371 protein-coding genes, 7 pseudogenes and 1 riboswitch (1 of these 379 running past the window's edge) are annotated in these 391,407 nt (G+C 53.4%); of the genes and pseudogenes, 154 read left to right on the forward strand and 224 right to left on the reverse strand.

The annotated features are described in order from the left end of the window. The 10 genes from AC6CHM_RS15890 to AC6CHM_RS15935 all read right to left on the reverse strand — a co-directional run. Nucleotides 1–641, reverse strand: partial view of a L,D-transpeptidase gene (locus AC6CHM_RS15890; protein WP_337353440.1) — the 5' portion only. 28 nt of this gene lie to the left of the window's left edge; only the first 641 of its 669 coding nucleotides appear in the window; its start codon is at nt 639–641; its stop codon lies off the left edge, out of view. Nucleotides 642–700: 59 nt separating this feature from the next. After that, nucleotides 701–1,741: an EscU/YscU/HrcU family type III secretion system export apparatus switch protein gene (locus tag AC6CHM_RS15895; protein WP_307277472.1), complete on the reverse strand. Its 1,041-nt coding sequence runs from the start codon at nt 1,739–1,741 to the stop codon at nt 701–703. 15 nt (nt 1,742–1,756) lie between these two features. Further along, entirely contained in the window at nt 1,757–2,569 is an 813-nt protein-coding gene (locus AC6CHM_RS15900) for a tetratricopeptide repeat protein (protein WP_498173712.1), read from the reverse strand. Nucleotides 2,570–2,609: 40 nt separating this feature from the next. Further along, nucleotides 2,610–3,053, reverse strand: coding sequence for a hypothetical protein (locus AC6CHM_RS15905; protein WP_440809739.1), 444 nt, complete (start codon nt 3,051–3,053; stop codon nt 2,610–2,612). Then, a complete protein-coding gene (locus AC6CHM_RS15910) occupies nt 3,043–4,329 on the reverse strand; it encodes a type II and III secretion system protein family protein (RefSeq protein ID WP_498173713.1) in 1,287 nt (428 codons plus the stop codon). Before AC6CHM_RS15910 ends, AC6CHM_RS15905 begins: the two co-directional genes overlap by 11 nt. A 115-nt stretch (nt 4,330–4,444) precedes the next feature. After that, the gene (gene sctV / locus AC6CHM_RS15915; protein WP_498173714.1) at nt 4,445–6,580 is read right to left on the reverse strand and encodes a type III secretion system export apparatus subunit SctV; all 2,136 of its coding nucleotides are present in this window, start codon (nt 6,578–6,580) and stop codon (nt 4,445–4,447) included. Next, nucleotides 6,577–6,912 carry a type III secretion protein gene (locus tag AC6CHM_RS15920; RefSeq protein ID WP_336441485.1) on the reverse strand — a complete coding sequence of 112 codons (336 nt, stop codon included), beginning with the start codon at nt 6,910–6,912 and terminating at the stop codon, nt 6,577–6,579. The genes sctV and AC6CHM_RS15920 overlap by 4 nt, the downstream gene beginning before the upstream one ends. After that, nucleotides 6,909–7,301 (reverse strand): hypothetical protein, encoded by a 393-nt coding sequence (locus AC6CHM_RS15925; protein WP_307277453.1) that lies wholly within the window; start codon nt 7,299–7,301, stop codon nt 6,909–6,911. Before AC6CHM_RS15925 ends, AC6CHM_RS15920 begins: the two co-directional genes overlap by 4 nt. 123 nt (nt 7,302–7,424) lie before the next feature. Then, a complete protein-coding gene (locus AC6CHM_RS15930) occupies nt 7,425–8,336 on the reverse strand; it encodes a SctD/MshK family protein (RefSeq protein WP_354346329.1) in 912 nt (303 codons plus the stop codon). A 136-nt stretch (nt 8,337–8,472) separates the two neighbouring features. After that, entirely contained in the window at nt 8,473–8,634 is a 162-nt protein-coding gene (locus AC6CHM_RS15935) for a hypothetical protein (protein ID WP_307277448.1), read from the reverse strand. A 377-nt stretch (nt 8,635–9,011) separates the two neighbouring features. Here AC6CHM_RS15935 and AC6CHM_RS15940 point away from each other — a divergent pair, with 377 nt between their 5' ends. From AC6CHM_RS15940 to sctT, 12 genes are read left to right on the forward strand one after another with little or no spacing between them, the layout of a single operon-like run. Then, nucleotides 9,012–9,704, forward strand: coding sequence for a type III secretion protein (locus AC6CHM_RS15940; protein ID WP_115055049.1), 693 nt, complete (start codon nt 9,012–9,014; stop codon nt 9,702–9,704). After that, nucleotides 9,704–9,892 carry a hypothetical protein gene (locus tag AC6CHM_RS15945; protein ID WP_115055048.1) on the forward strand — a complete coding sequence of 63 codons (189 nt, stop codon included), beginning with the start codon at nt 9,704–9,706 and terminating at the stop codon, nt 9,890–9,892. The genes AC6CHM_RS15940 and AC6CHM_RS15945 overlap by 1 nt, the downstream gene beginning before the upstream one ends. Before the next feature lie 40 nt (nt 9,893–9,932). Continuing rightward, nucleotides 9,933–10,346 carry a hypothetical protein gene (locus AC6CHM_RS15950; protein ID WP_498173715.1) on the forward strand — a complete coding sequence of 138 codons (414 nt, stop codon included), beginning with the start codon at nt 9,933–9,935 and terminating at the stop codon, nt 10,344–10,346. Continuing rightward, nucleotides 10,330–11,136, forward strand: coding sequence for a type III secretion system inner membrane ring lipoprotein SctJ (sctJ, locus tag AC6CHM_RS15955; protein WP_337353434.1), 807 nt, complete (start codon nt 10,330–10,332; stop codon nt 11,134–11,136). The genes AC6CHM_RS15950 and sctJ overlap by 17 nt, the downstream gene beginning before the upstream one ends. Further along, entirely contained in the window at nt 11,133–11,810 is a 678-nt protein-coding gene (locus tag AC6CHM_RS15960) for a type III secretion protein (RefSeq protein ID WP_498173716.1), read from the forward strand. Before sctJ ends, AC6CHM_RS15960 begins: the two co-directional genes overlap by 4 nt. After that, nucleotides 11,810–12,412: a FliH/SctL family protein gene (locus AC6CHM_RS15965; protein WP_115055044.1), complete on the forward strand. Its 603-nt coding sequence runs from the start codon at nt 11,810–11,812 to the stop codon at nt 12,410–12,412. Before AC6CHM_RS15960 ends, AC6CHM_RS15965 begins: the two co-directional genes overlap by 1 nt. Continuing rightward, the gene (locus AC6CHM_RS15970) at nt 12,409–13,755 is read left to right on the forward strand and encodes a FliI/YscN family ATPase (protein ID WP_115055043.1); all 1,347 of its coding nucleotides are present in this window, start codon (nt 12,409–12,411) and stop codon (nt 13,753–13,755) included. Before AC6CHM_RS15965 ends, AC6CHM_RS15970 begins: the two co-directional genes overlap by 4 nt. Beyond that, nucleotides 13,752–14,243, forward strand: a complete 492-nt coding sequence (gene sctO / locus AC6CHM_RS15975; RefSeq protein WP_115055042.1) for a type III secretion system stalk subunit SctO — start codon at nt 13,752–13,754, stop codon at nt 14,241–14,243. The genes AC6CHM_RS15970 and sctO overlap by 4 nt, the downstream gene beginning before the upstream one ends. A gap of 2 nt (nt 14,244–14,245) precedes the next feature. Continuing rightward, the gene (gene sctQ, locus AC6CHM_RS15980; protein WP_498173717.1) at nt 14,246–15,304 is read left to right on the forward strand and encodes a type III secretion system cytoplasmic ring protein SctQ; all 1,059 of its coding nucleotides are present in this window, start codon (nt 14,246–14,248) and stop codon (nt 15,302–15,304) included. Beyond that, on the forward strand, nt 15,297–15,956 hold the full coding sequence (sctR, locus tag AC6CHM_RS15985; RefSeq protein WP_115055040.1) for a type III secretion system export apparatus subunit SctR: 660 nt from the start codon (nt 15,297–15,299) through the stop codon (nt 15,954–15,956). The genes sctQ and sctR overlap by 8 nt, the downstream gene beginning before the upstream one ends. Before the next feature lie 2 nt (nt 15,957–15,958). Then, nucleotides 15,959–16,228, forward strand: a complete 270-nt coding sequence (locus AC6CHM_RS15990) for an EscS/YscS/HrcS family type III secretion system export apparatus protein (protein ID WP_115055039.1) — start codon at nt 15,959–15,961, stop codon at nt 16,226–16,228. A 6-nt stretch (nt 16,229–16,234) separates the two neighbouring features. Continuing rightward, nucleotides 16,235–17,065: a type III secretion system export apparatus subunit SctT gene (sctT, locus tag AC6CHM_RS15995; RefSeq protein ID WP_115055038.1), complete on the forward strand. Its 831-nt coding sequence runs from the start codon at nt 16,235–16,237 to the stop codon at nt 17,063–17,065. Nucleotides 17,066–17,076: 11 nt separating this feature from the next. Here the strand turns inward: sctT and AC6CHM_RS16000 are convergent, their stop codons facing one another. Beyond that, nucleotides 17,077–20,196 carry a LysM peptidoglycan-binding domain-containing protein gene (locus AC6CHM_RS16000; protein ID WP_498173718.1) on the reverse strand — a complete coding sequence of 1,040 codons (3,120 nt, stop codon included), beginning with the start codon at nt 20,194–20,196 and terminating at the stop codon, nt 17,077–17,079. Nucleotides 20,197–20,430: 234 nt separating this feature from the next. Here AC6CHM_RS16000 and AC6CHM_RS16005 point away from each other — a divergent pair, with 234 nt between their 5' ends. Continuing rightward, complete coding sequence (locus AC6CHM_RS16005) at nt 20,431–20,814, forward strand: hypothetical protein (RefSeq protein ID WP_498173719.1); 384 nt, start codon at nt 20,431–20,433, stop codon at nt 20,812–20,814. 10 nt (nt 20,815–20,824) lie between these two features. Here AC6CHM_RS16005 and AC6CHM_RS16010 read toward each other — a convergent pair. From AC6CHM_RS16010 to AC6CHM_RS16045, 8 genes and pseudogenes are all read right to left on the reverse strand, one after another. Then, a pseudogene (locus AC6CHM_RS16010) lies at nt 20,825–21,547 on the reverse strand (amino acid ABC transporter ATP-binding protein); the annotation flags it as partial. 53 nt (nt 21,548–21,600) lie between these two features. After that, on the reverse strand, nt 21,601–22,572 hold the full coding sequence (locus tag AC6CHM_RS16015) for an ABC transporter permease subunit (RefSeq protein ID WP_115055035.1): 972 nt from the start codon (nt 22,570–22,572) through the stop codon (nt 21,601–21,603). A 30-nt stretch (nt 22,573–22,602) separates the two neighbouring features. Next, complete coding sequence (locus AC6CHM_RS16020) at nt 22,603–23,883, reverse strand: NAD(P)/FAD-dependent oxidoreductase (RefSeq protein WP_498173720.1); 1,281 nt, start codon at nt 23,881–23,883, stop codon at nt 22,603–22,605. 68 nt (nt 23,884–23,951) lie between these two features. Next, a complete protein-coding gene (locus tag AC6CHM_RS16025) occupies nt 23,952–24,758 on the reverse strand; it encodes a transporter substrate-binding domain-containing protein (RefSeq protein WP_115055033.1) in 807 nt (268 codons plus the stop codon). 189 nt (nt 24,759–24,947) lie between these two features. Then, the gene (locus AC6CHM_RS16030) at nt 24,948–25,820 is read right to left on the reverse strand and encodes a PCC domain-containing protein (RefSeq protein WP_498173721.1); all 873 of its coding nucleotides are present in this window, start codon (nt 25,818–25,820) and stop codon (nt 24,948–24,950) included. Beyond that, entirely contained in the window at nt 25,813–26,616 is an 804-nt protein-coding gene (locus AC6CHM_RS16035) for an SDR family NAD(P)-dependent oxidoreductase (protein WP_498173722.1), read from the reverse strand. The genes AC6CHM_RS16030 and AC6CHM_RS16035 overlap by 8 nt, the downstream gene beginning before the upstream one ends. Then, on the reverse strand, nt 26,616–28,517 hold the full coding sequence (locus tag AC6CHM_RS16040; RefSeq protein ID WP_498173723.1) for a TRAP transporter large permease: 1,902 nt from the start codon (nt 28,515–28,517) through the stop codon (nt 26,616–26,618). Before AC6CHM_RS16040 ends, AC6CHM_RS16035 begins: the two co-directional genes overlap by 1 nt. Before the next feature lie 17 nt (nt 28,518–28,534). Next, nucleotides 28,535–29,551: a TRAP transporter substrate-binding protein gene (locus AC6CHM_RS16045; RefSeq protein ID WP_354346350.1), complete on the reverse strand. Its 1,017-nt coding sequence runs from the start codon at nt 29,549–29,551 to the stop codon at nt 28,535–28,537. Nucleotides 29,552–29,767: 216 nt separating this feature from the next. Here AC6CHM_RS16045 and AC6CHM_RS16050 point away from each other — a divergent pair, with 216 nt between their 5' ends. From AC6CHM_RS16050 to AC6CHM_RS16060, 3 genes are read left to right on the forward strand one after another with little or no spacing between them, the layout of a single operon-like run. Next, the gene (locus AC6CHM_RS16050; RefSeq protein ID WP_115055028.1) at nt 29,768–30,631 is read left to right on the forward strand and encodes an IclR family transcriptional regulator; all 864 of its coding nucleotides are present in this window, start codon (nt 29,768–29,770) and stop codon (nt 30,629–30,631) included. Continuing rightward, the gene (locus AC6CHM_RS16055; protein ID WP_498173724.1) at nt 30,631–32,238 is read left to right on the forward strand and encodes an acyl-CoA synthetase; all 1,608 of its coding nucleotides are present in this window, start codon (nt 30,631–30,633) and stop codon (nt 32,236–32,238) included. The genes AC6CHM_RS16050 and AC6CHM_RS16055 overlap by 1 nt, the downstream gene beginning before the upstream one ends. 26 nt (nt 32,239–32,264) lie before the next feature. Then, on the forward strand, nt 32,265–33,473 hold the full coding sequence (locus AC6CHM_RS16060; RefSeq protein ID WP_498173725.1) for a TIGR03862 family flavoprotein: 1,209 nt from the start codon (nt 32,265–32,267) through the stop codon (nt 33,471–33,473). Here AC6CHM_RS16060 and AC6CHM_RS16065 read toward each other — a convergent pair. From AC6CHM_RS16065 to AC6CHM_RS16080, 4 genes are all read right to left on the reverse strand, one after another. Further along, complete coding sequence (locus tag AC6CHM_RS16065) at nt 33,462–35,042, reverse strand: ABC-F family ATP-binding cassette domain-containing protein (protein WP_498173726.1); 1,581 nt, start codon at nt 35,040–35,042, stop codon at nt 33,462–33,464. The genes AC6CHM_RS16060 and AC6CHM_RS16065 overlap by 12 nt on opposite strands. A gap of 137 nt (nt 35,043–35,179) precedes the next feature. Next, nucleotides 35,180–36,898, reverse strand: a complete 1,719-nt coding sequence (locus tag AC6CHM_RS16070) for a cation:proton antiporter domain-containing protein (protein ID WP_498173727.1) — start codon at nt 36,896–36,898, stop codon at nt 35,180–35,182. 177 nt (nt 36,899–37,075) lie between these two features. Then, nucleotides 37,076–38,011 (reverse strand): dimethylarginine dimethylaminohydrolase family protein, encoded by a 936-nt coding sequence (locus AC6CHM_RS16075; RefSeq protein ID WP_498173728.1) that lies wholly within the window; start codon nt 38,009–38,011, stop codon nt 37,076–37,078. 13 nt (nt 38,012–38,024) lie between these two features. Next, nucleotides 38,025–39,611: a zinc-binding metallopeptidase family protein gene (locus AC6CHM_RS16080; protein ID WP_498173729.1), complete on the reverse strand. Its 1,587-nt coding sequence runs from the start codon at nt 39,609–39,611 to the stop codon at nt 38,025–38,027. Nucleotides 39,612–39,717: 106 nt separating this feature from the next. Between AC6CHM_RS16080 and AC6CHM_RS16085 the strand changes: the two genes are divergently transcribed. The 6 genes from AC6CHM_RS16085 to AC6CHM_RS16110 all read left to right on the forward strand — a co-directional run bounded on the left by AC6CHM_RS16085 (nt 39,718) and on the right by AC6CHM_RS16110 (nt 46,079). Further along, the gene (locus tag AC6CHM_RS16085; protein WP_498173730.1) at nt 39,718–40,608 is read left to right on the forward strand and encodes a LysR substrate-binding domain-containing protein; all 891 of its coding nucleotides are present in this window, start codon (nt 39,718–39,720) and stop codon (nt 40,606–40,608) included. Nucleotides 40,609–40,736: 128 nt separating this feature from the next. Next, nucleotides 40,737–41,843, forward strand: coding sequence for an ABC transporter ATP-binding protein (locus AC6CHM_RS16090; protein WP_115055022.1), 1,107 nt, complete (start codon nt 40,737–40,739; stop codon nt 41,841–41,843). 44 nt (nt 41,844–41,887) lie between these two features. After that, nucleotides 41,888–43,003, forward strand: coding sequence for an ABC transporter substrate-binding protein (locus AC6CHM_RS16095; RefSeq protein WP_498173731.1), 1,116 nt, complete (start codon nt 41,888–41,890; stop codon nt 43,001–43,003). Nucleotides 43,004–43,067: 64 nt separating this feature from the next. Further along, nucleotides 43,068–43,895: an ABC transporter permease gene (locus tag AC6CHM_RS16100; protein ID WP_115055020.1), complete on the forward strand. Its 828-nt coding sequence runs from the start codon at nt 43,068–43,070 to the stop codon at nt 43,893–43,895. A 4-nt stretch (nt 43,896–43,899) separates the two neighbouring features. Continuing rightward, nucleotides 43,900–44,712 carry an ABC transporter permease gene (locus AC6CHM_RS16105; protein WP_498173732.1) on the forward strand — a complete coding sequence of 271 codons (813 nt, stop codon included), beginning with the start codon at nt 43,900–43,902 and terminating at the stop codon, nt 44,710–44,712. Continuing rightward, nucleotides 44,709–46,079 carry an FAD-binding oxidoreductase gene (locus tag AC6CHM_RS16110; protein WP_498173733.1) on the forward strand — a complete coding sequence of 457 codons (1,371 nt, stop codon included), beginning with the start codon at nt 44,709–44,711 and terminating at the stop codon, nt 46,077–46,079. The genes AC6CHM_RS16105 and AC6CHM_RS16110 overlap by 4 nt, the downstream gene beginning before the upstream one ends. A gap of 121 nt (nt 46,080–46,200) precedes the next feature. Here AC6CHM_RS16110 and AC6CHM_RS16115 read toward each other — a convergent pair whose 3' ends face one another. Further along, a complete protein-coding gene (locus tag AC6CHM_RS16115; RefSeq protein WP_498173734.1) occupies nt 46,201–47,424 on the reverse strand; it encodes an SGNH/GDSL hydrolase family protein in 1,224 nt (407 codons plus the stop codon). A 174-nt stretch (nt 47,425–47,598) separates the two neighbouring features. Between AC6CHM_RS16115 and hisC the strand changes: the two genes are divergently transcribed. Further along, nucleotides 47,599–48,660, forward strand: coding sequence for a histidinol-phosphate transaminase (hisC, locus tag AC6CHM_RS16120; protein WP_498173735.1), 1,062 nt, complete (start codon nt 47,599–47,601; stop codon nt 48,658–48,660). 126 nt (nt 48,661–48,786) lie between these two features. Here the strand turns inward: hisC and nrdF are convergent, their stop codons facing one another. The 5 genes from nrdF to AC6CHM_RS16145 all read right to left on the reverse strand — a co-directional run bounded on the left by nrdF (nt 48,787) and on the right by AC6CHM_RS16145 (nt 54,474). Continuing rightward, nucleotides 48,787–49,776 carry a class 1b ribonucleoside-diphosphate reductase subunit beta gene (nrdF, locus tag AC6CHM_RS16125; protein ID WP_498173736.1) on the reverse strand — a complete coding sequence of 330 codons (990 nt, stop codon included), beginning with the start codon at nt 49,774–49,776 and terminating at the stop codon, nt 48,787–48,789. Nucleotides 49,777–49,791: 15 nt separating this feature from the next. Continuing rightward, on the reverse strand, nt 49,792–51,945 hold the full coding sequence (gene nrdE / locus AC6CHM_RS16130) for a class 1b ribonucleoside-diphosphate reductase subunit alpha (protein WP_498173737.1): 2,154 nt from the start codon (nt 51,943–51,945) through the stop codon (nt 49,792–49,794). After that, nucleotides 51,915–52,331 carry a class Ib ribonucleoside-diphosphate reductase assembly flavoprotein NrdI gene (gene nrdI, locus AC6CHM_RS16135; RefSeq protein ID WP_498173738.1) on the reverse strand — a complete coding sequence of 139 codons (417 nt, stop codon included), beginning with the start codon at nt 52,329–52,331 and terminating at the stop codon, nt 51,915–51,917. Before nrdI ends, nrdE begins: the two co-directional genes overlap by 31 nt. Before the next feature lie 14 nt (nt 52,332–52,345). Continuing rightward, the gene (gene nrdH, locus AC6CHM_RS16140; protein WP_307277369.1) at nt 52,346–52,567 is read right to left on the reverse strand and encodes a glutaredoxin-like protein NrdH; all 222 of its coding nucleotides are present in this window, start codon (nt 52,565–52,567) and stop codon (nt 52,346–52,348) included. 244 nt (nt 52,568–52,811) lie between these two features. Next, a riboswitch (cobalamin riboswitch) is annotated at nt 52,812–53,033 on the reverse strand. 109 nt (nt 53,034–53,142) lie between these two features. Continuing rightward, nucleotides 53,143–54,474, reverse strand: coding sequence for an MFS transporter (locus AC6CHM_RS16145; protein WP_337353417.1), 1,332 nt, complete (start codon nt 54,472–54,474; stop codon nt 53,143–53,145). A gap of 186 nt (nt 54,475–54,660) precedes the next feature. Here AC6CHM_RS16145 and cyoA point away from each other — a divergent pair, with 186 nt between their 5' ends. The 9 genes from cyoA to AC6CHM_RS16190 all read left to right on the forward strand — a co-directional run bounded on the left by cyoA (nt 54,661) and on the right by AC6CHM_RS16190 (nt 63,249). After that, nucleotides 54,661–55,812 carry a ubiquinol oxidase subunit II gene (gene cyoA / locus AC6CHM_RS16150; protein WP_336441464.1) on the forward strand — a complete coding sequence of 384 codons (1,152 nt, stop codon included), beginning with the start codon at nt 54,661–54,663 and terminating at the stop codon, nt 55,810–55,812. 16 nt (nt 55,813–55,828) lie between these two features. Next, on the forward strand, nt 55,829–57,838 hold the full coding sequence (cyoB, locus tag AC6CHM_RS16155) for a cytochrome o ubiquinol oxidase subunit I (protein WP_354346372.1): 2,010 nt from the start codon (nt 55,829–55,831) through the stop codon (nt 57,836–57,838). After that, complete coding sequence (gene cyoC, locus AC6CHM_RS16160) at nt 57,835–58,464, forward strand: cytochrome o ubiquinol oxidase subunit III (RefSeq protein WP_307277356.1); 630 nt, start codon at nt 57,835–57,837, stop codon at nt 58,462–58,464. The genes cyoB and cyoC overlap by 4 nt, the downstream gene beginning before the upstream one ends. Then, nucleotides 58,461–58,838 carry a cytochrome o ubiquinol oxidase subunit IV gene (cyoD, locus tag AC6CHM_RS16165; protein ID WP_498173739.1) on the forward strand — a complete coding sequence of 126 codons (378 nt, stop codon included), beginning with the start codon at nt 58,461–58,463 and terminating at the stop codon, nt 58,836–58,838. The genes cyoC and cyoD overlap by 4 nt, the downstream gene beginning before the upstream one ends. Beyond that, the gene (locus tag AC6CHM_RS16170; RefSeq protein WP_354346376.1) at nt 58,835–59,653 is read left to right on the forward strand and encodes an SURF1 family protein; all 819 of its coding nucleotides are present in this window, start codon (nt 58,835–58,837) and stop codon (nt 59,651–59,653) included. The genes cyoD and AC6CHM_RS16170 overlap by 4 nt, the downstream gene beginning before the upstream one ends. 4 nt (nt 59,654–59,657) lie before the next feature. After that, complete coding sequence (locus tag AC6CHM_RS16175; protein ID WP_498173740.1) at nt 59,658–61,010, forward strand: ATP-binding protein; 1,353 nt, start codon at nt 59,658–59,660, stop codon at nt 61,008–61,010. After that, complete coding sequence (locus AC6CHM_RS16180; protein ID WP_307277347.1) at nt 61,000–61,533, forward strand: response regulator transcription factor; 534 nt, start codon at nt 61,000–61,002, stop codon at nt 61,531–61,533. The genes AC6CHM_RS16175 and AC6CHM_RS16180 overlap by 11 nt, the downstream gene beginning before the upstream one ends. 115 nt (nt 61,534–61,648) lie before the next feature. Then, nucleotides 61,649–62,014 carry a YciI family protein gene (locus AC6CHM_RS16185; protein WP_307277344.1) on the forward strand — a complete coding sequence of 122 codons (366 nt, stop codon included), beginning with the start codon at nt 61,649–61,651 and terminating at the stop codon, nt 62,012–62,014. Beyond that, nucleotides 62,011–63,249 (forward strand): RNA polymerase sigma factor, encoded by a 1,239-nt coding sequence (locus AC6CHM_RS16190; RefSeq protein ID WP_498173741.1) that lies wholly within the window; start codon nt 62,011–62,013, stop codon nt 63,247–63,249. The genes AC6CHM_RS16185 and AC6CHM_RS16190 overlap by 4 nt, the downstream gene beginning before the upstream one ends. A 4-nt stretch (nt 63,250–63,253) precedes the next feature. Here AC6CHM_RS16190 and AC6CHM_RS16195 read toward each other — a convergent pair whose 3' ends face one another. The 3 genes from AC6CHM_RS16195 to AC6CHM_RS16205 form a co-directional block, all read right to left on the reverse strand. After that, nucleotides 63,254–63,817 (reverse strand): methylated-DNA--[protein]-cysteine S-methyltransferase, encoded by a 564-nt coding sequence (locus tag AC6CHM_RS16195; protein ID WP_498173742.1) that lies wholly within the window; start codon nt 63,815–63,817, stop codon nt 63,254–63,256. Nucleotides 63,818–63,909: 92 nt separating this feature from the next. Beyond that, nucleotides 63,910–64,326 (reverse strand): hypothetical protein, encoded by a 417-nt coding sequence (locus tag AC6CHM_RS16200; RefSeq protein WP_307277335.1) that lies wholly within the window; start codon nt 64,324–64,326, stop codon nt 63,910–63,912. A gap of 181 nt (nt 64,327–64,507) precedes the next feature. Then, complete coding sequence (locus AC6CHM_RS16205) at nt 64,508–65,215, reverse strand: glutathione S-transferase family protein (RefSeq protein ID WP_498173743.1); 708 nt, start codon at nt 65,213–65,215, stop codon at nt 64,508–64,510. A 124-nt stretch (nt 65,216–65,339) separates the two neighbouring features. On the opposite strand from AC6CHM_RS16205, the gene AC6CHM_RS16210 reads away from it, so the two are divergent. Both AC6CHM_RS16210 and AC6CHM_RS16215 read left to right on the forward strand, forming a co-directional pair. Further along, nucleotides 65,340–66,242 carry a LysR substrate-binding domain-containing protein gene (locus AC6CHM_RS16210; protein WP_498173744.1) on the forward strand — a complete coding sequence of 301 codons (903 nt, stop codon included), beginning with the start codon at nt 65,340–65,342 and terminating at the stop codon, nt 66,240–66,242. A 139-nt stretch (nt 66,243–66,381) separates the two neighbouring features. After that, nucleotides 66,382–66,717 carry a PilZ domain-containing protein gene (locus tag AC6CHM_RS16215; RefSeq protein WP_498173745.1) on the forward strand — a complete coding sequence of 112 codons (336 nt, stop codon included), beginning with the start codon at nt 66,382–66,384 and terminating at the stop codon, nt 66,715–66,717. Between the two features lie 7 nt (nt 66,718–66,724). On the opposite strand, the gene AC6CHM_RS16220 is transcribed toward AC6CHM_RS16215, so the two are convergent. The 34 genes from AC6CHM_RS16220 to AC6CHM_RS16385 form a co-directional block, all read right to left on the reverse strand. Next, nucleotides 66,725–67,195 (reverse strand): hypothetical protein, encoded by a 471-nt coding sequence (locus tag AC6CHM_RS16220; protein WP_498173746.1) that lies wholly within the window; start codon nt 67,193–67,195, stop codon nt 66,725–66,727. Beyond that, a complete protein-coding gene (locus tag AC6CHM_RS16225; RefSeq protein WP_337353409.1) occupies nt 67,192–67,599 on the reverse strand; it encodes a flagellar protein FlgN in 408 nt (135 codons plus the stop codon). The genes AC6CHM_RS16220 and AC6CHM_RS16225 overlap by 4 nt, the downstream gene beginning before the upstream one ends. A 56-nt stretch (nt 67,600–67,655) precedes the next feature. Beyond that, nucleotides 67,656–68,129, reverse strand: coding sequence for a rod-binding protein (locus AC6CHM_RS16230; RefSeq protein WP_498173747.1), 474 nt, complete (start codon nt 68,127–68,129; stop codon nt 67,656–67,658). An 85-nt stretch (nt 68,130–68,214) separates the two neighbouring features. Then, the gene (locus AC6CHM_RS16235; RefSeq protein WP_498173748.1) at nt 68,215–68,613 is read right to left on the reverse strand and encodes a hypothetical protein; all 399 of its coding nucleotides are present in this window, start codon (nt 68,611–68,613) and stop codon (nt 68,215–68,217) included. Then, a complete protein-coding gene (gene fliR, locus AC6CHM_RS16240) occupies nt 68,613–69,362 on the reverse strand; it encodes a flagellar biosynthetic protein FliR (RefSeq protein ID WP_354346390.1) in 750 nt (249 codons plus the stop codon). The genes AC6CHM_RS16235 and fliR overlap by 1 nt, the downstream gene beginning before the upstream one ends. Nucleotides 69,363–69,373: 11 nt before the next feature. After that, on the reverse strand, nt 69,374–71,464 hold the full coding sequence (gene flhA / locus AC6CHM_RS16245) for a flagellar biosynthesis protein FlhA (RefSeq protein ID WP_115054997.1): 2,091 nt from the start codon (nt 71,462–71,464) through the stop codon (nt 69,374–69,376). A 71-nt stretch (nt 71,465–71,535) separates the two neighbouring features. Then, nucleotides 71,536–71,802 (reverse strand): flagellar biosynthetic protein FliQ, encoded by a 267-nt coding sequence (locus AC6CHM_RS16250; protein ID WP_115054996.1) that lies wholly within the window; start codon nt 71,800–71,802, stop codon nt 71,536–71,538. 2 nt (nt 71,803–71,804) lie between these two features. Beyond that, nucleotides 71,805–72,200, reverse strand: coding sequence for a flagellar hook assembly protein FlgD (gene flgD, locus AC6CHM_RS16255; protein WP_115054995.1), 396 nt, complete (start codon nt 72,198–72,200; stop codon nt 71,805–71,807). After that, nucleotides 72,197–72,634: a flagellar biosynthesis repressor FlbT gene (flbT, locus tag AC6CHM_RS16260; protein WP_498173749.1), complete on the reverse strand. Its 438-nt coding sequence runs from the start codon at nt 72,632–72,634 to the stop codon at nt 72,197–72,199. Before flbT ends, flgD begins: the two co-directional genes overlap by 4 nt. Nucleotides 72,635–72,639: 5 nt before the next feature. Continuing rightward, on the reverse strand, nt 72,640–72,984 hold the full coding sequence (gene flaF / locus AC6CHM_RS16265; protein ID WP_115054993.1) for a flagellar biosynthesis regulator FlaF: 345 nt from the start codon (nt 72,982–72,984) through the stop codon (nt 72,640–72,642). A 47-nt stretch (nt 72,985–73,031) separates the two neighbouring features. Then, nucleotides 73,032–74,081: a flagellar hook-associated family protein gene (locus AC6CHM_RS16270; protein WP_115054992.1), complete on the reverse strand. Its 1,050-nt coding sequence runs from the start codon at nt 74,079–74,081 to the stop codon at nt 73,032–73,034. A gap of 2 nt (nt 74,082–74,083) precedes the next feature. Continuing rightward, nucleotides 74,084–75,538 carry a flagellar hook-associated protein FlgK gene (flgK, locus tag AC6CHM_RS16275; protein WP_337353406.1) on the reverse strand — a complete coding sequence of 485 codons (1,455 nt, stop codon included), beginning with the start codon at nt 75,536–75,538 and terminating at the stop codon, nt 74,084–74,086. A 31-nt stretch (nt 75,539–75,569) separates the two neighbouring features. After that, nucleotides 75,570–76,832 (reverse strand): flagellar hook protein FlgE, encoded by a 1,263-nt coding sequence (locus AC6CHM_RS16280; protein ID WP_115054990.1) that lies wholly within the window; start codon nt 76,830–76,832, stop codon nt 75,570–75,572. A 130-nt stretch (nt 76,833–76,962) separates the two neighbouring features. Next, the gene (ftcR, locus tag AC6CHM_RS16285; protein ID WP_115054989.1) at nt 76,963–77,634 is read right to left on the reverse strand and encodes a flagellar transcriptional regulator FtcR; all 672 of its coding nucleotides are present in this window, start codon (nt 77,632–77,634) and stop codon (nt 76,963–76,965) included. 459 nt (nt 77,635–78,093) lie between these two features. Then, entirely contained in the window at nt 78,094–79,374 is a 1,281-nt protein-coding gene (gene fliK, locus AC6CHM_RS16290; RefSeq protein ID WP_498173750.1) for a flagellar hook-length control protein FliK, read from the reverse strand. After that, entirely contained in the window at nt 79,371–80,576 is a 1,206-nt protein-coding gene (locus AC6CHM_RS16295; protein ID WP_337353404.1) for a MotC family chemotaxis protein, read from the reverse strand. The genes fliK and AC6CHM_RS16295 overlap by 4 nt, the downstream gene beginning before the upstream one ends. Next, nucleotides 80,573–81,808 carry a MotB family protein gene (locus AC6CHM_RS16300; protein ID WP_115054987.1) on the reverse strand — a complete coding sequence of 412 codons (1,236 nt, stop codon included), beginning with the start codon at nt 81,806–81,808 and terminating at the stop codon, nt 80,573–80,575. The genes AC6CHM_RS16295 and AC6CHM_RS16300 overlap by 4 nt, the downstream gene beginning before the upstream one ends. Next, nucleotides 81,805–82,470: a hypothetical protein gene (locus AC6CHM_RS16305; protein ID WP_498173751.1), complete on the reverse strand. Its 666-nt coding sequence runs from the start codon at nt 82,468–82,470 to the stop codon at nt 81,805–81,807. Before AC6CHM_RS16305 ends, AC6CHM_RS16300 begins: the two co-directional genes overlap by 4 nt. Further along, nucleotides 82,467–84,113 (reverse strand): flagellar basal-body MS-ring/collar protein FliF, encoded by a 1,647-nt coding sequence (gene fliF, locus AC6CHM_RS16310; RefSeq protein ID WP_336441445.1) that lies wholly within the window; start codon nt 84,111–84,113, stop codon nt 82,467–82,469. Before fliF ends, AC6CHM_RS16305 begins: the two co-directional genes overlap by 4 nt. Nucleotides 84,114–84,255: 142 nt before the next feature. Then, a complete protein-coding gene (locus AC6CHM_RS16315) occupies nt 84,256–85,038 on the reverse strand; it encodes a flagellin N-terminal helical domain-containing protein (protein ID WP_115055116.1) in 783 nt (260 codons plus the stop codon). Nucleotides 85,039–85,221: 183 nt separating this feature from the next. After that, entirely contained in the window at nt 85,222–85,971 is a 750-nt protein-coding gene (gene fliP / locus AC6CHM_RS16320; RefSeq protein WP_115054984.1) for a flagellar type III secretion system pore protein FliP, read from the reverse strand. Next, complete coding sequence (locus AC6CHM_RS16325) at nt 85,968–86,453, reverse strand: flagellar basal body-associated FliL family protein (RefSeq protein WP_336441444.1); 486 nt, start codon at nt 86,451–86,453, stop codon at nt 85,968–85,970. Before AC6CHM_RS16325 ends, fliP begins: the two co-directional genes overlap by 4 nt. Before the next feature lie 9 nt (nt 86,454–86,462). Continuing rightward, nucleotides 86,463–87,176 (reverse strand): flagellar basal body L-ring protein FlgH, encoded by a 714-nt coding sequence (gene flgH / locus AC6CHM_RS16330; protein WP_115054982.1) that lies wholly within the window; start codon nt 87,174–87,176, stop codon nt 86,463–86,465. Beyond that, complete coding sequence (locus AC6CHM_RS16335) at nt 87,173–87,694, reverse strand: MotE family protein (RefSeq protein ID WP_440809612.1); 522 nt, start codon at nt 87,692–87,694, stop codon at nt 87,173–87,175. The genes flgH and AC6CHM_RS16335 overlap by 4 nt, the downstream gene beginning before the upstream one ends. Then, nucleotides 87,691–88,917: a flagellar basal body P-ring protein FlgI gene (locus tag AC6CHM_RS16340; protein ID WP_115054981.1), complete on the reverse strand. Its 1,227-nt coding sequence runs from the start codon at nt 88,915–88,917 to the stop codon at nt 87,691–87,693. Before AC6CHM_RS16340 ends, AC6CHM_RS16335 begins: the two co-directional genes overlap by 4 nt. Beyond that, nucleotides 88,914–89,381: a flagellar basal body P-ring formation chaperone FlgA gene (flgA, locus tag AC6CHM_RS16345; RefSeq protein ID WP_498173895.1), complete on the reverse strand. Its 468-nt coding sequence runs from the start codon at nt 89,379–89,381 to the stop codon at nt 88,914–88,916. Before flgA ends, AC6CHM_RS16340 begins: the two co-directional genes overlap by 4 nt. A 17-nt stretch (nt 89,382–89,398) precedes the next feature. Then, the gene (gene flgG / locus AC6CHM_RS16350; protein WP_115054979.1) at nt 89,399–90,187 is read right to left on the reverse strand and encodes a flagellar basal-body rod protein FlgG; all 789 of its coding nucleotides are present in this window, start codon (nt 90,185–90,187) and stop codon (nt 89,399–89,401) included. Between the two features lie 17 nt (nt 90,188–90,204). Beyond that, nucleotides 90,205–90,531: a flagellar hook-basal body complex protein FliE gene (gene fliE / locus AC6CHM_RS16355; protein ID WP_498173752.1), complete on the reverse strand. Its 327-nt coding sequence runs from the start codon at nt 90,529–90,531 to the stop codon at nt 90,205–90,207. Next, nucleotides 90,531–90,950, reverse strand: a complete 420-nt coding sequence (flgC, locus tag AC6CHM_RS16360; RefSeq protein ID WP_115054977.1) for a flagellar basal body rod protein FlgC — start codon at nt 90,948–90,950, stop codon at nt 90,531–90,533. Before flgC ends, fliE begins: the two co-directional genes overlap by 1 nt. Nucleotides 90,951–90,954: 4 nt before the next feature. After that, a complete protein-coding gene (flgB, locus tag AC6CHM_RS16365; RefSeq protein ID WP_115054976.1) occupies nt 90,955–91,335 on the reverse strand; it encodes a flagellar basal body rod protein FlgB in 381 nt (126 codons plus the stop codon). A 94-nt stretch (nt 91,336–91,429) separates the two neighbouring features. After that, complete coding sequence (locus tag AC6CHM_RS16370; RefSeq protein WP_307277253.1) at nt 91,430–92,005, reverse strand: hypothetical protein; 576 nt, start codon at nt 92,003–92,005, stop codon at nt 91,430–91,432. After that, entirely contained in the window at nt 92,002–93,378 is a 1,377-nt protein-coding gene (gene fliI / locus AC6CHM_RS16375; protein ID WP_498173753.1) for a flagellar protein export ATPase FliI, read from the reverse strand. The genes AC6CHM_RS16370 and fliI overlap by 4 nt, the downstream gene beginning before the upstream one ends. Before the next feature lie 13 nt (nt 93,379–93,391). Continuing rightward, a complete protein-coding gene (flgF, locus tag AC6CHM_RS16380) occupies nt 93,392–94,117 on the reverse strand; it encodes a flagellar basal-body rod protein FlgF (protein WP_336441536.1) in 726 nt (241 codons plus the stop codon). After that, nucleotides 94,114–94,896 carry a DUF1217 domain-containing protein gene (locus AC6CHM_RS16385; protein WP_498173754.1) on the reverse strand — a complete coding sequence of 261 codons (783 nt, stop codon included), beginning with the start codon at nt 94,894–94,896 and terminating at the stop codon, nt 94,114–94,116. Before AC6CHM_RS16385 ends, flgF begins: the two co-directional genes overlap by 4 nt. Nucleotides 94,897–95,267: 371 nt before the next feature. On the opposite strand from AC6CHM_RS16385, the gene motA reads away from it, so the two are divergent. Genes motA through AC6CHM_RS16420 form a run of 7 tightly spaced genes read left to right on the forward strand, consistent with a single transcriptional unit; the run spans nt 95,268 to nt 100,551 of the window. Beyond that, entirely contained in the window at nt 95,268–96,140 is an 873-nt protein-coding gene (gene motA, locus AC6CHM_RS16390; protein WP_115055114.1) for a flagellar motor stator protein MotA, read from the forward strand. Between the two features lie 9 nt (nt 96,141–96,149). Further along, complete coding sequence (locus AC6CHM_RS16395; RefSeq protein WP_498173755.1) at nt 96,150–97,085, forward strand: FliM/FliN family flagellar motor switch protein; 936 nt, start codon at nt 96,150–96,152, stop codon at nt 97,083–97,085. Then, complete coding sequence (locus AC6CHM_RS16400; RefSeq protein WP_115054971.1) at nt 97,066–97,578, forward strand: BAB2_0123 family type IV secretion system effector; 513 nt, start codon at nt 97,066–97,068, stop codon at nt 97,576–97,578. The genes AC6CHM_RS16395 and AC6CHM_RS16400 overlap by 20 nt, the downstream gene beginning before the upstream one ends. Nucleotides 97,579–97,608: 30 nt before the next feature. Further along, a complete protein-coding gene (gene fliN / locus AC6CHM_RS16405; protein ID WP_336441437.1) occupies nt 97,609–97,962 on the forward strand; it encodes a flagellar motor switch protein FliN in 354 nt (117 codons plus the stop codon). 10 nt (nt 97,963–97,972) lie between these two features. Then, on the forward strand, nt 97,973–99,001 hold the full coding sequence (locus AC6CHM_RS16410) for a flagellar motor switch protein FliG (protein WP_115054969.1): 1,029 nt from the start codon (nt 97,973–97,975) through the stop codon (nt 98,999–99,001). A gap of 17 nt (nt 99,002–99,018) precedes the next feature. Next, nucleotides 99,019–100,083, forward strand: coding sequence for a flagellar biosynthesis protein FlhB (gene flhB / locus AC6CHM_RS16415; RefSeq protein ID WP_336441435.1), 1,065 nt, complete (start codon nt 99,019–99,021; stop codon nt 100,081–100,083). Nucleotides 100,084–100,110: 27 nt separating this feature from the next. Further along, on the forward strand, nt 100,111–100,551 hold the full coding sequence (locus AC6CHM_RS16420) for a BspJ family T4SS effector nucleomodulin (protein ID WP_115054967.1): 441 nt from the start codon (nt 100,111–100,113) through the stop codon (nt 100,549–100,551). On the opposite strand, the gene AC6CHM_RS16425 is transcribed toward AC6CHM_RS16420, so the two are convergent. Further along, nucleotides 100,548–101,339: a helix-turn-helix transcriptional regulator gene (locus AC6CHM_RS16425; RefSeq protein WP_498173756.1), complete on the reverse strand. Its 792-nt coding sequence runs from the start codon at nt 101,337–101,339 to the stop codon at nt 100,548–100,550. The two genes, AC6CHM_RS16420 and AC6CHM_RS16425, sit on opposite strands and share 4 nt — an antisense overlap. 253 nt (nt 101,340–101,592) lie before the next feature. Between AC6CHM_RS16425 and AC6CHM_RS16430 the strand changes: the two genes are divergently transcribed. Continuing rightward, complete coding sequence (locus tag AC6CHM_RS16430; protein ID WP_498173757.1) at nt 101,593–102,747, forward strand: DUF3095 domain-containing protein; 1,155 nt, start codon at nt 101,593–101,595, stop codon at nt 102,745–102,747. 35 nt (nt 102,748–102,782) lie between these two features. Here the strand turns inward: AC6CHM_RS16430 and AC6CHM_RS16435 are convergent, their stop codons facing one another. Continuing rightward, nucleotides 102,783–104,120 (reverse strand): nucleotide sugar dehydrogenase, encoded by a 1,338-nt coding sequence (locus AC6CHM_RS16435; protein ID WP_498173758.1) that lies wholly within the window; start codon nt 104,118–104,120, stop codon nt 102,783–102,785. 366 nt (nt 104,121–104,486) lie between these two features. Here AC6CHM_RS16435 and AC6CHM_RS16440 point away from each other — a divergent pair, with 366 nt between their 5' ends. From AC6CHM_RS16440 to AC6CHM_RS16490, 11 genes are all read left to right on the forward strand, one after another. Beyond that, on the forward strand, nt 104,487–105,833 hold the full coding sequence (locus tag AC6CHM_RS16440) for an adenylate/guanylate cyclase domain-containing protein (RefSeq protein ID WP_115054963.1): 1,347 nt from the start codon (nt 104,487–104,489) through the stop codon (nt 105,831–105,833). Then, entirely contained in the window at nt 105,830–106,789 is a 960-nt protein-coding gene (locus AC6CHM_RS16445) for a polysaccharide lyase family 20 protein (RefSeq protein WP_435530243.1), read from the forward strand. The genes AC6CHM_RS16440 and AC6CHM_RS16445 overlap by 4 nt, the downstream gene beginning before the upstream one ends. Nucleotides 106,790–106,913: 124 nt before the next feature. After that, complete coding sequence (locus tag AC6CHM_RS16450) at nt 106,914–108,800, forward strand: ABC transporter ATP-binding protein (RefSeq protein ID WP_115054961.1); 1,887 nt, start codon at nt 106,914–106,916, stop codon at nt 108,798–108,800. Further along, nucleotides 108,797–110,722, forward strand: a complete 1,926-nt coding sequence (locus AC6CHM_RS16455) for an ABC transporter substrate-binding protein (RefSeq protein WP_498173759.1) — start codon at nt 108,797–108,799, stop codon at nt 110,720–110,722. Before AC6CHM_RS16450 ends, AC6CHM_RS16455 begins: the two co-directional genes overlap by 4 nt. 2 nt (nt 110,723–110,724) lie before the next feature. After that, a complete protein-coding gene (locus AC6CHM_RS16460; RefSeq protein ID WP_115054959.1) occupies nt 110,725–111,723 on the forward strand; it encodes an ABC transporter permease in 999 nt (332 codons plus the stop codon). Next, the gene (locus AC6CHM_RS16465) at nt 111,720–112,895 is read left to right on the forward strand and encodes an ABC transporter permease subunit (RefSeq protein WP_115054958.1); all 1,176 of its coding nucleotides are present in this window, start codon (nt 111,720–111,722) and stop codon (nt 112,893–112,895) included. The genes AC6CHM_RS16460 and AC6CHM_RS16465 overlap by 4 nt, the downstream gene beginning before the upstream one ends. Nucleotides 112,896–112,972: 77 nt before the next feature. Continuing rightward, nucleotides 112,973–114,187: a glycosyltransferase family protein gene (locus AC6CHM_RS16470; protein WP_115054957.1), complete on the forward strand. Its 1,215-nt coding sequence runs from the start codon at nt 112,973–112,975 to the stop codon at nt 114,185–114,187. An 11-nt stretch (nt 114,188–114,198) separates the two neighbouring features. Continuing rightward, nucleotides 114,199–115,443: a glycosyltransferase family 4 protein gene (locus tag AC6CHM_RS16475; protein ID WP_337353393.1), complete on the forward strand. Its 1,245-nt coding sequence runs from the start codon at nt 114,199–114,201 to the stop codon at nt 115,441–115,443. Further along, entirely contained in the window at nt 115,440–116,570 is a 1,131-nt protein-coding gene (locus AC6CHM_RS16480) for a glycosyltransferase family protein (RefSeq protein WP_498173760.1), read from the forward strand. The genes AC6CHM_RS16475 and AC6CHM_RS16480 overlap by 4 nt, the downstream gene beginning before the upstream one ends. 157 nt (nt 116,571–116,727) lie before the next feature. Next, the gene (locus AC6CHM_RS16485; protein ID WP_336441429.1) at nt 116,728–119,442 is read left to right on the forward strand and encodes an ABC transporter transmembrane domain-containing protein; all 2,715 of its coding nucleotides are present in this window, start codon (nt 116,728–116,730) and stop codon (nt 119,440–119,442) included. A 33-nt stretch (nt 119,443–119,475) separates the two neighbouring features. Then, on the forward strand, nt 119,476–119,943 hold the full coding sequence (locus AC6CHM_RS16490) for a cyclic nucleotide-binding domain-containing protein (protein WP_115055113.1): 468 nt from the start codon (nt 119,476–119,478) through the stop codon (nt 119,941–119,943). Nucleotides 119,944–119,952: 9 nt separating this feature from the next. On the opposite strand, the gene AC6CHM_RS16495 is transcribed toward AC6CHM_RS16490, so the two are convergent. Then, complete coding sequence (locus tag AC6CHM_RS16495; RefSeq protein ID WP_498173761.1) at nt 119,953–121,689, reverse strand: metallophosphoesterase family protein; 1,737 nt, start codon at nt 121,687–121,689, stop codon at nt 119,953–119,955. Nucleotides 121,690–121,894: 205 nt separating this feature from the next. On the opposite strand from AC6CHM_RS16495, the gene AC6CHM_RS16500 reads away from it, so the two are divergent. After that, a complete protein-coding gene (locus tag AC6CHM_RS16500; RefSeq protein WP_115054952.1) occupies nt 121,895–122,725 on the forward strand; it encodes an MBL fold metallo-hydrolase in 831 nt (276 codons plus the stop codon). Nucleotides 122,726–122,752: 27 nt separating this feature from the next. Here the strand turns inward: AC6CHM_RS16500 and AC6CHM_RS16505 are convergent, their stop codons facing one another. Together AC6CHM_RS16505 and AC6CHM_RS16510 are read right to left on the reverse strand one after the other, a co-directional pair. Then, nucleotides 122,753–123,502: a polysaccharide deacetylase family protein gene (locus tag AC6CHM_RS16505; protein ID WP_498173762.1), complete on the reverse strand. Its 750-nt coding sequence runs from the start codon at nt 123,500–123,502 to the stop codon at nt 122,753–122,755. Then, nucleotides 123,499–124,593 (reverse strand): glycosyltransferase family 4 protein, encoded by a 1,095-nt coding sequence (locus tag AC6CHM_RS16510; RefSeq protein ID WP_498173763.1) that lies wholly within the window; start codon nt 124,591–124,593, stop codon nt 123,499–123,501. Before AC6CHM_RS16510 ends, AC6CHM_RS16505 begins: the two co-directional genes overlap by 4 nt. Before the next feature lie 226 nt (nt 124,594–124,819). Between AC6CHM_RS16510 and AC6CHM_RS16515 the strand changes: the two genes are divergently transcribed. After that, nucleotides 124,820–126,526: an adenylate/guanylate cyclase domain-containing protein gene (locus tag AC6CHM_RS16515; protein ID WP_354346433.1), complete on the forward strand. Its 1,707-nt coding sequence runs from the start codon at nt 124,820–124,822 to the stop codon at nt 126,524–126,526. Continuing rightward, nucleotides 126,523–127,389, forward strand: a complete 867-nt coding sequence (locus AC6CHM_RS16520) for an FkbM family methyltransferase (RefSeq protein WP_498173764.1) — start codon at nt 126,523–126,525, stop codon at nt 127,387–127,389. The genes AC6CHM_RS16515 and AC6CHM_RS16520 overlap by 4 nt, the downstream gene beginning before the upstream one ends. On the opposite strand, the gene AC6CHM_RS16525 is transcribed toward AC6CHM_RS16520, so the two are convergent. From AC6CHM_RS16525 to urtA, 18 genes are all read right to left on the reverse strand, one after another. Beyond that, a complete protein-coding gene (locus AC6CHM_RS16525) occupies nt 127,369–127,851 on the reverse strand; it encodes a class I SAM-dependent methyltransferase (protein WP_115054948.1) in 483 nt (160 codons plus the stop codon). The two genes, AC6CHM_RS16520 and AC6CHM_RS16525, sit on opposite strands and share 21 nt — an antisense overlap. Nucleotides 127,852–127,946: 95 nt before the next feature. Then, entirely contained in the window at nt 127,947–129,215 is a 1,269-nt protein-coding gene (gene repC, locus AC6CHM_RS16530) for a plasmid replication protein RepC (RefSeq protein ID WP_498173765.1), read from the reverse strand. 159 nt (nt 129,216–129,374) lie between these two features. Further along, nucleotides 129,375–130,379, reverse strand: a complete 1,005-nt coding sequence (gene repB / locus AC6CHM_RS16535) for a plasmid partitioning protein RepB (RefSeq protein ID WP_337353386.1) — start codon at nt 130,377–130,379, stop codon at nt 129,375–129,377. Further along, on the reverse strand, nt 130,376–131,599 hold the full coding sequence (repA, locus tag AC6CHM_RS16540) for a plasmid partitioning protein RepA (RefSeq protein ID WP_115054945.1): 1,224 nt from the start codon (nt 131,597–131,599) through the stop codon (nt 130,376–130,378). Before repA ends, repB begins: the two co-directional genes overlap by 4 nt. 136 nt (nt 131,600–131,735) lie before the next feature. Beyond that, nucleotides 131,736–132,356: an urease accessory protein UreG gene (ureG, locus tag AC6CHM_RS16545; protein WP_115054944.1), complete on the reverse strand. Its 621-nt coding sequence runs from the start codon at nt 132,354–132,356 to the stop codon at nt 131,736–131,738. After that, nucleotides 132,353–133,015 (reverse strand): urease accessory UreF family protein, encoded by a 663-nt coding sequence (locus AC6CHM_RS16550; protein WP_115054943.1) that lies wholly within the window; start codon nt 133,013–133,015, stop codon nt 132,353–132,355. Before AC6CHM_RS16550 ends, ureG begins: the two co-directional genes overlap by 4 nt. Then, on the reverse strand, nt 133,008–133,487 hold the full coding sequence (ureE, locus tag AC6CHM_RS16555) for an urease accessory protein UreE (RefSeq protein WP_337353385.1): 480 nt from the start codon (nt 133,485–133,487) through the stop codon (nt 133,008–133,010). Before ureE ends, AC6CHM_RS16550 begins: the two co-directional genes overlap by 8 nt. Then, nucleotides 133,484–133,996, reverse strand: coding sequence for a DinB family protein (locus AC6CHM_RS16560; RefSeq protein WP_354346442.1), 513 nt, complete (start codon nt 133,994–133,996; stop codon nt 133,484–133,486). Before AC6CHM_RS16560 ends, ureE begins: the two co-directional genes overlap by 4 nt. 8 nt (nt 133,997–134,004) lie before the next feature. Further along, nucleotides 134,005–135,717, reverse strand: a complete 1,713-nt coding sequence (ureC, locus tag AC6CHM_RS16565) for an urease subunit alpha (RefSeq protein WP_115054940.1) — start codon at nt 135,715–135,717, stop codon at nt 134,005–134,007. 1 nt (nt 135,718) lies between these two features. Next, nucleotides 135,719–136,024, reverse strand: a complete 306-nt coding sequence (locus AC6CHM_RS16570) for an urease subunit beta (protein ID WP_115054939.1) — start codon at nt 136,022–136,024, stop codon at nt 135,719–135,721. A 2-nt stretch (nt 136,025–136,026) separates the two neighbouring features. Then, nucleotides 136,027–136,605, reverse strand: coding sequence for a HupE/UreJ family protein (locus AC6CHM_RS16575; protein ID WP_336441419.1), 579 nt, complete (start codon nt 136,603–136,605; stop codon nt 136,027–136,029). Nucleotides 136,606–136,626: 21 nt separating this feature from the next. Then, nucleotides 136,627–136,929 carry an urease subunit gamma gene (locus AC6CHM_RS16580; RefSeq protein ID WP_008121015.1) on the reverse strand — a complete coding sequence of 101 codons (303 nt, stop codon included), beginning with the start codon at nt 136,927–136,929 and terminating at the stop codon, nt 136,627–136,629. A 14-nt stretch (nt 136,930–136,943) separates the two neighbouring features. Next, nucleotides 136,944–137,771 carry an urease accessory protein UreD gene (locus tag AC6CHM_RS16585; protein WP_498173896.1) on the reverse strand — a complete coding sequence of 276 codons (828 nt, stop codon included), beginning with the start codon at nt 137,769–137,771 and terminating at the stop codon, nt 136,944–136,946. A gap of 24 nt (nt 137,772–137,795) precedes the next feature. Further along, on the reverse strand, nt 137,796–138,491 hold the full coding sequence (urtE, locus tag AC6CHM_RS16590; protein WP_115054936.1) for an urea ABC transporter ATP-binding subunit UrtE: 696 nt from the start codon (nt 138,489–138,491) through the stop codon (nt 137,796–137,798). 3 nt (nt 138,492–138,494) lie between these two features. After that, nucleotides 138,495–139,250: an urea ABC transporter ATP-binding protein UrtD gene (gene urtD, locus AC6CHM_RS16595; protein WP_336441532.1), complete on the reverse strand. Its 756-nt coding sequence runs from the start codon at nt 139,248–139,250 to the stop codon at nt 138,495–138,497. Next, nucleotides 139,251–140,438 carry an urea ABC transporter permease subunit UrtC gene (gene urtC / locus AC6CHM_RS16600; protein WP_498173766.1) on the reverse strand — a complete coding sequence of 396 codons (1,188 nt, stop codon included), beginning with the start codon at nt 140,436–140,438 and terminating at the stop codon, nt 139,251–139,253. It lies immediately after the preceding gene. Beyond that, nucleotides 140,435–142,051 (reverse strand): urea ABC transporter permease subunit UrtB, encoded by a 1,617-nt coding sequence (gene urtB / locus AC6CHM_RS16605; RefSeq protein ID WP_498173767.1) that lies wholly within the window; start codon nt 142,049–142,051, stop codon nt 140,435–140,437. The genes urtC and urtB overlap by 4 nt, the downstream gene beginning before the upstream one ends. A gap of 86 nt (nt 142,052–142,137) precedes the next feature. Then, nucleotides 142,138–143,430 (reverse strand): urea ABC transporter substrate-binding protein, encoded by a 1,293-nt coding sequence (gene urtA / locus AC6CHM_RS16610; RefSeq protein ID WP_498173897.1) that lies wholly within the window; start codon nt 143,428–143,430, stop codon nt 142,138–142,140. 255 nt (nt 143,431–143,685) lie between these two features. Here urtA and AC6CHM_RS16615 point away from each other — a divergent pair, with 255 nt between their 5' ends. The 5 genes from AC6CHM_RS16615 (at nt 143,686) to AC6CHM_RS16635 (ending at nt 149,277) form a co-directional block, all read left to right on the forward strand. Beyond that, nucleotides 143,686–147,069, forward strand: coding sequence for a hybrid sensor histidine kinase/response regulator (locus AC6CHM_RS16615; protein WP_498173768.1), 3,384 nt, complete (start codon nt 143,686–143,688; stop codon nt 147,067–147,069). Next, nucleotides 147,062–147,979, forward strand: a complete 918-nt coding sequence (locus AC6CHM_RS16620; RefSeq protein ID WP_115054930.1) for a response regulator — start codon at nt 147,062–147,064, stop codon at nt 147,977–147,979. Before AC6CHM_RS16615 ends, AC6CHM_RS16620 begins: the two co-directional genes overlap by 8 nt. Before the next feature lie 120 nt (nt 147,980–148,099). Then, a complete protein-coding gene (locus AC6CHM_RS16625; RefSeq protein WP_498173769.1) occupies nt 148,100–148,390 on the forward strand; it encodes a DUF1236 domain-containing protein in 291 nt (96 codons plus the stop codon). 14 nt (nt 148,391–148,404) lie between these two features. Further along, nucleotides 148,405–148,677, forward strand: coding sequence for a GFA family protein (locus tag AC6CHM_RS16630; RefSeq protein WP_498173770.1), 273 nt, complete (start codon nt 148,405–148,407; stop codon nt 148,675–148,677). 291 nt (nt 148,678–148,968) lie between these two features. Next, on the forward strand, nt 148,969–149,277 hold the full coding sequence (locus AC6CHM_RS16635) for a hypothetical protein (protein ID WP_498173771.1): 309 nt from the start codon (nt 148,969–148,971) through the stop codon (nt 149,275–149,277). Nucleotides 149,278–149,282: 5 nt separating this feature from the next. On the opposite strand, the gene AC6CHM_RS16640 is transcribed toward AC6CHM_RS16635, so the two are convergent. Together AC6CHM_RS16640 and AC6CHM_RS16645 are read right to left on the reverse strand one after the other, a co-directional pair. Continuing rightward, on the reverse strand, nt 149,283–150,347 hold the full coding sequence (locus tag AC6CHM_RS16640; protein ID WP_498173772.1) for an ROK family protein: 1,065 nt from the start codon (nt 150,345–150,347) through the stop codon (nt 149,283–149,285). A gap of 159 nt (nt 150,348–150,506) precedes the next feature. Next, nucleotides 150,507–151,163 carry a protein-L-isoaspartate(D-aspartate) O-methyltransferase gene (locus AC6CHM_RS16645; protein ID WP_498173773.1) on the reverse strand — a complete coding sequence of 219 codons (657 nt, stop codon included), beginning with the start codon at nt 151,161–151,163 and terminating at the stop codon, nt 150,507–150,509. A gap of 829 nt (nt 151,164–151,992) precedes the next feature. On the opposite strand from AC6CHM_RS16645, the gene AC6CHM_RS16650 reads away from it, so the two are divergent. The 4 genes from AC6CHM_RS16650 (at nt 151,993) to AC6CHM_RS16665 (ending at nt 158,222) form a co-directional block, all read left to right on the forward strand. Then, the gene (locus AC6CHM_RS16650; protein ID WP_498173774.1) at nt 151,993–152,835 is read left to right on the forward strand and encodes a MipA/OmpV family protein; all 843 of its coding nucleotides are present in this window, start codon (nt 151,993–151,995) and stop codon (nt 152,833–152,835) included. 167 nt (nt 152,836–153,002) lie between these two features. Further along, nucleotides 153,003–153,743 carry a response regulator gene (locus AC6CHM_RS16655; protein WP_115054922.1) on the forward strand — a complete coding sequence of 247 codons (741 nt, stop codon included), beginning with the start codon at nt 153,003–153,005 and terminating at the stop codon, nt 153,741–153,743. Next, on the forward strand, nt 153,740–155,140 hold the full coding sequence (locus AC6CHM_RS16660; protein ID WP_498173775.1) for an ATP-binding protein: 1,401 nt from the start codon (nt 153,740–153,742) through the stop codon (nt 155,138–155,140). Before AC6CHM_RS16655 ends, AC6CHM_RS16660 begins: the two co-directional genes overlap by 4 nt. Nucleotides 155,141–155,579: 439 nt before the next feature. Beyond that, on the forward strand, nt 155,580–158,222 hold the full coding sequence (locus AC6CHM_RS16665; RefSeq protein ID WP_498173776.1) for a glycosyltransferase family 39 protein: 2,643 nt from the start codon (nt 155,580–155,582) through the stop codon (nt 158,220–158,222). Nucleotides 158,223–158,268: 46 nt separating this feature from the next. On the opposite strand, the gene msuE is transcribed toward AC6CHM_RS16665, so the two are convergent. Then, nucleotides 158,269–158,835: an FMN reductase gene (gene msuE / locus AC6CHM_RS16670; RefSeq protein ID WP_115054919.1), complete on the reverse strand. Its 567-nt coding sequence runs from the start codon at nt 158,833–158,835 to the stop codon at nt 158,269–158,271. A 380-nt stretch (nt 158,836–159,215) separates the two neighbouring features. Here msuE and AC6CHM_RS16675 point away from each other — a divergent pair, with 380 nt between their 5' ends. The 3 genes from AC6CHM_RS16675 to AC6CHM_RS16685 are packed head-to-tail and all read left to right on the forward strand — an operon-like array spanning nt 159,216 to nt 160,829. Next, nucleotides 159,216–159,644 (forward strand): MerR family transcriptional regulator, encoded by a 429-nt coding sequence (locus AC6CHM_RS16675; RefSeq protein WP_337353368.1) that lies wholly within the window; start codon nt 159,216–159,218, stop codon nt 159,642–159,644. After that, nucleotides 159,580–159,999, forward strand: a complete 420-nt coding sequence (locus AC6CHM_RS16680; protein WP_337353367.1) for a carboxymuconolactone decarboxylase family protein — start codon at nt 159,580–159,582, stop codon at nt 159,997–159,999. The genes AC6CHM_RS16675 and AC6CHM_RS16680 overlap by 65 nt, the downstream gene beginning before the upstream one ends. Next, nucleotides 159,996–160,829: an NHL repeat-containing protein gene (locus AC6CHM_RS16685; RefSeq protein ID WP_440809530.1), complete on the forward strand. Its 834-nt coding sequence runs from the start codon at nt 159,996–159,998 to the stop codon at nt 160,827–160,829. The genes AC6CHM_RS16680 and AC6CHM_RS16685 overlap by 4 nt, the downstream gene beginning before the upstream one ends. A 174-nt stretch (nt 160,830–161,003) precedes the next feature. Here AC6CHM_RS16685 and AC6CHM_RS16690 read toward each other — a convergent pair whose 3' ends face one another. From AC6CHM_RS16690 to AC6CHM_RS16710, 5 genes are all read right to left on the reverse strand, one after another. Next, on the reverse strand, nt 161,004–161,918 hold the full coding sequence (locus AC6CHM_RS16690; protein ID WP_440809527.1) for an SMP-30/gluconolactonase/LRE family protein: 915 nt from the start codon (nt 161,916–161,918) through the stop codon (nt 161,004–161,006). A gap of 16 nt (nt 161,919–161,934) precedes the next feature. Next, nucleotides 161,935–162,885 carry an ABC transporter permease gene (locus AC6CHM_RS16695; RefSeq protein WP_440809524.1) on the reverse strand — a complete coding sequence of 317 codons (951 nt, stop codon included), beginning with the start codon at nt 162,883–162,885 and terminating at the stop codon, nt 161,935–161,937. Continuing rightward, nucleotides 162,882–163,829: an ABC transporter permease gene (locus AC6CHM_RS16700; RefSeq protein WP_115054914.1), complete on the reverse strand. Its 948-nt coding sequence runs from the start codon at nt 163,827–163,829 to the stop codon at nt 162,882–162,884. The genes AC6CHM_RS16695 and AC6CHM_RS16700 overlap by 4 nt, the downstream gene beginning before the upstream one ends. Continuing rightward, nucleotides 163,826–165,289, reverse strand: a complete 1,464-nt coding sequence (locus AC6CHM_RS16705) for a sugar ABC transporter ATP-binding protein (protein WP_498173777.1) — start codon at nt 165,287–165,289, stop codon at nt 163,826–163,828. Before AC6CHM_RS16705 ends, AC6CHM_RS16700 begins: the two co-directional genes overlap by 4 nt. A 75-nt stretch (nt 165,290–165,364) precedes the next feature. Beyond that, nucleotides 165,365–166,381, reverse strand: coding sequence for a substrate-binding domain-containing protein (locus AC6CHM_RS16710; protein ID WP_115054912.1), 1,017 nt, complete (start codon nt 166,379–166,381; stop codon nt 165,365–165,367). Between the two features lie 283 nt (nt 166,382–166,664). Here AC6CHM_RS16710 and AC6CHM_RS16715 point away from each other — a divergent pair, with 283 nt between their 5' ends. Then, nucleotides 166,665–167,894 carry a GAF domain-containing sensor histidine kinase gene (locus tag AC6CHM_RS16715; RefSeq protein WP_498173778.1) on the forward strand — a complete coding sequence of 410 codons (1,230 nt, stop codon included), beginning with the start codon at nt 166,665–166,667 and terminating at the stop codon, nt 167,892–167,894. Between the two features lie 10 nt (nt 167,895–167,904). Further along, on the forward strand, nt 167,905–168,624 hold the full coding sequence (locus AC6CHM_RS16720) for a response regulator transcription factor (RefSeq protein ID WP_336441402.1): 720 nt from the start codon (nt 167,905–167,907) through the stop codon (nt 168,622–168,624). Between the two features lie 27 nt (nt 168,625–168,651). On the opposite strand, the gene AC6CHM_RS16725 is transcribed toward AC6CHM_RS16720, so the two are convergent. From AC6CHM_RS16725 to AC6CHM_RS16795, 15 genes are all read right to left on the reverse strand, one after another. Beyond that, nucleotides 168,652–169,119, reverse strand: coding sequence for a DUF4189 domain-containing protein (locus AC6CHM_RS16725; RefSeq protein ID WP_498173779.1), 468 nt, complete (start codon nt 169,117–169,119; stop codon nt 168,652–168,654). Next, nucleotides 169,116–169,802 (reverse strand): hypothetical protein, encoded by a 687-nt coding sequence (locus AC6CHM_RS16730; protein WP_440809509.1) that lies wholly within the window; start codon nt 169,800–169,802, stop codon nt 169,116–169,118. The genes AC6CHM_RS16725 and AC6CHM_RS16730 overlap by 4 nt, the downstream gene beginning before the upstream one ends. Before the next feature lie 13 nt (nt 169,803–169,815). Then, nucleotides 169,816–170,388, reverse strand: coding sequence for an invasion associated locus B family protein (locus AC6CHM_RS16735; protein ID WP_337353505.1), 573 nt, complete (start codon nt 170,386–170,388; stop codon nt 169,816–169,818). Between the two features lie 7 nt (nt 170,389–170,395). Beyond that, nucleotides 170,396–174,847 carry a YadA-like family protein gene (locus AC6CHM_RS16740; RefSeq protein ID WP_498173780.1) on the reverse strand — a complete coding sequence of 1,484 codons (4,452 nt, stop codon included), beginning with the start codon at nt 174,845–174,847 and terminating at the stop codon, nt 170,396–170,398. 101 nt (nt 174,848–174,948) lie between these two features. Further along, nucleotides 174,949–175,362, reverse strand: a complete 414-nt coding sequence (locus AC6CHM_RS16745; RefSeq protein WP_337353357.1) for a hypothetical protein — start codon at nt 175,360–175,362, stop codon at nt 174,949–174,951. 232 nt (nt 175,363–175,594) lie between these two features. Next, nucleotides 175,595–176,512, reverse strand: coding sequence for a helix-turn-helix domain-containing protein (locus AC6CHM_RS16750; protein ID WP_498173781.1), 918 nt, complete (start codon nt 176,510–176,512; stop codon nt 175,595–175,597). A 481-nt stretch (nt 176,513–176,993) separates the two neighbouring features. Then, a complete protein-coding gene (locus AC6CHM_RS16755; RefSeq protein WP_498173782.1) occupies nt 176,994–177,431 on the reverse strand; it encodes a hypothetical protein in 438 nt (145 codons plus the stop codon). A gap of 568 nt (nt 177,432–177,999) precedes the next feature. Beyond that, nucleotides 178,000–179,997, reverse strand: a complete 1,998-nt coding sequence (gene fhuB, locus AC6CHM_RS16760) for a Fe(3+)-hydroxamate ABC transporter permease FhuB (protein WP_498173783.1) — start codon at nt 179,995–179,997, stop codon at nt 178,000–178,002. A 5-nt stretch (nt 179,998–180,002) separates the two neighbouring features. Further along, nucleotides 180,003–180,821 (reverse strand): ABC transporter substrate-binding protein, encoded by an 819-nt coding sequence (locus AC6CHM_RS16765; RefSeq protein ID WP_336441395.1) that lies wholly within the window; start codon nt 180,819–180,821, stop codon nt 180,003–180,005. An 80-nt stretch (nt 180,822–180,901) separates the two neighbouring features. Continuing rightward, a complete protein-coding gene (locus AC6CHM_RS16770) occupies nt 180,902–183,139 on the reverse strand; it encodes a TonB-dependent siderophore receptor (protein WP_498173784.1) in 2,238 nt (745 codons plus the stop codon). A 654-nt stretch (nt 183,140–183,793) separates the two neighbouring features. Next, nucleotides 183,794–184,858: an ABC transporter ATP-binding protein gene (locus AC6CHM_RS16775; protein ID WP_498173785.1), complete on the reverse strand. Its 1,065-nt coding sequence runs from the start codon at nt 184,856–184,858 to the stop codon at nt 183,794–183,796. After that, nucleotides 184,858–185,904: an NAD(P)-dependent alcohol dehydrogenase gene (locus AC6CHM_RS16780; RefSeq protein ID WP_498173786.1), complete on the reverse strand. Its 1,047-nt coding sequence runs from the start codon at nt 185,902–185,904 to the stop codon at nt 184,858–184,860. Before AC6CHM_RS16780 ends, AC6CHM_RS16775 begins: the two co-directional genes overlap by 1 nt. Nucleotides 185,905–185,909: 5 nt before the next feature. Continuing rightward, on the reverse strand, nt 185,910–186,728 hold the full coding sequence (locus AC6CHM_RS16785; RefSeq protein WP_498173787.1) for a carbohydrate ABC transporter permease: 819 nt from the start codon (nt 186,726–186,728) through the stop codon (nt 185,910–185,912). Further along, nucleotides 186,725–187,588, reverse strand: a complete 864-nt coding sequence (locus AC6CHM_RS16790) for a carbohydrate ABC transporter permease (RefSeq protein WP_498173788.1) — start codon at nt 187,586–187,588, stop codon at nt 186,725–186,727. The genes AC6CHM_RS16785 and AC6CHM_RS16790 overlap by 4 nt, the downstream gene beginning before the upstream one ends. Before the next feature lie 70 nt (nt 187,589–187,658). Then, nucleotides 187,659–188,909, reverse strand: a complete 1,251-nt coding sequence (locus AC6CHM_RS16795; protein WP_307277029.1) for an ABC transporter substrate-binding protein — start codon at nt 188,907–188,909, stop codon at nt 187,659–187,661. Nucleotides 188,910–189,048: 139 nt separating this feature from the next. Between AC6CHM_RS16795 and AC6CHM_RS16800 the strand changes: the two genes are divergently transcribed. Beyond that, nucleotides 189,049–189,996 carry an AraC family transcriptional regulator gene (locus AC6CHM_RS16800; protein ID WP_498173789.1) on the forward strand — a complete coding sequence of 316 codons (948 nt, stop codon included), beginning with the start codon at nt 189,049–189,051 and terminating at the stop codon, nt 189,994–189,996. A 48-nt stretch (nt 189,997–190,044) separates the two neighbouring features. Here AC6CHM_RS16800 and AC6CHM_RS16805 read toward each other — a convergent pair whose 3' ends face one another. From AC6CHM_RS16805 to AC6CHM_RS16865, 13 genes are all read right to left on the reverse strand, one after another. Then, on the reverse strand, nt 190,045–190,662 hold the full coding sequence (locus AC6CHM_RS16805; RefSeq protein ID WP_498173790.1) for a nucleotidyltransferase family protein: 618 nt from the start codon (nt 190,660–190,662) through the stop codon (nt 190,045–190,047). After that, nucleotides 190,659–191,612 carry an XdhC family protein gene (locus AC6CHM_RS16810; protein WP_498173791.1) on the reverse strand — a complete coding sequence of 318 codons (954 nt, stop codon included), beginning with the start codon at nt 191,610–191,612 and terminating at the stop codon, nt 190,659–190,661. Before AC6CHM_RS16810 ends, AC6CHM_RS16805 begins: the two co-directional genes overlap by 4 nt. Nucleotides 191,613–191,746: 134 nt before the next feature. After that, nucleotides 191,747–193,018 carry a glycosyltransferase gene (locus AC6CHM_RS16815; protein WP_498173792.1) on the reverse strand — a complete coding sequence of 424 codons (1,272 nt, stop codon included), beginning with the start codon at nt 193,016–193,018 and terminating at the stop codon, nt 191,747–191,749. An 18-nt stretch (nt 193,019–193,036) separates the two neighbouring features. Next, nucleotides 193,037–195,403, reverse strand: a complete 2,367-nt coding sequence (locus tag AC6CHM_RS16820) for a xanthine dehydrogenase family protein molybdopterin-binding subunit (RefSeq protein ID WP_498173793.1) — start codon at nt 195,401–195,403, stop codon at nt 193,037–193,039. Next, a complete protein-coding gene (locus tag AC6CHM_RS16825; protein WP_498173794.1) occupies nt 195,396–195,869 on the reverse strand; it encodes a (2Fe-2S)-binding protein in 474 nt (157 codons plus the stop codon). The genes AC6CHM_RS16820 and AC6CHM_RS16825 overlap by 8 nt, the downstream gene beginning before the upstream one ends. Then, nucleotides 195,870–196,742, reverse strand: coding sequence for an FAD binding domain-containing protein (locus tag AC6CHM_RS16830; protein WP_498173795.1), 873 nt, complete (start codon nt 196,740–196,742; stop codon nt 195,870–195,872). 46 nt (nt 196,743–196,788) lie between these two features. Beyond that, complete coding sequence (locus tag AC6CHM_RS16835; RefSeq protein ID WP_498173796.1) at nt 196,789–197,604, reverse strand: inositol monophosphatase family protein; 816 nt, start codon at nt 197,602–197,604, stop codon at nt 196,789–196,791. Between the two features lie 70 nt (nt 197,605–197,674). After that, nucleotides 197,675–198,721, reverse strand: a complete 1,047-nt coding sequence (locus AC6CHM_RS16840) for an aldose epimerase family protein (protein WP_498173797.1) — start codon at nt 198,719–198,721, stop codon at nt 197,675–197,677. A gap of 70 nt (nt 198,722–198,791) precedes the next feature. Continuing rightward, complete coding sequence (locus tag AC6CHM_RS16845) at nt 198,792–200,747, reverse strand: FAD/NAD(P)-binding protein (RefSeq protein WP_498173798.1); 1,956 nt, start codon at nt 200,745–200,747, stop codon at nt 198,792–198,794. A 112-nt stretch (nt 200,748–200,859) separates the two neighbouring features. Further along, nucleotides 200,860–202,263, reverse strand: a complete 1,404-nt coding sequence (locus AC6CHM_RS16850; protein ID WP_498173799.1) for an L-fucose/L-arabinose isomerase family protein — start codon at nt 202,261–202,263, stop codon at nt 200,860–200,862. Between the two features lie 131 nt (nt 202,264–202,394). Then, nucleotides 202,395–203,090, reverse strand: coding sequence for a hypothetical protein (locus AC6CHM_RS16855; protein ID WP_498173800.1), 696 nt, complete (start codon nt 203,088–203,090; stop codon nt 202,395–202,397). A 679-nt stretch (nt 203,091–203,769) separates the two neighbouring features. Beyond that, nucleotides 203,770–204,795: a substrate-binding domain-containing protein gene (locus AC6CHM_RS16860; RefSeq protein WP_115054898.1), complete on the reverse strand. Its 1,026-nt coding sequence runs from the start codon at nt 204,793–204,795 to the stop codon at nt 203,770–203,772. Between the two features lie 241 nt (nt 204,796–205,036). Further along, nucleotides 205,037–205,792 carry an SDR family oxidoreductase gene (locus tag AC6CHM_RS16865; protein WP_498173801.1) on the reverse strand — a complete coding sequence of 252 codons (756 nt, stop codon included), beginning with the start codon at nt 205,790–205,792 and terminating at the stop codon, nt 205,037–205,039. 298 nt (nt 205,793–206,090) lie between these two features. On the opposite strand from AC6CHM_RS16865, the gene AC6CHM_RS16870 reads away from it, so the two are divergent. The 4 genes from AC6CHM_RS16870 (at nt 206,091) to AC6CHM_RS16885 (ending at nt 210,600) form a co-directional block, all read left to right on the forward strand. Continuing rightward, a complete protein-coding gene (locus tag AC6CHM_RS16870) occupies nt 206,091–207,278 on the forward strand; it encodes an MFS transporter (RefSeq protein WP_498173802.1) in 1,188 nt (395 codons plus the stop codon). 73 nt (nt 207,279–207,351) lie between these two features. Next, complete coding sequence (locus tag AC6CHM_RS16875; RefSeq protein ID WP_498173803.1) at nt 207,352–208,233, forward strand: alpha/beta fold hydrolase; 882 nt, start codon at nt 207,352–207,354, stop codon at nt 208,231–208,233. Between the two features lie 109 nt (nt 208,234–208,342). After that, the gene (locus AC6CHM_RS16880; protein ID WP_498173804.1) at nt 208,343–209,332 is read left to right on the forward strand and encodes a cupin domain-containing protein; all 990 of its coding nucleotides are present in this window, start codon (nt 208,343–208,345) and stop codon (nt 209,330–209,332) included. 59 nt (nt 209,333–209,391) lie between these two features. Continuing rightward, nucleotides 209,392–210,600, forward strand: coding sequence for an MFS transporter (locus AC6CHM_RS16885; RefSeq protein ID WP_115054895.1), 1,209 nt, complete (start codon nt 209,392–209,394; stop codon nt 210,598–210,600). A 147-nt stretch (nt 210,601–210,747) separates the two neighbouring features. Here AC6CHM_RS16885 and AC6CHM_RS16890 read toward each other — a convergent pair whose 3' ends face one another. Further along, the gene (locus AC6CHM_RS16890) at nt 210,748–211,182 is read right to left on the reverse strand and encodes a winged helix-turn-helix transcriptional regulator (RefSeq protein WP_498173805.1); all 435 of its coding nucleotides are present in this window, start codon (nt 211,180–211,182) and stop codon (nt 210,748–210,750) included. Between the two features lie 89 nt (nt 211,183–211,271). Between AC6CHM_RS16890 and AC6CHM_RS16895 the strand changes: the two genes are divergently transcribed. The 4 genes and pseudogenes from AC6CHM_RS16895 (at nt 211,272) to AC6CHM_RS16910 (ending at nt 215,359) form a co-directional block, all read left to right on the forward strand. Then, entirely contained in the window at nt 211,272–212,087 is an 816-nt protein-coding gene (locus tag AC6CHM_RS16895; RefSeq protein ID WP_498173806.1) for an oxidoreductase, read from the forward strand. Between the two features lie 31 nt (nt 212,088–212,118). Beyond that, nucleotides 212,119–213,121, forward strand: a pseudogene (locus AC6CHM_RS16900) (NADP-dependent oxidoreductase). Between the two features lie 289 nt (nt 213,122–213,410). Further along, entirely contained in the window at nt 213,411–214,451 is a 1,041-nt protein-coding gene (locus tag AC6CHM_RS16905) for an ABC transporter substrate-binding protein (protein WP_498173807.1), read from the forward strand. 87 nt (nt 214,452–214,538) lie between these two features. Next, nucleotides 214,539–215,359 (forward strand): annotated as a pseudogene (locus tag AC6CHM_RS16910) (ABC transporter ATP-binding protein). Nucleotides 215,360–215,808: 449 nt separating this feature from the next. Here AC6CHM_RS16910 and AC6CHM_RS16915 read toward each other — a convergent pair. Continuing rightward, nucleotides 215,809–215,952 (reverse strand): annotated as a pseudogene (locus AC6CHM_RS16915) (LLM class flavin-dependent oxidoreductase); the annotation flags it as partial. A gap of 491 nt (nt 215,953–216,443) precedes the next feature. Between AC6CHM_RS16915 and AC6CHM_RS16920 the strand changes: the two are divergent. From AC6CHM_RS16920 to AC6CHM_RS16930, 3 genes are all read left to right on the forward strand, one after another. After that, the gene (locus tag AC6CHM_RS16920; protein ID WP_498173808.1) at nt 216,444–217,841 is read left to right on the forward strand and encodes a TackOD1 domain-containing metal-binding protein; all 1,398 of its coding nucleotides are present in this window, start codon (nt 216,444–216,446) and stop codon (nt 217,839–217,841) included. Continuing rightward, nucleotides 217,838–219,109: a glycosyltransferase family 2 protein gene (locus AC6CHM_RS16925; protein WP_498173809.1), complete on the forward strand. Its 1,272-nt coding sequence runs from the start codon at nt 217,838–217,840 to the stop codon at nt 219,107–219,109. Before AC6CHM_RS16920 ends, AC6CHM_RS16925 begins: the two co-directional genes overlap by 4 nt. Before the next feature lie 102 nt (nt 219,110–219,211). Then, a complete protein-coding gene (locus AC6CHM_RS16930; RefSeq protein ID WP_498173898.1) occupies nt 219,212–220,129 on the forward strand; it encodes an HlyD family secretion protein in 918 nt (305 codons plus the stop codon). Between the two features lie 153 nt (nt 220,130–220,282). Here the strand turns inward: AC6CHM_RS16930 and AC6CHM_RS16935 are convergent, their stop codons facing one another. Beyond that, a complete protein-coding gene (locus AC6CHM_RS16935; protein WP_115054876.1) occupies nt 220,283–220,534 on the reverse strand; it encodes a DUF982 domain-containing protein in 252 nt (83 codons plus the stop codon). Nucleotides 220,535–221,447: 913 nt separating this feature from the next. On the opposite strand from AC6CHM_RS16935, the gene AC6CHM_RS16940 reads away from it, so the two are divergent. Then, complete coding sequence (locus AC6CHM_RS16940) at nt 221,448–221,762, forward strand: hypothetical protein (protein ID WP_115054875.1); 315 nt, start codon at nt 221,448–221,450, stop codon at nt 221,760–221,762. A 95-nt stretch (nt 221,763–221,857) separates the two neighbouring features. Here the strand turns inward: AC6CHM_RS16940 and AC6CHM_RS16945 are convergent, their stop codons facing one another. The 7 genes from AC6CHM_RS16945 to AC6CHM_RS16975 all read right to left on the reverse strand — a co-directional run bounded on the left by AC6CHM_RS16945 (nt 221,858) and on the right by AC6CHM_RS16975 (nt 229,256). Further along, nucleotides 221,858–222,373, reverse strand: coding sequence for a DUF995 domain-containing protein (locus AC6CHM_RS16945; protein WP_498173810.1), 516 nt, complete (start codon nt 222,371–222,373; stop codon nt 221,858–221,860). A gap of 130 nt (nt 222,374–222,503) precedes the next feature. Further along, nucleotides 222,504–223,448 carry a glycoside hydrolase family 26 protein gene (locus AC6CHM_RS16950; RefSeq protein ID WP_498173811.1) on the reverse strand — a complete coding sequence of 315 codons (945 nt, stop codon included), beginning with the start codon at nt 223,446–223,448 and terminating at the stop codon, nt 222,504–222,506. A gap of 15 nt (nt 223,449–223,463) precedes the next feature. Continuing rightward, nucleotides 223,464–224,003, reverse strand: a complete 540-nt coding sequence (locus AC6CHM_RS16955; protein ID WP_115054872.1) for a DUF995 domain-containing protein — start codon at nt 224,001–224,003, stop codon at nt 223,464–223,466. Then, a complete protein-coding gene (locus AC6CHM_RS16960; protein ID WP_337353325.1) occupies nt 223,990–225,399 on the reverse strand; it encodes a UDP-glucose dehydrogenase family protein in 1,410 nt (469 codons plus the stop codon). The genes AC6CHM_RS16955 and AC6CHM_RS16960 overlap by 14 nt, the downstream gene beginning before the upstream one ends. 13 nt (nt 225,400–225,412) lie before the next feature. Then, nucleotides 225,413–227,260, reverse strand: a complete 1,848-nt coding sequence (locus AC6CHM_RS16965; RefSeq protein WP_337353324.1) for a glycosyltransferase family 2 protein — start codon at nt 227,258–227,260, stop codon at nt 225,413–225,415. Beyond that, the gene (gene galE, locus AC6CHM_RS16970; RefSeq protein WP_337353502.1) at nt 227,257–228,243 is read right to left on the reverse strand and encodes a UDP-glucose 4-epimerase GalE; all 987 of its coding nucleotides are present in this window, start codon (nt 228,241–228,243) and stop codon (nt 227,257–227,259) included. Before galE ends, AC6CHM_RS16965 begins: the two co-directional genes overlap by 4 nt. Beyond that, on the reverse strand, nt 228,243–229,256 hold the full coding sequence (locus AC6CHM_RS16975; RefSeq protein WP_115054869.1) for an NAD-dependent epimerase/dehydratase family protein: 1,014 nt from the start codon (nt 229,254–229,256) through the stop codon (nt 228,243–228,245). Before AC6CHM_RS16975 ends, galE begins: the two co-directional genes overlap by 1 nt. 559 nt (nt 229,257–229,815) lie before the next feature. Between AC6CHM_RS16975 and AC6CHM_RS16980 the strand changes: the two genes are divergently transcribed. The 4 genes from AC6CHM_RS16980 (at nt 229,816) to AC6CHM_RS16995 (ending at nt 232,480) form a co-directional block, all read left to right on the forward strand. Next, nucleotides 229,816–230,952, forward strand: coding sequence for a helix-turn-helix domain-containing protein (locus tag AC6CHM_RS16980; protein ID WP_498173812.1), 1,137 nt, complete (start codon nt 229,816–229,818; stop codon nt 230,950–230,952). A 148-nt stretch (nt 230,953–231,100) separates the two neighbouring features. Further along, entirely contained in the window at nt 231,101–231,400 is a 300-nt protein-coding gene (locus tag AC6CHM_RS16985) for a hypothetical protein (RefSeq protein ID WP_337353322.1), read from the forward strand. Nucleotides 231,401–231,416: 16 nt separating this feature from the next. Next, complete coding sequence (locus tag AC6CHM_RS16990) at nt 231,417–231,758, forward strand: hypothetical protein (RefSeq protein ID WP_498173813.1); 342 nt, start codon at nt 231,417–231,419, stop codon at nt 231,756–231,758. Nucleotides 231,759–231,790: 32 nt separating this feature from the next. Beyond that, nucleotides 231,791–232,480 carry a hypothetical protein gene (locus tag AC6CHM_RS16995; protein ID WP_498173814.1) on the forward strand — a complete coding sequence of 230 codons (690 nt, stop codon included), beginning with the start codon at nt 231,791–231,793 and terminating at the stop codon, nt 232,478–232,480. A 57-nt stretch (nt 232,481–232,537) separates the two neighbouring features. On the opposite strand, the gene AC6CHM_RS17000 is transcribed toward AC6CHM_RS16995, so the two are convergent. After that, nucleotides 232,538–233,359: a class I SAM-dependent methyltransferase gene (locus tag AC6CHM_RS17000; protein WP_498173815.1), complete on the reverse strand. Its 822-nt coding sequence runs from the start codon at nt 233,357–233,359 to the stop codon at nt 232,538–232,540. Between the two features lie 109 nt (nt 233,360–233,468). On the opposite strand from AC6CHM_RS17000, the gene AC6CHM_RS17005 reads away from it, so the two are divergent. The 3 genes from AC6CHM_RS17005 to AC6CHM_RS17015 are packed head-to-tail and all read left to right on the forward strand — an operon-like array spanning nt 233,469 to nt 236,424. Further along, nucleotides 233,469–234,602 carry an ABC transporter substrate-binding protein gene (locus AC6CHM_RS17005; protein ID WP_498173816.1) on the forward strand — a complete coding sequence of 378 codons (1,134 nt, stop codon included), beginning with the start codon at nt 233,469–233,471 and terminating at the stop codon, nt 234,600–234,602. A 5-nt stretch (nt 234,603–234,607) separates the two neighbouring features. Then, nucleotides 234,608–235,675, forward strand: a complete 1,068-nt coding sequence (locus AC6CHM_RS17010) for an iron chelate uptake ABC transporter family permease subunit (protein WP_115054864.1) — start codon at nt 234,608–234,610, stop codon at nt 235,673–235,675. Then, complete coding sequence (locus tag AC6CHM_RS17015; RefSeq protein WP_336441356.1) at nt 235,669–236,424, forward strand: ABC transporter ATP-binding protein; 756 nt, start codon at nt 235,669–235,671, stop codon at nt 236,422–236,424. Before AC6CHM_RS17010 ends, AC6CHM_RS17015 begins: the two co-directional genes overlap by 7 nt. Nucleotides 236,425–236,507: 83 nt before the next feature. Here AC6CHM_RS17015 and AC6CHM_RS17020 read toward each other — a convergent pair whose 3' ends face one another. From AC6CHM_RS17020 to AC6CHM_RS17030, 3 genes are all read right to left on the reverse strand, one after another. Continuing rightward, complete coding sequence (locus AC6CHM_RS17020) at nt 236,508–237,398, reverse strand: LysR family transcriptional regulator (RefSeq protein WP_498173899.1); 891 nt, start codon at nt 237,396–237,398, stop codon at nt 236,508–236,510. 124 nt (nt 237,399–237,522) lie between these two features. Beyond that, nucleotides 237,523–239,607: a 2Fe-2S iron-sulfur cluster-binding protein gene (locus tag AC6CHM_RS17025; protein ID WP_498173817.1), complete on the reverse strand. Its 2,085-nt coding sequence runs from the start codon at nt 239,605–239,607 to the stop codon at nt 237,523–237,525. A 17-nt stretch (nt 239,608–239,624) separates the two neighbouring features. Continuing rightward, a complete protein-coding gene (locus AC6CHM_RS17030; protein WP_115054861.1) occupies nt 239,625–240,236 on the reverse strand; it encodes a glutathione S-transferase family protein in 612 nt (203 codons plus the stop codon). On the opposite strand from AC6CHM_RS17030, the gene AC6CHM_RS17035 reads away from it, so the two are divergent. Continuing rightward, nucleotides 240,219–240,434: a hypothetical protein gene (locus tag AC6CHM_RS17035; protein ID WP_498173818.1), complete on the forward strand. Its 216-nt coding sequence runs from the start codon at nt 240,219–240,221 to the stop codon at nt 240,432–240,434. The genes AC6CHM_RS17030 and AC6CHM_RS17035 overlap by 18 nt on opposite strands. A 92-nt stretch (nt 240,435–240,526) precedes the next feature. On the opposite strand, the gene AC6CHM_RS17040 is transcribed toward AC6CHM_RS17035, so the two are convergent. From AC6CHM_RS17040 to AC6CHM_RS17060, 5 genes are all read right to left on the reverse strand, one after another. Next, the gene (locus tag AC6CHM_RS17040; protein WP_115054859.1) at nt 240,527–241,141 is read right to left on the reverse strand and encodes a DJ-1/PfpI family protein; all 615 of its coding nucleotides are present in this window, start codon (nt 241,139–241,141) and stop codon (nt 240,527–240,529) included. Between the two features lie 61 nt (nt 241,142–241,202). Further along, nucleotides 241,203–242,153: a substrate-binding domain-containing protein gene (locus AC6CHM_RS17045; RefSeq protein WP_115054858.1), complete on the reverse strand. Its 951-nt coding sequence runs from the start codon at nt 242,151–242,153 to the stop codon at nt 241,203–241,205. A 55-nt stretch (nt 242,154–242,208) separates the two neighbouring features. After that, nucleotides 242,209–243,201, reverse strand: coding sequence for an ABC transporter permease (locus AC6CHM_RS17050; protein WP_498173819.1), 993 nt, complete (start codon nt 243,199–243,201; stop codon nt 242,209–242,211). Nucleotide 243,202: 1 nt separating this feature from the next. Continuing rightward, nucleotides 243,203–244,684 (reverse strand): sugar ABC transporter ATP-binding protein, encoded by a 1,482-nt coding sequence (locus AC6CHM_RS17055; RefSeq protein ID WP_498173900.1) that lies wholly within the window; start codon nt 244,682–244,684, stop codon nt 243,203–243,205. Between the two features lie 93 nt (nt 244,685–244,777). Then, a complete protein-coding gene (locus AC6CHM_RS17060; RefSeq protein ID WP_162802627.1) occupies nt 244,778–245,461 on the reverse strand; it encodes an FCD domain-containing protein in 684 nt (227 codons plus the stop codon). Nucleotides 245,462–245,590: 129 nt separating this feature from the next. Here AC6CHM_RS17060 and AC6CHM_RS17065 point away from each other — a divergent pair, with 129 nt between their 5' ends. Genes AC6CHM_RS17065 through AC6CHM_RS17075 form a run of 3 tightly spaced genes read left to right on the forward strand, consistent with a single transcriptional unit; the run spans nt 245,591 to nt 249,156 of the window. Then, on the forward strand, nt 245,591–246,814 hold the full coding sequence (locus AC6CHM_RS17065) for an iron-containing alcohol dehydrogenase (RefSeq protein WP_498173820.1): 1,224 nt from the start codon (nt 245,591–245,593) through the stop codon (nt 246,812–246,814). 17 nt (nt 246,815–246,831) lie between these two features. After that, the gene (locus AC6CHM_RS17070; protein ID WP_498173821.1) at nt 246,832–248,319 is read left to right on the forward strand and encodes an NAD-dependent succinate-semialdehyde dehydrogenase; all 1,488 of its coding nucleotides are present in this window, start codon (nt 246,832–246,834) and stop codon (nt 248,317–248,319) included. A 15-nt stretch (nt 248,320–248,334) separates the two neighbouring features. Next, nucleotides 248,335–249,156 carry an alpha/beta hydrolase gene (locus AC6CHM_RS17075; protein WP_498173822.1) on the forward strand — a complete coding sequence of 274 codons (822 nt, stop codon included), beginning with the start codon at nt 248,335–248,337 and terminating at the stop codon, nt 249,154–249,156. A 148-nt stretch (nt 249,157–249,304) separates the two neighbouring features. On the opposite strand, the gene AC6CHM_RS17080 is transcribed toward AC6CHM_RS17075, so the two are convergent. The 3 genes from AC6CHM_RS17080 to AC6CHM_RS17090 are packed head-to-tail and all read right to left on the reverse strand — an operon-like array spanning nt 249,305 to nt 250,338. Continuing rightward, complete coding sequence (locus tag AC6CHM_RS17080) at nt 249,305–249,538, reverse strand: hypothetical protein (protein WP_307276883.1); 234 nt, start codon at nt 249,536–249,538, stop codon at nt 249,305–249,307. Between the two features lie 54 nt (nt 249,539–249,592). Then, on the reverse strand, nt 249,593–250,003 hold the full coding sequence (locus tag AC6CHM_RS17085) for an SRPBCC family protein (RefSeq protein ID WP_498173823.1): 411 nt from the start codon (nt 250,001–250,003) through the stop codon (nt 249,593–249,595). After that, nucleotides 250,003–250,338 carry an ArsR/SmtB family transcription factor gene (locus AC6CHM_RS17090; RefSeq protein ID WP_307278875.1) on the reverse strand — a complete coding sequence of 112 codons (336 nt, stop codon included), beginning with the start codon at nt 250,336–250,338 and terminating at the stop codon, nt 250,003–250,005. Before AC6CHM_RS17090 ends, AC6CHM_RS17085 begins: the two co-directional genes overlap by 1 nt. A gap of 176 nt (nt 250,339–250,514) precedes the next feature. On the opposite strand from AC6CHM_RS17090, the gene AC6CHM_RS17095 reads away from it, so the two are divergent. Together AC6CHM_RS17095 and AC6CHM_RS17100 are read left to right on the forward strand one after the other, a co-directional pair. After that, the gene (locus AC6CHM_RS17095) at nt 250,515–251,312 is read left to right on the forward strand and encodes a MerR family transcriptional regulator (protein ID WP_440809397.1); all 798 of its coding nucleotides are present in this window, start codon (nt 250,515–250,517) and stop codon (nt 251,310–251,312) included. A gap of 15 nt (nt 251,313–251,327) precedes the next feature. Then, nucleotides 251,328–252,242, forward strand: coding sequence for a YobF C-terminal domain-containing protein (locus tag AC6CHM_RS17100; protein ID WP_498173824.1), 915 nt, complete (start codon nt 251,328–251,330; stop codon nt 252,240–252,242). 86 nt (nt 252,243–252,328) lie between these two features. Here AC6CHM_RS17100 and AC6CHM_RS17105 read toward each other — a convergent pair whose 3' ends face one another. The 3 genes from AC6CHM_RS17105 to AC6CHM_RS17115 form a co-directional block, all read right to left on the reverse strand. Then, nucleotides 252,329–253,192, reverse strand: coding sequence for an alpha/beta fold hydrolase (locus AC6CHM_RS17105; protein ID WP_498173825.1), 864 nt, complete (start codon nt 253,190–253,192; stop codon nt 252,329–252,331). Between the two features lie 774 nt (nt 253,193–253,966). After that, nucleotides 253,967–255,022 (reverse strand): sensor histidine kinase, encoded by a 1,056-nt coding sequence (locus AC6CHM_RS17110; protein ID WP_336441346.1) that lies wholly within the window; start codon nt 255,020–255,022, stop codon nt 253,967–253,969. After that, nucleotides 255,022–256,464, reverse strand: a complete 1,443-nt coding sequence (locus tag AC6CHM_RS17115; protein WP_336441345.1) for a DUF7125 family protein — start codon at nt 256,462–256,464, stop codon at nt 255,022–255,024. The genes AC6CHM_RS17110 and AC6CHM_RS17115 overlap by 1 nt, the downstream gene beginning before the upstream one ends. A gap of 558 nt (nt 256,465–257,022) precedes the next feature. On the opposite strand from AC6CHM_RS17115, the gene AC6CHM_RS17120 reads away from it, so the two are divergent. Both AC6CHM_RS17120 and AC6CHM_RS17125 read left to right on the forward strand, forming a co-directional pair. Beyond that, nucleotides 257,023–257,166: a hypothetical protein gene (locus AC6CHM_RS17120; RefSeq protein ID WP_336441344.1), complete on the forward strand. Its 144-nt coding sequence runs from the start codon at nt 257,023–257,025 to the stop codon at nt 257,164–257,166. 65 nt (nt 257,167–257,231) lie between these two features. Beyond that, nucleotides 257,232–259,409: a sensor domain-containing protein gene (locus AC6CHM_RS17125; protein WP_498173901.1), complete on the forward strand. Its 2,178-nt coding sequence runs from the start codon at nt 257,232–257,234 to the stop codon at nt 259,407–259,409. Nucleotides 259,410–259,606: 197 nt separating this feature from the next. On the opposite strand, the gene AC6CHM_RS17130 is transcribed toward AC6CHM_RS17125, so the two are convergent. Next, nucleotides 259,607–259,864: a DUF6894 family protein gene (locus AC6CHM_RS17130; RefSeq protein WP_307276858.1), complete on the reverse strand. Its 258-nt coding sequence runs from the start codon at nt 259,862–259,864 to the stop codon at nt 259,607–259,609. Nucleotides 259,865–259,957: 93 nt separating this feature from the next. On the opposite strand from AC6CHM_RS17130, the gene AC6CHM_RS17135 reads away from it, so the two are divergent. Then, nucleotides 259,958–260,677 carry a Crp/Fnr family transcriptional regulator gene (locus AC6CHM_RS17135; protein WP_336441342.1) on the forward strand — a complete coding sequence of 240 codons (720 nt, stop codon included), beginning with the start codon at nt 259,958–259,960 and terminating at the stop codon, nt 260,675–260,677. A 142-nt stretch (nt 260,678–260,819) separates the two neighbouring features. On the opposite strand, the gene AC6CHM_RS17140 is transcribed toward AC6CHM_RS17135, so the two are convergent. Both AC6CHM_RS17140 and AC6CHM_RS17145 read right to left on the reverse strand, forming a co-directional pair. Beyond that, nucleotides 260,820–261,278: a hypothetical protein gene (locus AC6CHM_RS17140; protein ID WP_336441341.1), complete on the reverse strand. Its 459-nt coding sequence runs from the start codon at nt 261,276–261,278 to the stop codon at nt 260,820–260,822. Nucleotides 261,279–261,342: 64 nt separating this feature from the next. After that, complete coding sequence (locus AC6CHM_RS17145; RefSeq protein ID WP_498173902.1) at nt 261,343–261,837, reverse strand: Lrp/AsnC family transcriptional regulator; 495 nt, start codon at nt 261,835–261,837, stop codon at nt 261,343–261,345. A 147-nt stretch (nt 261,838–261,984) separates the two neighbouring features. Here AC6CHM_RS17145 and AC6CHM_RS17150 point away from each other — a divergent pair, with 147 nt between their 5' ends. Both AC6CHM_RS17150 and AC6CHM_RS17155 read left to right on the forward strand, forming a co-directional pair. Continuing rightward, nucleotides 261,985–263,139, forward strand: coding sequence for an MFS transporter (locus AC6CHM_RS17150; protein ID WP_498173826.1), 1,155 nt, complete (start codon nt 261,985–261,987; stop codon nt 263,137–263,139). Nucleotides 263,140–263,251: 112 nt separating this feature from the next. Further along, the gene (locus tag AC6CHM_RS17155) at nt 263,252–265,321 is read left to right on the forward strand and encodes an ATP-dependent helicase (protein WP_498173827.1); all 2,070 of its coding nucleotides are present in this window, start codon (nt 263,252–263,254) and stop codon (nt 265,319–265,321) included. A gap of 36 nt (nt 265,322–265,357) precedes the next feature. Here the strand turns inward: AC6CHM_RS17155 and AC6CHM_RS17160 are convergent, their stop codons facing one another. From AC6CHM_RS17160 to AC6CHM_RS17185, 6 genes are all read right to left on the reverse strand, one after another. Further along, nucleotides 265,358–266,257: a sugar phosphate isomerase/epimerase family protein gene (locus tag AC6CHM_RS17160; RefSeq protein ID WP_498173828.1), complete on the reverse strand. Its 900-nt coding sequence runs from the start codon at nt 266,255–266,257 to the stop codon at nt 265,358–265,360. Nucleotides 266,258–266,336: 79 nt separating this feature from the next. Beyond that, entirely contained in the window at nt 266,337–267,275 is a 939-nt protein-coding gene (locus AC6CHM_RS17165) for an ABC transporter substrate-binding protein (RefSeq protein WP_337353307.1), read from the reverse strand. A gap of 67 nt (nt 267,276–267,342) precedes the next feature. Further along, nucleotides 267,343–268,323, reverse strand: coding sequence for an ABC transporter permease subunit (locus AC6CHM_RS17170; protein WP_336441337.1), 981 nt, complete (start codon nt 268,321–268,323; stop codon nt 267,343–267,345). A gap of 30 nt (nt 268,324–268,353) precedes the next feature. Next, nucleotides 268,354–269,898 carry a sugar ABC transporter ATP-binding protein gene (locus tag AC6CHM_RS17175; RefSeq protein ID WP_498173829.1) on the reverse strand — a complete coding sequence of 515 codons (1,545 nt, stop codon included), beginning with the start codon at nt 269,896–269,898 and terminating at the stop codon, nt 268,354–268,356. Continuing rightward, a complete protein-coding gene (locus tag AC6CHM_RS17180) occupies nt 269,895–271,304 on the reverse strand; it encodes an FGGY-family carbohydrate kinase (RefSeq protein ID WP_336441335.1) in 1,410 nt (469 codons plus the stop codon). Before AC6CHM_RS17180 ends, AC6CHM_RS17175 begins: the two co-directional genes overlap by 4 nt. Next, nucleotides 271,301–272,080 carry a DeoR/GlpR family DNA-binding transcription regulator gene (locus AC6CHM_RS17185; protein WP_336441334.1) on the reverse strand — a complete coding sequence of 260 codons (780 nt, stop codon included), beginning with the start codon at nt 272,078–272,080 and terminating at the stop codon, nt 271,301–271,303. The genes AC6CHM_RS17180 and AC6CHM_RS17185 overlap by 4 nt, the downstream gene beginning before the upstream one ends. Nucleotides 272,081–272,275: 195 nt before the next feature. Here AC6CHM_RS17185 and AC6CHM_RS17190 point away from each other — a divergent pair, with 195 nt between their 5' ends. Then, the gene (locus AC6CHM_RS17190; protein WP_498173830.1) at nt 272,276–273,367 is read left to right on the forward strand and encodes a class II aldolase/adducin family protein; all 1,092 of its coding nucleotides are present in this window, start codon (nt 272,276–272,278) and stop codon (nt 273,365–273,367) included. Between the two features lie 115 nt (nt 273,368–273,482). On the opposite strand, the gene groL is transcribed toward AC6CHM_RS17190, so the two are convergent. After that, nucleotides 273,483–275,111: a chaperonin GroEL gene (gene groL / locus AC6CHM_RS17195; protein WP_336441332.1), complete on the reverse strand. Its 1,629-nt coding sequence runs from the start codon at nt 275,109–275,111 to the stop codon at nt 273,483–273,485. Between the two features lie 47 nt (nt 275,112–275,158). Continuing rightward, nucleotides 275,159–275,473, reverse strand: a complete 315-nt coding sequence (locus AC6CHM_RS17200) for a co-chaperone GroES (protein ID WP_498173831.1) — start codon at nt 275,471–275,473, stop codon at nt 275,159–275,161. A 279-nt stretch (nt 275,474–275,752) separates the two neighbouring features. Here AC6CHM_RS17200 and AC6CHM_RS17205 point away from each other — a divergent pair, with 279 nt between their 5' ends. After that, on the forward strand, nt 275,753–276,025 hold the full coding sequence (locus AC6CHM_RS17205) for an usg protein (RefSeq protein WP_336441330.1): 273 nt from the start codon (nt 275,753–275,755) through the stop codon (nt 276,023–276,025). 447 nt (nt 276,026–276,472) lie between these two features. On the opposite strand, the gene AC6CHM_RS17210 is transcribed toward AC6CHM_RS17205, so the two are convergent. Next, on the reverse strand, nt 276,473–277,177 hold the full coding sequence (locus AC6CHM_RS17210) for a transcriptional regulator NanR (RefSeq protein WP_336441525.1): 705 nt from the start codon (nt 277,175–277,177) through the stop codon (nt 276,473–276,475). Between the two features lie 178 nt (nt 277,178–277,355). Between AC6CHM_RS17210 and oiaX the strand changes: the two genes are divergently transcribed. The 11 genes from oiaX to apnL all read left to right on the forward strand — a co-directional run bounded on the left by oiaX (nt 277,356) and on the right by apnL (nt 289,413). Continuing rightward, nucleotides 277,356–278,615: a 3-oxo-isoapionate-4-phosphate decarboxylase OiaX gene (oiaX, locus tag AC6CHM_RS17215; protein WP_336441329.1), complete on the forward strand. Its 1,260-nt coding sequence runs from the start codon at nt 277,356–277,358 to the stop codon at nt 278,613–278,615. 7 nt (nt 278,616–278,622) lie between these two features. Continuing rightward, the gene (locus AC6CHM_RS17220) at nt 278,623–279,954 is read left to right on the forward strand and encodes a four-carbon acid sugar kinase family protein (protein WP_440809372.1); all 1,332 of its coding nucleotides are present in this window, start codon (nt 278,623–278,625) and stop codon (nt 279,952–279,954) included. 3 nt (nt 279,955–279,957) lie between these two features. Beyond that, nucleotides 279,958–280,755 (forward strand): triose-phosphate isomerase, encoded by a 798-nt coding sequence (locus tag AC6CHM_RS17225; RefSeq protein ID WP_498173832.1) that lies wholly within the window; start codon nt 279,958–279,960, stop codon nt 280,753–280,755. Between the two features lie 26 nt (nt 280,756–280,781). Beyond that, complete coding sequence (gene derI, locus AC6CHM_RS17230) at nt 280,782–281,219, forward strand: D-erythrulose-4-phosphate isomerase (RefSeq protein ID WP_498173833.1); 438 nt, start codon at nt 280,782–280,784, stop codon at nt 281,217–281,219. A 79-nt stretch (nt 281,220–281,298) separates the two neighbouring features. Further along, nucleotides 281,299–282,126 (forward strand): phosphogluconate dehydrogenase C-terminal domain-containing protein, encoded by an 828-nt coding sequence (locus AC6CHM_RS17235; RefSeq protein WP_307276802.1) that lies wholly within the window; start codon nt 281,299–281,301, stop codon nt 282,124–282,126. 80 nt (nt 282,127–282,206) lie between these two features. After that, nucleotides 282,207–283,145 (forward strand): D-ribose ABC transporter substrate-binding protein, encoded by a 939-nt coding sequence (locus AC6CHM_RS17240; RefSeq protein ID WP_115055601.1) that lies wholly within the window; start codon nt 282,207–282,209, stop codon nt 283,143–283,145. Nucleotides 283,146–283,218: 73 nt separating this feature from the next. Beyond that, nucleotides 283,219–283,863, forward strand: a complete 645-nt coding sequence (locus AC6CHM_RS17245; protein WP_336441800.1) for a DUF2291 family protein — start codon at nt 283,219–283,221, stop codon at nt 283,861–283,863. 1 nt (nt 283,864) lies between these two features. Continuing rightward, entirely contained in the window at nt 283,865–285,424 is a 1,560-nt protein-coding gene (locus tag AC6CHM_RS17250) for a sugar ABC transporter ATP-binding protein (RefSeq protein WP_354346607.1), read from the forward strand. Then, nucleotides 285,424–286,488 carry an ABC transporter permease gene (locus AC6CHM_RS17255; RefSeq protein ID WP_498173834.1) on the forward strand — a complete coding sequence of 355 codons (1,065 nt, stop codon included), beginning with the start codon at nt 285,424–285,426 and terminating at the stop codon, nt 286,486–286,488. The genes AC6CHM_RS17250 and AC6CHM_RS17255 overlap by 1 nt, the downstream gene beginning before the upstream one ends. 4 nt (nt 286,489–286,492) lie before the next feature. Next, entirely contained in the window at nt 286,493–287,527 is a 1,035-nt protein-coding gene (locus AC6CHM_RS17260; RefSeq protein WP_498173835.1) for a Gfo/Idh/MocA family protein, read from the forward strand. Next, nucleotides 287,524–289,413, forward strand: a complete 1,890-nt coding sequence (apnL, locus tag AC6CHM_RS17265; RefSeq protein WP_498173836.1) for a D-apionate lactonase — start codon at nt 287,524–287,526, stop codon at nt 289,411–289,413. Before AC6CHM_RS17260 ends, apnL begins: the two co-directional genes overlap by 4 nt. Before the next feature lie 197 nt (nt 289,414–289,610). Here apnL and AC6CHM_RS17270 read toward each other — a convergent pair whose 3' ends face one another. Beyond that, entirely contained in the window at nt 289,611–291,506 is a 1,896-nt protein-coding gene (locus AC6CHM_RS17270) for a TPR end-of-group domain-containing protein (RefSeq protein ID WP_498173837.1), read from the reverse strand. A 404-nt stretch (nt 291,507–291,910) separates the two neighbouring features. Here AC6CHM_RS17270 and AC6CHM_RS17275 point away from each other — a divergent pair, with 404 nt between their 5' ends. Beyond that, on the forward strand, nt 291,911–292,207 hold the full coding sequence (locus AC6CHM_RS17275; RefSeq protein ID WP_307276781.1) for a hypothetical protein: 297 nt from the start codon (nt 291,911–291,913) through the stop codon (nt 292,205–292,207). 369 nt (nt 292,208–292,576) lie between these two features. On the opposite strand, the gene AC6CHM_RS17280 is transcribed toward AC6CHM_RS17275, so the two are convergent. From AC6CHM_RS17280 to AC6CHM_RS17345, 14 genes are all read right to left on the reverse strand, one after another. Then, nucleotides 292,577–294,046 carry an HAL/PAL/TAL family ammonia-lyase gene (locus AC6CHM_RS17280; protein ID WP_498173838.1) on the reverse strand — a complete coding sequence of 490 codons (1,470 nt, stop codon included), beginning with the start codon at nt 294,044–294,046 and terminating at the stop codon, nt 292,577–292,579. Then, nucleotides 294,043–295,044 carry an ornithine cyclodeaminase family protein gene (locus AC6CHM_RS17285; RefSeq protein ID WP_337353498.1) on the reverse strand — a complete coding sequence of 334 codons (1,002 nt, stop codon included), beginning with the start codon at nt 295,042–295,044 and terminating at the stop codon, nt 294,043–294,045. Before AC6CHM_RS17285 ends, AC6CHM_RS17280 begins: the two co-directional genes overlap by 4 nt. A gap of 14 nt (nt 295,045–295,058) precedes the next feature. Further along, entirely contained in the window at nt 295,059–296,384 is a 1,326-nt protein-coding gene (locus AC6CHM_RS17290; RefSeq protein ID WP_498173839.1) for an LLM class flavin-dependent oxidoreductase, read from the reverse strand. Further along, the gene (locus AC6CHM_RS17295; RefSeq protein ID WP_498173840.1) at nt 296,381–297,454 is read right to left on the reverse strand and encodes an LLM class flavin-dependent oxidoreductase; all 1,074 of its coding nucleotides are present in this window, start codon (nt 297,452–297,454) and stop codon (nt 296,381–296,383) included. The genes AC6CHM_RS17290 and AC6CHM_RS17295 overlap by 4 nt, the downstream gene beginning before the upstream one ends. A gap of 19 nt (nt 297,455–297,473) precedes the next feature. Then, nucleotides 297,474–298,406 carry an ABC transporter ATP-binding protein gene (locus AC6CHM_RS17300; protein ID WP_498173841.1) on the reverse strand — a complete coding sequence of 311 codons (933 nt, stop codon included), beginning with the start codon at nt 298,404–298,406 and terminating at the stop codon, nt 297,474–297,476. Further along, nucleotides 298,403–299,044, reverse strand: coding sequence for an ABC transporter permease (locus AC6CHM_RS17305; RefSeq protein ID WP_336441790.1), 642 nt, complete (start codon nt 299,042–299,044; stop codon nt 298,403–298,405). The genes AC6CHM_RS17300 and AC6CHM_RS17305 overlap by 4 nt, the downstream gene beginning before the upstream one ends. A 4-nt stretch (nt 299,045–299,048) precedes the next feature. Then, the gene (locus AC6CHM_RS17310; RefSeq protein WP_115055778.1) at nt 299,049–299,666 is read right to left on the reverse strand and encodes an ABC transporter permease subunit; all 618 of its coding nucleotides are present in this window, start codon (nt 299,664–299,666) and stop codon (nt 299,049–299,051) included. 106 nt (nt 299,667–299,772) lie between these two features. Then, complete coding sequence (locus tag AC6CHM_RS17315; protein ID WP_337353292.1) at nt 299,773–300,654, reverse strand: glycine betaine ABC transporter substrate-binding protein; 882 nt, start codon at nt 300,652–300,654, stop codon at nt 299,773–299,775. 207 nt (nt 300,655–300,861) lie between these two features. Beyond that, nucleotides 300,862–301,728, reverse strand: coding sequence for a carbohydrate ABC transporter permease (locus AC6CHM_RS17320; protein WP_336441788.1), 867 nt, complete (start codon nt 301,726–301,728; stop codon nt 300,862–300,864). Between the two features lie 3 nt (nt 301,729–301,731). Further along, entirely contained in the window at nt 301,732–302,607 is an 876-nt protein-coding gene (locus AC6CHM_RS17325; protein WP_498173842.1) for a carbohydrate ABC transporter permease, read from the reverse strand. Then, entirely contained in the window at nt 302,604–303,707 is a 1,104-nt protein-coding gene (locus AC6CHM_RS17330; protein WP_440810809.1) for an ABC transporter ATP-binding protein, read from the reverse strand. The genes AC6CHM_RS17325 and AC6CHM_RS17330 overlap by 4 nt, the downstream gene beginning before the upstream one ends. Before the next feature lie 91 nt (nt 303,708–303,798). Continuing rightward, entirely contained in the window at nt 303,799–305,061 is a 1,263-nt protein-coding gene (locus AC6CHM_RS17335) for an ABC transporter substrate-binding protein (RefSeq protein ID WP_498173843.1), read from the reverse strand. Nucleotides 305,062–305,096: 35 nt separating this feature from the next. Next, complete coding sequence (locus AC6CHM_RS17340; protein ID WP_337353288.1) at nt 305,097–306,023, reverse strand: carbohydrate kinase family protein; 927 nt, start codon at nt 306,021–306,023, stop codon at nt 305,097–305,099. Continuing rightward, entirely contained in the window at nt 306,020–307,405 is a 1,386-nt protein-coding gene (locus tag AC6CHM_RS17345) for a family 4 glycosyl hydrolase (RefSeq protein WP_337353287.1), read from the reverse strand. The genes AC6CHM_RS17340 and AC6CHM_RS17345 overlap by 4 nt, the downstream gene beginning before the upstream one ends. A 150-nt stretch (nt 307,406–307,555) precedes the next feature. Here AC6CHM_RS17345 and AC6CHM_RS17350 point away from each other — a divergent pair, with 150 nt between their 5' ends. Further along, the gene (locus AC6CHM_RS17350) at nt 307,556–308,329 is read left to right on the forward strand and encodes a GntR family transcriptional regulator (protein WP_440810804.1); all 774 of its coding nucleotides are present in this window, start codon (nt 307,556–307,558) and stop codon (nt 308,327–308,329) included. A gap of 34 nt (nt 308,330–308,363) precedes the next feature. Further along, nucleotides 308,364–308,900, forward strand: coding sequence for an SIS domain-containing protein (locus tag AC6CHM_RS17355; protein WP_337353285.1), 537 nt, complete (start codon nt 308,364–308,366; stop codon nt 308,898–308,900). A gap of 391 nt (nt 308,901–309,291) precedes the next feature. Here AC6CHM_RS17355 and AC6CHM_RS17360 read toward each other — a convergent pair whose 3' ends face one another. Beyond that, nucleotides 309,292–312,378 carry an efflux RND transporter permease subunit gene (locus AC6CHM_RS17360; protein WP_498173844.1) on the reverse strand — a complete coding sequence of 1,029 codons (3,087 nt, stop codon included), beginning with the start codon at nt 312,376–312,378 and terminating at the stop codon, nt 309,292–309,294. Beyond that, a complete protein-coding gene (locus tag AC6CHM_RS17365) occupies nt 312,375–313,490 on the reverse strand; it encodes an efflux RND transporter periplasmic adaptor subunit (protein WP_498173845.1) in 1,116 nt (371 codons plus the stop codon). Before AC6CHM_RS17365 ends, AC6CHM_RS17360 begins: the two co-directional genes overlap by 4 nt. 98 nt (nt 313,491–313,588) lie before the next feature. On the opposite strand from AC6CHM_RS17365, the gene AC6CHM_RS17370 reads away from it, so the two are divergent. Then, entirely contained in the window at nt 313,589–314,176 is a 588-nt protein-coding gene (locus AC6CHM_RS17370) for a TetR/AcrR family transcriptional regulator (protein WP_336441778.1), read from the forward strand. A 133-nt stretch (nt 314,177–314,309) separates the two neighbouring features. Here AC6CHM_RS17370 and AC6CHM_RS17375 read toward each other — a convergent pair whose 3' ends face one another. Together AC6CHM_RS17375 and AC6CHM_RS17380 are read right to left on the reverse strand one after the other, a co-directional pair. Further along, the gene (locus AC6CHM_RS17375) at nt 314,310–314,513 is read right to left on the reverse strand and encodes a KTSC domain-containing protein (RefSeq protein WP_307276693.1); all 204 of its coding nucleotides are present in this window, start codon (nt 314,511–314,513) and stop codon (nt 314,310–314,312) included. Between the two features lie 346 nt (nt 314,514–314,859). Next, complete coding sequence (locus AC6CHM_RS17380; RefSeq protein WP_498173846.1) at nt 314,860–315,519, reverse strand: hydrolase; 660 nt, start codon at nt 315,517–315,519, stop codon at nt 314,860–314,862. Nucleotides 315,520–315,667: 148 nt separating this feature from the next. Here AC6CHM_RS17380 and AC6CHM_RS17385 point away from each other — a divergent pair, with 148 nt between their 5' ends. Beyond that, nucleotides 315,668–316,573: a LysR family transcriptional regulator gene (locus tag AC6CHM_RS17385; RefSeq protein ID WP_498173847.1), complete on the forward strand. Its 906-nt coding sequence runs from the start codon at nt 315,668–315,670 to the stop codon at nt 316,571–316,573. A 277-nt stretch (nt 316,574–316,850) separates the two neighbouring features. Here the strand turns inward: AC6CHM_RS17385 and AC6CHM_RS17390 are convergent, their stop codons facing one another. The 7 genes from AC6CHM_RS17390 to AC6CHM_RS17420 are packed head-to-tail and all read right to left on the reverse strand — an operon-like array spanning nt 316,851 to nt 323,606. Further along, nucleotides 316,851–317,597, reverse strand: coding sequence for an ABC transporter ATP-binding protein (locus AC6CHM_RS17390; protein WP_498173848.1), 747 nt, complete (start codon nt 317,595–317,597; stop codon nt 316,851–316,853). After that, nucleotides 317,594–318,475 carry an ABC transporter ATP-binding protein gene (locus tag AC6CHM_RS17395; protein ID WP_498173849.1) on the reverse strand — a complete coding sequence of 294 codons (882 nt, stop codon included), beginning with the start codon at nt 318,473–318,475 and terminating at the stop codon, nt 317,594–317,596. The genes AC6CHM_RS17390 and AC6CHM_RS17395 overlap by 4 nt, the downstream gene beginning before the upstream one ends. A gap of 2 nt (nt 318,476–318,477) precedes the next feature. Then, the gene (locus AC6CHM_RS17400; RefSeq protein WP_498173903.1) at nt 318,478–319,314 is read right to left on the reverse strand and encodes an ABC transporter permease; all 837 of its coding nucleotides are present in this window, start codon (nt 319,312–319,314) and stop codon (nt 318,478–318,480) included. A 53-nt stretch (nt 319,315–319,367) separates the two neighbouring features. Beyond that, nucleotides 319,368–320,429: an ABC transporter permease gene (locus AC6CHM_RS17405; protein ID WP_498173850.1), complete on the reverse strand. Its 1,062-nt coding sequence runs from the start codon at nt 320,427–320,429 to the stop codon at nt 319,368–319,370. Between the two features lie 12 nt (nt 320,430–320,441). After that, nucleotides 320,442–322,043 carry an ABC transporter substrate-binding protein gene (locus tag AC6CHM_RS17410; protein WP_498173851.1) on the reverse strand — a complete coding sequence of 534 codons (1,602 nt, stop codon included), beginning with the start codon at nt 322,041–322,043 and terminating at the stop codon, nt 320,442–320,444. Between the two features lie 30 nt (nt 322,044–322,073). Then, the gene (locus AC6CHM_RS17415) at nt 322,074–322,841 is read right to left on the reverse strand and encodes an SDR family NAD(P)-dependent oxidoreductase (protein ID WP_498173852.1); all 768 of its coding nucleotides are present in this window, start codon (nt 322,839–322,841) and stop codon (nt 322,074–322,076) included. 3 nt (nt 322,842–322,844) lie between these two features. After that, complete coding sequence (locus tag AC6CHM_RS17420; RefSeq protein ID WP_498173853.1) at nt 322,845–323,606, reverse strand: GntR family transcriptional regulator; 762 nt, start codon at nt 323,604–323,606, stop codon at nt 322,845–322,847. An 89-nt stretch (nt 323,607–323,695) separates the two neighbouring features. Between AC6CHM_RS17420 and AC6CHM_RS17425 the strand changes: the two genes are divergently transcribed. Both AC6CHM_RS17425 and AC6CHM_RS17430 read left to right on the forward strand, forming a co-directional pair. Further along, the gene (locus AC6CHM_RS17425) at nt 323,696–324,943 is read left to right on the forward strand and encodes a glucarate dehydratase family protein (RefSeq protein ID WP_498173854.1); all 1,248 of its coding nucleotides are present in this window, start codon (nt 323,696–323,698) and stop codon (nt 324,941–324,943) included. Nucleotides 324,944–324,969: 26 nt separating this feature from the next. After that, nucleotides 324,970–325,695, forward strand: coding sequence for a ribonuclease activity regulator RraA (locus AC6CHM_RS17430; RefSeq protein ID WP_498173904.1), 726 nt, complete (start codon nt 324,970–324,972; stop codon nt 325,693–325,695). A gap of 126 nt (nt 325,696–325,821) precedes the next feature. On the opposite strand, the pseudogene AC6CHM_RS17435 reads toward AC6CHM_RS17430, so the two are convergent. The 3 genes and pseudogenes from AC6CHM_RS17435 to AC6CHM_RS17445 all read right to left on the reverse strand — a co-directional run. After that, a pseudogene (locus AC6CHM_RS17435) lies at nt 325,822–326,814 on the reverse strand (ABC transporter ATP-binding protein); the annotation flags it as partial. Nucleotides 326,815–327,019: 205 nt separating this feature from the next. After that, complete coding sequence (locus AC6CHM_RS17440; protein WP_498173855.1) at nt 327,020–327,748, reverse strand: polysaccharide deacetylase family protein; 729 nt, start codon at nt 327,746–327,748, stop codon at nt 327,020–327,022. 223 nt (nt 327,749–327,971) lie between these two features. Then, entirely contained in the window at nt 327,972–328,115 is a 144-nt protein-coding gene (locus tag AC6CHM_RS17445; RefSeq protein WP_498173856.1) for a hypothetical protein, read from the reverse strand. A 501-nt stretch (nt 328,116–328,616) separates the two neighbouring features. Here AC6CHM_RS17445 and AC6CHM_RS17450 point away from each other — a divergent pair. Next, nucleotides 328,617–328,952 carry an NIPSNAP family protein gene (locus AC6CHM_RS17450; RefSeq protein ID WP_498173857.1) on the forward strand — a complete coding sequence of 112 codons (336 nt, stop codon included), beginning with the start codon at nt 328,617–328,619 and terminating at the stop codon, nt 328,950–328,952. Between the two features lie 49 nt (nt 328,953–329,001). Further along, complete coding sequence (locus tag AC6CHM_RS17455; RefSeq protein ID WP_336441774.1) at nt 329,002–329,613, forward strand: LysE family translocator; 612 nt, start codon at nt 329,002–329,004, stop codon at nt 329,611–329,613. Nucleotides 329,614–329,670: 57 nt separating this feature from the next. On the opposite strand, the pseudogene AC6CHM_RS17460 reads toward AC6CHM_RS17455, so the two are convergent. The 3 genes and pseudogenes from AC6CHM_RS17460 to AC6CHM_RS17470 all read right to left on the reverse strand — a co-directional run. Continuing rightward, a pseudogene (locus AC6CHM_RS17460) lies at nt 329,671–330,031 on the reverse strand (Dps family protein); the annotation flags it as partial. 22 nt (nt 330,032–330,053) lie between these two features. Next, a complete protein-coding gene (locus AC6CHM_RS17465; RefSeq protein ID WP_498173858.1) occupies nt 330,054–330,344 on the reverse strand; it encodes a LysR substrate-binding domain-containing protein in 291 nt (96 codons plus the stop codon). Then, a complete protein-coding gene (locus AC6CHM_RS17470; RefSeq protein WP_498173859.1) occupies nt 330,334–330,774 on the reverse strand; it encodes a LysR substrate-binding domain-containing protein in 441 nt (146 codons plus the stop codon). Before AC6CHM_RS17470 ends, AC6CHM_RS17465 begins: the two co-directional genes overlap by 11 nt. A 320-nt stretch (nt 330,775–331,094) precedes the next feature. On the opposite strand from AC6CHM_RS17470, the gene AC6CHM_RS17475 reads away from it, so the two are divergent. Then, nucleotides 331,095–331,616 carry a cupin domain-containing protein gene (locus tag AC6CHM_RS17475; RefSeq protein WP_440810787.1) on the forward strand — a complete coding sequence of 174 codons (522 nt, stop codon included), beginning with the start codon at nt 331,095–331,097 and terminating at the stop codon, nt 331,614–331,616. 375 nt (nt 331,617–331,991) lie between these two features. On the opposite strand, the gene AC6CHM_RS17480 is transcribed toward AC6CHM_RS17475, so the two are convergent. The 3 genes from AC6CHM_RS17480 to AC6CHM_RS17490 are packed head-to-tail and all read right to left on the reverse strand — an operon-like array spanning nt 331,992 to nt 334,685. Next, nucleotides 331,992–332,894 (reverse strand): NAD-dependent epimerase/dehydratase family protein, encoded by a 903-nt coding sequence (locus AC6CHM_RS17480; RefSeq protein ID WP_336441771.1) that lies wholly within the window; start codon nt 332,892–332,894, stop codon nt 331,992–331,994. Between the two features lie 12 nt (nt 332,895–332,906). After that, nucleotides 332,907–333,905, reverse strand: a complete 999-nt coding sequence (locus tag AC6CHM_RS17485; protein ID WP_498173860.1) for an ABC transporter permease — start codon at nt 333,903–333,905, stop codon at nt 332,907–332,909. A 36-nt stretch (nt 333,906–333,941) separates the two neighbouring features. Further along, nucleotides 333,942–334,685, reverse strand: a complete 744-nt coding sequence (locus AC6CHM_RS17490) for an ATP-binding cassette domain-containing protein (protein ID WP_336441769.1) — start codon at nt 334,683–334,685, stop codon at nt 333,942–333,944. A gap of 421 nt (nt 334,686–335,106) precedes the next feature. Between AC6CHM_RS17490 and AC6CHM_RS17495 the strand changes: the two genes are divergently transcribed. Next, the gene (locus AC6CHM_RS17495) at nt 335,107–336,096 is read left to right on the forward strand and encodes a substrate-binding domain-containing protein (protein WP_336441768.1); all 990 of its coding nucleotides are present in this window, start codon (nt 335,107–335,109) and stop codon (nt 336,094–336,096) included. A gap of 902 nt (nt 336,097–336,998) precedes the next feature. On the opposite strand, the gene AC6CHM_RS17500 is transcribed toward AC6CHM_RS17495, so the two are convergent. From AC6CHM_RS17500 to AC6CHM_RS17525, 6 genes are all read right to left on the reverse strand, one after another. Further along, complete coding sequence (locus AC6CHM_RS17500; RefSeq protein WP_440810781.1) at nt 336,999–337,436, reverse strand: GNAT family N-acetyltransferase; 438 nt, start codon at nt 337,434–337,436, stop codon at nt 336,999–337,001. Between the two features lie 333 nt (nt 337,437–337,769). Next, the gene (locus AC6CHM_RS17505) at nt 337,770–338,954 is read right to left on the reverse strand and encodes an MFS transporter (RefSeq protein ID WP_440810779.1); all 1,185 of its coding nucleotides are present in this window, start codon (nt 338,952–338,954) and stop codon (nt 337,770–337,772) included. 114 nt (nt 338,955–339,068) lie between these two features. Further along, on the reverse strand, nt 339,069–339,989 hold the full coding sequence (locus AC6CHM_RS17510; protein ID WP_336441765.1) for a LysR substrate-binding domain-containing protein: 921 nt from the start codon (nt 339,987–339,989) through the stop codon (nt 339,069–339,071). 47 nt (nt 339,990–340,036) lie between these two features. Continuing rightward, on the reverse strand, nt 340,037–340,234 hold the full coding sequence (locus AC6CHM_RS17515) for an EAL domain-containing protein (protein ID WP_336441764.1): 198 nt from the start codon (nt 340,232–340,234) through the stop codon (nt 340,037–340,039). A 440-nt stretch (nt 340,235–340,674) separates the two neighbouring features. Then, nucleotides 340,675–340,875, reverse strand: a complete 201-nt coding sequence (locus tag AC6CHM_RS17520; RefSeq protein WP_336441763.1) for a hypothetical protein — start codon at nt 340,873–340,875, stop codon at nt 340,675–340,677. 30 nt (nt 340,876–340,905) lie between these two features. After that, nucleotides 340,906–341,124: a hypothetical protein gene (locus AC6CHM_RS17525; RefSeq protein ID WP_336441762.1), complete on the reverse strand. Its 219-nt coding sequence runs from the start codon at nt 341,122–341,124 to the stop codon at nt 340,906–340,908. Nucleotides 341,125–341,774: 650 nt separating this feature from the next. Between AC6CHM_RS17525 and AC6CHM_RS17530 the strand changes: the two genes are divergently transcribed. From AC6CHM_RS17530 to AC6CHM_RS17580, 11 genes are all read left to right on the forward strand, one after another. After that, nucleotides 341,775–343,286, forward strand: a complete 1,512-nt coding sequence (locus tag AC6CHM_RS17530) for an ABC transporter substrate-binding protein (protein WP_498173905.1) — start codon at nt 341,775–341,777, stop codon at nt 343,284–343,286. Between the two features lie 74 nt (nt 343,287–343,360). Beyond that, nucleotides 343,361–344,314, forward strand: a complete 954-nt coding sequence (locus tag AC6CHM_RS17535) for an ABC transporter permease (protein WP_498173861.1) — start codon at nt 343,361–343,363, stop codon at nt 344,312–344,314. 3 nt (nt 344,315–344,317) lie between these two features. Beyond that, nucleotides 344,318–345,211, forward strand: a complete 894-nt coding sequence (locus tag AC6CHM_RS17540; protein ID WP_336441760.1) for an ABC transporter permease — start codon at nt 344,318–344,320, stop codon at nt 345,209–345,211. Continuing rightward, the gene (locus AC6CHM_RS17545; RefSeq protein ID WP_336441759.1) at nt 345,208–346,272 is read left to right on the forward strand and encodes an ABC transporter ATP-binding protein; all 1,065 of its coding nucleotides are present in this window, start codon (nt 345,208–345,210) and stop codon (nt 346,270–346,272) included. Before AC6CHM_RS17540 ends, AC6CHM_RS17545 begins: the two co-directional genes overlap by 4 nt. Further along, nucleotides 346,265–347,233, forward strand: coding sequence for an ABC transporter ATP-binding protein (locus AC6CHM_RS17550; RefSeq protein ID WP_336441758.1), 969 nt, complete (start codon nt 346,265–346,267; stop codon nt 347,231–347,233). Before AC6CHM_RS17545 ends, AC6CHM_RS17550 begins: the two co-directional genes overlap by 8 nt. 70 nt (nt 347,234–347,303) lie before the next feature. Next, nucleotides 347,304–347,963: an aspartate/glutamate racemase family protein gene (locus AC6CHM_RS17555; RefSeq protein WP_498173862.1), complete on the forward strand. Its 660-nt coding sequence runs from the start codon at nt 347,304–347,306 to the stop codon at nt 347,961–347,963. A 527-nt stretch (nt 347,964–348,490) separates the two neighbouring features. After that, complete coding sequence (locus tag AC6CHM_RS17560; RefSeq protein WP_498173863.1) at nt 348,491–349,327, forward strand: metallophosphoesterase family protein; 837 nt, start codon at nt 348,491–348,493, stop codon at nt 349,325–349,327. Beyond that, nucleotides 349,324–350,478: an ABC transporter ATP-binding protein gene (locus tag AC6CHM_RS17565; protein ID WP_498173864.1), complete on the forward strand. Its 1,155-nt coding sequence runs from the start codon at nt 349,324–349,326 to the stop codon at nt 350,476–350,478. Before AC6CHM_RS17560 ends, AC6CHM_RS17565 begins: the two co-directional genes overlap by 4 nt. Then, nucleotides 350,471–351,409, forward strand: coding sequence for a carbohydrate ABC transporter permease (locus tag AC6CHM_RS17570; protein ID WP_498173865.1), 939 nt, complete (start codon nt 350,471–350,473; stop codon nt 351,407–351,409). The genes AC6CHM_RS17565 and AC6CHM_RS17570 overlap by 8 nt, the downstream gene beginning before the upstream one ends. Further along, the gene (locus AC6CHM_RS17575; protein WP_498173866.1) at nt 351,406–352,242 is read left to right on the forward strand and encodes a carbohydrate ABC transporter permease; all 837 of its coding nucleotides are present in this window, start codon (nt 351,406–351,408) and stop codon (nt 352,240–352,242) included. The genes AC6CHM_RS17570 and AC6CHM_RS17575 overlap by 4 nt, the downstream gene beginning before the upstream one ends. Before the next feature lie 25 nt (nt 352,243–352,267). Continuing rightward, a complete protein-coding gene (locus AC6CHM_RS17580; protein WP_498173867.1) occupies nt 352,268–353,533 on the forward strand; it encodes an ABC transporter substrate-binding protein in 1,266 nt (421 codons plus the stop codon). Nucleotides 353,534–353,700: 167 nt separating this feature from the next. Here the strand turns inward: AC6CHM_RS17580 and AC6CHM_RS17585 are convergent, their stop codons facing one another. Then, complete coding sequence (locus tag AC6CHM_RS17585; protein ID WP_354347405.1) at nt 353,701–354,399, reverse strand: TetR/AcrR family transcriptional regulator; 699 nt, start codon at nt 354,397–354,399, stop codon at nt 353,701–353,703. 221 nt (nt 354,400–354,620) lie between these two features. Here AC6CHM_RS17585 and AC6CHM_RS17590 point away from each other — a divergent pair, with 221 nt between their 5' ends. From AC6CHM_RS17590 to AC6CHM_RS17625, 8 genes are all read left to right on the forward strand, one after another. Continuing rightward, nucleotides 354,621–355,472: a uracil-DNA glycosylase family protein gene (locus AC6CHM_RS17590; RefSeq protein WP_354347404.1), complete on the forward strand. Its 852-nt coding sequence runs from the start codon at nt 354,621–354,623 to the stop codon at nt 355,470–355,472. 2 nt (nt 355,473–355,474) lie between these two features. Then, nucleotides 355,475–357,106, forward strand: a complete 1,632-nt coding sequence (locus tag AC6CHM_RS17595) for a GMC family oxidoreductase (RefSeq protein WP_498173868.1) — start codon at nt 355,475–355,477, stop codon at nt 357,104–357,106. Further along, entirely contained in the window at nt 357,103–357,423 is a 321-nt protein-coding gene (locus tag AC6CHM_RS17600) for an NIPSNAP family protein (RefSeq protein ID WP_336441749.1), read from the forward strand. The genes AC6CHM_RS17595 and AC6CHM_RS17600 overlap by 4 nt, the downstream gene beginning before the upstream one ends. Before the next feature lie 124 nt (nt 357,424–357,547). Beyond that, nucleotides 357,548–358,618 (forward strand): BMP family ABC transporter substrate-binding protein, encoded by a 1,071-nt coding sequence (locus AC6CHM_RS17605; RefSeq protein ID WP_498173869.1) that lies wholly within the window; start codon nt 357,548–357,550, stop codon nt 358,616–358,618. Nucleotides 358,619–358,640: 22 nt separating this feature from the next. After that, on the forward strand, nt 358,641–360,200 hold the full coding sequence (locus AC6CHM_RS17610) for an ABC transporter ATP-binding protein (RefSeq protein WP_498173870.1): 1,560 nt from the start codon (nt 358,641–358,643) through the stop codon (nt 360,198–360,200). Then, entirely contained in the window at nt 360,197–361,243 is a 1,047-nt protein-coding gene (locus tag AC6CHM_RS17615; protein ID WP_498173871.1) for an ABC transporter permease, read from the forward strand. Before AC6CHM_RS17610 ends, AC6CHM_RS17615 begins: the two co-directional genes overlap by 4 nt. Then, nucleotides 361,228–362,121 carry an ABC transporter permease subunit gene (locus tag AC6CHM_RS17620; RefSeq protein WP_115055690.1) on the forward strand — a complete coding sequence of 298 codons (894 nt, stop codon included), beginning with the start codon at nt 361,228–361,230 and terminating at the stop codon, nt 362,119–362,121. The genes AC6CHM_RS17615 and AC6CHM_RS17620 overlap by 16 nt, the downstream gene beginning before the upstream one ends. A 63-nt stretch (nt 362,122–362,184) precedes the next feature. Next, entirely contained in the window at nt 362,185–363,696 is a 1,512-nt protein-coding gene (locus AC6CHM_RS17625; protein ID WP_498173872.1) for an amidohydrolase family protein, read from the forward strand. 278 nt (nt 363,697–363,974) lie between these two features. Here AC6CHM_RS17625 and AC6CHM_RS17630 read toward each other — a convergent pair whose 3' ends face one another. The 11 genes from AC6CHM_RS17630 to AC6CHM_RS17680 all read right to left on the reverse strand — a co-directional run bounded on the left by AC6CHM_RS17630 (nt 363,975) and on the right by AC6CHM_RS17680 (nt 374,956). After that, on the reverse strand, nt 363,975–364,397 hold the full coding sequence (locus AC6CHM_RS17630) for a VOC family protein (RefSeq protein WP_336441744.1): 423 nt from the start codon (nt 364,395–364,397) through the stop codon (nt 363,975–363,977). A 27-nt stretch (nt 364,398–364,424) separates the two neighbouring features. Further along, complete coding sequence (locus tag AC6CHM_RS17635; protein WP_336441743.1) at nt 364,425–364,568, reverse strand: hypothetical protein; 144 nt, start codon at nt 364,566–364,568, stop codon at nt 364,425–364,427. Between the two features lie 418 nt (nt 364,569–364,986). Continuing rightward, nucleotides 364,987–365,385, reverse strand: a complete 399-nt coding sequence (locus AC6CHM_RS17640; protein WP_336441742.1) for a response regulator — start codon at nt 365,383–365,385, stop codon at nt 364,987–364,989. A 70-nt stretch (nt 365,386–365,455) separates the two neighbouring features. After that, the gene (locus AC6CHM_RS17645) at nt 365,456–366,508 is read right to left on the reverse strand and encodes a sensor histidine kinase (protein ID WP_498173873.1); all 1,053 of its coding nucleotides are present in this window, start codon (nt 366,506–366,508) and stop codon (nt 365,456–365,458) included. Nucleotides 366,509–366,975: 467 nt separating this feature from the next. Further along, nucleotides 366,976–368,574, reverse strand: coding sequence for an MFS transporter (locus tag AC6CHM_RS17650; RefSeq protein ID WP_498173874.1), 1,599 nt, complete (start codon nt 368,572–368,574; stop codon nt 366,976–366,978). Continuing rightward, a complete protein-coding gene (locus tag AC6CHM_RS17655; protein WP_498173875.1) occupies nt 368,571–369,014 on the reverse strand; it encodes a DoxX family protein in 444 nt (147 codons plus the stop codon). The genes AC6CHM_RS17650 and AC6CHM_RS17655 overlap by 4 nt, the downstream gene beginning before the upstream one ends. A gap of 173 nt (nt 369,015–369,187) precedes the next feature. Beyond that, nucleotides 369,188–371,170, reverse strand: coding sequence for an amidohydrolase (locus tag AC6CHM_RS17660; RefSeq protein WP_498173876.1), 1,983 nt, complete (start codon nt 371,168–371,170; stop codon nt 369,188–369,190). Continuing rightward, a complete protein-coding gene (locus AC6CHM_RS17665; RefSeq protein WP_115053966.1) occupies nt 371,170–371,457 on the reverse strand; it encodes a XapX domain-containing protein in 288 nt (95 codons plus the stop codon). The genes AC6CHM_RS17660 and AC6CHM_RS17665 overlap by 1 nt, the downstream gene beginning before the upstream one ends. A gap of 61 nt (nt 371,458–371,518) precedes the next feature. Further along, nucleotides 371,519–372,208, reverse strand: coding sequence for an isochorismatase family protein (locus AC6CHM_RS17670; RefSeq protein WP_115053967.1), 690 nt, complete (start codon nt 372,206–372,208; stop codon nt 371,519–371,521). A 698-nt stretch (nt 372,209–372,906) separates the two neighbouring features. Then, nucleotides 372,907–373,848, reverse strand: coding sequence for a LysR family transcriptional regulator (locus AC6CHM_RS17675; RefSeq protein ID WP_115053968.1), 942 nt, complete (start codon nt 373,846–373,848; stop codon nt 372,907–372,909). 175 nt (nt 373,849–374,023) lie between these two features. Then, nucleotides 374,024–374,956 (reverse strand): VOC family protein, encoded by a 933-nt coding sequence (locus AC6CHM_RS17680; protein ID WP_498173877.1) that lies wholly within the window; start codon nt 374,954–374,956, stop codon nt 374,024–374,026. A 120-nt stretch (nt 374,957–375,076) separates the two neighbouring features. Here AC6CHM_RS17680 and AC6CHM_RS17685 point away from each other — a divergent pair, with 120 nt between their 5' ends. Beyond that, the gene (locus AC6CHM_RS17685; protein WP_336441734.1) at nt 375,077–375,976 is read left to right on the forward strand and encodes a LysR family transcriptional regulator; all 900 of its coding nucleotides are present in this window, start codon (nt 375,077–375,079) and stop codon (nt 375,974–375,976) included. On the opposite strand, the pseudogene AC6CHM_RS17690 reads toward AC6CHM_RS17685, so the two are convergent. After that, nucleotides 375,963–376,318: pseudogene (locus AC6CHM_RS17690) on the reverse strand (gamma-glutamylcyclotransferase); the annotation flags it as partial. The gene AC6CHM_RS17685 and the pseudogene AC6CHM_RS17690 sit on opposite strands and share 14 nt — an antisense overlap. Before the next feature lie 243 nt (nt 376,319–376,561). Here AC6CHM_RS17690 and AC6CHM_RS17695 point away from each other — a divergent pair. Beyond that, nucleotides 376,562–376,747, forward strand: a complete 186-nt coding sequence (locus tag AC6CHM_RS17695; protein WP_498173878.1) for a hypothetical protein — start codon at nt 376,562–376,564, stop codon at nt 376,745–376,747. Next, complete coding sequence (locus AC6CHM_RS17700; RefSeq protein ID WP_498173879.1) at nt 376,744–377,148, forward strand: hypothetical protein; 405 nt, start codon at nt 376,744–376,746, stop codon at nt 377,146–377,148. Before AC6CHM_RS17695 ends, AC6CHM_RS17700 begins: the two co-directional genes overlap by 4 nt. 441 nt (nt 377,149–377,589) lie before the next feature. Here AC6CHM_RS17700 and AC6CHM_RS17705 read toward each other — a convergent pair whose 3' ends face one another. After that, nucleotides 377,590–378,489 (reverse strand): LysR family transcriptional regulator, encoded by a 900-nt coding sequence (locus AC6CHM_RS17705; RefSeq protein ID WP_498173880.1) that lies wholly within the window; start codon nt 378,487–378,489, stop codon nt 377,590–377,592. Nucleotides 378,490–378,743: 254 nt separating this feature from the next. On the opposite strand from AC6CHM_RS17705, the gene AC6CHM_RS17710 reads away from it, so the two are divergent. Beyond that, nucleotides 378,744–379,625 (forward strand): NmrA family NAD(P)-binding protein, encoded by an 882-nt coding sequence (locus AC6CHM_RS17710; RefSeq protein ID WP_498173881.1) that lies wholly within the window; start codon nt 378,744–378,746, stop codon nt 379,623–379,625. A gap of 322 nt (nt 379,626–379,947) precedes the next feature. Here AC6CHM_RS17710 and AC6CHM_RS17715 read toward each other — a convergent pair whose 3' ends face one another. From AC6CHM_RS17715 to AC6CHM_RS17725, 3 genes are all read right to left on the reverse strand, one after another. Next, nucleotides 379,948–380,346 (reverse strand): hypothetical protein, encoded by a 399-nt coding sequence (locus AC6CHM_RS17715; RefSeq protein WP_498173882.1) that lies wholly within the window; start codon nt 380,344–380,346, stop codon nt 379,948–379,950. Between the two features lie 31 nt (nt 380,347–380,377). Beyond that, the gene (locus AC6CHM_RS17720) at nt 380,378–381,985 is read right to left on the reverse strand and encodes a GMC family oxidoreductase (protein WP_498173883.1); all 1,608 of its coding nucleotides are present in this window, start codon (nt 381,983–381,985) and stop codon (nt 380,378–380,380) included. 191 nt (nt 381,986–382,176) lie between these two features. Further along, nucleotides 382,177–382,974 carry an alpha/beta fold hydrolase gene (locus AC6CHM_RS17725; protein WP_498173884.1) on the reverse strand — a complete coding sequence of 266 codons (798 nt, stop codon included), beginning with the start codon at nt 382,972–382,974 and terminating at the stop codon, nt 382,177–382,179. A 144-nt stretch (nt 382,975–383,118) separates the two neighbouring features. Here AC6CHM_RS17725 and AC6CHM_RS17730 point away from each other — a divergent pair, with 144 nt between their 5' ends. After that, a complete protein-coding gene (locus AC6CHM_RS17730) occupies nt 383,119–383,586 on the forward strand; it encodes a MarR family winged helix-turn-helix transcriptional regulator (protein ID WP_498173885.1) in 468 nt (155 codons plus the stop codon). A gap of 28 nt (nt 383,587–383,614) precedes the next feature. On the opposite strand, the gene AC6CHM_RS17735 is transcribed toward AC6CHM_RS17730, so the two are convergent. Together AC6CHM_RS17735 and AC6CHM_RS17740 are read right to left on the reverse strand one after the other, a co-directional pair. After that, nucleotides 383,615–384,394 carry an SDR family oxidoreductase gene (locus AC6CHM_RS17735; protein WP_498173886.1) on the reverse strand — a complete coding sequence of 260 codons (780 nt, stop codon included), beginning with the start codon at nt 384,392–384,394 and terminating at the stop codon, nt 383,615–383,617. Then, a complete protein-coding gene (locus tag AC6CHM_RS17740) occupies nt 384,391–384,720 on the reverse strand; it encodes a nuclear transport factor 2 family protein (protein WP_336441723.1) in 330 nt (109 codons plus the stop codon). The genes AC6CHM_RS17735 and AC6CHM_RS17740 overlap by 4 nt, the downstream gene beginning before the upstream one ends. A 138-nt stretch (nt 384,721–384,858) precedes the next feature. Here AC6CHM_RS17740 and AC6CHM_RS17745 point away from each other — a divergent pair, with 138 nt between their 5' ends. The 5 genes from AC6CHM_RS17745 (at nt 384,859) to AC6CHM_RS17765 (ending at nt 388,741) form a co-directional block, all read left to right on the forward strand. Further along, the gene (locus AC6CHM_RS17745) at nt 384,859–385,755 is read left to right on the forward strand and encodes a LysR family transcriptional regulator (RefSeq protein ID WP_336441722.1); all 897 of its coding nucleotides are present in this window, start codon (nt 384,859–384,861) and stop codon (nt 385,753–385,755) included. A 740-nt stretch (nt 385,756–386,495) separates the two neighbouring features. After that, on the forward strand, nt 386,496–387,026 hold the full coding sequence (locus AC6CHM_RS17750) for a phage tail protein (RefSeq protein WP_498173887.1): 531 nt from the start codon (nt 386,496–386,498) through the stop codon (nt 387,024–387,026). A gap of 37 nt (nt 387,027–387,063) precedes the next feature. Next, entirely contained in the window at nt 387,064–387,594 is a 531-nt protein-coding gene (locus tag AC6CHM_RS17755) for a phage tail protein (RefSeq protein WP_498173888.1), read from the forward strand. Between the two features lie 29 nt (nt 387,595–387,623). Beyond that, nucleotides 387,624–388,157 (forward strand): phage tail protein, encoded by a 534-nt coding sequence (locus tag AC6CHM_RS17760; RefSeq protein ID WP_498173889.1) that lies wholly within the window; start codon nt 387,624–387,626, stop codon nt 388,155–388,157. Between the two features lie 80 nt (nt 388,158–388,237). Then, nucleotides 388,238–388,741: a GNAT family N-acetyltransferase gene (locus tag AC6CHM_RS17765; RefSeq protein ID WP_498173890.1), complete on the forward strand. Its 504-nt coding sequence runs from the start codon at nt 388,238–388,240 to the stop codon at nt 388,739–388,741. On the opposite strand, the gene AC6CHM_RS17770 is transcribed toward AC6CHM_RS17765, so the two are convergent. Then, a complete protein-coding gene (locus AC6CHM_RS17770) occupies nt 388,734–389,027 on the reverse strand; it encodes a DUF6916 family protein (RefSeq protein WP_498173891.1) in 294 nt (97 codons plus the stop codon). The genes AC6CHM_RS17765 and AC6CHM_RS17770 overlap by 8 nt on opposite strands. A 108-nt stretch (nt 389,028–389,135) precedes the next feature. Next, the coding region (locus tag AC6CHM_RS17775; RefSeq protein ID WP_498173892.1) for an autotransporter domain-containing protein at nt 389,136–391,407 on the reverse strand (2,272 nt) is incomplete at its 5' end.

The raw sequence follows: 391,407 nt of genomic DNA on the forward strand, positions 1-391,407 counted from the left end.
TTTACGCGGCGATAGAGATCGACGACGTCTTCGTTCGTCATGCGAAAACATCCTGATGAGGATGATTGCCCCACGCTTTCAGGCTCGTTCGAGCCGTGAATCCTGTAGAGTGTGTCTCCCAGATAAAGCGCGCGTGCACCAAGCGGATTTTCCGGTCCGCCAGCCATGCGTTGTGGCAGGTCAGGCCGCCGGGCAAGCATGTCGGAGGGAGGCCGCCAATCGGGCCACTCCTTCTTGCTCGACACACGCTCGGTCCCACGCCAGCCATAGCCTTCCCGGCCGACACCAACAGGGTAACGCAGTGCACGGCCATTGCCCTGCACGAGATAAAGCGAGCGGTTTTCCGTCTCTATAATGATCGTGCCCGGCTTTTCATGGGTCTCGTAGCTCACGACGCTGCGCGGGGCGACAGGCTGGAGCCTGTCCACTGCCACAGCGCCATGACGCGCATGGCGAGGCGGATAGCTTTCCGGCTCCATCAGGAAATCGAGATAGCCTTGCTGAATCCAGACCTTGTGGTTCTTTTGGTCGAGGATGGGCGGTGATGGCTCGGTCGGGAGCACTTTCTCACCCGCGCCGACGCTGCCAAGACAAGCCAGAATAATCGTCAATGCTCCGAAGCCGGACTTCAGGGTCATCATGAAAAACATACCTCCATTGCGAGCATTGCGTATTTTGGCCAAGACAAATGCTGGAACATTCAAATCAACCCCGCTGCGACAAGAGCATTTGCGACGGGCTGGAAGGCGCGTTCGGGAACCGGATTGCCTATGCTGGCAGTCTTGGCGATCTGACGGGCAAGGTCGCCATCCAACGATACGGGAATCCCGAGATCGCCAGCCTGCCGGCTCATCTGCATGGCACCGGCACCGGACGAGCGGCAAACGACGATGGGAACCGGCGTTTCACCGCGCACGTAGCGGATTCCGACAATTGTATCGGCTGGGTCGCCAATGATCAGAACTGCACTTTTCAGCCCGGTCTTGCCACCGGTCATGGCCTGGCGCTGGCGATTGCGTTCCTGCTTGATCAGCGGGTCACCCTCCATATCCTTGTGCTCGCGCTTGCTCTCCGTCTTCGTCATTCGCATTTCGCGCAGGAACAGCCAGCGTTGCAGGAAAATGTCGCAAAAACCGAGGATCAGGAATGCGCCGACGGCTATCGCAGCCAATGGCTTCAACATGGCAAAGAATGTCGCCTGCATGCACAGCCCGCCACAGGATGGCGACTCGAACAGGGCCTTCAGCCCGGCCTGAAAAACGAAGACAAAAGCGGTTGTCACGGCAATGATCTTGAACAGGGCCTTGCAGAACTCAACGACGCTTTTGAGCGAGAATATACGCTTCAACCCCGTCGCCGGATTAATACGGTCAAAGTCGGGCTCAATGGGCTTGGCGGAAAAGACAAAGCCGCGCGTCACCGCGACGTTGGTAATCAGAATTGCGAAGATGGTGATAAGGAGTATGGGTATGGTGGCCGTGAGCAGGCTCTGGACCGAAATTGTGATCAACCGGTACCAGACTTCGGCAAAAGGACGGTCGTAAATATGCGAAGCTTCCTCAAGCAAAGCACCAACTTTCACACGCAGAACCGGAGCGATGTAGATGAGGAACATGGTGCAGGAGAGAATGATCACGCCGGAAACCATGTCAGGGCTATGCAGCACCTGACCCTTCTTGCGTGCGTCCTCGATCTTCTTGTCTGACGCTGGAAGTGTTTTTTCTTCGCTGGTCTGGCTCACATCTTTCGTCCTTGATTACGCCGAAGCGAGCAGGCCAATGGCCTGTGCCCGCTTCGCCGGATCCTGAATCGAGCGTAATTTTGCAGCTTTCGCCAAAATCTGATTCTTCTGGTTCACCGCCATGTCAGGCACGTCGATTGCACGTGCTCCGGCCGAATCTCCCGACATGCTGAGAATGATCATGTAATTGATGAAATGACGCTTCTCGGCGAGTGGCGATGTCACGACACTGTTCATGCTGGTCGATGCGTCGGGCAGTTTGTTCGACAGGGCCTGCGCCAATGCCAGATTGGTTTTGGTATCAAGATTTCCCGGTTGCAGCGCAAGCGCCTTGGCGAAGGCTCCTTCCGCTCCCGCGCCATCGCCGCTCAGAACCATGGCGGTTCCCAGTTTGTTATAGGCCGATACGGTGTTTACCGCTGGCGCAGCCGACGCCAGAATTCGGGCGGCAGCGCTCGCATCGCCGCGCTGCAACTGCACCGTTCCAAGCCCAAGCATGGCATTGGCGTCTTGCGGATTGATCTGCAATGCAGAACGGTAGGCCTGTTCCGCCCCGTCCGGATCACCGTCTTTCATCCTGGCATTTCCAAGCCTGACATGGACGGTCGAATCATTTTCGGACATTTCGGCAGCGCGTTCATATAGCGCCAAAGCTGTGCCGCTCTCGCCCTTTGCATCAATATCCCTGGCAATCTTCATCAATCTGGATTGCTCGCTGACAGGCTTCCTGGCTGCTGTTTGCTCCGCTGTGCCGGACATGCAGCCCGTTACTGCCAGCCCCAAGGTCAGGACGGGCAAGATACCGCCAACAAGATGTTTCATGATCATATTGATGCTCCCCGATATAATTTGATCATGCCGATAATCCTCATTGGGTTGACCGGTTTGCCTCATCCGCCGGAAGGCGGCGGCGTCTGGTTTCAGGGTCGGTTCCTTCAATGTAATTCTGTGCGGCTCGGGCTACAGGCGCAGCCATAGCTGGCCCCATCTCCCGGCCACGCATCAAGTCCTGCTTCTTGGCCGCCATGTGCTGCAAATTGAGATTGTTTGCGCAGCCCGACGGCAGATACATCGGGTATTCACCCGTATCGGGCGTGATACAGGCATCGGGAACGAGCATGGCGGCCCGTTCACTGTCATACCCTTTTCTGACCACACCCGGCCGCGATGTCCCGCCAGCGTCGATATAGCTGTAGTTTGGCGAATAGGGCTGGATCTTGGTACCCATGCAGCCGGAAAGAACCACCACACCGGTCAGAACTAACAGTTTGAGGCCAAAGCAATTGGGGGACATTGGTCGATTATTCAACATAGAAACCATACCCCTGATTGACGACCTTCCTGGACTTTTTGCGCGGCGACGAGATTGCACCCGACGGGCTGTCCAGCGGCGTTTTTAGATTGCGGGAGGATGTAGGCTCGACGAGATAGGGCGTGATCAAAATGACCAGCTCCGTCTCGTTGCGCTGGAAACGCTTCGACTTGAACAATTCTCCGAGGATCGGCACATCACCGACGACCGGTGTCTTGTTGATCGATTGCGTTTCCTGGCGCTGGAACAGACCGGCAATGGCAAATGTCTGGCCGCTTCCGACTTCCACGGTGGTATCGGCACGCCTGATGCGCAGGGATGGCACAACCAGTCCGCCGATGGACACCACGCTATCCTGCGAAACGCTGCTGACTTCCGGCCTCACCTGCAAGGCAATGCGATCATTTGGCAGAAGTGTCGGTGTGAACTGCAAGGACACGCCGAACTGCTTGTACTCGATGCCGATCTGGTCGTTTCCTACCGGAATCGGAACCGGGATTTCACCACCGGCAAGAAAGCTTGCCGTTTGTCCCGTGACGGCGGTGATATTGGGTTCTGCAAGGATCGTCAGGACGCCATTGTCCTTCAATGCATCCAGAAGGACGCCGACATTGACGTTGCGGCTATTCACACCAATTGCAGTTGCACCATCCCGGCTGGCAACATTACCGCTTCTGACAAGACCAAAGGAGAACGAGCCGCTATTGACGACCGCACTCCAATCGACACCGTAGCGCGCAAGCTCATTGCGTGCCACTTCGGCAAACCGCACGCGGATATTGACCTGATTTGGACCCGAAATTGTTGTATTGTTGAGCGCGGGCTTGTCAGGTTTGGAATAGCTTTGAAGCACATTGTCCGTGTCCAGCGCCTCGCCCACATTGTTCGTCTGGCCTTTGCCGACATATTGCTCACCGAACAGGGTAATATCCACCGTGGAGGTCGGTTGCAGCACCCTGGCCGACTGCTGCGCTTCTTTTGGATTGCCGACAACACGTATCTGGACAGTCCCGCGCGTGCCCTGATCGGGGCTGAGCGCGATCAGATTGGTGTTGCCGATTTTCGTTCCATAAATATAGACTGCTCCAGGCGAGACGACCCGAACATCGGCAATGGTCGTATCGGCCAGAAAGACCGATTCAACCGGCTGGTCGAAACGCAATATCTGTCCCTGTCCCATGCTGAGCTTGAGCACCTGTCCCGCAGTGGCATCCACTTTGACCTGAGCGGAAGCTGGATGCAGACAGGCAAGAAACGAAAAGAGCACAGCGAGCATAAATATGGGCGCCGGCAAACGTGCCGGCCGGATCCTTTTAAAGGAATTCAGTATGAGCATAGGGTAATTGTCCACCACATTCTGATGTTGCTGGTTACGGAAACTGACTGAACGCTTACTCATTTGCCCCTGCCCCGATCTGCCGCATCTGGCCGGAGGCCGGTAGCGAGATATAGCCAAGAGACTGCACACTGAATTCCGGCGAGATTTCCTGGTAGGAAAGAACCGGCAGATTGATATCGTTTCGTATCAGGAGATTTCTGATAGGACGGCGAATATCCATTGTTGTCAGCACTGTTCTGACGATATCCGTATCCCTGCCATTGAACCGGCTTTTCAGCTGCTCGATGATGGGACGGGATATATCTTCGGGAATATTGATCGAAGGGTTGCCCGGCCCCTGATTCACGCTGGCACGGACTGCATCTTCGGTTTCCCGCGTCAGCAGATAGGCAGAAACGATCCGGTTCATTTCCGAATGCCGGTGGCAAATCTGCCTTGCCAATCCGATACGCGCATACTCGGCCAGCACATAGGGGCTTTGGATCTGCGGTCCCCATTCGACGATGGCCTGCAGGATGACACGCAGATTGGTGATCGGGATATCCTCTTCAACCAGCCTGCGAAGAACCTCGGAGATTTTCTGCAAAGATGAAACGCCTACGGCTTCCTTGACCAGATCGCCGTAATCCTCCTCAACCTGCGACAGGAGAAAACGAACCTCCTGCACATCAATGAAGTCGGATGCATAACGGCGCACAGAGCGGGTCAGAACCTCCATCAAAACCGCAACGGGCTCATGGAATGTTATGCCGGCATCTTCCAATGTCTGCCTGTGGTTTTGCATAACCCATACGGAATCGTTCCGTCCGATAAGAACGGGGCGCACCTGATAGGGGATGGACATGAGTTCGAGATGAACTGTTTCATCCGTCACCAGAATCTGATCGATAAAGATTATTCCGTCCGTCACCGGAACACCTTCAAGATCGATGCGGAACTGGTCAGGTTCCAGCGTCGGATCGGTGCGAATGCCGATCTGCGGAACACGCACACCGATATCGGTAAGGACGTTGGCGCGGACCTGTTCAATGTTCTCTTGCAATACCGGAAGCGCCGCAGTCTCCGCCAGATGCGAACCAAGGCAAAGGACCAGGCGCTGCGAACCGGGCAGAAGTCCTGTTTGCCCGTCTGCCAGTGTCAGTGGCGGCTTGGTTATATTGCCGATCTGAACGACATTGCCGGCATTGTCGTCATCGCTATCCTGGCCGCCAGCCCTCTTGTGCACGACATAGGCAAGTCCGCCTGCCAGTGCCGAGAGTGTCCAGAACACGAAGGTCGGGAACCCCGGAACGACGCCAAAGCCGAAAAGAATAACCGCCGCCAGGGCAAGAGCACGATGGTTTGCACCCAGCTGGCCAATGATCTCGCTGCCCAGATCCTCGTCCCGGTCAGAGGTTACTCGGGTCACCACCATGCCTGCGGCGACCGCCATCATCAGCGCCGGTATTTGCGAAATCAAACCATCGCCGACAGTCAGCAGCGAATAGGTATGCGCTGCCTCGCCGAACGGCAGGCCATGTTGCAATGTACCGATGGCAAGGCCGCCGATGAGATTGATCGCAATGATGATCAACCCGGCAACTGCGTCGCCTTTGACGAATTTCATGGCGCCGTCCATGGAGCCATAGAACTGGCTCTCGCGCTCGAGACCCTGACGCCTGCGCTTTGCCTCGGCCTGATCTATATCGCCGCTGCGCGCCTCGCTATCAATGCTCATCTGTTTGCCGGGCATGGCATCAAGAGCAAAGCGCGCACCGACTTCGGCCACGCGCTCGGCGCCTTTTGTAATCACGACAAACTGGGCAATGGTGATGATCAGGAAGACAACAAGACCGATCACGACCTCGCCGCCCACAACGAAATCACCAAAGGCGGCAACGATCTGGCCGGCATCGGCCTGAAGCAGAATCAAACGCGTCGTGGTAATCGAAAGCGAAAGACGAAAAAGCGTGCCAAGCAGGATAATTGACGGCAAAGCCGAAAACTGCACGGGCTTCGAGATATAGAAGGCCACAACAAAGATAAGCAGGCTGAAAGCGATGTTCATACCAATCAACATGTCGACAAGAAATGTCGGCAGCGGAATGATCATCATGATGATGGCAATCAGCATGAAAGCCGCAATGACAATGTCCGAGCGCTTGGAGGCCACCCGCGCAAAGCGATTGAGCGAGGCGAGAATGTTCATGCCGACCGCCTTCGTTCTACATAATCCTGAAACGTCTCGCGGGCCCGGTCATGTTCGCCGCGAAGCCACTGCGCCCTGCTTTTGAGAAGCGAAAGACCAGGGGCAACTGTACCTTCAATATCTTCGATTCGATCAATGGCAGTCAGCGCGCGCGTGGCGGATTCGGTTTCGACAAAGACCGCCGCCAGGGATTTGAGGATTGACGTTTCATGCGGGGCAATCTTTGCGGCCAGCAGCAGAAACACCAATCCGCGTTCGGGCTGCCCCGCCCTGCAATAGAGATAACCGAGCCCATGAAGAAATTCGACACTGTCCCGGCGCTGCTGAGTCACTGGCCCAATGCCTGATTTTGCGCAAGACTGAGCCGTTCCTGCAATTCACGCCTGCTCTCTATCTCTTCCGTCAGCATTGATGCGGTGATGGCAGCGATTTCCTCGTCAATATCCAGCTCCGGCAGCAGATCATTGATGAGATAGTCCAGAATCTCCTGCGATCGCGCCAAATCGAACACGCCGGGATTTGCCAGTTTTGGCTTTCGCAGCCGTCCTATCTGGCCGATGAATGGTTCTTTGGCGCGCCGCGCTGCCTGCTCGGAGCGAGCCAGGGATGCGTCGAATGCTTTGGATTGTGCCTGCTCGACCCTCGTGGCATCGGGACGTGCGGAAACTGACCCGAGCTGCGCCCGAATCCGATCTTCCTGCCGACGAACGTCAAGTGCCATTCGCATCCCCCATCACTGCGTTTTGTCTCCACATACAAAAGACGCAGCAATTATTTATCCGGCGCATAAGTCCTTCCAAAAATCATTTACAATTCCTGGGGTTATGCGCATTAAGGCAGAACTCTAGAACGTCAGGACAAACTCTTCGCCCTGACGGGCCGCGGTCAGGCGTCCGTCACGAATGTCCTTGATGATCCAGCCATCTTCGAGCGCAGCTCCCTTATAGAGCCGCGTTCCATCTGAACTGATGGCGTAGGGCGCATCCCCGAACCACACAGCCTGCAAATTGAATTTGGGTTGCACTTTGGGCGCCATAGCCCCGACCATGCTGGTCAGCACATAGGTTCCGCCGTAGGTGCGATCGAACCAGTTCTGAATATTGGCCCAGGCCTTGTTCTCGTCTGCGGTCAACTCGCCCGACACTGTCAAACGCGTCCCGTCCGCATCAACTTTGAGACCGGAAAGGCCATTTTCTGCAAGTCTGGTCTTGAGCGACGCCGCCACCGGTTCATCAGCAGCAGGAGCATGAACGCTCTCGATGACTTGACCATGTCTGGCCGAAAGATGGGCAACAGCAGCATTGTTCGAACCAAGGAAATCCCCGACCCCTGCCTGGACGGCGGCAATCGTCAAAAGCGTCAGCGCGCCGCCGCCAATGGCGATCCAGCTGGCTCTTGGCATTTTCCGCAATGAATCGCCTTCAGGCACGGGTGAGGACAGTTCGATCGTTGCGCCACCGATCTGAAATTCGAAAGGCAAGGGAGAACGCACGCCATGGCCAGCCGGCACAAGCGTGTCATCATCAATGACGACATCGCCGTCAATGGCCTCGATCAGTACATTCGAACCTTGAAGCTGGAGCGTCATGTGATGAGCACCGACATCGCGGTCGCTAAGCGTCAGGTCACAATCTGCCGCTGATCCCAGACGATAGGCATTGCCTTCCAGCGGGAGCAGTACGCCATCATGAACACCCGCCGTTACCCGGAGTAACAATGCTGGTTTTGGTTCTTGAAATCGAACAATGGAGCCCATGACGTTTGCCTCGTTTGTAAAGTATTTGAAGTATTCGCATGCGTCTTTACATCGGGCTCAAACTGGCAAAAGGCGCCCGACCGGCAATAGAAATTTGCGCAGATGACACATTTGCCACCTGCGCAAATTTTAAAAATCAGTTGTTTGGACGCTGCTTGGCAGCATCAAGTGCGACCTTCTTTTCAGTCGTGATTTCGGTGATTTTTGCGGACTTTTCGATCGCCTTGTCAAAAGCTGCTTCCATCTTTCCGATTGAAGCATCCGAGCCCGTCGCTCCACCAACACCTTGAACAGCCATGCTATTTCTCCTTGAGATTGACACTCATCTATAGAAATCCAAACCGAATTATACTGTCTCGGCGCCAGCCGGGGCATAAGACTAAGCGAACTGGCTAGTAATCGGTGATAGTATGAAAAAATAGAGAAGGCAATTTAACAAAGTTCAGTTCATATTACAAAACGTAACGATAGTTGATCTCGGAATCGTATCAGTACAATTTTTTGCACCGCAAGATCAAAACTAATTCAAAATTTGAACTATTCGCAATACATGGTGTTACTACTGACAAAAAATGTCAGTAGGGTCAAACTACATTTAGTTTATAGTTGCGTTGCATCTGATTCATTGCTGTTATAGAGGTAAATGTGACACTTCGCATTAGAGGGTGCTTTCGCATGACTTTTCCGATGACCGTTGGGCATATGCGAAGGCTCGTTGTGTCGATAGCCACAGCAGGCCTCGTTTTTACGTCCTGCGGTTTGGCATTTGCAGCGGCACCCGAATGGTTCGGCAAGCGATATTCCTATGTACTGATCAATCAGGATATTCGCGACGCGCTGAAAGAATTTGGCCGCAACCTCGGTGTTCCCGTTGCGCTTTCGGACAAGATACGCGGTCAGGTGCGAGGTGAAGTGCGCGCCGATACGGCCGGCGCTTTCCTGACACGCCTGGCCGAAGCAAACGGATTGATCTGGTACTATGACGGATCAATACTTCACATGAATTCCAACGAAGAATTCGCCACCCAGATTATCGACCTTGGCCGGGCAAATGGCGGGATGGTTGTTGATGAGGTTCAGCGTCTTGATCTCATGGATGATCGCTTCTCCATCAAGTCCACCCCGAACGCCCCGGCGCTGCGCGTTTCCGGCCCTCCCGCTTTTATCGCCATGGTTCAGCAGGTCGTTTCAACAGTTCAACCACCACCCCAAGCCACAGCGGACGATCCTCGCGTACGCGTGTTCCGCGGCGGACAGAAAAACGAAGTCGTAGAAGAAGTCGCCCAATCCGAACCGCGAAATACAGGACAAAACAGCGCGCGCCGACAAATATCAGCGGGTGCCGAACAGCAGACAGGAGAGCAGTAATGGCTACCCCACAGATTTCCAATGTTACGCAGCAGCCAGCCAATCAGCCGACACCTTCGGAACAACAGCAGCAATTTGAAGAAGCGCTGAATCAAGCTGTGATGAGTGGCGGCACCTCGCTGATTGGCCAGGAAATGATGAAAATCGCCAATGAAATGTTGAACGAAGCCATGTCCGAGGACGAATGAGCCCTATCGCTGAAAGTCCGGATCAGATGGAGAATTTGTTATGACAGCAGTCTCGGCAGCCGTAGCCACAACAGTGCCCGCAGATGCGACAGCGACCCAATCTGTCGCTTCGCAAAATCTTTTCGAGCATATGTCCCGCAATATCCAGACGCTGCCACAGGGTGCAAGTCCGGCCGACCTCGGGCGCTCACTGGTTGAGGACCTGAAAGGGTTTGTCGAGCGCAGCGGGAAATTTGTCAATCGCACGAATGAAACGGATAAGGGCACCTCGCTGCAATCCTTCACCAGCACGGGAAGCAATGGCGAAAAATCCGCCAAGGTGGAAGGCGATGCCATTGCCCGTGTCGTACAGGAATTGGGCACTGTGTTCGATCATTCGATTGAAACACAGATGGTCGTGCGTGGAACAACGCAAATAACAGGCGCAGCAAATACACTTGTCAAAGGTCAGTAAGCTTCGCATGGAGATTAGCCCGGTACAACGATGCCTGATCGTGGCGATGACTTGCCTCGCCCTGCAGGCATGTAAAGAGGATCTTTATACCAATCTCGAAGAGCGGGAGGCCAATGCCATGGTTGCCGCCCTGCTCCAGAAGGGCATCCCCGCAGGCCGCGTTCTGCAAAAGAATGGCAAGCTTTCTGTGACGGTCGATGAAGACCAGTTCGCGCAGGCAGTTTCAGTTCTCAACGAGGCCGGTCTCCCCAAAACGCAATTTGCGACGATGGGCAGCGTCTTTAAACAGGAAGGACTCGTCGCCTCTCCTGTCCAGGAAAGAGCGCAGATGATCTTTGCGCTGAGCGAGGAACTATCCCGCACTGTGTCGGAGATTGATGGGGTTGTTTCCGCCCGGGTCCATGTGGTTCTGCCGGATAATGATCCGCTGCAACGCAATGCAGTTCCCGCTTCAGCCTCGGTTTTTATCCGGCACGAACCCAATCTGGATATCAATACGCTGATACCGCAGATCAAAACCCTTGTAGCAAATGGTATTGCCGGACTTACCTATGAAAAAGTGTCCGTCATACCTGTGGTCGCAATGACAAGTCCCACTATAGGCACCAATACTGAACTCACATCATTCCTCGGCATATGGATGCTCCCGGCCAGCGCCGCGAAAGCCAAATGGCTTTTCGGTCTCTTGCTCATCGCGGTCCTCGGTCTTGGCGGAGCGCTCGGCTACCTGTTCTGGCAAAAGAAGCGCAGACGGGTCTATCCGCTTGTACCTGTGGGACCCGCCAAGTGAGCGAGGGTCTGGGTTCGGCCAGCGAAGCTGCACGCGCTCCATCCGGACAGCCGGATTGGAACAGTCTTATTTCAACTCCCGCGAAGCTCGTCCACCCGGAGCGTATTGTCGCCTGCTATGACGGTGTGATTTCATCAGACGTAGCGGCGCAACTTCAGGCATCGAGAAGGGTACAGAGGCAGCTGACATCACTGCTGATGGATCGTTTCGCATTGCCGGAATTGCCAGCGCCGATGAGCATTGACCCGGCTGACGTTCATCTGATTTCTATCCCGGCCGATCAGATTGCGGCTTTGATCCCTCTTGCCGGTGCAGTCTTCTGGGCACAATTTCTGGCCAGCGAAATCCGCACCAATGAGGTAATCGAGATAAAGCGGCGCATCGGTGAGGTCGCGTTTCAGGCAGCGCTTGCCAACCGCGATCTGGCAGGCAACCTGCCTTCCCCGGACAGCCTCAATGCTTTGGAAGCCAATCTTGAGGCCGATGGTTATCGATGCCTTGCGAGCTGGCATGCAGCACTGCCGGCGGCGATCGGCGCATGGGCCCGCCTGAAACATGCCAATGACCGTTCTCTCATCCCATTTCCGGACGCAAAACAGCGTGCCCTTGGCGCAGCGATCATGCGAAGGCTTGCGGTAAATCCAGACTCTTCACCCGCACAAGAGGCAGTGTGATGAGCCAGTTGCCGACGATGCCCGGATCAAAGATTATTCGCGAGCAGGATGTTAAGCACTGGATCGACGGCTTTGCTTTTGTCGAAGCGACCAGAGCCGAAGCTATTGCCCAGATGGAAAAGATCCATGGGATTCAAGAGACAAGCCGCAAGGAGGGTTATCAGGCGGGATTCCAGCAAGGGGCGCTTGAGGCTTCGGCCTTGCTGACGACAACAACTGCCCGCGTCAATGATTATGTTGCCGGGCTTGACCGGCAGCTTGTTGACCTCAGCCTTTCCATCATCTCAAGGATTTTCGGCAAGTTCGACGATGCGGAACTGGTTGCAAAACTTGCACAACATGCATTGCAGGGATTTCAACGTGAGCGGGACATCACGATAACTGTCGCTCCGGACATTGCCGAAGACGTAGCCCGGCGGATCGCCTCTGACTATGTCAATCCTTCGCTGAACATCACGGTTCTTCCCGACCCCCGTTTGAGCGGCACCAAATGTGTGCTTTCAAATGCGATAGCAGTTGTTGATGCGGGACTGGAAACGCAACTTGCCGCCATCCGTGAGGCCCTTGTCGCACCCCGGCGACAGGAGGGAGCGGCGGAATGAAACGAGAGTTCAATCCGCCCGATCTCAGCCAACTCATGGGCCGGCTGCAGGACAGCGCAGCCAAGGCTGATACGCGCCCTGTCCGGGGCCGTATTCGCAAGATTACCGGCATTATCGTGCATGCAACGGTTTCGATGGTGCGCATTGGTGAATATTGCCATCTGCGTGACCCCGTGTCGGGAAAAATCGTCCCCGCCGAAGTAGTTGGCTTTCATGACGAGGAGGCCGTTCTCACGCCAATCGGCGATCTCGACGGCATGTCTACACGGGCGGAGGTGATACCCACCGGCCATACATTGCAGATTCCGGTAGGACCGGAATTGCTGGGCTGCGTTCTCAATCCGCTTGGTGAAGTTCTCAGCCGCACGGGCCTGCCCACAGCCCTGCATACCGGCACTTATTATCCCACGCACAATGTTCCTCTCCAGCCATTGCAACGCGACCTAATCCAGTATCCGCTGCAGCTGGGTGTGAAGGCTATTGATGGTCTTCTTACAGTGGCACGCGGGCAGCGCATCGGCATATTCGGTGAAGCTGGCGTCGGTAAATCATCGCTGCTTTCCAGCATTGTACGCGGCACACAGGCAGACGTTATCGTGATCGCGCTGATCGGCGAACGCGGACGCGAGGTGCGGGAATTTATCGATATTCAGCTCGGCGAAGAAGGCCGGAAACGTTCTGTTGTTGTTGTTGCAACCTCTGATCGTCCTGCCATCGAGCGGGTCAAAGCAGCCTATGGCGCGACGGCAATCGCTGAATATTTCAGAGATCAGGGCCAGCATGTGTTGCTGCTGATGGACAGCGTGACCCGCTTTGCCCGTGCGCAGCGCGAGATCGGCCTTGCGGCAGGGGAACCACCGACGCGGCGAGGTTTTCCCCCTTCCCTGTTTGCCGCTTTGCCGCGCTTGCTTGAGCGCGCCGGGCCGGGCCTTGGTGGATCCATTACCGGCCTTTATACGGTGCTCACCGAAGGCGACGGAACGCTCGATCCTGTGGCCGAAGAAACAAAGGCTATTCTTGACGGACATATTGTTCTGAGCAGTGAACTTGCCCAACGCAACCATTTTCCTGCCATTGATGTTTTGCGAAGCCGCAGCCGCCTGATGGATGCGGTTGCCAGTAAAACCCACCGTGCCAACGCAGCACAAGTCCGCGATCTCATGGCGCGCTATGAAGATATAGAACTGCTGTTGCGCGTCGGGGAATATAAGCGCGGAGCAGATCCGCGCTCGGACGCAGCGCTGGACCGCCATGCGCAGATCGAGCAATTTCTCCGGCAAGGCAGCGACGAACATTTCGGACTTGCCGAGACTGAACTGCAATTGCAGGGACTTCTCGCATGAGCCAGGAAAAGAACCTGAAAAAGCTCATGGAGCTGCGCAAATTGCGCACAAGACTTGCCGAAGAGGCCTCCATTCGTCAGCAAAATGCCGAGAGAACTGCATCAATGGCCGTGGACGCGGCAGCAGAGCGCATCATCCAGAATGATGAAAGTCGCCTCAGCCGCGAAACGGCAATGTATGACCAAATGTCCGGCGGTTTGCTCGGCCGTCAGGCACTTGATGATTATCAGGACGCTCTGTCCGCATTGACCTATCAGGCGGCCCATCTCCAGCAGATGGAGGCGCAGGCAAAGGTCAAACTGGTTGAAGAAGCAGATAAAGCCCGCGAAAAAGCCGCCGAACATCTTGCCAGGCTCCGGCAGCATGACAAGCTCGAGCTTCTTCTCGAGAAACAGGGCGTCAAAAAGGACAAACGCGCCGGTTTGATGACGGAACTGGAGGATGAGGACCAGCAGAGGCCCGCATCATCAGTTCACAAGGGACTTTGAGGATGAACATGCTCGCAGAGACGCAAACATTCTCAAAAACCCGGCCCTTGGACGCAAAGGAGCCCCTTGACTGGCTACCTTCAGTCAACCCGGATCATATTGCCATTTTGAATATGTTTCCGAGGAAGCCCATTTCCGTACAGTTGACCAGGAGCGGGCCTGAAATCGGCATGTATCTGGCCGACAATGCTTCGCTCCTTCTCAATCCAGTTACGGTGCCGGTCGCCATAGGGCCATGGGCCTGTAAACTGGTATTGTCGGCAGGCACGCTTGAGCGTCTTGTTCAGGGATTCGGCATCACCAAAATGATCGCCGGTCTTGAGCCACGCCAGCGTACCATCCTGATCGAACATGTTCTTTCGGAACAATTGGACCGGCTTGAGGAGATTATCGGATATCCCATTCGTTTCGGCGATCAGGAGGAGGTCGCGGATTACGACATCATCTTGCCGTGGGTTCTCGATTTCGACGATTACCCGCGTAATGCTGAATTGCACCTGACGCGTGATTCCGCAAAGCTTCTTGGCAGTGCGATCAAGCAAACTCATGCTCCCGAGGCGACGGAACTGCTGTCGCGTATCGAATTGCCGGTGCAGCTTTGCGCCGGAACGCAGGTCCTGACGATGGCAGAATTGCGCGGTCTTAAAGCCGGTGATGTGATCCTGCGCAGGGAATCATCGGAGGCCGATCCCATTGCCATTCTCTCGGGACGGTTCACTGCTTCAATTACACCGGACGGACAGACACACAGACTTACCAGCGGGTGGAGCCTGCCCGCAAAGAATGGGGAGACTTCGACCATGTCGCAATCCTATACCAACCCTTCCGGATCGGCAGGATTCGAACAAGTTGACGACCTCCCGGTAGAGCTGGTCTTTGAAATCGGCCGCTGCGAACTGCCTTTGAGTGAAATTCGCAAGCTCGGTGAAGGCAGTGTCCTGCCCGCTGCCGCCAGCACTTCAAATGCCGTGAACATATTGGCCAATGGCCGTCTGGTGGGCAGCGGCGAACTGGTGAAGATCGGCGCTGGACTGGGAGTAAGGGTCGTCCGGCTTGGGTGAGTATCAGACCAATCTCATACCGATCATCATTGTTGTCTCGGTTATCGGGCTGATCCCGCTTGCCGTGGTGACAATGACGGGGTTTCTCAAGATCTCCATCGTGCTGTTTCTCATTCGCAACGCCTTGGGTATCCAGCAATCGCCACCCAATCTGGTCCTGTACGGCATTGCGCTGATCCTGACCGTATATGTAACGACGCCGCTCGTGGGCGAGATGTATCGCATTCTGGAAGCCCAGCAGGTCGACACGCAATCAATGGATAGTATGAGGGCCGCCGCAGAAGCCCTGCGACCGCCCTTGCAAGCTCATCTTTCCAAGTTCACCAATGAAAACGAGCGTCAGTTCTTCCTGCAGGCAACCGAGAATGTGTGGTCGCCTGAAGCGCGCGCTGACCTCAAGCCGGATAGTCTGCTTGTGCTCATTCCGGCGTTCGTAAGCTCGGAACTCACTCGCGCATTCGAGATCGGCTTCCTGCTTTATCTGCCGTTTCTGGTCATCGATCTGATCGTCTCGAACGTGTTGATGGCGATGGGCATGATGATGGTGTCGCCGACCCTGATCTCGATACCTTTGAAGATCTTTCTCTTTGTGGCAGTCGATGGCTGGTCCCGTCTGATGCATGGTCTCATACTAAGTTATGGAGGCACGTAGCTGTGGGTCAGACCGCTTTTCTTGCACAGATGCAGAATGCGCTTTTGACGGTTCTGCTTGCTTCGGCACCAGCATTGGGGATCGCCATTATCATTGGCATCAGCGTGGGCCTGATACAGGCGCTGACACAGATTCAGGATCAGACATTGCCACAGGCGGTGAAACTTGTTGCCGTCATGCTTACCCTCATTGTGCTTGGGCCGACACTTGCCGTGCAGGTCGCCAATCTGGCAAGTCATGTGCTTGACAGTTTTCCGGCAATGACGCGTTAGCGGAATATGGACGCTATCTCCAGCACATCGTCCTTCCTTGCCCTCGCCTATCCCTTGCTCGTTGCAATGGCCATAAGCGTTGCCCGCGCGCTGGGCATGATCATGGTCACGCCCGCCTTCATCCGGCTGGGACTGACTGGAATGATCCGCTCCAGCGTTGCGGTGGCGATCTGTATTCCGGCTGTCCCCGGGGTACTGAATGGAATTCTTGCCGAAGGGCAGCTCGGCAGCCTGCTTATTACCGGTCTGCTCGTTAAAGAACTGATTGTCGGCATGATCATCGGCATCGCCTTCGGCATCCCGTTCTGGGGCGCAGAGGTTGCAGGCGATCTGGTCGATCTGCAACGTGGCTCGACATCGGCACAGTTGATCGACCCTTTGCAAGTGAGCGAAACCAGCATTGCCGGAACTCTTCTTGTCTTTGCCCTGCTCGCGCTGTTCTTTATGTCAGGCGGGTTTCTGCTGCTCGTCGATGGCTTCTATAAAAGCTATGAATTGTGGCCCGCGGTCAAATTCGCCCCGGTGATCAACGTGAATGCCATTCCCGCCCTGCTCGGGGTTCTGGACCGCATCATGCAAATCGCGGTCATTTTGATTGCACCTATCGTTCTGGCCCTGCTGCTCACCGATTTGATGCTGGCATATCTTTCGCGCATGTCGCCGCAGCTGCATGTTTTCGATCTGTCGCTTGCCATCAAGAACCTGCTTTTTGCCGTGCTGATGGTGCTCTACATTTCCTATCTGGTGCCCTACATGATGTCAGAGTTAAAGGACCTCCGGGGAACCTCGGACATCATGCGTTCGCTCGTGGATGGCGTACCCCAAAAAGCACCCTGAGGCTCATAGCCTCAGGCCACGGATATGCCAAGCTGCCGGAGGGTGGCATCAATCTGCGCTACGGATTGAGGGCTCGCATCACCGTCATTGATCTTGTCGGCAAGACTTGGAAGCGTCACCGCAGCTTTGCCCGAGGCGCTTTGTGTGCGGTGATTGAGCTTTTGCGGATCAGTGTAGTTTGCATCCCCTTCCGCGGTGGCGGGAAAGCGGGAAACGTCCCCATTCAGACCATCAAGCGTATGATGCAGATTATCACGCAGTGTAGCGAGCTTGTCTTGCGGTATGGCATTGAGCCAGTTGACGAAGCTTTGAAGGTCTGCGGGCTGATCAAGCTTGTAGCCCTTCAGCTCTGCATATTTCACAAGCAATGGAACAGGACTGAACCCTTCGCCGCTCTGATCAACCAGTGTCTTCGCGGTTTCTTGCGATAATTGGGCGTGCTGCAAAAACCGCATGGAGGTGTCTGTCATATAGATATTCGACTGGCGGGTATTCGTAAGAAGCATCTGGCCAATGACCGCAGCTCCTACAATGACCAGACCAACCGGTCCTGCCATAGATCCAGTCCCGAAAGCGGCGAGTATACCACCTGCACCAGCAGCGGCCTGCAGCGTACCCATCTGCCAGTCACCGCCCATATAGGAGCGCGTCGCCAGCACCAGATCGAAGCTTGCACCAACCGACCCCAACCACTTTGCGGCGGTCGTGCTGCTGCTGCCGAAATGCTTCACGGCCATTGAATCCGGGTTGATCTGCTGAAAGCCATTGAGCAATTCGATCGTGCGCTGCCCCACACCGGCAGCATCGATGAAGACCTTGAACTTCATCAATGGGTCCTCACCCGTTCGACTCAATGTCGAGGCCAACCCCACGCCCACGGCGGCCAGTCCAATCAAGCGCAACATCTGGCCGGGAACTGTCGTATTCTTGAACGACTTCATGCCATCATTTGTGTCAGTCAACCTGGCGTCGAGGTTTTTCAACTTCTGGACCATTTGGGCTTCAGTATCACCCGCTGCCGGAAGTGCCTCCTCGACTGCGCTCAATGCTTTCTTGAATTCATCGTCGGGTATGCCAAGCAATTTGGCAGCAGGAGAATTGTGCAAAGAGGCTATGCCAGCCTTGGCTCGCTCAATGCTGGCAGGGTCGTTCGGATTGAGATTCCCGAATGACGGCAAGACCGTCCGGCGCACGATCTGCGTCATTGCTTCTTCTGCAAGTTTCCGGCCACGATCCGTCAAGCGTGCCTGATGGGATAACAGGGAAACAACAGCAGGTTTATCCAGTAGCGCCGGATCATTCTTCAGCGCGACCTGCATAGCCATGACTGATTTGTCGTCGGAAAGGATTTCCTTGATTTTTTCATCGGCAGCGCCCTGTTGAGCAGACAGCTCCGGCGGCAGATTTCCCAATTGGCTTATCTGATTGAGAAGTTGATTGCCCTTTGCGGCAACATCATTTTCCAGCGCCAGCTTCTGATCTGTCCAGCCCTGACCCTTCTCCGCTTCATAATCCGTAATAGCTTTCTCAAGCTGTTCCGGCGTCATTGTGGCGCCGTGATTTGCGATCAGCCATTGGAGCTCCTGCATATGGGCGGAGTATTTGTCGACACTGCCATTCACAGAACCTTTGGAGAATTCAACGACACTCGGGAGGATCGTGTTCTCCAGATAGGCACCTGAGGGAGACGTCGCAGCTCGTTCGATCGGAAAATCAAGGCCTGAGCCTGAAATGATCGCCATACGCATCGATGTGGGGTTTCCAACATCCATGTCTATAAAGTGGTCGATGACGATCTGGCCTTTTGGCGTGTCACCGATTCGACCAAGAATCATATTGAGATTTTGCTGCCCCTCCAGGCCAATGAGGTCACCACCAATCTTCTCCTGCTTGCGTGCGTTTGCAGCCTCTATCGTCGGCAAAGCATCAAGCATCAATTGCGCTGCCAGCTGTGGATCCGCATTTTTGGTCAAGGCTTCCAGTTTGCGCATGGATTCCGCACTATCGCCTTGATCGCTGATCGCCTTTTCAGGATCATAATCCTTGAGCCTCTCTGTCGCCCAAGTCGCAGCATTGCTTATGAGCCCTTTGGCATCGGCATTGCCGTCAATTGCAGCCTGCACTTCTGCCGGCGCTTTGCCATAGGCGGCATTTAACGCATTGAACGCTTCATCCGGTTTGCCCGCTGCCTTCGCATCGTCAATAATCCGCCGTGCCTGCGACTCGATTTCGGGTCCATGATGGGTCGAAGGACGCAGTGTTATGCCAAGCTCTTTGGCCGTGTTTTCCAGCGCGACTTGCGACGGTCCCGCATCGGTCCAGTCGTGATCGTAAAGCGCCTGAAGGGATTTGGTGCGCTCGCCTTCCGGAATGTGTTGAAGATAGTCCTTTACATCCGCTGCAATATTTGCGGTTCCGGCCTTATAGTCAGTGTTTGGATTATCGGAATATTGCAGCTTGTTGCCTGTCGCATAGATTTCCTTTGCAAAGGCTTCCTGAGGATCGGCGATCAACTGCCTCTCTGTGGCAGCGGCTTCTATCGCGCTCAGCGCCGGACTTGCATCCTGCCAATCGCTTTTGTTTCCAATGAGCCTTGAAACGGCGGCCTGCCGTTCACCTGCCGGAAGCCCATCGAGATAGGCCCCTACATCCTGCTGTATGCCTTTGGTTTCACCAGGAAAATCGGTCTTGGATGGATCATCTGCATATTGAAGATTATTTCCGCGCTCATAAAGCTCGTTCTTGAAAGCAGCCTCGCCCGCCGGTACGCCCTTGCTGTCCTTGACGGTGTCCGCAGCCAGATCCGGCGCAATATGAGGAATAATGATGATGTCATTCGGATTGACCAAATCGACTTGATTGTCGTGAAGTCCCTTGTTTGCCTCAACTACGTCGCCAAACCGCACATTGTTATCCTTGGCGATTTCCCAAAGACTATCACCCGGCTGAACCACGATCAGCTTTTCTTTATCGGGGTCGAATGAGCTTGGCCCGCCTGCCTGCGCACGTTCGCGCACAGCCTGCCTGATTTGCTCCACGAAGAGTTGCTGTTGTTGCGTAGAGGTCAGCGGTATCTTGTTGCCATTGGCATCAAAGCGGTTCTTACCATCTACATCTATACGAAAAGACATCGCGTTCTCCTGCCTGATCGGGAAATCGGAATGTTGCTGCTACGCGAAAGAACGCGTGGGACTCACCGGCAACGGCAGGAGAAACATGGAAGATGTGCCTCACAGTTTTATGACATAGGGCAAATTAGAATTGACGGCCTGACAAAATATATTTGCCAATCAGACAGGTTCTCGTCATCATTCCAACAGCAGAGGTAAGACGTTCAGCCATAACTATCCAGAAAGGACGGTTTCTTGGTTCAGTCCATCAACAATGCGGGATCGCAGCAGGCGCTCGAAAGCAATTGGAATGATGAAAATGCCATGCGAAAATTCGAACGCGCGGCGGACGGTGCCACACGCCAACGCAAACACGAAATTCTCGACGACAAGCAAAGGCCAAATTCGGTAGAGCTGGGTGCCAGTTCGAAATCAATCGATCAGAAACCTCTTGCCGCTCCACCCCAGACTTCGTTGCGGCCTGACAAATCTTCATCGGTGGACATCCGTTCCAACATACCACCCGCCATACAGAACGCGGAAGCCAAACCGGCCCCATCCGCCAAGTCGCGATACGTCGCAGCGGCCGTCTTAACGGCGCTCATTGCCATCATCGCCTGCGTGATTTATCTCGCGTAAGAATTCGACCTCAATGCAATATCTGGCTCAAGAATAATTTGCTTCGCTCGTTTTGAGGATTGTCGAAGAATTCGAGCGGCTTGCCCTCTTCAACGATCCGTCCGCGATCCATGAATATGACACGGTCTGCGACCTGTTTGGCAAATCCCATCTCATGGGTGACGCAGACCATCGTCATTCCTTCTTTTGCAAGAGAGACCATTGTATCGAGCACTTCCTTGACCATCTCCGGATCGAGCGCCGATGTTGGCTCGTCGAAGAGCATGACTTTGGGCGTCATGCAGAGCGCGCGGGCAATCGCAACTCGCTGCTGTTGTCCACCTGAAAGCTGTGCCGGAAACTTGCCTGCCTGTTCAGGGATACGCACCCGATCCAGAAAATGCATCGCGGTTTCGATGGCCTGTTTCTTTGGAATTTTACGCACCCACATGGGAGCAAGGATGCAGTTTTGCAGGATCGTCAGATGCGGGAAAAGATTGAAATGCTGGAAGACCATGCCGACTTCGCGGCGGACTTCGTCAATCTGGTCCTCATCTTCCGTCAGCTCTATTCCGCCAACAATGATCCTGCCTTGCTCATGCGATTCAAGTCGGTTGATGCAGCGGATAAGCGTCGACTTTCCTGAACCGGAAGGGCCGCAGATTACTACTTTTTCCTGCGGCGCTATGACAAGATTTATATCATCCAGCGCATGGAAACTGCCGAACCATTTGTGGACGCCATTCAGTTCAATTTCACCGGCGGAAACTATGGGTAGTGTCATGGCATTTCCTTCAAAAGAGGACATCAGCGTTTCAGTGACCTGCCGAAGCGCTCTTCGATACGGGCTTGGATAATCTCCAGGCCAATGGACAGGAGCCAGTAGATCATCGACGCTGTGATCAGCATCTCAATGTGACGGAACTCCTTCTGACCCATTGTGCGAGCAAGATACATGATCTCCCAAACACCGACGACCGATACAAGCGAGGAGTCTTTCAACATTGCGATAAACTGGTTGCCTGTTGGTGGAATGATCACGCGCATGGCTTGCGGTAGAATGACCAGAAACATCGTGTGATTGGGTCGCAGTCCGAGTGCTGTTGCGCCTTCGCTTTGTCCGCGCGGTATGCTCTCGATACCGGCGCGGAAAATCTCTGTCATATAGGCACCATAACACAGCGACAACGCCAGAATGCCCGCCGGAATAGCGCCGATGACATAGCCGACCTGGGGCAGACCCAGATAGATAATGTAAATCTGCATCAACAGCGGCAAACCGCGAAACAGAGAGGTGTAGAAACTGGCAAGGCCATAGACGACGCCGTTTTTCGAAAGTTTGGCGATCGCTCCGATAAGTGCAATCACGGTGGCGATGAATATTGAAATGACCGAGATATAGAGCGTCGTCACGACACCTTGCGTGATGAGAAAGCCGATCTTTTTGGCAATGAAAGAGAAACTCAGATTAAAGGAGTAGAAAAATAAAAGCAGCAAACAAAACAACTCTGCCCAAACGGCACCGATTTGATAGGTGCGCGGCAAAAGTCCAAGGAGCTTCCAGTTAACGGCTATCAGCAACGCGAAAATGATTGCGGCAACGGCACGCGTGGTTTGGGGTGACGCTTCCATGCCCGGAAGAAGCGAGGGGAATATGCTGCCAACCCAAGCTCCACCGACGCCCATCCAGTAAAGCAGCACGGCAACCACCAGAATGGCGAGGGCAGCGCCGACACGTTTCACGGCTTTCGGGTGTGACAGGATGAGCGTGGCAATCATATCAATTCCCCCAATTCAAAAACAGTAATTTTACGCGTGACGTTCCCGCCACCAATCCTGTGCCTGCAGTTTCCAATAGGTCAGCTGCGCAACGGAAAGCCCTGCCAGCCCACCGGCCCAAACAAGGCCAAATGGCTGGAAAAGCCTGTAACGCTCCGATTGTCCAAGCACTGCTTCCGCAATCACCTTGCCGCCCATGGCAGTGGTATTCAGCCCATGGCCGCCAAAGGCGGTGCAGTACCAGACGCCCTGTTGCAACTGACCGATCTGGGGCATCAAATGACGTGCATATGACATCAGGCCCGACCAGGATATTTCGGTTTTCAGTTCGGCAAGTTGCGGATAGGTGCCGACCATTTCCCTACGGAGCTCCGCAGCAACGGCGGCAGAGGATGCCGCTCTGGTCGTGATGCGCCCACCCCAGAGCAGGCGTTTGCCGCCTTCGACAACGCGGTAATAGTCCCCTGCTCTGCGATTATCGCCAACTGCATCTGTCGTCTGGATAGCTGTCCGGATCAGGTCCGGTGCCTCTTCGGACAGCATGACATAGGTGGCAATGGGAAGATAACTGCGCTTGAGCTTGCCGATCAGCCCGGATGTATAGCCGCCGGTCGTGATGACGACATTTCGCGCTTTAACCTTACCCATATCAGTGCTGACAACCTTCTCCGGCTTGGAAAATTCAGTTGAGCTTGCAGTACTGGATTCAAAGATTCTGCCTCCCAGGCGCTCGATTTCCCGTGCCAGGGCGCGCAGGTAATTGAGGGGATGCATGTGGAAGGCCTGTGGGTCCCGCACTGCCTGAAAATATCGCTCCGAGCGGAGTTTCGCCTGCACCTGTTCCCGACTCATATATTCAACTGGATAGTCGAAGGTCCGGTGGAGATATTCGGCTCGCTGCTTCATCGCCTGTTCGTCGCTATAGCGCAGGACACTCATGATCCCATTAACGGGCGCGGCGGATGCAATATTCAATTCGTTGATGGTGTCGCGAACAAACCGCACACCTTCAATGGAAAGCGCATGCAATTTCTTTGCATTTTCGGCTCCTGCCGCCCGTGCGATCGCTTCTCCATCATTGGCAAAACCGGGACTGACGAAGCCGCCGTTCCGGCCCGATGCACCCCACCCGATACGTTGTGCTTCAAGAACGACAACGGCCTGCCCCGCGCGGGCGAGTTGCAGCGCGGTCGTCAGACCAGCCAGCCCCCCGCCGATAATGCAGGTGTCGCACTCGACAGTTCCGGACAAGGCGGAAAAGGATTTATCATCGGCGATGGTGCGTCGATAAAAAGTATCGATATAGTTCATTGGATTCTCATTGCTCGAAGAAGCAGAGGAGCAACGCCGCCTTTCGGCGGCGCGCAGCTTACGCAGCCTTAGTTGGCGCTATAATCCTTGCCGTACCATTTGGTCGTCAGGGTCGCGAGCGTACCGTCAGCACGCATGGCAGTGATGATTTCGCCAACCTTTGCTGTCCATTCCGGATCACCTTTTTCTGCAATAACCACGAGTGGTTCGCGGAAAGCATAGCCACCTTCAAGAATCCGGACGGGATAGCCGTTCTTCACTGCGTTCTGCGCTGTCTGTTCCGGCGCAATGACAGCATCAAGACGTACGCCGTCACCGAGGCGCAAATCATCAAATGGCAGCATGGAATCGGCAAAAGTGCGAATTTCGCCCGGTTCGATCTTGTATTCGACAGGTGGCAATCCTGGCGCGTCGATCTCCAGCTGGCGGCGGATAAAATCTTCGGAGGTCGTCGCGGTCTCAACGCCGATTACCTTGCCGTTCAGATCATCGACGGACTTCGCCTTGCTGTCCTTGTGCACCACATAGACATAGGGGCTGTAATAATAGACCGATGCGAAATCGATAACCTGCGCACGCGCTTTGGTTGGCGTCACTGAACCCACGCCGACATCATAGCGTCCCTGCCAGCGTCCGCCGGTCAAAGTTGCCCAATCCGGCGTCTGAAACGAGACTTCCACACCAAGACGCTTGCCGATTTCTTTGGCCATATCGATATCGAAACCGACCATTTCATTGTTATCGTCAAGATAGCTCTGTGGCGGCCAGCTGCTGTTGGTAGCGACGACCATAGCCTTCTTTTCCATAACGCGGTCAAGCGTTGTGCCAGCCTGAGCGGCGGTGGATGTTGCCAGAACCAAGGCTCCAAAGATCATGCTTTTAAGAACGTTGTTCACACTATTCCTCCTTAGGTGATCGAGCTGTCCTGTCCCCGTATTTATTATTATGTAAGACAGCGGGAGGGAGAATGTGCGCCCCTTATCCAGCGTAAGCAATAGGTGTTGCCCAGCCAGTTGCCGGTGCAGCATCGAAACTTATTGCAATTTCGTTATAGGGTCATGCCCTCACCACATCGGGCGGGCAATTTCTTCCAAGCATAGCTCAAATGTGATGCAGACAGGGTTATCACCACGCTCCAGAAAGCCGCGCGTAATGGTTCCATGGGTATCAACCATTGCAATTTCCAGCCGGGTCGCAGCGACGTCCTCGCTCACAATTCCCTCAAGAACAAACACTTCCGTGGCAATGTCATCGACAATGCTCCCACCCAGATAGCGGGCACCGATCAGACTTCCAACGCTGCCACGAACCAATGCATGTTCGATGCCATGCTTGCGGCATATGGCTTCCAAGGATTCAATAATGTCCTCATTAGGAGCAATACGGGCAAACACTATGCGTGGCCCCTGTTGGCCCGTTTTCAGTTCATCCAACGGTACGGGATGAAACAGCGTAAAGCCGGTTTCTTCGTCAGGCTCGGACACCATTGCGATACTATCAACAGCCCAAGCCGTGGCACGGATCGGCTGACTGACAATTGTCTCGTGCGGAAGGATGTGGCCCGCATTGCGACTGCCATCCGCCTCGTTCCAGATCGCGTGACAATGAATGAATGGTGCGCCATCGCGTTCGCCAAAGGTGACATTGCCGCGCTCGAGTTGCGTTTCACCCATCGGCGAATATTGACCGCTATACCATGCCGCATGAACACCATCGGTCGATAGAGCCGGCATCAGATAGTGAAGCGGGGCAAATGAGCCATCCTCAATGACCAGCGCCGCTGCCCGGATATTTTCTGCAAGCAATGGACGCGCAATCGCGTCGTTGATGCTGAGGCCAGGGGCAAGAGTGAACTCTAACTTATGGCCCTTGCCCTCGAAGCTTTCGAACCGCTGCGCTGCAACCGGACCCGGTTGTATCAGACTGCGATCAGACACCCGCAACCGCCGAACAGCTTTGCCCGCCATCAACGGGGAGGCAGACGCCGGTGATAAACCGTGCTTCGTCGGATGCGAGAAAGACCGCCGCATTGGCCACGTCAAAAGCCGTTCCCATATGGCCCATGGGCACAAGCCGGTTTCTCTCATTGACCATATCTTCAACGGAAGCGTAATTGCCTGAAATCTGTTTATAGATCAGGGGCGTATCTATCAGTCCCGGCATTATGCAGTTGGCCCGAATTCCATGTTTTGCATATTGCATGGCGAGTGCCACTGTAGCCTGATTGACTGCGCCCTTGGCCGTATAATAGGCGAAATAGGGATATCCAGTCCAACGTATCCCGGCCAATGACGAGATGTTGATGATCGCGCCGGATTTCCTCGCCATCATATGGGGCAGGACAGCCTTTGCCGTACGGAAAACCGAGCCGACATTAATATCGAGTGATGCCCGGAAAGCCTCTTCGCCGAGCTCTTCCGGACCGCCTGCCGTCACCACGCCGACATTGTTATGAAGGATATCAATCCTGCCATATTGCCGAATGGCTGTATCGACGACTGCGTTTATAGAACTGGTATCTGTGACATCAACCGCAATTGCGATGCCCGCCAGTCCTTCGCCCGAAATGATTTCGGCCGTTTCCTTCGCAGAATCAAAGCTCAAATCGGCACATAAAACCGTGGCGCCCTCGCGGGCATAGGCCACAGCCGTGGCTTTGCCATTGCTCCAACCCTCTCCTGATGAACCCGCGCCAAAAACAATTGCGATCTTGTCTTTCAATCTGTCTGCCATCAAAGAAATCCAGTCGAAATCCAAGGTATGGCTGCAACCAGAATAGTCCCGATCACAAGCGCGGCAAGGTAACCCCAGATCGGTCTCATGCCCTCATCCGGATTGACGCGGCCAATGGCGCAAGCGGCATAATAGCCAACACCAAATGGCGGCGCGAAAAGGCCAATGCCCATGGCGAGAATAACCACCATTGCATAATGGACCTCGTGCACGCCAACCTGTTGCGCAATGGGAAACAGCAGCGGGCCGAAAAGGACGATTGCAGGAATACCTTCAAGCACACTGCCAAGGATAATGAAGGCGACAATCGAAACCGCCAGAAATGTTATGGGACCGCCGGGCAATGCGCTCATGACTGCAGCGAGGTCACGCGAGAAACCTGACTGCGTCAAGGCCCAGGCCATGGCCGTTGCCGCGCCGATGATAAGAAGGATCGCGCCTGACAATGACGCCGTATCGACGAGCATCGGCTTCAGGCGCTTCCAGTCGAACTGCCGGTAAATCAGCAGGCCCGCCAGAACAGCATAGACAATGCCGATGGTGGATACTTCTGTCGCCGTCGCCACGCCCTCCACGACAGCCGCGCGGATGATGAATGGCAAAGCCAGAGCCGGCAACGCAATCAGGAACGCGCGGCCAATCTGGCTGCCGGTTGCCTTGGTTACGTGGGAAAGGTCCTCATTGCGGTAGCGGTGCCGGACGACAAAGCACAGCATGATGGCAAGCACCACCCCGGGCAGCAATCCCCCGGTAAACAATGCGGCAATTGAAACGCCAGTCACTGAGCCAATTGTGATCAGCACAAGACTTGGCGGTACGGTTTCGGTTTGAGCTCCCGTTGCAGAAAGAAGCGCAACAAGCTCACCCGGTTTTGCGCCGCGCGCTTTCATTTCCGGGAACAGAACGGGCGCAACAGCAGCCATATCAGCCGCCTTCGCACCGGAAATGCCGGAGACGAGATACATGGCACCGATGAGCACATAGGATAATCCACCCCGGACATGCCCAAGCAGGCTGGCGAGAAACTGTACCATGGCTCGCGCCATTCCGGTCATTTCAATAAGTACACCCAGAAAAACGAAGAGCGGAACCGCGAGCAAAATGAGATGCGACATGCCTTCGTCCATGCGCCCTACGACAACCAGCATCGGGACACTTGTCGTCAAAGACAGATAGCCAAATGTCGCCAAACCAAAGGAGAAGGCAATCGGCACGCCGCTTAATACAAGCGCAGCGACAATCCCGACGAAGAATATCAGCAGATTGAGATTACCAAGCGACTTCAAGGATGGACCAAGCAGCCACAAGACCAAAGCAATAGCACCGATGAGAACCACGGCGGTAAAGACATTGCGCAGATTGGAAACCTGAAAAAGCTTGATCAGTGATGAAACAATCATAAGGGCTGCACCAACCGGCAGTGCCGCCGCCCGCCATGCATTGGCAATCTCCAGCGCAGGCGTGGTTATATAGGTTTCTTCATGGGCATAATCATAGGCCGGGTAAATGATCAGCAGGAGGAACGCCAGCGCACCGACCACCGCAACCACGTCGAAAAATGCGCGCCTTGCCGGGTTCATCATGCCAACCAGCGCAGTCATGCGCATATGCTCGCCGCGCCGGAAAGCTACCACTGCACCGAGCATGGCAAGCCAAAGAAACAGGATCGACGCCAGCTCGTCTGACCAGATCAAAGGGCGATGCAAAACATAACGCGCGACGATGCCTGCGAAGAGAATGACCACTTCGGCAACCACCAGGACAGCCACCGGATATTCGACCAGATGGCCGAGAAGCCGGTCACATTTTGAGAGAAAAGATTGGTCGCCGCGTTGTGCAGGAGATAGAATACTCTCCTCGCCTGCAGCGACCGCGCCTTCGGTTATTTTGATTCCGGCCATCGTCTGCGGCTCTTCAATCAGGCCAGCTGTCCGACGACTTTTTCCAGAAGTCCCCAAGCCTCATCGCCATATTTGCCCTTCCACTCGGAATAGAATCCGGCGCTACGCAATGCCTCACGGAATGGAGCAGGATCGGGCGTATTGAATTCGAGGTTTTTGGACCTGAGATCCGCCTGCAAAGTCTCAGTCAATTTGGCAACATCGTCGCGCTCGGCCAGACCGGCAGCATTGATGTTTTTGGAAACAATTTCCTTGATATCGTCCGGAAGCGCTTCCCAGGCGCGGCGGTTCGACAGAAACCAGAACCCATCCCACATATGGCTGGTCAAGGAGCAGTATTTCTGGACTTCATAAAGCTTCGCAGTTGAAATAATGGCGAGCGGATTTTCCTGCCCGTCCACCACCTTTGTCTGCAGCGATGAGTAGACTTCATTGAAGTTAATGCTGGCTGGCGATGACTGGAAAGCCGTGAACATGGATGTCCATAAGGGGCTGACCGGTACGCGAATCTTGAAATTCTTGAGATCGTCGGGCGTTACAATTGGCTTTGTGCTTGATGTGATATGGCGGAAACCATTGTCCCAGATTTTGTCCATGGCAAAGAGATTGGACTTCTCGATCTGCGTACGCACATAGGCGCCAAGTTCACCGTCCATGGCCTTCCAGACCGTTGCACTATCAGGAAAGGCAAAACCGATACCGTTGATTGACGCGGCGGGCACGAGGGTCGAAAGAATAAGTCCAGACAGGGTGAAGAACTCGACCGCACCGGAACGCAATTGGCTCAATGTATCCGTGTCAGAACCGAGCTGGCTTGAGGGAAAGATCGACAGTTCAAACCGGCCGCCTGTCTCTTCCCTGATCTTGTCAGCGGCTTCTTTGGCTCGAATGTTCATTGGATGAGAAACAGGCAGGTTATTGGCATATTTATAAGAGAACTCAGCAGCCATGGCCGGGCGTCTCATAATAAATGGACTGGCAACCAGTGTTGAGCCAGCAGCCAGCAAGATCTGGCGACGTGAAAAATTGTTCATTGAAGTTCCTCCCGGGTATCTCTTGCAGTTCTGCGAACCTGCCGGATAGGGCAACCTCCATTGCCATATCGACACTGCGATCCATATTATAGAATGCGCTCTCTCCTCGTTCCTGGAAAATCATAAACAAACAAAGCGGTCTTGCAATCCTTTTTATGGCATTGTCTTATAAGATTGAATCTTGATCCACATTATGGACCTTTTGGGAAACGGAAGATGGAACAGCGTGTCGCGTCGACATCCGGCCTTAGCGGTGCACAAAGCGTAGACAGGGCGCTTAGTCTGCTAAGCCTCGTCAGCTATTTTGGAGACCAGGGCTCGACCCTTAGCGAGCTTGTTGAACAAGGCGGCTTGAACAAGCCGACGACGCGCCGCCTGCTGCTTGCATTGATGCGTTCGGGCATGCTGGAGCAGGACGAGATGACCCGGCGTTATTTTCTCGGTGAGGAGGCTTACATTCTTGGCACACTGGCTTCGCGCCGCTATGGCCTGCTCCAAATTTCCCGCGACAGCCTGACAACGCTCTCCGCCAAGACCGAAGACACAAGCTTCCTTTCAATTCAGCGGGAAACGTCCTCCGTATGCCTGCACCGCGAGGAAGGCACATACCAAATTCGCACCCATGCCTTGCAAGCGGGCTATCGTCATCCGCTTGGCGTAGGCGCCGGTTCTTTGGCCATTTTATCAGCTTTGCCGGACGAGGAAATCGAAGCCATACTCGAAGCAAACGATCCGGTATTGCAAGCGGAATACCCCAATCTGGGACCCGCTCAAATCCGGGATGATGTTGCGACAACCCGGGAAGCTGGCTTTGCGCTCAATCCGGGCCGAATCCTTGCAAACTCCTGGGCAATCGGGCTTGCGATACACCATCCTGATGGGCGTCCTGCGGGCGCTTTAAGCATTGCCGCCATCGATAGCCGTATGCAGCCCGCCAGGCAGATCGAGCTTGTCGCGCTTATGCAGGTGGAGGCAAGGAAGATTGAGGCGCGGCTCGCCCATCTCCAACCTTTGAATGGACGGATAAAACGTCCTGTCAATCCAGCAAGGCTGGGAACAAAGGTCGAGGGAGCAAATTAATGGCGCAGGCTGAGGGGCTGGCTATTTTGCCTATGAGCAAGCGGGTGATGAACCTTGCCAATTTCCTGAGTGAGGCCGCGCGGCGGTTTCCCAAAGAAATCGGGTTTGTCTGGGGAAATAAAAGCTGGACCTGGTCGCAGATTGACCAGCGTGTCAATGCGATGGCTACGGCCTTGCAAAGCAAATTTGGCGTTGTGCGGGGCGATCGCATTCTCATCCAGTCGCAAAACTGTAACCAGATGTTTGAATCGATGTTTGCCTGTTTCAGGCTTGGGGCCGTATGGGTACCGGCAAACTTCCGGCAAACACCGGAGGAAGTAGCCTATCTTGCCAGTGCCAGCGGGGCAAAGGGCATGATATGCGCTAACGCCTTTCCCGACCATGCCGCTGCATGCCGCGCCTCAAGCAACAAACTGGAATTCATCGTCAGTATTGGCACGAGCAAGTTCGGCGATGAGTATGATGATCTGGTTGACGCATTTTCCGGCCAGACAACGCAAATGGCTTTGGTTAATCACGACGACCCCTGCTGGTTTTTCTTCACCTCCGGCACAACCGGCAGACCGAAGGCCGCCATTTTAACCCATGGGCAAATGGCTTTTGTCATCACAAATCACCTTTGCGACCTGATGCCGGGAACAACACATAAGGACGCTTCGCTCGTCGTTGCTCCTCTGTCTCATGGTGCCGGTATCCATCAGCTCACGCAGGTGGCGCGAGGCTCGAAAACCATTTTGCTGCCTACGGAAAAGTTCGATGCGGCGGAAGCTTGGCGACTGGTGGAAGAATGGAAGGTGAGCAACATGTTCACCGTTCCGACGATCCTCAAGATTCTGACCGAAAACCAGTCTGTCTCAACCTATGATCATTCATCGTTGCGTTATGTGATTTATGCTGGCGCTCCAATGTATCGCACCGACCAGATCCACGCACTCAAGACGCTGGGGCCGGTCCTTGTCCAATATTTCGGCCTCGGGGAAGTAACGGGAAACATCACCGTCCTACCGCCCGCATATCATTTTGCAGAAGACAATGCGCAGGCAAAAATCGGCACTTGCGGATTTGCTCGCACCGGAATGCAGATATCCATTCAGGATGATAATGGCAACGAAGTCAGCGCCGGTGCAACGGGCGAGATCTGCGTCATAGGCCCTGCGGTATTTGCGGGCTATTACAACAATCCCGAAGCCAATGAGAAAGCATTTCGTAATGGCTGGTTCCGGACTGGCGACCTCGGCCATCTGGACGAGGAAGGCTTTCTTTTCATCACTGGCCGCGCCTCTGACATGTATATTTCGGGCGGTTCCAATGTTTATCCCCGTGAGATCGAAGAAAAAATCCTCACACATCCAGACATAAGCGAAGCAGCGGTGATTGGTATTCCCGATCCCGTATGGGGCGAGGTCGGTCTTGCGATCTGCGTGGCAAAAGCTGGCGCGGCGCCCGACGGCGCGGCCATTATCGATTGGCTTGGAAACAAGATGGCGCGGTACAAACTGCCCAAGCGTCTTGTTTTCTGGCCAGAAATGCCAAAGTCCGCATATGGAAAAATTGCCAAGAAGCTGATACGGGACGAGCTCATCAGGCGAAAGGAACTCGACGCCTGATTTCTCCAAACTCGAGCAGGCTGCGTGTGAAACCAAAAGAGATCGCGATTATCGGGGGTGGCCCCGCCGGTCTGGCAGCAGCAGAGGTACTGTCTTTTTCCGGTCATTCGATAACTGTCTATGACAGCATGCCAACGCTCAGCCGGAAGTTTCTGCTGGCCGGCAAGTCAGGGCTGAATCTCACCCATGCCGAAGACTATGGGCAATTTGTGATGCGCTTTGGTTCGGCGTCAGATCGTTTGCGCCCGGCGCTTGACGCTTTTAGTCCGCAGGCCGTTCGAGCATGGGCAGAAGAGCTCGGTGTTGAAACCTTCATTGGCACATCCGGCCGCGTATTTCCAACAGCGATGAAGGCTTCCCCTCTCCTGCGAGCGTGGTTAAAACGGCTGGAAACATGCGGTGTAAAAATTCGTACACGCCACCGCTGGACCGGGTTTTCTGGGAGAGACTATCTGTTTGATACGCCGGATGGTCAAAAAATGATACAGCCGGATGCAGCTTTGCTTGCACTTGGTGGTGCAAGCTGGCCGCGTCTTGGCTCCGATGCCAGTTGGCTCCCATGGCTGCAAAATGCCGGTGTGAATGTTGCTAGCTTTCAACCGGCCAATTGCGGCTTTGAGGTCGCTTGGGATGACATGTTCCGGGAACGTTTTGCCGGTGCGCCCGTCAAATCCGTTACAGCCACTTCCGACGCCGGTACAATTCCCGGCGAATTCGTGATTACCCGCCACGGCATTGAGGGCAGTCTCGTCTACGCGCATGCAGCGAACCTGCGCGAGCGACTGGCATCCCAGGGCAAAGCTGCGCTTCTGGTGGACCTTGTGCCGGGCCGAACGCTGGAACGCTTGGTCAAAGATCTGGCGCGGCAAGGCGGCAAATCAAGCTTTTCGAACCGCCTGAGAAAGGGCGCGCGAATTGATGGTGTGAAGTTGGCTTTGTTGCGTCATTTCGCTGACGACACCGATCTGACAAACCCTGAAAGTACGGCACGGCTCATCAAGCATTTGCCTATCTCTGTTTCAAGACCCCGCCCGATAGCAGAGGCAATATCCTCCGCGGGCGGTATTCGTTGGGACAGTGTTGGCGAAAACTACATGCTCAAAGCAATCCCCGGTCTCTTCGCTGCCGGAGAAATGCTTGATTGGGAAGCGCCGACAGGGGGATATCTGCTCACGGCTTGCTTGGCTACAGGCCGCGCAGCAGGGCGCGGCATTGCCGAATGGCTAAAGTGCTAGCCATTTTTCAATGCCAATTGCCACCAGAAAGTCTTCATCATGACTAACGACAAGCAATGCACCGTCATAAGCATTTAGTGCCGCTTCGATTGCTTCAACAGACATAAGGTCAAGATGATTTGTAGGCTCATCGAGAATCAGCAGATCAGGAGGTGCGTTATTGCCCAACACACAAGCCAGCCCGGCGCGAAGTATCTCTCCCCCGCTTAAGGAGGAGGCCAGCCGTAGCGCACTATCGGCCCGGAAGAGAAACCGTGCCAATGCAGCACGGCAATCATTGTCCGTACTGTCGGGATTCAGGCGTTTGAAATTTTCCAAAATCGTGCTTGCAGGATCAAGCAGGCTGACACTCTGGTCCAGCATGGCGAATGGCCCCGAGCGCTGAATTCTTCCGCTTGTGGGAAGAAGCTCGCCCATTGCGAGACGAAGGAGTGTGGTTTTGCCTGAACCATTGGGCCCTGTAACTGCCATGCGTTCGGAGCCAGTTATTGTAAAGGAGAGCTCGTTGATTATCGGAGCCCGCATGTCCGGCCCACCGAATACTTCATCAAACGCAAGTACAATTTTTCCAGCCGGTGTGCGGGATGCCCCGATCTCGAAGGAGAGTGACTTTAGGCGCTCAATGTTCGAGACGGCCGATTGCAGTTTCTGTTCAGCCTTTTGACGCTGCCTGTCTGCCAATTGCTTGCCACGTCCGGAGCTTTGCTCCGCGCGATCTTCACGTGCGTCCAAAATGAGCTTGCTGAGGCCCGCTTTGCCGCGTGAACGTTTTCCCGCAGAATCCTTTTTGGCCTTGCGCTCTGCAGCAATCTGTATCTTGCGGGAGAGCAGCGCGGCATCGCGTTCGGCAACGATCAATTCGCGTTCTGCTGCTTCTACCTCCCGGCCTTTCTGTTCTTTATAATCGTCCCAATTGCCGCCATATGTTTTTACGCCAAGGCCGGACAATTCGACGATCCGGTCCATCTGGCGAAGTATCTGCCTGTCGTGGCTGACAACCAATGCCCCTCCTTTCCAACGGAGGAGAAAATCCGTCACGGCCTCCCTGCCCTCACGATCAAGATTGTTGGTAGGCTCATCAAGCAGAACAAGATCAGGCTTGCTGAAGATCAGGGCGGCAAGTGCAATTCTGGTTCTTTGTCCGCCACTTAATGTCGACAGATCACGTAGGGGGTCACATTCCTGCATTCCCACCTGTGCCAATGCCTCGATCAACTGTGATTGGAGAGTCCAGTCCGCTTTCTCAAAGTCGGTGGGCGTGCCATTGCCAGCCATAATCCGCCATATCGTTTGATAGGCTTCGGCAACGCCCATCGCGTCGACAACCGTTCTGAAATCTGAGTTGTGAACAGATTGTTCAAGAAGGCCAAGAGAGCCTGTTCGACTGACCGTGCCGGATTGCGGGGCAAAGTCACCCGCAACGAGTTTTAAAAGAGTGGATTTGCCCACACCATTACGCCCGACAAGGCCGGTACAACCACGCTCAAGACTGAGGTCCAGGGATTTGAAGAGTTCGCGGCCTTCAGCCGTGGTGTGGGAAACATTCTGCAGAATGAGAAGAGCTGACATGACCAACCGATAATTCAATTGCGGATAAGGCGAATGAAGTTTCGGTTGTAATTTTCATTGTCGTAAGCTCCTGCGTATGTCCCCCCAAAACTAGGTGCGGAATGTTGTAATATCAAGGCAGCCAGAACGAAGCTGTGTCAGTCATCTGCTTTTTGGCGTGAAACATTCATCTCCGTACGCTCTCTTGCCATAGTGGTAACGGCGGAGCGAAGTCCCGGATATCGCGAGGCGAAAATATTGAAATCCCGGCGGTCAAGGACCAGAAACTGACAGAAATCGATCGCCACGACATCCGCAGTGCGACGTCCGCCGCTCAAGAGCGCCATTTCGCCGAAAAATGCACCGGCATTCAACGGAACATCACCGCTGTCCAGCCGGACTTCCACAGCACCAGCAACGATGAAATACATGCCGTCACCACGATCGCCGACGCGAATGACGCGCTCGCCGGGAGATGCTGATTTGGGTCTGAACAGCAGGAACAACTCTTCGCGCGATGTCTTGTCGAGCTGCGAGAAAAGTGGAAACGTTTCAATAAGCTGCTTAAGCTCCTGCTGGTGTTTCTTGTCGCGCTCTTCTCCCACGGCCCTGATAATAGCCAGTTCGCGCTCCAGCTTCTCATGCTTCATTTTCCCATGCCGGTCGCACCAGATGGGCCACTTGATCAGGACGGTCTTCTTAAGTCTTTCGGCGGCAGCAAAAATCAGCGGGTTGAGAGTAATCGAAAGGATTGCTCCAGCCAGAATGAGGTCTTGCCCCTCCTTGGGAAGAAGCTTCAGCGAAACGCCAAGCCCTGCAAGAATGAAGGAAAATTCGCCGATCTGGGCAAGTCCTGCTGCAACTGTCAGGCCAAGGCCGATCGGATAACGAAGAGCCAGCACAATCCCCAAAGCGATAACGGATTTTCCAAGGATAATGATCAGCAGAGTTCCGATGACCGCCAATGGTTCGCGCAACAGAATGGAAGGATCAAAGAACATCCCGACTGATATGAAAAACAGAACCGAAAAAGCATTCTGGAGCGGCAGTGAATCAGCGGCAGCCCTGTGGCTCAGATTCGACTCACTCATGACGACGCCCGCAAAGAAGGCGCCCAACGCAAATGACACACCAAAAACTTCGGCAGAACCGAACGCAATTCCCAAGGCGATTGCCAGCACGGAAAGCGTGAACAATTCGCGCGAACCCGTACGTGCGATCAGCGTAAGAAGCCACGGCACGACCTTGGGGCCAAGATAGGCCGCCATTATCGCAAAGGCTGCAACTTTCAGCAGCGTAATTGCAAGGTTAAGCGCAAGCTGTGTTCCACTAATGCCAGTGCCGGTTGCACCGAGAACTTCAGCCAATGCAGGAAGCAGAACCAGGGCCAGAACCATGGCCAAATCTTCAACAATCAGCCAACCAACTGCAACGCGCCCGCTCGCGCTGTTAACGAGATTGCGCTCTTCCAGCGCTTTGAGAAGCACGACCGTGCTCGCGACGGACAGGCTAAGCCCGAAAACAACCCCGGCACCAATACCCCATCCGAAAAAAGAACTAAGGCCAATCCCCAACAAACTGGCAAGGAGTATCTGGATGATCGCGCCCGGCACAGCAATATTGCGGACGGCCAGAAGCTCCGATGCGGAGAAGTGCAACCCCACGCCGAACATGAGCAGTATGACGCCCATTTCGGAAAGTTGGCCCGCAAGTCCGCTATCGGCAATAAAGCCGGGCGTGAAAGGCCCCAGAAGAATGCCTGCGAAAAGATAGCCCACCAGCGGCGGCAACCATAATCTGTCAGCCAGATAGCCGCAAATAGCTGCGGCCACGAAGCTGACGGCAACTGTCGAGATCAAAGCTACTTCGCTGTGCACATCAACCCTTGGCGTTCCAGATTGCATTGATAAGTGAAACTATGAAGCGCGAGCCCCAGGCTATTTCAGCCCAAAGTTTCGATAAGAACGCTTACCACTAAATGCAACCAGAATCTCAATGCCGGATTGAATGCTGTGCCGTGTGCACCTCAATATCAGATCAGCTGACCTCTCTTGTTACGCTGGGGACCGCAGCAGTGCCTGCGCCATGCAGTGGATTCCGCCGCCGGTTTTGGAAATCTCGCTCATATCGACTGCCGCAACTTCAAATCCTGTCGCCCTCAGCTTTTCGATCAACGTCTTGCTTGATGTCGGTGCGATGATGCGATCCTTGCCGAGCGACATAAAATTGCACCCAAGATTCATCGTATCCTGAAAAGGCACATCGATTATTTCATGTCCCTTTGCTTTGAGCCAATCGACAATGCCAGGTTCCGTACAGGCAAGGCAAACGGCAGTAAGCTTTGGCGCGATCGGCACGACCATCAGATCAATATGGACATAATATTCGTCGATAAAGGCAAGCCGTGTTTCCCAACCTTCTTTGCGGAACCACTCCTCGACTTGGCGTGCCCCCTCTTCCTGCGTCCGCGCACCGCCGCATCCGATCAGGACGCAGCCTTCTTCAATGACGTTAAAATCGCCACCCTCAAAGGTTCCGTCTGTGACCATATCGTAGATCGGAATACCCAGCCGTTCATAGGTGCGGATCGCCGCGTAGTTTTCTCCGCGTCGCCACCAGTTGGCCATGGCGGTGATGATTGCGCCATAGGGCGTCATGACGCTGGAGTCCCTTGAATAGACCTGCATGGGCAATTCAGGTTCCGGCTCGTGCCAGTGAATATTCACGCCGAAATGTTCGTAGGCGGCCACCAGCTCCTTATGCTGCGCCTGCGCGGTTTGAATGTTGCAGGGAGCTTCACGCAAGTGTTTTCGGGAAAGTGAACTGGTTGCCATATGGCGTAGAAATGCCGGCGATCCCAGCAACACATCAGTCAGCGGATCGGTCTCGTTGCGAAACCCCCAATTGACAAGCGGCTTTGTAGCGCCATTGGGGTTTCGCCGCTTCAATGTGAAAGCATCGGCATCAAAACCATTCTCGTGACGTGTCATTGCTTTCTCCTCATTATGCGGCGTTTGGTATCCACCACTCGGTTCCGCGCGCGGTTGTTATGTATTCGGGCCAACGGAAATGAATTGGCGGTTCGTAATCGCATAGCGGCGCGATCCATTTGGAACCGCCGACACCGCCGCCTGTCCGTTCAATAAACTCATCTTTTGCCGCACGACGGGCCTCGCCATCTTCAAGCAAGCGCAATGCCGTCAGGGCCACTGTCTTTGCGGCGCAAACAATCATCGGATCAATCGTTTCCGATATTCCGCCAAGGGCATTCATGACCCAGCCCGGATAGGCTTTACCCTTTGGCGCTTTCAACGCCGGACGAGCCACGTAGAAGCGCACTGTCGGCGCATGCCAGGTCATGTCGGTGTAGTCATCGGAGGTCGAATTCAACTGCGAGGGGGGCAAGTCACGCCGTAATATGGCTTCTGCATCCTGCGGTGAAATCAAACGCTCGCACTCATCCAGAAAGGGGTCGTCCATGGCGTCAATACCGGCATTGACTTGAATCTCTCGCGCGATTGCTTTTGCAGCCTCGTCCCATTGCGGAGCACCAACATATTTGAGCGCTTCCCAGGTAATATTTGCCATTGCGTGGTTGGCAAGACCGGGCCGAGACTTACAGACCCAATGCCGCTCAACCCTGCAACCGGACATTGCCGCAGCATGCTCGGCGTTTCGATCCAGCGCGGCGGTAATCTTCTCAGCCATGGCGATAGTCGGAACGCGCATCATATACTGAATTTCCGCAAGCCCAGCGGGCAGATTGTCGGCTGTTGCCTGCCCTGCAGTCAGAATTGCCTCGCTGATCGACCAGCCGCCCTGATGCGGCAACATGGAATCGCGCAAGGCTTTTGATGCCATATACATCATCATCAGCGCGTCATTGGCTCCGGGCGCACGCACAGCGGAATGTGATTGCGGAATGGGAGCGCCATCGCTCAACCCCCAAAGTTCAGGCTGATCGCAGATGAATCGATAGATCATCGAATAAGCGGCGCCACAATGCGTATCCCACCGGACAGTGTTGCACAGAGGCAGCATATAGAACGGATGGAACGAGATCATGCCGTCCAATCCGTCATAATAACCTTTGGCTGCGTGGATAGGCTTGGAGCCGCGCACTTTCTCTGCCGGCTCTCCGGTAAATCGCAGGGTTCCGGCAATACCGTGTTTTTCCATTGCCGCCTTTGTGGCCAAGAGACCTCCAAGAGCAGATATTCCGAGTCCCGAATGCGGGTCAGTATGACCACCAGCATGCTCGCTCAGTCCGGAGCGTGGTTGCCGCGACGTGATAGCAGCCTGGCAATTGCCGGGCACCGCATCGTACTCTGCATACATTCCAATGGTTGGCGCCTGTCCCGACATTCCTGCTTTATTGGTCCAATGCGCACAAAATGCAGTCGGCATGCCAGCAGAACCGGCCTCTACATCAAAGCCTTCCTGCCGCAAGCGACGAACATACCAATCTGCAGATCGGTACTCGCGCCAGGCGGTTTCTCCAAAATCAAAAATAGTGCGTGCTGATGCCGAGAGATCAGCCCTGTGATCATCAATGAAATTGAGTGCTGAGACCGATGCTTCCGTGACCACAATTATCTCCCGTTAGACGGCAGATAATCATCTGGATGCAGGGAGAAAAAGTGATATGTTTTCTCAAAACGTGCAAATTCTATTCACCTCTTATCGAAGGCATCGCATGAGAATACCCTCAACTCAGGCGCTTCGCGCACTCGAAAGCTTTGCCAGACATGGCAGCGTTTGGCGGTCTGCGGAAGAACTGCACCTGACCAGAAGCGCGGTCAGCCACCAGCTTCGTCTGTTGGAACGCGACCTTGGATTCGAGCTTTTGCAGCGGGATGGCAAGGGTGTTACCCTTACGCCGAGGGGACGAAAATATGCCAATGATGTGCGCAAGGCGCTCATCGTCATCGACGATGCTGGCGGGCGACATAGCCCTGCAAGCACTGGCGGGACATTAACTGTCAGTTGCACGTCCGGCTTTGCATCGCTTTGGCTCTGCACACATATCGCGGAGTTTCAGGAGAAATATCCCGATATCGCCCTGCGGATTGTCACTCCGCGCAAACTTGATGACGTAACTGCGTCGGGCGTTGACCTCTTTATCGCTTTTGGTGATGGCAATTGGCCCAACAGGGCCGTCGATCTGCTTTGCGAGATCGAGTTTACTCCGCTGTGCAGCCCTGTTCTGCTCAACAAATTGGGTGGGCTGGCCGAACCGAAGGATATATTGCGGGCACCCTTGCTGCATCTGGTCGATTTCGAGGATTGGACGCTCTGGCTGGCCTTGGCAAATGTCGACAACCCTGACTCAGAGCGTGGAATTGTGTTTTCCGATATGAACCTTGTGTTTTCGGCAGCGATCACGGCGCAGGGGATTGCAATCGGCGACAAGCTGACATGCCGGAAGGCAATGAGAGGCGGCCAGCTCATTCAGCCGTTCGATCTCGCTATCAAATCACCAAAGTCGTATTTTCTTGTTACCGACTATGCGAGAATGGATCATCCGGCGCAGCTCGCCTTTACTGAATGGCTGAAGTCCCGGCTTTCTCAAACCCGCAACGCCTAAAACGCATCGTGGGATAGATTCGGCGGTGGCGTGAATTATTTTCACGTGTCAGGGTAATATAATTCAATTGTCGTTATTGCAGATTGTGCCTAGGCTTCATTAAAAAGAAGGGGAAAGAGGTTCAATCAATGCCTCAAAGCATGCAGCCGGGCGACGCGAAAGCCGCCGAGATCAAGGCTATATCTATTGGCAAAACATTTGGCGCATTTCATGCGCTCAAAGACCTGTCGCTCGACATCAAGCGCGGCGAATTTTTGACTCTCCTGGGGCCTTCAGGTTCAGGCAAAACCACCTTCCTGATGATACTGGCGGGTTTCCTTGCCCCAACATCTGGCAAACTGGTGATGGACGGCAAAGACATTACCAATATACCCGCTGAAGATCGCTCCTACGGTATGGTTTTTCAGGGATACGCCCTCTTCCCGCATCTGACTGTCGAGCAGAACATCGCTTTCCCGCTCAAGGTACGCCGCCAATCTGCTGCCGATATCAAGCGTAGGGTCGGTGAAATGGTTGAGCGTGTCGGCCTAGTTGGCCATGAGAAGAAGCTGCCAGCCAAACTTTCGGGCGGCCAGCAGCAACGCGTTGCCCTTGCCCGTGCTTTGGCGTTTGAGCCTTCCGTACTGCTGCTGGACGAGCCATTTTCGGCCCTTGACAAAAATTTGCGTGAAATGATGCAGGAAGAAGCCAAGAGGCTGCATCAGGAAACCGGCACAACCTTTGTCTTCGTTACGCATGATCAATCCGAAGCGCTTGCTTTGTCATCCCGCGTTGCCATCTTCAATCATGGCGAACTGCTGCAGGCAGGCAAACCGCAGGAGGTCTATGAGCGACCGGCAAACCGTTTTGTTGCCGAATTCCTTGGCGAGATCAACCTTCTGCCGCTCGATACTGTTCAACTGGATGGTGAGCGTGCCGCAGGCAGATTTGAAGACCAGACGATCACTGTAAATAAATCATCGGCACTTGCAGGCAGGGCAGCGCTTGCGGCTATACGGCCTGAGCACATGGTCATTTCTGTGGAGCACCGGAAAGACAATTGCAACGCCATCACCTGCCGAGTCGAAGGAGCAACATATTTCGGCGCTTCGACCAAGTATCATTTACGAACACGCACCGGAACGAGCCTGGCGGTTTCAATGCCGACAGCGACGACCTCGCCCATAGAACCCAACACGAATGTGTGGGTGTCATGGCCGGAGCATCAGGGCTTTTTGCTGCCGAATGGGAGTTAGGCTGCATTCAGGAATGTGACAACAACAATCCAGAGGGAAACAAAATGGATCACGCATTTCAAAAAGACTGCCTCGAAATACTGGCCAGCAAAGTCGAGCGGGGCGAGATTAGCCGCAGGCGCTTTACGCAGATGGCTGCGATATTTCTGGCGGGTGCACCAGCGCTTCTCCGGTCCACCGGTTCTTATGCTCAGGCCAAGGAGCTTGTGCTGGTCAATTGGGGCGGTGATGCCATGACTGCCTATGACAAGGCCTATGGCCAGCCTTTCACCAAGGAAAGCGGTGTTACCGTCAAGATGGACGGTTCAGGCCCCACGGAAGGAGCGGTCACAGCACAGTTCAAGAGCGGCAAACCGAGCTGGGACCTCCTTGATATCGATCCTTTCTCCGGTATTTCACTCGGCAAGCAGGGAATGCTTGAGCCAATCGATTACGCTATTGTAGACAAGAACAAGATGCGCCCCGGCTTTGGCTGGGACACAGCGGCATCAACCTATTTCTTCTCATACATCATTGCCTATGACTCTTCGAAATTTGGCGATCAGGTACCCACCGGCATGGCAGATTTCTTCGACGTGAAGAAGTTTCCCGGCAAACGCTCCATGTACAAATGGGGTGCGGCCATGTGGGAAGCGGCTTTGATGGCTGATGGGGTTGCACCGGAAAAACTTTACCCGCTTGATCTCAAGCGTGCCCACGACAAGATTGCGGCTTTCAAGGAAAATGTTGTGGCCTATTGGGGCGGCGGCGCAGAAAGCCAGTCCGTTTTGATCGACGGTGAAGCCTCCATGGCATTGATCTGGTCGACGCGCGCGCAGCTTATCGAGCAGGATTCAGGCGGCACGATCAAATTCGTCTGGGATCAGGGCCTGATCTCACCCGGTGCTTTGGCCGTTATGAAAAACAACCCCGGCGGCAAGGACAATGCGATGAAATTCATCGCCAGCGCGCAGACCCCTGAGCGGCAACTTGAAATGTTCAATCTCCTGGGCCAAGGCCCAGCAAATCCGGCAACCGATGCGCTGATACCGGACGAGAAGAAGCGGATAAACTGCGTTGATCCAGCCAACATGGCCAAGCAGGTCCCGCTGGACATGGAATGGTATGCCGAAAATTATGGCAGGGCATTCGACGAATATACAAAAGTCATTTCAGCCTGAGGAAAAATGGCGCGTGATCAATGATCCCGCGCCATTTTCCACACACTGCAACAAGGGACGTTGAATGGGCTCGGCAACCTCCAGAAAATTCCTGCTATTGGGACCATTGCTCCTGTTTCTGGGGCTCGCCTATGTCGTGCCTTTTTTGGGTGTGGTTCGTTGGAGCTTTACCTTGCCCGAGACCGGTTTTGGTCAGTATATAGCCGTGTTTACCGATCCGCTCGTCCAGTCTGTTTTCGTTCGCACACTGCGCATCTGCCTGATTGTAACCGCCGCGTCGCTCATCACAGCTTACGCGATCGCCTATGTCTGGGTGCGCGGCAGCTCAGTCCAACGCGCGCTCGCTGAATTTTGTATTCTTGTGCCCTTCTGGATTTCCGTGCTTACCCGCGCCTTTGGCTGGCTGGCGATGCTGTCCAATCGCGGGCTGATCAATACATGGCTGCAATCGGCCGGTATCATCAGTGAACCGCTTGCACTCGCCCGCAATGAGTTTGGCGTCATTGTCGGTATGACGCATTTCCTCATTCCCTTTGCTGTATTTCCCATCGCATCCGCCATGCGCAGCATCGATGAGCGTGTATTGCTGGCGGCGCGGGGCATGGGCTCATCCAGGAGCCGCACGTTCTGGACAGTTTTCCTGCCTTTGACCTATGGCGGATTGATCGGTGCCGCGCTCATCGTCTTCGTGTTTGCACTTGGGTTTTTCGTCACACCGGCGATCCTCGGCGGCGGTCGAAGCGTTATGGTAGCGGAGCTGGTTTATCTTCGCATCTTCCAGAGCCCTGACTGGGGACTTGGCGCCGCAATTAGCGTGGTACTGGTGCTGTTTATCGCGATTTTGCTGGCACTGCTGCGGCGCTTTATCAAACCCGCGCATATGGTGGGGTAGAGTCATGCAATCCTCACGCCCCGGTCCCGTACTTCTTATTCTTGCTACAGCCGTCGCACTCTTCCTGCTGATGCCGCTTGTCGCAGTGATACCGGTTTCATTCACCCCTGCCCGATTTCTTTCTATGCCATCCGGCAATCTCTCGCTTCGCCATTATCAGGCTCTTCTCGATAATCCGGCCTGGCTCCAGAGCATTCTGCTCAGTCTGCGCATCGGCATTGTGTCGAGCATTTTAGCAACAGCATTGGCGACCATGTTCGGACTTGGAATCTGGATGTTCCAGCCACGTTTTTCAGCCTTGCTGATCGGCTTCGTGCTGTTGCCGCTCATTGTTCCGCCGGTTGTTTCAGCCATGACGCTTTATTTCCTGATGACCACCCTGTCGAGCTTTAACAACTGGATCGGATATGACACCTGGCTCGGCGTTTCCCTCGCCCATGCTGTGATGATAACGCCCTTTGCGGTCGTCCTCATTCTTGTTTCCCTGTTTCAGGTTGACCGGCGCATAGATCTTGCGGCTCGCGGTCTCGGCGCCAATCTGGCCACCCGCGCATTCAAGGTCATCATCCCCAATATCAAATTTGGCATAGCGACTGCGGCGCTTCTTTCCTTTGTCCTTTCCTGGGAGGAAATCGGTGTCACCCTCTTCATTACCAGCGTCAATGCAATCACCCTTCCCCGGCTCATGTGGATGGGTCTGCGCGACAATATTGATCCATCCATTGCCGCAATTTCGGTTCTTCTGATCCTTGTCACTGCCGCCATACTTGCCTTGAGAATTATCATTGACCGGCGCAAGGCTACGGACCCTCAATGATACCCGAAAATATCCTTGCCAAACTTGAACTCATCGTGGGTGCCAGCGGGCTAAAGACCGGAGAAGCCCTCGCCATGATCCATCCGGGTTCCGACGAGCGTAATCTCGATGCCACCATAATGGTGACACCCCGAACCACCGGGGAAGTTTCTGCTGTCCTTCGTTTGTGCAACGAACAGCGGATTGCAGTTATTGCCCATGGCGGGCGGACAGGATTAGTGGGTGGAGCCGTATCCCTGGTTGGACAGATCATCCTCTCTTTATCATCAATGAACACTATCGAAATGGTGTCTGCATCCGCCGGCACAGCAATCGTTCAAGGCGGTGTCACATTGTTTGCGCTACAGGAAGCGGCGGCACATCATCATCTTTCCACAGGCATAGACATTGCATCACGCGGCACTGCCACGATAGGCGGAATGATCTCGACCAATGCCGGCGGCATGGAGGCTTTCCGGCACGGTGTCATGCGCCAGCGCGTACTCGGTCTTGAAGTGGTCCTCCCCGACGGGCGCGTCATGAGCGATATGGCGCAGGTGCCGAAATCAAATGAGGGATATGACCTAAAACAATTATTCATTGGCGCGGAGGGCACGCTCGGCATCGTAACGCGTGCGGTGATTAAACTTGCGCCTCCCGACGCATTGACCGCAACTGCGCTCGTCGCCTGCCAATCGGCGGCTGCCGCGGTTTTACTGTTCCATCAATTGCAGGCGAATCATGATGTGCATTTGCTGCGGGCCGAATTCATGGCGCAGGACTATTTCGTGGTGGCAGTCGATCATCTTGGACCACCCTCGCTCGCTTCTATCGCCCGGGCTCCCATTTACCTGATCATCGAAACTGACGCGGCCGATCAGGCACAGGCGCAATCTGCTCTGGAAAATGCTCTGGCGCTGACCATAGAAGACGGCTTGGTTCTTGATGCAATTCTTGCGCAGAGCGAGAAGGAGCGCCGTGAGATCTGGAACATACGCGAAGACAGCAGTGTCATTGATCGCGTCCACCCGAACGGTCACTGGTTTGATATTTCCGTCCCACTACAGCATCTGGAATCCTGGCTGAAACAATTCCACGAAGGAATTGCGATGCTCGGGCCAAAGGTTCACGGTTTTGCCTTTGGCCATCTGGGAGACGGAAATCTGCATATTGGCGTCGCCGGAATATCCGACAAGAAAGCAGTAAAGTCGCTGATCTATGCTACCTTGCGGGAAATGGGCGGATCGTTTTCTGCGGAACACGGAATTGGACTGGACAAGAAAACGGAGTTGGCGAGGCTTGCTGATCCGGTCAAGCTCGATCTGATGCTTTCGCTCAAATCTCTGCTCGATCCCAACGGCATCATGAATCCGGGCAAGGTGATCTGAACTGTAAACCAGCTCTGCGGAAGTGTCGCGTTTGATACAAGCATACCATTGCTTGTATCAAACGAACCAAAGTGTTTGACGACTCGCCCTCCCGAATCGACCAATCTTTCATTGTTGTTATCTACTGAAACAAATTCAGATCGATGGAGTCGGCCATCGCCTTATAACCTTTCGCGTTTGGATGGAGGTGGTCTCCTTCATCGAATTCCGCCCGAAGCCTTTTCGGGTTTGCCGGATCGCGAACAGCGGCATCGAAGTCGATCACTGCATCGCAACCCTTGCTGGTCCTGATCCAATCATTGACAGCCTGACGCTTTTCTTCACCTTCCGATTTATAGTAGTTGGCGAAAACAGTCCCCTCATAGGGAGTTAGCGTTGCACAATAGGCCTTTGCTCCATGGCCCTTAATTCTACTGACAAGCTGTTTCAGCCCGCCAATAATCTCGTTTGACGTGACACTCTGTTCAGATAGTCCGGCAGAGGTAGAATGGCCGATATCGTTAATGCCTTCCATGATTACGACCCAGCGTAGATTTGGTACAGACAGGACATCCCGGTCGAGACGCGAAAGCGCACTTGGACCAAACATCGCTTCCGGCTGGTCGTGCAGGATTCGGTTACCGCTAATACCGGCATTGACGACGCCGACCTTTGCTCCATCAGCTTTGCCAAGCCGCTCAGCCAGCACGTCGGGCCAGCGCATGTTCGCATCGACCCCGGAACTGTACCCATCTGTGATCGAGTCTCCGAGCGTCACCAGCGTACCGCCCTCTCCGGCCACCTCAACTCTCGAAAGTACAAATCGCATGGTAGAGGTTTTTGCATCTGGCAGTACAGACGCTTCCGTACTGTCACCCGTCTCAGATAGATAAGCTGTGTGCTCACCAAGCGGATGGACGACTGAAGGTCCTGTCCAGCGTGAGAGAAACAGGCTGACCGCCAGTGTATCAAACGGCGCAACACTGACGTCCACGGGATCAGAAATTGCAGGGGCACCAGCCGGTATGGTTATTGAGCTCTCTCCGCCAAAGGTCAATGCTTTACTGCTGGCAGGATCAATTGACCCTTGTGCATTGCCAGGGCGCGCCACACGCGCCGCTCCTATGACGAGCGGCTGCGTACCAGTTTCATTGGAAAACCGGAACCGGACTTTGGAACCGCCAGCGCTCATCCGAATATATTGCCGTATTGTCGAGTTATTCAATTCTGGCCCAACAGGAAAGGCGGGACTGGCACCCCAGCTCCCTTGCCAACTCTCTTGCGCCTGAACGGCCTGAATGGATGCGGAACCCGCAATCAGACAAATAGCAAGCAGCAATAGATCTGCCTTCATGAGACGTCTCATTTTTCTCTCCCTGGGTTTACGTTGGATTATCGGAAGCTGTTCAAAACAGACTAGAGGAAGTTTTGACAAAAACAATTGCAACACCCAAGTGGGGTGGGTCATAAGTTTAGGCTAGCGCATAAGCTTGATTTTGCTATGGAAGAGTACAAGTAATTTTTCAGCGCTGGATGTTTTATGAGCCGTTTCTGGAGCCAGATTGTTCACGAGTTGTCCCCCTATGTAGCAGGAGAGCAGCCCAAATTAGGCAATCTGATTAAACTCAACACCAATGAAAATCCATATGGGCCATCACCGCTTGTGTTGAGGGCGATTGCTGCGGAAACGACAGATTCACTTCGCCTTTATCCCGATCCCACGGCGCTGCAATTGCGGGCAACAATTGCCAGAAGTTACGGTCTTGACGAAAGCAATGTTTTCGTCGGCAATGGCTCCGATGAAGTGCTGGCACATACTTTTCAAGCTTTGTTGAAGCACGATGCACCGTTGCTGTTTCCGGATATTACCTACAGCTTCTATCCTACCTATTGCCGTCTTTACGGAATTGATTTCGACGAAATCGCACTCGATGACATAATGTCAGTTCGCACATCCGATTACCGGCGAAATTGCGGTGCCATTATTTTACCAAACCCAAATGCGCCGACCGGTACAGCACTTCCACTATCGGAAATTGAAAAACTCCTCATCGAGCATCCTGATCAGGTGGTCGTCATCGACGAAGCCTACGTCGATTTTGGCGCTGAAAGCGCTATTCCTCTCGTCGGGAACTACCCAAACTTGCTGGTTGTCCAAACTTTGTCAAAATCGCGCGGACTGGCGGGGCTTCGCGTTGGATTTGCTGTTGGAGAGTCTTCCCTTATTGAAGCGTTAAATCGCGTTAAAGACAGCTTCAACTCCTATCCGCTGGATCGACTGGCCATCGTCGGCGCTATCGCCGCCTGGCAGGATACAGTTTGGTTTGAAGAAAGCCGCAATAAAATTATGGCGACACGCAACAGATTGGCTTTGTCCATGCGCGGCCTTGGCTTTGAAGTCCTGCCCTCCTCGGCAAATTTTCTGTTTGTCCATCACCCTGCCTGCTCTGCAAAGGAAATTTTTGCACAACTCAGAACAAAGGCCATTCTTGTAAGGCACCTGCCCGGCGAGAGGACAAACGACTATTTACGCATCAGCATAGGCACAGATTCCGAATGCGCAAAGCTGATTTCCGCATTGCAAACGATACTGGACAGCTAGGCTGATCAATGCAGAGATGGCCGAAACTAAACGCTATAACTAATTGTTTTGGATTGATTTTTCTGCAAATTACGATCCTCCAGTTTAAGTCGCTCATCATCTACTTTAACTAAAAAGCCTAACCGATCAGAAATCCCAGTCCTCATCTTCCGTGGCGATCGCTTTGCCTATGACATAGGAAGAGCCGGAACCCGAAAAAAAGTCATGGTTTTCATCAGCATTCGGGGATAGCGCTGAAAGAATTGCCGGGTTGACCTTGCAGGCTTCCGCAGGAAAGAGAGCCTCATAGCCGAGGTTCATCAGTGCTTTATTGGCATTATAATGAAGGAATTTCTTCACGTCCTCGGTCAGGCCGACACCATCATAGAGTGTCTCGGTGTATTTTGCCTCATTGTCGTAGAGTTCAAGCAGAAGATCGAAAGCGAAATCCTTGATTTCCGAACGGCGCTCCTCACCAAGACGTTCCAGTGCGCGTTGAAACTTATATCCGATGTAATAGCCATGCACAGCTTCATCCCGGATGATGAGGCGGATCATGTCGGCAGTATTGGTCAGCTTGGCGCGGCTCGACCAGAACATCGGTAGATAGAAGCCGGAATAAAACAGGAAGCTCTCCAGGAACACGCTGGCAATCTTGCGCTTGAGAGGATCGGGATTGCGGTAATGTTCGAGGATCAGCGCGGACTTCCTCTGCAAATGCTCATTTTCCTCGGACCAGCGATAGGCATCATCAACGTCAGGTGTCGAGCACAATGTGGAGAAAATGGACGAGTAGGAACGGGCATGCACGGCCTCCATGAAGGAGATGTTGGAATAGATTGCTTCCTCATGGGGAGTGATCGAATCTTCCATGAGTTTTGGCGCGCCAATGCTGGTCTGGATTGTATCGAGCAGGGTCAGCCCCGTGAACACGCGAATGGTAAGCTGCTGTTCCTCGGGTTTGAGTGCAGCCCAGGACGGAATATCATTCGATAGCGGCACCTTCTCCGGCAGCCAGAAATTTCCGGTAAGCCTGTTCCAGACCTCAAGGTCCTTGTCATCCTCAAGGCGGTTCCAGTTGATGGCGCGAACGGCTGCCGGAAGCTTTACAGCTTTATTCTTGATTTGAATGTTCATTGTTTCCCCGGAAAATCAAAGCGTGCAGGATACGCAGCCCTGCACTTCCGTGCCGGACAGAGCCATTTGACGAAGACGGATATAGTAGATTGTCTTGATGCCTTTCTTCCAGGCATAGATCTGCGCCTTGTTGATATCGCGCGTGGTCGCGGTATCGCGGAAGAAGAGCGTCAGCGACAAGCCCTGATCGACATGCTGCGTTGCTGCAGCATAGGTATCGATGATCTTTTCCGGGCCAATCTCATAGGCGTCCTGATAGTAATCAAGATTATCATTGGTCAGAAACGCGGCCGGGTAGTAGACGCGGCCGATCTTGCCCTCCTTGCGGATTTCGATCTTCGACACGATCGGATGGATCGAGGAGGTTGAGTGATTGATGTAGGAAATGGAGCCCGTGGGCGGCACAGCCTGCAGGTTTTGATTGTAAAGGCCGGAGGTCATCACCGCCTGCTTCAGCGCCAGCCAATCTTCCTGTGTGGGAATTGCAGTGCCCGCGGCTTCGAATAACTCTCTTACGCGCTCGGTTGCTGGCAGCCATTCCAGCTCGGTGTACTTGTCGAAATACTCACCGGAAGCATATTTCGAGTTATCGAAGCCCTTGAAGCTTTGGCCGCGTTCAACCGCTAGGCGATTGGATGCGCGAACGGCGTGATAGGTCACGGTGTAGAAATAGATATTGGTGAAATCGATACCTTCGTCAGAGCCGTAATAAATGCGTTCACGGGCCAGGTAACCATGCAGATTCATCTGCCCAAGGCCGATGGCATGGCTGTCATCATTACCCTTTTCGATAGAAGGCACCGACGAGATATGGCTCATGTCCGAGACGGCGCTCAGCGCCCTGATGGCCGTTTCGATGGTTTTGCCAAAATCCATTGAATCCATTGCGGCGGCAATATTCAGCGAGCCGAGATTACAGGAGATATCCTTGCCCATGTGGCTATAGGACAGATCGGCATTGTATTCGCTCGCCTCGCTGACCTGAAGGATTTCCGAGCACAGATTGCTCATGGTGATGCGCCCTGCAATCGGGTTGGCGCGGTTCACTGTGTCCTCGAACATGATGTAGGGATAGCCGCTTTCGAACTGGATTTCGGCCAAGACCTGAAAGAAGTCGCGAGCCTTGATTTTCTTTTTGCGGATACGCGAATCTGCGACCATTTCACGGTACTTTTCTGTCACCGAAATTTCCGTAAAGGCCACGCCGTAGACCCGCTCTACGTCATAGGGAGAGAACAGATACATATCCTCATTGTTCTTCGCCAATTCGAAAGTAATATCCGGTACGACAACGCCGAGCGACAGCGTCTTGATACGGATTTTCTCATCCGCATTTTCGCGCTTGGTATCGAGGAAACGCATTATGTCGGGATGATGTGCGTTCAGATAGACCGCACCTGCCCCCTGTCTTGCACCAAGCTGGTTGGCATAGGAAAAACTATCCTCCAAAAGCTTCATGACTGGAATGATGCCGGATGACTGATTTTCAATCTGCTTTATCGGCGCGCCCGCTTCACGGATATTGGTGAGCGACAATGCAACGCCGCCCCCGCGTTTGGAGAGCTGCAGGGCCGAGTTGATACCCCTCGCGATTGATTCCATATTGTCTTCAATTCGGAGCAGAAAGCAGGACACCAGCTCGCCGCGCTGTTTCTTTCCAGCATTGAGAAAGGTGGGAGTTGCAGGCTGGAAACGCCCGGAAATGATCTCGTCAACCATATCCCGCGCCAAGGTTTCATTTCCTTGCGCCAGCGTCAGCGCCACCATGCAGATGCGGTCCTCGTAACGCTCAAGATAGCGTTTTCCGTCAAAGGTCTTCAGCGTGTAGCTGGTGTAATATTTGAATGCGCCAAGAAATGTTGGAAACCTGAATTTCTTCGCATAGGCATGGTCAAACAGATCGCGCATGAAATTGAAGGAATATTGATCAAGCACCGCGCGCTCATAATAGCCTTCGGTTACCAGGTAATCGAGCTTCTCGCGCAAATTGTGAAAGAACACCGTATTCTGGTTCACATGCTGCAGAAAATACTGCTTCGCCGCCATACGATCCTGATCGAACTGGATCTTGCCCTCCTCATCATAAAGGTTCAGCATCGCGTTCAGCGCGTGGTAATCCAGCACTGGTTCGTTGGCTTTCACTGGTCGTTCGAGCGTGAGCGTGTCCAAAATCGTTCCAATCCATGTTTGACGTTTACGACATCCTGCTCCGTGCCGATCAGCTCGAACCTGTAAAGGTAAGGCACCTGGCATTTGGCAGAGATGATGTCGCCGGCAATCCCGAAGGTCGCTCCGAAGTTACTGTTACCCGCGGAAATCACGCCGCGGAGATTTAAACGGTTTTCCGCCTGGTTGAGGAAGCGGATCACCTGTTTTGGAACGGCACCCTTGCCGCCATCGCCGCTATATGTTGGCACGATCAAAATATAAGGTGCGTTGATCTTCAGCTCCTCACGAGAGCCGATTGGTATCCGTTGTGAGGTGAAGCCCACCAGCTTGGAAACAAAACGGTGGGTATTCTCCGACCTGCTCGAAAAATAGACGATCCCACTCATGACACCCATCCCTGTCAGGCAAGGGTGCTAATCATATCCGGGCGGAAACCGGCCCAGTGTTTTTCGCCGGCGACAACCACAGGTACCTGGCGGTAGCCAAGACTTTGAACAAGTTCGAGAGCATCCTGATCGTTGGAAATATCAATAACGTCATACTCCATACCCTGCCGGTCAAGAGCTCGGGTCGTAGCGGTGCACTGGACACAGGCCGGCTTGCTGTAAACGACAATATTCATGACTTCCTCATTTGATTTTGGTCGTGAGAACATGGTCTGGCAGCTCTGAGTGCTGCCAGCTAGTTTGGTTTAGAACTGTATGACTTACTCAAGTGCCGCCCGATTTACGGCGGGTCGCCCACAATCAATACGCTGGATAGGTTTCTCATGCACTTCACCCTGTAGCTCGCTCGTGGAGGGGCAGGGAAGCGTTTTACACGGAAAATCCCCGTGCATTGGCGCGACCGCTCCGGCACCCCGCCGGTGGACTCATCAGATCAAGGCAGGTCTCCTGGCTCGCAGATCAACGCACTTATTCTTGCCTTCCCGGTGCCTAGAGCCCCAGTGACAGTATCGAACACGTGCTAGCCGCTTACAGTTGCGGGGGCAGCTCCGGCATCACAGTACCTAAAGGCACCACTCACCGTATTCCCGTCTTAGCTTCCCACTCTCACGAATCGGAAGAACCTTGAACACTATATATAGTAGTGGATGTTAAAAATCCGTCAACAGCTAGATCAAACCAAAATTGAAACTATGCACAGCTGCCAATCAATTTGGCGCTGCGCACGAAAATGGAATGAGTGAGGAAGGGACTACACGTCCTGATTGTCGGTCTGACGATTCAAGCTGAGGGCTATAAGCGTGCACACAGCACCGGAGAGCAGATAGCCGCCCGCAGCTATCAGGCCGAAATGGCTGGATAGCAGCAGCGCGACCAGCGGTGCGAAACCCGCCCCGAACAACCATGCCATATCGCTGGTCAATGCCGAGCCGGTATAGCGGAACTTCTTTGAGAACCGCGAGGCCACTGAGCCGGATGACTGGCCGAAGGACAGACCAAGCAAAATAAATCCGAGAATCATGAAGATCAGTTCGCCGATGTCGCCGCCATCAAGCAATTGAGGAGCAAATCCACTGAACACGGCAATGGCTATGGCGGTGCCGCCCAGCAGATTCCGGCGTCCGACGCGGTCGGCAATCGTGCCCGACGCAAACACGGTAATGACGCCCACAGCCGCTCCGAATGCTTCAATCAAAAGAAAGCGGGCCGGGCCCTGATCCGTAAACAGGAAGACCCAAGACAGTGGAAATACCGTTACCATATGAAAGAGCGCAAAACTCGCAAGCGGTGCAAAAGCACCAATGACCACGTGGCGACCTTCATGCTGTAATGTGTTGGCCACCGTCGTTGGCTGCAGTTCTCTGCTTTCATATAATTTTGCATATTGCGGCGTAACAACCATTCGCAACCGTGCAAACAGCGCCACCACATTAATAGCGAAAGCAACGAAAAACGGATAGCGCCAGCCCCAGCCCAGGAAGTCTTCTGCGGAAAGATTGGCAACGAAAAATGCGAACAGCCCGGCCGCAACCATAAGCCCCAAGGGAGCACCGAGTTGCGGTATCATCGCATACCAGCCACGGCGTTGCTTAGGTGCATTGAGCGCCAGAAGCGATGCTAGGCCATCCCACTCACCGCCCAGCGCAAGCCCCTGTCCTATCCGGAACAGTGCCAAAAGCGCTGCAGATGCCCAACCGACCTGGGCATAACCGGGTAGGAACGCCACCGCAACGGTCGAGCTACCAAGCAGGAACAGGGCAATCGTCAATTTTACGCCACGGCCATAAGTGCGATCGATCTGCATGAAGATAACCGTGCCGATCGGCCGCGCAAGAAAGGCCAGCGCAAAAATACCGAACGAATAGATCGTACCCGTCAGAGCATCAACATAGGGGAACACCAGTTTCGGAAAGACCAGCACAGAGGCAATAGCATAGACGAAGAAGTCAAAGAATTCGGACGTTCTGCCGATAATCACGCCGATGGCAATCTCGCCAACGTTAACGTCGTCATGTCGCGAGTGAAGGCGCGTTGCGTCCTGCTCAAGCGTTGTCGAAGATGCCGCTCCTGTTTTCGCGCTCATTGCCCGGTGCGCTCCTCGATCAAATATTGAAACCGTTCAGGTCTGCTCGTTTGCGGTCACTGCTAGCGTATCCTTTATCATTGTGACACACTACGGGAGGATTGGGCAAATTGTCCAATGTCGCTCTGACTATGGTGCAGCTAGTGATGGCGCAACTAGGCGCTGTTTCCATTGACAGGAAGTCTCTTGAACCGTTTTTTTGCCATCGCCCTGCTTCCACTGCTTGCATTGCTTAGCGCGTGCAATGCTGTTGTCATGAGCCCGTCAGGCGACGTCGCCGTGCAACAGCGCGACCTGATCATTATTTCTACCGTCCTCATGCTTGTCATTATCATTCCAGTGATGGTGCTCACCGTGTTCTTTGCCTGGAAATACCGGCAGTCAAACACGGATGCGCCTTATGACCCGGAATGGGATCACTCCACCCAGCTGGAATTGATCATCTGGGCGGCGCCGCTGCTGATCATCATCTGCCTTGGCGCGGTCACCTGGATGGCGACACATTTGCTCGATCCCTATCGTCCGCTTGGACGCATTTCCCCCGGCAAAGCAGTTTCCGAAACGGTCAAGCCATTGCAGGTCGAAGTGGTCGCGCTGGATTGGAAGTGGCTCTTTATCTATCCGGAATATGGTATCGCCAGCGTCAATGAAATGGCCGCTCCCGTCGATCGGCCCATCGCTTTCCGGCTGACCTCCTCGGCGGTGATGAACTCGTTTTATATTCCTGCGCTAGCCGGGCAGATATACACTATGCCGGGCATGCAGACGAAGCTGAGCGCCGTCATCAATCACCCCGGCGAATATGAGGGCTTTTCGGCCAATTACAGTGGCGCCGGTTTTTCCGGTATGCGTTTCGCTTTTCACGGCCTGCCGGATGAGGGTTTTGAAAAATGGATTGCCGACGTCAAGTCAAAAGGCACCACTCTTGATCGGATGACCTATCTGCAACTGGAACAGCCCAGCGAAAAAGTACCGGTACAGCATTATGCAAGTGTTGATCCGGAACTGTTCAGCGCAGTTCTCAACCGATGTGTGGAACGCGGCAAGATGTGCATGAGCGAGATGGATGAAATCGATGCCAAGGGTGGCCTTGGGATGGCTGGCATCTATAATACCCGTTCACTGGAATACGATAAGTACACAAGGCGTGGCGGCGCTGTCTTTGGCCCTGATCCTGCATTTGTTGTTGGCATCTGCACCACGGAAGAAGCTCTGCAGGCGAGCATGAATATACAGACGCTGCCGTCCTTGAATACCTCTCCGTTTATTGGTGCGGGCCTTCCCCGCCCCTCGTCCACCCAACTGTTCGGTCTACAGCGCCGACCGTCTAATAGCTGAACGAAACGAGCCCGATATGTTTGATAATCCCGAACTTATAAAGCTGGTTTTCGGTAGGCTCACGCTGGAATCCTTCCCGCTGCATGAACCTATCCTTGTTGTGACCTTTATCGTGGTCGCGCTCGGAGGCATCGCCGTGGTCGGCGCACTTACCTATTTCCGTCTTTGGGGATATCTTTGGCATGAGTGGTTCACAACAGTTGACCACAAGCGCATCGGCATAATGTACATGATCCTCGGCATCATCATGTTGCTGAGAGGCTTTGCCGACGCCATCATGATCCGATTGCAACAGGCAATGGCGTTTAATGGGTCCGAAGGATATCTCAACGCCCATCATTTCGATCAGATATTCACCGCGCATGGCGTGATCATGATCTTCTTCGTGGCAATGCCTCTTGTTACCGGCTTGATGAACTTTGTTGTCCCATTGCAGATCGGTGCCCGGGACGTATCTTTTCCATTCCTCAACAATTTCAGCTTCTGGATGACTGCCGCTGGCGCGGCACTTGTAATGATGTCGCTGTTTGTGGGCGAGTTTGCCAGGACCGGCTGGCTGGCCTATCCGCCGCTTTCGGGTATCGGATACAGTCCGGACGCCGGTATGGACTACTACATATGGGCGCTGCAAATAGCGGGCATAGGTACGCTGCTGTCGGGCGTCAATCTGCTCGCAACCATCGTCAAGATGCGCGCGCCGGGCATGACCATGATGAAGCTTCCGATCTTTACGTGGACCGCTCTTTGCACCAACGTTCTGATTGTGGCCGCCTTCCCTGTCCTGACGGCAGTGCTGGCTTTGCTCACTCTCGATCGCTATGTCGGCACGAACTTCTTCACCAACGACTTTGGCGGCAATCCGATGATGTATGTCAACCTCATCTGGATTTGGGGTCATCCGGAAGTCTATATTCTCATTCTGCCCGCTTTCGGCATATTCTCCGAAGTGACATCGACCTTCGCCAGCAAACGTCTGTTTGGCTATACCTCGATGGTTTATGCCACCATCGTTATTACCATTCTTGCCTATCTGGTCTGGCTTCATCACTTCTTCACCATGGGTTCGGGTGCGAGCGTGAATTCGTTCTTCGGCATCACCACGATGATCATTTCGATCCCAACCGGGGCGAAAATATTCAACTGGCTCTTTACGATGTATCGCGGGCGGATTCGATTTGAACTGCCCATGATGTGGACGATCGCCTTTATGCTGACCTTTGTCATTGGTGGCATGACAGGCGTTCTGCTCGCCGTGCCTCCGGCTGACTTTGTGCTGCACAACAGCCTGTTTCTTGTTGCGCATTTCCATAATGTGATCATCGGCGGTGTTCTGTTCGGGCTTTTTGCCGGTATCTATTACTGGTTCCCGAAAGCTTTTGGTTTCAGGCTCGATCCATTTTGGGGCAAGATGTCTTTCTGGTTCTGGGTCGTGGGATTTTACTTCGCCTTCATGCCGCTTTATATACTGGGCCTAATGGGCGTGACACGACGCCTGCGCACATTCGAAGATCCGTCCTTGCAGATCTGGTTCATGATCGCCGGTTTTGGTGCATTTCTCGTTGCTATCGGCATTCTGTCATTCCTCATCCAAATCTTTGTCAGCATTCGTAATCGCGAAGCGTTGCGCGATTTGACTGGCGATCCTTGGGACGGTCGCACCCTGGAATGGTCCACGGCCTCACCCCCTCCAGCCTATAATTTCGCTTTCACGCCAGTGATTCACGATCTCGACAGCTGGTACGACATGAAAAAACGCGGTTACAAGCGCCCTGAAAAAGGTTTCCGAGCCATCCATATGCCAAGCAATACGGGCACCGGAATAATCCTGGCTGGAATTAGCATCGTTTTTGGATTTGCGATGATCTGGTACATCTGGTGGCTCGCGGCAGTAACGGCTATCGCATTGGTGGCGGTATCGATTGGGCATACATTCAACTACAAGCGCGATTTCCACATATCGGCAGATGAGGTTGTATCGAGTGAAAACGCCCGTACCGAACTTCTTGCTGTAGGGCTGAAATCATGAGCAGAGCAGCCGCGCATGTGACCACTGAAGATCCTGTGTTTTATCTGACTGAGGAACATGACCATGCCGAAGGCGGCAGCACCATGTTCGGCTTTTGGATTTACCTGATGAGTGATTGTCTCATCTTTGCTGTGCTGTTTGCGACCTACGGCGTATTAGGCGGAAACTATGCCGCCGGTCCTGCGCCCAAAGATTTGTTTGATTTGCCACTGGTCGCGGTCAATACGTCGATGCTGCTCTTTTCATCGATTACTTATGGTTTCGCCATGCTCGCCATGGCAAAAGGCCGGGTGGGTTCCACACAAGCGTGGCTCGCCCTTACGGGTCTGTTTGGTGCGGCATTCCTTTGCATCGAACTTTACGAATTTGCCCATATGATTCATGAAGGTGCCACGCCCCAGCGCAGCGCCTTTCTCTCTTCCTTTTTCACATTGGTCGGAACGCATGGGCTTCACGTCACCATTGGCTTGATTTGGCTTGTTACCTTGATGGTACAGGTTGCCCGCTATGGGCTGATCCAAGCGAACATGCGCCGCCTGATGTGTCTCAGCATGTTCTGGCACTTTCTTGATGTCATCTGGATTGGCGTCTTTACGTTCGTTTACCTGATGGGAATGCTACGATGAGCACAAAGGCAAAGGCCCACCACGACAGCCACAATCAATATGAAGCCCATTCTCACGGCTCGCTCAAATCTTATTTGATCGGGTTTGGCTTATCCGTGATCCTGACTGCCGTACCCTTCTGGCTTGTCATGAGCGGTGCGTTGGATTCCAAGCAAAGCACCGGCCTCGTCATTATGGCATTCGCCGTGGTGCAGATTGTCGTTCACATGATTTTCTTCCTTCATATGAATGTCCGCTCCGAGAATGGATGGACAATGATGGCACTCATCTTCACGCTTGTGCTGGTCATTATCACGCTCACCGGTTCGCTTTGGGTTATGTATCATCTGGATACGAACATGATGCCCAGCATGGATATGAGACAGATACCATGAAAAAAGCCCTGACCGCGTGCGGGCTTGCCGCAAGCGGCGAGCGGGTCGGGGAGACAGACAATTCGCGCGAAGACGATAGGCGCCTGCCCTCAATCAAACTGGCATTGATCGGCGGCCTTGTCCTTTTCTGCATCATCGTGCTTACCAGCCTTGGTATCTGGCAACTGCAACGCCGTGTCTGGAAGCTTGATCTGATCAACCAGGTTGAGCAAAGAGTGAATGCTCCGGCTACGGCGGCCCCCGGCCCCGATATATGGGCCGGGATCAATGCCAAGGATTTTGCATATCGCCACGTCACGACCAGCGGAAAATTTCTCGACAAGCCGGCTGCGCTTGTACAGGCGGTAACAGCGCGCGGCAGCGGATTTTGGGTGCTGAGCCCTTTTCAAAGTACAGATGGATTTACCGTTTTCATCAATCGTGGCTTCGTTCCAACGGATAAAGCCCGTGATGAATGGCGGGCGGACCATCTGCCGCCAATCACCATAACCGGACTGTTGCGCTTAACGGAGCCCAAGGGCGGATTTCTGCGCAACAATGACCCGGTCGGAGACCGTTGGTATTCGCGTGATGTCATGGCTATGGCAGCAGCTCACAATATTGGCCCTGTTGCTCCATATTTTATCGATGCTGATGCAAATCCTGATCCAAATGCGCTTCCGATTGGGGGGCTTACTGTCATTTCCTTTGCCAACAACCATCTGGTCTATGCCCTGACCTGGTTTGGCATGGCGCTTTTGCTGGGCGCTGCCTCGACTATTATCGGGCGAAATGAATGGCGAGCCCGGCAGCGCCCAGAATACAGATCGGGTTGAAACCATGAGCGAGACCAAGACGACTCCTATCGCTACACTGCCGGATCAATCCGACATCAGTGCTTCTATTTTTCCTCCCGCTGATCACACAGCAAACTGGAAAAACATGACGCTGCTGGTGCAGCTGCGCTGGATCGCTGTCATTGGCCAGATCGTCACCATTACCGTGGTGCATTCGGCTATGAAAATAACCCTGCCCATTGTCCCGATGGGTGTCGTTCTGTGCGCTTTGGTCGTTCTCAATCTTGCAAGCATATTGTGGCTGCGTCGGCGTCGGAGCGTTACGGCGGCAGCCTTGTTCATTGTTTTGGTCCTGGACGTTGCCGCCCTCACCGTGCAGCTTTACCTGAGCGGCGGGGCAACCAATCCATTCATCTTCCTCTATCTTCTTCAGGTGACGCTCGGCGCAGTGTTGCTTGATGCAAGATTGACATCCGCCATCGTCGCCATCACCAGCGTAAGCTTTGCCGGGCTGATAATATTCTACAGGCCATTGCTCTTGCCGGGTCATGCGCCTGATGAACTGTTCCGGCTCCATATATTCGGAATGCTTTTATGTTTCATACTTGATGCCGCGCTTCTTGTTGTCTTCATTGCCCAGATCAGTCGCAATTTGCGTGAACGGGACGCCAATCTTGCGGCGCTCAAACAACATGCTGCGGAGGAAGACCATATCGTCCGCATGGGACTTCTCGCGTCAGGTGCAGCGCACGAGCTGGGTACACCACTGTCTTCGCTATCGGTGATATTGGGTGACTGGAGACGTATGCCTGCTTTGTCCCGCGACCCTTCAATGTTGCAGGAAATAGACGAGATGCAGGCTGAGGTTCAGCGCTGCAAGGCAATTGTGACCGGCATCCTGCTATCTGCCGGAGAGGCGCGGGGCGAATCCCCGAAAATCACCACAGTAAATACATTTCTCGATGAACTTGTCAGTGAGTGGCGAGCAGCCAGATCCGGCGCGAGGCTGTCTTATGGCAACGCATTTGGGCTTGATATTGCCATTGTGTCCGACTCCGCATTGAAACAGGTCATCTATAACATTCTTGACAATGCCTTCGACGCTTCCCCCAATTGGATAGGTTTTATGGCAGAACGCGATGGCGATACCCTTGTGCTGCGTATCAGCGATGCCGGACCAGGATTTGCAGCCGAGATGCTGGCACAGTTTGGCAAGCCCTATCAATCAAGCAAGGGCAGGCTTGGCGGCGGGCTTGGTCTTTTCCTCGTGGTCAATGCGGTGAGGAAACTTGGAGGTGTCGTGTCCGCCAGAAATCTGCCGCAAGGTGGGGCCGCAGTAACAATGAGCCTGCCACTCGCCTCGCTTGCAATTGGAGCACGTTCCCATGTCCGATAAGCGTCGGTTGATTATTGTCGAAGATGACATCGCTTTCGCCAAGACGTTGAAACGTTCCTTCGAACGCCGCGACTATGATGTCCTGCTGGCGTCCAGTCTGGAGGAGCTCACCGAGATTCTGAAAGAGAATTCACCCGGTTATGCGGTCGTCGATCTGAAGCTGGCGGGCGCATCTGGTCTGGCATGTGTCGAGGCATTGCACAGCCATAACGCATCGATGCTGATCGTTGTCTTGACCGGGTTCGCAAGTATTGCGACCGCTGTCGAGGCCATTAAGCTTGGCGCCTGTCACTATCTCGCCAAGCCATCCAATACGGATGATATTGAGGAGGCGTTCAGCAAGGCGTCGGGCAATGCCGATATAGCACTGACTGCTCGCCCTACTTCAATCAAGACGCTGGAATGGGAACGTATTCATCAAATGCTTGTTGAAACGGACTTCAACATTTCCGAAACAGCCAGGCGGCTGGGCATGCACCGGCGTACCTTGGCCCGGAAGCTGGAAAAACGGCGCGTGACCTGAACGGCGTCAGCAACATTTTTTGCGCTATCGTGAAAATAATTTTGTAGCTTTGTCGAATCGGACCTTCCCCAAACGATTATGGGTGTTCAACAAGCTAACTGAAGGAAATCAGATTATGCGTTACGCCTGTCTCATCTATTACAATGCAAAAACACTCTTTGGCGGAAGTCCTGAAGCCAATGCCGCACTTTCCGAATGTGCCAACTATGATGAAAAACTGAAGGAAAGCGGCCATTTCGTCATGGGTGAAGCCCTGGAACTGCCTGAAAACGCCATGACTTTACAGGTCCGCGATGGCAAAATGTCAGCAGTCGATGGGCCTTTCATGGAAACCAGAGAAATGCTGGGCGGGATTATCCTGATTGAAGCCAACGATCTTAATGACGCGGTGCGTGCCGCATCGGGACATCCCTTGGCAAAGATCGGTTCCATCGAAGTCCGCCCGGTTGTCGACTTCAGCACGCCGCCGCCAGAACTGTGAACCGGCCGGGTGCAAACGCCGCCTTTGAAACCATCTATGGTTCCGAAAAGCGCCGCGTCCTTGCAACATTGATCCGTCTTCTCGGTGGATTTGAAGCGGCGGAGGAGGCCTTGCAAGAGGCCTTCACCGCCGCCGCAGAGCGTTGGCCGCGCGATGGTATTCCGCAAAATCCCTATGCCTGGCTCGTCTCTACGGGACGATTCAAGGCCATTGATCGCTGGCGCAAACAGGCGCGGCTCGCTGCTGCCATGCCCGAGCTTACTGCCCTTTCCGACGAACTCTATGAACCTGCAGTGCCAGAAGATATCAGCGATGATGAACTACGGCTGATCTTCACCTGTTGTCATCCGGCACTTGCCGCCGACGCACGTATCGCCCTCACCTTGCGCGAGGTTGCGGGATTGACGACTGAGGAGATTGCGCGGGCCTATATCGCTCCTGCCCCAACCATCGCCCAGCGTATTGTCAGGGCAAAGAGTAAAATTCGTGAAGATGCTATTCCCTATGAAGTGCCAAGCCATGCCCAACTTCCAGAACGCCTCGAAAGCGTTTTGCGGGTTATTTATCTCATCTTCAACGAGGGCTATGCCGCTACTGAAGGACCGGGGCTGACACGGGCCGACCTTTGCGCCGAAGCAATTCGGCTCGGTCGACTTATGGTTGATTTACTGCCAGACCCGGAAGCTATGGGCCTGTTGGCATTGATGCTTTTGCATGAAGCACGATATCACACCCGTATCGATCAAGCAGGAGATATCATATTGCTGGAGGACCAGGACCGGTCGCTCTGGGATCGTCGCCTGATCAACGAAGCTGGAGCACTGGTGGAGCAGGCATTTGCCGCCCGCAATATAGGTCCCTACGTCCTTCAAGCTGCCATTGCTACCGTCCACGCCAACGCATCGACAACCGAGGGCACGGACTGGGCGCAGATCGTTACGCTATATGATGTCCTGCTGCGTGTGGATCCATCCCCTATAGCAGCCTTAAACCGTGCTGCAGCACTTTCAAAACGTGATGGACCTGAAGCGGGCCTTGCTGCCATCGAAGCAATTATCCAACAAGGACAACTCCAGAATTATCCATTGGCCTATGCAGCCCGTGCCGATATGCAACGACAGCTGGGGATGGTGGAAGCCGCCGTCGATTCTTATCAACGCGCCATAGCGCTGACGCGTCAACCTGCAGAGTTGCGCTTTCTCAAGTCGCGCCTCGCAGCCTTGTCATCAGGATAAATTCTCAAAACCCAAATGACTGCTGGGCTGCAGGTGGAACACCAAGATGGACGCCCTCCAATTCAAGCATATGTGCCTTCGCGACCGAACCGCCAGGCGCTGAAAAGCCACCGACCTTACCTCCGGCGGCCAAAACCCGATGACACGGGATAATCAGAGGAATCGGGTTTTTCGCCATGGCCTGACCAACGTCCCTTGCGGCTTCAGGGCCCGACCCAAGCATTTTTGCAATCGTGCCATATGTCGTGGTATCGCCCCAGCCAAGGCGCCTTGTTTCCGCATAGACCTGCTCGAAAAAAGGCTCCTGATCGCTAATATCTACCGTAACGCCGGAAAAATCTATTTCTTCTCCATCAAAGTAACGCTTTGCAGCAGCAATTACTTTCGCAACCTGCGCTGTCGGTTCGCTGGATAGTGCTTGGGGCAAGCGACGAAGCAGAATGCGCTCTGTCGCCTCGGCGCTTTTCGTCGGCAACTGAAACCGCGTAATACCAATATCGTTCCAGGCGATACCGCAGAATCCGCCTGCGGTATCGAAAACACAATAGTGATGTATCGTCTCGTTCATGGAGGCAGCCTCAAACTTCGTTCTGCCTAAAGAATCGTGGACTTCGATAAGAAATTCAATCCGATTCTTGCATGCGCTGTCAGCAGACTTGGTCAGTCGGCAGCGGACATAACAATATCGCAGAGTCCTTTGCGCACGATTTTTTCCGACGTTACCTGCCCCTGCTGGATGTTGAACATGGCATCGACCCGTGTACCCGCGCCCTTCTTGCGAGCCACTATCCGCAAGGTTTGTTCGCGACCGGAGCCCGTGGTCTCTTGGTAAGCGTCAATTGCTCCCAAGGACTTGTCGACCTGTATTCCCAAAAAACCTTCCGCAGCCACCGCCTGAGCAAGTGTTTTCAAAACCTGATCTGCTTTGACCTTTGGAAAAACATATGAGGTTTTGTAATTCATTGCCGTTATTAAGGGAACTCCTGTCACCTTAAAGTTACTTTCGCAAGTTTGCGCATGACTTGCCGAAACACCGACTACCGCAAACAGTAAAGTCAGAACAACTTGTTTTTTCAATGGTAGGACTCCCCCGAGTATGATGAAAAAGCTTGCCAATCTCAATCTGAGAATTTTGCCCTAAAGTAAAGAAGCTTTTTCATCATTATACCAGGAAAGCAAAAACGGGATCGCTTCCCTGGTAACTCTATGGAACTGACGACACGTCAACAGCGTGGAGAAATGCCGCTTTTCCGGTTGCTTATGCTGCTTTGCGAGTAGCTCTCAGGGCATCGTCAAAACTTACATGTCCTGCAAAGCCACCAGCGGAGACTGCCTGTTCTTCATGCTCGATCGCATGGGCGAACCTTACGCCTGCATCAGCTTCCAATCTTTGGTGAAGCGCGCTCAGACCGGGATAGTTAGCGTAGCTTGCCGTCTTGTGAAAATCGCTCCAACGGGCGATTCCCATAAAGTATGCATCTGCCAATGTCCGGTTATCACCCAACAGCCATGGCCGGTTTCCAAGCAGGAGTTCCAAGTCCTCATGAGCCTTGGCTACCTTTGTCTTACCATAAGCAACCAGCACCTCCCTTTCGTTTTCATCGCTTGCATGTTCAAGCGCATACCAAAGCGATGCATATGCGTTGAAAAAGGTGGTGTTCAAAAACGCCAGCATCTGGTTCAGGCGATCAAAATCTTTCGTGCCCTGCCTGAAGGCTATTCCCTGTTCAACAGCTCCGGATCCGATATGGTTTAGGATTGCCATGCTTTCGCTGATAAACTCGCCGCTTGCCGTACGCAGAGTCGGTGTCTCCCCAATCGGATTGATCTGCCGGTAAGCCTCGCTGGTAACGGTTTCCGGCATTGCAATGCGCGAGAGTTGATAGGGTTGCCCAGACCATTCCAGCGCGACAATCGAACCGAAAGAACAGCCCTCGGGTACCCCGTAAAAAAGTATTTGTGTCATGATTATTTCCTGTTTTTCCATTCAAGGCTCTTCCGCCTTCACGCCTATTAGTTATTATTATTGGACGATCTTTCGGTAGGCTGCAATTTTGCAACCTATCGTCTACATATGTGGACTATGGGTGATGCGGATGATGAATCTCAATGATCTCTATCTTTTTGTTCAGGCCGTTGAAGGCGGGAGCTTTTCGGAAGCCGGGCGACGTCTCGGTATTCCCAAATCGACAATCAGCAAGCGTATAGCCGAGCTTGAAACGGGGCTGGGTGCGCGCCTTATCCACCGCACATCCCGCAGTTTTTCATTGTCAGACGCTGGCCGTGACTTTTTTAATCATGCCCGTGGTGCGTTGATTGAAGCGGAAGCGGCAGAGAATATCGTTCGAAGCCGCATGGCCGAACCGAGCGGCACGGTGAGGCTGACGGCCTCCATTCCTGCGACACAGTTTTATCTGGCGGACTTCCTTCCGGTAATCGCCGGCACGTACCCCAAGATAAATCTGGAAATGCATGCGAGCGACCGGTTCGTCGATCTTGTCCAGGAAGGCTACGATTTGGCAATTCGCAGTCACTTTGCACCCTTGCCGGATTCGGACCTCATCCAGAAACAGTTGATGCTCGAACCGATATTTGTCGTTGCATCTCCCGGATATATTTCCGCACGAGGTGCTCCCGCCACCCCGCACGACTTGATCAATCACTTTGGTTTGCTAACTGCTCCCGGAGCAGAAAACTGGCACCTTGTTTCTGACACTGGCGTGGCGGTAACGGCAAAACCGATTCGGAGAATGATGGCCAATGAATCGATAGCCTTGATCAAGGCGGCTATTGCCGGACTAGGGCTGACATGTCTGCCCTCGTCAATTTGCGCCAGCGCAATCCGAAGCGGAGATTTGGTCCGCGTTTTACCCGGCTGGTCAGCCGGAACTGTGACAACCACACTGCTGATGCCCCATCGTCGCGGTCAATTGCCCAGCGTCCGGGCCGTCGTGGAGTTTTTGTCAGATCAACTGCCGAGAAGCGTCAACTGACCAATCGCGAGCCGGCATTAGATACATTAAATCGTGAGCGCTCCAGTTCATAACGGATTTGCAATTGTTTCAGAGTACACAATGCCAGATTGCAGACTTCGGTTTGAAACCAGCTTTTTGATTGCGTTGAGTAGTGTCCATGTCCGTGTCCGGCAAATCAGAACAAAGAGAACTGGAACGCAAACGGACAAGATTGCGCTCGGGTAAACTTGTGAACTTGGATGGACAATTCCTCACCGAGTGCCATTTTCAGGATCTGGCCAAAGGCGGAGCCCGCATAAGAATCATCGGCCAGTGCGACATACCTGAGCGCTTCTGGTTATTTGACGATCAATATGGCGGCGCGCTCATCACACACATTGTCTGGCGCAAGAATCTGGATATTGGGGTGCGGTTTGCGCCCGATTCAACCGTCGCTCCATTGAGCGAAAGCGTGCTTCATGCATTGTCGGGCAAATATTATTCACTCGGCTAAAACGGGATCAACCGCCGCTGATACCTTTGGTGTTTTGATCGCGGATTTCCTTGGATGAAATATAATTGAACTGCTGAACCAGGAGATCTTTAACAAGCGGTTCGGGGAAACGCGCATTGACCCCATCGATAATGGCCTGTTTTACGTCCTCGAACTTGACCGCCTCCACCTCCTTCACATCGGAGTAGTGACCGTAAAACTGCCGGAATATCTCATCATTGATGAAAAACGATACCGGTGTTTTGACGGAGGCTTTTACAGCGCTGTCGATCGTATAAATAAGCTGGGTCACGACATAGCCTTGAACGGCACCGTCGATAATAATTGGAACACTGAAAACTTCCGTTTTTCCGTCATCAAGCGGCTGAGCATCATGCGAAGTCACTGCGGCAGTGGCTGAATTTTGCTGGACAGCAAAATAAAGCGAGCCGAGAGCAACAGCGCATATCCACAATCCGATGATGACGATGCGTATCATGCGCCCATGCCGTCCCGCATTTGCCGCGCCGTATAAGTGCCATCAGCTTCATGTGTTTCCAGCGCGTCGCGGATTATTCCCGTCAGTTCGCTGACAGCCCGCAGATGCAATTTCAACGCTTCACAATTACGCTCCAGCTTGAGCCTCAGACTGTCAAGAACCGGCTGAAGTGTCTTGAGCGCTGGGTTATCGACCGATTTCACAGCCTTTCCCAGGGCCTTGTTAAAATCCCGCAATCCACGGCTTTTGCTTGCATTGATATCGGCAAGATCAACAGCCCCGCCTTCCATGAGCAGATCTGTCTCATACTCAATAACATCTTCCAATCGCTGGATGGCGATGAGAACAGGACCAAGCGATGGATTAAGACCTATATGCTGCTTGTTGTCGTTGACGGTTTCCATATTCATTCCTTCCAATCTTTCGGCCGCAGCCGTTCGATCTGGTAAAATACCGGGTTTCAACCCTGCTCTTTCGTAGAAATTGGCGAAGTGGTGCCAAGAGGCTGAGCCACTTCGTTTTTAATTCGTTTGGCACTTTGCGCTTCCAGCATGCGTGCAATTCCAATTCCGCCTGCGTCTGCCATTTGATTGGCAAGGGCTTCGGACATCATCGACTTCCAATATCCCCCTGCGATGCCTTCGCCATAGACCGCTTGATTCTCGCCGGTGAACATTGATTCAATGAAGGATTGCAGCATGACGGCTTCAAACTTTTTGAAGGCCGGATTTGAAACAGGTGTGTTTGATTGCACACCCTCGGAACTGACCCTCCCTGCCTGCAAATGGGCAAAACTCTCGCCGGACAGCGGGGTTTGTGCCGCAGCCCGATCAGCAGCCACGCTTCGCAATCTTTCCATCGCTGCCCGCATGGCCTGCGGATCAGCGGCCTTCGTCGCATCCAACACCAAATCAGAAGGCGAATTAATAGACATAAAAGACAGACCCAAACTGTTTCATGTTTGTGACACTAGCTGTTCAAACTTGACTGAGGCTTGAGCCTTCATTTGGGGCCTGTCTTTAATTCGCGGCTTTTCCGAGCAACTGGCTGATATATTCATCGATTTCGACAGTGGCATGGTGGCGCTGTTGTTCGCTTTCATGGGATCGCAACCGGTCGTTCAGGACATCCAGCGTTCTTGAAGTCTTCAACAGGTTCTTGCGTTGAACGGCCATCTGATCCGTCAGATGAATTGCTCTCATTCTGTTCGTTTCCAGTCGTCGTATGATGAGGTCTGGAGGAACCAGATCAGCGCCGGGTTTGAATCTGTCATCCTGCATTTTGAATAGCGCCTCGCTCTCATCTCCAATCGCCACTAATTGCGCATTGAGACCGGCAATGGTCAGTTCGGACCGGGCCTTTGCCAGTTTCTGCAATCGGATCAAGGCAAGATATGAAGCACGCTTGCTGGTTGCCATCAAAATGTCCTCAGATAAGAGCCGGCTTCGCTTGTGAACAATCTGAGCAGGTCCGGCATGGCGAAATAGAGCAGCATGAGACCGCCAGCCAGAACGAATGGCATTGAGATAAAGTAGACAGGAATGGCAGGCGTCAGCTTGTTGATCAGCCCAACAGCAACATTCACGACAACTGCAAAAACAATGAACGGTGCAGCTATGCGGATGGTGCTCATGAACGCCTTTGAAAGCGTGTCTGTCAGATTGACCATGGCTGTGCCCGGCTGGAAAATGCCGTCTACAGGGATCGCGGTATAGGATGACAGGAGCGCGCGAAACACCTCCAGATGTAAATCAGTGATGAAGAAAAGACAGAGCGCCGATAGCGTAACAAAGCTTGCGATTGCTGCTTGCGGCTCCTCACCTTCAATCGACCCGGCCGGTGCCCCGGAATAGCCGACAGTCATTGCGATCGTATTGGCCATGAACTGCAAGGCCCAGAAATACATGCGGGCCAGCACACCGATCAGCCCGCCGACAATAATTTCCACCACAATGATCCGCATCAGAACGAGAGGAGCGGCCTTTGCTGCTGGAGCCACTTGGGTCAGCACCAATGGAACCACCATGAGCGAACATGCCAGGGCCAGAAAAAGCCGTATTTGAACGGGGATGCGCGGGCTGGAAATGCCCGGCATAATCAGCAGGCAAGCACCAACGCGCGCGAACACCAGAAATGCAGCAAGTGCGGTATCACCCAGCGGCAGCATTCAAATCCCGCTCACGAAATCGTTCCAAGCGAACGAACTTCAACGCCTCGCGCAATTTCCACATGAGACAGAACTGACAGCGTTGTAAACAAGCGCTCAATGATCATTCGAATATAGGGCCGGGCTTCCGGCGAAGCGACCAGAACAAAACGCTCTCCCGCATCGAGATGTTTGCGAATTGCGGTGGTCGCTTCCGTTCCAAACTGTTCAAGCAAACGCGGGTCAATGTCGAATTCCGTGACCTCCCCCTTGGCATCCCGCTTGAGGCTTTGATGGAAAACCAGATCCCAGCGATTGCCCAGGCGCAACACGGAAAGCACGCTATTGTCGGCAAGATCGCCGCAAATCTGCTGTGCCATGCGCATACGCACATGCTCGACGATCATCTCCGACCGCCGGACATGCGGCGCCACTTCAGCGATAGCCTCAAGGATTAGATTGAGATTGCGGATCGAGACCCGTTCCGAGAGCAAAAGCTTCAAAACCGCCTGCAAGCCGGAATAAGTGAGATTGGCAGGGCAGATATCATCAAGCAGCTTCTTGTATTCCGGGCCAAGCCGGTCGAGCAGCGCCCGCATATCTTTGTAGGACAGCAATTGCGAGAGATTATTGCGCACGATCTCGCTCAGATGCGTGAGCAGGACCGAAAGATTATCGACAGTCATATAGTTGTCGCGCTTGAGTTCTGCCGCGAACGTTTCGGGAACTGAGTAAGCCTTCATACCGAAAGCCGGTTCGCGCACTTCTTCGCCGGGAACGTGTGGCGGTGGCCGATCTCCGGGAATGACAAGGATTTCGCCGACGCGTAGCTCATGCGACGCCACTACGGTTCCGTGAATTTTGATACGATAGGTTTTCGGCGGCAGCAGAAAATCGTCCGTAACCTTTATTTCAGGCACGACAAAGCCGTATTCGACCGCGAATTTCTTGCGCATTTTGTTGACACGATGCGCCAGTTCCAATTGCGAGGACATCAGCCGCGAAGAAAGTTGCTTGCCAAGGCAAAGTTCGATTTGTGCTGTTTCCAGCGATGCCTTGACAGAATTGCGGTCTTCGTCCTCGGCGGTCTTCTGCTTGATCGCCAGTTCAGCCTGCGCTGCGGCGGCAACCCTGGCCAGCTTGCGGGGTACAGAAATGCCAATTGCGGTCAAACCGATGGCAAGGATAAAGAATGGAAATGCTGGCAGACCCGGCAATATACCGAGCACAAAGAGCAGAAGAGCAGCTACGAAAAGAGCTTTTGGATAGGCACCCAACTGTCCGAACACAGCCTTGTCCGTCGATCCCCGGGTGCCTCCCTTGGAGACAAGCAGACCCGCTGCCAGCGATACGATCAATGCCGGTATTTGCGTAACCAGACCATCGCCGACAGACAGTTTGGTGAATACGTCAGCAGCTTCGCCGACTTCCATACCGTGCCGGGTCACACCGATAATGATGCCACCAAAAATATTGACTGCGGTTATGATCAAGCCGGCAATCGCATCGCCGCGCACGAATTTGGAGGCGCCGTCCATCGACCCGAAGAAGGCACTTTCCTCTTCCAATTCGCGGCGGCGGTGCTGTGCTTCCTTCTCATCAATAAGTCCGGAGGATAGATCCGCGTCAATCGCCATCTGTTTGCCCGGTATAGCATCGAGCGTAAAGCGTGCTCCTACTTCGGCAATACGCGTTGCACCCTTGGTGATGACGAGAAAATTCACGATGATCAAAATTGCGAAGACCACCAGACCGATAACGAAATCACCGCCCATGACGAATTGCGAAAAGCCATGGATGACCTGTCCCGCCGCGGCATAACCTTCGTCGCCGTGGGTTAGAATAACGCGGGTTGTTGCGATATTGAGCGAAAGACGCATCATCGTCGCGATCAGCAGCACAGTGGGGAATGCAGAGAAATCAAGCGGACGCTGTATCCACAGCGAAACCATCAGGATCAACACGGACAGAGCGATAGAAAAGGCAAGTCCGATATCGAGAACCATCGGGGAAACCGGCAGGAATAGTACCGTCAGAATAATGACGATGCCGAGCGCAAGACCGACATCACTGCCGGTCAGGTAGCCCTTATCACCCAGTCGTTTTACTGCTGCCTGCTGCACGGCATTCTCCTATTGTCGGATGGACCATAGGAGACGAAGCTTACGCGAAGCCCGCGCGTTAGAGCTTTGGATCAAAAACCCTTTTCAATCCGCGAATAGGTCAGCAGCGTCAGCGTATTGATCTGCGAGCCGACAAAAGGTGCGGTCAGAGCAAGCACTGCCAGAATAACCAGTATCTTCGGCACGAATGTCAGGGTGACTTCCTGAATCTGCGTCAGGGCCTGAAACAGGGCAATGCCGACACCTGCAAGCATCGCTGCACCGACCGCCGGGCCGGCGGCTACGATAACCGTCCAGATCGCCTGATTGACAATATCCAGTGCATCAGCTTCGTTCATGGTCAGCTGATGACGATACCGGCCGTAATGATCAGCTCCGCCCCGCCCTTGAGCTTTGCTACCATGCCATCGCTATAGATGCGCACGGATTCAACCACGCCCGAGACTTTGCCATCGGGGCTGGTCACGGTCCGTCCGATGATACCATCCGCTTGAGAGAGTGACGAACTTGCCAGTAGCTGTTCAAGCTTGGCGTTCATCTGAACAGCTTGTTCAACACTGGAGAATTGCGCCAGCTGCGTCACCTGCTGCGTTGCGTCCATGGGCTTGGTCGGGTCCTGATTTTTCATCTGGGCCACGAGCAGCTTCAAAAAGGTCTGATAATCAGCGCCCGCAACAGCTTTTGGTGTGTTGGTCTGATTTGTTTGTTCCGTGCCTACGGGCGGAATAGTGGTCATGCTGTCGCCTCCGGCCTTACCTGGCCCGTTTGTGCAGGAATGGCAGCGCCTGAACCACCCGACATGATTTGTGCTTCCAGCGCGTAAAGCCCACGGATCGATTTTAACGCTTCGAAGATGCGGTCATTACAGACCACCTCATCGATGAGCTTCAGCTCTTTCAGCATTTGCTGGTTGGAAAACGTGGCGAGAAGCGCCGTCAGCATGCGCTTGAAAGCCAGGTTCGCCTCGTCCTTTGCCGAGGGGTTGATCAGCATGATCTGCGCCGCGAAATAGAGCTGCCGCAGCGGCGTCGTTGTTTCGTCAGCCTGAAGCACATGGCTTCCCAGAAGGAAGCTCACATCATTCATGAATTCGAGCGCGACTTTGCGGTCAGCGCGCAGAACAGCCCCGTTCACATATATTTTTTCGCCAGCGCGCAAGGACACTTTCATGGCATTCAAATTCCGTCGCGAATGGTTTTTGTGATGTCGATTATGCTGTCATAATCGACCGACCTTTCCTGTCGGATGGCTTCCAGTTCCTTCAGAATGAATATGCCTATGGATATCAGCGATGCGCGCAATTCCTGCGGTAACTGGTTTGCCGGATCGCCAAGGTCTTCCATTACAATCATCCACAGACGGGACGTGAACTGGACGGCTTCAATTCCCTTGAACGAATAGCCGTCCTCGTCACGCGCTGCCTCAAGCATCATGATCGATTGATCGAATAATGACCGCTCACGCTCTTTGGCGCTCGTTGCACCGTCATTGATGATATCGTCGTATCGAGCCTGGTACATTGTCTTCTCAAAGTTTCGATGCATGCGGATTGCACGCAAGGTCAGGTCTATTTCAGGTAATTCAGCAAGCTCAGACTTTGCATCTTCACAGTCAGCGCATATGAGGCATCAATCTGGGTTCGCAGTGCCTCCACCCTGTTGGCGGCTTCATAGGGGTCGACGCCCTCAAGACCAATCACTGAGCTGTTGAGCACTTTCAATTGCACTTCCAAACGATCCGTTGCGTCTTTCGTTCGCGCCTGAGCTGTTCCGAGAACAGATTGCACGCCGGGCAGCGTTGAATTGGCCTCTGTGGTGGTCTCGATCGCCTTTGTGATCACGGCATCGAAAGCACCCTGGTTCAAACCAATATTGGCGAACTCGGCAACCATCGTGTAGCTCATCATCATCTTGCGAAACCCGGCATTGTTTGCACTGACCGAGGTTTCGGCCAATTCGGTTGGCGCGATGCGGCTTTTCATGAGCGTATCGGAGGCAGATGACCAATTATCGGACCATGAGGCGGCATCAAACTCTGACGAGAATGGACCGTCCAGAAAGGCCTTCATATCGTTCGCGCTGATTGTTGAAACCTGAGGATCAGTAACCGGAAAGCCGAAATGGTCTTCAAAGGACTGCAGGACTGCCGCGCGTGCCGGATTGCCTGCTGCATCATAATCGCCAAGCGGCTTTACGTCAGTGTTGACGCCGGCAAAGACATACTCGCCGTTAAAACTGGTGTTGATCAAAGATGTCGCCGTCTGCATCAGCCCTTTTGCGGCATTAGCTGCAACCTCATGGCCCTGTCCGCTACCGCGCATGGCGATGATCGTTCCTAAAAAGCCCTGCGAACCCTTCATGGCATTACTCAGCGCATTTTGCGATGTCGTCATACGCTCGGCCAGCAATTTATTGGAATCCGTAAGGACTGACAGCCGGTCATGTTCCTTTCGCAACGAAAGCGATTGCCCGGTGCGGCTGCCCAGCGCCAGACCGGTATCAAATACAAAGCCCGTCGTTGCTTCCTGTTGCGCCTTGACCAGATCAGCCTGCGCCTTTGAAATGATGCTCCGGGTTGCGTTTGCAAGGACGTATGAAGAGACCGATTGTGTTTTCATGTTTATGACGCCGCCCGGAAGAGTTCTTGGAACATGGAGTCTACTGTCGACAATATGCGGGCCGACGCCTGATAGGAGTGCTCCAGGTCCAACAGCGATTGCATCTCGGTATCGATGTTCACGCCGCTGACATTGGAAATCGCATCACTCGCTCTGGACGAGAGAATTTTGTTGTAGTCGTTCGTATCCGTCACGGATTTGCGCTTTTCCTCAAGCGAGCTGATCGATGCGGCGGCGAAATCAAGCAGGCTTTTATTGTTGCCTGCTGCCGCATCAACGTCAAAAGTTCGCGGTGCGCCGATCGCCCCAATCAGACTTTGCAGTCGATCAGAATAGCCTGCAGAACCATCCGGATTCTGAACATAAGGTGTTCCTGCCGGGCCGCCATCGCGCAATAGCGCAGGATTGCCGCCTTCCGACAAAATATAGGCAGATGATACTTTAAGTGACCCCGCGATTCCCGGAAGGATCGTGGCATCGGCCGGCATCGCCGGTGCGCCCGAATAGGTAAACAGGCCAGGGACTGTCGGTACGCCTGTGCCTTTTTCAGCAAACATGCTGACGAGGCTGCGGGCAATTTCATCCAGTTGCTTTTGATAGGCCGGCGCAGTCTGGTCCCGCAATTGCAAGAGACCGCTCAGCCGTCCGGTGCCATAGGGTTGATCAAATGTGCCATGCGACAGCGGTACGCCGTCCACATAGACCTCATTGCCGCCCGTTGAAGCGCTAAACGCACTTGTCGGTGTAAACGTCACAGTTCGTGCAGATTTTTCAAAAAGCGTGACACCTGACTCGGCGAAAATGACCATATCATTGTCATCACGCTTTAAGGTTGTGATACCGATTTCACCGGATATCTGCTTTAGCAGGCCGTCCCGTTCATCAAGGTCATCCGAGACATCAGACCCAGCCCTTGTGCCACTGACCACCCGATTGTTGACCGCCTCGAACTTTGCCAGGAGGTCGTTGATGTTGTTGACCGAGTCCGCAATATCATTGTCGGCATCCTGGCGAAGCTTCTGCGTTTCCTGCGTTCCCCGGTTAAGGCTATTGGCAAGCGACACGGCTTTGGCAACGGCAGATTCGCCCACCGAGCTATTGCCCGGCTGAGAGGCATAAAGCTGGAGTGAATCCCGTAAATCGCCAAGAAGGGCTCGCGGTGAATCAGACGCATTACTGGCTGAATAAATGCCCGAAAGGCGATCAAGGCCGCCTTTTAAAGTGTCGGATGCTCCCAGAAAGCTGTTGGCTTCCACGAATTTGGAAAGAAGGGCCTCATCTGCCGAGCGTTTCACCGACATATAGGTCAAGCCACCGGCGCCGCTTACCACTGACCCGATGCGCCGCGTGAAATTTGGATCGTTGGCACCCGCAATATTGCGGGAGACGACCGCGGTCTGCTTTGACACGGTATTGAGAGCACTCTGAGCAGTAAGGAGCGCTGAAGTTAGTGACATGCCCTTTGTCCAATTCCCATTATAAGTTCAGCTATCGTTTCAGATTGACCAGCACGTCCATCAAGTCCGCACCGGTCTGAAAGACTTTGGAGTTTGCCGTATAGTTTCTCTGCGCTTCGATCATTTCCGTAAGATCCTGCGCAATATCCGCATTGGATTCCTCAAGGGCTTCTGACGTGATGCTGCCAAAGCTTCCCTTGCCGGCAAAGCCCACCTGAACTTCACCGGAATCGGCACTGGTCGAGAACACATTGCCTGACAGAACCTGAAGGTTGTCGGGGCTGGGCACATCCGCGAGCGCGATCTGGTAGATCGGACGGGTCGTGCCGTTCTTGTAGTTGGCCACCACGATACCATCGGCGCCGATCGTCACGTCTTCAATCGGACTGGGCGAATTGCCATCGATCTTGACCTGAATGGGATTGTAGTCGCCAGCCAGTTGCTTCGTGCCGGAAAAGTCGATTTCGAGCGGCTGGCCATTTGGAACGACAACGGAAATCGACTTGTCCGCCGATGTGAGCTTACCTGTCAGGGCATCAAAGTTGAATGTCTCGGTTGTTAGCGGAGCCGCTGGCGTATAAGGGAACCCGCCCGTTGCCGATGCATTGGCCTTGTTATAAACGGCGGCCTCCCATTGGTTGTCCGCCGTCTTGGTGTAGTAAATATCCAGAACAACGACATTGCCCAGATTGTCATAGGTTTGAACCGACGATTTGGCGGTGAATTTTGCCGTAGCCGTTGTATTTGCAGGTGGCCGGTCGGCAGCGGGTATAATCTCAGCGCCTGCCGGCAAATTCGCCGTAAAGACGCCTTTGCGGCTCGGGTCAGCGATCAGATCGTTTTGCGAGAGATTGATCTTCTCCAGACCCTGATAGCCATTGGCTACCGGATTTACGTTGCCGTTGGTAATGGGATACCCCATCAGGTAAAACCCGGCAGTATTGACCAGATTTCCGGCAGCATCAGGAACGAACGAACCGGCACGTGTCAGGTAAGGCGTTCCATTGGCATTGCTGACGATGAAGAAGCCCCTGCCTTTCAAGGCAAGATCAGTGGAGGATGTCGTGAAACGCAGCGGGCCATCGTCAGAAATATGGTGGCGAACGGTAGTTTCGACCCCACCGGAATTGTAGGAGCCGCCGGAACTGGGAAGAACAAGCGAAGAAAACTCGGTGCTCGCGCGCTTATAGCCGGTCGTGCTCGAGTTGGCGATATTCTCGGATACCGTGGACAGCCGGTTGGCTTGACCGTTCATACCCGACACGCCGGTTCGCATCATTCCGTAAAGGCTCATTTCCGTCTCCTAAAGCGCGATTCAGTCCAGAATCGTTATGCCTCGATACTTGCGCGAAGCTGACGTGGGGAATCACTGAGAGAAGCTAAAAAAATTTCGATTGATCAAGATCGGCGGCACACGCCGGTCTTCAGTCGAGATTTATGCAATAGCCAAGGAAGCGTTTTGAATCGATCGGATCATATCCAAGCTGCTCACGCAGTTTCTTGCGCAGCTTGCTGATATGGCTCTCGACAACGCTTTCTTCGACTTCACTATCGAAGATTCCATAGATCGCATTGAATATCTGGGCCTTGTTCAACCGCCGTCCGCGGTTGGCAATCAGATATTCAAGGATACGGCGTTCGCGGCGCGGCAAGGAAAAATCAACCCCATTGACCTGCGGATCGCGCCCGTCGGAGAAAATCTTGATCGGCCCGATCTGGGTTCCACTGCTGCCATTGCCGTAACGTCTACGAATTGCATTGATCCGGGCCAAAATCTCGCGAACATGCATGGGCTTGCGCACAACATCATCGACGCCAGCCTGGAAAAGCTCCAGCGTGTTTTCCAGCGATTGGGTGTCGTTGACAGCGATCACGGGAGCCGAGCAACGTTCACGAATTTTATGTGGAAACTGGCTGCGGTTCGCGCACTCCCCTATCAGAAATGCTTCCACTGCCATAATATCTTGCTCCTGAACGGTGGCGACCCACTCACCAAAATCGTTCGGAGAAAACCCGGTTGTCGTTATGCCCTCTCGGGCGAACCATGCAGAATACCCACTCGTCACCAGACTTCGTTCGTCGACGACTACAATCACAACCCCACCTTCCGAATCAGTAACTTAACCCCAAGCACGACACACGTAGCGGTGGTAAGGAGTTGTCGACAATCCCCAACTAATTGTTCCTAATTAATTGGGAGTCGGAATGAGTGGTATAATAGCTGGACTTGGGGGAAAAGCCGACACGGCGGCTGTAGCAAAGCTGACGCAATAAGTTTAACAAATTGCCAACGGGAAATAAAATTCACGTTTTATTACCGTGTATTAACGTGGTCCCTTATTGCAAAAGATGCGCATGCCAGGAGTCCAGTTTTTGCGCTCGCTTGCGTCATATGTTCCATTACCCGGCAAACATAATTTTTCTGCATGATGTTCATTGCCCGCCCCGCAGTGCCTCGCTGCCAACTTCGTTTTGGTGCAATCATGGCGTGCGCGCACGCGGCCTGGTCCCCACGGACTGGTGACGGCATAGGCAAACCGACAGTCAGGTGCGAATTAAACGACGAGCCCGCGCAAAGGACGAATTTGAGCGCCTGGCTTTGCCGGTAATTCGACATGGTCATCCGGTGCAACGTCTGCGGAAAAACTTTGATGGGTCGTTCGATCTTCCGGCGTATTCTGGAAACCCGATTGGCCCTGATTATTGCCGCGCGCGCCGAGCTGTTGCGGATCTTGCCCATTGAGATTTTGCTGCCCCGCTTGAGGGTTTCCTGCACCTGCCTGCGAGCGGTCTATAATGGATATTGTGACATTAGATGCATCATCCGTAACGCCAGCGCGGTGCAGCGCTTTGCCCAAGGCCTCACGATCATTCGATAGGTGCTGGGCCATTGCAGTGCTCGCCGCCGCAATCTGGATATGCATTCCCTCGGATGTCAGGCGCAGTCTGGCCGTTACAGTGCCGAGTTCAACGGGCTGCAATTGAATGACCAGCGTCCTTGCAGCACCCGTGGTGCGATCAGAAACCACTTCTATGCCGGTGACAGCCGGTGAATTGGCCGGTACCGTAACCATCGCGATATTTCCCATCAAGGGTTTTGCCGTGGCTTGTGGCAATGAAGGAGCAGCCTGCTGGGATGTGTTCGTGTTAGACGCCCCAATCACGTCCTGCAATGTCTCCGTCACCGGATTGGGATCCTGTTTCTCCGGTTTTACCGCCTTTGACGCTATGGCAGAACTGGCGCCATTGATCTCCTGCTGCTTTGCGGAGACAAGAGTTGGCAATGCGGGCTCGAATAGGGCTTGCTCGGATACAGGAGGCGCGGATGAGACGGAAAGTCTGCCTGAGCGCTCTGGCACTTGCTTCGGCGCTTGTTCTTTGTCTGCAAGAACATCTGCAGCATCTGTCTGTGGCGGGATGTCATCGTTTCCCAGCGTCAATTCAGCAGCATCCGAATCTGTCACGGACACTGCTCCTTGCAAGCTCTGCTGGTCAATCAAGGTATCGGGGGCAAAAGCGGTTTTATCACCTTGCCGCCTATCCAGCATTTGCTCCAACGCAATAATTGGTTGCGTGAAAGCACTCTGTGCAAGCGACATGGATTCCTCATCCCTGTGATCGGGCGGGCTGTCTGGCCCAGCGCTTTTTTCGTCACCAGGAATGTGGTTTAAAACGCTTTTCCGGTGTGGCTTGACGGCCTCCAAAAGCGATCCAAAATTAGGTTGCAGCTCTTTGGCTCCAGGCATTTCCTGGAAGTTGCCTTGCGTCTCTTCCTTTGTAGCCCGCACCGGCGTCTGCAACTTCAGCTTGAAAGGCATATTGGATCCGATCGTCATTTCCCGGCCTTTCCAAGAATTGCATCGATCGCATCGAGCTTCTTGCGCGTTTCTGTAATCATTGCATCTTCCGTATCGACGGCGGGCGGCTGGCGCGTCTTTTGCGGCGTCTGCGTGGCGATCTCTGGCGTGGGGATAGTTTGGGGCTCCATGGCAGCTGACGTCACACGCGGTTGTTCGGTTATTTTCCCCGCCATGGCCATAGCCGCTTCAAGTAGGTTTACGTCGCGGCCATGCAGACGATCCTTTGGCAGGCTGGACAATATTCTGCCCGCTTCTCCGGTCTCATCGGAACCGACATTGCTCACAGCAAGGTAAAGCCTTGCCTGTGTGTTGTCGGCTTTGAGCGCAGTGGCCAGTTCTTCCGCTTCCCGCGCGGCAAACCGGGCACGGACCAGATCACCATTAACAATAGAGCTACGGGCGAGGCGCAAGTAAAATGGCATCCGGGCGCCCGGCCAAGCCAGCACTGCCAGATCCTTGATTTCCTCCTCGCTGATTTTGTCTTTCAGCTTCAGTAAGGCGTCGACAAGCTGGCGATAGAAATCTTCCGAATATGGTGATCGTTCAAAGCGTTGCAGGTAGTTTCTGGACAGATATAGCAGCTTGTCTTTCTCGCCAAGACCAGCGGCGATGCTGAGACCGCGGCGCAGTGCGGCCTCCTCCAGCAGCGTTCCCGGCGCATTCAGCCGTATATAGTCGAGGCGCTTGAGAGCTGTAATCGCATCAATCGAAGCGAGTTGAGATGCCGTTACCAAATAGATCGAAGCGTTGAGTTCTGCTGGCAGATTTGGCGGCAGTTCCTGAAAGTTCTCGACAATGCGAAGCGCATCGCCATCTGCATAAGCCAATGATCCGGCGATAAGTTTAGGATTGATCTGATCAGGCTTCAGCGTGGCAATGATGCCGCGTACAACATCAGGATTGCCACCATTCAGCAGATAGATGAAAAGCGCATAGGCATTGGCCGGCTTGTCCCAAGCCTCCGGTTTGGCCTCTTTAAACTGACGCGAAACATGCGCAAGAACCCGGTTGAGCATCGGCAACGCTTCCGGCTTTCCAGATGCTACCTGGTCCTGCAACATGCGCATTGACCGCACCAGAAGATATGGCTCTGGTGCAAGCATATCCGCTCGCGCCTGTGCCTGCATCAAACCGAGCAAACCCAGTATCAACACAAGATGATAGTGCCTCACTCTCATCTGCCAACCGTTTTAAGAAAAATATCGATCCGGCGATTTTGAGCTGCATAGGGATCCGACGCAATCTTTGGGTCGCGATCCGCATAACCGTCAATTCGAAGAATACGCTTTGCATCGAGACCGCCCCGCGTCAGCATATAATAAGCCATATGGGCACGCGCCGAGGACAAACGCCAATTGTCATAGCTATCGCTCTTGAACGGTCGCGCATCGGTATGACCGCTGATGACAACATCACCCTTGCGGGAGGCGATGATCTTGCCGATCTCATCCAGCACCTGCACGACGCGCTTGTCAGGCTTTGCCGAGCCAATGGCAAACATGCCATAGTCAACTTTGTCAGTCAGCTGAATCATAACGCCTTCATTGGTGGGGACCACTGTCACCTCCGGCGCATTTTTCTCATCTGCAATGCCGGTCTTTGCGATTTCCGCAGCAAGCTTTTGGGCAATCTCAGCTGGACTCATCTCCCGCTTGCCTTCCGTGCCCGTCTGACCAGCAGCTTTCTTGCCCTCGACAGACTTGGCGGCGGGATCGGGTTTTATATCGCCAGCGCTCAACCGTTGTGCCAGCGATGCCTGTTCAATCGTTGCCGACTCCTGTTTGGAGGCGTCCTTTTTGACGCTAGCGCTTTTTTCATAGGATGGGGGTGGCACGGGCGGGCTATCCGTCAGAGGGAAAATTTCATCATCCGCCCGGTTAGTCCAATAGTTGGGATTGAAGGGATCCCGATAGGCCTCACCGCCTTCCGCACCGGTCATTGGACCAGCACGATTAATGCCACCGGCACCCGCGACGGACCGGTTCTGGAGGACACCCGAATCCGTGGCGATCTCCGCAAGAACCGCATAGGGATCTTTGAATATCTGCCGCTCTTCGCGTTCTGGCTGCGTCTCAGTATCACGGTCGTTGCGAGAACTCTTTGTTTCCGCATCGGTGGAATCGGGACGTTCGAAGCGGACCTTGCCCTTTTCCTCGTCAGAGTCCTGAATACCCTTTGGTCTGGCGTTACGGTCCATCAATTTTACGGGATTGAAATAGCTGGCAACAGCCGCTTTGGTTTCCTCGTTAGCAGCATTGATGAGCCACATGACGAGGAAGAATGCCATCATTGCCGTCATGAAGTCAGCATAGGCAATCTTCCAGACACCGCCGTGATGACTGTCTTCGCCATCGCCTCGGCCACGACGCACGATAACAATTTCGCGATGCGTTTCGGGATCAATGTTCATCGGATGTGATCTCTCAAACTATCGATCAGACGGCCAAGCCGTGTCTCGATAACCGTATCGTCAAGCCGCAGGGACAGCTCTGCCTGGTTTGCCTCTGACAGAGAAAAACGCGTAAGATCAAAGCCGGGCCGGTTGCGAAGCACGTCCAGAAGATGCGATGGGCCGCTGATCTTCGCGGTAATCCCTTCATATCCCATGGTCAGTCGCTGTATTTCGCTTGCGAACGCACTTACCGCACGTTCCCGCATATTGACTTCAATCAGTGGAACAAGCACCGCAGCAAGCGAGCCGGAAAGATCAGACGCAATCGTCTTCAGCCCTTCATCCAATTGCGCTGAAATGCGCGCTCCCGTCTGCTCCAGAAACGTCACTTCAGCTCCGGCAAGCTGTTCTTGAAACTCCCGCTCCAACCTGACCTTTTCAGCCTCGAACAGAACCGAAGCTTCAACCTGCCCCGACTCCCTGCCCGCAGCAAATGCCTCCTTGATCTTAAGTTCGTAGTCGATGAGTTCGACTACCTCTTCAGGAGTATCGTCAATATCGGTTTTGATTGTTATCCGCTCGCCAGGTGCGGTAAATACCGTCACGCGATCGGCAGGCACATGCTGCGGCGTGAAATCCGTCAGCATGCTGGCAATGGATCTGGGTTGGGATGCTGTCATGCCGCTTCATGCACCCATTGTTTGAGGATCGCGGCGACACGCTCCTCATCCATGTCGATCATCTGCTCCAGCCTGTTCTGGGCCGGAACGCGCATGCGGCGTCTTAACTCGCTGAGATCGTCATAGGGCGCACTTTGCTCGGCATTTGCAGCAGCAACAGCAGGAAGATTGTTTGCTGGTGCAAGCCCCGGCACCGCGAAACCCGGCTCATCCGCAAGCTGCAAAGCATTCTGCTGATTGCTCATTTCACGCATCAATGGACGCACGCCAAACCAGAGTACCAAACCGACCGCCGCAATCAGCGCCGCAGCATTGATGAGCGTACCTGTCTGCCGGAAGATCAATTCCGATATGGGTGTTGAAGCCGGTTGCAGCTGCTCGTCGGCCGCTTCCAGGAAGTTCACAGCTGTAACATTGATCACATCGCCGCGCTTGGTATCAAGACCGGCGGCGGTTGCGACCAATTGCGTAATCTTGGCAATCTGCTGATCCACAAAGTTGGCCGGTGGCGGAGTCTCACCGGCAGTCGCCAGCAATCGCGCCTGATCAACCACCACCGCAATCGAAAGACGCTTGATCTGATAGCTGTCGCTCGTGGTCGAAACCGTCTTCGAGTTCAGCTCGTAATTGGTCAGCTCTTCGCGCTTGTCGGTCTTTTCCGTGGCACTATCGCCATTTCTGCTGGCAATCTCTTCCTGTGGAATGTTCTGTTCCACACCTGTCGCATTGTCACTGGTGGAATTTTTCGAATCGCCACTTTCGCGCACCACGCGAACCGAGCGTTCGACGCGCGATTCAGGGTCGAACACTGTCTCATTTGTCTGACGCCGATCCGTATCCAGTGCCACCTGGACGCTCGTCTGGAAATGCCCAACGCCCAGATAGGGAGCAAGCGCCTTGCGGATATTCTCGTCAACAGATGACGAGACATTCTGCTCCAGCGTGGCGGACATGACTGCACCGGCATTGGTGCCGTCATCCTTGGAAGCCAGCAGCCTGCCATTCGTATCGAGGATCGTGACTTCCGAGGCAGTCAATTGCGGAACAGCCGCTGCCACAAGCTGGCGTATGGATTGCGCGGATTCAATTGCGAAATCGCCTTCGGTGCGGATGACAACCGACGCGGAAGGAGCTTGATCGCCGCGACGGAAACTGCCTTTCTCCGGCAAGACAATGTGCACTCGCGATGCCTTGATCCCGCGTATGGCCTGAATGGTCCGCGATATCTCGCCTTCAAGCGCGCGCACCCGCGTGATTTCCTGCATGAAGGATGTGAGGCCCAGCGAGCCCATATTGTCGAAAAGTTCGTAACCGGCATTGTTGCTTGTCGGCAGGCCCTTTTCTGCAAGGTACATACGCGCCTGATCGGCCTTGCCGAATGGCACCAGAACCGATGTTCCATCTGACTTGACATCGAACGGTATGCCCGCTTCGCCTAAGGCCATACCCATGCGATTAACGTCATCGCGGCTCAGCCCGACATAGAGTGTCTCATATTGCGGCCGGTTAAGATAAAAACTCGAGGCAAGAATAGTGGCAAAAAGCGTCACGCCGATGATGCCCAGCGCAATAAGCCGCCGGGCTCCAAGCTTTTTCAACGCTGCGCCCAGCTGCTCAAAAGTCTGTCTTAGGTTCTTTTCCATCAATTCCCACCGCAACACCTTGGGCCGACCATAGATGCTGAAGCTTGCGCGAAGTTAGAGTGGCGTTGCTCAAAGCCATTGCCAGAAAACAAAAAGGCCACGCGCGAAGCGTGGCCAATTGAGTTTTGCAGAACTGTTCTTATTAGCCGCGGAAGAGCGACAGGATGCTCTGGTTGCCGGAATTGGCAATCGAGAGTGCCTGAATGCCGAGCTGCTGCTGAACCTGCAAAGCAGACAGACGAGCTGATTCTGCGTTCATGTCAGCATCAACGAGCTGGCCTACGCCGCGATCAATCGCGTCCATCAGCGAGCTGGTGAAGCTTACCTGCGTGTCGATACGGGTCTTTGCGGAGCCGAGACCCGCAGCAGCAGCTTTCATCGTGTCGATGGCTGTACCGACGGTTGCCGATGTAGTAGCGGCTGTGAGAGCAGCTTCGAGATCGAATGCAGCAACAGCAATGGTTGTTACGCCAGTGCCAGCCTCGTAACCGGTAACGATGTTCTGGGCTGTGCCACCTGTCTTGAGCAGGTTAACGCCCTGGAATGTCGCGCCCTTTGCCATTTCAACGATCTGAGCCTTGAACTGGGCAATGTCGGCATCAATGATGGCGCCGTCTGTGCCTGGAGTTTCCTTGGCAACATATTTCGCCTGTATCTTCTGAGCGAGGTCGATAGCTTTCGTCAATGAAGTATAGGCAGTGTCGACGATGGAAGCACCAAGACCAAGACCGTCCTTAACAGCAGAAAGAGCCGAATTCTGCGTGCGCATGCCGGTTGCGATTGACCAGTATGCAGCATTGTCGGAAGCTGTCGAAACGCGCTGACCAGTAGCAATACGGTCCTGCGTTGTTGCAAGGTTCTTGTTTGTTGCGGAAAGTGTCTGCAGCGCAGTCATTGCTGACGCGTTTGTAAGAATGCTAGCCATAGGATGAAGTCCCTGATGAGATATTATTTGGGACATACCGGACTGACCGGTATAACGGAACGGCATCATGCCTATTGTCATTGCGACAACCCGTTATGTGCGTGATGAGTATGCCAAAAATGTTACGGTTTCAATAACGTTCATGATTAATTTTTCAAAGTTGGTTAGCGCACCTGTATCCGGCTAAGAATAGGAACGGATAAGACTGCCAACAAGGATGTTCCAGCCATCGATGAGGACGAAGAAAAGTATCTTGAACGGCAGCGACAGCACGGTTGGCGGCAGCATCATCATACCCATCGACATTGTGAGCGTTGCAACGATCAGATCAATCACCAGGAATGGCAGAACGATCAAAAAGCCGATTTCAAATCCGCGACGCAGCTCGGAGATCATGAATGCGGGCACGAGGATACGCAGGTCAACAACTTGATTCGCCTGTGTGCGAAATGATTCGTCGGCCAGGTCTTCGAACAATCGCAAATCCTTGTCGCGGACCTGCCGCAGCATGAACTCGCGAAACGGCGTGGTGATTTCATTGATCGCCACATCCTGAGTGATCTGGTTGTTGACCAGCGGCTGCACACCATTTTGCCAGGCTCTGTCAAAGACAGGTGCCATCACATAGAATGTCATGAACAAGGCAAGGCTGATCATTACCAGATTGGCGGGCGTAGTCTGCAGTCCAAGCCCGGCCCGCAACATCGAAAATGCAATGGCAAACCGGGTAAAGCTCGTGACCATGATGAGAATGCCCGGTGCAATCGACAGAACGGTCAATGCCGCCAGCATCTGGATGATCTGGCCGCTGGATGATGCACTGCCTTGCGGTATCAATCCTTCAAGCAAAGACGCTTGTTGAGCCATGGCCGTTCCACCAAGACCAAATAATAACCCGGCCAGAAGCACCGGCGTCAGATAACGTCTTTTCATTCCATCACCAGCGCCCAGATGTAAACTTTATCGACTTTGCCTTCAGTCCGCATGCGCGCACGTTCCTGCAGATCAGTTCTCAAATATTCCAGTCCGGCTGGTCCCCGCAGCTGCATCAGGTTTACCGTGCGAAGGAAGGCCATGAAGTCGGCGGAAACGGCGGTTGTCAGCTCGTCGGAAATTGTTTCTCCCGGCCGGACAATCAATCCTGCCTCCAGCCTGATCCAGACATCCTGAGGGATTTTGACATTGGTGAGGATCGGCTTCAGTACGACAACACTGCCGTCGGGCATTGCCTCCACCGACGGAGTTTTTTTCTCCGCCGCACCGGAGGCAGCCACAGGTACCGCCAGACCCAGTTGACCACCAAGAAACCAGCCTCCCGCACCGGCAATGAGTGTCAACACGACGACGACAACTGCCAGGGCAGCCATTGAAGGCGCCTTGCGTGTCTGAACGGTATCTTCGGTGGCAGCGCTCATTGTGGGGCTCTAAATCGGCGAGACCGCATCAAGGACCTGCTGGCCCCATGGCGGCTGTTGCACTTCGCTTTGGCGACCACGACCACCATAGGAAATGCGCGCTTCTGCAATCTTCTCGTAGGAAATCGTATTATATCCTGAAATGTCACGCGGCCTTACAACACCGGCCACATTGAGTACGCGAAGCTCGTTGTTGACGCGGATTTCCTGCGATCCGCGAATGATGAGATTTCCGTTCGGCAAAATGTCGGTCACGATTGCAGCAACCGACAGATCGATTTTCTCCGATCGTTCAATCTTGCCCTCGCCCTTGGTGCGGCTATCTGAATCATAATCGAAATTGCCGCCAATATTGCTTACCGAGATTCCGCTCCCGCCCAGATCCGCCTTGGCGCCATAAATGCCCGAAGCGACGCGTGAGCGGTCAGACTTGTTGTCAAGCTTCGCCCGGTCATCAATCGAGATAACGACTGTCAGCACATCACCCGGATTAGTGGCGCGCGGATCGCGGAAAAAACTGGCCTGTCTGTCCTGCCACAGCGAGTATTTCTGCGGACGAGGCTGTACCGGGTAGTTTGATGGGTCGCTCACCGTAAAATTGTGTCCTACGCCCGTGCCGACCGGCGTCATCTCCGGCGGTCGATTAAAATCACGCGGATTCATTGCACAGCCTGAAACCAGAAGTACGCTTGCCAAGGCCATCGGCATTGCCGCTTTTTTCATTGTGCGGTTCTTTCTTTTGTCGTCACAACCCGCGAACCGACAATCACCCGCGCCAGCTTGGATGATTTCTCCGGGGGCATCTCGTTGAGAATAACGCTGGAAACCCGTGGGTTGAGTTTCAGCAGGAGCGCCGCGGCGGCTTCATCGCCCAGCAGTGCCATTTGCGCTGCGGCAGCGTCGGGCCGCATCTTGGATATGATGCCGACAAGTGAGTCTTCAGCCTTATCGATAAATTCGTCACGGCGTTTCAGCCAGACTTCATATTCCTGACGCTTGGCGTCGAGAAGTTCGATACGGCTATCTATATCCTCACGCAATTGCTGAAGCTCGCGTGTTTGCATCGCATAACGAGCATCGGCGGCCTTGTCGGTGATATTGGAGCAATACCGGTCAATCTCCTGTCCGGTATCATCCTGCGTTCTGGCTGTTTCCTGGGAAAAGCCGTAAGCCGGCAAAAGCAGCGCCAGGCTGAAAGCAAGAGCTGCAACAGATGTTTTGAGAAAGCCCGACACGTTCATTGGACCACCAGTTCGGCATGGAGGGCGCCGGCGGTCTTGATGCCTTGCAGAATCGCGATGATACCCTGTGGTTTCACTCCAATCTGGTTCAGCCCCTTGACAAGGCTTTCCAGATCGGTGCCCCCAAGCACCCCGATTTTCGATGTCTGGTTTACATCAATTTCGGTATTTGGCTCTACCGCAGTTTCGCCGTCCGAAAATGGTTCGGGCTGCACAATCGTCGGACGTTCAGTCACGCGCACTGACAGGCTGCCATGACTGATCGCAACGCGGGAGATGCGCACTTTTTCGCCAATGACAACGGTCCCTGTCCGCTCGTCAACGACTACACGGGCGACTTCATCTGTGACGACCGGAAGCCCCTCAATTTCGGCAAGAAAACGCGTCGCTGAAATGCTGGCAGGCTTACGCAGGCGGATCGATTTGGAATCCCGCTCTTTGGCAACAGCCTGCTTGTAGCGGCGTTTTGCAAAGGCATTGATCGTATCGGTAATGCGTACCGCGGTGGTAAAATCGGGTTCACGCAGCTCGACAATCAGCTCATCATGACCAAAATTACCGGTGACTTCCTTTTCCACCAGCGCACCATTGGGAATGCGGCCGCTTGTCGGCACTCCCTGTGTTATGGTTTCCGCTTGGCCCGAGGCCGTAAAGCCGGAAACGATCATATTGCCTTGCGCAACCGCATAGGTCTGGCCATCGGCTGCGGCCAAAGGAGTCATGACCAGCGTACCGCCAGCCAAAGAAGTCGCATCGCCCAATGACGAGACTGTAATATCGATCCGCGAACCACGCCCAGCGAAAGGTGGCAAATTGGCCGTTACGATCACGGCAGCAATGTTTTTGGTACGGGAGGCACCGGCTGGTGGGCTAATGCCAAGATTATCCAGCATGGCGCGCATGGACTGTTCGGTAAAGGGCGCACTGCGCAAGCTGTCACCCGTGCCGTTCAAGCCGATGACAAGACCATAGCCGACAAGCTGGTTTTCGCGTACACCCTGAATATTGGCGATATCCTTCAAGCGGGCGATTGCTCCACCCTCGCCAAGCTGTGATGAGGCACCTCCCCAGCGGCCATCATCAAGCTCTTTTTGAAAGGCTGCCCGCGCTTGCCCAGGCGTTTTGTAGTCCTTGGCATTGGCCGACGGCTCAGCTGCATAGCCAGCGGGTGATGCTGCAAGCATCAAGCCGACAAATGCTATGAGGACACGCAGCAGCTTCATTGCATACCAACCTGAATGCTTCCATTGGCAAGCACGGTTCCAGTTACAATAATGCCGCTATCAATGTTGCGGACCTTTACGAAATCACCGGAACGGCCGGCCTCCATTGGTATGCCTTTGGCAGTGATAACCAGAGCGCCCGTATCGTAGACGATTGGAACGGAAACTCCGCGCTGAACAAGATCCGGCTCGTTCACGGCGGTAACCAGAATGGGTTTTCCCGGAAGGAGGGTCTTGCGCGCGACCTTGCCGATCAGCTGATCGGCGGACAGGATATAACTTCCCGCCGCACTGGACTTGATCGTGAACATCTTTTCTTGCAGCTCGTTGCCGCCGATGGCCTGCCCGGGATAGATGATCTGCGATGGGACGATAAAAGTTATGCGGTCGGCCAGGGCCGACGACACCACAAAGAAGGCCGTGGCAAAAGCACTGGCCCGCAACAGATTCTTTATCGCTCCAATGGCTATCATCATCACCCTCAACGCAGATTCTTCGAAACGACCGAAGCCATTTCGTCGGCGGCCTGAATGACTTTCGAGTTCATCTCATAGGCCCGCTGCGCCGTGATAAGATCCGTGATCTCCTTCACCGGATCGACGTTTGAGCTTTCAAGATAATTCTGCTTCAACGTTGCAAAGCCCGGATCACCCGGAACACCCACAACGGGATCACCGGAGGCATCCGTTTGCCGGAAAAGATTGTTGCCTAGCGGCTCCAGCCCCGCTTCATTGGCAAAGTTTGCGATTTGCAGCTGCCCCAGATTAACCAGCTGGGTCTGGTCCGCCATTTTAGCGAACACTTGTCCACTCTCAGTGATCTTGACCTCAATCGCATCGGTAGGAACAACGATATTCGGTTCAACGAGATTGCCATCAAGGGTCACAAGCTGACCCGTCCCGTTAACGTTGAACGCTCCAGCGCGGCTGTATAAGGTGTCGCCTGCAGGGTTCTGTATCTGGAACCATCCACGGCCTACCAGCGCGACATCATAAGGATTTCCGGTCTGGTTGAGCGGCCCCTGTATATGCAGATTGCGCACCGCAGCTGTCTGCACACCAAGACCAACCATGGCTCCTTCGGGAACAATGCTTTGGTTGGCAGCATTGGGAACGCCGGCTGTCCGCTCTGCCTGATACAAGAGATCAGAAAATTCGGCCTTGGCGCGCTTGTATCCGGTCGTATTGATATTGGCGATATTGTTCGCAATGACTTCCAGATTAAGCTGTTGGGCATTCATGCCGGTGGCTGCGATAGTGAGCGCTTTCATTGGGATTCCTTATCCAGCTAAATCGGCATGCGGCTGATTTCGAGATAGGCCTGCACGATCTTGTCGCGAATGGCGATCGCGGTTTGCAGCGATTGTTCCGCGTCCATGACCGCATTGACCACGTCGCGGGTCGGCACGTCGCCCGTCATGCTTTTCATGGACACAGCTTCTGCGGTTTGCAGCTTGCCGCTCACGGAGCTGGCGAGTTGTGAAAGCACATTATCGAAGGATGGCTGACCGGGTGCGGCGAGCGGCGCTGTGCCACCGGGCGCGCCCTTATTGACAGTCTCGGTCAGTTTGGAAAGGGCGTTACGGGTAGAAACGCTGAGAAGCTGGTCTATCATCAGGAATTCCTCAAAAGATCTACGGTCATGGCAATCAGCTCGCGCGCTTGCTTGACGACTTGGAGATTGGCTTCATAAGAGCGATTGGCTTCTCTCATATCCGCCATTTCAACGACCATGCTGACATTGGGATATTTGACATAGCCGCGACTGTCTGCAGCCGGGTGACTTGGCTCATATTCTTCGACAAAGGCGGAAGTATCCTTGCCGACCTCGGCAATTTTAACCGTTTCGACGCCGGTCGTACGATCAAGCTCGGTCGCGAAGGAAACCGTCTTGCGCCGATAGGGATCGCTGCCGGCTGTCTTGCCGGTCGATTGCGCATTGGCAAGATTTTCCGAAACGATGCGTAAACGTGTTGACTGGGCGGAAAGGCCGGATGCTGCGACTTTAAGGGCGGCCTGTAGCGGATCACTCATGCGCTTAAGCCTTCACAGATGACATCATCATGCGGTGAAACGCCTTGACGATGCTGGTGTTGAGCGCGAATTCGCGATTGATCTCGCCGGATTTCACCATTTCCATTTCGAGGTTAACGGTGTTCTTGGAGTGGTTTTGTTCGGTCACTGCGTCCTTGCGCAGGGCGGTTGCCGCAATGCCTGAGGCATCGATTTCCAGATGCTTCGGATTGGTGGCCGCCATTGTCAGTTGCGACTGGGCAAGGACGTCATGGAATGGTTCGACATCGCGAGCCTTGAACCCTGGAGTATTTGCATTCGCAACATTTCCTGAAACCGCTGCCTGCCTTACTGACAGCCACTCGGCCTGACGTGACGCCAGATCGAACAGATGAATTCCTTGCATGTGCTTCCCCGCAGCCGAACCGATTAACCCGCTCTTAATATATGTGGTCAGGCTTGCGTGAGACTTGCGGCAGCGTCAGCTTCAGTCGATCTGGCTAGAACGTCCTGTCGATCACAGTCCCGTCGGAGGTCTTGATATTCCAGCTTCCGGGCGCTGCTCCGCGCTGTATAGCCACCAATGTGCTGCCATCCGGCAATGGTGAGCCCTTCTCGACGAACCAATATCCTGTTTCGTCCTCAATCATCACCAGTCCGCCTACAACTTCGCGGACAAGGAATTGCGGCTTACCCGGAAAAGGCTGTTTGCTGGCATCCTCCATCTTCGCGAACCTGTCAGCTGTCAGCTCCGACGTTGTAGCTGTCGTCATCGGATCAAGCTCTTCGCTCGAATTGGGTGATGTTGAAGCAATCTTGCCCCTTGTCTCGCGTACAACCTTCTGGTTGGCACGGTTGAGAGGATCGCGCACCTGAATACCGGAAGCCTCGGGCTTTGGGCGCGCATCCAGAATATCGTAATACATGACGAATGGCAGCACGAAGGAGACCACGGCCAACCCGAAGCCTGCCGTTTTAAGATAGCCGTCAAAACGCTTGTCGCGTTGTTTGGGCGCTAGGGCTGTCTCGATATCGACCGATCCGGGTTTTGCCGCGTTTGCTTGTTGTTTTGTCATGATGGCTCCGTTGGCCGCAAGGCGGTGGCAAGGTCGCTATAAGGGTCCTGAGATAGTGGGGAGGCTGGCGTCTGCTGCATTGTCCCGTATATCAGCGGTACGAGATGGACGGCCTGATCAATCTGCGGATCGCTGCCAGTCTGATAAGCGCCGATCATCCGAAGATCGCGCGTTTCCTCGAACCTTGAAATCAGGCTGCGCAGACCCGTCGCAAGTTTTGCCTGATCCGGAGACCAATTATGGTGTGCCAGACGTGATATCGATCCCAGAATATCGACAGCCGGAAACCGCCCCTGAGCCGCTATGGTTCGATCGAGAACGATATGACCGTCAAGAGTACCGCGAATGGCATCCGAAATGGGATCATTGTGATCATCGCCATCGACGAGAACAGCATAAAGACCGGTAATTGTGCCTTGGCCTTCAAGCCCCGGCCCTGCCCGTTCAAGCAGCCTCGGCAGCTGGCTGAAGACGCTCGGCGGATAACCGCGTGATACCGGCGGTTCACCGGCGGCAATGGCTATTTCGCGTGCGGCATGGGCAAAACGCGTAATCGAATCCACGATCAAAAGTACATTGTCGCCGCGATCACGGAAATACTCGGCAATCGCAGTGGCCGTATTGGGAGCAAGCCGTCGCATCATCGGGCTTTCATCACCCGTGGCAATAACGGCAATGGTCTTATCCAGTTTGCCAGCCATTGTGTCTTCAAGCATGTCGCGCACTTCGCGGCCGCGCTCGCCTGTCAGTGCAAGAACGACTGTGTCGAAGTCCGCCGCTTTGGTCATCATGGCAAGCAGCGTGGATTTACCGACGCCGGAACCGGCAAAAATGCCCATACGCTGGCCGAAACACATGGGCACGAAGACGTCGACGACATTGACGCCGCTTCGCAGGCCTTTTTCCACCCGGTTCCTGTTCATCGCAGAAGGTGCTGCACAGTCCACAGGCACTGGTTCGGTTCCGGTGGTCATCAATCCCTTGCCGTCGAGCGGCTCGCCCAGCGCATTGATAACCCTGCCCTTCCAGTCTGGTGCAGGTGCAATACGAAACTGGCCTTCGGGAAACACCGGGCTGCCGAGCGATGGCGTAATCCGGTCGTCAAATGGTTTGATTAATGTTTGAGTTTGTTCAAGCCGCACCACTTCGGCGGGATGAAGATGCTGATCACATCGGATCATCACGAGATCCCCAAGCTGCACCTTGTCCGAGATACCCCTTACACCGATTGCCGACCGCGATACTTCATTGACGTATCCGCCGACAGCAACAGACCCACATTCCCGGTTGGCCTGTGACAACAGGCGCGCCAGGCTGTCGAGCCTCACCGTTCCGGTGTTCATGGTCTGTAGGGCACTGTTCAGCGCGGTCATGAATCGCAGGACATCAAGAGGACGAACCGAGGGTCTTGATGGCGCTCGTGAACGTCGCTTCACTGCCGCTGAGCAAGGCATTGACGCGTTCAAAGGCGCGCGTAACATTCATGAGCCGAGTCATTTCGCTGATCGCATCAACGTTTGATCCCTCAATTGCACCCTGAATGACACCTGCGTCCGGATTGTCGATTACTGGTTGGGCAGCAACGCTCGGTATGATTGCAGAATTATCGAAATAACTGAGTTTTGCACCAGGATCGATCGTGAACAATCCAATGGCACCGAGCTGACGACCATTTTGATAAACCGCACCATCCGAAGATATCTCCGGCGGACCCCCATTTGGGTCGATTGTCAGCGGCTGGCCTCCGGCGTCGAGGATTGGGTATCCCTTGACCGATAGCAGTTCTCCCGTGGTCGACATTTTCATTCTGCCATCACGGGTAAACACCTGACCTGCTGGCGTCTGCAATGAAAACCAGACATTCCCCTTGGCGGCAACATCAAGCGGATTGCCAGTCTGATTGATCGGTCCGGCCTCCGTCTTGATAAAGCTTTCGCCAGCACTGACGAAGCTCGAGTTCTCGGCGGCCTTCGAGACCATCGCATCGAATTTCATGCCTGTTGCCCTGAATCCGGGCGTCGACATATTCGCCACATTATGCGCCAGCACATCAAGCCGGCGTTCCAGCGATATTTGTGACGAAAGCCCTACATAAATGGAATTTTCCATCAGCGCCCTCCAAGTTTGAATGATTGCAGGGTTGCAAGAATGCTGGGCGATATGCCGATTTCCGCCGCCCCGCCAAACAACTGCACTGACGGCGCCATATTCGTGCTGGGATTGGCCATGTCGTACATGGCTGTAAAGCGGACAAGAAGTTTCTCGACCTTCGCCGGATCCTGCAAATCCTTGAGATCAAGTTTCTCTTCGACCATCTTGGCCTGACGATCAATGTCGAGTGCGGATGTCTGTTTGGGAATATTGAAGGTTGTCTGGAAGACTGCAAGCAGGCGCTTATCGCCAAGGATCTCATAAGCATTGGTAATGGACGAAGCCTTGCGGGAAAAATAAAGCGCCAGGCGCGCGCCGTCGCTTTGTTTACCGGTTTCCTGTTCAAGCGTCATCTGAACATAGCTGTCGACGACGGGCTTTAATACGGCCGAGCTTTCGGTCGTCTTGTCGCCCAGTTTGGCGAAGTTGAAAGCCGTAGCAAATTCCTTGTAGCGGGTATCAGTCAGCTTATTGGCAAAACCGTCCCTGTTCTCGACCCCTTCGGTCAAAACTTTTTTGATGAATGCCTTGGCATAGGCCATGTCTTCAAGCCCGAAGGCTTTCAACGCATAATTATATAGCTTGGTATCCTTCATCAGATCATCGATGGTTTTCACCTTGCCAATGTTCTTCAGATAATAGTCGCTGTCGCGCTGTACCATTGGTTCCTTGGCAATGCGCGCAAGTGAGCGCGGCAGATCCGCAGCAATCAAACGGTAGCTCGTCATCGTACTGGTCATGATGCGCCTTTCAGAAGCTTTTGCGTATTTGTCGCAAATCAAGCTTGCCTGAAGCTGATGGAGAAACGCCAGTTGACAGTGTGCGCGGGTTTGTCCTTCGCTCAGGAGGACTCACCATGAGGAAGAGAATTGATTGCAAGGAACTTGCCCTTGCAACAATGGCGACTGTCATTGCAACCCACTCTTTAAGCGGTGCAAGCTAGCCCATGGCATGTAGCAAATGGCGTTCGGTGGCTAGCTGAGCCTCCTTGTCTTACTACAAAAGGAAGACATGCAGCTGCTCTTTGAAATCAAACTCCGTTCAGGCTGCAAGGTTCACGCAAGCCGACCTTGATAGCTCTGGAACACTGGCGAACATGCAGGAGCAGGTTTTGGGTATTCTGATCGGACTGGTCGTAACAATGGGTTGTCTGCTTGGTGGCTTTATCGCCATGGGCGGGCACGTTGGCGTTCTGATGCAGCCATGGGAATTTGTGATTATCGGCGGTTCCGCACTCGGCACTTTCCTAGTGGCCAATCCCTTCTCGGCAGTCAAGGATTCCGGTCGCGCCTGCATGGAGGCATTCACCAACAAGGTGCCAAAGCAGCGTGACTATCTCGATGTGCTCGGTGTTCTTTATGCCCTGATGCGCGAATTGCGCGCAAAATCGCGTAATGAGGTGGAAGTTCATATCGATAATCCGAATGAATCGACAATTTTCCAGGCATTTCCGAGCGTTCTCAAGAACCATGACCTGACGCATTTTATCTGCGACTATTGCCGCCTGATCATCATCGGCAATGCGCGTTCGCATGAAATCGAAGCTCTGATGGATGAAGAAATTCACACCATTTCACGTGATAAGCTCAAGCCTTATCATGCAATGGTCAGCGTGTCGGAGGGATTGCCTGCCCTTGGCATCGTCGCCGCTGTTCTTGGCGTCATCAAAGCCATGGGCGCGCTCAATGAGTCGCCTGAAATTCTTGGACATCTCATCGGCGCAGCACTTGTCGGGACCTTCGCGGGCATCTTCCTGTCCTACGGTGTCGTGGGGCCGATCGCCACCAAGATCAAGACAACGCGCGAGAAGCAAAACAGGCTTTACATCATCGTAAAGCAGACATTGCTGGCATATATGAATGGTGCTCTGCCCCAAATCGCGCTCGAATATGGCCGCAAGACTATTTCCGCCTATGATCGTCCATCCATTGACGTTGTGGAGCAGGAAACTCTCTCCCCAACGCCCCTGCAGCAAGCGGCTTAAGGTTCTGTGATGGAGGTCGAGGCCGAGCAAAAAAAACCTGACGCGCTGGCGGATAGTATCCTGCGGGCGGCGGGGCTTTCTGTCGATGATCTGAAATCATTCGAAACGGTATTCCGCGATTTGGCTTCGACATTTGGCGCAAGGATTTCCGCGCAAACCGATGCAGCCGTCACCGCTGAGTTCCTTAATATTCGTTCCCTCGAGAAAGAAGCCGTGACCGATGCAGTCCAGGGTTCGGCCTTGGTGGGAACGGTTTCCGTGCCCAAATGGGGCTCAAGAATCCTGCTGGCCGCCGACCGGAGCTTTGTCGACTGTGGAATTGAGGCTCTCTTCGGTTCTGGCGGAAGTTCCGAGATGGCGACGACGATTAGGCCTTTCACATCAGTGGACATGGGAATCGCACGGCAGACTTTCAGCGATATCACATCCTCGCTCGATCATATGTTCTCCGGCGGCGATCCGCTTTTCCAGATGGGCGAACTTAGCGAAGCTGTGCACCTTGCGCCGGGCACCGTTTCCGAGGCCCGAATGATTGCCTGCACTATCGGCTTGAATGTAACGGGCCGCTCCGGTCACGTCTCCATTCTGTTGCCGCGCTCCGCTTTCCGGCCGATGCAGGACGCAATCGCCCGCTTGTTGCGGCAGCCCGCACATCATCTTGATCCCAGCTGGGCAAAGAAGCTGCGACTGGAAGTCAGCCGCGCGCATATCGAGGTCGAGGCCTATTTGCAGCAAGGTTCAATGACTCTTGAGCAACTCGCTTTACTGCGCCCGGGACAAATTCTGCACTTACCCAAGGACGCAATTGATCAAGTCCGTCTGCGCAGTGGCGATCAGGCCCTTTACAAATGCCGTCTCGGCAAGGCGGGAAGCGTATTCACTGTTCGCATCACCGATCCCGTCAACGAAGAAGAGGACCTCCTTGATGAGCTTGCTGCTGGTTAATCTGATCTCACTGGGTTTGAGTGCCATTTCCTTGATCGTATTTTTTGCGGCGCTGCGCAAAGCGAGCAGACTGACAGCAATGAGCCGGCTGATGGCAAATCAGGTAGCAAGCTCTGCAAACAATCTTCAAAAAGCCTTGGCAATCCTTCAGGCAGAGCGGGAGATCTGCCGGGACGAAAGCATACGGCTTGAAGCGCGCCTGAAAGATTCTGATCGTGTGCGCTCTGAAATGGCCCGCGCAATGGAGCTTATAAAGCGAGCGCGGCTGGATCTGAATGAAGATGCACTTGTTGCCGCTGCCATGCAGCAACCGGCAGCTACGTCACACGTAGCTCCACCGGAAGTCAAAATCAGTTCCATCAATCACTTTATGACAGATCAGCTCAAATCTGTAACGCCAACGCAAGTTGCTCCGTTCGAACCAGCGCGCCCCTTGCCAGTTTTTGTCAATCGTATCGTTCGTGCCAGCGACGTTGCTGGCGCCGTTCTTTAAACCTACTCCGCACTCGGGATCATTCGCATCATGGCCATATCCGACAAGAACTCGATCGAAGACGAACTGAACGAGGCCATCGAAGACCTCAAGCGCGACGAGCCGCAACCGGCCCGGAAACCGGCCGGATCCAAGCCCAATATCGACCTGATCATGGGTATCCCAGTTGACGTGCAGGTTGTTCTGGGAAGTACGTCCATGCCGGTCGCAAATCTGATGAAGCTCGGACGTGGTTCTGTCGTGACACTAGACAAGCAAATCGGCGATCCGGTCGATATTGTCGTCAATGGCCGCGTTATCGCCCGCGGTGAAGTGATCGTCCTTGAAGATGACAGCTCAAGGTTTGGCGTCAGCCTGACCGAAGTCATCGGCAGCGGCAATTAAGCGTGGCGAGATGAGCGATCACGCAACCGAAGAGGCATCAAGCGCCATCCAGGATTTGTCAGGACCTGAAAAAGTGGCGGCATTGCTCGTCGCCATCGGACGGCCATCCGCGTCCCGCCTCCTCAAGCATTTCACAGCGGATGATTTGCGTTCACTGGCGGTACACGCTCGCAAGCTCGAACCCATCACGCCCAGCGACTTCGAAGAACTGGTAAAGCAGTTCGAGAATGCATTTGCCGACGGTGCGCCGGTATCCGAAGCCGGGATGCGCTTTGAGGGCCTGCTGCGCGAATCCCTCACCGCCGATGAAGCAAGTGCCGTTATCGAAAACCGCCGGCCCGAACTTTTGGCTCAGGAGTCCGTTTGGGATCAATTACCGCGAATTCCCGCCGAGATCTTGCACGCCTATCTTGTTAATCAGCATCCGCAGGTCACAGCCTATGTGATTTCCCGCCTGCCATCCGATATCGCAGCAAAGTTGCTTATCCGTTTTTCACCAACGACGCGCAGCGCCTTGATCCAGCGCACGTTGCATATCCGCAAAGTTGCCCCAGCTGTCTCCGCCATGCTCGAAGCCATTCTTCAACGTGAGGTAACAGGAAAAGACAATACGGCTTCCGAAAAGAGCCATCACGGCACGATCGCGAATATTATCAATCAGCTGGAAAAATCCGAGATCGACGAACTGCTTGGAGATCTGACGGATCTCGGTGCGGACGACCTTGCAAAGATCAAGGCGAAATTGTTCACCTTCGAGGATATTGCCCGTCTGTCGCAACGCTCGAGACTTGTTCTGTTCGATGACATTCAGACCGATGTTGTTACCACAGCCTTGCATGGTTGCGAGCCGCAGCTCCAGGAACTCATTCTTCAGTCGCTATCGACACGCGGGCGCCGCATGGTTGAGACAGAACTCTCCAGCCCGAACAATATCAATGCCAATGCTGTAACGGAGGCCAGGCGCTCTATCGCACGTACCGCAATTGCTTTGGCTGAACGCGGCGATCTTCGCCTTGAGCCCGAGCAGGTCGGACCTTAACGGAGCAGTCCTGCTAGATGTCAGACGAGACCGACAAAGAGAGCAAAACCGAGGAGGCGACTGAAAAGAAAATCAGCGATGCAATGGAGAAAGGCAACCTGCCCTTCTCTCGCGAAGCACCCATCCTTGCCTCGATCATCGCGCTTATCATCATTCTGGTGTTTGTAGCGATACCAAGCGGCGCAAAACTCTCATCCTTCCTTTCTGAACTCTTTGACAAATCAGATGACTGGCATTTGAACAGCGCAGATGATGCGCGGCAGTTGTTCGGAATAATTGGAGCAGCCGTCGGTCTTGCGCTGCTTCCCATTATGATCCTGATCCCCGGTGCGGGCATCCTTGCATCGGTTCTGCAAAACGCTCCGCGAATTGTTTTCAACCGTATCGAGCCACAAGCGTCGAGGGTGTCGCCCGCCAAAGGCTGGTCGCGTATTTTCGGGTCTGCCGGACGCGTTGAGTTTCTGAAATCAACCTTCAAATTTGCCGCGGCCAGCATCATTGTTTTCATGATCTTTTTTCGCGACAGCCATTTTTTTGTTGATGCCATAATCACTGAACCCGGGCAGCTTCCGGAGCTTATCAGGGCCCATATAACCCGCCTGCTTTCCTCGATAGCGATCGCAGTAACTGTGCTGGCAGCATTCGACATTGCCTGGTCGCGCATTCACTGGCGCAATGAACTGCGCATGACACGACAAGAGATCAAGGACGAACACAAGCAGGCTGAAGGCGATCCTTTGCTCAAGTCACGGTTGAGATCCCTCAGCCGCGATCGCGCGCGGCAGCGGATGATTGCGTCAGTTCCGACCGCCACTCTCATCGTCGCAAATCCGACACACTTCTCGGTTGCTCTTCGCTATAATCCGGCAAAGGATCCCGCTCCCGTCGTTGTCGCCAAGGGTCAGGACATCATCGCACTAAAGATAAGAGAAGTTGCAGAGGCAAATGATGTGCCGATTTTCGAGAATGTCCTGTTAGCACGTTCACTCTACAAACAGGTGCAGGTTAATAATGTAATCGCGCCGGAATTCTACAAGGCTGTCGCCGAACTTATTCAATTTGTTAATACCCGCCGAAAATAGTATAATTATCGATAGTCGGATGAATATATGAAAAAAACCCAGTATTCCGCGACACGCGTCGAGATTCTAGAGCGGCATCTGACGGAGGTTATCAAAGACCTTCTGCTCGTTGACGTGGCCGACTATATTGCCTTCATCCGCTGTGAGCTTTTCGGCAATATTGCCGACATCGTAAACTCGGCCACCGAGTTGACCTTTTATCCCAATACGCTGACTTTCGGGCACGGAGGTGAGTATCACCTCGACTGGAACTCGACGCCCACGGTGACACTTGATCTGGAATTCAGCAACATGGGCGTCAATGCATATTTTCGCTTGATCCTCTCAGCCCATTCCACTGAAATTGACCTTCATCATTTGCGTTTTGCTGAAACGGGCCGAAGCCCGGCGGAAAACACGGCTTTGCTTGAAGCAGCTTTTGCAGATGCCCATTTGCCTCAATTCACAGCTTCCGAGAGCACCGACTAGAACCTGTTTGCGATAACAGGCATTTCGATAACGCCCAATGCCAAAGCAGTTGCTACGGTTGAGGTGCGATTGGCGCAACCAAGCTTGTTCTTTGCATTTTGCAAGTACGTCACTACCGTCCAGCGCGCGATGTCAAGAATTTCGCCGATTTCGCCGTCCGTCTTTCCATTGGCAGCCCAATAGAGGCAATCCAGTTCTCGTTTTGTCAGCAGCTTGGCAACAACGGCAGCAAGGACCGGATTGCGATTTCCGTGGAGCGCGGTGTGCAGACGCGATGAACATGCAACAAGGTGTTGGCGCATCCGCTCGATGAAGCCCGCCTGTTCAGATTTGCCGACGTTGAACGTAAATTCTGTAATCCCTTTGAAGCCGTGGGGATTGGAAGCACCTACTGCAAGAAACAGGCTACCAGTGTTTCGCATCTCGCGGTCCCAAAAGTATTTTTCTACCTCGGATGACAAGGCGACTTCATCTGCCAGATTTCGTATGCTTCCTGCTGCCTGGGCAGGGCGCCGAGGCATAACCACGGCATCAAGCAGCGGATCCAACTTGTAATAACCTTTTGCCGAATAGCGCATCGCCCAGCTGAAAGGCAGGGTTGTGGTAACAGAAACGTCTGGAGTTGAGCCCTTGTTGGGAGCGGTCTGGTTGGAGTAGCCGATATGGGTTATGTGGAGACAATCCAACTGCTCCCGGATATCAATCAGCATCTCGAGCACATCTCTCTTGGCAGAGATACCGAAAAATCCTTCCTGAAAATCCGGGAAATGGGCTAAATCAAAATGCATCGGATAACAAACTAGTCCCCCTGCGGGCACGATATGCCGACATGTTATTAGCACTCTCAAGGAATGGCTCGATTTGATGGGCAAGAATCGGCAGCAGTTATATCGTTGCATACCGTTCACGGGACACACAAGCCGCGAACAATTGTATTTTCAACTTTTCACATATTTAACAGGCACTGCCGTTATTGTGCATTGAGCAGCCCGATGGATAAGTGTGCATCGCCTGCACAATCGGCCTGTGTTACTGTCGCTTATGACGACTGAAAAGAACGACAATTTTTTTGAGACATTGCCTGTTTTCGAGCAATTTGAAGGCGTTGCGGACAACGCCAATTACAAGGCGCTGCCCGCTGACTGGGTGTTGGCCACTGCAGACATAGTGGGTTCAACCGAAGCCATAAAACAGGGACGCTACAAGGCCGTCAACGTGGCGGGCGCAAGCGTCATATCGGCTCTCCTCAACGCATTAGGGAAGCAAAACCATCCATTTATATTCGGAGGCGATGGAGCTTTGGTTGCTCTTCCTGCTTCAGAGGAGCTGGAGGCTCGCAAAGCACTTGCGGCAGTACAAGCCTGGGTGGCGGATGAATTGCAGTTGAACCTGAGAGCGGCCATTGTTCCAATGGCGGCGGTGCGCGCTCAAGGTCTGGATGTACGCGTGGCCAGATTTAAAGTCAGCTCGGAGCTCTCTTATGCGATGTTCGCCGGCGGAGGAGCAAGTTGGGCTGAAGCTCAAATGAAAGCGGGTAAATTTCTGATCAAACCAGCGCCCTCGGGCTCGCGTCCTGATCTGACTGGCCTGTCCTGCCGTTGGAATCCGGTCCGCGCCCACAACGGTGAGATTGTTTCCATTATTGCAGTGCCCGGGGCATCGGGAGCAGACGCCCGCTTCCAGCAATTGGTGGCTGATGTTGTTGCCATAGCTGCCGAGCAGGCGCGCGGCGCCCACCCAATTCCGGAAGAAGGACCACAGATTGAATTCACATTGCAGGGCATCAGTACCGAGGCAAGGGCAACTGCTCCGGCTGGGAAAAGGCTCTATAAAAAGTTTGCCATTTTCGCTCAGATCGGACTGACGATAATGCTGGAAAAACTGGGTCTGACAGCCGGTGGATTTGATCCCAAAGCGTATAAGCGCGAACTGGTTCAAAATTCTGATTTCCGCAAGTTCGATGATGGACTCAAGATGACCATCGACATTGATGCTGCGCGGTTGACACGTATTGAAGAGCGGCTGGAAGAAGCAGCCAAAGAGGGAATCTGTCAGTACGGTTTACACAGGCAAAGCTCGGCTTTGATAACCTGTCTGGTTCCCACGCCGCTGGCGCATGACCATATCCACTTCATCGACGGTGCCTCTGGCGGTTATGCAATGGCTGCAAGCAACCTTAAAGCCAAACTCGTCTGAGGGTGACGCGGCTTGGCTGTTGGGCACGGTAGCACTTATGATTTTATTATATGGTCTGCCATGAGCCCACGTTTCGTGAAAATATTGCGAGTATCAACGATTAACGGTGACCATGCGGCTATTGATGCATAATCAATGCAATCATGATCTGTCGAAATCAAAACCGCATCGTAAGACTGGACAGTTTCCTTTGTAAGATCGATTGATTGTCGACCTTTCAAAGCCATATATTCCCTCGTCGTGGGAATTTCAGCGACATATGGATCGTGATAATCGGCAGTGCCGCCACGCTCGTGGATAATTTCCATCAGTCGTAATGAGGGGCTTTCGCGGATATCGGGAACATTTTTCTTGTACGCCAAACCAATGATCAGGATGCGCGAACGGCTGAGGGCTTTCCCCTCACGGATATCCAGTGCTTCCGACAATTTGCTGATCACATAACGCGGCATAGCCGAGTTTATTTCGCCTGCAAGCTCAATGAATCGCGTCGGCAATTCATATTCCCGCGATTTCCAGGTCAGGTAAAAAGGGTCGATGGGAATACAATGCCCCCCAAGGCCGGGCCCAGGGTAAAATGGCATATAGCCAAAGGGCTTTGTCTTTGCGGCTTCGATCACTTCCCAGATGTCGATCCCCATTGCAGCGTAAAGTGTCTTAAGTTCATTGACCAACGCTATATTCACGGCCCGGAAAATGTTCTCTGTGAGTTTTACTGCTTCAGCCGTCGCATTGGATGAGACGGGCACAACAGTCTTGACGGCTTGCCCATAGAAGGCCTGCATCAACTCACTGGCTTCAGCACCATCGCCAGCAACGATCTTTGGAATGCTGGACGTATCAAAGTCGCGATTGCCCGGATCTTCCCTTTCTGGCGAAAACCCTAGAAAAAAGTCCTGACCTGACTTCAACCCGGTCTTTTCCAGAATGGTTTTGACAATATCGTCCGTTGTGCCGGGATAAGTCGTCGACTCCAACACTATAAGCTGACCCCTTCGAAGCGTGGCTGCAATTGAACGGCTCGTTGCCTCAACATAAGAAAGATCAGGGTCCCGATGTTTTGTCAGGGGCGTCGGAACGCAGATGACAATCACGTCACATGACGCGAGTTGCCCGAAATCATCCGAAGAACGGAATCTTCCCGCTGAAGTCTCTTTGGCTAGATCGGCATTGCTAACCGCTTCGATATAGGAATTTCCGGCGTCCAACGCGATAATTTTTGCCGGGTCGACATCAAACCCAGTTACGTGGAATCCGCTGCGTGCAAGCGTAATCGCCAGGGGGAGTCCAACATATCCAAGTCCGATTACTCCGGCTTTTGCCTGTTGTGTCAGGAGTTTTTGCGAAAGGTCGGTAAAAGCAGTATTGGTCACGTGATATTCCAGTCTTATCTGGCCTGCGCCTTCGTTCGTAGATGGCTGCTATACGGATAGCTGTCAAGCGACCGCAACCTCATCACTTACGTCACAATCAAGTGACAACGCCCTATTGTTTCAGATTGGGGAAATGCCCATCTAACCAATGTCAATGTAATTAATTAGAGGGCGCCTGTCTGTTTACCTGCGAAAGTCCAGCGTAATTGGCGGATCGACCTCACAGGTGGATTGTTTGCCAGCGTTGACACTGCATCCGGATTCACTCATCCTGTTGTTATTATTCTCCTGTTCGAGCGTAGTTGACACGTTCGACAAATGGCATACGCGGAAAATGGACGTAGCTCGAATTTGTAAGGACGAGGGATGAGCGCGACCCAAGCGGATATTTCCACAATTCTTCTCGACAAGGTGGCAGACTGGGTTACAGAGTCAGCATTGGCTGGAGACAGCCTTGAAGTAATCGTGCGCGGATTTTGCGAGCGCATTGCAGCGGCGGGCTTACCAATAGCCCGCGTCAATCTTTCCTTTTCAATGCTTCACCCCCTTTACGACGCTCTCGGTTTTACCTGGAAGCGTTCAAGCGGCATGACTGTGGAAGGTTACCGCCATAATCCTGGTGAAAAACCCGAACGGTTTCTTCTCAGCCCTTATTTCTATTTGCTCAGCAACAATCTTGAGCATCTGCGGCGGCGCATTGATCTTGATGGGCCATCGGAGTTCCCGGTTCTAGATGAACTCAGACTTGAAGGCATGACTGACTATCTTGCGTTTTTGCAGTCCTTTGGCGGCCAATCGACCCAAGGCATGATGGGATCGTGGGCAACTGATTCCAGTGAAGGCTTCAGCGACCCAATGATTGCCAAACTCTTGCGTTTGCAGAACCATCTTGCTGTTGCGGCAAAAATGGCCGTTCTGGGAAAACTCGCCGACAATATGTTGACCACTTACCTTGGTGGTAATGCTGGCAAGCGCGTTCTCAATGGCCAGATTCGCCGGGGTGATGGCGAGACTATTCGCGCCGCCTTGGTCATGGGCGACATGCGTCAATCAACAGTGCTCGCAGAAAAAGAAGGGCGGCAGGCCTATATTGATACCCTCAACCATTTCTTTGATGCGATCGCCGCGCCCTTCAACCGTGGTGGCGGCGAGATTTTGAGTTTTATGGGCGATGGATTTCTTGCCGTCTATCCTTGCGGCAGGCACAAGGACCCTTCCAAAGTCGCGTGTCAGTCCGCCCTGTCTGCTGTTTCCAAGGCTCAAGCACGCGTTGCCGAACTCAACATCATGCGGCAGCAAGAAGGCCTCAGCGCCATCAAATATGGAATTGGACTGCATGTCGGCAATGTCATGTTCGGGAATGTCGGATTGAAGGACAGGCTGACATTCTCGGCTTTCGGATCGGCCGTAAATGAGGTGCAAAGACTTCAAAGCCTAACAAAGAAATATGACCGCGAAGTCGTCGCCAGCCAGGCATTTGCCACATATTGTGGAGGCGATTGGACCACTCTTGGCGAGGAAAAATTGCGTGGTGTTGGTCAGAAGGTAACGGTTCTATTGCCGAAACCTGCAGGACAGACCGCGCAGCTTGACGATGCCTATGACGAAATAACTTATGATGGACTTTCGGAAGCCGAACAGGTCATGCTACTTCACAGAGATGCCAAGTCTACTCCGCCCAAACGTCCCCTCTTAGAGAAATTCATGCAATGACAGGAAGATACGTCGCTATGGCTTTTCTTGCGGCAGCTTTGAGTGCAACGGGTGCGGCAGCAGAACCCATAGGCGACGTTCTGATTGATGGTTTCGACGGGAAAGATTTCTCCCCCGCAGGTGGGCTTTATTACCGCCAGAACTTTGAACAGCAGGCTGGTAAAGTCGAGTTTCAATCCGAGATAAAGCAGACCGGTGCTGGGGCACTGAAGTTAAGCGTAAAGCCGTTTTGCCCCAAGGTGCGAAAAAACTGCAGCGAGCGTGCTGAAGTCTGGGAGAAAACCCAGCATCGCGTCCCCTATGACCAAGGCGTCTGGTATGGGTTCGCGGTAAAATTTGCCGATCCGATCCCGAAAGATGATCATCGCTATCTGATCGCGCAGTGGAAAAGGGAAATTGGGCCGGAAGCTGTGGGTGATTTCAGCCCATTTTTGGCATTACGTCTCAATCATGGAAAACTTTTTGCGACGATTGAAACCAATTATATCGCGCCAACAAAGGCAGCAGGCCCAAGCACTGTAAAGGCTTGCAGCGACAAACAGACGCCGGTTTGGTATCGACCTGATACCAATCAGATGCGTGCGCTTATCGCCACTGATGATAAATGGACCCCGCAAGACGGCAAGCAGTTCAACAGTTGCACTGATGCCATTGTTGTAACCGACAGGGGCAACAAGCTGCCTACGCCGGATTCGGGCTGGATTGATTTTGCCATATATACAAAACCAGGCCCGGACGGATCCGGCCATGTCGAGATTTTTGCCAATAATAAATGGATCGTGACCGTCAAAGGAAACATAGGCCACGGAGACAAAGGGCTAGGCGATAATCAATATTTCAAGTTTGGCCCGTATCGCGCGGCCGACAAAACTGAATGGGCGCTTTATTTCGACAATTTCCGCCGCTCCCCGCGCTGTTCCGATGTTCTTGATGCTTCCGTCTGTCCTGTACCGTAAACAAGAGTATGTATTTGATCTACATGGGCAATCGCCATTCAACCAACTGGACTCGGACAAGAGCGTAAGCTAGTCTCGTTCCAGTTGACAGAAAACGACAGCCTTTAAGGATTAAGTCGCTCGCATGGTGTCGGGAACGGATTTATTACGCATTGAGAACCTTGGCATCTCTTTTGCGATGCTTGGTGGACGAATGAATGTGGTAAAGGGCGTCAATCTTCGCGTCCTGCCAGGTAAAGTGACGGCTCTCGTGGGCGAGTCTGGCTCCGGCAAATCCGTTATAAGTCAGTCGGTTATGGGTATTTTGCCCAATACGGCCAGCGTTACAGGTAAAATTCTTTTCACCGATCCTCTAAACGGCAGAGCAAGCGACATATTGCAAATGCGCCCTGACGGCGCTGAGCTGCGAGATCTGCGTGGCAAGCGAATGGCTAAGATCTTTCAGGAGCCAATGACATCCCTGTCGCCATTGCATACTGTCGGCAATCAAATCAGCGAAGTCCTGCAAATCCATACACAGGCGACCAAAGAAGAACGCAGGGCACAGACTGAGGAGATGCTGGGCCTGGTAGGATTTCACAATCCTGCACGCACTTATGACATGTACCCGTTCGAGTTATCCGGAGGCATGCGCCAGCGGGCAATGATAGCGATGGCTTTGATCTGCCGCCCTGCCCTTTTGATCGCAGATGAGCCGACGACCGCCCTCGATGTTACCATACAGGCTCAAATACTTGAATTGTTGAAGGACCTTCAGCAAAAGTTGAACATGGCGATGCTGTTGATCACGCATGATCTCGGTGTCGTGGCCAATATGGCTGATGAGGTTGTGGTCATCTATCATGGCGAGATCATGGAAGCGGGTCCCGTCGATGCTATCTTTCGCAATCCGCAGCATCCGTATTTAAAAGGGCTGATGGCTGCCGTACCGCACTTCGACATGAAGCCAGGAGAACGTTTGAAGGCTTTGCGTGAAGTTCCGGTCAATTCGGACACGCTTTGGGCAAAAAAACCGAAGCCCGAAAACACGCCGGAGATTTTGCTGAGCGTGAAAAACCTGACAAAGACCTATGCCATTCGCAAATCCGGCATGTTTGGCAAGCAGGACAAGACACGCATAAAGGCCGTCAATGATGTCAGTTTCGACATTCGCCGGGGCGAGTGCCTTGGTCTTGTTGGGGAAAGCGGGTGCGGCAAAACCACATTGAGCAAAATTTTAATGCGTGCCATTACGCCCGACAGCGGGAGCGTGACTTTCAATGAAGGCAAAGGAGAGGTTGACGTTCTAGCGGCGCAAGGCGAAGCTCTGATGGAGCTGCGAACCCATATTCAAATGGTTTTTCAGGATCCAGTTTCTTCCCTGTCTCCGCGCATGACGGTCCAGAACATTCTGAGTGAGCCGCTGGAAATACATGGGCGCGGGGACAGAGCCTATCGCATGGAAAAAGTACGAGCCTTGATACAGGCAATCGGGCTTGATCAACGCTTTCTCAATCGCTATCCGCACAGTTTTTCGGGTGGGCAGCGTCAGCGCATAGGAATTGCACGCTCATTGGCGCTTGGACCGCAATTGTTGATTTGCGATGAACCCGTCTCCGCCTTGGATGTCTCCGTGCAAGCGCAGATTTTGAACCTGCTTAAGGATCTACAAAAGAAATTGGGCCTAACCTACCTGTTTATTTCACATAACCTTGCTGTGGTCGACTATATGGCTGATCGGATAGCAGTCATGTGTGCTGGTCGAATTGTCGAGTTAGCACCTTCCGCAATCATACTGCGCAATCCGATACATCCCTATACCCGCTCCCTTCTCGCAGCTGTCCCTTTTCCCGATTTGGACCGCCCTCTTGATTTTAAAACCCTCAAGGCGAGTGGTGCCTCGGACAAACGAGCCTGGGGACCGCAGTTTTTTGACGAAACCGATTCTAACGATCTTGCCCAGGCTGATCTGGGTGGCGGACACCTTGTTTTGGCCAGACGCAATGTTGACGCCAGGGAGTTACGAGCGTGATAACGCGGCGCGAAGTGCTTGGTACAATCGGGCTTGGCGGATTGGGATGCCTGCTATCTTCGAATTTCGCGTCAGCGGCGGATCGCGATCTGGAGCCCGAATTCCTGTCTGATCAGTTGAGAGCGCGCAGCTTGCCGCCACTTGTCAAGCGATTGCCCACGCGCCCTCGCATTATTGGTCTCAAGGAAATGGGCCGCGTACCAGGCCGTTATGGCGGTACAATCCGCACTATAATCGGTAGCGCCAAAGACATTCGTTTCATGACGATCTACGGATATGCCCGGCTCGTCGGATATGATGAAAAGCTGACGCTGCAACCGGATATTCTCGAGGCATTTCAAGAAGAAAACGACACTGTTTTCACGTTTACCATTCGCGAAGGTCATCGTTGGTCCGACGGTTCGCCTTTGACGGTAGATGACTTCCGGTATTGGTGGGAAGACGTACTTCTCAACAAAGATCTAACCCCCGGCGGTGGATCACTTGATCTGCGTGTCAATGGCAAGTTGCCGCGATTTGAAGTCGTCGACAACCTGACCGTGCGCTATTCTTGGGATGCCCCGAACCCAAATTTTCTGCCGAGTCTGGCAGCACCACAACCGCTCGCTATTCATGGCCCCTCGGCCTATCTCAAGCAGTTTCATAAAAAGTATCAGGACCAGTTCAGGCTTTCTGCGTTGATGCAGGAAAACCGGGTGAAAAAATGGGCCGACCTGCATATCAAGATGGCGCGTGAATATCGTCCAGAAAATCCCAATTTGCCAACGCTGTACCCTTGGCGGAACACGACAGCCCCACCTTCCGAACAGTTTGTTTTCGAACGAAATCCTTATTTCCACCGCGTTGATGAGAATGGCAGACAATTACCTTATATCGACCGTGTCATTCTGAATGTCAGTTCCTCTTCCATTATCCCGGCAAAAACTGGTGCGGGAGAGAGCGACCTTCAGGCAGCAGGCATTGATTTTAATGATTATACTTTCCTGAAAGATGCCGAGAAGCGCTATCCTGTAAAGGTCAATCTGTGGAAGATGACCCGAGGGTCGCGCGTGGCAATTCTGCCCAATCTGAACTGCAAAGATGAAGTATGGCGCGGTTTGTTCCGTGATGTGCGCGTACGCCGGGCACTGTCACTGGCTATTGATAGACACGAAATCAATATGGCGGTTTTTTACGGCCTTGGAACGGCGAGCGCCGATACGGTGCTTCCAGAAAGCCCCCTGTACAAACCAGAATATGCCAATGCCTGGATTAACCATGACCCGGATCAGGCGAATGCTCTGCTCGACGAGGCGGGCCTGCAAAAACGCAATGGAGACAATATCCGTCTGCTGCCGGACGGTCGCCTTGCTGAAATTACCATTGAAACGCCGGGCGAAAGTACACTGGACACCGATGTACTGGAACTCGTGACCGATCATTGGCGAAAAATCGGCATTGCACTTTATACTCGCACATCGCAGCGCGATATTTTCCGCAGCCGTGCACAGGCCGGCAGAATTATGATGTCGATCTGGTACGGCATCGAGAATGGCGTTGCCACTGCAGATATGAATCCGCAGCAATTGGCACCAACCTCAGATGACCAGCTCCAATGGCCCTTGTGGGGCATGTATCACCTTTCGCTCGGCCAGAATGGTCAGGCCCCGGATTTGCCTGAAGCGCAAGAGTTGATACGCCTGCAAACAGGCTGGCGGGAGTCGAGAAGCATGGATGAGCGAACCGCCATTTGGCATCAAATGCTTTCAATTTTTACGAGCCAGGTTTTCTCGATCGGGCTTATAAATGGCACGTTGCAACCCGTGCTTCATTCGAACAAGTTGCAAAACCTGCCGGAACGGGGTCTCTATGGTTTTGATCCCACATGCTTTTTGGGTATTTATATGCCCGATACATTCTGGCTTGAGACGGAGCAAGTTTAGAGATGCTCCGTTATATACTCTGGCGCATTGCCGCCATGATCCCCACTCTGCTGATCATATCCGCGCTCGTTTTCGTAATCATTGAGCTGCCTCCAGGCAACTTCATCGATAGCCAAATTGCAGAAATGCAGGCTCAAGGTGAGACGGTGAACATACAGGATCTGGAAGAACTGCGCAGTCAATACGGCTTGGACAAACCTCCGGTGCTGCGCTATTTTTATTGGGTTGGGGGCATGTTGCAAGGCGATTTTGGTTACTCGTTCGAGTATCAATTGCCCGTTAGCGAAGTCATTGGCGATCGCATGTGGCTGACCATCCTTGTGTCCTTCGTCACTATTCTTTTCACCTGGCTGATTGCTTTTCCTATCGGCATGTATTCGGCGACACACCAATATAGCTGGAGCGACTACGGCTTGACGTTTCTAGGCCTGCTTGGCATTGCCATTCCCAATTTCATGCTCGCGCTGATCTTGATGTATTTCGCCAATGTATGGTTCGGCACGTCCATAGGGCATTTGATGGACCAGCAATACCTCAATGAACCAATGAGTTGGGAGAAAGCGCGGTCCATTCTTTCACACTTGTGGATACCGGTTATTATCGTTGGAACGGCTGGAACTGCAGGAATGATCCGCCGTCTGCGCGCCAACCTTTTGGACGAACTGCAAAAGCAATACGTCATGACGGCAAGGGCGAAAGGGCTTCATCCATTCAAAACACTGATTAAATACCCACTTCGCATGGCTCTCAACTTTTTCGTCTCCGATATCGGATCCATTCTGCCAGCAATCATCTCCGGTGCGGAAATTACGGCGATCGTTCTATCACTTGAAACGACAGGCCCCATGCTCATAAAAGCGCTTCAAAGCCAGGATATGTATCTTGCTGGCTCATTTCTTATGTTTCTCGCATTCCTGACCGTTATTGGTGTCCTTATCTCCGATATCGCTCTTGCTTTTCTTGACCCCCGTATCCGGCTTGCTGGCAGGAGCACTAAGTGACGGATCAAATACCTCTCCCCGGCGCGCCCCTGCAGCATTTTGTATCGTCGGCACCGTTCGATCCGATGTCGATCGAGGAGATGACCGAAGCCCAGGCGAAGGTTCATCTCGCCTCTCAACTCAAATTGATGTGGTGGAAATTCAAGCGCCACAGAATTGCCCTGGCATCGGGCATATTCCTGCTGTTGCTCTATGGAATGATCATCATTGCCGAGTTTCTGGCTCCATATAATCTGCACACACGCAATGTCGATTTTATTCATTCCCCTCCCCAACGCGTCCATCTTTTCCAGGATGGCAATTTCGTTGGACCCTTTGTCTATGGCCGTGAAATGAGCCTGGACATGCAGTCGCTGAAACGCGTCTATACGAACAAAATGGACGATGTGCAGCCGCTCCGTTTTTTCTGCAGGGGCGATGATTACCGGTTCTGGGGACTAATACAGTCCAATATCCATTTCGTGTGTCCTGCCAAGGGCGGCCAGATGTTTCTTCTTGGTACCGACCGTCTGGGACGAGATGTTCTATCGCGCATCATCTACGGTGCGCGGATATCTTTGACCATCGGGCTGATCGGCATCACCATAAGCTTTGTTCTCGGCATCATTATTGGCGGGCTTGCGGGCTATCATGGCGGTGTCTTTGATCTGCTGGTTCAGCGTGTTATCGAAGTTTTACAATCATTGCCTAGCTTGCCGCTGTGGATGGCTCTTGCAGCCATCATGCCGGTGACCTGGAGCCCCATACTGATCTATTTCGGCATAACCATAATTCTTGGCATGCTCGACTGGACGGGTCTTGCCCGATCGGTACGCTCCAAGCTGCTCGCTCTGCGCGAAGAAGATTATGTATTGGCGGCACAGCTTATGGGGGCCAAGAGCAGCCGCATCATCGGGCGGCATCTCGTTCCAGGCTTTATGTCGCACCTCATTGCAACTGCCACAATTTCCATTCCCGGAATGATCCTTGGCGAAACGGCCCTGAGCTTTCTCGGACTGGGCTTGAGACCACCTATAACCAGCTGGGGCATACTACTCACGGAGGCAAGAAGCGTCAGCGTTATAGCGTTCTACCCTTGGCTCCTTTTCCCGATGGTTCCAGTCATTCTTGTTATCCTGGCGTTCAATTTCTTGGGAGATGGGTTGCGCGACGCCGCTGATCCATACAGATAAGAGGCTGGTAGTTTGCAATTGATCGCCTATTTGAATGATATCGCGCGGGCCTGTCCGCAAAAAAGAAAGTTCCGACAATGATGCGTCGTTTCGAGGATGCACGGATCCTGATGTATAGTCACGATACGTTCGGCTTGGGTCATTTGCGGCGGTGCAGAACTATTGCACATTCGCTTGTTGAAGATTACCGGGGATTGAACATCCTGATCATATCGGGTGCGACCATTGCGGGTGCGTTTGATTATCGCGCGCGGGTGGACTTTGTTAAGGTGCCAAGCGTCATCAAATTGCGAAACGGAGAATATACATCTCTGGCTCGGCATATTGATCTGCACGAAACGCTGAAGATGCGGCAATCCATCATAAGACATACCGCAGAAACGTTTCAGCCTGACATTTTTATCGTCGACAAGGAGCCCATGGGCCTCAAGGGGGAAGTTGAAGAAACTCTAACCTATCTCAAGTCGCGAGGAACCACGCTCGTCCTTGGTTTGCGGGAAGTGATGGATGCTCCGCACCTTCTGGAAGCAGAATGGAAGCAAAATCAGGTTATCAACAAGATCGATCAGCTCTATGACACTGTATGGGTCTATGGTCCGCCGGATTTTTATGACCCATTGGTTGACCTTGAAGTACCGGAGACTATTCGGGACAAGATGAAGTTTGTTGGCTTTTTGCAACGCAGCGTATCGCATGAAGCTGCTTCCGTGCATGTTCCTGACGGCGATTATATTCTGGTCACCACGGGCGGTGGCGGCGATGGTGCAGACCTCGTTCACAATGTCATTCACGCCTACCAGCAAGATCCCTCATTACAACATAAAGCGTTCATCGTTCTGGGACCTTATATGCCTGCCAAACAACGGGCGAAGCTGGTAAAGAAAGGCAGTAAAATTCCATACATACAGGTTATCGAGTTTGACAACCGCATGGAGGAATTGATTGCAGGAGCGAAGGCAGTAGTCGCCATGGGCGGCTACAATACCTATTGCGAGATATTGTCATTCGATAAGCCCGCCTTGATCGTGCCGCGTATTGCTCCTCGTGAAGAGCAATTGATCCGGGCCAAACGAGCCGCTGAGCTTGGTTTGATTGAGATGCTGCTGCCTGAAGAAGCTGAGGATCCGTTAAGACTTGCAGAAGTGCTCAAGCGTCTTCCTGAACGGGCACCTCCCTCCCAAAGCGGCAAAGGTGAAGGCATGCGTCTCGAAGGGCTGGTGCACATCTCCGAAATAGTTGGAGAATGGCTGGAGGACCGAGAAAATCAACCACTTCCTGCGGTCGCCGAGTAAGAGCAAGCATTTTGACTATACGCCGTAAAACACTGGTTGTTCTGAAGGGCTATCCGCGTCTTTCAGAAACCTTCATCGCGCAGGAACTGCTTGGGCTTGAACGTGCAGGATTTGACCTCACCCTTATATCCATGCGCAAGCCTACTGATAAGAAACGCCATCCAATACATGATGAGATCAAGGCTCGGGTCGTCTATTTGCCGGAATATCTTCATAACGAGCCGCTGCGGGTATTACGCGGCTTGATTGGTAGTTGGAAGCGCCCCGGATTTCGACCGTTGCTTCGTCAATTCTGGACTGATCTCCTGCGTGATAAAACCCGCAATCGTTTTCGCCGGTTCGGACAAGCATTGGTACTGGCCCATGAATGGCCAGACGCCGGCGAATGGTTGCATGCACATTTTATCCATACGCCAGCATCAGTGACTGCCTATACAAGCATTTTGACCGGCGTTCCGTGGACCTGTTCCGCCCACGCTAAAGATATCTGGACTTCACCAGACTGGGAGCTAACCGAAAAACTGGCAAAGGCACGCTGGAGTGTTACCTGCACCCGTTCCGGTTTCGAGCATATGCGCCAACTTACTGATCGAAAAGATGAGGTACATTTAAGCTATCATGGGCTCGACTTGACCCGTTTTGGGCATTTCGACCAACGAAGATCCGACCGCGACGGCACCGATAAGTCTGATCCGGTGCGGATACTTAGCGTCGGTCGTGCGGTGCCGAAAAAGGGTTATGATATCCTTTTACAGGCGCTGGCTCAATTATCGCCTGATATCAATTGGCAGTTCACTCACATCGGTGGCGGTGATGAACTGTCGAAGCTCAAACCGCTCGCTGAATCACTTGGCATATCAGATCGCATCTTTTGGAAAGGTGCCCTCGCTCAAGAAGAGGTGCTGAGCCACTACCGGCAGTCAGATATTTTTGCGTTGGCATGTCGCGTAGCTGCAGACGGTGATCGCGATGGACTGCCCAATGTACTCGTCGAGGCGTCAAGTCAAAATCTCGTCTGCATCTCTACCAATATTTCGGGAATTCCAGAGCTGTTGACCGGCGGAGAAAACGGCTTTGTCGTGCCACCTGAGAATCCCCGTCTTTTGGCCGTCGCCATTGAGCGGGCCATCCGCGAGCCAGATTTGAGACATCGACTTGGTCTGGCTGCAGGGCGCCGCGTTCGAGAGCATTTCGACCATACTTCCAGTATCCGGCAACTTACCCGGCTCTTTGAAGATGAGTGGCAGAAATCATGAAATCACCACGCGTCTTCTTTTACGTCCAGCATCTGCTTGGAATAGGACATCTGGCAAGGGCGAGTCATATTTCGCGCGCGCTTGTCGATGACGGCTTTGATGTAAGCATGGTTACCGGTGGATCAAATGTGCGAGGATTTCCTGGACCCGGCGTAAAGCAGATCGCTTTGCCTCCCTTGCTCGCGGGAAATGCTGGTTTCAACGGACTTGTCGACGGGAATGGCAAGCCTGCCGACGACGATTATCTCAACAATCGTCGCAAGCTTCTGCTTGAAGCTTTCCACGAAGTGCAACCCGATATCGTGATAATTGAAGCCTTCCCTTTTGGCCGAAGACAAATGCGCTTTGAGCTTATGCCGCTGTTGGAAGCTATCAAGACCGCTTCTCCAAGGCCAATATTGTTGGCATCAGTACGCGATATACTTCAGGAGCGGACAAAGCCGGGACGCGATGAAGAAACCGTCTCGCTGATCAAGTCGCATTTTGATCACGTCCTGGTCCATGGCGATCCCAATTTTATAGCTCTGCCCGACACTTTTCCATTGGCAGAGCTGATTGCTGACAAGGTTCTTTATACAGGGCTTGTAACCGGACCGGCTCCCTCTCCTGCCGATGACAGTTTTGATATTGTCGTCTCGGCAGGCGGAGGTGCTGTCGGTGCGGAACTTCTTCGATCTGCATATCAGTGCGCCGTCCAATCCGGTTTTAAGGGCAGCTGGTGCCTTATCGCTGGCCCCAATCTTCCCGAGCCTGATTTTGCAGCTCTATCCGCTGAAGCACCTGACAACGTCACCGTTGTGAGATTTCGTCAGGACTTTCCTGGTCTGCTTCAAAACGCACGACTTTCAATTTCCCAAGCCGGTTACAATACGGTTTGCGATATACTTCGAGCCAAATGCCGTTCGATCCTCGTTCCGTTCACCGCAGGGGGGGAAACAGAGCAAAGTGTTCGCGCTACGCGCCTTGAATCTCTCGGCTTGGCAATTGCACTACCGGAAGGCGGCTTGAACAGCGATATTCTTACAAGCGCCATTGCATCTGCCGTCAACGAGGCGCATTGGCCAAAACACAACTTGGACTTGAATGGTGCTCAGCAGACCGCAGCATTATTGCGGCGCATGCTCTGAGACTGATTTGTCAGAATAAGCACCTACAGTGCCGTGTTATATGGCGTCATTGGCTTTGATGATGTAAGTTCAGGTGATTCAGCCCACAAGGTCATCTCCACCGCGCCGCCTGTTTCACGATCTAAATTACTGCTGACGTCACAGCTTACGGTTGTTCATGGAAAAAAGTTTAACTCGGTATATCTGGTCGAATACACGACTACAGCAGATATGGATTTTGATCGTTGTAGCCGTTTCAATGATCCCGTATTTCCTATCGTTCGATTTGCCAAAACAGATTGTCAACGGTCCCATACAAGGTACCGGCTTTGAATCGCCTGGAGCGACGCAGACCTTTATGCGTATCCGGTACGATATTCCTTATGTGGGCGAAGTTACATTCTTTAACGGTCTCGAACTGACCCGCTTCGAGACATTGATGGCGCTCAGCCTGGTTTTCCTCCTTCTTGTCATCGTGAATGGGCTCTTCAAGCTTTATATCAATACCTATAAAGGCCGCCTTGGTGAGCGAATGCTGCGGCGTATCCGCTTTGAACTGATCGATCGTGTACTCCGGTTTCCCCCGTCCCAATTCAAGCGGGTAAAATCGGCAGAAATTGCCACCATGATCAAGGATGAAGTTGAGCCGATGGGTGGCTTCACCGGCGACGCATTTGTGCAGCCTGCCTTGCTTGGGGGGCAGGCTTTAACCGCTCTTGTCTTCATCATCATGCAGAACTTCTGGCTTGGAATGATCGCGGCCGGGATTGTAGCCATACAGGGCGTCGTTATCCCGCGCATGCGCAAGCGATTGCTGGAGCTTGGACGGCAGCGACAGCTGACGGCTCGCGAGTTATCAGGTCGTGTGGGTGAAATTGTCGATGGCATTGGCACCATTCACGGCAATGATACCTCTAACTACGAACGCGCCGATATAGCGGCGCGTCTGGGACTTATATTCTCGATCCGGTACGATCTTTATCAATGGAAATTTTTGGTCAAGTTCATCAATAATTTTCTGGCGCAAGTCACACCGTTTTTGTTCTACTCCATCGGTGGTGTTTTGGCTTTGCAGGGCAGGCTGGATATTGGCCAGCTCGTTGCCGTGATCAATGCATACAAGGATTTACCTGGGCCATTGAAAGAGTTGATCGATTGGGATCAGGCGCGTCAGGATGTTCAGGTTAAGTACGCTCAGGTCGTCGAGCAGTTTAATGTGGACCGACTGGTTGATCCCAGGATTCAAGCTCTTGCGCCTACCCCGGCAGGTCGCCTTGAACATTCTTTGCATGCAGTCAATCTAACTGTTCTGGACGATAGCGGCGCACCCCTGCTCAACCATATCTCGGTTGAGATAAATCCTTCTGAAACTGTTGCCGTCGTTGGCAACAGCGCCAGTGGAGCTGAAGCCCTCGCGGAAGCGTTTGCCCGGTTGGTCTGGCCAGATCAGGGACGTATTACGATTGACGGAACCGATTTGCTTGAACTGCCCGAGTCAGTCACGGGCCGCAGGATCGCTTATGCCGCATCTGATACTTATTTCTTCCATGGAACACTTCGCGACAATCTTCTCTACGGGCTTAAACACGCCCCTTTGACGAAGGTCGAATATGAAGGAAAGCAGGCGATTAACTATAAATGGAACATCAATGAGGCACGCCGCGCCGGCAACCCAGAACTCGATCTCAACAGCGACTGGGTGGATTATACCTCTGCGGGAGTGACCGGTCCTCACGACCTTTTCAAAGTAGTGCGACCCGTTCTCGATGCGGTCATGATTTCGCAGGATATTCAGGATATGGCGCTGCGATCATTGGTCAATACCGCCACGCATAGCGATCTTACCGATAGAATCGTCGAACTGCGTGAAGCCCTTCGCAAACGGCTAAAGAAAGAGGGCCTCGAAGATCTGGTCGTTCCGTTCAAGCTGAAAGAGTACAACCCACAAGCGACTATCGGGGAAAATCTTCTGTTCGGCACGATGAAACGCCCCATGATGACCAACCGGAAACTTGCGGCCCATCCTTACTTCCGCTCGGTTCTGCGAGAGAACGACCTTTATATTGATCTGTATTTCATGGGTCTGGAAATCGCTTCGAACGCCGTCGAGCTGTTCCAGGATTTGCCGCCAGATCACCCGTTCTTCCAACAGCTGACATTCATGACGGCTGACGACATTCCTGCCTACCAGATTCTTCTGCAGAAATTGCAGGGCCGTGGATTCGAAGCGGCCTCCCCAGAAGAACGCTCAAACATTATCCGGTTGAGCTTTTCTTATATCGAGCCAAGGCACCGCTTTGGTTTGCTGAATGATGAACTAATGGCCAAGATTGTAGATGCGCGGGCCCGCTTCCATGAAAACTTACCCGCGGACCTCAAGGAAGTCATCGAACGCTATGACCCAAAGAAGTTCATCTCATCCGCAACACTCTTGGACAATGTCCTTTTCGGACGAGTTGGATTTGCGCAAGCGGATGGTACCGACAAACTGCGCGATATAATGCGTGACATCTTCAATAAGCTCGGTCTTTTCGAGAGCGTTCTTTCCATTGGCCTTGATTTCGACGTAGGGTCAGGCGGCAAGCGCCTGACAAATGTTCAGCGTCAGAAATTAAATGTGGCGCGTGCCCTGCTTAAACGCTCCGACTATTTGATTTTTAATCGCCCGCTTCCAGCACTCGACCAACGGATTCAGGATAAGATCACTCACAACATTATGGAGAATCTTCACGAAGAGGGCCATTCACCGTCGATCATTTGGGTGCTTTCCAATACGAGCCTGGCCAAGCTGTTCGACAGAGTCATAGTATTTGACAATGGGGCACTGGTGGAAGACGGAACGCATGCTACTCTTCTGGAGAAAAACGGTGTATTTAAACAATTGGCTTCATAAAATCCGATGACTGTCACAGGGGATGCTACGCATATGCTGCTCAAAGACGAAGTGGAAATGTTGCGGCGGGTGCCACTGTTTTCGGGCGTTGCTCCCGCAAAACTGAAACTTCTCGCATTTACATCGGAGCGCGTAAGCTACAAGTCTGGCCAAGTACTGTTCAATCAAGGTGATCCAGCTGATGCCGCCTATGTGATATTGTCAGGCGCAGCTGACATTCTCGCCGACAGCCCGAGCGGCGAGATAAAGGTCGCCGAGATCGAACATGATTCAATCGTTGGCGAGATTGCGATCCTTTGCGATGTCTCCCGCACCGCTACGGTGAGGGCAAACTCGCCGCTGGAGGCCCTGCGGATAAGCAAAGACCACTTTATCAAGCTCCTGAGCGATTATCCGGAAATGACGATCGAAATCATGCGCGTTCTTGCAGACCGTCTAAGCCATACAACAACCGAACTCAGTGAAGCTCGCAGCAAACAAAAGCAGCACGCTTCCAAGTAATTATTACCGCTATTGACGCATTACTTGGCCCGTTTGAAGCGAAACAGAGAAATTGCGGGACGGTAGCCCCGATATATATGCTGCCATCATTCGAAACATTGTGGCAAACATGCGTTTGGGTTCCCCATCCTTACTGGTGTCGGATTTGTAGGCTTCGATCAACAATCGATACATCGCCATTCTGTCTGCTGATATCCAGTCTAAAGCCATCTCGCTGCCCATTCGCAAGCGATACCAGTCGCCAATCATATCGAGAGCTGGCACGGAATCCATTTTTCCCAGGGTTTCCGGCACCAAATTTGAGCAGGAACGTTCAGCCTTCAATGTCGGAATGATTTCGTCCCAATCCATGATCTTCTTGGACCGAGCCAGCAGAAACAGATCACCAAGATTCAACTGCCTAGCCAATTGTGCAAGTTTTGGCGGCCATTCCCGCTTCAAATAGCGATGTATGACCAATTGATCCACGTGAGCCGATAGAAACTCGCCATAGTCACTGGCATCCAGCATAGAGCCGACATTCTTTTTTGTGACAGCGATTTCAGTTCGGTACTGACGGTTGATCCTGTTATCTATTGGCACATCGCACAATGATACTGTCTCGACATTCATCATTTCATCTTCAATCGTTAGAATCTTAAACGCTGGAGGAAATGCAACAAGGGAAGGTACACCTATATTCGTCAAAGTGCCTTTGATGTTCGAAACCCTGGCCGTGTCATTCACATGCAGATGGCCACTGAAATGTATGGACACTCCAGCTTCTATAACTGTGTCAGCGACCTTTCCGGACGGTGTTCGCCTGACAGAACTTGTCATACCAAACAATGTCTTTTCGTCTGCCGCAGTATTATCCATCATGTCGATCATTGGATAATGGGAGAAAGCCAGAAGTGTTTTCCCCTCAAGTCTGGCCCTTGCTGAAACATCTTTCATCCAATCCACGATGAAAGGTTTATGAACAAGCATAGCATTCCAGCCCGCATTTGTGCTGTCTATGAATGCAGCAGAACCTGCATTTGAAAGATCGCCATTGTTAGGTTCAAACACATTGGCATCTATCATAAGCAGCCAAAGATTTTTTACCGGTTCAACCAGATAGGATGCATCCATCAGTTGATATTCATTTTTCCCATCAGCGGAACAGGCATTATAAAGGCGGCTCTCCCAGTCGGTATCTCTTCCAAAAGGCGTTTCCCAATGGATGGCATCTGTTTTTGAAAAAAAGCCTAGATCGGGAAGCTCTTGCAAGCCTGCAGGGTATCCCAAACAGTACATTTTATCACTGAACACCATCGCCTCGGCATCTTCATCGATAAATTCACTGTCGCTGGCGACGGTCGTATAGGTGCCATTCGCGTTGAGAAATCGCTTGGCATGATGACGGCCGTTTTGGCCAAAAATGTCGTGATTTCCTGCCGTTCCGACGAAAACGAGGCCATGATCTTTGCTGTAACTGTCGAGCAATTTTTTAAGTGCTGAAATTGTACTGATTTGACCATCGTCGGAATAGTCGCCGAGTAAAACGACGAGGTTGATACCTCGGGCCACGATTTTATCAAGCGCACTCCTTAGTGCCTGATAACTCTCATTGAAAACGCGGGTAGAGCGCATCGTATCAGTTAGCCTGCGGGCTATCATCCGACGGCCCTCGACCTCTATCCCCTCAAAATCATAATCGCCATAGAGATCGTGGAAATGAGCATCTGCAATAACGGCGATACGAGCAAATTTGGATGAAGTCATGAGCGAGCCGTTCAAGTGATAAACTATTCTATTTGTATTGGTTAATTGTCATAAACCTTAAAAAGCAAGTTGCTATCGCCTACATATCAACAGAAGCGAATTTTTAATGCGTAGTCTGTCAATAAAAAGGAATACAAGCCTCGCATAACGATCACAGTTTGACTACGATATCCCCCAAAATGGGGAACTAGGTGTAAAGAGCAGAATGAACGACCAAGTATTTCGGGTGAAATTCTGGGGAACGCGAGGCAGTGTTTCGGTTTCGGGGCCGGAGTTCGTAAGGTATGGTGGAAATACTGCCTGCATTGAAGTTCAGTGCGGAAACCGCCGATTAATTTTTGATACCGGCTCGGGTGTGCGGCAGGCTGGCGAAGCTTTGTCACGGGAAGGCGTCGAACAGCTCGATATCATTTATACCCATAGTCACTACGACCATATTATCGGCCTGCCCTATTTCACGCCTCTTTATAATCCCATGATGAGCGTCCGTCTCTGGTCCGGCCATCTGGCAGGGCAAATGACGACAGGACAAATGATCAAGCAGTTCATGCGTCCGCCTTGGTTTCCGATAGAATCCGATATTTGCCAAGCCTGTATCAACTTCCAGGATTTTCGTACCGGGGACACTCTCACTCCGTTTGAAAAGGTTGTCATACGCACAGATAAACTCAACCATCCGGGTGGCTGTGTCGGTTACAGGATCGAATGGGCGGGGCGTGTCCTCGCGCTGATATTCGATACTGAGCATGTTGATGGCGAATTGGATCCCGCCGTTCTCGGGCTCATCCAGGATGCTGACCTCGTTGTTTATGACTGTACGTATACCGAAGACGAGATGCCGCGGCGCTTTGGTTACGGCCACTCAACATGGCAACACGGCGTCAAGCTGGCGGAAGCTGCAAAAATCGGCAAACTGGCCTTGTTCCATCACGCGCCTTCCCGGACGGATGACGAGATTGACGAATTTGAACGACTTGCAAAGGTGCGTTTCGAACAAACATTTGCGGCACGTGATTTTCAGGTCATTGATCTTTAGGGCCTATGCATCTGAAGCAGGAAGGCTTTAAATCAGTTCCGCCGCCGAGACCCAGCGGCATCCTCCTGTCTCAGTCGTAATTTCGAACAGCCGCTTCAAGAAAATCCAGGCGGATTCGTCGTGGACGAGGTGATGACCCAAAATACCAATGATACTGTCATCACCTTCAAAACGTCCACGCATTTCCATGACTATTTCGGCGACCAGCTCATTATGATCCCGACAGCCGCGAGTGCCATGCCAATCAATCAAATCAATGTGGGTGTTCACGGCCGGAATATGCCCTTGGCCAGCGCTTCCCTTCCCAAAAACTGAAAGCGCCGCAAATCCCACACTGTTTAAGTGCGGTAGCAATGAAGAATCAATACGATTCCATGGCGGCACAAGTATCGGCAAAGCTTGTTTGGTGAACAACTTAGCGATGCGACTCCTTCCCTCATCAAGTTCGTGGAGCACTACTTTCAAAAGTCGATGATCACCCAACTCCTGTTTCTTTTCACCTTTCCCAGCATGGTTTTCGTGCGACCAGCCGTGTGTCGCAACGGCGGCAAAACGCTCGGGCTTTAACATATCCGCGAGCGGTGCACCAGCCAAAGACGGTATCACCGCCAATAGTACGGGGACCTCATATTCATTGCTCAGCATCAGCAAACGGTTCAGAGCATCGCTAGGCTCCACGGCATCATCATCGCGTAACCAAAATTGCACGCTCCGACTAGCATTTATCCACCGGGATAGCTCGTCTCGCAACGGTTGCCAAACGGCATCTTCAATCATCGGTCTTGTTCCGTATAAGATCTCAACAGGAGATTTAACTGCGCTGATGCCAGCTCAAGCGAACGCTCTTTGAAAACAAATTGTCTTGCTGCATTTCCCATAACCAGGCGCCGCTCCTTGTTAAGAGATAAATGCTCAATTGCTCTGCTAAAGGCAGCCACATCATTTTCTGGCGTAAGAATTCCTGTTACTCCGTTTTTTACAACTTCTGGAACACCTGCCACTGCTTGAGCTATAACCGGCAGGCCAGCTGCCTGTGCTTCAAGATAAGCAATTCCATAGGCTTCGCCAAAACCCGGCCAGACATATATGTCCGATTCATAGAGGATCTTCGTGACTTCCCGGGATTGTTGTTGCCCGAGCCATTCTATGCGATCTTCTCTTATACCGGCGAAACAAGCCTTCACCATGGCGCTGGCAGGGCCGTCGCCAATAATTCTCAATTTCCAGGGCATATCACCCAGAAGCGCCAGAGACGCTGCCAGCATCCGGTAACTTTTCAGTTTGTCACCCGACCTCATCATGGCAACGGTAACAAGTTGATTGGTAGTAATCGCAGTTGGCTCATCGGAAAAAGCCGCAATGTCGATAAATGGCGGCAATCTTTTCAAGCGCTTTTTAGATACGATCTGCTCAAGTCCGACCTCATCTCTTCGCGTGAAACAGATGTTTACTGCGGCCTGCCGAACGCCATTGACAACATATGATTGCTGTTCTGCCCACTCCTCATCATCGCGGCGTTTGGAATATGAGGCCTCGGCGGTAATATAAGGCAGTTCAAACATAGTCGCCAAACTCGGCCCCACCAGATCCGGTGCTTTATAATAGGGATGGTACGTAAACCATAGATCGGGCTTGTTTCCCAATTGCCATAAATCTGCGAGCCGACCGCGCTCCTGTTCTGCACTGCCGCGGATCGTGGATAGAAGAGTCTGATCAGGCGTTTTGGTAAAGCTTCTTAGTTCCGAGGCGATCTCTACGCGGTGGCCCGCCCTTTGCATTGCCTGGATTAAAAGCCGTGCCATGGCACGGTCCCCCGAAGGAACAGGATGATTAGGAGATTTCAACGGAGCATAAAAAGCAATGTGCATGTGCGAAGCAATATAACCTTCTCAACAAACCTGCCGCACCATGCGGGAAGATAAACTGCTTCACAAGGGCTCGGCCCCGAGGCTGACGTTTGCAGTCGCTGCAAAATATCGTCAACGATTAAGGCTTTGTCTTGCCATTTTTAACGGGCAGAGCGAGTGCATCGCCCTACTCGCCAAACCACATCGGGTCAACTAAGCTAACCAGACAGAAATTGCTACGGATTTCATGACAGCTTTTGCCACCAATACAATCAGTTCCGAACGATCATTGCGCAGAATACGCTTGATCTCGGGGCTGATTATGCTCGCTTTTGTCATGCTTCATCTGGCCAACCATTCGCTTAATCTGATCTCTCTTAAAGCTGCGGAAGAGGGACGTCACTGGTTTCTCGCAATTTGGAGAAATCCGGTAGGCACAATCCTGTTTTACGGAGCTGCAGTCACTCACGTAGCGCTTGTCATGAGATCAATTTATCTGCGTCGCACATTGGTCATGCCATTGCGAGAAGCCAGCCAAATCATACTCGGGCTATTAATTCCTGCTCTGTTGATTGAACATGTCGTCAGTACACGCATCCGATATGAGATCGTCGGTCTGCACGACACATATGAATTTGTCATCAGGAGTCTATGGGTTGAATCCTCCGGCAACGCTTTAAGACAATCCTTGGCGCTTCTGGTTGTATGGGCGCATGGATGCATTGGCGTACACTTTTGGTTGCGGTATCGCGACTGGTATTCCCGAGCAGCTCCATTCTTTTTGACGCTAGCAATTCTGCTGCCGGTTCTTGGCCTTTTGGGTTTTGCCTATACGGGGAGAATTCTTGCCAGCGAACCTGTCCAGTCGAGCTACGGAAGCGGTTATTCTCCAATTGGCTCTCACGGCGGCGGTATTGTCAGCCCAGCAGCAGCGCAGCAGCTGATGGTAATAAAGTTCATGCTCTATGGGCTTTTTGCTGCGAGTCTGTTGAGCGTGTTAACCCTGCGCCTTATCCGCAGTTGGCGCGAACGTTTCGATCAAATCGAGATACGCTACCCTGAGGGCCAAACAGTTCGCGTTCCCCGCGGCTTTAGTGTTCTTGAAGCAAGCCGGATCGGCGGTATCCCTCACTATGCAGTGTGTGGTGGAAAGGGGCGCTGCTCCACATGCCGAGTCCAAATAATCGAAGGTGGCGATACGCTGTTGAAACCGGACGCGACTGAACAGGCAACCTTGAACCGCATCAATGCCGACCCTGATGTTCGGCTCGCTTGTCAGCTGCGTCCCTTGAATAACATCAGCATTGTTCCATTGTTGGTGCCAACTCTGGAGAGCAACTTGCCTGCCAATAGCCAGCAAGTTAATCCTGGCCGCGAGCAAGAAATCGTCATTCTTTTTTGTGATATTCGTAACTTCACCACTCTTACCGAAGCGCAGCTACCCTACGATGTAGTTTTCCTGCTTAACCGCTATTTTGCTATCATAGGCCAAGCAGTGGAACAGGCTGGCGGCCGTTTAGACAAGTTTATCGGCGACGGCGCCATGGCTTTGTTTGGACTGCAAGGGCGACCGGAAGATGCATGTCGGCAAGCGCTCAAGGCCTGCGCAATTATCATTCGTGAGATAGACCGGCTGAGCGATGAACTTTCGACAGGTCTAGCTATCCCTCTGCGCGTCGCAATCGGCGTTCACTCGGGACCTGCAATTGTGGGCGCCATGGGCTACAGCAATGTGAAGAGCTTAACCGCAATAGGTGATACTGTGAATGTTGCAAGCCGACTTGAAACAATTGCCAAAGAGCTCAATGTAACGCTTGTTGTGTCAGAACCGACAATCGAGAAAGCCGGCTCCGATACCAGTCAGCTCGAAAGCCGTGAAATAACGGTGAGAGGGCGAGCCGAACCACTCAGAATCTACGTTGTTACTCAACAGATGAGCGCCTCTTTCCTATGAAAAACCGGTGGGTCCGACGCTTTAATAAGTGGAAATTCGATCTTGTCGCCCGCTTCTTCGATACCAGGTATGGCCGCGAGCTCTTGATCAATACAATTGGTCCACGGGTCGTTAATTTGACTGTTAATTGTGGCGATCATCTCATGACAGTGTCTCCACACGACTACATTGGGAAGAAAGTTTTTCGCAAAGGCAATTTTGAGCGTGATCACGTTGACCGGTTACTTTCAACTCTCCGGGAAAAGAAGCTTTTGAGCGGTGAAAGTACTTTGCTTGAGATTGGCGGGAACATCGGAACCCAAACGATCTATTTTGCACTGAGCCAGGTATTTTCAGGGATCATCAGCATAGAAGCCGATCCTCGCAACTTCGAACTGTTGCAACACAATATTTCTCAGAACCATCTGCAGGCTAAAATACTTCCAATACAATGCGCTGCTGGCGACGTTGAAGGCGAGATTGATTTTTTCCAACATCAGAACAATCACGGGAAAAGCAGTACTTCCAGGAAAAGCAAGCACGATCATAAAATCACCGTGCCTGTAAAACCCGTAGACACAATTCTCTCCGAAGCAAATATATTGCCGCAAGAAATCGGCCTTATATGGATGGATATTGAAGGATACGAACCGGTTGCTTGTAACTCCATGCAGACGCTATTAAAGAGAAAAATACCGCTCTATATGGAGTTTTCACCGATATTTTACGGCCGGGAACAATCCATCGCTTTCACGCAGTATCTGGGCCGCTTTTACGAGGATTGCCTCATTTTTCGCGAAGATCACGTCGAGGCAATCAAAGTTTCTGCTCTCCCGCTTACCGAACCTCAGTTTGACATTCTGCTACTCAACGCGCCGATATAGGAAATAACGACCTGGCTTTACGCTTGCAGGAAGCGGCAATTGTTCGAGTGCTGGATGACGCAGCTCAAGCCCGCTAGCCACAATTCCCTGCGGCGCTAAAAGCGCGACCGCCAATTGCGGCAGCCATGTCAGTGTCACAGCATCCTTCTCGTCATATCCGGTACCAATATCAGCATGAACAAGTGCCGCATCCACGCCGACGAATGTTTGTGCCGTGTCACGTATCTCGCCAATAATCAGGTTATCTGGCTGAGGCGTAGAACTCTTGTGTGATCCGACAGCACGATCAAAAGCAATAATTCTTCGGTCCGGAAATCTTTCACGGAGATGGTCATAGGTTCGACCATTTCCGAGACCCAACTCGATCACAGGCCCGTCCAAATACTTCACACCATCACAAATATGATTGAGGATATCGCGCTGTGCTGTCATCCGGCGGATAAAACTGTCGAGTCTGCTCATATTCTGTTCCGTCATTCCATTGAAGAGTGGCTTATCATGCCAATTGCAAATCCGTCGATCACCAAGCGATCATAAAAAATTGCTCGTACCCATCTTTATCCAGCCTCCGCCTCATGTTTGATTGTACTCGCCCGGAGTAAGCCCATCAGCAATGGACCTGACGAGAAGGAGCCGGCCCGGGCCTTATCTGTCAGCGCGCGCAGATATCCGCCCGGACTTAAAATACTTTCACCCTTTTGAAGGATCGCCGAAACAACAATTGCCGCTTCATTGGGACCGAATATCTCCATGGCCTGGTTCCAGGCATCAGGGCTAATCCCGAGGGTTACCCGAACAAGATTTGCGGTTTGTATGAGATCAGACCAACTATTTATCCCGCCGAGTGCGTAATCGATTATGTCAGGGCAAGCTTTTAGGACCAGTCCCAGCGGAAAGGCTTTTGGCGGCTTTAAACCACTGCGCACCGGTTGATGTGAACTGAGCAGTTCTTTGGTATCAGCTTCATCATTCCAATCCGGATGATCACCACGATCTGCTCCTTGGTCTTTTCTAAAGCCAGGTTCAAAGTCAAATTTAGAGTCTGAGTTTTGATTCTGTATGTGCCGTTCATTTTGAACGTCACTGGCGGTTGATTTAGCTGAATTATTATTGAATTCCAATAACTTCTCAACATCTGCGCGCAAATCGGCCAGACTCACTGCCAATGCCTCGAGACCTACCCTGTCCAAACCTCTTAGGAGCGGGCGCGCAAGGGGCATAAATCTCTCACTGAGGGCATCCCAAGGGCCTTCAAAAGCCTGTTCCTCAGCAAAGATAATCATCTTGGCAATGTCTCTACGATGAAGACTTACCTGCTCTCGCAACATGCGTCTTGCCAGATCCTCAGCGCGAATAGTTGCAGCAAGTTGCTCGTACTCGATTGCCTTTACCACCAAAGGCAGCAGGTCAAAGCCGAATGCGGTCTTCAATTCACCTTCCTGATCGCGGCGAACATAGCGCTTTCCATTCGGGCTATCGCGCCGAATGATCATTCCGGCCTCCACCAAGGAGGCAAGATGCCTGCGCAATGTAACTGGTGCCATCCCGTGGCAACGCAAGGATAGTTCCCTATTTGACGGAAAAACGATGAGATTCGCTGTGCTATCCAACTCATTCGGTTTGTGAAAACTGAGCAATGCGTGAAGCACCGCCAACGCTCGATCTGAAATGCCCAGCAGTGGTCGAGCTTCTGTAATCATGCGGAAAAGTTTCCATTTGTCCGCGACTACATTGACGTCACAATTCTTGACCTCCGTTTGCGCATCCAGCATGGCATACGACATTGGTCGGCGCCCAAAGGGCGTCGTTGTCATTTCCCTGTTCATTGCTTTCACCCTCAATCAGGCAAAAGAAATCTGCTCGCCGAAACGGCGTTAAACGCTTGACAGTGATTCTCGGAAATGCGATTCTCAAGTTGCTTAGACTTTGAGAGGGCTTCCGTGACGTCAGTTTCGGGGGCCTTTTCTTTTGCGATTTCTCTCCAGTTAGAGTTCTCTAATACGCGGTTCACTTTTTTCGCCGCGAAGAAAAGCGGCATAGATCTCAGGCAGATGTGTTATTAAATAATTCCCGAATTCAGGGGCCAGGGTTTCATCGATAGTCAGCTTCGTTTTGCCGTTGGCTTGTTCAATCTGCGCATAGGACAGGCCTTCTTTGGACTTCAATGGATGGATTGAAGGACCGGATTTTCGCGGCAACAGGCTTTTGAGAACCAAAGCGAAGCGGGCATCGCTATCAAGGCGAAGCAACCGCTCCACATCAACTCTGTCTCTCCAGGGAGTATTGTCTTTCTGCAGCAGCTGGGAGAGTTGTTCCCAACGAGGCCGCCCTACTTTCGGAGCAGGGCCGATTATTTGAATGAGATCTTCCGGCAGAGAATTTGCTACAGCGATCATTGTTGACAAATTGCCTTTGTGAACTGCAAGGGCAGCCATAAGGGCGTTGCGGTCAATGCCATGCGCTTCCAGTTTTGCTGCAAACAGTGCACGCTCAATGAAGGAAAGGTCTTTTCTCTCCAGATTTTCCTTGCCTTGCGCGACAATCAATTCTTCATCGGAAAGATTGCGAACAATTGCTTTAACAGGCCTGCCTATGGCACGAAGCGCGGCAAGGCGCCTGTGCCCATAGGCTACCTGGTAACGACGTTCATCGAGTGGATTTGGGCGTACCAGAATTGGAACTTGCTGGCCGTGTTCTTCAATGCTGGCTTTAAACTCATTGAAGTCACCCGCATCGACATCATCAAGTCGATCACGAACAAACGAACCGTCGATCAGACTCGCCTCGATTTGGACGATATGCTCACCAGAAGCAATTTGATCACGCAATGCCTGCGCCTCATCAGCATCCTCCGACAGGCTTTGCAACGACAATCCCATGGCCTTCAGTGAGCCAGACTTTTGGGTAGGCTTGGCATGACGATGTTCGGTATGTGACGCATCATTGATGGGCGTCATCATAGCTTTAAGAGCGTCTCTACGTTTATTCACAGAGCCCTCCCCCATGCATCGCGCACCAGTTCTTCTATCTCAAGATTCACTGCATCGAGCGCTTCAATTGCCCTGTCATAGGTTGCACGCGTGAAGTACTCCCGGCCAACCTCGTACAATGTCTGTTTCGTCAGGCCGGCATCCGAGATCGCAGTAGATTTCAAGAGTGCGTTCGTTAGAACCCGCTCGCCAAAAAGGCTTTTCAACAAACCAACAATCTGGCCTTGCGGACCATCGCTCGGTTCATATCGTGTAACCACATAGCGGAAAAAATCGTAGTCGGCATCACCGCCAGCCTGCTCAACAACCTCAAGCAAACCTGCTGTCATGTGCAGAAACTGCGACATCGAAGCGACATCGAGCATTTGCGGATGAATTGTTACAAGCACACTTCGCGCCGCGCACAGAGCAGATAGCGTAAGGAAGCCAAGCGAAGGCGGGCAATCCAAAACAACAACATCGTAGCGATCGTCTACCGTTGCCAAAGCATTGGCTATGCGGGAAAAGAAAAGTCTTTCCGTTCCCCGGCGCCGCTCCGCAAGAATACGTGGCGTATCGTGCTCGAACTCCTGTAGCTCTAAATTGCCAGGAATGATGTCGAGCCCAGCGAAATAAGTTTTGCGGATAATGTCCGCAATCGGCCGCTGCTGATCATCATAGCGAATAGCACCATAGATCGTATCGTTGTCTTCCAAATCGAATTCAGGCTGAATGCCGAATAAAGCAGACAACGAGGCCTGTGGATCAAGGTCGATAGCCAGCGTTCGATAGCCTCGCATTGCAAAATATTGCGCAACATGAGCCGCGGTCGTCGTCTTGCCCGAGCCACCTTTAAAGTTCGTCACGGCAATGACCTGCATATGTTCGTTGCCTTGGCGAGACGGCAGATAACTCTTTTTTGACTTAGCCAAGTAGCGCCGTATCTCATGAACCTGTTCAAGAGAATATAAACGGCGACCGCCAGAGGTTTTTTCAGCCTCAGGTCCTTCGCCAGCCAATGACAGATGCCGGATATAGGCGTCGGTAATACCGATCAGGCGAGCAGCTTCACCTGACGTAAACTTTCTTAATTCTTTTTCTGCAGTTGGCGGGAAAGCACGCGACCGCAACTCCCGTAGCTGCGCGCTAAGAAGATCTGCGTCCGCCTCGACCAATCGCGTAAGCGAGCGAACTTTCTTGCCGGTACGGTGGCTCTGGTCTTTTTCAGTTGGAGACAACATACACGCTTAAAATCCAATTTCTGATATCAAAGCGTAAATTCAACTGAGTCTGACTGAGTCGTCAAGTGATTTCAGATTGAGTCACAAGTTACTGGTTTTTATCGGATCTCCATCAGCCAAGAATTAAAGCGGTTTATCACGCGTGCTGCAGTCCGCCTGCACTCTCGATAAATCGGATAACTTCATCCAGCCCGTCTCTGCGCAACATGTCGGTGAAGACAAAAGGTTTCGGCCCGCGCTGGGTTTTTGTATCACTGGCCATGACGTCGAGATCGGCGCCAACATAAGGTGCCAGGTCTTTTTTGTTGACGATCAGGAGATCTGAACGTGTGATTCCCGGGCCTCCTTTGCGCGGTATCTTTTCGCCCTGGCAAACAGATATGACATAAAGGGTTATATCGGCGAGATCGGGGGAAAAAGTTGCAGCAAGATTGTCGCCGCCCGACTCAATAAACACAATATCGAGATCGGGATGTAGCTGGTTCATTGCCGCGATGGCCTGAAGGTTGATAGTTGCATCTTCGCGGATCGCCGTATGGGGGCAGCCACCAGTTTCGACGCCCATGATCCTGTCTTCCGGCAGTGCCTGCAATCTGTTGAGGATCAACGCATCTTCCTTGGTATAAATGTCGTTGGTGACTACAGCCAGCGAATAGCGATCACGCATGGCTTTACACAGCATTTCAGTGACAGTTGTCTTGCCTGATCCTACGGGACCGCCAATACCAACGCGAAGTGGACCATTCTTTGAAATCATGACCTGAAAACCCGGGAATATTGCGTTTCATGGCGCATCGCCATGATGTCGGAAATCACGGCACAGGTGCCAAGATTATCCAGTGTGGATTTTGCTGCCTTGCTTGAACAAGACTGTATTTCTTCTTCCAGTCCTGCCAGTATCGCGACGCCATCGCGCTGCCCCAAGGGGACGAGCCGCACCGCTCCTTGAATCAGATTGGATATAAAGCCGTGTAAGAAAGCACAAAGTGCTGCTTCAATCTCAATACCATGAGCTCCGGCTATCGCGCCTACGGCAACAGGACTGGCAACTCGGGAGGGCAACCTTTCCGACACTGGATTTGGCCATGCTTGCGCTGCACTCAAAAATGCTTCGCCCTGCAGCATTGTTTCCATGTGCCGCTCGCGGGAGCCAGCGAGTGCTTCCGCCAAATCCGCGATCTCTGAAAAATCGGAGCCGCTTTTGGCAATCTGATGGCTTTGAGCGAAAAGCACCGCATCATTCCATCCCGAGCCTTCATTTAAAATATCGATGAGCCAATCTTCAAGGCTCTGCCTGTCATGAACCAGCCCGTGATGAATTGCCTGTTCAATACCGTGGCTGTATGAAAATGCGCCCACCGGGAAAGCGGGGGAAAGCCAAGTCATCAAACGAAGCAGTGCCCCATTGTCAATCATGATGGTGATGTGATCCGTGGGAGTGATGATCGTGGCTGTGTCCACTATGATAGGCACCCCGTAGGGGCTGAAAAGGAGCCGTAATCTCGCCTATGCGCGCACCAAGCCCTTCCAGCATCGCCTTGATCACATGATCCTGAAGAATGAGAATTCGAGATTCCTCAAACTGGGCAGCCAGATGGCGATTGCCCAAATGCCAGGCAAGTTCCGTCAAGTGCTTTTGATCGCGCGGCAATACTTCGTAGAGCGCTTCTTCCGCGGCGACAATCTCCGCAAGACTTCCATCTTCAAGGACCAGGACATCTCCGTGGGCAAACAAAACAGGCTCCGGCAGATCAACCAAAATCTGTTCGCCCTGCTGCAGCGTCAAAACCTTCCGGCGTAGATGTCGCTCATCATGCGCAAGAACAATCGTGTCGAAAGGTATCCCCTCAAAATGACCTGAATGGTCATGCCCTGTGACACGTCTCATATTTCGAACTCCTCAATAAAATCATCATTCATACGGATAAAGAAATCCAGCGGTGGCGCAGCGCCTGTGAGTTGCGACAGAAGCGTATGAGCCTGACCCCGATGATGCGTCTGATGATTGAAAATTTGTGTCAGGCACCGGTCGAGCGTCGAAGTAAAGGGCGCTCCATTCAGCATAACCCAGTGAAAAGGTGCGGAAATGTCAGCTTCTTCCATAGCTTGGATAACGTCAATAATATGCTCGTCAAATGCGATACGCGCGGTGCGCAGTTCGTCGAAGGTATCGTGTAAAATGACGTCATATGACGGCAATGCGTAGAGATTGCCGGTAAATCTGCCAAACCACAATTTGTCGACCGCAAGCAGGTGGTTCAAGGTGCCGTGCATTGATTTGAAGTAAGCCCGGCGATCTGCAAAGTAATCTTCCTTGTCTAACAGAGCGGCGGCCTCATAGATCTGCTTATTTGCCCATTGGTTATAGCGAGCAAGCCTTGTAAAATGATCTTTCATTGACGCGCTCAGAACAGAAAATAACGCTGCGTCATAGGCAGCGTGACGGCGGCTTCGCACGTCAACAATTCACCGTCAGCCCGAACTTCATAGGTTTCGGGGTCAACTTCCACATGCGGCGTTGCCGAATTATGCACCATCGACGACTTGGAAATGCCTCCGCGCGTATTCTCGACCGCAACGAGCTCCTTTTCAACTTCCAAGGTCGATCGAAGACCATTTTCAACCGCTGCCTTACTGACAAAGGTCACAGATGAAGAAGTAACAGTCTTGCCGAAGGCCCCGAACATAGGGCGATAATGCACCGGTTGCGGCGTCGGGATCGAAGCGTTCGGGTCACCCATCGGAGCGGCAGCAATGGAACCGCCAAGCAGCACAAGGTCAGGTTTGACCCCAAAGAACGCCGGATTCCATAAAACAAGGTCGGCACGCTTGCCAACTTCGATTGAACCAATATGACGGGAAATACCCTGCGCAATAGCCGGATTAATCGTATATTTGGCTATGTATCGCTTCACGCGGAAATTATCATTATCCCCCTGTTCCTGTGGCAAACTTCCGCGTTGGCGTTTCATTTTGTCCGCTGTCTGCCAGGTGCGGATCAGAACTTCGCCGACACGGCCCATGGCTTGACTGTCCGAAGAGATGATCGAGAACGCACCGATATCGTGCAGAATATCCTCTGCCGCAATCGTTTCCTTACGGATACGGCTTTCTGCAAACGCCACATCTTCGGGAATGGATGGAGAAAGGTGGTGGCAGACCATCAGCATGTCGAGATGTTCTGCAATGGTATTTCTCGTGTAGGGGCGTGTCGGATTGGTCGATGAGGGGATCACATTGGGAAGCCCACAAATCTTGATGATGTCGGGCGCGTGTCCACCGCCCGCCCCTTCAGTATGAAAGGCATGAATGGTGCGCCCTTTGAAGGCAGCAACCGTATCCTCGACAAATCCGCTTTCGTTCAGTGTGTCGGTATGGATCATCACCTGCACGTCATACTGGTCAGCAACAGTGAGGCAATTGTCTATCGCAGCAGGCGTTGTTCCCCAGTCTTCGTGCAGCTTCAAAGAGCACGCGCCTCCGAGGATCATCTCTTCCAGCGCTGCTGGACGTGATGCGTTGCCTTTGCCGGACAGACCAATGTTCATCGGTATCGCATCAAAGGAACGGATCATGCGCGCCATATGCCATGGTCCGGGTGTACATGTCGTAGCCAAGGTTCCGTGAGCCGGACCCGTACCACCACCGAACATGGTGGTTACTCCCGACATCAAAGCCTCATCAATCTGTTGCGGACAGATGAAGTGAATATGCGCGTCCATTCCACCTGCAGTGAGAATTTTTCCTTCGCCTGCAATAACTTCGGTTCCCGGCCCAACAATGATCGTTACACCTGGTTGCGTGTCCGGATTGCCAGCCTTGCCGATGCCGGCAATCTGTCCATCGCGCAAACCAATATCGGCCTTGAATATTCCCGTCACGTCGACCACCAGAGCATTGGTAATCACCGTGTCTACGGCGCCATCTGCTCGCGTGACCTGACTTTGGCCCATGCCATCCCGAATGACCTTACCGCCGCCAAATTTTACTTCTTCGCCATAGATTGTGAAATCATTCTCGACCTCGATAAAGAGTTCGGTGTCGGCCAGCCTAATTTTGTCTCCAACTGTTGGGCCAAACATCTGGGCATAGGCAGATCGTGTTATTCTGGCTGGCATCTCAGAGCTTCCCCATGATTTTCTGTTGGAATCCATAAACCACGCGGTCGCCGCCAAACGGTATCAATGTCACATCGCGTTCCTGACCTGGCTCGAAACGCACAGCCGTGCCGGCAGCAATATCCAGCCGCATGCCCCGGGTCAGTTGCCGATCAAAAACCAATGCCTCATTGGTCTCATAAAAATGATAGTGCGATCCGACCTGGATTGGACGGTCACCTGTGTTGGCGACTTTCAAGACAGTGACGGGGGCTCCGACATTCAGTTCGATGTCCCCTGCCACCGTTATAATTTGACCGGGAATCATACTCATGCTCCAAGCGCCAACCAAAGACCAATGAATGCTGTGCTCGCACCCGCTACGCGGATGATGGTGCGCCCGATACCGGCACCCAATAAAGCACCAGCAGCCAGCCCCGCAACGTGAAGCAAAGTTGTCGCAATCGCAAAGCCAAGAAGATAGCTGCCAGCGGTGGCCGTGCCCATTTCACTACCGTGGGCATAACCATGAAACAATGCGAAAAAACCGACGAGAGCCATTGCCAACGACGTTGGAACCTTGAGTGCCACGGCAGCAAACAATCCGATAGCGACAACTGAAGCAAGAATTGCAGGCTCGGCAAATGGTAGCTTCACGCCGGCGATAGCCAACAAGAACCCTGCAATCATTGTGCCAACGAATGCAGCCGGAACCAGCCACATGGCGCGTGCCCCAAGCAGTACGGCCCATAGCCCAACGGCTACCATCGCCAGCATGTGGTCCGCGCCAGAGATTGGATGGGAAAAACCTGCACCGAACGAGCCGTGTTCCGCAGGGTTGATATGAGCAAGGGCAGGAGTGGTAGCTGCCAAGGCCAGCGGCAAAGTCAATAACAATATTTTCTTCATGAGTTTCTCTCTAAATACCAACTACCGGATTGGTTCGTGAACTGTGACAAGCTTGGTGCCATCGGGGAAGGTTGCTTCGACTTGAACGTCGTGAATCATCTCGGCAATACCCTCCATCACCTGACTACGTGTGATCACATGCGCGCCGGCTTCCATGAGATCCGCGACAGATCGGCCATCACGCGCGCCCTCAACGACAAAGTCGGTGATCAAAGCGATAGCTTCGGGATGATTGAGTTTCACACCACGCTCCAGACGGCGCCTCGCCACCATGGCTGCCATGGAAATCAGCAGCTTGTCCTTCTCGCGCGGCAGTAAATTCATCGTTTAATTTCCTTTTATGTTGTCCATATTCGCGGCAGATCTTCGCCGCCATTCAGCAGGCCGAGCAGCGGGATGAGGCGCTTGCGCAGGTGGTAAGCGTCAAAATCTACCAAGCGAGCCACAAGCTTGCCCATCCATACTGATGCGCCTCCTTGATCACCTATGATTAGGCGCGCCGGATCAAGTAACCGCTCGCAATCCGGAGAAACTAAAAGTACCGTTGCTACAGCATGATAGCTTCCAAGCAGGGCTGGCCGTTTCAATGATGACCCAGCCTGAGGACCGATGGAAAAATTCTCGGCGTGGAGTAGTCTGCCGTCTTGCCGGATACGCCACTGATCAGAAAACTGCGCAGTTTCGATTGTCTCGCCAAAGGCCTTTCGCCCGAATATGGTGGATTCAACCAGCAAAGCCCGCGCACGCGCAGCAAGATTTACATTTAGCGTTCGCTTGAGATCGGCTTTTTCGAACAGAATGGTTTCTTGCGGTAGCCATGCAACATAGGAATCAGGTCCAACGTCAATTTGGGTCGAGACGGTGGCGACTGTCCCTGAAACAGCTTTATAGATTTTCTCGCAAGCCTGGGTCGTTATTTGAGCCGCGCAATGATCGCCGAGGGCAAAACTCCACTGCATCGCATCGCCGCCTGTAAGACCACCTGCACTGTTGATCATGACTGCTTCCAGATGGGTTCCAGAACTGACTGGAAAGCGCAGTTTCGCACACCCCTCCTGAAACAATGTGGAAATCCGCGTTTTTCCCTCTACCCGCCGTGCCGATAATCGTCCTGCCCCGGATGCGCGCTGCGCCCGGTTTTGAACAATCGTCGGCTGGCCGAGCATATCCAAAAATTGTAACCCCAATGGTCAGACCGTCAGATGCCGGCGCGCTTCAGTCGTGTCGAGAATTTCCGCAGCGCCCTCGGCGACGATCTCACCTCGATCCATGATGTAAACATGGTCCGCGAGTTCGCGACAAAAGTCGAGATACTGTTCGACAAGAAGTATCGTCATTCCGAAAGAATCTCGCAGGTAAACGATGGCGCGACCGATATCCTTGATTATCGACGGCTGGATTCCTTCGGTGGGCTCATCAAGAACCAGAATTTTGGGGCGCATGACCAATGCGCGCCCGATGGCGAGTTGCTGTTGCTGGCCACCGGAAAGATCACCGCCACGACGCGACAACATGGATTTCAGGACGGGAAACAGGTTGTAAACATCCGAGGGGATATTTCGTTCGGAGCGGGGAAGCTGCGCATAACCGGTTTCAAGGTTCTCCTTAACGCTCAAAAGCGGAAAAATTTCACGGCCTTGCGGTACATAACCAATGCCATATTTCGCCCGCGTGTATGGGGCCATACCATTGAGTTCAACACCATCGAACATCACTTTACCCGCGCTGATATTGTGCTGACCGGTAATCGCTCTCAATAAGCTTGTTTTACCAACACCGTTTCGGCCGAGCACGCAGGTGATCTTTCCAGCGTTGGCGTCCAGCGTAATCCCCCGCAAGGCTTGCGCCGCGCCATAATGCAAATTGACTTGTTCAACAGACAGCATGGCTCACCTCCCCAAATAGTTTTCTATGACTCGGGGATCATTACTGACGAAATCAAGTGACCCTTCAGCAAGTACCGAGCCTTCAGCGAGGCATGTGACCCGCACGCCAAGATCGCGGATGAAGCCCATATCGTGTTCAACAACGATGACCGCCCGGGTTTTCGCAATCTCTTTGAGCAGAGCGGCGGTTTCAGAAGTTTCCGCATCGGTCATTCCCGCGACCGGCTCATCAACAAGCAAGAGTTTGGGCTCTTGCGCCAGGAGCATACCGATTTCCAGCCATTGTTTTTGCCCATGGCTAAGATTAGCCGCCAGTTCCTCCTTGCGTGCGGTCAGTCGCACGGTTTCAAGAATTTCATCGATACGAGCGCTATCTTCTGGCGATAGATTGTAGAATAAGGTCGCAAAGGTTCCCCGCTTGCGATTAAGCGCCAGCTCGAGATTATCCCAGACAGTGTGGCTTTCGAACACTGTGGGCTTCTGGAATTTGCGGCCGATGCCAAGCTGAGCAATATCAGCCTCGTCTCTGGTCGTAAGATCAATGTTATCTTCGAAGAATACCTCACCCTCGTCCGGCCGGGTCTTTCCAGTGATAATATCCATCATTGTCGTTTTACCGGCACCGTTCGGGCCAATAATTGCCCTTAACTCACCGGGAGCAATCACAAAAGACAAGGCGTTCAGTGCTCTAAAGCCGTCGAATGATACGGATACATTGTCCAGATACAACAGGCTCTTTGGTTTGATGTCAGACATGATCTACTCCGCAGCCAGTGGTTCAGCAGGGATATCAGCGTTCTTTTCGGCATTCTTGGCTTTAGGCAGGCGATTAAAGGAAATCGCTCTGGTTTTATCGTTTCTGGATTTCAATATTTGCTGAATGGTCCCAACGATGCCTTTGGGCAAGAACAACGTGGTTGCAACGAAAAGTGCTCCCAGCGCAAAAAGCCAAATTTCCGGAAACTGTGCAGTGAAAATACTCTTGCCGAAATTCACAAGTGTAGCCCCAATGATAGGACCAATGAGTGTTCCACGTCCTCCAACGGCGGTCCAGATGACGACTTCGATCGAATTGGCTGGTGCAAATTCACCGGGATTGATAATCCCGACCTGCGGAACGTAAAGCGCCCCGGCAACACCTGCCATCATTGCTGAAATGGTAAAGGTAACGAGCTTGTAATTTTCTGGCCGGTAACCGAGAAAGCGCGTCCTGCTCTCAGCATCGCGCAGACCAACCAGAACCTTCCCAAATTTTGATCGAACGATAGCTGAACTGATAAGCAGCGCGACTGCCAGCGCGAACGCAGACGCGGCGAACAAGGATGCCCTCATGCCTTGCGATTGAATGTTGAAGCCAAGCAAGTCTTTAAAATCGGTAAGGCCATTATTACCGCCAAATCCCATTTCATTGCGGAAAAAGGCGAGCAGTAAGGCATAGGTCATCGCCTGCGTGATAATGGACAGATAGACGCCTGTTACACGCGAGCGGAATGCCAGCCAGCCGAACACAAAAGCAAGAATACCAGGAACGGCGAATATCATAATGGCGGCGAACCAGAAGTAGTCAAAGCCATACCAATACCAAGGCATTTCCTTCCAATTCAAAAACACCATGAAATCCGGCAGATTTGGGTTTCCATAGACGCCACGTGCGCCGATCTGGCGAACCAGATACATTCCCATGACATAGCCGCCAAGGGCGAAAAATGCGGCATGTCCAAGAGACAATATCCCGCAAAAACCCCAGACAAGATCAAGCGCCAGGGCCAGCAATGCATAGGTGAGATATTTTCCAAACAGCGACATCGCGTAGGTTGGAATATGAAATAGATTGTCGGCTGGCACTAAAAGATTAAGTGCGGGTACCAAGCATGCAATGGCCAGAAGGATTGCAATGCAGAGGGAGACATTCCTGTCGAGCGATTTAAAAACGAACGCGCTGATCATGCTTCCACCGCCCTTCCCTTGAGTGCAAAAAGCCCGCGTGGCCGCCTCTGAATAAAAAGAATGATGAGAACCAGGATAAGAATTTTGCCAAGAACGGCACCGGTATATGGTTCAAGGAGCTTATTGACGACGCCAAGCGAAAGTGCCCCCACAAGCGTGCCCCAGAGATTTCCAACGCCGCCGAAAACTACAACCATGAAACTATCAATAATGTAGCTTTGACCAAGATTGGGTGAGACGTTATCAATTTGCGAAAGGGCAACGCCGGCAATCCCAGCAATGCCTGAACCAAGGGCAAAGGTAAAAGCATCGACCCAAGGGGTCTTGATACCCATTGATGATGCCATCCTTCGGTTTTGCGTAACAGCACGCATTTGCAACCCAAATCTCGAGCGCTTAAGCACGAACAGCAACGTCAGGAAGACGCCTGCAGCAAACACCACAATCCACATGCGGTTATAGGTCAGCGTCATACCACCAAGTTCGAAACCGCCTGACATCCACGACGGGTTTCCGACTTCACGATTGCTGGGACCGAAGATTGAACGAACGCCCTGCTGCAGAATAAGCGATACGCCCCACGTTGCCAGCAATGTCTCCAGCGGTCGCCCATAGAGAAAACGAATAATTCCACGTTCAATTATAAGACCAATGACACCCGTAATAGCGAACGCAACCGGGAGTGCGATTATCAATGACCAGTCAAAAAGATGCGGATAGGACGACCTGATTATCTCTTGGACCATGAACGTCGTGTAGGCGCCAAGCATCACCATTTCACCATGGGCCATATTGATGATGCCCATCACACCAAAAGTAATGGCAAGGCCGATAGCAGCCAGCAAAAGGACGGATCCAAGAGACAAGCCGTACCAGACATTCTGGCCGACATCCCAAAGCGCCTGAGCTGACTGTAACGCAGTTATGGTATTGTCTATGTCTGTCCGAAGCTCGCCATCAGCGTTTGCCTGAACGGCACTCAAGATGCCAAGAGCATCTCTGTCACCACGCTCTCCGATTGTTTTTACAGCGGCGCGCTTGTCATCAAGCGAGCGATCTGACTTTAAAATAGCAGCAGCCCTCGCCTGCTCCATGACAGATTTGATATAGGTGTCTTTCTCGTTTGTTATTGCCGTCTCTATGAGCTCAAGCGCGTCTGTGCTCGGCGAGGAAAAAACTGAACTGGCCGCCCGAAGTCTTATCTCCCTATCCGGGCTGAGCAGCGTGAGCGCCCCAATGGCGGTTTTGACAGCGCGACGCAGACTATTATTAACCTTGATACGCTCGAAATCGGCTTTCGCCCCTTGTCCCGCTGACGCCCCGGTTACAGCATCGGACAGGTTCAGTTCACTACCATTTTCCTTGACTACAAAGACGGTCTTATCGGCTTTTCTCACATAAAGGTCACCTGCTGCCAGCGCTTCAAACACTGGGACAAGCGCAATATCGCCAGTACGGGATAGTTCGGCGATCTTATCGGCAACCTGTGAAAAGTTACCCTGACCCAAGGCATTTATACCCAAGCGATTATTCTGATCGGCCCAACTTTCCGATACCGGAACAAGCATGATCAGACAGATGATGAGCGTAAGTATTTTGATTGCGCGATGCATGAATTTTGAAAGAGCTCTGTGGCCCTCTCCTCTAGTCGAGCAAATGGAAAGTCACGGGCTGGAGCGCCCGTGACTCAATTCAATCATTAGGAGCCTTTGCCGCCACATTTGCCGGTTGCGACATTAAAATTGCCGCATGACATTGGCTTGCGCCAATCAGAGATAAGATCTTTGGAATCCGGCAGATAGTCGGACCATTCATCCCCTACCAGCAATCCGGGTGTTTCGAACACGGTTTCAAACTGGCCGTCCGATTGAATTTCGCCAATGAGGACAGGCTTTGTGATGTGATGGTTTGGCATCATCGTTGAGTAGCCGCCGGAGAGATTGGGCACCGACACGCCGACAATGGAATCAATGACCTTATCGGGATCTGTGGTTCCGGCGGCTTCGACAGCTTTCACCCACATATTGAAACCAATATAATGGGCCTCCATTGGATCGTTTGTTACGCGCTTGTCGTCCTTGGTATAGGCTTTCCAAGTCTTGATGAATTCGGCGTTGGCCGGTGTGTTGACCGATTGGAAGTAGTTCCAGGCCGCCAAGTGACCGACGAGCGGTGTCGTATCAAGTCCGGCAAGCTCTTCCTCGCCGACAGAAAATGCTACAACCGGAATATCTTCAGCCTTGATGCCTTGATTACCGAGCTCTTTATAAAACGGAACGTTTGCGTCGCCGTTGATGGTTGAGACAACGGCCGTCTTCTTACCCGCGGAACCGAACTTCTTAATGTCTGAAACGATGGTCTGCCAGTCTTTATGTCCGAAAGGTGTGTAGCTCACCATGATGTCTTCAGCCGCAACGCCCTTGGCCTTCAAATAGGCCTCGAGTATCTTGTTGGTTGTGCGCGGGTAGACATAATCGGTGCCAGCAAGGACCCAGCGTTCGACACCTTCATTTTCAGCAAGATAGTCGACAGCAGGAATTGCCTGCTGGTTGGGTGCTGCGCCAGTATAAAACACATTGCGCTCGCTCTCTTCACCTTCATACTGGACAGGATAGAAGAGCAAATTGTCCAACTCTTTGAAAACGGGCAGCACCGATTTGCGTGATACGGAAGTCCAGCAGCCGAAGACGGCAGCAACCTTGTCCTTTTCGATGAGGTCGCGGGCTTTCTCAGCAAAAAGCGGCCAATCTGAAGCCGGATCAACAACAACAGCCTCAATTTTCTTGCCAAGAATCCCGCCTTTTTTGTTTTGCTCATCAATGAGCATCAACATGGCGTCCTTAAGCGTGGTTTCAGAGATGGCCATCGTTCCCGAGAGGGAATGAAGTATGCCGACTTTGATCGTATCTTCTGCGGCAAACGCGCCCTGAAGCGCTGTTGCAGAAAGCATGGCGGCTAACAGAGCGCCATTAACGTGTGCTTTAATATTCATCATTATGTCCCCACTGTTTTGAACGACGCTGATTGCGCCTTGTTATCCAGGTGCGGCAGAACAAATCCGCTGCGTTTAGGGACTATCCGCTAGCCAACAACGATCCCACATACGTTAAACGACGTAGAGACGATGACCTAAGTTGGCAGATCAGTGCTTTCTTCCGTATCGCATCCGGTGTTTAAGTAAGAAAAACACCATCCGGTCGGCGCTAGGATTTACACGTCGGACCATTGCACGGGGAAAACAGGGCGAATGGTTGCGCGCCAACGCATCGTTCCTATCAGACGCGACTATAATCGCTGGGTAGCGGATCAGACCTTGGAAGATTACGCCCTTCGCTTTACTGCGAAGAGCGCTCGCCGTTATTCATCGCAACGCATTGCCCAAACAGCAATTGGCGCAATTTCATTTCTCGCGCTGGAGGCTATCGGCGGCGCCGTCACGTTATCCTACGGCACCACCAATGCTGTAGCTGCGATCGCTGTTGCCTGCCTCGTCATGCTTTGTGTGGGGCTGCCAATAAGCCGTTACGCCATCCGCCACGGTGTCGATATCGACCTTCTGACCCGTGGGGCAAGCTTTGGTTACATCGGATCAACAATCACCTCTTTGATATATGCAACGTTCACCTTCCTGCTCTTTGCTATCGAAGCGTCGATCATGTCCGGTGCTCTGGAGTTGGCTTTCGGAATTCCTTTGTGGATTGGGTATATTATCAGCGCCGTGGTTGTGGTTCCTCTGGTCACCTACGGCGTTCGGATGATCAGCAAGTTTCAGCTGATTACACAACCTTTCTGGATCATTTTGAACATCCTCCCTTTCGTCGTAATTGCTTTCGTGGATTGGGAAAAATTTGATCTTTGGCGGGCTTTTTCAGGTGTCGATGTGCCGGTCGCAATTCCTGGAACAAGCGCCCCTTTTGTGCTGGCGCAGTTCGGTGCAGCCAGTGCAGTAATCTTGGCTCTGATGGCTCAAATCGGCGAGCAAGTTGACTTTCTGCGCTTTTTGCCGCCCAAAGGGCAGCGAAAACTGCGACATCGCATTGCGGTATTTCTTGCCGGTCCGGGCTGGGTCCTAGTCGGTGCCCCGAAACTTCTCGCCGGATCGTTTCTCGTGGTGCTCACACTTAGCAGCGGCGTGTCGGTCGATCGCGCGTCAGACCCTTCACAAATGTATCTGACTGCATTCGGTTACGTCACGCATTCCGATACTTTAGCGATGATGCTGATGGTTGGTTTTGTGGTGGTATCGCAGCTTAAAATCAACGTGATGAACGCCTATGCGGGTTCATTGGCCTGGTCGAACTTCTTTTCCCGGCTCACGCATAGTCATCCCGGTCGCGTGGTTTGGCTGCTGTTCAATGTTGCAATTGCGCTTTTGCTGATGGAACTTGGCATTTACAGATTGCTCGAAGAAACCTTAGGTATTTTTTCGCTTATTGCCATGGCTTGGCTTTGCGCCATATCTGCTGACCTTTTTGTCAATAAAAGACTAGGACTGGCCCCGCCCGGCATAGAATTCAAGCGTGCTCATCTTTACGATATTAACCCGGTGGGCCTCGGAACGATGGCTGCGGCGACAATGATATCGCTGATCGCGCATTTCGGTTTCTTCGGTGAAATGGCCTCCGCGCTCGCACCATTCATAGCGCTTGTTGTAGCTTTCATTGTCTCGCCACTGCTCGCGTGGCAGACCAAGGGAAAATACTATCTGGTGCGGAAGCCTCGGCGGGCTTGGAAAACACTGCAGACACTCAAATGCTCGATTTGCGAGCACGATTTTGAACCTGAGGACATGGCTTGGTGTCCCGCCTATAGCGCTCCGATCTGCTCGCTTTGCTGCTCCCTCGACAGCCGCTGCCACGACATGTGCAAACCTAACGCAAATTTCAACGCACAGGTCGCTATCGTGGCTCGCTCTTTTTTGCCGCAACGCATCATCCAGGCACTTGCATCGCGACTGGGACGGTACGGAATCTCTGTTATCATCGCTCTAACGGCAATCGGCATAATTCTCACCATGATAGCCCATCAGGCGGGAGGGCCATCTGAAACGTCGGGCGTTGTAGACCGAACGCTGTTGATCGTATTTTTTGTATTTGCAGTCGTAACAGGAATTGCCTGTTGGTTCTATGTGCTGGCACATGACAGCCGTGTTGTTGCTGAGGAAGAGTCTTCGCGTCAGAATACCCTTCTGTTAAAGGAAATAGCCGCTCATAAGAAAACGGACGCCGCTCTTCAGGACGCAAAGGACGCGGCCGAGGCCGCCAACCGCGCAAAAAGCAGGTATGTGATCGGTCTGAGTCACGAACTGCGCACCCCCTTGAACGCCGTGCTTGGCTACGCACAAATACTGGAACGAGACGAAACAATCCCTGCTCCACGCCAGTCCGCAATTCGCGTTATCAAGCGAAGCGCCGATCATTTGTCAGGCCTCATTGACGGACTACTCGACATCTCACGCATCGAAGCCGGCCGGTTGCAGGTCTTTTCCAACGAGATCAATCTTAGCGACTTTCTGGACCAGATCGTGCAGATGTTTCAACCACAGGCCGATGCCAAACAACTCATCTTCAAGCATAAACGTTCAAGCAATTTGCCGCCCTATGTCCGGACGGACGAAAAGCGCCTTCGGCAAATCCTCGTTAATCTCTTGTCCAATGCGATCAAATTTACGACAAGCGGCAGTGTCCTATTCGATGTGACCTACCGCAGTCAGGTCGCAACATTTACGATTTTGGATACCGGTCGAGGAATTTCAGACTCAGATCTTCCGCGTATCTTCGAGCCCTTTCAGCGAGGAGAGGCCGAGAACATTCAACCAATGCCAGGCCTCGGCCTTGGCCTCACAATCACACGTCTGTTAACCGAAACGTTGGGCGGCGAGATTTTGGTTTCCAGTACCTATGGGCAAGGATCTACGTTCAGGATCAGGCTAATGCTTTCTGCCATAACACACCCGCATCAACAGCAGCCCTTGCCACGAAAAATTCGCAGCTACACCGGACAGCGTCGCACCATCGTTGTTGTCGACGATAATGAAGATCATCGTGAATTGGTGCGAGAGATTCTCGTTCCCCTCGATTTCATCGTGTTAACTGCTGCCAGCGGACCAGAATGCCTTACTCTTATCGAGGGGGTCGTCCCTGACCTGTTCCTGATTGATATTTCCATGCCGCAAATGGATGGTTGGCAATTGGTAAGACGACTGCGTGAAGCTGGCGAGCTTTCGCCTATTATTATGCTTTCAGCCAATATAGGCGATGCAGCGCCCACAGGCGGGCCAACTGGCCACAATGACACACTCGCAAAACCTTTTGACCTTCGGCAGCTTCAAAACAAGATCGCACAGCTTCTGGGCCTGGAGTGGGTTTACGCTGATGCGACATCGCCCCCATCGCTCATGCCGCGTAAACTGGTCAGTCCCGGTGAAACGCATGTGCGTGAATTGATCAATCTTGGCGAGATTGGGTACATCCGCGGCATTGAGACAAAGATTGCCGAGTTGGCGAAAATCGAAGACAACCGGGCGTTTACCGAGGCACTGGGGCAATTCGTTCAAATGTTCGATCTGGCAGGATATGACCGTTTCCTTCGCACATTCGAAAATCAGGAAGAGGCGATCAGAGGTGAGTGAGCCAACCAATCCGCGCGATATTGTCCTGATTGTCGACGACTCGCCGCAAACCCTTGGGTTTCTGACGGACGCGCTGGAGCAATCGGGTTTTTCTGTTTTGATTGCAACGTCGGGGCACGCCGCACTCAATGTTGTCGAACGTATAACACCCGATATCATCTTGATGGATGCGATAATGCCGGAGATGGACGGGTTTGAAACCTGCACCCGAATCAAAACCACAGCTTCGGTTACCCAGGTGCCGGTTATTTTCATGACAGGTCTTTCCGAGACCCAGCACATCGTCCATGCACTTGAGTCCGGTGGCGTGGACTATCTGACAAAGCCGATCAATATTGATGAACTACAGGCAAGGATCAGAGTTCACCTTGCCAATGCTCGCGCCGCCCAAAATGCGCGCATAGCGCTGGATGCCGCGGGTCGCCACCTTCTTGCAATTGGAAAAGATGGCCAACTGCGCTGGTCCACTCCGCAGGCAAACCACCTGATAGAGCTGACCATGGGCAGCACACAAGCCGGTTATAAGGCACTTTCGGTGAGCGTCGCGGCATGGCTGACCAGGCAACAAAGTCACAAAGACGGCAACCCCATTACAATCCCCGGAGAGCAAGGGGGACTGCAGTTGAGCTATCTTGGTGCCCTCACCTCTGATGAATATTTGTTCCGACTAACCCTCGCCAATCAGGCCAGCCCAGAGGAACTGCTGCGCCAGCACTTCGGATTGACTGCACGGGAAGCTGAGGTTCTTTTATGGATTGCAAAGGGCAAATCAAATCGAGACATTGGTGATATTCTCGGATTGAGCGCCAGGACTGTCAACAAACACCTGGAACAAGTCTATATCAAAATGGGCGTCGAAAACCGTGCCACTGCTGCCGTCAAAGCCGCCCGAATATTGCACAGCACCTAACGGCTCTTACTGAACTTTCATAGTCGTACGACGTCAACCTCCTGCCGCGTTCCGACAGGTGGAACCTTCCCTCATGTGAGTTGTTTTCCAATTCGAAGGGAGAGCAAAAGGAGGAAGACCATGAAACGCACAATTATAGTAAAGATTTCTGCCCTGCTGTTGAGTACCAGTCCGCTATTTGCGCAAGATACGGTTATTGTGGAAGTGCCCCAGACTGCGCGTGATTATGTGATCGCACATCCGACCGACCCCATCGTGGTTGAAGAAGACCTGACTATGGGCGCCGCTATCCCAGAGGATGTCGAGCTTGTACCCATTCCGGATGCCCCAGACTATAGTTACGTCTATGTCGATAAACGGCCGATAATCGTATCGACCAAAGATCGCAAAGTTGTGTACATATCGCAGTAAAATCAGAGGCGCCCATGCAACTGCATGGGCGCCTCTTGATAGCATTGGCATATGACCGGCCAAGCGGGAAATTTACAGTCTCGGCGGGATATCACGTTGTTGCAATCGAACGCACCCACTTATGTCATTGCGACATGTGCCGTCGTGCAACCGGAAGTGCACTCGCTGTTCTCAATTGGGTTAAAGCAGACAATCTCCATTGGGTGTCAGCGCAACCCAAACAGTGCCGATCCTCCCCTTTTCGCAACGAGAGGCTTTGTTTTCCTGCGGTACGCCACTGGTACTGATTTACGATAAGCCCGATAAAGCTGCTCTATATGGAGGGCTCTGGATGAATTAGAACTCGCAGTTCCCACATAAAATCGCCCGAATCCAGACCGGTTTCAGCAAGTGAAACTGACACAGGAGCGTGACGGGCTTTCAGCCATAGACACAGCGGGATAACATCTACGATGGCTGAAGTATCGACGCCCCGTAAACGACTACTACTGATAGATCGGGCTTACCACTGCAATAGCCAGCGACAGCGAGTACGGAACATTAGATTGTCTTGTTCGTTGGATGAAGTGGAGGACTTCATGCCTGTATTGAATTTGGACCAAGCGCAGTACGTCTTGCTCAATAGATTATATACTGAAGCAGCACATCGGCTCGCCAACAGCGACGATCCTCGACATATTCGAGCGCTTAAGCTGCTGCCCATAATCGGTGACGGCACTGCCGAGCGCTCCATCCCACTCAGTCGCTCCGATCTCGAGAGCATGGCGATGGTGATCGACCTGGCACTAGGTTGGCATCTTGCTGCTACACCGGCAGCCTTATCTTCCGAAGAGCTCTCCCTTGGGCATGAAATCCAGGCCAAGCTTCTGCAGGCAAACCGAACTTGAATTGATCATGGGTTGGGCGTGAATTTTGCATTGCCAAGCCCCGTTCCAATCGTCAGGATTCCCCAATGGCGGACATCCTTCATGAACGGTATCTGGGAAAGCCCCTGAACGACTGCATCATTATGGATTACCACGAACGTGTCCTTGCCCTGGATTGCTGGAATCGAACTGGTAATTTCCCGCGCCAAGTTGAAAGATTCTCCCTCCCAGTTACCCGGCAGATTTTGACCGCCCGAGGTGATGGACCCATCGCTTTCGATGAGTCCAGGGCAAGCAATTCCAATAATGGGAGCGACAATAATTTTCTCTTTTTCAGCATCCTCCAGTAAAGCCTTTATCATTTTAACCAAACGCTTTAGTGCTTTGCCACGGGATGGTTCTTCGTCACCATGCCGCCAGAGGTCCATCTTCCAAACCTCTGCTTTCGCGATGTTCGGGCTTTTCTTTCGCGTCTCCCATGTGACTATTCCTGCTCTGATATTTGTACCTCCTATGTCGACACCAACCATGGCATCGTGACCCTTCAGCATCCACGTAGGCACGAGATGGACGGCACCAATCAGGCCCGCCTCGTCAGGCAGATGTTCGATCGGTCTCAATTCGATTTTCCTACCCAAGGAATTTAGTCGCAGCATCGCTTCGGCAATGGCAAATTGTCCGGCTGCACTTTCGCTAAGCCCCCCTCCAACGGCAATCCGTTCGGTTTTTTCCCATTTTTTCTCCTTGAGAAACCGGTTGATTACATCGGACAAGTCGATTGCGAAATCATGAATGGCCGACCAGATGATCGCCTGAGCTAATTTGTCGTCACCGGCGAGTATCTTATCGATACCGGTTTTGGAGATGTCCGACATTTTGAGCCGCTTTGCGGCTGCATGACCGTCAACCTGTTTGCGCCAGTAATCAACTTTCTCCAGAAACGCCGCCTTGTTTGCTTTGTCGCCAATAAATCCGTCTTTATCGCGGATGCGAAGATTGTAACTGTCGATTTTTACTGAGGGTAATATACTCGCGCCATGTTTGAGGGGCATATGGGATTGTTTAAGGGGACTATCATCAGGTTTCGACATTCGGCGCTCGCATACAATGGAAGTGATATGTGAACGTTGACCGGTTATAACAAGTTCCCGCGACGCGTTCGATTCAGCATTCCCGGTATTCCTAATTCGGGCCGTTCACTCGCATTATAGAATTCCCAAGGATGCGCGCATGCACGGGTCTGCTTCACGTCACGGTGCTTTCGGTCTATCCTGCTCTCCCAATAGCGGCACGAACCTGACAGCCCCAAGAGACTCTTCTTCGAATTGATCGAAGCTGATACGGGTCATCCTAACAAGCTCCTGAGGCTGAAATTCGCCGCCGAGCGGAATGATGAGTCTGCCGCCTATCTTCAATTGTTCTTTCAAGGCTTGTGGCGCGCTCTGTCCGCTGGCTGCAACAATTATCGCATCGAACGGCCTAGCTTCTGGCCACCCTTTTGTCCCATCATCAATTCTGAGCTGAATATTGCTATAGCCAAGTTTTTTGAAGCACTTTCGGGCTGCCTCGCCCAACACCGCATGCCGTTCTATTGTGTAGACCTGTTCCGCAATTCTACTCATAACTGCGGCAGCATATCCTGAGCCGGCGCCAATTTCGAGCACGCGGCTTTCCGGCTTGATGTCTGCAGCCTCAAGCATCAAAGCAACGATGTATGGCTGCGAGATGGTTTGTCCCTCCGCGATCGGTAACGGCCTATCTTCATAGGCGCTTTCCTTAAGCCAAGCATCTACGAATTCCTCGCGTGGGACTTTTTGCATGGCCTGCAATACATGATGTGAACTTATATCTCGGCCCGCGATATCCGCATCGACCATCCGCTTACGGGCACGTACAAAATCAAACATGACTGCCTCACGGGGTTTCCGTTCTTTCCAATGATTCAAGCGGTGACCAGTTCCGTGATCAAACTTTCGCTTGTCTAATGAAGGAACTGAACAATTCTCTGAATATCTTCAATACAACTACGCCTTAACTGCTCCTTTTCGACCCGATCTATGTAGCCGCATGGCTGAGTACCCCATAACAGTAGCCACACGTCGGAGCATCGCCTAGTAAACATTCGCCGACAGACTTGTCAGCATTAGCCAAAACCTCGCTAACAAGTTTGCCTCCCAGGAGCCTGAGAGGTTCAGGCTTGCCTTCCAACCTTGAAGTCGGGACTCGACTACAAACAAATCTATTGTTATGCGGGATCGCGGCAGCGGGCCGATCGGGAGACAATTATGAGAAAACTAATTACAGCCGCAGCGATTTTAGGTGCGTTGGTTGCTGCGGGATGCGGAACTTACAATTCCTGGACTCCCAGGAAGGTTAATCTCGACCCCGCCGCCAAATCATGCGCATCGGGATATTACCAGTGCAAGTCAGGCAGTATGGATCACGATAAATCCGGGCTCTCACAGTAATATAACCGGCCATTGCGATAATCGCCAGTTCCGCAATGGCTGCACTGATGAAGGCGACTGTCGCACGCGCTTTACCGTTTATGCTACCGTCGCATTTCACCAAGATGGCTTCAAGAGCTGCAAAAGTTGCCACATGAAGCCCATATTTGCGCAACATTTCTTAACATTACAAAATCCCTGAAAATACCAAATGGGGTATTCCTGATGAATGAGGGCAGACGGCCGCGAGTTGGGCAATACCCCTCTGAAATCTCAGGAGCAGTTTTGTATGCCAATCACCAAAGAAGTTTATTCTGACATTCGACTGACACTCTCGGTCGCCGTGATGGGTATTATCAGCTTGTGTCCGTTGCAGGCAGCAGCCGAAACCTTCGACGAAGTCAGCCCGGAACGTATCAATCCAAGTCGCTTCGAGAAAGTCAAGGATCGCCTTAACAAATGGAATGTTGTAATCGGCGCAGGTGGTATCTATGCGCCGAAATTTGAAGGGTCGGATGAGTTTGAAGTTCAGCCCTTTCCAATGTTTTCAGCAACCTTTGGCGAGCATGTGACCGTCGATCCCCGCGGAATATCCATCGACATTTACCGCTATCAAAACTTTAACTTCACGGCAAAGATCGGATATGAGGCAGGCCGACAGGAAGATGACAGCGATCATCTGAAAGGGCTGGGCGACGTCGATGCCGGAGCCGTAATTGGCGGAAAGTTGGCGTACGAGCTAGGGCCTGTTGAACTGTTTACATCTTTCGATAAAACAATCGGAGGTAGCGATGGTCTGGTAGGAACAGTTGGCGCAAGTGTCTCGCACTCCTACAAGCAATTCCTTTTCTCGGCTGGCGCCTCAGCGACCTGGGCTGATGCCAATCATATGGAATCATATTTCGGGGTGACCTCAGCGCAGTCAGCCCGATCGGGTCTTGCCGCATATGATGCAGGCGCAGGTTTCAAACGTGTCGACTTTGAAGCCTCCGTTACTTATGTCACGGAGAAAAGTTGGCTCATCCAAGGGCAGATAGGCGTGGGTTATCTAGTCGGTGACGCGGCAGACAGTCCAATCGTACAAGATGCATTCCAACCGTCAGCGATGCTGATGCTTGGCTATAAATTCTAGTCCAGAGATGACAAAATTATTCAATGTCACGGTTCCGAGGCTCGCGCGTCGACATGATTTCCATCCTAATTTTCAACGCAACCAAATGTGGCTCCGAATGACACCATAACGCCATTCATGGGACATTATTTACCCTCACACCGAATTATGGTTTTGGGGGCTGGGGAATGAATATTCACATGCGTGTGACAGTCTTGGATCAGTCTGCAAGAGTGCTTCTCGTGGAAGATGACCCCGAGATCGCGAACATGGTCATAGAAACCTTGTTGGACAATGGCTTTAACGCTGTTGCCACGGGTTCTGCGGCGGAAATGGAAGTTTTGCTTCGCGAGCAATCATTCGATCTTATTATTCTGGATGTTATGCTCCCCGGTGAGGACGGTTTCAGTATTTGTCGCAGACTGCGTGCACAGGCGACAACTCCCATCATAATGCTAACGGCCCTCAGTGATGATATTGATCGTATCGTTGGCCTTGAATTGGGCGCTGACGACTATATTACCAAACCATTCAACTCGCGCGAACTTCTGGCGCGGATTAAAAGCCTGCTTCGACGCTCGTCGTACACTTCTGCAAGCCCCCAAACACAGGACCCCTTGCAATTTGAAGGATGGCGGATTGACCCGATATTGCGGCGGGTACGTGATCCCAATGGGGTCCACATCTCAATGACAACGGCAGAATTTGACGTGCTGCTCGCATTTTGCCGGAATCCCGGCAAGGTGCTTACCCGCGAACAACTCTTGAGTTTGACGCATGCCGGTGCCGCAGGCCCTGTCGAGCGCAGTATCGACGTTCATGTCAGCAGGGTGAGGCAAAAAATAGAGCCAAATGTTCGAGAGCCTACTCTCATAAAAACGGTCCGGCTTGCCGGTTATCTTTTCACGCCAAAAGTGGAGCGTGTATGATGCTGCAATCGTCCAATCTCGACACCATTCGCGGACAGATCATCGCGCTGGCAATTGCACCTATTTTGATTGCTTGCGCGATGGGGGTCGTTACAGAGCCCCTGGTGTTTGACGATTCAGTTCCTTATCACCGTTCAACCGCTATCAGAATCGAAACTGTGGTAAATCAGTTTCTGGCAGCAAAAACTCCCGAGAACCGCAATATAGTTTTGCAGGTGACAGCCAACAGCGACATACCAGTCGAAAAAGTTAGCAATGCTGAGTTTGAAAAAGCAGCCTCAAACGTGGATCAGACAAACGGTCTTGGCACGCGAGTCCGCGACGCGCTGACAGGCAAGTTTCCCACGGCGCTGAGATCGTCAGACGTGAACAATGTCCTGCTGGTCAAAATAACTCCCACTGAATCCTTAGCCTTTGCAATCCGCCCGGAACCAAAAGAATTCTGGTCGCTGGAAACGCGTTTCAATTCTGTTTTGAAAGTTTTGGCAATTGTGGTGCCGGTAATCCTTCTGGCTTTTTATGCCGGATGTATGATCGTCGCTCCCTTGTCGCGTTTTTCCGCGGCCGCTTTGGTATTAAGCGCAGAAGAGGGTCCTGATCGACCTTTCGAAGAGCGCGGTGCACAAGAAGTTGTTGCACTGGCCCGTGCTCTGAATGACATGCGTAGCCGGTTGCGCAGCATGATGAATGACCGAACCCGGATGCTGCGCGCCATTGGCCATGACCTCAGAACCCCGCTCACTCGGTTGCGGCTTCGCGTCGAGCGCTCAAAAGACGGCGCTTTGCGTGAATTGATGTTAAATGATATCGCCACGATCAATGGGATGATGAGGGAAACCCTCACCTATCTGAGCAAGGAAGTATCTTCCGAAGCGCCGTTGCGCTCAGACTTGCCCAGCCTTCTCAGTACCGTCTGTTCTGATTTCGCTGATGTGGGCTTCAATGTAAGCTATTCAGGCCCAGACCGTCTGGCCTATCTCTGCAAGCCTCGCGCTTTAAGCCGCGCCATTACCAACCTGGTAGACAATGGGACCAAGTTTGGCACGCATGTTGTTGTGTCACTTGTGTCATCAGGAGATGGTGCTTTGGCAATCGAGGTTTCGGATGATGGTCCTGGGCTACCGGTGGAGCTTCAAACCACAGTGTTCGAACCATTCTTCAAAGTCAGTCCCGCTCGTTCTACGAGTGGGTTTGGTCTCGGCCTTTCAATTGTGCAGGATATTGTCAAAGGTCATGGCGGTTCCATTTTTCTGAAGAATAAGAGTACGTCTGGCTTGGTCGCTCACATAAGTCTGCCATGTGATCCGGGAAAATTTGAAAATAATCATGTTTTCGATTCAAAACAACGTCGCCTGCGTGCGATGTATCAGACAGTATCAGACACAAGCTTCTCGTAGCTTCCAGTAACTTGTCGCCACTTGCTGCTAAAATAATCTTGGTATCACACAATTGTTTTCGGCGCCTCCTGATTGGCGACTACGAAACTACTGTTCGGCTATAAAACCTGTCTGCGAGCCGAAACAAATCCCTACATCATGAAATATATCTAAATAAAATCTCGCGAAAGAAGCCTGCTTCCAGCCGGATACTCATCAAAAGGCCACCCTGTGGCGACTAAAAATGGTGAGTAAAAATGACAAATCCCAGACAGCCACTTCGCAGCAGATATCAGCGCTTCACGGGGCAATCTCGATCTAGCGCAGATCCAGCGCCACCGCTCGGATCAAAATAGCGCGCCGCGTCAAATCATTCTCATCGCCAAGTTTCGCATCGCTCCCGTGACGGAGTGGAAGATCAACGAAGCATGTCTGCCGTCCTTTACTGAGTCCAAACAACATGAAGCATATTCAACCTGTCTCTATTATCATTCCCACACTCAATGAAGTCGACAATATTGACTTGATATTGTCGGCGATTACCTCCCAGCCTGCCGCTGATACAATATATGAAATTCTTGTCGCCGATGGCGGTTCAACAGACGGGACATTGGAGCGCGTTCGTGCTTGGGAGCCCGACTATCCGGTCAAGCTCATCTGCGGAGATGGTATGCGAGGATTGGCGGGGGACGTATTGGCAGCATCACGCGAGGCCAATGGTAGTATCATTGTAGTAATGGATGCTGATCTCAGTCACCCGCCAGATCAGATTGCCAATATGATCGGTCCAATTGTAGCAGGCACGAGCGATATGGTTGTCGGCAGCCGTTATGTGTCCGGCGGAGCCACGCCGGGCTGGCCCGGATCACGTCGGCTTTTATCACGTCTTGGCGGCGCATTAGCTTGGCCGATTACCGAATTAAGCGATCCAATGTCCGGATTTTTCGCGGTTCGAAAGGAACATCTTTTAGCGGTAGATCCCGACGCTACGGGTTTCAAAATCGGACTGGAAGTCATCGCAGCTGGCGGGCATACTTTGCGCGTTAGTGAGATACCCATTATTTTCCATGACCGAACTTTAGGGCAATCGAAGATCGGCTTTAATCATTTGATCAGCTATATGCGCCGTCTGCTGGTCTTGGGAGGCGGTAATATTTCGTTTGGCACCGCCGGGCGTTTTGCAGGCGTAGGGCTGATCGGGTTCGCAGCAGATATCTTGCTGTTCCAAGTTTTGATTGCCTACGGCTTTAGTCTTGGCCAGTCTCACGCGATCAGTTTCGCTGCCGCTGCAATTATCAACTATAATCTCAATTCCCGTTGGGCCTTTTCTCCAAGCGTGAAGCAGGATTGGACCCGCCTTGCCCGGTTCGCGGCTATCTGCCTGCTGGCTTTCTCGCTACGAGGCGGCATCATCGCCTGCGCCGTTCACCTCCTCGATTGGCCTCCTTTAGCCGGTTTAATCCTCGCTATCGGAGTTGCTGCAATTGTAAACTATCTCGGCAATGCTTTCTTTGTTTACCCATCCCCTACATCCCGTTTGGCACCGGATATCTCATGGCGCGTAGCCGCCATTGGCATTGTGGGATACGCCCTTATGCTTCGACTGACGTTCCTCGGAGTTGTGGATCTCATCCCGGAAGAAGCTTATTATTGGAATTATGCGCAACACCTAGACATTGGATATCTCGATCACCCTCCAATGGTCGCCTGGTTGATCTGGTTGGGCACGAGTCTATTTGGCAACACCGAATTTGGTGTACGCATCGGCGCTTATGTTGCGTGGATCGCAACAGCTACCTTTGTCTTTCTATTGACACGAAATCTGTTTGGAAAATCTGCCGCGCTCGTCAGCTTACTTCTCATATCAACGCTACCGTTTTTCTTTTCAACCGGCATCATGATGATGCCCGACGCACCTCTTACGGCCGCCTGGGCTGGAGCGCTTTATTTCTTGGAGCGATCTTTTTTGGGTAACAAACGTGGCGCATGGTTTGGCGTAGGTGCCTGTGTTGGTCTTGGAATGCTCTCCAAATACACGATTGTTCTGCTCGGACCTGCCACCCTCGCCTTCCTGTGCCTGGACGTTGTCTCTCGGCATTGGATGCGACGACCAGAGCCCTACATCGCGGCAGCTATTGCTGTGCTACTCTTCTCACCCGTGATCATTTGGAACGCGACAAATGAATGGGTTTCCTTCGCTTTCCAGAGCACGCGGCGGCTGGAGAGCCCGTATAATTTTTCATTTCCCGCCTTGATAGGCAGCGTCGCAATCCTGCTCACTCCGTTCGGGCTGGTTGCGACAATTTCCACCCTCATAAATCTTGAATTTCGAATTAAAAGCAAGGGTTTGATACGTATCCGCAGGTCTTTCTTCGTTTTAGCATATACGCTGGTTCCGCTTTCAGTCTTCATTGCATTCAGCCTCTTTCACAGCGTCAAGTTAAACTGGACAGGGCCAGTCTGGCTCGCGATCGTGCCGGCAATCTCTGCTGCAATCGTCAAACCATCTACTGACGGATCTCGGTTTGCAGTGACGCTACGGCGATTGTGGGCTCCCACGGTAGCTTCGACATTCGTCATCTATGGGTTGGGCCTGCATTACCTGGCTATCGGATTGCCCATGACCCATTCCATCGGGACAATTCGTACCCTTCCCGTAGCGTGGCAGGAGTTGGGGCATGAAGTTGGACTGATTCAAAACGCGGTTGAATATCAGAGCGGCAAACCCGTGCTCCTTATTGGCATGGACAGATACTTTCTTGCCAGCCAACTCGCCTTCTATAATCGCCTGTCAAAAGACCCGATAAAAAGTTCGGTTGGCAGCGGCGTCCTGGGTAAAAATAGCCTGATGTACAATTATTGGTTTCGGCCGAAAGATTTCCAGGGAAATAATGCGATCCTCATCAGCTTGAAACGGCATGAACTGGAGCAAGATTCTCTGAGCAATCGGTTTTACAAACTGACTGAAATCCAACAACAAAATCTAGTCAAACAGGGTGTTTCTGTTGGCAGCTTTTATTACAGGGTAGGTTATGCGTTGCGCGATTGCCCCCCGATCACAGAATGTAATGGCCGTTCGGCCCGCACTCGAACAGGCCATTGATCGACGATCGCCATGCAGTGTTCCATTCAAACGGGAAAGCTCAGAACTACCCCGTCGCACTGAGAGTTGTTACGGCCACTGACTGGCCGATAAATGGCCGTGCTTCTTCAACCGCTTGGTCGATCCGCGCGTGGATATGTTCTGAAATGATCTCATGATTGAGGAAGTCGCGATCGACAGCAAAGACGCCAGTCGGAAGCGTATGAGCCATAAAGAAACCAAACAAGGGTCGCAGCTGGTGTTCGACGATTAGCGCATGCCGATCGCTACCACCAGTGGCCGTAAGCACTACTGGCTTGCCTTTCAGGGCAAGCGGCTCGAGTAAATCGACGAAATGTTTAAAGAGCCCGGCATAGCTGCCCTTATAGGTCGGTGTGCCTACCACAAGGATATCAGCCGCTATAATTCTGTCGAGAATTTTTCCGGCTTCAGAACTGAGCTCGCTGACATGGCGGGCGGATCCAAGAGAGTCTCCCAGATCGATCAGGTCGTAAATTTCAGCCGCCAGGCCATATTGCCGACTGATCCGATTGACCGTGTTTGTGACGAGCAATCTTGTTTTGGAAGGGCGGTTGAAGTTGCCGGAGAGACCAACAACAATTGGATTGGGCATGAGCGATATCCTTGATATGTACGCGCCGCAAGAATGGCTGATGACTCCAAGACTACCAAAAGCATTGCGATTAAAAAGAACGTAGAGGCTGAACTGAACGCCGATACTGGTAAATCTTTCTCAATCGCTGCCGGAAGATAGTATGTGCGTGGTCGCCCCTCCTCAAGGGACGACGCCTACGACCGGCGCGCTCAGGTCTGCTCTCAGCCAAAGATATCTCTCCGGTGCAAAGACAAACCCCGGACTCGGGGGCGGAGACTAGGCTCACATCGCGCTGGAATCATTGTTTGAACGCAATATTTAAAATCGTCATTTCGTCGCTTGACTTAGAGTATACTCTAATCCCTACCCTCCAATGCGTCGTGGTGAAGAAGGTAATAATGAAGATTGGCGAACTGGCGAAGCGTTCGGGACTATCGGCCCACACTATCCGTTACTATGAGCGGATTGGGCTGCTTCCGTATGCGGATAGAGACCAATCGAAGCAACGAGACTACGACGCAACAATCCTGATCTGGATTCAGTTTCTTGGTCGCTTGAAAATGACTGGAATGACGATCCGGGACATGCTGCATTACGCAGCTTTGCGGGAGCGGGGTGTCGAAACAGAAGCGGAGCGTTGCAAGCTGTTGGAACAGCATCGCGATCGCGTTCGCGCCCACGTTACCGATCTCCAAGCCTGCCTTCTTATCCTTGACACCAAGATTGCCGGATATGCCGGCAAGGAACAGAGGATGAAGGAACATGATACAGCACTCCCAGAACGCCGGCGAAAGCCGACTGGAACGCGGACAGCGCGCACTCGCTGAGATCGACGGTGAAGCCGGAAACAATGTCATCGCTGCCTTGGCGGATATAGCCCCCGATTTTGCGCGCTATATTCTCGAATTTCCTTTCGGGGACATATATAGCCGCCCTGGCCTTGATCTGCGCGCTCGCGAAATTGCCACCATTGGCGCGTTAACGGCGCTGGGCAATGCCAGTCCACAATTGAAGGTTCACGTCGAGGCCGGATTAAATGTCGGACTGAGCCGAGATGAAATTACCGAAATCATCATGCAAATGGCCGTCTATGCCGGTTTCCCGGCAGCACTTAACGGGTTGTTCGCCGCCAAGGAAGTATTCGCCCGACGCTTCCCCAAAACGCAGGAGCGCACAGCATGATGAAGCTCATTCGCCCTTCTGTAATTGGCTATTTGGCGCCTCTCGCCATAGTTGTTTTGCTTTTGCAGATAACGGCAACTTCCGCCTATGCAAACAAAGCTGCACCTGTGGAGCTCTGGAAAGGGTTCAGTTCGCCAGTCGGCATGGCTTTTGATGATACAGGAAACCTGTTCGTGGCAGAATGGGGAGCAGGACGCGTCTCCCGGGTCGACCCGGCCGGCAATCGTACAATCTTCGCTGATGGAATTTCCGGTCCATCCGGGCTGACGATCGCACCCGACGGATTTATCTATGTTGCATCCTATTCCGGCAACGAGATCTATCGTTTCACGCCAGCGGGAGAACGAAGCACATATGTAACAGGCCTTGCGACACCAGCCGGAATCGGCTTCGACAGATCAGGACAGCTTCTAATTGCCAATCGCCGTACCAATCAAATACTCGCGGTGAATGACGACGGTCAACTGGAGCCGATCATCGAGGGCTTGCGAACGCCGGTGGGGGCGGTTCAAACACCGGACGGCGGCTATGTTGTTTCCAACATCGACGGTGACATCACGCTCGTGCGCCCGGACGGTTCCCGCATTCAAACAGGTAAGGCTTTGGGCGCACCCGGCCCTGGCGTCGCAATGACGAAGACCGGCCGTGTCTTTGTGGTCGACTATGGAGGAACAACCGTTCAGGAAATATCGCCCGAAGGGAAATTACGCGTCGTTGCCGATGGACTGAGAAGTCCGGTCGGGTTGGTCGTGGCACCTGACGGTACATCCTTGCTCACGGCCACGTGGGGTGATGGAGCGATCTATCGTATCCCCATTCTGAATCAATAGCAGAATTTTCTATATCTACCGGCGATAGTTACTCCTGTAATAGGAGTTACGCAGCAAGTGGGAATCCATACGTCAGGTGCGGTTGATCGGTAAAATTGATCTACCGCTCCTGCTGATTTGGAGTAACGAAATCCGGCACAGAGCTCCGTTTGAATATCTTCAATTTCAATCGTGCTATGGCTGTTGCGCGCCCGTCGTTGTCACATAGATTGAGTAGAGCGACTGCGTTGCAGTTATAAACAAACGATTACGCCTCGTCCCGCCGAAAGTGAGGTTTGAAACTGTCTGTGGGACCTTTATTTTGCCGAGCAGCGTCCCGTCACTACTAAAGCAGTGAACACCATCAGCAGCGCTTGACCAAAGATTCCCATTCAAATCAACGCGGATGCCATCGGGAATGCCGTTATCGATATGAGCAAAGACGCGACCGTTGCTCAAGGTCTTCCCGTCCACAACATCGAAGACGCGGATATGCCTTGGGGCGCCATCTGTATGGCTTGCACCGGAATCCGCCACATAGAGCAAGCTTTCGTCGGGCGAAAAAACAAGACCGTTAGGTTGGAGGAAATCTGTCACCACGGCAGATAGGTCACCACTCGCAGGATCGAGCCGATAAACATTGCGTGACGATTGTTCGGGTTCAGATTTGTAACCCTCATAATCTGAGAGTATTCCGTAAGTCGGATCGCTGAACCATATAGAGCCATTCGAATGAACAACGACATCATTGGGAGAATTAAGGCACTTGCCGAGATAGCGGTCGGCCAAAACGGTAATTGTTCCGTTCACTTCCGTGCGCGTGACACGGCGCGTGCCGTGCTCGCACGATATGAGGCGGCCTTCCCGGTCCCGTGTATTGCCATTGGTAAAATTGGACGGTGACCGGAAAACCGAAACGCCACCCTCAGGAATCCACCGCAACATTTGTTGGTTCGGGATGTCGCTCCATAAAAGGCTGTTGCTATCATTGAACCAGACTGGCCCTTCAGCCCAACGGCAAGATGAGTACAGTTCCTCAAGCACCGCACTACCTACAATAAGGCTGGTAAAGCGTTGATCATGAACTTCATAAAGCGCTGTATTGATCATTCCAGGTACACCAGTTTTAACGTTGTTCAGAGTTGTGGCCACCGGCAAGAACGATAATGCCGATGATGATAATACCGGTCATGATCAGGCGAATGCCGGCGTCAAACCCGTAGGTGTTGAGCATCGAAACAACGAGAAACATGAAAAGTGAGGCACCCCATATGCCCGGAACGTTGGAGTTTCCGCCAGCAACTGCTGTTCCACCAATAACGACGACGGCGATGGACATCAGCAGATATTCCGACCCCATATTGAGCGCGGCTCCACCCGAAAAATTTGCTAGCAGGAAGCCACATACTGAGGCCAGAACCGCGCACAGAACATAGGTAACAATGCGCACGCCGTCGACCGGGATCCCGGTCATGCGGGCCGCCAGTATATTCTGTCCGATGGCAGAAACCCACCGACCGTAAATCAACTTCTGCAAAAGCCAATAGGCAACGATGGAAAGACCGAGCGCAATCCAGGCAACGTTAGGAACACCCAGCGTCATGGATGTGGTAAAATCAGCAAGAATCGCCGGTGGTTTGATCCGCAGTCCGCGATTGGTCCAGATTGCCGTCGACTGCACAATAAAACTCATCGACAGCGTAGCAATGATTGGTGGAATACGCAGTAATTTGATCAGACCATAATTGCCCACGCCAACAGCGACACCGATTGCAACGGCGACGAGCAAACCCGGCACCACCATGGAATCCGCGCCGCCCATGAGCTTTAATGCAATCGTACCTGAAAGTGTCATCGTTGCCGGGACGCTGAGATCAATATTGCCTGGTCCGAGCGTGATGACAAACATCTGGCCGATGCCGACGATAATTGAAAATGCCGCAAAGGTAAGCGCGGCTTGCGAGAGCCCATATGCGCTTGCTCCACCAGTGAACATGATAGTGACAAACCAGACGATTGCCGCTGCGACGAAGGACCATATCCATGGCTTTTCCAGCAAGAGCTTAATCGAAATCATGCGGATTTTCCTCGCCGTTCAAGCCGGTTGAACAACAATCGAAGGGCCAGAACAATAATCAGGATCATGCCTTGCGCGCCAATCTGCCAGTCCGGCGATATTCTGAGAAAAGACAGGAATGAACCGGCCAGAGTTAATGTCAGCGCGCCAATAACGGCCCCGATTGGAGAGACCCTGCCACCGACGAACTCGCCTCCGCCCAAAATAACGCCAGCGATTGAGAGCAATGTATATCGTAGGGCAATATTGGCGTCGGCTGAGGTTGTAAGACCCACGAGCGCCGAGCCGGCAAGAATGGCAAAGAAGGCTGCAAGCGCATAGATAATGGCGCGAGCGCGTACAATGGACCAACCTGCCCTTTCAACGGAACGAAAATTGCCGCCCACCCCGCGCAAGACAACACCGAGTGAGGAGCGCATAATAAGAAAATGGGCGCAAACAGCAACGAGAATACTGGCGATAATTGCCAAGGGCACCAAAGGCGGTTTGGAAACCATCAATGCCCGCAACCAAACCGGTGACTGTCCACCAGGCGCAGGCAGAATTAGAACTGCTAACCCACCCCAAACAAAGCTCATACCAAGCGTAACCACGATAGAAGGAAGGTTTCTCACATGAATGAGAACACCAAGAGCGGCATAAGCAAGAATCGCTGCGGCCAGGATGGCAATACCGAGAAAAGGGTTTGTATTGAGAAACGTAGCCACAACGCACGCCACAAAACTGACAAAGGCGCCCATGGAAAGATCGAGGTCGTTGACTGTCATGATAAGCATCTGAGCAATCGTGGCTAGCGCGATCGGCACAGCAAGATTGAACAATAGATTTAATCCATTGTAACTCATTGCACGTGGCTGCAGGTAAAAGATGACAAGTAGAAGAAGGGTAAGCGACAGCGCGGGAATCAGCAGTCTAATGGCGTCGCGTGTGAACCAATTTGTCATGCTGCCGCGCTCCTGAATGACGCAGCAAGAATATTCTTCTCCGTTACCCGATCTCCGGTCAATTCTGCAACAATCACACCACTGTTGAACACGTAAACACGGTCACACAGACAGATTTCATCCATCTCAGTGGAATACCATATGAAGGTACGTCCCTTGTCCGCTTCCGATCGCAAGATTGAATAGACTTCCTGCTTGGTCCCGATATCGACACCGCGAGTCGGATCATCCATCAACACCGCGTCCGCCCGTGTCGCAAGAGCACGGGCAAACAGCACCTTTTGCTGGTTACCTCCCGATAGCGACAGGATGCCGTTTTCCACATTTTTGGTGCGTATTTCGATCTTGGATTTCCAATTTTCGACGAGCTTAGCTTCGTCCTGCCGTCGGATGAAACCCTTTGTTGAAAGGTCTGACAGATGACCGATCGACATATTCATGATGATGCTCCATAAAGGAAATACACCGTTGAGGCGGCGGTCCCCAGCGATAAAAGCGACCTTTGGTGCTCGCTCACGCACCCAATTGCCGCTCTGCTTGAGATAAATATCGATTAGAGTTTCGGTCTGGCCGTGGCCGCCAAGGCCCGCCAATCCGATGATTTCGCCCCTATGCGCCTTGAGTGGCAATCCTTTGCCTGCGCGCCTTGCCGCTGAAAGGACAGGTTCGCCGGTGTTGATGTCTCGAATGGACCTTGCGGACGGTCCTTTTACCACGCTGCCCATGGATTCGACCAAACTATGTTCCGTGCATCCTTCTGACGGTCTGGCTGCAACCACCTTGCCATCCTTCATAACGACGATCCGGTCGCAGGTTGAAAGTATTTCGCCAAGGATATGCGATATGAAAATGACCGAACCACCGGTTTTGACAAATGCGCGCACGAATGCCAACAATTGCGCGGCAAGCCCTGCGTCAAGAGATGACGTGGGTTCATCCAGTATAATAAGTCTTACCTTTTGAATCACTTCGGAAAAAGCCGTAGCGATTTCCACCATCTGTCTTTCCGCAATGGTTAAATCGCCAACAAGCGCCCCAACGGGAATGCGGTGGCCGGGGAAAATCTCATCAAGCTTTGCGCGAACGACAGTACTTGCTTTTTTCCGCCAGCCCCAACCTGCGAGGCTCCGATGCATGATACGGGTATTTTCGGTAACGGTTAAGTTGGGGCAAAGCGACAGTTCCTGAAAGACGCAACGTACCCCGTGATCTCGGGCCACCTTGACATTATATTTTTCAATAAACTTACCGCCAAGCGCAACGCGTCCTTCATGCGGCGTGAGACCGCCATTAATGACATTGACGATGGTGGATTTTCCCGCGCCGTTATGGCCGACCAGCCCAACGCATTCACCGGGCTGAATTGCAAGCGTTACACCATCAAGGGCTTTGACTGCACCAAAGCTTACTCTGGCATCCCTCACTTCTATCACAGCGTCTTGCGGTCTAGTATTCGTCACGCGGATCCTCAATACTGCGAAAGGCTCGGCCTGATATAAAAATCAGGCAGAGCTGGTTTTATCGTATGACGAAATCTATTTGGTTGACGCAATTACCTTTTGCGCGTCCTCAAGCGAATACTCCACATTGGCGACACCGCCCTCTTGGGTCGTTTTCAAGCTGGCTTCCAGATCGTCTTGATCTATCTGGAGGAACGGTACGGTCAATTCCTTCTTGACTTCTTTACCATCGAGTATCTGCTGCGCGACCCAGAATGCCAATGTCGACACACCGGGCGCAATCGACACCGACATGGTTTCATAATTGCCAGCATCCTTTTGTTTTTTCCACCAGACAAGCTCATCCTGGCGATTGCCCATGACAATCACAGGCGTAGGGCGTTTAGCGGCCTCGAATGCCTGTGCCGCTCCATAACCGTCGCCACCTTGTGTGACAACACCGACGATCTCAGGCAGGCTTGGAAGAATACCGGCAACAGCACGCTGGGCTACATCCTGCGCCCAGTCTCCATGCACCGATCCAACGATTTTGAATTGCGGGAATTGTTTGACACCCTCGTGAATCCCGGCTGAAATTTCATCATCGACAGAAACCCCAGCGAGACCACGAATTTCCAGGAGATTGCCGCCATTGGGTATTTTACTGGCAAGATACTCGACCTGCTTGCGACCCATTTCCTTGAAGTCTACCGCAATGCGCCAGGCGCACGGCTCCGTTACGATACCATCAAAGGAAACCACCGTGATGCCAGCATCACATGCCTCCTTGACGGCACCATTTAGTGCTGTGGGCGATGCTGCATTGATGACGATGGCATCGTAGCCCTGCAAGATCATGTTTTGAATTTGTGCTGCTTGCTCCGTCGCCTGATTTTCGGCAGTCGTGAATGGATCAGCTGCAGCAACAACACCGCTTTTGGCCGCGTCACCAGCAACTTTCGCCCAGCTCGTCAGCATGGCCTGCCGCCAGGAATTGCCGGCATAATTGTTTGACAAGGCAATTTTCTTGGCCGAGGTATCTGCAATTGCCAGATTTGGCACTGCAGTACATACGAGCGCTATCGTCGCCAAAAGAACATTGGTAGTTTTCATTTCTCTCTCCCCAGATTAAGCTAGTTCTTCGAACAGATCCCGATCAGCGTTTCTTCTGATCGAAACTCCTCCTGTCGAATTCTTCTCCCTTTGATCCTGCAAGATGAGTTACGTTGTCGGGCTTGTATAGGCGTTTTACGGCAGGCATTTTGCGGGATATGCCGAAAAAGATGCGGGATCACGCAAGACGAGTTCATATGACTTGGCGCTTTATGTAAGTGAATATGGTGTTCACTATAGCCGGTGGGCCACGGAGGAATACATTTTCGGGAGGGAATGCAGAATGTTGAAGATGGCACCAGCGGCACTGCTTGATCACTATATCGGAATTTCGCGGTTGCTGGCGGGTCAGCTGGAGTTTCATTCCGCGATTCGCGCGGTGGCAGTAGAGATCGCTCATATCATCCCGCACGATCATCTTGATGTCTGCATTATTATGCATGGAGGAAAATACCACACAGCCTATGAGACCGGACTAGAAACGGCATGGGGAACTCATCCGCCTGCACTTGTCTCCCAAAGCCCTATCCGCGCCCTCTTGTGGGGTGAGGTACCCTTTATGCTGACCGACGACGCACTGACGGATGCACGATTTAATTTCAAGGGCGCATTCATTCAACCCGCCTTCGAACAGGGGTTGCGAAGTCGCATCCACCTCCCTCTCAAAGTTGAAGGGGATATTATCGGAGCGTTGAGCTGTTCTTCCCATCAAAAACACTTCTATACAATGGAAGACGTCGACAATGCGCGATCCATCGCCGATCTTTTATCTGCCTATTTCTTTGCGTTGCGTGCTGCCGATCAAGCGCAAAAATCAGCGATCGTGGAGGCTGAAGCAAGGGTCCGGGAAGAGGCACTGCGTCTCGGCGCTCTGAACCTTACGGAGGCATTGGAGCGCGAGCGCCAACGCATTGGCATGGACTTGCATGATCAGACATTGGCCGATCTCACCCGCTTGGCGCGCTGGTTGGAGCGTCTGGCTAGCGAACAGGTCGTGTCCGGTGACGAACTTGAATCGGTTGCGCGAAGTTTGCAGCACAGCATGCAGGATCTGCGGCAAATTATAGAAGAGGCAAAACCCTCGGTTCTTCAGCTTTTTGGTTTCAGCCAAGCTATAGAAAATCATCTGGACCGCTCCATCCGTGACAGTGGCTCCGGGCTTCGGCAGCAACTGGTCGACGAGACGAATGGTGTTATCGATCAGCTGGATCAGACCGTTTCTATCGCTCTCTTCCGCATCACCCAGGAAGCGATCAACAATGTTATTCGCCATGCTCGTGCGAATAACATTGTCGTACGCTTGCTGGAACAGGTCGACGGCGTCTCAATAGAAGTCGTGGATGACGGCTGCGGTCTAAAAACGCGCCGTCGCGCGGGCGGTGGTATCAACAACATGAAGACAAGAGCCCGGCTGATTTCTGCAAAGTTCTCGATCGGACCCAACCAGGACAATGTGGGAACGCGAGTCGTCGTTCATCTGCCAACCGCCGCTGTACCTGATCGCGAATTTTAAGGAGAATGGGGTGCAAATACTAATCGTTGAGGATGACTCACTCCATCGATCTTATCTGCGAGATGCGGTCAATGCTGCCCTTCCGGAATGCAAAGCCATCTTTGAGGCTGACAACGGCATGATCGGCGAGAGAATGGCACGCGACCATAAGTCAGCTCATATTGTCATGGATCTTCAAATGCAGACGAGAAACGGCATCGAAGCAGCCCGCACTATTTGGAAAGAGCGGCCCGACACGCGGATTCTTTTCTGGTCCAATTATTCAGATGAAGCCTATGTGCGTGGTGTTGCTCGCATAGTTCCGGACGGCGCTGCCTTTGGCTATGTGCTCAAATCTGCATCGGAGGAACGCCTGAAGCTGGCACTTCGCAGCATTTTCATCGAGGCACAATGTGTCATTGATCGCGAGGTGCGCGGAATGCAGCAAAAAAGCCTTGGTCAGGCTAAAGGCGTAAATGATATCGAGTACGAAATTCTCATTGATGTCGCCTTAGGACTGACTGACCGGGCAATAGCCGCTCGTCGCAATATTTCACTGCGTAGCGTGCAAAACCGGCTTCAGCAACTTTACGAGAAGCTTGGGGTTTATCAAACATCCGGAGACGGCCGTGATGGGCGATTCAATCTGCGCGCGCGCGCAGTTGCCGTTGCCCTTATGCGCAAGCTGATCAATTACAATGGACTGGAGCGTTCGGAGGTTGAATTGAACGAATGGCTCGATGCTGATTGACCGGTAATACCGAACGATGACCCCGGCTCATGTACAAACCCATTCGCGAATTTTGCATTTAGCGCCATCGGCTTCGCAAATACGCATTGCGGCATCCACGGCTTCATCGCGGGTTACAGCGGATTTCGCGCCCCAGATCCTGGTGGTCTTCTTCTCCTTGGCGACCGCGAGCGCGCCACAATGATTGTAGGGAAAGCCGGTATGGTCGTCATCGTCCCAATGGCGATGGTTGCGGAAAACCTCGACGACAACGCAATCTTTGCCGCCATCGTTCTCGCAATGTTCGAGCGCAATGTCCGAAGCCTCTTGGCGCTTGTCCGCGCCCCAGAAGAAGCCATGGACCCCATCGGCCTCGGAATAGGCGATCGCCGCCCAAATGCCGCGCTCCTCGACATCCGGAACCGGCACCTCGGGCACGATCAGGTCCGCCGCGACCAGATGGGCCGTCGACATCAGCAGCGATCCAATGACGCCGATGGCAATACGAAATCTCATTGCTTGCCTCCATTTGTTCCGGCCGCAGAGGCGACGGAAATTACAACGCAGCTATTTCCGCTGGGCAGCAGCATCGCATTGCCGCCATTGTTCGGCAGCTCATAGACACTGACCTGAGCGAGATTGTTGGTGAGCTTGCTGCCCTGCGGCAGCCGGGCCGGCATGTCCGCACATGGCACGGGGAAAGGCGCTACCCGCACCATCGAGCCTTCGCAATCCGAACCGGTCGGCGCCGCGACGACGACACCCGCCGCGATGCCGGTATATCCTTCGGTGGCGTAGTTCATGCCGACAAGCGCCTGGACTGCATGATGGTCCGGGGTCTCGTTGTTCCAGATCGACTGGACGCCATATTGTGATCCGCCTGTCAGCAGCGCTCCAAGGCCGGGAAAGACATTCGAGCAGGCAAGCAGGCCCGCCTGTTTGGCATGTTGTCGGAACGGTGACTCCACAGTATTGGCGCCTGGCTGCGGCGTATCGGCGACGGCAGGGGGTGAAAGGACGATGTCTAAAATGCCGTAGCGCGTCGCACCATAGCCCGCGGCTCCGAGCGCCGCGATGCCGAGCAGCGAAAGCGTAACCTTCTTCCACCAGTTGTGCGATGGTACAGCGGCGATGGTGGCCGGCGCCTCGGCATTTGTGTTTCGCGACATTATCCTGTCATGGATCGATTGCTGGGTCATTCCTGGTACCTTTTCAATTGATCGCCTCGACGGCTGCGGAAAGGCCGCTTAAGGGCGCAACCAAACTGATTGTTTTGCCTGTTCTGGTCGCATAGGAAATCGTCGGGGAAGACTTCTTCGATATCTGGTCGCGCATGATCGGGCCAACCGGCAGCATGCCAACGCAGACGGCCTGGTTGCAGCCGTCGAGCCGTATCTTGACCGGTTCCTTGCGGCCCTCAAAGGCCAGCGCCAATGGCGCATCCGCATCCGCGATCGGCGCAGTGCGCACGATCATGTATGGGTTGCCTTCCTTCGTTGCGGCGAGCGACCAGCTGAAGGCGACCTGCCCCAGCTGGTTTTCGATGGTCTGTGTGACGTTGCAGACCCTCTGGCGAGCCTTGACCTTCTCGTCGCAGATCAATGTCCAGTTTTCGAAGGGCCGTATGGTCCGCTGATAGTCGCCCAGCTTGACATCGGCTGGCGGCACCACGTCTGAAGGCTTGATCCGGAAGCCTGCCTTAGCCTCCTGCCCTGCCGCAACCGGACAGGACAGGCTGGAGAGCGCCAGCGAAACGAGGAGCCAGAATGAGCTACGTCGCAGCATCATTGCCTCAGTTCAACGTGAAACTGAGACCGGCTCCCACACCCCAATGGCCGCCGGCCGTAGTACCTGAGAGATTTGCACGTACCCGGCCGTTTTCGCTTGTGTACCCTGTGCCAAAGGCGAGAGCACCGGCATCGCGCCAGTAACCGCCGCCCACCGCCACACTGACCTTTCCGGGCCTATCATCATAACGCAATGAAGCAGCGGCGAGGCCGATGGCTGCGGCTTGGCGAGCTTCGTCGCGGATCGAGTCGAACTCCTGATTGAGCTGCCCGAATTTCTGATCCGTGTAGCTATTGGCCTCATTCAAAGTTGTTGTTGCGACGCTATCTGTATAGTCGTTCGATGTCTTAATGGCGTAGGTCACATTTTCCTTCAGCTGCGAGACATTGACGGCATCATTGTCGGCAACGCCTTTTCCAACATTGGAAATGACAACCGGTGCATTAACATCACCTCCTTGGAGGGTGATATTATTTGTTTTTTTGCCGTCTTTGATATCGTAAAAGACGGCATTGTTGTTGATACTACCAATTCCGCCTTCCAAATCCTCGATCGCGGAGTTGGTAGCATGCAATTGCGATCCATTGATCGCATCTGTACTGTCCGCAGCAATGCGTCCCGCTGCTACGTTTGTGATTGTCCGTTCCGCTCCGTCAGCGCCGACACTGACGGTCCCCACAGGCGTCGTTCCAGCAAAATCATACTGTTTGCCGCGAATGGTGGTGCCGGCGGTTCCGACAGCCGTCTCCGTGACAGATCCAGAGCCGAGGGCGACATCATTGGCATTGTTCGCCTGAGCGCCTTCGCCGAGCGCCACGGAGCCCACGCCGGTTGCTGCCGCGCCATGGCCGGCCGCGAGGCTGTCGGTGCCGGTAGCGATGCTTTCCGGACCAATCGCCACGCTGTCCGTACCCGTTGCCGATGAATCGGCCAGTGTGGAATTGGCGTGGAAATATTTGATGCCGCCGCCATTGTTGATCTGGTTGTTGAGATTGGTGATGCTTGCATCGACGGCGGTGAACCCATCATAGACGGTCGTATAGCTGCCGCCCTGGATATTATAGGTCGGGCCGGTGATCGTGCCGTCGGGATTGACGACGGCACCGCCACCGAGATTGTTGGTGATCTGCGTGCCCAGACCGCGCAGCTGGCTGACATTGACCGCATCCGTTTCGGCGGAACCGGCCGCGAGATTGGTCAGTTTGCGTTCCGTGCCCACCCCGCCGATGGAGACTTCGCCGAAGGAAGTCTGCGGAGCCGCAAGCGCAAAAGCCGTATAGCCGGTCTGCGCTCCGACAGTCGTCACCGACTGCGCGCCGAGGGCGACGCTGTTGATGTGATTGCTGTCGGCACCGGCTCCGAGGGCAACCGACTGGATACCGGCTGCCGTGGCCTGGGTGCCGAGCGCAATGCCGTCGGCGAGGAGCACATGCGCGCCCTGGCCGATGGCCGTTCCACCCGGTGCCGTTTGATCGACGATCGCTCCATTGCCGATGCCGACGCCATTATCGCCATTGACAACCGTGGTCGGGCCGACGGCGATCGATTCCGCACCGACGGCGAGAGAGTCGCCGGCGACCGAATTGGCGTGGAAATATTTGGACGGCGTTGCAGCAACCGAAGCGATGGCGCCTTGGAGCTGGCGTATTGTCACGGCGTCCTGCGAGTCCGTACCATCAGCGACATTGGTGATCTGGCGGTAGGATGTGGCCGTGCCGACCGAAACCGCGCCGAGCAGCGACTTGTCGGTAGTGTTGTATTCGATGAAGTTCGTCGGACCCGCCGCGATCTGGCCCGTTGCAGGCGCCAGCGCACGGTCCGAGACGGACCCGGAGCCGAGGGCCACACCGCCGAGGATGGTGGACTGGCTCTCCCGTCCAAGTGCCAGCGAACTTTCGGCAATCGCCGTGGCATTGTAGCCGACGGCGGTCGAACCAACCCCCTGGGCCGACGAGTCGCTCACCGCCAGCGTCCGGTCATTGGTGCGGACATAGCGGATGCCGTCGCCATTGGCGTCAGTATAGGCAGTGGAGGTATCGCCCGCGATATTGTTGATCGTATCGCCGATGTCGCCGATGGAGTCGCCGAGATTGGCGATGTCGGTCGTATTGGTCGTTACCTGCTGGTTGGTCGCGAAGAGCTGCGAACCGTTGACGGCATCCGTGGAGGCGCCGGAGAGCTGGCCCGCCGCGACGTTCTGCACCTGGCGTTCGGCGCCCGCGGAACCGACGGAGAGCGCACCGGCCGGCGCGCCTCCGGCAAATGCATAGTTCACGCCGCCGATAGTGGTGCCGCCAACTGCCGTCGTCACGCCGCTTACCGAATTGAGGCCTATCGCCACGTCACCGGCATTATTAGCCACGGCATTTGGACCTATCGCGACGGAATCCGTGCCGATTGCCTGCGAGTCGGGCAGCGTCGAATTGGCATGGAAATATTTGATGCCGCCGCCGTTGTTGATGTTGGTGATCGTCGTGGCAACACTTTCGACTGCCTGGTTAGTCGCAAATAGCTGCGAGCCGTTGATGCCGTCGGTGGAAGCAGCACTAATGCGACCGGCAGCCACATTGGTGAGTGTGCGCTCTGCGCCAGCAGCGCCGATGCTTACGGTGGAGGAAGGAGTTGCAGTTCCGGCAAAGTTATATGTGGTGCCTGCGATCACGGTACTGGCGGTCCCCACCGCCACGTCGGTGACTGAGCCCGATCCCAATGCAACATCGTCTGCATTGTTAGCGACGGCTGTATCACCAAGTGCGACAGCACCAGCCACGCCTGCACGGCTCGTATTACCCAGTGCGACCGAACCCTGGCCAATCGCCACGTTACTGTTGCCGATTGCTACCGCGCCATTGGCCATATTGGCTGCTGTAGCGCTTGCCGTGCCATCCGCATTAGCGATGTTGTTTGCGCCGCCGGTGAAGGCGCCGGTGCCGCTGGCATAGCTCGGATCGCCGATTGACACAGCGCCGTCGCCATAAGCGACATTGTCCGCGCCGATAGCCACCGACTTGCCCCCGCCTGCATTGGCTCTGGTGCCGATAGCGACGGCGTCGTCAGAGGTTGCTATTGCAGTATTGCCCATGGCGATCGCGCTGGCTGCCGTCGCCTGGCTTGCACGTCCCATCGCGATTGCGTCATTCTGCGATGCGGTCACGTCCGTGCCGATGCCGATGGCACTCGCCCCGCTGGCGCCTGCTCCAACAGTGCGCGCGCCGAGATAAACAGAGTTTAATCCTGATGCGGATGCGGCGATGCCGAGCGCCACGGCATTCTGGCCATTGGCAACCGCGCTGACGCCGAGAGCCGCGCTATTGATTCCGCTGGCGGCTGCGCCCAGTCCCAGCGCGATCGAATTCAAGGCAGTCGCTGTGGCATTGTTGCCGAGCGCCGTGGTGGAGGTGGCGGTAGCCTGCGCTCCCGAACCCGCCGCAAGAGCGCCGACACCACTTGCGAGGGCCTGATTGCCGAGCGCTGTGCCGAAATCGGCCGTTGCATTTGCGGCAGTGCCGATTGCGGTACCGGCGGTGCCGGATGAAACGGCATTGGTGCCGATCGCAATGCTGTTGGGCAGAGCCGTGTTGGCCTGAACGCCTGCGATTGCACCAAGGCCGAGCGCGATGGACTGATTACCCCAAGCGCTGGCGTTCCGCCCCATTGCTGTGGCACTTGTACCCGTCGCCCGGCTTTGGCGGCCAATCGCAGTGGCATCGACCTGAGATGCCAATACGTCCGTGCCTATGGCAATGGCGCTCTCCTGAAGGGCGCCCCCTCCTGCAACAGTTCGGTTGCCGAGATTGACAGCGTTGATTGCGGTGGCGGTCGCCTGGAAACCAATGGCGATGGCGTTCTGATTGCTTGCGACAGCGGAATTGCCTTGGGCAATGGCATCCAGTCCGGAAGCGGTTGCCCCAAACCCAAGCGCGGTGGCGCGCAGTCCGGTTGCCCTGCTGACATAACCGACCGCCGTTGAGTTCACGCCGTCCGCCCGGGCGTTGAGGCCCAAGGCGGCTGCACCGGCGCGCGCAACGGAGTTGACGCCGATGGAGGTTGCTCCATCCGCTGTGGCCTGGGCGTTGCCGCCGATGGCGAGAGCGTTGACGCCGTTCGCGCCCGCGAAGACACCTATGCCGATCGAATTGAGGCCATTGACAGTCATCGAATAGCCGATAGCAATTGTCGCATCACCAGTTGCGGAATTCGCGGTGCCGAGCGCCACGCTGTTATTGCCATTCGCTGTGGCAGTGTTACCGATGGCGACGGCGTTGCCGCCTGTCGCCGAACCGCCGCCAGCTTGGTACTGCGCATGGGCAGCTCCGGAAAAGCCAAGTGCGATGATCGTCGTCAGCGCGCCGAGCGCCGTGGTCGAACGCAGATTGCCGCCTACACCCAACGTCCCAAGGCCTAGACCCTTGCGCTGAACGCCAAGAACGCGATGCGCCAGGCGAAGTACTGCCATTAACCGGCGACGATGCGACCGATCCCCGGATCTGACCCAGTTTTGGTCTTCAGCTTGTATGAGTTGAGACATAGGCTTAATAGAACGATTCATGCATTCAATCATGGCTTTTCCTCGCTGTTGACCAGGCGTTCCGGGGGACTGGAATTCGCATTTTCGCCTGCAGTTTCCTCAGTTTTTTGCGCGCGATCCAGCAACGCACTTCCTATTGTTGCGCCTTTGCTCTCGATGAGTTGCCGGGCACTTTCCACCCATGGCTGTGAAGCCTGTGGTACAGCATGAAGCGCAGCCTCGGTGCGCTCCGGCGGAAGCTTGATCGAAATCAGCGACTGGCAGATTTGATAATGGGAAGCAGGTTCGGTCTCACCAAACCGGGGTGTGGTGAGACCCAGCACAAAACATGCGAAGAGATGATCAAGCTCTGCTGAGCTCATACGGCCCGCATACTGCTTATCAATCACAGACCAAACCGCTTCGATTTTGGGAGCAAAAACCTCGATGTCAGGAGACTGCATCAGACTCATCTTTGGCAAAGCCAATTGGAATCATGATTGCAGAAATCTGTCATACGCCCCCCCATCGCAAAGCGAAATTCCTCGCGGTCCATTATGGCCGCCATGAGCTATTGACAGGTCAATTTTTGAACAAAGTCATTACACAGAAAAGCCGCAATTGCAGAATCGTGCGCAAATAAGCCTTTCGAATGAGATATTTCTAACTAATTCGATGTATCTGGTAGCAAATATCTCACTCGGTGAACCCGGTATTACCGGCGGCCCGAATCTGGCCGGGCGTGAGATTTTTAAGCCGTTTCATGGTATTCGTGAGATGACTCTGGCTTGAAAATCCTGATCGATGTGCAATTTCAAAGATTGGAAGATTGGTTTGCGTCAGCAACGTTTCCGCTTCCTCAAGACGAACCTTTGTAAGATATTGATGTGGAGGCATACCGAGAGTGAGCGTAAAAGCACGAATGAAGTGACTGGGTGAAGACTGAACAACCCTGGCCATCGAAAGTATCGTAAGATTTTCTGCCATATTTTGATGAATATATTCGCGAATGCGCTTCACATGATGTCCGGCTAGCCGCGCCTGCGTCATTGGCTTTGTAATTTTATGTGCAGAGTAAGTTCGGATGATATGAACGGCCAGCACCGTCATTAAAGCGTCTAGATACACCGGATTGACGGCGGTGCTGGATAATTCCTTTGCCATCGCAGTGCCAATGCGAAGTGCTCTAAGATCAACGTGACCAAATTTGGGAGGGCGGAGATCCCAACTATTGCCGTCAAGTTCGGTGGCTGCCAAGGCTGCATAGGCAGCCCGTCCAAATGCCACTGCAACATTCTTTTTTATGCCTGACCAGCGAAGGGTTCGGTCAATCTCCGCAGGATTAATGACTACAGCCCCCGCAGGCGCATTAAATTGATATGTCCTGTCACTTGCAAACGCAGCTTCCATGCCAGGCGACGGTGAAAGCATAATACTGGCAAAATCCACGTTGGTATGAAAACTCATCGAGCCGGCTGATCTGGTAGCTTTGATAACTGCGCCAATGGCTGTCTCAAATCTGGGTCCGACGCTCTCTGGAATTGCGGTTAATATTCCAGAAGAATTCGAAAGGTCGAGCTGTACAAGCGAATGAGAAATTATCGGCGTATTCATGTAATACTATGCACCGGAGTTTGTATTCAATGATATGCGAAACCCTTGCCGGAAAGGACAAGAGATACGCAACTCTTCATTGAGCAACGTTGATTTGTAATGTCTTGGTTAAATGCATCGTAAAGTTCGCCAACTTGTCAGCGTTCGGACGCTTTAGGCCGGTGACACTCTCCATGCCAACTTCAAGCCGAAAAAATCATATAAACCATAAGTTGTAAATGTCGGAAATTGTTAGCGCTGAGTTGAAATGATTAAGAAAAGCTGCGTCAAAGATTTTGCGGCCATCATAAACACCTATAAAACATATAATTACTTATGAACATTGAGAGAGGCTGACATTCCCTTCGCTAACGTCATTTTCGAGATTTTATAGCAATAACTTGCAACAAAAATAGTTTTCTGCAACATCTCGAGCAGCGGTAAAGGATCCATTTAAAACTTGGCATCATTATTTTGCTACCGCCGTCGTATCAGCGGCAAACTATAAGCTCTTGATAGTCATTGGCGAATTAAAGGACCTCTCTTCCTGTGACGCAGACCTACTCAAGAGATGTTCCAGAATTTCTTTCACAATTTTCGGGTCGAACGGTTTAGCCACTACTCTCACGCTCGGTGGCAAACCTGCCGGAATGATAGCTTCTTCAACGGTAACAATGAGAGCCAGCTGCGGAAACTGCGCAGCTATCATTGTTATGTAGTTTTCGTCTGTGGTTTTTCCTGTTGATTCATACTCCGCAATAACGACACTTATCTCCGCGCGCGCTTTCAGTAGGACCATGGCTTCTTCCATGGTGGCCACATCAAAAACTTTGAGACCGGACGCTTCTAGGTATTCGCGAATGAAGAAATTCAAGATGACGTCTGGCTGTATAAGAAGTACTGTAATGGGCTGCCTCAGTTCCGATTTAAACTCGTTCATTTAGCCCTACTGCCTACAAAAGAGTGAATGCTGAACGCGCACCCGGCAAAATTCAAATTAAATTCATAGTATCGTCCACTGCCGTTAAAATATAGTCTCGTTATTCAAGCAAGTACTCTGGCACCGATGGCACTGTATAGTGCTTTCCTGTGGAACGACAGAACCGATGAAAATGTGCAAATCTGCCGCGGGCATGCAGATTATTTAACGCTACGAGCCGCTTCCTGTGCCGTGGAAAAAGCCCTGCCACTAATATCCGATGTTTCGTAGTCGGAGCCGGCCAAATAGCCAAATCCTATCAAAACAGCGATGCAAGCAGCCAATAGTAATTTATGCCAGTTATACACCTCACCCCCCACGATCATGTCACAACAAGAACGATAAAAACCGCCCCAGTGTTGTCGAAGATATTCGCGGATGCATATCGATCTATATGTCATCGATCGGGGCTGTTAAAGCCCCGTGCCACTATCAGCGACTTCGCTCAATAATATACCGCTGTAAAATGTAACGATATCCAATTGTAAGTCATTGGCTAAACATTTTCAGTCGGGGCCGTGCAATATCACTAATGACGCGTTCTCATTAGCACAACAAAATAGGGACCACCCACAAGTGCAGCTAGAAGCCCGGCAGGAATCTGCCACGGGAAGATAAGCATTCGGCCGGCCCAGTCCGCAAGCATCAGCAGGAGTCCGCCAAGGAGCCCCGCCGCGGCAAGCTGAGGCAAGGCCCTTTGAAACCCGAGGACGCGTGCCATGTGCGGTGCCATCAAACCAACAAAGCTCAGCGGTCCAATAATCAATGTCGACGCCGCTGTTGATGTTGCGATCAAAACGAGCAGGATGATTCGTACACGGTTAGCCCCAAGACCTACTCCTCGCGCAGCGGCTATGCCTAGCGGCAATATCTCCAGCCAGCGCGCGGTCAGCGGTGCAATCCCCACAAGAATAGCCGTGATGATCCCAGCGATGATGGCATCATCTGCTGTCGCCGTGTAGGTCGAACCGGATAACCAGGCTAACAATATACCCAGTCGCGGATCTCCGCTGGCCAAAACGATCGCCGATGCCGCCGATGCCATTGTTGCCACGGCAACACCGCTGAGTAGCAGTCGCTCGGGGGCTAACGCCTTTCGATAATCCATCGGTGCAATCAGCAGCAGGCTAACAAGCGCCCCCGCCAATCCAGCCAGGAACATTGCCGGACGACTAAAACTCGACATTGAAACAAACAGCAAAAGCACGCCGAGGGCGGCGCCGCCCGAAATGCCCAGCACCTCAGGTGCCGCGATTGGATTACCAGTCATGCGCTGGATTAGTACACCTGCAAACGCCAACATAATACCCGCCGACAGTGCCACAACAACCCGTGGCGCCCTGAGGGGCAAGAGATAGCCAAGTTCATCGGATGTAGCCCAATACCAGCCATTAATATCACGCCCAGCGGCAAGGGTCAGACAGAGGAAAAAACCGAGTACTAAAAGGCCGGCCAACAACCAGGGCAAAGCATTGCGCCGGCGGAACACTGATGACGCATCTCCGTTTTTATGTGGTGCGATGCGCAACTTCGGTAGCAGCAGCAACAGCAACGGCGCACCAAGAAACGCTGTTGCAGTACCGGCAGGAATTTCCGACAAAAATGGCAATATCTGCACAACCCGATCAGTCAGCCAAAGCAGGGAAGCGCCTAAAAGCGGTGCCCAGATCATGCGTTGATGCAGCGTTCGCGCACCGGCAAGCCGAGTCAGAACCGGCGCTGCCAAGGCCACAAAGCTGATGACACCAACAGCCGCTGTGGCGATAGCGCTAAGAATCACTGCAACCACCAATCCCGTCATCCGCGTCAAAGTCGGGTTGTTGCCCAGGCTCGACGCTCCCTCGTCAGCCAGATCAAGGATTTGTAATGGGCGTACCAGCAGGAAGGCCGCTGCCGCGCCCGCCAACAACCAGGGTGTCAGCGCAAAAGCCGTGGCATCGCCATTCTGTATAAGTGATCCACTCTGCCAAATGTACAATTCCTGGGAATATTCACGATTGGCAGCCATCAAGAAGGCACTTGCAGAACTGAAGGTGAGGCTGACGATCAGCCCCCCGATAATGATCCTTATTGGAGAAAAACCGCGTCCCGACGCCAAGGCGAAAACGATCAGTGTACTTATTGTGCCACCGGCGATAGCCACCCACTCCCGTCCATGTTCCAACATCCACGGCGCATAGAGGGTCGCAAGAGTTAAAGCGACACTGGCACCTGCATTGGTGCCAATTGTTGTCGGTTCGGCAAGAGGATTGCGCAGGATTTGCTGGAACAGCGTGCCAGCAAGCCCGAGTGCAGCCCCAACCAACAGGCTGATTGCAAGACGTGGCAGGAAAGCATGGCGGTAAAGCAGCTGCCGGGGATCAGTAAAGTCGGCATTGCTGATCGCACGCCACCAGAACTCGGTGGGCAGCAGTCGCAGAAGGTCGGATATGGTGAGGGATGCGGCGATGAACGCGGGAATGCCAACGAGCAAAGGAAGAAGCCATATTCCAGTGTTCCGCCGCGTTGTCGTTTTTGTCAGTTGCATGACCGTCATGTTTGCGCAAGCAGCGTGGCGAAACGGGCGGCCGCGGCCAGCCCGCCGAACGGCCAGACAGGAGGAATTGTTGTAACATTGCCTGCCCTGACGCAAGGGAGGCTCTTCCACAGCGTACTTTGTTCGATTCTGATCTTCACATGCGGCGGAATCGGGTCGAGCGAGATCAGCCGCGCGTTACCGATCGCCACAAGTTCCTCGATACCCATCGTCGAAAACCCCCAACTTCCGGTTTCTCCGGTCCACGCATTGATAAGCCCAAGCCTATCCAGCACGTCCTGGAAAAGACTCGACCTGCCATAGACACGCACATGCCGATCGTCGAACATGCTGACCACAGCGAGGGGACTACCGCCTTGGTCCGCCAGCATCTTTTTGGTCCTGGAAATCGTAGCCGCCGTGCTTTCAATCACCTCATGCGCTTGCGTTTGCCGACCAAGCCTCTCGGCCAATCTCAGCGTCTCGCTCTCGGCCTGACCATATGGTGTCCCGCCGGTGCCGTCGTAAAGTGCTACCGTATGCAGCGGTGCAATCTTCGCAAATGGACCTCCCTCGAGTCCGTAGCCATGAGCGCTGACGATCATATCAGGATTGAGCTTGAGCAAGACCTCAAGATTGGGCTCACCACGGGAGCCTAAATCAAGACAGTCATCAGACAGCCGGGGTGCCACAACCCAGTCACGGTAACCTTTAAGATCGGCTACCGCTACAGGCTGGATACCCAGCGAGACGACAAGTTCGGCCGAGGCCCATTCAAGACAAGCCACTCGCGGCATATTTGCTGCACGCGCGACCGGAATTTGGGCAACCAACATTGCCGCAAGCCCTCCGATACATTGCCGTCGTGTTGGGTATTTGAGGCAAATGGATCGTTTGTTATATGTTCGTGTCCCGTTCACCAGCGATACTTCACCGAGCCCGTAATCTTGCGGCCCTCTCCATAGAAGCAACCGGAGGTGCGATTGAAGCAGGAGGCAACATATTGCTTATCGAAAAGGTTGCTGGCATTGAGCTGGAATTTCATGTTCTTCCAGTCATAGTGGATGGCGGCATCGACCAGTGTTGCCGACGGCACCTTGAAAGAATTGTCATCATCGCCAAAGCTTGATCCGATATAGCGGGCGCCAACACCGGCGCCGAAACCTTCGAGCACGCCAGTTTTGAACGTATAGTCGCCCCACAGCGACATTCGGTGGCGCGGCACGCCGGAAGGCATATTGCCACCTGTGCCTTCGCCATCATCGCGAATCTCCATATCTGTATATGCGTAAGCGAGTTTTATATCCCAACCGGAATCGAGGCTGGCAACGCCTTCAACTTCAATACCCCGCGAGCGAATTTCTCCTGTCTGGAAACGCTCATTGCCAATAGTGCGAGAGACATTCTCACGGGTAAGATCAAAGGCAGCAACGGTTACGAAGCTGTTCCAGCCTTTTGGCTGATATTTGATACCGACCTCGTACTGCTCACCGGTCCCTGGCTTGAAGGTTTCACCGCCGCTTCCCGTGCCCAATGTCGGATAAAATGATGTTGAATAACTGACATAGGGCGCAAGGCCGGTGTCGGAGAGATAAACGAGGCCAACCCGGCCCGTGAATGCACTATCAGACTGCTCGCTTTCGCTGTGCGAAAGCTTGTCGAGTATTGTGCTTTTTGTCCAATCCTGTCGACCGCCGAATGTAAGCGCCCAATTATCATACTTGATCTGATCTTGCGCGTAGAGACCGGCCTGCCACTGGCGAGTGTTGGTATCCTTGTAAGAAATGATATCGGACACCGGGGCGCCGTAGACGGGATTAAAGATATCATCAAGCGGTGCAACTGTTCCCGAGCCACCCCAATCCTTGTAATCAGTGTACTGGTAGTCGAATCCCATCAGCAGCGTGTGTGCAAGCGGCCCCGTGTCGAACTCGGCCTGAGCCTGATTGTCGACCGAAAAATTGCCGAGCGTTGAGCTCCCGGCGTCGACATAGCGGTGGTAGGTATGTCCGTCAGGATCAAGGCCAGGAGAAAGATCAGGATTGGGATTGGCCCCGCCGCCGAACACGCCAAGCTGCTTATCATTGCTAAGATAAGAATAGCGAAGGTTCTGCCGAACGAGCCATGTGTCATTCATCCGATGCTCGAACTCATAACCGGCCATGGCAAGTGTTGGAGAAAACTCATCGAAACCCGGTTCGCCAACAAAGCGGCTGTTCGGCAAACGCTTGCCGTTCAGCCCCGGAAAGACAGTGCCATCGGCGGGTAGAAATTGGATACCCCAGCCTGTTTTGTCACGTTGGTAGGTGGCAAGCAGCGTCAGGCTGGTGTCGGCATCTGGCTGCCACTTCAGCGAGGGCGCTATAAAGATGCGGTCGTCGTTGACAAAATCTACACCGGTTTCACCATCACGAAACAAGCCTGTCACCCGATAACTCAGCACGCCGTCCTTGTCGAAGACACCTCCCATATCAAACTGGGTCTGATAGCGGTTGAAGCTACCGGCACTGACTTCGATTTCCCGGAACGTTTCGCCAGTTGGGCGCTTGCTCACATAGTTGATAATGCCGCCGGGACTGTTCTGGCCATAAAGGACAGAGGCCGGGCCATGCAATATTTCCAGGCGTTCGGCACCATAGGGGTCAAGTGACAGGAAGGTGGCAAAATCCGTTCCCTTCAGCCGCAAGCCATCCTTATAAAAAGCCTCGTCCGATACACCAAATCCACGAATTTGCAGACCATAACCACGCGTGTCATTACCCCACAATTCTCCTGCGACACCGGCAGTGTAACGAAGCGCATTGCCCAGGCTCTCCACCCGCTGTGCCTTCATCTGATCCGCCGTAACGATCGAGATCGACTGCGGGTTTTCGATCAGCGGCGTATCGCTTTTGGAACCAGTCGCACTGCGGTTAGCAACATAACCATCGACGGGCCCCCAGGCATTTTCGACGCGCAGCGTGATAGGGTCAAGGAGAATGGTATCACTTTCTTGCGCCTGTGCAGAGGAGATGGCAATAATCCCCGATCCCAACATCGCCCGGGATAGGCCTAGTAACCGTCGTTTAATCGGACTTAGACGAGAAACAGAAAAGGTTACGCATGCGCGCCGATCCTTGCGGCGATCAGCATCGAAACTCGCGAAAACAACCACGTGAAAAATCCCCAGCTTTTGACACTACGCGTCTGCCAGCGAATCCCCCGCCGACTTTTCTTGACTAAGATACTCATCTTTCCCAGTCAACCTTAGTTCGACTAGGATTCTGGGCAAAGTTGCGTCGTTTTGAAAGCTTAGGGTGAAGGTGGTGGGGAATGATATTACTCGGACGCTAAAGCGTACCATTGCGGCATCACGCTTAAAAAACGTGAAGATCAAACAAAGCCAAAGCGACTTGTGGCACGGCTAAGTACGTTAATAGGATGCAAAAAGTGCTCGAAGACTAAAAATCCATCAAAAACATTTCGCCCGCATACCACAGCCAGACTAGCAGACATGTTGTGCCCGCGAGGACGTTGCCTATTCTTAAACCGCCTGTGGCATGCCATGCCAATGCATAATTAAGAATGACAATAATCGGAAGGAGCACCAGAACAGGCATAAACTTTCTTTCATTCTTGCGTTGCGTTTTTTCCACCGCACAACACCAATGGCTCAGAGCCAAATATTATGGCAAATGCGATAGCTGCGATTCTTGTGGCCGTCGGCCTGCATTGGCTTCTATAATATTACTGAAGATACAAACCACCGAAGCTTGTCGACGGGAAATTATTAGCTGTCGGGCCAAAGCTTCAAACGTTAGTCCGTTCATCACGCGACTTTGTGCACTTCTAATCGTTTTTCTGTTTCGGGGTCAAAAAGGTGCAGTTCGTGAGCGGCAACATCTATGCCCACAACATCACCTTCCTTGATGGCGGTAGCCGCGGGTACAGCAATGCTGATCTCATGGCTATTGTTGCGCAATGTCACAAGTCTCGTCTCTCCGTGAAACTCGTTACGCTCGACTCGACCGCGTAACCCACCCCCTTCATCAGTCAGTTGAAATGCACCTGGTCGGATACCTACGGTAACAGGGCCAGGCCTGATCGCAAAAGGAGCCTTGAACCTGGCACCAGAATCGCCAATCTCATCATTAAGCGCCTGTAATTGCATGAAGTTCATGTTTGGCGTTCCGATGAAGCCGGCGGCAAACAAGGTGGCAGGAGATTGGTAGATTTCTTCAGGCGTGCCCATCTGCTCGATACGCCCGTCCTTCATCAAAACGATCTTGTCAGCAAGTGTCATTGCTTCGAGCTGGTCATGTGTAACGTAAATGCTCGTCGTCTTTAGGTCCCGGTGCAGGCGCGCAATCTCGACACGCAAGCTACCGCGAAGCTTTGCGTCCAGATTAGATAACGGCTCGTCGAAGAGAAACACCTCCGGAGTTTTGATCATAGCACGCGCGATCGCCACGCGCTGTTGCTGGCCGCCCGACAGTTCCGTTGGTTTGCGGGACAGGTAGATGCCAAGACCGAGTGCCGCGACAACCGGAGCAAGGCGTTCCTTGATCGCGTCTTTTGCAACGCCGGCACGTTCCAGACCGAATACAATATTTTCCCGTACGCTCATATGTGGATAGAGCGCGTAATTTTGAAAAACCATAGCGATACCGCGATCTCCAGGGTCGCGGTCGTTCATACGTTGACCACCAATTAGAAGGTCACCGCTCGATATTTCTTCGAGACCGGCGATCATGCGCAGCATCGTTGTCTTGCCACAACCTGATGGCCCGAGAAAGACGACGAATTCATGGTCATCTATCTTAAGGTTGAAATCGTGCATGACTTCCACCGAACCATAGACTTTGCGGATTCCACGGCATTCAACGGTCGCCATCAGTTCCCCTCCCCGTCCAGGGTGATCTGCAGCTTCACATCTTCCGGACGCCCTTCGGCAGCGCGCTTGAAGGCCGCAATAGAGTCCTCAAATGCGAACGTGCCCGAGACGAGCGGCTTCAAATCGACCTTTCCGGCGGCGATGAGAGCCAAGGCGCGATCAAAGACGTTAGCATAGCGAAACACGGTTTCTATCCGACACTCGCGTGAGCATGCAGCAGCAATATCCATCGGGACGGGCTCAACTGGCAAGCCCACGAGGACCACGGTTCCACCAGGTCTCACGATTTTGAAAAGATCGGCGATAGCGGCTGATGCACCGGAGCATTCGAATACTATATCGGCACCCCAGCCACCTGTGGCAGCGTCAACTGCCTCGACGAGGTTCGTTTCTCGCACGTTGATCCCACTGATGCCGTCATAAGTTTCCGCAAGTTTCAATTTGATCGGGGAAACATCCGAAATCAGCACCCGCGAGCAGCCGCCGGCCAATGCTGCCAATGCAACCATGATCCCGATTGTACCACAACCTGTTACAACTGCCGTGTCGCCAGGGGTAATGCGGGCGCGTGCTGCGGCTTGCATACCGACGGCGAAGGGCTCGACCATCGCCCCTTCAGCAAAAGAGACGTTGTCTGGCAGTTTGTAGGTAAATCCGGCTGGATGAATGGTTTCCGGGCAAAGCACACCATGCACCGGCGGTGTTGCCCAGAAAGTTACGGCGGGATCGACATTGTAGAGCCCGAGACGCGAAGCACGCGATGAGGGATCGGGAATTCCCGGCTCCATGCACACCCGGTCACCGGCCTTAAGATGCGTGACGTTGGCACCGACTTCAGTCACGGTACCTGCGGCCTCGTGGCCCAGAACCATAGGCTCATTGAGCACGAAATTACCGATGCGGCCGTGGGTGTAATAATGCACGTCGCTGCCGCAAACTCCGACGGTATGGAGACGGACGCGTACATCATCTGGTCCCATCGTTCGGGCCAGATCGATATCGCGCAGCGTAAGTTCACCAACGCGCTCGAGGACAAGTGCTTTCATGAGATTCAACCTTGATCAGTTTTTTTGGAAAATGCGGCATTGAGCCCACTCGCCATTGCCCCAAGCAAAATGAGAGGTGGCAAGGACAAGAGAACGACGGCCGCGTTGAGAATGCCCCAAGGTACATTCATGCCGAGCTGTGACATTTCAGATGCAATGATTGGTAGGGTCTTTGCCTTGGATGTAGTGAGCATCATGGCGAGAAGAAACTCGTTCCAAACAAGCACAAAGGAAAAGGCAACGGCACCGAAAACCTGAAAGCGGACAATCGGAAGAGCGATGCGGAAGAAAGTGGCGTAGGGGCCTAATCCATCGACTCTGGCGGCCTCTTCGACATGCAGGCTAACACCTTCAAAAGCCGGAATCGACAACCAGATAGTGATTGAAGTCGTGACAATCAAATAGGTGACGATCAGGGACAGGCGGGTATCGTAGAGATCGAGGCCCAGCCAGATAACCAGCATTGGAATTGCAATCGCCACCGGCGGCAGAAAACGCAGCGACAGAACAAAAAACTGCGCCTCAGCTGTCAGGCGGTTTTTGAATCTTACAATAACATAGGCGGCAGGAATACCAAGCACGGCTCCAAGCATGACAGCGCTCGTGCAGATGATGAGTGAATTGGTGAGCGCGCGAGCGACCGAGCGCCGGTTCAGCACGTAGCTCATATTATCCCAGACCGGCTGGAAGAAGAGTTTTGGCGTGCTGACCAGCAGGTCGGCATTGGTTTTAAAAGCGTTGAGCAAAGTCCATAGTAACGGCAGGACCACGAAGGCAGCCGCTAATATCAGCATCAGCCTGAGGAGCAATGTGGACAGTTTCATCGGTTCAGCCTCTTCCAGGTAAAGGTGAAGGTGACGATGGTCAGTACCATCATGATGACTGCCATTGATGAGGCATATGAGATTTTGCCGGATTCAATGAAACCCTGGGAATAGGCATACATGTCGAGTGTTTCCGTCGAGATGCCTGGGCCGCCCCGTGTCATGACATAAACCAGATCGAAGGAGCGCAGACTTTCGATCGCCTTGACCAGAAGCAGGCTGATAAGCGGAGCCTTCAGCATCGGAAGTGTGACGTAGCGATGGACTTCCCAGCGCGTCGCGCGATCGATGCGTGCGGCTTCCAGAGGCTGCGGAGGAAGCGATTCCAGAAGCTTGAGAATAATTACCGCAAAGAAAAGCCCCCATTGCCAGACGTCGACGAATGCAACTGCAAACAGTGCCCCGAGCGGCGTGGAAAGGATATCTGGTGTACTGCCCGTGAGTTCGCGTACAGGCCAGGTCAAAGCGCCATACAAAGGATGAAAAGAGAATTTCCAAACAAAGGCAGCGCAGACGCGTGGCAAGAGGACCGGAATTATAAACAAGACACACAGGATATTCCGCACCCGCGGACCAGTCGCTTCAAACATGGCAATGCTGATCGCAATGCCCGTCAACATAGTGGCTGTGACACTCAAAACTTCCCATTTGAGCGACACCCACAAAGCATTGAGAAAACGGGAATCGGAAAACAAGGCTATATAATTGGCGAACCAAACGTAATCGGCCTGCGGCTGTGCCAGGGTTCTGTTCTGCAATGAAATATTGATTGCATAGATCGTCGGCACGAGCGCCAGAACAATCAGTATGACCAACGTTGGGCCGAGAAAAACGTAAGGCAGCGAACGCCTGCGGCGCATGGCAAAAATCCTCAACTGACAGGGTCGGGCGCGTCGTCTACGGCGCGCCCTTGGTAAAGGCTGACGGGTATCAAAGCTTGGTGGCGAAAGCCTCAAGCTCGTTGAGGGTTGCCTTGATATCCTTGCGGCTACCGGTGATGAGCTCTTCGAGCATGATCCCCCATTGATTACCCAGTTCTTGCCAGCGCGGATCTTGCCAGAAGGTTACCTGTGTCCGGCTTCCCGTTTGAGCCATGGCGTCAGCAAGGTTCTGACCAAAGGTCGCGGCATATTCCGGACTCTGGTAGGTGCTGGTGCGCGTCAACTCACCCGGTTGCCCCGCCGCCAGACGGCGCGCTTCCTGCTCTTTGGAGGTCGCCCAAGCAATGAACAGACCGGCGCAGGCTTTTTTCTCCTCGGTTGCATTGGCTTTTGCGGCGATGGCAAAGCCATGGGCATAACCGCCACCTGGTAGCGGCGTTGGGGGCACAGAGAAGGCTACTTTATCAGCCACCTGACTTTGCGCCTTGTCTACCGACATGCCGCCAAGGGGGGCGGATTCAATGATAATGGCGACCTTGCCAGCGCGGAATGCACCAGTCGATTCGTCCCAGGATCCGGTCTGCGTTCCGGGAGCGGAATATTTGAAAAGGTCCAAATAAGCCTGTGTAGCTTTCAGTGCGGCCTCTGAGTTAAATGCCGGCTTTCCGTCTTTGAACCACTCCCCGCCATATGCCTTAAACAATGGCATCCAGCGCCAGACATTGGCACCCGAGCCCCGCTGTCCCCGCAGAGCCGTTCCGTACACGCCATTGTCGGGGTCGTGCAGTTTTTTGACGGCAGCCAGATACTCTTCCCACGTTTTTGGTGGCGCGATACCAGCTTTTTCCAGAAGATCCGTCCGATAGACCATCAGGTCGCCACCGCCCTGTATGGGTGCGAACCATTGCTTTCCTTCATAGGTCGCGGCTGCTCGCATACCCGCATCGAAATCGGCATAGTCGTAGTCGGCGGGATAATAGCCATCGAGCGGCACGATCCAGCCAGAAGATGCGAATAGGGCGAGGTTTGCCTCATCGACATAGTAGACGTCAAAGCTACCGACGGTGGATGCGTCAGCCTGCGACTTTGCGCGACGGTCGTTTTCGTTAAGGTAGCTGATTTCAAATCCTGCGCCGGACAATTTCTCGAATTCGTCCACATGCTCTTCCAGCAGCGTTAGTCCATCGCGTGGCTGGGCGAGGACGCGCACATCGTCGCTGCACTGAGCAGCGGCAAAGGCGTTGGACGCCGTAAAGATTGCAATTGCCGCACAGCCAGCGCGGAGCCTGTTGAATGTCATGGTATCCTCCCTCGAACGGCAAAACTCCCTCGCCGTCTACGGGACCCATTGTGACTGGACTTGTCATCGGAACTAGTTTGCTTTTTGACTGAGAACTAATACTATTTTGACATTCTTCGCATATAAGGTGACTTGATGAATGCCAATTGCATCAGATTTCCCACATTCCGTTTCGGATACGTTCACTGCCACCCGAGAGCAAATCACTCTGCCTGGTGGCATGTCCTACCTCATCCGCCGGGATGACTATCCAAATCCGATCTGCATTTGGAATTATCATCCTGAATGGGAAATCCACTATATCCCTGACGCTTCGGGCTTTGCCTATGTCGGTGACTATATCGGTCCTTTTAAACCGGGGCACCTGATGCTGACTGGTACAAACCTTCCGCACAACTGGATCACACCAGGCGCGCCGCATCTGCCGGGACGCGATCTGGTGCTGCAATTCGATGCAGAAGCGCTAATGAACATACGCGCGGTCTGTCCGGAGTTTGATGTTCTCCACCGTCTGAAACCACTTGCCGCACGCGGTATCGAAATCATGGGGCCTGCTGCTCTGGAAATCGGTAGAAGAATACTTGACCTTCACGAACATGAAAATGCAGGAGGGCTCGGACTCTTCATCGAGATACTGAACAGCATTGAGACCGCTCCACAAAAGCGGCTTCTTGCCAGTGAGCATTTTATCTCATTTTATAACCAATTGTCGGACAGGCGTCATCGCAGGATCGATCAAGCTATCCAGATCATGCAATCCAGTCCTAGCGCGAAGATGCACGAGGTAGCCGAGCGTGTAGGTCTCGAGCCTTCCGCTTTTTCCCGCGCTTTCGGTCGGCTGACAGGTATGAACTTCTCCACCTATAGCCGCTCGGTGCGCGTTTGGCGCGCCCGCACATTACTGGCGGAAACTGGAATGTCGATCACGGATATCTGCTTCGAAGCAGGCTTCAACAATCTGTCGAATTTCAACCGTTATTTCAGAATGGAAACCGGCCTCACTCCACGATCTTATCGAAAGGCGGCAAGGATCAGAGCTAGATCAATGATCACACCGGCGACAACCATAGGGATACGCAATCAGTAGAGCCGAAAGCGCTTCACCTATTAACAGTCAGAAAATCACAACAGAATTCTAGTCTGCCAATCGGCCACCGGCAGCAATGATATCATCCAGCGTGTCGACGTCTGTGAGAGCCGCCTCGCCGATATCCACCTCAATTACAGGCAGTGCGGACTCTTCAATAATATCGCGAGCGCCAACGTCACCGACCAAAGCTTTCAGCCGGACATGAAGGGGAAGCGGAAAAACCACAGGATTGCCAGGCACGCCCCGCGAGATAGCACGAACGATATACTTGCCTTGGCCGTTTCGAAACGCAGCGATTAGAAAATTGAGATCAAGCACAATCACAGCCGGCATATCGGCAAGCATAATCAATATACCCTCAGGCCGACCTCTTTCCGCAGTTCGCACGCCAAGTGCAAGCGAACTGGCCATTCCCGAAAGATAATTCTTGTTGTGGACGAGCTGAACATCAAGGTCTGCAATCGCATTTTGTATTTCAAGGTGCCTGTGTCCAGTCACAACGGTGACCGACTGACAATCGCATCCGCTGGCAATTAAGGTTGATCGGCGAACAAGCGGCATGCCTCCAAACTCGGCGAGCAATTTGTGTCCCCTGCTAGAGCAGGTTCTGCTTGACTTTCCGGCGGCCAGAACGACAACCGCTACCGATAACGCAGTACTCAACTCCGTGATCCACGGGCAAAGTGATCGCGGTTTGCCAGACGACAGGCGGCGATGTCGGCAAGCACTGACAGGGCAAGCGAATTTGACTCTCGCGCCGGTCCAAAAATCCCGATCGGCGCTTTGATCCGATCGATGTCTTTCTGTAACCACCCAAGTTCAAGCAACTGTTCGACGCGCCGTCGATGCGTGCGAGCGCTTCCCAACGCTCCTAGATAAAAGGCTGAAGATCGAAGGGCTGCGTCGAGAACCCATCGTTCAGTGTCAAGGTCATGATGCAAGAGGACGACGGCGGTAAAGGAGTCAATCGCGTCGACAATATCCCATTTATCGTGGCCCGATATTTGGACAACAACGTCGTAACCTGATGCCTTAGCAATGGATGCGACCGCCTCCGCTTCAATTGTTTTGCCGGAAACGATTACGCGTATGCGGGGAAAATAGACGGAATAAAAGTTTCCAATGCGGAAGTATGATCGTGATGATGGTTCAATAGCCTCAAGGGACTGGTGCTCGGCGCTGTATTGAAGTCCGGCCTGTTGCCGCCGCTTGAGAAGACCGAGAACCTTATGGATCGGTGTTACGTCCGTTAGTACGTGGATCGCAACGGTTATACCGCCGCCGCAAGGCAGTTCGATATCAAAATAGGGGGAGCCCGCACCGAAACTGACAGTCCTGTCCTTCTGTTCGGCGATCGCAAGCATTGCCTCGGCCGCGACAGCGGCTTCGACACACCCTCCGGAAACATATCCGCAGAATTGTCCGTCCGCGGTGATGACAACATGAGATCCAAGAGCGCGTGCAGCTCCGCCCTGGATTTCAATCAGTGTGGCCAGCGCAACGCCGCCTTTTACAAAAGCGTCAGCGGCAAAGCTGAGAATCTCGAAAGGATCGTCAGTCGACAGCAACCGCACCGGTGTCGGATTCGCTATTACGGTTGAAATCTCACTCATGCGAACTTCCCCGCGATAACTTCAGGCGGTTGTGATCAGTTCTCCGAGAAGCTCGCCCCACCTTCATCCATCATCACAACGCAAACCTTACAATCCCGGACGATGAAGGTGTTACAAGCTTGGGGAGGGAGGGATCAACTCGGGCATTGTTCCAACTCACGCGATTCACTCAACGCGGAACGGATCCAGTCATTGACCTGTGCGAAGGACATCATGAGTTGATCTTCGGCTGTCAGAAAACGACCATTCAATGACACTCCGTGGCTCGCCGTCTCAAGCACTTTCTGAATGGTTTCCTGCGTCCATAGCTTTTCCCGCACGAGATTTGCCGCATGTTCATTGTGAGATAGATTATATTTTTCAATAACATACACAAAGCCACTGAGCTTTTGCCACCAAACCTTTACATTGGTTAGAGCTATCCAGGTTGTTTCAAGGTCAGAATCCACTGACACGATTGGTACGATCGCCACGGGTGCGCCGCTCGTCTTAAGATAGCCGACGATGTCGAAGTCGACGCAAAAATCAAACACATCCATCTTCTGCAGCAGCGTCAATAGATAATCTCTTTCGAACATCTTGAACGGGCAAGTTACGTCTCCCAACAAAAGGTCGAAGTCGAGAAGTTGATGGACACGTTTCAACATATAGTTGGCATAGGACTCGCTTTCTCTGGTTGAGTGCCATTCTGAGATTCGAGTAGCTCTGCGGTCCCCGATCGCTGCCTTTGCTCCGTTGCCAATCAGTTCGTAGAGCAACAAGCCGATCTGCCCAAGATGATTGCTGTTATCGCAATCGGTGTACATGACGTAGTCATGTCCGTCATGCGCAGCCTTTTGCATACCATATATAATTGCGCCACCTTTCGTTGAAGACGATGCATCGTTGAGCTTGGAAAGAGGCAGTTCTGACGACGGCAAAGCATCGCGAAGTCTTAGAAAAAACATGTTCTTCTTTGCGGACACGTCAGCAATGCTTTTCGCAATGTCAAGGCTGCCTTCGGGGCATTCATCATCAACAATGTAAAGGCTCCAGGAAATGGGTGTATCGCGAAACAACCATTCCAATTCTGCAACCTTGGCTCGCAGTGCATCTTCTCCAGTGGGGTTATCCGTTGAGTACGGTTGCAATCGCCGAACCTCTTTCCACACGGCAAATACCACGGCGATGCGAAGTTCATGAGTGATGGTGAGGACGAAGCGTCGCGACTTTGCCAGGAACGTGGCGAGTTCAGCCAGAATTTCGTCATTGTCGGCGATTTCGCTAATCGCTTCCCTATCTGTGATGTTTTTAGCCACCAATAAATCGGCGACGCGAAATGCATTCTGGCGATAATCCCACGAGCTTAGAAAACGAACAACATAGTCGTTATCAGGAACAATTTTCACATTTTTTGTAGCACTCATATCGACTTACACTCCAATTTAGCAATTAAATGGTGACGTTGATGGGTGGCCTGGAGAAAGACTACGCAAATCGAGGGCATCCGTTTGACCGAGTATCAATGCGAGGACACGAGGCGGTGTCAGGGGTAGTTCTTGAACATTTTTCCCTATGGCATTGGCTACGGCACAGGCGATTGTGGCCCCGACATTTAAAATCGGCACCTCACCAGCGCCTTTCGTACCAAACGGACCGATAGAAGGAGCTCCTTCGTAAAGCCCGATTTCGACAGGAACGACGTCCTGAGCGAGCGGTACACGGTAGTCTCCAAAACCCAATTGAGAGATTTGCCCATCCGGGCCAAAGGTGACCTCTTCATGAAGAGCGTAACCAAGTCCCTGGGTGACTCCGCCCTGAATTTGACCATGGATCGCGCGTGGATTAAGCGCACGCCCCACATCCTGAACCACCCGGTAGCTCAAGACATCCACGTGACCCGTGTCGGGATCGACCGCAACTTCGCACTGGTGCACAGCGAAAACGGGAATGTCGACAGCATCCAGAAAATGACCCGCTGCACACCCCGCCATGGCAGGAACACCGGGACGTGTAAAGGAACCGCTGCCGGATATTGGACCGCTCAGTACTTGAGCCTGTTCGGCAACATTGGCGATTGTCGTGCCGGATCCCTTTCTTCCTGCAATTTCAACTCGGCCATTCTGGAGTACCAGATGCTCGGGGCTGGTCTGCAACATTGCACTTGCCACCTCGAGTATTTTTCTGCGCACCTCGTCACAGGCTACCGATGCTGCTGCCCCTAGAGAAACTGTCGTTCGCCCACCTCCAACACCGACATCGAATCCGGCCGCATCCGTATCGGCAGCTTTCACAATGATATCGTCAGCACTTAGCCCAAGCTTTGCCGCAACGATCTGCGGCAATGATTGCATCATCGTTCCCTGGCCAATTTCTACTCCAGCTGTCACAAGAGTGGCGCTGCCGTCGGGATTAAGATTAACCGTTGCTGCGGAGGGGCCGACAAAGACGAACCAAGTGCCGACTGTGAGCGCTTTGCCATAGAGGCGGGTTCCGACGTCAATTTTTTCGGATACTTTGGTTTTGGACATTGCCTCCATTCGGTCGAGCATCGGGCCAAGGACATTTCCATCAAAGACCTGTCCTGTCGAGCCGATGTCTCCGTCGCCGAGAACATTGAGACGCCGAAACTCCAGCGGATCCATCCCGATGGCATTGCAAATCTCGTCGGTATGACGCTCGAGCGCAAAGATATTGTAGACCCCGTTGCAAGCACGAAAGGCTCCGTTCGGTGCAGTATTGGTATAGACTGCGCGACTTGTCATCTTGACCGCGCCGAGCCGGTAACCAGAGCCAAGCGTGTGGGCGGTCATTGTCGTCAGATAGATTTGCTCACCCCCATACGCGCCGCAATCCATCAACACCGTCGCTTCACGACCAACGATCTGGCCATCCTGCGTCACAGCGGACCGGATACATATGTCGGCATTCTCTCGGCTGAGACAGGTCTGGACCTCTTCCTGTCGTGAATTAATGACGGCCACTGTTCGGCCCGCCGCACGTGCCAGCGCTGCAGCAAAGGGTTCTATTGTGCAGCCGTATTTCACACCAAAGCCACCTCCGACCGGAGGGACCGTAACGCGAACTTTTGACGGGGGTAGACCGAGAACGCGGGCAGTCACGTTCTTTACAGTCCAAGGAGCTTGTGTCGAAGTAATAAGATGGAGACGTCCATCTTCATAGGAAGCGATAGCTGCTCGTGGCTCAAGCTGCATGTGAATTTGGCGGCCTACGCGGTAACAACTTTCGACTATCTGAACGTCGGGCCGAGAAAACGCCGCATTCGTATTTCCACGTGTGACGGTCGCTTCCCAAGCTATGTTCCCGCCGCGACGCGCACCTTCCGCCTCCAGCAATACTTCATAAGTTTTCCAATCTTTGTGCACGAGTGGCGCATTGGACGACAGAGCATCGTCCATCGTCAGTACCGCCGGTATCGGCTGGAAAATGATACTGATAGCGGCCGCTGCTTCTTTGGCTTGTCGAAGCGTATCGGCAGCAACAGCAGCAATTGGTTCGCCGTGATACCGCACGACATCACTAGCGAACAAAGGCTGGTCGGCAACGCCAATACCGTACTTTCCAGGCGCATCCATGGCGGTAATAATCGCTCGTACACCTGGCATTTTTCGTGCAGCAGATGTGTCCATATGCACGATCTGCGCCGACGATACGGTAGCTCGCAAGATATATCCATGCAGCATATCCGGCCCGACCTGATCCACAGTAAAGTGGGTTCTTCCGCGCAATTTATCTCGCGCATCCCGCCTGGCGAAGTTCATCACCACATTCAAAGGTCCCGCTTCAGACATCAGCTTTGCTCCCCTCCTCACAAAGCATAAGGGCGGCATCAATGATGCGTTCGTAGCCGGTGCATCGGCAGATATTTCCGGCAAGGCCGCGCTTTATTTCATCGCGTGTCGCCGTAGGGTTCTGCTCGATAAGCTTTGTCAAACTCACGATCATGCCCGGAAAGCACATTCCGCACTGTACGGCATCAAGATCTTCGAGCGCCTGCTGCAATGGAGAAAGACCGCCTTCGCGACCTAGGCCTTCGACCGTCACTATGCATTTCTTCTCAGCCAGTCCCACTGGCGTTAGACACGACACCATGGGCACGCCATCCACATTCACCATGCACGCCCCGCAAAAACCCTCACGACATACATCTTTGGTGCCGGTAAGGAAGAACGTGTTTCGTAAAACGTCCAGCAATGGCGTCATCGCTTTACCGTCAAAAACTCGATCTTCACCATTCACATTGATATAAATCGACATTCAAGCTCGCCCCAGCTCGTGTTTTTGCAGATCTTCAAAAGCGCGCCGCACTAGGGTTGGGAGTACATGTATGCGATACCATCCAGGGACCTCGGGTCCATCACGTCCGGCAAACTCGTCGGCGAGTTCCAATGCGTGCTGATAAATAAAATGCGAATGGAGAGGGAGACCCACTATCGCCCGTTCGAGACTGCGCCATCGCCGTGCAACAGCTTCGACGGATCCGACACCAATGGCAGCATTGCCGATCACACCGTCCGGGCGCCGCTCCACCGATACGCTTACGATTGCAACTGGATAATCCCCAGCTTTTCGGAGTGGCAAGCGGGCATGGGTCGAGATCACGGGGCGTATTGGGATCAGTACATGCAACAACAGATATTCTGGAGGGAGTGAATTGCGGATGCGGAGGAAATCTTCCAAGGCGATACGTTGACGACCTCGTACGGACTCAAATTCGACCTCAGCGTCATGACAGAGAAAGGCGGGCACTAGATCGGCAGCGGCGAAGTTTATAGTGCAAAGGTTGCCGCCCACCGTTGCAGCCTGGCGCACTGCCGGATTGGCCGCGCCGCCTGCTGCTGCCACCAAGCCACGCATTTCTGGGATCGCCTGAAGCTCGCGGGCAAGCTGAGCATGCGTTACGCCACTGCCAATTTTTATCTGGATGTCGGTAAAGTCGATCTGATGTAACTCCGGAATCCGTGCAATGGCGACATAGGTTTGCGCCAATGGTTCAGCGAGCAACGGAGATCTCATAATCCATGTGCCACCGGCCAGAACCTTCCCGCGTGACCCGAGATCCGACAGAACATTCAATCCATCAGTTATGGTTTCTGGCTGATACAAATCGGTGTTCTGCTGCTCTTGCATGTCTTCTCCGTGTCGGTGAACCGGGTTGCCAGGCGGCGGGGGAACTTCAAAGAGCCAGATGACTCCGATCTTGAAGGTCGATAGCCAATAAGAGCGATGCTGTATCAGCGGCACCAGGCGCGGCGGCCAGAATTGATCCACTTTGCGCGCCGCTCTCTATGAAATCTTCAACGACGCCACCTGCCTCACGCACCAGCACAAGCCCTGCGATCACATCCCAGACACTGGTGCGTGCGTCAGCATATCCGTCCAGCCGACCATCCGCGACATGAGCAAGCATCATGGCTGATGAGCCAAAGCGGCGGTACTCACAGCCATGATCCAGAATATGACTGATCTGTTGCGCATGAGCAGTTACGCTCTTGCCCGAGGTGAAGCCCACGCCAAACACTGATTTGTTGAGGGTCGCATCTTTGTTGACTGCTATCGGGTCACCATTACGAGTTGCACCTCGTCCTGAGACGGCACTATATAATTCATCTTTAATAGGGTCGAAGATGACGCCAAGTATTGGCTTACCATCAACGGTAGCTCCGATCGACACACACCAGCTCGGACGATCGCGCATGAAGTTCGAAGTGCCGTCGATCGGATCCAGAACCCAGACTACACGTGCCCCCTCTTTGTCCAGTCCGAATTCCTCGCCCAAAATGGCGTGATGCGGAAATGCTTGATGCAACCTATTCCGGATCAGCAATTCGACTGCTTTATCAACCGCTGTCACAAAGTCTTGCGGTCCTTTGGTTTCAATTTCCAAGGGTTTATTCTGCGTCAAATATGACACAGCCAGCCGTCCAGCCGCCAGTGCCGTCGCTTCGGCTACAGCTTGCATCATCACCAAGTTATTGTCTTCGTTTGCCACTGTTCCGTCCCTTCATTTGCTTTCACAACCCAGCGTCTCATGGCTTGGTCGAACGTCACTTCATCGGCGGTTAAAATGTGCGAAATCTGTACTCCGTTACCTGTCGATAGGTTTCATTCGGTCGCAACACTGCACCGACGAAATGACTCCGATTAGGGCTATCGGGGTAACGCTGCGGTTCCAGGCAGATACCGCAATGCTTTCCATACCGAACTCCATCGAGACCCACGGCCGGGCCATTGAACGCTCCGCCATCATATAATTGCAGGTGTGGCTCGGTCGTATAAACATCCATGGCCATTCGTGTCTTGGGTCCGAACAGCGTTCCTGCATGTATCAGTTTTATATCTGCAGAGGCTTTCTCTCGTAGAACGAACCCCAGGTCGTAGTTGACCTCCTGTTGGTTTCGTAAAGGCCTTGGCTTTTGAAAATCAAAGGGCGTTCCATAAACCGAGCGTATCTCGCCTGTTGGAATTAGATCGCTATCGACTGGAGTATAAAAGTCAGCTTCTGCTAAAAACTCATGATCAATTGCGCTTGGTACGGGAGCGTTTTTGAATCCAACTGGCAACTCAAGATTGAAGTAACCATGGCTGGCGAGATTACAGAGCGTTGGTGCGTCAGTTGTGGCGGTCAACTCGACCGCCAAGGTCGCGGGGTCCAACAATCGATAAACGCACTGAACATCCAGGTTGCCGGGGAAACCGGCATCACCGTCCGAAGATTGAAGTGACATCGTCACTGATGACGCGTCGTATGCCTCGAGCCTCCAAGGTCTCCGGCTAAAGCCTTGACCGTCGCCACCGCCGTGTAGCGTATGCTTTCCATCTTGATTAAGTGGCAGTTGATAATCTTTGCCATCCAGTTCAAAACGGCCTTGGGCAATTCTGTTGGCAAAACGACCAGCGATTGTGCCGGCATGAGCAGTATCGGCGGTATAGTCGTCAATTTTATCAAAGCCGATGACAACCCGTTGTTTTCCCAGAGGCGTGGGGATGAGCAAATCACGCACCGCAGCCCCCCACGTCAGGATCTTTGCCTCTACACCCCCATCCGAACGTAAAGTGACCTCATGGATATCGACACCGTTGACTTGCCCAAAGATACGATCTTGCATCTATTCTACCATCTAATTTGTGTTCGAAGAGTCTCGCCGGGCCGCAGGAAGTGCTGATTTGAACATGGGCTCAGCTCAAGTATTTGTTGGTGTCTGCATCGCTTTTCGGTAGCCAGCTACCATCGAACGAAGTTGCTTCCGGTTCATGCAGCACCAAAGCTTGAATCGAGGCTGCGGCAATCGCATCGGCATCGTCAATGAACTCGTCCCATGCGCCCGGCTCTGCAACGCCAACGTGTAAAAACCATCTTGCCGACTCCGTCGGGATACCAAGCACGTGGATTCGTTCCTTGATCTCACCATCAATGGTTATTGGATTAAACGGTTTGCTTGTTACCTCAACACCGCCAACCCCCATGAAATTTCTCAGGATCCCTATATCGGCAAGGCTACGAATAACCGGGTTTTGGTCGAGATCCACATTTGGCGCTGCCACATATGCATCGATTAAAATGTCGATCCCAACGCTATAGTCTTCGACCTTTTCTGAAGAGGCGACAATACCAGTTTCCATATCCTCACGAAAACTCACGGATGGGCCGAGTATTTCCAACATGCCGCATTGAATGAGGGCCAGTAGTTGCTTTGCTCGCATCAGGGATGGACCCGTCGACAAGAACGCTATTGTCGGCGCAATCTTTAATATGAATTCATGATGAGACGCGCGGGTTAAGCCCCCAAGGTCGACGGCCTTGCGTATGATGGGCCTGACATGCCGAAGCACATCCAGAGCAGCCTTAACCGGATCAGTGAATTCTCCAACCTCCGCTCGGGCGATATCCTCGCTAACGAGCGAAATTATAGCACGCCGAAATTCGCCTTGGTCGCTGAACGACAATCCATTGAAGGGTGTCGCGATAGTTTCAAGATCCAAAAGCTTGTCGATACCATAGGGGCGCGCCAAGTCAGACATGACCTGAATGACGGTGTTGGCCGTGACTTGACTAGCATCGAGCCTCTTTCGAAACTGGCCATAGCGCGCGAGCCCCAAGGTTTTTTCAAGGTAGACAAGATTAACTTCCGCCGTAAGCCACGGCAGGTAACTGGAGCGGAAACATGTCGGGCCATTGGCACGAATGAGCGCGACACGGTGCTTTGAGAAAAAATGCGGCGTGTGAGCGAGATTGGCAGGGCGGTCATCTTTACCACGGACAGGCAATGGAAATCCGCTTCGTGAACCCGCAATGATAAGCTTAGGTTCGTTGCCGCTTGGCACGTACTGAACCGTACCGTCCCGCCGAACATACTTGCCGCCTCTACCTATCGTCAGCTCAGACAAGACGTCATAGAACGAAAGGCCAAGCCCCCTGATACCTATGACACTTCCGGATAGGTCGGGCGGTAGCGATAGTCCGTCATGGAAATTTTCGAGCACATCGAACGAAGACAGGTGCGCTGTAGTCGTAGCCATCGGCTTCACCGCACTTTTCTTTTTCTTGGAATGAGGATATCCGGAACAAACTATAAGCCGATCCACATGCAGCGCGGCGCGCCCTGATTCAAATTCTAGCACATACTCATTGCCATGTTCGGCGACACCGATAATCTGATCCCGCACCCGCTCCAGATGCATTTGCTCGGGCAAATTCAACTCGATGACATCCAAGACAAATTTTAAATACTTGCCATAAAGGCCTCTTGGAGCAAAACCTGAGGGACCCGGATAATTGGCATCAACTTGCCGCCACCATTCCATAAATGTTGGTCTAGAACCTGGACGCCAAGCGCTATCGGGCACGTCCGGAAACATCGTGGCGTTCTTGCAACGTGTGTTCATGATCAGCCAGTCAGGTTGGTCCGTGCGCCAAATACGGCCACAACCGACTTCGACACTGTCAATGGCATAGATGATCAGGGGGCGAAGCGTTTGCCGCCCCGCAAGTTTGCTGGCAATCCGTTCGATCACAGAAATGCCTCTGGGGCCGGTTCCTATGATAGCGATGCGTTCAGGCGTTAGCTTATCGTTGTTCGAAGGTCCCCATGCACTATCTGCCTTGAAGAGCGGCTTGTGGATCGTTTCTGTCATGCTACCCTCCATTATCAAGAACATTCGGATATCGGCGCTCAACACTTTTAAGAAGAAACCAGAGATGTGGCCTGGCACCACCTTCCAACCACTCGCGTGGTTTTCAATTTTTTCATTCGTGGAGATGGAAATCCCAACCGAGATACTGGCGTGACGCGTCGATTATGGCCTCACTGACGGAAGAAAAATTCGCCGCCACATGATGCTCAAAGCCGTTTTCGCAAATATAACGCAGCAACTTTTGCATATTGGGAATTTCAACAACGCCCGCGCCACCAAACGTTTCCAGCGGATCGTCGGTGAACTTTCCTTCTCCGACGTAACCACAAATGCGCCCGGATGTGTCATCCGTGCTCACACGAATATAGGTCATGTGCCCCGACTTTATTGAACCATCCACCGTTCCATAAGTATTGTCTTTGCCAACCGTCCCGGCAATGATTTCCTGAAAGTCCATTTTGTAGTTTTTAAAGAATTCTTTCGGCAGGTTGCTGCAATGGAAACACACGGCTTTATTAGCGTTCGTTCCATAGTTGTTGTTCCAATCGAGAAGCGCGCTCGGCGTCCCGGAGGCAAGTGCCAACATATGCATGCCTATGAGCCCACAGACGTCGACTTCACAAGCACTGGACATTAACTTGGAACTCATCATGCTCATCATTGTGCAAGGCACGACACCATAGTTTTCTTCCAATGACGTCCAACATTGAATCGCGCTAATCGAAACATCGACTTCCCGCATCCATTCCTCGGTCACCGCCGCAAGCTTGGCTTGTCTGAGGATGGCCGGATGAGGCACACCTTCAACTGTAATATAGTTTTTGATCGCCTTGACCTTGTCTGTGACGATCGAAGCGCCATCATCGAGGCGGGAAACCCGCCCTAAAATCTCTGAAAGATCGAGCGTGATGACCGAAATTCCGGCCGCCTCAAGAAGTTTTTCACTGTAACGAACTGTATTGAAGGCTTGTGGCCGTGCGCCGATTGCGCCTATTCGCAAGCCCCGCAAACCACCAACAATACGGCATGTCGCCGAAAAACGCGCAAGATCATCTTGAAACTCATCGCTGAGCGGGTCAACGCAGTGAGATTTGGTGAGTGAATAGCGAATGCCGTACTGTCGCAGATTATTGCAGGCCGACATCTTTCCGCAGAAGCTGTCACGGCGCCACTGAATCGACATTTTTTGCGGATCATCCGGGGTGGCCTGGATTAAGGTAGGAACCTTCAGTCCCGACAGGCGGATGGTGTCGGCGATTGGCCGCTCTTCCCCGAAGTTCGGAAGCGTGACGATTATTCCATCAATATCATCAGCATGCTTCTTGAACAAAGCTGCGCATTTTCTAGCATCCTCAAATGACTGCACGGCACCATGCTGGGTGTCTTCGAGGCCAAGGACGATGCATTTATGGCCAGCCTTTTCAACAGCACTGATCATATGATCACGACCTGTAGCCGCAAGGTGACCCGGGAAAAATCCCCGGCTTCCAACTACAATCCCAAACGTCATTGACATTACTTCTGCTACCTTCCTGGTTTTCATGCGCATCAGCAATTCATATTGGGTACTGGTGCGCAGTTCGAATGGCTGTCAGCGGCATGTGAGTGCGGGGAGTATCCGTCACTCACCTCGCTCGATGACCGCCTTTAAACATTTAAGATTGTCTCCGGCTCACATCCCAGGACGGCGTCCAAGACTGAAATTTGCTCAGGCCAGCTCAGACCTTTGCCAAACGCCTCGTCAAAGAGGGCCGAACCGATCGTGAAGCCCCATGGCCTGAGCTTTCGCACCTGCTTGAGGCGTTCGAATGTACTGATGCTGCCAGCTATGATAGTTGACTGCCGGCCCGCTGCCTGGAGTGCGGCCAAGCCGAGCTCGTGCGGATCCCCGTCCTTGTAACGGTACATCGACAGACAGATGCCGTCCGCGCCGCTTGCCAGCACACGCTGCCCGTCACTTACCACTTCCGAAATGCTGCCATAGAGATATCGGGGGATACCAGCCCTTCTCCCGATAGTGGGAAAATAAGATACAGAAGATCCCTGTAGAAGGGATACCACCGAGGCGTGGAACTCACATCCAATGAGATACTTACAGTTGTTTTTTATAGCAAACTCGGCTGCACGTAGGCAGTCATCTTCTTCCTTACCAAAGGATTCAAAAACAATCGTTTTTCCTTTATCGAAGATGTATTTAGCCAACTCACTCGCGGTGTAATTTGAAATACCTGTGTCCTTAAAGCCCCAGTATTGGGTGGGCGCACGTTTTGATGCTTCGAACGTTTCCCTAGCGTTTTCAACAGTCAGATCGTTGTTCGTCAGCATTGCAATTATCTTTACCATCACTTCCTCCCACGATATACAAATTGCATGACTTTAGAGAGCTGGCGCGACAATCACTGAACGCACACCAAGCTTACTTTCGAACCCACACTCGACGTTGCCCGCTCATCACTAAGACGAGTAAGTGGAAACCTGATCGCGCCGGTCCGTTGTTTTTTCGAATCCACAAAATGATAATTTCGCTAACCGCACCAACCGCTGGTCCTCCTACAGCCCGGTACGGATTTCAGAGACACGGCTTTATGCATCTGTATCCCATGAAGCCTGATCGATTGTCTCACAGCAGCAACATGCCGGAAGTCACACTCTCTCCTCAGAATGCGCTCTATCCTCCCTGACACGTCCAACAAAATCAACCGAACGGTATCATGTTGAGGTACGTACCTCTTTATATTTAGCACGTCAATCCCTTAGAGACAGAAAGTCGTTTTATGTTAATGCCTCGCAAAGCTGACGATTGCGTTGCTTTTCAATATCAATTCGCTCAACCTGGGGGATTATTTTGCGTGGGGCAATGAAAATACCTCCAACTGACCTTAGGCTGTAAAGATACTACTATCGCTATTTGAGGTACGATAGTCATACCTGCAAAGGACAAATGACGTAATGCCTCCATCGCTGTTCGAAGAATGCGAGCTTCGTTCGACTACTTCCTCAAGCGGTTTCTTGGCGATGTCGTTTAGGACAAATTTTCATTCAGGTAGATTTCAATTCGAATGGTTTCCTGTCCGGCGAGCAAAGGTGTTTTATCAATCCGTGCTTTCAATATACGTAGAGCGCTGCGCACCTCATGACCGGCATCTTGATGAATGATGGCATCGACAATGCCAGCATTAAGGGCGCGTCGTGTGTGCTCTGTCAATTCATGGGCAACAACCACGCGTTCCTTGCTAGCCCCGTTCTTTGACAAAACCTCAATGAGACCACGATTGCCCGCGCCCATATTATATACCCCGACGACATCACTATGCATCCTCAGGCATTCACTAAGATATTTTTGGACCAGCTGGCTGTCATCCTTGCCCTCGATTACCGGCAAGCATTCCAAACGCGTATAATCGCTACGAATGACCTGCTCAAATCCCATGCGGCGTTCCACGTGATCCCGAACCAGCATTGACCCCGCAACCAGCGCAATCTTTCCCGACTTTTCACCTAAAAAATTGCCCATGAGTCTGGCAGCAGTGCGTCCAGCTGCAACATTGTCAATGCCCACATACGCATCACACTGGAAAGAAGGTACATCTGAAACAAGTGTAACGACTGGAACGTTGTTCCGGCGCAACCGGGCCAGCGCATCTCTTACAGCCACAGCTTCCGTTGCAACAACCGCCACGCCCGAGTAACGAGCGGGGTCCAGGCCATCCAGCGTAGCCGCCAGTGCCCGCCCATCAAAAGGGGGGACTTTATAAATCGAAATCTCCGTACGATCATTTGCTGAATGTTGCTTTACTGCTTCGATTTCGGCCTCCAACCCCCGCATGAAGCTGTTAGCTCCCTCTGGTATTACAAACGCGAAGCGATAAATCTGCCGCTTTGCCAAGTTCGCAGCAGAGACGTCTCTGATATAACCGAGCTTCGAAATCGCGGCTTCAACTTTCGCAATCGTTTTCTCGCGCACCCCAGGGCGTTGATTAAGCACTCTATCAACTGAAGCAAGGCTGACACCGGCCTGTCTCGCCACATCCTGCACTGTAGGTCGCACGTTTAACCATCCCGTTCCGAAAACAAATTTAAGCTAACTCAATAACGCCGACGAACGACATCCGGAAGGCCTAAGAAGCGCTTTGACTTTCTCTTTTCGGTCCGCAAATGCGAAGGAGTCAAGCTGCAAAACAACGATGTATACGCCAGCTTGCGAAGTGATCGCAGGCCGCTGCAGATTTTGCCACGCTAACGAGGAACCTAAATAGTCCTTGATGTCTGAAAACGACGTCCTGCAACACTCAAAGTGAAGCTGTTATTCCACCATCGACGTACAGCACATGCCCGTTCACAAAGGAGGAAGCATCGGAAGACAGGAAAATACATGCCCCTACCAGCTCCTCAAGTTTACCCCAACGGCCAGCCGGCGTGCGCTTTTCCAGCCAGTCAGAAAAAACGGGGTCAGCAACAAGGAGGGCAGTAAGTTGCGTGTCGAAATAACCCGGGGCGATCGCGTTGCACTGCAGACCATATCTGGCCCAATCGGTCGCCATTCCTTTAGTGAGATTGCCCACCGCGCCTTTAGTCGCCGTATACGGGGCGATTCCGGGACGAGCGAGCGCTGTCTGGACACTGGCAATGTTGATGATTTTGCCCGCACCGCGCTTGATCATATGGCGAGCGACTGCTTGACCCACATTGAATACAGACAGAATGTTGGTCTTAAGCAATAATTCAAACGTATCAACCGGGAAATCTTCCAAGGTCATACGATGGGTCATACCTGCATTGTTGACCAAAATGTCGATCGCACCGGTCTCTGCTTCAAAGCTGTCAATCGCCACGCGCACCGCCGCGTGGTCCGTAGCATCGAAAGCAAGCGTGTATTTCGCACCAAGGCTTTGTGCTGCAGCTTTCAGTTTTTTGGCGTCACGGCCATTCAAAATGACCTCCGCGCCCGCTGCAGCCAGGCCGCGCCCAAGAGCAAAACCAATCCCCCGCGACGAGCCAGTGATAAGCGCGCGCTTACCACTCAAATTGAAAAGGTTGATACTCATACTCTCCCCAATGCCCTTTATGCAACATGATGCATTTTAAAGCTTAGCAACCGACGATCCGGAAGCCTTTTGAACGCGTTGTTCCGCCTAAGCGGCATTGAGATTGACCGCCACCTAAATTTGAGGTACGTACCTCAATACTGCCGGATTTAGCGTCTATATTGGGGGCAGTCAAGTTGGATTAAGAAATTCAGGACCCGCAACCAGGCCACATGTGAGCGTCTAAACCAGCCATGCTCATGATTACACGCCGACATCGCGCCTTGTGATTAGCTACAAAAGATTGAGGAAATCCGACATGTCATTAACAGACCAACTCCCCATGCTCCGTCGTGGCCGTAGAGCCGCAGCAACAATGTTTCTTGTTAACGGATTTGTTGTCGGTAGCTGGGCTCCGCAAATTCCAAGTTTTGTTTCCAGGCTTGGAATCAGCGAGTTTACACTTGGCCTGCTCATCCTTGGCTTTGGCGTTGGAGCAATTTTAGCCATGACACTGGCTGGCCAAATGATCGCGCATGTGGGATCTCAGCGCACATTACGTTTGTTTGTGCTGCCGGTTATCATTATGTTGCCGCTGGTGGCGCAGACGTCTGATATATGGGTTGCAGCAATCGTGCTCACACTGTTTGGCGGCGTCATAGGCGGCATGGACGTGGCCATGAACGCTAACGTCGTTTCACTTGAAAAGCGGTTGGGTAGTGCAATCATGTCATCATCCCATGGCTTTTGGAGCCTTGGCGGTTTTATCGGCGGTGCTTTGGGCGGCATCATCATCCAAACATTTGGCGCATTTAATCATACCATAATTGTCGCTGTTCTCGCTGCCATCGTGGTAGCGCTGGCCTATGCCCATATTGCTGAAGACACTGACCATAAGGCATCCGAGACACGATTCAACCTTATTTTGCCGTCCCAACGAGCGGTCTACATTATCGGCGCGATGGCGCTCCTTTGCATGAGTGCCGAAGGTTCCATACTCAACTGGTCAGCTCTTTACCTGCAGAAGGAATTGCTGGCTGACACTGCAATGGCAGGTTTCGCCTTCGCAGGGTTTTCGGGTGCCATGGCCCTAACGCGGTTTAGTGGAGACCGCATCCGTAATTACCTTGGCGCTGTCGCGACATTCCGTCTATCTGGCACCATAGCTGCCTTTGGCATGCTCATTGTCGGGCTGTCTCCGTGGCCTTGGCTGGCCATTGCGGCCTTTGCCCTTTGCGGGATTGGCATTGCCAATTTGGCACCGATTTTGTTCTCAACTGCCGGAAATCAGCCCGGGCTGAATACGGGGGTCAGCATGAGCATTGTAACCACAATGGGTCATTCGGGCATTTTGCTGGCACCATCGATCATCGGTTTTGTGGGTGGAAAAGTTGGTCTTGGGCCCGTTTACATTGCGGTGGCAATTTTACTGGGGGCTTTGAGCTTAATGTCTCATAAGACAGCTCCCGCGGATGCCAACTATGCGGGTATTAAATCAGCGATCTGACGTGTTGCACGGCAGTTAACGGAACCCCAACCATTTATTGACGTTTAAATGGTCCAGGTTTGAGGTAATTGATATGCAGCATAACGCAGTTATACATCGATATGCCGAAATTAGCGGGCACCGAATTTTCTTGCGTGAAGCAGGACCGGCAGATGCTCCGGTTTTGCTGCTACCGCACGGCTATCCTTGTTCGTCCTATCAGTTTCGACGGCTGATGCCAGCCCTGTCCGATCAGTGGCGAACGATAGCTTTCGACTGGCCCGGATTTGGCTATAGCCATACACCGGAACCTTCTTCATTCGGGTATGATTTCGATGCATATGCTGAGGTTCTTGAACAGGTAGCCGATGCTCTTAACCTGCGCCGCTATATCTTGTGGCTCCACGATTACGGATCGCAGATCGGCCTACGACACGCGATCGCGGATCCCGAAAGGATAGCGGCCCTTATCATTCAAAACGGCGACATTTACGAAGACGTTCTGGGACCAAAATATTCGACAATAAAAGCCTGGTGGAATGACAAATCTGCCGAAAACCACCGCGCACTCGAAGAAGCCGTCAGCGAAGATGGCTTTCAAAAAGAGTTTATCGGCGAAGTGTCAAAGGAGGTAGGCGCGAAAGTGCCGCCGGACCTTTGGAAACTGCACTGGCCGTTGATGGACACGCCCGTTCGCAGGGCTGTGTCGGTCGCGCTTATGGAGAAGCTGGAGCATAATCTGGAGTGGTTTCCACGTTACCAAGCTTATCTGCGTGAGTACCAACCCCCTACCCTGATTGTCTGGGGGCCACAGGATGGATACATGCCCAAGGAGTCTTGCCTGGCCTATCAACGCGATTTACCGAACGCTGAACTGCATCTCATCTACAACGCCGGTCACTGGCTGCTCGAGACACATCTGGATGAAGCGATTCCACTTGTCCGTGACTTTCTTTCGCGCGTATCGCTACAATAGGCGGGTTAGACAAAGTAATTTGGTGCACAGCATTTATTGGCGAAGTGGGTCAACGGAGAGCGCCTGCTAGCCACTTGTCTTCCGGACGTTCGGCATATACATCAATTGAATGCTTGATTATCCGTCCCGACCACCTTCACCATCGCATATCCCTATGGATGCGCTGAGCGAAGTCTTGCAGGATTTCCGCCTTAGTGGCGTGAACTACGGTCGCTGTGAGCTCCGGCATCCATGGAGCATCGCTTTTCCGCAGCAACCTCTGCTCCGCTTTCACTTTGTCAGCCAAGGTCCGTGCTGGATCCACACGGAGGAGCAAGGCTGGCAGGAGTTGCACGATGGCGATCTGGTACTGCTGCCGCAAGGCATCGCCCATCGGCTGGCCAGCGCGCCAAATGTGGTGGGTGACTCGCTTGAGGGTTGTCAGGTAACCAAGTTGGGTAGCAATGTATGCGAAGTGGTGCGGGAGGGGACAGGCGCGACGAGTACCCTGTTTTGCGGGTCCATGACCTTGGGCGCCTGTGCGCTCAGTCCCTTGATCAGTTTGATGCCACCAATCATCAAGGGGTGCGATGTGGCTGGCAATGACCCAATTGTCGGTCCTTTACTCGCCGCCATGACGGTGGAGGCCACACAACCACAGATGGGTAGCGCCACCATCTTATCGCGTATGGCAGACTTGTTAACGGCCAGACTTATTCGCTGCTGGGTCAACTGCACGGGTGCATCGACAACGGGTTGGCTTGCCGCCATTCGCGACCCCCATATTGGCCGCGTTCTGGCAGCGATGCACAGAAACCCCGGTCATAACTGGACGTTGGAGAGTCTCGCAGGTTTGGCGGGGCAATCACGTTCAATATTCGCTGAGCGCTTTAGCGCTGTCTTGGGCGAAGGCGCCGCGCATTATCTCGCTCGCCTGCGCATGCAGCTTGCCGGCGAATTACTGGCGCAAAACGGTCTGTCGGTTGCCGAGGTCGCTACTCGCCTAGGCTACGAATCAGAAGCCTCCTTCGCTCGCGCGTTCAAGCGCATCACCAATGTCTCACCCGGCGTTGTGCGCCGCACAATTTCCGGACGAATGGACATGGATTTCGGATTTTAGGATACATATCATCCGAAAGAAATTGGCTATTAGTATTTCCAAACATTGGAGATACTTTAATGACAGACACGACATTACAGTTTGAACGCACAGCGATAGATATTGATAGCGCTGCGCCAACTGCCTGGACCCCAGCAACCTGGTTTGCGGTTCTTTCCATGGCGGCAACCAGCTTTGCATTGGTGTCAGCTGAGTTTCTGCCAGCGGGTCTTTTGACGCCGATGGCGCGCGATCTTGGCATCAGCGAAGGAACGGCAGGCCAGGTCGTCACAGCAACTGCTTCCGTTGGCGCTGTGACTGCCTTGTTGAGCAATGTTCTCATTGGACGCCTGAACCGAAAGACCGTCTTGGTGGGCCTTAGCGCCCTTGCAATTGGCTCCAATATCCTTGCAGCGGCAGCAACCGATTTTTGGCTCCTATTGCTCGGCCGAGCTGGCCTAGGCATCGCCCTTAGCGCGTTCTGGGCGCTTTCAGTTGCTGTTGTTGCCAGATTGGTGGGGGCCAATGCAACAGGTCGAGGTATGGCTATTGTCACCCTCGGCGTGTCGCTCGCTACGATTGCCGCACCGTCAATGGGGGCGATAATCAGCGATTGGATAGGCTGGCGCAGCGCCATGGCCATGACAGCGGGGCTTGCCGCGATTGCCATGTTGATGCAGTTTCTAAGCCTGCCAACCCTGCCTGCCAGCACAAGCAACAGTCTTGCGGATGTCTTTCGGTTGACACGGCGACGCGGCATTCAACTCGGCATGCTTGCTATCCTGCTGCTCATGACAGGACATTTTGCTGGCTCGGTCTATGTGCGCCCATTCCTTGAGCAGGTAACCCTCCTTGCAACCGGTCCGATCGCCCTGGCACTACTTGGATTTGGCATCGCCGCTGTTGTCGGTAACATTGTTGGCGGTCGCCTGGCAGATACCAATATCCGCATGGCGCTCGTCGTCACTGCCGCTTTAATGGCGTTTGCGGCACTCGCTTTGGTGCTTTGGGGAGTGCATATCGGTGTTGCCTTTGGCTTTGCTACGCTTTGGGGCCTGGCCTTCGGCATGGCGCCAGTGGTGTTGCCAACCAATCTATCTCGCGCAGCACCCGACGCGTTGGAGGCAGCAGGCAGTCTGATGGTTACCTCGTTCCAGGTCGCCATCACTATTGGGGCTGTTGCCGGCGGCTATGTCGTGGACACCTATGGCGCAACCGGCCCGTTGACCCTTACCGCCATCCTTGCCGCTTCGACCGTTCTGCTGGCGCTATTGCAGCCCCGCGACTGATCCTTGCACCGGGGTGGCAGGAACAAACTGATATAATACAAGGCAGCAAACGAATGCTGTCTTGTATTACTATTTGCAGTCCACGGACGCATACAGCCACTCCATGCAAACTGGACGATGTCTGGAGACTGCTTTATCCGCATACAATCATTTCCCCGGAAGCTCGATCCGGATAGGGCGTGTACCGAGCGGAGCACCTGTTCCTCGATCAATAGTGAGGGGATCAATTTCTGTCCCAGTCTCCGCATCGAAGAAGCGGGTCACCTCGCCCCCGCCGCGGTATTTGCGGCCCCATGCGCCAATTGCGAATAGCACCGGAAGAAAGTCACGTCCGGCTTCCGTCAGCACATATTCGTCTCGTGGCGGTCGTTCCAGGTAGCGGCGTTTTTCTAGCAACCCTTCGTCGGTGAGGGCTGAAAGCCGTGCAGTCAGCATCGTTGGAGCGATGCCAAGACTCTTGCGAAACTCGTCGAAGCGCGTGAGGCCAATATGGGCATCCCGCAGGATGAGCATACTCCAGGCATCCCCCACAAGGGCGAGGCTGCGAGCTATAAGACATGGCTGGTTTGAAAGTTTTTTCATGTTAGTATCTTTTTGATAGTGACTTACTACTAAATTCATAGTAACTGAATGCTCATTGATGTTCCATAGCAAAATGAAGGCTGAAGAAAATGAGCAAAATAGAGCACCGGGTTGCCCTTGTTACAGGTGCTTCCTCCGGCATTGGCCTGGTGACAGCCCAAGCGCTACGGCGCGATGGCTATCACGTGTTCGGGACCAGTCGAAAACCCATGCCGAACACGCCGGATGGCATTACAATGCTGATTTGCGATGTAACGGATGATGCATCGGTGCAGACACTTGTAGACGAGGTCCTCAGTCGCACTGGTCAGATTGACCTCCTGGTCAACAATGCCGGGATCGGATTGCTCGGTGGGGCTGAAGAATCTTCTGTCACTCAGGCAAAGTCTGTGTTCGATGTGAACGTGTTCGGCGTGCTACGTATGACAAATGCCGTTCTGCCCATTATGCGACGCCAGGGCAAAGGGCGGATTATCAATCTGAGCTCTATACTTGGACTTATTCCAGCGCCCTATAATGCTCTTTATTCATCCACCAAACACGCTATTGAGGGCTATTCGGAATCGCTCGATCACGAAATTCGAACACAAGGTATCCGCGTTGTTCTTGTGGAGCCGGGGGTCACTCGCACGTCTTTCGAAGAAAACATTACCCGGCCAGACCAGCCACTTCCCGTTTATGATACTATCCGTGCTTACGCCGAAAAATTGATGCGCGAAATCATCGAGAAGGGTGATGCACCAGAGAGCGTCGCAGCAGCAGTTGTGAGCGCCGCCAATGCCGTATCGCCCAAAAGACGCTATACTGTTGGTAAGGCTGCGCGACAGGTTCGCTTTATACGCCGCTTCCTGCCGGAGTCGTTCGTTGACAAAAACTTGCGGAAATTCAATCGACTTCCAGCTTGAATTTCAGCCGCACTGAAGAAAGCTATTTTCTATGAAATCGTTTGTTGTCGATCAATACGCAAAGGGCGGCGCCCTCCGGTTAACCGATAGTCCGATGCCGGAACTACGGGACAATGATGTGATGGTGGAAATCCATGCCGCCAGTGTGAATGTTCTGGATAGTAAAATTCGTGATGGCGAGTTCAAGCTTATTTTGCCATATCGCCTCCCGCTGATCTTAGGCAACGATGTGGCGGGCGTGGTAACCCGAGTTGGGGCCGAAAGTTCGCCACTTCAAGCCTGGAGATGAGGTCTATGCACGACCAGCACAGGATCGCATCGGAACATTTGCGCAATATATTGCCGTCAATGAGTTAGATTTGGCAATAAAGCCGAATAATCTGACAATGGAGGAGGCTGCGTCCGTTCCACTCGTCGCCTTGACGGCATGGCAGGTGCTTGTCGAGCGCGCTAATTTACAAAAGGGTCAGAAAGTCCTGATCCATGCAGGCTCCGGCGGCGTAGGTACGATCGCCATTCAACTTGCCAAACATCTCGGAGCATATGTGGCAACAACCACAAGCACGATAAACATTGATCTCGTCAAAAGTCTCGGCGCGGATGCCGTGGTCGATTATAAGAAGGATAAATTCGAGGAAGTGTTGCACGGATTTGACGTCGTCCTAAACAGTCTTGGTAAAGACACGCTGGAAAACTCCCTCCGCGTATTGAAACCAGGAGGAAAACTGATCTCGATTTCGGGTCCGCCTGATCCAAATTTCGCAAAACAAAATGGGCTCAGCTGGCCGCTTCAACAAATCACGCGCCTCCTAAGTTTCGGCATTCGCAGGAAAGCGAAACGTCGAAACATAAGCTATTCTTTCCTTTTCATGACCGCCAATGGCGAGCAACTCAGTCAGATTACCGTATTGATTGAGGCAAATGTCATTCGCCCTGTTGTGGATCAAGTCTTCCCGTTTGAGAAAACCAACGAAGCACTGGCTTATGTCGAGACAGGTCGGGCAAAGGGCAAGGTAATTATTGCTATGAAGTGACCGTTAGAAGACGGTGGGTCCAATATAAGATGTAGAGCCACCGTAGCGCTCCTAAACGGCACTCAATAGCATGACCACATGAAGTTGCAGTGGTCAGCAATGTGCCTTTGTACGGCGCGGCAAGTACATTCTTCGAATTTTCGACGGTGCCGAGCGATTCTGATCTCTTTTTGCGCGCCAGAATAGAACGCAGTTGTGTTGATCGGTTTGGTGGTTGTCCTTAGCCTGTCCCCATCATGCAAGAGAAGCAGAACGCTTCACCGCAGTCATTTCGCTCGATGGAGAATTCATGAAGGCCCTTAGCTTTGCGACATTGAGCAACCAATCTAAGCGTCAAAGAGCTCTCGGTGCGGCATTCGGTATTGTTGCCATGCTGTTGGCGGGGCAGGCTGCTGCCGAAGGCTCCATCAGGATCGCCCAGCAGTTCGGAATAGCCTATCTGATCCTGGATGTCGTTCGCGACCAGGCTTTGATTGAAAAGCACGGAAAGCAAGCTGGTGTTGATATCAAGGTTGAATGGGCAAGCATTTCTGGTGCAACCGCAATGAATGAGGCACTGCTCGCCAACAATCTGGATATTGTGTCAGCAGGAGTTCCACCGGCATTGACAATGTGGGACCGGACCAAGGGTAAGCAGGACGTCAAGCTGGTCGCCGCGCTCGGCTCATTACCGAACTACTTGCTAACGACTAACCCGGATGTCCACGAACTCAAGGATTTCAGCGATAAGGATAGGATAGCCGTGCCTGCTGCCGGCACGGGTTTTCAGTCGCGAACGCTACAAATCGAGGCAGCCAAGATCTTCGGCGCCGACAATTTCCAAAAGCTTGATGAAATTTCCGTCAGCTTGCCGCACCCCGACGCGACCGCAGCGCTAATCTCGGGCGGCACCGAAGTGAATTCTCATTTTTCCTCTGCACCGTTTTATTATCAAGCCTTGCAGGCAAATAAAGCGGTACATAAGGTCATTAGTTCCTACGACATTTTAGGCGGATCAGCGACCTTCAACGTGCTTTATGCCAGTTCAGCATTCCATAACGACAATCCCAAAACCTATGCTGCCTTCTATGCCGCTCTGCGCGAAGCGTCGGACTGGATCAATGCAAACAAGCAAGAGGCTGCACAGACGTTTATCCGTCAGCAGGGTTCCAAGCTCTCCCCTGAATTGATTTTAGAAATCATCAACGATCCTGAAAATGATTTCACCATCGTCCCCCAGAACACCTTCGTTTATGCGACGGAGCTTCATAAGCTTGGCGTCCTGAAAAACAAAGCTAATTCCTGGCAGGATTATTTCTTCCCAGAGGCCGCTGGTGAGAACGGCAGTTGAGTGAGCTTAACATCCCGGCGCAAAAAGCAGATCGCTCAAGCGATCTGCTTTTGAGTCGTGAATCAGATGGAATTGAGAATGGACGGCATGACTGAATTTGCTCCGGAGAATTTCGGGCCGCCCGCTCCGCCCCTTCTTTCGGTCGAGAACGTCACCCTCGAGTATAAGACGCCGGGTCGTGTGGTGCGTGCAACGCAAAATGTCAGCTTCGACGTGTGGGAAGCAGACCGTTTTATCCTGCTTGGAGCCTCCGGTTGTGGAAAATCCACCCTTTTAAAGGCTGTTGGCGGGTTCATTGCGCCGCGCAAGGGTCGGATAGTGTTGGATGGACGCACGATCCAGGGTCCGGCCCAGACCGTGTTGTTGTTTTCCAGGAGTTTGATCAATTGCCTCCATGGAAAACCGTCCGCGAGAACGTCGCGTTCCCGATGCGAGCGTCGGGGCGGGTCGGTCGCAAGGAAGCTGCCGAGCGTGCCGAGCACTATATCGAAAAAGTAGGCCTGAGCCGTTTCGCTGATGCCTATCCCAATACACTTTCGGGTGGCATGAAACAGCGAGTAGCCATTGCCCGGGCGCTCGCCATGGAGCCGCGTGTCCTACTGATGGACGAACCATTCGCAGCACTGGATGCGCTCACGCGGCGAAAGATGCAGGAGGAACTTCTGGCGTTATGGGAAGAAGTTCGCTTCACACTGCTCTTTGTGACGCATTCCATCGAAGAAGCCTTGGTGGTTGGAAATCGGATCGCGCTTTTGTCGCCACATCCTGGGCGGATGAGAGCCGAGATCAACAGCCATGAATGGGATCTCGGCAGCGGTGGAAGCTCGCAATTTCAGGCAGCCGCAAATCATATTCACCGACTTCTTTTCGAAGAGGCAGTCGCCGTCGATGGAGCAAATGATGAGTAAAATCCTGAGCTCCGGCAGCAAAACAAACCCGCGCATAACCCCGCCGGTTCGACCGGAATACGAGCTCCCGCTCGAGCCCCTTGCCCATGCCACGAGCGGGGAAGGGTTGCCCGTATATAACCGCCTTTGGCAACACACCTGGACAAGGAAAGGCCTGATCCTGTTTTGTCTTGCCTTGCTATGGGAAATCGCTGCCAGACTTCAGGGCAACGAGTTGCTGCTGCCGCCGTTCTCCGCGGCGGTCAAGGCGCTCGTCGATGACGTTGCCAGCGGCGTCATTCCAAGCCGGGCTTTTAATTCACTGGATGTTCTGGTCAAGGGTTATGCTATCGGTGTCGTTCTGGCTTTCGTGCTCACCTCGCTTGCCGTTTCCACCCAGATCGGACGTGACCTGCTGTCTACCCTCACCTCCATGCTCAATCCATTACCACCGATAGCCTTGCTGCCAGATCATGATGCTCGGCGACCCAAAAACGACGAAAGCCCCACTCTTCTGCCTGCCGGGCCAAAGCGACAGTCCTTTTCAGAGCAGCACTGGATGGCTCACCGTTAAAAACCGGACTTTTATCGAGTAAACTGAGTGCATAGCCCATTTTGAGAAAGTGCCTCCATTGCAAAAAGACGACCTTCGACACACGGAAGACCATCTAGTTTCAGAGCCACCCAGATTTTCCCTTAACTGTTGAACCGTCAAAGAACGGCTTGCTAAAAATTCGGCGAACTACAGAAATAACTGTCAGTGTTCCATCTCTGTGGAAAATGACAGGCATTGATGTGCTCGCGGTGTGTGTTTTAACGAGGATGCTTGCTGATTGATAATGAGCGGCATGATCTGACCTTGAGTTACAAACCGCCCGCCCTTGGACACGGCGCTTCATTTATGCGGACAAGACAATCAATCGCAGTATTAAGCTAAATATTAGGTACTAACTACCCGTGCACAAATATATTGATCCCATAACAAGTTACTTGACACTGATTTTTACGAAGAGTTTACTAAAATTCCAAACAATATCATAATATATGATACCGCAGCTTTAATTTATACTTGTGTCCGGCTCAACAGAGTCCGAAAAGGTGTACCGTGTCAAACAGCAACATATCCTTGCTTGAAAGTACTGCTCCACATGAAAACCGGGCTTTCATCGACCGACATCCCGTGGTGGATCAGTGCCGATCCGTATGGCAAGAATTTAACCTGCGCATCCCTCAAATAGCATTCTATCCTGACACGGTCATTCCACATTCCCGCTACTTTCGCGAAGTATTTTCCGTCGTCGATAATAATGACATTGATGCAGTTTTACTTACGAACGAAAGACAATCATTCGGTCTGGAAAGATTTCGAAGCGCAAGAGATCTGTTTCTTGTTCCGGTGGTGAACATTTCCGGCAAACCAAGCGTAGTTGCTGACGTGGATTTTAGCCTGAAGGATCCCAAATCATGGGTTGAGACTGCAAGCTGCATTAGAAAATTTCGCGACCGCCGCGCGCGCTTATCAAGCAGATTTCTGTCGCCCACCGCACCCGCCGTAAGAATGATGGCTTATTTGTTCGTTTCCGGAGAAGATCTAACCCCGGTCAGACAGCCCAATTCGCCGTACTATTACGCATATAAGGGTTTTTCTAATACAGCTTCTGCAACCATGGTCGCGGAGGCACTCGCCAACAAAGGATGGCTTGAGCGCAGTTTTTTCGAGAGATACTATAAATGCGCCGGTTGCCAATCCCACCGATTGACTGTCAGGGAAGAATGCCCTGCCTGTCGTTCGCCACAACTAGCAGAAGCAGATCTGATCCACCACTATAGCTGCGCCCAACTAAGTCCTGAGGCAGAATTCCGCCGCGGAACGGCGCTTATATGTCCCAAATGTAGCAAGCAATTACGCCACTATGGCAAGGATTATGACAAGCCGGGACAGATTCAGGTGTGCGCCCGGTGCAAGAACACGACTTCCGAGCCCGTCATTGGTTTTCTGTGCCAGGATTGCGGGATGCATGTCACCGGCGATGCGGTCAGCGTAGCGGATGTATTTTCCTATTCTTTGTCCAACCAATCCACTGCCCTGCTTTCCAACGATGGCGAAGACATCAATCGATTTCCGATTGCTCAACTTCGTTATCTTCCGGAAGAGCTGCAAAAGAAGATTGCGCAGCTTTCTTCCTTAACCGGCGCAGCATCGGATTTCACGCTGGCTGAGGTTCAATATGATTGCCGTGACCATGTGCTCAAAACGCGAGGTGAAAGCGACTTCATTGCGATGCGGAAACTACTTGCAGATAATCTTCAAGGCATTCTTGGCGAAATGGCATCGGTATATTCGTCCCGCGAGCGGGAGTACGTCCTCTTTTTCGGATGCGACGAATCCGGTTTTACAGCCTATTTGAAAGAGGCGCTTGACCATGCCGAGTCTGTTCTTTCCGATAAACTGAACCCCACCCTGCTCGTTTTGTGGGGCACACGCGAAAAAGCACTGTCGTGACCGATCTTGAAATCGGCGTGTCATTTCTCCTTGCCCAAACTGGCTCGAGTTTGGTTACCGTCTTCTGGTACACGCTCATATTCGACGTTCCCCGATATGTCGTGCCCTTTGCAATAGCTGCCATGAGCTTGCGGCATCAGGAGAGTGATAACAGAGACAGGTCTCTATCCCGATCGACCAGCGTCAGCGTCGTCCTTATTGGCCACAACGAAGCTGACTCAATCGGCGCCTGCGTCAATTCCTTGATGGAGCAGTCATTTCTTGATTTCGACATCATTATAGTCAGCGACGGTTCAACAGACGGAATGAACAAAGTCGCCAGTAAAATGGTTCAAAAGGGTTTGGGATCTTGTATTCTTTCTACCGGAATTCGCGGGGGTAAAGCAAGCGGGACCAATTTGGCATGCTCCATAGCCCATGGGGACATTATTATTAACATCGATTGCGATTGTTCATTTGACCGTTTTGCAATTGAGCGCCTGTTGGAGCCGTTTGCCGACGAACGGATCGGAGCAGCGTGCGGAGACATTGCGCCACGTAACGGCGGTGTCAGTCTTGTTTCACAGTTTCAGGAAATAGAATATCTGGAGTCAATTTCGGTTGGAAAGCGGTTCAGCGCAGCAATTGGTCAAATAACCTGCGCATCCGGCGCTTTCAGCGCTTTTCGCAGAACAGCTCTTGATGAAATCGGCGGCCTTGACGTCGGCGGCGGCGAAGATCTCGATGTCACGCTGCGGCTTCGTCGGGCTGGATGGCACATCGGATATGTGCCAAATGCCGTGTGCTATACAGATGTGCCGGCAACTTTTTACGCCTACATCAGGCAGCGGCTGCGTTGGGAGCGTGACGCAGTATGGATCCGGTTTAGAAAGCACCGTCGGCTGCTTAATCCGTTTGACCGCAAGTTCAAATGGGCCGAAGCGTTTCATCAATGGGATTTTCTGGTATTCGGCGTGGCTGGCACGGTCATTTTCCCGATCTATTTATCGTGGCTGGCAATCAACTTCGGTGCACTTGCCATTCCGATTCTCGTCACGATGCAAATCGCCTTGCTTGTTCTGGACGCCTTCATGCTTGCTCTGGCGTGCTGGACAACGGGGCGCGCAAGCTTCTGGCGCAATCTTCTGTTCCTTCCTGGTTACTCCATCTTCATGTCCTACGGCATGCGTTCGGTGCGCTTGCTGGCTTATATCGATGAGTGGTTTTTTCGAGGTTCACATCGCGATAACTACACGCCGGAAAAAGTGCGCCATGAGCGTGCGTGGTAAGGTGACACAATGAAGTACATTCGCAAACGCCCGCGCATTGACAATCTCGATAGGCAACAACGAAAGGGATCCGGCCGCCTGAGCAGATTTGTCTATCTCTTGATGCTGGCAGCACTGGTGCTAACGCTCGCGAACTACCTTGTCGGCGGCATGTTTATCTTGTCGGCCGACGGCATCGTACTGGCAGAGCGTTATATTGTATCTGCCAGCTATCCTGCCACAGTGGACAAGGTGTTGGTTAGTGAGGGCGATAGTGTGACGCAGGGAACCCCTCTTCTTCAGCTCACCTCATTCGAGATGGTGAAAGAGATCGCAGAGCTCTCGGTACGCACAAGTGAACTCGCAGTGCGAGAGGGAGAGCTTCGAGGTAAGGCAGCCAAGAACAAATCACTATTGCCTTTGGCAGAGCGGTCAGCACATGAAAGCAACGATGCAATCTTGCGGCTCGATCGGGTATCGACGCGAGGACTTGTGCTTGCAAATCGAAGGGATGAAGCCTTGACGGCCAACTACAACGCCGCAGAACGCTATGCTCAACTTCAAGCGGAGTTACAGGTCACTGCAAACGAACTCCAAGTGGTTGGTGAGTCACGACAGGTTGCGTCCAACGCAGTTCACAAGATGAAAACAATCTATGGAGACGGCAAGGTAACGGCAGCTGTTTCGGGTGTAGTGGGCTCAAAAGTTCCTGTTCCGGGTCAGGTCGTCCGTCTGGGCGATGAAATGCTGCAAATCAATGGTGGGAAGGCTTACCTGTTTGCTTATTTGCCAGATGAATATCTCTTTCCTGTTACCAAGGGCATGAGGCTTCAGGTTAGTGGCGGCAGCGAGCGGTCGATAGGAACTGTTGAAAAAGTATTGCCGATTGCCGACGCTCTACCAGCAGAGTTTCAAAATTTATTGCGCCCACGCGATCGATCTCGGCTGATCCGGATTGCGCTATCTGAAAACCATCCCTTTGCAGTAACCCAGAAGGTCGTCATCAAAGGATGCATGTTCGGTTGGTGTTGGGTTCGCTAATTGCAGATATGCATAAGCCCATTTGTTTCTCGAACAATGAGTCAATCCACGCCGAAGACAGCAACATGAATGTTATCATTCAGACGAAGCTGTCCAACAAAGCGGTTTGGTTGCCATTCACAAACAGAATGGGCGCTATAAAACAAATTTGCTCTAGCGGACTTCCTTAACGTAGATGTCGGCTTCAATCGCCGCCTCTACAAAGATAAGTCTCGCTGCTTCCACCGAAGCAATCCCCGTTTGGGCTTCGTAGCATAGGACACGGGCCTCCATATAAAGAGAGGCTTTCTTCTTCGGCCACCCGGACAGTAAAAACGATGCAGCATCACGTATGGATGCAATCGTCTCATTTCTGCCAAAGTGATTACTTTCCACAATTACCGGCTGAAAGGTAAGATTTGTCATTATTGCCCCTGCCAATGCTATGCGCGCTATCGTCGAACGATGCGGCTCATGATTTTTATTTAATAATTAATTAATATCTTGGTCCCCGTGACTCCGGCGTGACATTGTCAAATGCGCACTTGCGTTGACGGCCTGGCAATGCTCCTGCGTAGCGCCATTCTATTTTATCGCTGTATTTATCATCCATCTGAGCCGCCTGCCCCAGAATGCTTTCTGGCCGTTCTCCCCAAGCCTGGGCGCCAGATAGAGCTGCATCTCGTCCTCACGCAAAGTGTTGCCAACAGCGGTGCCAATATAGGCTCGCAGCCTTGCTCCGTGAAGATATGCCGGCAGTCCGGCAAAAACCTGCTCATGTGGCTTTGGCGGCCTGCACCAGGGGTGTCCCCTGTGGGCTTATCGCAACCGGATCGATCAGAACGAGCGATCGATAATCCAATCCATTCAAAAGATGTGCGCGCAACGCCGTGTATGATGCGGCGCCACACAACCGAAGAAAATGGTGTGCCGCGGAGGACTACCGCTGGAGGACCGGTTCCGACCGCGCCCCAAGCAATGGAATGTCCATCAAAATTAAATCGTTCTAGTAATCGCCAATCACTGGCAGACATTTTTAATCTCGTGTTCGGACCGCGTTTTCATAAACGTAGCGGGCAACAGCAAGTTTCATGGGTAATACGTTTTGAACCTTGTAACGCGCGAGCAAGTAACACGAAGAACTCGGCATGTTGCCAAATCGTTAATTGCCAGATACACGCGCGCCAATGTCCGGCGCTTTAATAGTCTTGTCTAACGAGCCTTCGAACATCCATTTAAAATGCAAGAATTTACATAAAATTTATACGATAGTTCGAGCGGAACATTAAATCCTGTTGATTAGAGTACGCTCCAGAATAAGAACATTGGAGGCTACCAAATGATATTTTCAATGACTCGCCAGAATACTCTAAAATGGGTAGTGGCAACAGCAATCGGGCTGACAGTTTCTGTTCTCAGCCTAAATGCACAAGCCGGAGAAATCCGCAAACCAAAAGAAGAAACCCGGACAGTTTATCTCGTCAAATATCGGGTTAACAACGAAGTACGTTATGCGAAGAAGCCTATTGGCAAAATTATAAAGGTATCTGCTTCGCGATATATGAACAGCAATCCGTATGTGTGTACACCAAGCGGCTTTGGACAAAAGTCGCGTTGCTACAATCCAGGTGTTTTCAAGCGACCAGACGCATAAGCGGACTTTGCAACAGGGCAGTCGCGCCTAGAGCCTTTGTTGTTTAAATAGAAGCAACAAAGGCTCTAAGCATGCGCGCAGCAAGATATCTATTGTCAGCGAATGCCCTTGAGACGAGACACTTCCTTGCTCACCCGATCGCCTTCGACCAGTTTGAGCGCTTCATCGCCTTCTTGAGCGGGATTGTGCCGGAATACATACCAACTGCCGCCCAGGTTTGGCTTTTGATAGATGACGCCATCCTTTTCCCGATGCAGGAAACATGTGACAGCACCACTTCCTCCCTCTTTACTGGACCACAGAGCCCGCAGGCAGAGTTTTCCTCCGTTGGTAGTATACCAACGTCCCTCGCCATAGGACCATGCTGCGCCCTTACGCGACCATGCAGCAAACTTCTTTTGATCATTGGAAAAGAAACCGCCACCGGTTTTCCATTTCCACGTATGCCCGGCATAAAGCTTTTCGAGCGCCGTGGCCTTCATCGGCGACGCTGCAGTGGCAAGTTTTGCCATCGCGTCGTCAGTTTCTGCTTTGGATGCAGCGCCGGCATTGCCTGCCAGCAATAGAACGGAAAACGCCGAACTTACGATAATTGAACGGATCGGATACATTTTATTTTCCTGACTAACAGATCGGATCCCGCGAGAGTCTTAAGGCTCCCTCATAGGAATCGCATGAACACAAAGGTGGAAGCGGATCGCCGACAGATAAATCGTCGAACCGCCATGTGACCGTCGGCGATCAATCCAACGGATGGTTGGCGACGCGCCAATCAGGCCGACCAACATTTCTCGGCCAATTGTAGACTTCACGATCATTGAAGTAGACAACTGCCGTCATGGCAGGAAACTCAGTATGCGGCTTGTTTGCTTCCGCAGCCCAATTGCGAACATACTCGTCATCGCCTTCATAGCCTAACTCCGCGATAGCGATTGGTTTGCCAAATGCTGCCACACGAGCATATCCAGGTCCTGTACGCTCAACAAATGTTGTATCGTGACCGACTTCCAGTTTGTCATAGGGCTGATATCCAAAGACGGACAGACCAATAATGTCGACATATTCATCGCCCGGATAGTAGGCTTCCAAACCTTCCTCTCCTTTCGGCGACCACATATATTTGGCTGACGGGAGTTCTTTTCGGCATACATTGTTTACGTGTCTGTATGCCTTTACATAGCCATCAGGCTTCCAGAAGGCCCAAGTGAACTGTCCGTCATTATCCTCCATTTCCTGCGCCCAACGAATGGTAACAGGGCTTTTCAATTTCGCTGCAGCTGAGCAGACCGCAGACATGTTTGAGTCATACCGTCCAGCGAGAATCCCACTAAGCAAATCCTCCGGGCTGACACGCCAGTCGCGTGCCCACGACCAAGGCTCGACAGTGATCAGCAGCGACCTTCCCCGCTCACGCGCATAAGTGTCTGCGGCACTGAGCGTCGCAAGATCCACGTCCTCCCAAGGAAGAAACAGGTGTTCGATCTTGGAGTTGGTATCATTGGTAAAGTCTCCATGAGGATCATACGCACCTGGCGTCACAGCATCAGCCGCGATGACGGGCCGTTTGTCATGAAACGGATTGCGGCTATCGATACTTGCTCCGGAGACCCCGCTGGCAGCATAAACGCCACCGGAAATGCACGCACCGCACAACAAGGCTGCGGTTAATTTAAAGAGATGTTTCATCTCCCCCTCCTTTTCTTATTGTTTGGATAATTGTTCCGCGCCAAGCGCGGTTTTAATGCTGTCACGTTTTTGAGAAACGAGATCGGCGGAAATCAGCTTACTCGCTTCATCGTTTTCGCGGGCTTCGGTGTGCCTGAATACATACCATTCACCATCTGGCTCGCGCTTCTGGTAGATTGTTCCATTGCCGACACGATGTGAAAAACAGGACTTGGCCGGAAACGAACCCTGTTTGGAATGCCATGTTGCGTTGAAACACAACAGGCCTGTCTCAGAGATGACCCAACGCCCTTCAGCCCAGGATTCGCCTTTTTCACCATCGGCCCATGCACTGAATTGCCGTCCTGCATCAGTCATATGACCGGCGCCGTCGTCCCACTGCCAGCTCTTGTTTTTATAAAGATTGTAGATTTCGAAAGCCATCATGGGGCGAGTTCCCGGCTGTTCAGACGCTCGCGCTGCAGTCGCTGGCGTGGAAACCCAAGTCAAGGCGCAGACAATTGCTGTTATTGTGCGAAAGCCTGTCCGAATCTTTCCAGTTCTAGCGATTGTCATTGGAAACTCCTGCTATCTCGAGATGAGGCTTTTCCGCTTTGCGTCCTTTATGAATCGCGGCGGAAGTATTTTTATCAAATCGAGCTGTCGTCGATTGACCGATGGCTGATACACGAAACCCAATTCCCTCAGCGACGCCCTGTTCAAAAGCATTTCTGAGGTCGATCAATACTGCCTGACGCATGGTCTGCTTCAGACGTGCAAGATCAATTTTGCGGATGCTATCCCATTCCGTAATGACGACGACCGCATCGGCGTTGTGCGCGCATTCATAGGCATCGTCAAAAAACTCGACATCTGAGAGGATGCGACTGGCATTTTCCATACCCACAGGATCATGGGCGCGAATAACAGCGCCAAAACGTTGCAGGGTTTCGATAAGTGGAACCGAAGGTGCGTCACGCATGTCATCGGTATCGGGTTTGAAAGTAAGACCTAGAACCGCTATCGTTCGGCCTTCGATATCACCGTCCAGAGCATCAACAACCTTCAAGGCCATGCGACGTTTGCGCGCCTCATTGGCGGTGACCGTTTCTTCAACAATGCGGACAGCCACACCATAGTCTTGGGCTGTACGTAAAAGCGCCATTGTATCTTTTGGAAAACAAGAACCGCCATAGCCAGGCCCTGCATTGAGGAAGCTTGTTCCAATGCGCTTATCGAGGCCCATGCCTAGCGCCAATTCACTGACATTACTGCCAACCTGCTCGCAAAGATCAGCAAGTTCATTGATAAAGGTGATTTTTGTCGCAAGAAACGCGTTGGCGGCATATTTGATCAGTTCCGAAGTCCGGCGCTGGGTGACCACGATGGGCGTCTTGCGTGCTTCGAGCGGCGCACTATAAAGTTCCATGAGGACCTTGCGGCCACGCTCATCTTCGACTCCGATCACGACACGGTCTGGCTCGAGAAAGTCACGGATAGCGACGCCCTCACGCAAGAATTCAGGATTGGACGCAACTGAGAAAGTGCCGGTTTTGCGCACCGACTCAATGATCTTTTGCACAACATCTCCGGTTCCCACCGGGACCGTTGATTTGATGACCACGACAGCATCGTCATCAATGAGTGGCGCCAGTTCCCGAGCGGCCATGTAAACGAAGGACAGATCGGCATCCCCGTGGCCAGCGCGCGGCGGTGTGCCCACTGCAATGAAAATAATCGATGCCCCCGCCAACGCTTCCGCTAGATTACATGTAAATCTTAACCGGCCCGCCGCTGAATTGCGTTCCACCAACTCGTCCAGACCCGGCTCGTAAATCGGTACGATTCCGCGTTCCAAATTGTTTATTTTCTGTGCGTTCTTATCGACGCATACCACCTCGTGGCCCCAGGCGGCGAAGCAAGTCCCGCTGACCAATCCAACGTAGCCTGTTCCTATGACTGCGATTTTCATGTGTTGACTGCCTTTACTGTTGTTTCAAGTTGTTGCGGTCGTTGGTGCGCCAACGCGGATTGAATATGGTCTTGTGAACATCGCGTCCGCCGACACCTGCGCCGGCAACGGCAAAGCGGTCATCAAATAGAGAGAAGCTTTGGGTTCCCCATGCGAGCGCCTCAACGCCATCGCGGCCCCGTTCAATGGTTGCAAAGCTTGGCAGAGCCAGAAGAGCAAGAAGGCTTGCCGCAACCGCCGGGCGATAAACTCGCGTACGGTAACGGACGGTGTTCTCCCGCGCATGCTGCAAAACGATAACAAACAGGAGCAACGCATAAATCACGGCGTTGATGATGGCGAACACATAGAAGCCACGGCTGCTGTCACTTGCATCTGGGATGAGTATTACTGGCAGGATGGAGAGAACCGCCAAGAACCCATAAGGAGCCAGAACACGGAATGGCAGTGGATCGACTTCGGAAGCTCCCTTCGGCGTGACGCGGAAATCCACGAATGAGCCGGTTGACCAATCCCGAAGTGCCGCCAGGGTTCCAGCGAGCGCCCATGGCCAGCGCGCAAACAAGAACAAGGTCATTTCCATGCTCAGTATTTTTGCATCATACGAGCGGAACGTGCCAGACGCGCGCCAGCGATAAGCCAGAACAATCAGCATGATCGCCTGAGGCAGAAAATGGTCCAGGAAGGCAGGATAGGTGACTGCAACGAAGCTGTCTCCTACCATCAGCGCAATGATCGGCAAGACAAACATTAACGCCATGAAAAGGGAAAATAGCGGATACCAGAACTGCGAGAACAAAAACTGGAACTTCAATCGCGGCGGTAACTTGCCAACCAATTTTGGTGAATACTGGAGCAGAATCATCATGAGACTGCGCGACCACTGAAACTCCTGCGTGATGAGATCGGCAAAGGTGCGCGGCCCGTCACCATGTGCAATAGCGTCAAGTGCATGCACGCCGCGCCAGCCATAGGCATTCATCATCAGTGTGGTCGAGTGATCCTCTGCCAATTCCGGTCCAAGACCGCCAATTTCTTTAAGTGCCGCCGTGCGCACCGCATAGTGCGAACCGATGCAAAGCGGAGCCAAACCGTTATTGTAACCAGCCTGCAATGATCCGTGCATGCTGGCTTCAGCATAAAGTCGGCCGCGCGCTGACCAGCTCTCACGCGCATTGCGATCGCAAATGCTGGGCGCTGAAACATAGCCTACAGCCTCATCGGCAAAGGGGCGCAGCATGTGGAACAGATAGTCTGCCTCGGGTACGTGATCCGCATCGAGTTGCACTACGAAATCGTAAAAATCATAACCGTAATGGTCGTAAAAGAAAGCGAGATTACCTTCTTTGCAGCGCGTGCGTCGCGGCCAAGTTTGGCGATGGTAGTCCTCGCGTCCCTTACGTGTGGAAACAAAAACACCATGTTTTTCGCACCAAGCGAGCGTTGCAGGAGATGGATCCTCATCGGCAAGCCATGTGTCATGCGGAACATCTTGAGCCAGCATGGCGCACAAAGTCTCGGCCACAATTTCAAAGGGTTCCGACGGCGCCTTGGTCACCACCATAGCGATGCGGCTTAGCGCCGGTAGCTTCAACGGACCATTAGGGCGACGTGCCCGAAAAAACAGAACGATGAAGTAAGCAGGCAATAATGTTACCCAGGCCAGAATGGCCGTAACCAGAATTGAGCCCGCAAGATTTACATGATTGGCAGGATCAAACCACCAGTACCAAAAGTAACAAAGCGCTGCAGCCCACAACAGTGCCCCGAACAAATACTCCGCCCGCCGCCAGCCGGTAAAAACGGGAACCATCAAAGGCTCATCTGGGGCCGCCTCAAATATTGTCCGATGGGCTTTCATGCCAGCACCTTCAAGCCGAAGAAGGGCGCAGCGGTGCGGATGATCGTATCAAGATCGGAGTAAAACGTCTGAAAACCTAGCTTTTCTGCTGCAAGTGCTGGATCAGCATAAAGCGCAGGAGGATCGCCAGCACGACGAGCACGCATTTCAACGGGTACGTTGCGTCCCGTCAGACGCTTGATCGCGTCGAGAATGTCCTTGATTGACGTTCCGTGTCCAGTGCCGAGATTGATTGCGAGATTGCTACCGCCGTTGACCAGATGTTCGACTGCCAGCACGTGCGCGCGCGCTAGGTCGGCGACATGGATGTAATCACGAATGCAGGTGCCGTCAGGCGTGTCATAATCACTGCCAAAGACTTCTAAAAAGTCGATACTGCCCGCTGCAGCCATCATGGCTCGCGGAATGAGATGCGTTTCCGGATCATGTTTCTCGCCGATTTCGCCGTCGATGTCCGCCCCGGAGGCATTGAAATAACGCAGCGCCACATATTGCAGGTCATAGGCAGCCGAATAATCGGCGAGCATTTGCTCCGCAATCAGCTTGGTTCGGCCATAGGGATTTATGGGGTGTTGCACCTCGGCTTCACGAATGGGCAATTGATCGGGGATACCATAGGTTGCACAGCTCGACGAAAAGATGACATTGCGTGCACCTGCGAGACGGCAAGCATCCAGAAGCGACTGCGTCCCGCTAACATTATTGCGATAATATTTAGCCGGGTTCTCGACGGATTCACCGACATAGGCAGAGGCGGCGAAATGAATTACGGCGATCGGGTCGTGATCTTCGATAACGTCGGTAAGCCGCTGCGTGTCGAGAATGTCACCTTCTATGAAGGTGCCCCAACGTATGGATGCAAGATGCCCTGTCGAGAGATTGTCATAAACCACAGGGCTGTAACCCTGCCTCGACAGCAGCTTGGCGGTGTGACTTCCAATAAAGCCTGCTCCGCCAACGACGATGACGTTCTTTGCGTTCATCATGCCACCTCCGCAAGTTCCCCATTGGGTCTGACGAGCTGGCGTTCGAAATAGGTTATTGTCGATTTCAGACCTTCCGTCAGCGCAATTTTCGGCGCCCACCCGAGGTCCCGCTCCGCCAACGTAATATCAGGACGGCGTTGGCGAGGATCGTCTGTAGGAAGAGGGTGATAGACGATTTTGGATGAGGAGCCTGTCATCGCGACAATCTGCTCGGCCAATTCACGCACGGTGAATTCACCAGGATTACCAATATTAACCGGCGTATGAATGGCGCGAGGGCTATACATCAACCGGCTAAAGCCATCAATGAGATCGTCAACGTAACAGAAGGAACGGGTCTGAGATCCGTCACCATACACGGTTATATCTTTACCCCGAAGCGCCTGTGTGATGAAATTTGATACGACTCGCCCATCATCGGGACGCATGCGTGGTCCGTAGGTATTGAAAATGCGCACGATACGGATGTCGACACCATGTTGTTTATGGAAGTCGTAAAAAAGGGTTTCGGCACAACGCTTGCCTTCATCATAACAGGAGCGCGGGCCGAAAGAATTGACATTGCCCCAATAGCTCTCTGGCTGTGGGTGCACATGCGGGTCGCCATACACTTCCGAGGTAGAAGCTTGAAAAATCCGGGCCTGATAACGAGCGGCGAGTTGGAGAAGATTCAGTGAACCAATCACATTGGTCTTCATCGTATGGATTGGATCTGCTTGATAGTGCGGCGGTGACGCCGGACAAGCGAGATTGTATATTTCGTCGACCGGAAGATCGATCGGATCAATGATGTCGTGGCGCACATAGCTGAACGTGTCAAAGCGCAGCAGATGACGGATGTTTTCCAGTCGTCCTGTAGAGAAATTATCGACACAGACTACCGTCCGGCCTTCCCTCAGCAAAAGATCACAAAGGTGAGATCCCAGAAACCCAGCACCGCCAGCGACAAGAACCCGCGCTTTTGAGGCACGATCAGAAGGAAAGTTTGATGAATTGAACACGATACCCACAGAGCTCTCCCAACATTTGCGGCGGATAGCTTTAATTATCGTGTAGGCCCCCTCCTATCGATATCGAGGAATCCGGAAACTATTCAATACGTCCATATTTGCATGTGCTGCGGGCATTAAGCATGAATTAGATGGCCAACGGATGTGGCGACGCGCGCGCATACAAAGGCTGCCAAGCCTTGCGGGAATACTTGTTCATTCCTGGTTCAGGATCTGGCGGGCATCAAAAAGGCAATCGATTGACTTGGTGCGGAGGAATTCACATGTGCTACATGAAAGAGAAAGTTCTCTATGTAAAATTCCTAAAGCGGCAACTTAAATCTATGAACAACTCAAAGTAAAATGACAGCGGAACATGCGACAACTAGATTTCCTGATCCTTTCACTTGGTGTTTTTGAGTTTGTTTACTGTCTGCGTGATAGGGATGGCGTGTGAAGCGATCTTTCAAGATGACGAACCCTGCAGATTTGGCAGACGAGCTGAGACACCTACGCAATATCTACCATCGTAGTGATAGGTGGCGGCGTTCGAACTTCGCGTCTCGGCTGGGAGGCAGTAATGTCTGACAATGGTGATAATTCCCAACCAAAGCAGACGTCGATGGAACGACGTCGTTGGCCACGCGTGACGGAATATCCCGTCGGCGAAGATGACTTGAAAACGCCTGCGTTGCTTCCATTGCGTTTTGAGACGGAAAAATTAACGGCACGCGAGCAATTTCCTGCCTGGCAGGAATATATGGCCCCACTGGCCGATACGCGTCTGCCGGATGATGTTGATCTAGCAGACGGGTTTGTCGCTCGACAAATTGTGTGGAATTTGGGCGGCATGTTGTTCCTGCAGCAAACTGCACCAGCTTTCAGTTATGAACGCTCGCCGGATACGGTACGATTCAGTTCAATTGACCATTGGCAGATCACACTCCTTCGTGCCGGTCGCACCTGGACCGGCGTTAATGGACGGGTTGCACAAAATGAACCGGGAATGATTGAAATACGGTCACTCGGCCATCCGTTCAGCGGGCGTGCGTTGGCAACGGATTCGCTAAGCCTGATTATTCCGGTCGACGTGTTTGCCGTTCGAGGCGGCCTGACGACGGCAAGGAACAACATCGTTTTAGGGGGACATCGAGCCAGACTTTTAATTGACCATATGTCGAGTGTCGAAGCCAATCTTGATCGTTTCACTTATGATGATCTTCCGAGTGTCAAGGAACGCCTTCAAGAGATGGTGTTTGATGCAATCACTCCTTTGGTAGACCATGATGGCGCCACCGATCAGATTTCGCAAATTGGATTGATAACGCGAGCAAGACGCTTCATTTTGAACAATCTTGCCTCGCCTGAATTGACGCCGGATGCTCTTGGACGGGAACTGGCGATCTCGAGAACACGGCTTTACGAACTTTTCGAAATGTCCGGCGGCGTTGCGAACTATATTCGGCGGCGACGCCTGTCTGCAGCACATGCCATGTTGGCGGATCCCACAGATACAAGAAAAATCGCCGAAGTTGGTTTGGCAATCGGCTTTGATTCAGCTGCGAACTTCAGTCGCGCCTTTACGCAGCAATTTGGCTATAGCCCTAGCAATATACACAAGCGAGCGTCAATGGACCCCACGCGCCCGGTTTGGCAACCGGACAAGCAGCCAGAGATCACATTCGAAAGTCTGTTGCGAACACTCGGGCTGTCATGAACGGGACCGGCTGACCTGCAGCACGACAGCAACCTTATACATCTGCAATTGCTGGAGATTGCCGATCCAATGATTCCTCACCGACCATAATGGAACCATGCTCGCGTTCACCACTTCTATATTCTAGCGAATATTTTTGGAGCGTAGGATGGACACCGGCAATCTTCAAATACAGGGCATATGCCTTGCTATAGCTTCCCTGAATAAGCTGCTTATCGCCAAGGGCGTACTTTCAGACGGTGAAATTGACACCGCTCTCCAGGCTGCAGAAGTTGCAGCCTCCAGCGACGAGCGTTTTTTTGAGAGCCTCACGCCTCCCCAGCGCGATGCAGTCACTTTCCCAATCAGGTTTCTTCAAGAAGCCAATCAACGCGGTGACGATCTGTCTTTCAGCGCCCTTGCCAAAGCAGTGGGCGAAAACAAGAAGCCGTATAACGATCAAATCTAATTTCCAAGAGGAAGCGATGCAAAACGACCCAACAGTACCGATACCAAATCTCGTCGACATTACCGCCCGCTCGGAGACGCCTCTCACCGACGAAGTACTTGGCAAAGTCGATGAGTCTCTCACTGATCGCCGCGGCGCAGATACTGAACTTGGGTTTCGCCTGACAGCTCTGAAACATGAGATAGAGCGCTTAAAGGAATCGGCAATGCTTCTATCGTCCGGCGCCAGAGATATTGTGGTTGATTCACCGTCATTGGCACAGGAAGAACTCAGGAGCCGTATTCGAGCTAACCCTCTGCCATACATGGCTTATGCTGCAGGCGCGGCTTTTCTTTTAGGCAGGTACTTATCACGCTGAATCGTCTTGAGCAAAACCACAGGGGAATATGCATGGCAAAGATTATGGAAACTATCGTCAGGCAAAGCGCGGAGCATCGTAATCAAAGGACGGTGGGATTTATCACCGATGATGCAATTCACGTCGAGGTAGGTTTGGAACACCCCAGCGATCTGGTCGATAGCGAGATTATCGCACGAGCAAGACAGTTGCTGGTGCAGTACTCACGCCTGATGACAGCAGCACCGTCGCATACTGGAGAAGCCGAACAACCAGCAGGTCCCGTCCCACCCGCGGATCCTCTCCTGAAAGACTATCGGCCAGATGGTGAACTGGTTCCTGTTCCGCTGGAAGGAATGATCGAGCCGGGTTCACGTGATAACGACAATGAGGAGGCCGAAATGCAAATTCTAGGTACATTGGTAACGCCAGATGCAACGGAAGGGCTTACACGGATAGAATTCCTTGGCGAAGGCAGAGAATCTGTCGTTGTTACAGTTAAGGGCACGCAGGGCGATGATGGTGATGCACTCATCGCAAGGGCCAAGGCGATGCTGGTACAAATCGCAGCATTCGGAGAAACCGCCGAACCCGCACCACAAGGCAGACGTACAGCTGGACGGGCAGAGGATGCCGACACGCTGAATGAACAGTTGGATGAGGGACTGGAGCAAAGTTTTCCCGGGAGCGATCCGATCTCTGTCACCAATACATCCATTCCGGGGCAACCCAAGCCCGCGTGAAAGCTGGAATGCAAGCCGTCAGTGCTGTCACCCGTCGCTGTCGGCGAACCGGACTGTCTATCGCGAACTGGTGCCGCCCTTCGTTGCCACGATGGCGTAGCGATGTTGCGTGATACGCGCCACGCCTTTCCAGAAGCCAAGATGCTTGGCCTGGGCGCGAAATATCCGGCGCAGATTGCTGTCAATCTGAACCGATTCGAAGCCAGCTTCGACCAATAGCTCGGCAACTGCGCCAGCCCGTGCACCCTTTGAGAAATGAACGCGCGAAAGAATGTTCCGGTGAGTTTCTAAAAGCTGGGGTGACATTTTCGCAGTTTCTGCAGAAGCAATGCCCAGTCGCTGGAAGAATGTGGAGAGTTTCGTCACGATCTGTTCCTTGAGGCTGACGTTTACGAAATCGCCATCAACGATTAGGAGCTGACCGCCCGGTTTGAGAATTCGGTACCATTCTGCAAACGCAGCTGTCGGATCAACCAATGTCCAAACCAGATGACGATTTGTGATGACGTCATAGTGGCTGTCTGGCTCCATGGTATTTTCTGCATCGCCCAGTCTGAACGTTATGTTCCGTCCCCTGGTCGCTACTTTTTCGCGAGCCCGCTTTAGCATCGGCTCGGCCCAATCCATACCGGTTACCGAGAAGCCGAGGTCGTCAAGCAGATGGGATACCACTGCCGTTCCGCATGCAAGATCCAAAGCCGCTCGACCTTCACCGCGCCCCAGATGCCGGGAAATCAGATCATGCCATGCGGCCCGTTCTTTTTCCGAAAATATCTCGTGACCGGGCGACAAATCGAAGGTTGATGCACGCTCCGACCAGTATGCTTTGATTTCGTCCCGCAGATTATAGTTTGTTCCATCGACAAGGCCGTTTGCCATCTGTGTCCCATACCGCATCAAGTGCTAATGTTTCGAATGGCATATCTTATATGTTGACTTGCGAAGTCATAAAATAATAGAACGCCTGAGTTTTCATGGAGTACGAGCGATGCGTTTGTTTGGCAAGGTGGCTTTTGCCGCCATGGGTTGGTCTGTGATTTTGTCGAGTGCGGCGCTCGCAGATAAAATATCGATTAAAGACATTACCGGTCGTAATGTGGAGGTCAATGTTCCTGTCGAGCACGTCATTTTAGGTGAAGGCCGACAGGTATATTTCACGGCAATCCTGGATCGTGACAATCCATTCAAGCGTGTCGTAGGCTGGCGCGACGATCTCCCCAAAGCCGATCCCGAGAGTTATTCGGCCTACCTGGAAAAAGATCCTTCAATTGCCAAGATTCCGACTTTCGGCGGCATGAAAGACGGGACATTTGACGTCGAGCAGGCTGTCTCCTTGAAGCCTGACGTCATCATCATGAATGTTGATGCCAAGACCGCCACCGAAGAGGCCGGATATATTGAAAAGCTTGGCAAGGTGGGAATTCCGATCGTCTATATCGATTTCCGCGAAAAGCCGATGGAAAATACCGAAGCAAGCATCCGTATTATCGGCAAGCTTTTCGGTAAAGAAGATAAGGCCGAAGAGTTCGTCAAATTCCGGGCTGACAACATCGCAAAGGTTACGGAGGTGCTGGCAAAGGCCAATGCCCCGAAGCCCTTGGTGTTCATAGAGCGCGCTGGCGGCTATTCGGATGATTGTTGCATGTCGTTCGGCAATGAGAACTTCGGCAAGATGGTTGAAACGGCTGGCGGCATTAACATGGCGAAGGATATTATCCCGGGCACTTTCGGAAACGTCCACCCTGAACAGATTATCGCGTCCAATCCCGATCAGATCATTATTACTGGCGGCAATTGGGAAGGGTATGTACCTGGCGGTAACTGGGTCGGCGTAGGCTACGGTGCCGACGAAAAGGAAGCACGGCGCAAGCTTGATGCCCTGACAAAACGCCCTGCATTCACGGGTGTCAAGGCTGTCAAAGAGGGCAATGTTCACGCCATCTGGCATCAATTCTACAATAATCCCTATCAGTTCGTCGCGATTCAGGAAATTGCGAAATGGCTGCATCCAGATCTTTTCGCAGACCTCGACCCAACGGCGACATTCAAGGAGCTGCACACGCGCTTTTTGCCGCTTGATTATAAGTCCGGTTATTTCGTTTCGCTTAAAGACGGGCAATAGATCGGATGGTTGCCATTATCGCCGAGAACCCCGCGCATACGGGGCAGGCAGCATATCGAATGTTGGTTCTACGCCGCACAGTGCTCATTGCTCTGTTGGTCGCAGGCCTATTTCTGAGCGTGTCCGTTGATATGGCTCTTGGGCCTGCGAATTATTCGCTTTCGGAGGTATTGGCGACCCTTTTTAGTCCCTTCGCCGCTACCGACCAGCTTCGTGTGGTTATATGGGACATACGCATGCCGATTGCGCTCATGGCGCTGACGGTGGGTGCCTCGCTTTCCGTGGCTGGCGCACAAATGCAAACAATCCTTGCCAACCCACTTGCCAGCCCCTTTACCTTAGGCATCTCGGCCGCAGCTGGCTTTGGTGCGGCGCTCGCACTAGTCGGAGGGGTCGCCGTGTTTCCGCTGGCGACGCAATTCATGGTGCCGATCAACGCTTTCTTGATGGCTATGCTCGCAGCTTTGTTTATCCATTTTGCCTCTACAATGCGCGGCGTTGCCGTGGAAACAATTGTGCTGCTCGGGATCGCGTTGGTCTTCACATTCAACGCGCTTCTATCACTGCTCGAATATCTTGCCTCCGAACAAGCATTGGCGGCTGTGGTGTTCTGGACGATGGGTAGTCTGACCAAAGCAACCTGGCCCAAAGTCGCCATAACCGCTGCCATCGTAATTGTCGTCATGCCCCTCTTTGCAAGACGTGCCTGGGCGCTGACGGCATTGCGTCTGGGAGAAGACAAGGCAGCAAGCCTTGGCATCAATGTGCGTCGCTTGCGTCTGGAAACCATGATGACAGTCAGCCTTCTGGCAGCCATTCCCGTTTCGTTCGTCGGTACCATCGGTTTTATTGGCCTGGTGGGACCTCATATTGCGCGTATGCTGGTCGGTGAAGATCAACGCTTCTTTCTTCCCGCTTCCGCCCTCTGCGGGGCACTTCTCTTGTCGGCAACGTCAGTTGTAAGCAAGACATTGATACCTGGCGCCATGCTGCCGATCGGGGTCATGACAGCTTTGGTCGGCGTGCCGTTTTTCTTCGTGCTCATTTTCACACATCGGAAGAAGTCATGGTAAGCATTGCCCTGGAACAGCTGGGTGCGCAATATGGCAAGCATAAAGTACTTGCCGATGTCACCACCGATGTTTTGAAGGCTGGCAGTATGACCGCTGTTATCGGGCCGAATGCCGCGGGCAAGTCAACGCTATTCAAACGCATTGCCGGTCTTATCTCCGGAGCAGGTCTGGTTCACTTGTCTGATACGGAAAAAGGTTCGGAAACAATCTGCTACATGCCTCAGGATACCGGAGCCAATGCGGTTTTGACTGTCTATGAGTCCATACTACTGGCCGCCAAGCAGGGTTCCGGCTGGAAAGTCCACGACAGGGAACTTCGCGAGATCGACCATATCCTAGCGGCGCTCAAGATCGAAGCGCTCGCCTTCAAAGGTCTTGGCGAACTATCAGGTGGGCAGCGTCAGCTTGTTTCGATTGCACAGGCCTTGATCCGCAAACCCGAGGTGTTGCTGATGGATGAGCCCACTTCAGCGCTTGACCTTTTCAGACAGGTCGAAGTTCTTGGTTTCATGAAGAACCTTGCTGCGCAATCGGGGCTCACAGTCATGATCGCGTTACACGATCTCAACCATGCTCTGCGCTATTGCGACCAGACGATCGTGATTGCTGATGGCTCAATGATTGCAAGCGGGCCGACTCATGACGTGATATCGGAAGTACTTCTTCGTGATATCTATCGCGTCGAGGCGCGCATTGAGAACTGTTCGAAGGGAAGGCCTATGGTTATTGTCGATGGGGCCGTGGTTTGACTGCGGAGTAATTTCTGGCCTGTGACGAACTCCAAACTGCGCACAATCGCGCGCAGAACCACGGATGCGAGAGCGGTAGGAGCTTAATTCAGCAGTCTGCTTTCACGAAGTCGCGTTACTGCCAGCTCCACGAAGGCCCTTACCTTTGCTGGAGCCTGGCGCCCCTCGGGATGAAGAACGTGAATGGGCAGCGGCGCTTCCTCATAATCGGCAAGCACAATTTGCAATTTTTCTTCCAATAAGGCTGGGCCAATCTGATAATGGAGCACGCGCGTAAGGCCGAAACCGGCCGCTGCGGTTGTGATGGCCGCCTCGTTTGTATTGGATTGTAACCATGTCTGTATGGTTACCCGTTGATCATTGGCGAAGCGCCACTCTGGCGATGCCCAGGCGCCTGTCGAAGAAATAATGCGATGATTCTTGAGGTCAGCAGGCGTCAACGGAATACCACGCTCCCTGAAATACGCTGGAGCTCCACAAACGACCCGCCGCACCAAACCGACTTTGGTTGCCGAAAAGCCTGAGTCTGGAAGATGGCCAATGCGAACCGCAACGTCGATCCCCTCTTCAACGATGTTGACCGGACGATCGACAAAAAGAATGCGGCCGTTGACCGCCGGATAGCTGCCGAGATACTCGTGCATTATTGGAAGGACATACATCTGACCGAACAGCATCGATGCGGTAACAGCGAGTGTCCCCGACGGTTTCGCATAGGAACCCGCAGCTGCGGCCTCTGCCTCGACTATGTCAGACAAAATTCGGCGGCAATCTTCCAGATAGCGATTTCCCGGCTCTGTCAGCTTTACTGAACGTGTGGTGCGAACAAAGAGCCTTGCACCAATTATATCTTCTAGAGCAGCCACTGCACGCGTTACGGCCGGTGGACTCATGTGCAATTGACGTGCTGATTCAGCAAAACTTTCGGTCTCTGCCACTTTTACAAATATTCGCATTGCCTGCCAACGGTCCACCATCTACCTCGTCCTTCGAGTAATCACGAAGGATCGTGCAAGAACTAACGGTTGGGTACAAGTGTGCGAGGCAGCACATCACTGAAATAATGAAAATGCCACCCGTATGGGCCACCGAGGAGTCTTAAAGCGCGATCTGTAATCCACCAGCGCCTTCATTTCCGACAGATGCCGGATAGGCACTGCATATCAGGACCTCGCCATCGCCTATCGCAGCTTCCGGAGGCTTTTTGTATGCCACGTTTCCTTTGACAAGTTTAGTCACGCAAGTTCCGCAAGTTCCGCTCCGGCAGCTAAATTCGGGAGTCAGACCCCGTGCTTCGGCAAGTTCCAGCAGCGTTCCGCTTTCAGGGAGCCATCGGGTTTCCTTGGCAGATTCAGTAAAAATGACCGGTACGGAGACCGTCGAGGGAGCCAGACTTTCATTTCCGTCTACCCTATCTGCATCCGCTTGTCTGGAGATTGATCCGGGACCGAAGCTCTCGGCAAAAATGCGTTTGTCAGGCACATTCAAGGATCGCAAAGCAGAGTAGGTGTCCTGCATGAAAGCGGACGGCCCGCACAGATAGAAATCGAAATCGTCGAAGGGCAAAACTTTTTTAATCAGCTCTATATTGATGCGCCCCGCTTCATCGAAGTCGACGCCGTGCGTCGCATCTTCGGTCGCTGAAAGGACTTTTACGAGACGAACTGCTCCATTGGCTTCGAACACCAAATCCGCAAGCTCGGCGCCAAACCCTTGCTCGGCCTTTGTGCGAGCGGAATAAATCATCCAGGTTTTGCGCATTCTCTGTTTTCTCCGACCCTCATAAACAAGGTGCCGAAGCATTGCCAACATTGGCGTGATGCCAATACCAGCTGCCAACAACACAACTGGTCGTGGCTCCAGTGGATCAATGGTAAAGCCGCCCGCAGGTGTGCGAGCCTCTATGATAGATCCAACTTTCAATTGATGCAGAACCCCGGATATCCGGCCATCCTTTTTCACACTGATCCGGTACACTCCGTCCGATGGTGCAACCGAAAGCGTATATGTCCTGATAAGAGGGGCGCTTTCTTTATCGATGGAAATGCGTACAGGAAGATGCTGGCCCGCGGCGTGAGGAATCAACCCTGCCCCGTCGTTCGGCGAAAGATAAATGGACTTTATAACCGAACTTTCATCGACGATCCGATCTACTCTAAAAGGCCGCCAGGCCTTCGCAAGTTCGGTGGCCCTCTGGCGATTGGCTGCTTGGTGCCAATCACCTGTCATCGTTGAAAAGGGGCTTTCACCATTTCGTCGGGTTGCCCAGCGCAGTGGCAGCGCCTCGCGTCTTCTCACAATGCGTTCGGGGCGAAAATTCCATAATCGTTCAGCGCCCTGAAAGGCGGCAATTTCGGGAGAATCGAGAATGACCTCGGCTCGCCCACTCATCTGCAAAACTTCCCCTGTATCAAAGCTTGCAAACACCAGTCCGGCGCGACCATTCAAGGCAATGTTGCCCAGCGTGTTGAAGAACAGATTGCCGTTAAAATCGGGAATCGTGAGAAGACCATCTGGTCCGATACGAACGAAACCAGGTTTTCCGCCCCGATGCGATACGTCGACCTGGCGATTGCCTTCGACCTGTGCATAAGAGGCAACAAAGAACGTATCCGCCTTCAAGATCAGATCTCTGGCTTCCTCATCAAGCCCGTCAAGCACTTCCGCAGTGGTGTGGAATTCAACGGCTGGATCACGAACGAACTCATAATCCCGATACTGGATATACCGGGGGCAATTCCCGAAACTATGCACAACTTGAAGATCGATTTGCGCGTCAGTGCAGTTGGCGACGATACCATTCAGCCGGTTTCGGCGTCGCGTATGAAGTTCTATGCCCAGAATACCAATGGAATCCCCATCATTCATACCGAAAACGGCCGGATCACCGGGATCGCGGAGGGCAGCAATTTTAAGACTGTGCTCATTTGTGGCGCTCATGAACCCGGGCTTACCTGCCAAAAACGTAGCCCATGGATCACCATTGCCATCTACGGCACCGACAACCACAAAAGGCAGTTGTGGATAAAAATTCCGGTGCTGTTCGATCAAGCGGTCCCGGATGAATCGCCGCCCAATATCTTCCATTTTATCCAAAACACCGACAGCGTTCTGGAGTTTCTTTTCGCCTTCGTGCCATGGCGATACCGCCAGCTCATATACAACTTGGCCGTTGACCGACATGGCTCTCTCCTTTTCCCTCAGGCGGCAAAACCGACGGGCGTTTTGGCAAAATCAACAAAACCGGGAAGCGCTTCAATACGCTGTAGCCAAGCGCGCAAGTTTGGGTATGCAGAAAGGTCAACATTTCCTTCAGGCGCACGGGCAGTGTAGCTGTAGATAGCAACGTCCGCGACCGTAATATGATCGGCAGCCAACCATTTCCTGACAGTTAGTTCCCCTTCGAGAACCTTGTAGAGTGCGTGCGCGCGTCCGATGACTTCTTCAGCATTGAACTTTGCTCCGAATACTGTGATCAGTCTGGCCGCCGCAGGACCGAAGGCAAGTTGCCCAGCTGCAACAGAGAGCCAGCGCTGAACTCTGGCACCGCCAACCGCATCTTCTGGAAACCAGTCGGTTTTGCCAAGCTTCCTGGCGACATAGACCAGAATTGCGTTGGAGTCCGAAATGACCGTTTCACCGTCTACAAGGACAGGGACCTGTCCGAAGCTGTTGAGCTCGAGAAATTCCGGCTTTTTATGTTCGCCTTTTGCCAGGTCAACCTCAATCAACTCAAAGGATTGGCCAAGGAGAGATAGAAAAAGTCGGGCCCGGTGCGCATGGCCGGAAAGGGGATGGAAATAAAGCTTCATGACGATGTCTCCGTTTGTAAAGCGATTCCATACCGACCGCCTTCAACGGGAAAAATGCACGAGCTGTTCAATCAGGAGAAGACGGTTTTAAGGAAAGGCAGTGTTCCACAAAATGGTAGCAATCGGCGAGGTCGTTTTGCCCGGTTGCAAGCCGCGATGACTGTGCTCGATGCAAGCGTCAGCCAACATGGCAATTAGCGATAACACAGCGCCGGAATTCCTGCCCGCTTGCCGTTGCGTAGGTTTAATAAAATGGCCGCTCGTTAAGCGGCCATTTGGGATTTTTTGACCTAGGCAGCCTTAGCCACGTCGTTGCTGTGCCTGATCTCCGTGCCAAGCACTTTAAGACATTCTCTGATAAAGGCCGCAAGCGCAGTCCATCCTTTAGCGGATACCATTGTACCATCGACATAGGCTTCTGTGGGCGAAAGATCGATGTAGGTGCCGCCCGCTAAAGTGACTTCAGGTTCGCATGCTCCAAGTGCTGCAACCTTCTTGCCACGTACAACGCCATCCACGGCGATAAGTATTTGAACGCCGTGACAGATTGTGAAGATCGGTTTTTGTTTCTCGTGAAAGTGCCGGACAATAGCCTGGACGCGCTTGTCTGTACGGATGTATTCCGGGCCGCGACCGCCAGCGGCGTATACTGCGTGGTATTGGTCAAGCTGCGTTTCGGCCTCTGAAAACGTCTTGTTGATCGTAAAGAAATGTCCAAGCTTTTCGGTGTAAGTCTGGTCGCCCTCGAAATCGTGCAGCGACGTTTTGATGAGGTCGCCTGCCTTCTTGTCTGGACATATGACGTGAACCGTATGCCCGACCGCTTCCATCGCCTGCTGATAAACGAATATTTCGTATTCCTCGGTAAACTCGCCTGTCAGCATAAGTATTTTCTTGCCTGCCATGTCTTGCTCCTCTTATCTCATGCATTGGGACGGCACATGCCGCCCGGTTCATCGTTGTTGGTTAAAACGGAGAATCGGGGAAGTAGTATTCCTTTGCATTCTCTTGTGTGATCAGTGGTGCATCGAGCTTGACGGTCCCGCGAACGGGCGCCTGACCAACGAGATTGGCTATTGTCATATAAATTGCGGTCTTGATCATTGCGGGCGGGTATGGTGTTTCGACCGGAGTCATCGCGTCACCATCCATAACCTTCTTTACAATATCCTTCATGCCATTCCCGCCGAGTGCAAGTTTGATGTCCTTGCGCCCGGATTCCTTCACCGCCTCAAGCACGCCGAGCAGCATGTCGTCATCGTTTGCCCAGACTGCGTCGATTTGAGGATATTTGGCGAGGTAGTCCTGCATCAGCTTGAACGCTTCATCGCTATTCCAGTTTGCATACTGAATATCCAGAACTTTCAGCTCTGTGTCTTTAATGGCGTCATTGAAGCCCTGGATCCGTTCGTCATCAATAACTGTTGGAATTCCGCGAAGAACAACGAGGTTGCCCTTGCCCCCTAGTTTTTCAATCATGTACTTTGCCGTGTTTCGACCAACCGCGATATTGTCACCAGCAAGATATAGATCCTGTATAGAGGCATCGCTCAAACCCCGATCAACGACGGTAATAAACGTTCCGGCATCTTTGACCGCCTTGACCGGTGTGGTCAGTTCTTCCGAAGAATACGGCAGGATTACAAGCGCATCGAGCTTTCGACCGGCGGACAGATCCTCCAGGGCACTAACTTGAGCCGCGGCCGAGGGCGACGTTTTGACAACGACTTCCACGTCCGGAAATGCGGTGTTAACTTCCTTTGCGGCAGCTTGGGCATGGTAGACAACACCGGCAGTCCAGCCGTGGTCAGCCGCCGGTATTGAGACCGCGATCACTTTCTTATCGGCAGCCAGCGCCTGACTTGCGATCAAAATGACGCCTATGGCTACAGGGGCAATCCATCTACTCTTAAACATACATTCCTCCCAGAATTGGACCTGAAGTTAATGATCCGCGTGGTCCCGACGCGGATTATTTTGAGAACCTTTGAATGAGCATAGCGATGATAATGATTACGCCTTGAACGCCTGCCACCAGATATTCAGAGACGAAATCCGACAGCACCATCAAATTAGCTATGAGTTCGAGGATTACAGCACCTGCGACCGTGCCCCATACGTGGCCTTTACCACCGCGCAGGGCCGTTCCACCGATGACGACGGCAGTGATAACCTGAAGTTCCCACAGGACACCCGTTGTTGGCGTTGCAGCGCCAAGGCGCGGGACGTAGCATATCGCTGCAATTGCTACGCATGCGCCTTGCATTGCGTAGGCGATCGTGCGTGTTTTGACTATTGAGATACCGGAGTAGCGCGCGACGTCTTCATTTGCCCCAACTGCAGCGCACTTGCGCCCATACTTCATCTTGTAGAGAATGAAGGACGCCACAGCGGCCACCGCAATTGAGATCAGGATTGGCAGCGGTACCCCCCCTACCGTACCGAAGTAAACAGGGCGGTAGGCTTCACGCAGGCTCCGATCAATCGGGATCGTCCCGCCGTCGGACATGTAAGTAATCAATGCCCTGAAGATACCCATTGTGCCGAGCGTGGCGATGAATGGCTCGATTCTCCCTACCGTAACGATCAGACCGTTCATCAGACCACAGCCGGTTCCCACGATCACGGCCACGGCCATCCCGGCGGGAATTGCCCAAACGCCCCACTCTGGTGCCATGCTGTTCATGAACATTATAGTGATGCCCGTGATGAACGCCGCCATCGCACCCACGGAAAGGTCCAGTCCCCCTGAGGAAATTACAAATGTTGCGCCGACCGCTATAATGGCAATGAAAGCACTACGCGTGATAACATTCCCCAGGTTCGTAGCGGAAAGAAAGTCGGGGTTGACGAGGAAGCCGACCACCAGGAGTGCCAGGAGTGCCAAAAATGGCCCAAAATCGGTCCAGCCGATATTCCAGTCCCGCTCCTGCCGAAGTGCTGCTGAGCCTGTAATAACACTCATGTCATTCCTCCCTGCTCGCCGCTGTCGTCATATCACTGGTTGCCAGCAGCGCAATTTCATGTTCCGTCATCTTCTCGCCTGTCACCTCGCCGGTAATGCGTCCCTCCCGCATCACGAGAACTCGATCACAGATGCCAATTAGTTCCTGCATTTCGGAAGAAATGACGATGCAAGTTTTGCCCTCTTCCGCCAGGCGCTGGATGATTGCGTAAATCTGCGCCTTGTTTGCAATATCTATGCCCCGCGTGGGCTCATCGATAACAATGATTGACGGATTGGTGAGGAGTACTTTTGCAAGCAGCAATTTCTGCTGATTGCCTCCGGAAAGTTGCCCCGCCTTTACGCCAAGGCTCTTGAGCCGGATATCGTAATCTTCCACGGCTTTAACGAGGGCGGCTTGCTCACGAGCTTTGCGCATCATCAGGCCTGGATGAAAGCGTGTGAGTGCGGAAAGTGTCAGATTTGGCGCGAGCTTTTCGTTGAGCAAAAGTCCCTTACCTTTGCGGTCTTCGGTAAGGTATCCAATACCTCCATCCATGGCAGCGCGCGAATGACGGATATCGATGATACGGCCATTCAGCACGACAGATCCATGTGCCGGTCGCAAACCCATGATGCCTTCAAATACTTCCGTCCGCCCAGCACCGATCATGCCCGCAAAACCCAGGATTTCTCCCTTGTGTGCAGTGAAGAAAATGTCCTTGGCGTAGCCCGACACGACCAGATCCCGGACTTCCAGTGACGGCACGTTCGAAGCTTTGATGCGTTTGACTGGATAAAGCGCCGCCAGATCGCGCCCGACCATAAGGCGGGCCATGTCCATTTGCGTCAGACCTTGAGCAGGATAGGTTCCAACCATCTTGCCGTCCCGCAACACGCTTACCTGATCAGCGATCCGCTGCACTTCATCGAGACGATGGCTAATATATAGAACTGCGGCACCCTGCTCTTTTATCTTCAGGATAATTCCCAGGAGTCGCTCTACCTCATCTCCGGTCAAAACCGCAGTAGGTTCGTCAAATATAACAAGTTTATAGTCATCAAGAAGTGCACGCGCGATCTGAACAAGCTGCCGATCGGCAAGCGCGATGTCACGAACCAGCGCATTGGGCGATACCCGGCATCCCAATTCCGAAAGTTTTTCGGCAGCTTTGCGGCGCATGGATTGATCGTCGACCATTCCATTCCACATAAGCTCACGTCCGAGGAACAGATTCTCGGCAACAGTTAGTCCTTCTGCAAGCAGGATTTCCTGGTGAACGAGAACAATTCCTGCCTGCTGTGCATGTTCGGGCCTTGAGAACCTGACGTCGTAACCGGCTATAGAGAGCGTTCCTGCAGTTGGCTCCGCATATCCTGCAAGCAATCGCATAAAGGTTGATTTTCCTGCGCCATTTTCTCCGATGATGGCATGAATTCTGCCGGGTAGCACATCAAGCCAGACATCGGACAAGACCGTGACTGGACCATAATCTTTTGACATCCCTTTGGCTTGCAGAACCGGTCCACAAGTGTCGCCACCGGCTGCCTCATCGCTCTCCTGTTGAAATCTTGAAGCAGCGAACATTGGCCGGCCTCAGTCGAATGCCGGGAGCAGACGATCACGCGAATGCTGGAGGTGCATACGCATTGCCTGTTTTGCAGCAGAAACGTCACCTGCTGCAAAGGCTGCGAGCAACGCTTCGTGCTCATCCAAAGCTTCTTCGGTTACGCGGGAGTGGAACATCAGACGGAAAATATGAAAATGTGCGTGCTGGTGATTGAGTGTCTCGCGGATAAGCTCGTTCCCAGCAAACTCCATGATCTTGTCATGAAATACTGAGTCCTGACGGGCGAATGTCGAGTAACGGATGCGCTCGTCCGTGCCGTCTCCGCGCCCCATGACACCCGCCGCTTCCTGAAGTGCTGCAAGCTTCGTCTCATCCATCACGGCGGCAGATTTCGCCGCACCATCCGGCTCAAGCAGCAGGCGCAGTTCGTACAGTTCGTCAAATCTGCGGCGGGTGATCTGCGGTGCAGCGCTATAGCCGATCAAGTGGGTCTTCACCACGAGCCCCTCTCCTTCGAGCCTGCCGAGCGCTTCCCTGATCGGCGTCTGCGAAACGTTCAACTCACGCACCAAATTATCGACGGTTATGCGGGCTCCCGGCGCGATTTTCAGTGACATTAACTGTGCAAAAATGGCGTCATAAACGCTTCCCGCCAAGCTGTTGCTTCTTTGGATGAAACCACTTTGATCAGGTGCTTCGGTTAGGATCATAGAATTTTTCTTCTGCATAAGTTGCCTCTTGACATAGACCCTCACTAGCATGATGGTTCCGTATATGCAATCCCATATCCTATACGATTTTATATCCCCTTTATGTAAATGCCTCCAAGGAAATGGACGATGACCCTTTTTGCTGCACTTCGGCTCCCACGTGAAATTCTCTTTGGTAAAGGACAGCGCCATGCTTTGCCGATGGTTGCCGCAAGACTTGGAAAGCGAGCGCTGATTTGCACCGATGAGCGGTTCGCAGCGACGGCGATATTTGCGCAAATCCACGAGGCGCTACACGCAGCCTCTATAGAGGTCTTGATCTACGACGCGGTTCAGCCGGACGTGCCAAGTGAGACGGTGACGCTTTGCGTCGATGATGCGCGGGAGTTTGGTCCTGACATGGTAATCGGCATTGGCGGCGGAAGCTGTCTGGACATGGCAAAGTGCGCGGCTCTCCTGCTCAGCCATGGCGGGGAACTGGAGGATTATTATGGCGAGTACAAGGTTCCCGGCCCTGTTCTTCCAGTCATTGCCGTTCCAACGACGGCTGGAACGGGATCTGAAGTAACGCCGGTTGCAGTCATCTCCGACTCTGGGCGGACCCTTAAGGTTGGAATATCCAGTCCTTACCTGGTCGCAACAACGGCCATTTGTGATCCGGAACTAACAATGACCTGCCCGCCCGGTTTGACAGCAGTTGCTGGCGCGGACGCCCTCACCCATGCCATCGAGGCTTTTACAGCAGTTCGCCGCTGCGCGGATCACACATTGGCGCAGAACCACGTCTTCATCGGCAAAAGCGCACTGACTGATCATTTTGCATTGCTGGCAATCAAGCTGCTGGGCCGCAGTTTGGAAAAAGCCTGCAAGGATGGGTCGGACGAAGATGCGAGAGCTGATGTGATGATGGGTGCACTGGCAGCTGGCTGCGCGTTCGGCACAGCAGGAACTGCCGCAGCCCATGCAATCCAGTATCCCGCCGGAGCACTCACGCACACGGCTCATGGCCTCGGGGTGGCAACCATGATGCCTTACGTCATGAATTATAACAAACGTGTCTGCGCCGCTGAAATGGCCGAGATCACCACAGTTCTCGGCCTCGCCAGTGGCTCGGATATTGAAGAGAATGCAAAAATTGCAATCGAAGAAATCCGCAGGCTTTTCGCATCGATCGGCATAACACCCACGCTGGCTGACCTTGGTCTGCCTTTAGACAAGCTCGATTGGACTGCCGAGCAGGCGTTCGGTATCGACAGATTGATCAAAAACAATCCCCGAACTTTTGATCTTGACGCCATGAAACGTCTTGTAAGAGCAGCCTATGACGGCGACCTCGCCGCTTCTGCCATTTAATCACCGAGGAACTACACATGACCGTTGCACAGAAAACGCTGACGCCTGACGTCAATGGACCCGATATCGGCGCCACCACTCGTGGTCTGTATATTAACGGAAGCTGGTGGCCGGCTTACAGCAACCAACAGATTGATGTCATCGATCCATCGACAGGCAAACGAATTGCCGCTGTTGCCGACGCGACGGTAGAGGATGCGCGCGCATGCATCGATGCTGCCGCCGCGGCAGGCCCCGCATGGCGTGCAACTCCCCCTCGCAAGCGATCCGAAATCTTGCGACGTTGCTTTGAGTTGATGATTGAACGTTCTGAGATGCTGGCCACACTCATATCGATGGAGAACGGCAAGGCATTGCGCGATGCTCGCGGTGAAGTGGCCTACGCTGCGGAATTCTTCCGTTGGAACGCAGAAGAGGCCGTACGCATCTCAGGAGAATTTGGGATAGCGCCATCGGGCACCAATCGGATCATTGTTGACTATCAGCCCATCGGGATTTGCCTGCTAATAACGCCTTGGAACTTTCCGGCAGCTATGGCTACTCGCAAAATCGCACCTGCCTTGGCCGCAGGTTGTACGGTGATCTTGAAACCAGCAAGTGAAACGCCACTGACCGCCTACGCCCTGGCCTCCATCTATGAAGAAGCAGGCTTACCATCAGGTGTCGTCAACGTTCTGACGACGAGTAATCCTGGCCCCATCACTGCTGCGATACTGGCGGACCCGCGTGTGAGAAAACTCTCCTTTACGGGTTCGACCGGCGTCGGCCGCCTTCTTTTGGGCGAAGCAGCCAAGCACGTTATTTCCTCCTCCATGGAACTCGGCGGCAATGCCCCATTTGTGGTATTTGATGACGCCGATCTTGAAGCCGCACTCGACGGAGCCATGATCGCCAAGATGCGTAACGCGGGAGAAGCATGCACCGCTGCCAACCGCTTCTATGTACAGTCTGGAATATATGATTCATTTGCCGAAGGCCTTACGCGGCGGATGGCGGCTCTGAAGGTTGGGCGAGGCGTTGATGAACAGACGGAATGCGGCCCGATGATAACGCGAAAAGCTGTTGAAAAGATCGATCGATTGGTCCAAGATTCGATAAGCAAGGGTGCCCGCGCTCTATGCGGTGGCGAAATGTCCGCTGGGTCCGGTTTCTTCTACCCGCCAACGGTTTTGGTTGATGTTCCAGACACTTGCGAGATGGCGCGCGAAGAAATCTTCGGCCCCGTCGCGCCGCTTTACCGTTTTGAAACGGAAGAAGAGGCAGTCAGCTGGGCCAACAACACGGAGTATGGACTGGCCGCCTATGTCTATACGCGCGACCTCGCCCGCGGGCTTCGTGTTTCTTCCGGCATAGAAGCTGGAATGATCGCGTTAAACCGGGGGCTGGTTTCCGACCCCGCCGCTCCCTTCGGCGGAGTCAAGCAGAGCGGACTCGGGCGCGAAGGCGGCCAACATCATGGCATTGCCGAGTTTATGGAAGCCAAGTATATCGCAACAAGCTTCTGAACCGGGAGACTGATCTTGGAAAATGATCCCTTCCGCATCCGCGCTCATGTCGCAGATTTCGATATTATCGTGGAGGACATTATTGCAGCCAGTGCCAGAACCCGCGATAGGCTCAACGCCAAATTGGACGTCCCATATGGGACTGGCACCAATGAAACGCTGGACATCTTCCTCCCCGATGGCGCACGCGAACGCCGTCCGGTGCACATATTCATTCATGGAGGCTACTGGCGGATGTTCTCCAAACGGGATTACTCCTATATTGCCGAGACAGTGACTAGCGCCGGAGCGATCGCCATTATTATCGACTATGCGCTTATGCCCGGCTCCAGGATGGCCGTGCTCGTGGATCAGGTGCGACGCGCGAAGCAATGGGTGATCCAACACATCGCCGATTATGGTGGTGATCCGTCTCGGATTACTGTGAGTGGGCATTCTGCTGGCGCCCACCTTGCAACATTCCTGTTTCACAAACCGGACGGCACTTCGAATATTGCCGCAGGGCTTTTGCTGGGCGGGATCTACGATCTGAAGCCTTTGCAAAAATCTTTTCTCGCTTCTGAAATTGGCATCACCGATGCAGAAGTCGAGGCTTTCTCGCCCATTTCACATCACTATGACAAAGGCTGCGAAGTGCTTATCGCCGTCGGAGCCAACGAAACGCCTCCGTTCCACCAGCAAGCGGCGGACTTCGCCACTCTCTTGGCTGCCGGGGGGCAGAAAGTGACAACCAGAAACATCGCTCAAGCTGATCATATGAGCAGTGTTCGCGATCTCGGACGTGAAGATCGTCCCTCAGCGACCCTTCTGAAGGACCTTATTTTAAGACATCGGTAAAAGAAACTCACGAATGCCTGTGGTGGCGACTGCCCGCTCAAGAATAATCGCACCGGCGTAGGTCCGGGTGCAATCATTCCTTGAAGACGTGACGAGTAAATCCTGAAATTTATTACGGGAAACAGTTACTCGAACATCGCAGGCCGGCTCACTCTCCGGCGCTGACACGTCGCCGACTGCGCCACCTTGCAGCATAAGGCAGTGCAAACATGTACAGGCCACTGAACAGCATCAAGAAAAGTGGGATCAAAGGAGAGTAGACTACCCACATGGGACGATCACTGTCATTCATCCCCAAGAGAGCGAAATTAGCAATGATGGTTATCGTAAAGACGATAGACAGCCATCGGTGTGCCAGCCGAATCCAAACATTTATATTCAATGGAATCCCCTTATGTTGCGCCTGATGACATCCGATTATTTGCGCCGGTGGGCTTCACTCTATCGATGCCAAGACCTTTTCAAGGGCATCGAGAAATTTCGGCCATCCATCCCTGGCACCATGGTAGGCCTGCTCCTGATCCGGTCGGAATCCCGACTGTTCCATGCGCAGCCTCGTCCCCGTACTCGTCGGAATGAGTGTCCATGTGACGACACTCTCAAGACCATACGCAGCCCATGTATATGACAGCCTCCTGTCCTGCTCGATTGCCGTTACCTGGCAGTTAACCGAGCCCCAATCTGCGTTAAGACTGAACCGGTGATCGACAACAGGCTTGAAGTCATTTTTCATAAGCCATTCCTCTATGAGGTATGGTTGCGTCAGAGCGCGCCAGATCTTTTCCGCTGGATAAGAGATTTCACGCTCGACAACTACGGAGCGTGTTTGCGTAGAGGCTTCGGTCATTAGTCCATCCTTTTGAGCAGGTTTTCGAGGTCATCAAATCGGTCTTGCCAGAAGCCGGTCATTTGGCTTGTCCAGTCTATCAGCGGTGCCAGAGCAAAGAGCTGAGCACTATAGTGCGTCTGGCGACCTTCCTGCCGATCGCGCACCAGCCCTGCCCGCTTCAATACTGCAAGGTGCTTTGAGACCGCGGGTTGCGATATTCCGGCCTGGGCCGTCAGCGCCCCAACCGTCTGCTCTCCTTCTCGGCACATGCGCTCGAAGAGAGCCCGCCTGGTCGGATCGGCGAGCGTTTTGAACAATATGGTGTGGCTCGGCAGCAAAACATATATCTCCATGGTTATGATTAAACGTATAACCATTGGGCTATGCGTTAGTCAAGCGAGCTTCTCCGAAACACCCTACGCAAGCGTCTCCGTCATGATAAATTGAACGCTTCCTTCAAGTGACATTATGAAATGCGTAACCCAATGCCACTTGACCTCGCCCTTAGGGCAGGCCTTAGACAGGTGACATGACTCATTCTCATCTGCTTGCCGGTCGTTTCCGCGCGGCCACCCGTCTTTCTGCCAAGGCACTGCGGCTCTATGCTGAGCAGGGCCTGCTTGTCCCGGCCTATGTCGATCCACAGACCGGCTATCGGTATTATTCGGCGCAACAGGCACCTCGTGCCCGGCTGATTGCCAGATTGCGACAGCTTGGACTGTCGATGGCCCGCATCGCTGTCTTGCTGGAACTGCCAGCAGAAGCGCGTGCAATCGAATTGCGCACGTGGCTGGAGGCGCAAAATGCCCGTCTCGCCGTCCATACCGAATTTGTTGAGGCAATGGCCTTCCAAGCCGACCTCACACATCCTGCTCTGTCGATTGCGTTGCGCAAGGTTGATGCCACCAAAATCGTCAGCCGTCAGCGAGCGGTGACAGTGACCGGCCTTAATGGCTTTATGGCGGAAGCCGAAGCGGATATTCGCAAACATCTTGCCGCTTCAGGTCTTGCCCATAATGGCAGGATGAGTGTGCATCATCACAACCTCACCACACGTGACGCTGATGGTCCTGTCGAGGTTGCGATAACCTGCGATGGCCCCGTTGAGCCAGCCAGCGACTTGATAATCCGTCTGCTGCCTGCTCGGCGTGAGGTCTTCACGCCGGTACCCGCAGACCAACAGAATTTCCCCTTGGTGCTGTCCGTCTACGACGCAATTGAAACCTGGATCGACCGGCAAGGCCTTACCATCATCGACAGTCCTTATGAAATCTATCCCGGTAGCGACAACGCGCCTTTCGACATCGTCTATCCAGTCAATCCCTGAAGAAAGTGCCTAAATATGAATATCCCCTATATCGGCTCCGGACCTTATTGCTACGCCAATGCCTTTGCCATGATGTTTGGTGCCGCTGCGCCCTCGACGGCCGTGATCGAATTCTCCACGGCAAGCCCGTTCGGCATGCAGCTGATTGGCGGCAGATTGCCCTTCTTTGACCCTTATGGCTGGGATCCGGAACGAGGTTTTGACGACGCGCTTGCTGCTCTCGGCTGGTCATCTGATGTCGCAAGAGGCGGAACGGCTGAGGAGGCGCTTTCACGCTTAAAGTCGGCGCTGGCCCATGGGCCCGTCTGGGTGGGTCCGGTCGAAATGGGATATCTGACCCACCAACCTGGCATGAAAGAACCCATAGAGGCTGACCATTATGTTGTCGTGCTGGAGGTCGATGAGGAGCGAGTGCTGATGCATGATCCCCAAGGCTACCCCTTTGCATTGCTCCCTCTGACCGATTTTATGGCTGCTTGGGCTGCGAAGACAGTAGCTTACGGAACGCCCTACACCATGCGCACCAGATTCGTACGGCAACGAAATGTAACGGAGGTCGATATCATTAAGGCTGCGATCCCGGCAGCAAAACAGTGGCTGTCGATGGAACACGCGCCTGTTATGCCCGCAGGCAGTTTGGGCAATAGCAGAGCGGCCGAAGCACTGGCAGAACTGGTCGCCGACAACTGCGATGATGCCTTGCGCGGACACCTGATCCATTTTGCGGTTCGGGTAGGTGCCCGCAGGACCAGCGATGCCGCCGCTTGTCTCGCCCGTATCGGCAGTGTAGATGCCGCTGTCATCGTTGCTGAACAGGCCCGTCTGATAGGCAGTTTGCAACATCCCCTTGTCGTTGGGGACGACAGGAGAGCCGCAGCCGCGCTTATGAACCTGGCACCTACCTATGACCGGCTACGTGCGGTTTTGTAGTTTGAATTCACAGTTTGGCCGCCACGCTGCAAGACCAAGACAGTTTTGATGCTCGTTGCTTACGGTGTCCCAATGACTTTGGCCTATCACTCGGACGAGGAAAAAAAAGCCAACAATGCTTCAACAAGCCGTTCAGGCGCTTCTTCGGCGACGTGATGTCCACTGTCGATGCCGTGGCCACGCAAGTCTGGCGCCCAGGGTCGCCACACGCCAAGCACATCGCCATAAAGTAGCTCGAGATCATCCCTGAGCGACCACAGAACAAGGGTAGGACAGACTACTGTGCGACCGCTGTCCCGGTCGATGCGGTCATGATGGGCGTCGATCGCCAAGCCGGCTCTATAGTCGCCGAGCATCCCCCTCACCGTCTCTGGGTTGGTGATCGCCGCCAGAAAATCCGCGTGGTTCTCGCTTCCCATTGCTTCCTCAGACCCGCCATACCATGCAATCGGATCAGCGAGAATAGCCTGCTCAGGCTTACCTGCCTGGGCGAAGAAAAACCAGTGCCACCATTTTTCCGCAAATAGCGCATCACAGCGTTCCAAAGCCTCCAAGATCGGCACCCCGTCTAGAATCGCCAAACGTTCAACCCGTCCGGGGTGGTCCATCGCGCAGCGGAATGCGGTGTAACTTCCTCGGTCGTGACCCGCTATCATAAACCGCTGGTGGCCAAGCGCTTCCATCAACCGAACGCAATCATCGGCCTTTGCTCGCTTGGATGCCTGCGAATGACTCGCCATGTCCGGCGGCGACGAGGACTGCCCGAAGCCGCGCAAGTCAGGGCACACCACGGTAAATTTTGCTGCAAGGATTGGCGCAACGCGGTGCCATGTCGTGTGTGTACGTGGGTGCCCGTGCAGGAGAAGAAGGGGCGGACCTGAGCCGCCGTGCCGCACTCGCAACACGGCATCGCCGACGGCGATCCGATCCAGTGCGAAGCCTTCGAACATTTCCCTCACTCTATCATCAGCGAGGGCATAGTAAAGTTTTTCCCTCGCAGCTGCACAAAGGATCTTGGTCGTTCTGACAAGACTATCAGGGGGAGCCTGCCGCCAACGAGCCACGACGGCCTTTGGTTGTCCAGATTTTTATATTTCATTGCAAAGTATCAAAGGCAACACCAGAACCCGAGCGCGCAATAGAAAGTTTGCCGATACTGGAGCCTAGATGACACCACCACCGCGGGCTTTTGATCACCAGGAACTGCTTTCCTGCTAAAAGTGGTAAATCTACTGTCCCATGGTAAGTGATTGGGAATAGCATACGAGACGCGAGGCACAAGGTGCCAATCAAGCACGGTGTGAAAACAACTTTTGGGGACATCATATGGGACGAGCCACTCAGCCAGGTCTATGAGACTGTGGGACAATGCACTCCTGAGATCGAGTATAGTGTCTCTCAGTTCGATAACCATGAACACGAGGTGTCGCTCGACAGATGGTGCGCCTGGAAATCCGATAATCTTGACGCATACCACTACTGGTGGGTGACAGTTGCGGAGAGGCCAACAAGAGATAGGGATGGGCACGGTTAATCCGATTGCCAATCAATGGCACAGAACCCCACGGCCCCCAATCTTCTGTAAAATACCGGCCACGGCTAGCGTTCCTTGAAGGCATAAAAAGATCATTTGGCATTCGGATTGCTGCCCTGCTGATACAAGACCTGCATCATGGCAATGAATTTTTTATAAACACTCAAATGATGGAAGGAGCCTCTACCGTTTATTTAAACGGCGGACGGAGATCGGTTAAAACAACATTTGCAAGCAATCCGCGAGCCACACAGCGCAATCCCGTAGGTTCAAACAGAACTATAGGTTTCTCGCCGAATATGGCTGACAGGGCTGAACGGATATATCGTGTGCCATACCCTGCCCTCGTCGGTTCCTTCACAGGCGGCCCCCCACTTTCAATCCATTCCAGCGTCAAAATCGGCTGGGCGTCATCGGATATCTTCCAGATTACACTTATACGTCCTTCATCCGTGGACAAAGCGCCATATTTGATGGCATTTGTGACCAGTTCATGCAGACATAGTGCGAGTGTGGTGCCAGCGTCGCGGTTGAGCAGAAGCTCCGGGCCATCGATTTTCAGCCGCTTTGCTTTGTCCGCATAAGGTTTTAAGGTCAGATCAACGATTTCTCGCAGGTCGACCGTGTCGCCACCTTGTTCGAAGACAGCCGAATGAACATTAGCCAAGGCTCCCAGGCGCCCCTCAAAGTCCGCCACGAGCGTGTCAATCGTATCTGCTGCGCGACGGGTCATTCTGAAGATAGAGCTTACGCTCGCCAGAATATTCTTGACCCTGTGATTGAGTTCGAAGCGGAGGTCGCGCTCACGCTCGATCGAATCTCTGACTTCACGCTGCCGTAAACGCACCAAAAATGCAGATTGAACAGCGGTTACCAGTTCGAGAGATATGACGGGTCTTTGAAAATATATTTGCCTTGCCTGCGGCCATAGTCTTTCCAATTCCGCACGGATACGGGCATGCGGGGCCTTTCGGTCCAGAAGAACGAAAATGGGCAGGTCTGACCAATTCGGCTGTGCCGACAAATGTACCGAAATGGCTTCTATCGTCCTGGGTGTCAACGACTCGTGGGTTACGAGAATAACGCCGGGAGATTGCGCCAGCATCTCAGCCAAATCCTCTGTGCTGGCGCATACCCTGACGTTCATACCATTTTCAACGAGCAAAATCTCGATAAACGCGGCGTCCTTGCGGTATGGAGCAAGGACGAGCGCCCAATCAAGTTCGCTCTGGTTCTCGTCGTGCATCAGAGTTCAGGAAGGGGATTATAAGGAACAACTGACACGCCCGAACTCTGGATCAAAAGTTCCCTAACGTCCAGGTCATGAGGACCATGGCGTTTTTTTACCACCGTTATACTGCGCCTGAGTTTTCCCTCATGTTCTGATATTCTCAAAAGCAACACTGTATCGCCGAGAAAACTGACGTCGACATCAATTCCAACATTTTGGCCCAGCAGCCCGTGTTGAGCCACGATCAACATCGTCAGGACGCCCGACCGGGCAAGGTATTTCAGCAGCGACTGAATATCTCGCACGGCCTTTTCACGATGCGGGAGGGAATTCAGGTATCCGGTGAAGCTGTCGATCACAACCACGCGGGATTTTTCGCGGGTGACGACTTCCTGAGCGATTTTGCCAAACTCCCCCGGCGATATTTCGTTGGGATTGAAATCACGGATGATCAGCTGACCCTCTTTGTGGAACTGGCGCAAATCCATCCCCAGTCCCTCTGAGCGCCTGAAGAAAGTTTCCAGTCGTTCTTCAAAAAGGAACAGCGCAACGCTTTCACCGCGTTTCAGGGCGGCAGTAGCATATAAGGAGGACATGGTGGATTTACCCGTGCCGGATTGGCCGATCACGAGCGTCGTGGTACCGGATTCCTGACCGCCCCCAAACATCTCATCAAGCGCGGTGACGCCCGATTTGATCAGTTGCGGTTTGACGGTCTCGGATGCGGTACCCGGAATGATCCTCGGATAGACGATGACGCCCTCTCCCTCACGTATCGCCATGTCGTGATATCCGTCGGCAACGGGTACGCCGCGCATTTTGCTGACTTCTATACGGCGACGAACCCCGCCATATTCTTCAAGAGACTTGTCGAAGCGGATTACACCATGCGCGATACCCTCGACCTCTTCACCATTGCGCTCGGAGGACCCACTGGTCTGCGTATCCAGCAATAATGCAATGACACCATGTTTGGCCAGAAACGCCTTGAAGCCAAGCAGCTCCCGGCGGAACCGTGGCGAATCGCCCGTTATCAGCCGGATTTCCAAAAGCGAGTCGTAGACAAGCCGACTGGGCTTATGATCCTCAATGGCTTGCTCAACCGCTTTACGGGTTTCGTCCAGCCGAAGCTCCGTCGTCTGGAAAATCGACTGATCAGACGCGCCATTCACAGCGTCTGATGCCGACAGCTCCTCGATCCTGATACCGTCGAGTTTCCAACCGTGAGAGACAGCAATGGATTTCAGTTCCGCCGTCGTTTGGGACAGGCTGACGTAGAGACAGCGTTCGCCATTTTGAGCACCTGCAAGCAGGAATTGCAGTGCGGCCGTGGTTTTGCCAGATCCGGGCGCTCCCTGGAGAATGTAAAAATTGGAGGCGGGCAGCCCTCCCCTCAGGATTTCGTCCAATCCGGTGATACCTGTTTTGACAACCGGCGGTTTTTTTGGCGTAGCCATGCAGGGAGTTCCATTCTTGGAATACAGGAGCGGCGGGTACGCCGACCGCTAAAAGCCGAACAAGCCTCAGGCTTATATTTCATGGCTGTGATCGTCAACATGGCGCCCTGTTGAGGATTGCGATTTTGCCCGGCATCAATCAGCCGCGATTTACTAGTTGCCTCTGTACAGTTCGTGGCCGCCTTGATGATATGGTCGGGTGGGATTGCTTGTGATAAATCGACCCTCGTTCGGAAGGGTTTTGTTGGTTGTCTGTCGGTGCCTGAGGCCGACATAAAGTTGATAGGGTCAATACGCGAACGGCGGCAGCCAGTTTGTGACCTTCCCAGATCTGCATTATGATCAGGGGGCTGCCACATGCGCATGATTGCTGAGGATCCTATCGCTGGCATGGCAAGGTTCCATAGTTTCTCATGGTGGACAACAAAGTCCTTGTTGAACAATGCGCGTCACATTCACAAATTCTATCGACCTCCATTGGATGGAACGAGACATTCGAAAGGATGTGGGAACGGAAGCGCGCTTGGGTAGTTTAATGAGATGAGGGAAGCAATTCTAATGACCGAACTGCGCAACAATCCAATTGAAAAAACAATACAATCTTCTCGTCGCGATGACCCTGGCATTTTCTCGATTTTGACGACGCGATCGGTTTCGAATGTTTCCAGTGGGCTACATCTGGCCAACAAAGGCCAGGTGTGATGTCGATTGTGAAGAACGACCTTGCTGACAAGAGTTTAAACGACCCACACAGACTGCTTCGTAATATGATTGATCAGGTGCCGGACTACCTGTTTGTCAAGGATCTGGATTGTCGCTTCATCGTGGCAAATGAGGCAGTTGCCCGTATTCACGGATTTGAAAGTCCGGATGATCTGACCGGAAAGAACGACTTCGACTTGCATGATGCATCCTCCGCAGCAAGATTCTCCCAAATCGAACGTCAGGTCATTCGTACTGGTGTTGCAATGATAGGGATGGAGGAATGCGTCGTTGATGCTGCTTCTGGCAAGGAGAGGTGGTTATCCACTTCAAAGGTCCCGCTAAGATCAACAAATGACACTGTCGTAGGGCTGGTTGGAATCTCGCGTGACATTTCTGCTCGCAAAAGAGATGACTTTCTCAGGGATGAGCAGACAGCGATACTTGAGATGATTGTTGTAAATTCACCTCTGCATGCAGTTCTTGATCGCCTGGTTAGACTTATGGAAAGACAGCTGGTCGGTGTATACGGTTCAATTTTGTTACTTGACGACGGTGGTACTCACCTCAAGCATGGAGCCGCGCCTACGCTATCGCAAGAGTATTGCCGGGCGATCGACGGTCTCCCCATTGGACCTGGTGCCGGATCGTGCGGGACTGCTGCCTGGCTTGGCGAAAGTGTGATCGTTGCTGACATCGCCAGTAATCCACTTTGGAAGAATTACCGCGATCTGGCTTCCCTTCATGGTCTGAAATCCTGCTGGTCGGCTCCAGTATTGTCTCACGATGGCATCGTCCTTGGCACGTTCGCACTTTACTCGGCCGGAGTACGCCATCCGGAGCCGGCAGAGATCAACCTGACACAAATCGCGACCAGAATCGCAGCAATTGCGATCGAACGGAAACATGCCGAGGATAAGATCCGCCATATGGCTTACCACGATATGCTGACTGGTTTGCCAAATCGTATTCTCCTGACGGATCGCCTCACGCAGGCAATGTTACAGACGAAACGGCACAACCCATGGGTCTCGGTCCTTTTCGTCGATTTGGATAATTTCAAGATCGTCAACGATAGCCTCGGGCACACTGCAGGCGATGAACTTTTAAAGACGGTTGCCCGACGTATGGAGAATTGTATACGGCCGACGGACGCGGCAGTGCGTATGGGCGGCGACGAATTTGTTATCCTGTTGACAGATCTACCGGAAAACACCGACGCGATTGCTGCCGCAATGCACAAAATCCGAGCAGCGATCCTGGAGCCAATGATTATCAGAGGCCGAGAGTTCCACATCACTTGCAGCATAGGTATCGCCACCTATCCCCAAGATGGAACAGATGCTGAAACCTTGATCGCAAATGCGGATATTGCCATGTATAAGGCAAAGGAAGCAGGGCGGGACGGATTTCGCTTTTTCACGCCGGAACTTAATATAAAAGCCCATGAAAGGTTAGCCCTCCACGACGGAATTCGCCGAGGCATTGCTCAATCCGAGTTTCACCTTTTGTATCAACCTCAAGTGGAACTGGAATTCGGACGCATATTCGCTGTGGAAGCCTTGGTCCGGTGGAATCATCCGCAATTGGGACTGATAAATCCCAACGAATTTATTCCGTTGGCAGAAGAAACGGGGCTTATTGTGCCGCTTGGCGAGTGGGTTCTTTACGAAGCGTGCAAGCAGAACAAAAGATGGCAGGACGCCGGGTTTGAACCAATTACCATGTGCGTCAATGTCTCGGCTCGTCAGTTTCACGATCAGAATTGGACGAGCCGTGTCATGCACGCATTGGGCGAAACAGAATTAGATGCCAAGTGCCTTGAACTTGAGCTTACTGAGAGTTTGGTAATGCGGGACGTCAACGAAGTAATTGCCACAATGGAGGAACTGCGCAAAGTCGGTGTCAGTTTTGCCATTGACGATTTTGGTACGGGATATTCAAACTTAAGTGCCTTAAAAAGCCTCCCGGTTTCACGGTTGAAAATAGATAGGTCTTTTTTACGAAATTTGGTTGAGGATGACGATGACAAAACGATTACCGCAGCCGTCATATCGCTTGCGCAAAAGCTCAACATGAAAGTGATCGCAGAAGGGGTTGAGACCCACGAGCAGCTGACATTTTTGCGTGAAAATCATTGTGACGAAGTGCAAGGTCATCTATTCAGTGAAGCAGTATCTTCCACCGAAATAGGCAAACTGCTCCAGAACCAACAATCGAAATCAGGGCTGGCGCCGGCATGAGGTGCTGCTGCAATAAAACCCTCCGCACAGGCAAGCCAGCCGGGAGGCTGTCGGTAACTCTACCGCTTTGAAATCCACAGATCGGATGTCCGGCGAGCTGTCTCCCCGGTCTGACGGTGTCGCGAAAGAATCACTCAGGTGAAACCGAGGCTTTATTGGATGACCTGGGTGCATTCAGCGATGGAGTTGAGTACTGCTCAGCTTTCACCAGCTGGCTGAAATTCGATAAATTTCGTGTCGAATAGCAGGCTGGCCACCGCCAGCACATTGCCATCCGATTTTCTGATTGTAAGCCAAATTCTACCATTGCCGCATTCCACCAGTTCGTCACGTGCCAAGTCGGTTACAATCCTTGAAGCTTCTTTAATGGCGCCGGCATTGTCAGGAAGTTCCACCCCTTCATCATCGCGGGTCCTGCCGTCGCCATTGTCCAAATCGAAGTAATATCGGCTCATGCTTTTTCCTCTTCTGGAACATAAGCCTCTTTGAAGGATTAGGTTCCTACAGGTGCCGATAAAATTTCAACACGCCCTCTGGAGTACGTTTCTTTGATTGAATCCTTGCTACTGAAACTTGAGAGTCACGATGTCGTATCAGTTGCGGAAAAGTCATTGCTGCAATCAATGATAACCCAGGACAAGAATTTTTCCGCGGATGAGGATCTTGTCGTCGAAGGAAGCCGTCCGAGGTATAGTACACTTCTGGTGGAGGGCTTTGCTGCTCGCTACAAGGTACTTGAAAATGGGAGTAGGCAAATTACATCTCTGCATGTTCCCGGCGATTTTGTGGACCTTCATGCCTTTCCTTTGAAGGTTATGGATCATGGCATTGTTGCACTCACACCTTGCCGCATAGCTCTTTTCGATCACAACGATATCATCATGGTTACCGAGAGGTTTCCCCATCTCACGCGTTTGCTGTGGCTGCAAACCCTTATCGATGGCTCTATTCACCGGGAGTGGATCGTGGGAATGGGACGGCGACCCAAGAAAATACATCTCGCCCATTTGATTTGCGAGCTTTTCATCCGTCTGCAAGTGGTGGGCCAGACACGGGATAATTCGTTTAGCTTTCCTCTCACACAAGCCGAGCTGTCAGATGTGATGGGCATATCAGTGGTCCATCTGAACAAAAGCCTGCAAATGTTACGGCGGGAAAATCTCTTCAAATGGGCGGGTAAGATCGTGACTATTCTCGATTGGGAACGTCTTAAAGAGTATGCCGATTTCAGTCCTCTTTATCTCAACTTAAGTGTCGAACCACGCTAGTTCCAGAGGGGGTCTGCCTTCAAACAGGATCATTCAAGTACGCTGGCACATAGAGGAAGCCCCTTCTTGGTCCCCGCATCTCTTTAATGAACACGCGCGATGTGCCGCAGGTGAGCGCAGAAAACCGACTATAAACCACCGATCAGTCTAAGGACCGCATAGGCCGGATATTATCAACGCTGATATCGCCAACAATGACCCCTCGCGTCAGATCGGTTCTACCGCTTTCAATCTCGATGACCGTATAGAGCTTGTCATCGCGGAAGGCACTTGCATTGAAAGTGGTAACATCATCGGCAGGTGCCGCATCGACTTCCATAAAATCAAGCTCGCGGCCCGCGGCTACAATTCTTGCATCGCCACTGGTCCGTGCAGCCACCACGACCTCTCCTTGAAACGGCGAGTTCTCCCATCGGGGATCGTCAGGTGAGGCGGTCGGCACAACCCTATAGACGTGAAGTCTTTCGCCTTGGCCAACAAGGCCGGACGAGCGGCTCGCAGCATCGGCAATCTGCGCTTCACTTTCTACGGATTGTCCGAAGGATGTCGGGCTGCTCTTATCGAAAGCAGGATTGCCTCCGGATCCATCTTCATTTGACATTGGGAACCTCCCTGAGTTGTCGTTGGAACGAGCTGGCAGAGTTTTCGTTCCCCAAGCTTCCAGCCTAAAGAAGATTTTTGGCGTCAGCCTGTTCCCGCTTGAAGTCGATCACCGGCCACTCCTGCGTTGTTTCGGCTTGTACGGGCCGCTCGAGATAGGTCGACAGCACGACATAGCTTCGCGTCGCCTTCACACCTGGCGTTGCGTACAGTTGCGCCAGCAAATGTTCAAGAGCTTGAGTCCCGTTCGTGCGAACCTTGAGTAGCATGCACGCGTCGCCCGCTACCGAATGGATTTCCTCCACTTCCGGGTACTGGCTTATTGCCAGCAAGGTCGGTGTTTTCCCCCAGCCTGTTGTGTCCACATGGACAAACGCCAGAAGCGATTTTTCTACACTTGCGGGGTCTATCAGTGTTGAGACGCTTTTGATCGCTCCCCGCTGCCGCAAGCGTTTGACACGCTCATGTGCCGCCGGGGCCGAAAGGCCAACTCTCTGTCCAAGTTCAGCATAGCTGAGGGTCGCATCCCCCACCAGTTGACCTAACAATTTTCTGTCCATTGGGTCTGCCCTATGCGCCTCCCCTTTATGGTGCAGAATACCATCTGTTTTTTTCACGACCGTAAACTCCCTGGTTGCCGCCGAATAACATTCGAATATTGTGAGCTTATGCAGAATGATAATCACGTAACAAGCGAAATTTCATCAATGTCGGTTCCCGCAATAGTCTGGGCCCTGACGGGATGCATTGGTCTGATCGGCTCAAATTCACTTGCACTGGGTCCGATTGCGCCGGCAATTGCCGATGGGTTCGACGTAGAAGTTCAGGACATTATGCTGGCATCGGCTGCCTTTGGGCTTGGAACCGCGTTGGGGGCCATCGCTCTGGGGCAACTGATAGATCGGGCGGGCCCTCGTAGAACGCTTGCCTATGTCATGTTGATAATGGCGATCGGTTTTATCAGCAGTGGTGTGGCTCAAGGCGCAGTCGTCCTGACGATTTCTCAGTTTCTCGTCGGCATATCGGCCGGTGTCGCCCTGCCCGCAATTTATACTCTTGCTGCCGTCGTTGCTTCGCCCGGACATGAAGGGCGCACGATTGGTATCGTACTCACGGGTTGGACGATCAGCATGGTGGCGGGTGTACCCCTTTCGACGTTGATCGCTGACGGTCTTGGCTGGCGTGCATTTTACATCGCAATCGCCGCAGCGGCTCTCATTGCTGGAGCGGGATTATCGGTGAACGGGCAGCAGCATGAAACACAGCGCAAGGGTGTTGCATCAAGAACGCCAATCACCGCCCTGACGATCAAAGGCGTACTGCCGCTTCTGGCAGCCTGTGGGTGTTTCATGGCGGCTTTTTACGGCGTCTATGCTTATGTCGGCGATCACTTGCATGTGAACCTGGAATATCCTGTGCGAGCCACCGGGCTTGCGGCGATCTTCTACGGGATCGGTTTTGGAAGCGCCGTATTTCTGGACCGTTATGTTGACGCCTATAGTGGCCGTCGCGTTTTGCTCCCCTTAATCTTTCTGATGGTCGCTGTGGTTTACGCCGTGATGTCGCTCGTATCAGGCACCTACACCGGGGTTCTTGCCGTCATGGCAATCTGGGGGCTCGCAAATCACTTCGGCCTGAACGTGCTGATTATGCGACTAACGGCCCTGGAACCTTCACAACGTGGGGCAATAATGGGTCTCAATAGCGCGGTAACCTACCTTGCACTGTTCGCTGGGACTATCGTCATGGGTAAAGTCTACGCGGCCGAGGGGTTTGTTTACATTACTCTATGCGGGGGCTTGCTCAGCTTGCTCGCAAGCGTTTTTTCGCTCTGCGCGGCCTATATGCAGAGCCCGAACTAATTGCAGCGGGAACGGCTGGCGTATGTCTCTGCACCGCCTTGAGTATTGAGCAAACGAGTGTTATGTTCTATCTTTGTTCCAAGCAGAATCAGAAATAGGAACCAGTTTTTCGATGAGTGTTGCGCATCTTGATAAGTTGAACGTTGCACAACGCAAGGCCGTAGAATTTGGTATCGGACTACCCGATGGTCAGACTGGCGGACCGCTTCTTATCATTGCGGGAGCGGGATCGGGAAAAACCAATACGCTGGCACACAGGGTTGCACACCTCATTGTAAATGGTGCCGATCCTCGCCGTATCCTTATGATGACATTCTCGAGACGTGCGTCCGCTGAGATGTCCAAACGGGTCGGCCGTATCTGTACGCAGGTGCTTGGGCAAAAGTCCTCGATCATGACTGACGCCTTGGATTGGGCGGGAACATTTCACGGGATAGGCGCACGGCTTTTACGTGACTATGCCGAACAGATTGGGCTTGACCCGAACTTTACTATCCACGACCGGGAAGATTCGGCCGATCTCATAAATCTGGTCCGGCACGAACTTGGTTTCTCCAAAACCGAAACCCGCTTTCCGACCAAAGGAACTTGCCTTGCGATCTATTCTCGCGTCGTCAATTCTGAACGCCCACTCAACGAGGTTCTAAAGGATGTTTTCCCTTGGTGCGCCATGTGGGAGACAGAACTTCGCCAGCTTTTTGCCGGTTATGTCGAAGCCAAGCAAGCACAGAACATTCTCGACTATGACGATCTACTCCTCTATTGGGCGCAGACCGTTTGCGATCCGCTGCTTGCAGAAGATATTGGTGGCCGCTTTGATCACGTCCTCGTCGACGAATATCAAGATACCAATCGCCTACAATCAACCATTCTGTTGGCCTTGAAGCCCGGAGGACGCGGTCTGACGGTAGTCGGTGATGACGCGCAATCTATTTATTCGTTCCGCGCTGCTACCATTCGCAATATCCTCGACTTTCCAAGCTCATTCACTCCACCGGCGGATGTCATCACACTTGACCGCAATTACCGCTCCACACAGCCGATCCTGAGTGCGGCAAACGGCGTGATTGATCTGGCATCCGAACGCTTCACAAAAAATCTCTGGACGGAGCGACAGTCTGCGGAAAGGCCGAGACTCGTCTCTGTGCGCGATGAAAACGAGCAGGCAAATTACATCGTCGAGCAGATATTGGAGACCCGGGAAACCGGAACAACTTTGAAACAGCAAGCGGTGTTGTTCCGTACTTCACATCACAGCGGACCCTTGGAAGTTGAACTGACCCGGCGCAACATTCCTTTCGTCAAATTTGGTGGATTGAAGTTTCTCGACAGCGCCCATGTTAAAGACGTATTGGCCATGCTTCGCTTTGCGCAAAACCCGCGTGATCGTGTTGCCGGATTCCGCCTCATGCAGATACTTCCAGGCGTTGGTCCTGCTTCGGCACAGCGCGCACTTGAAGACATGGCGATAGATGCGGACCCATTAAGTGCCCTCACCCAGCATCCGGCACCTCCGCGCGCCGGTGACAATTGGTCGGACTTCGTTTCGACCGTTCAACAACTCAGCGCCAGAAGGATGGGCTGGCCTGCCGAGATTGAGTTGGTCCGGCGTTGGTACGAACCGCATCTGGAGCGTATTCACGAAGATGCGCAAATGCGCCAGGCTGATATTCTTCAGCTTGAGCAAATTGCCAGCGGCTATCCTTCGCGAGAGAGATTTCTGACTGAACTCACTCTTGATCCGCCGGACGCGACAAGCGATCAATCTGGCGTCCCATTGCTGGATGAGGATTATCTCATCCTATCGACGATCCATTCAGCCAAGGGACAAGAATGGAAATCGGTTTATCTGCTCAATGTGGTAGACGGCTGCATGCCGTCCGACCTTGGTACCGGCTCAACTGCAGAGATCGAGGAAGAGAGGCGCCTGCTCTACGTCGCCATGACAAGAGCAAAGGATAGCTTGCACCTTGTCACCCCTCAGCGGTTTTTCACGCATGGCCAGAACGCCAAAGGCGATCGGCATGTTTACGCTTCCCGCACACGGTTCATTCCAGCCACTCTACTGCAATATTTCGAGTGCTGTTCATGGCCGATTGCACGCCCTGAGAACGCGAGGGAAACTGAGGCCCGTGGCGTTCGGGTTGATGTAGGTTCACGCATGCGTGCTATGTGGAGTTAGTTCCCTCACCGAGCCTTTGGCCACACAGTCAGGCTGTCACTCAATCGGCAAATGTGCTTGTCTTACCAAATCTGCCTTGAGTCGCGCGGTTTCCATTCCAAGTTCAATGAATTGGCGAGCATGTTTTGCAAGGGCCAAATTATCATCCCAAAGGTTACGCCAGATTGCGGTCTTAAGTGACAGATTTTCATCAACTATCGTCGTGGAAAAGGACTCAAAAGTTAGGTAATCGTCCCAGCCAATTGCGATCAATGAATCAAAGATAGCGCCGAAATCGATGCTGCCGGTGCCAAGATAGCCGCGATGACTTTCACCAATATGAATGTATCCAATTTTCTCGGCAGCATGCCGGATAGCTAATCCGACATCAGCTTCCTCAATGTTCATGTGGAATGTATCCAAATGCAACAAGACATTCGATGCACCGGTGTCGTGAATATAAGCCAGACCTTGAGCTGCTGTATTGAGCATATTGCTCTCGAAACGATTTACGATCTCGAGATTGAGCGTCACGCCTGCTGCTTTCGCATGGTCGGCGACTTTTGAAAGCGCCGTAACGCTGTTATCCCAGCCCTGTTTTGTCAAAGCATGTTCTTGCTTCCCATGCGCTGAAGTCAATATTCCCGCAAGCTTCGATCCGCCCAAGTCGCGGACAAGAGCAATCGCCTTGTCCAGAATATCCGTTCCATTGCCAACGATGGCCATATCGGAACTTGATATATCGCCATCAGGCGGCAAACCCATACTGATCGCTACATCGAGCCCAAGGTCTTGAATGCGCCCGGCCAGCCACTTTACATCGACCTGTCTTGGATCAAGATATGAAAATTCGATCAGCTTATAGCCCAGTTCATGCGTTCGGTTGAGCGCGTTTTCCAGATCGCCTTTAGATGAGCCTGCGCTCCAAACGAATGAGTGAACACCGATTTTTGACATGGAAGACTTTCTGGCAATTGAGAAGGGTTAAAAAAGACCTGCCCGCATCATTATCGCGGACAGGTCTTCACGAAAAACTCTACCGAGCGGCAGTCCAACCTTTGTATTCCTTTATATTATCGGCAGTAATCAACTTGGGATCGAGAAGAACTGTCGTTTCGGCAGGTTTGTTTCCGTTCATCAAATCAACCGCCATCTTGAGGGAATCGCCGGCCATAACATAAGGATCCTGGGAGGCCGAAGCCTTGATCATCGACTTTCCACTGGCGAGAGACTTCTCAATATCCGGCGCACCGTCGACGGCGGTGAGGAAGAATTCGCTGCGATTCAGCTGCTTTGCAGCCAATTCTGCGCCGATTGCCGTCGGATCATTGATTGCAAAAACGGCATCGATCTTGTCAAATCGTGTAAGAAGTCCCTGCATGACGGCAAGGCCACCATCGCGGGAACCCTGGGCATTTTGATCGTCCGACAGGATTTTAATTTCCGGGTTCTTTGCCAAAACACTCTTACAGCCTTGAACCCGATCTATGATTGAAGACGAAGCCGGACCGTTGATGATCACGACATCGCCCTTTCCTTTGAGCTGATCTACAATGTACTGACAGGCTTCCTCGCCGGCTTTTATATTATTGGTCATGACAGTAACATCGGCGCCGGGAGCCGACACATCGAATGCAGCAACAATGACTCCTGCTGCCTGAGCCTTTTTCACCGCTGGTGCAATTGCCTTGGCATCCACTGCATTCAGCATGATGATGTCCACGCCAGCGGCAACAAAGCTGTCCATCTGCGAGACCTGCTTGTTAAGATCATAATCCGCCGAAACAGACGTTACCTGTACGCTTGGGTTGATCTGTTTGGCGCGATCTTCAATGCCCTTGATCGTCGCTACAAAGAATGGATTTCCTAGAAGGCCGACCGAAATACCGATCTTTTGCAAGTCCTTGGCCGCAGCAGGCATGACAAGCGAAGCAGCAAGCGCTGTTCCCATAAGCAATTTCGAGATAATTTTCATTTTTTCCTCCATTTATGACGCTCCCAGCGTCTTGTTGCCCGGCCAGCCGGGTTTGGTGGACCACACGTCAGGTGCGGCTCAATCCTTTCAGTCGGTACCGGTCGAGACCGACCGCGACAATGATGACAAGGCCTTTTATGATGTACTGCCAAATGTCCGAGACGCCTACCAAGATCAGCCCGTTAGAAAGGACCGCGATAATGAGAGCGCCTACGAGAGTTCCCCAGATCGAGCCGACCCCTCCAACGAAGCTGGTCCCCCCCAGAATGACTGCCGCGATTGCATCGAGTTCGTACGACTGACCAAGCTGAAGGCCATTGGCAGCATAAAGACGTGCCGCAGACATGACGCCTCCAAGGCCCGAGAGCAGCCCGGAGACGCTGTAAACAAAAAGCAACACTAATGGTACTTTTATGCCTGTCAGGCGTGCCGCCTCAATGTTTCCCCCCACCGCGTATATCCATGTGCCAAGGACTGTGCGTTTAAGCACAAACCACGAAATCAGGATCGTCGCCAATGCTATGATTGCCAGCCAAGGGACGCCAAGAAAATTTCCATTTCCTATGAAATCAAAAGGCAGGTCTGCATTGAATATCGTTGTGTCGTTGCCAAGCAACCGCGCGATACCGCGCATAGCAGTCAGCGATCCAAGGGTCACGATGAAAGGTGGAAGATTTAAAAAGGCAATGATGCTCCCATTCACCAGACCACAGGCAAGTCCAACCGCGATCGCAGCTGGAATACCCAGCATTCCAATATCCGGAAAAAGCGAAACGATTACGCCGACCATTGCAGAAGCGGCCAGGATTGAACCGACTGACAGATCAATTCCGCCTGTCAGAATGACAAAAGTCATCCCCGCAGCGAGTACGGTGTTAATTGACGCCTGTTGCATCACGATCGAAAGATTATTGACGCTCAGGAACCGTCCGCTCAACAGGTGAAAGCCGATCGCAAGGATTATCAGAACCGGCAGCATCCCCAAGGCAGTGAGCGTCGATCGAAATCTGGCCTTGTCCTGTTCTTTATCTGTCAATGTCGCGGTCATTGTTTCATCCGTTTCCGTTCTTCGGCACAGTCAAGCTCGACCGGCAGAAGAGCCGGTCGAGAGGGCCATTATTGCTTCCTGATCTATAGGTTTGTCTGGCGTAGCTCTGACTTCGCCCGCAATTTGCCCGTCCCGCATGACGAGCACGCGATCGGCAATCCCGATGATCTCTGGCAGATCACTGGAGATCACCACAATAGCGATGCCGGTTAGCGCAAGTTCATCGATGATGCGGTAAATTTCGGATTTTGCGCCAACGTCGACGCCACGTGTAGGCTCGTCAAGGATAAGCACGCGCGGTTTGGCTTCCAGCAACCTTGCGATCAACGCTTTTTGCTGGTTGCCTCCTGACAAGGCTCCGACATTTATATTGGCGCTTCGCGTCCTGATTGACAGCGAGGATATGGCGCGATCTGCGCGCGATCTTGCGGCGGCAAAATTAATGACCCCGCCCTTCGCCGCGTCAGCGGCCATCACACCCATATTAATGTTCTCGCTAATTGTCATGTCGAGGAAGAGACCCAGCCCCTTACGATCTTCTGTCAGATAGGCGATGCCTGCAGCGAGCGCATCGCTCGGATTTGAGATGGAAAGCTCCTTGCCAGCCAGTCTTACAACGCCAGCCGTTTTCACATCGGCTCCAAAAATCAGCCTAGCAAGTTCCGTCCGTCCAGATCCGACCAACCCAGCAATACCCAGAACTTCACCCGCGCAGGCATCAAAAGAGCAATCATGCACGCGGCGCGCATCACCAATATTCTGCACCGAAAGCACCGTCTCCATCTTGCCGTCAGATGCGTGATGTTCCTTCTTGTAAAATGATGACAGATCGCGGCCAACCATCATTGATACCAGTCTGGAAGCTGACAATTCCTCTCGCTCGAGGGTTCCAACGTACGCACTGTCACGCAGAACACTCACCCGATCGGCAAGCTGGTAAATCTCTTCCATCCGATGACTGATATAGATGATTGCAATACCATGTGCCTTTAGACTTGCTATAACTTCAAACAGGCGATCAGTTTCCCGCGAAGTCAGCGAAGTTGTTGGTTCATCCATGACAATTATGCGTGCATTGGTGGTCAATGCTCTCGCAATCTCGACCATCTGCCGCTCGCCAAGGGACAGTTCGCCGACCCGTCGCGAAGCAGAAAAATCAATTCCCAGGCGCCTGAGTATCGGTTCTGTTCGCTCGCGTATCTGGACTTTGTCTACCACACCAAACCGCGAAGGTTCCGCACCAAGGAACATGTTTTGGGCTACCGTCAGATTTGGGGCGAGAGATAGTTCCTGATAAATTACTGAGATGCCACTGGCCTTTGCCTTAACTGGGTCGCCCGCCACAACAGGAAGACCATCAATGTGAATACTCCCGCCAGGGTCAGCCCTATAGGCTCCCGACAGAACCTTCATCAGCGTTGATTTCCCCGCACCATTTTCGCCCATAAGCGCATGCACTTCACCTGCATGAACGGTCAGCGACACGTTGGACAACGCGCGTATGTTGCCGAACGTCTTGCTGATGTTGCGCATCTCCAGCACAGGAGCGGAGACTGCGAGAGACGAAACGGTCATACCAGCAATTCCTTGTGATCTACTTGCCGACCTGACGGGTGACCGCTTTCGACCATGGCGCGCCACGCGTCGCGATAATCCGTCAAACCGGCAATTACAGATGGCAAAGCTTCTCGGGTGTCATTGGAGAAGGGGTTTGAGCCAACTTGACCGTATACGAGTGCTGCTGCACCAAATGCGCTGCCCTCCGGATTTTCGCTTGAATAGATTCGCTGGTCTTGCCGCAAGCTGGCCAGCAAGTTTGCGTACAGTCCAGTTTTGACCAAACCGCCATCAACCACAATTGCGTTGGTTGACTGGATGAGATCAAGTGACAGATCTGTCATCAGTGCAACGTATAGCAGAGCCGCACCAGCGCGCTCCTCGCCGTCGACAGACGGCCCTGTGAACCGACCCGTTTGATTTTGAGCGGGCCCGCCCGGCGCAAAGGAGGGAAGAACAAATATGCCCTTGGCTATGACCGATATTAGTGCGTCAACGGATATGGCGTTATTCCAGCCGCCACTTGCAACATCATATTCACGCCCTCCCATAAATCGGATGGTTGCGGTCGGTTGGTGATCTACAGTTACGTTGGCCAACATATCACGCCGCGAATCGAGCACCTCGAGCGGGCAAGACGAATTAAAAATGATGATCCAAGTGCCGGTAGAAACCAGGGTGAAGTCTTCAAAGCCAAGCGATCGATAATAATAAAGTGCAGCATTACTGTCATGGACGCCATTGTGAACCGCAACTTCAGCCGATGTCCCATTTTCCAGCTCAACGACATATGTTCCAATCCAATCACCTGCCCTTGCCAGCTCCGGCATTTTTTCCCGCCATCCCTGAGACGTCACCAAGCTGCTAAAGTCATCTGCGAGCGGTGCCCAAAGATGGGAGTGACAGCCAAGATAGGAAACTTCTGAAACCTTGTGGCCGGAAAATTTCCATGACCAAAATTGAGGATATGAAAGGATTGCATCCGCCTCGTGGATTAAGTCGGGATTGCGCTCCTTCAACCAGAGGATATGGCGTCCATAATTAAAGCCGAGTGGCAACGCTGGAGAAAATGTCTCGGAGTATTTTGGTATCAGTGTGTCGATTTTTCCAGCAATATCCGTGGGCGGTTCCTGCTCATAGTCCAGTATGGGGTGGATTAGCTTCTCTCCGCGAACTAATGCAAAGGTACAGCCATGTCCTGAAAACATAATGCTGTTGACGCCATGGTCGCAAACTGCTGCCCTCAACGAAAGCTTTACCCACTCAAAAAGGGCCGCATCGTCGAGAACACGGAGGTCGCCGACATCATTCCAAACGGGTCTGGTGCGGGCTTGTGCCACTACTTTTCCCATGGCCGTCAAAACAAACAGCTTGGAATTTGTTTTGCCTAAATCAAAGACTGCGATGACGGGGTGATCTGTCAATTCTGCGACCCCATTCTTGCAATCAGGATCGTGATTCCGTGATCCTCCAACATCTTTGCACCCGCATCCGACAATCCGTCATCGATCACGATGGTCCCTATTCGCGAAAGCGGCAGCACGATATTGCGGGGTGCGATGGAAAGTTTTCGGCTATCGGCCAACAGGACAATTTCATCAGCACAGCGGCTTAGCTCACTTATCGCCTTGGCGAGCAGTGGATGAGACTCGAGCAAGCCATCATTGTTAATTCCCTGAGTTCCAACAAAGAAGCGCGAGGCAAAAAAATCAGGCACGCTGGCAGAGGCATCATGAATTATACCGGGCTCGCGGTATAATACGCCACCTGCAAGCGTCAAGTTGCATGTACCATGCTCGCCCAAATAGGCGGCTAGAGGCATCGAGTTTGTGTAAAGACGTACATTTCGCCGCGCCAGCTGGATCCCCAGCTGGAAGCAAGTTGATCCGGCATGTACGATGATTGAATCTCCATCGCGCACGAGGCTTGCGGCCTTTTCGGCAATGGCCCGTTTTGCCTCTACTGCAATGTCGCGGTTTTCATCGTAAGGACGAGCTGAAAGACGCGCACCGGTGCTCACCTCATTTGCGGAAATTCCGCCGTAGACCTTCCGGGCACTTCCAATTTCATGAAGCTTGTCAATATCGCGACGAATGGTGGCGGGCGATACGCCCAAGCGCTCCTGCAGGTCGCGGACCGAAGCAAACGGCGTCTCCTGCAACAAATCAATAATCTGCTTATGGCGCTCAGAATCGTTCATTCAACCTCCCGGCGTCTCCCAACACCAATGACGCAAGATAATCATACAACCGGGTAGCCTGCAAGTTTGATAGATGGAAAAACCTCATCATTGACGATTTACAATCAAAACTCTAAGTTTCGATAGAAACTTTGATCACGATGGCTTGATGCCTTCCAAGTCAAAACGTAATTGAAGCGCGCAACGGTGGTATTGATGTATTCGAGCAAGACCCTGACGAACACCTTTGAGCAGTTCCTTGATCTCTCAAGCCAGATCGGCAATGACATCCTCAAAACGCAAGGAGCTGGCGGCAACACTTCGTTGAAAGCAGAGGGGGTCATGTGGATCAAAGCATCCGGGACGTGGCTCGCCCATGCGAAGGAGCGGGACATTATGGTACCTGTGCTGGCGGCACCCTTAGTGGATGCCTTGCGTTCTGGCGACTCTCGTGCCGATAAAGCGACCGATTTTATAGTCGGCAGCATGAACACCAGCAGCCTTCGGCCTTCCATAGAAACGAGCTTTCATGCCGCCCTTCCCAGCCGGGTTGTTGCGCATTATCATTGCGTCAATACGATCGCGCTTGCAGTCCTTGAGCAACGTGAGAAGGTGCTCGCGGCACGCATGGCTAAAATACCGGATCTGAAGTGGGAGATGGTCCCTTATCGCCGACCGGGAACGCCGCTTGCACGGCAAATCGAAAAGATCGCGCACAGGACGCCCGATGTCCTTATTTTGTTTAATCATGGCATAATCGTCACGGGCGACACGGCAGAAGACGTTGCCGGAAAAATTGGACGTGTCAGCGCTGCTCTTGCCACCGATCCACGCAGTACAGGTGCGCCCGACATTGCAGCTCTGTCGGCTATTGCAAAGGACTCTGCGTTCCGCCCGGCCCCCGATATGGAAAGCCATAAGACAGCTCTTTCGCCGTTAAGCATGGCTTACGCACTTGGTGGGTCCCTATATCCGGACCACGTCATTTTTCTGGTCACGGAGCTTGGCGTTGTCGATCCCGAGGGCTCGATTGAGGCAGTACTCAATAAATACAGAAACCGCAACAAAGCTGCACCGAAGCTGCTCCTGGTCCCCGGAAAAGGTATTCTACTTTCAAATGAACTTGCCCAAGGCGGAGAAGTTATGGCCCGTTGCCTTGCAGAAGTTACTGCACGGATCCCCGAGGGAGAAAAAATTGCCTACCTGAGTGAAGATGATGAACACCAATTGAACCATTGGGAGGCAGAACAATACCGCCAGACGCTGGACCGGAGAGCGCCAGCTGTGTTTCCAACCATCGCGCCTTAAATTGGTGGCGCTCCTGCGAGTCCATCAATCGCGCGCGTTCGATCTCAACAATCTTGTCAATGCCCCCCAACGAATGGTGGTGACCCGCCCCTGTGAGGCGGGTCGGGTTCGCGATTTAAAAATCCATCCCAGCACCTGCTGGTAGTGCAGGAGATGTTTCCTTCTTCGGCTTTTCAGCGATCATAGCTTCCGTTGTCACCAATAAACCGGCAACGGAAGCTGCATCCTGAAGCGCCGTGCGTACAACCTTTGCCGGATCGATGACGCCCTGGGCGTAAAGGTCGCCATATTCACCCGTTTGGGCATTCCACCCGAACGAGAACTCAGATTTTTCACGCAGTTTGCCCACAATAATCGATCCTTCGGCACCCGCATTCTCCGCAATCTGGCGCGCTGGCGCTTCGATCGCACGGCGAACAATTTCGACACCGACTTGCTGGTCTGAATTGGCCATATAGATGTTGTCCAGCGCGTTGACAGCACGCAGCAGGGCTACACCACCACCCGGCAGAATGCCTTCTTCAACGGCTGCTCGCGTAGCATGCAGTGCGTCGTCGACCCGGTCTTTCTTTTCCTTAACCTCGATTTCCGTGGAGCCACCAACGCGAATAACGGCAACGCCGCCTGCCAGCTTTGCCAAACGTTCCTGCAGCTTTTCACGATCATAGTCAGACGTGGTCTCTTCAATCTGCGTGCGAATTTGGCTGACGCGACCCTCGATCTCGGCTTTTGAACCGACCCCATCGATGACGGTGGTGTTTTCTTTTTCGATCACAACCTTCTTGGCTCGGCCGAGCATATTGAGCGTCACGTTCTCGAGTTTTATACCCATGTCCTCGGAAACCACCGTTCCGCCAGTCAATATGGCAATATCTTCGAGCATAGCTTTGCGGCGATCGCCGAAACCGGGCGCCTTGACAGCGGCTATTTTCAGGCCGCCGCGCAACTTGTTGACGACCAACGTTGCCAACGCCTCGCCTTCGACATCCTCGGCGATAATCAAAAGGGGTTTACCAGATTGCACGACTGCTTCCAGAACCGGGAGCATGGCCTGCAAATTGGAAAGCTTTTTCTCGTGGATAAGAATATAGGGATCTTCCAGTTCGGCCCGCATTTTGTCCTGGTTGGTGACGAAATACGGCGACAGGTAGCCTCGGTCAAACTGCATGCCCTCAACCACCTCCAATTCGGTCTCGGCGGTCTTGGCTTCTTCAACGGTAATGACACCTTCGTTGCCCACTTTTTCCATTGCTTCTGCCAGGTATCGGCCGATCTCTTCATCGCCATTTGCAGAAATCGTGCCCACTTGGGCAATTTCCGCGTTTTTGGAAATCTTGCGAGCATTGTTTTTCAGTTCGCCGATAACGGCATCAACCGCAATATCAATCCCGCGTTTCAGGTCCATCGGATTAAGGCCCGAAGCAACGGCCTTTGCGCCTTCCCTGACGATAGCCTGAGCCAGCACGGTTGCCGTTGTTGTGCCGTCTCCGGCAAGATCATTGGTCTTGGATGCTACCTCGCGCAGCATCTGAGCACCCATATTCTCGAACTTGTCCTCAAGTTCTATTTCCTTGGCGACAGAAACACCGTCTTTTGTGATGCGCGGTGCACCGAAGGACTTGTCAATCACAACGTTGCGCCCCTTGGGACCCAAGGTCACTTTTACAGCATTTGCAAGAATATCGACACCGCGCAGCATACGCTCACGCGCGTCCGTGTTGAATTTTACTTCCTTGACAGCCATTTAATTGCTCCTTTTTTCACGCAGCAGTTTATAATGATACGTCCCGCTCACGCAGCCTTCCTCTCGATCGTCTGAGCCTCTACAATGCCCATTACATCACTTTCCTTCATGATCAGCAGTTCTTCGCCATTGATCTTGATTTCGGTACCTGACCATTTGCCAAACAAGATACGGTCTCCGGTCTTAAGCTCGAGGGGCTGAATTTGGCCGGCTTCGTTTCGCGTGCCAGGACCGACGGCCAATACCTCGCCTTCCTGCGGTTTTTCCTTGGCTGTGTCAGGAATGATGATGCCGCCGCTTGTCTTTTCTTCAGACTCGACGCGGCGGACTAGAATACGATCGTGTAGCGGTCGAAATGTCATGTTTTCCTCCATGGACAAACAAATCATGTTCAATTTCACTCCCGGACCGAAAGGCCAATCCGGAGTGGGCGCTATCCTTGTTCAAGCGATAGCGGCTATCGATCTGGTTTCAGCAAGACACAGTTTCAATATCTCAAATCAAAAAAATTAGCACTCTCTAACGCCCGCTGCTAACACTATGTAAAGAAACAATAATTTTACCATCAGCGCCCTGTTTTCTGTTGATTTCTGCACGGTTGTGGACCAAACTTGGTTATCGTTACGCAATGGAGATGAAGCATGCAGTATTCATCGCAATTGGAGCGCCAGCTTGACGGTTACGGCCTGACAACAGCTCATATTCTTTATCGCATTCCCGATTTTGAATCCGTCCTGCAGACTTTCGTCTGGCAGGACTATGATGTAGCGCCGGAATTTCCGGTCATGAGGAAGTTTCTTGATTTCTGGCAAGACAAACTCGACGGCCCCCTGCATTCCATCCGCTATACCCACAGGCGTCTCATCGGGGCTAATGAGTGGCGGCTTGTCAGCGGCGAGATCAACATTCACTGATCCCGGTAATAAGAGAGCTCTGGGCTCGGATTTGCCAGCTGCTCGACAGTGTTGCGATGCTGGAGTTTTGCATGAATAACTCAATGCCGCCAAGCGCGGCGGCTCCATTTGCTCCCAGCGCCAGCAAGGGGCATTCGCTTCCCGTGTTAGACACGGCCGGGCGCATCGTTCCACGCCAGGCAAGATTGAAAATCCCGACATCCTGCACAGGAAGACCGACGAATGGCGACGAGTCATCACCGTCTCGGAGGAGGCGCGGGGCGTGCGCAATCCCGATCGTTCTGCCGGGGCAGATCCCCGGCATGGATAGAAAGTCAAATATCATTAGCCATGGATGGATCTGGACAGCACCTGCAATCATCTCATCCCAGTTAAACCGGATGCAGCAATGATGGGCGGCTCGTTGAACCCTTGCCTATGATCGGACCAGGGTTGTTATCAACACCATTACCGAGTGTAAAGAGCTCTTGACCGCTCGAGATGTTTAAGAACAGCGGCTTCGGCTCCGTCTGCATCTTTCGCTGCCAAGCGATCGAGAATTTCTTCATGTTCGACCAGCGTAAACTTTTCCTTCCCGGTCCAGATGAGCATGTCGGTGTGATAAGCCTTCAACCAAGCAAGCATCGCCTCACTTACCGCGACAAAGATCGGATTTCCCGAAATCTGGGCAATGCGGCTATGAAACCGCATGTCGGCTGAAATGAACTCTTCTGCTTGACCCAGCGATTGGCGTTGGCGCTCGATGATGGCCTCGAGATCGGCGATGTCTTGTGGCTCTATGCGCAAGGCAGCCTCTCGCGCCATCCCCCGCTCGAAGAAGATACGGCTGCTCTTGAGATGTTCCAGCGTGTCCGATGATTGTGACAGCATGATTTTTGCGGTCAGGTCAACTTGACGGAAGATTGACTTCGCCGTCAACTGCAGGACCTTGGCGCGCTCGCCATGTGAAATATTGACCAGCCCCATATTTGCAAGCGCTTGCATCGCTTCGCGGATGGCTGGACGCCCAACGCCGAACCGCTCCATGAGGACCCGCTCGGAGGGCATATCGTCTCCCGGCTTCAACTCGCCCGACGTGATCATCCGTTCCAGACGGTCGAAGACTTCATCAGACAGTTTCCGACGGACGATCTGTTCAACAGGTTGATTCATGGGGTCTCGCTGGTTCAAAACTGCACTCCTTATACAAGCTAACAGGACATCGAGAATAGGGGGCGCGCCGAAATCGCGCTGCATGCCAAAATTCTTCTTCACAGCCGTTGGAATACTCATTATACCACATCATGAGTTGACGCCACGAATATTCGGCGGCATTGGGAGCAGCAATTCCATGATGATCCACTTGACGTACCGCATTGAGACACCTGGCAATATTGAGGCCATGGCTCAGAAGATCGCCAGCGACCAATCAACTGGAACCTTCGTCCCGGTCCCGGGCGAAACTGAGGAGCTGAAGGCCAGAGTTGCCGCGCATGTAGTCTCGATCAAGCCGCTGGAAAATGCTGTGATACCGACTTGGCCCGAGCTTGAAAAAGGCCATGCCAGGCTGCGCCGCGCCGATGTCGAAATTGCTTTTCCCCTTGATGCGGTCGGTACGGATCTATCTGCATTGATGACAATTGCGATAGGCGGAGTCTACTCGATTAAGGGCATGACCGGCATACGCGTCGTCGACATGAGACTCCCCGATGCTTTTCGTTCTGCTCATCCGGGTCCACAATTTGGAATCGCTGAGAGTCGTCGCCTGACCAATGTATACAACCGTCCGATCATCGGCACCATCGTCAAGCCGGCACTTGGACTGCGCCCGGGAGAAACGGCAGCTCTGGCAGAAGAGCTGGTACGGTCAGGGGTGGATTTCATCAAGGACGACGAGAAGCTGATGAGTCCGTCCTATTCTCCGCTCAAGGAACGCATCGCAGCGATCATGCCCCTCATTCTTGATCACGAGCAAAGGACCGGAAAGAAGGTCATGTATGCGTTCGGAATCTCGCACGCTGATCCTGATGAGCTAATGCGCAATCACGATCTAGTGCTGAAAGCCGGCGGTAATTGTGCCGTCGTCAACATCAATTCAATCGGGATGGGCGGAATGACCTTCCTGCGCAAGCGCTCTGGTCTTGTGCTACACGCCCATCGCAATGGTTGGGATCTACTGACCCGAAGTCCGGGCGCGGGCATGGATTTTAAAGTCTGGCAGCAATTCTGGCGTCTGATCGGCGTTGACCAGTTCCAGATCAATGGCATCCGTGTCAAATATTGGGAACCGGATGAGAGTTTCATCTCCTCCTTCAAGGCTCTGAGCACGCCGCTCTTTGATAAATCCGATTGCCCGCTGCCTGTGGTCGGCTCCGGTCAGTGGGGTGGCCAAGCACCTGACACCTATAATCGGACCGGCCGGTCAACAGACCTTCTCTATCTATGTGGAGGCGGCATTGTCAGCCATCCCCAGGGTCCAGCCGCTGGTGTCAGGGCTGTACAGCAGGCTTGGGAGGCGGCCGTCGCCGACATTCCACTTGGCCTTTATGCCAAAAACCACCCGGAACTTGCGGCATCTATCAACAAGTTCGCCAATGGCAAAGGCGCTTGAGGTGCTGATGGCGCGCCCACTTATCAGCTACTACGGAGATGATCTTACCGGTTCTACCGATGTCATGGAAGCACTTGCGCTCAACGGTATTTCTACAGTGTTGTTCCTGGGCATTCCAAGCGTTGACCTGCTCGAGCGATTCAAAGATTGCCAAGCGATCGGGATTGCCGGCACGAGCCGTAGCCAGACGCCAGAGTGGATGGAAGACCATCTTGCTCCTGCCATTGAGTGGCTACATGAACGTAAGGCGGCCATTTGTCACTATAAGGTCTGTTCCACCTTTGATTCCAGTCCGCGCATTGGGAATATTGGCAAAGCAATCGAGATTGGAAAGAGGATTTTTGGGCAATCATGTGTGCCTGTGATTGTCGGCGCGCCGCAACTCAAGCGCTATACCGCCTTTGGTCATCTCTTTGCCGCTTATCAGGGTACGGTCTTTCGCATCGACCGCCATCCTGTCATGAGCAGGCACCCGGTGACACCGATGGATGAAGCCGATCTTACGGTGCATCTGAGCAGGCAAACCAGCCTGCCGGTGCGACTGGTAGACCTTGTAGCACTGCTTGGTGACGACGCAGACAGTCTGATTGCAGCACATGGAACCGCCTCGGGGGTCTCGCTTATCGACGTTGACGGCGATCTGTCGCAGATGGCCGCAGGCAAGCATTTGTGGCAACTAAGAAGAAATGGCGGCCTGTTTGTCGCTGGCTCCTCCGGCGTAGAATACGCTCTCATCAGCGCGTGGCGCTCCCAGGGTGTCCTGGGCGCACCGCCCAATTTTCCCTTGCCTGGGAAAGTGGACCGTCTTGCAGTGGTTTCTGGCAGTGTTTCGCCGACAACGGAAAGGCAAATACGCCGCGCAAGAGCCGACGGCTTCAACACTGTTGATCTTGATCCATTACAACTGATCGGCGAAAACACCAATCAGGCTGTGAACGACGCAGTCAAAGCAGGATGTATAAGCCTGAATGCCGGGCGTAGTGTCATCCTCCATACGGCGCTTGGTCCGTCGGCCGATCGCGGCGCAGATATCGACCATATCGCCGGCGCGCGACACCGGCTTGGACAGGTCCTTGGCACTATTTTACGCCGTCTCGTCGAAGAACAAAAACTCGAGCGTGTAGTTATTGCGGGCGGCGATACCTCCAGTCACGCTCTCCAGGAGTTACATACGGAAGCCTTAACGACATTGCTTCCCCTGCCACAAACACCCGGATCACCGCTCTGCATCGCTCATGGGCCATACGGACCCACAAACGGTCTTCAGATTGCGCTTAAAGGAGGACAGATTGGGGCCGATGATTATTTTGCTCAAATCCAAGATGGAAGAGGGACATAAGTCATGACCTTCTGGATTGGCACGAGTTTCAAGATGAACAAGACGCTGGCGGAGGCTTTGGCCTTTGCCGAAGCTCTTGCTGCCGGTGATGAAAGCCGCGACAAGCGGTTTCAGCGCTTTGTCATTCCGCCGTTCACAGCGGTGCGTGAAGTCAAAGCCGCGTTGAAAGACACAAGCGTCAAGGTCGGTGCCCAGAACATGCACTGGGATGATGCAGGTGCATGGACCGGTGAAATATCGCCGCTGATGCTGAAGGACTGCAATCCCGATCTGGTCGAGCTTGGACATTCCGAGCGCCGCGAGTTTTTTGGTGAAACCGACAGAACTGTTGGCCTCAAGGTCGCGGCAGCCGTGCGTCATGGATTGACCCCGTTGATCTGCATTGGTGAAAGTCTGGCTCAACGCGAGGCCGGAGAGGCCGACGCCGTGCTTGCTGCGCAAGTGCAAGCTGCCCTCGGCCTGCTTGAAGGTGAAGCGAAGCGGCATCCGATCCTTCTCGCCTACGAACCTATATGGGCAATCGGCGTCAACGGCATTCCGGCAACGTCCGACTATGCAGATGAACGCCATGCGAAGATCGCGGCTGTGGCCAAGTCGGTGCTCGGCACTGCTGTACCTGTCCTTTATGGCGGCAGCGTCAATCCTGAAAACTGCGCCGAACTGATTACCTGCCCGAATATTGATGGCCTTTTCATTGGTCGCTCTGCTTGGGCAGCAGAAGGCTATCTTGATATTTTACAGCGGGTCGCAAAAGCAATTCCAGGAAAAGTGGGAACCGGTTTTCCGTCCGGAATTGCGTAAAGAACAGATCTAGAAAGGAAAAACTCATGAAAATAGCAATTGGAGCCGATAGTGCGGGTAAGCCTTTGCTTGATGTCATTGCTGCGCATCTTGCGACAAAGCCGGAACATGTCGTTGCAGATCTGAGCCAGTCCGGCTTTTATGCCGATCTTTCGCAAAAATTGGCGCAGACAATTGTCGATGGAACCAATGAGCGCGGCATTCTCATCTGCGGCACAGGCATTGGCGTCAGTATTTCCGCAAACAAGGTGCCGGGCATTCGCGCCGCGCTGACCCATGATACCTATTCCGCCGAGCGTGCTGCCAAATCCAACAATGCGCAGATCATCACCATGGGCGCCCGTGTTATCGGCCCGGAACTTGCCAAGGCTATCGTGGATAAATGGCTGGAATCCGAATTCGATCCCCAAGGCGCATCAGCAGGTAATGTCGAGGCAATCGATAAGTTGGATCGCGCGAAATAAGCGTCGAATATGATGGAGCGATCATTGACTCATCATACCAGTTAATGTACCAAAACATATATTCATGAGGTGAGGAAACATGACTGCAATCGCTCTACTCGGTGCCGGCGGGAAAATGGGCTACCGCTTGGCCAAAAATCTGATGGGCTCACGCTTTGAGGTGCGCCATGTAGAAGTAAGCGATGCCGGCAAGTCTCGCCTTGAAGAAGAGCTTGGCCTGTCATGTGTAGATATTAACACGGCACTTGCGGGTGTTGATGTTGTCATTCTTGCGGTTCCAGATACAGTCATTGGCAAGGTCGCCGCCAGTATTGTTGATAGGCTGGTTGCGGGAACCATGGTCATTGCGCTCGACGCAGCAGCGCCCTTTGCGGGACACCTACCCGTTCGACCCGACCTGACGTATTTCGTCACCCACCCGTGCCATCCACCGATTTTCAACGACGAAACCGATATGCAGGCGAAGAAGGATCACTTTGGAGGTCTCTATGCCAAGCAGCATATCGTCTCCGCGCTGATGCAGGGTCCCGAAACGGCTTATACTCTGGGTGAGGAAATTGCCAAAGTGATCTGGGCGCCGGTCATGCGGTCTCATCGTGTCACCGTTGAACAGCTCGCCATTCTCGAGCCGGGCTTATCGGAAACGGTAGCGGCTTCTCTGCTCATGGTCATGAAGCAGGCGATGGATGAATGCGTGACGCGAGGGGTGCCAGAACAGGCCGCACGCGACTTTCTGCTCGGCCACATGAACGTCCTCGGCGCAGTGATCTTCGGTGAAGTTCAGGGGGTGTTCTCTGACGCGTGTAACAAAGCCATCGAATTTGGTATTCCAGCGCTTATGCGCGACGATTGGAGAAAGGTGTTTGAGCCTTCCGAAATCGCTGAAAGCATCCGGCGCATCACCTGACCGGCATGGGGCCTTAAATCCCACAATCACTATCGGCTTCGCCGGGAACGGAGCCGTTCATTTTATCTGGGAGGAACGACATGAAATTCACACGCAGACTATTGCTTGCCACAGCTGCGATACTGGCAATTGGCACAGCAATGCCGGCCTATGCGGCAGACCTTATCGCAATTATCACACCGTCACACGACAACCCTTTCTTTAAGGCGGAAGCAGTGGGCGCCGAGGCAAAAGCCAAGTCACTTGGTTACGAGACCTTGATCCTTGTTCACGATGATGACGCGAACAAACAATCGCAGCTTATCGATACTGCCATTGGTCGTGGCGCCAAGGCGATCATTCTCGATAATGCCGGCTCAGAGGCGTCCATTGCTGCCGTCAAGAAGGCCAAGGACGCGGGAATACCATCATTTCTGATCGACCGTGAGATCAATGCCACCGGTATTGCCGTTTCCCAGATCGTTTCCAACAATTATCAGGGTGCGCAACTTGGAGCTGAGGAATTCGTCAAGTTGATGGGCGAAAAAGGCAACTATGTCGAGTTGCTTGGCCGTGAAGCTGATCTGAATGCGGGAATTCGTTCGAAAGGTTACCATGACGTCATCGACGAATATCCCGAAATGAAGATGGTTGCACAACAGTCGGCAAATTGGAGCCAAACGGAAGGCTACTCCAAGATGGAGACCATCCTGCAAGCCAATCCTGACATTAAAGGGGTGATTTCCGGCAACGATACCATGGCAATGGGAGCGATTGCAGCACTGCAAGCGGCTGGACGAAAGGACGTTATCGTTGTCGGGTTCGACGGGTCCAATGATGTTCGCGATTCCATTAAATCCGGCGGTATAAAAGCGACGGTCCTGCAGCCTGCCTTTGCTCAGGCACAGATGGCTGTTGAACAGGCCGATGTCTTCATCAAGACGGGCAAGGGACCTGCGGAAGAAAAGCAGCTGATGGATTGTGTGCTGATCAATGCCGACAATGCCGCAGCGCTTGAAACCTTCGCCCTGAAAGATTGATACTCCAGAGAATAAGTGCGGTGTGGATGATTTCCGCACCGCACGATTATTCCTTTGGAAGGGAGCAGTATTCATGCCGAACCCTCGCAAAGCTGCCGCGGCCTGCCTCGCCATTGCGCTGATTTTGACCGGCTGCAAAATTATCAAGACGCCGACGGCTGAAGAGGCCACGGCGGCGGCAAACGGCGGGTTTAACCCGGATCAACAGGTTGCCGGGATTTGGGACACGAAAGTCATCTCGTTTCTTGAAAAGCGCGCCGGCACATTCCAAGAGGTGTCTGCTCTTTCCGCAACTGATCTGAATGCGGCCGCCGCTGCCTATGGGCACAAGGAAAAGGAGGGAAGCGCACCCTGGACTTTTGCCGCCAAGGTTTCCGGTTTTATCATTAAAGCCGAAACGAAATCCCGCGCTGCCTATCTCGACACTGATGTTAATAGTGACGGCAAGGCGGATGTCCGCATTCAAATCGGTCCGGTCATCAAAGGGACAGCACTGCGTGACAGCCTCGATTTTGTCAATTTCAATGAGTTCAAGAACCAGATCCAATGGGCAGAATTTGGCAAAGCATTTAACACGCACGTTAATAAATTAACGCTTGAAAAGCTGTCACGCAACGGCCTGGAAGGCAAGAAGATCGAAGCGCTCGGCGCCTATCCCTTACCGTCAACCGGCCAGCCGGCATTGTTTACGCCAGCCACCATCGCGATCGGCGGCTGAGATGACGGTCACCGACAAACTCCACACAATCCTCAAGCTCGACGATGTCACCAAGGTCTATTCGGGTATCGTTGCAGTCAAGCGCGCCAGCCTTGAATTGTATCGCGGCGCGGTCAACGTGCTCGTCGGCGAAAACGGCGCCGGCAAGTCAACGCTGATGCGCATGATTGCAGGCGTCGAGAGGCCAACCCTCGGCCGCATTCTCCTGGACGGCACAGAAGTCGAATTCAATTCGCCAGCCGATGCGCAGAAGCATGGCATCGGAATGGTGTTTCAGGAGCTCAATCTCTTCGGCAATCTTTCCGTGGCCGAGAACATCTTCCTGACCCGGGAGATTACCCGTGGCATGCGTGGCATCGATCACAAGGCGCAGGTGGAAAAAGCCAACCATTTTCTGGATAAACTTGATGCTGGCATCAATGCCGAGACCATGGTGGAAGACTTGCCGATCGGCCAGCAGCAGCTCGTTGAAATCGCCAAGGCAATCTCGCTTGATACCCGTATATTGATCCTCGATGAACCAACTTCAGCCTTGTCGGCCGCCGAAGTCGATATTCTCTTCAAGGTGATCGGCGAACTGAAGGCGCAAGGTGTCGCGATTGTTTATATATCGCACCGTCTCGAAGAACTGATGCGCATCGGTGACTATATCACGGTGCTGCGCGATGGCCGGATCACCGGTCAGGCCATCGTCAAGGACATCGACACAAGGTGGATCGTCCGCTCGATGATCGGCTCTGACGCCAAGGATTTCGCCAAGTCTGTTGACCACAAGCTCGGGCCGGAAGCCTTCCGCGCGGAGGATATCTGCTTGCCGCGCAAAACCGGAGGCCTCTCTGTCGATCATCTCTCCGTTTCGGTTCGAGCTGGAGAGGTGCTCGGCATATACGGCCTGATGGGCGCGGGTCGCAGCGAATTTTTTGAGTGCGTCATCGGACAGCATGCGCACTCGACCGGAAAGATTTTTGTGGCAGGCGAGGAGGTCATTGCCCGGGATACGTCCACGCGGATCCGCAAAGGCCTCGCACTGATCCCTGAAGACCGGCAGCGTGAGGGTCTCGTACAGGTGCTTTCCATCGCCTCGAACCTGACCCTCGCCAGCCTTGAGAAATTTGTCAAATTTGGCTTCCACATCGTCGGCGAACGGGAAAAATCTGCCATCAAAGACTCGATCCAGAACCTTTCTATCAAGGCACCCAATCCGGATTTCGATGTTACCTCCATGTCCGGCGGCAATCAGCAAAAAGTCGTCATCGGCAAGGCACTGATGACCAATCCGAAAGTGCTCCTCATGGACGAGCCGAGCCGCGGGATTGACGTGGGTGCAAAGGCAGACGTGTTTCGTACCATGAGACGGTTGGCTGGCGAAGGTCTCGCCATTCTGTTTTCGACCTCCGATCTGGAAGAGGTCATGGCATTGTCCGATCGTATCGCCGTGATGAGCAACGGCAGGATCACGGCTATCCTTGACCGGGCTGACGCGAGCGAAGAACTCATTATCAAGGCCGCGTCTGAAGGACACAAATCCGCCGGGCACAATATTATTGGGGAAATTGCGTGATGACTACGGCAACAGCGAGCGAAAAAACATCCGGTACATACAGCGGATCTGTTTTGCTAACATTGATGAAGCTGCGAACGTTCATCGCACTTTTTGCCGTCATTGTCTTCTTTTCGATCTTCGCGCCCAATTTTTTGTCGGCGGCAAATATCATCCTGATGTCAAAGCATGTCGCGCTTAATGCATTTCTCGCTATGGGCATGACCTTCGTTATCATCACCGGCGGCATTGACCTTTCCGTGGGCTCGATTGTTGGCCTTTGCGGCATGGTCGCAGGTGGCCTCATCTTGCATGGCATCGATCTGCAGTTCGGCTATACGATATATTTCAACGTCGTTGAAGTTTGCCTGATCACACTCGCTGTTGGGATCGTCATCGGTGCGGTCAACGGACTTTTGATAACCAAGCTGAATGTAGCCCCCTTCATCGCCACACTCGGCACGCTCTATGTCGCCCGCGGTTTCGCCCTGCTTTCCTCCGATGGTCAAACCTTTCCGAATCTCGTTGGCAAACCCGAACTGGCAACCACGGGATTCAGTTTCCTCGGGTCCGGCCGTGTTTTTGGTCTTCCGGTTTCCATCTGGATACTCATTGTTGTGGCACTTGGCGCCGCCTATCTGGCAAGATACACGCCCATCGGTCGCCAAATATTTGCCGTTGGTGGCAATGAGCGTGCTGCCCGCATGTCCGGCATCCGTGTCAATCGCGTCAAAATGTTCGTCTACATGTTCTCCGGCTTTTGCGCAGCGATCGTTGGCATCGTTATTTCCTCCGAGTTAATGGCCTCGCACCCGGCGACCGGTAATTCCTTCGAACTCAACGCAATCGCTGCAGCCGTATTGGGCGGCACCTCCATGTCCGGGGGGCGCGGCACAATCGGCGGTACCATTATCGGTGCCTTTGTCATCGGCATTTTATCCGACGGCCTGGTGATGATGGGCGTCTCTTCCTTCTGGCAAATGGTCATCAAAGGTATCGTCATCATCGTCGCCGTGGTGATAGATCAGGCACAACGCCGCTTGCAGCAACAGGTCGCCCTGATGCAGTTAGCCAAGAAAGGTTGAGTCAATGTCGAATCTGCGTGGAGCTCTCATCGGTTGCGGTTTTTTTGCCGTCAACCAGATGCATGCGTGGAGAGATGTTGCGGGCGCGACGATCACAGCCATATGCGATCGCGATCCGGAGCGCTTGAAAAGCGTCGGCGATCAGTTTGGGATCGAGCGCCGTTATAGCGATGCCTCAGATTTATTCAAGGATGGCGGTTTCGACTTCGTCGATATTGCGACGACGGTAGCAAGTCATCGTACGCTGGTTGAAATGGCGGCCAAACACACGATTCCAGTCATTTGCCAAAAACCTTTCGCGCCGACACTGGCTGATGCCAAAGCCATGGTTTTCATCTGTCAGGACGCTCACATACCGCTCATGATCCATGAGAATTTTCGCTGGCAAACGCCAATCCAAGCCGTGCGCAAGATTTTGGACACGGGGACAATCGGAGAGCCTTTCTGGGGCAGATTCTCGTTTCGCTCCGGTTATGACGTGTTTTCCGGTCAGCCTTATCTGGCTGAGGGAAGGCGCTTTATCATTGAGGATCTCGGCATCCATACGCTTGACATCGCCCGCTATATCCTTGGCGACGTGAGACGCCTGTCTGCGCGCACAAAGCGCGTCAATGGAGCCATCCAGGGAGAGGATGTAGCAACCATACTACTCGATCACGAAAATGGCGTGACCTCCGTCGTCGATGTAAGCTACGCCACCAAGCTCCGAACAGATCCATTCCCCGAAACTCTGATTGAACTTGATGCGACAGAGGGTTCGTTACGCCTGTCTCAAGGCTACCGGCTTCAGATCAATGGTCCGCTTGGAAGCGAGGTTCTCGATGTGTCGCCGAGGCTCCTGTCCTGGGCATCACACCCCTGGCACAATATCCAGGAAAGTGTGCTTGCGATCCAGCAGCATTGGACAGATCATCTTCTGGTCGGCACGGAGCCCTCCACCTCCGGTGCGGATAATCTGAAGACATTTGCATTGGTGGAGGCTGCCTATCAAAGCGCCGAATGCGGTCAGACAATCGACATAAGAGCGCTATTGAAATGATCGCTGATCTGGATCATTTCAGGCTTTTTGGCACTCATCAGCGCCAAGCTCGGCCGATCCTTCTGACAGCGGGGAGAATATCGGCGGAATTCACCGATGGCGGCTTGAGGACGGTTTCCTATGACGGCGTAGAGGTATTGCGTTCTGTTGCCTATCTGGTCCGGGACCGAGATTGGGGTACATATGTTCCCCGCATCGAGGATCTTCGTATCAACGAGAACGATGATGGATTTCTGATCGCTTTTTTGGCCCGGTACAAAGGCAATGCAGAAACAGAATTGGAGGTCTCAGTCGCAATTTCCGCGACCATTTCTGGCGTTCTTACATTCGAAACCGAAGCGCTCTCGCAAACGGGATTTGAAACCAACCGCTGTGGATTTTGCGTTCTTCATCCGATCATCGGCCTTGCAGGCACCACTGTCACTGTCGAACACGTCGACGGCGTGGTAGAACAGACGCAGTTACCATTTTTGATTGAACCCTGGCAGCCTTTCAAGAATATGCGAGCGATAACGCATAATGTTAAGACCGGGGTCAAGGCTGAATGTCGCATGGAAGGCGACACGTTCGAGATGGAAGACCAGCGAAATTGGTCAGACGCCTCCTACAAGACCTATGTCCGTCCGCTGGCTCTGCCTTGGCCTTACGAGATTCCCGTAGCAAAACCGGTCAAGCAGAGGATCGCGCTGACCATAACTGATACGCGCATTGCGCCCAAGTCGGCGCCGTTTTCTTCCCGGCCCAATCCGGCAGTCGTCGTAACCCATGGCGTCAAGTCCGGGACAATACCGCACATTGGCCTTGTCGTAACTCCGGAAGAAGCCAAGGCAACGCTCGCTGCACGCCAGCATCTTGCCGATGTTGCTCCACAGGAATTGCTGTTCCATTTTGATCCATTGGCCGGGCACGGAAAAGAAGCTTTTGAGGATTTTTCCGCAATCGCCGAAATCCATCGCGGCAGTTCCACCCTGGAAATTGTGCTTCCATGCCAACAAACGGCGGCAACGGAACTTACCCTAATCGCAGCACAAATGAGTGCTTCCGGTTTCCATCCCCGGGCCATTGTCGTATCCCCTGCCGTTGACAGACAATCAACACCGCCCGGCAGTATCTGGCCGCAATGCCCACCCCTTGAGGAAGTCTATGACGCTGCGCGCGCTGCCTTTCCGCACGCGCGGCTTGGAGGCGGCATGCTCAGCTATTTCACGGAACTTAACCGCAAGCGTGTACCGGCCCGTGCGCTCGATTTCATAACTCATTGTACAAATCCCATTGTGCATGCGAGCGATGATCTGAGCGTCATGCAAACCCTGGAAGCCTTGCCCTTCATTACCCGGTCAACACGCGCGATTTACGGCGATAAAGCCTATCGCATCGGACCATCGACCATAGCAATGCGCCAAAATCCGTATGGCAGCCGCACGATGGAAAACCCCGCGGGCGCACGCATTACAATGGCAAAAACCGACCCGCGACATAACAGCGTATTCGCTGAAGCGTTTGCAATGGCCTACGCGATTCAGGTTCTCGACGCCGAGCTTGAATGCCTCACTCTTTCAGCATTGACCGGTTCCTTCGGGCTTATCGCCGGACAGGGAGAGCCGGTTATCGAGGGTGGTAAAAGACCACTGTACAACACAATCAAATGGCTGGCCGGCGTTGCGCAAAGCAAATGGCAGGAATGCATCTCGTCAGATCCTACCCACGTCGTCGCTTTTATCGTAGAAGGTGCAAAGGGATCATATCTGCGGCTTGTGAATGTGACTTCGGAAACGAAAAACGTCGACGTAGAAGCCTTCAATATTAAAGCGGATGACGCGCAACCAATGGTCGCTCTCGGGCCGCTGGCGACCATATCGCTGAATTTGAAAGACAATCCTCTCTAACCCTCGGCAATGAGTACGCATTCCCATGTCTGCGCACGAAACTTAGGTCACAGGTAGTTCCGTTCGGTCGAATCTACCCTGGCGACCGAGGAGCGTATTTGGCGACCTGAAAGTCGTTAGCGGAACAAACGCCCTTGATAACGTCTGGACGAAAGGTATTCAGTCGAATCTGCGTCCAGGTCCGTTTGTTCCATCCGTCAGTCACCATTTGCCCTGGCCTTGATAACCTCGTCGTGTTTTTCTTCGATAAGCCTGAACATGTCCGTAAACCGGCTATCGTATCTTATGGCGTTTAAATCGGAATCGTTCTTGAACCACATTGTTTGGTAGTAGGAGCTTCTAGGCAAAACACACTGCAGAAGCTGGATGGCTTGCTCAGCGTCGCCGATCAACGCGTATACGCACGCAACGTTGTATTGTGCTACAACATCATCGGGATCAATCGCCAACGCCCGGTCGGCCCATTCACGGGCACGTTGATCATCGCCAAGATGGGCCCAGGCAAGAGCTCCTCGGTGGGCTGGTCCGGAATTCTCCGGGTTTTGTTTCAATGCCTGTTCGGCCCGCCATAACCCCACGCGAGCCCAACTTTCGATCTCTGTTGAGTTGCCAAGCGATGCGTAAGCGCTCATCAAGTGAACGGGCGACAGATAATCATCAGGTTTGAGCTCGGCTGCCCGTTTAAAGAACTGTACTGCTGCCTCGAAATTTCCTCGCATGTAATGGAAGCGACCATAGTGAAAGTTTGCCTCGTGCAGACCCTGATCAATCGCCAGCGCGTGATGAAAAGAGGCAGCTGCTTCCTCATCTCGACCAGCCTGATGCAGCGCCAATCCACGGGAAGCATATGCTTCGGCCAAATTTGGGTTCAGCTCAAGGGCCTTGGCCGCCATTGCCGAAATTCGTTCCAACGGAAAATCTTCCGGCTGCCAGTCCCGCAATGCTGCCTCGCAATCTGCAATACCAGCATAGGCACGGGCGTAATCGGGGTCCAGTTCCACTGCCTTGCAGAACATGCGCCGTGCCAGGTGAAGATAGGATTTCGTCCAGGCATGAGAGAATTGCCGCCCACGCAGATAATAAGTGTACGCTTTTACATTCCCTGTTGGCTCGGTCTCGATCGCCTTGCGCTCGTCCGGCAACAGTTTGATTTTCAATTGACTGACGATTGCGTAGGTTATTTCATCCTGTATCGCAAAAATATCTGTGAGCTCCCGATCATATCGTTCCGCCCAGACATGACCGCCATACATGGCATCAATAAGCTGCCCTGTTATGCGGACGCGTCCTTCAACTTTGCGAACACTGCCTTCCAAAACATAGCGCACACCAAGTTCCTGTGCGAGCTGTTTGACTTTTATGGATTTGCCTTTGTAGGTGAACACGGTATTGCGCGCCACGACATGAAGGCTCGAAACCTTTGACAGATCGGTAATTATGTCTTCGGTAATCCCGTCGGAAAAATACTCCTGTTCTGGATCGCAGCTCATATTGGTGAATGGCAAGACGGCTATGAATTTCTGAGAATGATCAGGCACGTCAAGCGTTGCGGGTAAATCGGAACCTCTTGTGCTCGCCTCGCCAAAACCAACCGTGTAGACTCTGATGTTTTGCTTGATATTTTTAAGGGATTGCTCACCCCGGTCCATGAAACCCAAATTAAGCCGGGAGCCAATCTGATCGCGAACGGATGCAGCCACGGCAATGCCGCCCGGTTGCGCAATGCTTTCAAGACGCGCGGCGATATTGACGCCGTCGCCAAATATATCGCCATCCTCAACAATTATATCGCCGATATTAATCCCAATGCGCAGTTCAATCCGGCTGTTCTCGTCTACATCGCGGTTGCGTTCCGCCATGCCCCTTTGGATATCAGCTGCACACGCAACAGCGTTGACCACACTGGAAAATTCCACCAGCATTCCGTCACCGGTCAGCTTGAAGATCCTGCCGGAATGGTCGCTGATCAACGGATCGATAAGTTCGCGGCGATGACGCTTGAAACTGTCGAGCGTTCCCGCCTCGTCAACGCCCATCAAACGGCTGTAGCCGACAACGTCAGCGGCGAATATAGCGCTCAGTCGACGTTCCAAATGGCCTCCAGATATCAATTGGCATGTGCAAACGTTTACCATAGCCGCTTGCTTGTGTGATGTCGCGTCCATCATTCGATTGAACAGCACCAGGAGAAGCCACGGCTCCCGCCACCAAGCGGACTTTTTTACGACGGCGATGGTTGCCCATTTGCCCGGAACCGAATTCAAGTGCTGGTTAGATCGTGCAGGGCCCAGCAAGGCAAAGCTGTAACGATCAGCTGAACTGCATCATTCGCGCCTTGGCATTCATTCCGACATCCGCAGTCGATATCGCGAGCAACCCTTCATACCTTTCCTGTTTCGGCTTAAACGAATTGCGTGGAGATCATTGACCTTGCCTCCACACAGTGAGTTAACCGGTAGATAATTGCCTACGATTCTTGCGTCAAAGAAGGTACATCATGCGCGTACTTCTCATTTTCAGCTCTCTCATCGCTGGAACCATTGCCGGAATATACCTATTCGGAATGATTTGGCGAACAACAGCTCCGGAAGGAACAACGGCAATGGTTGTTGGCGCTGGCATGCCGGTTGTCGTCGGAGCTCTGACTTTTCTTGGCACAAAGGCGGCAGATGGCAGGCGGCCAAGCCTGCGCAATCTGCAGACATGGCTCGTTCTTTTGGGAATAGCTGCCTCCGCTGTTGGCCTTTTCGTGCTGTTGATCGTAGCTGCCTTCCTGGCGGTTCAGCGCGGTTAGAATCCAGGTAGAAACGACCGATCCTAAAGAAAACAGCGGCGCATATTGTTGGGCTTCGGCAAGCTGATATTTAGTGAGCCCCCGGACGCAATCGAATGCGGATCCATGCATATGGGCAACTGAGCGGGCGCTCTAACTCCCATGGCTATCCAAGAAGTTCTCGAGATGATTCTGGCACCCTACCGCATTCAGTTGGCCCAGCCCCAAACAAGACTGATATTTTGGAACCAGTTGAAGTGCGAGTCGATTTAGCACCATCAATCATCTTCGTGGAGGTGGACATCTATCTTCCTCCCAACCATCGCGCTTCATGCATTAGCTTGCACAGTGGACCTACCACAACCTTGCCCTGACAGGTTGATGCCACGTTCAGCCACGGCTCAGAGAATAGACGAGTTGGGAGAGATCATCGCTGAGTGCCCGGTCTTCAACAAGCCGGGCTGACGAGCTGCGCACGAACCGATGTATCTGCAAGATCGCCGGGCCACAACTATGTTCGGGTTTGAGGTCAACGGCTTGTGCGGCGGCGAGGAATTCACAAGCTACAATCTGCCGCCAGAGATCAATCATGTCGGCGCATTTAGAAACGGCCAGTACCGATTGGGTAGCGTGATCCTCCACACCCTCCGAAACCGGCAGGAAATCGAGCATGACCGGGTTGGCTTTATGGCGAATGGCGGCCAATAATGCGACGACAGTTTTTTGCAGCGGCACGAAACCGGCTGAAGCTCCGCCCACAGCGCTGAGATATTTTGGAAGTCCGTTGCGCGATGAGCCAGTCAATTGAATAAACCGTGCAGCGCTGGCAGCGGCGACTTGTGCTATTGCAAGGCCCAAAGTCTCGAAAGCCAGTGCCAATGCGGGTGTGTGAAAATTGCCGGTTGAAAGCACCCGCTCTTCATCGATGACCACGAGCGGATTATCTGCCGCTGCATTCAGTTCGATTTCAACTGAGTGCTTTGCTCCTTCCAGCGCCGTCGACAATGCTCCATGGATTGAAGGAATGCAGCGCAGGCTTAAGGGATCCTGTATGGCAGGGCTGGTCGTATGTAATGCCGAACCATCAAGCAAGGCCGCCAGTTGTTCTGCTTCTTCGATTTGACCGGAGGCAGCCCTTGCACGTTGCAGCGCCGGTGCGAGAATAAGGGGATTGCCACCCAAGCCTTCAAAACTCAAGGCAGCTGCCTGACGCTGAAAATCAAAAAGCGCCAATGCATCAAAGACAACAAGTGCGCCCTGCCCGACCGATACGGCTGAAGCATTAAGGAGCGAAAGCCCATCTTTTGGACCAAGCTGCGACGGGAGGAGACCGGCCAATTCAAGTGCAGACGCAGATGGGTAAACCTGCCCCTGATACTCTGCGTTTCCCTCACCTATCATGCCCTGGGCAAGTGCTGATAACAGCACCAGATCCCCTGCGCCAATCGATCCAATTGAGGGCATTACGGGGTGAACCTGTTTATTCAGCAGAGCGAGCAGATCTGTAAATACGGCAGGCGAAATGCCTGAACCTCCCGCGGCCAGCATGGAAAGTCGTGTGGCCATAACCGCCCGCGTTAGTTCGCGGGACAAGGGCGTGCCCGCTCCCATACCGCGACCACGCACCAATTGCTGTTGAAATCCGGTTATATCGCTGCTGACGGGTGTTCTGAGATTAGCGCCGAGACCGGTGTTCAATCCATAAATCTGCTGCCCGGATGCGGCTGCCATATCGAGTATAGCGCGCGCTTTTTCCAGCCGTTCATATACCTCCGATGCAATTTCCACGAACGCATCGTTGCGGGCTATAGCTGCAATATCTGTAATGTTGACGGGGCCGTTACCAAAGACGATATTCATGCAAACCGCAATCGCTGGCCAATATTGGCTGTCTTGGCCTTTTCCAACATGGCATGGCCGAGTGCGATATCGCTAAGTGACAAGCCTCGGTGCCAGAACAGAATCGTTTCTCCATCGTCTTCCCGGCCGGATTTATGCCCGGCAACGATCTGTCCAAGTTCAGCGTGCAGAGTTTTTTCAGAAAGTTTTCCAGCTTCAACATGAGCCCGCAGCGAGCCGAATTTGCCGGCTTTGCACTGACCCCAATCATCAACGACCAGCTTATCCATTATATCTGTCAACGACAGTTCGACGGCACTCATCGTGCCATAGGGCACTACAAACGCTCCTGGCTTGACCCATTCGGTCTTCAGCATCGGCTCGGGAGATGGCAGACGCGAAGCTTCGACAATGATATCGGCGCCCTCAACACAGCTGCGCCAGTCATCGGTCACCACGATTTTCTTCCCGAGATCGTTCGACAACTTTTCCGCAAAAGTTTCCCGGCTTTCCGGGCGGCGCGAATGGACCCTGATCTCATCAAAATCATAGAGATGATTGAGCAGACGCACATTCCAGTAGGCCGTGCCGCGTGCGCCAATGTGCCCGAGAATTTTCGAGTTCTTTCGCGCCAGATGCTTGGCACCCAGTGCCGTAATTGCACCTGTTCGCATGTCGGTAATTGCCGTGGCATCGATAATGGCAAGCGGAACGCCGGTGCGAGGATCGAACAGATTAAGCACACCGAATTCCGAAGGATAGTTCCGCTTATAATTATCAACAAAGTCGCCAACGATCTTGACGCCGGCTAAATTCAAAGGTGCAACATACCCCCGTAACACATTGAAGTGACCATTAAAACTCGCATCCGGCTCGAGATGGACGCGCGGTTCGATAACAGTCTGATTGTTGCCTTGAGCAGTGAGAGATTTCTCGATGGCGCCCAGAATTTCAGCATCGGTAAGTGCCAGTGAGTCGATATCAAACGCGTTCAGATAATCGATGTAGACTGGTTTCATGTTTGTTTTTTTGGTCACACTGCACGCTCCGGAATACTGAGCCCGAGATTCTCACGTAGTGTCTTTCCTTCATATTCTGTACGAAAGAGACCACGTCGGCGAAGCTCAGGTAAAACCAAATCAATAAAATCCTTCAGCGCACCAGGGAAGTATGCGCCCATGATATTAAAGCCATCGGCAGCCTTGGCACGAAAGCGCTCCTCCAACCTATCAGCGATCTGCATGGGCGTCCCAATCAACTGCCAATGACCGCGTGCGCCCGCGAATTTGCGGGCTGATTGCCGGATATTGAGGTTCTCCCGCCTTGCCTGATCGACAATCAACTGCTGACGACTCTGTATTCCGTCGGTCGCAGGCATTTCTGGCAAAGGTCCGTCGAGTGGGTATTGCGACAAATCTTTAATGCTCAGATAGCTGGCCAGCAGTGCGACGCCGACCTCATCTGGAATGAGGTCCTGCAGGGCCTCATATTTCGCCCTCGCCTCGCTCTCCGAATTCGCGACTATTGGAGAAACACCGGGAAGGATTTTGAGGTCGTCGGGCTTTCGACCGAACGCCAGCATCCGGGATTTAAGATCAGCGTAATAGGCCTGCGCTTCTTCGATCGTTTGCGCGGCAGTGAATACCACATCTGCTGTGCGCGCTGCCAGATTCTTACCCGCCTCCGATGCGCCAGCCTGTACCATAACCGGGCGTCCCTGCGGTGAGCGCTGGCTGTCCAAAATACCAGTTAGGGTGAAATGTTTGCCGTGATGGTCCACCGGATGAAGTTTAGCTGGATCGGCATAAACTCCGTCGCTGATGGTGTGTGCATCACTATCCACACCGTCCCACAACGCTGCTGCAGCACCGGCAAATTCTTCTGCCCTTTCATAGCGCTGCGCATGGGGCCTCAATCCGCTGGAAACAAAGTTTTCAGCTTCAAGTTCACTGGCAGACGTGACTAGGTTCCAGCCTGAGCGCCCGCCACTCAATTGATCTAGCGAAGCGAAGGCGCGTGCCAGATCGTAAGGCTCATTGTAGGTTGTCGATGCGGTGGCAACCAGCCCGATATGGGATGTATTGACCGCCAATGCAGCCAAAAGCGACAGCGGTTCGAACATTGTCGAGCGTGCCGCCTGACTTGCGAGATTAGGATCTCGCTCACGTATTGCCGCTGCATCCTCTACGAATACCATGTCAAATTTTGCAGCCTCTGCCATGCGCGCCAATTCGATGAAGTGGTCGATATTGACTCCCGCATTGGCGATTGCATCCGGATGCCGCCAGGCTGCGATGTGATGCCCTCCCGCCATCAGAAAGGCACCAAGTTTCATCTGCCCTGAATTCGTACCAGTCATGATGCTTGCTCCGTCATAGCAGTTGCCGGATGGGCAGGTCTTGGCAAACTCAGATGCTCGCGCAAAGTTTGTCCAGCATATTCTGAACGAAAAATGCTGCGTTTCTGGAGTTCGGGCACGACACTTTCAATGAATGGATCGCGGCCATTGGGCAGAAAGGGGGAAAGGCTGATGAAGCCATCGACCAGTTCGCTCCACTTTTCCAATTGGTCAGCAATTGCCTGTGCAGTTCCGACCAATTCGATGCCGGAAGTTTGTTCGTTGACCTCGATCAAACCACTGAGCTCCTGCCGAAGCTTGTTTGCCTCATTCTCGGTCTCGCCAATATAGGGGACGATATTGACAAGGATTTTGATGTCGCTTCGTTTGCGTCCGCTTCGATCAAGGGCTTCGTGAAAGTTGGTGAGCGTCGATTTCAACTCTTCCGGACTACTTACATCCAGGAAAATCACTTCTGCCTTTTGCGCGGCAAGCTCCAGTGTCTGCGACCGTAACAGTGTAGCGACTACCGGTTTTGCCTGCGGTGATCGATTGACGTTGAGCGGGCCGCGAACCGTGAAATTTTCACCGACGTGGTTCAACACATGCATTTTCTGGGGCAGGAAAAACCGCCCCTTGTTCTTATCATAGACAAAAGCGTCGTCTTCCCAACTGTCCCACAATCTGCTTACGACGTCGATGTACTCGGCAGCTTTTGCCGAAGCTGATGCTGCGATATAATTCCACCCGGTGCGACCGTGACTGATCGTATCAAGTGAAGCAAATCGTCGCGCCAGATTATATGGCTCATGCTGATCCATAGCTGCACTGGCTATCAACCCGATTTTGCCTGCCATGGTCGCCAAAGCCGCAATCAGTGTCGTGGGTTCAAACGGAACGGTTTGGGCTGACAGGTCTTTAACTGGCCTATGGCCAAAATTGTCTGCAAAAAGAACAAAATCCAGTTTTGCATCCTGCGCCCGCTTCACCTGTTCCGAAATTCGATCGAACCGAAGCGCATTTACCGATCCATTTTTTTGCCATGCAGCAAGATGATGGCCGAACGGCGTGATGGAGGTTCCAAGATGCATTTTCGCGCTCCCTGCGCCGTCAAACCGAAAAGATGGCGTCGCGGCTAAGTTTACCCGTCACGGTGCCATGTTCGTCGATCACTGCAAGAACGTCGCTATTGGCGGCAACCATCAGTGCCAGCGCATCGCGCAGATTACTTGTTTGCCTGACGCTCCTTGCATTGTTTGACGGTGCGTCGCCATTCATGGCATCTGCGACAGTAAACAGGCTAAGCCGCTTGATCGCTCTGTCTATACCGACGAAATTTTCGACAAAAGCGTCTGCTGGATGTGACAGCACAGCGTCTGGCGTATCATATTGAACGATCTTGCCATCTTTCATGATGGCGATGCGATCGCCTAGCCGGATCGCTTCGTCAAGATCATGCGTCACAAGTACGACCGTCTTTTTCACCCGCTGCAATATCTGGCGAAACTCGGCTTGCAGCCTTGTGCGAGCAATCGGGTCAATCGCCCCGAAAGGTTCGTCCATCAGCAGGACGGGAGGATCGGCAGCTAGAGCGCGCGCCACACCGATACGCTGACGTTGTCCGCCGGAAAGTTGGCGTGGATAGCGCTTTAGCATTTCGTTAGGATCGAGACCGACCAGATGAAGCAGTTCTTCTGTGCGGCTTTTGATCCTAGCGTCTTCCCAGCCAAGCAATTTGGGCACCGCCGCAACATTTTGCGCTATGGTCATGTGCGGAAACAGGCCGACCTGCTGAATCACATATCCAATATGCCTGCGCAGTTGTACGGGATCAACCTTGGTCACATCCTCGCCGTTGACGATGATCTTGCCTTCGGTCGGATCAATGAGGCGATTGATCATCCGCATTGTCGTCGTCTTGCCGCAACCTGATGGTCCGATAAGCGCAGTGGTTGTGCCCTCGGGCACAGCAATTGATAGATCGTCAACCGAGGCAGGCCCGCCATCGGTGTAGCGTTTGGTGACGTGTTCCATGTTAATCATGCGGCCGATCTTTCTGAAAAGAAAACTTTCTCGGCAAGGCCAAGGATGAACTCGGTGCCAAGTGCCAAAAGTGCGATTGGAATCGCTCCGACGAGCAGCCGCGACATATCCATCATGCTGATACCAACAGCGATAAAATCGCCAAGGCCGCCTCCGCCAATGAATGGCGCGAGTGTTGCTCCTGCCAGCACCTGAACGGCAGCAGTACGTGCTCCAGCAAACATGGCTGGCGCCGCAAGCGGAATACGGATTTTCCGCAGAACCTGCCCGCGGCTCATGCCCATCCCGATTGCAGCTTCGATCGCATCCGGATCGACATCCCGTAATCCGATAAAGGCATTGAGCAGAATTGGCGGAAGGGCAAGTACCGTCAGTGCGACAATGGAAGGCAAAAGCCCGATACCCAGCAAAGGCATCATGATCGCAAGAATGGCAAGGCTCGGCACCGTGCGCAGAGCATTGACGATATTGATTACGCTGAAGGCGAGATTACTGCGGTTGATAATCAGGATCGCCAACGGAAGCCCAATAGCGAGCGCAATTGCAAGAGAAACACCCGACATAACGAGGTGGCGACCCAGCGCCCGATAAAACTCAGGCTGATGTTCGATTATCCAGGTAAAGGCAGTGCTTAACATGCTGTCACCGCCCTCTTGCCATCAGTTTTTCGGCCTGGCTGAGGACAACATCGAAAAACGTAGCCATCAGAGCGGTCAGTATGCCACCAACGAGAATTTTCTCGGTGTATTCCTGATCTATTCCCGTGAGAATAATAGTGCCGAGACCCCCGCCATCAATGAATGCGGCAACAGTCGCGATTCCTATCACTGTTACAAGCGCAATACGAATGCCGGAAATTATAAGCGGCATTGCAAGGGGCAACTCGATCTGAACCAACCGCTGCCACGCGCTGTATCCCATACCATCTGCGGCATCCAGTACGTCGGCGGGAACACCACGTAAGCCCGTCACGACATTGCGCAACAGGATGAGCAAACAATAAGATGATAGACCGACCAGTGCCGGTTTTGTGCCAAGCCCCAACCACGGTATGAGCAAGGCAAACAGGGCAAGGCTCGGAATGACAAAGATAATACCGGTAATCGTCAGCACGACCGCATAAAGTTTTTGCCGGCGCGCGCAGATGACGCCGAGTACCAGCGCGATTATCAGTCCGATGAGAACCGCAGAAACGGACAGGAACAGATGCTGCCAGGTTGCGGTCAGTATTTCAGGAATGTTTTTAGGAGCCCAATTCAAAGGTGTTTCCTGTATTGCCGGTTCTGCAATGAACCAGCGGAGATGCAATCATCTCCGCTGGTTCCTATCGCATGGTCGCTGCAGCTTTTGGTTCCTTTTAGGCCAATCAGATACCTTTTTCCTTCAGGAATTCGGCTGCTACTTCCTTCGGTTCCTTTTTGTCACGCTCTACCGCTGCGTTCAGTGCGCGCATGTTTTCATTGTTAAGGAGCGGGCTGATCTTGTTCAGCACTTCAGCAATCTTTGGATTCTTGGCCAAAGTATCCTGCCGAACGACCGGCACCAGATAGTAGGGAGGGAAAAGATGTTTGTCGTCATCGAGCACGACAAGCTTGCTGTCGGCGATCTGCCAGTCGGTGCTGAATCCATAGGAAACATCGATATCACCGCTCGTAAGTGCGCTGTAGCGGATACCGAGCTTGGCGAAGATGCGGAAGTCCTTGAACTGAATGCCGTAAGTTTGCTTCAGGCCTGGCAATCCATCCTTGCGCTCGCCGAAACCACCCTCTGCGCCGAATGACAAATCTTTGGACGCCGGACCGAGATCAGTCAGCGTCTTGAGCTTGTATTTCTCGGCAGTTTCAGGAAGCGTGATAATCGCATAGCCATTGTTGATCTGCGTGGGATCGAGAAGCGTCAGCTGCAGGTTTTTCTCGTAGTAGTCTTTGACTTCCTTGTAGATTTTATCGGCGGTCCCCGACAAATCCCCTTTAACAACTGAAGCCAGAGCCGTGCCGGTATATTCCGGATATAGATCGATTTCACCGCTGGTCAGCGCTGAATGAGCAATCAACGTAGCGCCAAGGTTCAACCTGCGCTCCACCGTGAGCCCCGCCTTTTCCAAAGCCTGCGCGTAGATTTCGGCAACGACGAATTGTTCCGTGAAATTTTTGCTGCCAATCTTAACCGTTTGGGCAAAACCAGAAGTCGCTCCAGCGAGCGTTATAAGAGCGCCCAGACCAAGCGCAGCGATGCTTTTCAAGATCATGATTTTTCCCAAGAGCTTCGTAAGATCTCGACGTATCTTACTGGTTTAACTGATTATTTTTCATGCTATCAATCTTATCGACTAGTTTCGTAGAATGGTTTCCCATTTTCGCCCCTATAAGTAGAAATTATTTACTAGTGGATTGCAACCGTCGTTCAGACCATTGCTGTCATGTTGCGGCAACAGGATCGACCTGCCGATCTCGCGTTAACCCTTCACTGCGCCGGCGGTCAGACCCGATACAATTTTGCGTTGGAAAATCAGAACCAGAATGAGAAGCGGAAGCGTAACCGTTACAGAAGCCGCCATTATCTGACCGAACGGATATTCGTAACGGCTGCTACCGGTAAGCAGACCCATAGCGACAGGGACCGTGCGGTTCTCATCGGTGAGAATGAACGTCAAGGCAAACAGAAACTCATTCCACGAAAGAATAAAGGCAAGCAAGCCTGTGCTGGCAATGGCCGGCCCCATAAGTGGTAGGAGGACATGGGTGAGTATCCTCAGACGGGAGCATCCGTCAATTAGCGCAGCCTCCTCGAGTTCTTGCGGCAGATCTCGAATGAAACTTGTCAGAACCCACGTCGTAAATGGCAACACCAACAAGAGATAGGAGAAGACAAGTGCCGTCGGTCGATTGTAAAGACCGAGCCATCCGATAACCTCGAACATTCCGGACAAGACAACAACCTGCGGGAAAACTGAAATCATCAGCACGCAGATCAGAATGATACGGGAAAACCGAAAACTCATCCGCCCCAATGCATATGCCGCCAGGATACTGATGGCTAGAGAGATCACGCTGCTGGTAAAGGCGACAAAAGCTGAGTTGACGATTGCACCAATAAAGATCGGGTTGTGATAAAGGGTGATGTAGTTACTGAAATCCAGCGAGGGCAGCAAACTGAAAGAATAAAGATCTTCGCGCGATTTTGTAGAGGAAATAATAGCCCAATAATAAGGGAATAACATGTAAACGAGCACCAGCGCCACACCCGCATAAAGCCCGGCACGTTTGGCAATGCGTAATTTTCGATAGGTGCTGTTGGAATAATGTCTTAAACCTTCCGTCATCGGTCAACCCGTATTCCGGTCGAGTCTGAGAATGCTCACCATAGCGATCGCAATCAGCCCTATTATAAGAAACACCCAAGTTGAAGCGGCGGAACCTACACCCAGGTCCTGAAAGCTGATCAGTTGATCCCGCGCATAGATTGACATTGTCATCGCCTTCTCATTGTTGGCGGCAAGGACATAACTCAGATCAAACATCCGCAGCGCATCGAGTGTCCGGAAAAGAACGGCTACTCCAATGGCGGGTGTCGCCAACGGCAAGGTGATCGACCACAGACGCTTCCATGCAGGCACTCCGGAAACCTCAGCCGCCTCGTAGATTTCTTCCGGTATCAACTGTAAACCAGCAAGAATAAGCAGAACCATGAAGGGCGTCGTGACCCATACGTCGATGAAGATAACCGTGCCGAGGATAAGGGACGGATCAGCTGTCCATGCGACGCCCTTTTCAAGGAAGCCTAGCCAGATCAAGCCCTTGTTGACAAGGCCAAATTGATCATTGAACATCCACTCCCAAATCTTCGCGGATACGACCATCGGCATGGCCCATGGAACCAATATAGCGGCCCGCACCAGCCCGCGCCCGACGAAGGCGCGATGCAACAGCAAGGCGATCGCAAAACCAAGCAGGGTCTCCAACGCCACGGAGACAAAAGTGAAAACAAGCGTATTGCGTACGGCACCCCAGAAAATGGAGTCTTCCCAAACGGTAATAAAGTTCTGAAAGCCGACAAAGCTATAATCTGCAGGATTATCGAGAAAGGCATCGGTGAAAGAGAAATACATGTTCCGTGCCAGCGGCCATGCGGCAACAGCTGTAAGTGCCAACAGAAGTGGCAGGAGAAAAAACCAGGCTGTGGTTGTTTCCCTGTTTTTCATTGGCTTATTCCAACTGCTGGCTTCAGAACTAGGCCAACGTCGAGACACCGGTCTTTATCATCGAAAAGATAGATATCCTCGGGGTTCCATCTCAAGCCAACCTTCGACCCTGAAGCATATACCGGAATTGCCCCTCCGGAGCGTACGGTCCAGATCGTGTCATCGCTCAAGCGGATATAAGCAATCTGCTCATAACCAAGGTCTTCGACACGTTCAAAGACACCCTTTATGCAAAGGCCTGCGTCTGCGGAGATTATTTCCAATGATTCGGGGCGAAGTCCTAGTGTCACTGGTTTTTTTGCATCTAACGGATCCAGTTTCAGCTCGAAGCCGTCAGGGCCGGTGATCACGCCCTGCGTTTCACTTTTGACAGACGCAAAGTTCATGCGAGGGCTACCAAGGAAACCTGCAACGAACTTGTTTGCCGGATGATCATAGAGCTGACGGGGCGTTCCTACCTGTTCAATGCGCCCATGATTGAGGATGACGATCCGATCGGCGAGCGTCATGGCCTCAGTCTGATCATGTGTAACATAAATCATCGTGGCACTGACTTCGGCATGCAACTTGGCGATTTCGAAACGCATCTCCATTCGCAAGTCAGCATCAAGATTGGAAAGGGGCTCATCAAAGAGGAATAGTTTCGGCTGACTGACCAGAGCCCGTCCTATCGCAACGCGCTGGCGCTGCCCGCCTGAAAGCTGCTTTGGCTTACGGTCGAGCAGATGGTCGATTTTCAACATATCGGCGACCTTGGCCAACCGCCGACCAATCTCGACCTTGGTCATTCGCGCTGTTTCCAGGGCGAAACTGATGTTACGGGCCACATTCATGTGAGGATAGAGGGCATAGGACTGAAAAACGAACGCAACGCCGCGTTTTGACGCCGGTACGTCCGTAACTTCTTCTCCATCGATAGAGACAGTCCCTTGCGAGACAGGAACCAACCCGGCAATGACACGCAGCAAAGTTGATTTGCCGCAGCCTGATGGCCCCACGAAGACCACGAATTCTCCATCTTCAATGTCGAGGTCGATCGACCGGAGCACATCAAAAGCTCCAAAGCTCTTGCTGACTTCTTTCAGTGTGACGGAGGCCATTACGTTGCCCTTGCCTTAACCTGTGACTTGCAATGCGTGAGCTTTGGTGAAGGAGAAGCGCCTGCGGGCGTTATCCGCAGGCGGTTGTGCTTCAGTTGGCTTTTACGTCGCGCTTCAGCTTCTTTTCAAGCTGCACAACTTCCTCTGCCACATCGCCGGTCCCGGAGATTATGTCATGGACCGCGCGATAGAAGGTGCGCGAAACCCGATTATAATTCTTCCCGGTCGCCGCAGATGGCCGAGCAACGGATTCTTCGAAAGCCGCTTTCGCCATGGGCAGGAACGGTATTTTCGCGAGGACGTCAGCGTCGGTGTAGAGTGCTTCAACCGTAGGGTTGTATCCGCCCTTTATTGCTCGCATTTTCTGGTCCTCAAGACCGACCATATACCTCAATAGTTCTGCAGCTTTTTCTTGCTTGGCCGAATATTTCGACACGGCCAGATAGGCTGTACCAAGAGCACCGCTTGATTTTTGCCCATTTGCACCGATTGGCAATGCTGAGACGCCAACCTTATCAACCAGCTTGCCGCCCTGCGCCTGAGATGTCCCCCAGACATAAGGCCAATTGCGGTGGAAGACGGCATTGCCACTTTCGAAAAGCGCGCGGGAGCTCTCTTCATCATAGTTCAAGACACCCTTTGGGGAGATCGTATCAATCCAGCGCCGAGCCCGAGTGAGTGCGGCAACGGTTGCTGGATTGTTGATTGTCACCTCTCCTTTGTCGGAAAGAATGGTACCGCCACCGCCTGCAGCGATCCATTCGACGGCGTCACAGGTAAGCCCCTCATAGCTGCGGCCCTGCCAGGCGTAACCCCACATATCGGCATTGCCAGCCTTGCGCTCACTGTCCTGAATTTCCTTGGCGGTTGCTGTTAGCTCATCCCAAGTCTTCGGTGCCTGCTTGCCATATTTTTCCAGCAGATCCTTTCGATAGAACATCAGTCCGGTATCAATGTAGAAGGGCATTGCGACAAGCTTGTTGTCGATACGGGCCGCATCTGTCGCCGATGCAAAATGGGCCTTTACCTCTGCCTCGGGAACAAGCGAGACAAGGTCCGAGAAGTGATCCTTCATCATGCCCAACCAAATCACATCCACATAGAGCAGATCGACATCAGACGATTTGGAAGCGAATAATTGCTGATAGATAGGAATGGCGTCATCGAGATTTTGCGGTGTGCGATTGATCTTGACCTCATTACCCGAGGATTTTGCCCATTTTTGAGCCCCTTCTTCGCAAAGCTCATAATCCGTGGCCGAGCAGAACATCGATATTGTTTCTGCCTTAGCTGGCAGCGCCACCGCAACTGTCATAAAAGCGAGGCTTGCAAGCAGTTTATGTTTGTATCCCATGATCGTTCCCTATTTTTCTTGATTGATTGGAGTCATCAGCCGGTGGCGCTGCGCCGCCGGTATCGGCCAAGATCGGAAAGATAAGGCAGGTTCCTGCCACCATATCCGGTTACTGCTAGAGAGCCGCAAATCACCGCCACTTCCAGCGCCGAGATAAAGTCCGGCTCGTGCAGCAGACCGTGAACAAACCCTGCGTTGAAAGAGTCCCCGGCTCCAGTCGTGTCGAAAACATCGACCGACAAAGCAGGAAGTCGGTAGACACGACCATTATCGCTGGCGATAACACCTTCCGCTCCACGCTTGATCACGACGGTGCTGCAGTATCGGGTAAGAACGCCGAGCGCGATTTCGACGTCGGTTTCGCCGGTCAGCGCCTTGGCTTCTGTTTCGTTGGGCAGGAACACATCGATCTGTCGCAAAGCGTCAGTCAGGCCAGGCTCCGACAAATCCATATCTATGTGCTGGCAGTCCGAACAGATTCTTATGCCGAGATTACGAGCCGCATTGATAAGTGCCTTGCGCTCATTATCAAGCGAGAAGCCCTGCAGCAGAAGTACGTTTGGCCGGATTCGTTCAAGATCAGCCGGTGTCGGGCTGGGATCACGGTCTTCGCTGTAACTGATGAATCCGCGATCATCGGTAAACGAAAAAGCCGAACTCAGCCGCCGCCAAGGCTTGTCCAGTTGGATAAATAAGCCATCGTCAATACTCTCTTTTCGAGCCTCTTCCATGATCATACGACTGAAGATGTCATTACCGAAAGCACACCACCATCCGGCATTTGTCCCAAGACGCGTCAGTGCCAAGGCTGTTGAAAATGCTGCACCCGGCACCCAATCAAATTCCTGAGCCCAAAGATCCGCACCCATTCGAGGGATATCCGGCAGGCCACGGAAAACAAGATCGAAATAATATTCGCCAACGACCATCACTTCGTAGCTTGATCGTGTGGTTTTCGTCATTTCCATACTCCTGCATATGGCGCATGAGCGGCAAGGTATTCATCGACCAATGGAACTGCACGCGAATAGGACAGCACAAGCGGATGGGCCATCAAAGCTTCAACGGCAACATCGCGGCTTCGCTCGCGAATTGCCTTTACAGCCAGACGTTCATAGTGCTTGACGCTTTGAACAAGCTGAAATTGTGAATCCGGCATCTTGCCGATATGCAAAGGGCGAATTCCCTCCTTGTCAACGACGCAGCTTACTTCGACAACATCGTCGGAGCGCAGACCGTCTATTGATCCCTCATTGCGGACGTTGAGGCCGCTGTAGCAAGGCTTTCCTGTTTGCAGCGCATCCACAAGATTAAGCGCAACTCCAGCGTAACCCTCGCCTTCTTCCGAATTGCCCTCATGGCTGCCGGTATCGATCAGGCTATCAGCTTCTTCCATGGTTGGAGCATCTTCGAGCGCATAATGCATATAGGTTGAGCTACGACGGCGCTCATAGGCGTAATAGCGGTTCAGTGCCTCCAGCGCATTCTTCTCAAGGTCGATTGAGCCAAGCGTCTCGATCAACGTCCGGTTAAGGTCTTTGACTTCCTCGCCGCGCGTACGGACATCGGATTTCAACGCCGCCACGGCTTTTTCGGCGTAGTAATAGTAGTAGAGATATTCATTGATCCAGTTTCGCTGCCGGCGGATAATCTTTGGATCAAACATCCGCTGCGACGTCGCCTTTAAAAACCGCTCGTCATCCAGCAAGGCCTGCAGAACCTCTTGCCCGTTAATGGTTGCGCTTCGCGTAAACGAGAGATGATTGAGGCCTGCCACTTCTGCGTGCACATCGTTTTGTGGAACCTTGAACCACTTCGCCAAGGCTTCCTGCGCGCCGTTGGCGCCATCACAAATGCCGACCGTGCGATGAAAGCCTTCATCCTGAAGTGCTTGCGCAACAAGACCAGCCGGATTTGTGAAATTAAAGAGCCAGGCATCCGGACTGACTTTCTTTAAAAGCCTCGCATATTCCAAAATTACCGGAATGCTGCGCAGAGCCATGGCGAATCCGCCTGGCCCGGTTGTTTCCTGTCCCAGTACGCCGTGTGAGAGGGCAATCCGCTCATCCTTGATCCGGCCTTCTTCGTCGCCAGGGCGAACGGTCGTAACAACATAATCTGCACCCTCCAGCGCTTTTTCAGCACTGGTGGTCAGGGAGATTTTCACGGGGGATTGGTTCCGACGACCCAATTCCTGACTGATACGCCCGAACAGTTCGAGCTTCTTCTCGTTGATATCCAGCAGGCAAATTTCCTTCAGCCCGCTCTGTTCTGCCCGGCGAAGCGCCGAGCCAACAAACAATGGCGCTCTCACTCCGCCGCCGCCAACCAAAGTCAACTTCATGAATTGCTCCAATGCTCATGCTGTGCTATTGCTACTGGTCATAACCAGTTATGTCAACACTGTCGAAACATCTTGTATTCAATAACCTCGACAACAGGCGTAGCAATCTGCCAGATAGCTCAGACACCAAAAAGCGGGTGAAGATTCGAGATGAGTGAAACACACCGGCGTGGCCGAATAAATCCGGTCGATCGAAACCACCCCGACCCACTCTACGTCCAACTACGGACTGTCCTCAAAAATATGATCGACAGCGGAAAACTCTCGGTCAACGACAAACTGCCGTCCGAGCGCGAACTTGTGGCATTGTACGGAGTGAGCAGGATTACCGTTCGGCAAGCAGTCAAGGATCTCGAGAACCTCGGCTTTCTGCAAACTCGCGCAGGCAAGGGTATTTACGTCACCGAGCCCCGACCGACTTATGAAATTGAGATCGTACGGAGCTTCACCGAAACGGCCGAGGCTAATAATCGTAAGCCTGGCATGAAATTGCTCGCCGCAGACATTATTCGAGCCGACGCAGATATTACGCGTCCGCTTGGGCTTCCTTCAGGTTCAAATGTTGTTTTCATCGAGCGGCTGCGCTTCCTTGATGATTTGCCGGTTGTCGTTCAGCGCGACTGGTTTGCTGAGGTACTGACACCAGGCATTCTGGATATAGACTGGAACACCGGAAACAGGTCGCTCTATGCCGAGTTCAAAGAACGCTATGGTGTCATTCCCGCCCGTGGCCAATCAACGCTGAGTGCCCGGCTTGCGACAGAATCAGAGGCCGGGTTTCTGCAACTTGATCTTCCTGCGGCTGTGCTTACTCTCGATCAAATTGCCTATGATAGCGAATATCGCCCGGTGAATGTCAGTTCGATGGCATATCACCCTGTCCGTTACCCGTTGTCATTGACGCAATCTCGCAGGCGCAGCTGATGCCCAACCGCGCGCTTCTACCAAGGTATTGCCGATGACTGTTTCTCAAGGACCCTGGCTGATTGTTGGTCAGGAATTAACAGAAGCCTTATCGAAGATAGACGCAAACGCCTTTGACCGCCTGGCACAGGTTTTCGCAAATTCCGAACGCCGCTGGTTCTTTGCCGGACAAGGTCGCTCCGGTTTGTCTGCGCAAATGGCTGCAATGCGCTTCATGCATATCGGGCGCAAGGTTCACTTTGTGGGTGAAGCAACCGCGCCCTCAATCCGAAAAACTGACGGACTTCTGATTCTATCGGCGTCAGGCGAGACACCCGTCGGTTTGAGTTTTGCCCGGATAGCCAAGTCCGAGGGAGCAACCGTTGTTGCACTCACGGGGAAAATGGGCAGTCCACTAGCTGAGATTGCTGATGTCATATTGCACGTACCTGTAGACGTGACTGCGCAGTTTGGCGGAAGCCTTTTCGAACAATGCAGCCTGATCATTCTCGATGGCCTAATATTGGGCATGACAGTTGGAATACCGGACGCGCATAAAGCCATGCAGTACCGCCATACAAATCTGCAATAGAGCATCCCTTCAGAAGGTACGGATTATTCACCTAACGTCCGGCAGATAATTAATTGCAGTCAGTCCCGGCTGACAAACTTGTTGAACCGGCTCTGAGCGCCATCGTCGGTCTCTTCCGGATGAAGAAATGCCAATTTGCTATTATCAAAAATCTCGAAAAATTCCGCCCTTTCCCTGGGTCCAGACAATGGAGAGCCTGCCATTGCGCGCTTCTGCCCACTTGCGAATTTTATCGTGATTGGTTGTGGTGTTCGAATTGGCCATCGAAATCTTCTGTCTTTTTGACCATGCTGAATAAGCGAAATGCCACAGACAGAGGTGGTTCCAAAAAACGATAAATCTCCTCACTAAGTGATAAGCCAGGATACGAAAGCCTTATTCCATCTTGATATTATACAGGAACTACCGACGCCGAGCTCTGGCGGCTATCTTTCGTTGGCTCTATCCGAAACCATACCGCGTATAGAGCTGGAAGGAAGAGGAGGATCATCACGGTTCCCGCTGCCGTTCCGCCAATCAACGTGTAGGCCATCGATCCCCAGAACACAGAATGAGTTAAGGGTATGAAGGCGAGAATGGCAGCCAGTGCAGTGAGGATGACCGGACGTGTCCGTTGTACTGTCGCTTCAATGACCGCTTTATAATCGTTGAGACCGGCTGCCTGATTTTCCTTGATTTGTTCTGTCAGGATCAACGTGTTGCGCATGAGGATGCCTGCCAATCCTATCAACCCGAGAATGGCGTTGAAGCCGAAAGGCTGATTGAAGACGAGCAGCGTCGGGACCACCCCGGCAAGTCCGAGGGGTGCGGTCAACATGACCATCGTCATCGTTGACAAACTGCGAACCTGGAGAATGATGACGATCAACATGGCTGCAATCATAACCGGAAAGATCTTGACGAGTGCGACATTGGCCTTGAGGGATTCTTCTATATTGCCGCCCATCTCAATCCTGTACCCAAGGGGAAGCGATGCAATGAGCGGCTGTAGTGCCGTCATGACCTGTTGGGAGACCTCCGGGGGTTGTGTGGCCTCGTTGATGTCTGAGCGTATCGTGATCACAGGGGTGCGGTCGCGTCGTTTCAGGATCGGCTCCTCAAACCGGATTTCAGAACGGCCGATCTGATCAAGGGGGACCTGACGGCCATCCCTGCTCATCAGCGAAAAGTCGGAAAGCCGTGATGGATCAAGACGGTTCTCGCCTGCGCTTCGGGCAACGACCGGCACGTTGCGGATATTGTCGCGCACCTGTGTGACAGGGATGCCGCTGAGCAGCAACTGCATCTGCTGGGCTGCCTCGGAGGGTGAGAGACCGATCAGATTGAGTCGATCCTGGTCGGGAACGAACCGCAGCACCGGCGTGCGGTTGCCCCAATCCCGATTGGCCTGGCGGACATCTGGAACACTTTTCATGATAGCAAGAGCCTGCTGGGAGATTTTGTAAAGTTCATCCGGATCCGATCCCATGATCCGAAACTCGACCGGAAATGGCGTGTAGGGCCCAAAGACAAGTTGCGTCACGCGCACAGATGCCTCTGGGACAAGTCCCTCGGAAATGGCGAGGCGCAAGCGATGCTTCAAATCCTCACGCGCATGCGCATCGGGCGTCAGCACAACGATCTTGGCGAAGGCAGGATCGGGCAATTCCGGCGCCATGGCAAAGAAGAAGCGCGGCGCTCCCTGCCCTACATAGCTGGTGACGATTTTTGTTTCCGGCTGCGTTTGCAGCCAGCCTTCGACTTTCTCCACTGCGGCTGTCGTGGTCTCGATGCTTGTACCCTCGGGCATACGAACTTCGACCAGCACTTCGGGTCGATCCGATGTCGGGAAGAACTGCTGTTTCACGCCTCCCATCCCGACGACGGAGATAGCCATTGTGATGCCGACCACGGCGCAGGTCATGAATTTATGGCGAACCGCAAACTCGATGAGGGAGCGCAGGCGACGGTAGTTTGGCGTGTCATAGATTGCGTGCGGTCCGCCTTCTACAGGCTTGATGTCGGGCAGCATCTTGACGCCGAGATAGGGCGTAAAGATCACTGCTACAAACCATGAAACGATCAGCGCAAAGCCCACGACCCAGAATATGTTACCGGCATATTCTCCTGCAGTCGATCTTGCAAAGCCTACTGGCATCAGCCCGATGATTGTGACGAGTGTGCCGGAAAGCATCGGCGCTGCCGTATGGCTCCAGGCATAAGCGGCCGCCTTGATACGGTCCATGCCCTCCTCCATCTTCACCACCATCACTTCAATGGCAATGATGGCGTCGTCCACGAGGAGGCCCAGCGCAAGGATCAATGCGCCGAGCGTGATACGATCGAAGAACCGGCCGGTTTCCAGCATGATGAGAAAAACGACGGCGAGCGTTAGCGGCACGGCAAGTGCGACAACGATGCCGACGCGCCAGCCGAGGGCAACCAGGCTCACAAACAGCACGACGCCAAGCGCCATTGCGAACTTGAGCATGAATTCGCCAACCGCCTCGTCGATGTTGACGGCCTGATCGCTGACTTTGGTGAGCGTCATGCCCAGCGGCAGTGTCTGCGCGATCGCGGCGGATCGCGCTTCAAGCGCCTTGCCGAGATCAAGACCATTCCAACCCTGTTGCATCACGGCACCCAGCATGATGGCTGGCTCACCTTCATGCCGGATGATGTATGTTGCCGGATCCTCATACCCGCGCCGCACATCCGCTAAATCGGAGAGCTTCAACGTCCGCCCAGCAGCTACGATCGGCGTATCGGCGATCGCCTGCACGCTGTTATAGGCTCCGTCGAACCGGATGAACACCTGCGGCCCACGCGTGTCAATGGAGCCAGCTGGCGTGACCGTATTCTGTCTTTGCAAAGCTGCGGCGATATCGGTTGCCGATATTCCAAGTGTCGCGAGCTTGGCATAGGAAAATTCGACGAATATCTGTTCGGGGCGCTCCCCGATGATGTTGATTTTCTTGACGCCCGGAACGCGCAGGAGATCCTGACGGATGACCTCAGCCTGTCGCACGAGGTCCCGCATAGGCATCCCCTTCGCCTTCAATGCATAAAGACCGAAACTCACATCGGAATATTCATCATTGACGAACGGGCCCATCACGCCCGGAGGCAGATTGCGGGCTTCGTCGCTGAGCTTCTTGCGCGCCTGATAGAACTCTTCTTCGACGGCGGCCGGCGGCATGCTATCCTTCAAGGTCACGGTGAGGAAGGCGTAGCCAGGCCGTGTCGTCGTCTCGACACGGTCATACCAGGTCAGTTCCTGGATGCGCTTTTCCAGTGGTTCAGCGACAAGATCCTGCATCTCGCGCGCCGTCGCGCCCGGCCAGACGGAAGTGACCGTCAGGGTCTTGATGGTAAAGGAAGGATCCTCGGCGCGTCCCAGCTTGACAAAGGCGTACGCCCCCGCCGCAGCCAATAGAACGATAAAGAATAAGGTGACGGCACGTTCGCGAACGGCAAGAGCTGACAGGTTGAAGCTCATTGTTTTGTCACCTCTTGCTGCGGGGCAATTCTAACGGCTGCGCCATTTTCCAGGAGATGCGCGCCAAGAGCGACAACCCTCTGGCCAATGTTGACACCGGTGATAAATGCCATCTCCTCGCTGATCCGTTTGATTTCGACTGGTCTAAACGTCACCGTGAGGGTGGCACCGTTGACGACCCAAACACCCGTCCGCCCACCGTTGTCCAGGATCGAACCTACCGGAACTGCGACCTCCGACTGCCTGTGCGCGTCCAGGATTTTAATCGTCACCGTCGAGCCGAGCGGGGCAGAGGCGGCGGCGCCATCGAGGACGTAACGCGCCTCGTAGGTACGGGTCTGCGGATCGGCAGCATCGGAGATCTGTCGCAAGCGCGCCTTTCCGCTGATACCGTCGGCTCCATAGACACTGGCCTCAGCTTGGGATCCTATGTCGGGCCGCAGCGTCTCAGGTAGCCAGACAACGGCTTCACGCGGGCCAGCCTGCGCGAGTTGAACGACCGTCTGGCCCGCGGCCACGACCTGTCCTGGATCTCCAAGCGTCTCGACGACAGTGCCATCTGCATCTGCAAGTAGAACGCTATAGGTGGCTGCATTTTCTGCGACACTGGCGTCAGCTTCAGCGGCCGCAAGCTGCGCCGAGGCCGTGTCGAGCGCTGCTTTCGCTTGTTCATAACGTTGTGGGGTGGCAGCCAGTCCATTTTTCACCAACGCCGCATAGCGTTTCTCATCTGCTTGTACTTGGATCAGGACAGCCCGCGCCGCGATGACCGTATTGCGCTTGGCCGTAAGGGCGAGTTGGAGATCTGTTTCATCTATGCGCATCAGAGCCTGACCTGCCCGAACCTGCTGACCCACATCAACCATCCGCTGGACGATCTTGCCCGGCACCCGGAAACCAAGATTGCTTTGCACCCGTGACGCGACTGTGCCGGTAAACGACCGCTCTGCCGATGCAGTCTTCTTCGCCTCTGTCACCCTTACGAGCGGTGCAACCGTCCTCGGATCCGCGGCATCGGCTTTCCGTTCAGTGGTTTCGGACATTAAGATAAAAGCAGCGACCGCCACCGTTCCCAGAAGACCTACAGATATCAGGACATATTTGCGTTTCATTTTACATTCTCGGTTTGGCGAGCGATCCGTACAATTTAGATTGCGACCTAAATCTAAATATGCCATAGATGTCAAATGAAATCTAATCGGAGGCGAATATGAGAGTGAGCCGCGTGCAGGCAGAGGAAAATCGAGAAAAGGTGATCAACGTTGCCAGCCGCCTCTTTCGAGAGCGTGGCTTTGATGGAATTGGCTTGAAGGATCTGATGAAGGGTGCCGGTCTAACGCAAGGTGGATTCTATAAGCAATTCTCATCCAAGGAACACCTTGCTGCTTTGGCATCCAGCCGCGCCATGGAAAGTGCGACGCGCAGATGGTCGACAGCTGCCGCGACAAGCTCCGATCCCCTGGAGGCGGTGATGTCGTTCTATCTTTCAATGGGGCATCGCGGGGAAATGGCAGATGGCTGCCCATTGGTGGCGCTGGGATCTGATGCGGTGCGCCAGAGTGACGAAGTGAGACACCCATTTGAAGAGGGAGTAGCGGCTCACTTTGAGGTGCTGGATGAACTGATGAACGAAGCCAAGAGCTCCAACCCCAGCGCCAAGGCGATGACAATACTTTCGCTTATGGTTGGTGCCGTCACGCTTTCCCGTATCATGGGGGACAAGAGTTTGGCAGAAGGTATTCTTGATGCTGCGGCTGAGGAAGTCAGGCGCATTGCGCACCGTGAAGATGTCGTCTGAAAGATGCCGCTGGCTTGTTAAGCTCGCCATTGATAAGATTCAAACCAGCAAACAGCACTATCGCTCATCAATGCTTTCGGAGCCCTTGACCACTCCAGTGGATTGATCGAGGTGGTTTCGCCGGAAATATCATTCAAGATCGGTAGATGCGATAGCGATACACGTCGCGAATGTGCTGGTTGAAGAAACGTCCTTTGGAAAAGGCATGGCGAAAATCGTCATATATTCCAGGCGGCACATCCATATAGTCGTACCGATTTCTGCTTGTCACAAACCATATTGACAATATCCGTGCCGCTTCATCATAGCTGGTATTTCGGATCAACGTAGAAGGCATTTTATCCCTCACTAACCTACACTACCCGGAGCTCTCTGACGGCCCGAACCATAACCTGTCGGTAGGGAAATGGTTCCCGCATCCGAGCCTGTAAGCCGGTCGCGATGCAGCGACGGAACAAGACGGCTGTCACATGCTGAAGCCACAACAATTGCGGCCTATTGCGCAACCGATGTTGCGGGACACAGGAAAAAGTCTGCCATTCACGTCCGACTGGTTGGGCGTCTCGGCAACGGAGCTTCAACGATTCTACAATTGCTGAGACCGATTGAAGATGACGAGGATCGACAGATCGCCCAGCTAGTCGCGGCGCAACCGTCGATGTCCCCATCACCCCAGGAAGGATTTAATGGCCGCCTTTGGTTGTCGGGACGGGGGTATTGAGCAACTGCTGCTCCCACAGATAGGCAATGCCGCTGCCGGCCATGTGCGAGATGAGCACTTCGGTCAGCTCTTCGACGTGCTCGGTGCGAGCCCAGTCACGCTGCCACTCGCCAGCAAGAGCCATCCAAGTCATCATGTTAACGCCTGCCGCAATCATCCGCTGGATGGCGACCTGATGAGATTCGGTTGAGCTTCCGCCCGATGCGTCAGTGATTACAGTCACATCCCAGCCTTCGCCAGCTGCCTGAATCGCTGGCATCGCTACGCAAACTTCGGTCCACAGACCTGCGATGATTAGTTGCTTGCGACCGGTCGCCTTCACCACGTCCACCACCTTCTTGTCCTCCCACGTATTCACCCAGGTCCGGTCGATTACTTCCTGCCCTGGGAAAACGTCTGTGATTTGCTTGAAGAGCTTGCCGCCGCGGTCCGCAATCACGCTGGTGAGGATGGTCGGAACATTGAAGGCTTTTGCCAGCTTTGCTAGCGCAGTCGTGTTGTTGACGACGGCCTGAGGATCATGGCTATTGAGGTTAGTTAGCTGGTAAGGCTGATGATCAATCAGAACGAGGACGGAATCTTCGGGACGAAGGAGAGAATTGAGGCCGTTACGAAAGGTCATTGAATATAGATCCTATATTGGCGGTTCGTTAAGAGATGTTGCGAGGATACCCTCATCGGAGAGCCATCCGCAGCCAACTTGTCATTGTCTTCTGCGAGCCGGTAGACCTAAATCGTGTGACGCTGTGTTGCAGGAAAAGGAACGCGATGTGCAACTTGAGGATCTGAGAATATTCATCGAGGTCGCTGATGCCGGCGGGATATCGTCAGCGGCGCTGCGCCTGGGCATTTCGAAGTCGATGGTCAGCCGGAGAATCACCCAGCTCGAGGCGGAACTTGGCGCACAGTTACTTGCGAGGACGACCCGTGGTATAGCGCTGACAGAAGCAGGTGTTACATTCAGGGAGCACGCAGCCCGGATTTCCACCGAACTGGATGTCGCAAAGGAAACGATGTTGCCGGCCGGTGAGCTTCGAGGCCGCCTGCGCATAGCCGTACCACTGTCATTTGGTCCAACGCATTTTGCTCCTGTCCTATCGCAGATGGCGCGCCGACACCCCCAACTGCATATCAGCTCTTCCTATACTGATCGCTTCGTAGATCTCGTTGGAGAAGGTTTTGACTGCGCAATCCGTGTAGGCCACCTTCAGGATTCCAACCTCGTCGCAAGACGTGTGGGACCACTCTTTGGCAAACTTGTCGCAAGTCCTGCCTACGTCGAGGCTCACGGCGCTCCCGTAACACCGGATGAGATTGTGAATCACCAAGTGGTCATGCGGGAAGCTGAAACGTGGCAATTTATGGACGGCGACAAGATTGTCCTGGTGCGCCCCCAAGGGCGTTTCGTAGCTGACAACGGAGTATCGCTCGTGGCGGCCGCTTTGGAGGGGATAGGGGTCGCCTATCTACCCGAACCGCTCGTCGCCGATCATATCTCGTCGGGCGCATTGGTGCCAATCATGACAGGTTATCCGGTTCCACCGGCCGCCATCTTCGTCGTGAGACCGCCCGGTCGGTATCCCACGAGAAAAGTGAGAATCCTCACTGAGATGCTTATCGAATGTTTTGGAAACTTGACCGAGGGCGAGGAGAGCAACGGCAAAGGAGACGCTTGATTGGGCCATGAACAGCCTAAAACTACAATGGTACCCGTTCAGCCTGAAATCGAGACATTCGGATGTTTCTCATTGTCGGCAATGACGTCCTGTTAAGTTTCGGCAGAAGGCTAACGCGCATTATCGACCGCCACAGCCGTTTTCGGCGTGACGCGCCTTTCACTCGTCATGACATTTTATGCAAAACGGATCAGAATAAAATGCTCCGCTTTACGATTGCCGGGGACATCCGGTTTTCATCAAGAGATGTCTGAGGTTGCTTCGGCATAGCCATCATCTATGTCCCGTATCGCTGACTGCTTTCGATCAGTTCCCTCGTATAAGGATGATGGCTGTTATTATTGCGCAGATCATCGGCCGAAATTTCCTCGATGATTTCTCCGTTGTTCATCACGATAAGCCGGCTGCACATGTGCGCAGTAACAGCCAGATCGTGGCTCACAAGAATATATGTCAGTTTCATTAACTCGCGCAGGTCTGAAAGCAGATTAAGTATCTCAGCCTGCACCGAGACATCGAGCGCGGATGTCGGTTCATCAAGCAGAACTATTTCTGGCTTTATAATAAGTGCCCTTGCGATCGCCACTCTTTGACGTTGACCGCCGGACAACTGGTGGGGATAGCGCGTGCGGAATGCCGGACTAAGACCCACACTACAAAGCGCCTCTTCGATGATCTTCGTCGTGCGTGGCATGCCCTGCGCGCGCAACGGTTCTGACAGAGCAGTCCCGATCGTGTGGCGAGGGTGCAAGGTCCCGTACGGGTCCTGGAATACCATTTGAACGATACGCATTTCATCAACCCTTCGGGAATGCGACAATTTTGAGCCACCAATGGAGATCTGCCCCTCCCACCCGGTTTCAAGGCCACTGATGCACTTGAGAAGGCTTGACTTTCCACACCCGCTTTCCCCGACAATGCCAAAAGCCTCACCCTTTTCCACCCTGAAGGAAACACCGTTCAACGGTCTTACGGCTGACTTGCCCTGACCATAGCTCAGACTGATGTTCTCAATTTCGATCATTGCGCAATGCTCCGTTTCAGATCGAGCTGCCACGCCGGATCGCGGACAAGAACCGACAGGCGTTCTTCCGCCGCTTCGAGACGGGGCCTGCTCGCAAGCAACCCCCTCGTATAGGGATGTTTCGCGTTTCCTAGAGAACTGGCCCGCAGTTCTTCCAGAATCTGCCCCGCATACATGATCAAAAGGCGGTGACAAAAGCCTTCCGCCAGATCCAGATCATGGGTGATGAAAATTAGTCCTATCCCTCTAGCGCTAACGAGCTCGTCCAGTAGTTCGAGCAACTGCCGCCGCACGGTGACGTCCAAAGCCGATGTTGGCTCATCAGCGATAATGATACTGGGCTTTGCGACGAGTGTGATGGCAATCATGATACGCTGCCCCATGCCACCAGAAATCTGATGAGGATACAATTCATAGACGCGTCGGGGATCCCGGATCTTCACGCTGTCGAGCATTTCCAGAACATGGTCTTTCTTCTCTTTGCCACGTTTCCCCAGGTGCAGTGCTACCGCTTCGCCGATCTGATCGCCGATTTTCATTGTGGGATCGAGGGCATATTTGGGATCTTGAAGGATCATACCGATCTGGGAACCGCGGATTTGTAGCATCTGTCTTTCAGTTGCTTTGCCGATGTCAGAACCGCAAAAATCGAGCCTGTCGGCAGATATAGTGGCAATGCGAGGCAGCAGCTTCAGGATTGTTCTTCCCAATGTCGATTTACCCGAACCCGACTCCCCCACAATGCCAAGCTTTTCTGCGCGAAGGTCAAACGACAGATTTCTGAGTGCGTCCACCGCCTCGTTACCGTTTCCAAACCGGACACAAAGTCCTCTTACGGAAAGAAGCGGCGCAACTTCATGCTCTTGATACTCGGTCATCGTCAGTATGTCCTTGGGTCCATGGCATCACGCAATGCATCACCGACCATATTGAACGACAGGCTGGTGACGAGAATCGCGATGCCTGGAAAAGCCGCGACCCACCAATGATCAATCATGACTTTTCGTCCTGTTGAAATCATCGTTCCCCATTCGGCGCTGGGTGGTTGAGCGCCCAGTCCGAGAAATCCAAGGCCTGCAGCAGTCAAGATGAATCCCGCCATGCTGAGGGTCACGCGAACAACAATGGACGGAAGACACAGCGGAACGATATGCCGGAAAATGATCCGGGGCGGAGAAGCACCATACATGCGCGCTGCAGATATGAAATCGGATGAGCGGATGCTCAAGGTTTCAGCCCTTGCCAGTCTCGCGATAGGTGGCCAGGCAGTGAACGCCATGGCAAGGACCGCGTTTTCCGTCCCCGCGCCGAGCGCCGCCACGAAAGCCAATGCAAGGACGAGCGAGGGCAAGGCTAGGAAAATGTCGACTATCCGCATGAGGACCCTGTCGACCCAGCCGCCAAAGTAGCCCGAACACACCCCTATACATAATCCGATTGGTGCAACGAGAAGCGACACCGAAATGACGATGAACAGGGTGGTCCTGGCACCAAACAGCAGTCTGCTGAAAATGTCTCGTCCCAGCTCGTCCGTGCCTGCCCAGTGTTCCCAGCTTGGCGGCTGCAGCACAGCACCAAGCGATTGCAGATATGGATCGTAATTTGCGAGAATAGGCGCCGCCGACGCGAGCAGAATAATTGCGGCGATGACTGCCAGGCCTACGACGCCTGGCAAATCAGTTCGGAAAATTCTCCAGAATTCCAGAACATGTTGCATTGAGCGCACAAGTTTGGTGGATCTGGCGGACTGAACCGCGTTTTCAGCAATCATCATTGGTGGGTCCTTGGATCAAGCAGGCGATAGAGGATGTCGCTGATAAGGTTCAGTCCCAGAAAGATCGTCCCGATAAGCAGTGTCGCTGCCATAACAGCGTTCATGTCCCCGATGAGCAGCGCATTGGTAAAATATTGTCCAAGCCCCGGCCAGGCGAAGACGGCCTCGACAAGGACTGTTCCCTCTAGAAGGCCGCCATAGGCAAGCGCCAGTACCGTGAGCAACTGGACCCGGATATTGCGGAAGGCGTGTCCCCAGATGACCTTTCGTGCGGAAAGGCCTTTAACACGCGCTGCGATAATGTATTCCTGCGGTAATTGCTCGAGCATGAAACTGCGCGTCATGCGTGCGATGAATGCGGTGGAACTATATCCTAATATACTGGCGGGCAGGATCAGATGGTTCACCGCATCCCAGAAGACCTCCATGTCGCCAGCAAGCACCGCATCGACAGTTATGAATCCGGTTACCCTCGGCACGATATCGAGATTGTAGAGACTGAGTTGTCCGGAACCGCCCACCCAATGCAGAGCAGCATAAAAAAGCAAAAGACCCATCAAGCCCAGCCAGAAGATCGGGGTAGAATGCCCCATCAACATGACGATCCGCAGAATGTTATCGGTTGTCCTGCCCCTGTTTACAGCAGCAAAGACGCCCAGCGGTATGCCCAGCACGGCACCAATCAGAATTCCGGACGTTGCAAGTTCGATTGTTGCGGGAAACACATTGACCAGGTCCGACAGAACCAGGTTTCCCGTAAGTCGGGCCCGCCCGAAATCACCTACCAAAGCATTTGATACAAAAATCGAGAATTGTTCCAGCAACGGCCGGTCGAGTCCAAGCTCTTGCGAAACCTGCTGATAGGTTTGCGCGTCCGCCTGGTCGCCAACGATGGTCAAAACCGGATCAACGGGAAGCACCCGGCCGATGAAAAAGATAATGATCATCAATCCAAGGAACGCGCCCAGGACACTGATCAGGGGCCCTATCATGGATTTTACAATGGCGGGGGCACGATACCCTACCCCTCCTGAAGTCGTGGTGGTTTTTATCAACATGATCTGCCCGAACTACTCTGGAGTCTTGGTAACATAGAACCAGCTTGGGGACCGGGCCTGCTGATCGACAAGTCCCTTGACGTTTGCGCGGATGGCACTGGGTTGGGTTGCTGCCGCGATCGCGAAGAGCGGTGGCGTCGAGGCCAGAAACTTTTCCTGAATTTGCTTGTACAGTTCAAGCCGCCTTGCTTCATTCAGTTCTGCTCGTGCCTCTGCGGTAAGGGCAGTCAACTCGGGGATCTCCCAGGACGTGCGCCATGCCAGACTGGCTGTCTGGGTGCTTTTCGGGCCGTTGTCAAAATTACTCGTATAGGCCTGGATTGCTCCTAGTACATTGGGCATCTGTCCGCCGCTTCTTCCCACAATCATCGAGAATTGCCGTTCTCGCATCTTCCCGTAGACCTGCGTGCCGTTGCCCTGATTTATCTCAACCTTTATGCCTGCCTGTCCCAGCGTACCTTGGAGCGCAGTTGCAATCTCCACAAATGGCGAATCTGAAAGCACAAGCATGCTTGTACTGAAACCGTCGGGATACCCGGCTGCCGTTAAAAGTTCCTTGGCTTTTGCGATATTCGGTTTGTAGCCCGGATCGGGGATTGCCCCCGGGTAATCAGACGGCACGGGCACTTGTCGGGCAATGCCGTAGTCGCCAACGACTGCTGCCTGGATCCCCTCATAGTCAATCAGAAAAGGCAGGATAGCACGCATCTCAGGCTTTGAAAAAACTGGATCGGCTGTGCTGACAGCCAGATAGTAGAAGCCCCCGCTCGCTACCTTCTGGATTTCCACAGTGTTATTGGCTTTCAGGGCCCTGAGGTCTGTAGCAGAAAGCGAGCGGGCTACATCCAGATCGCCATTTTCAATCTGAAGACGCTGGCTCTGGGATTCTGGCATATGCCGGATTATAATCCGTTTGAGGGCAGGCTCGCCCCGCCAATATGCGGCATTGCGATCGAGAATGACGGAATCGTTGGCGCTCCAGCGCTTGAGCACGAAGGGACCAGATCCAGCGGAATTATTGGTGAGCCAGGCCTTGCCCAAATCATCGTTGGATTGATTTTCCAACACCGTCTTGCTGTCCACGATATTGCCGACCGTGCGTGCTAGCGTAAAGAGAATGATCTCGGGATTGATATTGGCAGAAGGCTTCAGCACAACCGTATGTTCATCAGGGGCAGAGATTGAAGAATCCAGCACGTCGGCTGAATAACCTATCTCACGCAGGAAAGATGCCGGCCCTCGGTTGAGCTTCATGACACGTTTCAGTGACCAGATCACGTCGGCCGAGGTCACTGCATTGCCGGATTGAAACCTTGCGTTCTGACGCAGATTGAATGTTATCGTTCCATCCGCAGCAACGCTCCACTTCTCCGCGAGGCCCGGCACAATCTTGCTTGGCGTTACCGGATCCATTTCGATCAAGCGATCATAGAGATTATTGAGAACGTCGAAGGATTCAGTTTCGACGGCTTCTGCCGGGTCCATGGTCAAGAGATTTGTCATGGACAGACCAATAATCAATTGATCCTTTGGTGTCTCGGCATGGACTGTGACAGGCACTGCGAGCAGCACCGATGCGATTGTGGCTGCAGCAAATTGCAGTTTCAGATTCATAGACAGATCCTCCCGATCTTTTATTTGTTATTAGGAAAAAAGCACGCCGCCGTTGATGTCGAAACATCCTCCCGTCACGTAGCTGGCCGCATCAGAAGACAGCCAGGCTGCAAATTCGGCGACCTCGGCCGACGTGCCCTCACGCTTTAAAGCTGTGGCTCCAGCAACGCGTGTTCGAACTTCCGGCTTGGTGAAACTGTCGTGGAATGTGGTATTAATCATTCCCGGACAGAGCGCATTGACGCGTACCTTCGGGCCGACTTCCTTGGCCAGCCCCCGGGTGAAGCTCATCACTCCACCTTTCGATGTGGCATAGGCAAGGGCACCTGGCCCGCCACCGTCGCGCCCAGCCTGCGACGCAAATGTTACGATTGAAGCGCCCTCGCCCATGTGGGGAAGCACTGCCTTTACTGTAAGGAACAGTGAGGTGAGATTGAGATCGAGCACCTGGTGCCAGAATTCGGCGTCCATTTCGGTCACGGTCTTGCGTGCAACGAGACCGCCTGTGACAAACTGCAGAATGTCGATTCCGCGCCCAAAGTTTCCCCGGACCTGCTCGATCGCTCGATCCACTTCAGCCTGCCTGGTGAGATCGGCGCCAATAGCAATGGCCTTGCCACCCGAGCCGTTTATCTTGCTTACGGCCTCTAAAGCGGCCTTTTCACTTGAATTATAAAGTATGGCAACGTTAGCGCCCTCTGCTGCCAGTTTCGCCGCACAGGCAAGGCCGATATCACGAGCGCCGCCAGCGACGATTGCAGTCTTGTTCTTGAACATCGTTTTCATTCCTTCAGTCATTTTTTATCCGGCGATACCGATTTGAGTTTTGGATTGGGGGCGGCTGACCGATTCGATATAGCTCCACAGCGCATGGTCCTCACCCAGCTCCCAGATACGCTTGTCGACTTCACCTAGGTGGTTGCGGATTGCGGCGGAGGCGCGCCCCGGATCACGAGCGGCAATTGCATCCACGATTTCTTCGTGCTGACGAATTACCGTTTCGGTTCGGCGAACGCCGAGCCGATTCTTCAAGCTGCGAATCCGGTCAACTTCCACCTTGGCAACCTCCATGATGGGAACCAACCCCTTCAATCCTGCCGCCTTCAGAATAAGGGCGTGGAATTGCTCATCGCAGAGGAAGAACTCCCAATAGGCTTTGCTATCCAGCACCTCGCGCTGCCTAGACAAATTTGCCTTCATCCGGATGATGTCTTCATCCGACCGGAGCGTTGCTGCCTGCGCAGCCGCAGCCGCTTCAATGTGGAGACGGGCAAAACATCCCTCCCGAAACCTTTCTATATTGATAGGAGCCACGCGCGTGCCGCTTTTTGGGACGACGGTAACCAGACGCTCTTCCACCAACCTTATCAAAGCTTCCCGGATAGGCGTTTTGCTGACGTTGAGACAACGCGCGATGTCCTTTTCCGAGAGAGCCGCTCCAGGACGCAACCGCACTTCTACGATTGCCGTTCGCAAGGCACAATGTACCTGCGTGACCAGGTTTCCCTCACCCGTCAGCAAAGCAGGACTTAGAACAGCGTCCAATCGATCATCTACAACCATTCTGGTATCTCCGTTATCAATCTGAGATATCACATTGCATTTGTAATATGCAAGTGTAATAACGTGCCATATCAATTTGGATGGAACGAATGCGTATCGAAAAAGTCGTCCTGACGCCGGTTGCCATACCGGACAAGCCACTTCTCAACTGCAAGGGTGTGCATCAGCCCTACGCGCTGAGGACAATTATTGAACTCATTTGTGATAACGGCACTGTGGGGCTTGGGGAAAGCTATGGCAGCATCAAGGCACTGACAGGGCTGCGCGAGGCAGCTGAAGTGTTAGTTGGTCTTGATCCTTTTCATCTGCACGATCTGAAACAACGTGTGATGAATGCCTTGCCGAACGGCGGCGGCATCAATGCCAAAACCGCTGTGGCCGACCATAAGCTTACGGATGTTGTGGCCAGCGCCTATGAAGTTGCTTGCTTGGATATTCAAGGAAAAGCGCTGGGTCGTCCGGTCTCGGACCTTCTTGGTGGAGCGATACGTTCCACTGTTCCCTTCAGCGCCTATCTCTTTTTCAAGTTCGCCGCACATATCGGCGCCGAACCTGATGATTGGGGTGAGGTTCTGACCCCTGCGGCGATGGTTGGAGAGGCGCGGCGTTTTGTCGACGAGCACGGATTCCGGTCCTTGAAGCTGAAGGGCGGCGTCCTTGAACCGGCTCTCGAAATCGAGACCATGCTGCAGCTTCGTGCCGCATTTCCGGATCATCCTCTGCGCATCGATCCCAATGGCGGCTGGACAGTTCCCACGGCGATCCATGTCGCGCAAAAACTCGAAGGCGTACTTGAGTATCTGGAAGACCCTGTTCTGGGTATGGAAGCTATGGCGCAGGTAGCCCGCTCCTGCAATATTCCCCTCGCAACCAATATGGTTGTTCTCGAGTTCGACCATCTGGCCGAGGCGTTGCGCCGGGAAGCGGTGAAGATTGTTTTGTCGGACCATCATTACTGGGGTGGCCTGCGCGCCTCTACACATTTGGCGAAACTTTGCGAAGCCTTCGGATTGCAGGTCTCGATGCATTCAAACTCCCACCTCGGCATAACTCTTGCGGCCATGACGCACCTGGCTGCAGCGACGCCCAATCTGAATTTCGCCTGCGATACCCACTACCCATGGACAAATACCGATATCATCGAAGGTCAACCGTTTCGTTTCGTAAACGGAAATCTCAGCGTGTCCGCAAAACCCGGTTTGGGCGTTTCCATTGATCGGCAAAAGCTGCGCAAACTGGCAGACCTTTACGAGAGCGCAGGCATGAATGACCGGAATGACACGCTTTACATGCAGCAATTCGATCCCACTTACGAGCGCCGCGTACCGCGTTGGTAATCTGAGCATAATCAAGAAGGATATAGATCATGACCTCTTCCCTGACAGCCGAAACACGTGCAAAATTTCGCCAGGTAAGCAGCGCAACGCTATGCACTGCACTCTTCAAACGGGGCTTGCGCAACCAGTTTGTTCAGGACGTAAGGCCCGTTGGAACATCCGGTCGCACTATGGTGGGGCCAGCATTTACGCTCCGCTATATACCTGCCCGAGAGGATCTCAATCAATTGTCAGTCTTTCGCAACCACGACCACCCACAGCGCAGGGCAGTCGAGGAATGTCCTGCGGATGCAGTACTGGTAATCGACAGCCGCAAGGATGCAAGGGCAGCGTCAGCCGGGTCGATATTGGTTACGCGCCTCATGCAAAGGGGCGTCGAGGGTGTGGTGACCGACGGCGGATTTCGGGATTCGCCCGAAATAGCTGAACTTGGTTTTCCGGCCTATCATAATCGGCCATCGGCACCGACCAATCTTACGCTTCATCAGGCGCTTGACATCAATGTACCGATCGGCTGCGGCGACGTTGCGGTCTGGCCGGGAGACATCATGGTTGGCGACAGTGAGGGCGTCGTGGTCGTTCCCGCACACCTGGCAGAAGAGATCGCCGACGAGGCGCTGGAGATGACGGCCTATGAGGATTTCGTTCTGGAGCAGGTGCAGCTTGGAAAATCCATAATCGGTCTCTACCCCCCCACCGATACCGATAATTTGAGAGTATTTCATGAATGGCGAGAATATAATCATCGGTGAGCGTCTTGCAAAGGATGTGCGCTTCATGCCCGGTGGCAGACAACGGTAAGGCGATTTGCGCCAATACCAATTCGGGCTGGACATGCGGCCAGGGTTGTTGACTGTCTGACAGACTTTGTCGCAATAGCTTGTCGGCAGCCGCTGTTGCGTCTTGGCATCAAAAAGATGAACCTCGTAAGATCAGGTGATTTTATAAGACTGTCTCCTGCGCGCACGTCCAATCGTCCTCTTACGGTTGCCACATGTTGATGTGATCCAGGTATAGTGGTCACTTGCGTTTCCGCGCCGGTAGGTTCGATGAGGACGATTTCAGCCGTGAATGGTCCCTGCCCGATGGTGATATGCTCCGGCCGAATGCCGTAAATAATCTCGCTCCCCGATTTCAAGGATGCGCCATCCGGCAATGGAAATTCGCCTCCGCCATCAGCGGTGAATACATGCGACTTGGTTGTACTGACCTTGCCTGGAATGAGATTCAATCCGGGTAAACCGATGAAACCCGCGAGGAAAATGTTCCCCTGCGATCATACAGATCAAGCGGAGCCAATCTGCTCCACATATCCATCTTTCGTAACGACAATTCGATCGGCCATCGTCATGGTTTCAATTTGATCGTGAGTCACGTAAATCGTAGTGGTCCTCAACCGTTGATGTAATTGCTTGATTTCGGTGCTCATCTGATCACGCAGCTTTGCGACCTGATTCATGGTTCGTCAAACAGGAAAACTGCGGATTTCTCACGATCGCACGCCCCATAGCTATACACTGAGGCTGCCTGCCCGAAAGGCTTTTGGGATAGGGATCCCAAAGATATTCAAGGCCAAGTATCGGGGCAGCGTCTCAAACGCGTTCGGTGCTTTCGCCACTTGAGTGAGCCCCCCATATTCGCCACAACCGTCAGATGAGGATAAAGCGCATAGGACTGGAACAACATCGCGATATCTCGCTCATGGGCGACATCATTTACCACAATGCCGCCCATCGAAATCGTGCCATTGGAATTTCCTCTAGACCGGCGATCATGCGCAACAAGGTTGAATTGCCGCAACCGGATGGCCACAAATTCGCCGCTCTCGATATCGATATCCACTCCATGTAAACTTCGAAGTGACCGAGCTTTTGCGGAGCGGGTTTCTCCTGGACGTTTCTCTCAACGTTTCACCATCTATAACGCGGATGGCAGGATTGTTAGTGCCTAAAAAATTGCCCGCGATATTACGGTAAGCGAGGAAGCGGAGCGCGTTCAGGGTCTTTGGGTCATCGGGTTGAGTAATGGATCACATGATACCTGAACCAGATTAAAAGCCTGCTCTGTCCCGTCTATTCAATTTGAACTTCCCTGTTGCAGCGCCAGCAATTCGGAAACTGTGACAAATTTAAAGCCCCGCGCCTTGAGACCATCGATCAGAGCGGGCAATGCCTGCCGGCTGGCCCCTCGGCTTTCGTACATAACGTGCATGATGATGATCGAGCCGTTGGTCGCATTGGTAATCACATAGTCAGCCATAGCTTGGGGATCAGCAGCTGTGACCAGATCCGCTTCAGGTTCCACATCCCACATGATCGTGGTGCGGTCGTTCTTCGCCAAATACCAAGGCAATGCGACGAGTTTCTTGCCATATGGCGGACGGAAATGCAGCTCGCCTTTATACCCGGCATCACGGATCGCAGCATCCGTGTTCTCGATCTCCTCGCGAACCGTTGCGGGGCTCACGAAGATCATGCGATTATGCGACCAGGAATGATTGCCGATCTCGTGACCGGCATCCGCGATAGCTTTGGCCCCTGCCGGATTCTGGGCAGTCTCTCGCCCGGTGAGGAAGAATGTCGCCCTAACGTCGTGCGCTTTCAAAATTTCGAGCACGGGTTGAGTATAGTCGGTTGTGGGACCGTCATCGAAGGTAAGCGCCACAACAGCCTGATCAGTGTCGACGCGGGCTAGGAGATCGCCAAAGAGCTGGAAGGTTCTAGCGTTGGTCAAACGCAAGATGCCGAACAGTCCGGCGATGACCAGCGCAAAGACGACAGGTACCATTATCCAACGACGCATCATTGCCTACTCGTTAAGAGTCTTTGACGGCAGCGCCTGGCGGTAACGCCAATAGCTTCGCACACCGTGTCCGCACTTTAACGGCAGAAATGAGGCCGGAATCTGCCGGATTGTAAAGTGCCCGCTTTCGCCGTTGCAGCGATGAGGTGGCTTTCCCGGAAGCGGACATTTGCGCTGTCACAGTACGCCAGCATATCTTACGTTGATGATGCGACAACGTTCAGGATCAGTGCCCTTCATTCCAGTGACGCGGCTCAGACATGGCGAAAAGATAATCTGAAATTTTCACAACATCTAACCAGCCATCGTCGGTCGTAAAATGATAAGGCAGCGTGTGCTGGAAGTCGCGCGCATTGATCTTTTTTATCATTGACTGCTCTGATGAGTCCGCAGGATATCCGTCATTCAGGCGCGGAGCAACCAGCCGGTCGGGGTTTCTTGGCGGGTGAGCGTTCGTCGTTAAATCGACAATCTCGAGCCGGCCGCCCCGTACTTAGCCGCCGGCCAGTAGCCAAGAGCCGAGCGAATTCCCACTCTCCTGCCAACGCTCGCCTTCTTCCCCGAGGCGCCGAAGCATGGGACGGTCTTTGCGGCTGCTTTCCCGTTGCAAATATTGTCGCTGGACTACGGCATATTCGTTTTGATCGGAATCCGACGGGACTGTTAGAGGACACAAGATGCGTCCCAACAATGAACCAATGATATGAAACGCTTGGAAGTCGAAAGTGACCGGTGGGCTAACCCGTTTGTGCACTCCAAAATTGAATGCGTGAAATCTCTAATTCAAATCCCTTCGGAACCTCTGTGTCAGACGTCGGTTAAGGAATCAAACCGCAACACTCTGGCACTTCGTCGTACGAGAGGACATTTTATGATCACCTGTGTTGTTAACTGTGAGATCGATCTGACAAAGATCGAGATATTTGAGAAGTTCGCGTCAGCCTGGATTTATCTCGTGACCGAACACGGAGGCACACATCACGGTTATTTTCTACCTTCGGAAGGAGCCAGCGATAAGGCTCTCGCTTTGTTTAGTTTTGATGGTCTGGCTTCGTATGAACGATTTCGTTCCTTGTTTGGGGTTGATGCTCGGTTCATTAAAGTCGATTGGATCCGAGATGAAAGTGGATGTGTAATAAGGCACGAAAGGACGTTCATGCGCCCCTTCTTTGCTTCTGATATCACCGGGATTGAGGGTGAAGTTTAACAGGAGAGCCATAACGTCTGGTCGCACTTAAATCGGTCTGGAGTTTAGAATGGAATTTACATCAATTCTTGTATTCGCCGTAGCGCTGGCAATCGCATCTGCGTCTCCAGGACCAAGCGTGGCGGCATTGGTGTCAAGGGTTATTGCCACAGGCTATAGAGGCGTCTTGCCGTTTTTAGCTGCAATGTGGTTTGGCGAAGCGATTTGGCTTGCGCTGGCGGTGTGCGGCTTATCTGTCCTCGCTCAAATGTTCCAACCGCTGTTCCTGATCGTCAAATGGATCGGCGTGGCTTATCTTCTCTACCTGGCATGGAAGATGTGGAATGCCCCAGTTTTCCTCACTGGTCAGACCGTGCCTGGCGAAATATCCAAGGCAAAACTTTTTGCAGCAGGCTTTGCTGTTACGATGGGCAACCCAAAAACGATGATGTTCTATGTTGCTCTGTTACCCACGATTGTCGATCTCGATGCCATTTCGACAGTCGGTTGGTTCGAGCTCACTGCGACGATGTTGGTCGTCGTCGTATCCATTGATGTTGCATGGACTGTAGCTGCGGCGCAGACGCGACGCCTGCTCAAACACCGCAAGGCTATGATGATTGCCAATCGTACGAGCGCTGGCATGATGGCAGGAGCGGCCGCGGCGATCGCCGTTCGCTAATGTGGCAAAACGGCCAGATCTGGCTAAAGTTTTGCTTTAGATTTAACCCCGGTTTGGGAGGCTGGCGGTCACTGTATTGCCATGCCGTCGCAAAGATTGTGCGTCTCCTTCATCAACGAAACCAGTGCTACCTTGTCCTCGCGAAGTTTAGCCAGCAAGTCTCGCAGTGTTACGAAATCAGCATCATTTTCGAGCAGACGCTTCGCTTTGGAGATATGGCCGATCGAACAGGTGGTCGTGCCGTCAATTTTACGGACCCGCTCGGCGATGCATCCGTCTTCGCGAATATCTGTTCGCCTGCTCATCTAACATCAGGTGATAATAGCGGAAATGCGACCGCTCATGTGCCAGTGGAAATTCTTGGTCTGAGGTAAAGCACAAACACATCAGCCAGAAGTGTTATCAATGCGCCGGAGACAAGGTAAACCGTGCTTCAGTCTCTAAGTTATTTGTATGAATTCTGTGGTCATGAAGTCGATGAAGGCTCGCACCTTCCTTGGGACGATTGGCGCACGAGGATAGATGATCGAGACCGTGCTTGATATTGGCTGGTATCCTTCCATCACAGGCACCAGCCGTCCAGTGGCCAGGTCCGCATTGGCGACGAAGCTCGCAAGAATGGCGATGCCTCGACCATCGAGCGCCGCATGATGCAAAGCAGCGATATTGTCCGAGTGCATGATGGGATCGACCGAAAGTTCCACAAACCGTTCGGCCCGTTCAGTCTCCATCGTGCGCCGTGAATGAACGTGAGATATGCAGGATTCTGTGGGATTGCAACTCGTCCGGGTGCGTAGGGCTGCCATGAGCATCGACGTAGGATGGCGAGGCTACTAGGAAACGGTCGTTCTCAGCGATCTTCTTCATCCGATAATCACCGCCGTTTTCGCTCGCACCGATGCGAACGGCGGCGTCAAAGCGATCACTTATGAGGTCAACCACATGATCACTGAAGTGCAAATCGAACCGTAAGTCTGGATAGGCGCATGAAGGCCAGCAGGCGTGGGGCAATTTGGGGCTGGCGGTCACGGTCGGGTGTTGCGGATCGCCGAACCGCTTGTCGCTGGTCAACGCAAGATTGAGGTGATCGCGGAGGATCTGAACAGTCCCGTCAACCTTACGGTTACCGATGATGGAATTGCCTATGTCACTGAGTCCCACATCCGCCACCGTATGGTCAACGGATTAGAAGAACAGCGCCCCCGCTCCTTCCACGTTGTGATCGTTCCCCTGATCTGAGGCTGCACCGCGCTGAAGATATGCCAGGCTAAGCGAACCGGTTACACGGCGGTCAGAAATTGCGGTTGCGAAAGGTGCCCCTCCCTGTGTTAGAATTTTATGCTAGTATAAGCTACCGGGCAGGTTCAGTCCGCTTTGCCGGTTTCGGCCAAGTCTGGCTTGTCCGGACTAGCCTGGACTCATCAAAACCATGGGCCCGATTTTGCGCACCTGCTGCCGCTTAAACCATCGTGATCGAGAAAATGACATTGTCAAAGGACCACAATCACCCCCAGCATCATGACCATGCGCACGGTGACGAACACCCCCATCAGGAGGTTGACTGGCGCGACAACGGGGTCAAGGTCATTCCTGGTAACCAGTTGGACCCCAATACGGCCCAGACGCCTGGCATGAACCGCGCGACGGCCATCAACAACGCGCGGGCTGGTGCGGAGAAAATCTGGGCTGGAACGGTAACAATCCATGCCAATGCCAAAACCGGCGCCCATCACCACGGCGATCTTGAAAGCATCATTTATGTCGTCAAGGGCAAGGCTCGCATGCGCTGGGGAAACCGTCTCGAGTTTACCGCGGAAGCCGGGCCTGGCGATTTCATCTATGTTCCGCCCTTTGTGCCGCATCAGGAAATCAATGCGAGTGAAGACGAGACACTCGAATGCGTGCTCGTGCGCTCCGGCCAGGATCCCATTGTCGTCAATCTTGATATTGAAGCGGTGGAAAGACCGGAAGGCGTCCTGTGGAAGGACCCCATTCATCGATAGGCGCGACGTTCGTGCGGGGCGACGCAGCCGATTCCGTACAAATCACGTTTAGAGATCCTTAAGCATGTTGGTCGCCTCAAGATTTGTTCCGGCAGCATCGACCATCCTGACTTTCCCGGCCCAAAAACTGTCATGGCAACCGTCAGTGGTTGCGCCGTGAAAGAACCGTCGCCCCTACACGTTATTATATGACGCAAGTGTCCGAGACAAACGAGGGTTTCGACGGTTCAAAATAATCCTGAATGTATCAACGGTCCTCAGCCATTTTTCCCCCGTGGCGCTCCACCCAGCGTATTGCTTGGTGAAATCGATGCGACCTGGCCGCACAAAACGTGCGGTAATCTTACTCGCACAAAGACGACCAGGCGTCCCAAGCTACAGTTCCGATTCAGGCACCAGGTCTCGCCAGTTAAAATTCTCTTTGAAACCCAGGACTTCCCGCGTTTTCCGATTGGATAAAGGCGCCTCAAACTCATCCATTTCACGGCGCAGCGTTGTACCAGGGCAATACCGCTGGAGAAACTCGCGCGTTGGAAGCAAAGCCGTGATCGTGTCATTTACGGCATTAAAAACTTGAAAGCCCAAACCATCTTTGCGTATCGCCAAATCCACAATCTGGCCAAGATCGCGAGCGTCAATATAACTCCACGCGTTTCGTTTGCGCGACATTGGCCTGGCCAGGAAATCCGGGAACAATTTATACTCGTGAGGTTCGATAACGTTGCCTATCCGGAGTGCATAAATATCGGCACCGTATCGTGCGGCGAATGCTCGTGCCGTGTTTTCATTAACGAGTTTTGACAGGCCATAACTGTCCATGGGATCAACGTCGTAATCTTCCTCAAGGGGAAAATGATGAAAATCCTTGTCACCTTCGGCGAAACATACACCATAGGTTGTCTCGCTCGACGCAATAACGATCTTTCGTATGCCAAGCTTAACAGCCGCTTCGATAACGTTATAGGTTCCCATAGTGTTGATCTGAAAGGTCTCGTTATCGGGTCTGATCAGGACCCGCGGAACAGCGGCAAAGTGAACCACGGCATCCACTGGTGCCGGACCTTTGCCACTTTCAAAGCCATTAAATCCGAAATGGCTGGACAAGGCATTGAACATTTGCCCGCTGTCAGTAATGTTCGCCACCAGTGTGTTCACGCTGGGATGGTCTAACGGCGTCAGATCCACGTTCAAGATGTCGTAGCCTTTGTCAGCCAAATATTGCACGACGTGACGACCGGCCTTTCCTGTACCGCCTGTGAAAACAATCCGCTTACTCATACTTTGACTTCCCTATTGATTTTGCCGGAACTTACGCAGTCGGTCGAACAGCACTGCCACCAAGATTGCCCCGCCTATAAAACAACCCTGCCAGAATGCGTTGATACCGAGCAAGCCGAGGCTGTTGCGAATGATTTCAATCAAAGCTGCCCCCACCAATGCGCCGAAGGCAGTTCCAACGCCTCCGGCCAGCGCGGCCCCACCGATGACCGCCGCTGCAATGACCTGCAACTCCAGGCCTGAACCGATATTTGTCGTTATCGCGCCAAGCCATCCAGTTTGAATGATACCTGCAATGCCGGCTGACAGTGATGATATCATGTAAACCGCAACCTTGATCGGGCGGACGGGAACGCCCGTCAATGTGGCGGCATGCTCATTTCCGCCAATGGCATAGATATGCCGGCCGAACCGGGTCCACCGCAAAATAAAACCTGTCAGCAATGCCAGTACAATCATGTACAAGACCGGATTCGCAATGCCGAAGAACCAAGCCCCGCCGCCAAGAGAAAGGAGTTTTGCCTGATCCGGACCGAATTCGAACACCACCGTATTGCCTGAAGCAACCATCGCCAGACTGCGGGCGATCGATAACATGCCGAGCGTAACAACAAACGGCGGCATTCCTAAGTACGCAATCAGAACACCATGGAAAGCACCAATGACGAGCGCGGTTGCAATTGATGCAATGACGCCCACTTCAATACTATAGCCAGCATGCATAACCACGCCCAGCACCATGCTGCAAAGGCAAAGGACAGATCCAACAGATAGATCAATGCCGCCTGTGATAATAACGAGCGTCATCCCGAGTGCGATGATTGCCACAAACGTCACGTTTCGCGTGATATTGTAGAGGTTCTTTGATGTTGCAAAGGAATCTGTAGCAAAAGAAAGAAAAATGCAGGCTAATACTACTGCTGCGAGAACCCAAAAGGTCTGGCTGCCCAGTTTTGCAGATAGCCAACTTTCCTGTTTTTGGTCAATCGTTTGGTCAAGCGTGGTAGCCATGATGACGTCCGTTCCTTCAGCTACATGAACATCGCTTTACGCAGCTTGTTCAATTGCCCCGGTGATGAGCCCCGTTACTTCTTCAGGCGAACTCGCCTTTATTGCTTTGTCCGCAACTTTTCGACCACGCCGCATAACGATTACGCGGTCTGCAACGGTGAATACATCGGGCATGCGATGGCTGATGAGAACCACGGCTATTCCCTGATCCCGTAAATGCCTGATTAAGTTGAGTACTTCAGCGACCTGTCGAACTGAAATCGCGGCAGTTGGCTCATCCATCAGAACGAGTCTGGCATCGGATAGTCGTGTTCGAGCAATTGCTACCGCCTGCCGTTGTCCTCCAGACATCTGTTTGACCAGATCCCGGGGCCGCGTTTCCGACTTTAGTTCAGCAAATATTTGTCCGGAACGTCGGTACATCGCAGCATAGTCCAGTATACGCAAAGGCCATATGCCCCGGCGCAACTCGCGACCAAGGAATACATTGGCAGCGGCTGTAAGGTTGTCACAAAGCGCCAGGTCTTGATGGACAATTTCAATACCATGCCGACGCGCGTCTACCGGGCGGTTCAGAATGAGCTCCTGCCCATCCATTCGCATCACTCCTTCGCTCGGTCGAAAATTGCCCGCAATCATTTTCACCAAAGTCGACTTGCCGGCCCCATTGTCGCCCATGAGACCGACGACCTCACCCGGTTCAATGGTAAAAGATACATCGTTGACGGCTTGAATAGCACCGAAATGTCGTGAGACGTTTGCAAGTTCGAGAACTGCCACTGCTCCACCTCCCCTTTCCTATCGACCGCAGGCCCGATTAAACGGATCGTTTTCGCAAGTCGCAGGTGTTTCGACCAGTCTCCTCCCGAGGCCAGCCAACGACGACATCTATGCAAACCACGAGATAACCGTCAATCTACGAATGGCCCAAAAGTCATTTTATACGATAAATAAAGATTGACGGCTCGCTCAGATCGTTATTAGCTGGCTGAGGGAGGAAAATTTGGCAGGCCGAGCGGGAGTTCGCGCCGGCCTTGGGCAAGCGCAGGCAATTTCCCGCATATAAAAACACTCCGCTTCATCTTTTGACACAGACGTATTTTGTTTGATTGAGCCCAGAAATATCGTGCGAACACATGCGAGCGCGCCCACTCCGAAATAGAGTATCGTGCATCATTCAACGTACTAAAGGGAGGAACTAATGAAAAAATCGCTATTACTTATTGCTGCGGCTGCACTGGCCCTTAACGTCGTGCCCGCTTTCGCAAAAAAACAACTGGTAATCGTCGTAAAAGGTTTGGACAATCCATTTTTCGAGGCAATCAATCAGGGCTGCCAGAAATGGAATAGTGAAAATGCCAATTCAGAATACGAGTGTTTTTACACTGGACCAGCGTCTACCTCTGATGAGGCGGGAGAAGCCCAGATTGTACAGGATATGCTTGGCAAATCTGACACGGTGGCGATGGCAATTTCGCCTTCAAATGCCAAGCTGATCGCACAGACCCTGAAAACGGCAAGCCCCACGATACCCATTATGACCCTGGATGCAGATCTTGCTGCCGAAGACTCCGCTTTGAGAAAGACATATCTTGGTACAGACAATTACCTTATGGGATTTAAGATCGGTGAGTACATTAAGAAGGCGAAGCCAAACGGGGGAAAAATATGCTTGATCGAGGGTAATCCTGGCGCTGACAACATTTTGCGCCGTGCCCAGGGTACCCGCGATGCTCTAACCGGGGAAAAAGGCGCGAAAGAGTTGAAGGGGCAAGGCGGCTGGACTGAAGTCGCTGGCTGCCCGGTATTTACCAACGATGATGGAGCTAAAGGTGTTCAGGCAATGACGGACATCCTTGCCGCAAATCCGGATCTAGATGCTTTTGCGATTGAAGGTGGCTGGCCGTTGTTCGGCGCGCCGCAACCTTACCGGGACCTGGTTCGGCCATTGAAAGACAGGATTGCGAGTAACGACTTCGTCATATCGGCTGCAGATACTATCGGAGATGAGGTTGCTATTGCGGGTGAGGGCTTGGTAACCGCTTTGGTTGGTCAGCGTCCATTCGAGATGGGCTACAAAGCACCATCCGTTATGATTGATCTTATAGAAGGAAAAACCGTTGAAGATCCGGTCTTCACGGGCCTTGACGAGTGTACAAAAGACACCGTCTCAACATGTATTCAAAAATGACGGTTTAGTGCTAGTCTTTATCGTTGCTAAATGAACGAGGGAGGTGCTCCTGGAGCGCCCCCCTAATCCGACCTTTTTGGCTATAACGCACGCCAGAACCAAGTGGTTCTAATCTGAGGGGGGCGTTTTCGGTCGTTGCATTCACCGATCTATAGAAATTGAACTTCCGATAGTCTTTATCATCACCGCTGGTTCGGCACCTGTTCCTGCGGAAAGTATCGACGTGGCAAATCAATCGTCTAATAATTCAGAACAGGCGGTTGTCGCGGTTAGCGTGCCCGGTCTTTGCCTGGGCTTCGACCCAATCTTTCGTTGTATCCGGTAGCGACACATTCAAAGTAGACATTCATTCTGCACCCTTACACCCCGCCGGTCTCCATTATTAAAACGGTAAACCAAGTGATAGGCCCGAACGACATCGAACCTACCTCCCAACAGGCAGAACTTGAGGATCCTTACTGAGGATTGGGCATTTATTCTATTACAAGTCCTGTCAGCAAAACCTTCCTTTGAAAATGCCTATAAGAGGCTAATTTTCAACGATTTCGATTGTAGCGCAGATGTCCATAATACCCATTAAACTATTGCAAAGATTATGCACTGATCGAATTATAATGAATGGCGGACTGCATGATAGAACGTCTGACGCAACTCGCGAGCTATCTCAGCACTTTTGTACAAGCTGCCCGAGCATATTGAAGGTTCAAGGATCTATAAGCACACGTGCTAATGCGATAATGGCTTTGCGCCCGCATTCCGGCCATTTCAATCAGGATCGCTTGTTAAGCAAAGCTGTCGTTTATTAGCTATAACGAAGTCGATTTGCGGTGGTGGAATACCGACTATCCACTTTCATTGCGTCCATTTTGCAAAATAAGCCATCCGCACCCTACTCTGAAAGGTTAGATTGCCAGGTTCAATATTGGGCGCGCCCAAGTCACCTTCATTGTTGGCAGTTTAGTTCCAACGATCGTGGCCCCCATCCTTTGGTAGAACCCGACAGAAGGTGGGTGGGAGACAATCTTAATTGAAGGAATACCACGTCGCTTTGCCTCAGCCACCATGTGTTGAAATAGCTTCGCACCTATTCCCGTTCCTTGAGCGTGATCGGCAACAAACATGAGGTCCAATTCCGGTTCGTCGGTTAGCGTTAGGCTGTAGAAGCCCGCTATAGCGTCCTGAAGGACGGCGACGTAGAAAACTTCTGCGTCTAGTTGGGCGGGCGTGATGGCATAGCCGTCCAGAATGCTGGCGTAGTTGCCTTCATAGGCACTCGATTGATGCATCAACTGGGTGAGCGCCTTTGCATCACCGTGTTTGGCAGGTCTGATCTTGAGCAACGTGCACCTTCTGAATCTGGCTCATGGAGAATTCCATGTCCGCTTTTAATAGCACCACGCACGAATTGCGACGTCTGTTTGAGGTATTGGCTGCGGGCGGCAACGTATCCCATTCTGTTAGCTAGATCGCACACTTTGCTGAACTGCGTCCGGAGTTGACACGCATCTGTTCAAATCAGATTCTTGCAACAGAACCCAATTCAGCCAGCTAGACGACATGGAAGGGCAGAAACCGTTCGCCGGTCCCGCTTATTCGCATCAGCCGGTCCAAGATCTGCATGCAAGGCCTGCTTTCAGGACCGGCACTGGCGAGCCGCAAGGCAAAAGCAACATCTACCGCATCCACTCGGTTTCCCACTTTGCACGTCGCATTTGTACTGCAAGGATCAGAACTGCGACCCCTGCCACAAATGCGCCGGCCAGGGGAATGAGCGGCAAGTTCCCGCTGGCAATTGTCGCGCTTCCGAGCACACCGCCAAGAGCAGTTCCCAAATTAAAGGACGCAATATTGAGACCGGCAGCGACTGCTGTTGATCCGGGAACGTAACGTTGCGCCACTTTCAAAAGACGAATTGTGAGCATCGTAACGGTGGAAAAGAAGGAAACCCCCAATAGCCCGATGAGCAGCACCATTGTAAATTGTGAGTTGTTGAACAGATAGAGACCCGTAAGGTTGAGGCCCAGTCCTAAAATCCCGATCATAACACTCCGATTAACGTCCGTCTTATCGACGATATAGCCACCGATGAGATTTCCAGCGACTGTACATAAACCAAACAACAGCATTGCCGCACTGAGCCCCTGAATGTCAGCGTCCGTTATCTCCAGCAGATATGGGGCAACGAACGTAAAGAACGAAAAGGTCGCAAGGCTGACCAGAACACCGACGCCTGCCGCAATCATCAATTGCGGATGAATAATCGCTCTGATGGCAGCCCAAGCCCCTCGACCAGTTGTTGTATGGCTATCACGTGCATTGCCGTTCATGAAGATTAATAACCCTGCTCCTGCCAGTACACCCAGAACGCCGATGAATATGAAAATGACACGCCACGACCAAATATTCCCGAGGTAAGTGCCCAGGGGAACACCTAGCGCGAGGGCAAGCGTCAATCCGATCCAAACGACCGAGACGGCTCGCCCGGCCTTTGCCGGATCGGTGAGCTTTGTTGCTGCGTCTGAAGCAACCGCCATGAAAACCCCATGGCTGAGACCAACAGCGAACCTGATTACAAGCAGAGTAAAAATATCAGGCGCAACCGACATTGCCAGGCTTCCCACGGCAAGAATGACCATCGCCAGGATCAGAACGTGCTTTTCCTGCCAATGCGAGACAAGTGCCGTCAACAGAGGCGCTCCAATCGTGGCACCAAAGGCATAGGTCGCAATGACGGTACCAACGATCCCGATGTCAGCATGAAGGTCAATGGCGACTGCAGATACCAGACCCGCTACGACAAATTCAGAAAGGCCAAATGCAAACGTGCACAGGGAAAACATGTAGACGGCAAGGGGCATATGAATATCCTGACGATCTCGGAAAAACCACAACATGGGCGCAAAGCCAGGATGCCGGAGTAGCGGTTTCGGAGCAGCTCGTAAAATATCTTATATGTCCCGAAATAAGACGATCTAAGTCTTGTTCGAAGCGTCAGGGCCCATGCTGCCTCTGATCTCATCGATCAGTCGATCCCGAACTGCCGAGGCCTGGCCACGATTCCAGGCCATCAGCAATTTGAGATGACGGATATTATCAGGCGCATCAACGCTGATGGGGCGAAATACAACGTCCCCGCGTGCATTCGATGCCAGCGACGACGGCACCAATGCAACGCCAAAACCGCTCGCGACCAAAGCTATCAAGGTTGGCAAGCGCCGCGCTTCTTGAGTAATCCTGGGCGAAAAACCGGCGGCCTGGCAAAGACTTATGATCTGGTCGTGGAAGCCCTGACCCAGTGCTCTGGACGAAGCCACGAAAGATTCAGAGCTGAGTGCGTTCAGCGGGATGGAGTCATGTGACTGTAGTCTATGCCCTGCGGGTAATGCAGCAACGAAGGGTTCAAAAAATATAGTTTCATAACACAATTCGGGAGTAGTGGTGCCCGGTGAACGCAGAATTCCGATGTCGGCCACACCAGATTCCAGAGCCTTGACCTGCTCATGTGTCGGAGCCTCACGCATGGTGAACTCAACGGTAGGATGGGCGCCGCGAAAGGTTCGCAGCGCCCGCAGCAGCGACGAATAGGGCGCAATATTGATGAAGGTCATTGTTATGTGGCCATCGATACCTTTGGCGACGCGCCGAGTGCGCGCGAGCCCGTTATCAAGTGAGAGCAGGATCTCCCTCGCCGTTTGCAGGAAGGAAGCGCCAGCTGGCGTCAAGGCAACGCTACGGTTCGTGCGCTCCAATAAGTTAAAGCCAACCTCGGCTTCAAGCCGGCGGATTGCCTGGCTCAGTGGCGGCTGTGCCATATGAAGCCGCAGCGCCGCGCGATTGAAATGCAGTTCCTCAGCGACGGCAATGAACTGCCGTAGCAAGCGTGTTTCAATCATCAGAACCTCCCGCATCTCGAAAGAAAGAAAATAATATTATTATCGTCTCAATATAAAAATGTTGAATTAGCGAAGCCGCAGCGAGCCGAGTATTCTTTTTGCTCTGCTGTCTCAACGCCTTTAGCGGTGATTTTCAGGCCCTTCGCACGGGCCATACAGATTATGTCGGCAATGAGTCCCGCTGCGGACCGGTTCGTCACAATAACCTTGTCGAGCTTGATCCGGTCGACGCCGATGTCCTGCACCCCTTCCCAAACGAGTAGTACCCGGTTCCATCATCGATAGCGAAACGCACGCCTTGCAAAGTGTTGCGGTCGATTTCTGGCACTGCCCGGTGCCATCAAGCAGCAGACTTTCAGTGATTTCCAGTTTTCCGGCTACCCAATGGTACCGTTTCTAGTAACCAAATCGGGAACAGCCATTGGCTGCTCCGCGCTGCAGCACTGACGGCAGAATTGATCCATGCCTGGGGCGAAGCCAACGGAAATGTTCGAGAAGCGACTTGTTGAAATTCAATCGCCTCCACTTGTGCTGCCGCACCCGTTTTCACAGTGAAAACCAAACAGGGTGCATAACAGCTGCTGATCGAACCTTGCCAAGAGAAGTTCGGCCAAATTTAACATGTCTTCGCATACTGTCTCAATTCCTATGATAGGGAGCGAGGTCGATGTTCAGCCCCGGAATCCTATAGCCGTTTTCCGTGGCCATAAACGCTGGCAGGCGTCGGATTGATTGCCCGCGTGGGATTTCCCGAAGGCCTGTCTTCCTCCTTGAGACCCTTCATTCTTGCCCGCGCTCCGGGAATAACATCCAAATCGCTTTCTGCGGTCAGCATGGGCTTGCCGTGCTCATCTCGCGTCACGAGTTTGGCATTGCGGATCAGCACCTCACGTTTATCGTCCGATAGCGTTTCGAGCTAGGTCATCATATCTTTCGCCGCGATATGAGCAAAGCTTTTCGCCAAGGTTCCAAAGACCTGCCCTACCCCATAGCCGTTGGCGTTGAACTGAGTGAGCTGCTCGATGAATTCCGGCTTCAGATCCGCAAAGCTCAAAAACTGTTTACTGTATTTTTCAAAGTCGCGCTTTTCGCTCTCGCCAAAAACATTGTAGATCGGTGCCGAGGCCAGCTGCATTACCGCACCTGACTAGGTTCGAAATTGGGTGAACTGGGGAAGCGCTGACAACAACTACCTGTGCACTCAAGCTGTGTCTTTCGTTGTCGCCACGCTCTTCGATGATGATGAGCAAAAGCGCACGCTCAACGTCTAGCTTAGTAACCTGTCGTGGAACTCCTATCATTTGCAGCAAAATCGATGGCAACGATCCTTCAGGAATTTATTGTCGTAAAAGCCCTGCGGGAGCAGTGCCTGCCACAGCCATCATGGACGAAACGTTTGCAACACATCCATCGAAGCCTGTTGTCATTTCTTCCAACTAATCATCCCGTACCAAGACGTGGCTACCGCACAATGATTAATCAGTTCGCCAGATTATAAGCCGATGTGTTGATTGATATTGCCTGCAAGAACCCAAGTTTCGCTGATATTGGCAGGAAAACACCATTTCACGAAAACTGGCATGAAACCTGCTTCTCCTCTGTTGGAAACATCCAGTGCGGAGATAAAGAATGAAATGGGAACAGATAGGCACATCGCATACACCGCGAAACCAAGAGGCTATTGCCACCAAATTAAGTCAAGCTGTGTGTGTGGGAGCGATAACCATCGCCCTGTCGCTGTCTGCCGTCACCCTCAGCTTCGCTGCTGGAACCTTGCGTATCGGCATGACTGCTTCTGACATCCCTCTTACCACGGGCCAGACTGACCAGGGAGGCGAAGGACAACGTTTCATGGGCTATACCGTCTATGATTCATTGGTGGAATGGGATCTTTCCAAAGCCGATGAACCTTCAGGACTTGTTTCCGGGTTGGCGACATCTTGGGCAGTTGATGCGACGGACAAAACAAAGTGGACGTTCAAACTGCGCGCTGGCGTCAAATTCCATGACGGCAGCCCTTTAACGGCGGACACAATTATCTGGAATCTCGACAAACTACTGAAGCAGGATGCTCCGCAATTCGACCCCCGACAGTCGGCGCAAGGCAAATCCCGTATTCCCGCTGTCGCAAGTTACAAAGCACTGGATACACTCACGCTTGAAATCACAACCAAGTCGCCCGACGCAACGCTGCCTTATCAGCTCAGCTGGATCACCATCTCGTCTCCCGCTAATTGGGAAGCTCAAGGCAAGAGTTGGGATGCGGTGGCCCAAAAGCCGTCAGGAACAGGGCCCTGGAAGCTTGAGAGCGGATTCACGCCACGCGAACGTGCCGAATTGACACCAAACAAGGAATACTGGGATGCCAAGCGCGTACCCAAGCTCGACAAGCTGGTGCTCATTCCACTTCCGGAACCAAATACGCGCGTCGCGGCGCTGCGATCCGGGGAAGTGGACTGGATTGAGGCACCGGCTCCAGATTCAGTAGCATCCCTCAAGGATGCTGGTTTCGCGATTGTTACCAATTCCTATCCACATAACTGGACGTGGCACTTGTCGCGCGTTGAAGGTTCGCCGTGGAACGATATCCGTGTGCGTAAGGCGGCCAACCTCGCTGTTGATCGCGATGGTCTCAAAGAGCTCCTTGGCGGCCTCATGATACCGGCCGAAGGGTTTATGCCACCAAACCATCAGTGGTTCGGAAATCCTACCTTCAAACCGAGCTATAATGTTGAGGAAGCCAAAAAACTGATGGCAGAGGCCGGCTATGGGCCCAACAAACGTATCAAGACCAGGGTGATTATCTCTTCCTCGGGCTCAGGTCAGATGCTGCCGTTACAGATGAACGAATATATTCAGCAGACACTCGCCGAAATCGGCATCGACATCGAATATGAGGTCGCCGACTGGAATACGGTCATCAATATATGGCGGGCAGGCGCCAAGGATGCGAGCTCGAAGGGCGCGACGGCGATCAATTACAGCTATTTTATCCAGGATCCATTCACGGGTCTTATCCGTCACTTGCAGTGCAATCTCGCTCCACCAGCTGGCACGAATTGGGGCTATTATTGTGACCCGGAAATGGATGCCCTGTTTGACAAGGTGCGCAACACCTTCGACACCGCCGAACAGGACAAGGTCTTGCAGCAGGTTCACGAAAAATACGTAAACGAAGCGCTGTTTTTGATGGTGACCCATGATGTCAATCCACGAGCGATGTCAAAAAAAGTCAAAGGCTTCGTTCAGGCACAGAACTGGTTCCAGGACTTCTCTGCAATAACAGTTGAGGAATAACGCGGCGCGGGGATGCACCATCTTGTCGGTGCATCCCCGTTGCAAGGCCTCGATTTGTTTTCAATGAGGACATCATGCTGATTTATAGTTTGAAACGTTTATTGCATGTCATACCGGTGGCCATCGGTGTGAGTATTGTCTGTTTTCTACTTATTCATATCGCACCTGGCGACCCTTTGGCTGCCATTTTACCTTCTGATGCGTCTGCCGAACAGCAGGCACAGATACGCAACTTTTACGGCTTCGATCGACCGCTGATTGTACAGTACGGCCTGTGGGGCTGGAGAGCGCTACAAGGTGATCTCGGCAATTCAATCGCAACTGGACGTCCGGTCATCGGAGAAATCGGTGATGCGGCAGTCAATTCGTTGATCCTCGCGGTAGCGGCAACCGTGATCGGCTTCACACTTGGCGCCAGCCTGGGTTTCCTCGCGGGCGTCTTTCGCGGCACGTGGATCGATCGTGTCGCATCAGGTCTGTCAATGATTGGTGTGAGCATCCCTCACTACTGGCTCGGTATGGTTCTCGTCATCGCATTTTCAGTAAAGCTTGGCTGGCTACCGGCGATGGGAGGGGGCCCTGGCGGGTCGGGCGGACGTTCCTTTGATTGGGATTATATCCGGTACCTGATCCTGCCGGCCATCACCATGTCTGTCATTCCGATGGGCATCATCGCAAGAACAATTCGATCGCTTGTCGCGGATATTCTTTTGCAGGATTTTACCCAGGCGCTGGTCGCCAAAGGTCTTATGTCCCGACAGATCATGAGGCACGTCATTCGCAATGTCGCTCCCACTGCAATCTCGGTAATGGGTCTGCAGCTTGGTTATCTGCTTGGGGGATCAATTCTTATTGAAACGGTATTTTCCTGGCCGGGAACCGGGTTTCTTTTGAACGGCGCCATCTTCACCCGCGACCTGCCCGTCCTTCAGGGCACCATCCTTGTGCTCGCCATGTTCTTCGTGTTTGTCAATTTAGTTGTCGACGTGTTGCAAGGCGCAATCGACCCGCGCATTCAAAGGAGCTGACGCATGGATGCCAACCCTTCGTCTGCCCTTGTGTTTGCGCCTCCGGCGATAGTCCGGTCTGCGGGTTTTTGGAGTGGTGTATTTCATCGGCTCCGCCGTGATCCGATTGCCGTGATCGCGCTCGGTCTTATACTCATCCTCATCTTGGTTGCACTTTTCGCACCCTATCTGGCGCCCTACGACCCTACCAAGGCAAGTATTATCCGGCGTTTGAAACCCATCGGCACCCCAGGCTATATCCTTGGAACGGACGAACTCGGGCGCGATATCCTTTCCAGGCTGATCTACGGAGCGCGGCTTTCTCTTGTTATGGGGGTCATTCCGGTTCCCGTCGCCTTTGTTATTGGCTCAGCAATTGGAATCATTGCGGGCTATGCTGGTGGCATCGCCAATAGCCTCATCATGCGGACGATTGACGTGTTCTATGCTTTTCCCTCGGTTTTGCTGGCGGTCGCGTTGTCAGGTGCACTCGGCTCGGGTCTTACCAATGCGCTCGTATCCTTGACGGTGGTTTTCATTCCGCAGATCGCGCGCGTTGCAGAAAGCGTTACCACTCAAGTGCGTAACCTCGATTATGTCGACGCCGCGCGTGCTTCAGGAGCGGGACCGTTGACGATCATCACGGTCCACATTCTTGGTAATGTGCTTGGGCCGATCTTCGTCTTCGCCACAAGTCTCATTTCTGTATCGATGATCCTCGCCTCTGGCTTGTCTTTCCTGGGTCTTGGGGTTCGACCCCCGGACGCCGAGTGGGGGCTGATGCTCAATACATTGCGCACTGCAATCTATACCAATCCCTATGTGGCAGCTTTGCCCGGGGTGATGATCTTTTTCACATCAATCTGCTTCAATCTTTTCTCTGACGGGCTGCGCAAGGCCATGGATGTAAAGTCATGAGCGTACTCGGTCTTTCCGCTTCCTCACCGGATACGGACCCCAGAGATCGTGGTGGCCCCGCTCAACCACTGATTTCCGTCCGGGATCTGCAGAGACATTTCCCGGTGAAAGGCCAGGGACTGTTCCAGACCAAGCGGGTCGTTCGCGCTGTCGACGGGATTGATTTTGATATTCTTAAAGGTGAAACGCTCGGTGTTGTTGGCGAGAGCGGATGCGGCAAGTCCACGACGGCACGCCTCTTGATGCAATTGATCAAGCAAGACAAAGGTGAAATTCTCTTCGACGGCGAGACAGTAGGTGGCACACTCCCACTCCCCGACTATCGCCGACAGGTTCAGATGGTGTTTCAGGATAGCTATGCTTCGCTAAACCCGCGGCTAACGATTGAGGATTCGATCAGCTTCGGACCGCGCATCCATGGTGTATCGGCAAACAAAGCCTTGGCACGAACCCACGATTTGCTTGATCGCGTGGGTCTGGAACCGAGACGTTTTGCTGGTCGTTATCCGCACGAGCTTTCTGGCGGTCAGCGCCAACGGGTTAACATTGCCAGGGCTCTGGCTCTGGAACCGCGTCTTGTTATTCTCGACGAAGCAGTTTCGGCTCTCGACAAATCGGTCGAGGCGCAGGTGTTGAACCTATTACTCGACCTTAAGCGAGATTTTGGCCTCACCTATCTTTTTATCTCCCACGACCTGAATGTTGTCCGCTTTATGGTGGACCGGGTCATGGTGATGTATCTTGGCAGGGTCGCGGAAATCGGGACCCGGGATGCCGTGTTCGAGGCGACCCGTCATCCCTATTCGGCTGCACTTTTAGCATCCATGCCCAAGGCGGATCCGGCCAAGCGAACAACCGAGGCGCCGCTTGCCGGAGATCCGCCCAACCCGATCGATCCTCCATCAGGCTGCCGGTTTCATACGCGATGTTCCTTTGCCGAGCCTATCTGTACTAAAGCCCTGCCGCCATTGTTTGGTGATACGCACAAAACCGCTTGTCTGATGTCCCTTCCAGGCTCAGGTCACAGCCGCGCCTATGATGGAGGAATGAAGCATGTCTGAGGTTGCGCCGATGATCGATATCAAAAATCTGTCGGTAACCTTCTGGCGTGGCCGCAAGCCAGTCAAGGCTGTCAGTGGAGTTAGTCTTGCAGTTCGCCCAGGCGAGGTCGTTGCCCTTCTCGGCGAGTCCGGTTCCGGGAAGAGCGTGACCATGCGCTCGCTTCTAAGGTTGCATCCTCCGGGCACATTGATCGAAGGATCAATCAATATCGCCGGGCAAGATGTGTTGGGCATGTCAAAGCAAGAACTTGGCAATCTGCGTGGGCGGGCAGTTTCCATGGTGTTCCAGGAACCTCGTCTGGCCCTTGATCCGGTCTATACAATTGGCGATCAAATCACGGAGACCATACAGCGACACGAAAAGGTCAGCCGCGCTGGCGCCAGAGACCGCGCGCTCTCACTATTCCAGAAAGTTCGAATCCCTTCGCCAGAGCGGCGGCTCGATACATATCCCCACGAAATGTCAGGCGGCATGCTTCAACGCTCCATGATTGCCATGGCAATCGCCTGCAATCCGAAGGTGCTTCTGGCAGATGAGCCCACGACGGCGCTCGATGCAACTGTGCAGATACAGATTTTGCTGCTGGTCCGTGAGCTACAACGCGAATACGGTCTTTCGGTTATTTTTGTGACACATGACATCGGCGTGGCAGCGGAAATTGCCGATCGCATTGCAGTTATGTACGCCGGGCGCATCGTTGAGGAAGGTAAGGTGGCCGATATTATTTCCGCGCCCCGTCATCCATACACCAAGGGCCTTCTCGGCGCGCGGGTGGAACTGGCACATGGTCGTGATCGGCTGATCACAATTCCCGGCTCGCCTCCTGACCTTACCAACCTGCCGCCTGGCTGCGCCTTCGCACCACGATGCGAGAAAGCCGCCGAAGGATGTCGAATAGCGGTACCCACCCTTATTACACACCACCATGACAGGCACGTTGCCTGCATTCATCCTGGTTAGTCTCGTTCGACAAACGACCATACGACCAAATGAAGGGAGCTGCGCAGCTTATGGGAGAACGCCTCAGAATATGCCATGCGTACGTTTGATAAACCCAAATACATCAACAGAGACGACAGCGATGATGGTTGCGATCGCACGCGATGCGCTCCCACCCGGCTTTGTTATTGAAGGTGTCACTGCAAAGCGCGGTGTCCCGATGATCCTGAATGAAGGCCAATTGGCTGCTTCTGCGTCTGGTGTCACTGAAATGGCGCTAGAAGAAAACGACCGTTTGGATGGCATTATCATTGGAGCATTCGGTGATCCAGGCATCGACATCCTGCGCAATCTGGTCACCTTTCCGGTGGTTGGCATATGCGAGGCGAGCATGCTCGACGCCTCCATGAAGGGTCGGCGCTTCGGGATCGCAACCATTACGCCCGGTTTGGTTAGCAGCTTTGCCGCAAAGGCCGGGAGTCTTGGCGTCGGTCATCTGTTTACCGGAACGCGGCTGACACAGGGAGAACCTGAAGCGCTTGTCGCCAACAAGGAAAGGCTGAAAAGTGCTTTGTTCAGTGCCGTTGAAAAATGTTTTCTGCATGATGGAGCAGAAGCCGTTATTGTTGGCGGCGGACCGCTGGGTCAAGTTGCGCACTGGTTAAGCCAACGGTTCTTGGCGCCTGTCATCGCACCAATACCCTCCGCAGTTACACTCTTGCTTAAACGCATTGGCAAGCCGCAGGCGTAGATCGTACCCAACCGGTTCAGCCGGTCAGTTGATCGGCCTCATCAAGTCCCCTGTCCGCCCCACTCGCAACGCATATGGTCTGCAGAGACATGATCATCGAGGCAGAAGTCGTAGACGAGCTGCGCTGGAGCTGTCTGACATCCGGTCGTCGCTCAATCCTCCGCAAGTCAATGCGACGATTGCATCACAACATGCCAGCTCCAGCAATACCGCGCTTTTCAACGATATCGGCTAGAAGCAGACGTTAGGATCGCCTTGAGCGGAACCGAACGCCTGACCCTGCAAATTTAATACTTGAAATCTTGCCACTATCTCCCGGAATTCGGCGTTTGTGCAAATCCAGCGGCTGCATTGGGCGATTTCCGATCGTAACCGCATTCATCGAATTGTCATTAGCCTGAAACGCAGCTGTCACAGACCAAGCCTATGAAGACCCCGCGCTGGACGGGGTATGCTTGAATTGTATTTCCCCTGTCTGCCGCAACGCATTCGCGCCTTCACATTTGATTTTTAAAGAGAGATATCCCGTGCGGATCATCCAGATCACTGACACTCACCTCAGCCCGTCCAAACCGCATTTCAACGCGAACTGGTCACCATTGGCCCAATGGGTCACAGACCAGAATCCGGATCTGGTTATTCATACGGGCGACCTGGCTGTTGATGGGGCTGATATTGAGGACGATCTTGCCTTCTCGGCCAAACTGCTGAACGAAATTTCTGCTCCGGTTCTCAGTCTGCCCGGCAATCACGATATTGGTCACATGCCCGGAAGTGCACAGCCGGTTAATGCAACCCGGATTGACCGCTGGCGTGAGATGGTTGGACCGGACCGCTGGACTTACGACAGCAAACACTGGCGGTTGATCGGCCTGAACAGTCTCATCCTGGGTGCTGACAGTCCGGAAGAAGAAGAGCAATTCGATTGGCTTGAAGTTGCGCTTGCCGACGCTGAAGCGCGCCGCATTGCTGTCTTCGCGCACAAGCCACTCTTCGTCGATACAGCCGATGAAGGCGAAACGGGCTATTGGAGCATTCGTCCCGCTCCGCGCCAAAAACTTCTGGATCTCTTTGCGGAATATGATGTCGCCCTCCATGCCAGCGGGCATTTGCATCGTGGCTGGCAAGGCATGCACAACAATACCAGCCTTGTCTGGGCCCCTGCGTCCTCGTTCATCGTCGGAGATATGGAGCGCGACATGCCCGGCGCGCGCATTCTTGGTGCGGCGATCCACACACTCACGGACACCGTGAAAAGCGAGATCGTCGAAATCGATACCTTGTCCCGTTTCGTACTCGATGATGTCATCGAAGAGGTCTATCCGCGCGCAAAGAAGGCGCCGACGGCGGAGACAACCATATGAGCGCGTTCGCCCTCAGGCATATCTCCAAATCCTACGGCGCAAACAGTATACTGAACGATGTCAGCATTGAAGCAGAAGAAGGCGAATTTATCGCGCTTGTCGGTCCATCCGGCTGTGGCAAGAGTACCTTGCTGCGCATTGCCGCCGGTCTGGATCACGGCGATACCGGCAGCATCTGGATGGGCGAGCGGGAGATTACAGCCGATCATCCCGCTGACCGCAATGTGGCAATGGTTTTCCAGTCCTACGCACTTTATCCGCACCTGACTGCCGCACAGAATATCGCGGTGCCGCTCGCCATGCGCAATCTTTCCTTGCTACAGCGGATGCCGTTCATCGGCCGTTTCGTCTCCGGCCGTGCCACCGCTCAAGCGGCGATCAAACAGCAGGTGTTTACCACAGCAACAAGCCTTCAGATTGACCATCTCCTCGAACGCAAGCCTGGCCAAATGTCCGGTGGCCAGCGTCAGCGCGTCGCCTTGGCCCGGGCACTTGTCCGGCAACCCGGCGTCTTCCTGATGGACGAACCGCTTTCCAACCTTGACGCCAATCTGCGCGTCCACACACGTGCCGAGATTGTCGATCTGCATCGGCGCGCCGGCGTCCCCACCATATACGTCACCCATGACCAGTCCGAAGCATTGAGCATGGCTGACCGTGTCGCGGTAATGATGGGCGGCAAGGTGCTGCAGTTCGATTCTCCGTCACGTATCTATGACGACCCGCGCCATATCGAAGTCGCGAAATTCGTTGGCAGCCCACGTATCAATATTATCAGCGCCATTACATCCGAGAATGGCACCATCTTTTTTGGCGGCAAGGCAATCCTTGAAGGTGTCACGGGGCCGGTGGGAACATCAGTCCACGTCGGGATCAGGCCAGAGCGTATAAAATTGAGGTCCCCCGGCTCAAAGGGCGTTGCGGCGACAGTCTCACGGTTGGAGTTTCTGGGCTCCGAAGTGTTGGTGACGGCAGACACGGCTGGCATCGATGAAGGCCTTGTTGTCAAGGCCGCCCCTGCCGACATCGCGCACCTTGGCGTGGGCTCGCCGATTATACTGCAGATCGACAAGGGTGCTTGTCTGGTGTTCGGTCAGGACGGATCGCGCCTTCCCTTGCGAACCCCGGCAAGGATTGCCGTCAATGCGTGAGTTGGCGACACCGCTTCAGGACAATTGCTCTTCTGCAAGGCAGGCAGCGATCCGCGCAGCCAGGCGCGAGGAAAGGGTAGCATGGCAGCTGGCCGCCCCGGCGATAGTTCTCATTGTCGTTCTGATCCTGCTGCCGACACTCGCTGTATTAGTTTTCAGCCTGACAAATTACGAACTGGGCTATGACGACTTCCAGTTTATCGGCTTCGGCAACTATATCGAGTTGGTCCGTGACCGGACGTTCCTGATCTCACTCAAGAACACCGCCATTTATACGGCAATCGTCACGCCGTTTTCCGTGTTTATCGGCCTCGCCGTCGCCCTGTTGATTGAAGGGGAAACACGCGGGCGGACCTTCTTCCGTACAGTATACTTTCTGCCCGTTGCTTCGCTACTTGTCGCCATGGCAACCGTGTTCCAGTATCTGCTTCATCCGACAATCGGCCCGGTCAACGCCATCCTTTCCATGATCGGTATCGCAGGACCAAACTGGCTCGGCAGCAGCAGCACCGTGCTTTTCAGTTTGGCAATCATTGGCATCTGGCAGTCGGTCGGCTTTAACATGGTGCTGTTCCTTGCGGGCCTGACGGCAATCCCGCGCGAGCTTTACGCGGCAGCGGAAGTCGATGGCGCCAAGGGCAGCTGGGAGCGTTTTCGTCTCGTCACATGGCCAATGCTGGGGCCAACAACGCTGTTCGTCACCACAATCAGTGTCATCAATGCGGTCAAGGTTTTCGAGACCGTCAAAACCCTGACCGAGGGCGGTCCGAACAAGAGCTCGGAGGTTCTGCTTTTTACCATTTATCAGGAGGGATTTGTCTTTCTGCGTGTAGGCTATGCTTCCGCTATGACTGTCATTTTCCTGGCCTTCCTGATCGTTCTTATGCTCATCCAATATCGGGTTTTGGACCGGCGGGTGCATTACACATGAAAAACGTTGCTCTGTTCTCCATGCGTAATCTGCGTCTCGGCATCCTGTCAGCCGGAGCCCTCCTTTTCCTTGCTCCCTATATCTGGATGATTTCAACCGCAGCCAAATCACGCGAGGAAATCTTCTCATCCTCGCTGACATTGCTGCCGCAAAACTGGGCTTTGTGGGAAAATCTCGGCAAAGCCTTCTTGCGAGTGCCTATGGAGCAACTCCTGCTTAATGGAGTGATCGTGTGCGCGCTGATCTTCTTCTTTCAGGTGGTCATTGCGATACCATGCGCCTACGCCATGGCGAAGCTGAGATTCCGCGCGGCCCAGACCATGATGACCCTCGTCATGCTCGGATTGCTCATTCCCATTCATGCAACCGCGTTGCCCATCTACGTCGCATTGAACAAGGCCGGCATGCTCAACAGCTACTTCGCCCTGTCGGCACCGTTCTTCATATCGGTCTTTGGCATCTTTCTTTTTCTGCAATTCTTCCGCGCCATGCCCGATGACCTGATCGCGGCTGCCCGCCTCGACGGGATGTCGGAACTGGCCATCGTCAACCGCGTAATAGTGCCCAATGCATGGCCCGCAGTGACCGCCTTTGCGATTTTCTCGGTCGTTGCCCATTGGAATGATCTGTTCTGGCCGCTGATCGTGATCACCGGCACGGAACGGGCGCCCCCCCCGCTTGGTTTGCTATTTTTCCGTGCAGCAGAGGCAGGTGACGACTACGGCGCGCTGATGGCCGCAACCCTCATCATTACCCTGCCGCTTGTCGCAGCATTTCTGCTGGCACAACGGCGCTTCATAGAAGGCATCACTCTCACCGGCCTCAAAGGCTGATCATTCCCAAGACCAGGAGATAATAATGAGCTTTTTCCGAAAGACGATTACGGCTGCCGCCATCGCCACTGTTTTCAGCATACCCGCATTCGCAGAGACAACGCTGAATGTGCATTACCCGATGCCGGGTTTTTTCAAGGATGTAATGGATGTTATCTCCAAGAAATTCATGGAGGAAAACCCTGACATCAAGATCAGTTTTGTCAGCCCTTCGGCCACCTACGAAGAAGGTATTCAGACGATCTTGCGTCAGGCAGGCACTGCTGAAATGCCTGATATCACCTTTATCGGCCTCAACCGGCTCCGCATGATTGCCGAACGCGGTGTGAACGTGGACATGACGCCACTGATTGCCAAAGAGACCGACATGGCCGCCCAAGGCTTCAGCGACAATATCCTTCGCCTGGCCCAGGTTGGCGATCGGCAGGTGGGTCTCGCCTTCGCCACCTCAAACCCCATCATGTACTACAATGCCGATCTCATCCGGCAAGTGGGTGGCAATCCCGATCAGCCTCCAAAAACATGGGACGAGGTCATCGCGCTTGGAGCGAAGGTCAAGGCGCTCGGAAACGGTAATGAGGGCATCGATTTTCGCTGGCAAGGGGATGATTGGATGTTCTCCGCGCTGCTTTTTGGTGCGGGCGGCACCATGCTTTCTCCCGATGAAAAGAAAGTTGCCTTCAATGGCCCCGAAGGTGTTGCTGCATTTAACCTCGTCAGCCGTCTGGCCAAGGAAGGTGGAATGCCGGTCCTGACAAAACAGGCAGGCGAGCAGGCCTTCGTCGCCGGTAAGGTTGGCTTTACATTTCAGACCACAGGCGCCTTGCGCAACACGATCAAGAATGTCGGCAGCAAGTTTGATTTGCGCACCGGTCCATTGCCGCTTCTCAATCCCGAAAAAGGGCGTCTCCCGACGGGCGGCAATGCGGTGGTAATCCTGACGAAGGATATAGCAAAGCAGACAGCTGCGTGGAAGTTTGCAAAGTTTGCCGCCGGGCCCTATGGCGCATCGGTAGTCGTTCCGGGAACGGGTTACGTACCCAATAATGAGCTTGCCGCGAAGTCACCCGAATATCTGGCTGATTTCTACAAACAGAACCCGTTGTTTCAGGCTGGTCTTAACCAGATGAACCTGATGATACCCTGGTATGCGTTTCCAGGATCAAACGGCGTGAAGGTGACCCAGACAATCGTCGATAATCTGTCGCGCGTCGTGGAACAGACAGCAACGCCGGAAGAGGCATTGAACAACGCCGCAGACGAGGTACAGAAACTGCTGCCACGCCGCTGAAAATAAACCGCTCTTATGAAATCGGCCACTGTGCGTGATTAGCGAAGTGGCTGATCGATCCTTGATCTTGAGTTGGCGCGCGTTAGACCGTCGATATTAGAGCGTTTTGATTGGTCCCATAACGGCCCAGAGTCGCGGTTCTAGCGGCTCAGTTAAGCCGATGCAGACTATCTCGCCTTTGCTGAATCATCATGATGACGGGGCAGAAGCCCCCTCAATACCGTCTGCGTGATCGTCTTCGCAGCCATATCGTAGTCCATGGCCTTTAATTCGCTGACATTAAGCGCATCACAGGCCAGAGCCTCGAACTCGGCATAGAACTGCGTTACCGACCACAACAGAATGAACAGGTGGCGGGCATCGATTTTCTCGATCTTTCCAGCCGCCGCCCATGCATCGATTACTCTCGCCTTCTCGGACGTAACAGTTCGCATGTGGTCGCGTGCCGCAACCGAAAGATGCTCAGCTCCCTGCAGTATCTCATTTGCGAAAAGACGCGTCTCCGCGGCATTTTCCCTGGCATTGTCCAGCTTTGCGCGCACATAGGCCTCGATCGCATCACCGGGCTCACGATCGGCGCAAATATGCCGGAATGCATCATCCCAACTGTGGATCAGGTGATCTATGGCAGCGGTGTAGATCTCCTCTTTGGACGAGAAATAATAATAGACATTGCCCTTTGGCAGACCCGAAGCCTTGGCGATTTCAACGATGCGGGCGCCATCAAGGCCTTTGCGCGAGAATATCTCGACAGCGGCAGTCAAGATCTTGAGCACATTGCGTGCTCTGATCGGCTCATCCGACGCGGCCTGCAATGTAAGCCCTTTTTCAGCGGCGGCATGGGTTGCGCTAAGTTCTTCTGCCATTGGTATCCCGTTATTTTCCATAAGGTGTGTCTGAATAATCGCCCACGTCAACACCCCTTTTTGCTTTGGTGGTGCGTCTTTCCCATTGAATGGTCCGCAAAGAATCGTGGTGCCAATAAAAAAGAAGTTGACAATTTGGTCAAGTTTTTTCATGAAAAGCTGACAAAACGGTCAGGTTTCTGAACACGCCTGCCAGAGTCGATCAGTTGGGGGACGTGGGGATGCCAATATCGTTAAGAGCCGCCATGGAGGAATTTCTGTCAGATTGGTCCGCTGACCTGACTGCACCATGGCGTTTGCTGATCGGGCATGCGGGGCCTGACATCGAAGCGATAGCGCCCGAACTCGAGCTGGAGGTCTGGGAGCCTATTTTCCCCGTTCGTCTCGAAAAGCATTTTCCCGGAATGCCTGCCGGCGCGCACTGCCTGAGGGCATTTGAAGGAATTAAACCCGACGACGTTCATTGTGTCATTCTGGGTCAAGACCCCTACCCCGAACCCGGGTTTGCTACCGGACGTGCCTTTGAAGCCGGGAATCTTGCGGGTTGGAACGAACTTGACAAGATGTTTTCCAAGAGCATTCGGGCCTATATGCAGATGATCGTGGCAGCGCGAACAGGCGATCTATCTTACGCCCGCAGCTTCGAAGACTGGCCGAAGACACTTGCGGCCATGGAAAACGGTACAGTCGACATCGAACATCCATCCGCTATAGCGGACCGCTGGGTCTCAAATGGCGTTCTGCTTCTGAATGCCTCGCTCACGCTCACCCGTTTCAAAGTGAATATGGATGAGCATCAGACGAAGGGCCATCTGCGACTCTGGCATCCGCTGATTGTGGAAACCCTGCGTGTCCTCGCCTCCAAGGGCAAGCCGTTGGTGTTCCTCGGTTTTGGTGGCGCCGCAGCAGACGTACTGGCAGACGCTGGCATTGACGAGTCTGCCAATGGAAATCTGCGCTGCATCTTGCGGGAACATCCAGCCTATGCCGATGCCGTCCTTTCTAGACCCAATCCATTCATTCTTTGCAACGACTCTTTGAAGGAGATGGGCGCTCGTCCCATCGCGTGGTAACCATGGTGTCAACGAAAACATTCGATTTCATAATCATAGGCGCCGGTTCGGCAGGTTGCGTCCTGGCAAACCGCCTGTCCGCCGATCCTTCCAACAAGGTACTTTTGCTTGAAGCGGGCGGGCGGGATCTCAACCCATTGTTTCGGCTGCCCATGCTTATGGGCAAGCTATTTCATTCGGGCATCTATAACTGGCACTATCACACTGAGCCGGAGCGGCATCTGAACGGACGCTCTCTCTATTGGCCTCGTGGCAAAGTACTTGGCGGAACATCCACGATCAATGGCATGATCTATGTTCGCGGCAACCGTCACGACTATGATCGCTGGGCGCAGATTGGCGCAGCGGGATGGTCATACGATGAAGTACTGCCGGCATTCCTCCGCTCCGAGAACCACGTGCAACGCAATGGCGCCTACCACAATTCCGAAGGTGAACTGACGGTCTGCCGGGCACGCGGCTGGAACAGCCTGCTGGATGTTTTCAACGAGGCAGGCGGACAGGCCGGATATCCTCACAATGACGATTTCAACGGTGGCGAACAGGAAGGTTTCGGTCGCTACGACTTCACCATCGCCAAGGGCAAACGCTGCTCGGCGGCTTATGCCTTTCTGCGCCCAGCCAGGAAACGCTCGAACCTGACGATCATTTCGCGCGCCCATGCAAGGCGTATCCTCATCGAAAATGGCCGGGCTATCGGCGTCGAGTTCACTCGGAAAGGCAATATTTCGCAAGTCTATGCAGACCGTGAGGTGATCCTGTCTGCCGGTGTCGTCAACTCACCGCAAATTCTCATGCTGTCGGGAATCGGCGCGGCGGACGAACTTGCGCAGCATAATATTTCGGTCGTCCAGGACCTTCCCGGTGTAGGCAAAAACCTTCAGGATCATGTTGATTGCGTCATGTCCTATGAGTGCCGGGAGCCGGTCACACTCTATTCGGACCTGCGCGCCGACAAGCTTACCTGGTCGGTGATCCAGGGCATGCTGTTTGGAAAAGGAATCGCGACGACTTTTCCATATGAAGCCGGTGCTTTCGTCAAATCGCGCCAAGACCTGGTTGCACCCGATATCCAGCTTCACTTCATGCCGGCACTTGAAAAAACCGCGAACCTGCATTTTCCAAATCCGTTCAAGAAAGAGCGGGTGGAGGCCAATCATGGCTTTTCATTGCGCGTTGGTCCGGTCAATCCAGAGAGCCGTGGCGAGATCAGGCTGCGCTCGGCCGATCCGATGGACAGGCCATGCATCACAGCGAACTATCTGCAAACAGAATTTGATATTCGAACGATGATCAATGCGATCCGCATGACCCGCTACATCATCAAGCAGAAAGCTTTCGATAAATATCGTGGCAAGGAACTTGCTCCTGGTCCCGCCGTCGAAAGCGACGCGGAAATGACCAAGTGGCTGCGTGCCAATGCCATGACGACGTTCCATCCGGTCGGCACTTGCAAAATGGGCAATGACCAGATGGCCGTTGTCGACTCTCGATTGAAAGTTCACGGCATAAAGGGCCTACGCATCGCGGACGCCTCGATCATGCCAATCATTTCAAGCGGCAACACGAATGCCCCGGCGATCATGATCGGGGAGCGGGCTGCTGAATTCATTCTCAAGGAGCCATCCATATGATCGTCGAACATCGCACCTATACGTTTCGCCCTGGAACAGTCGAGGGTTGGCTGAAAAAATACGAGACCGAGGGCCTGCCGATCCAGAAGCGGCACCTTAACACATTTCTCGGTCTCTATGTCAGCGAGATCGGCCACCTGCACACAACGGTTCTGATGTGGCGCTATGACAGTCTTGCCGACCGGGAGACAAGACGGGCAGCCATGTATGCTGACCCGGATTGGCAGGCCTTCATCTCCGGCGTCTGGTCTCTCGACGCCATTCAGAGTCAGGACGTGATGATTATGAATCCGGCACCATTTTCTCCCGACGCCTGAGACGGGCGGTGTCTGAAGTGAAAAGGGCCCAAAATCCTGGACCCCGATGACGACCGGGCGGCAAACGAAGCCGCCCCAATAAGAAGTTGCTGATATACAACCTCCAGAGCAAGGAAATGGGAACATGACCAACAAGACTTCAAATGAAATGAATATGTTGCATAGGCCGGTCGGTCGCCGCACATTCCTCAAGGCCTCGGCCGGATTGGCCGCCATGACAATCGCAGGTGGCCGACTGACAACGGACGCGCGCGCTGCGGGCGGCCTTGTCGCGCTGGTTCACACGCAGGCAGCGGGTGATGCCGGTCCCGTGGACTCGATGATCGCCAGGCTCACACAACTTTCCAAAGAGCTGGGGTTCCAATATCGCGCCGTATACGCTCAAGACCCGGCGACCTATGAGACCATTTTCCGTACTCTCGGCGATGCTGGCGCGGCAGTGATCGTTTCGACCTTCAACGAGGTAGCAGAACCCTTCAAAGCGCTCGCCCCTTCTTACCCCGATACCAAGTGGATTCAACTTTTCGCTGATCCCTTCGAGCCAGCAATCCCCAATGTCGTGACGGTGTCCTATGATTACTATCTCGGCTGTTATCTCTCCGGCATTTTTGCTGCGCGCGTGAGCAAGTCGGGCAAGCTTGGTTTCATCGGAGGCGTGTCCATTCCGCCAATCAATGCCGACTATAATGCATTCAAGGCAGGTGCCTTGTCCGTGCGTCCGGATGCATCCGTCAAAATCGCGTTCGCAGGATCTTTTCAAGACCCGGCAAAAGGTCAGGAGATCGCGACACAGATGTATTCAAGTGGCATTGACTTCATCCAGACTGATGCTGCAGCAACAGATTTCGGTATCATTGCCGCAGCAAAAGAGACGGAAGGCCGTCTGGTGAGCGTCCTTGATCCCGCTCAATTCCCGCAAGGTCCAAAATCCGTAATTTCAATCGTCGGCCTCGACTTCGGAACCTCGCTCTATAACGAGGTAAAGAAGGCATTTGGCAGCGAATTTGCTGGCGGAACCCATGAGCATACCGGTTTGGGAACAGGCGTTATCGACTTCATCCCGTCGCCACTCTTCGCCGAACAGGGGCCAGCTGACATTGTTGCCAGGGCAAAGGAAGTGGAGCCAGAGATTGCAGCGGCACGAGCAGCAATTCTTAACGGATCATTGAAGGTTCCGTTCAATACAAAGCTGTGAACTTCGACTGGATCAAGCCGCGATGACAAAACTTAGCCCCCCAATATTTGAATGCCGCGACGTGACCGTTCGCTACGGTCATGTCCTCGCGCTCTCTAATGTCGGAGCCGTTTTTGAACGTGGCATGATCCACGCGGTGGTCGGCCAGAATGGTGCGGGCAAGACGACGTTTGCCCGCGTCCTGGCCGGTCTGGTTCGCCCTGCATCGGGTGAGATCAAGGTCGACGGTCGCCCGCTTGCAGGCGGCAACGTCAGGGATGCCCGGCGTTCGGGTGTTGAACTCGTCCACCAGAGCTTCGCGCTACCCCCCTCTTTCACGGTCGCCGAAGCAATGCAGTTTGGCGCGGAAGGCGGAAGATTCTTTACAAAGGAAAAACTTGAAAAGCGGTGGCAGCTCCACCTCGACGCGCTCGACGTGAAGGTGAGTGCGAGGCAGCGCATTCGCGACCTACCAGTCGAGACCCAGCAAGGGGTTGAAATCGCAAGAGCTCTCGTTTCGGACGCAAAGCTGCTCATCCTGGATGAACCCACAGCGGTTCTTTCTCCTGAAGGTGCCGAGAAACTTTTCGAACGAGTGAGGCGTCTCAAGGAGCGCGGCGTGACCGTGATCCTTATCTTGCACAAAATTCGAGAAGTTCTGGCAATTGCAGATACCGTCACGGTTCTGCGTGGCGGTAAGCTCGTTGATGGGCCTCTTGCCAGCAATGGGATTGATGCGAACCGGCTGGCAGAGCTTATTATCGGGCCAGCTGCTGCCCGCAATCTCAATCCGGAAGCCAAGGCCGCTTTGACCGGAACAACGCTGCTCCCGCATACCGAAAGGCAAGCGGACATCACTGCGGCGCCGGTCCTCAAGTTGCGTAACGTTTCCACGCGACCCGACCCCGAAGGTCCTGCGCTCGACGGGATCACCCTCGACATCCGTCCCGGAGAAATTATCGGTGTTGCGGGCATTGAGGGAAATGGACAAAGGACACTGGTGCGCGCAATTTCGGCATTGGCGAATATCGTCAACGGTGAGATTTCCATCGACAGCACGAATGTGACCGACACCCCGCTCGCGGCAAGACGCGCGATCGGGCTGCGCGTCATTCCCTTTGAGCGGAATGTTGAAGGACTTAGCATGACCAGTTCCCTTTGGGAAAATTGGTCCGCACGAAGTCTTCTTCAGACACCGCTTTTATCCACTATCAGCCCCTCTGCTATTCGCAAGCAATGCGATAGCGCCTTGAAGCAATGGGATGTCCGTTATTCCGATGTGAGACAGCGCGCTGGTTCCCTTTCGGGAGGAAACGCCCAGAAGGTAATCCTATCGCGCGAGATGGATGAAGATGCCCGTCTTATTCTTGCAGCGCAGCCCACCCGTGGTCTGGATATCGGCGCGACCTCTTTTGTATGGGACTCGATGCGCAATGCGCGAGCACGCGGTTGTGGTTTATTGTTCATCTCGTCGGATCTAGACGAAATCTTCGATATTTCGGACCGTATCATTGTCATGCTGTCCGGGCGCATCGTCGCCGAATTCCGCCCCCCCTATGATCTTGCCGCAGTCGGCGCAGCCATGACAGGAGTGCTGAGATGATCGATCGGCTCGTAACCGTTTTCCGTGCGCTGATCTTCATCATGCTGGGTCTTGCGCTTTGCGGCATCATCTTTCAGGCCGCTGGCTATTCTGCTCCCTTGATGTTTCAGTCTATCGCGGATGGCGCCTTCCTCAGACCAGGCGCACTGCAACAGATACTTCGCTGGGGGCTCCCGCTGTTTATCACCGCTGTGGGTGTAGCCGTCTCCTTTCGAGCGGGCTATTTCAATATCGGTGCTCAGGGCCAGTTCTACATGGGAGCCATTGCAGCCGCTTTCATGGCGGAATGGCTCAATGGCGCATCGGCACCTGTCCTTGTCACGGCCTGCTTCCTTGCGGGCATGACAGGCGGTGCACTCTGGGCACTTTGGCCAGGACTTCTGCGGCTGAAATCAGGTGCTGACGAAGTGATAACTACCCTGATGGGAAATTTTATCGCAGGTCTCGTCCTGCTCTATGTCACCGCCGGGCCTCTTAAAGATCCATCAGGAACCGGACAGCAGGCATCAAGCCGTCCACTTGCGGGTGCCTACCGGATCAGCGACTCGCTCGGACTGTCTCCAATGATCATCATCATCGCCGTTATTGTCGGCCTTGCGATGTGGTTTCTGGTTAATCGGACCGCCTTCGGGATAGTTTCCGGCCTTGCTGGTCGAAATCCGACAATGGTCGAGTGGCAAGGCGCGCGGACATGGCGCATAGGACTTGCAAGTTTTCTCCTCAGCGGTGCGCTTGCCGGTCTTGCAGGAACCATCGAATTCATGGGGCCAAATGGACGGCTGACCGGTGGTTTCCTACCCGGTCATGGCTTCACCGCGATTCTGATCGCTCTCGTTGCCAACTTCTCGGTTGTCGGCACGGCCTTCGTGGCACTTTTCTTTGGCGGGCTTGCGTCTGCCGCTCTCTACCTGCCCATCATGGCTGGCCTACCCTCTTCGGCAATCGACATTATCAACGCAGCCATCGCTCTTTTCATCACCGCAAAATCCAGTACCGTCGACCGGATAGCGAAAATTGGAGGACGGATATGGAAGACTTCGTAATCGCTATTCTGCGCTCAGGCACTCCTTTGATTTACGTAACACTTGCCGGTGTGATTGCTCAACGAACAGGTGTCTGGCATCTGGGCCTTGAAGGTCTGATGATTGCAGGTGCCTGCACAACCATTCTTGGCATTGTGCTCACACAATCGATCTGGCTTGCCCTTCTGGGCGCAATTATCGTCTGCGTGCTTGGATCAATCCTGTTCTGGTTTGTAGTGGAAAAGCTCAAGGCCAACCAGATTATCGCGGGGTTGGGGCTGACCGGTTTGGGGCTGGGTGGCACTGCACTCGCCGTGCAATCCATATTCGGCACGCAGGCGGCTGTAAGCGCACCATTTGGCCTGCCCCGCATCGGTTCCGCTTTTGGATCATTCGGCTCCTTGTCTATCCTTGTTTTGATCATGCCTGCAATCGTCTTTGCAATGTGGGTTATATTGCGCCGGACTCGTTTCGGCCTGCGCTTGGCTGCTGCTGGCGAGCACCCTTTCGCTGCGCGCAGTGTCGGCGTCAACCCGGCTGTCATGCGCCTCATTGCATTGATGGTTGGCGGCGTGCTTTGTGCGCTGGCGGGTGCTGAACTTGCTGCGGGAAGCCTTCAGATATTTGCCCAAAACATGACGGCCGGTCGTGGCTTCATGGGGTTTGCTGCGGTCATATTCGGGGCCGGACATCCCATCGGCGCGACTCTGGCGGCCATGTTCTTTGCCATTGTCGGCGCTCTCGGCATCAGGGCTCAGCTGGCTTTCGGCGATCGTGTCCCCCACGACCTGCTGCTCGCTTTGCCCTATTTGGCCACTGTTCTCGGCATCTGGCTCAGCACGCACCTGCGCGGAGGTACCAAAGCTGCCAGCGGCTTCGGTGAGCTACGCGATCAATAGACACCAGCCTCGCGTCGCTCCACTTCGGAACCGGTGCGACGGCACGACGAACAGGACACGCCTATGCTTCAGACGCTGATCAAGAATGCCACCCTGTTGACGATGTGTCCTCAGAACGGAACCAAGCCGTTCGAAGGCGATATTCTGATAGAGGACGGGCGCATTGCTGCTATCGGCCAAAATCTCGCCGCCCAACCGAGTGCCACCCTTATCGACGGCCAAAGCCGTCTCATCATGCCGGGCCTCATCAATGCGCATACCCATTCAAGCGAAACGTTTTTTCGCGGGCGATATGAAGGCATGCCATTGGAAATCTGGTTGCTCTACGCCTACCCATTATTGATGGGCCCCGTCATTAATGAAAGGCTGCTTTATCTGCGCAGCCTTCTTCTTGCCATGGACTCGTTGCGCAATGGCGTCACAACGATTTGCGACGATTTTTTTGATCCGCCGGTACATGATCTCTCACGGCTATCAACGGTATTCAGGGCCTATGACGATGCGGGTATTCGCGCCAATGTGTCCAGCGCCGCCATGAACGTACACACATTGGATGCCTTGCCCTTCGCCCGCGAGATCATGCCGCGCCATCTGCAGGAAAAGCTTGATTTTGGCCCGCCCATGTCAGCCGAGGCCTATATCGATTATTGTCGTTCCGCATTTTCCTCATTGCATGGCAAGGCCGGTCGGCTCAACTTCATGATCGCACCTTCGGCGCCGCAACGCTGCACTCCGGATTTGCTGCAGGCTTGCCATGCGCTGGCTGTGGAGATGGGCGTTCCGCTGCATACACATATCTTGGAAACCAAGACACAGGCCGTAACTGGACATCAAATTTACGGCAAGAGCCTGATCGGCTATATGCGTGATCTCGGCGTCCTGTCGCGCAATACCACAATCGCCCATTCTGTTTGGGTGAGTGAGAGCGACATGGAAATGATGGGCAATGCCGGATGTTCAATTGCCCATAATGCCATTTCCAACCAAAAACTGGGGGCGGGGATTGCTCCCATTCGCCACCTGATGAATGCGGGCGTAACCATTGGTCTTGGAACCGATGGCGTTTCGTCGAATGACACCGCTCGCGTCTTCGACGTCATGCGGGTGGCCGGACTGATCCACAGCGTCTCCGGCCCGGATCACGATCAGTGGATTCGAGCTGACGAGATACTCACCATGGCGACGATCGGCGGAGCACGCAGTGCCATGCTGGAAAATGTGACTGGTTCACTCGAAATTGGCAAAGCCGCCGATCTGTTGATCCTTGACCTCACAACTCTCAGCTTCACGCCTCTCAACGACATCGCCAAGCATCTCGTCTACGCAGAAAATGGCTCTTCCATTGAAACGGTCATGGTCGCAGGACAGATTGTTTTCAATGCAGGCAAGTTGCAACTGATTGATGAGGCTGCGATACTGGCCGAGATCCGCGAACTTGTCCCGGCGCATCTCGCCGCACATGCTGAACTCGAGACACGCAACGCAGTTTTCCACACCACTATGGCCGAAATTCATCGACGCGCCACGTCTACGGATATAGGTATGGACCGCTATGCAGGAGGTACTGGAGTGTGAGGGACTGTCGCGATTGTCGACGACAGCTGCCCCGCCTCCATGCACGGCTAAACGGTAATTACTTTGACAACTGCCAGCAAGCCCCATTGGTGGCGCACCGACCAGAAGGCAAACTTGAGGGTGTCGCTGCCTATGCGTTCGACAGGCGCCAATGCAGATCGGCTTTGGGAGATGGCTCTCAACATGGTCGGAGGAACCATGGGTCCTTACACAGACCACTGACGAAATGGAATTTTCGCCAGTGGTCATCACACCGGGGGACCCATGTCGCTTGGCAGTTAATCGTAAGACTCTGCTCTTGACGCTCCGTTGATCTCGATGACATTCAAGTCGGGGTCACGCAGATAGAGTTGCGGGAAACCGGTCAGGCCGAAGCGAAAGATCAGCAGACAACGCGGATCGTCCTGGGGCAGGTCCTCGCGGAAACCCAATCGCATTAGTCGCTGGATGGCGCCGTCGAAATCATCTGTGCGGAATGCGAAATGCCAGTCGTTGCGATCGATAGAAGGGTTCTTTCGGAATGTGCCTTCGGGATACTCGACAAGATGGACCTGCAGATCGCCGCAGGCCAGCCAGGCACCGCTTATGGAGAAATTCGGCCGCGCGATTTCGGTCAGGCCGAACGCGTCGCGATAAAACGGTAGTGATTGACCAAGGTCGGCGGTGATGATCGATACATGATGCAAAGCAAGCAAAGACATGGCTGCCCCCCAACGGTACTGCAACGCCTACAGTACCAGAAGCACAGCGCGCATTCCATAGAGAGGTGCTAGCACCTCGAGCCTGGTGGTGCCGCTCGTAGCGGAAGGAAGAAGCCCCTCCAGCGTCCCCGTCACCCGGCGCTTGTCCTGCCGATGTTTTCCCGCTCGCATAAAGAAAGGCGTCCTCAAAATGCTTTTTGTTTTCGAGGCTGCGTCCAGTCAGATTGAGGGCTTCCGTTTCGATATCGGCAACCTCAAGTAATCTTTCTCCCGAATTATCCATTTACGGTCGCCCATTGAAACGTCGAAACGGCCACGCTCGACCTCACGAATGGCGTATCGTTCAAACCTGTGGTTGATGGGCGCGTCAGCAAATCTGTCTGTAGTACAGAAACGATGCTCGCCACGCCGGCCAGTGCGGAGCTTGCGAGAAGGAGAACCACAAGCGCCTGGGCCGGTGACGAAGGCAACGCTGCGACCCTTCTCTTTGCGGAGAATTCGTGTGCGATCACCCGGATGTTGCCCACGGGGAGCCGTCGCCGCGCTATCGCTGCTCGGTAGGTGATATGGTGAAGCCTAACAGGCAGGCTCAAGCAGTAGGCGGTGTATGAAGAACGTCGTCGCTGGAAAGCAGGCGGGCCATAGCGTCCGCGATCACATGGTCGTCATAAGGCTTCGAGAAAAACCTGCTGCCAAAAGGCAGACTGCTTTCCTCGAGAATGGCTGCACCGGATGCGACTATCAGCTTCACAGGCGGCCATCGGTCCCGGATGCAGTGGGATAGTTTGATTCCGTCCATCGTCCCCGGCATCTGTACATCTGTGAACACCAGATCGATGTCATCTCGTGCCTCAAGAATGCGGATTGCCTCGTCCGCATCGGATGCTTCAAGCGCCTCGTAACCCGCCGAGAGCACTATGTCCACCGCACCCATTCGGATCATCGCGCTGTCTTCGACAATCAGGACGACCGCTTTGCCGTTTTTCATCGTTCACTCGAAATGTGAGGGTGGGCCCCAAGGCCGGGAATCGTTAACGGTATGCAGCGCAACTTCGTTCCTATGCTGCTGTAGAAATGTCGGGCAGGAGACCTGCGGTGTCCCGATGGCGAATTGTTACGACAGTGCCGGGAGCTGCATCGCTCACCTCTATTACACCGCCGAGGTTTTTGACGAGAGCTTCGATAATACCCGTTCCAAGTCCAGCCTTAGGTGCACCAGCGCCCACCCGCATGCCGATACCGTTATCAGCAATGGAAAGTGTCCAGCCCTTGCCTGACGACCGATAGTTGATCTCGATCAGGCCAGTTCGATCATCGGGAAAGGCGTGTTTGAGAGCATTGATCACAAGCTCGGTGACGATTAGCCCAAAGCTCACAGATACGTCAGCCTCGACGGCACTGTCATCGACCATCACTTGGATCGATAGCCGGTCAGGGTCTGCGATCATTGAAGCACCAAGACTTAGGGCTAGCTGCGTGAAATACGCATGCAGTTCCACGTTGCCGCCGGGTGAGGATGAAAGCTGGCGTTGCAGGGCAGCGATCGACATGACCCGGCTGTGGGCATTGTGGAGATGGCCGCGCGCTTCCTCCGACTGAACACGACGCGCGCTCTGCATCAGTACGCTCGCGATAATCTGGAGACTATTCGCTACCCTGTGCTGGACCTCCTGAAGCAGGATGGCCTTATCACGTACCAGATTGTCTTTCAGCCTCGCTTCCGCCCGCATGTCAGTCACGTCGGTTACGGCCAGAAGCAAGCGAATATGATCGAGGTCCCCATCATCCAGCGTTCGGGCGTTGACCACCAAGTATCGGACTTCCTGATCGGGCCGATTGAGCTCGATTTCGTAGGCTTCTATGTTCGCACTTCCAGAAGCCGTGGCTTTGAGAAGCGAGGCAAGCGTGGGCATCGCCCATTCCCCATCCCCAAGTTCGCTGAGCAATGTACCAGGAACCGTCACAGGGTTGATCCCAAAGGCCCGGCAGAAAGACGCACTCGCCGCTATCACCTTGAGGTCATCGGACAGGAACAGCAACGGTTCGTTGGATGACACGACAACGGCAAGCGTGCTCGCCGCCTCGAAGTGCACAATCGGCGTCTCGGACATGATTTGGCCCTCAGGGACCGAAGACTCGCGGAGCAAGTCATTACTCGGCAGCAATGCCGATCTGCCTCGAAGGGCGCGGTCGACCCGTGCATTGTAACACGCTTTGTATTCGCTCGTTCCATTTATATTAAGGTGACATCAAATGCGTGCCGCAATCGATGTTTCTTGAAAAACGACCACTGACACTACCATTCATTCGCCGTCAGTCAGAAACAACCTGACATGCCCAGAGAATGTGTCGGAAATCCAACGGTGACAAACCGTTGCAACTTAACCCTGCCAGCGATGACATCTCAAGGAGATGCGACCCAGTGGCCTTGCCGTTGCGTGGCGCAGCGATGGTACCGCGCAGTGTGGCCATACCGTCCAGCGAAACCCGCCTGATAACAATTGCATCAATAGTTCGACTTTACTGCGCTAAACGGCATAATGGAAAGGACGGCTGAAGCCGCCCTGCCCTTGATTATTTACGCCACCCCTGGCCGATTGATCGTCAGGAAATGACGAACAACCGGTTTGGCCGGACCAACATGGTAGGTCAGAACCTTTCCCTGCAGATCGGCATCGGCGTTGGAAACCCGCTTGTGCTGGCGAAGGTGTTCAGCCCAGGATTCCACCATGAACCACTCGACGATCTTTTCCGGATCCGCGGAGTCTTCGGTCACACCCCACCCATAGGCACCATCGCGGCGGCGTTCGCGAGAAAGGTGGTCGAGAGCACGCAGGAAGGCAGAACGATGCTCTTTCTCGACCTTGTACTCGATGAGGATCAGGACAGGACCGCGGTCATGGGCGACAGGCTCGGCGACCAGCGGTTCCGGCCAGTGGTTGGACGGCACCATGTCGGCGTCACCAGCCGGGAGCTTTACGCGGTGCATGATGAGCCCCGCGACGAGCAAGCCAGCTGCACCGATAAGCAATGTCGTCTGAATGCCAACGGCCTCGCCCACAGCACCCCAGCCGAGGCTGCCTGCCGTCATGGCTCCGTTGAATACGGTCAGATAGACAGCAAGACCGCGCCCACGCACCCAGTTGGGAAGAACAGCCTGGGCTGCCCCATTAAACGTCGTCAGGGCGGTGATCCAAGCACCACCGAGAAATAGAAGAGCGATAATGGCGACGATCTTCGGCGGGGAGAGCGACAGGACACCCATGACGACTGCGGTGATCATCGCTGCGCCAAGAAGCAGACCATCCGAGCTCAGGTTTTCGCGCAGCTTCGGCATGACCAACGCTCCACCGATCGCACCAGCACCGACCGCACCAAGCAGAATACCGTAGAAGCTGGCATCGCCACCCAGCAATTGGCGGGCAACGAGAGGAAGAAGAGCCCATACTGCACTGGCAAAAGCGAAGAAGATCGCGGCCCTCAGAAGGATGACATGTAGCGGGCGGCTGGACCGGGTGTAACGTAGCCCGGCTCGGAATGCGCCGAAAAAGTTTTCCTGCAACGCATCGTTGGCATTCTTGGCGCGCGGCCACCAGACCAGCGCAGCGATCACGAAGATATAACTTGCGACGTCTGCGCCATAGGTAATACCCGCACCGAAGGCTGCGAGAAGCAGGCCGCCGCCGGCGGGGCCAATCGAGCGAGCAATATTGATGCCGAGCGAGTTGAGTGCCACTGCGCTTTTCACGTCCTCACGCTTGACCAGTTCCGGCACGATCGCCTGCCAGGTCGGCCCCATGAGCGCCGCGCCGATGCCCCCGAGGAATGTAAGACCGATCAGGGCACTGACAGAGAGCATTCCGGTCTGGGACAGAACCATCAGCGAGATACTGACGGAGGCCAGCAGCAGCTGGACCGCAATCAGGAACTTGCGTCGATCGAGAATGTCGGTGAGAACGCCTGCAGGTATCGCTAGAAGAAAGATCGGCAATGTTCCGGCCGCCTGAACCATGGCGACCGCGCCAGGCGATGCCGAGAGATCCGTCATCAGCCAGGAGCTGGCGACGTCGCGCATGAAGCTTCCGGTATTGCCGAGAACCGTTGCAATCCACAGAACCGCGAAGACGGGCTGTGCGAGAGGAGCAAAGGTGCCCCCAGATGATTTCGTGGTGCTCATTTGCCCGCTCCCTTTGCAAGGTCAACCGCTGCAACGAAGATGAATGCACCGGCCAGACCGATGTGTTCGAAGAAGGCGTTCGTCGCCATCATACGGTCCATACCGGGCGCGATTTCCCAGAAACGAAGAGCGATGAGCGTTGCGAGAAGCGTAAAGCCTGCAAGCGCGAGGGCGCCTGCCCAGCGCAGGAAGCCCGAGACCACCATCGCTGAGGCCATGAGCTCGAACGCGATGACGGTAACCGCAAAGAAGGCGGCAGGGCGGAGACCAAAATGATCCATCTCGGCAAGCGCGCCATTGAAATCAAAGATCTTGGTGAGTGGACCCTGGATGTAGGCAGCGCAAAGAGCAAGTAGCGATACCCTTCTCGTAATGGGAGAGCCAACGACACGTGCCAGTCCACTCAGGGCTGAATTCGATATATGGGATTGGTAGGTCATATCTTCTCCTTTATGGTCGCTGAGGTGATCGAGCGGCCGTGTTTGATGGAGCGATATTGGCCGGTGATCGCTCTGGCAACAATTGCAGCAATAGTTTCGATTTAATTGCCAATATTGCAATTATGGGATCGCGATCGCTTGGGCGAACAGAGGCCGCCCAAGCGAGGACAGGATCAGACTGCCCAGCAAGAGCAGCCAAGAGCGCCGAAGAAACCCTTGAGGTCGGCGATCGGCAGTTTCGAGGTCCAGGCTCCCGCATGGTCGTGACCATGCACGCCGCAATCGCTGGCGCAGCCACAGGTTGAGATCGCCGTGCGCCGTAGAGATCGCGCGCCAGCACCTTCCGGCTCGCCCCATGCAGCATACCCACCGAACTTGCGCACCGGTGACCAGTCCGGCATCGCCGGCGGCACGTCATTCTCGTCGAGCGTTTTGAAGTCACCCGCGCCATAGACGATCTTGCCGCCGACCATGGTCAGCTCCGATACCAGGAACGAGATCTCGTCCTCGGCGCAGGAGAAGAAGTCCTTATCGGGAACGACAAGGTCAGCGAACTGGCCTTTCTCGATGCGACCTTTCTTGCCTTCTTCGTTCGAAAACCAAGTGACTTTTTCAGTCCACATGCGCAGAGCCGTCTCGCGATCAAGGCAGTTGGCACGCGGGTAGAGCTGCATGCCGCCAACGGTCTTGCCCGTGACCATCCATGAGAGCGACACCCACGGATTATAGGAAGCGACGCGGGTGGCGTCCGTGCCGGCGGAAACGTTGACGCCCTTGTCCAGCATCTTGCGGATCGGTGGGGTGGCTTCGGCTACGCCGTGTCCGTAACGCTCGGCGAAATACTCGCCCTGATAGGCCATGCGATGCTGGGTGGCGATGCCACCGCCAAGCGCTGCGATACGGTCGATAGAGCGATCAGAAATCGTCTCCGCATGGTCAAAGAACCAGTTCAGGCCTTCCAGCGGTATATCCTTGTTGACCTTTTCAAAGACATCCAGCGCACGGGTGATCGTCTCGTCATAGGTAGCGTGCAGGCGCCATGGCCAACGGTTTTCTGCCAGAACCCGCACCACCTCTTCCAACTCTCCCTCCATTTCCGGGGCCATTTCCGGCCTCGGTTGGCGGAAGTCCTCGAAATCGGCTGCGGAAAAGACCAGCATTTCGCCCGCGCCATTGTGGCGGAAGTAATCATTTCCCTGCTTGTATTTGACCGAAGACGTCCATTTGAGAAAGTCCTCTTTCTCTTCCTTTGGCTTTTGCGTGAAGAGATTGTAGGCGAGACGAACCGTCATCTGGTTTTCGTCGGAGAGTTTCTGGATCACCTCATAATCATCAGGATAATTCTGGAAGCCACCACCTGCATCGATGACACCGGTCACACCAAGCCTGTTCAGCTCGCGCATGAAGTGGCGGGTGGAATTGACTTGATAATCGAGAGGCAGCTTCGGACCCTTGGCGAGCGTCGAATAGAGGATGCCGGCGTTCGGCTTGGCGAGCAGCAGGCCGGTCGGATTGCCATTGGCATCGCGGGTGATTTCGCCACCAGGCGGGTTCGGCGTGTCGCGGGTGTAGCCAACGGCACGCAGGGCCGCGCCGTTGAGGAGCGCTCGGTCATAAAGGTGCAGGAGGAACACTGGGGTATCTGGCGCGACCGTATTGATTTCCTCAATGGTCGGCAGACGCTTCTCCGCAAACTGGTGTTCAGTGAAGCCGCCGACGACACGCACCCATTGCGGGGCGGGCGTAACCGCCACCTGCCGTTTCAGCATGTCCATCGCATCGGCCAGCGAGCGAACGCCATCCCACCGTAGTTCCATGTTGAAGTTTAACCCGCCGCGCACGACATGAGTATGATTGTCGATCAAGCCAGGCAGGACGCGCTTGCCCTTCAGGTTCACGATCTTCGTATCCGGACCTTCGAGTGCCAAGATCTCAGCATCGGTGGCGACTTCCATGAACAGACCGTCCTTGATGGCCACCGCTGTCGCGCTCGGATTGGTACGGTCAAGGGTCGTGAAGCGACCGTTATGGAGGATCAGGTCGGGATGCATGGTGTCTACTCCGGTTTTTTTGGGATCGGCAGCATTGGCCGTTGAGAAGAGGCTCGAGAACGCCAGGCTCGACGCCCCTCCGAGAAAGGTCCGACGCGTCGTCATCAGCTCTCCTCCTCTACCCGGGGTTCTGCGTTGTGGGCAACATCATGACGGGCCCCACCCTTGGGGAGGTGCCCAAACATATGCGGCTTGACCTGATTGAGCCAAGAGACCGCAGCAGGCTCCTTACTCCAGAGCGTCTTCGCCAGCGGGACGATCTGTTCGCCGACGAGGATGCCAAGTAGCCCGACAAGCGCGATCACCGGCGGAGCCGGAGAGCGTACGTTGAGAAGGCTGTAGACGATGCCGACCAGAAGACCAGCGCCAAGAGATAGAAGATAGATTTTCATGAGAGTCACCCTCGTTAAAACGGACAACCGCTCCGATGATCACCGGAGCGGTCGATTTGGCTTACTTCGCGGGGTTCGGGCCGATGCGGTTGCCATGGCCAACGCGTTCGGCACCACCATGGACGTGCGTGATCGCGTAATCGATTCCCATGCCGTAAGCGCCGGAATGCTCTTTCACCAGTGTGGTGACCGCATCGTAGGTTTCCTTGCGAGCCCAGTCGCGCTGCCATTCGAGCAAAACCTGCTGCCAGGTGACGGGTATGACGCCAGCCTGCACCATGCGGTCCATTGCATATTTGTGCGCATCGGAAGACGTGCCGCCGGAAGCATCGGCGACCATGTAGATCTCGTACTCCGGGACGTCATGCAGTGCAGAGAGTGCAAAAGTCGTGTTGCAGACTTCTGTCCATAGACCGGAGACGACAATCTTCTTGCGGCCGTTGGCAGCATTTTTTGCCAGCGCATCGCGTACGTTCTGATCATCCCAGGAGTTCATCGAGGTGCGTTCAAGGATGTCATTCTGCGGATAGACTGCCAAAAGTTCGGGGAAGGTGTTGCCGGAGAAGCTTTCGGTCTCGACGGTGGTGATCGTGGTTGGCACGTTGAAAATCCTGGCAGCCTTGGCCAAGCCGACAACGTTGTTTTTCAGCGTCTGGCGGTCGATCGACTGGACGCCGAAGGCCATCTGCGGCTGCTGATCGATGAAAATGAGCTGGCTGTTGGCGGGGGTCAGGACTTCAAGCTTGGACATGGTAATTCCTCTTCGGTTGTTTTGGACCGCGAATGCGGCCGGTTATGAAATGAGCAGGACCTGTCGGACGAACGCCATGTCCTGGGACACGACTTGTAAGACCCGAGGGCTTCCGTTCAATCGCTGCCTCGGCTGCTGAAAGGAAACGTAGCGTGACTTGCCCCCCTGCGGAATTGCAATATTAATTGCGAATGAATTGCCTTTATCGCAATAATTGCTCTGCGGTCCGGCTGGCCTGTGAACGTCACACGGGGTTGCGCTACGCGACCGCCCGTTCCGAAAATTTCTGAAGGAAGCTTCATTCGGGGAGGACGTCTTGAAATAGCTCCCGGTGTCCATGGGCACGCTGTTCGTCGTGAATCGATTTGGTTGGAACTGGCTTTGCGCGAGACAGCAGCCGGCCGTTGAGCCGTGTGTATTCCCCGCAATGCCTGCCAGTCTGCCGTTGACGAACGATGCGACCAGATAGTGAATACGCCTTCGGCGCAAAGGCTCCATACCGAGTTCACATCGTCTTTTATTTGCTTTCAACAACCGTTGTTCCAAATTGCAGGTGTTTACACGATCCCGAGCCGATACAGCCGACTCCCAAACGGGATAAAGCTATCATACAGGCCGTGCCGTCAGACGAGGGCTTACATCAGTTGCGGGGAATACCTTCAAAGGATTGATTGGAGAAGCCCGTAGTTGTGGAGTCACTATCCATGAATATGGATAAAGCTGTCAGGACGGGGCGGTGCATCGTCGTAGGCAGAAAACACGCCCGCGACCCAGTCTGCAAAGACCTGATACTTAACACTCGGAAACCGGCCCGCCGGCCTGACTATGTGAACAGGATAACGTGGTGGCGCCCAATCGTTCATGATAGGGACCAGGGCGCCACGAGCAATATGTGGTCGTGCCAGGAATTCAAATGTCTGTCCAATACCCAGTCCTGCTAATATTCCATGCAAATGCGCGGTCGCATCACTGGTGGAGAGCTTGATGGGGCTGTAGATTTCTAACTTCTCGTTACCATTCATTAGTCGGACGGGTGCAGCTTTCAAGCTGCGTGCGAAAAAGTACTGAACGAAAATATGATCACGCTGCAGATCCGATGGCGAAGCTGGCACGCCGTATTTTTCGAGGTATGACGGGGTGGCACAGGTCACTATCTCGACGCTGCATAGTTTCTTCGCAACGAGAGATGCGCTGGGTAGATCGCCGGCACGTATTACGCAATCTATTCCCTCCTCAACAATGTCGGCCTGACGTTCTGTTACACCAAGATGCAACTCGATCTCTGGATAGAGGGCGTAAAACTCTGGCAACCGAGGGATCAGAACGGTATTGGCGAAGGTCCCTCCTATATCAACCCGAAGTTTCCCCCTGGTGGCCAGGCGCCCACGGGTCGCCTCGTTGTTCATTTCATCGAAATCGGCGATCAGGCGGATGGCGCGCTCGTAATAAGCAAGGCCCTCAGGTGTCACGGCAAGTGAACGCGTCGTTCGTTCTAGCAGTTTCAGACTCAAGCTTGCCTCAAGATCCTGAACAAGCTTACTCACGGAGGACCGCGGCGCACCCATCGTATCTGCGGCCTTTGCAAAGGATCCGGCCTCGACGACGCGCACAAAGGCCCTGATTGCTCCCAATTGATCCATTGGCATCTCTCCCTCGAAATCTATATGTACGATGTTTTGGGGCTCAGTTATCGATTGTTGGACAGGACACAGGGCGTAGTCGAATGTCTGAGAATCTTAGTTGCAAAAGCGTCATGGCGCCGCCTGGACAGATATATGGCGTCCCGAATTTGAGACGCCCTGTTCAATGGTATTGTCAGGCCGCCAGTGGTTCGAGATTTGCCTGGATCTGGTCCCGAAATTCCTCATATCGGCTGGGCAGCTTAAGCACCTCGCCCAGATGTGCTGTGTCCTCGTCCCGGTTAAACCCCGGCTCGTTCGTGGCAATCTCAAACAGCACGCCACCCGGCGTCCTGAAGTAGATTGCCCAGAAATAATCGCGGTCAATGACTGGCGTAACCTGATAACCGGTGTCCATCAGTGCCTTGCGAACTTCGAGCTGCTTTTCGCGGTTCTCTACGGCAAAGGCTATATGGTGGACCGAACCGGCGCCCTGACGGGCAAACGGCGTTTTCGGCAGCGCTGCGACATCAATCGTGTCAGCGCCGTTTCCATTGGGAATGATAAAGCGGGTCACGTCACCCTCCTTCCCGGCGCGTTGATAGCCCATGAAGCCCAGAAGCTCTTCTGTCGCGGCGGTATCGTGCAGGCTAAACCGGGCGCCAGCAAATCCGAGGATAGCTGCATCGCTCGGAATGCCGTCCGCCAGCCATGGCGCGCGGTTATCATCGGCAGATTCAATCAGCGCCAGGCTGTCCCCGTCCGGACCCTTGAAATGAAGTCTGTTGGCGCCAAAGACGGTTTCAGTTTTCAAGCCATCGACACCGTGCGCGGTAAACCGATCCTGCCAGAACCTCAATGCCCCCTTTGGCACGGAGAACTGCGTTTCCCCGACCTCGCCAACACCGGGACGACCCAGCATCATGTTAGGGAACGGGAAGTACGTCATGACGGTGCCTGCGGAGCCGTTCTGGTCGCCGTAGTAAAGGTGGTAGACGTTCGGGTCGTCGAAGTTGACGGTCTGCTTGACGCGGCGCAGGCCCAGCGTGTCAGTGAAGAAGCGATTGTTCTGACGCGCATTCGAAGCCATGGAGGTTACGTGATGCAGTCCCTTGATATCCTTGATCATGTCCTTGCCTTTCAAAGTCGCCGTTAGTGTTTGGCTGTTGACGAATATCTAGGCCGATTGATCACGCCCGAGAATTGCAATATTCGTTTCGAGTGCGTTGCTCTTTTTGAAACAATCCCAATGAACGATTACAAAGCTCTGCGAACCTTCCTCCTTGCAGCCGAAAAGCGAAACTTCGCTCAGGTTGCCCGCGAACTGGACATGACGCCCGCAGCCGTCACGCGTGCCATTGCCGCGCTCGAGGCGGAACTTGGGGTGCAACTCTTCGTGCGGACGACGCGCCAGGTCTCCCTAACCACAGACGGCGCGATCTTCGCCGCACAGATCCAGCCAGCGGTAAAGACGCTCGAAGAGGCGCGCCGCGATGTGATGAACGCCCACAAGGCCGACGAAGGGCGTCTCAGGATCAGTGCGCCGACGTGGTTCGGCAAGGCGGTGCTGCCACCGATCCTCTCCGGCTTCAAAGAGCGGTACCCGAAGATGGGCTTTGAGATCTCACTGTCCGACGGACTGGTGAATATCGTCGATGACGACTACGATCTGGCAATCCGCATCTCAATTCAGCCGTCGGACAAGTTCACGATATGGAGAAAAATCCGCGTCGTACCGCGCATTCTGGTTGCCGCACCGGGAAGTCGGTTTGTCGACATGCAGCATCCAAATGAGCTGACACCAGACGATTGCCTCGCCTATAGCGGCGAAAGTCGGCGAGAGAACTGGGTGCTTTCGGACGGCGGCTTGAGCATGACGATATCGGCAGGGCGTGCCTTCAGCGCCAACAATGGCGAGGTCCTGGCCGACATGGCAGCGGATGGCGCAGGCGTTGCCATGCTGCCGAACTTTCATGTCTCGGAGCATTTGCGCACCGGGCGCCTCGTACATGTGTTCAAGGGGTGGGCACCGCCCGACTTGTGGTTGACCCTTTATTATCCGCCTTATCAGGCACTGCCTCCGCGGATTGCTTCATTCTCGAAATTCTTCGAAGAACAGGTTGCGGCTCGCATGGTCATGTTGGACTGACAGGCATCGGTTGATCGAGGCCTGTGGCATATCGTTCGTTACGTGGCATTGCCCGCTGCCTTGCGGTGGCCAGTTTCTGTAGCTCTCAAAGATTTCTGTCAAAGATCTTTCATTTTTTCCATCTAGAACGGCCCTATGCAAATACTTTGCACGGAGCCGGCCGGTCCACCTGCCTGGGCGATCAACGCTGCCTCATCAAGAGGGATATTGTGCGTGAGTTGCGACGCGTTTGGGGTGGCCCAGAACGTGAGTGAGCGGCATTCCTGTCGGTGTCCTGACCGAAACCTATCGGACCATGTCACACACGTCGGCATAGCGGATCTCGCGCGCCAGAAGCGTGCGAGGGCGCGGCGCCGACCGCGCATCCAGCGAAGCCAGCCACTCGGCGCTCATTTCCATCGCGCCCAGCAGCACCTATAAGTGTACCGCCGCGCCTCGACGGTTTCAAGATTCCACCAAGGCTGCTTTCGGCTCCAACGGACGTGACAATGCACTTTCCTTTTGCTCAAATGTCGGAATGGAAAATGGTTGTAATCGATAAGAAACTTACGGTGCCCTTCACCTATACTGCGACGGATTACGAATTTGACGGACCTATACCTGCACTCGATGCGCTCTTTTGGATCGATTGCTGTTGCCGAAAACGGTGAGTTTCTTGGTGAACTCGAAGGTGTTTTGGAACGCCTTGAAGGCGCCAAGAGTGATCCCACAACAATGAATTTCTGGCGCAGGCACCATCACCGCGCGATTCACTGGGGACGCGGACAGTGATCTGGTTTGATGCCTCCTTGGAGAGCCCGGCCGATGATGGCCTCCTGCAGCGTTGCATAGCGACCATGCTCAACTTCTCCACCGAGAGCGTGAACGTTGTCCACAGTATCAGCGAAATTAAGGATGCACCCGTCACGTGCATCGTTGAAGCTCATTCTCCGCACAAGTACTCGCAACTGATTACTCTCTACATCTTTGAACCTTTGCCACGCCCTGATGTTCCTGAGGCAGCCGCTTATTTAGCGCGGACGCTCGATAGAGCTTTGCTCTTGGCCAACGATGAAACAGCAAATCCATATTCATTCGTTCATGTCTCCAATACCGGCCGACGCTCGGTTGTCTTGGTAGACCCGGACGAATTGGACGAAAATGACCGCTATGTCATTCAGGAACCCGGCTAATCGTGGTCGTACCGAGCTAACGTTGCCTCAACTTAAGTGTCACAACGGTTTAGAAGTTGTGGCCTTACAGAGTGTTCTCGGCTAGCCATGTGCTTTCAACACGCGCACGCTTTCCGGTTTAGCTCCGGGTCAGAGCTGAACCACGTATTGGTCATCTCCTTTAAGACCATCTTCACTGAGCGTGTCGCCGGAAAAGCACGCACGCACGCCAAGTGTTCCCGCGTTTACCGAAAGTCGCGGAGCGGTGAGCTCGTAATCCATCATGCCAGCCAGCACAAGTTGACCGGTGGGACAATCGAAATGTGTCTCGACAACGTGTTGGCACTTTAGACCTTGAGTTCGTTGTCGATGAACGACATGCTGTTGCGTCCCATTTTGCCTGTGCAGGATCGATGCCAAGGTCACGGCCGAACGCCGGATAAAGTTGATCAATGCCCTACGCTACGTCGCCGCAGTTCGTTGAACAAAATCCAGAAAAGCCCGCACCTTGGCAGGCGGCATGTGGCGTGACGGATGATAGGCGTAAAGCGGAAACTGCTCGCCGGACCATTCCGTCAAGATCGTCGTGAGCGCCCCGCTCTCAAGCCACTCGTCGAGACCGATGGCAAAGCTCTGGAATATGCCTTGCCCCGCGAGACAGGCCGCGACGGCAGCGGAGGGATCGTCCATGACCAACCGCCCCGCCGCCTTGATCTCGATGGCACCGTTGTCCCCCTGGAATTCCCAGGTGAACGGCCGTCCGGTCTGCGGGTCGCGAAACAGGATGCAATCGTGGTGCATCAGGTCGTGGGGCGTCGCTGGAACTCCGTGGCGGGCAAGATAGCCTGGGGCGGCACAGGTCAGCACCGGTACGTCCAGCAGTTTGCGCGCGATCAGTGACGATTCGTCCGGCGGACCGAAACGCACGGCGACATCCGCGCCGCTCATCATCTCTTCGCGATAGTTGCTGGTGGTCAGATCAAGCGTCAGAGCGGGATAGCGCGCCAGAAATTCACTGATCCTCGGCGCCAGCACCATGCGCGCGAACCAGGGATCGATCGAAACCCTTAGCCGCCCGCCGACGAATGCCGCCGAACCGGCGGCTTCGGAGGCCGCCTCCTCCAGCCCGGCAAGCAACGGCATTATCTTTGCATGAAAGCGGGCGCCTTCTTCCGTTAGCGTGACTTCGCGCGGATTGCGGTCGAACAATCTAACGCCGACGCGTTGTTCGAGCCGCGCTACCGCACGACTGACTCCCGATGGCGTGAGGCCGAGAACATCCGCAGCTCGCACGAAATTGCCCGCTTCCATCACTGCCCCGAAAACGCCGACCCCGGTCAGCAGCCGCGTGTCGAAACTCATGCCTTCTCTCCGTCGCAAGGTCGCTCTTTGCCGACCGTCTTATCATGATGATTTAAAGTCATCTTATCTTTGATTTTAATGCGCGTGAATCATCTTTCTGCATCCCGTAGATATTCCTCAACGCTCGGCTGGCGCAGCGGCCTGCCGGAACCGCGGAAGTCTTAGGCCTTGCAGAGCTCTACGGCACATTTGAGCGCCGCCTCTACGACGGCGTCGCCTGATCCATCCCCGACCCCAACACCAGGAGACATATCATGTATGCGATTACAGGAATTACCGGCAAGGTCGGCGGCGCGCTGGCGAAAGCCCTGATAGGAGCCGGAGAACCGGTCCGTGCGGTGCTGCGCGATCCTGCCAAGGCGGAAATCTGGCGCAAGCGCGGTTGCGAGATCGCCTTTGCCGACATGGGCGACGCGACGCAGCTTGCCGCCGCGTTCAAGGGCGCCAAGGGCATCTTCATCCTGCCGCCGTCGGAATTCGATCCAGCGCCCGGCTATCCGGAAGCGGCGAAGCAGAATGAGGTGCTTACAACCGCTCTCCTTGCTGCCCGCCCGAAAAGGGTTGTTTGCCTCTCCACCATCGGCGCCGATGCAGAAGTGGACAATCTGTTGAGCCAGCGGACGATGCTGGAAGAAGCCCTCAGCGAGCTTGATCTTCCCGTCACCTTCCTGCGACCCGGCTGGTTCATGGAAAATGCGGCCTGGGACGTGGCCTCGGCCCGCGACGAAGGCGTGCTGCACAGCTTCCTCCAGCCTGCCGACAAGACCTTCGCCATGGTGGCGACGCAGGATATCGGCCAGCTTGCCGCAGATCTTATTCGCGAGCAATGGATCGGCAAGCGCGTGGTAGAGCTGGAAGGTCCGGCACGGGTCTCGCCCAACGATCTCGCCAATGCCTTCGCATCGGTGCTCGGGCATCCAGTGCGGGTGGAGATCGTTCCGCGGGAAAGCTGGGAGGGCCTGTTCCGTGCTCAGGGTTCGCGTAACCCGCAGCCGCGCACGCGTATGCTCGACGGCTTCAACGAAGGCTGGATCGACTTCAAGGCCGAGGGCGGAAATCGTGCCAGGGGCACGACGTCACTTGAGCAGGTAATCGAAGCGTTGGTCCGGCAGGCGGCCGCGAACAGGACCGCTTAGGCTCGCGAGAAAACGGGCGGCGGACGGCTTCTGCTTCCGCCGCCGCCTACCCCCGCAACTTGATAGAAACGATCATGGAAGCGATCGAAACTCACGGTGTCGCTATCCCCGGCCAGACTGGGGACATTCCGGATGCCGGGCGATGCCGCCCAACCGGTGGTCGAAAGCGGATTTGAAGTCGGCTCTCTCCTCAAAATATTGTCTTGCGCTGTAGACCTTTACACGAACGAACAGATTGCAGCGGCGCTGGGGAGCATCTCAAGACCAAATAATCGAAGAGCCTTGACGATAACTCGAAGACGATCACCGCGATCGCAGCGACTTAGTGTGGGATGCTAGTCTCGGGCAGGAATTGCATTATCTGGCTAGCCACCGCCCGTTCCTCGTCAGTTCGAAAAACGAGCACTTTTATCTTGGATGAAGGGGCACTAATATCCTCTTCACCCCACCAGTTGCGCTGCGCATCTATTTTAATGCCCAGCCAATCTGCTGCCTCCCCGATCTTCTCGCGAATTAAAGGAGAATTTTCCCCGATACCTGCACAAAAAACCAAAGTATCCAGCCCTCGCAAAGCAGCAGTCATCGCACCCATTCCACGTGCGATTGTATAAACGAACAAATCGACTGCTTCTTGTGCAAAGGCATCTTGTGAGTCTAACAGTGTTAGCATGTCGCCAGAAATTCCCGACACGCCAAACAGCCCAGATCGGTTTCCCAACAAATCCGTGACTGCGAGATCGATTGAGCAAACCCTAGTAATTTCCCAGGAAATGCACCTTTCGGATCAAATCGGATACCCTCTCTCCAATAACCACGCACGGCGCCATCGTGTTGCCGGTGGTAATCCGCGGCATGATCGAGGCGTCCGCGATGCGAAGGCCTTCGATGCCGTAGACCTTGAGCTCGTTGTCGACCACCGACATGGCGTCGCGTCCCATCTTGGCGGTGCAGGATTGATGCCAATAGGTGACGGCCGAGCGACGGATAAAATCGATCATGCCTGATCTGTTTCGCTGACCGGGAGCGGCTTCGCCTGTCACCAAAGGTCTGAAGCCATCGCTGTTTCCGAGTTCGCGGCACAATTCGACTGCGGCTAACGCTGCTGCCATGTCTTCTGGCTCACTGAGTGAGTTCGGTTCGATCAGGACGGGATCGTTTATGTCGGGACCAGAGAGCCTCAAACGGCCGCGGCTTTTCGGCTGTGCGAGACCATTGAACATCGTCCAGCCGTGCTCCGGTGTTTCAAGACCGGCCTCAGGCGGCGACGGAACGGCGAACTCCAACTGGCACTGGAGGATATCAGGCTGGGACAGACGTGCGTCACTCTTCCAGTAGAGATTTGCCTCGCAACCGCTCCCGCCGATGGCTTCCGGTTTTCGGTAAGCCCAGGTGCAGCCGAAGGCGAGATGATCCTGATGATTGCGACCAACCCCCGGCAGGTGTTGCACGACTGGAATGCCGTGAGAATGGAGTTCGTCTTCCGGGCCGATACCGGACTGCATTAGGACTTTCGGCGTGTTGATCGCTCCAAGTGACAACACCGTTTCACAATGCGCCATGAACTGACGTCGCCGACCATCGATCAGAGCTTCAACACCTCTCACCCGCTTACCCTCGAAGATGAGACGCGTAACCAGCGCCTCCGTTATCACCGTCAAGTTTGAGCGCGACAGCAGCGGACGAACGTATGATTCAAACACCGTTTCCCGCTTGCCCTCCCTGATACGCAGTTCAGCAATCGATGCGCCGCCAACGGCCTCCATCATTTCGCCATTTGTTGAATCGAAGACCGGAATGCCCATCGCTGACGCGGCGCTCAAAAGCGCTTGCGCCACTGGCTGCGGCGACGCAGGCTGCGATACATGGGCGGGCCCGCCGGTTCCGCGACGAGATGGGTCCGGCACGCCTTGCCAGTTTTCGATCCGGCGATAGTAGCCAAGGATCGATTGATAGCCCCAGGCCTCATCCCGGGCTTCGGCCGCAAAGTGGTTCCAGTCTTCCTTGTGTCCCCTGGCCCATACCATGACGTTGATGCTCGAACCACCACCAAGCCCTTTGCCCATGCTCAAAGGAAGTCGGCGGCCATCCAGGCCAGCCGCTGGCTGTCCGACAAAGCCCCAGTCCCGATTTGATCCAAGATTGAGTGGCCATTGCGCAGGGTTCGATACGGTCTCGGATTCATCATCTCCGCCCGCTTCAATCAGCAGAACGGTCGCGTTTCCATTCTCCGCCAGCCGCGCCGCGACAACCGAGCCGCTGGAGCCGGCGCCGCAGACGATGAAATCGTAGACGTCACCGACCGCGTCATGTGGGTGCAACGTGGTATCGGGTGCATTTTTATCATGGCTATGTCGTTTCACGTGAGATCCTCTGTGAATTGTTTCAGGTAAATTTGGGGGAGTCCTGGACGCTAAGACGAGGAAATGTTTACGGATCTGGGTCAAGGATCCGACGTCCTACCGTTATTTCGCATCGGGCCTGCCGATCTGTTTAACGGGTTTGTCTCGACGCTATCGGGAAGGTCTCGACCGTCCCGATAGCGCGAAGTCGATCATTGCTTTTTCGCCGACGCGGCCTTGGCAGCCTTATCAATGGTCTCGGCGATGACTGCCGGCTGCGTCAAGAACAGGGCGTGGCTTGCCGACACCTTGGTGATCTTGGCCTTGATGCGCTCAGCCATGTGGATCAACATGGCCTGATCGAAGGCCTTGTCTTCAGTAGCAATGACGGCCCAGCTGGGCTTGGTACGCCAAGCGGCATTTTCGAGCTTGGTGCCGAACGCCGACATGTTGATCGGAACCTGCGCGTCCCTCATGAAGGCAACATCGGCGTCGCTGACGTCATGTGCGAACCCTGCCTTGAACTTTTCCGGGCTGACATAGCCAAAACCATCCTTTGTGGTCTCAATTACGAATTCAGAAGCAGGCGCAAAGCCTTCATATTGCTGAGCCGTCGTCTCGCCGGCATCGGGGGAGAGAGCGGAGACGTAGACGAGGCCCGCAACCTTCTCATCAATGCCAGCCTCCGTGATGACCGTGCCACCCCAGGAATGACCGACGAGAATAACCGGACCATCCTGACGCTCGAGCGCACGCTTGGTGGCGGCGACATCGTCTGCAAGCGACGTCAACGGGTTCTGGACGATGGTGACGCGATAACCGCGTTTCGTCAGGTTGTCGTAAACACCCTTCCAGCCGGAACCGTCAGCAAACGCGCCGTGAACCAGAACGACGTTTCTTACGGATTGATCTTTAACAATAATGTCGGCGGCATCCGCCGCCGGTAGCGCAACCGACAGTGAGGCTGCAGCTGCGATTGCCGAAATGGTCGTGATGGACTTGCGTGTCATGGCCTTCTCCTCGTTGTAATTGCGATAATTGTTATCGCGATATCTATTAGATTTCACATCTTGATCTGCACGTCAACATAATTCTTATCGCAATATTGGTTTTCGTGATAAATTCGATTATATGAACGTCTTCAGGAGTTCAAAATGACCAAACGCCATAACGATCCCCCGCCTCTGCGCGACCAACTTTGCTATGCGATCTACACCGCCGGCATCGCCGTTCAGCGCGCTTACAAGCCGCTTCTCGACGAGCTTGGGCTAACATATCCGCAGTATCTCGTCCTGAACGTTCTCTGGACGGAAGACGAACAAACCGTGGTTTCTATCGCCGACCGACTAGCTCTTGAGTCCAGCACGTTGACACCGCTTCTGAAACGCCTGGAAGCCGCCGGGCTCGTGCGTCGGACGCGCAACGCTAGCAACGAGCGTCAGGTTCTGGTGGCGCTGACAGATCTGGGTCGTGCCTTGCAGCATAAGGCAGGCTGCCTCAGCGACACCTTGCTTGCAGCCTCGGCCCAGACACCAGCGGAACTCGCTGCCTTGAACCGCGACGTGCGGCATCTTCGTAACGCGATCTACTCCCAGATCGGCGGGTGGGACGCACCCGCCTGACTTGGACCGCGGTAGATGGCCTAAATGCTCAAGCGGTCGGAACAGTCCCGCCGTCGATCACATGCTCCGTGCCGGTGATAGACGATGCCCGATCCGAGGCAAGGAATGCGATCAGGTCTGCGACCTCTTCCGGCGCGGCTGGTCGTCCAAGCGGTATGCCGCCGAGCGAGTTCATGATGACCTGCACCGCGTCGTCGTAGCTGATACCGGCTTGCTCGGCTATGCGCAGGGCCAGACCATTGGATCCCGGGCTTGCGATCCAGCCGGGAGAAACCCGCACCACCCGTACACCCTTCGGAGAAACCTCCTTGGAAAGGCTTTTGCTGTAGGTGTTGAGCGCCCCCTTGGCCGAAGCATAGGCGGTCGTCGCCTCGGGTAGTGGAAGGTTTCGCTGGATCGAGGTGACGTGGATGACGACACCACTTCCCTGAGCGACCATGCCAGGGATCAGTGCACGATCCAGCCTGACCGCCGGAAAGAAGTTAAGGTTGAACTCCTTGTCCCACTCCTTGTCTGTGAGCACAGCAAAGCCGCCAGAAGGTGCCGAAGAACCGCCCAGCACGTTCACAAGAATATCGAGGCCGCCGAGTTCCCGATGCACCGCATCGACGACGGTTTGAACCCCCGTCGGGGTGGTCAGATCGGCTTCAACGAATGCCGCACCGGAGAAATCTGCCGGTTTGGTGCGCGCACTGGTAAGCACACGGGCGCCAAGATCCTTGAAGAGCGCTACCGTTGCAGCGCCCGCGCCCGAAGTGCCGCCGGTAATCAGGGCGCGGCGGCCCTGCAAGGTGAGGAACTGTGTCATACGGTGATCTCCAGTTCGGCGACCTTGTCGCCCGCGAGGACGAAGAAGAACCGCAGGTCGATCGGGCTGCCCGGAAAGTCGCCTACGGCGTGGGCCGTCACCAAGGTTTTGCCATCTTCACTGTTGATCAGGAAGGGCTCGACCGTGTAGCTGTATTGCTGGCTTTCGTCGGCCATCCACGCGCGAATGGCATCCCGGCCTCGGTACGTGAGGCCTTTATCTTTCACGATGCCGTTCTCGGTGAATGTGGAAGCGATCACATCCGGGCTGCCTGTCCGGTCGGCATCGAAATAGTCTTCGATGCCTTTGGGTAGTTTGATCGTCATTCGTATCCTCCAATCATGTTTCTAGCCTTTACCGGCTGTGAGCTCGGCTCTCTTCCGGCCGACAAGGTCAATCTAGAGCCGGATGATTGACATGATAACTGGGACAAAGCAGGATGAGGAATTTCGAAAAGAGGGACAATGGCGCGATCTGTTCTTACCGACCTGGATGCCGTTCTGAGCATTGCCCGGCTGGGTTCGTTCCGGGCCGCAGCGCTAGAGCTCGGCATGTCCACGACCGCACTGAGCAACGCCATTGCGAAGCTAGAGCAGCGCCTGGGCATTCGCTTGTTCAACCGCACAACGCGCAGCGTTTCGCTCACCGATGGGGGAACGACCTTTGTCGAGCGAATTGGACCGGCAATGACCGACATCCACGATGCCATGCTCGCGGCTCAATCGCTTCAGGATACTCCGACCGGCACATTGCGTATCAATGCATTTGCGTCAGCGGCTCGAGAGGTGATGGAGCCGCTCATCCTGTCGTTCATGCGGCGTTACCCCCAGGTTCATGTTGATCTGGTCACGGAGGGTAAACTCGTCGACATCGTCGCGGCCGGCTTTGATCTGGGCCTGAGGACGGTTGATCTGGTCCCGAACGACATGATTGCCCTGCCACTCGGTCTCGATCGCAGCAATGCCGTCGTCGCGTCGCCGAATTTCCTGCGCACTCACGGCAGGCCAACCGTCCCGGCCGACCTATACCGATTTCGCTGCATCCGTGCGCGTCTGCCCAACAACGCCTTGTTTCGTTGGCGGTTCGAGAAGGACGGGAACGCCGTGCAGATCGATGTCCAAGGCTCTATCACGCTGGACGAGCCAAGCCTCGTCAGTATAGCGGCCCAGAATAGCGTTGGAATTGGATATGTCATGGAAGCGGATGTGCGCGATGACATTGCGGCCGGGCGACTAGTGCGCGTTCTCGAGGACTGGACTCCCCCACTGGCACCATTAGCCCTATACTACCCCGGCAGGAAGAATCCGCCGGCTGCCTTCAGCGCATTCATTCAAGCTGCCCGCGATTTTGCGAAGGGGTAATCGACCGGTGCATAAATCAACGTCTTCTCGACATCGAAGATACGCACCCAACATACTTTCACGTCATCCGTCTTGCTGGGAAGAACAGCCTGGAAAATGACTGTTATCCGGACAGGGACCTGCATCCCATGTACGTGACCGATCGCTGTGATTTTAGATGCTCGGAAAATCAAATGGCAGGAAATGGTCAAATCAAGAGGCGCAATTACCGCCTTGAACAAGTTTGAACTCACGACCCGCCGATTGCATGCGGCTGAAAGACTTCCAACCGGCCTAAGAACTTCATTTGAAAATATCAACAAGGGGCCAATTTTCGCTGGAAACGATCGGTGCTCTTACATGTCGACATTCTTCGTCAACTTCAGAAATTATCCAGATCTCGGTTCCAGTGCATAGCCCAAACGTGGGCGTCATGCGGGCGCATGCGCCCACCCAGCTTCCGAAATATTACTGATGCTTGCGTCCTGCTGAAGATGTCGGCAGTCAATCAGAGAATTTAATTCAAGACACTACAGATTTATTTTTGTGACAGATAAACCTACGAATCTGTTTCCTCTGCGCATCTTTAATCTGGATTGAATTGATACGCAGTACTCTTTTACTTGACATCGCCAGCAGATTTTTCTCGAGGAAATTATTTTGAGTTTTATAAATCAATCTACCCAAATGGTTCTTGCATTTTATGCGTAAGCTGGGCGATGATGCTATCAGATATATTATAATATTGGGGGAGATAGAGTATGTCCGAAGTCTTTCTTGGCCAGATTTTGCTTTCTGGATTTAAATTTGCCCCAAAAGGATTTGCTTTGAGCAATGGGCAACTTTTGGCCATTAGTCAGAACCAAGCCTTATTCTCTCTTCTGGGCACTTTTTATGGCGGGAACGGCACTACAACATTTGCATTGCCGAACATGCAAAGCCGCACACCGGTGGGATTTGGCCCATCGGCCGATCCATCATGGCAGCCGTTGCCTTACCAGATCGGCGAAACTGGCGGCGTCGAAAACGTGACCTTGCTGGAACCACAACTGCCTCAGCATGCTCATCTTGCAACAGGAACCAGCAGCAATGGCACGTTACGCAATCCAAACAACGCGCTCTATGCAACCAACAGTGCCAATATTTACGGCCCCTCCAGCGGTGCCCCGGTTGTACTTTCGAGCCAGACTGTTTCTCCAGCTGGCAACACCCAGCCCCACGCCAATATGCAACCCTATGACGTGATCAATTACTGCATCGCACTGTCAGGCATTTTCCCTTCACGCAATTGACCGTCTCTCACCAAATGCTTCCTACGGAGAACTAACGATGAGCACTCCTTATGTCGGAGAAATCCGGCTTTTCGGCTTTTCCCGGGTGCCCAATGGGTGGCTGCCCTGCAACAACTCGCTGCAGCCAATTTCCGAATATGAAACACTATTTATGCTCATCGGCACGACATATGGCGGCGATGGCGTTACTACCTTTGCCATGCCTAATCTTTGCGGGCGTGTGCCAGTTCATCAGGGCAGAGGGCCTGGTTTGTCCACCTATGTTATCGGTCAATCGGCCGGTAGTGAAAACGTCACGCTTTTACCAACGCAAATGCCAGCGCACACCCATCCATATCAAGCTACCACTGCCTTTGCCAACACCGCGTCAGTCGGTTCGAACGTCGAGCTCGGCGCAATTATCGGTGACACGATGTATGCCACAGATGTGAGTGGGGCAACCGCGTTCAGAACCTCGCAGGCAGCATCCCAAATGACCGGGTCGACAATCATGCATGACAACACGATGCCGACGCTGACGGTGCAGTATTGCATCTCTTATGCGGGTATCTTCCCGCAACAGAATTAAATCGCGTCTCGCAAATAAGGACAATTGATATGACAGAACCTTTCATCGGTGAGATTCAACTGTTCGGATTCAACTTCCCTCCCTATGGCTGGGCATCCTGTAATGGCGCGACGATGGCCATCCGGCAAAATACCGCACTGTTCTCGCTTCTTGGCACCCAGTATGGCGGCGACGGCATGACCACATTCCAATTGCCCAACTTTACCAACCGGGCAGGCTGTAACCAGGGCCAGGGCGCGGGACTGACGCTGCGACATATAGGCGAAACCTTTGGCAGCAACAGTGTAACGCTGTCCCAGGCGGAGATGCCCGCACATTCGCATTCCCTGACCATCTACAATCAAAGTGATTCAACCAAGCGCGCCGCTTCGCCCAGCACGGGCAATTCCTTGAGCGTGCCAAACTCGAGTGCTCCATTTTTGCCCGATGCCCAACCCAACGCTCAGTTTGCACCCAATACAATCGGTAGCGCAGGTGGAAGTCAGCCCCACGAGAATCGCCAGCCTTATCTGGCAATTAACTTCAGCATCGCGCTGTCCGGCGTGTTTCCATCCTTCGGTTGATGACTGGCTCCGCCATCGGCCAGATGCCGACGTTCCCCGCTCGCACGTGGAGTAACAGGTTCTCGATATCGACCTGCAGCTTGCGTGCTGCAAGGTTCGAGGACCTGCCCTTTCTTCGTCAGCTTTATCGTTCGTTCCGGAAAGAGGAATTCGCAAGCATTCCATGGTCGCAGGAAAGCAAGGACGCATTTCTGGACCAGCAGTTTGATCTGCAACATCGTTATTACATTGCAGCCTTTCCCGGAACGGATTTCCTGATCATGGAGAAGGAAGGCGCCCCGATCGGCCGCCTTTACTTGCAAATGGCTGCGATTGAATGGCATATTATCGACATTGGCTTTTTATCGCAGTGGCGCAATCACGGTTTGGGATCTGCCATTTTGAACAGCATCCGGAATGCAGCGATTACAGAACAAATTACCGGCATTGGTCTGCATGTTGACAGAACCAATACCCGTGCGCAGAAGCTTTATCAGGCATCGGGATTTCAAGAGGTAGAAACCTCCGTAACCCATATACGCATGCAATGGCTATTGCACGGAAACTCTTGCGAAGCGGCGATTGAACCGTCACACATCAATTGAAGATGGCCTGATAAATTATGCCGTCCCTGTCTCTGGCGACAGGCACAAGAAAAATGTCGAGAACTCCAAGCGCTACGTTCTTTAATCTGTAAATCTGTTGTGGCAGCACAATCTTTGACTCGCTGCGGAACAACAGAGAAAATGGTGCCCTTGTCATCCCGCTAAAACCCCGTTCGGGCAAGGGCCGCGCCTCGGTAAGGGTAAAAACAAGAGACCCGGTTCCCATTTCGATCTCGAATCCTTCGCCGACGCTGCGGGCGAAAATATCCAAAGTTATAATTCCCATCCCAACCCCATTTGTTTGGTCGCGCTGACAGTATCTTGCCCTAACCGAAAGCCATCGAGATCGGGAGAAATAAGTGGCTCCCCCCAACATCTGTAACGTCACACGCCGTTAGAACTTTTTGCCGAAGTGCACTCCGAATGCATGGTTTTGATTGTCTGCGCCAACCGTCGTGCGGTAATCAAAGTTCGCGTTCCAATCGGTATCAAGTTGTGCATCAAGTGAAAGACCGAGTGTAACGTAGTCGCTGCCGCTGCTGTCGGTCGTGACGTCATACGGAAGACCTGCAGTATCGGCATAGCCAAGCTTGATCCGGCTCGAACCTTCAAAATCATGCGTGTATTCTGCACGGGCACCCGGCTTCAATGCGCCCCAATCCATGGGAATGGTGTATTCCATGCGCAAACCAACGATACCCGAAAGCGTGTCGACGGTCTGGTCACCATATTTCAGTGTATATGCGGATCCGCCCTTCTCGGTAAAGCTGTCCAGCCACGAACGCGAGAAATCGAAACGACCATAGGGCGATATCAACCAGGTATCAGTACGATGCTCATAGCTTGCGGTGACTGAACCGAATATCTGCCGGCCATCGCGATGGCCGGAAGCAAAATCACCCGATGCGGTGATATAACGTCGGCTGTCGTAGTCCAGCCAGCTTCCGCCTATTAAGCCATCGAGGAACACCGACTTGATCGGAGAGTAACTAGCGTAGATTGCTGCGCTATAGGCATGGGCCCGGCTTTCGGTGCCGCTATCGCCAATATCGGAAGCGTCACGGCCATAGCCGAAACCAAAGCCTGCGACAAACTTCTTGGAGAAACGGTAGTCCATACCCGCACTCACGCCGACCGTCGTATAATCAAAATCCTGATCACCATCATTGCGATCACCAAAGTTCACAAAACCGCCTGTCCACACCGCCAGTTTTCCAGGATTTGCATCCAGAGCTGGCTCGTTCTGCTTTTGCTTCTTGCGTTTTTCTGCGGCGAAGGACTGCATGGCAAAATCAGGCACACCATCCGACAACCCCGGCACCGAACCCGAATTCATAAGCTCGCGGAACGGTTCGTCCATATCGTCCGGGCCATTCTCCTCCGAGTATCCGAGCCGGAGAGCCATGCTGTTGTTGCGGCGGTCCCCTTCATCGTGCAATTGCTCGAGACGCGAGTTGAAGTTTTGAATCTGGTTGGTGGCAAAGCGTTTGGCGCTATCGGCCTGTGCCGTGAGCAAACCGATCACTTCAGTATCCTTCGAAGGATCGGGGCGGGCTGTAACGACAAATGTGATGGTTGCAGGACTTGATGTTCCATAGGGATTAGCCAGCGTGTACTGTACCTGCAATATTCCCCCGTAAGTAGGGTCAGATGCGTAAATCATATCGAAGGCCGGTCGGTTTGCATCAATGCTCACGGGACCAGCAGAATCATCCGAGATGTTGACGATTCGGGCCGCGGAGAACGGCCCGCCTGTCGAGCCCTGAGTCAGGTCAATCCGAACTGTCTGGCCAGCCAGCACCTCGAGGGTGCGTGATGCCGCCATCGGAGCTGGTGGTAAACGGCGGGCTGTGACTTCATAGGTCTTCGTGGTCGTGTTGTCTTGAGCTGTCACAATAACCGCGATACGGGTCTGCCCGACCGGCAGCTGTATCGCCGCGCTGGATGAGCCTGAACTGACAGCTTGTCCCTGAACGGTGATGGTTGCGTTGGGTGCCGTGGACGTGGGTATGAGCGCAATACTCTCGGTCAAATTGGACACTTCTACCGTATAACTTGTTATCGAAGCTGAAAACCTAGGCTGTAACTCACCAGTACTTGGCACGAGAGCCGACAAATCCGCAATTGCCGCCGGCGGCGCGACATCGAATGTGACGGTTGCATTGTTGCTACCGCCCGGGCCAGTTGCAGCAAAAACCAAACTGTCGGGCCCGCTGAACGTGCTGATGGGCGTATAAGTGGAACTGCCGTCACCATTGACAACAGCCGTCCCGTTCGACGGCCCCGTAACCAGTGAATAGGTCAAGGGACCTGCCCCAGTACCAGTCACGGTAAATGTTTTTGTCTGATTATAGTTCACGCTAACAGTTTGTGGCTGAGCGACTGGCGGCGCAACATTCACCGTTATGGTCACGAGAGCCGGTGCCGAGGTACCGGTTGCATTGGATGCGGTATAAGTGAACGACGTCGTGCCTGAGAAACCCGTGGCAGGCGTATATGTTATCGACGTTCCGATTGCGGTTGCGGTGCCCGACGACGGCGTACTGGCAATCGATACGGACGTTGCAGTACCCACGATATCGAGCGTAATTGGATTGGCGGTACTGTTGAAAGGCACGGTTGCTGCAACTGGATTTGCCACAGGTATGGCGTCAACAACTGTGAGA

The sequence above is a fragment of the Phyllobacterium sp. GQ127 genome (assembly GCF_059758635.1).

What these genes read in the sequence shown, in the direction of transcription:
- AC6CHM_RS17710 (WP_498173881.1), top strand. Translation starts at nt 378,744, where the DNA reads ATGTATGCGATTACAGGAATTACCGGCAAGGTCGGCGGCGCGCTGGCG.
- AC6CHM_RS16630 (WP_498173770.1), top strand. Translation starts at nt 148,405, where the DNA reads ATGCAACTGCATGGGCGCCTCTTGATAGCATTGGCATATGACCGGCCA.
- AC6CHM_RS17060 (WP_162802627.1), bottom strand. Translation starts at nt 245,461, where the DNA reads ATGATCCTAACCGAAGCACCTGATCAAAGTGGTTTCATCCAAAGAAGC.
- AC6CHM_RS17350 (WP_440810804.1), top strand. Translation starts at nt 307,556, where the DNA reads ATGAGTGAAACACACCGGCGTGGCCGAATAAATCCGGTCGATCGAAAC.
- AC6CHM_RS16065 (WP_498173726.1), bottom strand. Translation starts at nt 35,042, where the DNA reads ATGTCAGCTCTTCTCATTCTGCAGAATGTTTCCCACACCACGGCTGAA.
- AC6CHM_RS17645 (WP_498173873.1), bottom strand. Translation starts at nt 366,508, where the DNA reads ATGTCCGAGACGCCGATTGTGCACTTCGAGGCGGCGAGCACGCTTGCC.
- AC6CHM_RS16395 (WP_498173755.1), top strand. Translation starts at nt 96,150, where the DNA reads ATGGAGGTCGAGGCCGAGCAAAAAAAACCTGACGCGCTGGCGGATAGT.
- hisC (WP_498173735.1), top strand. Translation starts at nt 47,599, where the DNA reads ATGAGCCGTTTCTGGAGCCAGATTGTTCACGAGTTGTCCCCCTATGTA.
- AC6CHM_RS17245 (WP_336441800.1), top strand. Translation starts at nt 283,219, where the DNA reads ATGCCGAACCCTCGCAAAGCTGCCGCGGCCTGCCTCGCCATTGCGCTG.
- AC6CHM_RS17095 (WP_440809397.1), top strand. Translation starts at nt 250,515, where the DNA reads ATGACTCATTCTCATCTGCTTGCCGGTCGTTTCCGCGCGGCCACCCGT.
- fliK (WP_498173750.1), bottom strand. Translation starts at nt 79,374, where the DNA reads ATGACGATCGGATCCAATATGCCTTTCAAGCTGAAGTTGCAGACGCCG.
- msuE (WP_115054919.1), bottom strand. Translation starts at nt 158,835, where the DNA reads ATGCCCAATCCAATTGTTGTTGGTCTCTCCGGCAACTTCAACCGCCCT.
- AC6CHM_RS16960 (WP_337353325.1), bottom strand. Translation starts at nt 225,399, where the DNA reads ATGAAAATCGCAGTCATAGGAACAGGCTACGTTGGATTGGTCAGCGGG.
- AC6CHM_RS17535 (WP_498173861.1), top strand. Translation starts at nt 343,361, where the DNA reads ATGCTGATTTATAGTTTGAAACGTTTATTGCATGTCATACCGGTGGCC.
- AC6CHM_RS17495 (WP_336441768.1), top strand. Translation starts at nt 335,107, where the DNA reads ATGAAAAAATCGCTATTACTTATTGCTGCGGCTGCACTGGCCCTTAAC.
- AC6CHM_RS16615 (WP_498173768.1), top strand. Translation starts at nt 143,686, where the DNA reads ATGGTTGCGCGCCAACGCATCGTTCCTATCAGACGCGACTATAATCGC.
- AC6CHM_RS16050 (WP_115055028.1), top strand. Translation starts at nt 29,768, where the DNA reads ATGGAACAGCGTGTCGCGTCGACATCCGGCCTTAGCGGTGCACAAAGC.
- AC6CHM_RS16225 (WP_337353409.1), bottom strand. Translation starts at nt 67,599, where the DNA reads ATGGAAACCGTCAACGACAACAAGCAGCATATAGGTCTTAATCCATCG.
- AC6CHM_RS17225 (WP_498173832.1), top strand. Translation starts at nt 279,958, where the DNA reads ATGACCTTCTGGATTGGCACGAGTTTCAAGATGAACAAGACGCTGGCG.
- AC6CHM_RS16680 (WP_337353367.1), top strand. Translation starts at nt 159,580, where the DNA reads ATGATACAGCACTCCCAGAACGCCGGCGAAAGCCGACTGGAACGCGGA.
- AC6CHM_RS16550 (WP_115054943.1), bottom strand. Translation starts at nt 133,015, where the DNA reads ATGATTGACAATGGGGCACTGCTTCGTTTGATGACTTGGCTTTCCCCC.
- AC6CHM_RS16980 (WP_498173812.1), top strand. Translation starts at nt 229,816, where the DNA reads ATGTCTGACAATGGTGATAATTCCCAACCAAAGCAGACGTCGATGGAA.
- AC6CHM_RS17755 (WP_498173888.1), top strand. Translation starts at nt 387,064, where the DNA reads ATGAGCACTCCTTATGTCGGAGAAATCCGGCTTTTCGGCTTTTCCCGG.
- AC6CHM_RS17255 (WP_498173834.1), top strand. Translation starts at nt 285,424, where the DNA reads ATGACTACGGCAACAGCGAGCGAAAAAACATCCGGTACATACAGCGGA.
- flgC (WP_115054977.1), bottom strand. Translation starts at nt 90,950, where the DNA reads ATGAGTGATCCGCTACAGGCCGCCCTTAAAGTCGCAGCATCCGGCCTT.
- AC6CHM_RS17315 (WP_337353292.1), bottom strand. Translation starts at nt 300,654, where the DNA reads ATGATCTTGAAAAGCATCGCTGCGCTTGGTCTGGGCGCTCTTATAACG.
- AC6CHM_RS16500 (WP_115054952.1), top strand. Translation starts at nt 121,895, where the DNA reads ATGAACGACCAAGTATTTCGGGTGAAATTCTGGGGAACGCGAGGCAGT.
- AC6CHM_RS17655 (WP_498173875.1), bottom strand. Translation starts at nt 369,014, where the DNA reads ATGACCTACCAATCCCATATATCGAATTCAGCCCTGAGTGGACTGGCA.
- AC6CHM_RS17575 (WP_498173866.1), top strand. Translation starts at nt 351,406, where the DNA reads ATGAAAAACGTTGCTCTGTTCTCCATGCGTAATCTGCGTCTCGGCATC.
- AC6CHM_RS17115 (WP_336441345.1), bottom strand. Translation starts at nt 256,464, where the DNA reads ATGGCTACGCCAAAAAAACCGCCGGTTGTCAAAACAGGTATCACCGGA.
- AC6CHM_RS16145 (WP_337353417.1), bottom strand. Translation starts at nt 54,474, where the DNA reads ATGAGCGCGAAAACAGGAGCGGCATCTTCGACAACGCTTGAGCAGGAC.
- AC6CHM_RS15900 (WP_498173712.1), bottom strand. Translation starts at nt 2,569, where the DNA reads ATGATCATGAAACATCTTGTTGGCGGTATCTTGCCCGTCCTGACCTTG.
- AC6CHM_RS17750 (WP_498173887.1), top strand. Translation starts at nt 386,496, where the DNA reads ATGTCCGAAGTCTTTCTTGGCCAGATTTTGCTTTCTGGATTTAAATTT.
- groL (WP_336441332.1), bottom strand. Translation starts at nt 275,111, where the DNA reads ATGGCTGTCAAGGAAGTAAAATTCAACACGGACGCGCGTGAGCGTATG.
- AC6CHM_RS16660 (WP_498173775.1), top strand. Translation starts at nt 153,740, where the DNA reads ATGATGCTGCAATCGTCCAATCTCGACACCATTCGCGGACAGATCATC.
- AC6CHM_RS16750 (WP_498173781.1), bottom strand. Translation starts at nt 176,512, where the DNA reads ATGAATACGCCGATAATTTCTCATTCGCTTGTACAGCTCGACCTTTCG.
- repA (WP_115054945.1), bottom strand. Translation starts at nt 131,599, where the DNA reads ATGTTGTCTCCAACTGAAAAAGACCAGAGCCACCGTACCGGCAAGAAA.
- AC6CHM_RS17595 (WP_498173868.1), top strand. Translation starts at nt 355,475, where the DNA reads ATGGTGTCAACGAAAACATTCGATTTCATAATCATAGGCGCCGGTTCG.
- AC6CHM_RS16020 (WP_498173720.1), bottom strand. Translation starts at nt 23,883, where the DNA reads ATGAACTATATCGATACTTTTTATCGACGCACCATCGCCGATGATAAA.
- AC6CHM_RS17380 (WP_498173846.1), bottom strand. Translation starts at nt 315,519, where the DNA reads ATGACCTTTCGTAACGGCCTCAATTCTCTCCTTCGTCCCGAAGATTCC.
- AC6CHM_RS16235 (WP_498173748.1), bottom strand. Translation starts at nt 68,613, where the DNA reads ATGGCAACCAGCAAGCGTGCTTCATATCTTGCCTTGATCCGATTGCAG.
- AC6CHM_RS16880 (WP_498173804.1), top strand. Translation starts at nt 208,343, where the DNA reads ATGCTTGATTATCCGTCCCGACCACCTTCACCATCGCATATCCCTATG.
- AC6CHM_RS16875 (WP_498173803.1), top strand. Translation starts at nt 207,352, where the DNA reads ATGCAGCATAACGCAGTTATACATCGATATGCCGAAATTAGCGGGCAC.
- AC6CHM_RS16205 (WP_498173743.1), bottom strand. Translation starts at nt 65,215, where the DNA reads ATGACACAAATACTTTTTTACGGGGTACCCGAGGGCTGTTCTTTCGGT.
- AC6CHM_RS17250 (WP_354346607.1), top strand. Translation starts at nt 283,865, where the DNA reads ATGACGGTCACCGACAAACTCCACACAATCCTCAAGCTCGACGATGTC.
- fliE (WP_498173752.1), bottom strand. Translation starts at nt 90,531, where the DNA reads ATGATAGACCAGCTTCTCAGCGTTTCTACCCGTAACGCCCTTTCCAAA.
- AC6CHM_RS16955 (WP_115054872.1), bottom strand. Translation starts at nt 224,003, where the DNA reads ATGACAATCGCTAGAACTGGAAAGATTCGGACAGGCTTTCGCACAATA.
- AC6CHM_RS16520 (WP_498173764.1), top strand. Translation starts at nt 126,523, where the DNA reads ATGAAAAACCGGTGGGTCCGACGCTTTAATAAGTGGAAATTCGATCTT.
- nrdF (WP_498173736.1), bottom strand. Translation starts at nt 49,776, where the DNA reads ATGAACATTCAAATCAAGAATAAAGCTGTAAAGCTTCCGGCAGCCGTT.
- AC6CHM_RS17345 (WP_337353287.1), bottom strand. Translation starts at nt 307,405, where the DNA reads ATGAAGTTGACTTTGGTTGGCGGCGGCGGAGTGAGAGCGCCATTGTTT.
- AC6CHM_RS17505 (WP_440810779.1), bottom strand. Translation starts at nt 338,954, where the DNA reads ATGCCCCTTGCCGTCTACATGTTTTCCCTGTGCACGTTTGCATTTGGC.
- AC6CHM_RS17590 (WP_354347404.1), top strand. Translation starts at nt 354,621, where the DNA reads ATGCCAATATCGTTAAGAGCCGCCATGGAGGAATTTCTGTCAGATTGG.
- AC6CHM_RS17210 (WP_336441525.1), bottom strand. Translation starts at nt 277,177, where the DNA reads ATGAATCAACCTGTTGAACAGATCGTCCGTCGGAAACTGTCTGATGAA.
- AC6CHM_RS17295 (WP_498173840.1), bottom strand. Translation starts at nt 297,454, where the DNA reads ATGCATCTTGGAACCTCCATCACGCCGTTCGGCCATCATCTTGCTGCA.
- AC6CHM_RS17425 (WP_498173854.1), top strand. Translation starts at nt 323,696, where the DNA reads ATGCGTATCGAAAAAGTCGTCCTGACGCCGGTTGCCATACCGGACAAG.
- flgB (WP_115054976.1), bottom strand. Translation starts at nt 91,335, where the DNA reads ATGCAAGGAATTCATCTGTTCGATCTGGCGTCACGTCAGGCCGAGTGG.
- AC6CHM_RS16985 (WP_337353322.1), top strand. Translation starts at nt 231,101, where the DNA reads ATGGACACCGGCAATCTTCAAATACAGGGCATATGCCTTGCTATAGCT.
- AC6CHM_RS17545 (WP_336441759.1), top strand. Translation starts at nt 345,208, where the DNA reads ATGAGCGTACTCGGTCTTTCCGCTTCCTCACCGGATACGGACCCCAGA.
- AC6CHM_RS16300 (WP_115054987.1), bottom strand. Translation starts at nt 81,808, where the DNA reads ATGAACATTGATCCCGAAACGCATCGCGAAATTGTTATCGTGCGTCGT.
- AC6CHM_RS17450 (WP_498173857.1), top strand. Translation starts at nt 328,617, where the DNA reads ATGATCACCTGTGTTGTTAACTGTGAGATCGATCTGACAAAGATCGAG.
- AC6CHM_RS15935 (WP_307277448.1), bottom strand. Translation starts at nt 8,634, where the DNA reads ATGGCTGTTCAAGGTGTTGGTGGAGCGACGGGCTCGGATGCTTCAATC.
- AC6CHM_RS16650 (WP_498173774.1), top strand. Translation starts at nt 151,993, where the DNA reads ATGCCAATCACCAAAGAAGTTTATTCTGACATTCGACTGACACTCTCG.
- AC6CHM_RS17085 (WP_498173823.1), bottom strand. Translation starts at nt 250,003, where the DNA reads ATGACCGAAGCCTCTACGCAAACACGCTCCGTAGTTGTCGAGCGTGAA.
- AC6CHM_RS16485 (WP_336441429.1), top strand. Translation starts at nt 116,728, where the DNA reads ATGGAAAAAAGTTTAACTCGGTATATCTGGTCGAATACACGACTACAG.
- AC6CHM_RS16580 (WP_008121015.1), bottom strand. Translation starts at nt 136,929, where the DNA reads ATGAATTTACTGCCGCGCGAGAAGGACAAGCTGCTGATTTCCATGGCA.
- AC6CHM_RS16035 (WP_498173722.1), bottom strand. Translation starts at nt 26,616, where the DNA reads ATGGCAGACAGATTGAAAGACAAGATCGCAATTGTTTTTGGCGCGGGT.
- AC6CHM_RS16410 (WP_115054969.1), top strand. Translation starts at nt 97,973, where the DNA reads ATGAGCGATCACGCAACCGAAGAGGCATCAAGCGCCATCCAGGATTTG.
- AC6CHM_RS17525 (WP_336441762.1), bottom strand. Translation starts at nt 341,124, where the DNA reads ATGCAGCTGGCCTCGGCACCGATCTACAATGTTTTTGGCGAGAGCGAA.
- AC6CHM_RS17175 (WP_498173829.1), bottom strand. Translation starts at nt 269,898, where the DNA reads ATGACCGTTTCGTCTCTCGCAGTCTCCGCTCCTGTGCTGGAGATGCGC.
- AC6CHM_RS16460 (WP_115054959.1), top strand. Translation starts at nt 110,725, where the DNA reads ATGCTCCGTTATATACTCTGGCGCATTGCCGCCATGATCCCCACTCTG.
- AC6CHM_RS16400 (WP_115054971.1), top strand. Translation starts at nt 97,066, where the DNA reads ATGAGCTTGCTGCTGGTTAATCTGATCTCACTGGGTTTGAGTGCCATT.
- urtE (WP_115054936.1), bottom strand. Translation starts at nt 138,491, where the DNA reads ATGCTGTCTGTTGAACAAGTCAATTTGCATTATGGCGCGGCGCAAGCC.
- AC6CHM_RS17605 (WP_498173869.1), top strand. Translation starts at nt 357,548, where the DNA reads ATGACCAACAAGACTTCAAATGAAATGAATATGTTGCATAGGCCGGTC.
- AC6CHM_RS16335 (WP_440809612.1), bottom strand. Translation starts at nt 87,694, where the DNA reads ATGAACGTGTCGGGCTTTCTCAAAACATCTGTTGCAGCTCTTGCTTTC.
- AC6CHM_RS16815 (WP_498173792.1), bottom strand. Translation starts at nt 193,018, where the DNA reads ATGAGTGCTACAAAAAATGTGAAAATTGTTCCTGATAACGACTATGTT.
- AC6CHM_RS17705 (WP_498173880.1), bottom strand. Translation starts at nt 378,489, where the DNA reads ATGAGTTTCGACACGCGGCTGCTGACCGGGGTCGGCGTTTTCGGGGCA.
- AC6CHM_RS16430 (WP_498173757.1), top strand. Translation starts at nt 101,593, where the DNA reads ATGACGACTGAAAAGAACGACAATTTTTTTGAGACATTGCCTGTTTTC.
- AC6CHM_RS16045 (WP_354346350.1), bottom strand. Translation starts at nt 29,551, where the DNA reads ATGAACAATTTTTCACGTCGCCAGATCTTGCTGGCTGCTGGCTCAACA.
- AC6CHM_RS17275 (WP_307276781.1), top strand. Translation starts at nt 291,911, where the DNA reads ATGCGCGTACTTCTCATTTTCAGCTCTCTCATCGCTGGAACCATTGCC.
- AC6CHM_RS17305 (WP_336441790.1), bottom strand. Translation starts at nt 299,044, where the DNA reads ATGTTAAGCACTGCCTTTACCTGGATAATCGAACATCAGCCTGAGTTT.
- AC6CHM_RS17110 (WP_336441346.1), bottom strand. Translation starts at nt 255,022, where the DNA reads ATGCACGACGAGAACCAGAGCGAACTTGATTGGGCGCTCGTCCTTGCT.
- AC6CHM_RS16715 (WP_498173778.1), top strand. Translation starts at nt 166,665, where the DNA reads ATGTTGAAGATGGCACCAGCGGCACTGCTTGATCACTATATCGGAATT.
- AC6CHM_RS16040 (WP_498173723.1), bottom strand. Translation starts at nt 28,517, where the DNA reads ATGGCCGGAATCAAAATAACCGAAGGCGCGGTCGCTGCAGGCGAGGAG.
- AC6CHM_RS16215 (WP_498173745.1), top strand. Translation starts at nt 66,382, where the DNA reads ATGTCCGTGTCCGGCAAATCAGAACAAAGAGAACTGGAACGCAAACGG.
- AC6CHM_RS16870 (WP_498173802.1), top strand. Translation starts at nt 206,091, where the DNA reads ATGTCATTAACAGACCAACTCCCCATGCTCCGTCGTGGCCGTAGAGCC.
- AC6CHM_RS17120 (WP_336441344.1), top strand. Translation starts at nt 257,023, where the DNA reads ATGACCGAACTGCGCAACAATCCAATTGAAAAAACAATACAATCTTCT.
- AC6CHM_RS16795 (WP_307277029.1), bottom strand. Translation starts at nt 188,909, where the DNA reads ATGACATTCAACAGGCTCCGCGCTGGCTGTGCGGCAATTGCAATCTTT.
- AC6CHM_RS16940 (WP_115054875.1), top strand. Translation starts at nt 221,448, where the DNA reads ATGATATTTTCAATGACTCGCCAGAATACTCTAAAATGGGTAGTGGCA.
- AC6CHM_RS16180 (WP_307277347.1), top strand. Translation starts at nt 61,000, where the DNA reads ATGTCCGATAAGCGTCGGTTGATTATTGTCGAAGATGACATCGCTTTC.
- AC6CHM_RS15905 (WP_440809739.1), bottom strand. Translation starts at nt 3,053, where the DNA reads ATGTTGAATAATCGACCAATGTCCCCCAATTGCTTTGGCCTCAAACTG.
- ureC (WP_115054940.1), bottom strand. Translation starts at nt 135,717, where the DNA reads ATGCCAGCCAGAATAACACGATCTGCCTATGCCCAGATGTTTGGCCCA.
- AC6CHM_RS17165 (WP_337353307.1), bottom strand. Translation starts at nt 267,275, where the DNA reads ATGAAAATTATCTCGAAATTGCTTATGGGAACAGCGCTTGCTGCTTCG.
- apnL (WP_498173836.1), top strand. Translation starts at nt 287,524, where the DNA reads ATGATCGCTGATCTGGATCATTTCAGGCTTTTTGGCACTCATCAGCGC.
- cyoC (WP_307277356.1), top strand. Translation starts at nt 57,835, where the DNA reads ATGAGCAGAGCAGCCGCGCATGTGACCACTGAAGATCCTGTGTTTTAT.
- AC6CHM_RS16685 (WP_440809530.1), top strand. Translation starts at nt 159,996, where the DNA reads ATGATGAAGCTCATTCGCCCTTCTGTAATTGGCTATTTGGCGCCTCTC.
- sctV (WP_498173714.1), bottom strand. Translation starts at nt 6,580, where the DNA reads ATGAACATTCTCGCCTCGCTCAATCGCTTTGCGCGGGTGGCCTCCAAG.
- AC6CHM_RS16515 (WP_354346433.1), top strand. Translation starts at nt 124,820, where the DNA reads ATGACAGCTTTTGCCACCAATACAATCAGTTCCGAACGATCATTGCGC.
- AC6CHM_RS17400 (WP_498173903.1), bottom strand. Translation starts at nt 319,314, where the DNA reads ATGCAACATGTTCTGGAATTCTGGAGAATTTTCCGAACTGATTTGCCA.
- fhuB (WP_498173783.1), bottom strand. Translation starts at nt 179,997, where the DNA reads ATGCAACTGACAAAAACGACAACGCGGCGGAACACTGGAATATGGCTT.
- AC6CHM_RS16655 (WP_115054922.1), top strand. Translation starts at nt 153,003, where the DNA reads ATGAATATTCACATGCGTGTGACAGTCTTGGATCAGTCTGCAAGAGTG.
- AC6CHM_RS16990 (WP_498173813.1), top strand. Translation starts at nt 231,417, where the DNA reads ATGCAAAACGACCCAACAGTACCGATACCAAATCTCGTCGACATTACC.
- AC6CHM_RS16270 (WP_115054992.1), bottom strand. Translation starts at nt 74,081, where the DNA reads ATGAAAACACAATCGGTCTCTTCATACGTCCTTGCAAACGCAACCCGG.
- derI (WP_498173833.1), top strand. Translation starts at nt 280,782, where the DNA reads ATGAAAATAGCAATTGGAGCCGATAGTGCGGGTAAGCCTTTGCTTGAT.
- ureE (WP_337353385.1), bottom strand. Translation starts at nt 133,487, where the DNA reads ATGAGACGTGTCACAGGGCATGACCATTCAGGTCATTTTGAGGGGATA.
- AC6CHM_RS16025 (WP_115055033.1), bottom strand. Translation starts at nt 24,758, where the DNA reads ATGATCTTTGGAGCCTTGGTTCTGGCAACATCCACCGCCGCTCAGGCT.
- AC6CHM_RS17620 (WP_115055690.1), top strand. Translation starts at nt 361,228, where the DNA reads ATGGAAGACTTCGTAATCGCTATTCTGCGCTCAGGCACTCCTTTGATT.
- AC6CHM_RS16185 (WP_307277344.1), top strand. Translation starts at nt 61,649, where the DNA reads ATGCGTTACGCCTGTCTCATCTATTACAATGCAAAAACACTCTTTGGC.
- AC6CHM_RS16845 (WP_498173798.1), bottom strand. Translation starts at nt 200,747, where the DNA reads ATGACAGAAACGATCCACAAGCCGCTCTTCAAGGCAGATAGTGCATGG.
- AC6CHM_RS17635 (WP_336441743.1), bottom strand. Translation starts at nt 364,568, where the DNA reads ATGCGAGCGGGAAAACATCGGCAGGACAAGCGCCGGGTGACGGGGACG.
- AC6CHM_RS17630 (WP_336441744.1), bottom strand. Translation starts at nt 364,397, where the DNA reads ATGTCTTTGCTTGCTTTGCATCATGTATCGATCATCACCGCCGACCTT.
- fliP (WP_115054984.1), bottom strand. Translation starts at nt 85,971, where the DNA reads ATGAAAAGACGTTATCTGACGCCGGTGCTTCTGGCCGGGTTATTATTT.
- AC6CHM_RS16640 (WP_498173772.1), bottom strand. Translation starts at nt 150,347, where the DNA reads ATGTCGAAACCTGATGATAGTCCCCTTAAACAATCCCATATGCCCCTC.
- AC6CHM_RS16505 (WP_498173762.1), bottom strand. Translation starts at nt 123,502, where the DNA reads ATGATTGAAGATGCCGTTTGGCAACCGTTGCGAGACGAGCTATCCCGG.
- AC6CHM_RS16945 (WP_498173810.1), bottom strand. Translation starts at nt 222,373, where the DNA reads ATGTATCCGATCCGTTCAATTATCGTAAGTTCGGCGTTTTCCGTTCTA.
- AC6CHM_RS17660 (WP_498173876.1), bottom strand. Translation starts at nt 371,170, where the DNA reads ATGACGACGCGTCGGACCTTTCTCGGAGGGGCGTCGAGCCTGGCGTTC.
- AC6CHM_RS17325 (WP_498173842.1), bottom strand. Translation starts at nt 302,607, where the DNA reads ATGAAAAACAGGGAAACAACCACAGCCTGGTTTTTTCTCCTGCCACTT.
- AC6CHM_RS16885 (WP_115054895.1), top strand. Translation starts at nt 209,392, where the DNA reads ATGACAGACACGACATTACAGTTTGAACGCACAGCGATAGATATTGAT.
- AC6CHM_RS17290 (WP_498173839.1), bottom strand. Translation starts at nt 296,384, where the DNA reads ATGACTGGTACGAATTCAGGGCAGATGAAACTTGGTGCCTTTCTGATG.
- AC6CHM_RS16740 (WP_498173780.1), bottom strand. Translation starts at nt 174,847, where the DNA reads ATGGCAGTACTTCGCCTGGCGCATCGCGTTCTTGGCGTTCAGCGCAAG.
- AC6CHM_RS16480 (WP_498173760.1), top strand. Translation starts at nt 115,440, where the DNA reads ATGAAATCACCACGCGTCTTCTTTTACGTCCAGCATCTGCTTGGAATA.
- AC6CHM_RS17390 (WP_498173848.1), bottom strand. Translation starts at nt 317,597, where the DNA reads ATGATCGAAATTGAGAACATCAGTCTGAGCTATGGTCAGGGCAAGTCA.
- AC6CHM_RS16315 (WP_115055116.1), bottom strand. Translation starts at nt 85,038, where the DNA reads ATGGCTAGCATTCTTACAAACGCGTCAGCAATGACTGCGCTGCAGACA.
- AC6CHM_RS16250 (WP_115054996.1), bottom strand. Translation starts at nt 71,802, where the DNA reads ATGAACGAAGCTGATGCACTGGATATTGTCAATCAGGCGATCTGGACG.
- AC6CHM_RS16840 (WP_498173797.1), bottom strand. Translation starts at nt 198,721, where the DNA reads ATGCAAGATCGTATCTTTGGGCAAGTCAACGGTGTCGATATCCATGAG.
- AC6CHM_RS16755 (WP_498173782.1), bottom strand. Translation starts at nt 177,431, where the DNA reads ATGAACGAGTTTAAATCGGAACTGAGGCAGCCCATTACAGTACTTCTT.
- AC6CHM_RS17130 (WP_307276858.1), bottom strand. Translation starts at nt 259,864, where the DNA reads ATGAGCCGATATTACTTCGATTTGGACAATGGCGACGGCAGGACCCGC.
- fliR (WP_354346390.1), bottom strand. Translation starts at nt 69,362, where the DNA reads ATGCTGCCGCTGGGTGATACCGCACTTGCTGCATTTCTGGTGTTCGCG.
- AC6CHM_RS16015 (WP_115055035.1), bottom strand. Translation starts at nt 22,572, where the DNA reads ATGATTGCCACGCTCATCCTGTCACACCCGAAAGCCGTGAAACGTGTC.
- AC6CHM_RS15940 (WP_115055049.1), top strand. Translation starts at nt 9,012, where the DNA reads ATGACTTTTCCGATGACCGTTGGGCATATGCGAAGGCTCGTTGTGTCG.
- AC6CHM_RS17220 (WP_440809372.1), top strand. Translation starts at nt 278,623, where the DNA reads ATGGCGCGCCCACTTATCAGCTACTACGGAGATGATCTTACCGGTTCT.
- AC6CHM_RS16175 (WP_498173740.1), top strand. Translation starts at nt 59,658, where the DNA reads ATGAGCGAGACCAAGACGACTCCTATCGCTACACTGCCGGATCAATCC.
- AC6CHM_RS16890 (WP_498173805.1), bottom strand. Translation starts at nt 211,182, where the DNA reads ATGAAAAAACTTTCAAACCAGCCATGTCTTATAGCTCGCAGCCTCGCC.
- AC6CHM_RS17370 (WP_336441778.1), top strand. Translation starts at nt 313,589, where the DNA reads ATGAGAGTGAGCCGCGTGCAGGCAGAGGAAAATCGAGAAAAGGTGATC.
- flgD (WP_115054995.1), bottom strand. Translation starts at nt 72,200, where the DNA reads ATGACCACTATTCCGCCCGTAGGCACGGAACAAACAAATCAGACCAAC.
- AC6CHM_RS17480 (WP_336441771.1), bottom strand. Translation starts at nt 332,894, where the DNA reads ATGAGTAAGCGGATTGTTTTCACAGGCGGTACAGGAAAGGCCGGTCGT.
- AC6CHM_RS16995 (WP_498173814.1), top strand. Translation starts at nt 231,791, where the DNA reads ATGGCAAAGATTATGGAAACTATCGTCAGGCAAAGCGCGGAGCATCGT.
- AC6CHM_RS17615 (WP_498173871.1), top strand. Translation starts at nt 360,197, where the DNA reads ATGATCGATCGGCTCGTAACCGTTTTCCGTGCGCTGATCTTCATCATG.
- AC6CHM_RS17485 (WP_498173860.1), bottom strand. Translation starts at nt 333,905, where the DNA reads ATGGCTACCACGCTTGACCAAACGATTGACCAAAAACAGGAAAGTTGG.
- AC6CHM_RS16745 (WP_337353357.1), bottom strand. Translation starts at nt 175,362, where the DNA reads ATGCAGTCTCCTGACATCGAGGTTTTTGCTCCCAAAATCGAAGCGGTT.
- AC6CHM_RS16055 (WP_498173724.1), top strand. Translation starts at nt 30,631, where the DNA reads ATGGCGCAGGCTGAGGGGCTGGCTATTTTGCCTATGAGCAAGCGGGTG.
- AC6CHM_RS17555 (WP_498173862.1), top strand. Translation starts at nt 347,304, where the DNA reads ATGCCATGCGTACGTTTGATAAACCCAAATACATCAACAGAGACGACA.
- AC6CHM_RS17070 (WP_498173821.1), top strand. Translation starts at nt 246,832, where the DNA reads ATGACCGTTGCACAGAAAACGCTGACGCCTGACGTCAATGGACCCGAT.
- AC6CHM_RS17360 (WP_498173844.1), bottom strand. Translation starts at nt 312,378, where the DNA reads ATGAGCTTCAACCTGTCAGCTCTTGCCGTTCGCGAACGTGCCGTCACC.
- AC6CHM_RS17680 (WP_498173877.1), bottom strand. Translation starts at nt 374,956, where the DNA reads ATGATCAAGGATATCAAGGGACTGCATCACGTAACCTCCATGGCTTCG.
- urtA (WP_498173897.1), bottom strand. Translation starts at nt 143,430, where the DNA reads ATGAATATTAAAGCACACGTTAATGGCGCTCTGTTAGCCGCCATGCTT.
- AC6CHM_RS17320 (WP_336441788.1), bottom strand. Translation starts at nt 301,728, where the DNA reads ATGACGGAAGGTTTAAGACATTATTCCAACAGCACCTATCGAAAATTA.
- flgH (WP_115054982.1), bottom strand. Translation starts at nt 87,176, where the DNA reads ATGAAAAAAGCGGCAATGCCGATGGCCTTGGCAAGCGTACTTCTGGTT.
- AC6CHM_RS16930 (WP_498173898.1), top strand. Translation starts at nt 219,212, where the DNA reads ATGCTGGCAGCACTGGTGCTAACGCTCGCGAACTACCTTGTCGGCGGC.
- AC6CHM_RS17410 (WP_498173851.1), bottom strand. Translation starts at nt 322,043, where the DNA reads ATGAATCTGAAACTGCAATTTGCTGCAGCCACAATCGCATCGGTGCTG.
- AC6CHM_RS17260 (WP_498173835.1), top strand. Translation starts at nt 286,493, where the DNA reads ATGTCGAATCTGCGTGGAGCTCTCATCGGTTGCGGTTTTTTTGCCGTC.
- AC6CHM_RS16780 (WP_498173786.1), bottom strand. Translation starts at nt 185,904, where the DNA reads ATGAAAGCACTTGTCCTCGAGCGCGTTGGTGAACTTACGCTGCGCGAT.
- AC6CHM_RS16295 (WP_337353404.1), bottom strand. Translation starts at nt 80,576, where the DNA reads ATGAGAGTGAGGCACTATCATCTTGTGTTGATACTGGGTTTGCTCGGT.
- AC6CHM_RS16585 (WP_498173896.1), bottom strand. Translation starts at nt 137,771, where the DNA reads ATGCTCGGCCAGCCGACGATTGTTCAAAACCGGGCGCAGCGCGCATCC.
- AC6CHM_RS17465 (WP_498173858.1), bottom strand. Translation starts at nt 330,344, where the DNA reads ATGGAGACTGAACGGGCCGAACGGTTTGTGGAACTTTCGGTCGATCCC.
- sctQ (WP_498173717.1), top strand. Translation starts at nt 14,246, where the DNA reads ATGAACATGCTCGCAGAGACGCAAACATTCTCAAAAACCCGGCCCTTG.
- AC6CHM_RS17155 (WP_498173827.1), top strand. Translation starts at nt 263,252, where the DNA reads ATGAGTGTTGCGCATCTTGATAAGTTGAACGTTGCACAACGCAAGGCC.
- AC6CHM_RS15910 (WP_498173713.1), bottom strand. Translation starts at nt 4,329, where the DNA reads ATGCTCGCTGTGCTCTTTTCGTTTCTTGCCTGTCTGCATCCAGCTTCC.
- AC6CHM_RS16100 (WP_115055020.1), top strand. Translation starts at nt 43,068, where the DNA reads ATGGGCTCGGCAACCTCCAGAAAATTCCTGCTATTGGGACCATTGCTC.
- AC6CHM_RS16570 (WP_115054939.1), bottom strand. Translation starts at nt 136,024, where the DNA reads ATGATTCCCGGTCAAATTATAACGGTGGCAGGGGACATCGAACTGAAT.
- AC6CHM_RS17125 (WP_498173901.1), top strand. Translation starts at nt 257,232, where the DNA reads ATGATTGATCAGGTGCCGGACTACCTGTTTGTCAAGGATCTGGATTGT.
- AC6CHM_RS17200 (WP_498173831.1), bottom strand. Translation starts at nt 275,473, where the DNA reads ATGACATTTCGACCGCTACACGATCGTATTCTAGTCCGCCGCGTCGAG.
- ureG (WP_115054944.1), bottom strand. Translation starts at nt 132,356, where the DNA reads ATGATTTCAAAGAATGGTCCACTTCGCGTTGGTATTGGCGGTCCCGTA.
- AC6CHM_RS16830 (WP_498173795.1), bottom strand. Translation starts at nt 196,742, where the DNA reads ATGCAAGAGCAGCAGAACACCGATTTGTATCAGCCAGAAACCATAACT.
- AC6CHM_RS17665 (WP_115053966.1), bottom strand. Translation starts at nt 371,457, where the DNA reads ATGAAAATCTATCTTCTATCTCTTGGCGCTGGTCTTCTGGTCGGCATC.
- AC6CHM_RS17625 (WP_498173872.1), top strand. Translation starts at nt 362,185, where the DNA reads ATGCTTCAGACGCTGATCAAGAATGCCACCCTGTTGACGATGTGTCCT.
- AC6CHM_RS16935 (WP_115054876.1), bottom strand. Translation starts at nt 220,534, where the DNA reads ATGACAAATCTTACCTTTCAGCCGGTAATTGTGGAAAGTAATCACTTT.
- AC6CHM_RS16560 (WP_354346442.1), bottom strand. Translation starts at nt 133,996, where the DNA reads ATGAAAGATCATTTTACAAGGCTTGCTCGCTATAACCAATGGGCAAAT.
- AC6CHM_RS17610 (WP_498173870.1), top strand. Translation starts at nt 358,641, where the DNA reads ATGACAAAACTTAGCCCCCCAATATTTGAATGCCGCGACGTGACCGTT.
- AC6CHM_RS16700 (WP_115054914.1), bottom strand. Translation starts at nt 163,829, where the DNA reads ATGACAAATTGGTTCACACGCGACGCCATTAGACTGCTGATTCCCGCG.
- AC6CHM_RS16445 (WP_435530243.1), top strand. Translation starts at nt 105,830, where the DNA reads ATGACAGGAAGATACGTCGCTATGGCTTTTCTTGCGGCAGCTTTGAGT.
- oiaX (WP_336441329.1), top strand. Translation starts at nt 277,356, where the DNA reads ATGATGATCCACTTGACGTACCGCATTGAGACACCTGGCAATATTGAG.
- AC6CHM_RS16510 (WP_498173763.1), bottom strand. Translation starts at nt 124,593, where the DNA reads ATGCACATTGCTTTTTATGCTCCGTTGAAATCTCCTAATCATCCTGTT.
- AC6CHM_RS17090 (WP_307278875.1), bottom strand. Translation starts at nt 250,338, where the DNA reads ATGGAGATATATGTTTTGCTGCCGAGCCACACCATATTGTTCAAAACG.
- AC6CHM_RS16220 (WP_498173746.1), bottom strand. Translation starts at nt 67,195, where the DNA reads ATGATACGCATCGTCATCATCGGATTGTGGATATGCGCTGTTGCTCTC.
- AC6CHM_RS16695 (WP_440809524.1), bottom strand. Translation starts at nt 162,885, where the DNA reads ATGATTTCGATTAAGCTCTTGCTGGAAAAGCCATGGATATGGTCCTTC.
- AC6CHM_RS16735 (WP_337353505.1), bottom strand. Translation starts at nt 170,388, where the DNA reads ATGCTGCGACGTAGCTCATTCTGGCTCCTCGTTTCGCTGGCGCTCTCC.
- AC6CHM_RS15925 (WP_307277453.1), bottom strand. Translation starts at nt 7,301, where the DNA reads ATGGCACTTGACGTTCGTCGGCAGGAAGATCGGATTCGGGCGCAGCTC.
- AC6CHM_RS17335 (WP_498173843.1), bottom strand. Translation starts at nt 305,061, where the DNA reads ATGGGATACAAACATAAACTGCTTGCAAGCCTCGCTTTTATGACAGTT.
- AC6CHM_RS16635 (WP_498173771.1), top strand. Translation starts at nt 148,969, where the DNA reads ATGCCTGTATTGAATTTGGACCAAGCGCAGTACGTCTTGCTCAATAGA.
- AC6CHM_RS17420 (WP_498173853.1), bottom strand. Translation starts at nt 323,606, where the DNA reads ATGGTTGTAGATGATCGATTGGACGCTGTTCTAAGTCCTGCTTTGCTG.
- AC6CHM_RS16785 (WP_498173787.1), bottom strand. Translation starts at nt 186,728, where the DNA reads ATGAAACTGTCCACATTGCTCCTCAGGCTGATGCTGATATTAGCGGCT.
- AC6CHM_RS17730 (WP_498173885.1), top strand. Translation starts at nt 383,119, where the DNA reads ATGACCAAACGCCATAACGATCCCCCGCCTCTGCGCGACCAACTTTGC.
- AC6CHM_RS17280 (WP_498173838.1), bottom strand. Translation starts at nt 294,046, where the DNA reads ATGAATATCGTCTTTGGTAACGGCCCCGTCAACATTACAGATATTGCA.
- AC6CHM_RS17285 (WP_337353498.1), bottom strand. Translation starts at nt 295,044, where the DNA reads ATGAAACCAGTCTACATCGATTATCTGAACGCGTTTGATATCGACTCA.
- AC6CHM_RS17065 (WP_498173820.1), top strand. Translation starts at nt 245,591, where the DNA reads ATGACCCTTTTTGCTGCACTTCGGCTCCCACGTGAAATTCTCTTTGGT.
- fliI (WP_498173753.1), bottom strand. Translation starts at nt 93,378, where the DNA reads ATGACCGCGCTGAACAGTGCCCTACAGACCATGAACACCGGAACGGTG.
- AC6CHM_RS17015 (WP_336441356.1), top strand. Translation starts at nt 235,669, where the DNA reads ATGGTAAGCATTGCCCTGGAACAGCTGGGTGCGCAATATGGCAAGCAT.
- AC6CHM_RS17395 (WP_498173849.1), bottom strand. Translation starts at nt 318,475, where the DNA reads ATGACCGAGTATCAAGAGCATGAAGTTGCGCCGCTTCTTTCCGTAAGA.
- AC6CHM_RS16340 (WP_115054981.1), bottom strand. Translation starts at nt 88,917, where the DNA reads ATGAAGCTGCTGCGTGTCCTCATAGCATTTGTCGGCTTGATGCTTGCA.
- AC6CHM_RS17530 (WP_498173905.1), top strand. Translation starts at nt 341,775, where the DNA reads ATGACTGCTTCTGACATCCCTCTTACCACGGGCCAGACTGACCAGGGA.
- AC6CHM_RS17405 (WP_498173850.1), bottom strand. Translation starts at nt 320,429, where the DNA reads ATGTTGATAAAAACCACCACGACTTCAGGAGGGGTAGGGTATCGTGCC.
- AC6CHM_RS16850 (WP_498173799.1), bottom strand. Translation starts at nt 202,263, where the DNA reads ATGTCAATGACGTTTGGGATTGTAGTTGGAAGCCGGGGATTTTTCCCG.
- AC6CHM_RS17600 (WP_336441749.1), top strand. Translation starts at nt 357,103, where the DNA reads ATGATCGTCGAACATCGCACCTATACGTTTCGCCCTGGAACAGTCGAG.
- AC6CHM_RS17440 (WP_498173855.1), bottom strand. Translation starts at nt 327,748, where the DNA reads ATGATGCGTCGTTGGATAATGGTACCTGTCGTCTTTGCGCTGGTCATC.
- AC6CHM_RS16420 (WP_115054967.1), top strand. Translation starts at nt 100,111, where the DNA reads ATGAAAAAAACCCAGTATTCCGCGACACGCGTCGAGATTCTAGAGCGG.
- AC6CHM_RS16765 (WP_336441395.1), bottom strand. Translation starts at nt 180,821, where the DNA reads ATGTTGGTTGCCCAAATTCCGGTCGCGCGTGCAGCAAATATGCCGCGA.
- AC6CHM_RS16230 (WP_498173747.1), bottom strand. Translation starts at nt 68,129, where the DNA reads ATGTCTATTAATTCGCCTTCTGATTTGGTGTTGGATGCGACGAAGGCC.
- AC6CHM_RS16725 (WP_498173779.1), bottom strand. Translation starts at nt 169,119, where the DNA reads ATGAGATTTCGTATTGCCATCGGCGTCATTGGATCGCTGCTGATGTCG.
- AC6CHM_RS17570 (WP_498173865.1), top strand. Translation starts at nt 350,471, where the DNA reads ATGCGTGAGTTGGCGACACCGCTTCAGGACAATTGCTCTTCTGCAAGG.
- AC6CHM_RS16075 (WP_498173728.1), bottom strand. Translation starts at nt 38,011, where the DNA reads ATGACACGTCACGAGAATGGTTTTGATGCCGATGCTTTCACATTGAAG.
- AC6CHM_RS15950 (WP_498173715.1), top strand. Translation starts at nt 9,933, where the DNA reads ATGACAGCAGTCTCGGCAGCCGTAGCCACAACAGTGCCCGCAGATGCG.
- AC6CHM_RS17455 (WP_336441774.1), top strand. Translation starts at nt 329,002, where the DNA reads ATGGAATTTACATCAATTCTTGTATTCGCCGTAGCGCTGGCAATCGCA.
- AC6CHM_RS17415 (WP_498173852.1), bottom strand. Translation starts at nt 322,841, where the DNA reads ATGACTGAAGGAATGAAAACGATGTTCAAGAACAAGACTGCAATCGTC.
- AC6CHM_RS17760 (WP_498173889.1), top strand. Translation starts at nt 387,624, where the DNA reads ATGACAGAACCTTTCATCGGTGAGATTCAACTGTTCGGATTCAACTTC.
- AC6CHM_RS16790 (WP_498173788.1), bottom strand. Translation starts at nt 187,588, where the DNA reads ATGCGCCGCAGGCGTTCGCTGCCTTACGTTTTTCTCGGCCCAACGTTG.
- AC6CHM_RS16645 (WP_498173773.1), bottom strand. Translation starts at nt 151,163, where the DNA reads ATGTTTGATTTTGTACGTGCCCGTAAGCGGATGGTCGATGCGGATATC.
- AC6CHM_RS16710 (WP_115054912.1), bottom strand. Translation starts at nt 166,381, where the DNA reads ATGAAAACTACCAATGTTCTTTTGGCGACGATAGCGCTCGTATGTACT.
- AC6CHM_RS16105 (WP_498173732.1), top strand. Translation starts at nt 43,900, where the DNA reads ATGCAATCCTCACGCCCCGGTCCCGTACTTCTTATTCTTGCTACAGCC.
- AC6CHM_RS16730 (WP_440809509.1), bottom strand. Translation starts at nt 169,802, where the DNA reads ATGACCCAGCAATCGATCCATGACAGGATAATGTCGCGAAACACAAAT.
- AC6CHM_RS17150 (WP_498173826.1), top strand. Translation starts at nt 261,985, where the DNA reads ATGTCGGTTCCCGCAATAGTCTGGGCCCTGACGGGATGCATTGGTCTG.
- AC6CHM_RS17475 (WP_440810787.1), top strand. Translation starts at nt 331,095, where the DNA reads ATGACATTGTCAAAGGACCACAATCACCCCCAGCATCATGACCATGCG.
- AC6CHM_RS16855 (WP_498173800.1), bottom strand. Translation starts at nt 203,090, where the DNA reads ATGGTAAAGATAATTGCAATGCTGACGAACAACGATCTGACTGTTGAA.
- AC6CHM_RS16095 (WP_498173731.1), top strand. Translation starts at nt 41,888, where the DNA reads ATGGATCACGCATTTCAAAAAGACTGCCTCGAAATACTGGCCAGCAAA.
- AC6CHM_RS16490 (WP_115055113.1), top strand. Translation starts at nt 119,476, where the DNA reads ATGCTGCTCAAAGACGAAGTGGAAATGTTGCGGCGGGTGCCACTGTTT.
- AC6CHM_RS17685 (WP_336441734.1), top strand. Translation starts at nt 375,077, where the DNA reads ATGAACGATTACAAAGCTCTGCGAACCTTCCTCCTTGCAGCCGAAAAG.
- AC6CHM_RS17510 (WP_336441765.1), bottom strand. Translation starts at nt 339,989, where the DNA reads ATGATTGAAACACGCTTGCTACGGCAGTTCATTGCCGTCGCTGAGGAA.
- fliN (WP_336441437.1), top strand. Translation starts at nt 97,609, where the DNA reads ATGGCCATATCCGACAAGAACTCGATCGAAGACGAACTGAACGAGGCC.
- AC6CHM_RS16800 (WP_498173789.1), top strand. Translation starts at nt 189,049, where the DNA reads ATGCCAATTGCATCAGATTTCCCACATTCCGTTTCGGATACGTTCACT.
- cyoD (WP_498173739.1), top strand. Translation starts at nt 58,461, where the DNA reads ATGAGCACAAAGGCAAAGGCCCACCACGACAGCCACAATCAATATGAA.
- AC6CHM_RS16425 (WP_498173756.1), bottom strand. Translation starts at nt 101,339, where the DNA reads ATGCATTTTGATTTAGCCCATTTCCCGGATTTTCAGGAAGGATTTTTC.
- flaF (WP_115054993.1), bottom strand. Translation starts at nt 72,984, where the DNA reads ATGTACCAGGCTCGATACGACGATATCATCAATGACGGTGCAACGAGC.
- AC6CHM_RS16575 (WP_336441419.1), bottom strand. Translation starts at nt 136,605, where the DNA reads ATGAAGAAAATATTGTTATTGACTTTGCCGCTGGCCTTGGCAGCTACC.
- AC6CHM_RS16495 (WP_498173761.1), bottom strand. Translation starts at nt 121,689, where the DNA reads ATGACTTCATCCAAATTTGCTCGTATCGCCGTTATTGCAGATGCTCAT.
- AC6CHM_RS16775 (WP_498173785.1), bottom strand. Translation starts at nt 184,858, where the DNA reads ATGGCGACCGTTGAATGCCGTGGAATCCGCAAAGTCTATGGTTCGGTG.
- AC6CHM_RS17355 (WP_337353285.1), top strand. Translation starts at nt 308,364, where the DNA reads ATGACTGTTTCTCAAGGACCCTGGCTGATTGTTGGTCAGGAATTAACA.
- AC6CHM_RS17160 (WP_498173828.1), bottom strand. Translation starts at nt 266,257, where the DNA reads ATGTCAAAAATCGGTGTTCACTCATTCGTTTGGAGCGCAGGCTCATCT.
- AC6CHM_RS17650 (WP_498173874.1), bottom strand. Translation starts at nt 368,574, where the DNA reads ATGAGCACCACGAAATCATCTGGGGGCACCTTTGCTCCTCTCGCACAG.
- AC6CHM_RS15970 (WP_115055043.1), top strand. Translation starts at nt 12,409, where the DNA reads ATGAAACGAGAGTTCAATCCGCCCGATCTCAGCCAACTCATGGGCCGG.
- AC6CHM_RS17100 (WP_498173824.1), top strand. Translation starts at nt 251,328, where the DNA reads ATGAATATCCCCTATATCGGCTCCGGACCTTATTGCTACGCCAATGCC.
- AC6CHM_RS17770 (WP_498173891.1), bottom strand. Translation starts at nt 389,027, where the DNA reads ATGGGAATTATAACTTTGGATATTTTCGCCCGCAGCGTCGGCGAAGGA.
- AC6CHM_RS17340 (WP_337353288.1), bottom strand. Translation starts at nt 306,023, where the DNA reads ATGACGAAAACCACACGATCAAGCTACGAAGTGATGGTCGTTGGCGAA.
- AC6CHM_RS15945 (WP_115055048.1), top strand. Translation starts at nt 9,704, where the DNA reads ATGGCTACCCCACAGATTTCCAATGTTACGCAGCAGCCAGCCAATCAG.
- AC6CHM_RS17005 (WP_498173816.1), top strand. Translation starts at nt 233,469, where the DNA reads ATGCGTTTGTTTGGCAAGGTGGCTTTTGCCGCCATGGGTTGGTCTGTG.
- AC6CHM_RS16525 (WP_115054948.1), bottom strand. Translation starts at nt 127,851, where the DNA reads ATGAGCAGACTCGACAGTTTTATCCGCCGGATGACAGCACAGCGCGAT.
- flhB (WP_336441435.1), top strand. Translation starts at nt 99,019, where the DNA reads ATGTCAGACGAGACCGACAAAGAGAGCAAAACCGAGGAGGCGACTGAA.
- AC6CHM_RS16675 (WP_337353368.1), top strand. Translation starts at nt 159,216, where the DNA reads ATGAAGATTGGCGAACTGGCGAAGCGTTCGGGACTATCGGCCCACACT.
- AC6CHM_RS16370 (WP_307277253.1), bottom strand. Translation starts at nt 92,005, where the DNA reads ATGACAAAACAACAAGCAAACGCGGCAAAACCCGGATCGGTCGATATC.
- sctO (WP_115055042.1), top strand. Translation starts at nt 13,752, where the DNA reads ATGAGCCAGGAAAAGAACCTGAAAAAGCTCATGGAGCTGCGCAAATTG.
- AC6CHM_RS17140 (WP_336441341.1), bottom strand. Translation starts at nt 261,278, where the DNA reads ATGTCAAATGAAGATGGATCCGGAGGCAATCCTGCTTTCGATAAGAGC.
- flgG (WP_115054979.1), bottom strand. Translation starts at nt 90,187, where the DNA reads ATGAAAGCGCTCACTATCGCAGCCACCGGCATGAATGCCCAACAGCTT.
- AC6CHM_RS16470 (WP_115054957.1), top strand. Translation starts at nt 112,973, where the DNA reads ATGATGCGTCGTTTCGAGGATGCACGGATCCTGATGTATAGTCACGAT.
- AC6CHM_RS17025 (WP_498173817.1), bottom strand. Translation starts at nt 239,607, where the DNA reads ATGTCGGTCAACGGCCAAGTTGTATATGAGCTGGCGGTATCGCCATGG.
- AC6CHM_RS16325 (WP_336441444.1), bottom strand. Translation starts at nt 86,453, where the DNA reads ATGAGCGCTGCCACCGAAGATACCGTTCAGACACGCAAGGCGCCTTCA.
- AC6CHM_RS16170 (WP_354346376.1), top strand. Translation starts at nt 58,835, where the DNA reads ATGAAAAAAGCCCTGACCGCGTGCGGGCTTGCCGCAAGCGGCGAGCGG.
- AC6CHM_RS15965 (WP_115055044.1), top strand. Translation starts at nt 11,810, where the DNA reads ATGAGCCAGTTGCCGACGATGCCCGGATCAAAGATTATTCGCGAGCAG.
- fliF (WP_336441445.1), bottom strand. Translation starts at nt 84,113, where the DNA reads ATGGAAAAGAACCTAAGACAGACTTTTGAGCAGCTGGGCGCAGCGTTG.
- AC6CHM_RS17185 (WP_336441334.1), bottom strand. Translation starts at nt 272,080, where the DNA reads ATGAACGATTCTGAGCGCCATAAGCAGATTATTGATTTGTTGCAGGAG.
- repC (WP_498173765.1), bottom strand. Translation starts at nt 129,215, where the DNA reads ATGAACAGGGAAATGACAACGACGCCCTTTGGGCGCCGACCAATGTCG.
- AC6CHM_RS17040 (WP_115054859.1), bottom strand. Translation starts at nt 241,141, where the DNA reads ATGGCAGGCAAGAAAATACTTATGCTGACAGGCGAGTTTACCGAGGAA.
- AC6CHM_RS16810 (WP_498173791.1), bottom strand. Translation starts at nt 191,612, where the DNA reads ATGAGTGAGATTTCAACCGTAATAGCGAATCCGACACCGGTGCGGTTG.
- sctT (WP_115055038.1), top strand. Translation starts at nt 16,235, where the DNA reads ATGGACGCTATCTCCAGCACATCGTCCTTCCTTGCCCTCGCCTATCCC.
- AC6CHM_RS17330 (WP_440810809.1), bottom strand. Translation starts at nt 303,707, where the DNA reads ATGGCCTCCGTCACACTGAAAGAAGTCAGCAAGAGCTTTGGAGCTTTT.
- AC6CHM_RS17735 (WP_498173886.1), bottom strand. Translation starts at nt 384,394, where the DNA reads ATGACACAGTTCCTCACCTTGCAGGGCCGCCGCGCCCTGATTACCGGC.
- AC6CHM_RS16825 (WP_498173794.1), bottom strand. Translation starts at nt 195,869, where the DNA reads ATGTCGATTTATATCAATGTGAATGGTGAAGATCGAGTTTTTGACGGT.
- galE (WP_337353502.1), bottom strand. Translation starts at nt 228,243, where the DNA reads ATGAACGCAAAGAACGTCATCGTCGTTGGCGGAGCAGGCTTTATTGGA.
- AC6CHM_RS17000 (WP_498173815.1), bottom strand. Translation starts at nt 233,359, where the DNA reads ATGGCAAACGGCCTTGTCGATGGAACAAACTATAATCTGCGGGACGAA.
- flgK (WP_337353406.1), bottom strand. Translation starts at nt 75,538, where the DNA reads ATGTCACTAACTTCAGCGCTCCTTACTGCTCAGAGTGCTCTCAATACC.
- AC6CHM_RS16950 (WP_498173811.1), bottom strand. Translation starts at nt 223,448, where the DNA reads ATGAAACATCTCTTTAAATTAACCGCAGCCTTGTTGTGCGGTGCGTGC.
- AC6CHM_RS17050 (WP_498173819.1), bottom strand. Translation starts at nt 243,201, where the DNA reads ATGAGTGTTATTACAGGCTCAGCAGCACTTCGGCAGGAGCGGGACTGG.
- AC6CHM_RS17725 (WP_498173884.1), bottom strand. Translation starts at nt 382,974, where the DNA reads ATGACACGCAAGTCCATCACGACCATTTCGGCAATCGCAGCTGCAGCC.
- AC6CHM_RS17240 (WP_115055601.1), top strand. Translation starts at nt 282,207, where the DNA reads ATGAAATTCACACGCAGACTATTGCTTGCCACAGCTGCGATACTGGCA.
- AC6CHM_RS17580 (WP_498173867.1), top strand. Translation starts at nt 352,268, where the DNA reads ATGAGCTTTTTCCGAAAGACGATTACGGCTGCCGCCATCGCCACTGTT.
- AC6CHM_RS16210 (WP_498173744.1), top strand. Translation starts at nt 65,340, where the DNA reads ATGCGGATGATGAATCTCAATGATCTCTATCTTTTTGTTCAGGCCGTT.
- AC6CHM_RS16450 (WP_115054961.1), top strand. Translation starts at nt 106,914, where the DNA reads ATGGTGTCGGGAACGGATTTATTACGCATTGAGAACCTTGGCATCTCT.
- AC6CHM_RS17675 (WP_115053968.1), bottom strand. Translation starts at nt 373,848, where the DNA reads ATGGATCAATTGGGAGCAATCAGGGCCTTTGTGCGCGTCGTCGAGGCC.
- AC6CHM_RS17190 (WP_498173830.1), top strand. Translation starts at nt 272,276, where the DNA reads ATGTATTCGAGCAAGACCCTGACGAACACCTTTGAGCAGTTCCTTGAT.
- AC6CHM_RS16115 (WP_498173734.1), bottom strand. Translation starts at nt 47,424, where the DNA reads ATGAGACGTCTCATGAAGGCAGATCTATTGCTGCTTGCTATTTGTCTG.
- AC6CHM_RS16385 (WP_498173754.1), bottom strand. Translation starts at nt 94,896, where the DNA reads ATGACCAGTACGATGACGAGCTACCGTTTGATTGCTGCGGATCTGCCG.
- flbT (WP_498173749.1), bottom strand. Translation starts at nt 72,634, where the DNA reads ATGAAAGTGTCCTTGCGCGCTGGCGAAAAAATATATGTGAACGGGGCT.
- AC6CHM_RS17170 (WP_336441337.1), bottom strand. Translation starts at nt 268,323, where the DNA reads ATGACCGCGACATTGACAGATAAAGAACAGGACAAGGCCAGATTTCGA.
- AC6CHM_RS16305 (WP_498173751.1), bottom strand. Translation starts at nt 82,470, where the DNA reads ATGACAGCATCCCAACCCAGATCCATTGCCAGCATGCTGACGGATTTC.
- AC6CHM_RS15930 (WP_354346329.1), bottom strand. Translation starts at nt 8,336, where the DNA reads ATGGGCTCCATTGTTCGATTTCAAGAACCAAAACCAGCATTGTTACTC.
- AC6CHM_RS17365 (WP_498173845.1), bottom strand. Translation starts at nt 313,490, where the DNA reads ATGAAACGCAAATATGTCCTGATATCTGTAGGTCTTCTGGGAACGGTG.
- AC6CHM_RS16440 (WP_115054963.1), top strand. Translation starts at nt 104,487, where the DNA reads ATGAGCGCGACCCAAGCGGATATTTCCACAATTCTTCTCGACAAGGTG.
- AC6CHM_RS16000 (WP_498173718.1), bottom strand. Translation starts at nt 20,196, where the DNA reads ATGTCTTTTCGTATAGATGTAGATGGTAAGAACCGCTTTGATGCCAAT.
- AC6CHM_RS16110 (WP_498173733.1), top strand. Translation starts at nt 44,709, where the DNA reads ATGATACCCGAAAATATCCTTGCCAAACTTGAACTCATCGTGGGTGCC.
- AC6CHM_RS17445 (WP_498173856.1), bottom strand. Translation starts at nt 328,115, where the DNA reads ATGATAAAAAAGATCAATGCGCGCGACTTCCAGCACACGCTGCCTTAT.
- AC6CHM_RS17375 (WP_307276693.1), bottom strand. Translation starts at nt 314,513, where the DNA reads ATGCCTTCTACGTTGATCCGAAATACCAGCTATGATGAAGCGGCACGG.
- AC6CHM_RS16625 (WP_498173769.1), top strand. Translation starts at nt 148,100, where the DNA reads ATGAAACGCACAATTATAGTAAAGATTTCTGCCCTGCTGTTGAGTACC.
- AC6CHM_RS17045 (WP_115054858.1), bottom strand. Translation starts at nt 242,153, where the DNA reads ATGTTTAAGAGTAGATGGATTGCCCCTGTAGCCATAGGCGTCATTTTG.
- nrdI (WP_498173738.1), bottom strand. Translation starts at nt 52,331, where the DNA reads ATGAGTGGGATCGTCTATTTTTCGAGCAGGTCGGAGAATACCCACCGT.
- AC6CHM_RS17030 (WP_115054861.1), bottom strand. Translation starts at nt 240,236, where the DNA reads ATGAAGCTTTATTTCCATCCCCTTTCCGGCCATGCGCACCGGGCCCGA.
- AC6CHM_RS17550 (WP_336441758.1), top strand. Translation starts at nt 346,265, where the DNA reads ATGTCTGAGGTTGCGCCGATGATCGATATCAAAAATCTGTCGGTAACC.
- AC6CHM_RS17105 (WP_498173825.1), bottom strand. Translation starts at nt 253,192, where the DNA reads ATGTTCGAAGGCTTCGCACTGGATCGGATCGCCGTCGGCGATGCCGTG.
- AC6CHM_RS16965 (WP_337353324.1), bottom strand. Translation starts at nt 227,260, where the DNA reads ATGAAAGCCCATCGGACAATATTTGAGGCGGCCCCAGATGAGCCTTTG.
- AC6CHM_RS17585 (WP_354347405.1), bottom strand. Translation starts at nt 354,399, where the DNA reads ATGGCAGAAGAACTTAGCGCAACCCATGCCGCCGCTGAAAAAGGGCTT.
- AC6CHM_RS17670 (WP_115053967.1), bottom strand. Translation starts at nt 372,208, where the DNA reads ATGTCCAAGCTTGAAGTCCTGACCCCCGCCAACAGCCAGCTCATTTTC.
- AC6CHM_RS16665 (WP_498173776.1), top strand. Translation starts at nt 155,580, where the DNA reads ATGAAGCATATTCAACCTGTCTCTATTATCATTCCCACACTCAATGAA.
- AC6CHM_RS16690 (WP_440809527.1), bottom strand. Translation starts at nt 161,918, where the DNA reads ATGATCAATACAGCGCTTTATGAAGTTCATGATCAACGCTTTACCAGC.
- nrdH (WP_307277369.1), bottom strand. Translation starts at nt 52,567, where the DNA reads ATGAATATTGTCGTTTACAGCAAGCCGGCCTGTGTCCAGTGCACCGCT.
- AC6CHM_RS17035 (WP_498173818.1), top strand. Translation starts at nt 240,219, where the DNA reads ATGGAAATAAAGCTTCATGACGATGTCTCCGTTTGTAAAGCGATTCCA.
- AC6CHM_RS16085 (WP_498173730.1), top strand. Translation starts at nt 39,718, where the DNA reads ATGAGAATACCCTCAACTCAGGCGCTTCGCGCACTCGAAAGCTTTGCC.
- AC6CHM_RS16895 (WP_498173806.1), top strand. Translation starts at nt 211,272, where the DNA reads ATGAGCAAAATAGAGCACCGGGTTGCCCTTGTTACAGGTGCTTCCTCC.
- cyoB (WP_354346372.1), top strand. Translation starts at nt 55,829, where the DNA reads ATGTTTGATAATCCCGAACTTATAAAGCTGGTTTTCGGTAGGCTCACG.
- AC6CHM_RS16195 (WP_498173742.1), bottom strand. Translation starts at nt 63,817, where the DNA reads ATGAACGAGACGATACATCACTATTGTGTTTTCGATACCGCAGGCGGA.
- AC6CHM_RS17010 (WP_115054864.1), top strand. Translation starts at nt 234,608, where the DNA reads ATGGTTGCCATTATCGCCGAGAACCCCGCGCATACGGGGCAGGCAGCA.
- AC6CHM_RS17540 (WP_336441760.1), top strand. Translation starts at nt 344,318, where the DNA reads ATGGATGCCAACCCTTCGTCTGCCCTTGTGTTTGCGCCTCCGGCGATA.
- AC6CHM_RS16905 (WP_498173807.1), top strand. Translation starts at nt 213,411, where the DNA reads ATGAAGGCCCTTAGCTTTGCGACATTGAGCAACCAATCTAAGCGTCAA.
- AC6CHM_RS17640 (WP_336441742.1), bottom strand. Translation starts at nt 365,385, where the DNA reads ATGAAAAACGGCAAAGCGGTCGTCCTGATTGTCGAAGACAGCGCGATG.
- AC6CHM_RS17565 (WP_498173864.1), top strand. Translation starts at nt 349,324, where the DNA reads ATGAGCGCGTTCGCCCTCAGGCATATCTCCAAATCCTACGGCGCAAAC.
- AC6CHM_RS16280 (WP_115054990.1), bottom strand. Translation starts at nt 76,832, where the DNA reads ATGAGCCTTTACGGAATGATGCGAACCGGCGTGTCGGGTATGAACGGT.
- AC6CHM_RS16090 (WP_115055022.1), top strand. Translation starts at nt 40,737, where the DNA reads ATGCCTCAAAGCATGCAGCCGGGCGACGCGAAAGCCGCCGAGATCAAG.
- AC6CHM_RS17235 (WP_307276802.1), top strand. Translation starts at nt 281,299, where the DNA reads ATGACTGCAATCGCTCTACTCGGTGCCGGCGGGAAAATGGGCTACCGC.
- AC6CHM_RS17055 (WP_498173900.1), bottom strand. Translation starts at nt 244,684, where the DNA reads ATGTCAAAAGATTATGGTCCAGTCACGGTCTTGTCCGATGTCTGGCTT.
- urtC (WP_498173766.1), bottom strand. Translation starts at nt 140,438, where the DNA reads ATGATCAGCGCGTTCGTTTTTAAATCGCTCGACAGGAATGTCTCCCTC.
- AC6CHM_RS16865 (WP_498173801.1), bottom strand. Translation starts at nt 205,792, where the DNA reads ATGAGTATCAACCTTTTCAATTTGAGTGGTAAGCGCGCGCTTATCACT.
- AC6CHM_RS17145 (WP_498173902.1), bottom strand. Translation starts at nt 261,837, where the DNA reads ATGGACAGAAAATTGTTAGGTCAACTGGTGGGGGATGCGACCCTCAGC.
- AC6CHM_RS16820 (WP_498173793.1), bottom strand. Translation starts at nt 195,403, where the DNA reads ATGTCTGAAGCGGGACCTTTGAATGTGGTGATGAACTTCGCCAGGCGG.
- AC6CHM_RS17745 (WP_336441722.1), top strand. Translation starts at nt 384,859, where the DNA reads ATGGCGCGATCTGTTCTTACCGACCTGGATGCCGTTCTGAGCATTGCC.
- AC6CHM_RS17205 (WP_336441330.1), top strand. Translation starts at nt 275,753, where the DNA reads ATGCAGTATTCATCGCAATTGGAGCGCCAGCTTGACGGTTACGGCCTG.
- urtB (WP_498173767.1), bottom strand. Translation starts at nt 142,051, where the DNA reads ATGCATCGCGCAATCAAAATACTTACGCTCATCATCTGTCTGATCATG.
- AC6CHM_RS17300 (WP_498173841.1), bottom strand. Translation starts at nt 298,406, where the DNA reads ATGATTAACATGGAACACGTCACCAAACGCTACACCGATGGCGGGCCT.
- AC6CHM_RS17740 (WP_336441723.1), bottom strand. Translation starts at nt 384,720, where the DNA reads ATGACGATCAAACTACCCAAAGGCATCGAAGACTATTTCGATGCCGAC.